This is a genomic window from Tenacibaculum sp. IMCC1, from assembly GCF_054906355.1.
On the sequence record NZ_CM142818.1, the window covers coordinates 2538667 to 2872500 of the forward strand.

Consider the following 333834-nt stretch of genomic DNA (forward strand, 5'->3'; position numbering starts at 1 on the left):
GGGAAATATGTGTTTCCTGAAGTTTTAAAATCTATTGATAGTGATATAGAAAATTCAGTGTTTTCTTACATACCAAATACGGCAGAAACATCATTTTTTGGAATGATGGAAGCTGCTGAAGATGTATTAAATCAGCAAAAGACTGATGCAATTTTAGCGGGTGAAGGAAAGCTTTCAAAAGAAAGAGTAATTGAAATTCTTTCTAAAAGACCACGTTTTGAAAAAATAGCGATTAAAGATGCTAAACTACGTACTTTTATTACAGATGATAGTAGTCGTGATGATTTAGTTGCGCATGTTTATGATGTTACTTACGGAGTTGTAAAACCAACAGATAATTTAGTAATTATTGATGATAGTATTGTAAGAGGTACTACCTTGAAGAAAAGTATTATTAAAATCTTGGATCGATTGAATCCTAAGAAAATAGTAGTAGTTTCTTCTGCGCCTCAAATACGTTATCCAGATTGTTATGGTATTGATATGGCTAAGATTAACGATTTTATTGCTTTTAAAGCTGCGTTGGAATTGTTAAAAGAAACAAATCAGTATCATATTGTTGATGAAGTGTATCAAAAATGTAAGCAACAAGAAAACAGTGAAGATAAAGATGTGATAAACTACGTTAAGGAAATTTATGCACCTTTTACAGATGAAGAAGTTTCTGCAAAGATTGCACAAATGTTAAAAACTGCAGAGATAAAAGCTGATGTCGAGGTGATTTTTCAGCCAATAAGTGGTTTACATAAAGCTTGTCCAGACAATTTAGGAGATTGGTATTTTACTGGAGATTATCCTACTGATGGAGGTCATAGGGTGGTAAATCAGGCATTTATCAATTTTTATGAAGGAAATAATAAGAGGGCTTATTAATAATTAATTAGCCAGTAAATAAAAAAGAGTAATCGTTTGTTCGATTACTCTTTTTTTATGTGGTAAAATATGTTTAATTACATAGGTACTACAATGGCGCCAGAGAATTTTTCTCGGATTTCATTTAGAGCCCTATCAGCATGTAAGCGTGTTTTATAATTCCCTACTTGTATTTTCCATTCAGGTTGTTTATAAATTAGTTTTGTGTAAACATCAGGGTATTCAACTTTAAACCTATTACGGAGGCTTCTAGCGCGTCTTTCAAGTCCATTGTATAGTTGGATTCTGTACCCGTTTCCATTGCTCTTATTGTAGGTTCTTTTCTTTTCTATCAGTGAAATAATGTGCTTGTTGTCAGTAAGTTTTTCTTGAGCATTAGCTTTGAGTGCAAAAGCAGTAACAAGAAATATAAAAGTAATAATTAAGCTATGTTTTTTCATTTTGATGAATCTTTTTACAAAAGTAATGACTTGTGAGTTAATACATTGTTAACGCTAGTTATTTAGAATTGTTATAAATTATAGATTAGGATTCTCTTAACATTTCACAATTTAGACAGAAGTAGTACTTTTGTGCAACTTTCTGTGTGCTAATTTTAAAATTAGTGTAACAGAAAAAATTGTACCAAAATAGATACAAAACTTATATTTTTATAGTATGAAAAGTGTGAATCATCACAGTAGATTAACTAAAACTCTAGCAAAGAGTTTAGCTTTCTTTTTAGTTTTCTTAGTAAGTTTTTCGGCGTTTTCACAAGATATTGATGAGGCGCGTCAAAAAGAAGGGAAAAAATTGTTTAAATCTCTTTGTGCATCTTGTCATAAGTTAGATAAGAAGCTGGTTGGTCCTGCTTTGGCTGGGATTGAAGAGAGAAGAACCAATGAATGGTTGAAGGCATGGATAAAAGATAATGCTGCTTTAAGAGCTTCAGGAGATAAAGAAGCAATTGCGATTTTTGAAGAGTATAATGGTTCTAATATGACTGCTTTTCCGCAGTTATCGGATCAAAATATTGATGATATCCTTTACTATACCACGGTTGGTGAGTTAAAGAAGACTCCAGCAGCAGGAGCTGATATTGAAGGAGTTGGGTCTCAAGGTGATCAGGCACCAAAATGGTTGATATATATATTGGCTGCGGCTATTGTTGTGGCATTCTTAATTATTGGTAGTTTGTTAAAAACTATTAGTGAATTAAAAGGCGCTCCAAAAACTCCAGGTTTAATGGGGCAAACTGCTGAGTTGTGGCAAGGAATTAAACAGAATACTTTCTTAAAAGTGTTAACCGTTATTTTTGGAGCTTTAATTACTGCTTATTTCTTGTTTGGAACTTTGTTTAAAGTTGGTGTTGATGAGGGGTATCAGCCAATTCAACCAATAGCTTTTTCACATAAAATTCACGCAGGAGATAATAAGATAGATTGTCAATACTGTCACTCTGCAGCAAAACATAGTAAGCATTCGGGTATACCATCTGTAAATGTTTGTATGAATTGTCATAAGAATATTTCTGAAGTAGCAGACGATACAAAAGTTGTAATGGATGATCATACATTAGTAAAAGCTGATTTAGATAAAGAAATCGCTAAGATTTATGAAGCAGCTGGTTGGGATGCAGAAAAATTAGAATATACTGGAAATACTAAGCCGGTTAAATGGGTGAGAGTTCATAACTTGCCAGATTTCGCATATTTTAACCATTCACAACACGTAACTGTAGGAGGAATTGCATGTCAAAAATGTCATGGTCCAGTAGAGGAAATGGAAGAAGTATATCAATATTCGCCATTAACAATGGGTTGGTGTATTGACTGTCATAAGGAAACTAAGGTTGACTTAAAAGGTAATGAGTACTATGCTAAAATTCATGAAGAACTAGCTAAGAAGTACGGTGTTGAGCAAGTAACTATTGCTCAATTAGGAGGAAAAGAGTGTGGTAAATGCCACTATTAATCAATTTAGAAAGTAGAAAAACACATATATAAATGGCTTCAAACAAAAAATACTGGCAAAGTGTTGAAGAACTAAAGGGTAGTTCTATTGTTGAAACGCTACGTAATAATGAGTTTGTACAAGATATTCCTACAGATGAATTTTTAGGCGACAAAGATACCTTAGAAACATCATCAACTTCACGTAGAGACTTCTTGAAATATGTTGGATTTACCACTGCAGCAGCTTCTTTAGCAGCTTGTGAAGGTCCAGTAAGAAAATCAATTCCTTATGTAGTGCAACCTAATGATATCGTAGTAGGCGTTGCTGATTGGTACGCAACTACAATTGCAGACGGTTTTGATTTCGCAAACGTATTAGTAAAAACACGCGAAGGACGTCCAATTCAAATCATGCCAAATAAAGAGGCAGGAGGTGTAACTAGCGCACGTACTCAAGCGTCAGTTTTATCATTATACGATGAAAAATTACGTTTAAAAGAACCAAGAAAAGGAAAAACTCAAATATCTTGGGCAGATGCAGATAAAGAAATTATCGCAAAATTAAACGAATTAAAGAATGCTAATGAACCAGTAGTATTATTAACAGGAACTTTAGCGAGTCCTTCTACTGAAAAAGTAATAGCAGATTTTATTACAGCTTACCCAAATGTTAAGCATGTGGTATATGACGCAATTTCTGAAAGTGCAACTGCTGATGCTTTTGAAGCCATGTATGGTAAAAGAGCATTGCCAGATTACGATTTTAGTAAGGCGGAAGTTATCGCGTCCATAGGGGCAGATTTTATTGGTGATTGGCAAGGGGGATACGAAAAGTCTTATGCAGAAGGACGTAGAGTAGAAACTGGTAAAATGTCATACCATGTTCAAATAGAAGCTAACATGTCTTTAGCGGGAGCAAATGCCGATAAAAGAATTGTAGCCAAACCATCTGAGCAAGTTTTCGCTTTAATAAACTTATACAACCAAATAACAGGAAATAGCCTTCCTTCAAAAGCAACAACTTTTGATGTAGAGGTAAAGCAATTAGCTAAAGACCTTAAAAAAGCAGGTTCAAAAGGGGTTGTTGTTACAGGTTTAAATGATAAAAACGCACAATTAATTGCATTAGCAATCAATAAAGCGTTAAATAGTGAGGTAATAGATACTGAGGCGGTGAATTTAAAGCGTCAAGGTAACGATACCCAAGTAGCTCAATTGATAGCAGACGTTAAAGGAGGTAAAGTAAAAGGTTTAATTACTTATAATGTAAATCCTTTATACACTTTAGCAAATGCAGTTGATTTAGCAGAAGGAATTAAAAATTTAAAATTATCTATAGCTCTATCTACTCAAGATGATGCTACAGCTAATGCTACACAATATACATTGCCAGCACCTCATAACTTAGAAAGTTGGGGAGATGTTATGGCGAAGCAAGGTGTTTATAGTTTAATGCAACCAACTATACAGCCACTATTTAACACACGTCAAATACAAGACGTTTTGTTAAAATGGTCTGGAAGTACAGTGAACTATTACGATACTTTAAAAGAATTTTGGAGTACAAATGTATTAGGAGGGGCTTCATGGAATCAAGCATTACATGATGGGTTCTTTAAAGTTGAAAAAGTTACTGTAGAAGAAGAAATAGCTTTTGAATCTGCTGTAGATATAAATGTAGTAGCAGCGCAATTAGTGAAAAATGCTAATAATGCTTCAGGATTCGAATTAAGCTTATACTCATCAACAGCGTTAGGAGACGGTAAACAAGCAAATAACCCTTGGTTACAAGAATTACCTGACCCTATTACAAGAGCTTCTTGGGATAACTACTTGACTATTTCGATTTCAGATGCAAAAGAATTAGGTTTTGAAAACCCAGTAAAAGATAATGGTGCTATTGATGGTAATTATGCTAACGTAACAGTAAATGGCATAACAATAAATAAAGTACCAGTACTTATACAACCAGGTCAAGCAAAAGGATCAGTAGGTTTAGCATTAGGATACGGTAGAACTCAAGGATTAAAATCAGAAATGCAAGTAGGTGTCAATGCCTATCCATTCTACCAAAATGGAAACAATGTTCAGTATAATGTTTCTATTGAAAGAACTTCAGGATGGCACAAGTTTGCTTGTATGCAAGTACAAAGTACTTTAGCAGGTCGCCACGATATATTAAAAGAAGCTTCATTAAAAGAAGTAAACGATAAAAAATTAGATCCTAAGCATACTTGGAATAAGCCATTTATGGTCTCTTATGATCATCAAGAAGTTGAAGGAAGTAAAATTGACTTATGGGATGAGCATGACAGAAGTTTAGGACACCACTTTAACTTATCTATCGACTTAACATCTTGTACAGGTTGTGGAGCATGTGTTATTGCATGTCACGCAGAAAACAACGTACCAGTTGTTGGTAAAGATGAAATGAGAGTTGGTAGAGATATGGCTTGGTTACGTATTGATCGTTATTATTCTTCTACTGTGGAAGATAAGCAACATAAGGCTAAAATGACATTGGAGGAGTTCAAAGCTCAAAATCCAAACATAGCTAACCAAGAAATTGAAAGACGTTATACTGAAAAAGTATTAGAGCTAAGCAAAGGAGATTTATTTGATGCTTTAGAAAACCCAGCAGAAAATCCACAGGTTGCTTTCCAACCAATGATGTGTCAGCACTGTAACCACGCACCATGTGAAACAGTATGTCCGGTAGCAGCAACATCTCACGGTCGTCAAGGTCAAAACCAAATGGCATATAATCGTTGTGTAGGTACTCGTTACTGTGCAAATAACTGTCCATATAGAGTTCGTCGTTTCAACTGGTTTAATTATGCTGAAAACAACGAGTTTGATTTTAACATGAATAACGAGTACGGTAAAATGGTGTTAAACCCAGACGTAGTAGTTCGTTCTCGTGGTGTAATGGAAAAGTGTTCTATGTGTATTCAAATGACACAAGCTACTATCTTAAAGGCTAAGAAAGAAGGTAGAGCTGTTAAAAAAGACGAGTTTGAAACAGCATGTTCAGCAGCATGTTCTACTGGTTCTATGGTGTTTGGAGATATAAACAACACTGAAGATACAGTTACAGCATTAAAAGAAGATAAAAGAGCTTTCCACGTTTTAGATTATATTGGTACAAAACCAAACGTAGTGTATCAAGTGAAAGTAAGAAATACAAACGAAGCTTAATAGTAAAATTAATAAGTATATAGATTTATGTCGTCTCATTACGAATCATCTTATAGAGAACCTTTAATACTTGGTGACAAGAGTTACCATGATATTACTGAAGATATTGCTAGACCTATTGAAGGGAAAGCAAACAAAAATTGGTATATAGCATTCTATATCTCTTTAGCAGCAATGTTATGGGGATTTGGATGTATCTTTTACACCGTAGGAACAGGTATTGGTGTATGGGGATTAAGTAAAAACATCGGTTGGGCATGGGATATTACCAACTTCGTATGGTGGGTAGGTATTGGTCACGCAGGAACACTTATTTCTGCAGTACTTTTATTATTCCGTCAAAAATGGAGAATGGCAATTAACCGTTCTGCAGAAGCGATGACAATCTTTGCGGTATTCCAAGCAGGATTATTCCCAATTATTCACATGGGACGTCCATGGAACGGATACTGGGTATTACCAATTCCAAACCAATTCGGATCATTATGGGTTAACTTTAACTCGCCATTATTATGGGATGTATTCGCAATTTCTACATATTTATCGGTATCATTAGTTTTCTGGTGGACTGGTTTATTACCTGATTTTGCAACGATTCGTGATAGAGCTGTTAAACCTTTCCAAAAGAAAATTTATGCATTATTATCTTTCGGGTGGTCAGGTAGAGCAAAAGACTGGCAACGTTTTGAAGAAGTGTCGTTAGTATTAGCAGGATTAGCAACACCATTAGTACTTTCTGTACACACAATCGTATCGATGGACTTCGCAACTTCTATCAACCCAGGATGGCACTCAACAATTTTCCCTCCTTATTTCGTAGCAGGGGCGATATTCTCTGGATTTGCAATGGTACAAACCTTATTAGGTATTATGCGTAAGGTTACAAATATGGAAGCATATATTACACGTTTACACGTAGAGTATATGAACATCGTAATCATTTTAACAGGAGGTATCGTAGCAGTAGCTTATGCAACAGAGTTCTTTATTGCATGGTATACAGGTTCTCCTTACGAAAACTACACATACTTATCATTTGGAGCAGAAGCAGGAGCTTACGGATGGGCATTTTGGTCGTTATTAATTTGTAACATTTTCACACCACAGTTATTATGGATCAAAAAGATTAGAAGAAGTTTTATTTGGTCTTTTATTATCTCGATAGTAATTAACATCGGTATGTGGTTTGAGCGTTTTGATATTATTGCAATTGTATTAAGTAAAGGACAGTTACCATCTACATGGTGGCGTTTTGAACCAACGTTCGTAGACGTAGGTATCTTTATAGGAACTATCGGATTCTTCTTTGTATTATTCTTATTATATGCAAGAACTTTCCCAGTAATCCCTACAGCAGAGATTAAGACTATTTTGAAATCATCAGGTGAGAATTTTAAAAAATCAAGAGAAGAGAACAATGAGCACTAATAAAGTAATTCACGCATTATATAATGATGATGATATCTTAATGGATGCCGTTAAGAAAGTAAAAGCAGAAAATCATCATATTGAAGAAGTATTTTGTCCTTTTCCAGTTCATGGATTAGACAAAGCAATGGGATTAGCACCAACACGTTTAGCAATTACCGCTTTTTTATATGGTATTACAGGCTTATCAGTAGCAGTTTGGTTAACATGGTATACTATGATTGCTGATTGGCCTCAAGATATTGGGGGAAAACCAAACTTTTCATGGGCTACCAATATGCCAGCTTTTGTTCCAATATTATTTGAATTAACAGTGTTTTTTGCAGCACACTTAATGGTAATTACTTTTTATATGAGAAGTAAGATATGGCCATTTAAAGAAGCTGAAAACCCTGACCCAAGAACTACAGATGATCACTTTTTAATGGAGATTCCTGTTAAAGGGAGTGAAGAAGAGTTGGTGTCATTATTAGAGAAAACTGGAGCTGTAGAAATTAACGTAGTAGAAACGCACTAATAAAGAGATATGAAGAATTTAAAAATAATTATCGCTTTAGCTGTAGCAGCAACAAGCTTAAGTTCTTGTAACGATAAACGAAAACCACAAGTTCAGTTCATGCCAGATATGTATGTATCTGTACCCTACGATGCAAATGGAGCCGAAGGTATTAATAATGAAGAGGTAAATAAATTACCAGTAGCAGGTACTGTAAGCAGAAACGGAGTTGTAGCTTATGATATTCCAGACACTAATGAAGGATATGAAAAAGCAAAAGCTGAATTAAAAAACCCATTACCAACTACTGAGGCTAACTTAGAAAAAGGTAAAGAGTTATATGACATATACTGTGCTTCTTGTCACGGAACAAAAGGGGATGGTAACGGAGTGTTATCGCAAAGAGATAAATTCAATGGTATCCCAAATTACGCAGACAGAGAGTTAACCCCAGGGAATATTTATCATGTAATTATGTATGGTAAGAACTTAATGGGATCTCATGCATCACAGTTAAGATACAATGAGCGATGGCAAGTTGTACAATACGTAGAAAAATTAAGAAGCGAATTAAAATAAGTCTATAATAGATAGTTAAGATATGTACCAGTTTTCAGGAAAATTAAAAATGCTAGCTATTGTTTTAATGGCTGTAGGACTTTTAGGAACAGGTTATAGTTTCTTTTCAGCGCCTAAAACATTAGAAGAAGCAAAAGAAATTTTAGCAAAACAAGATGCACATCATGGAGGTCATGAAGCGAAAGCAGATCATGCTGATGTAGAGCATAAAGAAGAAGCTAAAGTTGAAAATCACGAAGAAGATACAACAACTGAAGAGCATGTTGCAGACAGTACTGCTACACACACTGAAGAAGTAGCACACAACGGTGAACAAAATCATTCGGAAGAAGCTACTGAAAATACACAAGCAAAAGATAGTTCGGCAGTACATGTAGCTGAAGATGATCATAAAGAAACAGCAACTGATGAAGCGAATGAAACAACTGAAGCACATACTGAAGTAGCTGCTCATGGTGAAGATCACGGAGATGCTCATGCAGAACACGCTTTACACCAAATGCAAAATAGACCTTGGTCTGCTTTGTATGTTGCTTTATTATTCTCTTTAGGTATTACATTGTTAGTGCTTGCTTTTTATGGTTCACAAATTGTTGCACAAGCAGGATGGTCTGTAGTATTGCACAGAGTAATGGAAGCTATTTCATCAAATTTACATTATGTGAGTTTAATAATGTTAGTATTCTTAATACTTACAGCAATGCATATGAATCACCTGTTTACTTGGATGGGAGAAGGAGTAACTGACCCAACAAGTCCAAATTATGATGCTATAGTAGATGGAAAAAAATGGTGGTTAAATACTCCAGGTTGGCTAATAAGAAGTATTGTTTACTTAGCAGGTTGGAATGTTTATCGTTTTCTAATAAGAAAGTGGTCGTTAGCTCAAGATAACGGAGATTTAAAGCAGCATAAGAAAAATTATAATGCAACAGTTATATTTCTTATATTCTTCATGATTACTGAAAGTATGGCTTCTTGGGACTGGATTATGGCAATAGATCCGCACTGGTTCTCAACATTGTTTGGATGGTATGTATTAGCTACTTTCTTAGTGTCTGCTTTAACAGTCATAGCAATGGTAACTATTTACTTACGTTCAAAAGGAGTATTGCCATTGGTAAATGATAGTCATATTCACGACTTAGCTAAATTTATGTTTGGTTTCTCAGTATTCTGGACATATTTATGGTTCGCACAGTTTATGTTAATTTGGTATGCAGATATGCCAGAAGAAACAACTTATTTCTTATTACGTTTTAACGAATATAAAGTGCCATTTTTAGCAATGGTTGTAATGAACTTTATTTTCCCAGTATTATTATTAATCAACAGTGATTTTAAGAGTAGACCTTGGTTTGTAATTTTAGGAGGAATTGTAATCTTAGCAGGTCATTATATTGACTTATTTGTAATGGTTATGCCAGGAACAGTAGGTGGTCAATGGGCATTTGGAATTGGAGAGATAAGTGGGGTACTATTCTTCACAGGATTGTTTATTTTTGCTACGTTTAATGCGTTTGCAAAAGCTAATCCAGTGCCAAAAGGTAACCCTTATTTACACGAAAGTGAAACCTATCATTACTACAACATCGAACACACAGGAGAAGATAGTAATCATCATTAATAAAAAGAATTAATAAACAAATAGTTTAGATAATATGCTCGCTTTATTTTATATTTTCATAGCAGTTGCAATCGGAGTAAGTTTTTGGCAAATTACTCGTATAATGAATTTCCGTTCTGTAATTGCTACAGATGAAGACAACGAAAAACAAGCTAAATATTCATTAGCTTTCCTAGCATTCCTTTATGCAATGATGATTTACTGCTTAATTGCCATGAATGTAATTATGTTACCAGAAGCTGCTTCTTTTGAAGGAGAGCATGATGACAACCTTTTTAATATCACTTTTTGGTTAATTGGAATAGTTCAGTTTGGAATGCAGTTTTTAATTTTCTTCTTTACTTACAAGTACAGAGGAAATAAAAACAATAAGGCATTATTTTATGCAGATAGTCATAAGTTAGAATTAATTTGGACAACTATTCCTGCAGTAACAATTGTGTTATTAATTGGATATGGTTTATGGGCTTGGAACAACATTATGTATGTTGGAGACGATGAAAACCCTATTGTAATTGAAGTATACTCTCAACAATTTCGCTGGGATGCACGTTATGCAGGTGAAGACAACCAATTAGGTTTAGGTAATGTAAACTTTATCAAAGGAATTAACACTATGGGGGTCGATATGTCAGACCCAAGTGCACAAGATGATAAGCAAGTAACAGAATTATACTTACCTAAAGGGAAGAAAGTATTATTCAAGTTCCGTTCGCAAGATGTATTGCACTCTGCTTATATGCCACACTTTAGAGCACAAATGAACTGTGTTCCAGGTATGGTAACTCAATTCGCATTTACGCCAAAGTATACCACAGCAGAAATGCGTCAAAATTCTGAGGTAATTGCAAAAACAGAAGGAATTAACAAAATTAGAAGAGCTAAAGGAGAAGACCCATATGAGTTTGATTACTTATTATTATGTAACAAAATTTGTGGAGCATCTCACTACAATATGCAAATGAAAATTACTGTTGTTGAAGAAGAAGAGTACAACAAGTGGTTATCAGAACAAAAAACATTAGCTCAAGTTATTAAATAAGATATTTTTTTAAAGTATATATAGATTATGTCAGATCATCATCACAAAGAAACATTTGTAACTAAATACATCTTTAGTCAAGATCATAAAATGATCTCGAAACAATTCCTTGTTACAGGTATATTTATGGGTATCATAGGAGGTTTCATGTCTATGTTATTTCGTTTACAAATTGCATGGCCAGATACATCGTTTTCAATTGTTGAAGCATTCTTAGGAAACCATCAAACAGATGGAATTATGAACCCAGATATGTACTTAGCGTTAGTTACGATTCATGGTACAATCATGGTATTCTTTGTACTAACGGCAGGTTTAAGTGGTACATTCTCCAACCTATTAATTCCGTTACAAATTGGAGCTCGTGATATGGCTTCTGGATTCTTAAATATGGTATCTTACTGGTTATTCTTCTTATCATCAGTAATAATGATTATTTCATTATTTGTAGAAGCAGGACCAGCATCGGCAGGATGGACAATTTACCCTCCATTATCAGCATTGCCACAAGCAATTCCAGGCTCAGGTACAGGAATGACGTTATGGTTAGTGTCTATGGCAATTTTCATTGCATCATCGCTAATCGGTTCATTAAACTATATCGTAACAGTTTTAAACTTACGTACAAAAGGATTGAAAATGACAAGATTGCCATTAACAATGTGGGCATTCTTTATTACAGCGATTATTGGTGTAATTTCATTCCCGGTATTATTATCAGCAGCCTTATTATTAATCTTTGATAGAAGCTTTGGTACTTCATTCTACTTATCAGACATCTTTATTTCTGGAGAAGTATTACATTACCAAGGAGGGTCACCAGTATTATTCGAACACTTATTCTGGTTCTTAGGTCACCCAGAGGTATATATTATCTTATTACCAGCATTAGGTATTAGTTCAGAAGTAATTTCAACAAACGCACGTAAACCAATTTTTGGTTACCGTGCAATGGTTGGTTCTATTATGGCAATTGCATTCTTATCTACGATTGTATGGGGTCACCACATGTTCGTTTCTGGAATGAATCCATTCTTAGGTTCTGTATTTACATTTACAACAGTATTAATTGCAATTCCATCAGCAGTAAAAGCATTTAATTATGTTACTACACTATGGAAAGGTAACCTACAGTTAAATCCTGCAATGATGTTTTCTATCGGATTAGTTTCTACGTTCGTAACAGGAGGATTAACAGGACTAGTATTAGGAGATTCAGCTTTAGATATTAACGTTCACGATACATATTTCGTTGTGGCACACTTCCACTTGGTAATGGGGGTATCTGCTTTATTAGGGATGTTTGCTGGTGTTTATCACTGGTTCCCTAAGATGTATGGTAGAATGATGAACAAAACATTAGGGTACTGGCACTTCTGGTTAACAATAATCAGTGCTTACGGAGTATTTTTCCCAATGCACTTTATAGGGTTAGCTGGTTTACCACGTCGTTATTATACAAACACAAACTTTCCAATGTTTGATGATTTGGCAGATATAAACGTGTTTATGACTATCATGGCTATTCTTGGAGGTTTAGCACAGTTAATCTTCATAGCAAACTTCTTTATTTCTATGTATAGAGGTCAAAAAGCAACACAAAACCCTTGGAATGCAAATACACTTGAGTGGACTACTCCAGTTGAACATATTCATGGAAACTGGCCAGGAGCAATTCCTGAAGTTCACAGATGGGCTTACGATTACAGTAAAACAGATGAAAATGGTGAGTATGTACACGGAAAAGACTTTGTACCACAAAACGTACCACTATTAGATGGCGAAGAGCCTTCTTAAAAAAGATAAATTATAAAGCCTCCCAAAACTGGGAGGCTTTTGTTTTCTATAAGTATTAGTAGATCTTGTAATAATTTTTTAGCATAAAATATTAGTTAAGTAACTTATATTACAATGTGAACATTTTATTTCAAGTATATTTGCAACAATATGAATGAAAACTTAAACCCTGAAAATACAAATTATTCAAATGAAGAACTAGATGTAGAAAAAAAACTACGTCCGCTTTCATTTGATGATTTTACTGGCCAAGATCAGGCAATAGATAATTTAAAGGTTTTTGTAGAGGCAGCGAATCAACGAGATGAAGCGTTAGATCATGCCTTATTTCATGGCCCTCCAGGATTAGGAAAAACAACGTTGGCTCATATTTTAGCTAATGAATTAGGAGTTGGAATAAAAGTAACTTCAGGACCTGTACTAGATAAACCTGGAGATTTAGCGGGTTTACTAACCAATTTAGATGAACGAGATGTTTTATTTATAGATGAAATACATCGATTAAGTCCAATAGTTGAAGAATACCTGTATTCAGCAATGGAAGATTATAAAATCGATATCATGATTGAATCTGGTCCAAATGCACGTACAGTTCAAATTAACTTAGAGCAATTTACTTTAGTAGGAGCAACTACTCGTTCAGGATTGCTCACAGCGCCTATGCGAGCTCGTTTTGGTATCAGTAGCCGATTACATTATTACTCAACAGAATTATTAACAACCATCATACAACGAAGTGCATTTATTTTAAAAGTGCCTATTTCTATGGAAGCCGCAATTGAAATTGCAGGAAGAAGTAGAGGGACTCCTCGTATTGCTAATGCATTACTACGTAGAGTGCGTGATTTTGCTCAAATTAAAGGAAATGGTACAATTACCATAGAAATAGCCAAATATGCCTTAAAAGCTTTAAATGTAGATGCACATGGTTTAGATGAAATGGATAATAAAATTTTATCTACTATTATTGATAAGTTTAAGGGTGGCCCAGTAGGAATTACTACGTTAGCTACTGCTGTAGCAGAAAATTCAGAAACAATAGAAGAAGTTTATGAACCTTTTTTAATTCAGCAAGGGTTTATTATGCGTACGCCAAGAGGAAGAGAAGTAACTGATTTGGCATATAAACATTTAGGAAGAATTAAAGGAACTAGTCAAGGAGAGCTCTTTTAAATAAATGAAACTATTAAAAAAACTCATACCTATATTAGAATGGATACCTAACTATAAAAAGTCACAGTTAAAAGGTGATGTAGTTGCAGGTATAACTGTTGCTATTGTACTAATTCCTCAAGGCATAGCGTATGCACTTATTGCAGGTTTACCACCAATTTATGGGTTGTATGCTGCGTTAGTGCCTCAATTACTATATGCTATTTTTGGTACGTCACGTCAAGTAGCAATTGGTCCTGTAGCAATGGACTCATTAATTGTAGCAACAGGAGTATCTACCTTAGCATTAACAGGTTCTGAAAGTTATATAGCTATAGCAATATTACTCGCGCTAGTAGTAGGGACTATTCAGTTTTTAATGGGAATTTTCCGTTTAGGATTTATTGTTAACTTTTTATCAAGACCTGTAATAACTGGGTTTACCTCTGCAGTAGCTTTAATTATTGGATTGAATCAATTTAGGAATTTATTCGGAGTAGATTTTGTACAAAGTGATCAAATCCATGTATTATTAGAAGATATTCTCTTCAGACTTAAATATTTTAAAACAAATACAACAATAATAGGTTTAATAGCATGTGCTATTATTATAATTTTTAGAAGAATTAATAGAAAAATACCCAATGCATTAATCGTTGTTATATTGGGTATAATAAGTATCCGTTTTTTTGGAACAGAATTATCAGATGTAGCCATTGTAAAAGATATTCCATCAGGCTTACCTAAATTTTCAATGCCAGTAATTGATGTAGCTTTAATACGTGAATTAATGCCGATAGCGGCAACTTTGGTTATGGTAGGATATTTAGAAACTATTTCTATTGGAAAAACTTTGGAAGCTAAGCAAGATGAGTATAGAGTAAGACCCAATCAAGAATTAGTAGCTTTGGGTTTAAGTAATATGGTTGGGTCATTATTTCAATCATATCCGTCAGCATCAAGTTTTTCTCGTTCGGCAATTAATGCAGAATCGGGAGGAACTACAGGAGTTTCCGCAATAGTTTCCGCAATTTTGGTAGTGTTTACCTTACTTTTTTTAACCCCAGTTTTTTATCACTTGCCAAAAACTATTTTATCAGCAATTATTATAGTTGCAGTTTTTAACTTAATAAATTTAAAAGAAGCAAGAAGGCTATGGAAAGCAAATAATTTAGATTTCTGGCTACTCTTAGCTACTTTCTTAGCTACTATTTTCTTCGGAATTGAATATGGAATTTTAATCGGGGTAGTTTTATCATTAATTGTTTTAATTTTTAGAACTTCAAGACCGTACGTAGCAGAGTTAGGAAAAGTACCAAATTCAGATTTCTATCGTAATAAAAGCAGGTTTAAGGAAGTCATTCTAGACGATGAAATTTTAGTATTTCGCTTTGATGCACAACTTTTTTATGCTAATTCAAATTACTTTAGAGATAAGCTAGATGAAATGGCATCAGAAAAAGGAAAAGCATTAAAGTTGATTGTTTTAGATGCTGAAAGCATAAACAGAGTTGATAGTACAGGAATTGATATGTTAAAAGAACGTATTATTTATTTTAACAAGCATAACATTCAATTTTACTTTGCAGGAGTAAAAGGACCTGTAAGAGATGCCTTTTTTAGAGGAGGCTTATTAGACGTTGTGAGTTTAGACCACTTTTTTATGCGTGCCAATGGTGCCGTAAATTTTTATAAAACAGGAGATAATCAAAATCAGAAAAAATACGCACAGTATATACATCAAGCGTATAAATAATATATAATATCATGAAAATAGAGCAAATTTATACAGGTTGTTTAGCACAAGGAGCCTATTATATTGAAAGTAATGGAGAAGTAGCAATTATAGATCCATTACGTGAAGTTGATCCTTACATAAACAGAGCTGAAAAAGATGGCGCTAAAATCAAATATATTTTCGAAACTCACTTCCATGCAGATTTTGTAAGTGGTCATGTTACACTAGCTGAAAAAACAGGAGCAACAATTGTATACGGACCAACAGCAAAAACAAATTATGAAGCTCATATAGCAACAGATGGAGAAGTATTTAGGTTAGGAGAAATTACAATTACTGTATTACATACTCCAGGACATACAATGGAAAGTACTTCTTATTTGTTAAAAGATAAAGACGGAAAAAATCATGCAGTTTTCAGTGGAGATACTTTGTTTTTAGGTGATGTTGGACGTCCAGATTTAGCACAAAAAGCAGCAAACTTAACGCAAGATGAATTAGCAGGATTATTGTACGATAGTTTACGTACAAAAATTATGACATTGGAAGATGAAGTAATTGTATATCCGGCACACGGAGCAGGATCGGCTTGTGGTAAAAACTTAAGCAAAGAAACAGTAGGCACAATTGGCGATCAAAAGAAAACCAATTACGCATTGCGTGCAGACATGACCAAAGAGGAGTTTGTAAAAGAAGTAACAGACGGGTTACTACCTCCACCTGAATATTTTCCTTTAAATGTAAAAATGAATAAGGAAGGATACCAATCTATCGATGAAGTTATCAAAAATGGAGCAAGAGCTTTATCAGTAATAGATTTTGAAAAAATAGCAAACGAAACAGATGCGTTGATTTTAGATGTACGTCATCAATCAGAATTTATTAAAGGATTTATTCCTCAATCAATTTTTATTGGTTTAGGAGGAACATTTGCTCCATGGGTAGGAGCATTGATTAAAGATGTTACTCAACCAATTTTATTAGTTACTCCTAAAGGAGAAGAAGAAACTACGATTACACGTTTATCTCGTGTTGGTTTTGATAATGTGTTAGGGTATTTAGATGGAAGCTTTGCAGCTTGGAAAGAAGCAGGAAAAGAAGTAGATACGTTACGTTCTGTTTCTGCAACTATTTTAGCAGAAGCAATTACGGAAAAAGCACCTGTTTTTGATGTTAGAAAACCAGGAGAATATGCAAATGAACATATTGTAGATGTACCAAGTACACCGTTAGATTTCTTAAACGAGCATGTTGAAGAGTTTCCAACAAAAGAAGACTTTTATGTACATTGTGCTGGAGGATACCGTTCAGTAATTGCAGCGTCTATTTTAAAAGCCAGAGGATTTCATAACATCATTGATGTTGCTGGAGGATATAAGGCTATTAAAGAAACTGATATTCCAAGGACAGCAACGGTATGTCCATCAACTTTAAAATAAGCAAGATGAACAAAGGCATTTTTTTAGTAGGTTTATTTTTAACAGTGATATTGTCGTGTAAACAACAAAAGACAGAGGTAAATAACATTACTATAGATAACTTACAAGTAGTTTTACAGAATGAAAATAATGCACAGTTATTAGACGTTAGAACCCCAGAAGAGTGGTCAAGAGGAGTTATTGAAAATCCAATTAAAATAGATGTTACAGGTAATGATTTTGAAGGAAAAGCTCTGGAGAAATTAGATAAAACAAAACCGGTATACCTTTATTGCCGTTCAGGCGGAAGAAGTTTAAAAGCAAGTGAGTTACTTGCTCAAAAAGGTTTTAAAGTATACAATGTTTTAGGAGGTTATCTAGAATGGACAGAGAAAAATAAAGAATAAAGAAAATCCCGAGTATACTACTCGGGATTTTCTTTATTCATCTTAGCTTACTCTTCAAACATTGTTTTAGTTAATAATTCAGTTTCAGTGCTATTATTAATTATAATGATTTTTTCAAATTTACCATCAAAATTACTGTCAATAAACTTTAATTCTTTTTTTGAATCGTAAATTAAAACGAATTCTTCTGGAACTCCATCTTCATCATTATCGAGAGAATAACCAACCTTATTTCCAGCCGAATTATAACAGTCAGTTTTTTCATAAACGCCATTTTCATCCCTGTCAAAACAAGTTTGATATACTTTTCCATAAGTAGTATAAACTCTAGCAATCTCATAATTGGAGTCAAAGTTTACATCAAAAAATTGATTAGCTATTTTATTATTTTCTTTCCAATAACTAGTCAAGATTTCATGATTGTTTATCCATTTGAAAGTAAAGTTTTTAGCATCCATTAATAGAGAAATTTCTTTATTTAATTTAAAAGAATAAATCCCAAGTCCGATGCTTGTTATAGAAAGTAATATTATTAAGGTTGCTTTCAATTTCATAGTTAAATAATCTTTTGGCGAATTTAGTCTTTTAAGTCAAGCTTTAAAAAATAAAAAAACCGAGACAATTGTCTCGGTTTTTTGTTTTTCTAGCATTTTCCCAATTAAAACTTTAACGTTGCACCTACTAAAAAGTTTCTAGTAGCTTGCGGAAAGTATCCTTGGACCTCAAAAGAAGTTCCAGGAGTATCCCAAGTATTTAAATAGGTATATCCTCTATCAACATATTCTTTATCAAAAAGATTGTTTACCAATCCTGTAAAAACAATAGATTTAAAAACTTTGTTCATTTTTAATTCATAACTAACATTAAAATCACTAACGTAATAGCTATCAAGTTTAGAGGCTTCTGTGTTTGTGTTACTTAAATATTGTTCACCAACAAATTTAGATAATAAAGAAAGCTGTAACCCTTGTGTAGGCTTATAAACCAAAGCATTTCCAGCAATAATATTTGGAGAAAAAGCAATATTAGTCGTACCAATATTGCGTTGAACACCATCACGATCTAAAATAAAATTCTTGATTTTATTACTACTTACCGTAAGGTTTTGATTAATACTAAACTTGTCTGAAATGTTAATATTAGCATCAATTTCTACTCCTAAACGATAGCTGTCTTTCACATTTTCTCGTAAATATTCTCCAACATCATTCAGTCCACCAGTTTGAATTAATTGATTGTCGTACGACATGTAATAGATGTTGGTGCTCAATTGAACCGTTTTATTATGCAAACGCCACCCTAATTCAAAATCATCTAAGGTTTCATGTTGTACATTCGGGCCATTTTGAAAATCATCACGGTTCGGTTCTCTGTTCGCACGAGCATACGATGCATAAATGCTATTTTCTTTATTAATACTGTAAGTAAAACCTAACTTAGGATTAAAGAAGCTAAATGAAGTGTCAATATTTAAAGGATTTAAATCAGAAGTAAAGCCTCCGGTTGTATAATCAATAAACCTACCTTGTACATCAACAAAAGCTTTTAAATTATCAAAAACATTAAAAGTAGCTTTAGAAAAAACGCTAATATCATTTTTCTTAGCATCACTAAAATAGTAACGATCTCTAATGCTAGCACCATCTGCAAATTGTGTAGCCCAAATAACTTCACCAAAATGATCTCCTTTATAATTACTATAAGAAGCACCAGAAATTAACTCGAATTTTTCAGTTTTATAAGTAACGTTAGCATTAGCTATATAAAAATCATTATCTAACCAACGACGAACAATAACATCGCTTCCGTCAACAATTACATTACCATAATCAACAGCATCTTTGTCCTCTTTAAACTGTTCAAAATATCCTTCTCCTTTGGTATAATTTAATCCAATATTGGTAGACCAGTTATCAGAGAGTTTCTCATTCCAATGTAATTGGTAATGATCTTGCCAATAATTATCGGTTTCATTATCGTAGGTATACGGGTTCTGGCGACGATTTTCTTGTAACTCCTCAGCACTTAAGCCATACCAAGCTTGATAGGTTTGTTGCTTTCCTCCAAAAGCTAAGGCTTTAATCAACGTATTGTCATCAGTATAACTACCTTGTAAGAAATACGATTTTAAATCGGTAAAAGCTCGGTCAACATATCCATCAGAGTAAATGTTAGACAAACGTCCTGCAAACTCAAATCCATTATTTAATTTTCCAGTGGTAAACTTTACGGTGTGTTTTCTAGTTCCATAAGAACCAAAAGCATTTGAAATTTCTCCACTAGCTTCATCCGAAACAGCATCGGTTAAAATATTTAAACTAGCTCCAAATGCTCCAGAACCGTTCGTAGACGTTCCCACACCACGTTGTAATTGTAAACTTTGTGTAGACGAAGCAAAATCTCCCATATTTACCCAAAAAGTTCCATGACTTTCAGAGTCATTGTATGGAATTCCGTTAATCGTAACATTCACACGAGAAGCATCCGAACCACGTACACGAATATAAGTATAACCAACACCAGCCCCAGCATCTGACGAGGATGTTACAGAAGGTAAGTAGTTTAGTAACACAGGAATATCCTGTCCTAAATTACGTTTTTCAATTTCTTGTTTGCCAAGGTTAGAGTGTGTTACGGGTGCATCTGCTTTTACACGAACAGCAGATACCAACACTTCATCTAACACAGTTTCATTAGAAATTAATTGAAACGTAATCTGTTGGTTGTTGGTAAGTTCAACTTCTTGTGAAAGGCTTTTAAACCCCACATAAGAAACCTCAATAACATGTGTTCCTTTTGGTAAGTTTAATTTGAATTTACCTTCAAAGTCGGTAGAAGTTCCTTTGTTTTGAGCTTTAATTGCTACGGTAGCACCCACTAAAGGTTCTTGGTTTGCATCAACTATTTTACCAGATAGAATAAACGTTTGTGCGCTTGTTGTTAATGTTGTGAATACAACGAGTAAAAAAGCTACTATCTTCACTTTTTTACGAAAAGACATCGGTCTCATTTTATAAAAACAAAATCGAATAAAAAGAGGTAATTATTCTTTAGTTAAACATTGAATAATTAAAATTTGTCATTACGAGGAGTTAGTTTACGACGACGTAATCTTTTCTTCAATAAACAGATTGCCACAGTAATTTTCCAAATTACTTCGCAATGACGATAAAATCCCTAAACAGCATTACCTGTTCCAGGTTCGTTGGGTATGATCTCAGCCTGAATTTAATTATGAATTATAAATGATTAATTACAAATTATTTTAATAATTAAAATTCGTAATTCCACAATTCGTAATTCAAATAAGGCACCCCTTTATGAGAACAGTGCAAAGGTAAATATGAAATATGAATTAAGCGGGATAAATAGCGGGTTTTTCTGAGGTTGTTAGTAAATGGATAGGAAGTAATCAAGGAAGTAAAAAAACATTCTAGCCAATTTATAGATTTAACTCAATGCATTCCATTGTAATTTTAATATTTTAGTGGTGAAAATATCAGACATTTATGAGTAAATCTTTTAAAACGAGCGTTAATAAAACGCATGATTTTGACTTTACTGAAGCGCAAATAGAGGCGTTAGACATAGTAGAAAAATCACAAAATAACTACCATGTACTTGATGGTAACCAATCGTATCAAGTTACCATACTCCAAACAAATTTCAACAAAAAAGCATACACCATTCAAATCAACGGAAACACCTATGAGGTGAATATTTCTAATGAATTAGACATGTTGATTGATGAATTAGGTTTAGAAGTAGCTGCAGAGAAAAAAGAAAACGATATCAAGGCACCAATGCCTGGGTTAATTGTTTCTGTTGATGTTGAAATTGGTCAAGAAGTAAAAGAAGGTGATGGAATTTTAGTATTAGAAGCCATGAAAATGGAGAATACCTTACAAGCACCAAGAGACGGAGTCGTAAAATCGGTAGCTATTCAGGCAGGTGATAAAGTAGAAAAGAATACGGTTTTAATAGAAATGGAATAATATGAAAAAGATATTAGTAGCAAACAGAGGAGAAATTGCCTTACGTGTAATGCGTACTGCAAAAAAGATGGGAATTAAAACCGTAGCTGTTTTTTCTGAAGCAGATAGAAATTCGCCACACGTAACTTTTGCAGACGAAGCGGTATGTATTGGTCCTGCACCTTCGAATCAATCCTATTTATTAGGAGATAAAATTATTGAAGTAGCCAAAGAGTTAGATGTAGACGGAATTCACCCAGGATACGGATTTTTAAGTGAAAATGCAGCCTTTGGAGAAGCCGTAGCAAAATCAGGAATTGTATTTATAGGCCCAAAAACACACGCTATTGAAGTGATGGGAAGCAAATTGGCTGCAAAAGATGCAGTAAAAGCCTATGATATTCCGATGGTTCCGGGGATTGATGAAGCAGTAACTGATGTAGAATATGCATCGAAGGTAGCAAATGAAATTGGGTATCCGATTTTAATAAAAGCATCAGCAGGTGGTGGAGGAAAAGGAATGCGTGTTGTTGAAAAAGAAGCGGATATTAAAGAACAAATGCAGCGTGCAATTTCAGAAGCAGAATCAGCTTTTGGAGACGGTTCTGTATTTATAGAAAAATATGTAGGGTCACCACGTCATATCGAAATCCAAGTGTTGGCAGACGCTCATGGAAACGTAGTACATTTATTTGAACGCGAATGTTCAGTACAACGTCGCCACCAAAAAGTAGTAGAAGAAGCACCATCGAGTGTGTTGACTCCTGAAATTAGAGAAGCCATGGGAGCAGCAGCCGTAAGAGTTGCGAAAGCCTGTGATTATTTAGGAGCAGGAACGGTTGAGTTTTTACTAGACGAAAACAAGAATTTCTACTTTTTAGAAATGAACACACGCTTGCAAGTAGAGCATCCAGTTACCGAAATGATTACGGGTATTGACTTGGTAGAGCAGCAAATAAAAATAGCAAGAGGAGAGGAGCTATCATTCACCCAAGAAGACTTACAAATTAAAGGGCACGCATTAGAATTACGTGTATACGCCGAAGATCCGTTAGACAATTTTGCACCGAGTATTGGAGTGTTGGAAGTGTACCAACATCCGAAAGGAGAAAATATTCGTGTAGATGATGGTTTTGAAGAAGGAATGGAAATTCCTATTTATTACGATCCGATGATTTCTAAACTAATAACGTATGGAAATACGCGCGAAGAAGCTATTGAGTTAATGAAACAAGCGATTAGTAATTATAAGGTAAAAGGAATAGAAACTACGTTGCCGTTCGGAAAGTTCGTATGCGAACACGAAGCGTTTACTTCAGGAAATTTCGATACTCATTTTGTAAAGAAGTATTACACACCTGAGTTGTTAGAAGCAGGATACGAAAAAGAAGCGAAGATTGCTGCACAAGTTGCTTTACAGCAGTATTTAAAAGAGCAACGTATTTTAAAAACTTGTTAATACATAATGTGCGTTAGGGATTGCAGCGGCATCCTTTTGTTGTCAGTTCGAGTTTGCGGAGCAAGTATCGAAAACCAACAAAAGATATAGCGGAAAGCCCGACCCTTGGGGAACGCCCAAAAAAAGAATATAGATGAAATCTAAAATAGAAGAATTACAACATAAACTTACAGAAGCAAAGTTAGGAGGCGGACAACAACGCATCGACCGTCATCATCAAAAAGGAAAATTAACCGCACGTGAGCGTATCGATTATTTCTTAGATGAAGGTTCTTTTGAAGAAGTAGGCATTTTAGTAACGCATAGAACGACCGATTTTGGAATGGAAAATCAGAAGTTTTATGGTGACGGAGTGGTAACAGGATACGGAACTGTAAACGGACGCTTAGTGTACGTGTTTGCACAAGACTTTACGGTGTTTGGTGGTTCGTTATCGGAAACACATGCGGAAAAAATCTGTAAGATTATGGATTTGGCAGTAAAAGTAGGAGCACCATTAATCGGATTGAACGATTCTGGTGGAGCACGTATTCAAGAAGGAGTACGTTCGTTAGGTGGTTATGCCGATATTTTTTATAGAAACGTACAAGCATCAGGGGTAATTCCACAAATCTCAGCAATTATGGGACCTTGTGCAGGTGGAGCAGTGTATTCTCCAGCCATGACCGATTTTACCGTTATGGTAGAAAATTCAAGTTATATGTTTGTTACGGGACCTAACGTAGTAAAAACAGTAACCAATGAAGAAGTAACTTCAGAAGAGTTAGGAGGAGCAAGTACGCATGCAACCAAATCGGGAGTAACGCATTTAACGGCTGCAAATGATGTACAATGTTTGGAAGATATCAAAACATTGTTGAGTTATATGCCACAGAACAATCAAGAAACCACTGCGAAATTACCGTTTGAATTAGGAGATGAAATTAGAGAAGAATTAGCCAACATCGTTCCAGATAATGCCAACAAGCCGTACGATATGTGTGCGTTGATTGACGGTATTGCTGATGCCGATTCATTTTTTGAAATCCATAAAGATTACGCCGATAATATCGTCGTTGGATTTGCGCGTTTAGGAGGAAGAAGTGTGGGGATTGTTGCCAACCAACCGATGAGTTTAGCAGGGTGTTTGGATGTAAACAGTTCTAAAAAAGCAGCACGATTCACCCGTTTTTGTGATTGCTTTAATATTCCGTTATTGGTGTTGGTAGATGTACCAGGATTCTTACCAGGAACCGATCAAGAATGGAATGCTATTATTACCAACGGAGCAAAATTATTGTATGCATTGAGTGAAGCTACAGTGCCAAGAGTAAGTGTAATTACCCGTAAAGCCTATGGTGGAGCGTATGACGTAATGAACTCAAAACACATTGGAGCCGATATGAATTTTGCATGGCCTAGTGCAGAAATTGCGGTAATGGGAGCCAAAGGAGCGAGTGAAATTATCTTTAAAAAGGAAATTGCAGAAGCAGACGATCACGAAGCAAAACTAGCAGAGAAAGAAGCGGAGTATGCTGATAAATTTGCGAATCCGTACCGAGCAGCAGAACGCGGATTTGTAGATGAGGTAATTTTACCACAAGACACGCGTAGAAAACTAATCAAAGCTTTTGCGATGTTAGAAGGTAAAAAGGTAGAAAGACCTAATAGAAAACACGGGAACATACCGTTGTAATAAAATACATATCAATATTTTTAAGAGGCGCTTCTTTTTAGGAGCGTCTTTTTTTTATTAGGCTTTGACCGTGATTGATTTAATACTAAATTAATGAGATTTTTAGAAAAGAGTAAGGGTGTATAAATCATTACTAGTCCCATATTTATTAAATTGGGTGTTCAAACTATATAGCTAAGCTTATATAAGATGTTAGTATAACTATGAATTGGAAAATAATTACAGAAAATAAAAGAAGGTATGCTGATACATCCTACTATTTAAAAGCTGAAAGAGATTGTTTAGAAGGAACTATTGTATTAGAGATATGTTGGATTGAGAATTTTATGTATGACTTAACGGTTTATTTATATAGAAAAGAACCAAAACGAAAATTCTTGTTTTTTAAAAGTACAAAGCCTGAAACACTTTATAATTGTTTAGTTTTTTATAATGGGCGTATTGAAAAATATGGGCATCAAATAATGAGAATGACAGAAGATGCTCCATTAGAAAAATTAAAGAGATTAGATTCCTTTCAAAAAGATGGAGTTCTTAACTATAAAATAGGAGAAAAATCTGGTTTAGATTTTACAACTACTTTGCCAGAGAAAAATTGAGCTACTACACATCCTAAAAAGTAACCACAAAAAAACGTCATTACGAATGAAATGAAGTAATCTATGTGTTTATAGTTTGAAATAAACAGATTACTTCAGTCGTACCTCCTTCGTAATGACGTTAGCTAATAAAAATTTGATTTAAAAAGGAGTTTTTCGAAGCCCTTTTACGCAGAATAGTCTGAAAAAGCGATGAGATTCAGAGGCTTTGAATCTCATCGCTTTTTCAGACGTTTTTAAACAAAGTTTAAAAATTCCTCGTAAAAGTGTCCTTTCTTTTGGTTCGTTTTCTTTGGACAAGCAAAGAAAATGAAGATAGTAGTTTATTGAGCAATACTATTAAGTATAAAGCTACTCTATATTCAGCTTAACACTACATTAATGATAAAAAAAATAACTTTTATGACTTAAATAGTTGGTTTTGAGGGTTTCCGTAATTTTTTACAAATATGTTTTTTTAGGTTTAAGAAGAATTAAGCTTTATGAATCCTAACTAACTTAAAAATATAGAATTATGAAAAAAATCTTACTACTAATTTTTTTATTGAATACTTTTTTTTCTTTTTCACAGATTGAAGGAGCTAAAGAAATTTCAAAAGAAGATGCAGATAAGCTAGGTAATATTAAGAAGAAAGGGATCAAATTTGGTGTATCTTTTGGTTTTAATCAAACTTTTGATGAATTGGTTGATGCAAGAATATCTCCAATTGACACTACTTTAACTTTACAAAATACGTCTAGAACATCTTTTCTTCTATCTACTACACTATCATTCGCGATTTTAAGCAAATGGTTAGGAGGGGGAAGGTATTATCGAAAACTAGATGTAAGTGGTAACCCGGTTGGAGACCCGTATTTTGTTCCGAGTGGATTATCAATAGTTACATCAATTAATTTAGTTACCTTTAATTCTGCTTTAGGAGGTGCAGGACTATTCAATCAGAAATTAGACGGGGGTTTAGGACTTGGATACACTTTTGGAGAAAATGTTCAACTTGCGCTTACTTATGAAATGATTTCTTTTAGACAACCAAGGGATTTTTTGAAAGAGTTGAATGGACAAACAGTTGAGGTAAACGGCTCAAAATTAATGTCATTAAACCTTGACGATAATGATTATTTCATAGATAAGTATATTCCATCAATATCATTGAAAATTATTTATATTCTAAATTAATAAAAAACTTACCCCTTTGGCCTATATTTATTAATCTGTAACAGATTAGGTTATTTTGGTTAATGTGTAAAACTTTTATCCATAAGCTAAAGAAACATAGTGATATCATTTTTAATAGCACGAAGTAATTAAATTACCTGAAATTATGAGAACTCTTTATATTTTTACAATAATTCTCGGATTAATAAGCTTTTCATGCTCAAGTTATAAAAAGACAGTAGCTAAGGATACTTCAAGTCAAACATCTGATGTATCAACTATTAAAACAGAGACTAATCAAACACTTATTTGGACAAATCAACCGAATTCAAATTCAACTAAAATTAAAGTACTAAATGCTGCAATTGCATTTGGATCTTTACCTAATGGGCTTAAAAAAATGGATTATACGGTTGTTGAAAACACAGGTACTTATTTAGTAACTAATGCAATTAGAGCTTTGTCTGACGATGTTAGAGTAAAGGCTTGGGTAGAGGGACAAGATATTATACTTATTTCAGAAGTTCAGCAATATAAAGAAACCGAATTTGGACTTCCAGAACCTTCTGGTTTTGTAAAGTGTGTAAGAGGAAATTCTACATCACTTCCTGATTGCTGGCGGACAATTTTAGTAATAGCAAACCATCTTGGAGGAGATAAACAATACCAATAATTTTAATTAAAAACGTCATTATGAGTGATAACGAAGTAATCTTTAAGTTTATAGTTCAAAATAAACAGATTACTTCAGTCGTACCTCCTTCGTAATGACGTTATTGTTTTTTATAAAAAATCAACCCTACACATCCGTACTAACCCAATAACTTCCCGTTGAGGTAGTAGACGGATTATACGCCAAAATATTCACTTTGGTACCGTTGGCAACATCCGCTAGTAACCATTCCATTGGTTGATTGTTAATAGCGCCACTTTCTAATTCAACCATATTACCGTTTAAAGTAACCTCGTCGGTACTAATGTCGAACTGTAGTGTGGTTTCCCCTCTGTTTTCAAAACCAATAAAACTCTCCTTGTCATACGATACCTGAGTAATCACCTTGGTTTCATTAGGTGCTACCTGTCCCACAAAATCAGTAATAGAGCTGCTTCCTGTAGTTGGACGATAGCTATACTGTGCTCTTTTAGCAGGTTCATTGGCAAATACCAACTGAGCCGTATTTATAATTTGAACAAGCGTTGTATAACAATCGTTCAATGCCGAAATACGATCTTGTGTAATTACCAAACGCTGTTTTTTATACACCTCTTGTTGCGTGTTCGCACTCTTTAATTCGTCTTTTATTGTTGCCAACTCTTCTACAATAGATGCTGGCATTCCGCCTTTATCCGCATCGGTCAAATCATCTAAATAATTTGTAACCACTTTTTCTAACGTTTCTAAAAACACCAACATTTTAGGCTGATTCTTGCTCGCATCTCTATAGCCAGTAGTAAACTCTTTTAGCACCGCAGGATTATCAGGAAAAGCCCACATAGCATGACTTTTAATACGATTATACACACGACTTGCATTTTGCATTTCTATCAACACCTTTTGCGTTTCCACCCCTTGTTTTGCCAAGGTACTAACATCGGTAACTACCGTATCTGCCGCATCAATCTGATGTAAAAAAGCCGCCGCATACTCGCTCGTAAATCGGGCATTGAAAGCGGTAAAATGCTCCAAATCTTGCGTAAATAGGTTGTAAATTGTTCGTGCGCTTTCTGCTAAAAAAGCATCTGATCCTTTGAATTTTCTTCTTGTTTCCATATTAATATTTAATTTAAGTTACATGTGTGTTTTTAGGGATGCGTAAAACACGCTACCCTTAGGTAATTCTTAGAAACAACAAGATTATAATAGCAGGAGAGCCCCTTGCCACTAGTTAAAAACCCATAAAATATTAGATGGTTTTAGCAATACAATCATAGCATTTTGTTAGTTTCTTTTTCTTAACCACTTCTAAATTATAGTGTTGGGGTATAAAAAACAAATGCGATGGTCAATTTTTGCTTTTTTTTAACAGGCAGACTATCAGAAGTATATCTTTTATACTAGTTGCGAATAATTTTTTGTGTTATCTATCATTGACATCTTTTCTTAATGACTTAGATTTTACATAGAATAATCTTTTCTAAGCTATTTTTCTTTTTCCATTGATGAAAAAGAAGCAAAAAATCTAGTCTTAACCTGCCTACACTCAAAAATAATCATCCTCGACCCTAAATTAAAATAACTCGCTATCGCTCAAACAGATTTTAATTTTAACGGCTCTTGCGGTGTTATTTTTGGTTTGCCTGCTTATGACGGGGTACTTTTTTTAGTATTCTCATTAATCAAAGCAATTTGTCTTTCAAAAATAATTCTATAGCAGTCGTTACATTTGTTTGATATTTTTTTGTGTGTTGTATCGAAGTGATAATCCGTTAATACGTAGACCGAGAGCGTTGGATTGAATCCATACAGATTTGAGAGTGGGAGGATAGCCGCAGTATCAGCGACCCGTGCCGTGGTGTTAACGGAGCATGCCGTGGTGTTAACGGAGCGTGCCGTGATATCAGCGACCCATGCCGTGGTGTTAACGGAGCGTGCCGTGATATCAGCGACCCATGCCGTGGTGTCAACGGAGCATGCCGTAGTATCAGCGACCCGCGCCGTGATGTTAACGGAGCATGCCGTAATATCAGCGACCCATGCCGTGGTGTTAACGGAGCATGCCGTGATATCAGCGACCCATGCCGTGGTGTTAACGGAGCATGCCGTAGTATCAGCGACCCATGCCGTGGTGTTAACGGAGCATGCCGTGATATCAGCGACCCGTGCCGTGGTGTTAACGGAGCGTGCCGTAATATCAGCGACCCGTGCCGTGGTGTCAGCGGAGCATGCCGTGATATCAGCGACCCATGCCCTAGTATCAGCGACCCAAACAGCGATATAAAGAACCGTTACTACTCTAAAAAACAACTTTTATAACCTAAATAGTTGAGCTTATGGGATTCCGTAAGAATGTATAGATACTTTGTATTAGGTTCGCAAGAATTGTAAAAGCAATTACTTTTTATAATTAATTAACAAAAAACGGTAACTCGTTAATAACTTTACTTTTGATAAAGTGTTGGTTTTGATATATTTGATAGCGTATAAAGATTGCTAAACCTCATGATATTCCATGTTTTTATCAGGATAAAAGAACTAAAGTTTGGTATATGAAGAGTTACCTGCTACTTGAAAAACAACGTTAATGAAAGAAATGAAATTCAACTTAAAGATTTTTCTAATTGACAAAAACTTACCCTTTTTAAGAGATAAATCTAACAAAGAAATTGTAGAGCATATAAGAGAGAATCATAAAAAAGCTTTATATGCAGAGGAAACGGACATAAAAGTAGCTAAACCTTCTTTAAACCATTTTACCGAAACAGGTTTTGAATTTTATACATACTGCTATAATCAACCAAAAACTCAAAATTATTGGAAATTATTTTTACCTGAGGAGTTAGTTGAAGACCAAAATTTTGAAATCGTAGAATTTTCATTTGTACTCTTTATAATATATAAATCAAATATATATTGTTCTGTTGGCGGAAGTGGTTTCAATGTAATCCAATCATATATTGACACTAATTTTGGTATTGACTTTTATCAGCATTTTGCTAAACCAGAAGAGGATATTCTTCTTAAAGTAAGCACAAGAGGTATTGCAAGTAATATTTCGGAAAAAGATAATACTTACACATATGATCAGAGAATAAGTGAATCACTTGAATATTCTGAAATCCCTAAAAAAATTAAAGTACTAATTCGCGAAGAATTAAAAAATGGCATTTTTAAAAAATATGACCTTGATAAACAAAAAGGAATTATGGAAATTGGTTCTTACTTCGCTTTAAAAAAGAAATTAACCTTTAAACAGCTTAAAGAACTAATACAAGACATTCATCTTATAAGACAAGATAAATCCAATTATGTTCAATTAACGTTATTTTCAAAAATAGATGATTCTGATTTAGTAAAAAATTTAGACAATGGTGTTAAGGAAAAAATTGCTAATGATGTCGCCTTACATCGTACACCTCAAGAATTACATAAATTAAACAATGGAATAATTGAGATAATTAACCCTAAAAAACTTGATAAGTTCTATGAATGTGACCATTTTAAGGTGAGATTTAGAAAAACGAGGGCTAAAAGCGACAGAATTGTAAAAGACAAAGAAAATCTATACTATGAATGTACTGAACATATCTATAATAGTCTAAAACAACTAACTGACAGAAACGAAATAAAATCCAAGTTTTATGACCTTGATATAATTGGAGTGATTGGAGAAAAGGATTCTACTTTTGGACACTTTTATTCCCATATTGTTTGTGAATGGACTCATCTTGGAAAAAAGTACTTCAGAATAGATTCAAAATGGTATTATTTAGAAAATCAATTTTTAGAAAGAATAAATAAGGATGCAATAAATACATACAAGCAAAATGAACTTTCAGAAAACCTGTTAAACGAATGGAAAAAAGGGTGGGATGAGGATGATTATAATAAAAGTCATAAACAAAAAAGATACTATGTTTTAGATAAAATATTAGAAGACAACATTGAATTGTGTGATATACTAATTCACAAAAACAATACTCTTTATTTTGTTCACGTAAAAAATGGTTTTACTACTCATATGCGAAATTTATACATTCAAGTTATTCTATCAGCTAAAAGACTGAATAATGATTTGTTTAATAATACTGGAAGTAGCTATTTCGTAAAAACAATTGATAAGTATAACTCAATAAATGGCAGTTCAATTGACGCTAAGGAATTACATAAAAAAATCATAGATAATGATTTAAAAGTTGAGTTTGTGATGGCATATAATAACTATTCATATATTGGGAATTTACCAGACGCGAAAATAGAAATGAGTGATTCGAATATCGCAAAGTATTCTCTTGTCCAAACAGTCAGGGAAATGCGAGGTTATAGAAGATTTGGAATTAAAGTAATTGACATATCGAAAATAAAAACTGCAAGTAATAATGTGTATAATTAATAGTGCGGTTTAATTTATAAACCTAAAACCGAAACTTTTTTCGGTTTTCTTTTTTTTCAGCCTGTTGTTTTTTAGCATCCAACCGTTTGGCAATCGCTGCTTTTTTAGGTTTGGTGGCTTTGCGTACTTTGGGTACTACCAAGGCGTGTGCTAAAAGGTTAAAAAAGCGTTCGGTAACCAATTCTTTGTTGCGGTGTTGTGAGCGGCTTTCTTGAGAACTTAGTATGAGTGTATTTTCTTTAGAGAGTCTGTTAGCTAAGTTTTTAAGGAGTAGTGTTTTTTCTTTGTCCGAGAGTCCTAACGAGTCTTCAATAGTAAAACTTAATTCTACTTTAGAGGATACTTTATTTACATGCTGTCCGCCCGCACCAGAGCTTCGTACGGCTTTAAAGTTGAGTTCTTTTAATAGTTGTTCTTTGTTCATAGTGTTTGTGAATGCATTAACGGAATTAACTTCCAATGTCAGTTCGAGTGGTTTTTATTAAGTGCTAACGAGATAAAAATTTTATCGAGAACTATTCCAGCGTCTAAGTCCTAAATTCTCGATACAAATTATGCTCTTTTCAATCGCAAAATTCACTCGAATTGACAGCTTTAAATTTTAGTCAACCTACTTTAATAGGTGTTACTGTATTCCTGTAAAAACAGGAGTTTCAAATATAAATAATCTATTGTTGTTTGTAAAGGGGGCTTAATAATCGAAGTAACTCTTATTGGTGAGAGTTGGGAACTTTAAAGGGTATTCGTAACTAGAATTAAGCAGATTTCTCGCTATCGCTCGAAATGACAAAACGTGCGTTATTTCGAAGGAGTGTGTGACTGAGAAACCGCAAGGTTCAGCGGAGCTAAATCTTATGGTTGAGTGTTGGGAACTATAAAGGGTAGTAGTTACTCTTATTGATGAGATTCCTCCTCCTTCGTCGTTCGGAATGACGTTCAGGTTGTTTATATCATATCATAACAATTAATAACTGTCATTTCGAAGGAGTATGCGACTGAGAAATCTTTTAGTTGGGTGTTGGGAGTTTTAAAGGGTGTTTGTGACTAGAATTAAGCAGATTTCTCGCTATCGCTCGAAATGACGTTTATCTATTATAGTAATGACATGAAATACGGAATGACGTTTAGCAATACTTACATATCGTAATTAGGTGTGTCGGGTGATTGGTGCATGAAGTGCATGTCTAAATCGGTAAGGGTGTCGGAAAAAGAGTATAAGTTTTCTTTTTTAGCGAGTAACGCATCAATAACTTCTACTGCTTTTTTCAAACGGGTTTCTTTGTCGCCCTTTAACAACACATACGGACGGTTGTATTTTTTCAACGCATTTTCAAATGCTTTAAACATTTCCAATCGTTGTTCGGGTCTGTCGCGTAAATCATCCGCTTCCCAAGGCGTATCGATATAGGTTAAGAAATAAATATCGTAAGTATTTGCAATCGCAGCCTCGTCTAATTTCGGATCTACGAATCCGCCATAATACTCTTCAGAATATACTTTGGTTTCTAACAAATCGGTATCACAGATGAGTACTTTATCCGCCTTTTTAGCCAATTCATTTTCCAAGTCCATTTGTCCTTCAGCAATCGGAATTAAATCGTGTTGCTCACAAGTTTTACGTTCATTATTCCACTTGTCTTGCAAGTATTCACGAGCAAATTCGGGAGCCCAAACGGTATTATAATGACGTGCTAATTGACCAGAAAGTGTTGTTTTTCCTGTGCTTTCAGGTCCAAATAATACCACCTTTACAAGGTTGATGGGTTGTTGTGTAAGTGCTTTTTCCATGCTAAATATCCTGCAATTGCTATAAAGGTAAATAATAAATATTGAAAACTGGTAAAGGTAAATCCTTTGTAAAAGTAAAGTGGAACGGAGATAATATCGCCAATAATCCAATAAATCCAGTTTTCTATTTTTCGTTTTGCCATGAGCCACATTCCAACAAAGAAAATGGCAGTGGTAACGGTGTCTACATAAGCTGTCCAGCTCGTCCATTTATCAAAAACGGTATACACAGCATAGACAAAAATCAAGGTGGCTACAAATATAGCTATGCTTTGTTTTTTTTCTTTAAGTGTGGTTCTAGAGATAGGAGTTACATGTGTGGCATCTACTTTTCGCGTCCAGATATACCAACCGTATACACTCATAATAAAGTAGTACCCGTTAATCATCATATCACCTAACAGTTCCCATTTTAACAAGAGGTACACAAAAATAGCAGTGCTTATCATCCCCGTAGGGAATACCCAAATTTTATTCTGTTTTGAATACCAAACGGATAAAAACCCAAAGATAACGGCGATAATTTCTAGCCAAACATCAATAGGATTGTAATCAGCATACTGCCCAAAAAGGAAATCAAAAAGTTGGCTCATAATCGCTACGATCGGTTTTTACGATTTTCATGAACAGCAATCCGTTGTCAATCAATTCAAAGGCATTTTTCAATTCAGAAGTCACCAAATGCATCACGGTATCATAATCTCCATACACCTGTGTGCTTAACGGATTTTCTAATACGGTTAATCCCGAAGCTCTTAGTTTTTTGATGAAATTGATAATTGGTTCTTCAAATTCGTTCTGAAGCGGACTTAAGGTCAATTCTATGGATATTTTCATGGTTGTTCCTAATTAGAAAGATGCAAAGTTACTAAAGTTAAGCTGTTGTTGTGCGGGAAAGGTTTTGGGAGTTTTTTTTGGGTTGTAGAGTAGTGGAGTGGCAGAGTTTTTTTTAGTTTCAAAGTTTCAAAGTTTTTTAGTTGCAGAGCTTCAAAGTCTCATAGTAGCAAAGTTACGAGGTTTTGGAGTTTCAGACTGGGTGTTTAACAAGCGCATACGCAGGTGAATCCTTCCATTTCTAAAAAGTGGATGTCGTACTCAGAGGTTTGTCCTTCGTACAAGATTTTTCCAGTGGTTTGATTGGTGTCAAAAGAGAAATCTTCAATATAAATGTTCTCTAAGAAGAGCAATTTTTTCTTTCCATAGATTTTATACAAGCTTTCTTTGGCTCCCCAAACAATGGTTAATTTGCTTACCAAAGCATCGTGGTTGGCTATGGATTTGTATTCTTCTATAGGAGTGAATTTGTGTGCGATTTTTACAATTTTGTCGCGCTGCATTTCAATATCTATCCCCACAGGTTGTGTATCGGAAATAATAATTGCCGAAAAGGTAAATGAATGGGTGATTGAAATAAATTTGCCGTCTTTTAAGTGTGGTTTACCGTAGCCATCGTACAGTAAATCTTCATCGGTATAGCCAACTTCTTTTAGTAAATGGCGTACGCTCATAAAGCCTCTTTGGTGTAAATCGGACTTCATGCCGTTTACTCTTTGTTGATTTCCTTTTGTTAAAGAAACGCCGTTAGAAAGTTGTTCAAAAGATTCTTCAATCTTCCAAATCAATGCTTTAGCATGGTTGTTTACCGTTAATGTTTTGTAAAGAGGCATATTTTAGAAAGTTATTTCGTAATTTTGCGACTCAAATTTAAGATACATAAATATACAAAAATATGAGCACAAAAACCGCGACATATGTTCCTTACAAAGTTAAAGATATTTCTTTAGCTGATTGGGGAAGAAAAGAGATTGAATTGGCAGAAGCTGAAATGCCAGGGTTAATGAGTTTACGCGAAGAGTACAAAGATGAGCAACCTTTAAAGGGAGCAAGAATTGCAGGATGTTTACACATGACGATTCAAACTGCGGTTTTAATTGAAACATTACAGGCTTTAGGTGCTGAGGTTACTTGGAGTTCTTGTAATATTTTCTCTACGCAAGATCAAGCTGCTGCTGCTATTGCTGCTGCTGGAACTCCTGTGTATGCTTGGAAAGGTATGAACGAGGAAGAGTTTGATTGGTGTATTGAACAAACATTATTCTTTGGTGAAGATAAGAAGCCATTAAACATGATTTTAGATGATGGTGGAGATTTAACCAATATGGTTTTGGATAAATATCCTGAGTTAGCTCCTGGAATTAAAGGATTATCTGAAGAAACTACTACAGGGGTACACCGTTTATACGAGCGTATGAAAAACGGAACGTTACCAATGCCTGCTATTAATGTAAATGACTCGGTTACTAAATCGAAGTTTGACAATAAGTACGGATGTAAAGAATCTGCTGTAGATGCAATTCGTCGTGCTACTGATGTAATGTTAGCTGGTAAAAGAGTAGTGGTTTGTGGTTATGGTGATGTTGGTAAAGGTACTGCGGCTTCTTTCCGTGGAGCTGGTTCTATCGTTACTGTTACTGAAATTGATCCTATTTGTGCGTTACAAGCTGCTATGGACGGTTTTGAAGTAAAGAAATTAGAAACTGTTGTAGGTAAGGCTGATATCGTAATTACTACTACTGGTAACAAAGATATCGTACGTTCTGAGCACTTCGAAGCAATGAAAGATAAGACTATCGTTTGTAACATCGGTCACTTTGATAACGAAATCCAAATGGCTTGGTTAAATGAAACATACGGTGATACTAAGGTTGAAATTAAGCCTCAGGTTGATAAGTACACAGTAAAAGGAAACGATATTATCGTATTAGCAGAAGGACGTTTAGTAAACTTAGGTTGTGCTACAGGTCACCCAAGTTTTGTAATGTCTAACTCATTTACAAATCAAACCTTAGCGCAAATCGAGTTATGGAATAATTCTGATGCGTATAAAAACGAGGTGTACATGTTACCAAAACACTTAGATGAAAAAGTAGCAAAATTACACTTAGCTAAGATTGGTGTAGAGTTAACTGAGTTACGTGAAGATCAAGCTAAATATATTGGAGTAACTGTAGAAGGTCCATACAAACCAGAACATTATAGATACTAGATTTAGATTATTATAGATTTGAGATTTTTAGAATCAAGAATCAGGACACAAAAAATCCCGCAACATTGTTGCGGGATTTTTTTATGCTTTTTATAAACGTTTTGTTTTATTCAGTAGGAATGCGCTCATCAATCATTTTTAAAGGCATACCTTCCATTAAATCGATTAAGTCTAAAATGTCTCTTACTTTTTCTTCTTCTTCGGCTTGTTCTGTTACAAACCATTGTAAAAAGATTTCAGAAGTGAAATCGCCTACTTTTCTTGCAGTTTTAAATACGTGATGAATAGATTTGGTAACTTCTATTTCTGCATCTAAAGAAGCTTCAAAAATAGCTCGTAAGCTTTCAAATTCGTGAGAAACTTCAGTAGCTACAGGTGACATTGCACTACCGCCATTATCGTTAACGAATTTAAAAATTTTCATCATGTGCTCTCTTTCTTCTTCCGCTTGCTTATAAAAGTATGCCGCGCTATTTCTAAGTTCTCTTTGATCGCACCATGATGCCATGGCTAAATACTTAGAAGATGCTTGTTGCTCCATTGTTATTTGGTGGTTTAGCAAATCAACTACTTCCACGTCTAAAATCATGTCTCTTCTTATTGCTGTTTCCATAATATTTTGTTTAGTTTTAATACTATAAAGATACAGATTATAAGGCTTTAAAAAGAATGGAGTGCCTAATTTAAAGCTAGTCTTAGTAAAGGGTTTTCTGCTTAAAAACAGCTAAAAGAAGTTCTCGTAATTCTATAAGTTGTGGTACTTCTAAGAATAATACATGTTTGTTGTCTGCTGCAAAAAGGAGTACGAAGTTATCACCGTCGATAATCGTTTCTAATGATTCGTACGAAGCGCGTTCTAATACTTTTTTCCTGAAGGCTAATAGTTGGCAGAAAGTAAAATCTATTACTTTATAGCCTAAATCTAGCTGGTAGCAGTTTCTGCCACCACAAGATACTTTAAACGATACATCTTCTGTTAAAAAATTCATTCCGCAAATATAATTATTTTTAATCAATCTAAAGAAGAATAATGTAAGGAATAAAAAAGCCCGCAAATTTGCAGGCTTTTTATTATAAAATGTCTTTTAAGACTAGATATTTAATGATTCAAATAACTCAACTAATTTAGGATTAGAAGGTCTTGGAGCATTAGAGTCTATAATCTTTCCTTCTGGATCTAATAAAATAAATCTTGGAATTCCTGATACTCTATACGCATCCATGAAAGCTTTATCTTCTTTAGCATATAATTGTACTCCTGATAATTCTTTATCAACAATCATTTTTTTCCAAGTTTCATAGTCTTTTTGTCTGTCAACAGAAATACTTACGAACTCGATGTTTTTATTGTGATATTTTTCTTCAACTTTCTTTAAGAAAGGAATTTCATTTTTACATGGTTGACACCAAGTAGCCCATAAATCGATATACACATACTTACCTTTTAAATCATCTAAAGAAGTAGTACCACCAGCATTGTTTTCGTAATTAACAAACTTAGGAGATTCAGCACCCTTAGCTAATTTTTTAGTAATGTATTGCTTGTCGTTATACATTTTAGTTAAGTAATTTTCTAAACCAGCAATACTTTGTTTTTGACTTGCTACAAAAGTAGAGTCTAATGAGGCTCCTTCAAATCTTTTGTTAAAATCATCAACAAAATTAGAAACTTTAGATCTGAAGTCTAACTCTGGTAAATTCATTAATTCTTTATCTTCAAATAATTTCTTTTGCTCTAATGAAGCTTTAGCTAAAAAAGCACTTTCTTCAAAACCAACCCCTGTATAAGTTATAGTTTCGTCAAATTTTTTAGCATCAATCGTCATATTAATATCGGCTCCGTTTTTTAAGTATAAAGCAGTATATTCTTTACCATCAAAAAATCTATAGAAACCATCTTTTACATTCATAGTATCTTTAAAAGTTCCATCCTCACCAACTTTAATTACTTTGTTGAATTTAAATTGAGGGTTAGAAATAGTAACTGTTTCAGAGTTTTTGTTGGTAATTTTTCCAGAAAAAGTCACATAATCTTTTTGTTTCTCTTTACATGAAACTAAGGCAATAGAAAATGCCAATAAGTAAACTAATTTTTTCATTAGGGTGTATGTTTAATTTTGCTGTTTAGCTTTTTAAATAAAGGCCTAAATTAGTGATTTTATATGAAAGCACAATTTTTTAACATTTCACTAACTGTCTTAAAGTTGTATACTTTATTGAATTTTAACTTTATAATTATCCTAACCAACCTTCACGATCTAGACTTCTATACTGAATTGCTTCGGTAATATGTTCGGATAGTATATTTTCGGAAGAAGCTAAATCGGCAATGGTACGAGATACTTTTAAAATTCTGTCATAAGCCCTAGCTGATAGGTTTAACTTTTCCATGGCCACTTTTAATAAGCTTTTACTTTCTTCTGATAATTTACAAAATTCACGAATTTGCTTTACATTCATTTGTGCGTTGTAATGAATGTTTTCAAGGTTTTTAAATCTAGTTGTTTGTATTTCACGAGCAAGGGTAACTCTTTTTCTAATGTCTACACTACTTTCTCCTTTTCGTTCATCAGAAAGCTTATCAAAAGGTACTGGTGTTACTTCAATGTGGATATCGATTCTGTCTAACAAGGGACCAGAAATTTTGCTTAAATAACGTTGCATTTCGGCAGGAGAGGAGGTAACCGGTGAGTCGGGATTGTTGAAATATCCAGAAGGACTCGGATTCATACTAGCAACTAACATAAAACTACTAGGATAGTTTACGGTAAAACGCGCACGTGATATAGTAACTTCTCTATCTTCTAAAGGTTGACGCATTACCTCTAAAACGGTACGCTTAAATTCGGGAAGTTCATCTAAAAATAAAACACCATTATGTGCCAAAGATATTTCTCCAGGTTGTGGGTATTGTCCTCCACCTACGAGCGCAACATCTGAAATTGTATGATGTGGTGAGCGAAAGGGACGTTGATACATTAAGCCAGTATTTTTTACTTTTCCTACCACTGAATGTATTTTAGTGGTTTCTAAGGCTTCATGTAAGGTCATAGGAGGAAGAATGGATGGCAAACGTTTTGCTAACATTGTTTTACCTGCTCCTGGAGGTCCAATAAGAATGATATTATGTCCACCAGCAGCGGCAATTTCCATGCAACGTTTTATAGATTCTTGTCCTTTTACATCAGCAAAATCAAACTCAGGAAAGTCAATATGCTTGTAAAATTCAGCGCGGGTGTCAACGGTTGTAGGTTCAATTAGTTTGTTACCATCAAAATGGTTTATAACTTCCATAATATTGTCTACCCCAAGAACATTTAAGTCATTAACTATAGCAGCCTCTTTGGCATTTTCTTTTGGAAGGATAAAGTGTTTAAATCCTTCTTCACGAGCCTTAATAGCAATAGGTAGAGCTCCTTTTATAGGTTGTAAACTTCCATCAAGAGAAAGTTCTCCCATAATAATATATTCATCAATCTGTTCTGATTTTATTTGATTGGAGGCAGCCAAAATACCAATAGCTAAAGTTAAATCGTAGGCAGCACCTTCTTTACGAATATCGGCTGGTGCCATGTTAATAATGATTTTCTTTCCAGGGAGTTTGTAACTGTTATTAGCTAAAGCGGCAGAGATTCGATACGAACTTTCACTTACAGCTTTATCGGGTAATCCAACTAAATGATATCCTATACCTTTATCAATATTAACTTCAACAGTAATTGTGGTTGCTTCAATACCAAAAACAGCACTTCCATAGACTTTTACTAGCATATTTTTCTCTTTTCGCTAAAGATAGAGAAAAAATAAAACTTATTGTAATTGTATTTGCTGTGGACTCCAATGAGTTGGATCATTCTTTTTTAAGAACCCTTTTAAAAGGTTGTTATTTTGATAATCTATATAGTCATCATAAATAAAAGAAGTAGGTTTTTTATTTAGTTTATCAAATGGAATAGAGAAAGAATTGTTATCAATGTCTTGTTGATTTACAATAAAAAAAGATAATCCATTTAAATCTAAATTTTTATTAACTGTTGATGAATCATAAAAAGTAGAATAGGTATTGGAGAAAGTATAAATACTTCCAGGGGCCTTCTCTTTTTTCTTAATTTCTTGCGCTGAAGTAGAAAGTATGACGGTAATTAAAAAGATGGTAGTAATATTATTTTTCAAAAAAGTTAGATTTATAAAAATAACACCAATAATTATACCTTTTTTGATTTAGAAAAAATGTATTTAAACATTTTACGTATACTAATAAAAATCAAAATAACTAGAATAATAGCCAGTATAGGGAAAAAAATAGAAAATGCAGACATAACTAACGAGGTGCCTGTTTCTACGGTTGAAATAATTGGATTGGCAACTCCTCCAGTTGTTGCTGTAGAAGTAAGTCGAGTAGAAGCAGCAGTGCCCTTTATAGCTGATGCTGTTCCGCCACCAGCAATAATTGCTAAAGCCCAAGTAATAACTGGTGATAAATCTGCCACAGTTGAAACCATTACTGCAGTACCTGCAATTGCGGCTAACGGAACAGCTATGGTATCGAGTAAGTTGTCAAACCAAGGAATATAATATGCAAATATTTCTAATATTGTAGCTACACCTAATGCTATAATAGCAGGGGTACTTGCTACCCACAGCCAGTTTTCATTTAATGGAATAACATTGTAATATCCTGCTAAGCTTAACGTAAATAGAGGTAAAAATACTCTAAACCCTACGGAAGCAGCTAAGCCAATTCCTAAAAATATGCTGATAATAGTTTCTGGTGTCATATATTTTTTATTGAAAGATATAAAAAAAGCCTCTTTTTTAAAAAAGAGGCTTTTAAATATATAATATTTATATTATAATTAGTTAGAGTTAAATCTATCTAAACCAGTTTTTAACCAATTATAGTATGTTCCGTGATCTGTATATTGTTGAGGTGAGTTTAATATTTCAAGTTCAGGACTCATTAGTACATAAAATGGTTGAGAAGCTGTTTTAAAGTTAGCAGACTGGAAAGTAGCCCATTTATCACCATAGGTTCTAATTCTTTTTACTTTCCCATTAGATTTAATAAAATCAAATTGCTCTTCTTCTGGTAACATTCTTTGATGATCATCAACATATAATGAAATTAATACATAATCATCATTTATTAATGAGTAGATATCTGGTTGACTCCATATGTTTTCTTCCATTTTACGACAGTTAACACATGCCCATCCTGTAAAATCTAATAAAACAGGCTTGTTAACAGATTTTGCGTAAGCTATACCTTCATCAAAATCTTTAAAACAGTTTAAGTTTAAAGGACATTGATTGTCTTTTTTGTATATACTATGGAATTTAGGTGGAGCAAACCCACTTAATAATTTATTTTGACTCCAAGAAGGGTTTTCCATTACACCAGGAGCTAAGTATACTGCTAAAGCTAAGGCTCCAATTCCTACTAAAACTCTAAATAAGGTCATTTTACCATACCTTTTTCCTATGAAACCAAATAAGTACAGTGCTAAAAGGAACGCAATTAAAGCCCATATTCCAATAAAAATTTCTCTTTTTAGTATTCCCCAGTGTCCTACTAAATCAGCATTTGATAAGAATTTAAATGCAAAAGCTAATTCAATAAATCCTAAAACAACTTTAACAGTATTTAACCATCCACCAGATTTTGGTAATGTGTTTAACCAGTTAGGGAACATCGCAAAAAGAGCAAAAGGTAAAGCTAATGCTAAACCAAAACCAACCATACCTACAGATAATTGCATTGCTCCTCCACTTAATGATCCTGCTAATAATGAACCTAAAATAGGTCCTGTACAAGAAAATGATACAATAGCTAAAGTTAATGCCATGAAGAAAACTCCAAGAACGCCTCCAACATTTGAAGCGCTATCTGCTTTATTACTCCAAGAACTAGGTAGTGTTAATTCATAAAAACCGAAGAATGAACCTGCAAAAAATATTAGTATTACAAAGAAAAATAGGTTTAACCATATGTTTGTTGAAATACTATTTAATATTTCAGGATCTAAAGTATCTAAGAAATGAAAAGGAAGACTTATTAAACCATAAATTAATACGATGAAAAAACCGTATAGGATAGCGCTACCAACACCTTTTCCTCTTTTTTCTGTACGTTTTGTGAAAAACGATACAGTTAAAGGAACCATTGGAAATACACATGGAGTTAGGAAAGCTAATAATCCACCAACAAAACCTAATAGGAAAATATTTAAAAGACTATTATCTTCCTCTTCTTCACCAGTATTTGTGTCTGTTGAGCTTTTTAATAAAATTGTATTTTTTAAGTCTAAATTTAAAGTTTGAGATAGTTCTTTACTTTTGTCATCAACTTCAGCAACTGTTTGTGCTACTTTTTCACCTGTTAAAGAAAATGTAAAATCTTCATCAAAAGGTAAACAGTATTCTTTACAAACTTGGGCATCAAGATTTAATGTAACTTTTGTTAAAGTTGAGTCTGAAACAGTAATTCTTTGAATTAACTTACCTTCGTCAACAAAGAAGATTTCATCTTTTCCCCAGATTTCACTAAACTGAGTTTCTGTTTCACTTTCTTTTGCTTTACCATTTAAGGTATATCCAGATTGTCCTTCTGCTGGTGCAATTGTCATAGGTAGTGAAGCATCTTCAGGGTTATATTGAGAATATAAATGCCAGTCTTCAGCAATTAACACGTCAAAAATTAAGTCGTACTCAGTATCAGAGATTTTCTCTACCTTAGGAGTAACAACTACGGGGTTATCGTCAGATTGAGAATAAACCGCTAAACCTATGAATAATAAAAATAGAGTAAAGAATTTTTTCATTCTATATGTAGTTTGATGGGGTTAATTAAATACTAATTTTTAATAGTTTGGTTGTTTTTTCTGTTGGTAAAAAGCGTCTATCTTGTCGTTTTCCTACTATCCAAATAACTTCGTTTTTACTAGAACAGAGCAACCAAATTTTATTTTTGTTTACAATTGATATTTTTTCGTCTTTAAAATATTTACTTACTTTTTTTCGACCTATCATTCCTTTAGGATAAAAAAAGTCGCCGGATTTCCACCGTCTGAGTTTTAGAGGGAAGTTAAGAAGTTCATAATCAACATAAATGTTTTCTTTATTAATGTTAGTTTTTTTTAGAACTTTTTTTAGTTGCAGCTTTATCGGTGCTGTAATTTCTTTGTTTTCCTCCCTAATAATGAAATATTCCTTTTCAAAGGAACTTTTTTCATTAGTGCGTAAAAGTAATAAAAAATCTCTGTCTTTCAACAAAGTATAAAATTTTGTTAAAATCTGCTTGCCAGATTGTGCATAAATCAAGTTGTAAACATCGTTCCATTCCGTGAATTTATAGGACTTTAGCAGCTGGTAGAGGTATGCTTTTGGGTTGGATAACTTTAACAGTTTTTCAATATTTATTTTTAATAAATCTCCCTCTTTTGAGACAATTTCATGGGTAATGTCCGCTATTTTATCATCAATAATTTGTTGAGACTCTTTTAAATGATCAATTGTTTTATTGAAGTTTTTTAAAACGCTGTCATTCAATTCTTTTAGTGTAGGTACAATCTGGTGGCGTATTTTATTTCGAAGATATTTGGTTTCTGAATTACTTTCATCTTCACGCCATTCAATATTATTTTTTTTGGCAAAGGTTATAATCTCTTCACGAGAAAAAATAAGTAAAGGTCTAATGATATTTTTATTAATTGAAGGAATTCCTGTTAAGCCTTCTAAACCAGTACCTCGAGAGAGATTAATTAAAAATGTCTCTAAATTATCATCAGCATGATGGGCTGTTAATATATAATCAAAATTATTTTCTTTACTTAGGGAGTCAAACCAACTGTAACGTAACTCTCTTGCTGCTAGTTGTGTTGATAATTTATTTTTAGTAGCATATTCATTAGTGTTAAAGCGTGTTGTAAATGTTTGAATGTTCAAACTTTTTCCTAACTCTTTAATAAAGAGTTCATCTAAATCACTTTCTTTTCCTCTTAGTTGAAAATTACAGTGTGCTAACGAAATATTAAACTGTAGTTGATGTAAGAGGTGTGTTAGTACAACACTATCAACTCCCCCAGAAATAGCAATTAGTAACTTTTTTTCTTTTAAAAAAGAAAATTGTTCGTCAATATGTTTTGCTAATTGTTGGAGCATGTGAATAATAATTATTGTAATTGAGTGTTTAACCAGCTTACAACATCTTGTAACATTTCTTCTTTACATAAGTCATTTTGTAACTCATGATATCCTCCTTCGTATAGTTTTATACTAGCTTTAGGCGTATTGTTAGCAAAAGCCTCCGTGCCTTTATAATCAATAATTTTATCACCTGTACCGTGTAATAATAACATTGGAGTTTTTAAAGAAGATGCATTATTAATAGCCCATTCACCAGCATCAATAAATGATAAAGAAAAATTAGGGCTCACCTTATCATGAACTAATGGGTCATTACTATACTTTTCAACTTCAACAGGATCACGAGATACATCGTTAGCATCTAACTCATTTCCTAAAGTCACTGAAGGAGCTATTTTTTGCATTACTTTTCCTAACGAAAGCTTCCAAGCAGGTGGCTGAAAAGCTAAACGTAAAAAAGGACTGGTAGCTATAACGCCGTTTAGATGATGTTTTTCTCTTAGAGTGTAATTAATTACAGTGTTGCCTCCCATAGAGTGCCCATATAAAAACGTAGGTTTATCACCAAAAACCTCTTTAGTTTTTTCAATAAGTTTAGTAACACTTTTTAATACATAATTATACCCTGGATTGTGTCCTCTTTTCCCTGTTGTTTTTCCATGACCAAAATGATCAAAAGTAACTACACCAAAATTATTATCGGTTAGTTTTTTTGCAACATGTTTATACCTTCCAGAATGTTCTCCCATTCCGTGAACAATTACCACTATGGCTTTTACAGTTTCTGGTTGCCAATACTGACCAAAAAACTCAGTTTTATGAAAATTGAATGTGAATGTATGGTGTGTCATTAGTCTCTTGTAATGTTTCCGTCTTCTAAAATATTAAAAATAATAGTAGAAGGAGAGTCAGAAATATATTCAACTAATTCAATACTATTTTTATTAAGAGTAGAGGTGGTTTTTAACATTCCTTCCGCAATTTCGTCATAAGCCAATACTTGACTATTAATTATATTAAATTGTTTATCGTAAGTTACCAGCATAGAGATTAACTCAGTATTATTTGGATAGAAATAATATACTACTGATTGAAAGTTTTCTGATATTTTAGGAAGATAAGAAATACCAATTTTAGCGTTCTCTTCATCTAATTGTTCTTCAAAAATTGAAGGAAGTTTTAAAAGCTTTTGTTGTGGTTTTGTTAATAATTTACCCTCTACATGATTGCTAAAGTTTGTACTATCAACCAAAGGAACATTTTTAGTAGGATAGTCGTTTAAAAATGAATACTTGTTTGCTTTACAAGACGTCATTGATGCAATAATAGCAACGAATAGTATAAGTTTAATTGTGTTTTTCATCTCTTTATTTTTTGTAATAGTTTTTTGATTAGAAATACTTTTTCTGAGTATTTGCTATAAATATAGTTAACTTTTGTTAGTGTGCGTTAAAACATATTTCATAGCCTTGGCTTTGAGTAAACATTCTTCATACTCCTTTTCTGGAGTAGATTTTGCTGTAATAGCCCCACCAACTGAGTATGAAACGTATTTGTTCTCGGAATTGTATAAAATACTTCGGATAACTACGTTAAAATCGAAGTCGCCATTTGGAGTAAAATAGCCTACGGTTCCAGAGTATAGGCCACGTTTGGTTTCTTCTAGGTCTTCAATGATTTTCATGGCAGAAATTTTTGGAGCTCCGGTCATACTTCCCATAGGAAAAGTATCTTTAATTACATCAACTGGATGTGTGGTATTTTCAATTTCTGAAACTACGGTAGAAATCATTTGATGTACTTGCTTAAACGAATATACTTTACATAGTTCTTCTACTTGGACACTTCCTTTTTTAGCTGTTCTTGATAAGTCGTTACGAACTAAATCTACAATCATAATATTTTCTGACCGTTCTTTTTCATCACGAGCTAAATCAAAAGCTATTTTTTCATCTTCAATCGGGTCAATCAAACGTTTTGCTGTCCCTTTAATAGGTTGCGAAATAATTTTAGAATTTTCTTTTCTAATATATCGTTCGGGAGTTGCAGATAGTAGGTAATGATTGTCGTTTCTGAAAAAAGTAGCAAATGGAGGTTCCGATATTTTGTTTAATTGTGTGTATACTTTATAGGGGTTTATAACTGTGTTTTCTGCATAGAATTCTTGACAGAAGTTAGCTTCATAAATATCTCCTCTATGTATATGTTCTAATACTTTTTCTACTTTTTGATAGTATTCATCTTTATGGATACGTAGTTTTATTTTTACTTCATCTGTTTCTTCTTGTTGATAATTATTAATAGAAGGGTTTGTTTCAATAATATCTTCAAAATCTTCTTCTAATTCATCATCAATCATTTGTAAGTAATGAAACTCAACAGAACTTCCTTTGATGAAAATTAATTTTTGAGGCTGAAAAAAATACAAGTCAGGAAAATGAAGTCCGTCAAAGTTGTTTGAACTTAGTCTTTCAGTATCATTTTTAACATCGTAACTAATGTAGCCAAAGATATAGTCTTTGGTGAAAGATTGATATTCTTTTAGTTTATCAAAAGCATTATAGTAATCTGTTTTAATAGAAGTAAACTCTTCTACAGCTAAAGCACAATCGAAAGAGCTATATTGTTGCTCGTAATTGTTAGAATCTAGCCAAATAGCTGTTTCAAATTGTTTAGCCCAAACAAACAGCTTTTGCTTGAAGAGCTCAGGGGTGTCTATAGAAAAAATACGGACGGTTCTTGACATCGCCACAAAAATAAGAAACCCGATAGAAATACTACTATCGGGTTTGGGTTTTATATAATTTTGGGGTTATACCATTTACAACTTGAAATTACCGTAATAAAACACCCTTTTTCCCTTTCTTCATCATTTAAAAAACAAAACGTAGCTAAGGCTATGTTTGATTTTTGAAACTTGAATAAAGAAAAAAATCATTATTTTCTTTTACTATAATTTCAAATCATAACTGGTATTATTCTTTTTTTGAGTTTTCGTACTCTTTAATTTTTTGTTCAACTTCTTCTAAAGTACCTTCAAAAGTTTTTTCTTCAGTTGTTTCTTCACCGTTTTTAACAGTTGTAGTAGTAATAGTAGCTTTAGCAGTACCATCATCATTCTTTACAATATTCACTTTAACGATGTTTTCTAACTTGTTTTCTGTAGTAAATTCAGCATCAGTAGAAAGTTTTATTTCGTGTTTTTCACCATTTTTGTCAATCCAAACTTTACTATTTTCTGTCTCTTCATGTGTTTCAGAAGAAGTATGTCCGCCTAATATTGGGGCAATAACTAAACCAACTAAACACGTAAGTTTAATTAAAATATTCATTGATGGCCCAGAGGTATCTTTAAAAGGGTCACCAACAGTATCACCTGTAACGGCTGCTTTATGCGCATCAGAACCTTTGTAAGTCATTTCTCCGTTAATTTCAACACCAGCTTCAAACGATTTTTTAGCATTGTCCCAAGCACCACCAGCGTTGTTTTGGAAAATAGCCCACATAACACCTGACACACAAACACCTGCCATATAACCACCTAAAGGTTCAGCACCAAAAACCAATCCGATAATAATTGGAGTGATGATAGTAATTAAGCCTGGTAAAATCATTTCTTTTAAAGCAGCTTTGGTTGAAATATCTACACATTTTGCATATTCAGGGGTGCCCGTTCCTTCCATAATTCCTGGGATTTCTCTAAACTGTCGACGTACTTCATGTACCATTTCCATAGCTGCTTTTCCTACCGATTGCATGGCTAATGCTGAGAATATAACAGGAATCATTCCTCCAACAAATAACATTGCTAATACATCAGCTTTAAAAATATTTATTCCGTCAATTCCTGTAAAAGTCACATAAGCAGCAAATAAAGCTAAGGCTGTTAAAGCTGCGGAAGCGATGGCGAATCCTTTACCAACTGCAGCAGTAGTATTTCCTACAGAGTCTAATATGTCGGTACGTTCACGGACGTGATCTTCTAATTCACTCATTTCAGCAACTCCACCCGCATTATCTGCAATAGGACCGAATGCATCAATAGCTAATTGCATTGCCGTAGTTGCCATCATTGCTGAAGCTGCTAAAGCAACACCATAAAAGCCTGCAAAATAATACGAACCATAAATAGCTGCTGCAAATAATAAAACAGATAAAAAAGTAGATTTCATACCTGCCGCAAGACCAGCAATAATATTGGTTCCTGCACCTGTAGCGCTATTTTGTACGATAGCTAACACTGGTTTTTTACCTAAACTGGTATAATAAGCTGTAACCATTGAGATTAATGCTCCTACAGCTAAACCAATACAGGCAGCCCAAAACACATTGATAGCTGCTACTTCTTTAAAGCCTTCTCCGAAGAACTTCATTTGCATTGTTTGAGGAAGCATCCATTTAATCAAGAAGAAACTAGCTATTAATGTTAAAATAATAGCGACCCAGTTTCCAGTATCTAGTGCTTTTTGTACTTGTGCTTCTTTTGCACTATTATCCTTAATTCCTACTAAAAAAGTTCCAATAATGGAAGCAATAATACCAACTCCTGCAATTACTAAAGGAAGTAAAATAGGTCCCATTCCGTTAAAGGGATCAGAAAAAGGTGAGGTTATAGACATATCTCTAATAACATAGTTTCCTAGTACCATGGCTGCTAGTACGGTTGCTACGTACGAACCAAACAAATCGGCTCCCATACCTGCAACATCACCAACATTATCACCAACGTTATCTGCAATGGTTGCTGGGTTACGAGGATCGTCTTCAGGAATTCCTGCTTCTACTTTTCCAACTAAATCGGCACCTACATCGGCAGCTTTGGTATAAATACCTCCACCAACACGAGCAAATAAAGCAATAGATTCAGCTCCTAAAGAAAATCCAGCCAAGGCTTCTAATACAACAGTCATTTCTTTGTAAAAGTTACCTCCATCTGTAATAAATTGACCAACAAATATTAGAAAAAATAAACTTAGACCTAAAACAGCTAAACCAGCGACACCAAGCCCCATTACGGTTCCACCACCAAAAGATACTTTTAAAGCTTGGGGCAGGCTAGTTTTTGCAGCTTCTGCGGTTCGTGCATTAGCATCGGTAGCGATTCGCATTCCTATGTTTCCTGCGAGTGCAGAAAATATTGCTCCGATGATAAATGCAGGAACAATCATAATACTTGTTGTTTCTATTACCTGAGAGATTCCGAATAAGGCTAATGAAGCGATAATAACAAAGATTAGTAATAATCGATATTCGGCAGCTAAAAAAGCAAGAGCTCCTTCTTTAATACTTTTTGAAATAGATTTCATTTTATCATTTCCTGCATCTTGTTTTTTAACCCAGACCATTTTTATATACATAAAAATGAGTCCTAAAAGTGCCAAAATAATAGGCACATATATCATGTTTTGTTTCATGTTATTGTTATTTGATTAGTTATAAGTGTTCGTAAATATAACAAAATCAATAACTAAACAAAAAACCTCTCAGTTGCAACTGAGAGGTTTTTTGTTTTATAAAAGGAGTTTTTTTATAAATTAGATAGTAAAATCTCCATTTGTTTTATGTTCGCTATTTTCATAACGCTCTAAACATTTATCTAATATTTCGTAGGCTTCATCAGCATTACCCCAGTCTCCAATATCAACTTTTTTCTTTTCTAAGTCTTTGTATACTTGGAAGAAGTGAGTGATTTCTTTTTGACGGTGTGGATTTAGATCAGTAATATCGTTGTATCTGTTCCAAATTGGGTCAGAAACAGGGACACAAACTATTTTTTCATCTGGCCCTTTTTCGTCTGCCATATGGAAAACACCAATTGGTTTTACTTCCATAACACACATAGGAAAAGTTGGTTCAGCACCCAATACTAATACGTCTAATGGGTCACCATCTAACGCTAAAGTTTGAGGGATAAATCCATAGTCTCCAGGATACATCATTGATGAGAATAACATTCTGTCAAAACGAATTTTTCCTAAATCAAAATCGTATTCATACTTGTTTCTACTACCTTTTGGTATTTCAATTAAAACATCAACTGTTTTTCTTTCTTTTGCGGTCATATATTCTAAACTTTTCTTCGTTTTCTAAAAATCGGTTTGCAAAAGTAGTGATTTATTAGTTTTTTTAAAGAAAAAACAAAGGTATTTTATGGTTAAATGTATGATTATAAGCCGGGTTTAATACCAATACGGATAGCAAATTTAGGTGTTGGAGCAACAATTGATCCTGCAGGAGGTGTATAATTACTTCTCCAAATAGCGTCAATTCTCAGAAAACGTAAGTTACCATATCCAATATTTTCTAATCCTACACTGTATTCGTAATATAGTTTGTTTGGAGCGTTATAGTTAACATTATGCGCTCCACTACTATTGACTAATCCATCATTTATAGCTCTATTTTGTTGAGAAATGTTCCCGTAAGCAGCTCTAAAAGAAACTAAGCTTCTTAGTTTTAGTTTTTTTAATAGGGGTATTCTATTTAGAATATAACCATTAAAATGGTGTTCAAAATGTCCTGCCAAATATTCATCAGCTACAAAATCGTAGTAATTTAGTAGTGCGAAAGTGTCTTTAACTAAAGAAAATGTTTGGTTGGCAGGGATAGGGCTTAATAAGGCAACTGGAACTGTTCCAAATGTTTTTCCAGCTTCAAAACTAGCGTCTAAAGTTCCGAATTTACTTAATAAAATAGGTTGGCTGTATTTAAACTGAATTTTATCGTAACTGTGAGTTCCGTTAAAAGGTCCTTTGTAACCTCTTCGGTAGTTCAGTACAAAAGTAGGGAATACATTTCGTCCAAAACGCCTTTCTACCCCCAGTCCATATACAAACCTTCCGGGAGTGAAAGAAACATAAATATCAGAAGCCACATCAGTAACTTGTGATTGAATATTTCCGTTTTCATCTCTGTAATTCATAGAGAAATCTTTCTCAGAAGCTGATTTAATTTTTGAGTGAGAAAAATTAAAACCTACATGTAAGTTTTGCTGAATTTGATAATCAAAGTTTGCAGCTATTTTTTCAACATCAGATAAAAAGAAATTGTCTCCTCTTGAAAATAATGCAGTTGTTCCAAAGCTTCTTCCTAAAAGTTGTGTTGTGTTTAAAAGAGTACTACCGAGTTGCTCAATATCGTTTTGGTATGCAACTCCAACGGCAATTCTAGGTTTGTAAGATAAAAGATAACGTGCTTCTGCACCATATTTTACTCGTTCGTCTTTAAAGCCGTAAGCAATATGCCCACCTAAACGAAAACGATCGTCTTTGGTTACAAAGGTTCTGAATCCAACTTTAGTTCTAAAGCCTTCTACTTGGTTACTGGCAAAAGCAGTCCACAAAGGTCCAATTTGAACACCTAGTTTGGTGTTTATATAACCACTGGCTACCGTGTTTATTAATCCTGTTAAATTTTTTATTTGTTTTTTTTCTTTAACACTTTCAATTAGTTTGTGTGTTTTTTTACTTTCATCGGTTTGAATATTTTTCCAGTAAGAATCTTCTTTTTCATATTGATCAGGTCTAATTTTCTCAATAGTTTGTTCATAAAAGTTTTTAGGAAGAGCTTTGTTTAAGACATAATTCTTAAAAGTAATATCTTTTTTAATTGTTAATCCTTTATTGCTTTCGTTTTTATCGATGAATGTAAAATCACCTTCATAGGCATTTTTGGTAGGGATGTAAATACTGTCGTTTCGTACCTCAAATTCTTTTTCAAAGCTAAGTCCTCTCACAAAGTTTAAATTAATACTTTTATGAACTTTCATTTTTAATTTTTTGATAGAAAAATTTTTGTCAGCTACCCAAAAATTACCTTGAAAGGCCAAATCTCCATCGCGCCTTGGAAAGAAATAAATATTGTAAAGCTTTTTATTGTTGTTTACGACACTATCGTAAAGAACATAGTCATATGTAGAAAAACCATCAGTAGATAAAGGACTGATAAAAGGCTTTTGAAGTAATGTAATGTTGTTTTTAAAAACATCAATATTTTGAAAGGTGTTGGCCATTCGGTCAAAAATAAAACCCTGAGCGCTAAGTCCTTCTGATTTCTCAGCCTCTATGTCTTCTCTAACATTATTATTTTTGTTGTCTCCATACACATTGGCAACTTGTTCATTTAAATAAATAGGTATGTAGTAATTTATTCCGTCGCTATCATACTTTATTTCTTGAAGTGCTTGTTTGTATTCTTTCTTAAATATCTTTTTTAAGAAAAGAGTGTCTAAATTATTAAGACCTATTTCTATGGATGTGTTTTTTTTATATTGATAATGATCAACTAAATCAAGTCCATTTTTTCTTTTACGTTTCCAAATTTCTTTTAAAATTCTATAAGCAGGATTTTCTTTTTTCTTTAACCTTTTTTTAGGTTTGGTAACGATAACAACTTCTTCAAGTTCATTACTTTCTTCTTTTAAAACAATATTCAAAAACTTTGTTTTTTGACTCACTTTAATAGTGTGAGTTTGAAAACCTACAAAGGAAATTTCTAGTGTGCCCCTATATTTGTTGGTTTTTAGGAAAAACTTTCCATTATCGTCTGTCGTGGTTCCATAAGTGGTGTTTTTTAAAATTACATTAACGAAAGGCATAGGAGTGTCAAATTCGTCAACCACTTTACCTTGTATAGTTAATTGTGCACTTAAAATACTGGTAGTTAGTAGCAGTAATAAGGTAAGAAGATGTTTCATTATTTTTTTTACTACAAAATCCTTTTGACCTGAGTCAAAAGGATTTTAATTTATTTTTTCAATTTCTTTTTTCTTCAATTACTTGCGGTACATCACTTCTTTTACTGCTGAAATAACATCATTCGCATTAGGTAACCATTCTTCCAATAATACTGGAGAATAAGGTGCAGGAGCGTCGGCAGTTGTAATTCTTTTAATAGGAGCATCTAAATAATCAAATGCTTCGTCTTGTACCCTAAAAGTAATTTCTGATGAAACACTACCAAATGGCCAAGCTTCTTCTAAAATAACTAATCTATTTGTCTTCTTAACAGACTCTAAAATAGCTTTATGATCCATCGGACGAACTGTGCGTAAATCAATAATTTCAATAGAAATACCTTCTTTAGCTAATTCGTCAGCAGCTTTGTATGCTTCTTTAATAATTTTACCAAAAGAAACTACCGTAACATCGGTACCTTCTCTTTTAATATCAGCAACTCCAATAGGGATGATATATTCTCCTTCTGGAATTTCCATTTTATCACCATACATTTGTTCAGACTCCATAAAAATAACTGGATCATCATCTCGAATAGCAGCTTTTAATAAACCTTTAGCATCGTATGGATTAGAAGGAACAATTACTTTTAATCCTGGGCAGTTTGCATACCAACTTTCAAAAGCTTGTGAGTGGGTTGCTGCTAATTGACCTGCAGAAGCTGTTGGTCCACGAAAAACAATAGGGCAGTTGAATTGTCCACCACTCATTTGACGGATTTTTGCAGCATTGTTAATAATTTGGTCAATTCCTACTAAAGAGAAATTAAAAGTCATATACTCAACAATAGGGCGGTTACCGTTCATTGCTGATCCTACAGCAATACCACCAAAGCCTAGTTCGGCAATAGGAGCATCAATAACACGTTTGTCACCAAACTCGTCTAGCATTCCTTTACTGGCTTTATATGCTCCGTTATACTCAGCAACTTCTTCACCGATTAAATAAATGCTTTCATCTCTACGCATTTCTTCGCTCATTGCTTCGCAAACGGCTTCTCTAAATTGTACTGTTTTCATACGTTTTATAAGTAGTTGTTTATCAAGAGTGCAAAAATAATAAAAATAGGGGTAATATTGTAGTTTTAAAAACAACAAATGATTATGTAATAATAATACCTTAATTTTGAGACTGATTAATGTTAAGGAAAAAATTTATTATGCACGCATAATAAATTAAAAAAAATCCTTAACTTCGTGGCATAAAATTAAGTTTCTTTAAAACAACGATATATATGAAAATATTAGTTTGTATCAGTCATGTACCTGATACTACTTCAAAAATCAACTTTACTGATAACGATACAAAGTTTGATACTAACGGGGTTCAATATGTTATTAATCCATACGACGAGTTTAGCTTAACTCGTGCCATGTGGTTTAAAGAAAAGCAAGGAGCGAGTGTAACTGTAGTGAATGTTGGAGGAGCTTCTACAGAGCCTACTTTACGTAAAGCTTTAGCGATTGGTGCAGATGATGCAATTCGTGTAAACGCTGAACCGACTGACGGGTTTATGGTTGCTAAAGAATTAGCTGAAGTTGTTAAAAATGGAGGATATGATTTAGTATTAGCAGGAAAAGAATCAGCAGACTATAACGGACAAATGGTTCCTGGAATGTTAGCCTCTTTGTTAGATTTTAACTTTGTTAATGGATGTGTTGGTGTAGAGGTAGACGGAACAAATGTTACTTTAAATAGAGAGATTGATGGAGGTGAAGAAAAAGTATCTTCTACTTTACCAATGGTAATAGCAGGTCAAAAAGGAATCGTAGAAGAAAAAGATTTACGTATTCCTAATATGAGAGGTATTATGATGGCACGTAAAAAACCATTAAACGTGGTAGAGCCAACTGGAGCAACAGCAGCAACAGCAACTCAAAATTTTGAAAAACCAGCACCAAAAGGAGCGGTTAAGTTAGTTGATAATGTTGATGATTTAATTGATTTATTACATAACGAAGCAAAAGTAATTTAATCAGTTGAACTGTTTTAATAGAGTTTAAAAGAAAGAATAAAAATACTTGTTAGTGTTTAATGATTAAAAACTAACCACTAACGACTAAAAAATAAATAAATATGTCTGTATTAGTTTTTGCCGATTCATCGGAAGGAAAATTCAAAAAAACAGCTTTTGAAGTTGTTTCATACGGAAAAAAAGTAGCAGAACAATTAGGAAGCGACTTAGTAGTGTTAACTATTAATGGAGGTGATGCTTCTGAATTATATACTTACGGAGCAGAGAAAGTAGTAGAGGTAAAGAATGACTTATCTTCATTCAATGCTAAAGCATATGCTTCAATTATTAAACAAGTAGCAGAAGCAAAAGGAGCTAACACGGTAATTATCGATTCTAGTGTTGATGGGTTAACTTTAGCTCCATTAGTTGCTGTAGGTTTAGAAGCTGGATATGCTTCAAATGCGGTAGCATTACCAAGTAGCACTAGTCCTTTTGTTGTTAAGAGAAAAGCATTCTCAAATAAAGGATTCAACAATACAGAAATCTCAACTGAGAAAAAAGTAATAGGTGTTGCTAAAAATTCTTATGGAGCACATGAAAATTCAGTAAGTGGTTCTGCTGAGAGTTTTGATGCTACATTACCTGAATTAGGAGTGAAATCTGAAAATATTAATAGAGCAACTGGTAAAGTTACTATTGCTGATGCTGATATTGTTGTTTCTGCAGGTAGAGGTTTAAAAGGACCTGAAAACTGGGGAATGGTTGAAGAGTTAGCTGATGTTTTAGGTGCTGCAACTGCATGTTCTAAGCCTGTATCTGATTTAGGATGGCGTCCTCATAGCGAACACGTTGGTCAAACTGGTAAGCCTGTAGCTTCAAACTTATACATAGCTATTGGTATTTCAGGTGCAATTCAGCATTTAGCAGGAATTAATGCATCTAAAGTAAAAGTAGTTGTTAACACAGATCCAGAAGCACCTTTCTTTAAAGCTGCTGATTATGGTATTGTTGGTGATGCTTTTGAAGTTGTACCTCAGTTAGTAGAAAAATTAAAAGCTTTTAAACAAGCATAAAATAGTGGTAATTTTTTCTTTTTCTAGAAATTAGAGTTCAACTCATAATTTTTAGTAAATTGTGCCCACTTTAGAAGGCTGTCTAAAATTTTAAGCAAAAGGCCTAAATTTAGACAGTTTTTTTGTATTTTATGATGATTGATTGTACATGAGTTTAATTAAACTAACTATAAAAGGGATTTCGTATAGCCAAACACAAAGTGGGGCATATGCTTTAGTGCTAAGTGAAATGGAGGGAACCAGAACACTTCCTATAATCATAGGAGCGTTTGAGGCACAATCAATAGCAATAGCCTTAGAAAAAGAAATCCGTCCACCAAGACCACTTACTCACGATTTATTTAAAACGTTTTCTGATCGATTCTCTATCACCGTTAAACAAGTAATTATACACAAGTTAGTTGATGGAGTATTTTATTCAAGCTTAATTTGTGAAAGAGAAGGAATAGAAGAGGTTATTGATACAAGAACATCAGATGCTATAGCATTGGCAGTTCGATTTGAAGCTCCAATTTTTACATATGAAAACATTTTAGATAAAGCAGGTATTTATCTAAAAATGGATGAAGAATTAACAATTGAAGAAGATTTAGAATCTGATGAAGATGAAATCGAGTTTTCAATAGAAGAAGAAGGAAAGGATAATTACTCACACTTGTCACTTAAAGAATTACACGAACAACTTAACGATGCTGTAGCCAATGAAAATTATGAGTTGGCAGCTAGAATTCGTGATGAAATCAGCAAACGTTCTTAATTTAAAATATTAAAAATGAAGAAACTATTTACTTTCATAATGCTTTGCGTTACGATGATAACTTTTGGCCAAAGCATTGAAAAAAAGTGGAATTTCTCATCAATTACAACAACAGAAGGAGATTCAATTGTTTCTATAGATCCTACAGATATTCTTACTTTATCAGAAGGAAACTTTACATACTCTTTAGTAGAAAAAGATAGTTTACAAGCTTCAGGAAACTATATTCATCAAAACAACTTATTAATTTTTAACTACAAGCAACCCAACGATACAGTTCGTTATTACAACGTGGTTGAATTAACAGATGAAGTTTTAACTCTCTCAGAAAAAAACATACTATATAATTTCACAACAGAACCAATAGTTGTTTTAGGGAAAGACGTTGAAGAAGTAGTCAGTAAAACAAAAAAGATAATTCCAAGTCAAGGTTTTTCGATGCAAAGTTTGTGGAGAGGAGCTCTAGGGATGATAACATTACTAATTATTGCTTTTTTATTTAGTGCAAACCGAAGAGGTATTGATTGGAAAACAGTAGGATTAGGGTTGGCTTTTCAGTTATTAATAGCAATTGGGGTTTTAAAAGTTCCTTTTGTTCAAAAAACATTTGAGCTAGTTGGAGGCTTGTTTGTAAGTGTGTTAGACTTTACAAGAGCAGGAAGTGAGTTTTTATTTAGCGGTTTAGTTGCTGATATGGATTCTTTTGGATTCATCTTTGCTTTTCAAGTACTACCTACCATTATATTTTTCTCGGCATTAACATCAGTATTGTTTTATTTAGGACTAATACAAAAAGTAGTAAAAGGCTTAGCTTGGTTATTATCTAAGTTTTTAAAAATATCAGGAGCTGAAAGTTTATCAGTAGCAGGAAATATTTTCTTAGGTCAAACAGAAGCACCTTTATTAATTAAGGCATACTTAGAAAAAATGAACCGTTCTGAAATCTTGTTAGTAATGATAGGAGGAATGGCAACCGTAGCAGGAGCAGTATTAGCAGCTTATATAGGGTTTTTAGGAGGAGATGATGAAGCGTTACGCTTATTATATGCAAAACACCTATTAGCAGCATCTGTAATGGCAGCACCAGGAGCTATTATTATTTCCAAGATATTATACCCACAAACTGAAGAAGTAAATACAGATGTACAGGTTTCATCAGAAAAAATTGGTTCAAATATTTTAGATGCTATAGCTAATGGAACAACTGAAGGCTTACAATTGGCAATGAATGTTGCAGCTATGTTATTAGTTTTTATTGCTTTTATAGCCATGATAAATGGTATTTTAGGAAGTATAGGAGGTTTTGATGGAATTGAATATTTTGATTGGAAATTTACTTCCTTGAATAAATTAATTGAAGGAACTACACCTTATGATGCATTGTCATTAGAATTTATTTTAGGTTATGCTTTCGCTCCTTTAATGTGGTTAATTGGTGTTGCTAAAGAAGATATGGCATTAATGGGACAGCTATTAGGTATTAAATTAGCTGCAAGTGAGTTTGTAGGATATATCCAGTTAGCTGATTTAAAAAATGCAGCAAGCGCTACACATTTAACCTATAACAAGTCAGTAATTATGGCTACGTATATGTTGTGCGGTTTTGCCAATTTTGCTTCTATAGGAATTCAAATAGGAGGAATAGGTTCTTTAGCACCAGGTCAACGTAAAAATTTATCTGAGTTTGGAATGAAAGCCCTAGTTGGAGGTACAATTGCTTCGCTAATGTCTGCAACCATAGCAGGGATGATTATAGGATAAAAATAAAAGGTTATAGGTAATTGGTTGTTTTTTAACACAATAGTTTTGTTTATTCTTTTTTTTTGATATATTTATACCAATATTAACCCCCAAATTAAATCTATCATGAATAAACTTAAAAGTTTAAAAGGAATTAAAGTGTTATCAAAAAATGAGCAAAACCAAGTTAGCGGAGGTCGTTATACCTATTGTAAAGGTACACGCATGTGTTGTACAAGATTTGCAAATGGTCAAGAGTTTTGTGACTACGGTTACTGTCAAAGTAACGGAACTTGCGTTTGGGCATAGTTATAGTTGATAACTTATTAATATAATTTTAAAAGCATCTACATTTTTTGTAGATGCTTTTTTATTTTTACGTTGTTAAACAGTTCAAGAATTTTAACGATTAAAAGCAGAAGGATGAAGCAGTATCACGATTTAGTAAAACACGTTTTAGAAAACGGAAACGAGAAAGGAGATAGAACAGGAACAGGAACTAAAAGTGTTTTTGGATATCAAATGCGATTTGATTTAAGTGAAGGGTTTCCTATGGTAACAACTAAGAAGTTACACCTAAAATCGATTATTTATGAATTACTATGGTTTATAAAAGGTGATACAAATATTAAGTATTTGCAAGAAAATGGTGTACGTATATGGAATGAATGGGCTGACGAAAATGGTGATTTAGGTCCAGTGTACGGACATCAGTGGCGTAATTGGAATAGTGATGAAGTAGATCAATTAAAAGAAGTCATTGAAACCTTAAAAAGTAATCCAAACAGCCGTAGGATGTTAGTGTCAGCATGGAACCCTTCTGTGTTACCAGATACATCAAAGTCATTTGCAGAAAATGTAGTGAATGGTAAAGCAGCACTTCCACCATGTCATGCCTTTTTTCAATTTTATGTAGCAGATGGGAAACTTTCATGTCAATTATACCAACGTAGTGCAGATATATTTTTAGGAGTTCCTTTCAATATTGCATCGTATGCTTTATTTACAATGATGGTTGCTCAAGTTTGTGGTTATGAAGCAGGAGAATTTATTCACACATTTGGTGATGCCCATATATATAATAATCATATGGAGCAATTAGAGTTGCAATTATCACGTGAACCAAAACCTCTTCCTAAAATGAAAATTAATTCAGCCATAAAAAATATTGAAGATTTTACTTTTGAAGATTTTGAATTGGTTGGTTACGATCCGCATCCTCACATAAAAGGAGTTGTGGCAGTCTAATTTAACTTTATTTTATATATATTGTTTAGTAGCTTTGTAAGAAATCACTAAAAAAGTTATAAAAATGAATATAGACGTTGATGTTTTAAAAGAAGATCTCTACGATAAAATAGCCGAAATTAATGATGAAAATGTGTTAAAAGCAATCCACACGTTGGTTGATAACATGAAAAATGAAACTTTTGAAGAGGCTACAACAGAGAAAAGAGATCTTACAGGATATATTAAAGAATGGGTGAAAAATATGTAAGCCACACAAACTAAACTTATGATTACACTCATAGCTGCAATTGCAAAAAACAATGCTTTAGGGAAAGATAATGACTTAATTTGGCACTTACCTGCCGATTTAAAACGCTTTAAAAAAGTTACTACAGGGCATCCTATTTTAATGGGACGAAATACTTTTGAAAGTATTGGAAAACCTTTGCCTAATCGTACATCTATAATAATTACTCGAAACAATAATTACTTTGTTGATGGCTGTTTAATGGCTAATAGTATTGAGCAAGCTATAGAGTTGACTGAAGGAAAAGATGTATTTATTATAGGTGGAGCACAAATTTATAAGGATGCTTTAGAACAAAATTTAGTTGATAGGTTAGATATAACTCTTATACATCACGAATTCGAAGCAGATGCTTTTTTCCCTGAAATAAATATGGAAATATGGAAAGAAGTAGCAAGGGAAGATTTTAAAGCTGATGAAAAAAATAAATATGACTATAGCTTCGTTTCTTATGAGAAGCGTTAACTTTTGTTATCCTAAACTTGTTTTAGAATTTCATCCTTATACTCAGAAAACTCAAAATGTCAATACAACTTACTGAAATATCAAAAACTTACGGAACACAAAAAGCAGTAAATAATATTTCCTTTTCAGCAAAAAAAGGAGAAATAGTTGGTTTTTTAGGCCCCAATGGAGCTGGGAAATCTACAACAATGAAAATCTTAACAGGGTTTATTCAGCCTTCAGAAGGAACTGTATTGGTAAGTGGAATTGATGTAATATCAAATCCTATTGAAGCACAAAAAAAGATAGGTTATTTACCAGAGCATAATCCGTTGTACCTGGATATGTATGTGCGAGAGTATTTACAGTTTCAAGCATCTCTACACAATATAAAAAACTCTAAGGTTAATGAGACTATTGAAAAAGTAGGGTTAACGATTGAAGCACACAAGAAAATTAATCAACTATCTAAAGGATATCGCCAGAGAGTTGGTTTAGCTGCGGCTATACTACATGACCCAGAAGTGTTGATTCTAGATGAACCAACAACAGGATTAGATCCAAATCAATTAGTTGAAATACGTCAATTAATCAAAGAACTAGGAAAAGATAAAACAGTACTACTATCTACACACATTATGCAAGAAGTAGAAGCAATGTGTGACAGAGTTATAATTATTAATAAAGGAGAAATAGTAATTAACAAACCTATTTCAGAACTTAAAACAGATAATGAACAAGTAATTAAAGTAACGTTTGATTATAAATTAGAAGAACAATTTATAAAACGCTTACCTAATATAGTATCGTATAAAAACACTCTAGAAAATAACTGGATACTTGTTTTTAATTCAAAAGAAGATATGCGTCCAGTAATTTTTGACTTTGCACAAGAAAATGGGTTAAAAATTTTAGGATTAAATACCGAAAATAAAAACTTAGAAAGTTTATTTAGAGAGTTAACTCAATAGAAAAATAACAACCTAAAAAGAAAGACTCCTTGCATACATTATGTAAGGAGTTTTTTGTTTTACTTACTAGGTATCTCCAAAATTTAAGCCTTACTATTTAAAAAAGTAAGGGTGATTTCCCCCTTTTTACTACCTGTAATTCTATTAGAAAATATTTAGGAGAAACTACTTTTTTAAAAGAGTTTTTCATTGCGGTTACTCTTGGGAAGAGCGATTAATTTTACAATGTCTGATTGCTAACCCTTCAATCTACAAGCAAAACTAACCAAACTTACTATTAAAATGATTTTTGAAATATTACAAATCATTACCGAAGAATTAAATGATTATTTCGATGAAAAAGCTGTAGACCTATCAAATATAGCTATGGCTGACGGAGATGGAAATTCCCCAGCAAACACTCCAGATATTTCATTAACATTAATCAATACACAAGAAGAATTTGCGCTAAAAAATACTTCTAATAATCGTGTAGAAGGAACTACAGTTAGTTACAGAAACCCAAAAGTATATTTAAACCTTTATGTTTTATTCAGTGTAGATAAATCCAGTTATGCTGAATCTTTAAAGAGTTTAACAAAAATATTAGCCTTTTTCCAGGGGAAAAAAGTATTCACACATCAAAACACCAACTTTGAAGGTATAGATGGGTTAGGAGACTTAAAGACGTTTAAGTTTATTACCCAACTATATACACCTTCTTTTGAAGAGTTAAATTATATATGGGGAACCTTAGGAGGTAAGCAATACCCATCTGTACTTTACAAAATAACATTACTAGAAATAGAAAGGGATGTTGTAACTAATGAAGGAACAGTAGTCTCAGGTATTGAACAACAATCAATAATTAAAAATTAAAAGATTATGTATAAAACACTGTTCAATATCAATATATACCACTCTTACTTCCTAAACGAAGGAGAACGAACTTTTTTCGAATTAAATGGAGGAAATAATGGAGTAACACCTCTTACAGAAGAAGAAAAAAAACGTTTAGAAGAACAATATGATATCAGCAAGTTTCTATCAATTCAACCTACTGAAGAAACTAGAAAAAGTTTAAAAAATCACAGACTATTACTTAGAAACCATAAAAAGGGAGTTCGAGTACTAACAGAAACAATAAAAGTAACTACAGAAGAAGGAAATCAAGAAGTAGATAGATATAGTCCAATAATTACCTTATCTGATTCACTAACGTTAACTTTTTACTTAAAAGTACACCATCCTTATTTTGAAAATTTTTCAGACATAATTGAAAAGAAGGAGGAGCAACTATATTACTTATCAAACAAAAGTTCCTCAGCAATCAATTTATTTGAAGCAATTTCAGAAGTAAAAAAATGGAGCTCATTTTTGATTTCAGATAGCGAAACAAGAAAGCTTTTACATCAACTAGAAAGAGAAAAGGAGTTTGATACAACTACGCCAAACTTAGTAACTATAGCAAACATTGATATTTCAGAATTAGATGTTATAGAGACTAAAATAACGAACGCCATTCCTCTAAATGAAGAAGAGCAAAAGGTGATAGTTGCCATCAATTCTTTTGTGCAAAGAATTAAAAATAATGGGGTAATAGGTGTTGTTCAAATCCAGATATCAGGAGACAACAATACCAATTTAACAGAGGAAGTATTAGCCAAGAATGAAGAAACAGAAGTCTTTGACGTATCACAACAATGCTTGCTAAAAGAGTTTCCTGAGTTTACTATTTGCATTGAAAATAGGAATACATTTTGGCGTTACACAAAAAGAAGTGAAAACCTTGTAATGACTACGTCAGAAGAAAAACCATTGACACTTAATGGGCGTGTAGAAGTAGATAAACAAGACGTTATACCAGAACCACAAGAAGATTATTATTTCCCTAATCCTACTCCTGAAAGTATTAAGAAAGAATCACAAGATTATTATTCGGAAGTATTTATATAAACAAAAATTAAAATTTAAAACAAGTAATTATGTCAGCGTACAAAACACCAGGAGTCTACGTAGAGGAAATTGTAAAGTTTCCGCCTTCGGTAGCTCAAGTAGAAACAGCAATTCCAGCTTTTATAGGTTATACTGAAAAGGCAACCAGAAAAGTAAAAGGAGATTTAAAAGGAACACCTACACGAATCAGCTCTATGTTAGAGTATGAAATGTACTTTGGTGTGGCAAAAGCAGAAACAGGCATTGAGGTAACTGTAGAAGATGGAAAAGTGTCTGTAGAAGCTCCAAATAGTGCAGAAAAGTCACCTTTTTTAATGTACTATAGTTTACAATTATACTTTGCCAATGGAGGCGGTCCTTGCTATATTACTTCTGTAGGTAGGTATGGTGAATCAAACTTATTAGATGGTAACGATTCGCAAGTAACAGCCATTACTTCCGATTCAGATTTTAATGATGGATTAGCTGAAGTAAGAAAAGTAGATGAAGTAACTTTAATAGTGTTTCCTGATGCAACTGCATTAACAGATGATACCACTTTTTACAGCCTATATAACTCAGCGTTAACGCAATGTAATGAATTACAAGACCGTTTTACAATTATAGATACTAGAACCTATGATACTATAGACGCTTCTTTTCCAAACGTAGGCATTTTAAGAGATAGAATAAGTTCAGACAAAAATTATCTTAAATATGGAGCCGCTTATTATCCATTTATAAAAACTATTCTAGATTATAGTTATGATGAATCTTCTACAAATGTTACAATAAGTACAGCGTTACCCAGAAATATTCAAGCAGAAGCTCAGTTGATTGCAACGGGAATAGATACGACCGATTTATCTACTTTTTTAACAGAGATTGTAGCAATATCTACTACTGTTGATAATCTGTCTGGGCCCGATGAAAATACAGATGCAGTTGCCGAAGTTCCTAATATAGTAGCAAGAATTAATAGCATTAAAAACTACTTAAGCAACTTAGAAGTTGAGTTGAACAAAGCATTAAATTTGGCAAGAACAGATGGTGCTGCAGTTGCTGAAGCAAATGCTTTAGACACTTGGATAACTAATGAGATCGAAACATTACAGCTAGAATTAAATAAAGTGAAGGATCGTCTGAATGACGATGATTCTAAAATTACAGTTTTCAATGAAATCTCAGAAACTACAACAAACAATCCTTCTTTACAGAGAGCTCTTGGAATTCATAATGGCTCTACAGACTCTATCGTAGATAAAATTAACACATTAATAGCTTCAGGAGAGCTTAATGATTTAATAACAAACTTACCTACATCTAGTGGAAGTGCCACAGTAAAGGCGTTAGATGTTATAAAAACTGAAGATGATGCTCTTTATAATCAAATAAAAGCTGAAATATCCAACCTACCATTAATATTACCTCCAAGTAGTGCCATAGCAGGTGTTTATGCAAGAGTTGATTCTGATAGAGGTGTATGGAAAGCACCAGCTAATGTAAGTTTAAATTATGTAATTGAGCCAACCGTTAACATTTCTCACGAAGCACAAAGGGACTTGAATGTAGATACAGTAGCAGGTAAATCAATAAATGCAATTCGATCTTTTGTAGGTAAAGGAAATCTAGTATGGGGAGCGAGAACCCTTGCAGGAAACGACAACGAATGGAGATATGTATCTGTAAGACGTTTCTTCAACATGGCAGAAGAGTCAATCAAAAAAGCAACAGAACAATTTGTTTTCGAACCTAATGATAAAAATACTTGGGTACGTGTAAAAGCAATGATTGATAATTTCTTAACACAACAATGGAGAGCAGGAGCACTTGCAGGTCCTACTCCAGAAAAAGCATTTTATGTAAGTGTTGGTTTAGGAGAAACCATGACAGCTCAAGATGTTTTAGAAGGAAATATGATCATAGAAATAGGTATGGCAGTAGTACGTCCAGCTGAATTTATCATCCTTAAATTCTCTCACAAAATGCAAGAAGCATAAGTAAACTAACTAACCAAAAAATTATAAATAAAAAATAAAGAATCATGGCAGAATCATATCCAATGCCAAAGTTTTCCTTCGAGGTAACCTTTGGAGATACGAAATTTAATTGTACAGAAGTATCAGGGTTAAGTTTTGATAATAAAGTAATAGAATATCGTGGAGGAGCAGATAAAGAATACCACAAATCAAAACAACCAGGATTGTTCGAGTATAGTAACATTACTATGAAGAGAGGAACCTTTGTAGATGAAAGTAAACAGTTTTATAAACAATGGGCTAAAACAGTTTATTTCCAAGAAGGAGGTGAGCAGTTTAGAGGAGACTTAACCATTAAATTATTAGATGAGACTGGGCAACCAGCAGTAGTATGGGAAGCTCAGAATGCTTATATCACTAAAGTACAGCCTACAGACTTAAAAGCTGATGGTAATGAAATAGCCATTGAAACTGCTGAATGGGCAATTGAGAAGCTAAAAATGTCATCGTAATGAGCTATCATCCACCAGTAGGATTTAGTTTTAAAGTAGAGTTTGAAGATATCTCAACTTCAAGCGGCGACAACTCATTTCAATCAGTTTCAGGTCTCACGGTAGACCTTGAAACTGAAGAAATAGCCGAAGGAGGAGAAAATAGATTCAAACACAAAATACCTGTACGTTCCAAATACCCAAATTTAGTACTGAAAAGAGGGATGCTTGTAGACTCGGAAGTAATCAAGTGGTGTAAAAAAGCTTTAGGAAACTTTGAAATACAACCCGTAAACATCAATGTAATGTTATTAGGAGAAGACGAACAAGCCATACAAACTTGGAATGTAAAACATGCATATCCTGTAAAATGGAATGTAGGTGACTTTAACGCTGAAGAAAGTAAACTGGTTATTGAAACACTTGAGTTAACCTATAATTATTTTAAAATAGTATAAGATGCCTATAACCATCAAAGAATTACATATTAAGATTAATGTGGATGAGAAATCAGAATCACAAGGAAAAACAAGTGGATCAAAAAACGGAAATACTGCAGCTATAGTTTCAGCATGTGTGGAAGAAGTAATGGATATTCTTGAAAGGCAAAAACAACGATAATGAGTCAAGGAGAGTTAAAAAAATTAGTAATAAAGGCCTATTCTGACGATAAGTTTAAGGATGAAGTAGCCAATGGAGAGTTTACAACACTTATAAACCCAGAAAAGTATATGATTGCTTATAAGCCAGAATATACTGAAGAGCAAGGGCAAGGTACAAGTGGTTCTCAGCCTAAGTTTACAAGAATACCTCCTCAAGAATTAGATTTAGATCTGTTGTTTGATAGTAGTGGAGCCATTGACGGAAAAAGTGATCTAAAAGATGGAATCATAGATAAAATAGAAGCATTCAAAAAAATTGTATTCGAATATAAAGGAGAGGAGCACAAACCTAACTATTTAATGATTAAATGGGGAGCTCTCCTTTTTAAAGGCTCTTTAGTCGATCTTTCTATAGAATATAAATTGTTTGCACCAGATGGAACACCATTACGTGCCAGTGCAAAGCTTAAGGTAAAAGGTACTATTGATGATGATTTAAGAGTAGCAAGGGAAAATAATCAATCACCAGATTTAACACATTATCGTAAAGTAAAATCAGGAGACACTTTGCCACTTATGTGTCATCGTATTTATGGAGACTCCAAGTATTATTTGGAAGTAGCTCGTGTTAATAAAATAATGCAGTTCAGGAAATTACAACCTGGGAAAGAAATTTTTTTTCCACCCTTACAAAAATTCGCATAAATGAATAATACAGGAACTATACAAACTTCAAAAAGTGCCGATTTAGTCACTTTTAAAATCTTGATTGGAGGAGAAGAACTTTCCAAACAATATGAGGTGAAAAATATTACTGTTTCAAAAGAAGTAAATAAAATACCAACGGCTCAAATTATTTTAATTGATGGAGAAGCTTCACAGAGAGATTTTAAATTAAGTAATGAAGAGTTGTTAATTCCTGGAAAAGAAATTGAAATTACTGCAGGTTACCATTCTGATGAAGAAACCATTTTCAAGGGAATTGTTATCAAACATAATCTAAGAATTAGAGCCAGTTCAGCACAGTTAATTGTTGAATGTAAAGATGAAGCGGTAAAAATGACCGTAGGTAGAAAAAGCAAATACTTCTATGAAAGTACCGATAGCGACATTTTTGAAGAAATTATAGGAAAATATGGTTTATCTAAAGATGTAGAGGCTACCAATTATAACCATGCAGAATTAGTACAATACAATGCGTCAGATTGGGATTTTGTGGTTTCAAGAGCACAAGCAAATGGGAAACTGTGTTTTGTGGATGATGGAACTATAATCGTAGCCAAACCCAACGTCAGTCAGTCAGAAATTGAAACCGTAACCTTTGGGGGTTCGTTATTAGACTTTGATGCAGAAATTGATGCTCGTCATCAAGTAAAAAAAGTAGCTGCTTATAGTTGGAATCATGCCGACCAAGAAGTAATAGAAATTGAAGGGAAAGACCCAAATGTAAGTTTAAACGGAAACTTATCTGTTTCAGATTTAAACAAAACGATAGGTTTAGAAAGTATGGAGTTACGACACGGAGGTGTTGTTACCGATACCGAACTGCAAGATTGGGCAGATGCCAAATGGTTATTTCAACAATTGGCAAAAGTAAGAGGACGTGTAAAGTTTCAAGGAATCCCGTCGGTGAAACCAAACACTATCTTAAAGCTAGAAGGTGTAGGAGATCGATTTAACGGAAATGTATATGTAACAGGAATTCAACATGTAATTTCAGAAGGAAATTGGGTAGTCAATGCACAGTTTGGATTATCAACAGAGTGGTTTTCTGAAACCTTTGAAATCTCAGCAAAACCAGCTTCAGGATTATTACCAGCTATTCAAGGCTTACAAGTAGGAATTGTTTCTCAATTAGAAGAAGATCCTGATGGAGAAGATAGAATTCTGGTACAAATTCCCATAGTAAATAACGAAGAAGAAGGTATTTGGTGTAGAGTAGCTTCATCCGATGCAGGAGAAAATAGAGGCATTTTCTTTCGTCCTGAAATAGGAGATGAGGTTATTGTAGGGTTTATCAATGATGATCCTAATGATGCTATTGTTTTAGGAATGTTGCATAGTAGCGCAAAACCATCTCCAATCACAGCAACCGATGATAATCACGAAAAAGGAATCATTACAAGAAGTGAAATGAAGGTATTGTTTGATGACGACAAAAAAATAATCACCATTGAAACACCCGCAGGAAAAATGATTACGCTGGATGAAGATGAAGGAGCCATAACGATTGAAGATGATAACTCTAATATAATTACGATAAACAGCGATGGAATATCAATGGAAAGTGCTGGAGATATTTCATTAAAAGCGTCAGGAGATGTAACTATTGAAGGAACTAATGTGAGTATAGCAGCAAATGCAGAATTTAAAGCAGAAGGCAGTGCTGGAGCAGAAGTTTCAACAAGCGCTATAGCAGTTTTAAAAGGCTCATTAGTTCAAATAAATTAAAAAAATGGGGAATCCAGCAGCAAGAATAACAGACATGCATGTATGCCCAATGGTAACAGGAACGGTTCCTCACGTTGGAGGACCAATTTTACCAGCAGGAGAATCTACCGTATTAATTGGAGGATTACCAGCAGCTAGAGTAGGTGATATGGCTACTTGTACCGGACCACCAGATAGTATAGTGGCTGGTTCAGGAACAGTATTAATAGGTGGAATGCCAGCAGCAAGAATGGGAGATAGTACTTCACATGGAGGAACTATTGTGTTAGGAGAACCAACAGTTTTAATAGGATAATAATGGAAAATAAAAAAGCATTTTTAGGAATAGGTTGGGGTTTTCCGCCAGAGTTTTCAAAAGATCTAAGTGAAGTCATTATGATTTCTGAAGAAGAAGACATTAAAAGTAGTTTAGAAATACTGTTAACTACTCGATTAGGAGAACGTGTTATGCTACCTAATTACGGTTGCAACTTACAAGAGCTTCTTTTTGAAAAGTTAGATAGAACGCTAATAACCTATGCCAAAGATTTAATAGAAACAGCAATTTTATATCACGAACCTCGAATAGATGTTATCCGTATTGATGTTTCAGAAACTGATCCTTTAGAAGGAATGTTGGTCATAAAAATTGAATATAGAATTAGAGCTACGAATAGTAGAACCAATGTGGTTTTCCCTTTTTATAAAGGGGAAGGAACCAATATAAACTAAGATATATCATGAGTAAAATCATATCTAACATATTACAACGAAGTGGAACAGGTCAAGAGCTACGATACATTGAAGCATTGAATCCTGAAAATTTCGAACTTCACGATTTTACTATAGAAGATTGGATATTGTTTGCCTATAATTTTGCCAAAAAGCTAAATTATTTTCCTACAGAAAATCACGAAAAAGCTTCAGGAGATTGGCAACATTTTTTCAAAAAACTAACCACTGACAATATCCCTTTTAGAGGAACAAGAGAATACAATAAATTAAAAGAGAATATTCAGACAACTCTTGAGGGGTATACCCAAGAAGGAAAATTAAGTCCGCACTTAACTTTATTCGTGTGCTTTTTAAAGTTATTAGAACTTTCAAAAGAACGATTTAACAATTTAACCAAACGTCACTTAGATTTTTATTACAAAGAAATACTTCAAGTTCAAAAAAGAGAACCAATTCCAGATCAAGCACATGTAATTTTTGAACTAGCTAAAAAAATAACGGATGAACGAATAGAAGAAGGCACTTTATTGGATGCGAAAAAAGACAGTCTTGGGAATCCGTTAGTATACGAAACAGAAGAAGAGTTAATTGTTAATAAAGCATCAGTAGGAGTTATAAAAACAATTTATAACAACAACACAGCAGAATTAAAAAAGATAAAAGTAAGTGAGGTAGCAAATACGAAAGATGGGATTGAAGAGGAATTACCAGAAGACGAACCATATTGGTACCCTTTTGGGTATCCAGCAAGTGAAAAGAATGCTACTGAGTTGCCAGATGCTGAACTTGGGTTTTCTATTGCTTCACCGATGTTGTGGTTACAAGAAGGAGATAGAACAGTAACGGTTACTATTAAGTTTAAAAACAATTTTGAAGAATCATCTTTTGAGGTAAGTGAATTAATCCCAACCATTCAGCTTTTTGGAAGTGGAAATGAAAAATGGATAACACCAACATTAATCGCAATTAACCATGTGAACGAAGGTAATTTGGAAATTACCAATGAAGTAAGTTTTACATTTACATTAGGACTTGATTCAGAAGCGTTGGTAGCATATAATGAAGAGTTTTTACTTGAAAAATACGATACATCATATCCATTAGTTCGTTTTGTTTTTGATGTCTCTAACACGAAAGGATATGATTTTTATAGGTTGTTGGCAGGTAATACACTTGAAAAAGTAACTATAAAAACAGATGTCAAAGGAGTAAAATCAGCAACCGTTGAAAATGATAATGGAGTGGTAAGAACTAAAAAACCATTTCACCCTTTTACTACACGTCCTATTGAAGGATCTAATTTTAGTGTAAGTTATAAAGAAGCCTTCTCAAAAAAATGGAAAGATTTTAAAGTAAATCTACGTTGGAAAAATACTCCAGAAGATTTTAAAGAATGGTATCAAGCATATGTAACATCATCAAACTATTCATCAATCAATAAATATATTGATGTACTCAATAAAAATATAGATGAAAGAGCCTTATTGGTGAATAATGAAACGCATTTTAAAGTAGAAAAACGATTATTACACGTTGCGGGAGAAGCCAATGAAACTGTAGGAGAAATAAAAAATCTCTTTATAAAAGAGATAGATGAAGAAACTGATGAGGTAAGCTATACGGCAGAGTTTGAAGTAGAAAATAATGCAAATGCTTATGAAATAGGAAAAGCAGAAGCCTTACAACTTAGTTTAGAGCAATCCTTTTTACACGAATTATACTCTAAACTTTATGCATTAGCAGTAAGTGCAAATGATAAAGATATTATTTTTCCTAATGAACCTTACACTCCTTTGGTTGAATCAATTTCTGTAAATTATTCAGCAGAAGAAACGATGCTTCTGGAAAAAATGGATTTAGAAGGAAATCGTATTCAACTGTTTCATGAACATCCTTTTGGGCAACATGAAGAAAATTACGCAGAAAAAAAGTATTTACAAGAAGAAAAAGGAATTGTAGATCTTTTTGATAAAGATGTTATTCAAACCACACTAGTGCCAAAATACTGTGTAGGAGGTCACTTATTTTTAGGAATAGAAAATGTAGAGCCTCAGCAAAATCTTTCACTGTTAATCCAAGTATTAGTAGGAAGTGAAAACCCACTAGTAGAAAGTTTTGGAGAAAACGAAAAGATAAATTGGTCGATATTATGTAATAATAAATGGAAAACGTTAGAGAATAATATCATTTCTAATAATACAGACAACTTCTTAAAATCAGGAATTGTTACGTTTTCAATACCTAAAGAAGCTACTTCAAATAATACATTATTACCATCAGGCTATACTTGGATTAGAGCCCAGATGAATAAGTCATATGATGCAGTATGTAAAGCAATTGGAATTCACGCTCAAGCAGTATTGGCTACCTTCAAAAATAATGATAATGAGGTAAGCCATTTAAAAAACGGGTTGCCTTGTGAGACCATCAAAAAAATGGTGACACGCATTCCGCAAATAAAATCAGTTTCACAGCCTTACAATGCATTTGGAGGAAGCACAGAAGAATCTGATGCTAATTTTTATAGAAGAATAAGCGAGCGTTTACGTCACAAAAACAGAGCTATAACTTTATGGGATTATGAACACTTAATTCTTCAGGAGTTCCCTGAAATTTATAAAGTGAAGTGTTTAAATCATACTTCAGAAACAAGTTTTACAGCAGCAGGGCATGTTACTTTAATTGTGGTGCCAGATACCGTAAATAAAAATGTATTTGATATTTATCAACCAAGAGTTAGCAAAGCTACTTTAAATAGTGTTACGAATTATATCAATTCATTAAACACCTTGCATGTAAATGCTGAAGTTATCAATCCTAATTATGAAGAAATAACGATTGGTTTAGAAGTTAGTTTTTATGAAGGATATGATGAAAACTATTACACAGAGCAGCTAAAAACTGACATCACAAAATTCCTATCACCTTGGGCGTTTGACGAGACCAAAGAAGTAACCTTCGGGATTATGCTGCACAAAAGCATATTGATTGACTACTTAGAAAAACTGACTTATGTAGATTATTTACAGAATGTAACCATGAATGGTGATGCCAAGGTGTACAAAATAGAACCAAGTAATCCAAAATCAATATTAGTATCTGCTAAAACACATAATGTAAGTACTGTATTAACTACCTGTAAAGGAACTAAAAAAATCATAGAACAAACATGTCAGCTATAAATGAACATATCAATATACCAAAGAATATATCTACCAAAGATGACTTAGATTTTTCTTTTTTAAGAAAAGAAGGAATCTCTTATTTGGAAAAATTAGGAGGTAAGTTATGGACTGACTTCAATTCACATGATCCAGGAGTTACTATTTTGGAAATGTTGTGTTATGCCATTACGGATTTAGGAATGCGTATTGATACACCATTGGAAAACTTATTAGCATCCAAAGATTCGAATTTATCGCTACAAGCACAATTTTACAAAGCTTCAGAAATTTTCCCAACCAAACCAGTCAATGAATTAGACTATAGAAAATTGTTTATTGATTTAGAAGGAGTAAAAAATTGTTGGCTACGAATTTATGACAAACAAGTGTTTGTTGATTGCAAGAATAACAAATTAAGCTATAAAAAGTTTGAAGACATTCTACCAGAATTTCAAAAAGATTTTAAATTAAAGGGACTGTATTCTCTATTAGTTGATTTAGAAGAAGGTTATACAAAAGAGCAGATTTTTCCGAATATCAAAACAGCTTATCATGAGAATAGAAATTTATGTGAAGATTTAATAGAAATAAAAGAAGTAGACACGCAACCGATTGCTATTTGTGCTAATGTTGATGTAATTCCTGAAGCAGATGAAGAGTGGGTATATGCTAATATTTTATTCCAAATAGAAAACTACCTATCTCCATCTTTAAAGTTCTATTCAATTCAGCAAATGCTAGATAAAGGGTATGCAACTGATGAGGTTTTTGATGGACCTATTTTAAAGAATGGATTTATAGATGTAAAAGAACTGAAAAAAGCAGAATTGAGAAAAGAAGTGCGTCTTTCAGATGTGATGAAAATTATCATGAACATTGAAGGGGTAAAATTAATTAAAGACATCTCTGTAGGTTTTTGTGATGAAAATATAGTCCAAGAAAATAAATGGGTAGTTTGTATTGACCCTGATAAAAAACCTGTGTTATGTGAAAAGAGTACGTTTAATTTTAGCAAAGGATTCCTTCCTCTCAACTTAAACTATGATAGAGTAGATGAGTATTTAAAACAATTAAAAGAAGATGAAATAGAATCGCAACAAATAGCAGATGAAGACAAGGTTTTATCGTTGCCAAAAGGAAGTTCAATAGGAGCTAACGAGTACACTACTATTCAAAATGATTTCCCGGATACTTATGGAATCGGTCAAGAAGGATTAGCCGTACATGTTACGAATGAAAGGAAAGCAAAAGCAAAACAATTAAAAGCCTATCTAACATTTTTCGATCAAATCTTAGCAACCTATTTCAAACACTTATCAGAAGTAAAAACATTATTGTCTATTAGCGGACAAGAAACGCGAACATTTTTTACACAAGCGATAAAAGACATTAAAGATTTTGATGAGCTTATAAGTGAATATCCACAATCAAATGATGATGAATTAACAAAGCTTTTATTCAATCAGTTTGATAACAATGTGGAACGCAGAAATTCTATTTTAGATCATTTGTTAGCGCGTTTTGCAGAACGATTTGGAGAATACACATTTATTATGAAAGCGTTGTATGGAACAGCAACTGATGAAATTGTACTATTAAACAAAGAAGCCTTTTTAAAAGATTATAAAGTGATTAGTAGTGAAAAAGGGCTTGCTTTTAACTATTACAAACAAAACCAAGATAAATTATGGTATACAAATAACGTATCTGGATTTCAAAAACGAATAGCACGTTTAATGGGGATTTCCAATGAGAAAAGAAGATATTTAACGGAAACCAGTGTAGATATTTATGAAGTATCAGAGGGTAGTAACAGATATAGATGGAGATTAAAAGATACTAATGGAAACATATTACTATCAGCAACTGAAAACTATGCTAAAAAAGTTTTAGCTATTGAAGAATTATACTTTGCAGTATTACAAATTGTGCAAACCAAGGAAAAAGATATAAAGGAAGCTTTTGAAGAGGATATTACAAATAATATGCAAATTGGATTCATAAGAATTCATGAATCTACACCATCAAAACCTTCTATTCCAGTAAAGTATTCTTTTGATGTTATCAATCCAGAAAAGCCAAAGAGTAGTTCTGATTACATCATTGCAAAGCAATACAAATACTATACTAACATCAATGATTTAAAAGAAGCATTGTTAGAGATAATTTCTTTTCTAAAAAAAGATTTCACAGAAGAAGGAATGTTTTTAGTAGAGCATATGCTATTGCGCCCAGATGTTACAGAGTCTTATGTTGAAATATACGAAGAAATAGAAGGAAGCAATACCTATCGATGGAAATTACGAGATAATGATGGAAACATCTTGTTATCAGCCCAAGAAAACTATGCAAGTGAAAAAATTGCAGTAGAAGGTTTCTATTTAATTACACAGCAAGTTTTACAAATAAAAGAAATTGATTTAGAGAGAGCATTTAAAAAAGATATTGTAGATAAAAAGAGAGTTGGGCACATAAGAATCCATAATGCTACATTATCAAAACAACCAAATTCTGTAAAATATTGGTTTAATATAGTTAACCGTGAAAAGCATGAAGATAACAGTGAATCGAGTCTTGCAAAGTCAAGTGAATATGAAAATAGGAACGCATTAAAGAATGCTTTAAAGAAACTTCTCTGCCTACTAAAAAAAGATTTTTTAGAAAAAGGGATTTATAATGAAGAACAGATGATTTTACGACCAAAAAACACGAGTAACAAAATAGAAAACTTCCTACCTATTTGTGCAAAAGATTGTGAAGATTGTGGAACGATTGATCCTTATTCTTATAGAGTCAGTATTGTTTTACCAGGATATACATATCGTTTTTCAAACCCAGATTTTAGACGCTATATGGAAGATGTTATCAGGCAAGAACTTCCATCTCACATTTTACCGAGAATTTGTTGGGTAGGAGAGAGAAAAGGAACTGTTGCAGATGAAGAAAACGATTTGTTACAGTTCGAAAACGCATACAAAACATACTTGTATACAAAAACAAACTTAGAACAAAAACAACCTTTAGAAAATAACGAGCTGTTAGATTTAATACAAGCTATACAGCAATTAAATACTATCTATCCATCAGGGAGATTAACCGATTGTAATGCAGAAGACGAAGCATTAGAAGGAAGAATTATACTAAACCAATCTAGTATAGGAAACATACAATCAGAAAAAGAAAATAATAACGAAGAAAACTCATAAAAACAGTACGTGTTTATTTATTAACACAGCCAAAACATAATACGTATGGAAACGACTAACCTGAAACTAAGAGAAATTACAACTGAATATAGTAAGTTTAATGCTAATCAAGTGTTAACAGAAACACAACTCAATACATTTATCGACTATTTTGAAGATCAAAACCGTTTGTCGAGACTAGGCTTAAGTGGTGTTGGAATAGCCTGTGGGTTTCAGGTAACTCCAAAATTCACTACAGATAAAACAGCGGTGTCGAGTATTGAAATTACTCAAGGAGCAGCGGTAACTACTGATGGAGATTTAATTCAGTTTTTTGATTTAATAAAAGAAAACATAAAATCAAAAAAGTTTTCATTTTACAAAAAATTTGAGGATACCGACGGCAAATACGAGCGTTTTAGGAATACTCAAAAAAAGCAATATAATTTATGGGAATTACATAGTGAAGAAAATGAGTCGCATACCCCTTTAATTGAGTTTCCAGAGATACAAAAAATGGCTGTTTTATTGTATCTCGAACAATATCCAAACGAAGACGTATTATGTAATAAACTAACATGTGATAATCAAGGTATCGAGCAGATTAATAAGCTACGAGTATTACTTATAAGTATTGAAGACTTAGAAGCTATTGCATCAAAAGACACTATTTTTTTAAAACACAATTGGTATAAAATTAATGATGAGTTACCTGTTGTAAAAGCAAAAAGAGTGGTGTTAAATGAGAAAAACACCAAAACATTTTCAGAATTAAAAGCTCAGTTTGATAGTGTAATTAAAGACAAAAGTATAAGTGTAGATTTAATTGATGGTTTTGATACGATATTCTCAAAATTTCAAAAATCATCAATAACTACTAAAATAAAAGCATTATTTAATTATAGTCCGTTTGCTATTCCATTAGATTTTCAATACAGGTACGATGTTATCAAAGATTTGGTAGATACGTATAATGAAATTAAAGAACTTTTACTTCATATTAATGTAAACTGTTGTCCAAATATAGGAGCTTTTCCAAAGCATGTAATGTTAGGAAAGTTGGAAAAAGAAACAGCATATCCAGAATTACGTCACCGATTTTATAAATCAACTATTGTAGGTCATGAAAATGAAAACCTTCAAAAAATACAGTTATTAATTAATAGAGCAATTGCTATTTCGAGTAATTATATAGGAAAAACAAAATCAGAAGATGTGGTAATAACCCCATCAAAAGCATATACTCCTTTAAGCGACAAAGCAATTCCTTTTTATTACAACGTTTCTTCACAGTTTTTAAAGAATTGGGATTTTAATAAAACAAAAAACTATAGAGACAACCAAAATTTAAGCTATCAAAAAGAGAATCTTAAAAAATCAGAAGCAATTCAAAGCCCATTATCATACAACATTGATAACAATGATTTTTATAGAATTGAAGGGCATCAAGGAAAAATGTATCGCGAAGCACTAGAGAAAATTTTGGACGATAAAAAAAAATACGGATTAAATTTTGATGTAAAAACACTTTCCATTAATACTACGAAACAAAACATCAATATTAATAATTATGAATGTGAGTTTGAAGACTTAAAAATGTTGTTGAACGCATGGAGAGCAGAACAAAATTGCATTTTATCAGAAGTAAGTAAAACATTTTCAGCATTCAAATTAACCAATCCAAAGGTTAACATAGTCGTAGATAGGTTAATTCCATCAAAAGATAAAAGAATAAGTGCAACTGAAGAAGTAGCAGCGGACACTGCTTTTATGGACAAAGAAGTAATAAATAAAATGAAGTTTCTTTCTAAGGAAGAAACTAAAAAACGAGAAACAATATATAAATACAATAAAACTGTTTTAAACAAATACCAAGACTATCTGATTAATAAAGAAAATATTGTAAAAGAAAACTTGACGAAAGATGAAGACTCAATAGGCTATTTAATAGATCGTGTAATAGGTAAAAATAAAGAAGGATCCGCAAGTGATATTATTGTTGAATTGAATAAAGAAACCGAGGCGATAAAAGAAAAAGAAGTTTGGAAAGAAGAACCAACACTTAGTGATTTTATATTAACAGACCTTACAGAAACCTTAGTTCATACGTATATTTTAGACACAAAAATACCATTAAACATAAGAGATATAGATAGTCTTGTGCTAACAAGTTATAAACTGACAATAGCAAAGCTTTGTAAGAAAGTAAAAAACCTACAAGCAAAGTACAACAGTACCTCACTGGAAGTTTCAACCAAACAAATTTTAGGTTTATTAATTAACCAATTATCTATTGTTTGTTGTTCAGGAAAAAAGTTAGAAACACTACTTTTAGAAATAGAAAAAAGAAAGAAAAAGATTTTAGAAAGAATACAACTTTCAGAATTTGTAAAACAACATCCAGGTCTTGAACATAAAGCAGGAGTTATTCCAGGAGGAACTTTTGTAATGGTATACGTTACCGAAAATGCAGCAGATAAAAATACGTTTGATAACGTAGTTCTAAATGTTGTATTTAAAAATCAACCAGTAACTTCAGATAAAGAATTAGACATTACAAATAAGTTTATAAACTCGAAAGATTTAGCTTTCAGTAAAGATGAGATTAGTTATAGAAATGGAGGAATAATAAAGTTATGGGATAAAAGTTCAACCATAGAATTTTCATTTGTGGATGGACGTTATTTTAATTTTAAAAAGAAAAGATTTTTTGATCAGGATGTAGTTTTGGTAGGTAAAACATTAGCAGAAACAGTAGGTAATTTTACAGCTTTTTTAAATAGAACTTGGTCTAGAGCAGGAATGTCTAAATTACTTAATGCAGAAGAAACAGTTATAAACGAAGACGGTTCTGTAGGAATGCGTATTACAATTAAAGACCATTTAGTACCTAAAGACGAATACTTTTTACAGCTATATAACCCTGTTGTTTTAGAAACCAACAAGCGATTGTATTTCGACGAAAACGAAGTAATTCGTGAAAACGAAACGTTAAAAAACACGGTTGTAGCAGACTTTTCGCTACCATATATGTGTTGTTCAGATTGTGCTCCAGTGAATTTCATAATTCCTAAAGAACCACCATTTTTAAGCTTGCCAGTAAGTACTATTTGTTTGAAAAAAGATATAGAAATTGACTCTTTACTATTTACTGTAAGACCATTAGATGGAGAAGTAAAAGCAAATGTGCCTGAAGGTGTGGAGTCAGGAGTTTATTTAGATGAAGAAGATAAAAGATGGAAAATTGATGTAACTAAAATAGATAAAAGCTTATTAGGTAAACCAATTAAATTTATGGTTAATGATGAGCCTACAGATTGTGAACTTATTGTATATCCAGCATTAGAGTTATTAGTTGAAGTAGAACAACCTATTGAATATAATGAGAATAAATCGAAAGCAAGAGTAACCTATGTGTTACATTGGAAAGACACTGATTTTGTAAATGCTAATTTCTTTAATAACATCAAGTACTCTTGGGACTTTATGGGAGATGGTACCAGAGTGGAACGTACACCTATAAATAATAAAGTTTTTCAAAATTATGGATTGCCAATTGATGATATAAACAATGAGATACACCCAGGATTGAAAATTTCATTAGGACCATGTTCGAAAGAAATACCTATAAATCCAATAAAATTTGATACACTAACACCATCTGAATTAGCTATTCAACCATCATATTGTATCGATTTTACTAAAGAAAAAACAGCAAGAATTCCATTTACGAATGTTAATGGAACAATAACCATTGCAGATGGAGCCATAAATGGAGTAACGATTGAAAACAATGAACTAGTTGTTGATGTAGCAGTTTTTGAAAATTATGGTCAAATAATTGAGTTTTTAGAAGATGGGCAAACAACCAATGCAAGAATCACGATTCATGAAGTTAAGCAAATAAGTATTTCAGAACGAAGTGAATCGAGATTTATATGGAAAGATGGACAATTATTTTATGAAGCAGCTTTCGAAGCTATCCTTCCAGAAGGAGTAAAACCAGAAGGGTTAAAATTCAATTGGAGTGTAAATGGTATTGAGTCGGGAGCTGAACTTTTTAATCCTAAATTATTAGTTAAAGAAGGAATAGAAAATACATATACAGTAACACTTACAATTACTGATGGTAATGGCTGTTTTTCAACTGCAAAGTTTACAAAGACTATTGCATTTCCAGAGTTTACAATAAACATACCAACCACTTTTTGTTTAAGTGATAAAGAGTCTTATCCTGTTGCAGTAAGACCAAAAATTGAAGGAGTACAACTCACAGGTGGAAATGTAAAGTTTAATGAAGAAACAAAATTATGGGAGTTTGTACCAGCTAATTCTGGACTAACTAATTCAGGAACTGTAAGTATTGGTATTGTAGGAACATTTGTAACACAAACAATAAACCTTACAGCAACACCACAAGCAAGTTTTACACATAGTTTTGATTCAAAAACTAGAATAGTATCATTAACAAATACTTCAGAAAAGGGAGACGAGTATGTTTGGGTAATTAATGGAGTTGAAAGAGAACCTCAAATAAAAAGAACAACAATAACAGAAGACCTGAGTAATTTTGATGGAGATTCAGTAAAAGTCTCTTTAACGGTAGCAAGTAAGTGCGGAGAGCATACAACAACAGAAGTTATAGAAATAGGAAAAATACGAGATAAAACCTGTGAAGAAATAACAAAAGGAGCAATTGACAATTACTATAAATCGAATAAATTTAGTATGAATGATGGAATTGTTGGAAGTAAGGTTAACATGACTGTAGTAGTTCCTACAAATGATATATATATAAAAATAATAGACGATAAAAGCAATTCTTATTTAACAGGAAAAAACAACAATCAATTAACTGAACTGTTTTTAGATTTATTAAATAATACGTGGATGCTTTCTTTACAGAACGCTGATAATAGAACGTTACTTGTAAAATATTATAAAGCACAGGTAAGATTATTCTTTAATATTCTTCATTGTCAAAAGCAAACAGTTTTAGAGTCAGATGAAATCAAACAAGATCTTCAAGATTTGTTAATTGAAATTAACACAGGGTTTACGGAAGGACAAATAAAAAAAGAAGAAGCTTTATTAGAGTTTTTAAGAAAATGTTCAGTAGAAATTCAAGCCGAATACATTTCTAAGTTTATAAAAGAAAACTTAATACAAACCGTATAATGGCTGCCCTAGAACATACCATACAAAAAGTATTTGTTGAGGTAAATACGAAAAGTAAAAAAGTAGCAGAAGAGTGTAAAAATACTATCGAAAACTTTTTACAGAAAGAAGTATTTCCAGAAATAGAAAAATATTTTAACTCTCAAGAAATCGAGTATGAAGCATACATTCAACAAATAGAAAATTTAAATATTGAGGTTAATATATCTAATAGCAATACATCTATAAACGATAGCAGCACAAAGAGAGAAATAAAAGAACAACTTATAACAAAGCTAAAAGCAATTTTTAAAGCACCAGAATTGCACAAAGTAATTATAAAAAAGGTTACTACAACAGAATCTAAATTAGATACTTTTTTTCACTTTTTGCAACACGGTACAACAGCTTGGTGGAATCAAAAAGAAGAGAATAGTTTTACAAAAAAGATGTTGTTTGAAATAACAGAAAGTCAATTTTTTGAAGAACGTTTTTTAAAGTCATTAAGAGATCAAGTTCAACAGAATAGATTAATTCAACAGTTTAAGACTGACGAGTTACAAATATTATTTCTAAGTATTTTTAATAAACCCAAAGGGTATGAACCATTTCTAGCAACCATTAAAAAAATTGATTTTACAAACCGTAAGATAGAAAATAAAATATGGGAATTTTTTATCAAAGCAATAATAAATAATGATTTTTCAAGAATAGTAGATGAAGTTCGAGAAGAAATAATAACATTAAAAAGAACAACATTTCTAAAGGATTATACAGAAGAGTTAATGTTTTTTTTAGGAGAATTGATTTTGGAAAGCACAATATTTAAAAATCAAATTAATGTTAAAAAACTAAAAGAGCTTGGGATTAAAATTGATAAAAATAAACTTGAAAATGTTGATAAAAAACATCAAAAGGTAGAAGAAGGAAATATAAAAGTTTCTGAAGGTTTTGATAAAAATCATAAAAAAGATAAAGAAGTAAATACCATTCAATCAAATAAAATAGACTTTGAAGTTACCAACCATGGTCAAGATATAATTAAGGAAGGAAATTTAGAGAAGAATAAAATTGTAGATGAAAAATTAACATTTAAAAATAAAGAAATAAACAGTCTTAAATTACCTATTTCAGTTGAAGAAAAAGGGAATAAAAACAAAAAAGAAACCTTAAAGAAGCAAACATCATCAAAAGAAAAAAGTAAAGAAGTAAAAGAAGAATTAAGAATAAAAATGCAAGCGAAGAGTAAGAATCCTTATGAAAATAAAGAAGTAAACTTAAAAACGGATAAAATTACTGAAGACCAAAAGAGAGCTGAATATAAAAGGAGACATCAAGAAGCGTTAAAAAACACTTTTTCAAGCAAAAAAGAAGTTGTAAGCGAACCTACATCACATCTTATAAAAAATGCAGGACTAATCCTATTACATCCCTTTTTAAAACAGTTTTTCAATTCATGTGGTTTTTTAGATAAAGAGAATAAAATTATCAAACCCAATGAAGCAGTTCACTTACTACATTATGTAGCAACTAAAAAAGAACAACAGTTTGAAAACAATTTAATTTTTGAAAAGTTTTTGTGCAACCTACCCATACAAAGTTCTATTGAAAGAAATATAGTATTGAGTGATGAACTTAAAGAGAGATCAGAAGAATTGTTAAGAGCAGTACTTCAAAATTGGTCGGTTTTAAAAAGCTCTTCAAATGACCTATTGCGTAATGAGTATTTACAAAGAGAAGGAAAACTAGATTTAACTAAAGACAACCCCAATCTAACAGTTGAAAGAAAAACACAAGATATTTTAATAGATACCAAATTACCATGGAATTTAAGCTTATGTAAACTTCCTTGGATGAAGGAATTAATCTTTACGAATTGGTAAAATATAACTAAAACTTTAAAAGTCATGTTTAAAAGAGATAAAAAACCAGAAGCTAATAACGTTCAAGCAAAAGATAAAAAAAAGGATTTGTTTATTCAGCCGAAGCTAGCATTTGGAAGAAAAGGAGATCAATATGAAGTTGAAGCAGATAATATGGCTGATAAAGTTGTAGGAAATAATAATGAAGCTAATTCAATACAAAAAAAAGAAAATGAAGAAGAAATTCAACAAAAACCATTGGCTTCTGAAGTAACACCTTTAGTACAAAAAATGGAAACTACTGAAGACGAGCAACCCGTTCAAAAGATGGAGGAGGAAGCGGTGCAAAGTAAAGAAGAGGAAGAAACAATACAATCGAAGTGCGATGATTGTGAAAAAGAAGAGAAAGTACAAAAGCAAGAAGAAGAGGAAGCGGTGCAGTCAAAAACGGAAAAATCTACTTCAACAAAAAATAAACCTTCTTTTGAAAGTAAGTTAAAAAGAGGAAAAGGAGGTCAAAAAATGGATGCACAAACACGAAGTGAAATGGAGTCAGGTTTTGGAGCCGATTTTAGCCGTGTAAATATCCATAACAACTCAGAAGCAGCACAAATGAGTCAAGAAATAGGAGCACAGGCATTTACGCATGGAAACGATATCTATTTTAACGAAGGAAAATACAGTCCAAACTCCAAAGAAGGAAAGCATCTGTTAGCACACGAATTAACACATACCATTCAACAAAAAGGAATGGTGCAGAAGAAAGTTCAAAAACTTTCTGATCCTGAATGTTCACCAACCCATTCACTACCTCATAGAGGAAGTTGTAGAAGCGGTTTTATTCATACGTGTTATTCAGAAACGTTTAAACCATCTAGTAGTTCAGCTCTTAAAGGGGAGGTTTCAGTAAGTTATAATAGATCGGGAAGTATAGGACCAGAAGATTTTAGTGTGCAAGTATATAAGTGTGGTATGATATGGGATACTCGTATAGGAAGTAAAAGATTAGGACCTAACATACCTGGGACTTTAAATTTTTCTATAGCTAGTGTTACACCTGGAGATAGTTATTATATAAAAATCTATTCAAGATCTCATTTAAAGCTTGATGCAAACTACCGTATTTGGCAGTAAAGACAATAAGTAATGTTTAGAGCAAAACAAAATATAGCAAAACCTTCTAATCCTTCTTTAAAAAGTAAGGAAGCATCACCTTTTATTAAGCCAGAAATGAAGGTGATTAAACCTGAAAAAAAACAAGAGGAAGTTGCGCTAAAAGAACCTAAAAAAATAAAAAAAGGAGATAGTCTTTCAACCCAAAAAGAAGAGTCAGTAACTCAAAAAGCATCGGTTTTAGAAGCTTCTGAAAAAGAAAAAGGTGAAAAAAATGAAGGAGGAGATAAAATTGAGGCTCTTAAAAAAGTAGCAGAAAAGCAATCTTTTAATGGGGTGAAAAATAGTGCAAAAGATGCAAGTGTTTCTGTGACAGAACCGAAAAGTAATAACACTACTCAAGTAAAAACAGAAGCTAAAGAAGGAAAAAAAGAAAAGGAAGAAACCTCAGAAAAAGAAAAAAAAGAAGAAGGAGCAGTTAAAGAGAAAAAAATACCTAAAGCACCAACAAAACCAGAAGATGATCCTGCTTTTCAACAACAAATAAAAAAAACAGAAAAGGTAAAAGAAGAAAAATCACAACATCCAGATCCAGAAGCTAAGGTAGGTGAACAGCAGCAAGCAGGTCACCCATCAGCAGCTGTACAATCAGCTAAAAACGATCAGCAAGCACATGCAGATTCATTATCAGCAACCTCTGAAGAAGAAAAAAAGAGAGAGCCATTTACACCAGAATCGTTTAAAAAACTTTTAGAAAAGAATTTAGATGATTTAGAAAAACAACTTCCGAAAAACTCAGAAGAAGCACAAGAGTTTAGAGATGAGAAGCCTATTCAAGGGATAAAAGAAAATATATCAGGTCAAGTTACAGCTGAAAGCGATAAGTTAGCAGGACCAATGAAATCTGAGGCAGATAAACCAGCTCCTGTTTCAGGTCAACCAACAGTAGAAGCTGTTCCATTACCTCCTACAAATTCAGGGAGTACCCCAAAACCATTAAACGCTAAAGCAGCAATTCCAAAACCTAAGACATCTCAAGAGATCTCAATGGAAAAAGAAAGTCAGTCACTAGATGATTATATGGCTGAAAATAAGGTGACGGATGAGCAATTAGCAAAATCAAACGAACCTAAATTTACAGGAGCATTAGAAGAAAAGAACAATGCTCAAACTGAAGCAAAGTTAGCGCCAGTAAAGTATAGAAAAAAAGAACAAGCTCAATTAGGGGTAGCTCAAAAAACAGCGACTGTAAATAGTAAAGAGGGGTTAGATCAAATGCAAGCAGCTAAAGTATTGTCAGAGAATAATGTTTTAGCTAACCAAACGGAGAATAAAACAAACGATAAAACAGAGCAAGAAAAAATATACGCCGAGTTTGAAGCAATTTATGAAGAGACAAAAAAGACAGTTACAGAAAGTTTAGAAAAGCTCTCAGAAGATGTAGATAAAAAGTTTAGTGAAGAAGCAGAGAGTGCTCAAAAAACCTTTGAAGAAAATGTTGAAGATGGTTTAGGAGAAATTTATGGATGGACAGTAATAGATGATTGGATTTTTGGTGAAGATACGGAGGCTATAGATAAATTATTTAGAGTTGAAAAAGCAAAGTTTATCAGTAAGATGAACTCGGTTCTAGATGATATTTCAATTATCATAGCTGATGGGTTGAACGGAGCTTTAGATGCTATTGCAGAAGGAAAGAAAAAATCAAAAGAGAAATTTGACAGTTTAGACGAGTCACAAAAGAAATTGGCGGAAGATGCATATAGTGAATTTAATGACCAGTATGCAGATTTAGAAGATACTGTTTATGAAAAACAGGAAGAATTAGCGGCTGATTTAGCACAGTCATACAAAGAAAATGTTGATAGTTTACAAGAAAAGTTTAATGAAATAAAAGAAAGCGTAAGTGCCGGTTGGATTGGCGCTGCGTTAAATGCATTAGCTGGTGTTATAAAAACTATTTTAAAAATAAAGGATATGCTGCTTAATCTACTAGCAGCAGCTGTAAGTGCAATAGGAGCTATAATTTCTGACCCGATAGGGTTTTTAAGTAATCTAATACAAGGGGTTAAACAAGGTTTTGTTGATTTTGGAAACAATATCAAAAAACACATGATTAAGGGAGTAATAGAATGGCTTACAGGTTCACTAGGTAATGTAGGTATTACATTACCAGATAATTTATTTAGTCTTTCAGGAATATTCAGCTTAGTAACTCAAATGTTAGGATTGACATGGGATTATTTTAGGAGTAAAGCAGTAAAGTTATTAGGAGAGCCCGTGGTTGCTGGTATGGAAAAAGCTGTTGAAATTTTTCAGATAGTTAGAAAAGATGGTGTAATGGGGCTTTGGGAGTATATAAAAGAACAGTTTAGTAATCTCAAAGAAATGGTTATGGATGCCATTCGAGATATGATAATCACTAAAGTTATTGAAGCGGGTATAAAATGGGTTATGGGCTTGTTAAGTCCAGCAGGAGCTTTTGTAAAAGCTGCGATGATGATTATAGATATTGTAAAGTTTTTTGTTGAAAGGGCGGCACAAATTTTTGAATTAGTTACAGCATTTATAAATAGTATTAAAGCGCTAGCAGAAGGAAATGTTAAAGCTGTAGCAAAAGGTATCGAAACTGCTTTAGCCAAAGCAATACCAGTATTAATAGGTTTTTTAGCTGCTTTGGTTGGAGTAACAGGACTCACCGGAAAAATCCAAAAAATAATTAAAAAAGTTAGAAAGAAAATAGACAAAGCCATTAATAAAGTTATTAAAAAAGCTAAAAAAATATTTAATAAGATTTTAGGGAAAAAGAAACCCAAAAAAGGGCATGCAAAGAAGATAAAAGATGATAATAAAAAGCAAAAACCAGCAAAATTAACAGCAAAAGATAAAGCGAAACATAAAAAGATTGTAGGTAAGATAGAAAAGAAATTAGGAGAAAAAGCAAAAAAAGGAGAACCGTTTGATAAGTTTTATACAAGAAAAAAGAAAGAAGCTAAAACCCTAGAAAATAAATACCAACCACAATTAAAAAAAGGAATAAATTTAGATATAAAGTTTAATGCATTAGCTAAAGATAAAGAAGATAACGATGTAGATATTAAAATTAAAATAGCACCTAATGATACTACTGGTAAGGTACAAGCAAAAGGAGATGAAAAGGATAATTTACCGTTGCTAGATCAATACTTAAATAAAAAGGTGGTAGATAAAGAAGGTATTCCATTAGAGTCTTTTACTAAAGCATTAAAAACAGATATTAATAAAATAGACAAGAAACAAGTTTATATTCTTGATAAGAGAAATTCTAGCTATAAGTTTAGAACAGGAAAAGGATTTGGTTCATATCCTAATATATACATTGAAAGTGATGGAGCTGAAGAAGGAGTCTTAAAAAAAGGAAAATCCAAGTCTTACAAACCAGCACATGGAAACTTTATTCCAGATGAAATGGAATTAACGGAAAAGAATGGAGTATATACAGCCGAATATAAGACAAAAAGAGCTGGAGACGCAAAGGAAGCAAAAGCAGGAGAAGATAGTCCAACATTTGAGATAAATATCACTTTTGATGAGGCTATAAAAGGTATTTCAGACAAAGTACAAACTAGAAAAGTAAAAGGATTCAATTTGTCAAGTAAGCCAGATGGAATTGGAAGAGGAAAATGGGATGGAGGATCAGCAGGAAAAGATGGTACTCCAGGATTTGATAATGCTCATATTATTGGAGATCAATTTGGAGGTTCAGGAGTTAATTCGGCAATGAATATTTATCCATCATCACCAATGTATAATCAAAAAGAAATGGCGCATGTTGAGAATAAGTTGGCCTCTTTCTTCAAATCTAGAGGAACAAACTTTAATATGGAAGTTACTGCAAAAATAAAGGATGATGTAAATGTTAATAATCAACTAAAAGGAGTTTTAGATACTGAATTCGGTAAAGACAATAAAGGGAAGAAAAAGGTAGATGAGAAAATTAAAGCAAAGGCGAAAAGCACTTTGACAAAGGCTTTACAACAAGCTATGACTATGGATATTGATAACTTACCAGGTCAGTTTTTAAATACTACATACAAATCAAAGGGAATTGCTTCTAAAGACGATACAGAGGTAGAAGGAGATAATCTACAAACAATTGGTGTAGAAATGAAAAAAGACAAGCGATACGATAAAGACAAATACAAAAAACTAGGAAGTGATTTTTCTAAAAATGGAGAAGGTACAGAGCTATCTATTGGGGCCGATCAAGGCTATGATGCATCTATAGAAAATTATAAAGCAAAATTTGCTAATGACGGAACGAAAAAAAAGAAATTATAAAATAAGGTAATTATGTACATAGAGGTAGATCAAATAAATAAAATAGGAGTATTTAAAGTACTGCAAGATTTTATTACCAATAGAATTGATAGTGAATTTAATGGGTATAAGCAACCAAATTTTGAATTAAACTATAATGGAGTACCCTCTCCTGTGATTGCTTTTATGAATGATAAAAATCTAGTAACTGAAGATGTTATTCTATTACTATTGGCTTTTGTACCTCACATGTTTCCAAATTTTTTAAACAATATCATTAGTGAGTTTTTGCCACAAGGAGGTGAGTTTCCAGAGTTTGGAGGAGTAAAAGGGAAAAATCATAGAGGAATTATACCTACAGGTGAAACAGCCCTTTATATTTTAGGAGGTAATGATTTTGCTTCAAGAGAAAGAGGTTTACAATTTATTTTAAGTGAAAGTAAATTGTTTAGAGATAAGGTGTTGAGAATTGAAAAGCAACTTGAAGAAGAGCCTTTAATGAGTGGTAAGCTAATTTTGGCAGAGGAATATGTACACTTGTTTTTAACAGGGAAAGAATTAAAACCACAAATGAGTCAAGATTTTCCTGCAAGTTTAATTACTACAGATTTAGAGTGGGAAGATTTAGTATTACAAGAAAAAACATTGAACGATGTTAAAGAAATAGAAAACTGGTTAGCATATAAAGAGATACTTTTAAATGATTGGGGAATGAAAACAAAAATAAAACCCGGATATAGAGTTTTGTTTTGTGGAATTCCAGGAACAGGAAAAACACTAACAGCTAGTTTACTTGGAAAATACACAGGTAAAGATGTTTACAGAGTAGACTTGTCAATGGTTGTTTCAAAATTCATAGGAGAAACAGAAAAAAACTTGTCCAAATTATTTGATAAATCCATTAACCAAGATTGGATTTTATTTTTTGATGAAGCCGATTCAATTTTTGGTAAAAGAACAAATGTAAGAGATGCTCATGATAAATATGCTAACCAAGAAGTCTCTTATTTATTACAGCGAATAGAGTCGCATCCAGGACTAATTATTTTGGCTTCAAATTTTAAAAACAATATTGATACAGCTTTTACCAGACGTTTTAATAATATTATAGAGTTTGAAGCTCCTGGTTATACAGAAAGATTAATGTTATGGGAAAATAACTTGCCAGATAACGTTGAGTTAGAAGATACTGTAAGCGTAGAAGAGTTAGCTAAGAAGTTTAGTTTAACAGGTTCTAATATAGTGAACATTATTCAATATGCATGTTTACAAACTATTGCTAATAAGAAAGAAACAATACAAAAACAATATTTAATAGAAGGTATTAAGAGAGAATATACAAAAGAAGGAAAAACAATTAACATTAAACTTTAAAAAGAGCAGTAATGAAAACAATCAATAATATAAATGGTATCCCCTTACATTATGCTAGGTTAACAAATCACCCATACGGAACAAGAGGAGAGCAACGTAATTTTTCAATTGATAAAAGTTTCTTAAGCATTTTAGAAAATGCACTTCAAGAAGTTTTTGAGCATTGTCCTCTAGGGATACCTGAAGTAATTACAACTGCAGGAATTTTTGTAGACAAACCAGGACAGCATAGTCACGGAAAGGCATTTGATTTAGATGCTGTTTTTTGGAGCAATGAAACTCTAGTTACAACCAATTTTATTCATCAAAAAGAGTTGTATTTAGGCATGGAATCTTTTTTAAGAAAACACTTTGGTATTGTATTAAATTATTACTACCCAAATCATAAAGATCATTGGCATGTTGATACGAGTGTACCTGTTGATTATAATCAAACATCAAAATCAGAAACACTGTATTTACAATTAGTTTTAAAGTATATATATAAAGAAGAAATTTTGGTAGACGGTATTTGGGGAAGACAAACTTCAGGAGTAGTAAAAGAAGTTTTTGAAAGATTAGGAATTAATACACCTATAACTACAAAAGCAAACTATATAAAGTTTTTAGATGTAACAGGAAAAATTGCATTTAAGTTATATGAAGAAAATATTTCTCCTAAACACTTATTAAGTAACTTAACAGAAGTAATTGAAAATTTACCGCAACAAAACAAAATAGCAGTTCGAGAAGCACTCAATAGTTTTTTAAATCACGAAGAAACAGCAACATGGTTGGGCGGTTTTGAAGAAAATCATAATTTGGATGCTATTATAGAAGAAATTACAGCCTAAAGCTTTATTTGGTAAACTGATTTTTAAACCAAACCTTTTTCCAAACTCTTTTTAAAATCAAAAAAGTAAGACATTCGGTGTATACATTAATATCTGTTGACTCGATATTTTGTGTGTCTTTTTCAGAAACATCAATACGATATAAAAGGTTGGTGTACGAACTAAAGTCATGTAAAACAAGTTCTTTAATTGATTTCTGGAGTTCTTCTTTTAACTCTAAAGGGGGGGTATTTTCAGAAAAAGTTAAATCAATTCCAGTTAAACTAAAATCTTTGTTAAGTTGAACTATAAGTTGTTTATATAACTTTTGGTTAGCTACATTTGTTAATAGGTCAATACTGTTTTGATAACTAGGTAGCATTTTGGTTATTAATTCAACTTATAATTTATAAACTGTTCGTCTAATGCTTTTAAAAACTCACTAGACACTTTAATTTTAGTTGTTCTACTAGGTAAGTTTAACTCTATTTTTTCTTCGGCATCCCAAATGGTAAAATACAAACTTTGTGAGCCTTTGTTAGTAGCAAACAAGTGTTGTAGTTCTTTTATAGTGTTGTCTTTTACTTCTTGTAGAGGAATTTTTATGGTGAGTTTTTTACACATTTTATCCATAATATCGTGTAATAGTAAAAACTCATTAAATCCAACTCTAGGTTCACCTTTCACACCTTCTTTATTAGTCCAACCAGATTTGATCGTAGTTTTGATAAATAGGAATGAATTTGGAACCAAAAAGTGTTTAAACTTTAAGTAATCTTCACCAAAAATTCGGAATTCAAAACTATCGTTATAATCTTCCATTGTAAAAGCAGCCCATCCTTTACCTGCTTTTGATACACGATGCTGTACATCAGTAACAATTCCAGCAAAAGAAAGTCCTAAACCTTCATATTGAGCGATGTTTTTAAAATGTGCTAGAGAAGCGTTGCAGAACTTTAGTTCGTTTTTAAAATCATCAAGTGGATGTGCAGAAATATACATTCCAACGACTTCCTTTTCACGAGCTAACAATTCCATAGTTCCCCAAGTTTCACACTCAGGAATTAAAGGTTCAGGTAAATCAACATCCGAAGCTTCTCCAAATAAAGATACCTGAGATGAATTCTGATTTTCTTGAAACTTATTTCCAAAGCGAATAGCCTTTTCTAAAAAAGTTTGTCCTTTTTCATCTTTCACATAATATTGAGCTCTGTGAGTATCTGTAAAGGAATCAAAACCACCAGCTAATACTAAACCTTCAAAAGCTTTTTTGTTAGCAATACGTAAATCAACACGCTTGGCTACATCAAAAATAGAAGTGTAATGCCCATTTTCTTTGCGTTCATCAATAATTGCTTTTACAGCTGAACCACCTACACCTTTAATTGCCGCCATACCAAAACGAACAGCGCCATCTTTATTTACAGAGAATTTAGCATACGATTCATTTACATCTGGACCCAATACCTCTAACCCCATGCGTTTACATTCCTCCATAAAAAACGAAACCGTTTTAATATCGTTCATGTTGTTGGAAAGTACTGCAGCCATGTATTCAGCAGGGTAGTGGGCCTTTAAATAAGCGGTTTGATAAGCAATCCAAGCATAACAAGTAGAGTGCGATTTGTTAAAAGCATAAGATGCGAAAGCTTCCCAGTCCTTCCAGATTTTCTCTAGGGCTTTTTCATCATGACCATTGGCCTTTGCTTGATTCACAAACTTAGGTTTCATTTTCGCTAGTACCGCAGCTTGCTTTTTACCCATTGCTTTACGAAGTACATCGGCTTCACCTTTGGTAAAATCAGCTAACTTTTGCGAAAGTAACATTACTTGCTCCTGATATACTGTAATTCCGTAGGTCTCTGCTAAATATTCTTCCATTGCAGGAAGGTCGTACTGAATTTCCTCGTCCCCATGTTTTCTTCTAATAAAAGAAGGAATATATTCTAAAGGACCAGGACGATACAGAGCGTTCATTGCAATTAAGTCAGCAAAAACCGTAGGTTTTAACTCACGCATGTACTTTTGCATTCCAGGAGATTCGTATTGGAATATACCTACGGTTTCTCCACGTTGGAAAAGTGCATAAGTTTCCTCATCATCAATAGGGAAATTTTCAGGGTCAAGCTCTACACCATGACGTGCTTTTACAATTTTTACCGTATCCTTGATTAGGGTTAATGTTTTTAACCCCAAAAAATCCATTTTTAATAATCCTGCACTTTCTACTACCGAATTGTCAAACTGGGTAACATACATGTCGGAATCTTTGGCAACAGATACCGGTACGAATTTGGTAATATCATCAGGAGTAATAATTACCCCACAAGCATGAATTCCAGTATTACGAACTGAACCTTCTAAAATTCGCGCTTTATTAATGGTTTCAGCTTCTAACCCACTACCATTAGCAATAGCTTTTAGCTCATTTACCATTTCTATTTCTTCAGAACGAAGCTTTTCTTTTAATCCTTTCTCATCTAAAGAAAAGATTTTTTTCAATTTCATTCCTGGAATTAACTTGGCAATTCTATCGGCTTCAAATAGAGGTAAGTCAAGTACACGAGCGGTATCACGTACAGATGATTTAGCAGCCATGGTACCATAGGTAATAATTTGTGCTACTTGGTTAGCACCATATTTTTCAATTACATAATCCATTACGCGGCTACGACCTTCATCGTCAAAGTCGATATCAATATCGGGCATCGATACACGTTCAGGGTTTAAGAAACGCTCAAAAAGTAAGTCGTACTGGATAGGATCTATATTAGTAATCCACAAGCAATAAGCAACTACCGAACCAGCTGCAGAACCACGTCCTGGACCTACTGATACATCCATGTTTCGTGCTTCTCGAATAAAATCTTCTACAATCAAGAAATATCCAGGATATCCTGTTTTAGCAATTACATCAAGCTCAAAATCTAAACGTTCTCGGATTTTATCGGTAATTTCTCCATAACGTTTTTTGGCTCCTTCATAGGTTAAATGACGTAAAAAATTATTTTCACCTCTTTTTCCTCCATCTTCAAGATCTTTTTCATCTCTAAACTCTTCTGGAATATCAAAAGCAGGTAATAATACATCACGAGCTAAGCCAAAAGGTTCTATTTTATCTACAATTTCTTGAATGTTAATAATTGCTTCAGGTAAATCTGCAAAGAGTTTTTTCATCTCTTCAGTAGATTTAAAGTAGTATTCGTCGTTAGGTAAACCATAACGATAGCCTCTTCCTCGACCTTTAGGAGTAGCTTGTTTTTCACCATCTTTTACACACAATAAAATATCGTGAGCATTGGCGTCTTCTTTATCTAAGTAAAAAGTATTGTTCGTAGCAACAATTTTAATATCATGCTTTTTAGAGAATGAAAGTAGAGTTTCGTTCACAACTCTTTCATCTTCTTGTCCGTGACGCATCAATTCGATATATAAATCTTCTCCGAATTGTTCTTTCCACCAAAGTAAAGCTTCTTCTGCTTGAGCTTCACCTACATTTAATATTTTACTAGGAACTTCACCATATAAATTTCCTGTTAATACAATTACATCTTCTTTGTATTGCTCAATAACTTTTTTGTCGATTCTTGGAACATAGTAAAAACCATCCACGAAAGCAATGGAAGACATTTTTGCTAAATTGTGGTATCCCTTTTTATTTTTAGCAAGTAAAACGACTTGATATCCATTGTCTTTTTGACTTTTATTGGTATGGTCTTCACAAACATTAAACTCACAACCTACGATAGGTTTTAAAACACTTTGTGTAGGTTCTTCTCCTTTTTCTAAGGCTTCTTTATTAGCCGCTTCAGCAGCTTTGTTATGTCCTATAACAGCTTGTACAAAATGGAATGCAGCCATCATGTTACCCGTATCGGTCATGGCAACTGCAGACATATTATCTTTAGCAGCGGCATTTACTATGTTACCAATTTGAATGGTAGATTGTAAAACAGAATACTGTGTATGGTTATGTAAATGAGCAAATTTAACACCTTCAAGTTCTGCTAATCCTTCTGCGGTAGAAATTGTATTAGCTTCTTCAGTTTCAGATGACTTTCTTTTGCGAATTTTTTCACTTTCCTTTTTAAGGTTTAAGTGCTTAAGTCCGATTACCTGTATTGGGTTCGGATTTGCTTCTGTATAACGTTGAAAATAATCAGAAGGAACGTCTAACTGTTCTTCTGTGTACTGGCGTAAACGAATTAATTCTAAGAAACATCTTGTAGTTGCTTCTACATCGGCAGTAGCGTTATGTGCTTCTCCAAAACCTGTTCCGAATAAATGATTGTGTAATTCGGTAAGAGTTGGAAGTTTAAACTTTCCTCCACGACCACCAGGAATTTGACATAATTGTGCCGTATGCTCGGTACAAGTATCCAAAACAGGTAATTCTGTTAAATTGTTTTCAACACCTAAACGATGAAACTCACACCCCATAATGTTGACATCAAAACCAACATTTTGACCAACAATAAACTTCGTTTTTTGTAATGCCTTGTTGAATAGTTCTAACCCTTCACTCAATTGAATTCCTTGTTCGATAGCTAAATCAGTAGAAATTCCGTGAATACGTTCTGCATCGTACGGAATATTGAACCCGTCAGGTTGTATTAAGAAGTCATTGTGTTCAATTAAATTTCCTAATTCATCATGTAATTGCCACGCAATTTGTATGGCTCTAGGCCAGTTGTCGGTATCGGTTATTGGAGCATTCCAGCTTTTTGGTAATCCAGTAGTTTCGGTATCGAAAATTAAATACATGGGCAAAATTACTTATTGAAGTGTTTTGGATAAAACAAAGTGTAAAAATACGAAGAATTTACATTGTTATTAAGAGAAGTTATTAACGAGTGTTTTTACTTAATGTAAAGGCTTGAATAGCTGATTGTAATCAGTAAATAGATGTTAAGTGTAGGTTAATTTTAAAATAAAAATAAAAAAAAGTGATTGATAATCAATTAATAAGATTACATTTGTACTTTAATATAATATTTTTTACAATGAAAGAAGGAACAGTAAAGTTCTTCAATGAATCTAAAGGTTTTGGATTTATTACAGAGTCAGGATCAAACACAGAACATTTTGTACACGTATCAGGTTTAATCGATGAGATTAGAGAAGGTGATACTGTTGAGTTTGAACTTAAAGAAGGAAAAAAAGGATTAAACGCAGTTAGCGTTAGAGTATTATAATATACCTCACAATTTATTTTTCTTAAGAGCCTGTTTAACAGGCTCTTTTTTATTGTAATAAAGTTGTTTTTTTACTTTTAATTGAAAAATATTTTATAATTTTGCGCCCACTTATTACGAGATAATAAGATTTATTAATAACCAAGGTCGCGAACCTTAAAAATTAAAATTATGCCTGTAAAAATTAGATTACAAAGACACGGTAAAAAAGGAAAACCATTTTATTGGGTAGTAGCTGCTGATTCAAGAGCTAAAAGAGACGGTCGTTTCTTAGAAAAAATCGGAACTTACAATCCAAATACTAATCCTGCAACTATCGACTTAGATGTTGACGGAGCTGTAAAGTGGTTACAAAATGGTGCTCAACCAACTGATACTGCTAGAGCTATTTTATCTTATAAAGGAGCTTTATTAAAGAATCACTTAGCTGGAGGAGTAAAAAAAGGAGCTTTAACTGAAGAGCAAGCAGAAGCTAAATTTACTGCTTGGTTAGAAGAAAAAGCGGCTAAAGTTGCTGGTAAAACAGAAGGTTTAGCAAAAGCTGAAGCTGACGCTAAAGCAAAAGCTTTAGAAGCTGAAAAAGCTGTAAACGAAGCGCGTATAGCTGCTGCAACTCCTGCTGTAGAAGATAGCGAGGATGCTGCTGCTGAATCAGGTGCTGATAGCGAAGAATAAAAACTGTACTACGATGATGCAAAAAGAAGATTGCTTTTATCTTGGCAAAATCGTTAAAAAACATAGTTTTAAGGGTGAGGTAGTTATTAAGTTAGATACTGATGAACCCGATCTTTACGAAAATTTGGAATCAGTTTTTGTCGATTTAGGCAATAATCTGATTCCTTTTTTTATTGAAAAATCTTCCCTGAGTAAAGGAACTATGTTTAGAGTGAAGTTTGAGGATGTTGATACGGAGGCAGATGCCGAAGCTATTTTACGTTCTGAAGTTTACCTGCCATTAGACTTACTCCCTAAATTATCAGGAGATAAATTCTATTATCATGAAGTGATAGGTTTTAAGGTTGTTGATACTTCTTTTGGAGAGGTGGGAAATATAGTAAGTATTAATGACTCTTCAGCTCAACCTTTATTTGAAATTGATAGAGACGGAAAAGAGATTTTCATTCCTATGATTGATGACTTTATTAAAAAGGTAGATAGAGATACTAAAACTATTGAAGTTAAAACACCAGAAGGGTTAATTGATTTGTATTTGAGTTAAAAAACATACTCAAATACACAATCTTCTCCGTCTTCAAAAACTTGTTGCATCCCAATAAACTCAAAACCTAGGTTTTTTAATAGTTTTTGAGATTTTTCATTTTTTGGCATCGTCAAAGCTAATACTTTGTCTTGTTTGAATTTAGTACGGACGTATTCAATAATTAGTTTTGTAGCCTCTGTTGCATATCCTTTACCTCTTCCTTCTGGCAGAAATGCGTACCCAATATCAATAAAATCTAACTTGTCTCTTTGCAATGCTGTAGAGGCTCCAATGGGTTTGTTGGTTTCTTTTGAAATAACCGTGAAAAAACCAAGTCCATTTAATTTAGAGTTTTTAAACAAAGTATCCTTTAGGTAGATACGGGTTTCTTCAATAGATTTTAAATTTTTATCTCCTATAAATTGAATCCAATCAGGATCATTAAATAGTTGAAAATAAAAAGGTGCATCGCTCACTAGAGCTTTCTTAATAATTAGTCGTTCGCTTTCTAATAACATAGCCTAAATATATAATTAAAAATGTACTTTTGCGAAGCAAAAAAAGAATAAAATGAGTTTATTACAAGAATTACAAGATAGAAGCGGAAATCAATGTGAGTTATGCGGATCAAAAAGCGATTTGTCAATTTATGAAGTACCACCAATTTCAACAGGAGGAGTTGATGGGAGTTTGTTGGCTTGTAGTACTTGTATTGAGCAAATTGAAAACTCAGAAGCTACAGACGCTAATCACTGGCGTTGTTTAAATGACAGTATGTGGAGTGAGTTTAGAGCAGTGAAAGTTGTGGCTTGGAGAATGTTACACCGTGTCAAAAAAGATGGATGGTCACAAGATTTATTGGATATGATGTATTTAGAAGATGAAGAGTTACGTTTTGCAGAAGCTACAGGTGAGCATTTAGATGAAAGTGAAAAAATAATTCATAGAGATGTAAACGGAGCTATTTTACAAGCAGGAGATAATGTTGTGTTGATTAAAGATTTAAAAGTAAAAGGTTCTAGCATGGTAGCAAAGCAAGGAACTGCTGTACGTAGAATTTCGTTAGATCCTGAAAATGCTAAATATATTGAAGGTAAAGTGGGAGCACAAACTATTGTGATTATTACCGATTATGTAAAAAAAATGGCTGAAAAGGAATAGATATGAAGTATAAACTTTTATTAATTTTATTACTGTGTGGAATAGGTTCATTTTCTCAGAATAAAAAAATTAGCTTAGAAGTAAGTTATCCTTTAACTATAGATAATAATTTTATTGGAGGGAGGTCTAAAGGGGTTGTTGATTTAGGAATTAAATATAGGATAAAGGACTTTAAAATAGTTAATTTAGGTATAGGTATAAATGGAGGGCTTCTAGTTGATGATACAGATAAGAGTAATAATTATCCACAAGATTTTGAGAGAACAATATATGCTATACAGCCTAAAATTTTCTCAGAATTAAACTTGAGTCAATTAACAAAATTGCATCTTTTTGTAAATATAGGATACTCGTTTATGAAAATGAAACTAACGAATAATAATAACTCTGGTCCGGTTGATTTTTCTAAACTCTCAGATACCTTGAGAGGAATAAATGCTGGTTTAGGTGTTAGTTATGATATCTTACCAAGAATTTTTTTACAGGCCCAATATGATTTTTCCAAATTAAATTCTGGAAACTCGCCAGATGTAGATTACAACACAAATGTAAATCTTCTAAAGATGGGAATAGGTATAAGATTATAATAAAAAAAGCTGAGTTTAAACTCAGCTTTTTTTATTTCTCAGTATTATAATATACTTTATAAAACTTCATTTTCTTGTCTTCATCGTATCCTTGTTCTAAATATTCAGCAGAAGCATCAGGAGCATCAACATCAATTTTAATTTGAATATTGGTGTCTAATTTAATTTCAGTTTTAAACTTACTTTTTTCTTTCTTTAAAACAACATCAGATACTTCAAAATTATTACGAATTAGTACATCGTTTAATTTTTCAAAGTGCTGCTTGTAATCCTCAAAAAGATCTTTATGCTTGTCTTCTTCAAAAATTTCATCTTTGAAGCCATGATAATCTACACTTTCATGTTCTTTAAAATAATCAACAGTATTAGCTAAGAAATTACTTTGTTCTTGTTTTCCAAATTCAGGTTTTATAACCTCTTCAGAAAACTCCTTGCACATTTCTAAGTAATTTTGAGTATGTAAGTTGCGATCATCAGCATATTTTACACTTAAGAAGTTTTTAATCCAGTATTGCGCATCGTATTGGTTGTTATCTACCGATAAAACGACAGTTCCTTCTGCATCAGTAGAGTTTAAAATTAAACATCCCTTATCCAATCTTTTTGTTGAAATTCCTTTTTGAACTACTACATCAAAACTATCATCATCCAAGTAAGTCTGAAAGAAGTCTACTTTACTTTCAATTTTAAAAACACCAACGGCTTCAGTTAAAACATCTTTGTATTCAATACCTTCAAAATAAGCTACAATTACATCCCCCGTTTTAATATTGGCAGAGTTTGATTGTTCGTATAGGTGATTAACAATATTTTTAGAATGTTCAATAAAAACTTCGTTGCTATCATCTTCAAAAATATCAGAAGTATATTTATTGATTTCGTTTAGACGAACATCAGCATGATGACTAAAGCGGTAACTCTGAGTAACTGAACCGAAAGGCTTCAGTAAAAAAGGGAGTAACAATTCGTAACTTTCTTCATCAAAACGCACTAGACTTTCAGAAAAGGCATTCTGCCCGCTATTGTATTTGTTAGCTACTTTGTGAATAATACATTTGTTAATTTCGGTACGAGTTCTTTTAATCATCTTCTAAAAAATTGGAAGACAAAAATAGAAAAATTAAAGTTTCAATTTTAATTGTTCTGGCAACAATTTAAATGATTTTCGGTGATAGGGAGTTGCTCCAAATTGACGAATAGCTTCGCGATGTTCTTTTGTAGGGTATCCTTTATTTTTCTGCCAGTTATACTGCGGGAATTCTTGATGAATTTTCTCCATATACTCATCACGATAGGTTTTGGCAAGTACAGAAGCAGCTGCGATACTCATAAATTTAGCGTCGCCTTTTACAATGGTTTGATGTGGAGTTTCTTGATAGGGTTTGAATTTGTTTCCGTCAACAATAATAAACTCAGGTTGTACATTTAATTGTTCTATTGAACGATGCATTCCAGTAATAGATGCTTGTAAAACGTTTAGCTCATCAACCTCTTCTTGATGTATAAAAGAAACTCCAAAAGCTAGTGCATGTTCTTCAATATAAGGTCGAAGTTTTTGTCGTTTTTTTTCAGAAAGTTGCTTGGAGTCGTTTAGCAATTCATGCTGAAAATCACCTGGTAAAATTACAGCTGCTGCAACTACAGGTCCTGATAAACAGCCTCTACCAGCCTCATCTGTTCCTGCTTCTAATTTATGCCCGCTATAGTTTAATTGCAACATGCTACAAATTAACAGTTTTCAAAGAAATTAATCGTGATTTTTGTCGTTAAATTATTTTACTTTTGTTGTTATGAAGAAAAATTTCTTAGTATTTTTTTGTTTGATAAGTGTTCAGATAATTTATGCCCAAAAAAGAACGGTTGATGGAGGTTTGGGGATAGGAAGAGGTGGATTTGACCAAAACATAGATTCATTGCCCGATAATGAGATTAATGTAAAACTTAGTGGAAAAACTAAGTACACTGATTATAAAATTATATCACATAAAAATGATACTACCATTGTAGATACTACATTAACAATTCAAAAAGAGTATAAGTTCAATTTCTTACGAAAGGATAATTTTGAATTATTGGCTTTTCATAATCAAGGACAAACTTTTAACAATTTAGGGTACGATTTTACTAATATTTCTAAGTTTCCTAATATAGGTTTTAGAGCAAAAATGTTCAATTATTTTGAAATTGAAGATGTGAATTATTATCATGTGCCCACCCCTACAACAGAAATAATGTATCGTACAGGGTTAGAGCAAGGTCAGGTATTGGATGCGCTTTTTACAACAAATTTTTCTAAACGATTTAACGTATCGATAGCTTATAAAGGACTTCGTTCTTTAGGGGCTTATAGGCGTTCTTTGGCTAGTACGGGTAATTTTAGGGTTAGTTTTAGTTACGAGACTCCTAAAGGACAATACGGGATTAGAGGGCATGCTGTAAATCAAGATTTTTTTAATCAAGAAAGTGGAGGACTAACCGAAGCTTCTTTAGATGCATTTTTAGCAGATGATCCTAATTTTAGCGGAAACAGAGGTAGAATGGATGTGAATTTGGGTAATGCTGAAAGTACTTTAGATGCTAAGAGATTATACTTTGAACATACTTTTAAATTACTTTCTTCAAAAGATAGTGTGAGTCAAAAAGACTTTTCTAATTTAAAACTTGGGCATTCATTTACTAGAGATTCTAAGTTTTATCGATTTACTCAAGGTACAGCATCAGATATGTTTGGTGATGCAAATATTTCGAGTAACATTAATAATAAAACTATTTATTTACTATATAATAATCAGTTTTTTTTAGATTTTAATTCAAAATATGTACTAGGAAAATTTCGTGTAAAAACAGAATTATCAAATTATACATATGGATATGAAAACTTACAGAATAATACAGTTGGAATTACAAAAAATAAGCTGAAGGGAGATGCAATTTCGTTTGGAGCTGATTGGAATGGAAGAATAGGGAACTTTCATGTAAATGCTTCTGGAAGTCTTACCCCAGGAAGTGGTCGATTGTCAGGGAATTATCTTTCAGGGGAAGCTTTCTATAAAAAAGATAGTGTACTTACTGTGAAAGGGAGGTTAGGAATAAGTAACAAATTACCTAATTTTAATTTTTTATTACATCAAAGTAGTTACGATGATTTTAATTGGGAAAATAATTTTTCTCAAATAGGGACACGTACATTGGGAGGGGTTATTGAGTCTAAATGGGGAAATGCTTCGTTGGATATCGCTAATATTAGTAATTACACGTATTTTGATGAAAATGGTCAACCGAAACAGTTTCCAGGAGATGTAAACTATTTAAAGGCAAAGGCATCTAAAGAATTTACCTTTGGAAAGTTTGCTTTAGATAACACTTTAATGTATCAAAAAGTAGCAAGTGGAAATAGTGTTTTTAGGGTTCCAGAATTTGTTACTCGTAATACACTTTACTATACAGATGAATGGTTCAAAGGAAAACCTTTGTTGGTACAAATAGGAGCTACATTTAAGTACTTTTCAAAATATAAAGCAAATACGTATAACCCTTTATTAGCTGAGTTTACTTTACAAAATGACACAGAAATAGGATATCCTACAGTAGATTTGTTTTTCAATGCTAGGGTTCGTAGAACTAGAATTTATTTTAAAGCAGATAACATAAGTTCTTTTGTGTTAAAAAAGAATTATTTTTCGGCTCCAAATTACCCGTATAGAGATTTCGTAATTCGTTTTGGAGTAGTGTGGAACTGGTTTATATAAAATGAAAGAAAAGCTGCGAAAAAATTGGAAGTTGTTTTTAATAGCAAGTTTAACCTTAGGTTTAGCACCTTTTAGACCACCACATATTGTTGGGAAGTTACAATGGATAGCAGGAGGGAATGCCTTTTCAGGAGAGCACGCTATGCAGTTTATGGATTGGTTTGATGTTTTTTTGCATGGAACTCCTTGGGTACTTTTAATAGTATCAACTTTATTACATGTTTTCAGGAAAATAGAGCTCCATTTCAGATAAAAAAACGTCCTTTAATACTGCTCTCTCGTTTCCCAATTATTTCAAAACTATGTTTTAAATAAAAAGCATCCGAGTTTGGGTCTGATAAAACATTTAATACAGCACAAGAACCGCCTATACAAGATTTTTTTACATGTTCTAGTAGTTTAGAACCAGTTCCTTGGTTTATAAATTTAGGGGAGACAAATAAAAAATCTAAAAAACTTGTTCTAATATTAGCTCGATATAAAACATAAAAACCAGCTGTAGTATCGTTAACTTGAAATTTGTAAACATTACAGTTGGTAAACATTTTAGGGGAGACTGTTAAGTCGTTTTTCCACTCTTCCATTTGTTCTTTGGAATATCCCCAATATGCTTTTGAACTTATGGCAATTTCAGTTAATAAGTTAGCGTCTTGTATTTGAGCTTTTACAATAATAAAAAAAGAACCTCACGAAAGGTGAGGTTTATAAACGTTATTATTTAGAAGCTAGTTGTTTTATTTTAATTCTGAATGCAGCAAATAGTAATGTTGTAAAAGGGCTTAGCCAATTAAACATGGCATAAAAAGCATAATCTATAACAGGAACACCTAAAACACCAGAATGATAAGCTCCGCAAGTATTCCAAGGAATTAAAACAGAGGTAACAGTACCAGAATCTTCTAAAGTTCTACTTAAGTTTTCAGGAGCCAACCCTTTATCTTTATAAGCTTGTGCGTACATTTTTCCAGGTACAACAATTGCTAAATATTGATCAGAAGCGGTGAAATTTAAACCTATACATGTACCAACAGTACTGGCAAATAATCCGAATACTGAATCAAATAAGCTTAACATAAAACTGCTAATTTTAGCTAAGGCTCCAATAGCATCCATGACCCCACCAAAAACCATTGCTAATAAAATTAACCATACGGTTCCAAGCATTTTTTTCATACCACCGGCAGTAAATAAATCTTTTAACACTTCATTATCAGTAGTTACAGAGGTTTCTACGGTTATAGCTTGCATTATTCCTCTGTAGGCAGATTCAAAATCTAGCTTTTCAACTCCAGAAATTTGAGAAACAACATGAGGTTGAAAAATCAAAGCAAAAGCACCACCCAATATGGTTCCAGCTAAAAGAGCGATTAAAGGAGGTGTCTTCTTAATAATTAGAACTAAAACTAATACAGGTACAAGAAATAACCATGGGGTTATATTAAAAGCTTTGTTAATGTCGCTAAGCATTTGTTGAGTATTCGCGTCACCAGTTGTAGTTTGGGTAAATCCTAAAATAACAAAAAAGATAATAGTTACTATAAATGTAGGTACAGTAGTATAAGTCATATATCTTATATGTGTAAACAAATCTGTTCCAGCCATGGCTGGAGCCAAGTTTGTAGTGTCTGACATTGGAGACATCTTGTCGCCAAAATAAGCACCAGATAAAACTGCACCAGCAGTCATACCTAAAGAAATACCTAAAGCTTCACCAATACCAATTAAAGCTATACCTACTGTTGCAGAAGTTGTCCAAGAACTTCCAGTGGCAACAGATATAACTGCACATATTATTAAACAAGCTACTAAAAAGATAGTCGGGTTTAAAATTTGAAGCCCGTAATAAATCATTGAAGGTATAATACCGCTTACAAGCCATGTTCCTGCAAGCGCACCTACCATTAACAAAATTAAAATAGCACCTGCTGTTGATTTTATGTTTTCAGCAACTTCTTCAATCATTCTTTCGTAGGAAACTTTATTTTTAAAACCTACAATAGCCGCAACAGCTCCACCTAATAATAAAATAAATTGATTACTTCCACTTAAAGCATCGTCTCCAAATACATATACATTATATGCAAGCATACCTATTAAAGCGAAAACAGGAATCAAAGCTTCCCAAATACTCAACTCTTTATTTTGAATTATTTTTTGATTTTCTATTTCAATTTTAGATAGGTTTTTGTCGTCTTGCATGTATGGTATTTTTTTCGGCTTGTAATGTTACGATTTTGTAGAGAATTACACAAATCGAATTAGTTTACAATATTTTTTAAAAAAAATGGAATAGAAATACTACATAAACAAAAATGTCATTTTAAAAAATGTGAAATGATTTAGTGTCTTTCATTTTGTTTAAAATGACAGAATCAAGAAGATATTATAAGTGTTTTACAAAACGCCTACTTTTTTCATGCAAGTTTTCATCATTTGATAGGTGCGCTCTATGTCATTATCTAATCCAATAGAAAAACGAATTAATCCATCGGTAAGTCCCATTTCTTTTTGTTCTTCTAAAGGAATTTCTGATGACGTTGAAGTCCCTGGAGCTGAAAATAAAGTTTTATAAAAACCTAAACTTACAGCTAAGTACCCTAGATTTTCATCCTGCATTAATTCCATTAAAGCATTGGCTTTGTCTAGAGATCCAGCATCAATAGTTAGCATTCCTCCAAAACCATATTCTTCATTCATCATTGATTTAAACACCTTATGAGAAGGGTGTGATGGTAATCCTGGGTATACAGTTTTTAATCCGTCAGCTTCAAATTTTTCAGCTAAATAACTCGCATTTTTACTGTGTTGCTTTACTCGTATATGTAAAGTTCTCATATTTTTCAGGATTGAAGAAGCGCGCAAAGAGTCCATAGAAGCTCCTAATAACATACTTGCTCCATCAATTACACTTTTTTGAGAATTGATAAAATCTGCAGTTCCACAAATAACTCCTCCCATAGTGTCAGAAGAACCATTGATGAATTTTGTTAAACTGTGAATAACAATATTGGCACCCAATTGAGCTGGAGAAATTGATAGAGGAGAAAATGTATTGTCAACTACCAACTGTAAATCATGCTTTCTAGCTAATACTGAAAGAGCTTTAATATCTGCGACCTCTAATAACGGATTGCTTACAGTTTCGCAATAAATCATTTTAGTATTTTTGTTAATGGCAGCTTCTACTTTGTCTAACTTTGTAATGTTTACAAATGAAGTTTCAATTCCTATTCTTGGAGTAAAGTTTTTAAGAAAGGCATAAGTTCCTCCGTAAATAGTTCTACTTGAAACGATATGATCTCCAGCCCCACATATTTGTAAAATAGTAGGAGTAATGGCTCCCATACCAGTAGCTGAAACATTAGCAGTTTCAGTACCTTCCATAGCAGCTAAAGCTTCAGATAGGTATAAGTTTGAAGGAGATGAGTGGCGAGAGTATAAATAACAACCATCTGTATTCCCTTCAAAAGTATCAAACATAGTCTTTGCTGATAAAAAAGTATAGGTAGAAGAATCTGAAATAGAAGGGTTAACTCCTCCAAATTCTCCAAAGTACTGTAGATCTTGTATGTTGTTTGCAGGTTTAAATTTCATATCGATTAAAGTTAATTATTAATAGACTACTAAGTTCTGTTTTAGTTGTTTAAAAATCAATACAAAGCGATTTTTGTAGAAAATTACACTAATTTTATGTTTGTATTTAGTTTTTTATTAGTTTGTGTTCAGATAAGTTGTAATAAAATAGATTTTTTTTCAGATGAAGTTAGATAATATAGATAAGAAGTTATTAGGGTTACTTCAAACAGATAGTAAACAAACAACAAAACAGTTATCATTGCAATTAGGTCTTTCTGTAACAGCTGTTTATGAGAGAATAAAGAAGTTGGAAAAAGAGAAGGTCATTAAACAGTATGTTGCGTTGCTAAATAAAAACAAAATAGAAAAATCATTTTTAGTTTTTTGTCATATAAAGTTAGAGAAACATAACAAAGATTATATAGCTCTTTTTGAGCGTGAAATTAAAAAATTAGAAGAAGTAACAGAGTGTTTTCATGTAAGTGGAGATTATGATTATGTGTTAAAAATTTATGTGAAAGATATGGATGCTTATAGAGAGTTTATGATTAATAAAATTACAGCATTAAAACATGTTGGAAGTACTCACAGTATTTTTACAATAGGTGAGGTTAAAAACTCAATAGCAATAGCTTTATAAAATATTTTGTTGATTTTTATAAAAAGAATCAGCCTGTAGCTTCATAAGGTTACGAGCCATCTTTTGTTTATAATTGTAGAGTTCTTCTTCTGTTTTTAAATCAGAGTATATTTTGTTGTTGAGGTCTATATCAGTGTGTAAAATAGCTTCTCGTTGATGAACTTGTTGTTGAATCCAAGTTTTAACTTGAGATTCATGGTTTTCCAATTTATAATCGTATTCACTTTTTGAGCTAATAAGTTTGGCAAAAATAGGAGCAGTTTCTATTGCTAAAAATAGTAGGAAGATAAAGAAAGAAGGTAGCCAAGGTAGTTTGTTTAAAGCATTAACACGAGCCATTAATCCATCAAAATTAGAAATAATAGGTTGTGTTTGTGTTTCTTTTAATTTTTGACTTTCGATCAAATTAGCAATAGCAGTTTCTTTCTGTTTTATTTTTTCGGTATTTTCAGCTTTTAATTGATTAAGTTCTCCAAGGGCAGTATCGTGTTTATCTCTTTTCTCTTTGTAAACAGGTCCTCTGCCAATTAATTTGGTGCCTTTTCTTCCTTCGGCTTCAGCTATATAGGTTTCATATAATTTATTTACCTCGCTTTCTTTCGTTGTGACCTCATCTTTTAAAGAAGTGATTTCAGAATTAATTTTTGTTATTTCAGGAGTGAATTGTTGTGCAATTTGAGTTTTGTTATCTAAAGTCATCTGATTTTTTTCAGTCAGTAATACTTGATTGATTTCCTTTTCGAAAATTTTTAATTCTAATGGTTTAGAAATCACCACAGCAATTATCATAGCAAGTAACAATCTAGGAAGTATTTGTATAAGTTCTTTTCGTTTAGACTCTCTTTTTTTAATAGTAGAAACAATAAATCTATCTAAATTAAAAATGAGTAACCCCCAAACAATACCAAAGAAAATAGCGGTGTAAATATTATCAAAAACTGTAAATAAAGCATAAGCAGAAGCAATGGTAGCCATTAAAGCAGTGAAGAAAACGGTAGCACCAATACCAGCATATTTGTTTTGTTCACCATTAGCACAATTTTCAAGCAAATCTAAATCAGCTCCAGAACAAAGAAGGAAAAATCGTTTTAACATAAAATAAGCTTATAGCTTAATAACGACAGATTTAGGATTTTGTTACAAAAAAAGCCTCATTTAAGAGGCTTTTAACAAGTATGTGTTTTGAATATCAGTTATTTGTTGCTGGTTACATATACTAACCCTGTACCATCTTTATTTTTTTTAACATCAACTTTTCTTATGTCTTTAGGTGCAATTTTGTGTAATTTTTCTTTAGAAATAAGTTTACCATCTAAGTAATATTTTATATCAGAGGTGTTAATGTTGTTTGTGTTTTTAGTAACTTTTTTGCTATAAAACTTGATGATTTTTTTATTGTTTTTAGCTTGTATTAAGGTTCTTAGTCCTTTTTTATTTTTAATTAACTTAATAACTTCATTATAACTCAGCTTTTTGTCATCGAAATAGAAATCAGCATTTTTGTTTTGATATATGTATTCGATAGCATTTATTGAAGGAGGTGGAATGTTTGAGGTTTCTTCTTCTCTAATAACTCCATAGCTATGGGGTGGAGGTGGAGGTATGTTTAAAGCTTCACCTTTTATAACAATTCTACTTGTAGGGCTTGGAGGTGGAGGGAGTTGTCCCTTTTCATTCTCTGTTAATTCTGAGATTTTTTTAGTTATTTTATTTCCTTTTTCATCATGATAAGTTATTTCCGCGTCTTCATGATTAATACTTTTTTTATACACTGTTACTGATGAAGGAATTGAATCTTTTGAAGTTTTAGTAGAGAGTACATGTTTTTTTGTTGTTTCTGCTTCAACTCTTTCAGCAAAGAGAAAAGCGAATCCTGCTATTACTGGTATTACTGCCAGTTTTTTTAGCAAAATTTTGGTACGAGAACTTTGTTTTGTCATCATTAATAATCTTTTTTTAGTTAATAAATAATTCAAATTACTGGCCAAGTAATATTCGTTGTTCCAAGTAGCTCTATTTAATAGTAAATACTGATACTTAGTAGTATTTTTATGTGTAGTAATCACTTTGTTGTCTGCTAAAAACTCATGATTTAGTTTTATTGCTTTTTTAAGAAATATAAATGTTGGATTGATCCAAAAAATAATTTGTAAAAGTTCAATCAATAAGATATCAAACGTATGCTTTTGCAAAGCATGTGTTAATTCGTGGGTATAGAGTTCAGTTTCTATTTTGTTTGTGTTATATTCTTCTTTATTGATAAAAATGTAGTTCCAAAAGGTATGTGGGCTAATAGCATCATCTACTAACACAAGGGTAGCTTTGTCTTTTTTTATTTTTTTATACTGTTTTATCTTTAAGAAGATATTAAATAGGTTTTTTGTAAAGCGGATTAATAAAATGATAGCTACAATTGTATATCCAAGAAATAAATATTGGGTATAGCTAATTTCCTTAACAGGATTTACATCCAAATTTGAATCTGTAATCAAGGAAGGGACAGCCTTTAAAGTATTCGGAATAGTTTCTATATAGATCTTATAAAAAGGAGCTATAAACGAAAATAATACACTACCCAATAAATAAAACCGATTGAATTGGTGCATTTTTTCTCGTTCTAATATCAAATGATAAAAGAGAAGCAGCAATGCTAAACAAATTCCTGATTTGATAAAATACGTTATCATTATTGTTGCTTTTTAATTTGCTGATCGATAATTTTTTTTAAATCTTCTAATTCTGAAACTGATAAATCTGTTTTTTCAGTAAAAAATGAAGCAAATTGACTAGCAGAGTTATTAAAGAAGTTTTTAATCAATCCGTTTACATGCTTTGAAAAGTAGTCTGACTTTTTTACCAAAGGAAAATATTCTCTTGATTTTCCATCTAATGTATAATCTACAAATCCTTTATCTTTCATTCTTTTTAATAGTGTAGCAACTGTAGTTGTAGCAGGTTTTGGTTCAGGAAATTCTGCTAAAATATCTTTCATAAAAGCTTTTTTTAGTTTCCATAAATATTGCATCACTTGTTCTTCAGTTTTCGATAATTGCATTTCGATAAAATTTGAATTGTATTCTACAAATGTAGAGATAAATTTTAATTCTACAAGTATAGAGTTTAAAATGTTGCAAAAAAAATAGCCTTGAGGGATTTTCAAGACTATCTTATTGATGTTATTAAAGATGAATTATTTTGATAATTCCGTAAAATATTGATAAAAATACGGAATGGTTTCAATTCCTTTTAAGTAATTCCACACTCCAAAATGCTCGTTTGGTGAGTGAATGGCATCAGAATTTAATCCGAATCCCATTAAAATAGTCTTACTCTTTAATTCTTGTTCAAATAAAGCAACGATAGGAATACTTCCTCCACTACGTTGTGGAATAGGAGTTACTCCAAAGGTTTCTTGGTATGCTTTACTTGCTGCCTGGTAACCAATATTATCAATTGGAGTTACATATCCTTGTCCTCCATGATGAGGTTTTACTTCTACTTTTACTGATTTAGGAGCGATACTTTCAAAGTGTTTTTTGAACAATTCAGTAATTTCTTCCCATTCTTGTCCTGGTACTAAACGCATTGAAATTTTTGCGTACGCTTTTGAAGCAATTACAGTTTTTGCACCTTCACCTGTATATCCTCCCCAAATTCCATTTACATCTAAGGTAGGACGGATAGAGTTGCGTTCGTTAGTAGTATAACCAGCTTCTCCGTGAACATCATCAATATCTAAAGCAGCCTTGTATTCTTCTAATGAGAAAGGTGCTTTCGCCATTTCATCACGCTCTTCACGAGACAATTCTTCTACTTTATCATAAAATCCTGGGATGGTAATATGATTATTTTCATCGTGTAATGAAGCAATCATTTGTGTTAAAATGTTGATAGGGTTTGCTACAGCACCTCCATATAAACCAGAATGTAAGTCTCTATTAGGTCCAGTAACTTCAACTTCTACATAACTTAATCCACGTAAACCAGTAGTAATTGAAGGAATGTCGTTTGCAATCATTCCTGTATCAGAAATTAAAATCACGTCGTTGGCAAGTTTCTCTTTGTTTCTAGGAACAAACCACGCTAAACTTTCTGAACCTACTTCTTCTTCACCTTCAATCATAAATTTCACGTTACAAGGTAGGTTGCCAGTATGAGTCATGTATTCTAATGCCTTTACATGCATATACATTTGCCCTTTATCGTCACAAGCACCGCGTGCAAAAATGGCTCCTTCAGGGTGAATGTCTGTTTTTTTAATCACAGGCTCAAAAGGAGGTGAGGTCCATAAATCGATAGGGTCTGCTGGTTGTACGTCGTAATGACCATAAACCAAGACTGTTGGTAAATTAGGATCTATTATTTTTTCTCCATAAACAATAGGATACCCAGGAGTTTCACAAATTTCTACTTTATCACATCCCGCTTTTTCTAAACTTTCTTTAACCGTATCAGCAGTATTTAATACATCTTGATTAAAGGCTGGATCAGCACTTACTGATGGAATTTTTAATAAATCGATAAGCTCATTAATAAAACGATCTTTATGTTGAGCTATATAATCTTTTACGTTTTGCATGTGTTGTATATTAATTAGCATCAAAAATAAGAAAAATAGTATACTTCTTCTTTGTAGTTTGCAAGTATTGTTTATATTTGCATCCACAATTTCAAAAGTACGCGGGCGTGGTGGAATTGGTAGACACGCTAGACTTAGGATCTAGTGCCGTGAGGTGTGAGAGTTCGAGTCTCTCCGCCCGTACTAATTTAAAGATAAAACCTTAATTCGTTTAGAATTAAGGTTTTTTGTTTTTAATACTGTAAAAACTAACTATTTCGGTTTTATTAATAACCTTTAGTTATGCAGTTGTGTTAGTTGAATTTTTTTATAACTGAGTCTCTTAGGTGTTAATATTTTAAATACCTTTAGCAGAAAAAGATACTTTTATTTTGATAACTACACTACTTATAATTTTATATGTAGCTATTATTGCTACAGTTGCTGTTATTATTATTAATACTTCAACACCACCAAAAGCAATAGCTTATCTATTTTTGCTGATTCTGTTTCCTGTAGGAGGTATTATTATTTATTTAATGGTTGGAATAAACCATAGAACGTATAAGTTATATAATAAAAAGTTAGAAGTAGACAAAAACATTTTCTTCGACCTTAAAGAGAAGCTAAAAAAGTATAATGAAAAAATACTATCAACGTCTAAAAGCCATTTAGGACATTTTTATAATCTGACGAAGTTTATACATAAAGAAAATATTTTAACTAGTAATAACAAAGTTAATTTACTAATAAACGGGGAACGTAAGTTTCCAGAAGTTATAAAAGTATTAAAAGCTGCAAAAAATCATATACATATAGAATATTATATTTTTCAAAATGATACTATTGGTAAGCAAATAGGAGATGTTTTAAAAGAAAAGGCTAAAGAAGGAGTTAAAGTACGTTTTATTTATGATGATTTTGGAAGTAAAGATATTCGTAAGTCGTTTGTGAAGTCTTTAATTGATAGTGGGGTGGAGGCGTACCCTTTTTATAAAATTAAATGGTTATTGTTAGCTAATAGAATTAATTATAGAAATCATAGAAAAATAATTGTAGTTGATGGAAAAGTTGGTTTTTTAGGAGGTGTTAATGTTTCTGAAAGGTATATTAATCCTAATAAATTTAATTGTTATTGGAGAGATACACATATTAAAATAGAAGGACTCGCTGTTTTAAACTTACAACGAGTTTTTTTAGCGGATTGGAATTTTTGTGCTAATCAAAATGTTATTATAGAGGAAGAGCTTTTTCCAGCGGGAGATCAAGTAAAAACAAATGAACATAAGCAATTAGTTCAAGTAATTTCTAGTGGACCAGATTCTGATCATCCAGACATTATGTATGCTCTTATTCAAGCAATTTTATTGTCAAAAAAAGAAATCTTAATCACAACCCCTTATTTTGTCCCGAGAACTTCTTTTTTAGATGCTCTTAAAATAGCTAGTTTGAGTGGGGTTACAATAAAACTATTGGTACCAAGTATTTCAGATTCGAAATTAGTTAATGCAGTGTCAAATTCTTTCTATAAAGAAGTGTTAGAAATAGGAGTGGAGGTGTATAGATATAAAAAAGGATTTGTGCACGCGAAAACAATTGTATTTGATGAGTTAGTTTCTTCTGTAGGAACAGCAAATTTAGATGAACGTAGTTTTGATTTAAATTTTGAAATTAACTCATTAGTTTATGATAAAGATTTTGCAAGTCAGTTGAAAAATGCTTTTATGGAAGATTTAAAAAACAGTGAGAAAATAGACTTACATCAATGGAATAGTAGACCTGTTTTAATACGTTTTACAGAGAGATTAGCTAGATTGTTAGCTCCTATTTTGTAGTTAAGTTACAAAAAGAGTAACGATAAAACTTCTTAAGAAAAAGAAGTTTTATCGTTATTTATTCTTCAAAAAGAGCTTTTTTGAGTTATTCTTTAATTATAAACATAGATCTACGATTCAGTTGATGTTCGTCTTCACTACACGTAGTTTGGTTATTACATTTGTTAATAAGTTTTGATTCTCCATATCCTTTTGCACTTAGCCTTGTTATATCAATTCCTTTTTTAAGAAACCAATCTAATGTAGCTTGTGCTCTATTTTCAGATAATCTTGAATTGTAAGAATCATTACCTCTAGAGTCTGTATGTGATTCTATATGAATTTTTAAAGTAGGATATTCTTTTAATGCGGCCAAAATTTTAGCCAGTTCAATTTCTGCATCAGGGCGAATATTAGATTTGTCGTAATCAAAATAAATAGGTTGTAACGTTAACTTACACCCTAAATCATTTGGAGGGCAAGGGTCAGAAAGCTCTAAAGCTAAAGGCATGTTTAGTTTAATAGGCATTTTAATAGTTTTTGGGTTGCTAGGGGTTTCTATAACTTTTTCTTTCGGAAAATATTTCTTTTTCTTTGCCCTTAGGGTATATTGTTCTTGGCAATCCAATAAGAAAGAAAAAGTAGCATCATTACCTACAGTCATTGTTTTTACTTCCTTGTTGTTACTATCTATTAAAGTAACTTCTGTATTTGGAATTAGTTCACCAGTTTTTTTATCAATCACAGGTCCTTGAATGGTGATTTCACAACGTTCCCAAATTTGATAAATATCGTCACTTTTACTACCTTCTTTACCATCACGATTAGATGTAAAATACCCTATTCTATCTTCTTTTATAATGAAGCCAAAATCGTCTTTTGAGCTATTTATAGGTTCTCCAAAAGTAGATATTTCACCATGAGAATCTTTTGTTAGTTTTGTAACAAAAATATCTAAACCTCCCATACCTGATGAATGCCCATCACTAGAAAAATACAAATCGTTATCGTCACTTACAAAAGGGAAAGTTTCCCTTTCAACAGTGTTAATCTTGTTACCAAGGTTTATAGGATTTGTATAAATGTCTTCTCCTAAAATTTTGACATACCAAATATCGGACATTCCTAAGCTACCAGGCATATCTGATGAAAAGTAGAGTTTGTCTTCTTCAGGGTTAAGGGCTGGATGTCCAACAGAGTAATTATCGTTGTTAAAAGGAAGTTCTTGTATATTTCCCCAAGTATTACCTTTTTTAGTGGCTTTATATATTTTGAGTCTAACAACATGATTTTTATCTTTTTTCTTTTTACCATTTAAATAATTATTCCTAGTAAAATACATAGTGTTTCCATCTTTTGTAAAAATAGCGGTAGATTCATGGTAAGGTGAGTTAATACTTCTGTTAAAAGCTTTTACTTTACCAAAGTTCATATCCTTATCTAAAGGAACTTGATATAAGTTAAGAAAAGGTTGCTTATCCCATCCAGCAAGCTCAGTAGGATGTTCTTTTGATAAAGTTGGATCTTTTCTGCTTGAAGCAAAAACAATATTATTGCCATAAAAGGCTGGACCAAAATCTGAATACTCTGTATTAACAGGAATTTTCTCTATTTCAAAAAGTTTATCCTGAACCCCTTTTTTAAATAAAGTGTCAGCAACATTTCTATAGGATTCTAAAGGGATGGCTTTACCTCCTTTTAATCTATAAATTTCCATGAGCTTTTCAGCCTCTTCAGGTTGATTAATGCTTTTTAAGCATTGAGCTGCTCTAAAATAATCAACTGTAAGGGCTTCATTTGGAAATCGGTCTATTAAATTGTAATACCATTTTGCGGCACTTGAATAATTACTATTAAAATAGTACGTATTTCCCAGTTTTCTATAAATTTCAGCTGATCCATAGTCTTCTTCAACGACCTTTAAATAGATTTTTTGTGCATCTATAAAATCATACGTATTGTATTTGATGTTTGCCTTTTCAACTAGTGCAATTTGAGTAAAAGCGTTTGTATTTGTTAAGGCAGTTAAAAAATAGAATATTAAATAATGCTTTTTCATGATATTAAGAGTTTAAAAGAATCTTGGTGTTAGTATGCGTTCAGGGTTATTAAAGATGTCAAATCTTAAAAAGAATTCATAAGAACCATTACTATGGTCTTCGATATCTGTAGTTTGAAAATCATATCCCATTCCTAAGAATAACTGATTAGTTATTTGAAACCCTGCCATGGCGCTAATTGCAGCATCCCATCGATAAGAGGCTCCAAGGGTAAATTTATTGTTGAACAGAAAATTTGCAGATAAATCGGCTTGCAGAGGAGATCCATTAACCCACTTAAACATAGTTGCAGGTTTGAGTTTTAGGTTTTCACTAATATCAAAAACATAACCCGCTATAAAGAAGTAATGTAAACGTTCTATGGCTATGGCATCTTCATTGTTGTTATTGACGCTATCTGAATTATAATGTTTTGAATTGAAAAAATTAGGTACTGATAATCCAAGATAGAGTCTGTCGTTATTATAGTAAATACCTGCACCTATTTGAGGTTGTACTTTTTTGTCAATGTTTTCTGCAAATTGCCAATCGTTTTCATCATATATGTTTAGTTTTGAGTAATCTACGTCTAGTATACTCAGTCCTCCTTTAATACCAAACGATATTCTTGAACGACCTGATAAAAGTAATGAGTATGCATAATCTATTGTAATACCTGTTTCGTTAGAAGGACCTATTTTATCATTAATAATAGAAAGTCCTATTGCGTTTCGTTTTAAGGTACCCAAAGGCATATTAAAAGTAAAAGTTCCGGTATTTGGAGCTCCATCAAATCCAGCCCATTGTGTTCTGTATAGTAACCCTAAACCAAGAGCATTTTTTGAACCAATATAACCCGGGTTTACAACTTGGGTGTTATACATGTATTGTGTATACTGTGGGTCTTGTTGAGAAAAACACACATTTACACTAATAATTATTAATAGTAATATAGAATAATGTTTCATTAGGTTTAGTGGTTTTTAGTTTCTTTTTAGATATAAATATCCTTTATCAGTCATGGCTTCTTGATCGGAGTTCCATCGTGTTAGTATATAGAAATAGGTACCTGTGGGTAGTTTTTGATCTTTACTAACTGTTGTACGTCCTTCAGAGATTCCTCTAAATAAATTTCCGTTAATTCCATAAGCATCAGTTTGATAAACTAAAACACCCCATCTATTAAAAACTTTTAAATTATTGTTAGGATAATTTTCAATACCATTAATGCGGAAGAAATCATTAGCCCCATCTTCATCTGGAGAAACAGCATTAAAAATTTCAAAAGGAATTTCTTCGACGGGTAGGTCTGTTATTGTAGGATCATCTGGATCACCATCATTGTCAATATCAATATCATCTAAATTATTTGGGTCGTCAGAAGTATCAGTTACAGAACCTCCTGAAGAGTCTTCAGCTGTAACCAATGCTTGATTGGTAACAGACTCGTTTGTTAAGTCTTGTTCAGTTATAACATAAATAGCAGTAAAGGTTGTACTATCAACTTCGCCAGGTAATAGTTGAGGAATGGTGCTACCGTTAATTGTAATTCCAGGTAAGTTATCTTGTAAAGTAATATTATATAAAACTGAATCTCCAGTATTGTATATGATAAAACTATATGTTATGGTTTCTCCAACATTAGCATATCCATTTCCATTAATATCATTAAAGGTGCTTACTTTTTCAAGAGAAATACTGTTATTAGGTTGACACAATGTAGTTTGGGTTTGATCGTCTTCAAGAATACTATTGTCATCAGATAAATCACTTACATTGTTACCGCTAATACTTGTACCTGTAACAGTTGCTTGATTACTAACAGAACCATTATCAATATCAGATTGTGTAATAGTGTAACTAGCAGAATAACTCCATGTTTCATTTATATCAAGTTGGTTGTTGCTATTGATATCACCTGAGGCAAGAGTAATTGTCCCGCCTAACATTGGGTCAGTTAGGATCACATTTGTAATAGTAGTGTTTCCTGTGTTTGTAAGAGTGAAATTATAAGTTATTGTTTCTCCTACATCGCTACAACCATCAGTGTCTTCATCATTGAAAGTAGCAGTTTTAATTAAGGCAATTCCATCAGACTGACATAGATTGGTTTGTGTTTGATCATCTTCAAGAGTACTATTATCATCAGACAAATCACTTACATTGTTACCACTAATACTTGTACCCGTAACAGTTGCTTGATTGGTTACTGAACCATTATCAATATTTGCTTGAGTAATTGTGTAATTGGCAGTATAACTCCAAGATTCATTAATATCAAGTTGGTTGTCACTATCGATATCGCCTGAGGCAAGAGTAATTGTGCCACCCAACATTGAGTCAGTAAGAACTACATTGGTAATGGTAGTGTTTCCTGTGTTTGTAAGAGTGAAATTATAAGTTATTGTTTCTCCTACATCGCTACAACCATCAGTGTCTTCATCATTGAAAGTAGCAGTTTTAATTAAGGCAATTCCATCAGACTGACATAGATTGGTTTGTGTTTGATCATCTTCAAGAGTACTATTATCATCAGACAAATCACTTACATTGTTACCACTAATACTTGTACCCGTAACAGTTGCTTGATTGGTTACTGAACCATTATCAATATTTGCTTGAGTAATTGTGTAATTGGCAGTATAACTCCAAGATTCATTAATATCAAGTTGGTTGTCACTATCGATATCGCCTGAGGCAAGAGTAATTGTGCCACCCAACATTGAGTCAGTAAGAACTACATTGGTAATGGTAGTGTTTCCTGTGTTTGTAAGGGTAAAACTATAGGTAATGGTTTCTCCGACATCGCTACATCCATCTGTGTTTTCATCATTGAAAGTAGCCGTTTTAATAAGAGCAATGCTATCTGATTGACACAGTGTAGTTTGTGTTTGGCCATCTTCAAGTATACTATCATTATCAGATAAGTCGCTTACATTGTTGCCACTAATACTTGTACCCGTAACTGTTGCTTGATTGGTCACTGAACCATTATCAATATTTGCTTGAGTAATTGTGTAATTGGCAGTATAACTCCAAGTTTCATTAATGTCAAGTTGGTTGTCACTATCGGTATCGCCTGAGGCAAGGGTAATTGTACCACCAAGCATTGGATCAGTAAGAACTACGTTGGTAATAGTAGTGTTTCCTGTGTTTGTAAGTGTGAAGTTGTAGGTTATCGTTTCTCCTACATCGCTACAACCATCACTGTCTTCATCATTAAAAATAGCCGTTTTTATAAGTGCAATACTATCGGATTGACACACTGTATTTTGTGTTGGGTCGTCTTCAAGCACACTATCATTATCAGATAAGTCTGTAACAACGACAGCTTGCGATGACTCTCCGCTTGCGGTAGCTTGATTCGTAATTGACCCGTTATCAATATTGGTTTGAGTTATGGCATAATCAGCTGTATAAATCCATATTTCACCTACATCAAGTGTGTTGTTTGTGTTCAGGTCTCCTGAATCTAATGTAACAGGTCCGCCTAATAAAGGATCATTTACAGTTACATTAATTAAACCAGTATTACCTTGATTTGTAACCGTCATTGTGTAGGTTATTGTTTCTCCGACATTGCTACAACCATCTGAGTTTTCATCATTAAAAGTGGCTGTTTTAACAATAGCAATGTCTGGTGCTTGACATAAATCAATCGTAGTGATATCATCTTCCAGGATACTATTGTCATCAGATTGATCACTAACTGTACCTCCAGAAACAGTACTAGCTTGGGCTGTAGCTTGATTTTGAACAAAAGTGTTTGTAATATCTAGCGGAGTAACAATATAAGAACCTGTATATATCCAAATTTCATCAACATCTAACTCATTGTCAGAGTCAGTATCTCCTGAGCTGTAAGAAACTGTAAGTAAAGGGTCGGTTACAACTATTGAGTTTAGTGTTGTGTTTCCTGTATTTATAACAGAAAGGGTAAAAGTTATTGTTTCTCCGTTATCGCTACAACCATCACCATTTTCATCATTAATGGTTCCTTGCTTAATAAGTGCAATACCTTCATTTTGACATAAATTGGTTACTGTAGGGTCGTCTTCTAGAGTATTGTTGTCATCAGACAAGTCGCTTACGTTAGTTCCTCCTGTACTTACTCCTGTTACAGTGGCTTGACCAGTAACAGAGCCATTGTCAATATCGTCTTGAGTGATAATATAGTCTAATGAGTATATCCATGTTTCATCAACATCTAGTTCGTTATCGCCATTAGTATCACCAGACTCTAATGTTAAAGGAGATGGAGAAATAGGGTCGGTTAATTCAACGTTTGTAATACTTACATTACCAGTATTGGTTACGGTATACGTATATGTAATTGTTTCACCTGGATTTGCGCATCCGTCACTGTCTGTATCATTAAAAATACCTTGTTTTAATAAAGCAATGCCTGCTTGTTGGCAAAAGGTTGAGTTAGTAGCATCTATATATCCACCGTAAACTTCAATTGAATTTACAGCGGCAACTAATGAGTTTACTGTTAATTGGATTTCGTCAAAACCTGTACTAGTATCAAAAGCTACAACGTAAAAACTATCTGTACTAGTAGGAGTAATATTAACTAGCCCTAGTGCTTCAAGAGCTAACAAATTATTTGCTGTTTGTTGTTCTTGTTGAACACCGTCAAGATAAGTTGTAATTGTGAGTGTGTTCAATAAATCTGCCTGAAGTAAGTCGTTTGTATCTCTAATTATAAAACCTGCTTGTGTACCAGCAGGGTAATCAACAAGTACATCTTGAACTGAAATTGAAGCGCTTCCAGCTACACCAGCCATAATATTTATGAGTGCATAATCAGAATTGTCTTCAGATATAATATTTACGGCATTATCAACTTCGCAAGCGATACAAGCAACACCGTCGGTTCCTGTATTTTCGTTGTTAATAATAACCGAACTACTAGGATTTGATATTACGTAAGGTTCATCACAGTTAATCGTTCCTGGACAGAAAGATTGAAGTACCATTCCATAAACTCTGGTACTACCTAGGTTTAAAGAAAGAGTTTGTGTCATAGAAAGTTGTACTTCATCAAAAGGAGCTGTAGTAATAAACCCTAATCGTACAGATTCACTTCCCGTTAATAATAAACCAGAATAAATTGGGAGCAATTCGGTTGTGCCTGTTTTAGATTCAACAAGTGTTCCGTCTAAATAAGTTGAAATGGTTATAGCATCAAACAATTGAGTGTTTAAAAGTGTAGTATTTTCAATATCAAAACCAGCAAAAGTATTTGCGGTGTAATTGGTAATTTCATTTTTATAGGCTATAGTAGCTGTGCCTGCAACACCTGCTAATAAATTTATAGAAGCATAGTTTGAAGTATCAGAATCGATAGCATTATTTGTGTTGTTAACACTTCCTAGTGTTAAAAGTCCTCCAGTTCCTGTGTGTTCTTCTACAGCTCTTACAGGAAAGTTTGGTTTAGTAAGTTGGGTAGCGGTATTACAAGCTAACTCAGGTCCTTCACAAAATCTATTAGTTACGGCAGCATAAACATTAGTTGTTGAAGCAACTCCTGCTAAACTTGAAATAGAGATTTCAACAGCATCATAATTCATAGAGGTGTAAAAGCCGACATAAAATTGATCTTGACCTAAAATAGGACTGTCTAAAGCAAGTAAAGAAGTACTTGTGTTAGTTTCTTGTTGTACACCATCAAGATAGGTTGTTATTGTAATAGCATTTAAAAGATTGGCTTGAAGAATGGAAGTGTTTTCTATTAAGAAACCTGCATAACCACCCGATTCGATAAACTCGCTAGCTGTATTGTCAGTTACAGTTAATGTATGTGTTACTCCAAGACCAATAAGTGTTGATACAGAAGCAAAGTTAGAAAGATCTGTGTCTATAATGTTGCTAGCATCTGAAATGCCACAACCTACTACACAGAGTCCAGAAGTGTTTTCATCTACTATTAAATCTGTAAAATTATCATTTGTTATTGCTACAGGATTTTCTGTATTACAGGGGATGGGATATTGTACACCATCTGTATAAATAATATATTCTGCAGTAGATTGACATCCGTTAGCATCTGTTACTGTTACATTGTAACTTCCTTGAGTTAATCCAGAAATAGAAGAAGATGTTTGGCCTCCGGGGTTCCACAAATAAGTGTAAGGAGGAGTTCCTCCAGATACGGATAAAGAAATGCTTCCATCTGAAGCTCCGATAGAGGTTTCTTTTGTTGTGTTACCTGATATTTTTATGGAATTGTCTACATAACTACCATAAACCTCAATGCTATTAATAGTAGCAGCGAGTGAACTAACTGTAAGTTGAACTTCATCATATTCAAGTGAAGTAGAAAAGCCAACCAAATAAAAACCATTAGTTGTAGAAGGAGTTATATTTATTAAACCTAATGCTTCGAGAGCTAATAAATTGTTTCCAGATTGTGTTTCTTGTACTGAACCATCTAAATAAGTTGTTATGGTTATAGAATTTAATAAATCTAATTGTAAAAGGTCATTTGTATCCCTAATAACAAAACCAGCAGCGCTTCCAGAAGGAAAGTTACTTAGAACATTTTCAACTGAAATAGAAGCTGTACTTGCAACACCAGCAGTTACATTTATCATAGCAAAGTCAGATTCACTTTCGCTAATAACATTTGTTGCGTTATCTACTTCACAAGCTACACAAGCTACTCCGTTTACACCAGTGTTTGTGTTATTAATTATTACAGGTTGAGAAGGATTTTTTAATAATGTAGCAGTATCACAGTTTAAATCCCCTTCGCTAAAAGCTTCTAATATAAGACCATAAACTCGAGTATTCCCTAAGTCTAAAGTAAGAGTTTGTTGAATGGATAATTGAGCTTCATCAAAAGGTAATGAAGTAACAAAACCTACTTGAGAGCGTTCAGTACCAGTAAATAATAAACCACTGTCTACCGATAATAATTCAGAGCTACCTGTTTTTACTTCCTGTTGAACACCATCTAAATAAGTTGTTATGGTAATTCCATCAAGTAGTTCAAGATTTAAAACAGAAGCATTTTCAATGTCAAAGCCTACATACGTTTGTGCAGGATAATTTGTCAGCTCATCTTTTATAGAAATACTTCCAGTAGCTATAACACCTAAAGTAAAATCAATACTAGTGTATGAGTTGCTATTAGAGTCTACCGCAGCATTAGTATTGGTTACGCTACCAACATTTAAAACACCTCCCATTCCAGTATGTTCGTCAACTACACGAGCAGGAAAATCAGGTTTATTAATCAAAGTAGGAGTATTGGGTTCTAAATTAGGGCCAACACAAAAACTATTAGTAACCGGATAATAAATATTAGTACTAGAAGCAATACCTGCTAAACTAGCTATTGAAACTTCAATGCTATCGTAGTCTAAAGTAGTGTAAAACCCCACGTAGAATTGATCATTATTTAATAGAGAACTACCAAGTGTTACTAACGAAGCTCCTGAATTAGTTTCTTGAGGAACACCGTTTAGGTAGGTTCTTATGGTAATAGCTCCTAGTAAATCTATTTGAGCAACAGAGCCATTTTCTATTAAAAAACCGGCATAGCTTCCTCCTTCAAAAAAATCATCCGTGGTATTATCTGTTACTGTTATTGTATGAGTTACACCTAAACCTAAAAGTGTAGAAATAGTAGTGTAGTTTGAAAGATTTGTGTCTGTCAAATTGTTGAGGCTTGAAATACCGCAACCCAATAAACAAAGTCCATTAGTATTTTCAGTTATAGTTAAATCAGTAAAACTAGATGAAGAGATAGCAACAGGAGCATCGGTATTACAGGGAACAGTAATAGGAGGAGAATAATTAATATTATTATTACTCGAATTTTCTTTTTTGACAAAAGAGGATAATACTAAGAGCAATAATATTAATTCAACAAATTTGAATCTTTTATAATTTTTTAGTAAGAGTAAATACGTTAGAGTAATTCTTTTCATAATAGTTGATTAGTTAGGTGTTATAAATAACTATCAAGCTTTAATTAGTGGTTGGTAAGCAAGGATAGTATTATGCGATTTGTAGTTTAGTAAACATGTTTAGTTTTTATTTACTAATACAACAAATAGTAATTCAGGTTTCTTTTTACAGAGCTATTAATAATTCTAAATAATAATTACTTACGAATTTCAGGTTAATGAAAATCTTAAAAGTAACTGTATAGTTAATTATTAGTATAGTAATATGTGGAATACGGATTAAGGAAAAACTAATAGTTTAATTATAGCTAACCTTTTGAATAAGAAAAAAAATAAATAATCATAACACGAGAGACTTAAATTAAAAATAGCTTAAACATATTCTCAGTAAAACTTAAAAAAGCTTACCTAGTTTACAACAGTTAATAATGCATTATTAACAGTCAACAGTATTTTAACTTTAAGGGGAGAAAAAATTATAACTTTTAATTACATCATAATAAATTTCTTTTAGATCTTTTGTGAAGATAGTGAAAAAAAACATTATAAACAAAAGAAAAAGAGATTGTTAGTAGCTTTTGTAAGCTTTGAAAATAGAGATGATAGAATAAAGGAAAGTGTATTAAGAATGTATTAACATTTTTTTAACTTCGATTAGTTCGGTTTGTTCCGAACTGAAGTTATTTTTGCATGGCAAATTTTTTATGGAGATGAATCAAGTAGAAAAGAAAAAATGTGAATTGGTAGAGAAATTGGGAATTTTTTTAGAAAAAAAAGAACAGTTAGCCCCAGTTGCAGCAAGAATACTTTCACATATTATTTTAACAGGAAAACAAGGAGCAACCTTTGAAGATTTAGTATCTGGTCTTTGTGCTAGTAAAAGCACAATTTCAACACATCTTAATCATTTACAAGGTTTAAAACAAGTAAGTTACTTTACAAAAACAGGTGATAGAAAAAAATACTTTATTCTAAATAGCGATACAATGCTAAAAGGAATAAGTAATATGATAGAAGAGTGGGAAGGAGAAAAAGAACTACACATAGAAGTTAAAGAATACAAAGAAGACATTAACAAAACTCTAAAAGAAGAAGATAGATTTGATCTTGATTTCCACGATAGTTTTATTGAGTTTTTAGATGGAGCAATTGCGTCTGTAACTAAATTAAAAGAAAAAATTATAAACCACAAACAATAACTATATATACATAAAATGAAATATCAACACATATACGGTATTGCTATTCTTAGCATTGTTGCATTATTTTTTACAAGTTGTGAAAAACAACAACAAAAACAACAACAAATGCCAAAGCTACCTTTTCCAGTAGTAAAGGTTGCAAAAAAGTCAATAACAAATTACCAACAATATCCTGTAACTATTGAAGGAGAAGTAAATAGTGAAATAAGACCTAAAGTTTCTGGATATGTAAAAAACGTTTTGGTAAAAGAAGGTCAAAAGGTTAAACAAGGACAATTGTTGTTTAAGTTAGAAACACAATCATTAAGTCAAGATGCTGAAGCGGCAAAAGCAGTTGTAAACACTGCACAAGTAGAAGTTAATAAGCTAAAACCATTAGTAGAAAAAAACATTATTAGTCCAGTACAATTAGAAACGGCAAAAGCTAATTTGGCTCAGGCTAAAAGTACATATAATAGTGTTATAGCTAATATTAACTACGCAAATATAAAAAGTCCTGTAAACGGGTTTGTAGGTTCAATTAATTACAGAAAAGGTGCTTTGGTAAGTGCACAAAGTGCAATGCCACTTACAAAAGTAGCTTCTATAAAAAATGTATATGCATATTTTTCTATGAATGAAAAAGAGTTTTTAAACTTTATCTCTTCCGCTGAAGGAGAGACAATGGATGAGAAAATAAACAAGTTACCACCAGTAAAATTATTATTAGCTAATGGTAAAGAGTATGAGCAAACAGGAGCCATTGAAACCATTGCTGGTGATATAAATCAGCAAACAGGAACTATCAGTTTTAGAGCAAAATTTGATAATAAAGCAGGTTTGCTACGTAATGGAAGTAGTGGTACAATTTTAATACCTCAAGAGCATAATGATGCGTTGGTTATACCATCAGAATCTACATTTGAGCGTCAAGGTAAGGTATATGTTTATATCGTAAATAATGATTCTTTGGCAGAAAAAACTATTGAAGTTGAAGCCCAAATAGGAAAGCTTTATGTAGTAAAATCAGGGTTAACAACAGAACAAACAATCTTAGCTAAAGGCTTAAATAAAGTTCGATCTGGAGCAAAAATAAAACCTATTCCTACGCCTTTAGATAGCATAGTAAATTCATTCGATACGGTGTTTAAATAATTAATAAAACCAGTTATGTTACAAAAATTTATAGAGCGTCCGGTACTCTCTACAGTAATTTCTATTATTATAGTAATATTAGGAGTACTGTCATTAACACAATTACCGGTAACGCAATATCCAGATATTGCACCACCAACGGTGCAGGTTACTGCTTCTTATCCAGGAGCTAGTGCCGAAACAATTTTAGAAAGTGTTATTGTTCCTATAGAAGAACAAATAAACGGAGTAGAAGGAATGACCTACATGACTTCTACTGCAAGTAATACAGGTACAGCAAGTATTCAAGTTTTCTTTGAACAGGGATATGATCCAGATATTGCAGCTGTAAACGTACAAAACAGAGTTGCTAGAGCCAATGCGTTATTACCTTCTGAGGTAACAAGAGCAGGAGTTATTACAGCAAAACAACAAAACTCAGCATTATTATATGCTGCAGTTTACTCTACAAATCCTGAGTATGATGATGTTTTTATTCAAAATTACTTAAATATAAACGTAAAACCAGAATTACAACGTGTATCAGGGGTAGGAGCAGTAAACGTGTTTGGGGCAAAAGACTATTCGATGCGAGTGTGGTTAGACCCAGCAAAAATGGCATCTTATAAGTTAGAACCTAGAGAAGTAATTGCAGCGATTAATGAACAAAGTTTAGAGGCAGCAGCTGGGTCTTTAGGACAAAACTCAGGAGAATCTTTTGAATATGTAATTAAATATAAAGGACGATATAAAACTGCAAAAGAATACGAAAACGTTGTTGTAAAAGCTCTAGGGAATGGGCAGTTTTTACGTGTTAAAGATGTAGCAAAAGTAGAGCTAGATGCATTTTCATATTCGTCATTATCACGTACAAACGGGAATCCAGCACTTAACTTTGGTGTTTTTCAAACACCTGGATCTAATGCACAAGAAATTATTGAAAACATCTATGTAAAACTAGAAGATTTAAAGAAAGATTTTCCAGAAGGATTAGATTACATTATTAACTATGATACCAATAAATTCTTAACAGCATCTGTAAACAAAGTAAAAAGTACTTTAATAGAAGCCTTTTTATTAGTGTTTGTAGTAGTATTTATCTTCTTACAAGATTTTAAGTCTACCTTAATACCCGCAATAGCGGTTCCAGTATCAATTATTGGTACCTTCTTTTTCTTAAATCTATTTGGGTATTCTATCAACTTATTAACCCTATTCGCTTTAATTTTAGCAATTGGAATCGTGGTAGATGATGCTATTGTAGTAGTAGAGGCGGTGCATGCTAAACTGGAAGATGGAGCAGAAAGTGCAAAAAAAGCATCAATTTCAGCGATGAGTGAAATCAGTGGGGCTATTGTGTCTATTACGTTAGTAATGGTGGCGGTTTTTGTACCAATTACGTTTATACAAGGTCCATCAGGAGTATTCTATGAGCAATTTGGGGTAACACTAATGGTTGCTATTTTAATTTCAGCAGTAAACGCACTAACACTAACACCAGCTTTAAGCGCATTACTATTAAAGCCACATAACGATACTCACAAGAAAAAAGGACTATTACAGCGATTTTATGATGCATTTAATGCAGGATTTAATGCGGTAACTAATAAATATACTAAATCTTTAGGGTTTTTAGTAAAGCACAAATGGGTAACAGCAGGTATTTTAGGGTTAAGTGTTTTGGCTATTGTATGGGCAAGTAATACGATACCTACAGGATTTGTACCTTCGGAAGATAGAGGTGTAGTCTTTATGAATGCTGAATTACCTGCAGGTTCTTCTTTAGATAGATCGTATAAAGTAACAGAAAAGTTATATGAAAGTATTAAAGAAATAGAAGGAATCAAAGGGGCATCGTTTATTAGTGGAAGAAACTTTTTCTCAGGAGAAGGAAGTTCGTACGCAATGGGCTTTATTATTCTGGAAGATTGGAGTGAAAGAGAAAGTGATGCTGAATCAGTTAAAAGTATAGTAGGTCAACTTTTTGGTAAAGCAGCTATGATACCAGATGCAAACATTATTTTCTTTACCCCACCAAGTGTACCGGGTTTTGGTAGTGCAGACGGTTTTGAAATGAGATTACTAGATCGTGCAGCCAAACCATTAACAGAAATGGATGCAACAGCCAAACAATTTGTTGGTTTGTTAAATCAACAACCAGAAATAGCGTTTGCTTCTAACTCTTTTGACACTGGATTCCCTCAGTTAGAACTAGATATAAATGTAGAAAGAGCTAAAGAAGCAGGAGTATCAACAAGTGCTATCCTTTCAGCTTTACAAGGATATATTGGAGGAAATTATGCAGCTGACTTTAGTAGATTTGGAAAACAATTTAGAGTTTTCGTACAATCGTTGCCTGAAGACAGAATAAATGAAGAAAGCTTAAATAGTATGTTTATAAAAACACCAAGTGGAGAAATGACACCAATCTCTCAATTTGTTAGTTTAGAACGTGTATATGGACCACAAACAGTTAATCGTTTCAACTTGTTCAATTCAGTAACAGTAAATGGAGGAATCACACCAGGATTCAGTACAGGAGACGCAATTACTAAAATAAATAGTTTAGCAGAAAATAATTTACCAGAAGGATATAGTGTTGCTTATTCTGGAATCACTAGAGAAGAGATAGCATCATCAGGACAATCTACCATTATTTTTATGATTAGTATTCTGTTTGTGTATTTCTTATTAGCAGCACAATACGAGAGTTATCTATTACCACTATCAGTAATTTTATCATTACCAATTGGGGTAGCAGGAGCATATTATACAACATATTTAGCAGGGTTAGAAAATAACATCTATTTCCAAATAGCTTTAATTATGTTACTAGGATTGTTGGCTAAGAATGCGATTCTTATTGTAGAGTTCGCAATACAGCGTCGTAAGCAAGGAAATAGCTTATACGATGCTGCTATTGAGGGAGCAAAAGTACGTTTAAGACCTATTTTAATGACTTCTTTTGCCTTTATTCTAGGGTTATTACCATTAGTGTTAGCAAAAGGAGTAGGAGCTGAAGGGAATAATTCTATCGGTACCGGTGCTGCAGGAGGATTATTAATTGGTACTTTAATAGGGGTATTTGTTATTCCTGTATTATTTGTAATATTCCAATGGTTACAAGAAAAAGTATCAAGTAAACCAGCTGTTGTTGAAATTAAAGAAGATTAATTATGAAATTTATTTTAAATAAAACTTTGGTTGTAGTCATTATGGCTACAACCCTACAAAGTTGTTTCGTAGCGAAGGATTATGTGCGACCTGAGTTAAAAGAAACAGAACATTTGTATAGAACAGATAATTTACCAAAAGACAGTATCTCAATGGCAGATGTGTCTTGGAAAGATATGTTTACTGATGCTCATTTGAAAGAATACATTGATGAAGGACTTCAGAATAACTTAGATATCCGTGTAGCCATACAACAAATGGCTGCTGCTGAAGCTTACATGAAACAAGGTAAAGCAGGGTATTTACCTACTTTAAGTGTAGGAGCAAAAGCTACACATCAAGAATTAGCAAAAAACAGTCAGTTTGGATCTTTTTTTAATGGTAGTATAGATCAATATGAAATTACAGGAAACCTTTCTTGGGAAGCTGATATATGGGGTAAAATACGAAGTAATAAACGAGCAGGAAAAGCAGCATATTTACAAAGTGTAGCTGCTCACCAAGCAGTAAAAACTCAATTAGTTTCAGCAATAGCAACTACCTATTATCAGTTAGTAGCTTTAGATGCTCAATTAGAAATTACTGAACAAACTATTGAAACCAGAGAGAGTAGTGTAAATACTATTAAAGCTTTAAAAGAAGCAGGTCAGGTTAATCAAGTAGCTGTAGACCAAAATATAGCACAATATAACAATGCAAAAGCGTTAAAGGTAGATTTAGAAGCTTCTATTTTTAAAACAGAAAATGCCTTAAACTTGCTATTAGGAAGAACATCAGTAGTTGTTAAAAGAAGTAAACTTTCACAACAAGAGTTAGATGTTACTATAAAACTAGGTGTTCCTACTATTTTGTTAAGAAACAGGCCAGATGTAATGGCTGCTGAATATGGATTAATTAATGCTTTTGAAATGACAAATGTTGCTAAAAGTAATTTCTATCCATCGTTAACTTTAACTGCAACAGGTGGTTTTCAGAGTTTAGATTTAGATGAATTACTAAGTACTAATTCCTTATTTGCTAATATTATAGGAGGCTTAACACAGCCTATCTTTAATCAAAGAAAAATAAAAACGCAGCACGATGTAGCTAAGGCACAACAAGAACAAGCATTGTTAAGTTTCAAAAAGACTTTGTTAACAGCAGGGAATGAGGTTTCAAATGCACTTTTCGATTATAATGCTGAAACCGAGAAATTTGAATACAGACAAAATGAGGTTGAAGCTTTACGAAGAGCAGAAACTAACTCTGAGGAGTTATTAAAAAATGGGTATGCAAATTATCTTGATTTATTAACAGCAAGAGAAAGAGTTTTGAACGCAGAAATAAACGTTATAAATAACAAATTAAATCAATTATTAAGTACAGTAAATATATATAAAGCTTTAGGAGGAGGATGGAAATAAAGTAGGGTTGATTATGAATAATAGGGAAAAACTTATCAATGTTGCAAAAGAAAAATTTATAGCATTTGGTAGTAAGCATACTACAATGGATGAAATAGCTGAGTTACTTGGAATTTCAAAAAAAACTATTTATGCATGCTTTTCTTCAAAAGAAGAATTGATAATTGAAAGTATCAAAGAATTAATAAATGAATTTAAAATTGATATAGAACCTATTTTAAAATCTGATAAATTAGCATTAAATAAAATAATAGAAATATATGAGGTAATTTTTAAATACGTAATAAAGTTTAAACCTTCTTTTATTTTTGGATTAAAAAAATACTATCCCAATGCCTATGATGCCTATATAGAAGTAACGAAGAATGTTGTATCTAAAGATGTGATAAATTTACTAGAAGAGGCTAAAGTAAACGGAGAAATAAGGAAAGATGTAGATCTTGAGCTATTTAGTAAATTGTATCTAAGTAATTTAGAAGGGAGATTGTTTAATGCTGACAACTTATTTAAAAATTACCCAAGAGAAGTCTTACTTGAATATATGATTATAAATAATTTAAACTCTTTAAAGCCTAGCAAATAAGAACATAAATTTTTGTGGTTTTTGATGAAAAGTGTCGTGTAGTATGTTATCATATCTACAAGACACTTTTTTGTATTGAAAAAATGATTTATAGATGGAAAAAGAAAAAGTATTTTTGACGTATTTTTGTAATAAAGTAACAGAAATTGTTAAAAAAAATAACTACATATTTATTACTTAGTATTACAACTTTGTTTTATAGCCAGGATAAAACAGGATTGCAGTTCTTAAATATTCAAAAAAAAGCAGAGAATTATTTAGAAAAACTACAAGAAAATTATACAGAAGGAAATTATAAGCTTCATAAAATTTATAGTGACTCTTTATACAATATATCTAAAAAGAATAACCTGAAAGCATTACAAGTAAAAGCAATGGTTAACCAGGCAATAAGCTTAAACATGCAAACAAAATATGTAGAAGCTATAGCACTGTATAAAGAGGCATTAGTTATTGCTAAAACGATACCAGAAAGCAAACAAGCTGAAACTGTTGTGTTAGTTAACTTAGGAAATATATATAATAATGTAGAACTTTATGAAAAGAGTATAGAAACCATGAAGATGGTGCTAAAGCAAGCAGCCTATACTGAAAAACCAAAGTTAATAAAAATGGCTGCGTTGAACGGATTATCGATAAGTTATTCAGCTTTAAATAAAGAAGAAAAATCATTACTATATGCAGAACAAGTAAAAGAAATAGGAGAAGAAACAGGTAATGAAAATATCATTTTAACATCCTTAAACCATATTAGTAGTTCCTATTATAAATTAGGAGCGTATCAAAAATCTATTGAAACAGCAAACAAAGCAACAAAATACAAGTCTTTTGAGAAAAATACTAGGGTAAAAGCATGGCTTTTAGTTAATTTAGGAGTCGCAAATTTAAAACTAGAGTTTTATAGTGAAGCAGAAAAATACTTAAAACAAGCGTTAAGCATAGCTTCTGAAAAAAGTATAGAAGAAATTGAAATGATATGTTATGAAAACTTGACTACGATATATCAAAAATTAAACAAAACGACAGCTTACTTAAATACAGAAAAGAAATATAATGAGAGTCGAATAAATTTTCTTAAGAATCAAAAAAAAGCGATAACAGAAGAGCTAAAGGCAGAAATTAAAGCAAAAGAAGAAACTATTTCAGCACAAGAAAATACAGAAGCTTTACTCTCAGACCAACAAAAAACAACCTTGTGGTTTAGTGTGTTATGTATGATTGGTTTAGGTGGGTTATTTTGGATTTATATAAAAAAGAATGAAGAAGAAAGTGCTATTGAAGAAATAAAAGAGCAAACAAAAGAAGTAAAAGTAATCCAAGAAAAATATAAAAATTCTTCATTATCAAAAGAAGATAGAAGCTCTTACAAACAAAAAATATTAAAGGAAATTGAAGAAGAAAAAATATACTTAAACCATAACTTAACTCAAGCAAGTTTTGCTAAAAAATTATCACTAAGCAGTCATCATTTGTCTGAAGTGTTTTCGTTTGAATTTGACAAGAATTTTTATCAACTCATCAATTCATATCGAATTAAAGAAGCCAAGAAAATGTTACAATTATCTACAAGCAAAGACCACAAAATACTCGCTGTTGCTTACGATTCTGGTTTCAAAAGTAAAACTACTTTCAACCGCGTGTTTAAAGAACAAACAGGTTATACCCCATCAGAGTATCGAAAAAAACTAATAAATTAGGTTCCACTCTATAGAATGATACTTCTATAACAATCAACGGTTATATCTTGCGCCTCATTACTTAATGTAAACGATATTATTAAGTAATACTTAGCTTTTATTTTATATATGAAGATTCAGTTTGAGTTGGTAATATCACCAAACAAACAACACCTATCAAACCAATATTTAATGGCTGGGTAGTTTTTACTTTATGTAGTATGTAAAAAAGCTTGATTAAAATAGAAGTGTTAAAAATTATATTAAAAAGAATGAGGGCATTAATAGGTAAATTTTTAAGAAGTGGTTTAGTAGTACTTTTTTTAATTTTAAGTAGTCAATTGTTTTCGCAGTCGTTCACTTCTTTATGGAACACGGCAAATATTAGTACTGGCTCTTCTGGAGTTAATGAAATAAGCATCCCAACGAATTCAGCTTACACGTATTCATACACCGTTGATTGGGGTGATGGAAATATTGATTCAAACGTAACAGGAGACATTACCCATACCTATGCCGCACAAGGAACTTATACAGTTAAGATAGATGGTACGTTTCCTGCAATTTATTTTAATAATACTGGAGACGTTGACAAAATTATCGAAATCTTGTCTTGGGGTACTATTCAATGGCAAAGTATGGAAAGCGCATTTTATGGATGTTCAAATCTAAATTTTGATGCTATTACTCCACCAAATTTAAGTCAAGCTACTAGCCTACAAAATGCTTTTAGAGATTGCTCATTGTTTAATGGTATTATGAATAATTGGGATGTAAGCACCATAACTAATATTTCAGGGTTATTTATGAATTGCGAAATTTTTAATAGACCTTTAGATCAATGGGACACATCTAGTATAATAGACATGTCTTACACTTTTTATAATGCAAGGGAATTCAACGAACCATTAGATAACTGGAACACATCAGCAGTAACTACTTTAGAAAACTTTTTATATAGAGCCCGTAAGTTCAATCAAAATATTAATAACTGGAATGTAGCTAATGTTGTTAATATGGAAGCAGCCTTTTACGATACAAGTGCATATAATCAGCCAATGAATAATTGGAATGTTGGTAATGTTACCAATATGAATAACACATTTAAAGGTTCTAATTTTAATAGCCCAATAGACAACTGGAATGTAAGTAGTGTTACAACAATGGAGGGAATGTTTAGTCAAGCTAAATTCAACCAACCTATAAATACATGGAATGTTAGTAATGTTACAAATATGTCTAGGCTATTTTTTAGAAACAGAACCTTTAATCAACCTTTAAATAACTGGGATGTTAGTAATGTAACAAACATGTCGGGTATGTTTGATGGATGGGCTTGGGGAGCAGTTTTTAATCAACCCATAGGTAACTGGGATGTTAGTAATGTTACTGATATGAGTTACATGTTCCGAGATAACTCAGGCTTTAATCAAGGTATAGGAACTTGGAATGTAAGTAATGTTGTTACCATGAGAGGAATGTTTGAAGGCGCCACTGTTTTTAATCGAGATATTAGTTTGTGGAATGTTAGCATGGTTACCAATGTAGAAAGTATGTTTGAAAGAACAGAAGCTTTCAATCAACCATTGAATACTTGGGATGTGAGCAATATTACTAATATACGCAACATATTTCAACGAGCAGAAGCTTTTAACCAACCTTTAAATACTTGGGATGTAAGTAATATCACTGATTTTCAATATATGTTTGATAGAGCTACGTCCTTTAACCAAGATATAAGCAGTTGGCAAACAGGAAATGCTAGAAACATGTCTTATATGTTTAATCAAGCTACTTCATTTAACCAAGACATAGGAGTCTGGGATATATCTAGTGTTACAAACATGACAAACATGTTATCGAATAGCGGTATTTCTCAAGAAAACTATGATAATATTCTTATAGCTTGGAATGCTCAAACAGTTCAAAATAATGTTGATTTAGGGGCGACGAATCTAAATTATTGTGATGCATTAAACCAAAGACAAAGTTTAATTGATAATAACGGGTGGACTATATCAGGAGATATTGTAAACTGTTCTTATGTATTATGTACTCAAATAACCATGCCGCAAGATGGAGATACACAAGTGCCTGCAAACAGTGATATTCGTTGGAATCCAGCTCCTAATGCTACAGGATATAGAATTAGTGTAAGAAGAGAAAACGGAGCGACTTCACAGGTTATATATAATAATGAAGATGTAGGAAATGTTGTAGGAGTAGATTTTACCAACGAATTTATAGCAGGAGATACTGTATATGTAACAGTTGTCCCGTATAACGCAGAAGGACCAGCTACAGGTTGCCAAGAAATTAGTTTTACAGTAATAGAAAGTTGGGTAAATAGCCCAGATGCATTCAAGCTTACTTATGACACAAGCATACAAGTATTAAGTTATACTAGCCCTACGAATCAATTAGAAATAGAAACAAATTCAGGCTACCCGAACTATCTTACTTATAACTATTCTATAGATTGGGGAGATGGACAGTACGATCATAATGTAACAGGGAATATTACACACACATATCTTACCCCAGGTATTTATACCGTAAGTATTATAGGCGTTTTTCCTTCTCCTAAGCATGAGTATGTAGGTGATTCTCATAAATTATTATCTATAGACCAGTGGGGTAATCAAGTTTGGGAAAGTATGAACGAAGCTTTTTATGGTTGTGGAAATATGGAGTACAATGCTACAGATATTCCTAATCTTAGCAATGTAATAGATATGGAAAGAATGTTTAGCTCATGTAGAAAATTTAATGGAAACATAAATAATTGGAATGTAGGTAGTGTAACTAACATGCGTGGTATGTTTAGTGGAACTTCAATTTACAACCAACCACTTAATAATTGGGATGTAGGTAATGTTACTAATATGAACTACATGTTTGGTAGTGCCATAGAGTTTAATCAAGACATAGGAAATTGGAATACAAGAAATGTTGCAGATATGGGAGGGATGTTCCAAAATGCAGAAGTATTTGATCAGAATATTAATAATTGGAATGTGAGTAGTGTTACAGATATGAGTAGTATGTTTGAAAGAGCAGAAGCATTTAACCAACCACTTAATAATTGGGATGTCAGTAATGTTACCAATATGTCTGAAATGTTTAATGGTTTTATTTCAAACATGGCTTTTAACCAAAATATTGATAATTGGAATGTAAGTAATGTTACAGATATGTCTGAAATGTTCCAGAGATGTGTTGATTTTAACGAACCTTTAAACTCTTGGAATGTAGGTGCTGTTACAAACATGACTTCGATGTTTGAAGGCGCTTCTTCTTTTAATCAAGCCCTAAGTAATTGGAATGTTTCTTCAGTAACCAACATGGAGAGCATGTTTCAGAGTGCTAGCGCATTTAATCAGAACATAAATAGCTGGAATGTAACCAATGTAACCAACATGAGTTTAATGTTTTACAATGCTCAAATGTATAACCAACCGTTAAATTCTTGGGATGTAAACTCAGTAGTTAATATGTCAGGTATGTTCCGAAGAGCAGAAGCATTTAATCAGCCATTAAACTCTTGGGATGTAAGTGCTGTTGCTAACATGAGTCAAATGTTTCAAGAAGCCACAGTTTTCAACCAACCATTAAATTCATGGAATGTAAGTTCAGTAACCTTAATGCCTTCGATGTTTGAAGAAGCTATTGCTTTTAATAGTCCGTTGGAAAACTGGAATGTTTCTGTAGTAACAAACTTTGAAGCAATGTTTAAAAATGCAGAAATATTTAACCAACCCTTAGGGAATTGGAATACAGGCGAAGCACAAACAATGGCTGAAATGTTTCATGGAGCGTCTGCATTTAATCAAGATATTAATAATTGGAATGTATCTTTTGTAACCACTATGCAAGAAATGTTTCGAGGAGCAACGTCTTTTAATAGACCATTAGATTCTTGGAATGTAGCATCGGTAACTAATATGCAAGGCATGTTTCAAACAGCAATAGCTTTTGATGGTGCTATTGGAAGTTGGAATATTAGGAGAGTAACCACCATGCAAGACATGTTTAATGGTGCAACAAACTTTAATCAACCAATGAATAATTGGAGGCCAACAGCAGTAATGAACATGGATAGAATGTTTCAAGGTGCAAGTTTGTTTAATCAACCTTTAAACCAATGGTTATTAAATACGGTATCGATGAACGCTATGTTTAATAACGCTACAGTTTTTAATCAAGATTTAGGTGATTGGAATATTAGTGGCGTAACCAACATGCAAAATATGTTAGATAATACAGCTCTTACTAGAGTGAATTACGACAATACGCTTATTGCATGGTCTGAACAAACACTAACACCTGGAATAAATATAGGAGCTAACACTCTTCCCTATTGTGATGCTGTAGAAGAAAGACAATTAATGATTGATAGTTTTGGATGGTCTTTTACGGGTGATGTTTTAGATTGTCCTATTCCAGAATGTACACAGTTAATAGCGCCTTTAAATGGAGCAACAGATGTTCCTGTAAATACCAATTTAACTTGGGAACCTGTTTTGTATGCACGTGAATATGCTTTAACAATTAGAATTGAACCTTCAGGAATGATAATAAACGAAACTGTTGTAAATGCTACCACTTATGAATTTGCTACAGATTTTTCAGGAGGAGAAATAGTTTATGTTACTATTGTACCTTCAAACGAAAATGGAGATGCAGTAGGACCTTGTGTAGAAGAAAGCTTTACGGTGTCTACAACTCCATCTACAGTACCAGATTGTACCAGCTTAACCTTACCACTTGCTGGTGGTACAGATATATCTGTAAGTACAAACTTAGAATGGAATGTTATAAGTAATGCAGATGGATACAGGCTTACAGTAGGAACTACTTCAGGTGGAATAGATATTCTTGATAGTATTGATGTAGGTAATAGTACAACATACGATTTACCTGTAGATTTACCAGAAGACACCGATATTTTTGTAACTATAACTCCTTATAACGATAAAGGAGATGCAACAAGTTGTGGAGAAGAGTCTTTTAAAACAGAGTTTATTCCAGTAGTACCTAGTTGTACAAGTTTAGTGAATCCTATAAATGGATCAACGAATGTTCCGTTGAATACTGATATTTCTTGGAATGAAATTACAGAAGCAACCGGGTATTTAGTAAGTGTAGGAACTACTCAAGGAGGGATAGAGGTTGTGAATAGTATTGATGTAGGAAACATAACAACTTATAGTTTTACTCAAGACTTACAAGCAAATAGAATACATTATGTTCGTATAATTCCATACAATGATGTAGGAGACGCTACAGGTTGTGTAGAAGAAAGTTTTACTACTGGAGATGCAGTGGTAAGTGCACCAAACTGTACCACAATAACAGTTCCAAGTAACGGAGCAACGAATGTTAGTGTTAGTACAGGAATTAGTTGGGATGCAGTAGCTGATACAGATGGATATTACCTTTCAATCGGAACTACTTCAGGCGGAACTGATATTGTAAACAGCGAATCAGTAGCAGGAACGAGTTATACTTTAGCTAGTGATTTACCAGAGAACACAACAATTTATGTATCGGTAATTCCATACAATTCGGTAGGAAGTGCTACAGGGTGTTCAGAAATTAGCTTTACTACTGAAATAGTACCAACCGCACCGAATTGTACCACAGTCACAGTTCCAACCAATGGAACAACAAATGTTAGTGTTAGTACAGGAATTAGTTGGGATGCAGTAGCAGATGCTGACGGATATTACCTATCAATTGGAACAACCTCAGGCGGAACCGATATTGTAAACAACGAATCAGTAGTAGGAACGAGCTATGCTTTAGCTAGTGATTTACCAGAGAACACGACAATTTATGTATCAGTAATTCCATATAATTCGATAGGAAGTGCTACAGGATGTTCTGAAATTAGCTTTACTACGGAAATAGTACCAACCACACCGAGTTGTACCACAATTACAGCTCCAAGTGATGGAGGAACTAATGTAGCAGTCGATACAAATATTACTTGGAACGCAGTAGCTGATACAGATGGGTATTATATATCAATCGGAACAACCTCAGGCGGAACTGATATTGTGAACAACGAATCAGTAGTAGGAACGAGCTATACTTTAGCTAGTAATTTACCAGAGAACACGACAATTTATGTATCGGTAATTCCATACAATTCGGTAGGAAGTGCTACAGGATGTTCTGAAATTAGCTTTACTACAGAAATAGTACCAACCTCACCAAATTGTACAACAATAACAGTTCCAAGTAATGGAGCAACGAATGTTAGTGTTAGTACAGGAATTAGTTGGGATGCAGTAGTAGATGCCGATGGATATTATGTATCAATCGGAACAACCTCAGGTGGAACCGATATTGTAAACAACGAATCAGTAGTAGGAACGAGCTATACTTTAGCTAGTAATTTACCAGAGAATACAACAATTTATGTATCGGTAATTCCATACAATTCGGTAGGAAGTGCTACAGGATGTTCTGAAATTAGTTTTACTACGGAAATAGTACCAACCACACCGAGTTGTACCACAATTACAGTTCCAAGTGATGGAGGAACTAATGTAGCAGTCGATACAAATATTACTTGGGACGCAGTAGCTGATACAGATGGGTATTACCTGTCAATTGGAACAACTTCAGGTGGAACCGATATTGTAAACAATGAGCTAGTGATAGGAACAACATACAATCCTACGAGCGATTTACCAGAGAACACAACAATTTATGTATCAGTATTACCATATAAGTCGGGGGGCTTAGCAACGGGCTGTGGTGAAGTTCGTTTTACCACAGAAACCGTTGCAATTATACCAAACTGCACCACAATTACAGTTCCAACCAATAAAGCAACAAATGTTAGTGTTAGTACTGGAATTACTTGGGACACTGTTTCAGATGCCGATGGATATTACCTGTCAATTGGAACAACTTCAGGTGGAACCGATATTGTAAACAACGAGTCAGTAACAGGAACGAATTATACTTTAACTAGTGATTTACCAGAGAACACCATAGTTTATGTATTAGTAACTCCATACAACTCGCTAGGAAGTGCTAATGGGTGTTCTGAAATTAGTTTTAGAACTGAAGCAAGCTTAGTAGGGGAAACCAAATACGGTTTTTCTCCAAATGGTGATGGAGTAAATGACTTTTGGGAAATAAAGGGAATTGAAGAACATCCTAATAATATAGTAACTGTTTTTAATAGGTGGGGAGATATGGTTTTTCAGATGAAAGAATATGATAATCAATTTAATGTTTTTAGAGGCGTAGCCAATAAGCTAACGAGTATGGGAGGTGATAAGTTACCAGCAGGGACATACTTTTTCAGTATAAAAATTTCAACAGAGGGGAAATCAAAAGAAACAAAAGGGTTTTTAGTTTTAAAAAGATAAGATGAAAGAGATAAGGAACTATATTTTACTGTTTATTTTTATGATGGTACTTCAAAATAATTGGGGACAACAAACAGCTTTGTATCCAGAGTATAATTATAATCCGTTTATTATAAACTCTGCCTATACGGGAATGTCTGATGGAGCAGAAATTACACTTAGTAATTATGACTATATAAATAGTATTGAAGGAAGTCCCAGAACATTGTCATTAAGCTTTCATACTCCGATTGCAAGAAAAAAAATGGGGATAGGTGGTGCTATTGTACGAGATAAAATAGGGGTAAGTACTTATACAAATGCGTATGCTTCATATTCATATAAAATATTTTTTGATACGGAGATTGATAGACCTTATTGGCAACATTATAACGAACATGTAATATCGTTTGGACTAACAGCAGGAGTACAGCAGTTTCATGAGAATTTGTTAGAGCTAGGAATTACTGATGATATAGAGTTTTCAGAAAATATGAATGTAACGGTACCAACCGTAGGTATTGGGTTTTTATATAATCATGCAGATTTTTATGCAGGAGTTTCACTGCCAAATCTTTTAGGCGATAAATTAGCGTCTAGAGATGATTTAAATATATCAAACCCTATTTACGGTTATTTCGGGTATCGTTTTTTTACCAATCGATTTGAGGAAGTAATGATTAAACCTAGTGTTTTTTTGAAATATGAAGGGGGAGCACCTATGCAGATTGACGCAAATGTTGCTGTTAACTATAAAAACAAATTTGAAATCGGTACGGGCTATAGAAGTAGTTCCTCAATTAATTTTTTAGCAGGTATTTATGCTCTAAAAAACTTAAAGTTTGTGTACTTCTACAATGCAGCATTTAGTGATTCTGTGTTAGGAAACAGTCATGGGGTTATCCTTTCGTATGTTTTTGAGAAAAAGCGCAGGTATTAAAAAGGAATGTTGGAATTACCTAAAGCTCCAATTTTTATAATTAGCAGAAGCCTCTAGTTGGTTTTCAATAGTATCAGGTAATTCAGGGAAGAAATCAATACCTGTCTTTTGTTCTAATTCATCGATAGAAACTACAAAGTCAGATAGAGGTTTATTACTTTCCTTATGGGGAAGTAAAAAGGCAATGGCTTTAATTTCAGGTTGAGTATAATCTAGTAAAACCTTATAAAAATAATTAGGAACACTTACTTTTTCCTTTCCTATAGTTTTCAAATTAGGTTCTAAAACACCACCAGTAACAACATACAAGTGATTATATTTTTTAGCCCAATAACGAGTTTTTTGCTCTAGTTTATTCCAAATACCAGCATTAAACTCATGGTTTTGAGGAGAAATGTTTGAAGTGTAAAAAGTTTCATCATGAGCACTTTTAGAGGCACGTCTATCACCAGCAGGACATAAATGTCCTTTGTCATAACCAGATCTTTTATAATTCCTCCAATCTGCAGATTTTGTCTTCACCTTGGGGTCTACAATAAAAAATGGACGCTTACGATTGGTATAAGCAATATCACTTTTATCTAAAGGATAAGCAACCCATTCAGCTTGCTCGTGTTTTTCGCTATATGATAACTGGTAGCCATTATGTTTTATAATGACTCCAGTTGTTGAGGTAGGAAAGTAATTGAAGTTATTAGTTTTATTACTGGCTGTTTCTGTTGTAGGTTCAGAAAAGTTCTTAGCTTCTTCTTTTTGTTGTAACCAATAACCTACAAGTAAAGCAACAATGGTAATAACAACCTTTATTTTCCTTGAAGTACTCATTTAATTACTTAAAACGATTTCTTTAAAGTCTTCAGTTTTTTCAACTTCGTTAAAAATCTCTTGAAATTTAACAGGAGGTACTGTTAATTTACGCTTAACCAAGTCTAACCAAGCACCATAAACAGTGATAATTGCAGAAAGTTTACCTGCTTGATTAAAAACTTCATGTTGAATTTTCCAACGTTCACCTTTTCCGGATAAACCAGTAACTTTTAAGTTTACAGTTATGTCTTCTCCCATGTGTATTTCACGTAAAAACTTGGTGTTTTCTTCAAATAAAATAGGACCAACTTTTTCCTTAGTAAAATCTTGAACAGTTACATTATGCTCTTTAAAAAAACGTAAACGTAATTCAGCAGCGTAATCATTGTATGCGGTATGACGCATGTGTATGTTGGCATCAAAATCTGCCCATCTTGTTTTAAACTCAACACTAAAACTCATATCAAAAAAATTTAAGAAAGCGAATTTACAAATTTTAAGCTTTCACATCTAAAGCATCACGAAGTGTATTTCCAATTAACATAAATGCCATTACTAAACTCATAATTGCTAATCCTGGAATCAATGCTAAAAATGGTTTGCCCAAAATGATATAATTATAATGATTTTTAATCATAGCACCCCAAGAGGGAGTAGGAGGTTGGGCTCCAATACCTAAAAAACTCAGTCCGCTTTCAATTAAAATAGCAGCTGCAAAATTTGCGGCGGAAATTACAATTATAGGAGCTAAAATATTAGGTAAAATATGTTTGAAAATAATTCTAAAATCAGAAAAACCTAAAGCTTTGGCAGCTTCCACATATTGCTGCTGTTTAGTAGTGATTACTTGACCCCGAACTACACGAGCAACCTCTACCCACATAGTTAATCCCACTGCAATAAAAACTTGCCAAAAACCTTTACCCAAAGCCAAAGTAATAGCGATTACTAATAAAAGTGTTGGAATGGACCAAGTGATATTGATAACCCACATAATAAAATCATCAATTTTTCCACCAAAATAACCAGCAATAGCGCCAATAGGAATTCCTATTAAAAGCGAAATAAACACAGCTATAAATCCAATAAAAAATGAAATTCTAGCACCAATCAACAACCTGCTTAATAAATCACGACCATATTTATCAGTTCCTAAATAAAATGTTTTTTGTTGAATGTATTGTTCAAAGGAAACAGGAAACTCTTTTGGTAAACCATCGGAGTATTTAATAGCTTCTAACTGATTGTTTTTAACAGAAAATGACTTTATAGGTATTTCTGTTGATGAATTTTGCTTTCCTTCCATAAAAATAGAAAACCACGATTGTTGGTTTTTTACTTCTGAAGGAATGCTTAATAGTTGCACAGAAAAACCAGGAGGTTTCGAGTGAATTTCTAAATGCATTTGATTGGCAGAGTTACTGTTGTCTGGAGCTAAAACATAACAAAAAACAGCAATAAACCCGCATAAAATAATATATCCAAAACTAAACATACCTGTTTTACTATGTTTAAATTTTTGGATAGCTATTTGCCATAAAGATGTACCTGTATTATTATTCACTCTTTTGTATTTCTTTCAAGTTATTGATGTCAATACTTGATGGATTTTGAAAAACTTCCAAATCAAAATATTTTACAGAAGCTAAAATATGATCAAAAATGTTCGCCATAACACGTTCGTAATCTACCCAATTTTTTTCTCTACTAAAGGCATAAATTTCTAGTGGAATTCCGTTAGGAGTTGGCTCTAACTGACGAGACATTAACAACATATCTTGATTTATTTTTGGATGATTTTCAATGTATTTATCCAAGTAAATTCTAAAAGACCCAAAATTGGTTAAGTTTCTACCGTTTAATATTACAGATTTGTCAATATTGTTTTCTTCGTTGTATTTTTTTACTTCCTTGCTACTTTTTTCAATATAGTCAGAAATTAACTCAATCTTTTTAAAGCGCTCAATATCTTCATCGGTAAGAAAGTGAATGCTATTTATTTTAATTAAAATTGATCGTTTTATACGTCTACCTCCTGAAGTATTCATTGTTCTCCAGTTCTTAAAAGAATCGGATGTTAAATAATACGTAGGAATGCTAGATATTGTATTATCAAAATTTCTAATAATTACAGAAGTAAGGTTAATTTCAACTACATCACCATCAGCGCCATATTTTTCCATGGTAATCCAATCTCCAATTCTAACAGTATCATTTACTGCTACTTGAATGCTTGATACAAAACCAAGAATGGTGTCTTTAAAAATTAATAATAATACTGCTGAAAAAGCACCTAATGCAGTTAAGAATCTAATTAAAGGTTTTCCAGTTAATACAGAAAAAGATGATATAGCAGCAATAAGCCACATGATTACCATGAAAATTTGCACATAGCTCTCTAAGGGTTTGTCTTTGAAAGCATTTGTGGTACGAAGAAAATCTTTAACACTTAGTAGAATACTACGTATAAACCAAATAATAGCAAAAATAATGGCAATAGTAGCAATACGTTCAGCGTAGGTAAACAGGTTAGGGAAATCGACTAAAATATCTTTTAAAAAATTAAAAACAATAGTAAGAATAACAATTCTTGAAAGGTTTAAAAAGGTTTTGTTTTTAATAAGCATATCATCAAAACTAGTTGATGTTTTTGCTGCCATTTTATTAACTGTTCTTTTTCCAACGTATCTAAAAACTTTGAATAAGATATAACCTAAAATTCCAAACACAATAAGATTTGCAAATAAATTTAGGTATGTAGCTAATGTTTCTGAAAGTGAAAGCTGTTCTTTAAAAATTTTATAAAAAAACTTGTTTAACATAAAGTAATATTCGTTTAAAATTTGCTGATTTCTTCACCTATTTGTAAGTCAAATTTTTTTCTAAACCAATATATAACAACATACAAAACAGGAGTGTCAAGAGCTGCTATAATGACTTTAAATAAAAAACCGCTAAGTAAAAGGCTACCAAAAATACTCCAAGGAAGTATTTTAAAAGAACTCAATAAAAATAATACGGTAAAAGTATCTATAAATTGTGACAAAAAGGTAGAAAAATTATTGCGAAGCCATAAATGTTTTCCTTTAGTTAATTTTTTCCAAAAATGAAAAATTCGAATGTCTATAAACTGAGCAGCTAAGTAAGCTAGCATAGAAGCTAGTACAGCAAAAGGAGAAAGCCCAAAAACTTTGGTAAAAGTTTCGTCGCCAATGGGAGAGTTATTAATTGCAGGAGCATAATCAGCTACTAAAATAATTAACATAGAAAAAAAGGAAGCAAAAATTCCTGCTACAACAACTCTGTTGGCCTTTTTCTTACCATAAATTTCAGAAAGAATATCTGTAATTAAAAAAGTAATAGGATATGGAAGTATTCCAACAGATACTTCAAAACGAAATAAATTAAAGGGTTCCCAATAAAAAAACTTCTGAAAAATAAGGTTTGAAGTTACAAGAGAGGCTATAAATAACGAAGCTAAAACTAGGTAAATAAGTTGTGCTTGAGATTTTTGTTGTACAGTCATAAAACGAAGATAGTAATTTTAAAAGTTGTATGTTTGCAAGGTTAAATAAACAACAAAACAAACAAATGAAAGCGTATATTTTTCCAGGTCAAGGAGCACAATTTACAGGAATGGGGTTAGACTTATATGAAAACTCTCCATTAGCTCAAGAACTTTTTGAAAAAGCAAATAATATATTAGGTTTTAGTATTACTGACGTAATGTTTGAAGGTACTGCTGAAGAATTAAAACAAACTAAAGTAACACAACCTGCTATCTTTTTACATTCAGTAATTTTAGCAAAAGTTTTAGGAGACGATTTTAAACCAGAAATGGTTGCAGGTCACTCTTTAGGAGAATTATCAGCGTTAGTAGCTAATGGTGTATTGTCTTTTGAAGATGGATTAAAATTAGTTTCTAAGCGTGCTTTAGCAATGCAAAAAGCATGTGAAATTCAACCATCTACTATGGCAGCTGTGTTAGGATTAGAAGATGTTGTAGTTGAAGAAGTTTGTGCTTCGATTGATGGAGTTGTGGTAGCAGCAAACTATAATTGTCCAGGACAATTAGTAATCTCTGGAGAAATTGAAGCTGTTGAAAAAGCTTGTGAAGTATTAAAAGAAAAAGGCGCTAAAAGGGCATTACTTTTACCTGTAGGAGGAGCATTTCATTCACCAATGATGGAACCAGCTCGTGAGGAGTTAGCTGCAGCTATTGAAGAAACTACATTTAACGAACCTATGTGTCCAGTATACCAAAATGTGGTAGCGAAAGCAGTAACAAACCCTGCTGAAATTAAAGAAAACTTAATAGCGCAATTAACAGCGCCAGTAAGATGGACACAATGTGTGCAGGCAATGATAGCTGATGGTGGTACTGAGTTTGTTGAAGTTGGTCCTGGTAAAGTATTACAGGGATTAATGCGTAAAATTGATAGAAGTGTAGCTGCTAGTGGTGCTTCTTTAGCATAAATAGTAAAAACAGATAGTATAGAAAATCCCGTTCTTTTGGAACGGGATTTTTGTTTTGTGAAAAAGAAAATTGTTATCTAGCTAAAACACAATCTTCACAATCTTTAACTTCACCATAATAGGTTTCTCTGTATTTGTGTACCGTTTCCAGAGGTATAATATTTAAAAACATTTTTTTAATGTAGGTAACATTAGTATGAAGTTTACCCATTTTTCTTGAAAATCGTTTTTCCAAACGTGTTTCTCTTTTAATTTTAATCAATTTCATTATTCTAGTATCATTTAATTAGAGTACAAAGCTAATAGGCTTAAAGCGTGATGTCAATTAATAATCGTTAAAACATTAAAAATCAACTAATAAATGTGTGTTATTAAATTTAGAGTGTATTATTTTAAGAATATGATAATAGGTAGTAGAAATAATTCACAAATTAGAGGTGTGAAAAAGCTGTTTTTTGCTAAAATGAATAAAAAATCACTCAAAAATGATTAAAAACAACCAAAAATGAGTGATTTTTTGTCTTTTTATATAAGAAATCTTAGCTTCTGATATCTAAGGTTTGGAATATTTGTGCTTTTTTTGGAGCTAAAAGAATTAAATAAATTAATAAGATTACTCCTAACAATAAAAAATCAGGTTTTAAAATTAAAATCAAAAAACAAGCACCTTCAATAATAGCCCATCTAGCTATAGAAGCAGACTGATAAATAGCAAGTTTCTCTTCATTACTAGCATCTTTTTGAATGTTTCTCAACATGTTTTTAAAGATGAAGTTACTAGCAACATAAGCTATTGCAGGAATAAATGCATAGAACAAAGATGAGTCATCAATCACCATGTCAAACATGGTCTTGAAATTACCTAAAAATGTAAAAGCAAGAGTAATTCCAGCAATTAAGGCAAGGTGAATAATTTTTAAAGTTTTAATTTTTTGATTCATAAGATTTCAATCCAAATTATTGAATAAAATCATTTACAGTTTTAGAGATAAATGCTAGCTGCTCTTCATCTAATTCTGTATGCATTGGCAATGAAATAACTTCATCTATTAATTGATTGGTAACAGTGAAGTCATCTTCATTATATCTATCATCTTGATATGCTTTTTGAGCATGTAACGGAACAGGATAATAAATAGCATTTGGAATTCCGTTATCTAATAAATGTTGGTGTAACTCATTACGTTTTCCGTTAGTAATTCTCAATGTATACTGATGGAAAACATGCGTTGTAAAATCGCTAATAGTTGGTGTGATAATATTTGGGTTGTTAGTAAATGCGTTTGAATAATATTCAGCAGCTTTTCTGCGGGCATCACAATAGCTATCTAATAAAGGTAACTTAGCTTTTAATACAGCCGCTTGAATAGAATCTAAACGAGAGTTTACTCCAACTACATCATGGTAGTAGCGTTTGTACATTCCGTGATTAACCATTCCGCGAAGTGTATGTGCTAATTCATCATCATTGGTAAAAATAGCTCCACCATCACCATAGCAACCTAAGTTTTTAGAAGGGAAGAAAGATGTTGTTCCCACATTTCCAATAGTTCCTGCTTTCTTCTTCGTTCCGTTAGAAAAAGTATAATCTGCTCCAATAGCTTGAGCATTATCTTCTATTACTAATAAGTTATGTTCTTTAGCAATTTCTAAAATAGCTTCCATATTAGCACATTGTCCGAATAAATGAACAGGAACAATAGCTTTTGTTTTAGGGGTAATTGACTTTTTTAGAGCTTCAATGTCAATATTAAAAGTGTCAGGTTCAACATCAACTAAAACAGGAGTTAATTTTAATAAACCGATAACCTCAACAGTTGCAGCAAATGTAAAATCAGCTGTAATCACCTCGTCACCTGGCTCTAAACCTAAGCCCATCATAGCTATTTGTAACGCGTCAGTACCGTTAGCACACGGAATCACATGTTTAACACCTAAATAATTCTCTAAATCTGCTTGGAATCCATGAACATATGGTCCGTTAATATATGCTGAAGAATTTAAAACTTCTTGAATAGAAGCATCAACTGTCTCTTTTATTTTTTGATATTGACTTTGTAAGTCAACCATTTGAATTTTTCTCATTTTGACATGATTTTATAAACATCAAAAATACAAACTATCTTTGATTGTTACGAGGTCTTTAGGCAAAATAATATCTATTAATAATTCAAAATTTAACAGATATATTTAAAACAAGAAAGACGAAGTATCGTTATTTTTACCAAAGATTATTAATTAATGAAAGAATCTAAACGTAAAATAGCTTTTAAGGTTTTAGTGGGTTATGCTACCCTAGCGGTTTTAGCGGTTATTTCAGGAATCTTGCTGTTTTCTGAAATAAAAACATACATAGAGATACAAAAACAAGGAGTTTCTGATAGGAATAATATTATACAAACAGGAGGGTTAATTGCTGATATATATGAAAATGAAAATTTAGGGAGAGCCGCCATTCAGTTAAATTCTTATAAACGATATAATGAATATGTTACCGAGAATAAATTATTGTTGAAAAAAATTGACTCACTTAACTTCATAGCAAAAGACGTATCTAAAACATTTATTTTAGACAGTGTTAAGCTGGTTTTAAATAAAAAACGAAAAAACATAACAAGTTTAAGAAGGTTAAACCAAAGGAATGCTTCAGAAAAATCAATAGATGAGGCTATAGACAAGCTAGGGTCTATAGATTCTTTATTAGGCAAAGGTTCAGTAAAAGATCTTGTAGATAATCCAGATGTTTTTAATAAGAAAACAGGATTAAGTTTAGAAAAGTATTTACGCCTGTTTGATAATGAAGAAGAAGGAGAAGAGAAGCCTGTTAATGTTGAAGAACAAAAGAAAATTGACTCATTAGTTTCTGCATCTAAAGAAATACTTCAAAAAGCGCAGAGAGAAACAGTTATTAAACGTAGGTTTTTGAGAATAAAAGAGAGAGAATTAATTGAAAATGATATTATAATTTCAAGAAAATTACGGGAGGTTTTAAATGTACTAGAAAAAGATGTTATTGTTAATGCTAACATAGCTCATAAAAAACATGAAGAAACGTTAGAACGTAGTAGAAACATAATTCTATTAGCAGCTGGAGTAGGTTTTGTAATAATTATACTTTTTTCAATAATAATATTAAATGATTTTTGGAGGAGTCAACATTATAGGCAAGAATTAGAAAGTGCAAATGCAGTTACTTCTTCACTTTTAAAAAGTAGGGAGCAACTAATATCCATGGTAAGTCATGATTTAAGAACTCCTTTAAGTACAATTACCGGTTTTAGCGAGTTATTACAAAAATCAATTACTAGTACTAAAGAGAAAAATTATGTGGTGCATATACAAAATGCATCGGTTTACATGGGGCAGCTTGTCGGCGATCTTTTAGAATTTTCTAAATTAGAGAATAGTAAAATAACTATTGAAACTATTCCTTTTGATTTAAAAAGAAATATAGAGGAAGTAGCTAATAGCGCTAAAAGCCTTGTTCAAAATAAACCAATTTCAATAAATGTAAATCATGATGAAAATATAAATTCATTAATTGTTAGTGATCCTTTTAGAATAAAACAAATACTATATAATTTAGTAACTAACGCATGTAAGTTTACAAAAGAAGGTTCAATAACAATAAAAAGTAAGTTAAGAAGCGTAAAAGAAAAAAAATATATAGAGATTAGAGTGATTGATACTGGAGTTGGAATTGGAAAAGATGAACAAGAAAAAGTTTTTAAAGAATTTACGCAAGCACATGAAAAAGAGAATAGGCAAAATGGATTTGGGTTAGGTTTGACCATTTCTAGAAGACTAGCAGAACTTTTGGGAGGATCTTTAACTTTACAAAGTAGTTTAGGAAAAGGCAGTATATTTTCGTTGTTCGTGCCTATTACTTTTGCTGAAGAAAAATCAAATGAAAAAGGGATAATCCCACAAAATAAAAGCCTTAATATTAATGCTATAATAGTTGAGGATGATGCTTCTTTGAGAATACTTTTGAAAAATGTTTTAGAAGAATTAGGAATAGCGGTAACTTCTTTTAGTAATGCGCAAGAGGCACTAAGTAGAATAGATAATATTATCTATGATTTAGTGCTTACAGATATACAACTTCCTAAAATGAATGGTATTCATTTTATGGAAACCTTAAAAAAACACAAATCTTACAAAGGTCAGCCCATTATAGCAATGACAGGGAGAGCAAATTTATCGGAGAATGAATATGTTAAAAATGGTTTTTCAGATGCCATAATAAAACCATTTCACGCTAAAAAATTGGAAGAAATTTTACAGCGATTTTTTGATTTCAAAGCCCAGGAAAAAGATGTGGTTATTAGTAAGATTGACAACGAAATAACAACAAATAGCTTTGATATTACTTCCTTGAAAACATTTTTGAATAATGACGAAGTAGAGATAAAGAAAATATTAAAATCTTTTTTAAAAGATACCGGAGAGAATTTATTGCTATTAAAAGAGTTAGTGAAAAATAATGATGTACAAGGGTTTAATGACGTTAGTCATAAAATGTTGGGAATGTTTAGGCAATTAAAAGCTACTAAGTTAATAACTTTTTTAGAAGAATTTGAGGTTAGTAAAGAGATAAATAAAACCTCATGGAAAGATTTTGAAAAAGAATTAGAAATCTTTTTAGTAGAAATAAAAAAGTATTTTAATTGATTATCAAAAGAGCGTAAAATCAATTTAATCAGTAGTAGTCTTTGTTTAGTTAAGATTGTTAAGTTATCTTGAGAAAATACTTTAAGAAAAGTAACAATTTATTTACATAAAAATTTGGCAGTAATAAAACTATAATATACATTTACACCACATAAGGCAATATTTGTTATCTTCTTTCTTCTTATAGAATGGCGCCAAAAATAAAAAAAGAGAAGGTTTTATATTGTTTAAAGCTTTCTCTTTTTTTATTGAGAAAGCTCTAAAAAGTATTTTAAAATTAATTATTAAACCCAAAAAAAAGAAACTATGGGATCATTTAGAGCAAGTTTCGAATTCGCAGGAAAAGAATTCGACGTATTAGAAGCTGAGTACAGCTTAAACAGAAACACAGACACAAAAGGTAAGCCATCTTCAAGTGTAAACGGAGGAAGAGTTACTTTAACTATTGAATCAACATCAGATACTTCTGTTATCGAGGCAATGGTAAATAGCCAGTTTAAGTCTGTAGATGGAAAAATTGTTTTCAAGAAAACAGATGAAGATTCAAAAATGAAAGAAGTAGAATTTAAAAACGCTTACATCGTTTACTTCAAAGAAGAATTAGATGTAAACAACGAAATTCCAATGAAATTAACAGTTACTTTCTCAGCTGAAGAATTATTAATTGGTAACGCAAACTTAGATAACCGTTGGCCAGTAGCTTAATGAGAAGGACTAAATAACATTTAGTTTTATATAATTTATTTATTAAAGACCTTCTCTTTATTACAAAGGAAGGTCTTTTTTTGTTTAAAAAATAGCATTGAAAATTATTCTAACAAAGAAAAAATACCCCCATGCATAAGATAAAAGAAGAAGCATTAGATAAACAAATTACTATAGATGGTAATTTTGTAAAGAGTTATAAAACAATTACAATAAACCAATTCTTATACCAGCACCATACTTTTGAAGTCGTGGTAGACATAGAAACTGTAGAAGAAGCAGGAAGTTACACCTTGGAAAAATCAAAAGAATGGTTAGGAAAACAATTAACAACTAATGTTTCTGGTAAAGCATTTATAGGTGTTGTGTTAGATGTGTCAATGCGCCATAATGAAATAGGTTTACACGGTGAATTAATACTTAAAGGATTATCTCAAACAGTTTTACTAGAAAATGGAAAACAACAGAAATCTTGGCTAGAAAAAGATTTGGCAAGTATTATTTCAGAGATCATGGATACTACCGCTATAAAAAACAAGATTAATCCAGCATACACTTCAGTAATTCCTTACCAATGCCAATACGCAGAGAGCGATTATAAGTACCTACAAAGATTAGCATATCAGTATAATGAATGGTTTTATTTTGATGGAGTAGACGTTATTTTTGGAAAGCCAGAATCACAAGGTCAAAAACCAATAGAGCTAGAATACAGTAAAGACTTAAAAGAGCTACAAATAAAAACGAAAACGTATAATCCTACTTTAGCAACTTATAGTTACGATTCATTAAATGATCAGTTTTTTGAAGGAGATTTAAAAGTAACTAACGAAGGATTAAACGATTTAGCAAATACAGCACTTAAAGCATCAGAACAAGTTTATAAAGAAGTAAAAGACTTTGGTGTAAGTGATGTGTTTTTACAAGACAAATCATCATTAGATGAGTATTTACAAAAACGATTACAAGGGTTAAGTGCAGGAGGTAATGTGCTTAAAGCAAGTGGAGGAGCAAAAGGACTAAGTTTAGGGAGCGTAATTAAAGTAAGTGCAGCAAAGTATGACGAAGGAAAATATACTGTAAAACAGTATGGAGAATATATTATAACACAAATAAGCCACTTTGCAGATGTAGGAGGAGCATATTCTAATACTTTTGAGGCAATTCCAGCAAACACAAAAAGCTTACCATTAAACGAAAACATAGCACCAGCTGTTGCTAATAATCAAGTAGCGAAGGTAGTAAGTAATAAAGACCCAGAAAGTAAAGGACGTGTACAAGTTCAGTTTTACTGGCAAGAAGCTATTGGAGCAAAAACAGGTTTTATTCGTGTAATGACCCCAGATGCAGGGAGCAGTGATCTTACTAAAACTAATAGAGGTTTTGTTTTCATACCAGAAGTAGGAGACCAAGTAATGGTAGGTTTTGAGCATAATGATCCTAACCGTCCCTTTGTAATGGGAAGTATGTTTACAGGTAAAAATGGAGCAGGTGGAGATGAAAACAACGTTATAAAAAGTATTGTTACTCGTGGCGGTCACATCGTAGAGTTAAATGATACAGCGGGCAAAGAGAGTATTACGATTACCGATAAGAACAGTAACATGATACAGTTAAATACGCATGAAAGTTCTATAGTTATTTCTGCAAATGAAAACATGACTTTTATGTCTAAAAATTTAGACATTGTGGTAAGAGAAAATTTAAATATTACCACTGGTAAAGACAAAAGAGAAAATATTTCAGGAAATCACAAGCTTAAAGCTACCAATATAATTCAAATAGCAGATGAAGAAATAAAGAACGAAGCAGAGCAAATAATACAAGAAGCAGGAAAAGAAATAGACCTCTTAGCTAGTGGCAACATAAATAAGCAAGCAGAACAAAAAATTAATAATAGTAGCGGAAAACAAAGCAACCTTTTTTAAACATGGAAGAGAAAAATACTATTATAAAAATAGCCAAAGGGAAAATTATACTGTCTACTAAAAATGATATTTCTATAAAGGCTAAAAACATAAACAGTTTATCTAAAACCCTAGTAAATGAAACAGGGAAAGAAGGTATTGTTTTTAAATAGCAAAGTATGAGTTTTGGTGTGTACGATCATGTAAATCATGGTGTTAAGAATAGTTATGGTGTTACCTGTACTTTTTTAAAAGAACAAATTACTATCAACTATATATTTGATATTGCTTATCAGGCTTATAATCAAAAAGACTACATAGTTCATATTAACAGAAAACAGTTCTTTCTTAATAAGGAAGAACCAAAAGAAATATTAGATGTTTTAGCATTACGTTGTGCAGCACTTATATATCCGTTACAGCTACATATTTCTAAATTTGGCTTCAACTATAAGCTCTTTAATTTTAAAGAAATACAAGAACGTTTTAATGAGCAGCTACCAAATATTCAAAGAGAATTTACAGGTGAAGTAACAGATGCTTATTTTGCTGAAATTAAAAAATCGGTAAGTAATGAAAGTATATTTACAGAGCGTTTAAAAAGTGATTTTTTATATGCACTATTTTTCTATGGTTTACCAGTAGCATATCAATATAAACCAATACAAGATAACTATCAGGTAAATATACCTATACATCCATATCAATCCGAAGCTTTTTTTGTGGGGATGCAAACACTTAAAAAAGTAGAAAATATACACGATGTAACTTTTAAAGGCTCAGATGAAAAAGGTAACACTTTGCTACTACATCATTTAGTAGAAAAGCAAAGTCTTACGCCTTTACGTATAGAAATGTATTATAACAAGGAGTTAGATAGTGAAATAAATTGTAGTATAGTTCAGCTTAAAGAACGAAAAGAGGATAATATAAGCTTTAGCAATAAAAATGGTAAAGTTATAGAAGGAAAACAAAAGAAACAGAAAAAAGATAATTGGTTTAGCAACCTATTTAAAATTTAAAAAAAATTATTATGAGTGATGTAGCAGTAATTTGCAATGGAGCTATGTGTAAATGTGCACATGGTTTTGCACCCGACACCTTTGCAGTAGTAAGTACACATAAACATTATATAAACGAGTCTAGTGGTTCTCAAAAAATGGTAGGTTCTACTATGGATATAGGGCAACCCTTTAAAGCAAAAACTTTTGGACAGTGTAAACTACAACCCTCTGGAAGTAGTTATTTACCTTGTATGCCAAACGTAACACAGTGGCAAGACTTTTATGAAAAGGTAACTTTAAGTAACCAAGGAAAAATATTAACAGAAAAAAGTAAAGCTATTTGTGCCATTGCAGGAGCACCATGTGTAGAGTTTACTTTTCACGGACAGGTAGGAGCGCCATCAGAAAGTCAAGCCGCACAGACAAATACAGCAGTGCATAGTCAAATGAATCCACTTGCAAACCCAAAGCAAGCGATAGAAGACACTGATGATACTGATTTATTAGAAATTAAATAATCTGCATTATGGCTAAAAAAATAATTGTTGTAGACGAACAAGATAAAGATGTTGTTACCGAGAGAATATATAGAGATTTAAAAGTTTTTGAAATACCTCTTAATAAAGGAGTAAATTTCCATTTAAAAGTTTTAAAAGCTAAAAATGTAAAAGAAACAAAAGAAAATGTATACTGGATTGCACAATCACACAACAAGTTTAAAACTAGAAAATACAGAACTTTTAAAAGTGCTCCAAAAAATCAAAAAGAACTACATGTACTATTAAATGAGTTAAATAAAGGAACTAAATATGGAAAAAGGTATATCCTAAATAAAGATGGAGAAGAGGTTTTAAATCCTGATTTTCATGTTTATACTCTAAAAACTACAGGTTTTGTTAAAAGAGCATATTTAGCTACAAACCCGTACAAAAGCCATACGGAAAAAAGAGAAGGAGTCTTTTTTGGTAATTTAAAATATGTTCAAAGAACATTAGGTAAAGGTATTTGGTTAGAAGGTATTAATTATACGCCCGAATTTAAAGAACAAGGAGCCTTTATTTTAGCGGTAGATAAACCTCAGGTACTGTCACTTTTAGTAGAAAGAAGAACATTGCCAGAAAAAATAGTTCGTAGCAACCCTATTAAAAAGGATAATTGCGACTCAGTTGAACAAGAGCTACTATATGGCGATGTTTTAGACATACACATGCATTTACATAATGTTTTAAGTGAAGATTATAAACTAACTAAAGAGGTGTTTTATGGAGAAGAATCTATGACAAAAGGGTATAGCACTTTAATAGATATAAATATACCCAAAGACGAGCACAACCCTTCTTTAGATTATAATGTTTCAATTTTAGATGAGCATGTAGTTAATTTAAGTTGGGCAGGTAAAACCAATCATAAAGAAGCAAAAGATTCTGAAGACTCTTTACAAGAGTACACAATGGTGTTTATTTTCACACCAGTATCTAAACATGCTATAACCAATAATTACCCAACAATAAAACGTGAAGTAACCCTTACGGTAAATTACAAAAGCGATTTTAGTGCAACAGTAAATGAAAAAGATTATGTAACCAACCCTAATATTGTAAAAGTATGGCAACCACCCTTAATAACACAGTTATATGAGCAAGAATGTAATTATACAGAACTTACCGTTTCTTGCGATGGTTTTGAGCCAAAAACATTTTTAAAAGAATCTAAAGATGGGGCGCTATTAACAGATGATAGGGGAACAACTCCAATTTATAGTTTAGTATTAGGCAATAAAAACAATATAAGAGAAGTTACCATACAAACAAATGCAGATGTAGCCAATTGCCCAGAACTAAACGAAGAAGATAAGCATACGGAAAATGTATTTAATTTAAAAGAAATACAAGAATACACCTTTGCAGATGATGATGGTATATGGAATGCCCTAACCGATATAAAATCGTTACCAAGAGTACAACCCTACCATAAAACTATAGATAAAACAGATCAAATACTAAAATTTAAAGCAGCATACCCCTACGACGCTTCTAGTGAAAGTAAATTATTATGGAGGTACCTTTTCATGCACATGATTCAATATAGAAACCCAGCTGAGTTTTATATAAGTGTAAATAGTTGTAGGTACAAACGTACCATTTGGTTTAACGTACACCCAGATGTAATTTGGGCATCACACTTAGCTTTAGATGTAGAAAAAAAAGATATTTTATATCACGATAACATTGAGCTTCCATTAGTAAAAGGAGACGCCACTTATATATCTGTTTTAGCAAGTGCTTTGGAAAAAACACTTAACTTTATAAAACCTCTTTTTGACGTATTATCTATAAATAACAACTCAAAAACAGCCATAACAGAGCTAGAAAAAGTTCTACGTGATTTTATAAAAGAGAGTAAAACAGATATGTACCTTGGTTTTCATGCAAGGTACGATATACCCGACGGAGAAAACCAAGTAGGGTCACTCATTAATTATGCCGAAATACAACCCTACAAAGCCTACTTACATTTTCAAATAATTAGAGTAGTATTACTTACCTTGGCTATAGATGTATTAATGATATACCTAACAAGAGGAAAGCTTGCACCTGGATTACAACAATTAAAAAAAGCACAAAAAGTAGCTAAGAGAATTAACAAAGGAAAAGATAAAGTAAATAAGTTTTTAGATAAATACAACCTTACTTTAACAACCCCTAAAATAACCATGAACGCTGCCTTAAGAAAAGAAATGCAACCAAAGGGAGCGTATGCAACTATTTTTGATTTAACTTTTAAAGCCGACCCTTTGTTAGCTTTAAATACTGAATACAAAATAGATTCCGATTCTTTAAAAAGCCCTTTAAAAGAGTTTGTAAAAAAGATGGAAGAAAAAACCAATGGAAAGTTTGAATTAATAGCCAAAGCAGAAGGTAGGGTAGTTTATGATATAAATATAAGTTACAACACCCATACTGAGAAATTTACCTTAAATAAAAATGCAGCGAAGCAAGAAAATGAATACAATACGGTATTACGTGAGGGTGATATAATTAAATCTGACGGAATTATTAATATAAGTATTGAGGCAAAAGCTCGTTTAAAATACAAGAAAGAGTTTAAAACGCTTTGGTTTTTTGAGCCTGTTGAAGTAGAAGCCAGTATTGAAGGAGAGTTAAAATTGAATAGTAGCATCGGTCTCGTGGAAAAAGTAGGTTATACTAAAGGAAGAGGGCCTTATATGGAAAAAGTGGTATATTTTGGGGGATTGAAAGGAACGTATAAGCAAAACGTAGAAGTAAAAATAGGAAAAGACGATGACTTTTTTGATTCTAATGAGGATGACCAACCAGTACCTTTTACCTTATTGAACCCTTCAAATGCCTCTTTAGGTAGGAACTATATTTTTGAACTCTTTGAATCAAAAAAACAATTTGAATATGAAAACAAATAAAACTACTCACTTAATTACAGCATTGTTAGCAGTTATACTTACTGCTTGTGCGCAAACCAACACTACAAAAGAAAAAAAACAAGTAACAGAAATGAGACCCATAGACAAACTATACAGCAATATACAGCCTTTACAATACAAAAGCATGCCTCAATATTTTATAGAAGCTAACCAAAGTGGTTGTTTTTATGAATTGTATGTAAATGGAAGATTGGTGTTTGAACATTTTGAACAAACTGGTTTAATGGGACATACTACCTGTATTAACGATGCCATTTTAAAAAGTGGAGAACAAGAAGTTACCGTAAAGTTATACCCTTTAGGACAAACAAAAGTAAAAAGGTTTGACACGTTTACCAAGAATGCAAGAATAGAAGTAAAAATAGAAAAATACGATGTACAGGTAGAAGACAGCGATGAAAAAGTAGTAACATTTAAAATTCCAGAGGCAAGTACAAGAGGTAAGAATGATATTAAAATAGAGGGTTTACCTTATTATGAGCATACCTTTACGTTTTATGCAGAAGTTCCTTATGAAGTAACAGGTTGGAGTGAGTCGCAAGATTTAACTAAAATGGATCAAAAACAATTAGAAAAAGAAGTAGTAGCTTTTCACAACAACCTATCAGATGTTATTTATAATCAAGACGAAGCTAAATGGGTAGACTTAGTTAAAAACAGAGAATTAGAATTTTTAAAATCTGAAGCGTATAATGATGTTAATGAGGAAAGTATTAAGGATAGAATTAGAAGTTTCAAACAGATTTTTGATTCTAGTTTTAAAAGAAAAGTTCCTTTAGATGATTATGAAATGATTTTTGGAGGAAAAGGGAGAATTGTAGCTTTAAAAAGTATTGAAAGAACAGGTAGAGCTGCTTTTTCTTTTGGAGTTAACAAAATTAGAGACGGGAAATTAAAAAAAACTAGATCTTCTAGATATATTTACCTACACAAACCAAAAGGAAGCAATAAATTAGAAATTATAAGGTAATGCACAAAGCGTTTTTATATAGTGTTTATTTGTTTTGTATGTTGTTGGTGCTTACAGCTTGTGGGCAAACAAAAGAAATGAGACCCATAGACAAACTATACAGCAACATACAGCCTTTACAATACAAAAGCATGAATAGATATTTTATAGAAGCGAACCAAAGTGGTTGTTTTTATGAGTTGTATGTAAATGGTAGGATGGTATTTAAGCTTTTTAAACAAGTTGGTTTAATGGGGCATACCACCTGTATTAACGATGCTATTTTAAAAAGTGGGATGCAAGAAGTTACTGTAAAGCTATACCCTTTAGGACAAACCGAAGTAGAAAGGTTTGACACGTTTACCAAGAATGCAAGAATAGAAGTAAAAATAGAAAAATACGATACACAGGTAGAAGACAGCGATGAAAAAGTAGTAACATTTAAAATTCCAGAGGCAAGTACTAGAAGTAAGAATGATATTAAAATAGAAGGGTTGCCTTATTACGAACATACTTTTACGTTTTATGCAGAAGTTCCTTACGAAGTTACTGGCTGGAGCGAATCGCAAGATTTAACTAAAATGAATCAAAAGCAATTAGAAAAAGAAGTCGTAGCTTTTTATAACAACCTATCTGATGTTATTTATAATCAAGACGAAGCTAAATGGGTAAGCTTAGTTAAAAAAAGAGAATTAGAGTTTTTAACATCAGAGGCATATAATGATGTTAATGTAGGAAGTATTAAGGATAGGAAAAGGAAATTTAAACAGATTTTTGATTCTAAGTTTAAAAAGAAAGAACCATTAGATGATTATGAAATGATTTTTGGAGGGAATGGTAGAATTGTAGCGTTAAAAAGCATAATAAAAAAAGGTTATGGAGCATTTTCTTATGGATATGAGAAAACTTATGATGATGGGAGTAAAAGTAAAATAAGAAATTACTCTTACATATACCTACACAAACCAAAAGGAAGTGACAAATTAGAAATTATAAGGTAATGCACAAAGCGTTTTTATATAGTGTTTATTTGTTTTGTATGTTGTTGGTGCTTACAGCTTGTGGGCAAACAAAAGAAATGAGACCCATAGACAAACTATACAGCAACATACAGCCTTTACAATACAAAAGCATGAATAGATATTTTATAGAAGCGAACCAAAGTGGTTGTTTTTATGAATTGTATGTAAATGGTAGAGCAGTATTTAGTCATTATGAACAAACTGGTTTAATGGGGCATACTACCTGTATTAACGATGCTATTTTAAAAAGCGGTATACAGGAAGTTACTGTAAAGCTATATCCATTAGGGCAAACTGAGGTAGAAAGGTTTGACACGTTTACCAAGAATGCAAGAATAGAAGTAAAAATAGAAAAATACGATATACAGGTAGAAGACAGCGATGAAAAAGTAGTAACATTTAAAATTCCAGAGGCAAGTACTAGAAGCAAGAATGATATTAAAATAGAAGGGTTGCCTTATTACGAACATACTTTTACGTTTTATGCAGAAGTTCCATACGAAGTTACTGGCTGGAGTGAATCACAAGATTTAACTAAAATGGATCAAAAACAATTAGAAAAAGAAGTAGTGGCTTTCTATAATGAGCTTTCAAATATAGTAGATCAAAGAGATGAAGAGAAATGGGTCAAACTAATAAAAAAAAGAGAGGTAGAGTATGTAAAATCAGTTAGTTATAATGATATAAAAGAATCTAGTACAAAAGAAAGAATAGAAGAACTAAAAGAAATTTTTGATTCTAAGTTTAAAAAGAAAGAACCTCTAGACCCATATGAGATAATCTTTGGAGGTGATGGTAGAATGGTTAGTTTAAAGAGTAAAGAATCGAGAGGGAGTTCAGCTTTTTCGTTTGGAATTGAGTCAAAAGAAGATGGTGAATTCATTAAATACAGGTATTATTATTTTGTCTACCTACACAAACCCAAGGGAAGCAATAAATTAGAAATTATAAGGTAATGCACAAAGCGTTTTTATATAGTGTTTATTTGTTTTGTATGTTGTTGGTGCTTACAGCTTGTGGACAAACCAAAGAAATGAGACCGATAGACAAACTTTACAGCAACATACAACCCCTACAACACAAAAGCATGCCTCAATATTTTATAGAAGCAGACCAAATAGGCTGTTTTTATGAGTTGTATGTAAATGGAAGATTAGTGTTTGAACATTTTGAACAAACTGGTTTAATGGGGCATACTACTTGTATTAACGATGCTATTTTAAAGAGCGGAAAACAAGAGGTTACCGTAAAGCTATATCCTTTAGGACAAACCGAAGTAGAAAGGTTTGATACTTTTACTAAAAATGCAAAGATAAATATTGAAGTAACTAAATGGGATAAAGCATTGGAGGATAAACCGAATAGTAAAGAATACGAAAATTACGATGATCATGTAGCTACGTTTAATATTCCTAATACAGAAGATAAAAATAATAGCATTCGTATAAAAGGGTTACCTTATTATGAGCATACTTTTACGTTTTATGCAGAAGTTCCTTATGAAGTAACAGGCTGGAGCGAGTCGCAAGATTTAACTAAAATGAATCAAAAACAGTTAGAAAAAGAAGTAGTAGCTTTTTATAATAATTTATCTGATGTTATTTATAATCAAGATGAAGCTAAATGGGTAGAGCTAATTAAAAACAGAGAACGAGAAGTATTAATTTCTGAAGCATATTGCGATGTTAAAGAGAAAAGCATTAAGGATAGGAAAAGGAAATTTAAACAAGTTTTTGATTCTAAGTTCAAAAAGAAAGAACCATTAGACGAGTATAAAATAGTTTTTGGAGGAAATGGTAAAATTATAGCTTTGAAGAATTTAACTAAAGATGGCTACAGTGCTTTTTCTTATGGTTATGAGAGAACTTATGATGATGGACGTAAAAGAAAGATTAGAAATTACGCTTATATCTACCTACACAAACCAAAAGGAAGCAATAAATTAGAAATTATAAGGTAATGCACAAAGCGTTTTTATATAGTGTTTATTTGTTTTGTATGTTGTTGGTGTTTACAGCTTGTGGGCAAACAAAAGAAATGAGACCGATAGACAAACTTTACAGCAACATACAACCCCTACAATACAAAAGCATGCCCCAATATTTTATAGAAGCAGACCAAATAGGCTGTTTTTATGAGCTGTATGTAAATGGAAGAATGGTGTTTAAACATTTTGAACAAACTGGTTTAATGGGGCATACCACCTGTATTAACGATGCGATTTTAAAAAGTGGAGAGCAAGAAGTTACCGTAAAGTTATATCCTTTAGGGCAAACAGAAGTAGAAAGGTTTGACACGTTTACCAAGAATGCAAGAATAGAAGTAAAAATAGAAAAATACGATATACAGGTAGATGACAGCGATGAAAAAGTAGTAACATTTAAAATTCCAGAGGCAAGTACTAGAAGCAAGAATGATATTAAAATAGAAGGGTTGCCTTATTACGAACATACTTTTACGTTTTATGCAGAAGTTCCTTACGAAGTAACAGGTTGGAGCGAATCGCAAGATTTAACCAAAATGGATCAAAAACAGTTAGAAAAAGAAATAGTAGCTTTTTATAAGAACCTATCAGATGTTATTTACAATCAAGATGAAGCCAAATGGGTAAGCTTAGTTAAAAACAGAGAATTAGAAATTTTAACATCTGAAGCGTATAACAATGTAAATGAGTATGTTATTAAAAGTAGAGTTAAGGAGTTTAAAGAGGATTTTAATTCTAGTTTTAAAAGAAAATTTCCTTTAGATAAATATAAAATGATTTTTGGAGGAAAAGGAAGAATTGTAGCGTTAAAAAGTATTGAACATAGAGGTATGTCTGCTTTTTCCTTTGGAGTTAACAGAACTATATTTGATAAATTAAAAAAAATTAGAGCTTTTAGATACATCTACCTACACAAACCCAAAGGAAGCAACAAATTAGAAATTATAAGGTAATGCACAAAGCGTTTTTATATAGTGTTTATTTGTTTTGTATGTTGTTGGTGCTTACGGCTTGTGGGCAAACAAAAGAAATGAGACCGATAGACAAACTATACAGCAACATACAGCCCCTACAATACAAAAGCATGAATAGATATTTTATAGAAGCGAACCAAAGTGGTTGTTTTTATGAGCTGTATGTAAATGGAAAATTGGTTTTTAAGCATTTTAAACAAGTAGGTTTAATGGGGCATACTACCTGTATTAACGATGCAATTTTAAAAAGTGGAGAGCAAGAAGTTACAATAAAGCTATACCCTTTAGGACAAACAGAAGTAAAAAGGTTTGACACGTTTACCAAGAATGCAAGAATAGAAGTAAAAATAGAAAAATACGATATACAGGTAGAAGACAGTGATGAAAAAGTAGTAACATTTAAAATTCCAGAGGCAAGTACTAGAAGTAAGAATGATATTAAAATAGAAGGGTTGCCTTATTATGAACATACCTTTACGTTTTATGCAGAAGTTCCTTACGAAGTAACAGGCTGGAGCGAATCGCAAGATTTAACTAAAATGAATCAAAAACAATTAGAAAAAGAAGTAGTAGCTTTCTATAATGAGCTTTCAAATATAGTAGATCAAAGAGATGAAGAGAAATGGACTAAGTTAATAAAAAATAGAGAAATAGAGTATTTTAAATCAGTAGCTTACAATAATATAAAAGCCTCTAGTATAAAAGGAAGAATAGAAGAACTAAAAGAAATTTTTGATTCTAAGTTTAAAAAGAAAGAACCTCTAGATCCATATGAGATGATCTTTGGAGGTGATGGTAGAATAGTTAGCTTAAAGAGTACCAGATCAAAAGGGAATTCAGCTTTTTCGTTTGGAATTGAGTCAAAAGAAGATGGTGAATTCATTAAATATAGGTATTATTATTATGTCTACCTACACAAACCCAAGGGAAGCAATAAATTAGAAATTATAAGGTAATGCACAAAGCGTTTTTATATAGTGTTTATTTGTTTTGTATGTTGTTGGTAATTACAGCTTGTGGGCAAACCAAACAAATGAGACCGATAGACAAACTATACAGCAATATACAACCCCTACAACACAAAAGCATGCCACAATATTTTATAGAAGCAGACCAAATAGGCTGTTTTTATGAGTTGTATGTAAATGGTAGAATGGTGTTTAAACTTTTTAAACAAGTTGGTTTAATGGGGCATACTACTTGTATTAACGATGCTATTTTAAAGAGCGGAAAACAAGAAGTTACCGTAAAGCTATACCCTTTAGGGCAAACCGAAGTAGAAAGGTTTGATACTTTTACTAAAAATGCAAAGATAAATATTGAAGTAACTAAATGGGATAAAGCATTGGAGGATAAACCGAATAGTAAAGAATACGAAAACTATGATGATCATGTAGCTACTTTTAATATTCCTAATACAGAAGATAAAAATAATAGCATTCGTATAAAAGGGTTACCTTATTATGAGCATACCTTTACGTTTTATGCAGAAGTTCCTTATGAAGTTACTGGCTGGAGTGAATCACAAGATTTAACTAAAATGGATCAAAAACAATTAGAAAAAGAAGTAGTAGCTTTTCACAACAACCTATCAGATGTTATTTACAATCAAGACGAAGCTAAATGGGTAGACTTAGTTAAAAATAGAGAATTAGAGTTTTTAAAATCTGAAGCGTATAATGATGTTAATGAGGAAAGTATTAAGGATAGAATTAGAAGTTTCAAACAAATTTTTGACTCTAGTTTTAAAAGAAAAGTTCCTTTAGATAAGTATGAAATGATTTTTGGAGGGAATGGTAGAATTGTAGCTTTAAAAAGTATTGAACGCAAAGGAAAATCCGCTTATTCTTTCGGTATAAATGATACTTATCTTGGAAAAAAAAGAAAAACTAGGATTTCAAGATATATTTATTTACACAAACCAAAAGGAAGCAATAAATTAGAAATTATAAGGTAATGCACAAAGCGTTTTTATATAGTGTTTATTTGTTTTGTATGTTGTTGGTGCTTACAGCTTGTGGGCAAACAAAAGAAATGAGACCCATAGACAAACTATACAGCAACATACAGCCTTTACAATACAAAAGCATGAATAGATATTTTATAGAAGCGAACCAAAGTGGTTGTTTTTATGAATTGTATGTAAATGGAAGAATGGTGTTTAATCTTTTTAAACAAGTTGGTTTAATGGGGCATACTACCTGTATTAACGATGCGATTTTAAAAAGTGGAATGCAAGAGGTTACTGTAAAGCTATACCCTTTAGGACAAACCGAAGTAGAAAGGTTTGACACGTTTACCAAGAATGCAAGAATAGAAGTAAAAATAGAAAAATACGATACACAGGTAGAAGACAGCGATGAAAAAGTAGTAACATTTAAAATTCCAGAGGCAAGTACTAGAAGCAAGAATGATATTAAAATAGAAGGGTTGCCTTATTACGAACATACTTTTACGTTTTATGCAGAAGTTCCTTACGAAGTAACAGGCTGGAGCGAATCGCAAGATTTAACTAAAATGGATCAAAAACAGTTAGAAAAAGAAGTAGTAGCTTTTTATAATAATTTTGGAGATATAATTTACAATCAAAATGAAAAAACATGGGTTGAAATGGTTCGTAAAAGAGAACTTGAAATCTTGAAAACAGAATTATATAATAACATGAAAAACAGTACTATATTGGATAGGATTGAAGGTTTTAAACAGATGTTTAACTCTACATTCAAAAGAAAAGTACCATTAGATAAATATAAAATGATTTTTGGAGGAAAAGGGAGAATTGTAGCTTTAAAAAGTATAGAAAGAACAGGAAGAGCTGCTTTTTCTTTCGGTATAAATGACACTTATCTTGGAAAAAAAAGAAAAACTAGGATTTCAAGATATATTTATTTACACAAACCAAAAGGAAGTAACAAATTAGAAATTATAAGGTAATGAACAAAGCGTTTTTATATAGTGTTTATTTGTTTTGTATGTTGTTGGTGTTTACAGCTTGTGGGCAAACAAAAGAAATGAGACCCATAGACAAACTATACAGCAACATACAGCCTTTACAATACAAAAGCATGCCTCAATACTTTATAGAAGCGAACCAAAGCGGGTGTTTTTACGAATTGTATGTAAATGGTAGAGCAGTATTTAGTCATTATGAACAAACTGGTTTAATGGGGCATACTACCTGTATTAACGATGCAATTTTAAAAAGTGGAGGGCAATAAGTTTACCGTAAAGTTATATTCTTTAGGTACAGTATAAGCTGAATAATTAAGAATTTATTTCATGCTCTTTTAGTTTATTATACAAAGTCTTTCTAGTAATATTTAAAAGCTTTGCAGCTTTAGTTTTGTTGTTTTTAGCCTCATGTAAAGCCCTAATAATAAGTTTTTTTTCATTTTCCTTGGTAGAAAATTCATTAGGGATGCTGTATTGATCTTCAGTGTTTTTTAATTCTTCAGGCAACACTTCTTTTTCTATAATTTCTGTCTGAGATAAAAGTGTAGCTCTTTTGATAACATTAGATAACTCTCGTAAGTTCCCTGGCCAGTTATATTGTTGAAATAAAGTTAGTACTTCATGAGAAAAGCCAACGATTGATTTATTGAGTTGTTTGTTGGCTTTTTCTAAAAAGAAATCGGCATAAAGAATTAAATCGTCTTTTCTATCATTTAGATTAGGGACTTTAATAGAAAACTCATTTAAACGATGGTATAAATCTTCTCTAAAATTACCTTTTTCAACAGCTGATAATAAATCTTCATTAGTGGCAGTAATTAAACGAATATCTACCATAATTTCCTTACTGCTTCCCACAGGTTTAATCTTTCTTTCTTGTAAAGCACGTAAAAGTTGTACCTGACTTTCGTAGTTTAAGTTTCCTACTTCATCTAAAAAAAGAGTACCTCCATTCGCTGCTTCAAAATGCCCTATTTTATCATTTATAGCTCCTGTAAATGATCCTTTTTGATGTCCAAAAAATTCACTTGAGGCAATCTCTTTAGGTATAGCTCCGCAATCCACGGCAATAAAAGGCTTATCTTTACGTAAGCTTTGAGTATGAATTGTACTAGCTACAACTTCTTTACCTGTGCCACTTTCACCTGTAATAAGAACAGACATGTCAGTTGGAGCTACTAAATGGATGTGTTCATAAAGGCTTTTAGAAGCTGCGCTTATACCGGTAACGATATGAGAATTAGAAACTTTTTTATCTTCTTTTTTAGGTTCAGTAATTTGTTCGGTTTTAACTTCCAGAGCATTATTAATTACTTCTAAAACTTCATCAGGATTAAAAGGTTTAGAAATATAATCAAAAGCACCTTGTTTCATAGCTTGAACGGCTGTTGATACTTCAGCATAACTCGTCATTAAAACAACAGGGATGTCGCTATCAGTGTTTTTACTTTGCTTTAATAAATCAATACCATTACCGTCAGGAAGGCGTAAATCAGTAAAAATCAAATTATATGAATTTTCTTTCAATAGAGTAGAGGCATTTTTAATTGTATAACTAACCTCGACAACATATTTGTGTCGTTCTAAAAAATGTTTTAACATGTTAGAAAATGTAACATCGTCTTCTACCAATAAGATATTTTTCATAAAAAAGGTTGCTCTAAATTGTTCAGATAAAAATTCTCTGTAAAAATAAAAAGAGCGTTTTATATGAAAACGCTCTTTTGCTAATAAAATTGAGGAGGGAAATAAAAAAATTACTTTTTAGTATTGTTTACTTCTTTTTCATTTAACAAATTACCTTCTTTATCAATGTAAATAGTCTTCTTGGTGCTTCCTTCACTAACCTCTAGTTTGTACTGCTCTTTTTCATTAATAAAAGCTTTACTTAAGGTAGCCTTAGGGAAACTTTCTTTAATAGAGTTAACCAACGCTGCTGGTAATTTATCTAAAGATATTTCTTGGAATCCATCAGCTACAACTGTATGAATTGGAGTAATAGGTGTAAGAGTGTTGTTTACTGTTGCGTAAGTTGAAACACCTGTTAAAATTGCTACTGCTAAGATTAATTTTTTCATGATATTAAGTTTTTAAGTTATAATTATTAATTGTTGTAATACTACAAGGGAAATTTATGTGTTTACTTTACCTCTTTAGCGTCTAACCAGTTTCCGTCTTTGTCGGCGAAAACGGTTTTGTTACCATTTTCTAAAGAAATTTCTAACTTGTATTGTTCTTTACTGTTTACAAAAGCTTTTCCTAGTGTACCTTTAGGAAAACTCTCTTTTACAGCATTCACTACAGCTGAAGGTAATTTATCTAAAGATATTTCTTGAAATCCGTTCTCTACAACTGTATGAATTGGAATAATAGGTGTAAGAGTGTTATTTACTGTTGCATAAGTTGAAACACCTGTTAAAATTGCTACTGCTAAGATTAATTTTTTCATGATATTAAGTTTTTAAGTTATAATTATTAATTGTTGTAATACTACAAGGGAAATTTATGTGTTTACTTTACCTCTTTAGCGTCTAACCAGTTTCCGTCTTTGTCGGCGAAAACGGTTTTGTTGCCATTTTCTAAAGAAATTTCTAACTTGTATTGTTCTTTACTGTTTACAAAAGCTTTTCCTAGTGTACCTTTAGGGAAACTCTCTTTTACAGCATTCACTACAGCTGAAGGTAACTTATCTAAAGATATTTCTTGAAATCCGTTCTTTACAACTGTATGAGTTGGAGTAATAGGTGTAAGAGTATTATTTACTGTTGCATAAGTTGAAGCTCCTGCTAAAATCGCTACTGCTAAAATTAAATTTTTCATGATATTAAGTTTTTAAGTTATTTACATATTTGTTTATTGTATAGAAATAAATATGCCATCGACTTTAATTAAACCTTTAAAAACTTTAACGTGTTGATTTTTAATAGTATATTGTTTTTTTAGGTTTGGGCAGATAATAGCTTTATGTGTAAAAAGTGTATAAGTAAAGAGTAGAAGTGTGTAAAAATTACACTATTTACCCAAAAAGAGGAACAATAAATAAATCTGTTATCTTTGAAGAAAATCATCCCTAATGAAGTTATTAAAAAAGTCTTTAAAAATTGTTCTGCTACTTTTAGTGTTATTAAGTGTTGGAATTTGGCTATTTACAAAAACTCTGCATCCAACTTATAAAGGAGAGTTAGAACTTAACTCAATTTCAGATAAAGTTACAGTCTATTATGATGAGGTTGGAGTGCCGCATATCAACGCGCAAAATCAACTAGATGCTTATACTGCTTTAGGATATGTACATGCACAAGATAGATTGTGGCAAATGGAGCTTATCAGAAGAATTTCAGCTGGAAGATTAGCAGAAGTTTTTGGAAAAGATTTGGTAAGAGTCGATAAATTTTTCTCTGGATTAGGAATTGAAGAAGCTGCTGAAAAAACAATTCAAGAATTAGATAAAAATTCAGAAACGTATAAATTAACGGAAGCATATTTAAATGGGGTTAATCAGTTCATAGAAGAAGGAGCAACGCCCTTAGAATTTTATTTAGTAGGATTGGATAAAGAAAATTATACAATTAAAGATGTGTATAATGTTTTTGGTTATATGGCATTTAGTTTTGCAATTGCCCATAAAACTGATCCGTTGTTAACTGAAGTAAAAGAAAAGTTAGGTGAGTCTTATGTAAATGAGTTGTTGAATTCTTTCGATAAAAATTTAACACTGAATAAGACAACTAATAAAGGTACAATTAAAGCAGAGATGTCTATAGCGGTAAGCAAGATTGTAGATCAGTTGCCAGTTGCACCTTTTATAGGAAGTAACTCTTGGGTAATTGCACCACCTAAAGCCAAAAACGGTAAGGTAATTTTTGCGAACGATCCACATATCGCATTTTCTCAACCATCGGTTTGGTATCAGAATCATATAAAAACTCCAGACTTTGAAATCTACGGATTTAATCTGGCTTTGATGCCATTTCCGTTGTTAGGACACAATAAAGAGTATGCTTACGGATTAACAATGTTAGCAAATGACGATTTGAACTTTTATATAGAAGAAAACAATCCAGAAAATTCAATGGAGTACAAAACACCTAATGGATACCAGAAATATGAGTTATGGGACAAACGTATAAAGGTTAAAGGAGGAAAAGATACTACATATCAAGTGAAAGTTAGTAAACATGGCCCGATTATGAACGGATTAATAGAGCATGTAACAGATGAAAGACCAATTGCAATGAACTGGATTTATACGCAACTGCCTAATCAATTATTAGAAGCATCACATAAAATGTCGCATGCAAATTCGTTACAAGACTTTAAAACAGGAACCGCCAAAATTCATGCACCAGGATTAAATGTAATGTATGGAGATAAGAAAGGGAATGTAGGTTGGTTTGCATCGGCTAAATTATATCAATTAAGAGATAGTTTGTCTTCTAAAACGTACTTAAATGGAACTTCTGGGAAGGATGAAATTGTAGAATATTTAGATTTTAAAGAAAATCCGCAAGCGGAAAACCCTAGTTGGAATTATGTGTATTCTGCCAATAATCAACCTGATTCCGTGAGAGGTAAGTTATATCCGGGATATTACCAACCAGAAGATAGAGCAAAACGAATTGTTCAGTTATTAGAATCTAAAAACGATTTTACGAAAGAGGATGTAGCTGAAATGATTTATGATGTAACCTCACCTGTAGTTCCAGAAATTGGGAGAGAATTGTTAGCAAGTGTAGATAAATCGTCACTATCTCCTTCAGCTAAAAAAGCATATTCAGTGTTAGAAAAGTGGGATGGAGAGTATTTAAAAACCAACGTAGCTCCGACTATTTATAATCGATTTTTATATGAGTTTTTAACTGCGACTTTTAAAGATGAGTTAGGAAAAAGCTTTCAGTTATTTATTGATTCACAATTGCAAGATCAGATGTTAGCAGAGCAAGCGAAAAGAGAGCAATCTGTTTGGTGGGATAATATTTCAACGATAGATAAAGTTGAAACTAGAAATGAAATAATTACCACAGCTTTTCAAAAATCCATCACGTTTTTACAAAATCAATTGGGAGAAAATGTAGAAAATTGGACGTGGAATCGCGTAATTTCAGTGGAATACGAACATGCCATTGGCAAAGCAGGTGGTTTATTACGAAAGTTATTTAATGTTGGTCCATATGAAACTATTGGAGGAAACGAGGTGATTAACAACCAAATTTTTAAGTTGGATAGTACAGGAGTGTATAGAATTCATGCAGGACCTTCAACACGTAGGGTTATCGATTTTTCTGATGTTGAAAATAGTATTGCTATTTTACCTACAGGACAATCAGGAAATGTGTTTAGTCCGTATTACAAAGACCAAGCACAAAAATATGTAGATGGTGAGTTTGTAAAAATGAGCCTTAATGAGGCAGCTATAAAGAAGAGTAAAAATAAATTGGTGTTTTTACCGAAGTAGTACAATTGTTTATGTGATAGTCGAGTATCTTGCTGGTGACGGTATCATAAGTAGAAGTAGTTAAAGAAAAAAGAAGATATGTTAATTTTATAACGTTGTAGACAGCACAAGCGCGACGCTTGCGCCAGCGGGGTGAATGGTAAATGGAAAAAGATTACTGAAGACGTGAGTAAAAAAGTAGATGATATTATGGGTAATCTTAAAAAATGTGATTAATGCAAGTAATTAAAGAGTTTGAATATTGGGAATATAATCTAGGTAGTAAAGAGAAAAAATATATAGGAGTTAGAAAAATAAAAGAGGAGTTAAGGTATCCTACTATTAAATTTTTAAATTCAGAAAGAAAGCTAATTGATACTTCTGACTGGAAAAATATGGGGATATTTCAAATGCGATTTAGTGATTCATATCTCACAGAAAAAGAAATGAATTTTTTAGCAGTAACTTATGATGTTGAACTAATTACCAAAGAAAATACTTTAGATGGTAGTTTTTACTTGGCTTCGACAAACGAAAAACTAAATAAGTTGTACAAGAATTCAGCAGAACTTACTTTCATAGAACATGATAACAAAGAATATTTGATAATTGATTTTAACCGATTTGAAAATGAAAATCAAAAAAATAGTAGAATGTGGGACTATTATGGAGAACCTATAACTTATATTCACGGTATTTGGGAAGCTCCTCTCCTAACAGATAAAATTATAGAAAAAATTAAAAATCCAAATAGGTAATATTAATATCAACTATATGAAGTTAATAGATAAATTTTTCTACTCCACTTGGAATCCGTACACAAGAGAAAAAATCTTTAAAGGAGAAACTGTTTTACAAAGAGAATTAGAACGACCTAGCATAGAATTTAAAAATACAGATTCAAAAAAAATAATAGTATCGAATTTTAGATTCCATAATGCTATTCCATCTAAAGAAAGAAAATATGATGGAGTTTTATATCAAAATGATTATTATTCACAGTTGAAGTTTAACGAAGAAGAAGTGTTGTTTTTAGCTAATAATTATGGATTAATGTGTAAAGAAACTGATGGTAATAAATCACTTTCAATACCCAAAGAATATTATAATGAAATAGGAGAAAAAAATATAGATGATGAACCATATATAAATTTTAAGTTTCTAGAGGACAATGATAATAATGAGTACTTAATTATTTCATTTATAAGATATCCATTAGCATACCCAGAAAGAGCAAAAGATCAAACAGACCCTTTTCTTACCTATATTCATGGAATATGGGAACAACCACTATTAACAGATGAAATTATAGAAAAGATTAAAAAATCATGAAAACTTATAGAAAATAAAATACAATATAAGTTGTATAAATAGGTGGTAACGTTAAGGGAAAAATTATGCAGCGTTGTCCTTGTTGTTTTTATTTAACACAAGGAGTTAATGTAATAGGAAGTAAATAAGAACAAGATGGAAGAAGAAAAGCAATATTACTGGTATAAGCGGAAAGATGTAGTGGACAGATATCCTGTAGAAGGTAACGAGACAGACGAACAATTAACAGTAGAGGGAGAATTATTTTCTGGGGTTTTAATTGAAAGAGTTAAGACAGAATATGGATTCTACCGGTTAAAAAAATATTATTATATCAAGGGAGAAACAGAGTTAATAATATCAAAACGAGAAGATGAAAAATATATAAGCTATTTAACTTTTAATACTGGTTGGTTAGAGAATGGATATTCAATTGGTTATGGGAGAGAGAAACCTGAATTAGATTATTCAGTCTATGAGATGGGAGCTTTAATTCATAATGGGGATAGAAATATTTATAATAACAAGGTGATGTTCGAAGAATGGCAAGATTTTAAAGACCCCGATACAGCACCATGCTATTCTGGCGATAGAAATATAATCCCTTATTACAATCTTCAAAGTGAGATTCAGAAAAGAACTATAAAAAAAGATTGTTTAAAAGAATCAGAAATAAGATATATAGCAGCAGTAGATGTAGGTTATGATGAACTTGATTTAAAAATGGTAGGTTCTGTCATACTTTACGATTTAGAAAAATGTAGGGTTATTGAAGAACAAATTGTAAGTCAAGATATTTTATTTAACTACTGCAATGACTTATTCTCTTACAGAGAAGTTCCTATGCTATTAAAAGCTTTTGCAAAAATTACTATTACCCCTGATTTAATTTTATGTAAAGGTCATGGAATTGCACATCCTAGGCATGTTGGATTAGCAACACATTTGGGGGTTGAATTAGACTTACCTTCTATAGGTTGTGCTCGTGATAGAGTTTTGGGAATTTATGAAAATTTAGATAATGAAGCAGGGAGTTCAAAAGAAATAGTATGGAGAGGGAAAATAGTAGGTAATGTATTTAGGGTAAAGACTAATGAAAAACCTATCTTCATTTCAATTGGTCATAAAATTAGTTTAGAAACAGCATGTAAATGGTCTTATAAATTACTACAAATAGAAAATAATGAAGACTTATTACCTTACCCTTTACTTTTAGCAGAAAATTTGGTAAATAAAAGTTTAGATGATAGAACTCATATAGTATTTATAGAAACAGAAGTTTAGTATTATGGTCGAAAATAATAGTGATTATTCAGAATATATTGAGTTACAAGATAAAATGAAGGAGCAGGTAATAAAGGTTGATGAATTACCAAAAAATATTAGATACGTTGCAGGTGTAGATGTAGCTTATAATGAAGATAAAGAGTTAATGGTAGGTGCTGTTGTAGTTTTAAATATTGAAACCTTAGAAGTTATTGATGAAGCATTTCACATTATGAAAATTAAATTTCCATATGTACCTGGGTTATTCTCTTTTCGTGAAATTCCGGCAATAAAAGAAGCTTACTTTAAGTTGCAAATAAAGCCAGATATTATAGTTTGTGATGCTCAAGGGATTGCACACCCAAAAGGTATAGGTATGGCTACTCATCTGGGAATAGAGCTCGATAAACCCACAATTGGTTGTGCTAAAAAAAAGTTGATAGGAGTTTATAATAAAGAAGAGTTAGGTAACATTAAAGGAAGTTATAAGTTTTTAAAACTAGATAATAATATCATAGGTGCAGTTTTAAGGACTCAAACAGACATTAAGCCTATGTTTGTTTCAATAGGACATAAAGTCAGTTTAAATACAGCTATAGAATTATTAAATAAATTAACTCCGCATTATAGATTGCCAGAAACTACAAGAATGGCTGATCAATTGGTAAATAGTATCATTAAAGAGGTGTAAGAAACTTCATTTTTTAAGATACTGTTTTTGTATGGTTTTAATAGAATTAAGGAAAAGTAAAAAAGAGATTATTTGTAATACTTATGTTATATAGTTTTTTAGGGGTTGCCCAAACCTATAAATATTATACACATACTACTTACTTTATGTTCATAGAAGCTCCCCACTAGCGCGAGCATCCTGCTTGTGACAGTATGAGTAAAAAAGGTGAAAAAATAATAAATAGAAAATATAAATTTCATAACAAATCAGTAGTATACTTTATAAATTTTGGACTATTCATGAAATTTGATATATTTTTTTAATACTATCCAGGTTTTTATACTTTCCTATAAACCTCTTTAAAAGGAATTCTAAAACGTTCTCCATATACACCTTCTGGTTTACGAATACCACAAGAAACAATCATATTAATTTCTGAACCAAAAGGTAGCCCTAACAAGCGTTTTACACGCCAAGTATCAGAACCTTCCATAGGGCAAGTGTCGTAACCTTCAGCTGCCATTGAGAGCATGAATGTTTGTGCTGCTAATCCACAGGTTTTATGTGCAACTATGCGCATATCACTATTGCGAACTTCACGGTAAATAGGTCGGAAAAGTCCAATAATAAGAATCATTAAGTATTTAAGATAACCAACAATTCCGAAGATGTCAAAGTAGGTAAACGGAATCAATTTTCCGTAGTAGTTACGCGCTACTTTTTCTCTACTTCGTTGTTCTGATTTCGGATTGTTTTTACCAAAAACTTCATCCATCAAAGCTAAGTTAGCTTTGGCTCTTTTACGCCACAAATCTTTACGAGTCACAAAAACCACTAGTTGCTGAGCAGTTTTAGCTGCATTTTGATTAAAGCATAATGGAGCCATTTTTTTTATAATTTCTTTATCAGTGATATGATAAAACTCCCATAGTTGCATATTGCTACTGGTAGGAGCTAAACTAGCTTGCTCTAAACATTTTTTTACAACAGCAGTGTCTATCGGTTTTTCAGGGTCATATACTCTTACTGAACGACGATAGTTAACTGCTTCTGATACTGTTTTTTCAGTCATTTATTATGGTGTCTTGATTCTTGTGTCTGATTGTCTTTTATCTAACAAAACTATCCCAGTTTCATTAAGGTTTTTAATTGTTGTAGTTTTCCTTTGTATGGAGCATATCGAGTAGGAACATCCAACCAAGTACCGCGAGAAACCACTCCTTTATGATGAGAAAACGTATCAAAAGTTTTCTTTCCATGATAAGCACCTATGCCACTTTCACCAACGCCACCAAAAGGTAACCTATGATTAGCAAAATGTACAGTGGTATCGTTTATGGTTCCGCCTCCAAATGAATAACGTTGAATCATCTTTTTAGCAAATGAATTTCTATTGGTGAACACATATAAAGCCAGAGGTTTGTCGTATTTAGTAGTGATTTTTTCAATGTCAGCTTCATTTTCGTAAGAGATTAGCGGGAAAATAGGTCCGAAAATCTCACCTTTCATGACTTCACTATCTAAATCAGGTTCGTCAATTAATGTAGGAGCAATGTAGCAATCGTCTCTATCAGTTTGTCCGCCAATCACACACTTTTCATTTTCTAGCATCAAAGCTAAACGATCAAAATTACGAGTGTTAACAATACGTGGAAAATCTGGAGAGTTTTGAGGGGTTTTTCCGTAAGTTCTAAAAATTTCATCTTTAAATTGTTGTATAAATTGCTCTTTTACTGATTTGTGTATCAATAAATAATCAGGAGCAATACAAGTTTGCCCACCGTTAATGAATTTTCCCCAAACCAAACGTTTTGCAGTCAATTTAATATTGGCAGTTTCGTCAACAATACATGGACTTTTTCCTCCAAGTTCTAGGGTAACAGGAGTTAAATTATTAGCAGCGGCTTTGGCGACAATTTTACCAACAGGAACACTGCCTGTAAAGAAAATATAATCCCAACGTTGTGCTAACAATTCAGTAGAAACATCTACGCCACCTTCAACCACAGCTACATGGTTTTTATCAAATACAGCTTCAATAATTTCTTTGGTAATTTTACTTGTATGCGGTGTCAGTTCCGAAGGTTTTAATACTACAGTATTACCTGCTGCAATAGCACCTAATAATGGTGCGAATGCTAGTTGATACGGGTAATTCCAAGGAGCAATGATAAGTACAGTTCCGTAAGGTTCTTTATAAATTTTTGCAGAGGACGGAAAATTTAGTAACGACGGTAATACACGTTGAGGTTTACTCCAAGAGTGTATATTTTTTATAGCCATTTTTAATTCAGCCGAAACAATAGAAGTTTCGGTCATTACTGCTTCGTATTCTGGTTTTTTAAAGTCATCATGTAGTGCTTTTATGATGTCTTTTTCTCTTGCAACAAGTTCTTTTTGTAATCTTTTTAAGGTACTTTTTCTAAAAGAAATATCTTTGGTTTGTTGAGTAGCAAAATAGTTTTTTTGCGACTGAACCAATTCGGGAATATTCATAAGCTATAAGTCTTGTATTTTTTTATTCATTATTGAAAACCATAATGGAGGAACCAAGGCTACCAGCATCATACCCGGGTATCCTGTTGGCATTTGTGGACTTTCTGGTAATGATTTTAAGAGCTGATAATGTTTGCTTCCGTTATAGTGATGGTCGGAGTGACGGGATAAATTAAACAACATTAACATACCAATTCTGTGATCAGAATTCCATGAATGCGTTCTTTTTACACGCTCATAACGACCTTTTTCATTCTGTTTACGTAGTAGTCCATAATGTTCTATATAGTTTACAGTTTCAAGTAATAAAATTCCAAAAACAGCAGCGGTGATAAAAGCTAGTAATGCTTTTAATCCGAATAAAAAGAAAATACCAGCTAATAAAAGAATGTTACAGAGTGTGTAAATGAGCATTCTATTTTGTAAGTGAAACCAGCTTCTTTCTGAATTTTTTAAACGTGTATTTTCCACTTCCCAAGCTTGATAATAGCTTTGAAAATGAGAACGAATCCAAAACAGGTAAACAATTTCATTTCTTCTTGCAGTTGCGGCGTCTTTTGGAGTGGCTACATTAAAATGATGTCCTGCATTATGGTAGGGTAGAAAGTGGGTGTTTAATGAAGTTAGTAGTAAAATTTCTCCTAAAAGCTCATCAAAACGGTTGTTTCTATGTCCTAACTCATGCCCAACATTAATACCAATAACGCCACATAGCAAGCCCATAGCTGAGATTTTTCCTATATATTCTAAGATAGTTAATTGTGTGTCTTTCATTATCGATAAAAACCACACTAGGAAAACTAATTGAATAGGTACCATTGCGTATAGAATATAGGTGTAGAGTCTATTTACTTTTTCTTGCGCTTCTTGTTCTTTATTGAAATTATTTTTATCAGGTTTAAAAAGTAATTCGAGAAGAGGAACTAAGCCGAAGAAAACAAGTAAAGGTAAAAGTGTTAACCATCCCATATTTGTAAACGAAATGTAAACAGTGATAGGGAGTGTTAAAATCGTTAAAAATTTAAGAGCTTTCATCTTGGGTGAAATTTGTCTAAATATACAAATTACAAACAAGCATCCCAAACGGGGTCAGAAGGAGTTGGAGCGGTAACCTTAATAGGTTCTTTGCTAACAGGGTGTGTAAATTGAATTTTTCGAGCATGTAAATGAATACTTCCGTCTTTGTTGCTTCTTTTAGCACCGTATTTTAAATCTCCTTTTATAGTAGAGCCAATGTTAGAAAGCTGTACGCGAATTTGATGGTGACGTCCAGTTTCCAAGTCGACCTCTAATAATGAATAATTATCTAGTTTTTTAAGCGTTTTGTAGTGAAGTATAGCTTTTTTACTTCCGTTAACCTCTTTAGTGTAAGCGGTCGATTTGTTATTTTTTGGATTCTTTTTTAAGTAATTTGTTAAGGTATCGGTTGCTTTTTTAGGTTGCTGTTGAACCACTGCCCAGTATGTTTTTTTAATGGTTTTGTCACGTAACATTTTATTTAGTCGTTCTAAGGCTTTTGAAGTACGTGCGTAGATAACGATACCTGTAGTAGGGCGATCTAGCCTGTGAACGGTTCCTAAAAATACGTTTCCAGGTTTGTTGTATTTATCTTTAATATATTCTTTAACAACATCTAAAAGTGGTTTGTCGCCTGTTTTGTCACCTTGCACTATATCACCAGCCCGCTTATTAATCACTATAATGTGATTGTCTTCATGTAAAACTTGTAAGTTTTCTTTTATAGAGTGCATTATTAATACTTCCCTTAAGGTATGGTGAAAATTATTTAAAATTCTCCGCTACATCTTCGTTAACTTGATCAATAAAGTTTAAAAACTCATCTCGCCCCATCCCTGTAGAAGATGAGGTAACAAAAGAAATTGGTAATTCCTCCCAGTAATTTAATAATTTCTTTTTGTAAGTGGTAACTTGTTTGTTGAGTTTAGAGCTCCCTAGTTTATCAGCTTTGGTAAAAACAATACAAAACGGAATGCGGTTTTCACCTAAAAACTGCATGAATTCCAAATCTATTTTTTGTGGATCGTGGCGAGAATCGATTAAAACAAAAGTACAAACCAGCTGTTCACGTTCTTTAAAATAGTTTTCAATAAAAAATTGAAAAATTTGACGCTTTTTTTTAGAAACCTGTGCATAACCATATCCAGGAAGATCTACTAAAAACCATTCGTCATTAATTTTAAAATGGTTGATAAGTTGTGTCTTCCCTGGTTTACCAGAGGTTTTTGCCAAATCTTTACGCTCCATCAACATATTGATTAATGAAGATTTTCCGACATTTGATCGACCTATAAAAGCGTACTCAGGTATTCTGTCTTTAGGAGCCTTGGTAACATTGCTGTTACTCATTACAAATTCAGCAGATTTTATTTTCATACTATAATTAAGCTAGTTTAGCTGTTATATTTCGCGTTTAGAAAGCCACCCTTCTAAAATTTTATTAAATTCTTCTGGTGTTTCCATCATAGCTGCATGTCCGCATTTGTCAATCCAGAATAAATCGGCATCAGGTAAAAGTTTTTTGAAGTCTTCAGCAACTTCAGGTGGAGTAACACTGTCTTGTTTTCCCCAAATTAAACAGGTAGGTTGTTTCATGTTGGGTAAATCTTTAGCCATGTTATGACGAATGGCACTTTTAGCAATAGCTAGTGTTCTAATCAATGTATTTCTATCATTTATAACATCGTACACTTGATCAACAAGTTCGTCTGTAGCAATAGCTTTATCGTAAAAAACATCTTGCGCTTTTTTTCTAACAAACTCTTTGTCTCCTCTCTTAGGGTAGCTATCACCCATTGAGTTTTCGTACAAACCTGAGCTACCAGTTAAAACTAATGCTTTAACATCTTCAGAATAGTGTTTTGTATAGTATAAAGCTATATGTCCGCCTAGAGAATTTCCTAATAGAGTAACATTTTTAAGCCCTTTATACTCTATGAAATCATGTAAAAACTTGGCTAAATTTTTTACATTAGTTTTAAGGAGGGGTAATGTGTATAAGGGTAACTCTGGTATAAAAACTTGATATCCTTTTTTTGAAAGATGATTAAAAGTGGAACCAAAATTACTAAGAGCTCCCATTAACCCGTGAAGAATGATAATTGGGCTTCCTTCTCCTGCTTCAGCATATGTAAATTTGTCTTCTTTCTTTAAAAATTCAGTCATATATGTTTTTGATTTGACTTAACCACAAATGTAGTTCTTTTTTATCACTTTTTCATTTTTATTATTTACTGTGTAGGCGAGTCTTTTAAGTGGTTTATTTTGAGTTTTTTATCTCCAGAAGTAAAACTTATCAACAAAGTGGTAAAAAGTGGTAAAAAGTGGTAAATATTTTTTATTTTTGATGCAAACTATAGATTCTTTACGTGGTAAGTTTAATTGGAACATATGAGTGCAAGGTAGATGCTAAAGGGAGGTTGATGATGTCGTCAGCGTTCAAGAAGCAATTGTCTTCTGTGTTGCAAGAGGGGTTTGTGATTAAACGTTCTGTTTTTCAGTCTTGTCTGGAGTTGTATCCAATGCAAGAATGGAATCTGGTAATGGCAAAAATCAATAAACTAAATCGATTTGTAAAGAAAAATAATGATTTTATCAGAAGGTTTACTGCCGGTGTGAAAATGGTGGATGTAGATGCTTCAGGGAGAGTCTTGATTCCGAAAGATTTATGTCAGTTTGCGGGTATTGAAAAGCAAGTGGTGCTCTCTTCTGCAGTGAATATTATTGAAATTTGGGATAAGGATAAGTACGAAAAAGTAATTGATGATGCTGTTGTTGATTTTGCTGAGTTAGCAGAAGAAGTAATGGGTAATACGGAAGCAGATGAGTTATCATAATCCAGTTTTATTGAAAGAAAGTGTTGATGCACTTAGTATAAAGGAAGATGGAGTTTATGTGGATGTTACCTTTGGAGGAGGGGGGCATTCTAGAGAAATATTAAGTCGATTAGGTGAAAAAGGAAGATTGTTTGCTTTTGATCAAGATCCTGATGCGCAACAAAATAAAATTGACGATCCGCGTTTTGTGTTGATTGGAGAGAATTTTCGATTCATATCGAGGTTTTTGCGCTTTTATGGTGTTAGGAAAGTAGATGGGGTGCTGGCTGATTTAGGAGTGTCTTCACATCAGTTTGATGAAGTGGAAAGAGGTTTTTCTACTCGTTTTGATGCAGATTTGGATATGCGAATGGATCAGAAATCTGAATTATCAGGAAAAAAAATAATCAATACCTATAGTGAGGAAGATTTGGCGGATGTGTTGTTTTTGTATGGAGAATTGCGGAATGCGCGAACCTTGGCGAAAACTATTGTTGAGGCAAGAGTTGATAGAGAAATTAAAACGAGCTTTGAGTTAAAAGAAGTGTTGCAAAAATTTCTTCCGAAAGCAAAAGAACATAAAATACTAGCGCAAATTTTTCAAGCAATACGAATAGAAGTGAATCAGGAGTTGGAGGTGTTGAAAGAATTTTTGCAGCAAATCCCAGACTTGTTAAATGAAGAAGGTAGATTGAGTGTGATTTCATATCATTCTTTGGAAGATAGGTTGGTGAAACGATTTATAAGGACCGGATTGTTTAGTGGTGAACCAGAAAAAGATTTTTATGGTAATACCAGTGAACCACTTAAAAAAGTTGGTAAAATGATTGTGCCAACAAAAGAGGAGATAAAAGAAAATAATAGAGCACGTAGTGCGAAACTAAGAATAGCAACATTAAAGTAATGTCAATAGTAAGAAAGGGTATATACGATCTTTTAAGAGGTAGTTTTCTTACGGATGAAAGCTCGTTTAAGAATTGGCGAATTTTGATTTTTACAGTTGTTTTGCTATTAGTGATGATCTATAGTTCGCATAGTGCCGATGCAAAAGTGGTGCAAATAGCAGTGCTTAATAAGAAGAAAAGAGAGTTGCGGGCTGAAGATGTGGACACGAGTACTCAATTAATGCGAATGAAGTTAGAGAGTAGTATTCGAGATAAAGTAAAAAACAAAGGGTTGTACCCTGCAAAAAAACCGCCCCAAAAAATAAAAGTAACATATAATAAAGAGTAATATAAAATGGTAGTAAAAAAAGGCATATTAAACAAACTCTACGTGATTGTTGTTTTAATGACGCTTTTCTTTGTAGTTATCATTTTTAGACTTTTTAAACTTCAATATGTAGAAGGAGATAAGTATAGGAATCTTTCTGAAGAAGAAACAGTTAAAAACGATACTATTTTTGCAAATAGGGGAAATGTGTATGCGGCAGATGGAAATTTGTTAGCAACCTCTATGTCAAAATTTACCATTCGAATGGATGTGGTGGCGGTAGATTCTGAGATTTTTGAAAAAAATATCCGAGCACTTTCTGAGTCGCTTTCTGGATTGTTAGGGGAATCAGCTAGTTACTATCAAAAGAAGTTGCGTAATGCAAAAAAACGTAGAAACCGATATTTGTTAATAGCCCGTAATGTAGGATATAATGATTATGTGAAAATGAAAAGCTTTCCCATTTTTAATAGAGGGGTGTATCGAGGAGGCTTTATCGCGGAACAAAAAACAGTGAGAGTTCACCCAATAGGAAAAATAGCTGAACGTACAATTGGTTACGATGATTACAGAGGTGGGGCAGGAATTGAAGGTGCTTTTGCGGATTATATGCAAGGTGAAAACGGTTGGCGTTTAAAACAAAAGATAGCTAAAGGGCAATGGAAACCTATTAATGATGTGAATGAGAAGGAGCCTGTAGATGGAAGTGATGTAATTACTACAATAGATGTAAACGTTCAAGATATAACGCATCATGCTCTGTTAAGACAGATGGAGTATTTTGAAGCAGATCATGGTTGTGCTGTAGTGATGGAAGTGGAAACAGGAGAGATTAAAGCGATTTCTAATTTAGGGAGGACTTCTAAAGGGAGGTATTACGAAAAAAGAAACTATGCTGTTTGGGAGAGTCACGAGCCTGGGTCAACTTTTAAGTTAGCTAGCTTAATGGTGGCTTTAGAAGATAAAGTTGTAGATACTTCAACTGTCGTAGATTGTGAAAAAGGAAGAATTTATATTAATAATCGTAAAGTAGAAGATAGTAAAAGAGGAGGGTACGGAAAAATATCATTAGGAAGGGTATTTGAGGTTTCTTCAAATGTTGGAATTGTGAAAACAATACAAAAGTACTACGATAAAAATCCTAAAAAATTCACGGATAGAATTAAGTCTTTTGGGTTGGATCAATTAACAGGTGTTAAAATCAAAGGAGAAGGAAAGCCTTATATACCAGAACCAACAGAGAAAAGTTGGAGCCCTATTTCATTAGAGTGGATGGCTTGGGGTTATGGGGTTTCTCTTACGCCGTTACAAACACTAGCGTTTTACAATGCAGTCGCAAATGACGGAAAGTTGGTAAAGCCATATTTTGTAAAAGAGCTAAGAGTAGGAGGTAAAGTTGAAGAAAGCTTTGGAACAGAAGTAGTAAAAGAAAAAATAGCATCACAAGAAACCTTAGATAAAGTACGAAAAGTGATGGAAAATACTATAAAATACGGAACAGGTAAAGGAATTTATTCACCAAACTTTTCTATGGCAGGAAAAACAGGAACGGCAAAAAAATACATTCCTAGAACTAAAAATGCTAAGGGAGAATATGAAGGAGGATATTATTCAAATCAAAAGTATGTGGCTTCTTTTGCAGGTTTCTTTCCCGCAGATGAACCAAAATACTCTTGCATTGTAGTAGTTCATAGTCCTAAAAAAGAAAAAGGATATTACGGGGCTACGGTTGCTGCTCCTATATTTAAAGAAATAGCTCAAAAAATTTATACGTCAACAGCAATTAATAATCAGCTTGTTTCTGATGATATTTCAGAAGAGATTCTTGAAAGGGAGTATCAAGAATACTATCAAAAACTAAGGAAGTATAAAACAATTATGCCTAAAGTTTTAGGTATGAGTGGAATGGATGCAATTGCATTATTAGAGAATATGGGGTTAAAAGTTAAATTTTCAGGAGTAGGAAAAGTAACAGAACAGTCCGTAGATAGGGGGCAAAAAGTCTCAAAAGGTGCAACGATATATTTAAAATTATCATAGTTGAAGAAATTAAAAGACATATTATATAAGGTAGCGGTAAAAGAAGTTTACGGGAACACTGATATTGATATAAGCAATATTCAGTTTGATAGTAGACAAGTGCAGGAAGAAGATGTTTTTGTAGCTCAAAAAGGAGTGACAGTAGATGGGCATCAGTTTATAGCGAAAGCAGTATCGTTAGGTGCTAAGACTATTATCTGTGAGTCTTTACCAGAAAATAAAAATGAAGAGGTTACTTATGTTAAAGTAGAAGATTCTAATGCGGCATTAGCAATAATAGCAACAAATTATTATAACAACCCGTCAAAAAGCTTGCAGTTAGTAGGAGTAACAGGAACAAATGGTAAAACTACAATTGCAAGTTTATTGTACCAACTGTTTAAAAAAGCAGGATATAAAGTGGGGTTGTTATCAACTGTGAGAGTAATGGTTGATGAAGAAGAATATAAAGCAACACATACAACACCAAACTCAGTAGCAATAAATCAGTATTTATCAAAAATGGTAGAAGCTGGAGTTGATTATTGTTTTATGGAGGTAAGTTCTCATGGAATACATCAAAAACGTACTGAAGGCTTAGAGTTTGCAGGAGGAGTGTTTACAAACTTATCGCATGATCATTTAGATTATCATGAAACATTTGCAGAGTATCGTGATGTTAAAAAATCGTTTTTTGATTCGTTACCAAAAACAGCATTTGCTTTGGTGAATTTAGATGATAAAAACGGACAAATAATGTTGCAAAACACAAAGGCGAATAAACAAACTTATGCGCTTAAAACAATCGGAGATTTTAAAGCAAAAGTGTTAGAAAAACGTCTTTCAGGAACTTTGTTAACAATCAATGGAGTAGAAGTTTGGACGAAGTTAATAGGGGAATTTAATGCGTACAACTTGTTAGCTATTTATGGAGTAGCAGAGTTGTTGGGACTAGAGAAAATAGAAATTTTACGTATTGTAAGTGAGTTGGAAAGTGTGAGTGGAAGATTTCAATATACAGTTTCTGATGAGGGAGTTACAGCAATAGTAGATTATGCACATACACCAGACGCACTAAAAAATGTATTACAAACTATTAATGATATCCGAACAGGAAATGAAACTGTGATTACAGTTGTTGGTTGTGGTGGAGATAGAGATATAACAAAGCGTCCAAAAATGGCATTAATTGCTTCTCAATTAAGTGATCAAGTTGTTTTTACTTCAGATAACCCTAGAACAGAAGACCCTCAATCGATAATTGATGAAATGGAAACTGGAGTTGCGGCAGAAAATTATAAAAAAACACTATCAATTGTAGACCGAAGACAGGCTATAAAAACAGCTTGTAAACTAGCAACTTCAGGAGATATTGTACTTATTGCAGGAAAAGGTCATGAAACCTACCAGGAAATAAATGGTGTTAGGCATCATTTTGATGATTTAGAAGAAGTAACCAGCTATTTTAATCAACTAAAAAAACACTAACGAATGCTGTATTATTTATTTCAATATTTAGAAAGTGAATTTAGCTTAACAGGAGCAAGTGTGTTTCAATTCATCACATTTCGATCTGCAATGGCATTCATATTATCTCTGTTGATTTCAACCATTTTTGGTAAAAAAATCATTAACTACTTAAGAAGGCAGCAAGTAGGTGAAACAGTAAGAGATTTAGGTTTAGATGGTCAAGTACAAAAAGCAGGAACACCAACTATGGGAGGTGTAATTATAATCCTTGCAACATTAATTCCTGTGTTATTTTTAGCAAAGCTAGAAAATATATATATCGTTATTTTATTGATTACGACTGTTTGGATGGGGCTTATTGGTTTTGCGGATGATTATATAAAAGTGTTTAAAAAAGATAAAGCGGGATTAAAAGGAAAGTTTAAGGTTTTAGGACAAGTAGGATTAGGTATAATCGTAGGTTCTATGCTGTATTTTCATCAAGATGTAACCATCAAAGAACAACTGCCTACTTCAGAACAAGTTGCGCAAGTAGATGGTAAAAAGAAAGTGTTTGGTGAGGCTCATAAATCGACAAAAACAACAGTTCCTTTTTTAAAGAATAACGAGTTAGATTATGCAAAAGCATTAAGCTTCTTAGGAGATGGATATGAAAAATATGGATGGATAATCTTCATTTTTGTTACCGTTTTTATCGTTACGGGAGTTTCAAACGGTGCGAATTTAACAGATGGTATTGATGGATTAGCGGCAGGTTCATCAGCAATTATGGTAATAACGCTGGCAATTTTTGCATGGGTATCTGGTAACATCATTTTTGCAGACTATTTAGATGTAATGTACATTCCGAAGTCTGGAGAAATGACTGTTTTCATTTTAGCGTTTGCAGGAGCTTTAATCGGTTTTCTATGGTATAATACTTATCCAGCACAAGTGTTTATGGGCGATACTGGAAGTTTAACTATTGGAGGTATCATAGCTGTAATAGCTATTGCCATAAGGAAAGAGTTGTTACTGCCAGTTTTAGCAGGAATATTTGTGGTTGAGAATTTATCGGTAATACTACAAGTTTCGTGGTTTAAATACACAAAGAAGAAGTTTGGAGAAGGAAGAAGAATTTTTAAAATGTCTCCTCTACACCATCATTATCAAAAATTAAACTATCACGAAAGTAAAATTGTAGTACGCTTTTGGATTGTAGGAATTTTATTAGCGGTATTTACCATAGTAACATTGAAGTTAAGATAAAGGAGACTTTGGAGTTGTGATTTAAGATATAAGACTGAATGAAAGAACAGATTAAAAATAGAACTAAACAATTTGCTATTGATTGTTGGAGGTTATGTAAAGAGTATCCTAAAACAAGAGAATTTGATGCATATTGTAGACAATTGATAAGATGTTCTAGTTCGGTTGGAGCTAATTATAGAGCTGCTTGTAGGGCAAAATCTTCAGCTGACTTTATTCATAAATTAAAAATTGTTGAAGAAGAAGTAGATGAAAGTATGTTTTTTTTAGAGGTTTTTATGTCAATCCATGAAAATAATCAAGAAGAATTGAAAAGGTTGCATAATGAGGCAAACGAGTTGACTTCAATTATTGTAGCTTCTATAAAAACAGTTAAAAGTAAATCATCAATCAATAAATCTAAAATCATTAATTAAAAATGAAAAGATTAGTTGTGCTTGGTGGAGGAGAAAGTGGTGTAGGAACGGCACTTTTAGGAAAACAAAAAGGATATGAAGTTTTTGTTTCAGATAAAGGAAGTATAGCAGAGCGGTATAAGAAAGTTCTTTTACATAATTCAATCGATTTTGAAGAAAATCAGCATACAGAAGATAAAATTCTAAATGCTGATGTGGTAATGAAAAGCCCTGGGATTCCAGAAAAAGTTGTACTTGTGCAAAAGTTAGTTTCAAAAGGAATTAAAGTGATTTCAGAAATAGAATTCGCTGCTCAGTTTACAGAAGCAACTATTGTGGGGATTACAGGCTCAAACGGAAAAACAACCACAACCATGCTGGTACATTATGTGTTAAAAAAAGCAGGTTTAAATGTGGGAGTTGGAGGGAATATAGGTGATAGCTTCGCTGAACAAGTGGTTGAAGATAAGTATGACGAATATGTATTGGAATTAAGCAGTTTTCAGTTAGATGGAATTGAAAATTTTAAACCACATATTGCAATAATCACCAATATAACACCAGATCATTTAGATCGATATGAATATGAATTTGATAACTATATAAACTCAAAATTCAGAATTACAAAAAATCAAACGAAAGATGATTTTTTAATATATGATGCTGATGACGAAGCAATTCAAAATTGGTTAAAAAATAACAAAACAGAAGCAACGCTAGTGCCATTTTCAATGGAAAAAGAATTAGAGTACGGGGCTTTTTTAAGACAAGACACGATAATAATGAAATTTAATACAGAAGAAAAATTAATGAAGGTTTCTGAGCTAACATTACAAGGAAAGCATAACACTAAAAATGCAATGGCTACATCAATGGCAGCAAGGTTATTGAAAGTAAGAAAAGAAACAATTGCAGAAAGTTTGTCTGATTTTGAAGGAGTAGAACATCGTTTAGAAAAAGTGCAAAAAGTAAATGGAATTGAATTCATTAACGATAGTAAAGCTACAAATGTAAATGCGGTCTTTTATGCGTTGGAGTGTATGGACAATCCAACAGTTTGGATTGTAGGAGGGGTTGATAAAGGAAATGATTATACAGATTTACTACCTTTAGTAAGAGAAAAAGTAAAAGCAATAGTTTGTTTAGGGTTAGATAACCAAAAAATCATAGACACTTTTGCGAATGTAGTAGATGTTATGGTAGAAACTGCTGGAGCAGAAGAAGCAGTAAAAGTAGCTTATAAAATAGCGCAAAAAGGAGATACAGTATTGTTGTCACCAGCATGTGCAAGTTTTGATTTATTTGATAGCTATGAAGATAGAGGAAGAAAATTTAAAGAAGCTGTAAGAAATATATAAAGTACACTAAAGATTGATGAAAAACATCTTTCGACATATTAAAGGAGACCGAGCCATTTGGGCTATAGTTGCGATGTTGGCAATATTTTCATTTATGCCAATATACAGTGCAAGTACCAATTTGGTATACGTAGTAGGAAATGGATCTACCTTAGGGCATTTAGTAAAACATATTGTATTATTAATTACAGGTTTTGCAGTCATTTATGGAGTACATAAAATACCATATAGATATTTTAGTGGAGGTTCTGTATTAATGCTTCCTGTAGTTGTTTTACTGCTGGTTTTTACCTTAGCACAAGGAACTACCATTGGAGGAGCAAATGCAAGTAGATGGATTCGTATTCCGTTTGTAGGTATTGGATTTCAAACCTCTACATTGGCAGGTTTGGTATTGATGGTATATGTTGCTCGATACTTGGCAAAAAATAAAGAAAAAATAATTTCTTTTAAGGAAAGTTTGTTGCAGTTATGGCTTCCAGTAGGTTTAGTATTGGTGTTAATATTACCAGCTAATTTTTCAACTACAGCCATGGTGTTCTTTATGATTTTAATGGTCTCGTTTATTGGAGGGTATCCACTAAAATATATAGGATATATATTAGGAATAGGACTTTTTGCTTTTTTGTTTTTTATCTTAGTAGCTAAAGCATTTCCAGATGCAATGCCCAATCGTGTAAACACATGGAAAAGTAGAATTGAAAGCTTTTCTCAGTCTGATGGTGAAGAAGATTACCAAGTAGAAAAAGCCAAAATAGCAATTGCAACAGGAGGAGTAATAGGAAAAGGGCCAGGGAAAAGCGTACAGAAAAACTTTTTACCACAATCCTCATCCGATTTTATCTATGCAATTATAGTTGAAGAATACGGTTTTGCTGGAGCGATAGTGGTAATATTTATTTATTTCTTGTTGCTTTTCAGAATCTTAATAACTGCCAAAAAGGCTACAACCATATTTGCGACTTTATTAGTTGTAGGTGTGGGAATTCCCATTGTTTTTCAAGCAATGATTAACATGGCGGTAGCAGTGAATATTTTACCAGTAACAGGACAAACACTCCCGCTAATTAGTAGTGGAGGTACCTCAATTTGGATGACATGTTTCGCATTAGGAATGATTTTAAGTGTAAGTGCTTCTAAAAACGAAACTGAAGAAACAATTTTAGATGATAACCCTTTAGATATTTTACATGAAACGCTGGACTAAAAATACAGATGTATGGGTAGGAACTATTATGAGTGTTACATACAACACTGTTAACATAAAAAAGACTGTATGAAACAATCGATTAATATCATAATAAGTGGTGGAGGTACAGGAGGTCATATTTATCCTGCAATAGCAATTGCTAACGAAGTAAAAGTTCGTTATCCAGAAGCTAACATTTTGTTCGTAGGAGCAAAAGATAAAATGGAAATGGAAAAAGTTCCACAAGCAGGATATGAAATCAAAGGATTGTGGATTTCAGGAATCCAAAGAAAACTAACTTTAAAGAACTTAGTGTTTCCTTTTAAACTCTTAAGTAGTTTATGGAAAGCATATAGAATTATACGAAAATTTAAACCAGATGTTGCAGTGGGTACTGGAGGCTTTGCAAGTGGACCAACGTTAATGATTGCTAATAGAAGAGGGATACCGACCTTAATTCAAGAACAAAACTCGTACCCAGGAATAACAAATAGATTGTTAGGAAAAAAAGCGCAGAAAATATGTGTTGCATATGATAATTTAGAACGCTTTTTCTCTGAAGATAAAATAATAAAAACGGGAAATCCAGTTCGTCAAGATTTACTATTTATTCATACGAAAATAGAAGAAGGAAAAGAGTTTTTTGAATTAGATACATCAAAAAAGACAATTTTAATATTAGGAGGAAGTCTTGGTGCTCGTAAAATAAATCAGTTGGTAGAAGAAAATTTAGACTTCTTCAAAAAACAAGAAGTTCAATTGATATGGCAATGTGGTAAGCTGTATTATGAAGAATATAAAAAGTATGATGAATTAGAAAATGTTCAAGTGCATCAGTTTTTGAATAGAATGGATTTAGCCTATGCAGCTGCAGATTTCATCGTGTCGAGAGCAGGAGCAAGTTCAGTATCGGAATTATGTATAGTAGGGAAGCCAACTATTTTTATTCCATCACCAAATGTGGCAGAAGACCATCAAACAAAAAATGCAAAATTTATTGCCGACAAACATGGGGCTCTAGTAGTTAAAGAGAGTGAATTAGATACTTTTCCTGTCGTATTAGAAACTTTATTAAAAGACAAAGGGAAACAAGAAAGTTTAAGTGAAAACATTAACGAGTTAGCGTTGCCAAATGCAACAAGTAATATCGTTAACGAAATAGAAAAATTAATTAGTTAGTGAATTTAAAAACGATACATAACGTTTATTTTATTGGTATTGGCGGAATAGGAATGAGTGCCTTAGCTCGCTATTTCTCTGTCAATGGAAAATTAGTTGCAGGCTACGATAAAACACCAACACCTATCACTAAAGGTTTAGAAGAAATAGAAATTGAAGTAAGTTTTGAAGATGAAGTAAAGAATATTCCAATTTCATTTTTACATAAAGAAAAAACATTGGTGGTATATACACCAGCAGTTCCTAAAAATCACTTACAATTAAATTATTTTAAAGACAACGGATATACCGTCTTGAAAAGAGCAGAAGTGCTGGGAGAAATTACAAAGAATACTTTTTGTTTGGCTGTAGCAGGAACGCATGGAAAAACAACAACTTCTTCAATTTTAGGACACATTATGCAACCTGAGAAAGCAACTTCGTTTTTAGGAGGTATTGCAGAAAACTATGATTCTAATTTAATTTTAGGAGAAGATAGGATCTCTGTTGTTGAAGCCGATGAATTTGACCGTTCGTTTTTAAAATTATCACCCAATATTGCTTGTGTAACCTCTATGGATGCTGATCATTTAGATATCTATGGAGAAAACGAATTCTTACAACAATCATTTAGAGATTTTGCAAGCAAAGTTTCTGATACTTTAATTGTCGCAAAAGGGTTGCCTTTAAAAGGTTTAACATATGCTGTTAATGAAGAAGCAGACTATAAAGCCTATAATGTAAAAATAGAAGAAGGTAAATATGTTTTTGATGTAAAAACACCAACATCAGAAATTAAAAATATAACATTTCATTTACCAGGAAATCATAACATGATGAATGCTTTAGCAGCATTAGCTATTGCAGATGTGTATGGAGTGTCTTTAGAGAAAGTTAAAAAGCAATTAGGAAGTTTTAAAGGAGTACAACGTAGGTTTTCGTATAAGATAAAAACAGAAGATGTTGTGCTAATTGACGATTATGCGCATCATCCTACTGAAATAAAAGCAGTAGCGCAATCTGTTAGAGAAATGTATCCCAAAGAAAAGGTATTAGCTGTATTTCAACCACACTTGTTTAGTAGAACAAGGGATTTTGCAGATGATTTTGCTAAAGCATTATCGTTGTTTGATGAAGTGTTGTTATTAGATATTTATCCAGCAAGAGAATTACCGATAAAAGGAGTTACCTCAAGTTGGTTATTAGAGAAAATAACCATTGAAGCTAAAAAACTAATCTCTAAAGAAAAATTAAGTGACGAAATTATAAAGTCAGAGTCAAAAATTATAGTAATGTTGGGAGCAGGGGATATTGGTTTATTAGTTAATAAGGTAAAAAACAAATTAGAAGAAAAATATAAAAAATAGAATGAAAAAATTAGCAACATTTTTATCTTTTTTCTTGCTGCTGATGTTTTTGATGTTTTTGTATGGTTTTACAACTAATAGAAATGGATCAAAAAAAGTAAAAAGCACGGTAGTAGAGTTTGCTGCTGGAGATAATAACTTTTTGACACACAGTATGGTTGATAAAATGTTAATACAAAATGATGAATTTGTTAAAAACCAACCAAAAAGATTGGTAGATTTACATTTTCTAGAAACTAATGTTTCGGCGAACCCGTATGTTGAAAAAATAGCTGTGTTTTTAACCATAGATGGGGTGTTAAAAACTACCATAAAACAACGAACACCGATAGCTAGAATTGTTGATAAATACAAATCTTTTTATGTTGATAAGTATGGGGTTAAAATTCCGTTATCTACAAATTTTTCAGCAAGAGTACCATTAGTTTTAGGAGTGAGGGAGCCAGAAGAAATCAAAGAATTAACAACGTTAATAAAAACCATAAATAGTAGTAGTTTTTTTGCTAAAGAAATTATTGCTATAGAAAGAGACGCCCAAAGCGAATATACATTTACAGTTCGTAGTGGTGACTATAAGATAATTTTTGGAGAGTTAATAGATGCCTCAATAAAGTTTAAAAAGCTAACAGCATTTTATAACAAAGCATTTACAGACAAAACCATTAATAATTACAAAGCTATAAATGTAAAATACCACAACCAAGTTGTGTGCACAAAACAAAATCAAGATGGAGAACAATAAAATAGCAGTTGGTTTAGATATTGGTACAACCAAGATTGTTGCCATGATTGGTCGTAAAAACGAATACGGTAAGCTTGAAGTTTTAGGTATTGGTAAAGCGAAAAGTTTAGGTGTAAAAAGAGGTGTAGTCAATAATATTACGCAAACAATTCAATCTATTCAGCAAGCAGCTGAAGAGGCAGAAAGTATTTCGGGATATAAAATAGAAAATGTTGTTGTAGGTATTGCTGGACAACATATACGTAGTTTACATCATAGCGACTATATAACTAGAGAAAAATCAGAAGAGGTAATTGACAGAACTGATATAGAAAATTTAGTGAGTCAGGTACACAAATTGGTTATGTTACCTGGTGAAGAAATTATTCATGTATTACCACAAGAATTCAAGGTAGATAGTCAGCCAGATATCAAAGAACCTATAGGAATGTATGGAGGAAGGTTAGAAGCTAATTTCCATGTTGTAGTAGGTCAAGTATCTTCCATTCGAAATGTAGGAAGGTGTATTAAAAGTGCAGGTTTAACTCTCTCAGATATTACACTTGAACCACTAGCCTCAGCTTCGGCAGTGCTTAGTCAAGAAGAAAAAGAAGCTGGAGTAGCACTAATTGATATAGGTGGCGGAACTACAGATTTAGCAATATTTAAAGATGGAATTATTCGTCATACAGCAGTTATTCCCTTTGGAGGTAATGTTATTACAGAAGATATTAAAGAAGGTTGTTCAATAATTGAAAAACAGGCAGAATTATTAAAAATAAAGTTTGGTTCAGCATGGCCAGGAGAAAACAAAGAAACAGAAATTGTTTCGATTCCAGGGTTAAGAGGAAGAGAACCTAAAGAAATTACACTTAAAAATTTATCAAAAATAATTCACGCAAGGGTTCAAGAAATAATTGAACACGTATATCTAGAAATTAAGAACTACGGACACGAAACTCAAAAAGGAAAATTAATTGCAGGTATTGTATTAACAGGAGGTGGAGCTCAATTAAAACATTTACGTCAGTTGGTAGAATATATTACTGGAATGGACGTTCGTATTGGATATCCTAATGAACATTTAGCTGGAGATTCTGATGAAGTATTATCGAGTCCAGCATTTGCAACAGCTGTAGGATTGTTAATGGAAGGTTTACAAAAAGAAGCAGAAGAAAAAGTAGTTATTGAAGAAACACCAGAGGTGTTAGTAGAAGAAACTATTGAGGAAGAAAAAGAAATTATAGAAGAAGTTCAAGAAGAGAAGGAACATAAAGCGAAAAAACCTAAATCTTTTTTTGATAAGTTCACAGAACGATTCAAAGAATTTTTAGATAACGCAGAGTAATTAGTATATATAAGAATACTCCTAATTAATCCCCTAAAAAGGAGTGTAAAATTGAATAAGAATTAATAAAAAAGAAAAGTTATTATGAGCGCAGAATTTGATAACATTTCATTCGACATGCCAAAAACACAATCGAATGCCATTAAAGTAATTGGTGTTGGTGGGGGAGGAAGCAATGCTGTAAACCACATGTATAGTAAACAAATTCACGGAGTAGATTTTGTAATTTGTAATACAGATGCACAAGCATTAGAAAACAGTCCTATACCTAATAAGGTTCAATTAGGAGCACACTTAACTTCTGGTTTAGGTGCAGGTGCTAATCCAGAAATTGGAGCACAAGCAGCGGCTGAAAGTATACAGGAAATTCAACAAATGTTGAGTACACATACCAAAATGGTGTTTATCACCGCAGGTATGGGAGGAGGTACGGGTACAGGAGCAGCTCCTATTATAGCAAAAATAGCTAAAGATATGGATATTTTAACGGTAGGAATCGTTACGATGCCATTTCAATTTGAAGGACGAATGCGCTCAAAACAAGCTCAAAAAGGAATTGATGATTTACGTGATAATGTAGATTCATTAATTGTTATCAATAATAATAAACTGCGCGAAGTTTATGGTAACTTAGGTTTTAAAGCAGGTTTTTCTAAGGCAGATGAAGTATTAGCAACAGCAGCCAAGGGTATAGCAGAGGTAATTACCCATCATTATAAGCAAAACATCGATTTACACGATGCTAAAACAGTACTATCAAACAGTGGTACAGCAATTATGGGATCTGCAAAAGAAACAGGAGCAAACAGAGCTAAAAATGCTATTGTAAAAGCATTAGACTCTCCTTTGTTGAACGATAATAAAATTACTGGAGCTAAAAATGTATTACTATTAATCGTTTCGGGAGGAAATGAAGTTACGCTAGATGAAATAGGAGAAATTAATGATTATATTCAGGATGAAGCAGGTTATGATGCCAATATTATTATGGGTATTGGAGAAGATGAATCATTAGAAGACGGAATAGCTGTAACCGTTGTAGCTACGGGTTTTGCTGCTGATCAGCAAGGGAATATAACCAATACTGAGGTGAAAAAAATAGTTCATACTTTAGAAGATGAACAAAAGGCAACTTATAATTTTGGAGATCAACAAGTACAAACTTCTACACCAATTAATGAGCCTATAAAAAACAAGCCATCAAATAAAGTTATTCATGTTTTAGAGGAAGAAAAAGTTGAACCAAGAGCTGAAATTATTCCAACAACACAAGCAATAAAAAATATAGATGTTACATACGATGAAATTGAAATAGAAACAGTTTCTGAAGACGATTTCATTATTACTAATATAGCCGAACCTAAAGTAGAAGAAAGAGAAGTAAAAGAGCAATCAACACAACAAGACTTGTTGTTTGATTTACCATTAAATTCTTATGAAGAAATAAAACCAGCATCTCATCTAGTTGAAACGTCTAACGAGATTAAAAATATCGAAGTAGAAGCTGAAGAAGTAAAGTACCATAAGGTTGAAAAGCGCTATGTATTAGATGACTTCAGTGCACAACCAACAATTGGTAAAAGCTCTACTCCGATAATTAAAGACCAAGTAGAAGAGGAGTTACAATTTGAGGTAAAATCTCAAACACAAGAAAAAATTAATAATATAAACACTACAAGTGAAGAAGTTTCTCCGTTAGATTTAACAATTTCTGAATTGCAGAAAAGAGCTAAGGAAAGAAGAGAGAAAATGAAGGGTTTTAATTATAAATTTAATGATCAGGTTAGTAAAAATATAGATGAAATAGAACGTCAACCAGCATATAAAAGATTAGGAGTTGATATTGAAGCAGGATCAGATATTAGTAAATCAGATACAGCATTGAATACAGATAATAACGATTTATTACGTTCTAATAATTCGTTTTTACACGATAATGTAGATTAATAAAAGAATAACACTTATTTTTAAAATCCCGATTTATCGGGATTTTTTAATACTTTAAAACATAAAAATATGAGTTTGCAAAAGCAGGTAATGGATAAAATGAAAGAAGCTATGAAGTCTAAAGACACGGTAGCTTTAACGGCTTTAAGAGCATTAAAGTCAGCTTTTATGTTAGCAAATACCGAAGCGGGAGCAGGAGAGCTTACAGAAGCAGAAGAATTAAAAATTATTCAAAAGCAGGTAAAACAACGTAAAGATAGTGCTACTGTGTTTACAGAACAAGGACGTAATGATTTGGCTGAACCTGAATTAGCTGAAGCGGCTATTTTAGAACAATTTTTACCTGAAGCTTTAAGTGAAGAAGAAATTGGAAATATTGTAGAGAAAACTATTGCAGATGTTGGTGCTGAAGGAATGAAAGATATGGGAAAAGTAATGGGAATTGTATCGAAGCAATTAGCAGGACAAGCAGATGGGAAAACAATTTCAGCAATTGTAAAAGCTAAATTGGCATAACAATTATTTTATAGACTCAGTAGTTCAACTGGATAGAACATCAGATTTCGGCTCTGAGGGTTGGGGGTTCGAGTCCTCTCTGGGTCACTAAAAATAGAAAAGAGATTGTTATAGTAACAATCTCTTTTTGATAAAAACAATCTTTTTATGAGAACAAAGTTTAGTTTTTACCTACTATGTTTTAATACTTATCCCAAAATATTTTAGTAGTCATTAAATCTCCTCCTATTTTTGCTGAAGCAGTCTCATAATTCGTTTTGTTAAGTGTTGCTTCTAAATGAGAATAGATATTCCTAACAGGTACTTTGCCATCTGCTTCAGATACAGCATTATCAGGAGCTTTTATGTTTGGAAAGTCCAGTCTACGATATTCAGTCCAAGCTTCAAAGCCTCTATTGTAATAAGATATCCATAATTGATACGCGATTTTTTCTTTTGTGGTACCAGACGCAGTATTAAAAGAAACATCAGGTCTATTTAAGTAGTTTTGCTTATCTAAAGAACTTACATTCCAATAGTCCATGCTAGCTTCAATTCCTTGCATATAATAGGTGGCACTTGTTCCTCCAACATCAAAACCTCTATTAGCAGCATCAGCTAATAAAAATGATGTTTCAGCAAAATCAAACAAAACACCAGGCAAAGAAGGATCTCTAAATATTTCAATATTTGTATTAGATGTATTTTGATACCCACCTCCACTGGGACCTATTGCGTATGGATAACCAACATATTCTCCATTTATTTTTGAATTAGAATTAAAAAAAATATCTCTTCTAGGGTCTTTTTTTGAATTTAACTCATCTACTAAAAACTTTGTTGGAACATAATGATTTTCAGTTGTAAGAGCTAGAAAAATAGGATTCCTTTGACCAGAGACAGAATAATATTGTAATAGTGCATTTTCAGAATTATTAGATATTACTCCAGATTTAAAGGCGCTTTCAATTAAATCTTTAGCATCAGAGTTAAGTTCAGGTATATCTGCTAAATGAAGTCCTAACTTTAGCTTAATACTGTTAGCTAGTTTTTTCCATAGATTAACATTTCCTCCATAAATTAAATCTCCAGAAGAAAAACTAGATTCATTCGTGTTTAGCTGATTAATGGCTTTATTAAGACGATCTGCTAAGCTTAAATAAATTTCTTGAGCATCATCATATTTAGGTTTTGGATATTTTACAAAATCTAAAGCTTCAGTATATGGTACATCACCATATAAATCAACAAGTGTTTGAAAAACGGCAATCATTTGTATTTCTACAATAGCAATTTTGTTTTGCTTTTCAGCTTCTTTGTTAGGTGTTACATTTTGTGATATTATTATCTCTTTTGCGTTTTTAAAATCAGTTAAAACATCTCTATAAAGTAGATTCCAGAAACCTGTACCAATATTTCTTTTTGTTTGATTATATCTGTCTTCATCAACAAATTCGGTATTAGTCCAATACTGAACATATTTTCTGAAATTATTAGAGTTAGGGTTTGTATTTGTTAAGAAATACATGTAGCTCACTTGAGATTGCGTCATAAGAGCTTCAGGTAATACAGTTTCATACCCTTTAGTGTCAGTATTTAGGTTTTCAATATCATTACAAGAAGAAAATAATAAAGTTATTCCTAATCCTAATATTACAGTTCTTTTTATTTTATCGACTATTTTCATATCTATTAAAATTGAGCTTTTATGTTAAAACTATATTCTTTAGTAGTAGGTAATACACCTGTTTGGAAACCTTGTAGGTTACCAGAAGAAGCACCAGCTTCAGGGTCTGCATATGGTAAATTTTTATGTATTATCCATAAGTTGCTACCACTTGCTGTAAAAGAAAGGCTATTGAGAAAAGTGTTTTTTAAAAATTTCTTAGGAAGATTGTAACTAAAAGAAACTTCTCTTAATTTAACAAAAGAAGCATCATATACATACCCCTCATCTGGGGTATTTGCACCTAAATCATAATCAACAGGAACAATTTTGGTATTTCTAGTGCCATCTGAAAGCACTCCATCTAATATAATTCCTCCACTATTTTCATCGTTTGTAACAGAGTTTCTTTTAGGGTTTCCTAAGTGATTATTTCCAACACTACTTTGGTAAATACCAGTTTGTGCTCCGTATTTTTGATCTAAAGACCATACATCTCCTCCTTTTTTAACGTCTATTAAAAAACTAAAAGAAAAATCTTTGTATTTGAACTTATTGTTTATACCACCAATCCAATCAGGATTTATGTCGCCTATGATTTTACTGTTTTCAATATCGTAGTAGCCGTTTTCTTTTATAACTTTTTGATTGTTAATGTATTTGAATCCTGAGCTAACCATTTGTCCAACAGGTTTACCTACTTCTGCAACTAGAGACACTCCTTGAAATCTTCCAATTTCAAAACGACTATCATTTTCATTAAGGCTAATAACTTTATTTTTGTTGGTAGACCAATTAATTTGAGATTCCCATGTGAAATTATCTGTTTTTATAGGGGTAGCATTTAAGCTGACTTCAATACCCTTATTTTCGACATTACCAGCGTTAACCCATGCAGATGTACTTCCTGTAGCTCCCGTTACACCAACAGACATTATTTGATCTGTAGTGTTGGTTTTGTATAATGAAAGATCTAACCCCAATTTATTATTAAACATTTTTGTTTCTAGACCAATTTCATAACCTTTAGTTTTTTCGCTTCTTAAGTTTGGGTTTTTTCTGCTGTTTTCTGTGGAAAATTGTATAGCATCTCCAAAGTTTGAATATTTAATATACTGAGAGTTAAGTACAGCAAAAGGAGCATCGTTACCTGTTTCAGCATAATTAAGGCGCAGTTTTCCAAATGAAAGCCAGTTAGCTTTCAAGTGTTTGCTAAAGATATATGTAGCAGTTAGAGAAGGATAATTATAAACATTATTTTCTTTAGGTAAAGTAGAAGACTGATCAACTCTGTAGGTAGCTTCTAAAAAATAAGTATCATAAAAGCTCAAAGAAGCGTTTGTATAAATACTATTAGTACCAATTGATGATATAGACTCAGATAAAGGGTCTGGATTTTGAACAGAATTGTTTATAGCGTAGATGTTAGGTATAACTAAGCCGCCTTTTGTAATAGCGTAAGTATAATTGCTTTTTGTTCTTCTTACGTTTCCTCCTAATAATGCAGTGAAACTTATATTGTTGGTAATTTTTCCTTGAGCATTAAAAATTAAATCTAAGTTGAACTCCCTAAAGTTTTTATCAAATCTAGAGTATTGCCCTTTAAGTTCAGGTTGTCTTTTAGAGCCAACAGCTATTGTTTCTTCTTGAGTTTGATTATAAGAATCAATACCACCTCTTCCGGTAACACTTAACCAGTCTTTTATTTCAGTTGTTAAACTAAAATTACCGAAAAAGCGGTTTCTTCTTATACTTCCTATATTATTCTTTCTTTGAAAATAAGGATTGTCATGAAATGCAACATTTAAATCGTAAGGTCCATATACACTCCAAGTTGTGTTTAGTTGTGTTTCTTTATAAGCTGTTTTTAAATCAGCAAAGTCAACACTAGAAGAGTACCATTGTCTTACACTACTGAGATAATTATTACCACCAGCACCATATCCAGTTTCATTAAGACCTCTACCATGGGTTTTATTGTAGTTAGCAGATGCAGTAACAGTAGTTTTATTACTTAGCTTATAGCTTCCTGATAAGTTAAAATTATCTCTTTTGTAACTACTGTTTGGTAATATTCCTTGATTTAAATCATATTTAGAATAACTAAAACGAAAACTTCCAACTTCATTATTACCAGAAATAGAAATGTTATTGTTAAAAGTAATACTTTTTGTGTAAAAGCTATTAGCATCATTTTTAGGAGCCGTCCATGGTGTTGCTTTACCGTAGGTAGAAAGTTCAGGAAAAAAAGAGTTCCACCTGTATACTAGTAAATTAGGGTCGTAAGCAGGGCCCCATGAAGCATCATCTGTAGGCTCATAAGGGTGAGAACCACTGCCTAAATCGATATTTCTTGAAGGGTCTGAAAAAGAATTCCACCAACCACTACCATATTCTTTTTGATATTTAGGTAAGGTTTTAAAATCTACAGCTCCAATTGTTACGCCACTATTAATTGTAATACCTAAACCCTTACTTTTTCCTCCTTTTTTAGTGGTAATTATAATAACACCGTTTGTAGCTCTTGAACCATATAAAGCAGAAGCAGCAGCTCCTTTTAATACATTCATAGTTTCAATATCATCAGGATTGATGTCAGCCACAGCATTACCAAAGTCATATCCTCCTGTGTTACCTCCGCTTTTTTGATCAGCAGTATTTGTGTTATCATTATTTAACGGGACTCCGTCAACTACCCAAAGAGCTTGGTTGTTGCCAGTTAAAGATGTTGTCCCTCTTATAATTACATTGGTGGATCCTCCAATATTACCATTTCGTCTAATTTGTACTCCAGATATTTTACCAGAAATAGAATTAGCTATGTTTCCTGAATTTACCTTAGTTAGGTCGTTTCCTTTGATTTCCTGTGTAGCGTATCCTAAAGATTTTTTTTCTCTTTTTATACCTAAAGCTGTAACAACTACTTCATCTAAAACATTTTCGTTTGTAGACATAGTTACACTTATCACGTTAGAGGATCCAACTGTTTTTTCAATAGTTGTCATTCCTACAAAACTAAATATTAAGATATCATTTTCTTTAGCCTTGATAGAGTAGTTACCATCAAAGTCTGTTTCTGTACCTTTTGTGGTACCCTTAATGAGTATACTTACCCCTGGAAGCCCCCCGGATTCATCTGAAACTACCCCAGATACTGTTTTTTCTTGAGCAATTACAATTGATGTAACAAGAAAGAACAGTAGTAACAATTTTGTTTTCATATTTTTAAAAAAATTAAGTTTATTTTGTAAATAAATAAAAAACAAATTGTTATTATTATTGTTTTGTTAATATAGTATTGTTATTAGTTATAATAGTTTAAGTTTTGTTCTTTTTAATTGTTTTTTACCTTAAGATGTTGTTTTTCAGAATCTATTACTGTTTTGGAGTTTTTTAATCTTGTTTTATTTAATAAATACTATAGAGGTTACTATTTTGATTTATTCTAATTATAGAAGTTAATAAGAATGTAGGTAGGTTTATTAATTTAGTATAAGGAATCAATACTAGTTAAATGTTCTCTTAAAATATTTTCCTTAATTTCTACTGAATTTTTAATTGTATAATAATTATTATGATATAATAAATTAGTTGTAGCGTTATGGAGAGTAATAAGTATTTCTTTGTTGAATAATTTTAACTGTTTTTTATTTTTAGGGTTTATATTTTTTGTTTGCTTATTTCAGAAGCTGTTTTATTGAAAAAAAATATTAACTCTGTCATAAAACTCTCTAATGTTGGATATCTATCTCTATTATTATCATATCTTTCTAGTTCTTTGACCAGCTCATGAGTCCATAAAAAACCGCTATTTAATTGCTCATTCAATTCGTTTTCGATTGTTTTTTTATCATAATTATGGTCCTTCATATATTTAATAACAGTCGCTCTAACCAACGCTTCATCATACATAGTTTTCCAATTACCATATGCTTGTTTATTCATTTTATCTTTTACTTTATCAAAGATGATTGTCCCGCTTTCTTGTAGTTCAGAGCGGTGCTTTTCTATAATATGATTTACAAATGAGTGATTGAATTCATGTAAAATAGTTGGAAAATAATCGTTCACTTCATATTTAGGCATACCTAAGTTATCAACACTCCACGTTCCCATTATAGCATAGATCACCTCATTTCCATTCGGATAAATTATTTTTGGACCATAGCTCGCTCCTCCATTTCCCAAGGCATTTATAATTTTAAATTCTCCTTTTGGGTCTTCTCCATAAAATTTTTGATACCATTCTAGGTCTAAATTTTGATAAACTTTTTTAAATCTATTTGATGCAGCTTTGTAGAGTTCTTTATTGTTATTAAAAAAAGTTTCACAGTCGGCATCAATATAAAATTCATTTAACAGTTTTAAAAACTGTGTAGAGCTTTCTTTACTCCATGGTCTTTCTAGTGATTTATTTGAAAAAGGCACTATCATAGCTTTTATATTTTGAGGTTCAGTTATATGTATAGCCATACTCATAACTGAACTAAAACCAATTCCTTTTTCATGTAATTCACTTTTTACATACTTAATTAAATCGTGACTTTTAAATTTCTCAAAATGATTTTGAATGCTTTCAACATACTTAGGAAAAAGATTTTGACTATATTCATGGCTATCTGCAAGCCTAAAAACAATGCTTAATAACTCTATACGTTTATCTACTTTTGGTTCTTTTAGTATTGTTTCTTTTTGTTCGCTTACTTTTTTTCTATCTTGAGAACAAGCGCTTAAAGTGATTAAAATCAGGAATATTCCTATTATTTGTTTCATTTAATAGATCTTTTTGGACTATTTCTAATGGCACACAATTTCTTATGAAGGCCATTAAAAGTTATTTGATAAACAGCAGGTAGAAATTATAAAGAAGCTTAGGTGCTGTAAAAAAGGTCAAAACAAGTGTATGTTTTGACCTTCTTCTAATAGCATGATTTTTAAGGGCAAGAAGTATTATAGCTAGCAGTACTATCTTTTGTCCAAGTGCTTGGTGGGGTAAAACCAGCATCTATTTTTATACAAGTTAAATCTGGATTAGATGATGCATTCATATAAGTCATATTAGCATTGTTGCCATTAGCTATATTTAAACTTGTTAAGTTATTATTATAAGCCATAAAACTCTTTAAATTTATGTTATTACTTAAATCAATACTTGATAAGTTATTATTATAGACTTGTAATTGCGTTAATTTTACAAGTTTACTCACATCTAAACTTGAGAGTTTGTTTCTATTAATGTTGAAGTCTTTAATTTCAGTTAAACTACCCAAATTTATTGAAGTAATTTGATTTTCACTACAAATTAAATTAATTAAAGAAGAATTATTTTGTAGGTTTAAATTACTTAATTTGTTATTTGTAATATATAATCCCTCCAATAAAGTATTTTGAGTAAGATCTATATTTGAGAGATTGTTGTAAGAACATGTTAGGGTTTCTAGTTTTATATTTTTAGAAACGTCAAGAGAGGTTAATTGATTATTATAAATATTTATGATTTTTAGTTTAGTATTATTACTTAAATCTATATTAGAAATTTGATTTGAACTTAGGAATAATGCATTTAAATTAATAAATTCCTCAATACCCGTTACATCAGAAATGTTTTTATTATTTGCCTTAAGAGTTCCTGTAAAGTTATTAGCTTCAGTTACTTGTATTTCGTTATCTCCATTTGTATTTATAGCAGTATTTGCTACTAAAACTGCTTTAAAGTTAGCGTCTGGTATGTTTACAACGTTGCCTCCGGTTTCAACTACATCAGAAACATTAATTCGTATTTGTTTATCTACATTGTGTACACCATCAGAAATTCTTATTGTTAAAATGTGATACGTAGAGGTTTCGTAATCTAAACTTTTACCTGTAATTAATGATATTTTACCATTATTGGCATCAATTTCAAATAAGTTTCCTGTTGTGCTCAACCCTGGCAAACTATAACTAATGTTGTCGCCTTCTGCATCAGTAGCTTGTATTTGCCCAATAATTAAGGTATCATTAATATCTTCAGGAACGCCAAAGGGACCAAATGCAGTAAAAGTAGGTGCAACATCGTTTATATTCGTTACATTTATAGTAACAGTAGCGTTGTCTGAACTACCATTACTGTCACTTACTTTTATATTTAATGTATGCGTAGTATTATTTTCATAATCTAATGTTTTACCAGATGCAAGTCGTAATTCTCCTGTATTGCTAAGAACAAATAAATTAGTAGCATCTCCACTTTCTATTGAAAAACTTGATAGATCACCATCAGTATCGTTAATCGCCAACGTTCCTATCAAATCTGCATCTGTAATATCTTCAGAAACAGTAAAACTTTGATCGTTAATGGTAATAGGACTATTTTCGTTTACATCGGTAACGTTAATGGTTATTACTGCTGAGGTTTTGTCTTTACCATCACTTACTTCAACCGTAATTTCGTGTTTGGTCTGGGTTTCATAGTCTAAACTTTTGTTAGCAGCAATGCTTAATTCTCCAGCAACATTAACAGCAAACAGATTGTTGTCGTTTTTTGTGACTTTAAAAGTTAGGTCGTCTTTATTAACATCGGTAGCAGTAATAACTCCTATTTTGGTGTTGGCAGCTTTGTCTTCTGCTACCGTAAAACTTTGTGCTTTAATAACAGGAGGTGTGTTTTGTGGTTCATCGTCTTTACTACAAGAAATAAGCTGAATAGCAATAAAGCTTAGTAATATCCCTTTTTTAAATAATTTCATTTTGATCTTTTTTTAATTAATAGTACAAGAGTACTTTTATATGTAGATATTTTAAAAAAACAGTTTACGAAGAGTAAATTGAGTTTGTAAATTGAAAATGTAAATTCAAGATAAACCATGAACCCCCTAAAAATCAATTGATTTTTAGGGGGCATGTTTTATGAAAGACGATTACTAATTTGCTATTCGTACAATAAATTCTTTAATTTTTTTTTGAGACATTGCTTTTACTTTTGTGTAATTTTTACTATAAAAATTACTGTATGCAAAGTTAGTCCAATCTGCATCTTGCTTATTGGCAGCCATTACCATAACAAAACTTTCTTTATCATATGAAATTAAAAAAAGACCAATATTATTATAAAAAACTGGCCTGTTTAGTTCTTTACTTTCTACTTCTTGATATTTGTAAATTGCAGGGATACATTTTTTACAAGCAGCTACGGCTACTGTTTTTGTAGTACCTAATAAGCTATATTGAAAAAACTTAGTTTTGGTTTGCTTATTTCCAACAGTTCTTTCTCCTTCAAGTAAATGATAAAGACCATTAATATTTTTAGTAGGTACTTCATTTTGAGTATAGACTGTAATAGGGAATATAAATACGAGAATATAGTTGAAAAATTTCATGTTATTTTACGATTACTGACCTTTCGCAGCCAGAATTAGCATTGTACAATTGTAAACCCGAACCACCACTATTTGGATTAAATTTATAAGAATAACTGTAAGAACAATTAAATTTAGAAGAGCTATTGGCTCTTATAGTGGTTGAGTTTTTACTACCCGCTTTAAAAACATAAATATCTTTACCAGTTCGGTTTATAAAAGTTACGGTTGTTAAAGCATTTCCCTCATCCATAGCTTTCATACGAGCTTGATGCTCTTTCAATTTTTTGTATTCAGGAGTGGCTCTGATAGAGTCATTGTAACGTTTTATTTCATCAGCATCCATTTTTTTTGCTTTTTTAATAGCGCCTATTTTAGCTTTGTCTTTTGCTGTTAAAGGTATTGCTTGCTTTTTTTTCATAGCAACTACATAGTCGTTAAACTTTTTATCGAGGTTTAAAGATGTAAGATATTTGTAAGTAGGTGAAGAAGGTACTGATGAGTTTCTGGCTGATTTAATTTTAGCTTTCATTCTAGAAAGGAACCCTCCCTTTTTCTTTTTAGGAGTTTTAGCTGTAGCTTTTCTGTCTTTTACAAGCACATAAACCGAAGTTACATTTTCTATACTAGGGGCACTTCCGTCGTATATTTTTCTTAATTCAAATAGTAAATCATCAATTACCATATAACCTTTTTTTGTATAACCGTGTTTTATACTCATAGGATATACATAATTGTCTATGGTACCATAATCACTTAGTTCGGTTTCACGAAAAGCTCGTTTGTTTTCACTAATAAATCTAGCTTCAAAACCAACAGGAATGCCCGATGGGGTGCGCTCTAATTCAATTTTAACAGGCAGATAGTCTGTATTAAAATTATAAGTACCATCGCCTTTAGCTACTAAACCACCAAAACCTTGGTAGGTAGCTCCATCTCCATTGTTTTCTAGTGCTTCAAAAAGAGTTTGTTGTGCTTGTATTGTTATTGTTAACAAAGTTAATACACTTAGTAAGAATATTTTTTTCATCTATTATTTTATTATATTGATTTTCTGATAAGGACTGTATCTTAATTCACCTGTTGTAAAACCTTTTAATCTTAAAAAGTAATTCCCTGTACTTGGAATATAGGTTGAAAAATTTGAAGTAATAAAAGAGTATGCCCAGGTGTTTCCTGATAAGAAACGAGTAGTAGCAACTTCTCCTAATTTATTTAAACTTAAATCATATATTTCCATACTTATGGTTAAGTTGTTAGCAATAGCAGAAGCTGCAGATGATCCAAAGTGAAAATCGAATTGCTGACGGGTACTTAAACCTAATTCGGTTAATACTGTTGAGGTTGAAGTTCTATTGCTTAGGAAAAAGAAGTGATATAAAAAATCATCTTCATCTCCATCAACCATAATATAAGGTCTGTTAGGTGAAGTAGGAGGTATGCTTATTTCTAATTCTGTGTTACTTTCTTTTTCTACAATAAAAGCTTTGTAAATGTCTGTTTTAGCTTTAAAATGTTCTTTTATAAAATTTAAGATACTAATATTAGCATTAGCATCATCAACTTTTGAAAACTCAAGAGGTAATGTATATTCTTGTTTTAATACATCTCCTTTAATTTTTATTTCATAATTGTAATCACTATTATATCCTTCAACCGAAACTTCTGGAACCCAAAAATTATTAATTACATCTCCTAAATCATAAATGAAATAGGTGTCTTTGAAGTTAGCAAACGTTTTTGTGAAATAGGCTTTTGTGATGCTTTTGTTTTTAGGAGTATCAACTACATTGTCATCATTATTTCCACATGATATTAATTGTAGTCCAATCATTAAAATAAATAATCTTTCTTTTAAACTTTTCATTTTTACTATTTTTTAGTATTAGATATGCAATAGTAGTTGTAAAGGATTATTTTGTAAGAAAATGTTTTGTGAACAGCAAAAAGAGTTTATGAATAGTTTTTTACAAGCAGGTAAAAAGCGATGTTAATTTAGAATAGATACTTAAAAGGCATGGTTACAATTACTCTTGTGCCATTAGGATTGTTGTTTTTATAAATATCTTCAATAACAAAACCTATTTTAGTAACATATTGTTTTTGAAAAATTTCTAAACGTTTTTTTATGGAGTTCAACGCAAAAGATTCATGACGGTTTCCTTGGCGGAGATTAATTTCTTTACTTTTCTTTCTTCCAATACCGTTATCAGTAATAATACATTGTAAGGTGTTTTCTGATAGATTGAAGGTGATGTCTAGTTTTTTTTCTCCTTCTTTATGTAGTAAACCATGTACTAAAGCATTTTCAATAAAAGGTTGAATTAATAAAGAAGGAACTTCTAATTCTTCATGAGAATCGTAGGTAATGGTGTAGTTAAAGTCATCACCAAAACGAAGTTTTTCTAGTTGGAGATATACATTTAAAAATTCTAACTCTTTTTCTATAGGAATAAAATCTTGATTTGTATAGTTTAAGGTGCTTCGTATAAGTTTAGCAAATAATACAATATAGTCGTAGGAAGCATCAGTGTCTTGTTGTAAAACTAAATCTTGAATAGAGTTTAACGCATTAAAAATAAAATGCGGATTCATTTGTGAACGCAAAGCAGTTAAATTAATAGCGATCAGTTCTTTTTCTAAAGATATTTTTTCAAGTTGGGCAATGCGCTCTTTTTCCTTTTTTAGCATTGCTTGTTTAAAGTATAAAATAGTAGCTCCTAAAATAATAGAAACAATTAATAAGATAAACCATAACGTTTTCCAAAATGGTTTTTTAATAAAAAAGTGTAGCTCTTTTATTTCATAGTTAGTACTTGTACTATTTAAAAATGGGTGTACTTGAAAGGTGTATTCACCCGCGGGTAAACTATTGTATTTTATTGAGTTTTCACCAATAGCTGTAGTTAACCAAGCATCGTTATATCCTTTTAAACGATATTTATACGTTCCTTTTTGGTTAAACAAAAAACCATTAACATTAAAATTTATTCTTATTGCGTTTTGATTATACCTTAAGGTATAATTTGAAGTAATTAGGGTGTCTTTTTCATTAATTTCTACGGCACTAAAATATACTTTAGGATGTAATGTTTTAAAAGCATTGTTTTTATCAATGGAAAATAACCCTTTGTCAGATGAGAAATAGATTTTGTTACCAATTATTTCAATACCAGAAATATTGTATGATTTAATACCGTCTCGCTTGGTAAGTGTTTTGAATTTGTGGGTGAGGATATCGAGTTTTTGAATACTGTTTACACCTACAATCCATAGGTTATTTTGGTCAGCTTTAATTTTTTCAATAATATTTGAGGTTAAGCCATTTCGTGTGGTATAATGTCGAATTACTTTGCCATTTTTAATTCCCAAAAGGCCATTTTTAAATGTGGCAACCCAAATAATACCATTAGCGGTTTGGGTTATCGATTTACTATAGATGGGTTTTTTATTGTTTACAATTACTTGTTTGTTCCAAAGGCTATCATATACAGCTAATTCGTCAACAAAGGCAACATAAACTTGGTGTTTTATTTCGTCATAAAAAGAATCGTAAGTTCTTTTATTTGTTGAAATAAATTTTTCTTTACCGTTGTAATTAGCATTTTTTAATAAAACAACTTTGTTATGGTTGGTATATAGTAAATCGTTGTGAGCTAAGAATGAAAAACTTTTTGCAGCATCAAAAAATCTAGTTTTTTCAAGGATTAAATTTTTATAATCTAAAATATAACTTCTAAACCCCTTACTAAGGTAAATTTTTTGCTGATTAGGGTTGTATTTTAGTTTAGATAATTTTCCTTCGTTAACAGGTAAATTAATAGTTTTAGAAGTATGGGAGTTGGTATTATAAAAAATAACATTTCCACGGTTACTCCCCATAACCAAGGTACTATCGTTTATTTTGTCTAATGTTTTTATATTTTCCTCTTTTAGAGGAATATTACAGGTTTCTATATGAATATTTGGAATAATATAAACACCATTATTTAAACTAGTAAGCCAATAATTATTGTCTTTATCTCTAATGATTTTGGTAATGTGTTTGTCTGTTAAAAATCTTTTTTTTAGTTGAAAAGCAGCGTTTTTGAAAGCAAAAACCCATACTCCTTGATTTGTTGCTATCCAAGTTTCATCGTTATGCTCAAAAATAGTATAGAGCTTTATTTTTTCAAGAGATTTTAGCCCTTTTACAGATTCTAATTTTTTTTGAGAGAAGTTTAATTTATAAAAGCTGTTTTTTTTGTTTCTTATTTGGGAGTATATGTAAGTTGAGCTTGTTTTAAAGATAATAGACTTTCCCAAACTTATAGCGTTACCTTTTTTTCCTTTATAAGGAAGATTGGTTTCTATTAGTGAAGTTATACTGTTGTCTTTGTTTATTGAAATAATATAATCGATGGCTCCTGAATAAATCGTATTGTTAAAAGAAAACGGAGTTCCAAAACCTTTTTTAGTAGTGTGTTGTTGTATTATTTGTTTAGTTTTTAAATCTATTTTGTAGATCGTTTTTACAGTAAAAACCCATAAAAAATCATTTTGTATTACAAAATCACCCAGTTCACCATTTAAATAATCACTTAAGTCTTTAAATAAATGTAGCTCATCGTTTTGGATATAGAAAAACTGACCAGAAATATTATTGCACCAAATTCGTCCTAAGTTATCTTCTTGAGTATTAAATACAGAAGCTCCACGTTGTAAAGGATTACTATAGTTTTTAAAGGTTTTACCATCGTATCTATAGAATCCTTTGTTTGCACATAGCCATATAAAACCTTTACGATCTTCATGAATGTTATAGAATTCATTATCGGGAAGTTTATTTTTTTCAGATAATTGTATAAATACAGGATCTTGTGCTTTTGTTGCTATTGAAGTACAAAGAATAAGTAATAAAAGAAAATACTTTATTAAAAGAAATGATGGTTTATGACTAAATACTACTTTCAAAGCTACTTATTCTTGATCTAGAAATTTTAGCAGTAATAGCTCCATTATCTAGAGTGAGGTTTAAAGTTGTTTTGTTTAAAAACTCAATGTAAGTTAAATTAACAATCCACGCTCTATGAGAACGGAAGAAAGAAGGCTCTTCAGACAGTGTGTTTTCGAAAAATTTTAAATTTTTACTAGCGATAATAGTTGTTTTATTCACAACGTGTATTTTACTATAAGCTCCGTCAGCTTCAATAGCAACAATGTCTGTTAAATTAAGAATATGTCTATTCCCTAATTCAGGGATAACAATTTTTTTATAGTTTTTATCTTTTATAGTTTCAAGAAGTGCTTGATAGTCAACTAGCGAAGCTTCTTGATGTAGTTTATGCTCTAGTTTTTTAAGAGCTATATCTAGTTTATTTCTGTCAATAGGTTTTACTAAATAATCAATAGCATTTAACTCAAAAGCTTTAATAGCATAGTGATCATATGCAGTAACAAAGATAATTTCAAATGATATAACATCAAAAAACCTTGCGATTTCATAGCCCGCATAATTAGGCATCTGTACATCTAAAAACACCACATTGGGTTGTAGTTCTTTTATTTTTTGAACACCAGACTCTAAGTTATTACAAGAATCGAGAACAGTAATATTGATAGATGCTCTCTCTAGTAAGTTAGATAAAACATTTCTAGCACTTTGTTCATCATCAATAAGGATTGCTCTAATTTCATCCATAAAAACAAATATAGGGATAGTACGTTATATAATTATCAGTATTTTACGAAAGAAAAAATGGGTTTATGAGAAAGAATTAAATAGTAGGAAGAAGGTTTGTTACTAAACTATAAATAGAAATGTGTTGCTGTAATTATGGAGCATTTTTTTGAAGCTCCAGCAGATTTACAGCAACAATTCCCAAAATTGTATAAGAAAATCAACTTATGTTGAATTATTCTATAGAATAAACTAATCTTTTACTTTAAAAACCTTGGTTAAAATATCATCTAGTAAACACCATTTGGTTAATGATGATTGTAATAAGTTGGCTCCTACAAACGCAGTGAACCATAACCAATTACTATTTACTTTAATTGCTAGGATTAAACTACTAAGTATAAAAGTTCCAGCAATACCACGTACAATTCTATTTTTCATGTTATTTATAATTTTTACGTTCAATTAAATAATATACCAAAGGCACTACCAACAAGGTAAGTACAGTAGCTGTAATGGTTCCTCCCATTAAAGAGATGGCTAACCCTTGAAAAATAGGGTCGAATAAGATTACAAATGCGCCAATAACTACCGTACCTGCTGTTAATAGGATAGGAGTGGTACGTACTGCACCAGCTTCAATCACAGCTTGCTTTAGCGGAACTCCTTCTGCCAAACGTAAGTTGACAAAGTCAATAAGTAAGACGGAGTTTCGTACCATAATTCCTGCGAGGGCTATCATTCCAATAAATGAAGTAGCTGTAAAATAGGCGCTCATCATCCAGTGTCCTAAAATAATCCCTACCATTGATAATGGAATTGCAACCATCATTACTATAGGTGCTTTAAAGTTTTGGAACCATCCTACAATTAACATGTAAATAATAATGATAACTCCTAAAAAGGCAATACCTAAATCTCTAAACACTTCTAAGGTAATTTGCCATTCACCATCCCATTTTACGGTATAATCATCTTCAAAATCGGGTTGTTTAATGTATAATTCGTTTAATTCATATCCCTTCGGAAGTGGAATTTCTTTCAACTTTTCTTCCATCCCTAAAATAGCATAGGCAGGACTTTCTAGTTCTCCAGCCATATCAGCCATCACATATACCACGCGTTTTTGATTCTTTCTATAAATACTTTTTGGACTGTTCTTTTCTTCAACAGTCACCAAATCACTTATAGAAACTAGGTTACCGTGTTTCGATTTAATTTGCAATTGAGCAATGTCTTGCACAGAAGATTTTTCTTTTTCATCCAGAGCAAATACAATTCCTACTTGATTAGAAGCATCTTCATCATATAAAGTTGAAACCGCTCTGTTAGATAGTGCCATGTTTAAAGTGTAAGCAATTTGTTGAGGAGCTACGCCATATAACATTGCTTTTTCCTTGTCGATTACAAATTCGTATTCAGTTTGATTGTCTTCTACCATCCAATCAATATCTACCACATCGTCTGTATTGTGTAAGATATTTTGAACTTCATTGGCGATTTCAATTTGCTTGTCATAATCTGGTCCGTACACTTCTGCAACAATGGTAGATAATACAGGAGGCCCTGGTGGAACTTCTACTAATTTTACATTTGCTTTGAACTTCTTGGCAATGTTTTGAATATCAGCACGCATCGACTTTGCAATATCATGACTTTGTTTACTTCTATCATGTTTATCAGTTAAGTTAACTTGAATATCCGCCATATTGCTACCCCCACGTAAATCATAATGACGTACCAATCCGTTAAAGGTAATAGGGGCAGAAGTACCCACATAACTTTGGTAGTTTACTACTTCTGATCTTGTAGCTAAGTACTGTGCAATTTCTTTGGTTACGGCATCGGTACGCTCCAATGTGGTGCCTTCAGGCATATCAATTACTACCTGGAATTCGTTCTTGTTATCAAAAGGCAACATTTTTACAGCGACTGATTTGGTAAAGAACAACGACATAGAACCTAGCAGTAGAGCAATAGTGATTCCTAAGAAAGCCCAACGCTTGGTTTTATTTTCAATCAACGGACGCTCGAATCGCTCATATAATTTATAGATTAGCGTGCTTTGCATTGCTTTGGCTTCGTCTTCTTCTATCTTTTCTTCTGAACCGTGCTTGCCTTTTTCACGTAAGAAGATGTATCCTAAATAGGGAGTAATCGTTAATGCAACAAATAATGACAAAATCATCGCGATAGAAGCTCCAATAGGCATCGGACTCATATAAGGTCCCATCAATCCAGATACAAAAGCCATTGGTAATACTGAAGCAATTACGGTAAAGGTTGCTAATATAGTTGGGTTCCCTACTTCGTTAATTGCGTACAAGGCAGCTTGTTTAAACGGCAGTCGCTTCATTTTAAAATGCCTGTGCATATTTTCGGCAATAATAATAGAATCATCTACTACAATACCTGTTACAAATACCAAGGCGAATAAGGTAATTCTGTTTAAGGTATAATCTAACATATAGTAACTTAACAAGGTAAGCGCAAAAGTGATGGGAACTGATAAGAATACCACTAAACCACCACGCCATCCCATGGCTAACATTACTACCAAGGTTACTGCGATAATTGCACCAATTAAGTGTAATAATAATTCTGATACTTTTTGTGATGCTGTTTCACCATAGTTACGTGTAACTTCAACATGTACATCATTAGGAATTAAGTTGGTGCGTAAATGATCAACCTTCGCTAAAATAACATCGGCAATTTTCATAGCATCCGCTCCTTTTCGTTTTGCTACCGAAATGGTTACTGCTGGGTATTCTGATTGATACGTTGAAGCATTACTACTTGCTTGTCCATAACCAAAACTTACATAGTTTTTAGGGATTTCTGGTCCGTCTAGTACATTCGCAACTTGTTTTAAATAAATCGGTTGATTTTGTTGTACGCCAACCACTAAGTTTTTTACATCTTCAGCAGATTGTAAAAACTTTCCTGTAGTCACTAAAAATTCTGTGTCGTTTTTATCATAACTTCCTGCACTTAGCTGCTGATTGCTGGATTTTAACATTTCAGTAACCGATAGAAAGTCTAATGCACTTGCAGCTAATTTATCTTTGTCTACTACCACACGAACCTCACGATTTCTACCTCCAATTTTTTGAGTAATCGCAACATCGTTTACTTTTTCAATTTCGTTAGTAAGCTCTTGTGCGAGTTGCTTTAACTGATAATCGTCGTAGTTTTCACTCCATAATGTCAACCCTAACATAGGTACATCGTCAATCGCGCGTGTCTTTACCAAAGGCATGGTAACACCTTTCGGCATTTGATCCATATGTTTGTTAATCTCGTTGTATAGTTTTACGAACGAGCGTTCGATGTCTTCTCCAACATAAAACTGAACAATCACCATTCCTTGTTCTTTCATTGAAGTAGAGTATACGTACTCTATTCCTTTGATGTTCGAAAGTATTTTTTCTAAGGGTTTAATAACTCTCGATTCTACTTCTGTAGGGCTCGCTCCTGGATACCCTACAAAAATGTCAGCCATAGGCACATCAATCTGTGGTTCTTCTTCTCTCGGAATTAAAAAAGAACTGTACACACCAATTACCATAAACACTACCATTAATAATATGGTAAGTTTAGAGCCTATAAACCCTTTGGCTATTTTTCCTGCTAAACCTTCTTTCATTTTATATAATTTGAAAATTTGTTGATTTGATGATTTGAAAATGGGGTGATTGGGTCATTTTCAAATTTTCAAATTGATTTTATTGAATTGTAATGTTCGCTCCGTTGTAAAGTTTACCTTCAGAAGAAACGATATAGCTTTCATCGGCTGATAAACCTGATAAAACTTCTACTTGATCTCCAAAGGCTCTTCCTAAGCGTAACCAACGTAACACAGCAGTATTACTTTGACTTACCGTATAAATTCCTGATAGTTGCCCTTTGTGTACTAAAGCTTCTGACGGAATTAAAACCATGTCAGTACTTTTTTGTGTTTTTTCAACAGGAAACTGAACCGTAGCAAACATTCCTGATAACAAGTTGAAATCCGTTTTATCTAAGTCAATTTTAACTAAGTATTGTCCACCAGTATTCTTTGCTGAGGTACTTACTTCTGATACGTTACCTGTAACTGTTTTGTTGATTGATTTGATCGTTACATCAACCTTAGTATCTTTTTTAATTTGAGAAATTTCACTTTCAGGTACTAACGCAGTAACTTCAAATCCGCCTTTTCCTTCTACAGAAATTAAAGGCATTCCAGGATTCGCCATTGCACCTTTATCGATAAATTTGTTAGTTACCACTCCTGAAAATGGGGCTCTGATATTCGTGTAAGCAAACTGAGAATTGATTTCGTTTCTTAGCTGTTTAGTAGCTTCTAAATTCGCTTTGGCAACATTGTAATGAACAGTGATATCATCAAACTCTTTTTGAGAAGCGCTATTTTGTTCAAATAAGTTTTTAAAGCGATTGTAATCTTTTTCAGCGCTTGAAAATCCTGCTTGTGCTTTAATTATATTAGCTTCTACTTGTGCTTTTTTAGCTTGTAAATCGCTGTTATTGATAGATATTAATAATTGACCTTTATTTACCTTATCACCAACTTTTACATGTATGTTGGTTACATAACCCATCATACGAGTACTTAATTCAGCACTGTTGGTAGCTGCTACTTTTCCGCTTGCTGTGATAAACGGATTGGTATCATTAGCTGTTACTTTAGAAACTTTTACAGCAACTGTTGGTTTGTTGTTATTGTTTGTTGTTTCTTTTTTACCACAGCTTACTACTAAAAGTGATATGGCAAGGGCAATTGTATATATAGCTTTCATTTGTTTGTTTTTACTATTGATTATTTTTTAGTTTACTACCTCAAAGTAAACCTACGAGGTATCTAAAGGAAATTGATTTTAAAAAATCGACACAAGTGTCGGAGCGTTTTAAATCTCACTTAATGAGTTAAAAAATCTAAATAAGCTTTGGTATAGTTATATTGATATACAGTTTGGTAATATTCTAATTGTTTTTGAGCGTATTGTGTTTCAACGGTTAATAAATCGGATGTTTTTTCTAGTCCTTCTTTAAATCTGTTTTTTCTGATTCTTAAGGCTTCTTCCGATTGTTGTAAGGCTAATTCGGTTAACTTTAATTGTTCCTCTGCATCGTTTAATAACCGTTTAGTGTTGTTTAACTCTAATTGACTTTTAGATTTGTACTGCTCGTATTCTAATCTTGATTTTTCATACTGAGCTTTGCTTTTCTGTGCTTTTCCGTAGCGTTTAGAACCTTTGAAAATATCCCAAGTTAATTGAGCTCCTACTACATAACCACTAGCATCTGCGTTGAAAATTTTATCATCATACAACTCGTAGCTGCCAAAGGCATTTAAACGAGGAAGAAAATCCATTTTATCAGCTTTGTGCATTTTTTGATAGGCTTCAGAAGCTAATTCCATTGCTTTAATATCTGAACGGTTTTCAGAAATAGTCATGTCAGCAAATTGATTCGTTAAGTGTACTTGCAAACTATCTGAAGGTTCATAAACGTTGTTCTGTGTTTCATTCATTAAAAAAGACAAGTAGTTAGAGGCATTTAGTACATTGCTTTTTGCTGTTTGTAATTGATTTTTTACTTCGGTAACTCGAACTTCAACGGCTAGTACATCTGCACGTTGTAAATACCCTTGCTTAAAGCTATTTTCTGCCATTTGTTGATTTGCTTCTGCGGCTTGTAAGGCTTTTTCTAATACCGAAACTCCCTTGTGAGCTAATTGCAATTGCATGTATGCTTTTTCTACTTCAAGTAATAAAAATTCTTGAGTACGTTGCGTCTGCAAGTTGGTTGCTTCCATTTTAGTTTTAGCGGCTTTACGTTGGTAAATACCGTCTAAATTCACCAAAGGTTGCTGAACTTCGATTTTAGTAGCAAAGTTTTGTGTTCGTTTCGGATTGTTTAATAAATTTGGATTGAAATCCGCTTGCGTTAAAATTTCTTGATTCAATTTGCTACCAAATGCCATTAGTGGATTCGTAGTTACAATTCCTGTATGAGAAGCAGTAATATTTGGCAAGAACACAGCGTTGGTTTGCTTGTAATCGGCACGTGCTTGCTGATAGTTTTGTTCAGCTATTTTTAAAGAGGTATTATTTTCCTGAACTCTTTTCAAAACTTCACCTTTTGAAATGGAAATTTTAGTTTGAGCTAGGGTAGTAGCAGATATAAAAAGTGCTACCATAAATAAACTTATATATGATGTTTTCATTTTTACTGTTTTATAACAGCAAATTTAGTGGCAACATATACGGTAGTCAGTAACTTTAGTTACACAGGGTATGTTTTTTAGTAAAGAGGATATGTAGAATATATAAAAGAGAATATACTAATGTTCACCATAGTCTACATCATCCATTTTTCCTTTAAAAACTTTATACTGAATAACAAAATAAACAACTACTAGGATTGCAGCTATAAAAAACCAATTTAAACCTACGGACAAACCATACTCGTTAGCAGCTACATTATAAATTGTTAAATCGGGATTTATGTTATTGGTTGAAGGTAAAACTTTAGGGAAAATTGAAGCGACTGTAGTTGCCAAACCTCCTAATAAAAACAAAGAAGAATATAAAAACCCAGTGATGTGTTTTTTGTGCTTTTTTACGTTGAATAAACCAAATAACCCTACAAAAGTTAGCAGAGGGAAAATCCATAAAAAAGGATGCTCTATGAAATTATGAAATGGTTTAGGCTCTATAACATGCCAAGCGATTAATGAAATAATTACTAAACCTAATAAAACAAAAGAAAGAGTAAAAACAACCTTTTTTAGTTGGTTGTTAATACTAGCATTGGTTTTGAAAATAACCCAATTGGCACCATGGATAGTTAGTGATACAACTGCAATAATTCCCAGAAGTAAAGTAAACCAGTCAATAACTCCAAGTGTTTCAGAGTGAGGAGGGAATTCCGAATTCCATAAAGGGAGGAAAAAGTAATGTGCTTCATGAGTAGAAACACCATCTACTACATTTCCTAGATTAACACCACGTACCACATTTCCTAATGCAACTCCAAAAAATAAGGCGAGAAGCAAACTTGCAATCCCAAAAGCTTTGTCCCAAATACTTTCCCATATCCTATTATGTATTTGTCCGCGAAGTTCTAATCCAATAGCTCTAAAAATTAGTAACCATAAAACCATCATTAAAGGAAGATAAAAACCACTAAATGAAGAAGCATATAAAGTGGGGAAAGCAAAAAATAAGACACCACCCGCAGCGATTAACCATACTTCGTTCGCATCCCAAAAAGGACCTATTGCTTTTACGACTTTCTTTTTATCTTCTTCTTTTTTAGCAAAGAATAAGTGAATAATTCCTGCTCCAAAATCATAACCATCTAAAATAACATAAATGGTTAACATCGTAACTAATACTATATACCAGAAAAGTTCCATAATTTAATGTGTTGTTTGAGGTCCCTTGTTAATGATTTTTCCTACTAAAATTAGAAATAACATTCCTAATAGTAAGTATAAACCTATAAACCCTAAAAGAGTAAATAAAGTGTTTCCTGAAGATACTGTAGGAGATGCTCCAGCGGATGTTCGTAATAAGTTATAAACTAACCAAGGTTGGCGTCCTAATTCAGCAGTATACCAGCCGGTAGTATTGGCAATATATGGAAATGGAATCATGAAGAGTAAAGACCATAAAATCCATTTTGTTTGATATAATTTTTTTCTGAATAACTGTATAATGCTAGCTAACATTAATGCAATAAAAATAGTTCCTAAACCTACCATTATATGATATGCATAATATAGTCCAGGTATATTTGTTGGGTAGTTTTTTTCATCAAATTCATTGAGTCCTTTAATCTCAGCATTCCATTCTTGGTAGGTTAAAAAACTTAAGATGTTAGGGACAGCTATTTTATTATCTAATTTTTTCTCCAGCATATTTGGTTGTCCAATCAGCACTATTTCAGAGCCTCCTTTTTCTGTTTCAAATATCCCTTCCATAGCGGCAAAGGTTATAGGTTGATATTTGACAACATTTTTAGCGGCTAAATCGCCAGTAGGAAAAGCAACCAAAATAGAAGCAATAACACCAAAAATAACTCCATTTTTTAAAAATAATTTTCCAAATTCTAAGTGCTTCTTGTTTAAAAGATATAGAGCTCCAATACCAGCGACTACAAAAGAACTAGTAACCAAAGATGCTGCTTGATTATGTAAATAAGAAGGCCATAACCACGGGTTTGAGAATAAGGCTGAAAAGTTATTTAGTACAAACTTACCATTGGCTAGTATTTCATATCCTACAGGATTTTGCATCCAAGAATGTGTAGCTATAATTAGAAAACCACTCGCCCAAGAGCCTAAAAAGACAAGGAATCCAGTTAAAAAATGAAGCTTATGTCCTAGTTTTTTCTCTCCAAATAAAAACAGCCCTAAAAAGGAAGATTCTAAAAAGAAAGAAAACATTCCTTCCATAGCTAATGTTTGACCTATAATACCACCAGTAAGCTCGGAGAACTTAGCCCAGTTAGTTCCGAATTGAAATTCCATAGGAATCCCAGTAACAACTCCCATGGCAAAGTTTAAAGCAAAGATTTTCATCCAAAACTTAGCAGCGTCGTTGTATTTTTCAAGTTTAGTTCTTAAAAATTTCCATTTGAAAAAAACTATCATCAACGATAGTCCCATGGTTAGTTGTGGAAATAAGTAGTGAAAAGTTATTGTGAAAGCAAACTGCATTCTATCATAAAAGAGCATGTCTTCCATACCGAAGATTGTTTATGAGGTTATTAAATAAGAACGTTTTTTTAGTAGCAATAAGGTGGAATAAAAATAATGATATTATTTTACATGACTATTAATAATTTGAATCAAATCATCCTTGTGTAACATCCCAGATTGTCTCCATAACAGCGTCTCTTCTTTAAAAAGCATAAAGGTAGGAACACCCCTAATTTGGTAGGTATTGGCTATTTGTTGATTTTTATCAACGTCTATTTTTAAAATAATAACATTTTCTCCTAAATCTTCTTTTACTTCTTTTAATATAGGAGCCATCATTTTACATGGACCGCACCATTCGGCAAAGAAATCAATCAAAACAGGTTTTTTACCTTTAATTATTTCAGAAAATTTACCCATCGTTTTTTACTATAAAGGTAAAACGATTCTCTTGTAATAAATGTAACTTAAGTTACAGGGTTAAAGTTCTAACACTTTAACTTGATTTCTATTTAGTTCTATTTTATCTTTTTTTTCTAAAGCTTTTAAAAGTCTTGAAATAACTACTCTTGAAGTATGTAAGTCATTAGCTATTTGTTGGTGTGTTACGCTAATTGTTTCATTTTGATTTACTAAGGCTTTGTCTTTTAGGTATTTTAATAAACGTTCATCCATGTTTAGAAAAGCAATAGTATCAATAGCATCAATAAACTCTTGTAATCTGCTGTGATAACTATGTAAGATGAATTCTTGCCAGCTTTTATATTTACTAAGCCATTCACTCATTTTTTGTTTAGGAATCATTAATAGCTTTACATCAGTTTCAGCCACGGCTTTAATTTTACTTTTAGTCTGTCCCATACAACACGAAAGTGTCATAGCGCAAGTATCACCTTTTTCAATATAATATAAGACTAAGTCGTCTCCCTCTTTATCTTCACGCAAAATTTTTATAGCACCACTTAATAACAAAGGAATAGAAGTAATGTAGCTTCCAATATCAATAATAACTTCATTGGCTTTAAATTCTTTAGCTATTGCAACATCAGTTATTTCTTTTAATAATGCTTCTTCAAATAAATAACCGTAGTATTTCTGTAAATCTTCTATCAAGATAAAATGTTTTTGTAAAAATAGTTAAATAATTACATTTTAGATAGAAATAAAATAGATGATAATCTATGATTTTAATCAGGTTTATACTTGTTTTTATTACTGAAATTTGAAGTAGATAATAACACAAAACTTTACTAAAATGAAAAAAAGAACACCAGTTTCAGTAATAATGACTAAAGATGTAATTACATTAAGTAGTACTGATGATTTAATGACAGCAGAAAAAATATTTAAAAAAGAACATATAAGACATATTCCGGTAGTTAGCGGAAATGAAATAAAAGGAATGTTAAGTTATACAGACCTTTTACGAATAAGTTTTGCAGATGCAATTGATGAAAATGAAACTGACGTTGATACTGTGGTGTACAATATGTTTACAATAGATCAAGTAATGGCAAAAAACTTAGAAACTGTAAATTCTAGTACTACAATTAAAGAGGTAGCAGAAATTCTAGCTAAAAAAGAGTTTCATGCTTTGCCAGTTGTTGATGATAATGAATTAGTCGGGATTGTAACTACCACGGATTTAATTTATTACTTATTAGAGCAGTTTTAGCTTTTTCTTCAATATAAGCCGTGTGAAAAGTTTAATTTTACGATAAAACCATACTTTTATTATGGTTTTTTGTGAGTTAAATTGTTTTCTAGAATTTATTTTTGAGAAACTTAAAACACTTTATTATGTTTAAAAACATTTCAAACCTAGGTATTGCTTTAAATAAAGCAGAACAAAAATCAATTAATGGAGGATGGATTTACGTTTTATGTCATAGCTGTGAACCACTTCCTCGAGGCTATGTTTGTATGAATGATGTTATTTGTGGGGGAGAATAAGTTAACCTCAAAAAGATTACATTAATATTGACTATATTATATTTATAGTACCTTTTAAGGGATTAAAGGGCTGTTAAATCAAAAGCGTACTTAGATTCGTTTCTAAATACGCTTTGACTTTTAATTTATAATAGTTTTTAAATTTTCAATTGTTTCGGTTGGGTTGTCACTTTTGAAAACAAAACTGCCAGCAACTAATACATTAGCACCTACCTCTACAAGTTTATTAGCGTTTTGATCAGTTACACCACCATCAATTTCAATTAGAGTAGAAGCTTCACTAAATTCAATCAAGTTCTTTAACTGTTGAATTTTTTTGTACGTATTTTCAATGAATGATTGCCCTCCAAACCCAGGGTTAACACTCATAATACAAACCACATCTAAGTCCTTTATAATATCTTCTAAAACTGCAATTGGTGTATGCGGATTTAAAGCTACTCCTGCTTTCATACCAGCTGCTTTTATTGCTTGAACTGTTCTGTGTAAATGTGTACAAGCCTCGTAATGTACTGTTAAAATGTCGGCGCCTAAATCAGCAAAAGTTTGAATGTAACGATCAGGGTCTACAATCATTAAGTGCACATCAATAGTTTTATTAGCGTGTTTTGTAATTGATTTTAAAACAGGCATTCCAAAAGAAATATTTGGTACAAAAACACCGTCCATAATGTCAATATGAAACCAATCTGCTTTACTATCATTTACCATTTCAACATCACGTTGAAGATTTCCAAAATCAGCCGCTAAAATTGATGGGGCTACAAGTTTTTCCATTAATATATAAGTTGTTGTGTTGTTATTATGTGCAAATATAGTTAAAACTAAGGGCATTAAAATGAAAAAGAAAGCTCTCTAATTAGAGAGCTTTCATTCATTAATCAAAAAACGAATAGTTACGATAACTATTTGTTGTTGTTTATGTTATTAACCTAAGTAAGTCATTAAAATCTTACTACGAGATGTGTGTTTTAATCTTCTGATGGCTTTTTCTTTGATTTGACGTACACGTTCACGAGTTAAATCAAATGTTTCACCTATTTCTTCTAAAGTCATTGGTTGATGCTCTCCCAAACCAAAGTATAATTTTACAACATCAGCCTCACGTGGAGTTAATGTTTCTAGTGCGCGGTTAATTTCAATACGTAAAGATTCATGTAATAATGTTTTGTCAGGGTTTGGTGATTCACCTGAGTTTAATACATCATATAAATTAGAATCTTCACCTTCAATCAAAGGAGCATCCATTGATACATGACGTCCAGAGTTTTTCATAGACTCTTTAACATCATTAACAGTCATGTCTAGTTTCTTAGCAATTTCCTCAGCACTTGGTGGGCGCTCATTTTCTTGCTCTAAGAAAGCATACATTTTATTAATTTTATTAATAGAACCAATTTTGTTTAAAGGTAGGCGAACAATACGAGATTGTTCAGCTAATGCTTGTAAAATAGATTGACGAATCCACCATACTGCATAAGAGATAAATTTAAAACCACGAGTTTCATCAAAACGTTTAGCGGCTTTAATTAAACCTAAATTTCCTTCATTAATTAAATCAGGAAGTGTTAATCCTTGATTTTGGTATTGTTTTGCAACCGATACCACAAAACGTAAGTTAGCCTTGGTTAGTTTTTCAAGAGCTCTTTGGTCACCAGCTTTAATTCTTTGCGCTAATTCTACCTCTTCATCAGCAGTAATTAAATCTACTTTTCCAATTTCTTGTAAGTATTTGTCTAAAGAGGCTGTTTCTCTGTTGGTAACCTGTTTTGTAATTTTAAGTTGTCTCATCTACTTCAAATATATTTTTAATTTATCAATCACTCTGCATTAACTTATACGTAAGAGGTTGCAATAATGTTACAAAATTTTTGTGTTTCTTAAAAAAAATCGTCTATTTGTTAAATAAATGTTAAAACGAATTGTATTAATGTTTTTTAAAGTGACCATATTATTAAAGTAGTGTCTAAATTTATTCGTAACTAAGAAGGAAAAACTAACTATACTGCCCCTTGGAGAGTATTGATGTAAAGAAAATAAACGACGAAGATTTGGTTCGTAAAATAGTAGAAAAAAATGATACTCATTTGTTTGCTATTTTATACGACCGTTACGCAGGTGTGGTGTATAATAAGTGTTATAGTTTTTCTAAAAGTAAAGAAGAGGCACAAGATTTAACACATGATGTTTTTATACGATTATTTGTTAAATTGAGAACTTTTAAAGGAAAATCTAAATTCTCTACTTGGTTGTATTCTTTTACGTATAATTTTTGTGTTAATTACGTGCAAAGAAACAAAGAGAAAAAAAAAGAAAAAGTTACCTTAGTGACTGATGAAATAAGAGAAGAAAGCAATATTGATGATATTGAAGACGCTACACTATTTGAATTAAAATCAGATAAACTAGCTAAAGCACTTGAAATAATTTCTCCTTCAGAGAAAATGATCTTGTTAATGAAGTATCAGGATGATATGAGTATTAAAGATATTTCTATAGGTTTAGATTTAGGAGAAAGTGCAGTTAAGATGCGATTGAAAAGGGCTAAAGATAAAGTAGTGAAAGCGTATAACGAACTGTAATAAATTATGGATAATCCATTTAAACAAATATTACATAACGAGGAGTTACCGGAAGTGCTAAAAGATAAAGTGCTTAATGATGTAGCAATGATAAAGCTATCAATTGATATAGCAGATTTATTTGTTGTGAAATATCCGAGTACTATTGTAGATTTGCTTAGTAGCAGTTCGCATAACAAAAACGAATCTAAAAAAGATTAAAAACTAAATTTTAACTACTCTAACTACAAAAAATTATGATTACTCTACAAATAGATATTTTAGCCCCCTTTTTAAATCTTTTTCAAGACATAGCTAAAACATTACCAACTGTAGCGATGTTTATTCTTTTTGTAATTGTTTCTTGGCTGGCAATAAAAGTATTTCTATATATCGTTAGAAAGGCTTTATCAAAAACTAAAATAGATGAATGGTCTAAAAAACTCAACAAAACAGAGATTTTTGGGAACAGTACCATTAATATTGTTTTAACTAATGTGATTTTAGCTGTTTTAAAGTGGTTTTTAATTTTCATTTTTGTAATGGTTGGGGCAGAGGTATTTGGTATGAATGTCGTTTCTGATGGGATAAAAAGCTTTTTTGCTTATTTGCCAAAACTACTAACAGCAGTAGGTATTTTTGTGGCAGGTGCATATTTAGGAACAATGGTAAAAAAAGCCATTCAAACCATGTTTAAGTCTCTTGAAATTTCAGGTGGAAATTTAGTAGGAAATATTGCTTTTTATTTAATTGTAATATTTTTATCTATAACAGCTCTTGATCAAGCAGGTGTAGACACATCAGTAATAAAAAGTAATTTAACATTACTAATAGGTTCTGTACTACTAGCGTTTACTTTAGCTTTTGGTTTTGGAGCTAGAGATGCTGTTGCTAGATTACTTTTTGGCTATTATTCAAGAAAGAATATATCAATAGGAGAAAAAGTTATAATAGATGAAGTAGAAGGTGTTGTTGTGGCAATAGATAATATTTGTATTACGATTAATACAGATACAGGAAAGGTTATATTACCAATTAAAAATGTAGTTGACAATAAAATAGTTATAAAAAATAATAAAAATTAACATTTTTTTATATCTTTGAAAACGCTAAAAACAATGTTTTTAACAGTACGATAGATTTCGGGGGACTTCTATCCGATTGATAAAGAGAAATCTTTATGAAAAGCCGCTTTTTGCGGCTTTTTTTATTTTAAAATTTAAATAAATCATTTACATCTATTGTGTTTTTGAATAATTTATAAAATAAGTGACCAAATAAAATTTTTTGTGTCTAAATAATAAAGAGTAATAGGATTTCGGGGGACTTCATATTATTTTTAAACTTAAAAAGGCTTTCTAATTTAGAAAGCCTTTTTTTATTGTGAATATATGTTTAAGAAATCTTATTCAAAAGCTAAGTGCAAAAACACTCCTCTAGTTCCTAAGAAATTAATTGGGTCTGTCCATTGACTAGGAGATTTGTTATCGTATATAGCCTCATTATTTATGGCAAAAACCCCTCTTATAGAAGGTGAGAATTTAAAATAACTTAAGTAAAAATCAACACCAATACCTACTTCGTACATGAAATTAGTGGTTGATGTTCTAAATTCTCCAGCAAAATTATCATCACTGTTTTTTTCATTACTTGAAAAGTTATGATCGTATGAAACTCCTCCAATTACATAAGGTCTCATATTATTAAGCCTGTTTGTGCTAAATTTTAACAGTAGTGGTAAGTGTAAGTATGTGGCTCCAACCTCACGTGTTTTTTCGTTTTCTGCTCCAGGTATATGTTTAAAACGTAATGTTTTGGTGTTAGACATTAAACCAGGTTCAAAACGTAGGTTAATATTATTATGTAACCTTAAGTCAGCAATTAAACCTACATTAAAACCAATAGAGGACTCTACTTCGATTTCAGCATTATCAAAATCACTTGGAGCATAAGAAATTTTATAACCATTATTATTAGCTCCTAAGTAAAAACCATAGTGAAAAAGAGGTTTGTCAAAACTAGGAAGTTTCAATATTTTTTCTTTTTGCGCTTGTGTGGAAAACGACGTTACTAAAATTCCGAAAAGTAAAAGCTTTTTTAACATATTATTTTAAAGCGGTATAAATTGATGCAACACCAAACGTTACAGGTATATTCTTTGCATTCTTAAACCCGTTTTTTTGTAAAATATTGTTGAAAGCCTTTCCAAAAGGGAAGGAATTTGCTGTTTTTGATAAATAAGAGTAAGCAACCTTATCTTTTGAAAAGAGTTTACCAATAATAGGTAAAATATAATTAGTATACAATTTATATCCTTGTTTGAAAGGAAACTTGGTAGGATTTGAGGTTTCTAATACAACAAACTTACCTCCAGGTTTTAATACACGTAATATTTCGGTTAAGCCTTTATCTAAGTTTTCAAAGTTTCTAACACCAAAAGAAACAGTAATTGCATCAAAGGTATTATCAGGAAAAGGAATGTTTTCACTATCTCCAACAATCATTTTAATTTTATTAGATAAATCAGTCTTGGCTATTTTATGTCTTCCTACTTGTAGCATTCCTTCAGAAATATCTAACCCTACAATTCTTTCAGGGTTTAATTTAGACATCATTAAGGCTAAATCACCTGTACCAGTAGCAATATCTAAAATTTGTTGAGGTTTATTTTCTCCTACTAATTTTACCACTTTTTTACGCCAGCTAACATCAATTCCTAAAGAAATTACACGGTTTAAGCCGTCGTAATCTTCAGAAATATTGTCAAACATTTGAGCTACTTGCTCTTTCTTTCCTAATTCAGAATCTTTATATGGTTTAATCTTTTCAGACATATGTTTTTGTTAGGTTTACGGTAAATTACCCATTAATGGCAACTACTTCATTAATTTGATTAGGTAACATTTCTTTAAGCATAGTTTCAATACCGTTTTTTAATGTTACTGTTGATGATGGACAGCCACTACAAGCTCCTTGTAAAATAACGCTTACTCTTTTGCTATTAGCATCATATGCTTGAAAAGCAATATTACCACCATCAGAGGCTACGGCAGGCTTTATATATTCATCCAAAATATCAACAATTTTAGCTTCAGTATCAGTTAAATTCTCTTTAGGAACTTCAACGTTTTGCTTAGTTTGCTGTTTTGGTAATTCAGATATAATTTTTTTGCCTTCCTGTATATAACTACGAATAAAAGTACGTACTTCTTGGTATACTTCATTCCAATCAATCATGTCGTATTTGGTGATTGAAATGTAGTTTTCAGAAATAAAAATCTCTTTTACAAAAGGAAAACTAAATAATGCTTGTGCTAAAGGAGAAGATTTGCTTGCTTCTTCAATATTTGTATACTCAACATCAGTTTGTGTTAAAGCTTTGTTGGTTCCGAATTTCATTACAGCAGGGTTTGGTGTAACTTCAGCATATACTTCAACAGCATCTTTTTTGGTAGTTTCTTCTTTTACTACAGAATTACCATCTTGGATGTAAGCTTCTATTTGCCCGCGAACCTCTTCTTCAACATCGCTCCATTCAACAATATCATATCGTTGAATAGCAATGAAGTTAGCTGTAACTAATACCTTCTTTACAAAAGGAAGATAAAATAGCTGTTGTGCTAACGGAGAGTTTTTAGCCTCGTCTATATTATTGTATTCATAACTACCACCGTTTACTAATATTTTGTTACTAACAAATTTTAGAATGGTTTCGTTATTAGTTTCTTGTATGTTTATTTTTATTGAACTCATAAGTTGTAAATAAGAAGCAAAATTACGGTAAAAAACTGAGATATGTATATATAAAAAGTCCTGCTATAGCAGGACTCTTCTTGTATGTTTTTTATGAATTATAAACTAAAAGTAATTGTTCCAGAGATTCTAGAAGTATCGGTTGTTAATTCAATAGGGTCTACATTTACAGCAGGTGAGTTATAAATATGGTACGGACTGTTGTTTTCTGAGTTAGTATATGATAAATCAAACTTAACGTTTCCGAAATTATAACCAAGTCCTAATGAAAAGCCAGAAATATTATCACCGTCTAGAGCATTTTTATAAGGGCTTTCTTCATAATGATAACCACCACGAACACTCATTTTGTCAAAACGCCACTCAGTACCAATGTTTAAGGAATGAGTACCTTTGAAATCATTATCAAAGTTTTGATTAGTTTCTATAAAATAAGGGGCGTTCTCTCTATATTTTGTGCCACTGTAATCTTTATAAGTATAGTCAGCACTTATTAAACCCTGTTTACCAAAAACAAATGCTGCACTGGCTGTAAGTTTACTTGGTGTTCTTAGTCTGAAAATGTTTGAGTTAAATTCTTCACCACTGTTAACATCGGTATTTTGGTTTGTTGCTGAAATTTCAGTGTAACCTATCCAATCATCATATCTAGAGTCATTCGGGTCGAAGACGTTTAAGTTGCTGTCTTCAAAAACTTCATTATACCATGTTGGAGTCTCATAAGCTAACCCGAAACGGAAGCTTTGATTTACTTTGTAAATAAAACCAGCACTAAAAGATACTCCGCTACCTTCAAAGTAACTATCTTGAACATTAAAAGCGTTTAATGTGTTACCATTATTATCTTCATTAACTTCTCTAAGTTCTGTAACTTGACCAAAGCTAAAGTTATGAAACTTTATACTAGCTCCTGCATATAATTTGTTTAGATGTACAGCAGAGAATCCCATCTCAAAAATGCTACTCTCTCCGTAGGTAGAATTAAAAAAACGTTGTTCTTGTCCATTGTCGTACTGATTGGTAATATCATCAGGATGTTCATTGAATAATGCCTGACCACTATTACCTTGTGAAGAAAACAAACCTTCAAAATCACTTTTTAATCTATAGTTAAAGGTTAATGCAAAACGGTTCCAGTCAGAGTTATGAGCAGAGTCAAAAGATAAAATACCACCAGCTTGGGTAATGTTAAAAAAATCATCTTCTGTTTCTGTTGTGTTTCCGTAATACTTAGCTGTATATGTAGTGTTTCTATTACCTAAAGTTACCCCAAAAGTACTTTTAATGGCAACGGCACTACCAGCTGGGTTAATACCAAAAGAAGATATGTCTCCACCTAATGCTCCAAAGGCTCCACTCATTGCTTCAAAACGAGCAGTTCCATAATTATTGTCTCTTGAAAATAAGATTCCTAAATCATTGTAGCCCAAAGATTGCGAGTAGGCAGTATACGTACTAGCGATAATTATCGCGAAAGTTAAAATTCTTTTCATTTTTCCATTAATTAGTTAAAACTTATCTTGAAATTTTGATGCAAGATTATCTTCTAGAGCTTCTTGATGAGCTTCTGTTACTTCCTCTTGAGCTTCTGGTAGAAGAAGAACTTCTTGTACTTCTTGATGGAGCAGAGTAACTACGAGAATTTCTAGAAGGTTTTGAATAACTTTTAGAGTTTCTTGGAGAATACGACTTTCTAACAGATCTATTAGAATATTGGTTTCTCTTGGTATAGCTTCTAGAGTTTCTAACTGATGAAGATTTACGAACACCGTCATTATTAGAAGCTCTATGATTTCTAGTAGAATATCCTCTTGAACTCCTTGTTGAGCGAGGCGTACTTCTATAACTACGGGTAGATCTACTACCGTTAGAATTATAACTTCTTGTTCTAGTTGATCGTTTTATACTTCTATTGTTAGAGTTGCTTCCTCTTCTAGTATTATAGCTTCTCGTATTTCTTGTAGAACGAGTATTTCTGTTGTTACGATAAGTTCTACTATCACTTCTTCTGTAAACATCAGAAGAGCGTCTAGAAGTGGTAGTTCCTCTACGACCTGTAGTATAACCTCTTCTAGAAGTTGTTGCAGTTCTGTGACTTCTATAGTAGTTGGCACCTCTGTAAGGACGTCTATAATAACGATTATTATAGTATCTATATGGTCTGTAATGGTTGTACCTGTAATACGGAGAGTTCCAGTAAGAGTTATAGAAACCTCCTCCTAAACCTACATAAACCCCAGAGTTCCAGTGGTAAGGGGGCCAGTGAGAGTTATATGCCCAACCACCATAGTAACGAGGCCTCCACCAAGGTCTGTAATAATCATAGCCATAATTCCAATACCAATCGTTGTAATAACCCCATCTTGGATAAGTATTAATATTTATAACTACATCATTATTGTCAGAATAACCCCATGGTTCATTACCATTGTATGTAATTCTTGTTTCAGGTTCTTCTTCATAAATAATATCTTCATCATTATAAGAATCATCGTTTTCAGACTTATAATTTTCTATATCAGTAAAAATATCAGTACCATTTAAAGCGTCTAAACGTTCCACTTCTTTGGTAAAATAATTTTCTTGATATTTATCATATGCACGATCATCAGTAACAACTACTTTACGTTGTGGTTGTTCTATTTCATCAGCATAAATACCGTCATCACTACCAGTAACCGTTTGCGCAGAACCACAAGATATAAAGGTAGCTGCTATCAAAAATGATAAGGTATAAAAAGAGAGTTTGGTTTTGGTGTAATGTAGCTTCATGACTTTTTATTTTATGTTAAAGTAAATTGTTTTTTTATGAGCTGCAAAAAATTAGTTCTTTGTTGGGCTTGTTACCTTTTTAATGTAGTTTTGCAGATACAATTTACGCATAAAAAATAACAATATTTATGCCAAACTTTTGATTATGAGCAAACATTTAACAAAAAGAGCCGAAGATTACTCTAAATGGTATAACGAATTGATTGTAAAAGCTGATTTAGCTGAGAATTCAGCAGTAAGAGGTTGCATGGTAATTAAGCCATACGGATTTGCAATTTGGGAGAACATGCAAAAAGAATTAGATAGAATGTTTAAAGAAACAGGACATCAAAATGCTTATTTTCCTCTTTTTGTGCCCAAAAGTTTGTTTGAAGCAGAAGAAAAGAATGCTGAAGGATTTGCAAAAGAATGTGCGGTAGTTACACATTACCGATTACAAAATGACCCAGATAATGAAGGAAAGCTACGTGTAGATCCTGGGGCTAAATTGGAAGAAGAGTTAGTCGTTCGACCGACATCTGAAGCAATTATTTGGAATACTTATAAAGGATGGATTCAATCACACAGAGATTTACCATTGCTAGTAAATCAATGGGCAAATGTTGTAAGATGGGAAATGCGTACACGTTTATTCTTACGTACTGCTGAGTTTTTATGGCAAGAAGGTCACACAGCACATGCAACAAAGGCAGAAGCAATAGCTGAAGCAAAGCAAATGCAAGAGGTGTATGCAACTTTTGCTGAGAATTTTATGGCAATGCCTGTTGTTAAAGGAGCTAAAAGTGAGAGTGAACGTTTTGCTGGGGCAGATGATACCTTAACAATAGAAGCTTTAATGCAAGATGGTAAAGCATTACAAGCTGGAACTTCACACTTTTTAGGGCAAAATTTTGCTAAGGCATTTGACGTAAAGTATACCTCGAAAGAAGGAAAGCAAGAATATGTATGGGCTACTTCTTGGGGGGTATCAACACGTTTAATAGGTGGATTGATAATGACACACTCTGATGATGCTGGTTTAGTACTACCTCCAAAGCTAGCGCCAATTCAAGTTGTAATTATACCTATATATAAAGGTGAAGAGCAATTAAATGCTATTTCTGAAAAAGTAGATGTAATTGTAAAAGAATTACGAGCTAAAGGAATATCAGTAAAATTTGACGATAGAGACACTTTTAGACCAGGTGCTAAGTTTGCTGAGTATGAATTAAAAGGTGTTCCCGTACGAGTTGCAATGGGAAAAAGAGATTTAGAAAATGGAACAGTAGAAGTAGCGCGTCGTGATACTTTTGAGAAACAAACAGTTTCTAGAGATGAGGTGGTAGATATTGTAGCTAATTTATTGGAAGAAATTCAAAAGAATTTATATAATAGAGCATTAATTTACAGAAACGATCATATTACGGAAGTAAACTCTTTTGAAGAGTTTAAAGATGTGATAGAAAATAAAGGGGGATTTGTATCAGCACATTGGGATGGTACAATTGAAACAGAAGATAAGATAAAGGAGTTAACAAAAGCTACAATAAGATGTATTCCTAATGATGTAAAAGAAGAGAATGGAGTATGTGTGTTAACAGGAAAACCATCAACAAAAAGAGTACTTTTTGCAAAAGCATATTAAAAAAATAAAAAAAAGCTTTGTGTAATAAAAAACAGTTTTTATATTTGCACCCGCAATCGCAAAAAGATTGTTTTGGTCCGTTCGTCTAGGGGTTAGGACGCCAGGTTTTCATCCTGGTAACACGGGTTCGATTCCCGTACGGACTACAAGTTCTTTTTATTTGTTTTTTGAAATGAATAAAATAAAAATAAATTTTAGTTGCAGATAACAAAAAGAATTGTATATTTGCACCCGCAATCAGAACGATTGTTTTGGTCCGTTCGTCTAGGGGTTAGGACGCCAGGTTTTCATCCTGGTAACACGGGTTCGATTCCCGTACGGACTACAAGTTTTTTATAAACAATTAACGTATTAATAGAATGGCAAATCATAAGTCAGCATTAAAGAGAATTAGAAGTAACGAAGCAAAGCGCTTAAGAAATAAATATCAGCATAAAACAACTCGTAATGCTGTTAGAAAATTAAGAGCTACTGAAGATAAGAAGGAAGCAGAAGGAATGTTTTCGACTGTTGTGTCTATGTTAGATAAGTTAGCAAAGAACAACATTATTCATAAGAATAAAGCAGCAAATTTAAAGTCTAAATTGGCTAAACATGTTGCCGCTTTATAAGAGTTTTAAGGTTAGTTAATAGTTAAACGCTTCGATATTTTTATCGAAGCGTTTTTATTTTATATTAAATACAAAGAGCCATTTAGTAGCACTCACAATTATTGTGTTTATACAAAGATTGTTATTAATTTATAAAGGAAGAATTTTGTTTTTTTACCTCTCTACATTATGTTTTTAACGCTTTTATTTTAGTGTTAAAAGATTTAGTCCTAGCATTAGGTAATCCTATTTATAAAATTATAATTAATAATTATCGTATTTGCTATGGAGTGGTAATCCTTGATGTGGTAAACAAGTGCTTTTGAAAAAGTAACTAATTCTATTTTTCTATGAGTTCCCTATACTACAAAATCCTAATTCTGATGCACGATTTATTAAGATGATCTCTTCTATCTATCGTTAGTCCCTAATATGTAAATAAACACGCTTACACGAAAAGTGAAAGTTTGAATTATGACTTCTTTATTGGAACCGTTTGAAATAAAAATAATGTTATAAATCCAAGTCCACAACAACTTTTGAGATCCATTATTTGACTTTTATTCTTTAAGTAAGTAAAAAGACTACAATTTCTCTTTTTAATGTTTAAAAAGATGGTTTTAATTTATTTACCAATCATATTTTTTATGAGCATCTAAACGAATGAAAATGAATAGCAGTAAGGTGAATCCCCATAAAGATGATCCTCCATAACTAAAAAAGGGTAGTGGTATTCCTACAGTAGGTAGTAGCCCTATTACCATACCAATATTAACAATAATATGAAAAAAGAAAATAGAAGCTACACTATAGCCATATATTCTTGCAAATTTATTAGTTTGTGTTTCTGATAAGTAGATTATCCTATAGAGCAAAAACATAAATAAAACTATGACAAGAGAACTCCCTAAAAAGCCCCATTCTTCACCAACGGTACTATATATATAATCTGTGTGTTGTTCAGGAACAAAGTTGCCTTGAGTTCTATCTCCCTGCAAAAAGCCTTTTCCAGAAAAACCACCAGAACTAATTGTTTTTTCAGATTGATAAGAGTTATAGCCAATACCTTTGTTGTCTTGTATCTTTCCTAATAAAATATCAAACCTGTCTTTTTGATGTTGACCTAATATATTATTATAAGTATAACTAATTCCCAAAATAAAAAAAATAGAAAAAAGGTAAGAACCAATTATTTTTATAACATTGAAGCGAAAAAATCGCTTATTTCTATAGATTCCATAAAAAACAACAAGTGTTATTACAAGTAAACATGAAATAAGAACCCACTTTGCTCCAAAATATATAGTTAGTAAGAATAGAATTATAGAAATTGTTCCGAATAATATATATGCTAACGTAAGCCCTTCTCTGTTTAAAACAAAAAAGAAAGCGAAATATATTAGTACGGATCCCATGTCGGGTTGTAATGCGATGAAAAAAGCTGGTAAAAAGATAATTATAAAAGCTTTGGCCTGATTTTTTATTAGTTTAAGATTGTATTGACGATCACTCATTAGCTTAGCCAATGCTAGTGCGGTAAAAGCTTTTGCAAATTCAGAAGGTTGCAATCCTATACCTCCAAAATTATACCAAGAAGTAGCCCCATTAATTTTTTTACCAAATACAAGTACTCCAGCTAATAAAACCAGAGAAAAAATGTACATAACACTGGAAAATTGTTCGTAAAACTTTGAATTAAAAAAAAGGATGAAGATGATAACTGGCAAACTAAGTCCTATAAAAATTAATTGTTTGCCATATTTTGTAGAAAAGTCAAAAATTTCTCTCGATTCTTCTGTAGAAGATGCAGCATAGATATTAACCCATCCAAAACCAACTAATAGTATATAGAGAAAAACAAGTAGCCAGTCGACTCCAGCAAAAATATTATTTCGTTCCTGTCGCAATAGTATCGCTTTTTTGAATTAATAATTGATTGTCATATCTTTCTTGAAGACTTAGGTTAATCATACGGTTTTCAAGATGTTTTCTTGATATAGATTTGTTTAAGTATTTTTCAATTAGTAAGCTGGTAATAGGGGCCGCAATTGTAGATCCATATCCTCCGTTTTCTACAAAAATAGCTATGGCTATTTTGGGGTTTTCTTTTGGAGCAAAGGCTATAAAAATAGAGTGATCTGTTAACTGAACTTTTTTCTTATTTACTCTAATAAAGTTTTCAACCGTTCCTGTTTTCCCACAAATATCTATTCCCTTAACTTGACTATATCTAGCTGTACCTCTGGTAAATGTTTCATACATTGCCTCAATAGCAATAGGGAAATGTTCAGGGGAAACTGTTGTTTTTCTAGGAGTTGTATATATTGAATCAAGATTAGGTTTATCTTCAATTTTCTTAACAATATGAGGGGTGTAAAAATAGCCCTTGTTAGCAATAGCTGCAGTCATGTTTGCTAACTGAATAGGTGTGGTTTCTACCTCACCTTGTCCAATGGCATTTGAAATTGTTGTAGTAGCTCCCCATCTAAAATCATAACTTCTGTCGTAAAATCTTCCATTTGGTATTCTTCCTTTTTGACCAGAAGGAAGATCGTAACCTAAATAGTTACCTAACCCAAAGCTTTTTGCATGTTCACTCCAAGCATTAGTTCCTATTGTTGGGTTTTCATAGTTGTCTATAATTTTCCTGTAGGTGTTAGCAAAATAAGTATTACAAGATTTAGCAATAGCAGTTTTTAGACGTACAGGTCGTCCAACAATTCTACAGTGGCATCCCATAAAAGCATTTGGTCGTTTACCGTAGCGATATCCGTGATTACAATAAAAGCCTGAGTTTTCATCAATCACACCTTCTTGTAAGCCAATTAAACCGGTTAGGATTTTGAAAGGCGAACCAGGAGCATACATTGCTTGCAGCCCTCTATCAAAAGTTGGCATGTTTATACTGTCGTTAAAAAGTTTTACAGAGTTAGGAGAGCGTTGCCTTCCAACTAATAAATTCGGGTCATATGAAGGAGCGGTTACTAATGCTAAAATCTCGCCTGTTTGAGGTTCTATTGCAACAATACCTCCTCTTTTTCCAGACATTAATAATTCTCCATATTGTTGTAACTCACTATCAATAGTTAATGTCAAATCTTTACCAGCTACAGCAAGTGTGTCATATTTTCCATCTTTATAAGAACCAGTAATTTTATTTAGGTTATTTCTTTTAAAGTATTTTCTCCCTTTAATACCTCTTAATTCTTTCTCATATTGTTTTTCAACACCAAGCTTACCAATTAATTCTCCTTGTTCGTAGTAATCACTATTCTTAGCTACATATTCGTTTACCTCGCTAATAAATCCGAGTACATTGGCTGCAGATTTTATAGGATAGTTTCGGATAATACGTTTTTGTATATAGAATCCTTTATACTTGGGTAGTTTCTCTTGTAAAAAAGCATAGTCTTCTTTGGCTAGTTGTTTTAGAAATACCGAAGGAAGCCATCGCGCATAGTTTTCAGCTTTTTTAAAACGTTTTATAAAATCTTCCTTGTCGATTTTTAAAAGAGAGCAGAATTCTAAAGTGTCTAAAGGTTCTACTTCTTTGGGAGTAATCATTACATCGTAAGATAATTGATTAGCGACTAACAATTTTCCATTACGATCATAAATATAACCACGTTCAGGATAATCGTATTCAATTTTTATGGTAGCACTATTGGTTAGGCTCTGTTCACCTCCGTGTACTACTTGTAATTGAAATAGTCGACAGATATAAACAATTCCAATAAGAGTAATTAAAAATATAAGTAAGAAACTTCTTTTCATGTGAGTTTTTTCCTAAATATAAAACTTCCTAAAAAATACAACAGTAACGTAAAAACACTAGAAAAAAGTGTATTGATAAGCACATTTGAAATGTTATAAAAGCTAAAGTTAGTTAAACTAAATAAAATGAAGTGGTGAACTAATGTTAAAATTGCTGTATAATTAAATACTTTATCAAAAGATTCATGTCTTAGGTTAAAGAGCAGATAATCTGATGATGTTTTTTTGAAGACAGCCTTAAAAACAAATAGACGGATATAAGCCATAAATACAGTAGAAAAAGCATGAATTCCGCCAGAGTTAGAAAAAGCATCTACACATAAACCTAATAAAAAAGCTACTAATAAAAGAGAAAACCTGTTTTCCTTAATAGGGAATAAAAAAATAAAAACGATATAAATGTAAGGGTTTACATAGCCTAAAAATAAAATATTATTTAGAACCAACACTTGTAGTAACAAGAGGAAAACGAATAAAAATATTAAGTATACTGTTTTATTCATTGTTATTTTCTACAGTTTTTATTTCTTTTTTATTTAGGTTGGTTATTATATAAACATGACTTAAGTTAGACATATCGTTAAAGAGTTTAATGTTTATACTATTAACCGCAGATAATTCTTCAGGTACTTTTACGACTGTTCCAATAGGTATCCCGTTTGGAAAAATGGTAGATCTTCCTCCAGTAACTACAGTATCACCTTTTTTAAAAGCTGCTTGACGTGGAATGTCGGTTAGTTGTACAATATTGTAATCCTTACCATCCCATGTTAATGTACCGTAATGATTGTTATTTTTAAACTTAGCGTTGATATTGCTTTTTGAATTTAAAATAGATTGTACTCTAGCAAATTTATTAGAAATATTGTCAGTAATACCAATAACCCCTTTGCTATTTATTACTCCCATTTCTTGAAAAACATTATAATTTTTACCTCTGTTAATTGTTAAAAAGTTGTCAGCTTTGTGAAAAGAGTTCTTAATTATTTTTCCAGAAATGTAGTTGAAATTTTGATAGAGATTTATTGTATCTATTATCTGATTAGCAGAAACACTATCAAGATAAGTGTTAATTTTTTCTAATTTATTTTTTAACGCTAAGTTTTCTTCAACAAGTACAGAGTTTGTTTCTTTTAAGTCAAGATACTCCGATATGTTAGATGATTTTTGATATAGCCCACCTGTAATGAAATTAGTAGAGCTAATAAATTTACTTTTATGAAAAGAATGGTTGTTAATGATTAATGCAACAGCTATAACTTCTAGGAATAGAAAAAATAAGAAATACTTATACTTCTGTAAGAAATAAATAAGCTGTTGCATAAAAAATCATTCAAATTTATTTGATTAATACAGTTTTGTATTTTTCTAAATTTTTAAGTGCAATACCTGTTCCTCGAACTACAGCACGTAACGGGTCTTCAGCAACATATACTGGTAAATCTGTTTTTCTAGATAAACGCTTATCTAAACCTCTAAGCATTGATCCACCCCCAGCTAAATAAATACCTGTATTGTAAATATCAGCAGCTAATTCAGGAGGTGTTTTAGATAGTGTTTCCATTACGGCATCTTCAATACGTAAAATTGATTTATCTAGAGCTTTTGCAATTTCACGATAAGAAACTTGTATTTGTTTAGGCTTTCCACTTAATAAATCACGTCCTTGAACCATCATGTCTTCAGGAGGTGTGTCTAAATCTTCTGTAGCTGAACCTATTTGTAGTTTTATTTTTTCGGCAGTAGTTTCCCCAACATATAAATTGTGTTGCGTACGCATGTAATACATAATATCGCTGGTAAATAAATCTCCAGCAACTTTTACTGATTGATCACAGACAATACCAGCTAGTGCTATAACAGCAATTTCAGTTGTACCACCACCTATATCAATAATCATGTTTCCTTTAGGCTCCATTATATCAACACCAACACCAATAGCTGCTGCCATTGGTTCGTAAATCAAATAGATTTCCTTAGCATTCATGTGACGACCAGAATCAATAACTGCTCGTTTTTCAACTTCAGTAATTCCAGAAGGAATACAGATTACCATTCGTAATGATGGTGGAAATAATCTCTTTTTTATAGCAGGAATTTGTTTTACAAATTCCTTGATCATTTCTTCAGAAGCTTGAAAATCAGCAATTACACCGTCTTTTAAGGGGCGTATAGTTTTGATGTTTTCATGGGTTTTTCCTTGCATTCTACTGGCTTCGTGACCTGTAGCGATAATTTTACCAGTGAGCCTATTTCTAGCAACAATAGAGGGGTTGTCAATAACTACCTTACCATTGTGGATTATAAGTGTATTTGCAGTACCTAAATCTACTGCAATATCTTCTGTCATGAAATCGAAAAAACCCATAAAGATTTCGTTATTTATATTTAATTTTAATGTATTCTCACAAATCTAATAAAAATCTGTGGGTATTTTACACTCAATATAATTAATGTTTAAAATGTCTAGTTCCAGTAAAAACCATTGCTACATTATTATCATTACAATAATCAATACTTAATTGGTCTTTAATAGATCCCCCTGGTTGAATTACACTTTTTATACCTGCTTTATCTGCTATTTCTACACAGTCAGGAAAAGGGAAAAAAGCATCACTAGCCATAACAGCTCCGTTTAAGTCAAAGTTAAAACTATTAGCTTTTTCAATAGCTTGTCTTAAAGCATCAACTCTACTTGTTTGACCTGTTCCCCCAGCTAATAATTGCTTGTCCTTTACTAAAATAATAGTATTAGACTTAGTGTTTTTACATAGTTTAGATGCAAATAACAAATCCTCTAACTCATTTTCTGATGGTTTATTGTTAGTAGGGTAAGTTAAATCATCTAATTTGTCTGTAATATAATCTTTATCTTGAACTAATACTCCGTTTAAAGCAGTTCTAACTGTTTGTTTAGGTAATTCAATTTCTTTTTGAATCAATATTACTCGATTCTTTTTACCTTTTAAAATTTCTAAAGCATCAGCATCATAAGCAGGAGCAATAACTACTTCACAGAATAATTTGTGAATTTCTTCGGCAGTGGCTTTATCAATTTTCGTGTTAGAAATTAAAATCCCTCCAAACGCAGAAACAGGGTCACCAGCTAAAGCGTCTATATAAGCTTGATGAATTGTTTTACGTTGAGCAAAACCACATGCATTGTTATGTTTTAAAATAGCAAATGTTGGATCTTCACCTTTAAACTCTTCTATTAAATTAACAGCAGCATCAACATCTAATAAGTTATTATAGCTTAATTCTTTTCCATGTAGCTTATCAAACATAGCATCTAAATCGCCAAAGAAAAAACCTTTTTGATGAGGGTTTTCTCCATAACGTAATACTTTAGATGTAGTTTCACTAGCTTTATATACAACTTCATCTTCATTGAAATAATTGAAAATGGCAGTGTCATAATGAGAGGAGATATTAAAAGCCTTAGCAGCAAACTTTTTTCTGTCGTTTAACGAAGTTTCTCCGTTGCTTTCTGAAATAATAGTTAAGAAATCTTCATATTGTTCCATTGAAGAAATAATAACAGTGTCTTTAAAGTTTTTTGCAGCTGCACGGATTAACGAAATCCCACCGATATCAATTTTTTCAATAATATCTTGCTCTGAAGCTCCAGAAGCAACTGTTTTTTCAAAAGGGTATAAATCTACAATTACTAAATCTAACTGAGGAATGTTATATTCTTCCATCTCAGTAATATCGCCTTCGTGATCTTGTCTGTTTAAGATGCCGCCAAAAACTTTAGGGTGTAACGTTTTTACTCTTCCTCCTAAGATAGAAGGATACGAAGTAACATCTTCTACAGGTACTACATTAACACCTAAGTCTTTGATGAATTTTTCAGTACCTCCCGTAGAGTATATAGTAACACCTAGATTATTAAGTTTTTTAACAATAGGCTCTAATCCGTCTTTGTGAAAAACAGAAATTAACGCTGATTTAATAGTTTTTATATTGTTCATTATTGTTGTGTTGTTAAGCTTGCAAAGCTAGTAAAAGAGTAGTCGACACACAATATTTTTTTAGCTTTTAAGATTGAAAACACCACCAAAAATATTCTTTGGTGGTGTTTTAATACAACAAAACTATAAATATAAATTACTCTGCTGTTTCTAAGAAGTTTCGAAACCAGATTGTGAATTTTTCTATTAAAGATTGTTGAGATTTTGAACGAGCATTAGCACTGCCTAATGCTGCATAAGAAGGATGTTCTCTATTGCTCATATTTAAGGGGATTAATGGGGTTGTTTAAAATCACATCAAATAAAGTAAAAAAAAACTTAATAATCAAGTGATTATAAAATAATTATACAAAATTAGCTATTTTTTTGCAAATATATTCCAATAAATCTTCGTCGTTTTTAGTAAAAGGGTTAACAGTATGAGAGTCAATATCTATTTGACCGATGTTTTCGCCGTTTACAAAGATGGGAATTACAATTTCAGATTTTACTTTCCAACCACATGAAATATAATTGTCTTGTTCACTAACATCTTGTACAACAAAGTTTTTATTGCTAACTGCTACTTGTCCACAAATACCTTTTCCAAAAGGGATGATTGTGTGTTCTGTAGGTTCACCGTTAAATTGAGCTAGTTTTAACTCGTTTTTATCACCATTTTTAAAGTAAAAACCAACCCAGTCATAGTAAGAGATTTCTGAAGCTAAATAATCGCAGATTTGTTGTAGTTTTTCTTCTTTAGAAGAATTATTACTAACTATTAAGTCTATATTGTTTTTTAGTTCTTGTATGTTCATGAAAATATTTTTTATCTTATTCGTAAAGAGTGCTTAAAGCTTACAAAAATAGTTGTAAGGATTGTGATAAAAAACTGAATTTTATTTTTTATAGCTTAGACAAGAGGTTTTAAGTGTTTTTTTTGTGAAAGACGATACAATTTCAAAAAGAATGAGTTTAAAGTTATGTGATAGCTAAAATATTTTCAATAAAAAAAGCAAAGGTTAAAAACCTTTGCTTTTTTATTTTTCTCTGTAGTATAAAATTACTGTTGAACGTATTCACTATGCCAAACAGCATCTTCAGGACCATCTCCTTTGTGTCCATCTAGTTGGATAACAAAGCTTTTAGCAGGAAAATAAGGAGTGATATGAATATCTAATAAAACACGGTCTTTTTGATTTTGATCTTGTTCTATTTTTATAACCTTAAAACGCTCAATTAGCTTAGTAGGTCCTTGAATATCGTCTAAGAATTTAACTATTTGGCGACGTAAATCAGCCTCAGTTCTAGAGCTCCAGTTTTCAAAAGCTCTTCTATTTAAAAAGTCAAATAAAACCTTTGTTATGTGATCGAATACTCTTACAACAGAGTAAGTTTGTAAACCTAAGTTGTCTCCGTTAAATAAAGTCTTGGCTGAAAAAGCCATTACTTTACTATATTCGTTAACCATAGGAACAAGTCCCATTTTTTCAATTTCTGAAATTTCACTCTTTTTAAGATCGAATCGTACACTTTCTACCTCATTAATACCTCCAAATTTTTTACCTGCTACTACTTGAGACATTAATGTGTGATATATTTTACCAGCCAAAGCAGAAGATGGCGGAACGTATAGGTTGTCTTCTTCACCCACGGCATCTTCTTTTTTTCTTCCTAGTAGCCAGTTACAAGTCATTAAAGTGTTTGATTTGTGAATTTCGCCACCAGAGTGATTTGCATTTGAGAACATGTCAACAATGTCGTCAGGTGTTTCAAGATCTTGGAAGTCTGTTAATAAAACAGCTTTGTTGTCATGTGCTATTTTAGACCATTTGTCTAAGACTACGTTAGATCCTAAATAACCAGGAACTACTAATATAGAGTAGTTGTCTTTTAAATCTAATCTATCAAAGTTTTGTTTAAACTCATTTGATACATAGTCTATAAAAAGAGGATTTTCTAAATCTTTTAATTGACTTAAATCGGCATTTAAGATGGTGATGTTTTTTACTTTGTCTTTTTCGGTGTTTTTGTAGAATAAAGCTACTGATCTATAAGAGGTTTCTAGTTCTTTTGTTTTTTCTAAGGTTTTCTTAAGATTGTAATTTAAAACACTTTCTATGCTGGTAGATTTTTCTTTTGCAGTATCACACATTGATTCGATACTGTCACTACTTTTAAGAATTTCTAACCAAACAGAAAGTCTGTTTTTTAAGTTTTTTCTTTCTCCTTTCCACTGCTCGTCGTTTAAAAATAGACTTTTTCTAGCTTTTCTTTTTGGGTTCAAGTTAGAGTAACCATCAACGATGTTTTCGATAAAAGAGAAACCACCGTACTCTTTTATGCCATCAATAGCGTTAGCTACTTCTTGACTAGGGGATTGTTGTTTAACTACTTCCGATTGCTGCGTTTTTACTTTTGTAGACATAGCTAATTATGTTTTTTTGGTTTTATTGTTCGGCTTGCTCGATTTCTTTAATTGACTCTTCTAAAATTTTGATAAAGGTATCTTTTGTTTCAGGGTTACTAAGTGCTTTCATTAGCGCTCTGTTAGAAGATAGTTGTCTTGAAATTCTTAGATACTGGTCTTTTTCTATATCTAGCTTATTTAAAAAAGAGCTATTAGCCTTAATGTTCTCAACATTAAAATCACCTAAATTGTTGAAATTTAAAGATTCTTTAACGTCGGCGCCATTTTCATCGGTGTGTTCAAGATTCACTGAAGGTGAAAACTTCTCGAATACAGCTTCGATTGTGTCTAAACCATAGATAGCTTCGGGGGTTGCAGGAGCTTCGTCGGTAAGTTTTTGGATTAATAAAGTTTTGTTGGAAGAAATGTTTGCGATTGATTCATTAGCATCAACTTTAACTTCATTGCCTCCAATTCCGTAATTGTACATTGCCATAATAATTTTTTTTATTCTGCTACGAATCTATTAAATATTTGATAAAAAAAATTATTTTTACAGAAAAAAATTAAGGAAAAATGAATTATTTGAAGATCCCCCTAGACTTTTCCAGTATAACAAAAAGAAATAAAGAAAATAATAGATTGGGGTGTACACTTGAAGAATCCATAGCTCAACACCTCATGATAATTGCTACTTCAAAACAAGGTGAGGTTTTTGGAAGACCGAATTATGGTTCCGATATTTGGGATTTAGAATTTAACCAATTGGTTAAAATTAATAAATGGGAAGAAAAAGTTAAAGATTCTTTATATTATGCCTTTGTTGAGTATGAGCCAAGACTCAAGGATATTAGAGTTAGTGTAAGGTTATCTGAAATAGATGATGATGCTGAGACTACGGATGTTCATGTAAGAAGAAAAGCAGAAATTAAAGTATTTGGTACAATTATAGAAACCGATGCGCCATTTAATTTTGCTACACTTTTTTACATTAGTCCTTTATCACAATAAAAAAAATAAAAATAGCAATGAGAGACGAATATTTTATGAAAATTAAAAATCGAATGCTATTGCGTTCGATGGAATTATGGGGCATTAAAGATAAAAGGAGTGTAGATCCTATTTTAGACTTGCTTTTACATACTTTTGCTTATGAAATATCAAAATTACACCAACAAATAGATGTTTCAGATAAAGAATTATTAGATAGGTTATCTAGAATTTTGGTAAGTAACAAGTGGTCCTTACCATCACCTTCACATGCTTTATTAAAAGCTCAACCGGAAGACGATACGACACAATTAAATGTTTCAGATCATTTTTATTGCTCAAAGAGAAGATTTGGAGAAGATAAGTTAGATGTTTTTTTTACTCCAATTATTACAAAAAAGCTAATAAATGCATCTGTTAAATATTTAGGGTACGATGATAAGTTGTTGGTTTGTGAAAACCGATTTGGTAACATGGAGGATGCTCTTTATTTATCTGAAGAAAAGAAAATTAAAGATTACGAACTTTGGTTTGGTGTTGAAATTTTAGATGATTTATTGGAAGAAACTAATAATCTATCTCTTTGTTTTATACTAAAAGATACTTCGCTTTTACCTTTTTTAAAAACAATGAAGGTGTATGATGTTGATGAGAATGAAATGTTTCTAAATAAGGAAGTTTTAATAAATAACAACAAAGAAGTTCACTACTTTGAAGATGTAATTTCTTTTTATGAAGACTGTTTTTATACTTTAAATTTAAATGAGTCTTGTAGACAACAAAAAACAATAAATGAATTATTTGGAGAGCAAACTGATTTTTTTATTGAGCCTGAAGATTTAGATAAAAAGCTTTTATGGTTTAAAGTAAAGTTACCAGAAGTTTTTTCTAGAGAGAAACTACAAGGAATAGAGGTAAGTTTAAATACTTTTCCAGTAGTTAATAGAAAGTTAGAGTATAAACAACATAACTTTAGAAAAAATGGAAGGATCTTATCGGTACTGAGTGAAGGTGAAAACTACTTTTTAAATATAGAAAGTTTAAGTGATGATAAAGGAAATAGTTATAGTAACGTTATAGAAAACTCTACAGAAAGTCTTGAAGGAGGTTATTCTCTCTACTTTGGAGACATAGGAAGGTTTGATACAAGAAGTGCTAAGATGATGTTAAGTAAAACTTCTCAAACTGTAAGAGAAGAAGGTAGTGCTTTTTCTGCAATAGGGTATGATATTATTCAAGCATATTTAGATGATTTGCATGAAAAACTAGATGAGATTGATAAGAAAATTCATTTAGAATTTGGTGAGGTTAATGCAAATAATAACAAAACATTTTTGTTAACCTATCCACATAAAGATGCCTTTAATTATGAATTTCAGTATTGGCTAACTAATGCAAACCACGCAAATGATATCAATACTAGTTATACTTTTAATCAGTATAGAACAGGTAAGTTTATTGATAGTAAAATAAAACTCAAAACAGATACAATAGGTGGGCATATAAGAAAAGAGGAGCACGACAAAATAAATGGACTGCGCTATGGGTTACTTACTAGAGAAAGAATTGTAACTAGAGAAGATGTAAAAAGTTTTATAAACAATAAAATAGGGCATTTTGTTGAGAGCCTTTCTATAAAAGATGGTGTTGCAATATCAAAAGAAAAGAAAAAAGGATTAATTAGAACTACAGATATATACATAAAAACTAAAAGAGAGTTAATTTCTGAAGAAAAACAAAACCTTTTCAGTTATTATCTTGAAAAAGAATTAGAAAAAAGATCAATATCAAATATAACATATAAAGTATTTTTTATAAAAAAATGATAGAAAAAGATTACAGTTCAAGTGCTTTATCAAGCATAAAAAGAGCTAAAAGTATTGCTTACAGAGAAAATCAAAGCACCTATGGTGTTAGTCATTTAATAACATCGCTAATTAATGAACCAACTGGTTTAGAAGAGATTATTGATAGCATGGGTAAAGATGCTAACTATATTCTTGAGTGGTTTGAGGTAATGAAAGAAATGTATAAGTCAACTCCGCTAAAAGCTTCTGGAGATGTAAATCCAGACCATGAAGTTGCTAAGGTTTTCGAAGAGTCTGAACGTTCAAAAATTAAATTAGGAACGGAAAATATTGATGCCTTATGTATTTTTACAGCAGTTGTAAGAGAGGGAGTTGTGTATTCTGGACAACAAATAGAAACATTAGGTATAACAGAACAAGATATTTTAAATCATTACAATGCTAATACTCCCACTTTTTTAGAATCAAACGTTAAGGAAAATATTTCTGCAATAAGTTCCTATATCGAAGACCTTCAAACAGAAGAGGTAATACAAAAAGGAAACTTAATCTTAGGTAGAGAAAAAGAAGTTCGATTGATTTTAGAAAATTTTGAAAGATCAGAAAGCAAGGGAGTTATTTTAGTAGGAGATTCAGGTATAGGAAAAACAGCAACAGTAAACTACTTCGTAAGAGAATTGAGTAATAGTACAGATGAGTATTTGAAAAGTCACTTAGTGTTTAAACTCAATGTCCCAAAATTATTAGCAGGAGCAAGCTCTGAAAATGATGTAAATAAGAAAATATCAGAACTATTTGAGAAATTAGAGTCTATTGATGCTCCTTCCATATTAGTTATTGATGATCTTCATGTATTGCTTGAAAATGCATCAGGAAAAACCAATGCTATTGTTAATATCTTAAACGCTCAATTAAGTGAAGGGCGAATTAATATGATTTTTACAATTAATTCAGATTCATACAGGAAAAATCTTGAAAGACACCCTATAGATGGTAAATTAGAAATATTGAAGCTAGAGGAATTAGGTAGCCTAGAGATGTTAAAGTGTTTACATAGACATAAAAAAAGGTTGGAACTACATTTTGATATTAAAATTTCAGATAGAGCAATTGAGGAATCTATACATCTTTCAAAAAGGTATTTTAAGGAAAAGAAGTTACCTTATGGTGCAATAGATTTAATAGATAAAACTGTAGCAGCTGTAAAGATGAGCAACGCTACGGTATTAACAGAGGTTAGAAAAATAGAAAAAGAGTTTAATGAAGTTAAGGACTCGGAAAAGTTTGAATTTTCAGATTTACAATTAATATACAATACTATTTACAGAAAAGTTAGTGTTATTCAAACCTCAAAAGTTACCAAGTCATTTAATTTAGTATCTGATAATCCAGATTTACAACAAGAAATATCGAAGGTTGATGAATTCTTATCAATGTTAAAAGAGCTAGCTAAGACGCCTATTGATATTGTAAGTGAAATGAATATTGAAGCTGTTGTATCAGAAATTACAGGCATTCCTTTAGGAAAAATTCAAACAGAAGAAAAAGAACGTCTTTTAAATATTGATAAAAAGTTACAAGAAAGAGTTAAAGGGCAGTCAAACGCTATTCAAACACTCTCTGATGCTATTATTGAATCGCGAAGTGGACTTAGTAACCCTAAACAACCAATTGGTTCTTTCTTCTTTTTAGGACCTACTGGAACAGGAAAAACTGAATTAACTAAATCATTAGCAGAGTTACTATTTGATGATGAAACAGCAATGATTCGTTTTGATATGTCTGAATTTAAAGAGGAACATTCAGCAGCGCTACTTTATGGGGCACCTCCAGGTTATGTAGGATATGAAGAAGGAGGGATGTTAGTAACAAAAATTAGACAGCGTCCATATTCAGTAGTTTTATTTGATGAAATTGAAAAAGCTCACAGTTCTGTGTATGATGTTTTTCTACAATTAATGGATGAAGGAGTAATTCATGATAAATTAGGAAGAGAAGGAGATTTCTCTAATGCGATTGTCATTTTTACATCTAACATAGGTAGTCAATGGATTGCTGAGCAAATAACAGGAGGAAAAATTCCGACCTCAAATGAGTTAATAGAGGTAATGGCACAACACTTTAGACCAGAATTTTTAGGGAGGTTAACAGAAGTAGTTCCATTTGCGCCAATAAATCAAAAAGTAGCACAAGATATTTTAGTAATACACTTTAATAAACTAAGAAAGCAATTAGAACAACAAAAACAAATAGTGTTAGATATTTCTGATGAAGCTTTAGAGTTCTTGTCAAAAAAAGGATTTTCTCAAAAGTATGGAGCCAGACCCATTGCAGGAGTTGTAAGAACATACGTGAAAAAGATAATATCTAAAATGATAGTTTCTGAACAGGTAAATAAAGGAGATCATGTATTATTAGATTATAAAAACAATAATCTTGTATGGGAGCTAGTGTAAATGAAAATGATACCGTTATAGACGAGCTTGTTCGTAATATGACATCTAACTTTATAGGTGAGGTTTTTATTGAAGAATTAGAGTTTTTATTAAAAAAAGATGTCTCAGAAGTATTAATTGTGAAAAATCACGGTATGAATACTAGAGCTCAATCTAAAGATGTTTTGTCTATTAATTCAAATTTTATTGCTAAAGACACAGGGTTTGAAGAGAACTTAGTAGTAAATTTAAGTAGAAATAGTATATATCATCAGTTACCAGAAATATTATTTTACCCTCTTTCCTTAGGGGTTAATTCAGATAATAAGAAGGAAGTAGTTGATACAATTCGTAGAAATAGGGAAAAAGAAAAAGGAGATATTAATTTTTTTACACTATTTGATACAGAAATATTTAAAGAAAGAGTTAGGATTAATAATAGAAGCTTAAACTTTTTTTCAGACAAAAAATCAAAACAAAACCTATTAAATATTTTTAAACAAATTATAGGTTTTGATATAGAAATATCAGATGAGTCATTGTATAAACTATTTCTTAATTTATGTAAGTCTGAGTTTTTTAAAGAGAATTTAGTCGAGTTAGAAAAACTAATACAAATTGTTTTAGGCTTAAAAGTAGAGCTTAGTTATATACCTTGTGCTATAAAAGAATCTCCTTTTTTAAGTTTAGGAGATGCTGTTTTAGGAGTAGATCTGGGTTTAAGTGGTGAGGTTTATAGTGAGATAGATGATGTTAAAGTAGTTGTGGTATTAGAAAAAGAAGTAGAAAACTTTAAAGTTTTAGAAAAAAGTGTTTTACAAATAAAGGAAGTGTTAAACTTCTTTTTAATTTCCTCAAGAAAAATTCATATCACTTATAAAACAAACTCTGATCAATCTTTTGTTTTATCAGAAAGATTTTTAGGGTATGATTCATATTTAACTAAATAAGAAAAGAAAAAGTTATGAACATAATAATAGTATATTTTTTAAAATTTCTTTTAGCACCATTAATAGCTATTGTTTCTTTAATGGTATTAAATAACATAGTAAAGGCAAAAAAATCGTTTAATATAAAAAAGGCAATAGTCTTGGTTTTATTGCTAACTATAGTTCTAGTAGCCCCAGTTTTAATTAGTTTATTAAAATATGAATTTGTTTGGGTAGGGTTGATACTCACAGTTTTGTGTTATCTTTTTATAGGTGTGTTTTTCATGCTTTTTCAAAATACAAAGTTTTACAAATCTATAGGCCTAGATAATAAATTCCATACACTATTTTTTGCTTTTATAGTAATGCTTCTTTCAGGGTGGCTGTATTATCTAATTTTTGAAAAAATAAGTAATTTACCTTACGCACTTTGGGCAATGTTATCAATAATTTGGTTTGTGTTACCATTACTATACACAATGTCTTTAGAATACTTTTTAAACATATCAAAACCATTTTATAAAGCCTGGAATGTTTCAGATAATGGAGTTAGTGATATGTATTGGGATAATGTAGACGTTTTTAAATTAATACAAGTAACAGTAAAAATTAAAAGAAATCCAGAAGATAAAAACTACAGTTCTTTTTCAGTAAAGTTACCCATGGAGGTATCAGTAGGTATGTGGTTTAATCGATTTATAGAAGATCAAAACTTTAGATTTCCTGATAGAATGATTGATACTTATTTGGAGGGAGAGCCAATTGGTTGGATTTTTTACACAAACAAATGGTTTAATTTTCCTCTTTTTACAAAAGTCTTAGACGCTGAAAAAGACGGGAAGTTTAATAAAATAAGGAATAAACAAACTATATATATAAGAAGAACTGCATTAAACACCATTGAAGATGAATAAGAAAAATAATAAAATGAATTACTTACCAATAAATTGGACTGACGGAGTAAAAATATCTGCAGAACATTTTTTTAAAAATTATAACAACACAATTGAAACCATAAAAGACTACAATTCGGTTTCTCTTAAAAATTATGAATATGGATTAGTTGATGGAGGAACTAATTTTGAAAACCTACAATTAGATGTTTTAAACGATGGAGATAACTCTTTAGTAATAAAACTGAAATCTTGTAACGCCATCACAGAAAAAGGATACAGGATTATGTATCACCGAGATTTGTATGGGGCAAATTCACCATCAGTAACATTAAAAACATCTGATTTTGATAAAACAGAAAGCGAAGAATTTTATATAATGCTTTCGCTATCTCCATTTGAGTATTTACCAGTAGGTATTCCAGACCCTGAAGTTATACCTTTACACCATCCTAATGTATTACCTAAATTAGAACTACATACACTTCCAGTTTCAAAAATTAATACTAGCTTTTTAAAAGAGCACTTTTTGGTTATAGGAAAGGTGTTATGGACAAATGGATTGTTTTCTATTGATGAAAGTTATGTGCCTCCTGTTGTTAATTTAACATCTAATGAAAGGTTAGAAGGATTTGGAAAAGGGTTATTACAAATGCTTATTAAGTCTAAAAACTATTCGATTAAAATTTTCAAAAAAAATAATGGGCAAAAAAGCAGTAATAAATTAGTAGCCAATACCTTTTCAATTTGCAGTAAACTGCAAGAGTACTACAGTGATAATATTTTTAATTTAGAAAATATTTCTACTAGTAGATCACCTATGTATTTGGTTGATAGATTAGTGGTGTTAGCAAATAAGCTTTCTATTTGCTTGAGTATTATGGATGATAAAGAGAAAGAGCAATTACTACAATATTATTATCAATGGACAGACATTAAGCCTTCTGTTTTCCTTGATGCAATAGTTGATGCTGTAAACGTTAAGTACAACCATATTGAGATAGCAGAAACGTTTGATGTGCTAAATAGGTTTGTAGTTATGTTGGAGCGCGTATTTAAAAAGATGAGTGAACTAGAGTATATAGGACAAAGAAAAGATAATATTGTAATTAATGAAGAATCTGGAGCGCAATTCAATAGAAATAGAGGTAAAAATAGTACTTGGAGTATAATTGATTAATATAAATTTCTTATGAAAGCTTTAAATCACAAAGAAAGGAGAAAACAAATACTTAAGTTTTTTGCATCATTCTCTTTAACAGCAGTAGTCGTATTCTTTTGTTTATATGTCACTTTAATTATAGCAGAAAAAGGGGTTGTTTTAATTGAGAGTAAACAATCTCATTACAATGAAGTTTTTAAAAAACAAGCTATGTTAAATTTTAAAATGGAAGAGCTTTTTAAAAACCTATATAGTTTAAAAAATAAAAGAAGGAATATTGGAGAGTATAGACAAATGCAGAAGATTATAACTAACACCAGAGTAGAAATAAGACAAAGTATAGATAGTACAAAAAAAGAAAACAACTATTACAAAATTTACGGTGAGTTTTTGTCTGAAATAAGGAATATACAATCACTTCTTGAAAATTATAACAAAGAAGTTAATACAAGAGAAGCCAATAAAGAACAATTAGAAAAGTGCAGAGAGAAATATAAAGATTTAAATAAAAATTTAAATAAAGAGTAAGCTATGGATAAACATGAGATTTTTTGGGAAAAAATAAGGTTTTCTCTTTTGTTTATAATAATTTCTACAGTAGTGTTTATAATACTAACTAAATTTATATTTAAAGTGCCTGTAGTAGAAAGTAAAGAGCTGCTAAATAGTATTGACGCTTCAGAAGAAATTTTTGATATTCAGGAAGAATACACAAAAAAAATAAAAAATACACATAAAAAAATTCAAGAAATACCTTTTGATGTTATTCAAATTCAGGTATTAGACGAGTTAGATAAGGAAATTCAACAATACAAAAAAATTTATAGAGATAACGATATGAATAATAGATATATATTCGGAGTTCAATCATCAAAAACGCTTAAAATGTTTTTCGATTTGAGTGAAGAATACAATGCTTTAAAAAGGAATAATAAAGTTCTGAAAGAAAATCTAGAAGAATGTAAAGCTAATATTTAAATAAAAGAATATGTCTAATAAATTTAAATTATCAGCTTTAATTTTTATAGCTTTATTAGTATTAATACTGGCCATATTTGCACCTTATAAATCAAGACTCAGTAATTTAGATTTTTACGTGTCTGAATCTAATAGTAACTACCAGTTTGAAGTTGGTGAAAAACTGTTTTTCCTTTTAAATGATACGAGTTTAGTTGAAGGAAGAAAAGTGGTGTGGCATATGGGAAATGGAGATTCTATAGTAAAACCAGGAAATATCGATTATAAATACCGTAAAGAAGGTAAGTATTTAGTATCAATAAAAATAAACGATAAGTTTACTGTTTCAAAACAAATAGGTATAGTTTCTTTACCAAAACTATCACCTAGAGACTCTTTGGTAACATTGCATGGCGTAGATGAAGGTTATGTAGGAGAAGAATTAGTGTTTTTTACCGAGGGAAAAGGAATAAATACCTGGTATTGGGAGTTTGGAGAAACAGGTACAGTTGATGCTTATGAAGAACAAGTAATTTACAGATATAGTAAACCAGGAGACTACAGGGTAAAACTTCAAACAAATACATTAAAATACCCAATATTTCATAATATAAAGATTTTACCAAGATTTGAAAAAGTTGAGGAATTAGAAAAAGTAGACTCTTTAGGGGTTGTGCAAAATGATATTAGAAAAAGACTTCAAGCAATAGCAGATAGCAAGGTTACAGATAGAGGAACTTTTTATAAAAACTTAAATTATATAAAAAATAACTATACATGTAATCAAGCAGAAGACATACTTGTAATTGTTAATGGAGGAAGGTATAATGACTTTTTTAGTTACTGCCAAGGTTTACACTATTTAGAAAATAAGAAAAGAAGCAAAATAATTATAAATAAAGTTGAAATAGATACAATTAAATGTTTCAAAAGATTAAATGTAACACAAAGTTTACTAAGATAATAATGCAAAAAAAAATAACACTTTTTATTTTTTTGCTGTTGCTATATTCCTTCCCTATTGTATCACAAACTATAGGGAAATATGAGAAAGTAAAAGAAGTAAAAACTGATAGGTTTAACTATCTAAAAAAAGCAAAAACGAAGCACGATGCTTCGTTAAAAATGGTCTTTTCAGATAGAGAGGAAAACTCTTTTTATAAAGGACCATATGTGCAAGAAAAGTTTAAGAAAAAAGGATTACTTACTCCGTTGTATGTAATTAATGAAAAAGAAAACTCGTATGAAGTAGTAGTAGCCAACCCAGATCAAATAGGAAAACCCAAAGGATTGTTTTCTATGTTCTATGGAGATAAGTTTAACTTTAAAGATTCAGAGCAAGTAGAATATTTAGGATGGATTCCTACAAGTAATGTAATAGAGTATAATCATTCGTTTTTAGAAACATGTAATAATAAACCTATAAAATATAAGGTAGGAACAGATAAAACGTTACGACTTTTTGATTTGAAACCATATATGGAAGTAGACTCTGTAAATGTGTTTAAAGATCCCTTTTTTAGAACAAAGTCAAACAAAAAGTTAGTGTCTAATCAAATTGTATACCCTTATAAGTATGATGAAAAAGGGAAAGCAGTATTTGTGTCAGATAAACCCGTTTTAAAAGACTCTATTTCTCAAACAGTAGGTTGGATACCATCAAACTTAATTACACGTATTGGACAAAGTCAAGTATATGTTATAAATGACACTGATAGTTTATTGGCAGTTAGTAATAAAGATACAATTCAACTTACAGGTGAAGATGTATTGTCTAAATACTTATATACAGGATATAAAAACTTAAAAACAGATGTTACTAAAGACTTGATAGCTCCAGTACATGTTTGGAATCATGATAAAAATAAACTTATTAATGTAAAAGGAAATAGCTTTTATACAAAAGAAATAAAATTTATGAAAGAGGAGTCGAAGGTAGTAAACTTCCATTTTATTTCTAAAAATGAGGAAAGCGAACATCTAAAAAAAATATTGAACTCATTACAAAGTTTATACATAACCTTATTTCAAGAACCTACTGAAGCTCAATACAGTTTTTCTGCAATTTTAGTCGATAGAAAAGGAACAGCAATATTAGAAAAAACAAGCTCTTTTTCAGAGTGGATTAGCTTTGTTGAATCTTTTATAGAAAGTAATCAAAACAATTTAGCTGTAGAATACGTTGAAAAAACAATGTCTATTCCCAAAGCAGTAAATTATGTAATAGATAATTTTTCAGATGAAAATAAGCGTTTTGAAAACAATTTCTTCATCATTGCTTCAAGCAAAGAAAACACGAATGATATTAAAAGGCAAAAAGATACTTTTTTTGAAAAAATAGCTAAAAAATCACCTAAAATTATTTTTGCACAATTAGACAATAATCAAAGTGTAAGATCTCAGAATTATATATTAGGAAGCAAAGAGTTTTTGTATAAAACAGGAAAATATTATAATGAATTTATCAAGAATTTTATTGTGGATAATGAAATTATAGTAGAAAACAATATCTTAAAAAAGATGCCTGCAGATGAAGATAATATTTATGTGTACGATGCTCCAGATAATAGCCTTTTTAATGGAGGCGTTATTTTTCCAAGAATAGAAAGTTCATTAACTCCTCTATCTTTAGAAAAAGCGATAGATACTGTTTTAAAAAGATCTACATTAACAAATAATAAGCTTATATCCTCGTTAAATTACTTTAATAAAAAACTAGGAGTTTTAAGAAGTGAACCAAGCACAACGATAAAAACAAGATATAAAGAGTTAAATACAGACAGCTTACGTCTTTTTCAATTAAGCAGAAACAATTTACATGAAGTATTGTACCAAAAAGTATCATTACTTAACGATAGTATAATAAAAAAAGGCTATGTCTTAGATAAAGATGAAATTATAGAATTAATAGAAAATTATCGCAGCACATTTCCTCAAATGGCAAAACCCATTACAAGAAAAAAGCGAAGAGTAATAAAACGATTGTACCAAAAACAAATAAAAATATTAAACAAAGCTGCCTATAGATATGTTTTAAGTAGAAAAGCAACAATAGCAGATTTATTTTACTTTAAATCAGGAATTCCTTTAAATCATGAAGGATATTACTGTTTAGGAATATATAAATTACCAAGAAAAAGAGTAGGAAAAAATGGCTTTGAAAAGTTTTATTTTCAACAATATGAAAAAATAGATAAATTAGAAGAATTATTTTTAAAAAATAAGTTGCAAAAAGTAGAAGAAGGTTATAGAAGTGAAGTGTACTTCATACCTTTAGAACTATTGCCCTAGTTAATAGTTAGGAAGAACCCCGAAAATTGCCTAAAAATGAATGTTAAAGCAAAGCTATTTGTATGTGGAGAAGAACGAGAACTTTTCAATACAAATTTAAATTACAATCGACTTATTGATTGGAACGGAAAACCTACCTCTGCCTTAATGGGAGGAACCATCTCGGTTACATTTGAATCGCAAATGTATGATGATAGTTTTTTAGAATGGATTATTGCCGACAGAACCGAAAACAAAAAAATACCATATCCTTTTGACTTATATCAGTTAAGAGACGGTAAAATTGTTTTTTATCAAGATGATTATGACGGATTAGAAATTTTTGAATACAACTTTCAAGATGGTACACTCATCAATTACCATGAAAGGTTTTGTAATCAGTCAGGTATGCAGGTAACTCTGACCATATCTCCAGCAATGCAAGACTACCGATTTTTTAACAACTCTAGCTGGAGTAAAAAAAGTACCACACGCTATATAAAACACTGGCAAGAAAGTTTTATACCAATAAAAGAAGCTACACCATATAAAGCTAAAGAAGATACAACACCAAGAATTATAAGAAAAGAGTGGAGAAATCAAGAAGGAGAGTCTATCAAAGAAGCAGAAGTAAATAGTAATTCTGTATTGTATATAAAGGTGATTAATATAGACGAAGGGGAAGAGGTGAAAATAATTTTAGAAGATTCAGATGATAACTCAGCTAGTAATGTTGAACTAAAAGGAATTGTTAATGAAAAAGGGGAAGTAACCTTAAAATAATAAATTATGAAAGAAGAAAAAAGACTTAAATCAAAAAAATATATTCCCAAAGTTTACTATAGAGGAGAATTATTAAACCATAAAGAAACACCTTTAACAGTAAAGGAAACAGAACTTTGCCCTTACTGTAAAGAGGAAATAACTTTTGAACAAGTTAAGCATGTGGTTCCTGAAGCAGAAAAGGAGATTACCGAAAAAATACTAGTCTATCTTAACAAGTATAGAAAAGATTATAAATTAGATACTTGCCTTAGAAAAGCTCATTTTATTGCTCAAGTTGGAGCCGAGATGAAATTTTTGAAAAAAAACATGCAAGAGAGTCATAATTATAATTATGCTAGTCTTCCTCAAAAATATTTTAGTAAAAGTTATACTATTGATTCAATTATATTAGAATCTCTTAAAAATAATTTGAATGAAATTTTCAAGATAGTTGATAAATCGGGTAAAATAAAAACAAAAACTAATATTGAACTTAAATCAATTTTAAATGAAGAGAATGTAGTTGTTGATGTAAGGAGGTTATATGGTAAAAATTCAAAGGAGAAAACGATTAAAGAGGTTAAGGAGAAAGTTAAAGATAAAACTGGAAATGAAGTCGAAGAATTAAAGTTTAAAATAATTTTAAAAAAGCATAAGGCTTTTCGCATACCGTTATTTTCAAGGTTTTACGCTACATACCCGAATGATAAAAGAGGATTGGGGAATGGTAATGAACTGTCTAGAGAAGGTTTTATGTTTTGTGGTAAAGGTATTAAACAATTAACAGGAAAAGGAAATTATATTTCTTTTTCTAATTTTAGGAAGAACAATCCTTTTCCTGATGACCCAAAAGGTTATATAGATTTCACTAAAATTACAGACAAAACTAATTATAAAGGAAATTTTGATTTATTAGCTGATACTAATAATGTAATTTATGGTGTACAATCTGCTTTGTGGTTTTACCAAAAAGGAGGGGTAAGTATACAAAAAAAGTATGCAGCTGATTGGGCTGCAGAAGATGATATAAAAAGAAGTACAAGAATTATTAATGGAGGATATAATGGAATAAGAAATAGAAGGGATAATACATTTAAAGCTAGAACGGAAAAAGGCTTTAAAGTTTATAAACATTATGAAAAAATATATGAAAAAGGAACAAAAGAGCAACAAGAATTAATAGAAAATATACTTTTAAATATTTCTCAAGAAGAAAAAGTAAAAACTAGAGAATATGATAACAGTTTAAAAAAAATGGTTACTGCATATGTTGATTTAAAAGATGTAGAAGCTGAAAAATTATTAAAGAAATTAAAAGAGGTAAAACCGGTTAATAGTTTAAAGCCAAAAGGTATTAAACTTTTTATAGAATCAGATTTAAAATTAACTCCCTTAAAAAATGAATAAGACAATTAAAATATTAATTATAAACATATTTTTTTTAAGCTTTATTTCTTGTAAAAGTCAAAAAAAAATCATCAAAGATGATTTAATTTTAAATATTAAAGACTCTATTGTTTGTAATAATAAAACAGAAAGAAAGTATAATTTACCCTATGTTAAGTTAGGTGATAAAATCTCTTCTAAGAAGATAAATGATAGGATTTTAATAGATGTTAAAGATAATATTGATTGGTTTGATACATTCAATAAAGAGAAGAGTCTACAAGAAAACTTAAACTTATTTATTTTAACTAATGAAGAGAAATGTAATGAATACTCTTTAGCTCCTTTTGTTGCTTCTTATTATGAAATAGGTGAAGCTAGCAAAAATATAATTTCTTTAAAGTTGTTTTTTGAGATATATTCAGGTTCACTTAGAGTTGAAGAATATTATTATAATTTTTTCTTGGACTCAGGCTTAGAGATTACTTCAAAAGATATTTTCAAGAGTCAGTCAAAAGAACTTTTAAACTATTTAAATAATAAAATAGAATCTGAGTTAAATGATTTTTTTGAAGAAGAAATGACTGAAAACGAAAAACAATTGATTGTAAAGAAAAGCTTATTAACTAATTTACCACAACGTTTTTTTTTAACAAATGAAAATGGAAAAGGATTAGATATTTTGATCGATAGCAGTTGGGCTAACCTAAATTTTAGTTCAGTATTTAATGTGTTTTTTTCTTTTGAAGAACTTAAACCTTTTTTAAAGGAAGATTTTAAAATGAAAGTAGGTGTTGAATAATGCTTATTTTAAGAAGAACATATATTTTAACAATTTTTTTAATTGTTTTTCAATCTTGTAAAAGCCAAACTGTCCTAGCTAAAGAATTAGAAGTACTTACATTAAAAGATTCTATTAAGTGTGATAAATCTTTTAATTTCTCTTTAAAGTATAATCTACCTTATTTAATTGATAAAAATAAGTTAAAGGAACAGAAAATTAATAATGAAATACTAAATGAATTAGATGCGGATGGTATTCTATACTTTATAGAGGATGATACAAAGTTCATATCGATAAAAGATAAGTTAAAACTATTCCGAAAAAAAATAAAAAAGAATTGTGAAAATGAATTAGATTTTTTTTCTGATGAAATAGAAATTAATTGGAAAAAAAGTTTTATAGAAGACTCATTATTAGGTGTAAAAACAACATGTACATCAATACCTTCTGCTGGTTATAATTTTTCTATATCTTATATAAATATTGATTTAAAGCAAATGAAAATATTAAGTTTTAAAGATGTTTTTTTAAAGGATAATAACTTATTTTTAAGTTTTTTAAGTCAAAAAATTAAAAAAGAAATGATGATAGATGTAGAAGAAGATGAAGCGTTAAAAAGCTTAGAAAGAAAAGGGGCAATAAAAAATATGACAAATTTTTATGTTACCAAGAACAATGAAAATACTGTTTATGTTGTCTTTTTAATAAAAAAAGATTGGGGTGCAAAACATGACACAAATTTAAATGTGATAATACCCATAAACGAGCTTACTCCATACTTAACAGAAAGCTTTAAAAAGATTGTTAGGTTAAAATAATTTTAATAACAGCTCTAATTAGTATAAATCAGAGTACCCACGCTATATAAAACACTGGCAAGAAAGTTTTATACCAATAAAAGAAGCTGCACCATACAAAGCTAAAGAAGATACAACACCGCGCTTTACTTGTTACTATACCGACCTTGAAGGTAATAAACAAGCAGAACCACATACAGGAGAAGAAGTGTACTTAGTATTGAAAACAGAAAATGCTATAGGACAAACAATAGATATTGATTTAAGTAACCATACCAAAGATTTTGTATACAACGATAAGGTTATAGAAAACGATATTATAAAAGAATTTAAGGTAACTAGTAGTGAACATAAATTGAAGTTACGTGTAGTTGTTCAACAAGAAGGAGAAAGAGAAACAATACAAAATTAATTAGCTATGGCAACATTAACTGTAAAACCAAGTAATACTCTGAAAATTAAAACCCAACGAGTAAAAAAAGCTTATTTGGCAAAAAAAGAGATTAAAGGTACTGAGAAAACAGGAGAAACTGAAAGTTATACTTTTAAAGGGAGCAATAATACAAGTACAAAAGCTCGTAAGGAAAAGATAGCAACAATTATTTATAAAAACATTAAGGGAGGTTTACAAAAAAAGCAACAGCAAACAACAGTTGCTCACATAGTACAGGTACTTAAAAAAGACTCATATACAAAAGGAGATTGTATTGATATTCCTTTAACTCTGCCAAAAATAGAGTTTACAAAACTAGCTAATGCTAATTTAGGAGATGAGGTGTATATGGTGGTTGAAACTGAAAATATGGCTAATAAACGTATAAAGTTAAGTTTAAAACAAGCCGAAAAAGATTGTTTGGTAGCAAAAGATAGTTCTATAGTTTTACAACAGGATGGTAAAAAAACTAGTGTTGTAGAAACGTATGTAAGCAGATTTACAGAGCAAAATAAAAAGAACATATCAAATGCTGAAGATTTTAGAAACTTTGCAATAGATGCAGTTACACTATCACCTAAAGAAGAGAAAGATCAGAAAAAATACAGAGAAGCTTTAAATAAAACAACTGACAAAAAAACAAAGTTGTTTATGGTCGTTGATGCAGAACCAGTAGGAGCTTCTTGGAAAGAAGTTTTTTATGATGAGGTATTTGACTTAACACCAAACCAATGGTATTATGGAGAAAAAAATTGGTTTGAGTTGAAGAGTGAAAATGTGGTAGAAATAGGGGTTTATCATACGGGGTACCTTGACAAGGTAGATTACAAAGAAGTAAAAAAAGTAAAATATGTTTATCATGATAAGGAGGGAAAAAAACATAGTTTAAAAGATGTTTACGATGTGATTCAAGTTGAAGAATATGGATATGGGAAAACCTTAAAATCTGTACCAAAAGGTTATACTAAAGAAGAAGTTATAAGTAACGGTCGAAAAAAATATACCTATGCTGATAAGATAGTTGTTAAAGGGACAAAAGGTGGTGAAAAAGGAAAAATTCGAAAATATGTAAAAACAGGTAATAAAACACCATTAATCAAAATAGATAGTAAAAATTATACAGGTCAAAGTATACCAATTCAATTTAAGTTAATGTCTAATAGTACCAGACCCTATATTCATCCAAATGCTTTTGCTTGTGTGTTAGGAGCAATAGCTGGGGTCGGTTATAAAGATATTACAATGATTGGTTTTACAAGCAAAGATAATCATGGCTTTCCAAGTAAAACACATGTGAATGGAAAGCATGGAGATTTTAGGTATTTGCGTAAGGATAAAACAAGGAGCTAGTCTTCATATCGATAGTGTTGAAGGAGCCAATAAATTAGATATAACAAGACAAGAAAAATTGATTGATGCTTTTGTGAAGTTTGGATGGCCTAAGTTTTATAGTTTCAAATTTAAATTAAAAGAAGATCAAAAAGAAAAACAGAGTCTAAAAAAATGTGACCATTTAGCGGGACATCATCACCATTTACATTCAAGACAGTTTAAAGCAAATTTTAAATAATGAAAACTATGTCAAAATATAAGTTTATAACGCTTTTTATAGTAATACTACATTTTTTTATTAATTGTAAATTAGGAGGAGGAACAAACTTAAAATCACCTGATAATATAAATGTCATTATTGAAAATGACTCTATAATAAATATAGATAGAAAGAAAGTTTCAGAAGAATGTATAAAAAAAGCAGAGAGAATAAGGATGTCTGAAAACCTTGAGCCTAATGAAGGAAGGGATTTAGAGAAAGGACATCAAACTATTTTTGTCGAAGTTTTAGAAGAAATGGAAACAGGAGATAAAAATATTGAGTATACAATTAATTCTGATAATAAAGATATAAGAGAGTCGAATTCATATTCTTTTTATCTAGATACTCTGGATAATGCTTTTTTAATAATTAATACTATTACTAATTATAATATCGAAGATGAGTCTGAGGTAACTTTAGTTAAAGACACTATTTTTTTAAAAGAAAATAAAATTATTTTTATAAAAGATAGACATTTGTCTAAAGACGAGTTGTTGGTCAAGCAAGAAGAAATTGATGTAATCAAGAGAGAAATAAATAAGATACTGAAAAATTAACAATGTACTTTAAACAAACATTAATTGTTTTATTTGTTTTTTCTATTGTTTTAATTCAATGTAAGGTAGAAGGGAATAAAAGTTTAGATACAATTTCTATAAAAAAGTTACCTTATAAGTATTCATATGATTATAATAATGATTTTTTATTTGCTCTTATAGATAGCCTAAAACAGAAAAAAGAAATAGAAGAGAAATCTGAGTTGAATTTTTTGTTTTCTGATAAAACTGTGTTTAAATTAAAAGAGGAGTTATACGCTAAAGAGGAAGATAGCTATCCTTATAAAGGAAAAGGATATTTTTATAAGAGGTTTCCAGATAAAAATAAGTATAAAGTACTTTTATTTATTTATACAAATAAAGAACAAGATTATTATTTGCCATATTTTGAGCTACAAACTATAAGCAGTAATAACAAAACTGTTGATAAACTGATTGTCGTAGGAGGAAAGAATTATGAATGTGGATGGGATAGAAGTTTTGAAATTGATAAAGATTATACAATAACAACTATTGATGAACAATCTTGTTACGATATAGAAGAAGAAAAAGAAATTGAAAGAGTAACATATATAAATGAGTACAAAATAGATACCCAAGGTTATTTTAAGAAAATAAAAAAATAAGATTATTTATAACTAAAAGATAAGAAGTTCCGATTTATAATTTTGAGTTAGATATAAATTTTCAACCTCTAGGCACTAAAAAAAATCTGAGGTAACAATACTGCAAGATTAGTTTTTGCTAAGAACCATTGTAATTAGCAACTAAACCTTAACATCTTTGATTCTATATATTATTAGTAATTACTGTCAGTCAATATAAAAAACTTACTACTTTTGTGAAACTGCTAAAAAAGATTAACCTTATATTTTGAAGAAGAAAAAGGCTACTACAAAATTATAGTATGGTAGCTACCAATTTATATAATACAATTCTTTCTTCTTACAACCTATAAACGAGTTAATAGCAGTTTTTCAATTAAATTTATATATATGATTTTTAAACTGATATTTAGAAAAAAATTAAAAGAGTTAAAGAAGAGAGAACAAGGAATAGAATTAGAAAGAAACCGTTTAAAAAAAGTTAAGTATTTATTAGATGAACGAGTAGGTGAAGGAGCAAAATGTGTAATAGAGACAACTAATAAAGGAGTAGCTGTGTTAGTAGCAATAAACTCTAAAGAAAATGAAATAGAAGTTTTTGATATTGATACTATGAACACATCTTCAGTTAAAGAATCTGGGTTATGGGTGAAGATGTGGGACAAAATGAGAAGTAAAGAAGTTTTTTTACAAGATAGAAATGGAAAAAACAAGGGCTTCGAAGAAGTTGCAATGATACATTTATTTAACTTGATTGATAAAGCCACAAAAGAAAAAGTTAGTTGGAAAGTAAAAGATATTAAAGATTATAATGATAAAGATGAACTCATTACTTTATATGAAAATATGGGGTTTAAAATAAAACACTTTTCAAAAGCCCAATAACTTTAAAGAGCGTAAAATCAATTTAATCAGTAGTAGTCTTTGTTTAGTTAAGATTGTTAAGTTATCTTGAGAAAATACTTTAAGAAAAGTAACAATTTATTTACATAAAAATTTGGCAGTAATAAAACTATAATATACATTTACGCCACATAAGGCAATATTTGTTATCTTCTTTCTTCTTTTAGAATGGCGCCAAAAATAAAAAAAAGAGAAGGTTTTATATTGTTTAAAGCTTTCTCTTTTTTTATTGAGAAAGCTCTAAAAAGTATTTTAAAATTAATTATTAAACCCAAAAAAAAGAAACTATGGGATCATTTAGAGCAAGTTTCGAATTCGCAGGAAAAGAATTCGACGTATTAGAAGCTGAGTACAGCTTAAACAGAAACACAGACACAAAAGGTAAGCCATCTTCAAGTGTAAACGGAGGAAGAGTTACTTTAACTATTGAATCAACATCAGATACTTCTGTTATCGAGGCAATGGTGAATAGCCAGTTTAAGTCTGTAGATGGAAAAATTGTTTTCAAGAAAACAGATGAAGATTCAAAAATGAAAGAAGTAGAATTTAAAAACGCTTACATCGTTTACTTCAAAGAAGAATTAGATGTAAACAACGAAATTCCAATGAAATTAACAGTTACTTTCTCAGCTGAAGAATTATTAATTGGTAACGCTAACTTAGATAACCGTTGGCCAGTAGCTTAATGAGAAGGACTAAATAACATTTAGTTTTATATAATTTATTTATTAAAGACCTTCTCTTTATTACAAAGGAAGGTCTTTTTTTGTTTAAAAAATAGCATTGAAAATTATTCTAACAAAGAAAAAATACCCCCATGCATAAGATAAAAGAAGAAGCATTAGATAAACAAATTACTATAGATGGTAATTTTGTAAAGAGCTATAAAACAATTACAATAAACCAATTCTTATACCAGCACCATACTTTTGAAGTCGTGGTAGACATAGAAACTGTAGAAGAAGCAGGAAGTTACACCTTGGAAAAATCAAAAGAATGGTTAGGAAAACAATTAACAACTAACGTTTCTGGTAAAGCATTTATAGGTGTTGTGTTAGATGTGTCAATGCGCCATAATGAAATAGGTTTACACGGTGAATTAATACTTAAAGGATTATCTCAAACAGTTTTACTAGAAAATGGAAAACAACAGAAATCTTGGCTAGAAAAAGATTTGGCAAGTATTATTTCAGAGATCATGGATACTACCGCTATAAAAAACAAGATTAATCCAGCATACACTTCAGTAATTCCTTACCAATGCCAATACGCAGAGAGCGATTATAAGTACCTACAAAGATTAGCATATCAGTATAATGAATGGTTTTATTTTGATGGAGTAGACGTTATTTTTGGAAAGCCAGAATCACAAGGTCAAAAACCAATAGAGCTAGAATATAGTAAAGACTTAAAAGAGCTACAAATAAAAACGAAAACGTATAATCCTACTTTAGCAACTTATAGTTACGATCCATTAAATGATCAGTTTTTTGAAGGAGATTTAAAAGTAACTAACGAAGGATTAAACGATTTAGCAAATACAGCACTTAAAGCATCAGAACAAGTTTATAAAGAAGTAAAAGACTTTGGTGTAAGTGATGTGTTTTTACAAGATAAATCATCATTAGATGAGTATTTACAAAAACGATTACAAGGGTTAAGTGCAGGAGGTAATGTGCTTAAAGCAAGTGGAGGAGCAAAAGGACTAAGTTTAGGGAGCGTAATTAAAGTAAGTGCAGCAAAGTATGACGAAGGAAAATATACTGTAAAACAGTATGGAGAATATATTATAACACAAATAAGCCACTTTGCAGATGTAGGAGGAGCATATTCTAATACTTTTGAGGCAATTCCAGCAAACACAAAAAGCTTACCATTAAACGAAAATATAGCACCAGCTGTAGCTAATAATCAAGTAGCGAAGGTAGTAAGTAATAAAGACCCAGAAAGTAAAGGACGTGTACAAGTTCAGTTTTACTGGCAAGAAGCTATTGGAGCAAAAACAGATTTTATTCGTGTAATGACCCCAGATGCAGGGAGCAGTGACCTTACTAAAACTAATAGAGGTTTTGTTTTCATACCAGAAGTAGGAGACCAAGTAATGGTAGGTTTTGAGCATAACGATCCTAACCGTCCCTTTGTAATGGGAAGTATGTTTACAGGTAAAAATGGAGCGGGAGGAGATGAAGAAAATGTAAGAAAGAGTATTATTACGCGAGGTGGACACACTATTGAGTTAGATGACACAAAAGATAAAGAGAAAATAACCATAAAAGACAAAGACGGAAGTATCATAACCTTTGATACTAAAGAAAAATCATTGTTTGTTCAGTCTGCTGAAACTATGGAGTTTTCTGCAAAAAATGTAAAAATAATTGCTGAAGAAAATATCGAACTAAAAGCAAAAGGAGAAATAAAAACAGCATCAGAAAAAGACACTTCAATATTGTCAAAAGGAGTGATTAATACCCAAGCAGACAAAGATACAAATATTACAAGTAATTCAAATGTAATTATTGAGGCAAGCAGTAATACCAATATCAAAGGGCAAAATACTACTGTAGAAGGAAAGACAACAACTGAGTTAAAAGGACAGCAAACGAAAGTAACTGGAACAATGACTGAAGTTAATGGTGCTGCTACCAAGCTAAAGTTGGTGTAATACAAAAGGTTTATGGTTAACACTCTTTTTTTTATCTTACTGAGTGACTATAAATAGAATAAAACCAACAGGATAATTGAGTATTTTTTTAACTAATGAATAATAAATTATGCAAGGACCTATAGCAACTTTAGGCAGTATGCATGTATGCCCAATGTGTTCTGGAACCACTCCGCATGTAGGAGGACCCATATCATCATCGGGCGCACCAGGAGCAACACTTAATGGAAAATCGATAGCCTTAATGGGAGACGTTTGTACCTGTGTAGGACCACCAGATGTCATAGCGCAAGGTAATGCAGGGGCTACTATTAATGGTATTCCTATTGCAACTATTAATTGTATGACAGCTCATGGAGGGATGATAACGCAAGGAGAACCCGGTGCTATCTTAACAACGAACAGTCCTCAGCCTACGGTAACTATGCCTGTAGAAAAGATTCCTTTTCCTAAAATTACTTTTGTAAATAGGGTTTTAGGTAATACTAAAGAGGCAATTACGAATCAACAAAAATTAAAAGAAGAAGCCCCAAAAACTGTAGAGGAAGAAGATAGTACAGAGGTAACTTTAACGACTAATTTTCCAATAGACCAACTGCACTTTATGGCAAAAAAAGATAGCTTGGTAATGTTTATGGGAATGTTTATTCAAACTTTTGGAATCGATATACCTGCACTAGCTTTTAAAGAATTGTATGAAGATGCACAAAGTAAAGCAGGAATATTAAGTCCTACAATTAAAGTGAAAAAACAGCTTACAGCGGGAGGAGGTAAGGCAGCTTTTTACAGCACCCAAGAGGTACAAGAAATTTGGGTTACAGAACAAGTAATAAGAGATGCTGAAAACGATAACGATTTACGTGGTGAACTTATGGTAATGCTTACAGAGGAATATGGGCATTATTTAGATTATTTGTTGCGTAATCATTATGCGCAAACAGAAAAGAAAGACGCACCGTTTAGAGATGAAGGTGCTAAATATACTTATAAATTGTTTTATTTCAACCCTATTGAAAACCATAATCAATATGTAGCGGATGCTACTATTGACGGTAGAAAAGTACAACTTATATGGGATTTTACAGAAGAACATCAAATACTAAAAGAACATGTAAGCCAGGAACGTCAAAAACAAGAAGATACCACAGATAATTTAGAGTTTTATAAGGCAGGCATTATCGAAGCTCACGGACAATATGGACATGGAAATATTGAAGAGGCTGGGTTAACTGATATTTTGAAAAAAAGATATCCTAACAGGGAGCTACGTAAAAAAGTATTAGATACTATTTATTTAGGTAACTGGCTACGTGATTTTAGTCAAGCAGTAGATCCTATGATTGTACGTCCGCTTTCTAATGCTATGGAGACAGCAGGTAAAGAATCTCTTGGAGAATCAACCACTAACAATCCTGGTACAACCTTACCCCAAAACCATAAATCAAAAATAAAACTACCTGTTGATGCCGAATTTTCGTGGAAAGGTGTCAAACCGACTTATAAAACATTAGAGTTTTATCCTGTAATGCTCTCAGTAAAAATGCTAACTACCATTGTAGAGTTGGCGGCAGCTAAAGAATTTGTACACAAAGGTGATAAAAAGAACGATCATTTAAAAGACTATAGTGGGCATTTAAAAACACTACGTGAACAGTATTTAGAAATAAATGAAGAAACACTTGGGGTATATCGTCCAGAAGAACATATAGATAACCCTAAAAAACTTGGGCAATCTGAAACGGGAGGAAATAGATACGATAAAAATTTATACGACAAGTTTGTAGGGTATGTGCCAGATAATAGTCCATTACATAGTATCAATAAAAGCTACGGAATGAAAAACTACATCCGTAGTCATCAAAAATTCACAGTAGAAGGTGAATCTTATCTTTCTTCATACGATTATATAAAACAGCAACTTAAAAAGGCAGCAAAAGTAGGAGGTTTAAAGGATAATAAGTGCTTGGTGAATTTTGGAGCGGCGTTGCACACTCTTGAAGATTATTTTGCTCATACAAATTATACTGAAGTAGCGTTAATTAAAAATACAGAAGAGTTGGTGTTTCCTTGGGTAGACCGTGTGGTGAATCCTACTAATTTTACGTATAGTTATGAGAAAATTTATGAAGGTAAGGGTTTTAATAAAAAGTATGTAATACTAGATAATTTAGAAAGAATACAGCCCAGTTATGAGAGTATTAATAAACTAGCGTCTTATTTGCCTATTGTAACAGGTACCTTTGGTTTAGTAGATACCGCAGCTAGTGTATTGCCAATTTTAAACGAACACTTTTTTTCTATAGAAATTGAACCTTGGTCAGAGTCTGATCCTGATACATTAAATTTTAGTGATATTTTTATATGGGAAACCTTAAAGGATATTGATGCCTCACAGGCCACAAATTCATCGGGTACTAACGATACTACTTATGCCGAACATTTTGAGAACTTACTCAAAATAAGAAGTAATATTAATCGTTTTAAAAATTGGACGCCAGATTTTATTCAAGAAGCTTTTCATTGGATTACAGAGCGTATAAAAGTATTGTTTAGTTTTTCACAGTACTTTATCTTAAAATCCATTGCCATGACTTTGAACGATGCGCAGGTGTTATTAGATAAAGATTTAGATATGATGGAAGCAGGTACATTTAAAATAGGTATTGACCCTTCACATTCGCAACTTGCAAAAGATGATGTAACTAGTCCTGTACATGAGTTGTCTGCTTTAATGGCTGTAGAAGCAGTAAAAGAAATAGGTAAAAAAATGATGAGAGTATGGGAAGGTAAAGGAAGTGTTGATGAAGTGTATAAAGTGTTGGATAAAATTATGAGGCATCCTGTAGAATCTACTTGGCAAGACCCTATTATACAAAAATGGTTGCAAGAATCGGGTAATCGTGAAAAAGTATGTGAAGCCAGTTCGCCTAGTGTGCTTATTGATAGAACATTTCATGCCATAGAGCATATTGATGAGTCCTTGCATAGAATTAACAGCATATTAATCAACAGCGATATCATAGAAAAAATAGCTGCTTTATTTGAGAGTAAAACCGAAGCCGAAAAAGACGCAACAGCATTAAAGAAAGGAATCAAGTCAGCTATTAATAAGAGTAGAACACAAACAGCAAGAGTAAAAGTTTTGCAAGAAAAGTGGGATAAAAAGTATGCTAAACCTACAAGTTGTTTAAAACAAACGTATACATATATGGTTCAAGGTGAAGATACACTAGAAGATATTGCAAATAGAGCAAATACTACTGTACCTGTATTAAAAAGGTTAAATCCAGAGATTGAAAATGCGAATACTATTTTTGTAGGAAGAATACTTAAATTACCAAATCCAATTCATTAATATGAAACTGAATTATACAATTTTATTAAGTTTAATGATACTACTATCTTGTTCAGCACAAACAAAGAAAATGAAATCGAAAGCAAAAAACACACCTGAGGTTGCCAAAATGCTGGAATCCTACCATAAACAAGAACACCGTTTAGCGTTTAATGGTTGTGAGATGACTTATAACGACAAACCTTTTAGATTAGGTATGACTATAAAAGAAGTAATCAAGCTTCTAGGTCAAAAATATTCTTTTCACAGAGGGGTTTATATATGGAAAGATATAGGGGCTGTCTTTTCAACTAATAAAGATAAGTATGAGACTAATGAAGATATATTAAAAAAAATCACATATATATATATATATATGAATACTGAAGTTAGTGAAGAATATAAAGAAAGTTTGAAACACGAATTAAATTATAAAAATGACTATTTTTTATTAGAAGGTATGCCCATAGATAAAAATATGCGTGTTATGGATTTTATAGCTAACTCTTATTTTGAATTAAATGATTTTGGGATTTCTAATTATGGGTATGAGTTAGACTACAATTGCAATGGCAAAAAAATAGGCTATCGTTTGGAAGCAGATGGCTTGTGGTTACGTAAAGGGGTTGGTCATCTTACGTATAAAGACAAACCTAATCCAGAAAATAAAAATGTTTTTGAGATGCTGTATATTACTGAATTTGATGAATAAATGAAAACTAAATTTTTAATTGTTTTGATACTATTTGCACTTATTAGTTGTGTCAAAACGACGAACTATTATTATTGTGATAACATAGAATGTTCAAAAGGCAAGTATACAATCAAACTTAATTCCATAGATTTTTTTAAATATATTAAAGATTCTATAAATTATAGAGTTGAATACGGAAGTAATAAACAAACTCTTTCTGATAAGGGTTTGTTTATTATTGATAGTATAATGAAAACTCATAAATACATATCTGAAAAAGAGAGAAATCTTTTACTAAGCATGAATACAAATACTGAATATGTACAAGGCAAATGGGGAGAAGAGTTTTGTATCAATTATAATTTTAGTTTTAAAGATCCAAAAGAATTAAGAGATTTCAAAATTGCTTTTGCAAAATTGAATATTGCTTGGAATATACCTATTATTGAAGCTTTTTCTGAAAATAAAAATGAATTGTTAGGACGTCTAGATACATTAAAAAATGCAGATTTAATGAAAAAAATATTAACTAATAATAATCGGTATTTGATGAAAAAAAGAAACAAAGTGTTTTTTGTCAAATCAAAAAAAGCTGATTTGAATTTTTCTTTATATAATACAACTTATATGGTTTTCCCTAAAAAGATTAAAGAGGTTCATGGTAATAGTTACAAACTTTCAGAAGACAGAAAACAAATAATAATATCTGATACAATTCATAATTCACCCAAAAAACAAAAATTGCCATATATAATTTCTTTGGAGTTCTAAGTGTATGTTAACTGAATATTTAAAAGTAAGTGCCTTAATTTAAAATAAAACCATCTTAAAAATGGAGAGATATCCAGCAATAATAAAGATTAAGAGTATAAACATTTTCTAAATATTACCAATTGTAATACAAACTAATTTTTACTAGGAGTATATAGATAAAAACATGCGAGTAATGGACTTTATAGCTGATTCAGAATTTTCACTAAATGATTTTGGAGTTTCTAATTATGGGTATGAGTTAGATTATAACTGTAATGGTAAAAAAATTGGCTATCGTTTAAAAGCCGATGGTTTATGGTTACGTAAAGGTGAAGGGATTTTACTTATAAAGACAAACTTAACCCTGAAAATAATAATACTTTTAGAATGTTATACATTACTGAAGTACGGTAATAATATATTAAATATAGCCTTTGTACCCAAGTAAAATATCAACGCCAGAGGCTACTAAAGAACAACAAGCAGAACGTAAACGTATAGGTGGATGGTAAAGAGATAAAATTAAGTAAGCTATGTTATGAGTTATTGTTTTACAAATAATTTTTAAAAGAGTAAAAGCCTAAGGTTATGAAATGTAAAGTTTTAAAAATTTGTACCTTTGCAAGGCATGAAGAAACATTTTTCTAAAATAACAGCTATAACCTTAGCACTAACAGTGTTGCTATCTACATTCTCTTTTAATGTAGAAAAACATTTTTGTGGTGATTTTTTAGTAGCTGTTTCTTATGTAGGAAGTGTAGCTAGCTGTGATGATGTAGAAGAGGATAGCTGTGAGAGTAAAATAAAAGAGCCATCGTGTTGTAAAGACGATGTAGAGCTTATAAAAGGGCAAACTCAAATTCAAAAATCACCTGTTGAAAAAGTAATCTTTGCAAAGATTGTCACAGCAGTTACTTCATATATTTATAACAAACAATTATTTCTAAATTTAGAAAAACAGTTTGTTCCACACAGGTTGTATATACCACCCAAACTGTTTTCTGATATACAGGTACTTCACGAAGTTTTTATCATATGATTTTATAACTCTATTTATAAGTAAATAAGAATTATAAAATACAGTGTGATAGATAAAAAATGAAAAATAAATTTTTAATCAGTATATGCTTACTGATACCATCCATGTTATTTGCTCAAGAAGTACTAACAGGAACTATTAAAGATAAAAATAACCCAAAAAAGAATTCAGGGATTTTCGGAGCCAATGTATATTGGTTAAACACAAATACAGGAACGACCACCAATGAAACAGGAACGTTTAGTATTCCGTATAAAAAGGCGTATAAAAAGTTAATAATAAGTTTTGTTGGTTATAAGGCAGATACAATAACTGTTAACGGTACAAAACCAATCAATCACTATTTAACAGAAAGTAATACGTTAAATGAGGTTGCAGTTTCTGCAAAAAAAAGTTCAACTCAACGTTCGTATTTACAAACACAAAACTTGGTAACTATTAATAGTGATGAGTTGTTAAAAGCCGCTTGTTGTAATCTGTCAGAAAGTTTTGAAACCAATCCGTCAATAGATGTTAATTTTTCTGATGCGTTAACAGGTACAAAACAAATTCAAATGTTAGGATTAACAAGTCCATATTTGTTAATTACCCAAGAAAATATTCCGTCAATTAGAGGAGCAGCACAAGCATTCGGATTAACATTTACACCTGGAACCTGGGTTGAAAGTATTCAAATAACAAAAGGAGTAGGAAGTGTTGTAAATGGTTTCGAAAGTATTTCAGGTCAAATAAATACAGAGCTAGTAAAACCATCTACCAATCATAAGTTTTACCTGAATGCTTATGGAGCTTTGGGAGGTAGGTTAGAGTTCAATACCCATTTCAATCAAAAAGTGAGCGAAAAGTGGCAAACAGGGTTGTATGTACATGGAAACTATAGAGGAGAAAAATTTGATAAAAACAAGGATAACTTTTTAGACAATCCATTAGCAGAACAAATTAATGTGATGAACCGTTGGCAATATACTGATGCCGAAAAAGGTTGGGTAAGTTTTATCAATTTTAGGTATTTAGACGATTCAAAACAAGTAGGAGAAGTTGGTTTTGATCCAGAAGTAGATAAAGGTTCAAATACTGTTTGGGGAAGTGAAATTAAAACCAAACGTTTTGACACTTCTGTAAAAGTAGGCTATGTGTTTCCAGATATGCCATTTCAAAATATGGGCTTTCAAGCGGCGTATAGTAACCATAAACAAGATTCGTATTTTGGATTGAGAGATTACAACATTCAGCATCAAAGCTTTTATAGCAGTTTTGTCTTTAGCTCTATTATTGGAGATACTCGTAATAAGTTTAAAACAGGTGCTAGCCTTACGTATGATAACTACGAAGAGTTTGTTAGTGAGCTGCTGTCTCCTAATTTTAATAGAAAAGAAAATTCTGTAGGAGCTTTTTTTGAATATGCTTATGACAATGCAGATAATCTTAGTGTTACAGCAGGCGTTCGATTAGACCATCATAACTTGTTAGGGACTTTTGTAACACCAAGATTGCACATGCGTTATGTTCCTTGGGAAAGAGGAGTATTAAGAGCTTCTGTAGGAAGAGGAAAACGAAGTACAAATATTTTTGCAGAGAATCAACAATTTTTTGCTTCATCACGAGCAATTACTATTGAAAGTTCAGGTGGAAATATTTATGGCTTAGACCCAGAAGAGGCTTGGAATTACGGAGTATCGTTTTTACAAGGATATAAACTATTTGGTAGAAAAGGAGATGTAACATTCGATTTTTATCAAACAAATTTTTCAAATCAGGTAGTAGTCGATTGGGAAAATCCACAAGAAATTTCTTTTTATAATTTAGAAGGAAAGAGTATCGCAAATAGTTTCCAGATAGAAATGAATCAAAATATAATCCCTTATTTTAATACTCGATTCTCTTATAAGTTTTATGATGTTTCTACAGATTATAAATCAGGAAACTTAGCAAAAGCATTACAAGCTAAACATCGCTTCTTTGCCAATGTATCTTACGAAACTAAAAGAGAAGAAAGCGATGCCAGTTGGAAGTTTGATGTAACCTATAACTGGATAGGAGAGCAACGACTCCCTAATAGCAATAACCAGTTGCCAACATATTCAGATAGCTATAACTTATTAAATACGCAAATAACAAAAGTGTTTTCAAAAAAGTTTGAAATGTATGCTGGAGCTGAAAATATTACAAATTATAAACAAAAAAATCCTATACAAGGAAGTGATAATCCATTTGGTGCAAATTTTGATACTACTATTGTATATGCACCAGTTTTTGGAAGTAATTTCTATGCAGGGTTACGATTTAAAATAGATTAATTCAATAAATTAAAAATCAAGAACACATGAAAAATATATTTTTATTAGCAGTTGTTTTATTATTAAGCACATCAACATTTGCTCAGAAAAAGAATGCAAAAGTATCTTTTGAAGTAGACGGTGTTTGTATGATGTGTAAGCAGCGTATAGAAAAAGCAGCGTTAAAAACTAAAGGAGTGAAATTTGCAAAATGGGATGTGAATACTCACGAGTTAAGTTTAATTATTGATGAACGCAAAACAAGTACAGAAACAGTTAAAAAAACTATTGCTGGTGTAGGTCATGACACAAAAGAGTTTAAAGCAACAAAAGAAGCTTATGATAATTTACATGAGTGCTGTAAGTATCGTGATGAGGAAGTGCAAAAAGATCATAAAAAACCAAAGAAGTAATAAAAAAATCCCGAGTTAATACTCGGGATTTTTATGTTATAACATTTGTAAAGTGTTAATTTCTTGTTGTGTCAATTCACGCCATCTACCACGAGGTAAATTCTTTTTAGTTAAACCAGCAAAAATAACACGATCTAATTTTTTTACATGATATCCATAATGTTCAAATATTTTACGAACAATACGGTTTCTACCAGAGTGAATTTCAATACCTACCTCAGTTTTCTTTTCACCCTCTACGTAAGAAACGGCATCAATAAATACTTTTCTTCCTTCAATAATTACATCACCACGTAATTTTTCTAAATCAGCAATGGTTAATTTTTTATCTAAAGAAGCATGGTATAATTTACGAACGTTATGCTTAGGGTGCGTTAATTTTTTTGCCAACTCACCGTCGTTAGTAAATAGTAATAAACCAGTAGTGTTTCTATCTAATCTTCCAACAGGATAAATTCGTTCTCTAGTGGCGTTTCCTACCAATTCCATTACAGTTTTACGACCACGGTCATCTTCCATAGTAGTAATGTAATTTTTAGGTTTGTTTAATAAAACATAACGTTTCTGCTCCATTGAGATTAAAGTTCCATCAAAACGAACTTCATCAGTAGGCTGCACTTTGTAACCCATTTCCGTAACTAATTTCCCGTTTACAGAAACACTTCCGTGTTCAATATACGTATCTGCTTCTCTACGAGAACAAATTCCTGAATTAGAGATAAATTTGTTCAAGCGAATTCCTGTATCCTCAGTTTTTTTCTGAGTAGGTTTATTGCTTTTTGGTTTTCTGAAATCTTTTTTGAATTGATTTTTTCTTTGAGGATTGCTGTTACGTCCAGCTTGTCGTCCTCTCGACGAGTTTTTTGAATTCATAATTAAATTTTAAAAGTTTGCAAATTTACGGTAATTATTTGGTTTTTAATCTAAAACCTCAACTACTTTATCTACAATTAAAGATTTATCGATAAATAACAAGCTAAAGACTCCTATTAATAACAAGACCTTTAAAATGTTGTGAGCTAATCTATATTGATTGTTTTTTGTTGATTCCCATGAGTAAAAACCAACAAATATTAAGGTAATGGCAGCTAAATAAAAATAATATTTCATGTATTCTATAGCAGGGTAGTTAAATAAAACTCCAATAGGTACTAAAGTTAATACCATTAATAAAATAATTAGCTTTTTAGTATTTCGTTCTCCATATTTAACAGGGAAAGTGTTGTAGTTATTAGCTATAGCTCCTTTAATATTTTCTAAATCCTTCATAAGTTCTCGAATCATGATGACTAGAAAAAGAAAGATTGCGTGTATGAAAATTACTTTTGAAAAATTTTTGTAGTGTACAAAAATTACAAAAAAAGGAAGTATGGTTAATACTGTGGCTGTTATTAATCCTATTAGTGGATGTTTTTTTAGTTTATGAGAGTAAAACCAAATGCCAAATATATATACAGAGAAAAAGAATGCTGCTCGCCATGAAACTAACCATCCGAAGAAAAAACCAATAAAATTTAGTGTAAAATATAACGTTAGTTTTGTTTCTTGCTTTACATAAGAATCTAAGCCTGTTTTTATAGGTCTGTTAATAATATCAGCTTTTTTATCGTAAAAATTATTGATGATATATCCGGAAGCAACTACACAAACGGTAGCAATAACTAAATAAAGTAAATGCCAATCAAAAACTACAGGTTTAACTGATTTTGCATCAGAGAAAATAAAAATAGCAGCCAAATATTGGGCTGCTATTAATACTAGAATGTTATAACCTCTTATGACAGATAAAAGGCTAAATATTTTTAAGAAAAATGTATTGTTTTTAAATGTACTCATAGTAGCATTTTAAAAGCGATACACTAATTCTAATTTATAATCTTTTAAACTGTTTTTTGCTTTTTCGTAATCTTCAGTAAATCCTAAGATGTAACCTCCACCACCAGAACCACAAAGCTTTAAATAGTAATCGTTGGTTTGTATACCTTTTTCCCATACTTTATGAAAAGCAGTAGGAATCATAGGTTTAAAGTTAGCTAATACTACTTTTGATAGTTTTTTCACGTTACCAAATAACGATTTTACGTTTCCTTGTAAAAAGTCTTCAATACAAGCATCTGTATGTGTTGCGAACTCTTCGCTAATCATTTTTCTGAAACCTTCGTTTTTCATCTTGTTCATAAAGATGTTTACCATTGGTTCAGTCTCCCCAATTTGCTCAGAATCTAATAAGAAAACAGCTCCTTTTCCTTCTTTTTGAGAAGGGATTCCTGCTGGTTCAATATGTTCTTTTGAATTGATTAAGATAGGTAAACTTAAATAAGAGTTTAAAGGATCTAACCCAGAGCTTTTTCCATGGAAAAAAGACTCCATCAATGAAAAAATTTGTTTTAAAGTTAAAAGCTTGTCTCTCGTTAGGTTTTCTAAAATTGTAATTTTATCATTAGCGTACTTATCGTAAATAGAAGCTACTAAAGCGCCAGAACTTCCAACTCCGTACCCTTGAGGTATTGAAGAATCGAAATACATTCCGTTATCAATATCACTTTTCAAAGAATCTAAATCAAAAGATACTAATTCAGAATTTAAGTTAGTCAAATAACTATAAAACTTCGCTAAGCTTTGATTTGACTTCTCAGCTTCTCCAGTTAAGTTTTTTGCAGATTTTAACGCTCCTTTATAAGAACTAAAAGGTATTGCTAATCCTTTAGAGTCTTTGATAATTCCATACTCTCCAAAGAGTAATATTTTTGCGTAAAATAAGGGTCCTTTCATAGGTGTTTTAATTACGGTGCAAACATACAAGTAAAACTACTAGTTTACAAACTAGTACACGTTTTTGTAAAAAGTTTTCCAAACGCCCACTTTTTCGTTATCGCGGTATTTACCTTTTGTTTCTATTTTACCATTCTTATAAAAAGTTTTCCATATACCTTCTCTTTCACCTTCTTCATACTTTCCTTCCTCTTTTAACTCACCAGATTCATAGTATACCTTTCGAATTCCGTGAAGTTTTCCGTTTTTGTAATTGGCTCTATGAAAAGGTTTGCCATTGGTATGGTAATATAGTACCAAACCATCAAATTCTTCTTGGTTAGGAGTTTTCACAGTACTAAAACCCTCCATTTGTACTTGACCATTTTTGTAGTAATCTACAATCCAAAAGCCGTCATTCATTCTTTTGGGAGCAGGTCTATAAAACTCATGCTCTCCTTTAGTTGTTTCTTGCCAGTTTTTATCAAACCAAATAGTATCTTGTGCATTGACTGAATTGGTTATAAAACCAATAAAAAGGGCAATTATTAATGTTGAAGTTTTCATAATAGTAGGGAATTTAGGTTAAAATAGGTCTCGCGCCAAAACCCACACTATCACAAATATAATGATTTTTTTGGCAGTATGCAGCTAAATTATTCTTAATAAATACTTCAATATCAGTCTTTTCTGAATTAGGGTATAATACGTGTACATTTGCCCCTGCATCTAAGGTAAAGCAAACATTGCTATAATTTTCTTGTCTGTATTCCCATATTTTATTGATGATTTCTAACGTGTTCGGTTTCATTAAAATGAAATATGGACTACTTGTTAACATCATTGCATGTAATGTTAAAGCTTCGCTTTCAACAAGGTCAATAAATGCTTTAATATCTCCATTTTGAAGGATTTTTGAAAGTTTTTCTAAGTTTTCATTGGCCTGATTAAAACGATTTTCAGCATACGGATGATTATGCATTAAATTGTGACCAACAGTACTTGAAACTTGCTTTTCACCTTTATCAACTAATAAAATAGTATCTTGGTAGTCTTCAAAAATAGGATGAACTTTATAAGGGAATTTTGTACCGAATAAATCTGAACTTCCTTTAATCTCAGGATGATTTCCCCAAACGACTAATGGTCCTTCAATACTTCTACTAGCACTTCCTGATCCTAAACGAGCTAAAAAAGAAGCTTTTTTATTAATATATTCATCAGTTAAATTTGGATTTAATTCTTTTTCCAAATTCATTAAACACATAGCAATAGCACTCATTCCACTTGCAGAAGAAGCAATACCACTACTGTGTGGAAATGAATTTTCAGAAGAAATAACCATGTTATACTCTAAAATATAGGTACAGTATTTTTGTATTCTTTCAAAGAATTTGGCTATTTTAGGTTTAAAATCATCTTTCTTTTTTCCTTCAAAGTACAATTCAAATTCTACTTGGTTTTTTGGTAATGTCTTTGTGAATTCAATTTTTGTAGTTGTATGGCAATTATTCAAGGTAAAGCTTATTGAGGCATTTTTAGGAATTTGAGGTTCGCTTTTTCCCCAGTATTTTACCAAAGCAATATTACTAGGTGTCTGCCATGTAACTGTTAAGTTATCTACTTTTTTATCTTGAGAAAGAAATAAGAAATCTGATGTATTCAACGTATAATAATTTTGCTGTAAAGATAGAATTTCGCTTACACTTGTGCTAATGAATTTTTAATTAGGTATTTTTGTTGTATGAGAAAAATTAAACTGATTTGGGACTTTAAAGGTCCTGATGGATTGGAAACGGCAAAACATCACTGTATTCATTTAAAAGAGTTTGCGCAGATTGATAGTTTGCCATATCATGAAGTAAATTTTGTATCTTTAAACGAAATGCATACTATTGCTTTTATGGTGGTTGATGAGGAATACATGAAAACCTTTAGAGATGCATTGAAACCTCATAGAGGAGAATTAGCATAATATAACACAAAAAAAATAGATCTATGTTTTTAATTAATGCCTTAGCAAAACCAAAAAAATCTTCTGAACATTACGATGAAGTTATCGGAGCCTATGTAAGCTTGTATATTGATTATAAAGATATTGAAGGAGCTATGCGATTAGCAAAGTTTTATATCAAAAATGAAGACTGGAAAGTAGTAGAAATAGAAGACGAATATTTTACGTTAGATTCTGTGGATGATGTAGAAGATAATGAGCAAAAAGAATTGTATGAAGAAGCTGTAGAGTATGGATACTCTATTATTTTTAATTGCTACGAAGAAGAAGGAGAAGACGAAGATTAAAAAAGCATGTCATTTCGAACGGAGTGAGAAACCTTAATTATTTTCGTTCGAAATGATATTTTATTTATTCAGCAATTGCATTAGCACAAATAAAACCACCTGTCCAAGCATTTTGAAAGTTGAAGCCACCAGTAACGGCATCAATATTTAATACTTCACCTACAAAAAACAAGTTTTTGTGTTTTTTACTTTCAAAACGTTTAAAGTTAATTTCTTTTAAATCGATACCACCAGCAGTAACAAACTCCTCTTTAAAAGTAGTACGTCCATTTGCATTGAATAATCCTTTGGTTAACTGATCTGCTAAGTTTTGAAGTTGCTTATTGCTCAAATCAGCCCAGTTTTGGTTGTTTTTTATTTCTGAAGCCATTATCAAACGTTCCCACAATCGGCGAGGAATATCACTAAAAGGAGATTTTAAACTAACTTGTTTTTTAGTTTGTGATTTTTTTAACTCTTGTAATGTTGAAAAAACTGAATGGGTATCTTGTCCTAACCAATTTACCAATACGTTATATTGATAGTTTTTATCAGCTAAAATACGAGCACCAAAAGCGGATAATTTTAAAATAGCAGGACCACTCAAGCCCCAATGGGTAATTAGTAATGGACCAGAATTTTCTAAATTTGTTCCAACAAGTGTAACTTCTGCATTTGGAACTGATATTCCGCCTAAATCAATAATTCGCTTGTCTTTTATATTGAAAGTAAATAAGGAAGGAACAGGTTCAATAATTGTATGATTTAACGTTTTACATAAATCCCATACTTTTTTACTACTTCCTGCGGCAACCACTACGAAATCAGCTTCAAAATCTTGATTTTTTGTGTTGATAATCCATTTCTCATTTTGTTGATAAATGGAGTTTACACCATGGTTTTTTAACACGCTAATTCCAAGGTTATCAACAGCGTTTTGAAAACAATCTATAATCGCTTGTGATGTATTTGCTTCTGGAAATACTCGATTGTCTTCTTCTATTTTTAAAGGAACTCCGCGATTTTCAAACCATTCAAAAGTATCACCCGTCATGAATTTATGAAAAGGACCCAATAATTCTTTTTCGCCTCTAGGGTAGAATTTTGTTAGTTCTTTAGGTTCAAAACAAGCATGTGTAACATTGCAACGACCTCCACCAGAAATTTTTACTTTTTGTAAAACCTCTTTTCCTTTCTCAAGAATAGTAATGTCCAATTCAGGATTAATTTCTTTTGCATTAATCGCAGTAAAATAACCTGCAGCTCCACCACCAATAATAATAACTTTTTTCATCTTTTTTATGTCAGTTCGAGTAATTTTCGGTAGAAAATTGTATCGAGAACTTTTTTAAATTATCTCGATACAAATTTATTTCATTCTTCAATAAATTCACTCGATGTAACAGGCTTAATTTTATAAAATCATTTCTTTATAGGTGAGGATAGTATTGAATCCTTTTTGTTGAAAATAGCTTGTAGTGTCTTCATTTCCTGTAACTAAAATAAAATCACCACCCCAAGCACCTAAACTTTTTACTTCACCAAAATAGTCAGAAAATAACCTTTGTTTTACAGTGTCTTGTTTTATAATTGAACTAATGATTTGCTCATGCTCAATAATGATTTTTTCTAAATCTTTAGAAGTGTTGGCTTTTAAAAACTCTTGAGTTAAATTGTCAATTTCAGGAATTAAGATCTTAGCTTCTTCTTTGTGTTTTTTATAGTGAGCAATTCCTTCTCTGCTATTTTGTTTTTGGTTTAAATGCACAAAAAATAATTCTTCAGAAAAATGTGGATTGAAATTTACTTCTTGAATATGAGGTTGTTTTTCTTCTAGCTTATATAGAATCGGAGTGTTATGTTTTGCACAAGCGATATCGTAACCACTTCCAGAAAAAGCGTTCCAAAGTAAGGTAAACGGATTTACATTTGCCCAAGTAGCTATATTATTAATTAAGGTTGAGGAACTTCCTAATCCCCAGTTTTGAGGAAATGTTAGATTTGTCTTTACAACGAAACCGTTTTCAGTAGTTAGAAATTCAGGATTTAAACGTTTCGCTTCTTGTAAAATATCACGTAGTGTTTCAGCAATAAACTCAGCACTTCCTTCTTTATCAGAATTAAACGTAGCTGAGGTTAAGCGTAGTTTGGGTAAATCAAAAGAAGCCTCGAACCAACATTCTCCAGTATGCGTAAAACTTCCCCAGATAAGTTGTGATTCTTTAATTGGTTCAACAATTAAGTCTTGTCCAAACTTAGTAGGAACAGCTAACGATGTTGCACCATCTAAAACAACATATTCACCAGTGAGTAATAATTTTCCGTTAGAATAGTGTCGCATTATACCAGTCCGAATTGTTTAAAGTGATGTGTAAAATGTTTTACTTGGAATTTTTTCCAATATTCATAATCTAGCTCTCCAAAAAATGGATGTACAACTGTTCGGTTTGGATTTTCATTAAAAACAGTTTCGAAGTGCTGCACTTGCTCAATCAAATCAATAACAGCTTCGTTTATAGAACTAAACTTTAACGGAGTTGGAGCTTCTGATAAAAATGGAGCTTTAAATCCAGTTTGTAACTCATTATCAGAATTTAAAAATGGTTTTCTTCTAGCTGATTTCTCATCAGAAACATAGGTGTCAACTTTCCAGTTTCCATTCGCTATTTGAGTAACCAAGCTTAAATGTTCTACCATGTGTTGTCCACTCATTTTACCAAACAAAGGTTTTGCATCGGCTTTTAAACTTAAAAGAGTATCACGTACTTCTTCTTCATTTAAAAAGTCTACCCATTGTACTTTTGGCTTACGAAGCTCATTTAGTTTTTCAACCACGGCACTATGAGAGGCTGTTCTGTCTTCAAAATAGGTGGCTACAATTTCTTTTTCTTCATTGGTAGCTTTGTGTTGATTTAAAATGTTCATCAAGTGCATTTTCATATGCCCATGTTGAATTCCTTTGGTTGTTAAAGCACGCAAAGCAGCAAAATTTTGAGCTAAACCAGCAGCAGCAATAATTTGCATTAAAGTGCGAGCACTAGGTTTTTGCATCATATCTAACGATAATTTTGCCATTGGGTGTAAGGCAGTTAATCCACCCACAGTTCCTAATGCTAAAGGAATTTCAATCCAAAATTTAAAAATACCGTCTTTTACTTCACAGTGAGTTAAGCTTTTATATTGTCCGTCTTTTGAAGCATACGCATGTGCACCCGCTTCAATAGCTCTAAAATCGTTTCCAGTAGCTAATACAACAGCATCTATTCCGTTCATAATACCTTTGTTGTGCGTAACTGCACGGTACGGTTCTACCTCTGCAATTTTAACAGCTTGTTCAAACTTTTGAGCAAACTTCTCAGGATTCTTCCCGCCCAATTCGGCTACTTTACAGCTTACTTCTGCTCTAACTAAACATTCAGGAACGTAGTTAGAAAGAATGCTCATAACTATTTCAATATCATCTTTTCTAAAAGCTTTAGCAATAGCTTCTAAACAAGAATTAATAAAGTTAGCTCCCATACTATCTTTTGTTTCAAACGTAACATGTAATTGATAGTAGTTTGCAAGCTTATCTGTTTTATCAACTAGTTGAATATCTAATATTCCGCCACCACGTTTTTCCATGTTTTTGGTAATAGATGCGGTAGCTGCGTATAATTCTGTTTTTTGTTGATTAAAATAGGTTTCTAACTCTTTTTTGTTACCAGCATACATAAAATGTACCTGACCAATTTTTGTAGTAGAAATTACTTCTGTTTTAAATCCTCCACGAGTACTCCAAAACTTGGCAACTAAAGAAGCAGCAGCAACAACAGAGCTTTCTTCAACCACCATTGGTATTACATAACTGCGTCCGTTAATAATAAAGTTAGGAGCAATGCCGTAAGGCATATAAAAATTAGAAATGGTATTTTCAATAAAATCATCATGCAATTGTTGTAACTTCTCGTCTACATTCCAATATTGCGTAATAGTTTGTATAATTTCTGGTTGATTGTTAAAGTAAGTTTTAGCCAACCAGTCTATTTTTTCTTCTTTGGTAAGTTTAGAAAAACCAGAGATCGTTTTAGACATTCTCAATTCATTTTTGATGGCTCAAAGATACGTGAATCATGTTAAAATGCTTGTGTTATTTGGTTTTTATGATTTTTTTGAGCGGGTTTTTGGCTATTTTTCCGTAAACTTGGCAAACTTTTTAGATAAACAACAACTTAACATGAAGAAATTATTATTATTGTTTATAGGGATATCTTCGCTAGTACAAGCTCAAAAAAAAGATATTTCTTTAGAGGATATATGGCGAAAAGGCACATTTAGAGCCGATTATATGAACTCTTTAAATTCTATGAATGGAGATTTTTATTCGTTATTAAATTATGAGAATGGAAGTTCTACTGTAGATAAATACAGTTATGAAACTTTAGAAAAAGTTGCAACGATTGTTGATAGTAAAGATTTAGCAGGATTGAAATATTTTCAATCATATAGTTTTAATAATGATGAGACCAAATTAATTTTAGGAACGAACTTTAAGCAAATTTTTCGTCATTCATATTTAGGTACTTATTATGTGTATGATATTGCTAAAAAATCATTAGACTTAATTGGTACAGATATTCAAGAACCAACTTTTTCTCCTGATAGTAAAAAAATAGCATACGCTAAAGACAACAATTTATTTATTAAAGATTATTCAGATGCCAATGTGGTAATTCAAATTACCAATAGTGGTAAAAAGAACGAAATCATTAACGGTATTACTGATTGGGTTTATGAAGAAGAGTTTGGTTTTGTAAAAGCTTTTGAATGGAGTAAAGATAGCAAAAACTTAGCTTATTTACGTTTTGATGAAAGTAAGGTTAAAACTTTTTCAATGGATGTGTATGGAAAAGAAAAATACCCAACACAACATGTATTCAAATACCCAAAGGCAGGTGAAGAAAATGCTAAAGTAGCTTTACGTATATTTTCATTAGAAACAAATAAAACTGCAGAAATTAGAGTAGGAGATTATGAATATATTCCTAGAATTAACTGGACAAACAATCCAAACATATTAGCTGTTAGAACATTGAACCGTCATCAAAATGATTTAAAAATGTATTTTGTTGATGCAACTACTTTTAATAGTTCTATCGTTTTAAACGAAACAGATAAAGCATATGTAGATATTACAGACGACCTAACTTTTTTAGACGATAATAGCTTTATTTGGACAAGTGAAAAAGATGGATACAACCATATTTACCACTATGATAAAGATGGTAAGTTATTGAATCAAGTAACGAAAGGAAATTGGGAAGTTACTTCTTACTACGGATATAATGCTGATAAGAAAACTATTTATTACCAATCAGTAGAAAACGGTTCTATTAATAGAGGAGTGTATAGCATTTCTTTAGACGGTAACAACAAAAAGCTATTGAGTAACTCTACAGGAACAAACAACGCTGCTTTTAGTAAAAACATGCACTATTTCATCAATACTTTTTCTGATGCAAATACACCACCAGTGTACACGCTAAGAAATGATGAAGGTAAGGTATTAAAAACTATAAAAGATAACGCAGCTTTAAAAGAAACTATTGCAGGGTATAATTTAAGTAAAAAAGAGTTTTCTACTATTAATGTTAACGGTAACGACTTAAATATGTACACTATTAAGCCTGCAAACTTTGATGTAAATAAAAAGTATCCAGTTTTAATGTATCAATATTCAGGGCCAGGTTCTCAAAATGTAAAAAATAGTTGGAATGGTTCAAATGATTATTGGCACCAAATGTTAGCACAAAACGGATATATTGTTGTTTGTGTTGATGGTAGAGGAACAGGTTTTAAAGGTCGTGATTTTAAGAAAGTTACTTATATGAACTTGGTGAAGTATGAAACTGAAGACCAAATTTCGGTGGCTAAAGAGTTAGCAAAGTTACCATATGTTGACGCGAATAGAATTGGTATTTGGGGATGGTCATTCGGTGGTCATATGAGTACGAACTGTTTATTAAAAGGAAATGATGTATTTGCAGCAGCTATCGCTGTGGCACCAGTTACTACATGGCGTTTTTACGACACAATTTATACAGAACGTTACATGCGTACTCCAGAGGAAAACCCTGCAGGGTATGATGATAACTCGCCATTGAATTATCCAGAATTATTAAAAGGAAAATATTTACTAATTCACGGAACAGGTGATGATAATGTACATGTTCAAAATGCTTATAGAATGGCAGAGGCTTTAATTCAAGCAAATAAGCAATTTGAGTGGGGAATGTATCCGGACAAGAATCATGGTATTTATGGAGGAAATACTCGTTTACACCTGTATACCAAAATGACCAACTTTATTAAAAACAACTTATAAACTAAAACAATATATTATGGCTAAAAATGTAGCAACCGAACGGGAAATATTTGGACATCCAGTAGGATTATTTATGTTGTTCTTTACAGAAATGTGGGAACGTTTTTCATACTACGGTATGAGAGCTCTACTGGTTTTATATTTAATTAGCGAAGTAGCAAGTGATAATCCGGGTTTAGGGTGGACTAAAAGTGATGCTAGTAGCTTATACGGTTGGTACACAATGCTTGTTTACATTACTCCAATCATTGGCGGGATTATTGCTGATAAAATTTTAGGATTTAGAAAAGCCATTATTATAGGAGCTGTGTTAATGACATTAGGGCACATATCTTTAGCTTTTGAACCGATGCCAGCGTTTTACTTAGGACTTGGTTTATTAATTATAGGAAATGGTTTTTTTAAGCCAAATATATCTTCAATTGTAGGGCAATTATACCCAGAAGGAAGTGATAAAAAAGATTCAGGGTATACTATTTTTTACCAAGGAATTAACGTAGGAGCTTTCTTGGGGTCAATTTTATGTGGTTATTTAGGAGAAACTTTAGGTTGGCATTATGGGTTTGGATTAGCAGGTATATTTATGTTTATAGGATTGATTCAGTTCCATTTAGCACAAAAAATGTTTGGAGAAATTGGATTAGCGCCAAAGAAAGAAGTTTCTAAAGAAACTACAGAAATAGAAAAAAAGCCATTAACAAAAGTTGAAACTCAGAGGTTAATAGTTGTTGGTGTTTTAGCATTTTTCTCTATCTTTTTCTGGGCAGCTTTCGAGCAAGCAGGTTCGAGTATGAATATTTTTGCAAGTGAATATACTGATAGAAGTTTAGAAGGGACAGGAGTAATTGTATTTAAAATTTTTGGAGCTTTACTATCAGCTTTACCAGTAATAATTTTAACATGGTTATTTGTAGGAATGTTTAAAGCAATTGGTAAAACGTATGCTACAGCAATGATGTTTATGGCACTAAGTGTTGTTATTTTGTGGGGAATTATTGGATATATGATTTATAATCAGTTTTTTGATGAAAACCCGGAGGTACCAGCAACATGGTTTCAAAGTTTAAATGCGTTATTTATCTTCACTTTAGCGCCATTATTTTCTTGGGTTTGGCAAAAATTAGCAAAAACAAAATATAACCCTAACGGACCTCAAAAGTTTGCTATTGGATTAATATTACTTGGATTAGGTTTTATACCAATGGTACTTGGAGCAGCAAATGTTGGAGGAGATTCCATACAAAAGGCTAGTATGATCTTTTTAGTTTTAGCTTACCTATTACATACTATGGGAGAGTTAAGTTTATCACCAGTTGGTCTTTCTTATGTAAATAAATTGTCACCAAAAAGATTATTAGGTATTATGTTTGGTATTTGGTTTTTTGCATCTGCCATGGGTAATATGATTGCAGGAACTTTTTCAAGTTACATGGAAAAGATAGCTCAAGAATCTTCTATGTCTGATTTCTTTAATATCTTAGTTTGGATTCCAATAGGAGGAGGTATAGTATTATTTCTTTTAAGTTTCCCACTTAAAAAGTTAATGCACGGAGTAAAATAATAAGGAGCATTTAACCTCATGATAATCTTTATCATGAGGTTTGTTATATATAAACGATAAATAAATATGAGTTCAGTTACATCAAACGATTTTTTCAAATCAAAAGTACTAGGCCATCCATCAGGGTTGTTTGTGCTATTTTTTACAGAAATGTGGGAGCGCTTTTCTTTTTACGGAATGCGTGTTTTATTAGTTAACTTCTTAACAGCAGCAGCTATTGGAACTAACCCTGGTTGGGAATGGTCAGCAGAAAATGCAGGTGCTTTATTTGGTACTTATGCAATGTTATTGTATTTAACCCCAATTTTAGGAGGAATTTTAGCAGACAAATTAACAGGATATCGTTGGGCAGTTGTTATAGGCTCTATTATTATGACACTTGGTCACGCTGCTATGGCTATTGAAACTGAGTTTTGGTTGTATGTAGGTTTAGCTTTATTAGTAATTGGTACAGGTTTCTTTAAACCTAATATGACATCTATTATTTCTGAGATGTATAAAGACTTACCAGAAAAAAAAGATGGAGCATATACTATATTTTATATGGGAGTTAATGCAGGAGCTTTCTTTGGAATGATGTTATGTGGATATTTAGCTGAAAAGATAGGTTGGTCTTGGGGGTTCGGTTTAGCAGGAATTTTCATGTTATTAGGTACTTTACAGTTTTGGTTAGCAAAACCATTATTTGGAACTATAGGAGATGTTCCTTCAAAAGAAGAAAATAATGTTGTTGAAACTTCTGGTCTAAACTCAAAAGAAGAGGATAAAAGAAATCCTTTCACAGGTTTAGATAAAATATTAATTGTAATTTCCTCTGTTATAGGTTTAGGATACGCTATTAACGATCCTTTATCAAAAATTGGAGGTATAGATGTTTTTGGAGCTCTTAAAATAGGAAATTTTGAAGGACAATATGTAGCTGTACTGTTTGGGTTAATAGTATTTTTAGTTTTAACTATTTCTCGTATATCTCGTTATGCTAAGGTTGTACGAGATAGAATGATTGCTGTAATTATATTTGCTTTTTTTACTGTTTTCTTCTGGATGAGTTTCGAACAAGGAGCTTCTTCTTTAGTGCTTTTTGCTCGTGATAATGTTGATAGAGTTTTAACAGGTAATGCACAAACAATTTTTAATATTGTAAATACACTATTAACTGTAATTCCGTTAGCTATTATTACTTGGGTACTAATTTTATTAGGAAAAGAAACAGGAAAAAGAATTCCTGTATCCAACTTTGTGTTAGCAATATGTTTTCTAGGAGTTTGGGCATTGGTAGGTTGGATGTTATATCGTGAGTTTTCCGCAGAAGCTTCTGAAATAACAGTATCATGGTTTTCAATATTAAACTCATTTTTTATTATAGCCTTTGCTAATTTCTTTTCTAAATGGTGGGATTCAAAATACAACCCGTCTGCAGCTGTAAAGTATGGATTAGGACTAATCATAATGGCAGTAGGTTTTGGGTTGTTAGCATTTGGATCTTATGGAATAACCGATGGAGTTAAAGTGAGTATGATATGGTTAATATTAGCATATTTGTTTCATACCTTAGGGGAGTTATGTCTTTCTCCAGTAGGTTTATCATATGTATCTAAATTAGTACCTGCAAGAATGATTGCATTTATGTTTGGTATGTGGTATTTAGCAATAGCAATAGGAAATAAAGCAGCAGCTGTTTTAGGAGGTCAAATAGAAAACATAACAAAAGAATATAGCCTATCAACATTCTTTTTAATTTTCACAATAGTTCCAACATTAGCAGGATTGTTAGTAATAGCTTTAAATCCGTTAATTAAAAAACTAATGCATGGAGTTAAATAACTCTAAATAAAAGTTAAAACAATATTTTTAGAACCTGTCAATTTTAAATATAGGCAGGTTTTTTTGTAATTTTGGAACACTTATTGAGACTTAAAGAGTATGAAAAAAATAATATTAATAGTAGTTTTAACCTTTATTTCATATGGAGTAAAGGCACAAGACAAGGTAAATTGGTTAAGCTTTGAAGAAGCGATGGAAATGAGTGAGAAAGACCCTAAACCAATTTTAGTAGATATTTACACCGATTGGTGTGGTTGGTGTAAAAAGATGGATAAAACCACTTACAAAAACAAAGTAATTGTTGAGTATATCAATACACACTATTACCCAGTAAAGTTAAACGGAGAAGCTAAACATGATATTACATTTCAAGGAAAAACCTTTAAATACCAGTCTCAGGGAAGAAGAGGTTATCACGAGTTAGCGGCTGCTATTATGAAAGGACAATTAAGTTATCCTTCAACAGCTTTTTTTAATACTGATAAGCAATTATTACAAAACGTACCTGGCTACTTAGAAGAAAAAAGATTTGAGAAAATACTGGCGTATTTTAACAAAGATAATTATAAAAATACACCTTGGACAGAGTTTGAAAAGAACTTTAAAAGTGCCATGTAAAAACTTATTCTTTTATAATATAAGCACCATTTTGACCAGTATACCAAAATGGTGTTTTTTGTTTATAACAAGTTTCTTTCCACCCGTTAATGTACGATTTGTAATTACTTCCATCAGCAATGATTTGCTTTGGTTTTAGCCAATAAATAAGTCTGCTTAAATTTATTTTTGGGTTATTTTTTAAAACCACTATTGGGTTTTTAAGTTTTTTTATTTGATACATCCCTAAACTATCTACAATTAAAATTTGTTTGTTATTGAAAGAAGCAATGTATGATATCGAATCAATATTTTTAGAAATAATGCCTTGAGCAACTCTGTAAGATTGTAAAATTTTTTCTTGCAGAAGAATAGAGTCATTTAGTGAACTAAAAACGTTAAGCTTGTTCCTGTTTCTTTCTCCTAAAATTGAATACCTACTTTTATGAAATACAATAAATTCACTTTTGTTTACTCGCTGGCTTTTTTCATATAAATAAACCCCTTGTAAAATAATAGTTGAAGTTAAAAAGAGTACAATATTATTATAGGTTTTACGAAACCAAAGTTGAAATAAGAAAATAATGAATATGTACCAAGCTATCATTGCTTCAAAAGACATAGAAAGTTCTTTCAATAAAAACACTTCTTGTTTCGAAACCCAACTAACAAAATAATTCATCAAAGAAATAATTGATCCATATATATTCGCCAAGAATTGAGGCAATATATTAAACGTTGCTAGTATAATAATTACAATTCCACCAAACAAAATTGTACCTAAAAAAGGAATGATAATTAAGTTAGATAGGATAAACAACCCTGGAAACTGATGAAAGTAATACAAGCTAATTGGTAAAATTCCTGCTTGTGCAGCTATAGAAACTGTAAATAGTTGCCAGCCTTTGTCGAGAAATCGTAATTTAGGTGTCCAAATACTGTAAAGTAAAGGTTGTACCCAAACAATACCAAAAACTGCTAAATAACTTAATTGAAACCCAACATCAAATAAAAACATCGGTTTTATTAAAAGTAAAAATAGCATGGAGCTTATTAAAGAAAACTCAATAACCTTTTTTCGTTTAAAGGATAACCCGATAGCTACAAAAGTAAACATAGTTACTGCTCTAACTACTGAGGCAGATAAACCAGCTATAAAAGCAAATGACCAAAGTAAGAAGATAACACAAACGACTTTAATGATTGTTCCATGCGGAAGGTTTTCTAAAGGTTTAAGTAGATAGGAGAGTAGTAATAATAAAATTCCTACGTGGAGTCCTGAAATGGCAAGAATATGAATAGCGCCCGCGTTGGTGTAGCTTTCTAATAACTCTTTTGAAATTTCTTGACGTTGACCAAGCAATAGAGCATTAATCACAGCAAATTCATCGTTTGTAAAATGATACTTTTTTAAGGAATCTTGTATTTTACCTCTAATATGAGCAGATAAACTGATTAAAGAAAGCTTTGAGTTTTCAAGTTTTTTGAATTGATGATCATCTATAAATACTTGATGATAAACATACTGTTTTGCTAAATATTGTTTGTAATCAAATTGATGTGGATTTAAAGGCGGAATTAATTCTTTAAAAGGAGTTGTGATAAATATTCGATTACCCACCTTTAATATAGGTGATAAACTGTCCTTTTGAATGTTTAGAAGAATATATCCAGTGGTTTTAGTAGAATCTACTTGTGAAACTTTAGCTACATATTTTGTGTAGTAATTTCCCGGTTTTAATACTTTTTGTATATCAAGTATATAAGTAGAATTCTCAGTTAATCGATGTTCGTAATAGCTATTATAATTCTTCGGGTTGTGAATATAGGTGGAGCTAATTCCGATAAAAACAAAGAACAATAATGTGGCTATACTAAAAATTTTTCGTGCTTGAGTTCTTTTTAAAAAATAAAGACTAACGAGAAACCCTATTAAAGAATAGAACAAGTATATAAAGTTATACAGCCAAACCTGTGTGTAAAACTGAAGTGTTATACCAATAATAAGGCACAACAAAAAGTGAAAAGGAGGATACTCTAACAATTTTTTCATAGCTCTTTAAAGATATGAAAAAACTTTGAGTTTAAAAGAGTTTAATAGCTGGTCTCATATAACAGACGGTTAATAAGTATAAGTTAATAATTTTAGATAAGGATTTAGAGTAGATTTGAACTAGATTTAATTTATTATAATTGGGGAGTTATATAGTTTTATATTCTCCATTCATAATTATCCTCTAAGCTCAACATTTTATAGATTTGAAACCCAAACTCAGATAAGTATATTATGAGTCTGTCAAAATTTTTGTAATCAAAATTTAATTGTATTGATTCATTTTCGAGCTTGTTTAATGGTAACAAATGCTCAAAAAGAGATTTGTAATATTTGTCATTTGGGATTTTAGAGGTTTTTAGTTTTCCTTTTGAATGAGTAATAGAATGCCTAATTTCTGAAATTATTTTGAAAAGTTCGCTGAGCTTGAAGTTGTTATTATTTTCCTTAGAATATTTAACAAATCTTTTTCCACAAGCTTTTTTTATTAGCTTAAAAATGTCTTCACCTCCTTTTAGCTTTTCCCTTGAGTAATCTTTATCGGATTTTAATTTTTCTCTGAAATTTTTATCAGTTTGTATTTTCAAATAAATAAAATCTTTTAAAAGAGTTTCAAAAGCTTCATAACATTGTGAGAATGCTAGTCCAAATTCTCTAGATAGTACTTTTTCAACCTCTAAAGCGTAGTTTTCTTTAAATGTTGATTTTGTAATTCCAGTATGAAAATTTATTTTCCACCCATTATCAGTTGGTCCAGTCCAATCACCTATTATAAGAGATGTTCCTGAAATAAACTTAGCCTGTTCAGTTGTGTACTTCTCAACATCTTGTAATAGAACTTTATTCATTCTATTTGCTGTATGTTTGAAATCTGTTATTGTTTCAAAAAAAATATCAAGATGTTTCTTATAGGGATTTTTCATTTTTATATTGTACACAGTAATGCTATTGATAATATGAGTTCAATTTGATAACTCATATCCGTTAGTAGCTAAGTTATTTAAAATGGTAGAAATATCAAACAAAAAAAACAACCTTACTGGTTACTGAGCGTAGCCGAAGTAAGATTGCTTTTTAATTATATTAAGTTTCAGAAATAACTTATACGATTTCTACAAATAAACCTTCCGCTGTTTTTTCAACTTTAGCAAGACTGTTTTTAGTTAGTCCTTTAATAGTTTTGTCCCACTTTTTATTAGATAAACCACTTTGAGTTTTTAACTCATTTAAACCTATTCTTTCAGCTTTTTCTAATAAAGCTAATACAGCTTTTTCATCGTCGTTTAATTCAACTGTAGGAGCTTTCTTCTCAGGTTTCATTTGTGGGAAGAATAACACTTCTTGAATTGAAGGATTGTTCGTTAAATACATAATTAAACGGTCCATTCCAATTCCTAATCCAGAAGTAGGAGGCATACCATATTCTAACGCACGTAAGAAATCTTGATCGATAAATTCACCAGCTTCATCATCACCACGCGCAGCTAACTTTAACTGAGCTTCAAAACGTTCACGTTGATCGATAGGGTCGTTTAATTCAGAGTATGCATTGGCAATTTCTTTACCACATACCATTAACTCAAAACGTTCGGTTAATTCAGGATTGTCACGGTGTTCTTTACACAATGGAGACATTTCTTTTGGATAATCGGTAATAAATGTTGGTTGAATGTAGTTTCCTTCACATTTTTCACCAAAAATCTCATCAATTAACTTTCCTTTACCCATCGTGTCATCTACCTCGATACCCATGTCTTGAGCAGCTTTACGGATTTCATCTTCCGATTTTCCGTTGATATCAAAACCAGTAAAGTGTTTGATAGAATCTGCCATCGTAACACGTGCATACGGAGCTTTAAAATCTACCTTATGCTCTCCAAAAGTAGCTTCCGTAGTTCCGTTTACAGCTAAAGCACAGTGCTCTAATAATTTTTCGGTGAACTCCATCATCCAGTTGTAGTCTTTGTAAGCTACATAAATTTCCATTGCCGTAAATTCTGGGTTGTGAGTTCTGTCCATTCCTTCATTACGGAAGTTTTTAGAAAACTCATACACACCGTCAAAACCACCAACAATCAAACGCTTTAAGTATAACTCATTTGCAATACGCATGTACAACGGAATGTCTAATGCATTATGGTGCGTAATAAATGGTCTTGCAGCAGCACCACCTGGAATAGGTTGTAAAATAGGTGTTTCTACTTCAAAGTATCCAGCATCGTTAAAAAACTGACGCATCGCGTTGAATAATTTAGTACGCTTTACAAAAACCTCTTTTACTTGTGGATTCACAACTAAATCAGCATAACGCTGACGGTAACGCATTTCAGGATCTGTAAAACCGTCAAAGGTATTTCCTTCAGCGTCTACTTTAGGTAATGGTAATGGCTTTAAAGACTTACTTAATAATTTAAAATCTTTTACCATCACGGTGGTTTCTCCAACTTGAGTTTTAAACAACTCTCCTTCGATACCTACAAAATCACCAATATCTAATAACTTTTTGTATACTTCGTTGTACAAAGTTTTGTCCTCACCAGTACAAATTTCATCTCTGTTAAAGTATACTTGAATACGTCCTTCACTATCTTGCAATTCAGCAAAAGAAGCTTTTCCTTGAATACGACGAGACATTAACCTACCAGCAATAACTACCTTCTTACCTTCCTTAAACTCCTGTTTAATCTGTTTGGAATTTGAATTGAATGGAAATAAATCTGCTGGATATGGATTGATACCCAGTTCACGTAATTTTGATAGTTTTTCTCTACGTACAACTTCTTGTTCTGATAATTGCATTGACTTAATTTTTAAGTAATTTTAATTTAAAGGTGCAAAGATACAATCAATTACAAAATTAGACAACGGTAGTATCACATAGATTTTATAAAAAAGTTATTTTTTATTTGTGAGTTTCTAAAAAGAATGTATATTTGCAGGCTGTCTAATTTTAAAAGGACAGCATTTAGTTGTGTTGTTAGATACTTTAAATAGTATCATGGTTTTGTTAACCAATGGAAAGCTTCCCTTAGATGGGTTGCTTTTTTTTTGCATTTTATTTACGTTTATTCTGAAGCTATTTCCCGCTTTCCGCACTCGCTCTCTTCGAGAAGCTCAAACAAATGCTTCAATCTGGGGACTAAGTGTAATTGCTGACTTCTTAAATCATGAATACCTGTCATTCCGAACGAAGTACGAGGAGGAATCTCATGATTGGAAGTAAAAAGCTAAATATAACAAGCTTATTTCTAAAAGAAAGCAGCTTTATATTCCCAGAACTTAACAAAAAACAGCACTAAGAATACCATAGAAATTGAAAATTTAATGGTTGCAGAAGCTAAAAAACCTAAAAAAGCACCAAAAGAAGCTTTAATCGCTCTGTTAGTGTCTCTACTGTCGTAAATTAATTCACCAACCAAAGCACCTACAAAAGCGCCAATTAAAATTCCGAAAGGAATAGGAGAGAGTAGTCCAATAATTAATCCGATAGTAGTGCCATATACTCCATATTTGGTGCCGCCAAAACGTTTAGTTCCCATAGCAGGGATAAAGTAATCAAGAAAAAAGATAATGACAGCAATAGCTAAAGTGATTCCCAAAAATGTCCAGTTTTGAGGAACAGCTTTTGTTAAATGTAATAATAACAAACCTACCCAGCTAGTAATAGGGCCTGGTAATACTGGTAAAAATGAACCAATAATTCCTAAACAAGCAAATACAAAACCGAGTATTACTAAAAATATATCCATTAACCTTTTTATTGATAAGACGAAGATATAAAAGCTTTGTTACATATTTATTAACTATAAAATTAGTTTTAACTAATTTTATAGTTATATTTGTTTCGGAAATATTTATAAAAAGATATCATGAGTAAACAATTAACGAAGGCAGAAGAGCAAATAATGCAGGTATTATGGAAGTTAAAAAAAGCTTCAGTAAAAGAAGTAATAACTGAATTACCTGAGCCAAAACCAGCATATAATACTGTCTCAACTATTATAAGGATTTTGGAGACCAAAGAGTTTGTGGGGCACGAGTCAAAAGGTAGGGGATATGTCTACTATCCATTGGTAGAAAAGTCAGAGTATAGTAATGAGAGTTTACATAAGTTAATGAACGGCTATTTTGGAGGCTCATTTAAAAGCATGGTGTCGTTTTTTATGAAAGAAAACAAAATGGATATTCAAGAGCTGGAGAGTATTTTAAAAGAAGTGAATAAAAATAAGAAGTCATGATAAATTATATCATTCAAGTTGTATTATTTCAAGTTCTTTTTGTAGCAGTGTACGATTTCTTTTTAAGCAAAGAAACCTTTTTTACCAAAAACCGATGGTATTTGTTGGGTACAGCAGTGCTATCGTTTGTATTGCCTTTGTTTAAAATTTCAACAGTTCAAAAGGCTGTTCCTAAAGAGTATTATATTTTGTTGCCAGAGGTAGTGTTATCACCTCAAAAAGTCATTGAAAAAGCGTCTTGGTATCAATCTTTCAATTATTTAGATGTACTATTTTGGATTGGGTGTTTATTGTTTTTTATTGTGTTTTTAGTGAAATTAGAGCGTATTATACGATTAATTTTACAATATGGCGTTGCTAGAAAAGAAAATTATAAGTTGGTTTTATTGCCAAAAGAAACGAAGGCGTTTTCATTCTTCAATTATATTTTTTTAGGAAAGGATATTCCATCGTCAAAACAAGAAAAAATTATTCAGCACGAATTAGTACATAGCGAACAGAAACACACATTAGATTTGTTGTTTTTTGAGTTTTTGAAAATAATTATGTGGTTTAATCCAATGGTGTATGTGTACCAGAATCGTATATCGTTAGTTCATGAATATATTTCAGATGCTGTAGCCAGCAAATCAGATAAAAAAGAAAATTATATCAACCATTTACTTGCTGATATTTTTCAGGTCGAGCATATTTCATTCATTAATCAATTTTACAAACATTCATTAATCAAAAAACGAATTATTATGATGACGAAAACACAATCAAAAAAAGTAAAACAACTAAAGTATTTGCTGTTAATTCCATTACTAGGAAGCATGATTTTATATACTGCGTGCTCAAGTGTAAAACTTAGTGAGAAGAGAAGTAAGAATATTATAAAAGAAAACATGAGTGAAGTGGAAGATGTACCATTTTCTAGTTTGGATAAAGCTCCAACATTTCCTGGGTGTGAAGAAGGTGATAGAAAATGTTTTAATTTAAGTATGATGAAGTTTGTGAAAAAGAATTTTAAAGTAAAGTTAGCAGACTCAATAAAGGAGATTTCTGGAAAAAAAAGAATCTATGCTTTGTTTAAAATTGGAATAGATGGGAGAGTATTTGGTTTTAAAGTTCGTGCACCGCATCCAGAGTTAAAAACACACACAATTGATATGCTAAAAAAATTACCTCAAATGAAACCAGGAGAAAAGAATGGTAAAATTGTAAGAACTGGGTTTGTATTGCCTATCACATTTTAATGTATAATTAACTATATTGCCAGCTTAGATAACTTATGAACAACACCAAAAATAGAAACGTGAGAAATAAAATTTTACTTATTGTTTTTGTAATAGGAATTTTAAAAGTCGAGGCACAAGTTTCGACTTTTAAAACTATTGATAGTTTAGTGAATATAGGACGTTACCAAACAGCATTAACAAAGTTACATGAGTTAGATACTACTTTTCAATCAACCTCAAAAGTAGCATCTATTTACGCTTCAATTGATGATTATAAAAAAGCTTCTATATATTACGAAAAAGCATTGGAGTTAAAAGATGATTATTCAGTAAAAATAAAGTTAGCAAAAGCTTATAAAAAAGAGAATAAACTACAAAAAGCTATTGATGTTTATGAAGGTATTATAAATGATGATGCTGAAAATTTACTCATTAAGTATCAATTAGGAAAATTGTATACACAAACCAAGCAACCTGCAAAAGCAATCGATACTTTTAAAAATATCATTAAACAAGATAGTACAAATGCAAATTATTATTACCGATTGGGAGTTGCTTATGGAATGTTAAAAAAAAGAAATCTAAAAATAAATAGTTTTTTAGAAGCTTATAAAAATGATACAACTCACATTAAGTCTATTCACCACTTAGCATTAGCCTACACTTTATTAAGAGATAAAGATTCAGCAAACATTTTTATAAATAGAGGTTTGGTAGTGAACCCGAATCATATCAACTTAAATAAGTTGAAAATTAATAATTTATATAGAGAAGAGAAGTTTACTGAAGCTATTCAGTATTTACAAAGAATAGATACTATAGCGCCCAACGAACATTACACACAGAAAATGCTAGGGCGTTGTTTTTTCAATCTAAAGAAATATGACGAAGCAAAAAAGTACTTTAATAAAGCTATAAGAATTGATAGATCAGATTTTAAAGCGTATACCTATTTAGGAGACATCAATTTTGAAAAGAAAAAGTTTTATAAAGCTCAGCTAGATTATATGGTGGCAACTTTTGCGGGTAAAGAGCCTCGAGATGTTGAGTACTATCAATTAGCTAGAGTGTACGAAAAATTAGGAAACCCAAAAGAAGAGGTAAAGTCTTATAAAAGAGCTTTTGAAGAGAATAGAAAAAATTATAAAGCCTTGTACCAACTAGCTAAAACTAGTGAAGATTATTATAAGGATAAACGAATAGCTTATAAACATTACAAAAACTACGTAAATCGTTTTGAAAGAAAAGATTCAGTTTTAACCAAATATGCAAAAGAGAGAATAAAAGAAATTAAAAAGTACTATTTCTTACAAGGAGAGATTTTACAATAGTATTTAATTTTGTATATTCATCTTAAAATCAATAAGATGAATTCTCGTTGTGTAGCTTTTTTATTTTGTGCTTTACTATATTCTTCTTGTGACTTCTTTTCATATTTAAAAAAAGATAACTCACAAGTTGTAGATACAGTAGTTGACTTTACAAAAGTAGATGAGTACCCTGCTTTTAATAAATGTAAAGATCTACTTGATAAAGCAAAAGCGAATTGTTTTAGAAAAGAAATTCATAAAAGAATAACGACGAGTTTACAGCAACATAATTTTGTTACTAAAAATAGTTTAGATGAAGAAGTTTTAATTGATATTCTAATTAATAAAGAAGGGAAATTTGTTTTAACTGAGGTTACTGCTTCTAGTGTTGTTATGACTCAATTACCAGAATTAGATAGTATAATAAAGTTGGCAATAGAAAAATTACCAAGAATTGCTCCCGCTACCAAAAGAGAAATTCCAGTAGTAACAAAGTACCAATTACCTATTAAAATTAAAACAGAATAGTAAACTATAGCTTTAAAAGTTCTTCAACAAAATCACGACTATTAGATAAACGAGGAATTTTATGTTGTCCACCTAATTTTCCTTTTTTCTTCATCCAGTCATAAAACAGGCCTTCACGAGCTTGATGTATCTTAGGCATTGCTAAAGTCATATTATTATAACGCTTAGCTTCATAGTCAGAGTTGCAGCTTTTTAAAGCTTCGTCTAATTCTTCAGTAAAAAAGGTAAGGTTTTCAGGAGCTTTTTTAAATTCAATAACCCATTCATGGGCTCCATTTTCTTTACCGTTCATAAAAATAGGACCAACGGTATATTCTTTAATTTCACAGTTGGTTTTATCACTCGCTACTTTTAAAGCATCCTCAGCGTTTTCAATAATTAACTCTTCTCCAAAAACATTGATATGATGCTTAGTACGTCCAGTAATTTTTATACGATAAGGATTGGTTGAGGTAAACTTAACAGTATCTCCTATTAAGTAACGCCATAAACCACCATTTGTGGTAATAATAATAGCATAATTAATGCCTTTTTTTACTTCAGAAAGAGGAATTGCTTTAGAATTTTCTCCGTTGTATTCGCTCATTGGAATAAACTCGTAAAAAATTCCGTAGTCTAACATTAACAACATTTCGTCAGAATCATTTCGGTCTTGAATAGCAAAAAAACCTTCTGATGCATTATAGGTTTCATAATATTTAAAATCGTCTCTTGGAATGAGTTTCTTATACTGCTCTCTATACGGGTTAAAGTTTATTCCTCCATGAAAATAAACCTCCAGATTAGGCCAAACTTCTAAAATATTATCCTTTCCTGTTTTTTCTAATACTCTATTTAATAAAACTAACATCCAAGAAGGAACACCAACTAAGCTTGTAATATTTTCATGAATGGTTTCGTTAATAATAGCTTCCATTTTTGTTTCCCACTCACTCATTAAAGCAGTTTCTTGCTTTGGAGCTGAGCTAAAATCTGCCCAAAAAGGCATGTTTTCAATAATTATAGCCGATAAATCACCAAAATAACTGTTGTTGTCTTCGTATACAGCAGAACTACCACCTAAACGGAGTCCTTTACCAGTGAAAAGCTTTGCGTTTTCATTGTTATTGATATATAAGCATAACATATCTTTTCCTGCTTTAAAGTGACAATATTCAATAGCTTCATCACTTACAGGAATAAATTTACTTTTTGCATTGGTAGTACCACTTGATTTGGCAAACCAACGTATAGGTGTAGGCCAAAATAAATTTTGCTCTCCTTTTCTACAACGCTCAATAAGTGGTTCAATACTTTCATAACGTTGAATGGGAACGTTGTTGGCAAAGTCAGTATAACTTTTAATTGAAGAAAAGTTTTGTTGTTTCCCAAATTCAGTGTTTTTAGCAGCAGTTACAAGCTTTAGTAGTAGCTCGTTTTGAACATCAATAGGATACTTTAAAAACAACTCTACTTGATGTTTACGCTTTTTTAAGAACCAAGAGATGATTGAATTTATAAATGGAAACGTCATAGATTAACTATTAATTCAATTTTTTTACTGTAATTTTGTGAAGCTAAATGTAACAAAATTTAAGACATGCAGTACCAAGGAGTTTTAAAAAAAATGCCTACCGAGAATTTAAACACTGTTCAATACTATTTAGATATGGGAGTGGATTTTTTGAATATGAATCAGTTATTGAATAAAGAATTAACCTTAAGTTTTGTTACTTACGAGTGTTTAAACTGTCATTTAGAAAAGAAAATATACCGTCAAGGATTTTGTAAAAAATGCTTTTTTGAAATTCCAACTGCAGGAGATTGGATAATGCGTCCTGAATTGAGTAAAGCACACTTAGGAGAAGAAGATAGAGATTTGGAGTATGAAAAAAGGGTACAGCTACAGCCACATATTGTGTATTTAGCAAACTCAAGTAATGTAAAGGTTGGAGTGACAAGAAAGCAACAAGTACCCACTCGTTGGATAGATCAAGGAGCGCATGAAGCTATTGAAATAGTAGAAGTTCCTAATCGTTATTTAGCAGGAATTACTGAGGTAGCTTTAAAAGAGCATGTAGCAGATAAAACGAATTGGAGAACCATGCTAAAGAATGATATTAAGGATGAAAACTTGGTTGAGTGGCGTGAGCGATTACAAGAGTTTATTCCTGATGAAGCGAAAGAATACTACATAGCAAATAATACTGAAACGAATATTAATTTTCCTGTTGAAAAGTTCCCTAAAAAGCCTAAAAGTTTGAATTTAGAGAAAGAAGGAACGTATACAGGTAAATTGGTAGGAATTAAAGGACAGTACTTAATTTTTGAGGATGAAACAGTGTTTAATGTTCGTTCTAATGAAGGATTGGTGGTTAAAATTGGGCTATTATAATAGTTCAATTTCTTTCTGAATATTTTTTCGTGCTGTTTCCTCAAACTTTTGGTAAAAGTATTCTGTTTTGAATATATTTTTCATTGTTAAAAAATGCTGTAAAGCTTTTTTACGACCTGAATTATAGATTATATTAGGATAAACTGCATATTCTTTTCGAACATTTTTATAATATTGAGTATATACTTCCCAGCTTTGACCTAAGATAGATAAATCAGCATCTGTAAAGTAGTTAGTGTCTGAATTTTCAGATGTTTTATGAGATTTAGTAGCTAAAATCTGTGAAAAACAATTTTCTATAACTTTATTGGGAATTGAAAGTTGATTCATTCTTTTTACAGCTAACTCAGCACTTTTTTCTTCATTGTTGTTTTTTAAAGAATTATAGATAACATCGTGATAAAACAGTGTGAATAGAATTGTGTTCCAGCTACTTATTTTGGTTCTTATAGGAGTTAATTGAAAAAGTAAATTTTCAAGATGTTCAAATGTGTGATAATGTCTTTTTTTACTGGTATAATGCTCTTCTATTTCTTGCCACAATAAAATATTGAAGCTATTATCGTTTGAGTAAGTAGCCAACAAGTTTAAAAAAGTGTTCTTTAACATAAAATGAGTAGAAAGAAAAAGGGTTCGAATGAACCCTTTTTTTAATGTTTTACAGCTACATGATTATCGTTCATTTTCAACTCGCTAAGAACGTTTAGCGCTTCATTTACATAAATATCTTTCTGAAGGTTTTTATGCCATGCAACTCTTTTTTCTTCTAAAACAGTATCCTTTTTAAATAAATTTAACTCATATTTAGGAGAGACAAAAGTTAGATGAGAATCAAATTTAAAAATATCTTTAAACTGTTCTCCTTCTTTTGTTTTAGCTTCGCTTTCCTTTTTAAAAGCATCATAGTTTAAAGAATAGACTCTTTCGTCTTGATTTTTCTTTAACCATTTAGCATAGTCATTTATTTTATTAAACTTTTCGTTATTCATTACACGTTGTTTACTGTTGTATACTACATCAGCAAAGTTACTGTATGAATTCGTAGCAGTATATTTTGCTTGTTGTACCTTATCCCAAGGCAAAGCACCGTCTAAATCACGTTCTCCAAAGTCCATATAACTATATCGGGTAGGTAAAGAAATATCAGAATAAACTCCTTCAATTTGAGTAGAACCACCATTAATTCTATAGAACTTTTGAATGGTCATTTTTAAAGCACCTAAATCGTTAGGATATTGTTCATAAAAACGGTTTATAGGTAATACATTTTGTACAGTTCCTTTACCATACGTTTGTTTACCACCAATAATAACCCCACGTTTATAGTCTTGCATTGCAGCAGCAAAAATTTCAGAAGCTGAAGCAGAAAATTCATTTACCATTACTACTAAAGGCCCTTCCCATTGAATTTTTGGATCAGTATCAACTTTTACTAAAGGATCTTCACCACGATATTTTACTTGAACAATTGGTCCTTTGTTAATGAATAAACCACCAATTTCAATAGCTGTTTTTAAAGACCCACCACCGTTGTCACGCAAATCAACAATTAAACCTTGAACATCTTCTTCTTTTAAACGCTCAATTTCTTTTTCCATGTCTTTAGCAGCATCTCTACGGCTTAAGTCATTAAAATCTATATAAAACCTAGGAAGATTAATAATCCCATACTTTTTGCCATTCTTTTCAACAATACTTGATTTTACAAAAGTTTCTTCAAGCTCAACTACATCTCTAATAATTGGAATTACTTTAATAGAACCATCAATCTTTTTCTTTACAGTTAAACGTACCTCAGTTCCTTTTTTTCCTTTGATAAATTTTATGGCATCATCTAAACGCATTCCAACAATATCTAAAGGCTCTTCATCACCTTGTGCAACTTTTAAAATAATATCGTCAGCTTCTAATTCACCTTGTTTCCATGCTGGACCTCCAGAAATTAATTCAACAATATGGGTGTAAATTCCTTTTTTTTGCAAACGAGCTCCAATACCTTCTAATTTACCAGACATCTCTTGATCAAAACGTGTTTTAATTCGAGGAGACATATAGGTTGTATGTGGATCAAAACCGCTTACTACACTGTTTAAAAAAGTAGAATACCAATCAGAGTTCTCAAGTTCACCGATACGCATATATAAATCGTCCATATTTTTTAGGACTTTCTTTCTTGCTTCAGCCTCTAGTTGTTTAAAGCTTTTCTTTTTAAAACTTTTATCCTTTTTAGCTTTTTCGTTTTGCTGGTTTTCGGCGTCTTCAATGTTACTTAAAATAGATAGTTTTAATTGCTTTCTCCAGTAATTCATTAATTCAGTTTCGTTTTTAGCATACGGAACCTTATCATAATCAACATCAATAACCTCTTTCTTTTTATAATTAAAAGGTTGTTTTAATAAGGAACGATAGGTCTTTTTACCAGACTCCATCTTTTCTAAAAAGCGTTGATACACCAATTTGTAAAAATCAATATTTGAGTCTCTTAATTGATTGTCTATTTGATATTTATATTGAGAGAATTCTTTTAAATCTTCTTGAGTAAAATAACGTTTATTAGGATCAAGTCCATCGATAAATGTGTTATATACATGTTCGGAAAAGTCGTCATTTAATTTTTTTTGAACGTAATGATATCGACTTAAAATATTTTTTAAAACGTAAACAATTACACGATCTTTTTCTGGATCGTTGTTAGGAACTGTATTAGAACTAACAGAATTAGAAAATAAAAGTGTGATTGCTAAAAATGGTATAATAAACTTCGTCTTCATAAAATCTTCTGTCTTTTTAATTTGTGTTGAGTCGTTGTGTTGCTAAGCTACTAAAATAATGCCAATTTTTTAGCATTATTACTTTTTATAAATGCCTCTAAAAACTTCTTGAGTCTTTTTATGGTCTTCATTTAGAAGATTCCAAACTTGAGTTACAGAACCATCTTTGTTTTTTGTCCAAGTAACTTGATTGTAATAATTGCCTTTATCATTTTTTATAAGATCACTTTTTAAAGTCATAGAATTATCTTTAAAACTACCTTTTAAAACTAATGAAAAACCAGTGTTATCAATCCAAACCTGATTCCAAGTATTATCTTTTTTATTGTAATAATTGTAGCTAGTCCCTTTATTTTTGGATGTTTTTGAATCCCAATTTTCTTGAATAGCACAGGCATTAGGCGTTTTTATAACATTATTGTGACCAATTAATTTTCCTTCAGTGTTATAAACATTCCAATTTCCGACCCAAAAATCAAATTGGGTATAACCTATTTCGTTACATGGTATTGTGGGGGCGTTTTGTGCTGAAATAATTGAAAAAAAAGAAGAAATTATAAAAATAGTTACATAAACAATAATCCGTACCATAATGCTTGGGTTTGATTACCACAATTTTACACATAAAATGAACCAATTTGTCTTTACAAAATGTTAAAAAAAGAATCCATTTTTTATATTACATTTGTTGTAAAACTTACTTACTATGCAAGATAGACCTTTGATTTTAGTTACGAATGATGACGGAATTACGGCTCCTGGTATTCGTATGTTGATTGAAATTATGAATAAAATAGGGGATGTAGTGGTGGTGGCTCCTGATAGCCCACAAAGTGGAATGGGGCATGCTATTACGGTGAATAATGTGTTACATTGTAACCCTATAACCATTGATGAAGGTCCACAAATAGAGTACAGTTGTTCTGGTACGCCTGCAGATTGTGTTAAAATGGCAAAAAATGAAATCTTAAATCGTACACCAGATTTATGTGTTTCAGGAATTAATCACGGATCCAATTCTTCCATCAATGTAATTTATTCAGGAACGATGAGTGCTGCTGTTGAAGCAGGTATTGAAGGGATTCCAGCAATAGGTTTTTCTTTATTAGATTTTGATTGGCATGCTGATTTTAGAGCTGCACGTAAGTTTATAGAAAAAATAGCGTTAAATGTTTTATTAAACGGATTACCTGACGGGGTAATTTTAAATGTAAACATTCCGAAGTTGAAAGAAGACGAAATTAAAGGAGTTCGTATATGTAGACAAGCGAACGGTTATTGGAAAGAAACGTTTGATAAACGTAAAAGTCCATTCGGAAAAGAGTACTATTGGCTTTCAGGAGAGTTTATTAATAGAGATAAAGGACAAGATACTGATATTTGGGCGTTAGAAAATGGTTTTATATCGGTAGTGCCTGTTCAATTTGATATGACAGCACATCACGCAATTCAAAAGTTACACACATGGGACATATAAAAAAAGAAATACTAATAGGAATCATAGTCTCATTGTTGGCAACAACTTGTGGCTTCTTTGTTTATTTAGAGTACATTTCAGAACTTAGTATTTCAGAAACGATTTCTAAAATAAGAGAAGGAGGGGTATTAGGTTCTGTAATAGCTCTGGCAGCAATACCTAACTTATTTGTTTTTTGGGTGTTTTTAAAGAAAAAACAAGATTACAGAGCAAGAGGAGTGTTAATAACTACAATTGCTGTAGCTTTATTAACAGCATATTTAAAGTTTTTCTAATTTTAATACATGAAATATTACATTCTTGTAGGTGAGGCTTCAGGTGATTTGCACGGAGCTAATTTGATGAAGGCCTTGTTAAAGGAAGATCCGAAAGCTGACATTCGTTTTTGGGGAGGTGACCTAATGCAAGAAGTTGGCGGTACACTTGTTAAGCATTATAAAGAGCGTGCTTTTATGGGCTTTGTTGAGGTGTTGATGAATTTACGAAAGATTTTAGGAATGATTTCTTTTTGTAAAAAAGATATTGCTCAATTTAATCCTGATGTAATAATTTTTATTGATAACTCAGGTTTTAACCTTCGTATAGCTAAGTGGGCAAGAAAGCAAGGTTTTAGAACCAATTATTATATATCACCTCAAGTTTGGGCAAGTAGAGCAGGTAGAGTAAAAGATATTAAACGAGATATCGACCAAATGTTTGTAATTCTCCCATTTGAAAAAGAGTTTTACAAAAAGTATGATTATAATGTTCGTTTTGTGGGGCATCCTTTAATTGATGGAATTGCAGGAAGAGAGCAAGTTTCTATCGAAAAGTTTAGAAAAGAACACGACCTTGGACATAAGGAGGTTATAGCACTGTTACCAGGAAGTAGAAAGCAGGAAATAACAAAAATGTTATCAGTAATGCTTTCATTGGTAAAAGATTTTCCACAATATCAGTTTGTAGTGGCAGGAGCACCAAGTCAATCGTATGAGTTTTATAAAGAAATTATTGGAGATGCCAATGTAAAATTCATTAATAATAAAACGTATGACTTGTTAAGTATTTCACATGCTGCTTTGGTTGCATCAGGTACAGCAACACTAGAGACAGCTTTGTTTAAAGTGCCTCAGGTAGTGTGTTATAAAGGAAGTAATATTTCTTATCAAATAGCTAAGCGAATAATAACATTAAAATATATATCGTTAGTAAATTTAATAATGGATAGAGAAGTGGTAAAAGAGTTGATACAAAATGATTTTACCAAAGAAAATTTACAGTACGAACTAACACGTATTTTAGAGTTAGAACATCGCCAGAAATTATTTTTGTCATATTTTGATTTAGAACAAAAATTAGGAGGAAAAGGAGCTTCTGAAAAAACAGCGAAGTTGATTGTTGCGGGAGTGAAAAAATAAAAAAGCATGATAAAAAAAATCTTATTTATATGTATAGTATCATTTTTAATGATTTCTTGTGGATCATCAAAAAATGTAAGTACTACATACCAAACAAGAACAAAAAAAGTAGCAAAAGTTAAGAAAAACACACAATTAGCAACAACTAAATCATCAAGCAAAATTACAGTTGCAGATAAAATAGTATGGACAGCAGTTACTTATAAAGGTGTGCCATATCGTTTTGGAGGAATGACGAAAAGAGGAATGGATTGTTCAGGATTGATTTTTACTTCGTTTAAACAACGAAACATGCCTATCGCTAGAACGTCTCATCAAATGTATTTACAAGGAGAAAATATTTCTTTACGAGAAGTTCAAAGAGGAGATTTGTTATTTTTTAAAACCTCAAGAAAAAGAGGAAAAGTAAATCATGTAGGGTTGGTAACTTCTGTAGATAATGGAGATATTCGTTTTATACATTCAACTACATCACGAGGAGTAATAGTAACCTCGCTACATGAGAATTATTGGAAACGAGCTTTTATTAAAGCAAAACGGGTGTTGTAAAATGTTAAGAAATCAAATATAGTTTTTAGCATAAACATAACCTTTAGTTAAAGATAAAAATAATTTAATACTTTTGGAGAACCCTCTTAAATCTCTATAAAGTAAATGAAAATATTAGATGTAGTAATAATTGAAGATGAAGATTTAGCAGCAACTTCTTTAGAAAACTTATTGCAGAAAAGTCCTTATCCAATTTCTGTAAAAAAGCGGTTGGAAAGTGTAGAAGATTCAATTCTTTGGCTTAAAGAAAACACTTGCGATTTAATTTTAAGCGATATTCACCTTGGAGATGGTTATAGCTTTGAAATTTTTGAAAGGTTGAAAATTTCAATTCCTATTATTTTTACAACAGCTTTTGATGAGTATGCCATCAAATCATTTCAGTTTTTTGCTATAGATTATTTATTAAAACCCTACAGTGAAGAGCTACTCAATAAAGCTATAGAAAAATATGTAAACCTTAATGAGAATAAAGGATACACTGATAAACTTGAGAAATTATTGTTACAAATGAACAGTAAAATACAGCATCAAAAAGAAAAAGAACGCTTTTTGGTGTCAAAAGGAAGTTTATCTATTTCTATTAAAAGAGAGGAAGTCGCTTATTTTATGGCACAAGGAAAGTACTTGTTCTTGTTTACTTTTGATAACGAAAGTTACCTTTATGATGGAACAATTTCTAGTTTAGAAGAAGAACTATCTGAAAAATACTTTTTCAAGATTAATAGAAAATATATTATTCAACATTCAGCGATTAATAATATATCAAAATATAGTAATAATCGTATAAAAATAGAATTACAACCAAACTTAAATGTAGAAGAGATGCTTTTAGTAAGTGCTCAAAGAATTAAAGAGTTTAAAAAATGGTTGGATAATTAGTTCTTATGAAGTTTCCATTAAAAAAAAGAAAGCATCAATACTACCTGCTGGTAAGTGTATCGTTAATAATATTATTTTTTATTGGATACGAATTAATAACAAATAAAATTACGTCAGAAGCAGAGAGGTTAGTAGAAGAAGCAACAACTCAAAACGTAAGAGAGAAGAAAGGAATATTACAATTTGATTTTAACGAGTTTGATAAGTTTATTTCAGGAGCAGAAAAGATTATAGATAACAGTACTGTATTAAAGAGAGAGCAACTTAAAAATCGATTGGTTTTTAATAGCGAGCTAGCTTTTTCTGAGGAAATTATTGATGCTAGTTTTATTTATTTTTTTAAAGAAAATGAGGCCGTATATACTTCTTTTTTAGGAGAAAAAAAACTTGAAAAAGAAATCCTACATAGGATTAGAAAATTAAAAAAAGAAAATCAGGTTTTTGAAGTAGTATCAACACAAAAAGATACTACGTATTACCAGAAAATTATTGTAAGAAAACAATCAGACAATACTACAATAGTATACGGCTACAGTATTAATTTATTAAAATATTGGAATTATTTTTCACAAAAATATAGTGTTTATGGAGGGTATGTTATTGTAACAGACAAAACAGGTGTTTGTATGTTGCATCCAGATACTAATTACATTGGAAAATATGAAAAGACATTTTTTAATACTATTTCACCCCAGAATATAATTAAAAAAACGAAGAGTAATGAATTGAAAAATAATGGGCCAATAAAAGTAACAGTAAAATCAGAGTATTTAAACCTAGAAGTGGTAAGATATTATGATGTGTTACAAGTAGGTAACTCTGAGTTAATTTTAATAACAAGCTTCCCTTTAAATATTTCAATCAGAGAATCTGTTAACGATATTAAACAATATTTATTATGGATGAGTTTGTTGGCATTACTAACCTTTATGTTAATATTAGCTTTTTCTCGAGGTCAACTAAGGAGTCAATATTTAAAAACGCTTCAGTACGAACAAGAAAGAAAACGATTGGCTATTAGTAACGAGCAATATCAACAAAAAAACGCACGATTACAATTAAGTCAATTACGAAAAAAGCTGAATCCTCATTTTCTATTCAACACCCTAAATTCTTTACATGTTTTAATAGGAGTAGATAAAAAAATGTCTCAGCAATTTGTATTAAAACTTTCAGAGGTATATAGGTATTTGTTAAAAGAAAGAGAAGCAAACTTGGCTACAGTAAAAGATGAATTACATTTTTTAGAGCAATACTTCTTTTTGCAAAAAATTAGATTTAGTAATAGTATAAATCTATCTGTTGTAGATAATAGTGGAGGAAAAGTTTTATCAAAAAAAATTCCTTTTTTAGCATTAGAAACATTGGTTGAGAATGCTATTAAACATAATGAAATAACAAAAAAAAATCCTCTTTTTATTAAAGTTTTAATTGAAGAAGACCAGATAATAGTAAGTAATAATTATAATCCAAGAAAAAATAAGAAAGAAGCAAGTTATAGCGTGGGCTTAGGGTATTTAAGTAATTTCTACGCATTTTATAACGTAAAATCATTTAAGACAGAGGTTTTTAATGAAGATTTTAAATGTTATATGCCTTTGTTGTCAAAATAATAAAATTCACTCCTTTATAAAGTAACTTCACTCTCATTTAGTTTTAATCAAACATCTTCATTTCTACATTTGGTTTCTTCTTAATAACAACATAATTTATGAAGGGGCATTCTCAAATGAAGAACATTAATTTAAAAGTACTTAGTTTATTCTTGGTGTTTTTTACCACAATGGTAGCAGCACAAAAGAAAGAAGAAGAAAAAACAGATACTATTAAAAGTACTGGTAAAGTTTCGTACAAGAAATTACAAAAAGAGGGAAACAAAAAAGAGGGACTGTTTAATATTTACAGATTAAAAGAAGACATCTACTTTGAAATCCCAGATTCATTGCTTTCAAAAGATTTTTTAATAGTAAACAAAATATCTCAAGTTCCTTATGCTTTAAACGGGCATGGATTAAATAAGGGTATGGCCTATGAAACTAAATTAATTAGGTTTTATAAAGATACCGTATTAAATAAAGTGTGGGTAAAAACAATTAACCCAAGAGTAACTTCACCAAAAAATAATGCAATAACTCGTTCAGTACGTAATAATTTTGGAGAATCTATTGTAGAAGAGTTTAAAATAGAGTCAGAAAACGAAAAGAAAACATCAGTATTAATTAAAGTAAACAGAGTTTTTAACGGTAAAGATAAAACCTTTAATGACTTATTGTCAAATATTGGCTTAGGTGGGAGTATTAAGACAAAACTATCTAAGATAGAGAAATTAAAAACTTTTTCTAAAAACATTGTAGTAAAATCTCTTTTAACAACCAGTGTATCTGAAGGAAAAAGTGCAGCACTACCTCTGTCAATTGGAGTTACAACCAATATAGTTTTGTTACCAACAAATATAATGAAGCCACGTTTTGGAGATAAAAGAATAGGATATTTTAGTAAGCCTATGGATTATTATTCTGATAGTCAGCATGAAGTAGAACATCGTGAATTAATTACACGTTGGAGGCTTGAGCCCAAAAAGGAGGATGTAGAGAAATATAAAAAAGGAGAATTAGTAACACCAAAAAAGCAAATTGTTTATTATATAGACCCAGCAACACCAAAAAAATGGGTGTCATACATAAAAAATGGAGTATATGATTGGAATAAAGCTTTTGAGGAAGCAGGATTCAAAGATGCTGTAGTAGTTAAGGAAGTAACAAATGAAGATGAAGATTTTGATATTGATGACGTTCGCTATTCTGTAATAACGTATGTAGCTTCTGAAAGACAAAATGCTATGGGACCTTCTATAGTTGATCCAAGAAGTGGAGAAATTTTAGAATCAGATATTATTTGGTGGCATAATTTAATGAAAGGATTACACCAATGGATTCGTGTTCAAACAGGACCTATAAATCCAGAAGCAAGAGCTAATGTTTTTTCTGATAAAATAATGGGAGAATCTATTAGATTTGTATCTTCTCATGAAGTGGGACATACTTTTGGATTAAAACATAATATGGGGGCTTCTTTTAGTTATCCAGTAGACTCGTTAAGGTCAGCTAGTTTTACCAAGAAAATGGAAGGCACAGCACCATCTATTATGGATTATGCTCGCTATAATTATGTAGCTCAACCAGGTGATAATGTAACCGAAATTAGTCCAAAAATAGGAGTGTATGATAAGTATGCAATCAACTGGGGATATCGTTGGTTAGATATAAAAACACCTCATGAAGAGTTGCCCATATTAAATCAATGGATACGAAAGCATGAAAACGATCCAATGTATTTTTATGGTCCACAACAAAGAAATATTATAGATCCAAGGTCTCAAAGTGAAGATTTAGGTGATGACGCTGTGAAAGCAAGTAAGTATGGATTAGAGAACTTAAGAAGAATAGTTCCAAACATTATTAAATGGACGTATGAAGAAGGAGAAGATTATTATAAGGCAGCAAAGCTTTATAAAGCGGTGATTGATCAATGGCAACTATACAGCGGACATGTAATGGCAAACATAGGGGGTATATATATAAATAACACAATACATGGAGATGGTAAAAACACTTTCGTTCCAGTACCAACCAAAATCCAAAAAGAAGCACTCGATTATATCATAAAAGAAACAATTTTACCACAAAAATGGTTGTTTGCTCCAGATCTTATACACAAAGTATATCCAGTAAGAGACGCTCCTGATGGTGAACGTTTTTACTCTCCAATTTCCATGCACCGTGCTTATCAAACAAATATGATTTATCGTTTAATCGAAACAGATAGATTAATGCGAATTATTGAGAACAAAGTACTGGCTTCAGACAAAAATGATGTGTTTACAGAAGAGTACTTATTCAATGAACTTTTCGAGGCTATTTTTAAGAAAACGATTAATAACAAACCTATAGATATGTTTGATCGTATGACCCAGAAAAATTACGTGGATGTATTAACAGTAGATAGAAATATATTATTAAAGAAAACTAAAGAAACAAACTTAAAAAGTAAGAACTTCAAAAATGTACATTTCTCTTATATACCAAGGGTATCAGACGTAGGTTCAAACAAGAGAGCTGAATTAGAAAGAATCTTAAAATTATTAAAAAGAAAAAGAAAGAAAGGGGACAAGGCTACTCAAAATCACTACAATGATTTAATAGCTAGAATTGAATATAATTTGAATAATTAAGATGATGAACAAAAAAATAATTTACTTACTGCTTCTTATACCATTTTCGGTTTTTGCACAAAACACAAAAACGATTAGTGGAACGGTAATAGACGAAGCTAGAAATGAAACTTTACCGGGGGTTAGTATCTACGCTTCAACCAAAGTAATTGGTAACAAAACGAATATAGAAGGAGTTATTCAAGCTTCAATGATTGGAACAACTACTGATTTCGACGGAAATTTCTCTTTTAAAGCACCAAAGGAAACAAAATATATTATAATATCATATATAGGTTTTGAAACAGAGAAAATAAATGTAGAAAATAGAAGTACAGATATGATAATAACACTAAAAGAAAAGGAAGAGCTTTTAGGGGAAGTTATCGTAACAGGTTATCAAAAAATAGAGAAACGTAAAATTACGTCGTCGTTTGCAAAAATTAAAACAGATGATGTTAAAAGAGCAGGAACAGCTAATATTGATCAGATGCTTTCTGGAGAAATTTCAGGAGTACTTGTTCAACCAACTAGTGGCGCTCCAGGTGCACCCGCTAAAATTCAAATTAGAGGTACTTCAACTTTAAACGGTTCTTCTGATCCTTTGTGGGTTTTAGATGGAATTCCTTTACAAGGAAATGATATTCCTAAAGATTTTAGAGATAAAGATAATATTGATAACTTAAAATCTTTTCCAATTGCAGGAATCAATCCTGAAGATATTGAAGAAATAACAGTTTTAAAAGACGCCTCTGCAACCTCTATTTATGGAGCAAGAGCTGCAAACGGAGTAATTGTAATTACGACTAAAAAAGGTAAAGAGGGGAATATGAGGATAAACTTTAATGCAAGCACATTCTTAACTTTACGTCCTGATTTTGATAGGTTAAACTTGATGAATGCTTCTGAGAAAGTAGATTTTGAATTAGGTTTAGCTCGTAGATCAGACTTAACTTATCAAAGTGAAAGAGGAGAAGTTTCTCGTATTTTACAGGCCTATGGAGAATATAATAATTTTCAAAATAATGGTTTTTCAAGTATAAATCCGTTAGCTCAGAATGCAATTAATAGCTTAAGAAACAAAGATACTAATTGGGGGAATGAGTTGTATCAAGCAGCAATAAATCAACAATACGGATTAACACTTTCAGGTGGAAGTGAAAAATCAAGATATTACTTCTCTTTAGGATATTTTGATGAAGAAGGAACAACAAAAGGTACTGGTTTAAACAGGTATAATCTTACGTTTAAAAATGACTATGATGTAAATGATAAATTAAATGTAGGAGTGTCTGTTTTTGCAAGTAGAAATAAAAGCACATCATATATTACTGGTGCAGATGCATACACTAACCCAGCAAATTACTCAAGAAGAGTAAACCCTTATTTCACTCCATACAACGCAGATGGAGGTTATAATTATGACCCAGACTTGATTGAAAGATCAGATTTAAATTTAAAATACAATCCATTAGAAGAAAGACAAAATACAAATCAAGAGTTAACATCTTATTCTATTAAACCAATAATTGATCTTACATATAAGTTTGATAATGCTTTAACATTATATACTCAATTAGGTATGCAGTTTGACTTTGATCAAACTGAAAAATTTGGAGATAAAAACAGTTACTACACTAGAAAATATAGATTTGGCTCTAGATACCAAGATGAAGACGGTAACGATGCCTTTTTTATGCCAGAAGGAGGTATTAATCAAAACTGGAATAGTGATGCTTTTCAATATAATTGGAAAACAACATTAAATTATAACACTTCTATAAATAATATTCATGAAGTTGATGTAATGTTAGGTACCGAGTTTAGAGAGGATAAACGAACTGAAATTCATACAAAAGGATTTGGTTTTAATACAAATACTTTAAGAACTATACCTATAACAGACGAAAGAGCTTTAGGAAATGAATTGTTTAACCCATATAAGAAAACAATTAATGAAAATGCTTACGCTTCTTTCTTCGGAACAGCTTCTTACACTTATGATAGAAAGTATACAGTATTTGGAAGTTTACGATATGATGGATCAAACTTATTTGGAGTAAATCCAGAGTTTAGGTACTTACCATTATGGTCTGTTGCAGGTTCTTGGAATGTAGCTAGAGAAAGCTTTTTTGATATAGATGCTGTTAATGAGTTTAAAATAAGAGGTTCATACGGGGTACAAGGAAATATAGACAAATCAACATCTCCCTTTGTAGTAGGGAATTATAAAGATGAAATTATTTTACCAGGGAATTCTGAACAAGGAATTAATGTAATATCTGCCCCTAACAAAGATTTACGTTGGGAAAAAACAATCTCATCAAATGTAGGGTTTGACTTAGGTTTATTTAATAATAGATTATACGTTTCAGCAGATTATTATTATCGTAAAAGCTCTGACTTAATAGGATTACAAGCAATACCACTAGAATCTGGCTTTAATTTTATTAATACCAATTGGGCAACATTAAATAATAAAGGTGTTGAATTAGCAATAAACTCTAGAAATATTGTCAAAGAAGATTTTAAGTGGAGTACAAGCTTTAATATATCACATAACAAAAATACAGTAGAAAGAATTCAAACCAAAGAAAACGATTTTAAACCTTCTTTATTAGGATACGGAGTAAATGCAGTTTTTGCAATAAAAACAGCAGGTTTAGATAGTAATGGTTTGCCTCTTTTTTGGAAAGATGGAAAAAAAGTAACAGCAGTAGATTTTTATAATCTATCAGAGGGGGTTGATGGAAGCCAGTTAACAAGAGAAGAGCATAGAGATTTATATACTTATGTGGGTAATGGAGATCCTGAATTTAGTGGAGGTTTCATAAATAAATTCCAGTACAAAGATTTTAGTTTAAGTGTTGCAACCAATTTTAACATAAACCAAACTATAAAGCGAACACCTTCGTATCATCCAACGCAAATAAGCCCAACACATAATTATAATAAAGAAGTTTTAAAGGCAGGTACAGGGAATTATCCAGCTTTTATAGGAAGTGCAACACCAGGTTTTGAAACAGATTTAGTGTATAGTTGGTATCATACTTACGATACAGGTAATACATACAGAGATTTAGATATTTGGGTAGATAAAATTTCATACATAAGAATTAATAGTATAAAGTTTGGATACAATGTACCAAGCAGATATTTAGAAAGTATGAATGTTTCAAGACTAAGCTTTAACCTAGAAGGAAGAAACTTATTTGTTTTCGGAACAGATTATGACGGATATTTTGATCCAGAAACCTTTGGTAGTCCATATTCTCAACCAATACCAAAAATTATTTCTTTTGGATTTAATCTTTCTTTTTAAAAAATACAGTAATGAAAAAACATATATACATATTATTAATTAGCATAGTAAGCATCGTTTCTTGTGATGATTACTTAGATATAGAACCGGTAGGACAAGTAATACCAAAATCGGTTGAAGATTACAGAAGCTTTTTAACAACAGCTTATGCAACAGAAAAAAACAACCATATATTAACTACTTATAGAGCAGATGAGCTTCAATTAACTAAAGCATCTTTTGCGTCTGAACTGTACGAAGATCTTTTTATTTGGAATGATGCCAATGCGTCACCACTAACAACACCTTTTTCGTATGCTAGTTTCTATAAAATAATTTTTCATGCAAACCATGTTATAGAAAAAGAAATAGAAATTACTGGAGATGCAGCAGCAATTACCCAATTAGTTGGAGAAGCTTACGCTTTACGAGCACTACAATATTTTCAGTTAATTAATTTGTATGCAAAGGCATATGATACAACAACAGCAGGGAGTGATAATGGGGTCCCTATAGTTACTGAATATAACTTAGACCAAAAGTATGACATTCAATCAGTAGAAGAAGTATATACGCAAATATTAAGTGATCTTTCTAATGCCGAAGCACGTTTAAATATAGAACAGCAAGATTCTGGTTTTAACTATAGATTTTCAAAAATCGCCTTAAAAAGTCTAAAAGCTAGAGTGTATTTGTATAAAAAGGAGTGGCAAAAAGCTATTGACGCAAGTAAAGAAGCTTTAGCTATAAAAAATACAATACAAGACTTAAATTCAGATAGTTCTATGATGCCTTCAGAGTTTAATTCAATAGAATCTATTTTGGCATTAGACATAGTATCTTCTAATAATATCACTACCGATGCTTCTATTTCTGATCAATTTTTAAATAAATATGATAGAATAAACGATTTAAGATTTAATATTTACTTTAAGAAAGACGGAACAGTATACAGAGCTGCTAAAACAGCTGATATTAAGTATAAATCAACCTTCAGAGTAGCTGAACTATATTTAACCTTAGCAGAAGCATATACACAATTAAACGAATTAACATTTGCAAAAGAGCAACTGTTAGTATTAATAAAGAACAGATATACACCAGCTAAAGTTGCAACTTATACTACTTATATTAATTCATTAACAAAACAACAGTTATATGAAGAAATATTAGACGAGCGTGCACGTGAATTTGCAATTGAAGGGCAACGTTGGAATGACTTAAAAAGAACTACGCAACCTGAAATAATAAAGTGGTACGAAGGAAAAAATTATACCCTAAATAAAAATGACAGTAGGTATGTCGTTCAGTTTCCAAACGATGCTAAGATAAATAACCCAAATTTTTAAGATAAAAATATCCGGCAAGTATCAAACGGATAAAAATAAATTGATACTTAATTACTAATTATTTAAATATTTACATTATGAAAAAAGTTTTCCCTTTTTTGTCTTTAATTATTGCACTTGTAATAGTAAGCTGCTCTAGTGATGATAACGATAAAGTAGTACAATCATCTTTAAACAGTATTACAAGTTTTAAAATAAACTTTGAAGGCTTAAGTGAAGATGATGTTATATACGATTTAGGAAATAACATTACAATAAGTGTTCCTTTTAAAACAGATATTACAGGTTTAGTTCCTAATATTACCATATCAGATAAAGCTACTATTTCACCAGCCTCAGGAGAAGCGGTAAATTTTGTTGACGGTGAAGGAATGCCTTTTACTGTTACTGCAGAAAATGGTGATGAGAAAGTATACAATGTTACTATTAATATTCGTGGAGAAGTAGGTAGTGGTTCTAAAATAAAGACTTTCCTTTTTAAAGACGATTATAGCGAGAGTTTAACTACTTATACATATGATGATGTATCTAACTTTATTAAGTCATATGAAATTGAAGAAGGTGGAGCAACTACAACGTACACATTGGTATATGATGATAAAAACCAAGTAATAGAAGTTAAAACTGATACGAAAAGTACAATTTACACTTACAATGATGCAGGTTTAATTGCAAGCGCTATTGAAAAAAAAGATGGTAAAGAGGTTTATACTTATACCTACACTTATGATTCTGATAATAGATTAGAAAAGAAGGTAAGGGTAAACAAAGAAAATGATAAAATAACTAATACAAGTTATGTATACAACAAAGAAGGAAATGTAAAGTCTCAAACTATTGGAACTGAAACATTGGAAAACACTTATGATGATAAAAATAATCCTTTTAAAGGTGTTTACCCATCAGCTTTTTCAAAGATAAATATAGGAATAGGGTTAGATGCAGTAAACGTAAACAACCCAACACAAGGTAGTTTTTCAAGTGATACACCTGTAACGTACACATATAACACAGATAACTATCCTGTAACAGCGTCATATGTAGTATTTGGATTCATTAACACTGACATTACGTACACTTATTTTGATTAATTGATTAATTCCCCTAGTTAAGCACTCTTAGAATTTATTTTAAGGGTGTTTTTTTATGCAAATTTATAATGAATAAAGTAACCACATTATTAATAGCTATTTTATTAGTAACTTGTAAAACAAGTGCTATAAAAAATGAAGACATAGTTCTAGAATTAACTAAAGAAGAACAGCTAAATAAATTATATCAAGAAAAAATAAAACCTCTGTTTAGTTCATATATTGATATAAAAATACCTAATGAATTTAGGATAGATAAGAACGACAACTCTATTAATGCTGGAGCAGCAGATAATTATATTGAAGTAAGTCAAGGATTAGTAGATTATGATAAAGATTATATAAAAGTTTATGTACTATCTCACGAGATAGGTCACATCGTAACACTTAATCAAGCAAAAAAGTTTAAATTTGGTTTACAAATACCTTCTGGGATTGAAACAAATGATTATAAAAAAGCAGAGTATTTAGCAGATTTAATTGCGATACATTTAATGCTAACCAAAGAGAAAACTTTAGGAGAAGAATTAAAACAGAATTTAGAAGTAGTTCAATCTTTATTAGGGCCAGAAATATTTACACATCCAAGTGCTGTAGATAGAGTAGAGCTAATGAATTTGTATATTGAAAAAAGCTCTAAAGAAGATCCTAAAGTAGCTTTTAAAGAAATTTTTGAAAAGGTATGGAATATGGATTAAAACAAAAGCGCCCCATAGGGCGCTTTTGTTACTTTCTTATTAACTCAATTCCTTAATTCAACATTTGCCACAATTTATCCTTGAGCTCCATTAAGCCTTGTTGAGCTACAGATGAAATAAATAACGCTTCAATGCCTTCTGGTAATTCTTGTTTAATTTCTTCTTTCAATTCGTCGTCTAGCATATCTGATTTTGATATAGCTAATAAACGGTCTTTATCCAATAATTCAGGATTGTGTTTGCGAAGCTCATTCAATAAAATTTCATACTCCTTTTTTATATCCTCACTATCAGCAGGAATTAAAAAGAGTAGGGTAGAGTTACGTTCTATATGACGTAAAAAGTGATGCCCTAAACCTTTTCCTTCAGCAGCTCCTTCAATAATCCCAGGAATATCTGCCATTACAAAACTTTGATGATTACGATATTCCACAATACCTAAATTAGGTTTTAGGGTTGTAAATGCATAATCAGCAATTTTAGGTTTGGCGGCGGTAATAACAGATAATAAAGTTGATTTTCCTGCATTAGGGAAACCAACTAAACCAACATCAGCTAAAATTTTTAATTCAATACGATACCAACCTTCTTGTCCGTCAATACCTGGCTGTGCATAACGAGGAGTTTGATTGGTTGATGACTTAAAATGCCAGTTACCACGACCACCTTTACCACCTTCTAATAAGATGATTTCTTGTTCGTCTTCAATAACTTCATGTAAAATTTCGTCAGTATCAGCATCACGGATAATAGTTCCTAATGGAACAGGAATGATAACATCAGCACCATCATGTCCAGTACTTCTACTGCTACTACCATCACCACCGTGTTCAGCTCTAAAATGACGTTTAAATTTTAAATGGAAAAGTGTCCACATATTTTTATCGCCACGTAATATAATGTGACCACCTCGACCACCGTCACCACCATCAGGTCCACCTTTCGCAATGTATTTTTCGCGATGTAAGTGTGCAGATCCACGACCACCTTTACCTGATGATGCGTAGATTTTAATATAGTCGACAAAATTTCCTTCAGTCATTGTTCGTTGTTTATTTGTTGAATTGTTAAAAAGCGATAATTGTTATTACTTTAACAATTAAACAAGTGTTTGTTATAGTGTATCAAATACGTCTGATAAACGTTGTGTAATTTCTTCAATAGAGCCAACTCCGTTTACTCCGTAGTAGTTGTTTTGTGTTTGGTAATAGTCTTTTAAAACAGCTGTTTTAGTATTGTATTCATTAAAACGATTACGGATTTTACTTTCATCCATATCATCAGAACGACCACTAGTTTTTCCTCTTTCTAAGATACGTTCAACTAATAAGTCTTCTGGCACTTCTAAAGCAACCATTCCGTTAATACGTTCACCTTTTTCAGCTAAAAAAGTATCTAAAGCTTTTGCTTGAGATTCTGTACGAGGAAATCCATCAAAAATAAATCCTGCAGAATCTGCATTTTTGTTAACCTCTTCTTTCAACATATTAATGGTAACTTCATCAGGAACTAAATCTCCAGCATCAATATATGTTTTTGCTAATAATCCTAATTCAGTTTTATTTTTAATATTAAATCGGAATACATCTCCTGTTGAAATGTGTACTAAATTGTATTTTTCTTTTAAAACTTCTGCTTGAGTACCTTTTCCTGCACCTGGAGGGCCGAATAATACGATGTTTTTCATTTTTGGTGGTGTTGTTAATTGATAAATAGCAGGCAAGTTTCTACCATAACCTTTGTAATCTAATCCGTAACCTACAATAAATTTATCTTCAATACTTTTTCCAATATAATTTATATGTAGCTCTTTACGATAGACATCAGGCTTGTAAAAAAGTGTTACTATTTTTAGTTCTTTTAATTTTTTTGTTTTAAAGATTTCATAAATCTCTTGAAGGGTTGTGCCAGTATCAATAATATCTTCTAAAATAATAACGGTACGACCAGATAAATCTTCATTAAGACCAATTAAGCTCTTTACATTTTCTGTTGAAGAAGTGCCTTGGTAAGAAGACAATTTAACAAAACTAATTTCACAGTTTCCTTTATATTCACGTAAAAAATCGGCAGTAAAAACAAAGCACCCGTTTAAAATTCCTATGAAAATAGGAACTTCATCAGAAGGTAAATCTTTTCTTACTTGCTCAGCTAACGAGCTAACAATATTAGAAATTTCATCAGCTGAAATGAATTCTTTAAAATATAAATCGTGGAGTTTTGTAATTTTCATCAGACTGCAAAGATAGTTGCTTGATATTAAATGAAAAAACCGTTTTGAAGTTTATTCAAAACGGTTTTATGTATGTTTTTATTTAAGTTACTTGTTTTCTTCTTTTTTAGAAACGTCAAACATAATTGGCGTTGCAACAAATAAAGAAGAATAAGTACCTACTACCACACCTACGATTAATGCGAACATAAATCCTTTAATACTGTCCCCTCCAAAGAAGAAGATAGCTAACATTACAAGTAATGTTGTTAAAGAGGTGTTGATAGTCCTTCCTAATGTACTGTTTAATGCTTTGTTTACTAAACTAGCAGTAACAGAGTTTCTGCCTTCTGTAAACTCTCTAATTCTATCAAAAATTACCACAGTATCATTTAATGAGTATCCTACTACTGTTAAAATTGCTGCGATGAATGATTGACCAATTTCCATATCAAATGGCATGAATTTGTATAGTAAAGAGAATACACCCAATACTACTAACACATCATGAAAAACAGCTACTACTGCACCAATAGAGTATGCCATTTTTCTAAAACGTAATAAGATGTATAAGAAAACTACGATTAACGATCCTAAAACTGCCCATAAAGCTGATTGCTTAATATCATCTGCAATAGTAGGTTCTACCTTAATGTAGCTCATAATTCCGTTTCCTGCTTTTTCAAAACCAGGTTTAAAGTTTTCATAAGAAGTGTCTCCTAAGTATGGCTTTAATCCTTGATATAAAGCATTTTGAACTTGCTCATCTACATTAGTACCTTCTTCATCAATTTTGAAGGCAGTAGTAATTTTTAATTGGTGATCAGAACCAAAAGTTTTTACTTCTGGAGCTGTACCAAATACTTCTTTCAACTGCTCTGATACCTCATTACCTTTCATGGCTTCGTCAAAACGTACCACATAAGAACGTCCTCCTTTAAAGTCTACCCCTTGCTTTAAACCTACAGTAAAAATAGAAGCTAAGCCTACTACGATAAAGAATCCTGAAATTATATAAGCTATCTTACGCTTTTGTAAGAATTCAATATTAATATTTTTAAACCAGTTTTTAGAGAAACCAGTATTAAAAGGTAACTTAGTTCCTTTTTCAACAGCACCGTCAATAAATAAACGAGTAATGAATACAGCTGTAAATAAAGAAGTAGCAATACCTATCATCAGTGTTAAAGCAAAACCTTTAATTGGTCCTGTACCGAAAGTGTATAAAATAATACCAGTTAATAAAGTAGTAATGTTAGCATCAATAATTGCAGATAATGCTCCTTTAATACTAAATCCTTCATCTACTGATTCACCTAAGTTTTTTCCACCGTTTAAGGCTTCTTTAATTCTTTCAAAAATAATTACGTTTGCATCTACTGACATACCTATGGTTAAGATAATACCAGCAATACCAGGTAAGGTTAATACTGAATTAAATGAAGCTAAAATTCCAAAAATAAATAAGATGTTAACTACTAAAGCAATGTTAGCATAAATACCAGCTCTACCGTAGTATAAGAACATCCAAACTAACACTAAAATAATAGCTAACCCGAATGACCACATACTTGCATCAATAGACTCTTTACCTAATGATGGTCCAACTACTTCAGCTTGAATAATACGAGCAGGAGCAGGTAGTTTACCAGCTTTTAAAACTGTTGCAATATCTTGTGCCTCAGTTACTGTCATGGTTCCTCCTGAAATTTGAGTACTACCACCAGTAATAGCTGCATTTACAACAGGAGCAGTATATACGTAGTTGTCTAATACCACAGCAACGAACTTACCAATATTTTCGCTAGTCATTTTTGCCCATTGCTTAGTACCGGAACCATTCATTAACATGGATACTACAGGTTTACTCAATTGATCGTATTCTTGTTTAGCATCTGCAATTACATCACCACCAATAGGAGCTTTATCTTTTCTGTTAGATTTTATTGCATACAAACCAATAATCTCTGTTCCATCAGCTCCAGCTTGAGTTTTGTAATCCCATAAAAACTTTGTATATTTTAAGTTGTTAGGTAATAAAGCTCTTACCTCCTTGTTCTGTAAGAAACTATTTACTTTCGCAGTATCTTGAACTCTAGCTTGTGCAACTAACGAGCTTACTTGTTGTGGACTCTGAGCTACATTAGGGTATAAGTAAGTAAATAAGTTCTTTTGAGTTTCAACTTTTGTAGAATCAGCAGATTCACCCAATAAATCATCAATATCATTGTCTGCCTTAGCAGTATCTTTCACTTGTTCAGTTGCAGAATCATCTTTTAACATTTCAGCAACTTTAGCGTTTGCTGTAAAGAAAAAGTTTTGAACATCTGCATTCGTGTGTACTTCCCAAAACTGTAATTCAGCAGTACTTTGTAATAGTTTTTCTACACGATCAATATCTTTAGCACCTGGTAATTCTACTTGAATTCTACCAGAGTTTCCAATACGTTGAATGTTCGGTTGTACAACTCCAAATTTATCAATACGGCTACGTAATACTTCAAAAGCAGTGTTGATAGAAGTGTTTATTTCTTCTTGTAAAGTCGATTTAACCTGCTCGTTTGTTTTGTTGAAGTCTATTTTATCACGTAAAGCCTTTGTTCCAAAAATGCTAGGGTCACTTAATTTAATACTACCATTACTTAATTTTTCGAACTCGTTGTAGAATAAATCTAAGTAATTCTCTTGGCTATCTTTTTGAGCTTCATCAGCATTCGTTAATGCTTGCTTAAAAGTTGTGTTTTGAGAATCGTCAGACAATCCGATTAAGATATCTTTTACTGATACCTGTAAAATTGCGTTAATACCCCCTTTTAAATCAAGACCAAGGTTCATCTCCTTGTTTCTGATATCATTGTAAGAGTACTTTGCAAATCCTAAATTTACTATCTCTTTGTTAGCTACGCTATCTAAGTATTTTCGTTCATATCTTGCTAGAGCTCTACCGTTGTTATCACTAACATTAGCTTTAGCATATTGTTTCGCACTATCTTCTACCTTATTGGCAAAGAATGTAAACGATAACTGATAAATACTCACTAGACCAAAAAGTATAGCAAATAATTTAATTAATCCTTTGTTTTGCATTGTAAATAATTTAAATCGACTTTATTTTAAAAACGTGCAAATATAGCGTTTCGTTAAAAGAAAAGCCAATTCTTTTATCATATTTATGTGATTAGATAATAAATAGGGAATATTTGCTAACAAATGTCAGTTTTTAGGGGGATTATATTACGTATATTTACCTATTTTTTAGCAAAATAAATAACTTAAAAATTTTAAATAATTCGCCATGGCGCATTTAACAGATATCGAAATTGCTCAAGCAAAAGAATTACAACATATTAAACATATAGCAAGTAAATTAAAAATTAAAGAAGATGATTTAGAAATGTATGGGAAATACAAAGCCAAATTACCTTTAAGTTTAATAAACGAAGAGAAAGTAAAAGAAAATAACTTAGTGTTGGTAACAGCACTAACACCTACGCCAGCAGGTGAAGGAAAAACAACTGTTTCTATAGGTTTAACAGAAGGATTAAATAAAATAGAAAAACAGGCAACTGTAGTATTGAGAGAACCATCATTAGGACCTGTTTTTGGAATTAAAGGAGGGGCAGCTGGAGGTGGACATTCGCAAGTTGTACCAATGGAGGATATAAACTTACATTTTACTGGAGATTTCAACGCTATAGAGAAAGCAAATAATTTACTGTCAGCTTTAATAGATAACAATTTACAGAGCAGCACTGATAATTTAAATATCGATCCTCGTACGATTTTATGGAAACGCGTGATTGATATGAACGATCGTTCGTTACGTCAAATTACAATTGGTTTAGGAGGAACGGCAAATGGAATACCACGCGAAGATGGATTCAACATTACACCAGCATCAGAAGTAATGGCTATTCTTTGTATGGCAACTTCTTTTGATGATTTAAAAGAACGCTTAGGGAGTATTTTTATTGGGTTCACTTTTGATAAAAAGCCAGTTTTTGCACGTGATTTAAAAGCACAAGATGCAATGGCTATTTTATTAAAAGATGCAGTAAAACCAAATTTAGTACAAACCTTAGAAGAAAATCCGGCAATTATTCATGGTGGACCTTTTGCAAATATAGCACAAGGTACTAATACAATTATTGCAACTAAAATGGGGTTGTCGTTATCAAATTATGTAGTAACAGAAGCTGGTTTTGGAGCTGATTTAGGAGCAGAAAAGTTTCTAAATATAAAATCACAATATGCAGGGTTAAATCCTAAATGTGTGGTTCTAGTTGCTACTATTAGAGCATTGCGCCACCATGGAGGATCATCAAAAGAAGAATACAATAGCCCAAGATTAGAGCGTGTACAAAACGGATTTAAAAACCTAGAAAAGCATATAGAGAATATTAGAAAATTTAATATTGAACCTGTAGTAGCTATCAATTCTTTTATTTCAGACACTGAGGAAGAAGTTAATTATGTGATTGATGCTTGTGCTAGTTTAGGTGTACAAGCAGTTGTTTCAGAAGGATGGGCAAAAGGAGGTGAAGGAACTAAAAAATTAGCTGAGGCTGTTGTTGATGTAGTTGAAAACAAAGCTACCCAATACAAACCGTTGTACGATTGGAAAAGTCCTGTAAAAGAAAAAATAGAAAAGATTGCCAAAGAAATTTATGGAGCAGATGCCGTAACCTATGATAAAAAAGCTGAGTTAAACTTGCGAAGAATTGATCGTTTAGGTTTTAATGACTTTGCTGTTTGTATGGCAAAAACTCAAAAGTCATTTTCAGATAATGATAAGTTAATTGGAAGACCAGAGGGGTTTACAGTAAATGTTAGAGAAATAGAAATAGCAGCAGGAGCACAATTTATAATTCCAATTTTAGGAAAAATGATGCGTATGCCTGGGTTACCCGCAACTCCAGCATCAGAAAATATGACAATAGATAACAAAGGGCTAATTTCTGGTTTGTCATAGGTGTTTTTTACGTTTATAACTTAAATGTGTTTTCATGTTAAAAGAGAGCCAAGTTTTAAAAAGTAATAATAGTTATTAATAAATAAGTCCCGAGTTTGTTTATCACTCGGGACTTAATTTATTAAAAGATTATTCGACAATAAGATTATTTAATTTTATGTTTTTTAGAGCTTGTAAGCTCCCCTCTATAGAGTTTAAATCCCCTTTTAAATTATATTTTTTACCTTTTATATTAACAAGTATACCAATGCTGTTAATCTTACTTTCTTTGATTGTTTGGTAAACTTGATAAGTAACACCCTTGTTTTTAAAAGCTAAGGTGTCTTTTGTTTTATTGAGTCTGAAATTGTAATCTCCTCCGATCAATTCAATAGGGAATGAGAATTCTACAGTTCCATCAGGTTTAATCAAAGCGTAATTAAGAGCTAATCCATTCATGCTAAATAGAACAGCCCGTTTCTTGTTTTTAATAAGATTAAATGATAATATTTTAGAAAGCCCATCATATTTTAAATCTAGTGTTTTAGTGGTTTTGGTATTTTTTTTATTTCCGTTCCATTCTGTTATAGTAGTCGAATAAAAAGGAGTAAAAGCAGCATTTTCTTCTACAATTAAAATAGGAGTAGGTATATTGTTTACTACTTTAAAAGTTGAATATTGATGCCAGCAACAACCACTTTTAGTAATGGTATGAATGGTTTTTGTTTTGTCATCCGTTTGAAACATACCACAATATTCTTGTGCTAATCGAGTAAACTCAGGGCTAAATGTTAGTTTGTTGTTAATTTCTAGATAAATTTTAAAAGACGGTCCATGATAGCAGCTAAACTGTCCATCCATGATAGCTAAGTCTTTAACACCATCGAAATTAAAGTCTTTATAAATTAAAATACTTTGTTTTCCATATGGAATGTTTAACATACTTGTTTTAACAACTCCAGAGGTTTCTAACTCAAAAGTTAATTCATCAGAGTGTATTTCTATAATTTTTGTATTTGTTTTAGATTCGTAAACAGCAATACTTCCTTTTTTGAAAATTTCATTTTCATAACCTTTTTCAATAATCAAGAGTCCTTTATATCTTTCTGAAAAACCTATGATCTCGTAATGAGTTTGACCAAATATCTTTAGAAAAGTAAATATAAACAGTAGCGTGAAATTCTTTTTCATGAAGTAAACTATTGGGATGTTAATTCTAAATGATGTTCCATAAAACAAAAAATATATTAAGAATGAAGGAAAATAAATATAAAAAAGAAATCCTTTGGTTACTGGATAATTTACCAAAGGATTGTTTTATTTTATAATAAAAATATTTTTATGTTAATTCACACCACGTTGTTTGTTAATTTCGTCTTGTAATTGTCTACGTAATTTTTGTTCTTTTTCAATGGTCTTTTTTTTGTATTGTTCAAATTCCTCTTCAGTTTCAGTTAATAAACTTTTTGTTTCTTTAGTAACTACATTACTGTTATTAAACCTGTATATGAAGAAAGCTAAGGCAGCAAGTAAAACAAAAATAATACCCCATACTATAGAGTTGTAGGTGGATTTGTTTAAAGGAATTCCAACAAAAGAAATAGCATCTTCCTTATCAATAGAAGTAACTAAATCTTTGTTTAGTGTATCTATCTTAGTTTGTAATTCAACAATACTTTTTTGTTGTTCATCTATTTTTACCTGTTTAGCAGCAGCATCTGTTTTAATAACCTTTATACTGTCTAAAATACTATTTTGTAGTCTTAAGTATTCATTTTTTTTTACGACCTTATAAATTTGGTAGTTGTTTGATTTCTTATAAAGTTCTTTAAACTGGTTTTCAACCGTATTAGGTTGGTCAGGAGAACTGGTTTGAGCTATAATACTTTGAGATAAAATAAAGATGAATACTATTTTTAAAAATTTCATGATACTGATATTTTAGTTCAATTGATGAATACATATGGTTTAAAAAAACCCAAACGTTAAGGTTTGGGTTTTTAGTATAAGCAAGGTTATGAAACTTATTTTACTTTTTCTACAATGGCCTTAAAAGCTTCTGGATTGTTCATAGCTAAATCAGCTAAAACCTTACGGTTTAATTCGATATTATTAGCTTTAACTTTACCCATAAACTGTGAGTAAGACATTCCGAACTGACGAGCTCCAGCGTTGATACGTTGAATCCATAAAGAACGGAAGTTTCTCTTATTGTTTTTACGGTCACGGTATGCATAAAGCATTCCTTTTTCAACCGCATTCTTTGCTACTGTATAAACGTTTTTACGACGTCCAAAGTAACCTTTTGCTTGCTTCAAGATTTTTTTTCTTCTATTTCTTGAAGCTACTGAATTTACTGATCTTGGCATAATTCAAATGTGTTTTTGTAGTAGGCGACTTACTTAAAAGTTCTTTAAAGAGCCCAACTCCATGGTTAATAATTAAATTCCCTGAGCTAACAATTATTTTAAAACTAATTGTTGCTTAATGTTTGCTTCATCAGATTTATGTACTAATGTAGCATGTGTTAATGCAAGCTTACGTTTTTTAGACTTTTTTGTTAAAATGTGGCTTTTAAACGCGTGCTTTCTTTTGATTTTTCCAGTACCAGTTAACTTGAAACGTTTTTTAGCACTAGATTTTGTTTTAATTTTAGGCATCTTTGTTTTTAGTTTTATCTTGCTTATATTATTGTATGTATTATTTACCTTTTTTAGGAGCAATAAACATAATCATACGTTTTCCTTCTAGTTTCGGCATTTGTTCTACCTTACCGTATTCTTCTAATTCTTGAGCTAATTTTAATAGTAAAATTTGTCCTTGTTCTTTAAATACAATCGAACGCCCTTTGAAGAATACAAAAGCTTTTAATTTAGCTCCATCTTGTAAGAACTTAATCGCATGCTTCTTTTTGAATTCGTAATCATGTTCGTCAGTTTGAGGTCCGAAACGAATTTCCTTAACGGTAACTTTAGTTGCTTTAGCTTTTAAAGCTTTTTCACGTTTCTTTTGCTCATATAAGAACTTTTTGTAATCAATAACTTTACAAACAGGAGGAACAGCTTTAGGTGAAATTTCAACTAAATCTAATTCTAACTCTCGTGCAATCTCTTTAGCTTTAGCTAATGGATATACACCTACTTCCACGTTATCGCCTACAAGACGAACTTCATCAACATGTCTAATTTTTTCATTAATTCTATGTTGATCTTCTTTAATTACTCTCGCGGGTCTTCTACCGCCTTTTCTTCTAATTGCTATGACTTATAAATTTTAAATTACTATCTATTTTTTAACTACCAAAAGGAACTAATGTCTTACTAACTTCTTTCTGTATTAGAGAAATAAACTCCTCTATAGTAAATGTTCCTAAATCACCTTCACCATGTTTTCTCACAGATACTGTGCCATCTTTTTCTTCTTGTTCACCAACAATAACCATAAAAGGTATTTTGCTAACTTCGGCATCACGTATCTTTCTTCCTGTCTTCTCGTTACGGTTATCAACGAGGGCGCGAATTTCGGAATTTTCTAACAAAGTTAAAACTTTTTCGGTATATTTTTGATATTTCTCGCTGATTGGCAGTACAATAACTTGCTCTGGGGTTAGCCAAAGAGGGAAATTACCACCTGTGTGCTCCAATAAAACAGCAATAAAACGCTCCATAGAACCAAATGGTGCACGATGAATCATTACTGGGCGGTGTAATTGATTGTCAGCACCTTTGTAATGTAAATCAAAACGTTCAGGTAGGTTGTAATCGACTTGAATAGTACCTAATTGCCAACTTCTACCTAAAGCATCTTTTACCATAAAGTCTAACTTGGGACCATAAAAAGCAGCTTCACCTTCTTCAACAACATAATCTAACCCTTTGTCTTTTGCCGCATTAATGATTGCTTGCTCAGCTTTTTCCCAGTTTTCAACTGAACCAATATATTTATCAAGGTTAGCCATATCTCTAATAGATACCTGAGCAGTAAAATCTTCAAAACCTAAAGACCCGAATACGTATAGTACTAAATCAATTACATTTTTAAACTCTTCATCTAATTGTTCAGGTGTACAGAATATGTGTGCATCATCTTGAGTAAAACCACGAACACGAGTTAAACCATGTAACTCACCACTCTGTTCATATCTATATACAGTACCAAATTCAGCAAAACGTTTAGGTAAATCTTTATATGAATAAGGTTTGTGATTGTACACCTCACAGTGATGTGGACAGTTCATAGGTTTTAGCAAAAACTCCTCGTCTTCTTTTGGAGTAGTAATAGGTTGAAAACTATCTTCACCATATTTAGCATAGTGCCCAGAGGTAACATATAGTTCTTTCTGACCAATGTGAGGAGTCATAACCATTTCGTACCCTGCTTTCTTTTGAGCAGCTTTTAAGAAATCTTCTAAACGACCACGTAAAGCAGCGCCTTTAGGTAACCATAACGGTAAACCTTGTCCTACTTTTTGAGAAAAAGTAAAAAGTTCTAGCTCTTTACCAAGTTTTCTATGGTCACGCTTTTTAGCTTCTTCAAGTAGTTCTAAATATTGTTTTAACTCTTTTTGTTTAGGGAAAGAAATTCCATAGACACGAGTTAACTGGTTGTTCTTTTCGTCACCGCGCCAATAAGCACCAGCAACATTCATAATTTTTACTGCTTTAATAATTCCTGTGTTCGGAATATGTCCTCCACGGCATAAGTCAGTAAAATCACTGTGATCACAAAAAGTAATATCACCATCTTCTAAACCTTCAATAAGTTCTACCTTATATTGGTTGTTTTGTGCTTTATAGTAGGCTAAAGCATCAGCTTTAGAAATAGAGCGCATTTTAAACTCAGCTTTTTCCCGAGCACGCTCTAAAAATTTCTTTTCTATTTTATCAAAGTCTTTTTCAGAAATAGTATCTTCTCCAAAATCAACATCATAATAAAAACCATTCTCAATAGCAGGTCCAATAGTTAATTTTGCATTTGGATAAAAATCTTGAATAGCTTGTGCTAATACGTGAGCAGAGGAATGCCAAAAAGCTTTCTTTCCTGCTGCGTCATTAAAGGTATATAAAACTAACGAGCCGTCTGTGGTAAGTGGGGTGGTGGTTTCAATGGTGTCTCCTTCAAAACTTGCAGAAATAACATTTCTAGCTAAACCTTCACTAATACTTTTAGCAACATCCATTGGAGTGCTGTTCTTTTCAAATTCTTTGACGCTCCCGTCAGGTAATGTAATTTTAATCATTATATATATGTGTTATGTATAATTTCCTTACAAGTGGAAATTTTGAATCGCAAAGATATTGTAAAAGCATTTTGTAAGCAATATATAATAATTAAAGATTATAAGATTAATTTTATAAGCACAATAATTTTAGAGAGCTAATGTTTTTTAAAATGAAATAATTACTTTTAGTTTTTTTAGCGTTTGTTTTTTAGATATGTTTTTTGATTTTTTTAAAAATAAAGGTAAGCTTGAACCATTTGAAATAAAAAATAGTAGTGCAGTCTTACTCTTAATGGCTCCTGGGTTGTATGTTTATTCTGTTTTAATTTTTTATTTTAATAAAAAAGCAATAGAACTCCCTGGTTTAAGAGAAACCTTCGCTGTTGTTTTTTTTATAGCAGGAATAATACCTCTTGTGAAAAAGGAGTGGGCTAAAAAATACTATGGCTATGTGGTTTTTTTAGTGTTATTTTTATTTCAACATTATCTTATATATACGACTAAAGTAAATGATTTTTCAATAGACTATTTGTTAGGAACTTTTATTGTGATGTTTGGAGCTATACTAATTTTAAACAATAGAGGTTTTATAATGGTTTTTAGTGTTTTCCAGTTATTGCATTTAACTTATTGGGGTTTCACATCAAATATAAATATTGTATTAGAATCTGCGATATTAATATCTACTTCTACTATTTTTATTTTTTCAACAATTATTTTAAATGGTCATGTAAGATATCGAAAACAATTACAAGAAATAAATTTGTCATTAGAAAATAGAGTAAAAGAGAGAACAAAAGACTTAGAAATTAGAGCAAAAGAATTGTCAGAAAAGAACGAAGATTTAGAAGAGTTCGCCTATGTAGTATCACATGACTTAAAAACCCCTTTAGGGAATTTACATGCTTTGTCAGAATGGATGTTGGAGAGTAATGTAAATTATTCAGGAAAAAATGAACACATCAATATGCTTCGAATGATGAAAGACCAAGTAGAGCAGATAGATTTATTAATTAATGGTATCCTTGATTATTCCTTAAAAGGAAATGAAATGGAGGTAAAGCAAGAAATAAAAGTAAATAATATTGTAGAGCAAATAATAGAATTGAATTCCGTTCCTAATTGTATTATAGAAATAAAGAATAAACTACCAATAATAGAGTATAATGAAACTGAGATAATCCAAGTGTTTGAAAACTTAATAGAGAACGCGATTAAACACAACGATAAAGAATATATATGTATAGAAATAGGAAGTAAAGAAGAAGATAAAGAATATGTTTTTTATGTAAAAGACAATGGTCCGGGGATAGAAGAAAAAAATCATAAAAAAATTTTTAATCTTTTTCAAAAGCTAGAAGAAACATCTTCTTTTCAATCTATAGGGCTGGGGTTGGCTTTGGTTAAGAAGATCTTGAAGAGAAGAGGAGGGCGTATATGGTTGAATAACGAAGAGGGGCAAGGAACTATATTTTACTTTTCGGTCATGAAAAAACAAAGGGCGTGAGTGTAACTAATTATATAATAACGTATTAATAGATGTTTTAAAAAAAAGGTTTAAAAATTGCTTGTTAAGTGGGAAAAGGTGTCTATATTTGCACCCGCCAACGGAGAAACGCTAAGTTTTAAAGTTAGTAAAAGTTCATTAAGATAGGGATGTAAGATATTTAAAGAAAAGGTTAAAAAATAGTTTAACAAATTCTTGTTTATTAGGAAATAAAGTGAGTATCTTTGCAGTCCGAATTTTAGGG

The 333834-nt window shown here is 31.8% G+C and carries 280 protein-coding genes and 4 tRNA genes (1 of these 284 only partly in view); 168 read left to right on the forward strand and 116 right to left on the reverse strand.

Annotation, left to right across the window (positions count from 1 at the left end):
* On the forward strand, window positions 1-873 hold the final stretch of the coding sequence (locus ACXIHB_RS11935; protein WP_462098317.1) for an amidophosphoribosyltransferase. Its footprint begins 1026 nt before the window's first position; the window shows 873 of its 1899 coding nt (coding positions 1027-1899); the start codon falls outside the window, past its left edge; it ends in the stop codon at window positions 871-873.
* 77 nt (window positions 874-950) lie between these two features.
* Here the strand turns inward: ACXIHB_RS11935 and ACXIHB_RS11940 are convergent, their stop codons facing one another.
* Window positions 951-1313 carry an SPOR domain-containing protein gene (locus ACXIHB_RS11940; protein ID WP_073182519.1) on the reverse strand — a complete coding sequence of 121 codons (363 nt, stop codon included), beginning with the start codon at window positions 1311-1313 and terminating at the stop codon, window positions 951-953.
* A 217-nt stretch (window positions 1314-1530) separates the two neighbouring features.
* Between ACXIHB_RS11940 and ACXIHB_RS11945 the strand changes: the two genes are divergently transcribed.
* The 12 genes from ACXIHB_RS11945 (at window position 1531) to ACXIHB_RS12000 (ending at window position 17689) form a co-directional block, all read left to right on the forward strand.
* Entirely contained in the window at window positions 1531-2826 is a 1296-nt protein-coding gene (locus ACXIHB_RS11945) for a c-type cytochrome (RefSeq protein WP_462098318.1), read from the forward strand.
* A gap of 32 nt (window positions 2827-2858) precedes the next feature.
* Window positions 2859-6005, forward strand: a complete 3147-nt coding sequence (locus tag ACXIHB_RS11950) for a TAT-variant-translocated molybdopterin oxidoreductase (RefSeq protein WP_462098319.1) — start codon at window positions 2859-2861, stop codon at window positions 6003-6005.
* Window positions 6006-6032: 27 nt separating this feature from the next.
* Complete coding sequence (gene nrfD, locus ACXIHB_RS11955; protein ID WP_028891351.1) at window positions 6033-7433, forward strand: NrfD/PsrC family molybdoenzyme membrane anchor subunit; 1401 nt, start codon at window positions 6033-6035, stop codon at window positions 7431-7433.
* Complete coding sequence (locus tag ACXIHB_RS11960) at window positions 7423-7950, forward strand: DUF3341 domain-containing protein (RefSeq protein WP_047788300.1); 528 nt, start codon at window positions 7423-7425, stop codon at window positions 7948-7950. Before nrfD ends, ACXIHB_RS11960 begins: the two co-directional genes overlap by 11 nt.
* A 9-nt stretch (window positions 7951-7959) precedes the next feature.
* Window positions 7960-8508 carry a c-type cytochrome gene (locus ACXIHB_RS11965; protein ID WP_172644827.1) on the forward strand — a complete coding sequence of 183 codons (549 nt, stop codon included), beginning with the start codon at window positions 7960-7962 and terminating at the stop codon, window positions 8506-8508.
* A gap of 22 nt (window positions 8509-8530) precedes the next feature.
* Window positions 8531-10135, forward strand: a complete 1605-nt coding sequence (locus tag ACXIHB_RS11970) for a quinol:cytochrome C oxidoreductase (protein WP_047788301.1) — start codon at window positions 8531-8533, stop codon at window positions 10133-10135.
* Between the two features lie 34 nt (window positions 10136-10169).
* Window positions 10170-11177 carry a cytochrome c oxidase subunit II gene (locus tag ACXIHB_RS11975; protein WP_073182523.1) on the forward strand — a complete coding sequence of 336 codons (1008 nt, stop codon included), beginning with the start codon at window positions 10170-10172 and terminating at the stop codon, window positions 11175-11177.
* A gap of 27 nt (window positions 11178-11204) precedes the next feature.
* Window positions 11205-12974, forward strand: a complete 1770-nt coding sequence (locus ACXIHB_RS11980) for a cytochrome c oxidase subunit I (RefSeq protein ID WP_073182524.1) — start codon at window positions 11205-11207, stop codon at window positions 12972-12974.
* Between the two features lie 150 nt (window positions 12975-13124).
* Entirely contained in the window at window positions 13125-14147 is a 1023-nt protein-coding gene (gene ruvB, locus ACXIHB_RS11985; protein ID WP_462098320.1) for a Holliday junction branch migration DNA helicase RuvB, read from the forward strand.
* Window positions 14148-14151: 4 nt separating this feature from the next.
* Window positions 14152-15882 (forward strand): SulP family inorganic anion transporter, encoded by a 1731-nt coding sequence (locus ACXIHB_RS11990; protein ID WP_462098321.1) that lies wholly within the window; start codon window positions 14152-14154, stop codon window positions 15880-15882.
* Window positions 15883-15893: 11 nt separating this feature from the next.
* Window positions 15894-17303, forward strand: coding sequence for an MBL fold metallo-hydrolase (locus ACXIHB_RS11995; RefSeq protein WP_159610893.1), 1410 nt, complete (start codon window positions 15894-15896; stop codon window positions 17301-17303).
* A 5-nt stretch (window positions 17304-17308) separates the two neighbouring features.
* On the forward strand, window positions 17309-17689 hold the full coding sequence (locus tag ACXIHB_RS12000; protein ID WP_462098322.1) for a rhodanese-like domain-containing protein: 381 nt from the start codon (window positions 17309-17311) through the stop codon (window positions 17687-17689).
* Between the two features lie 47 nt (window positions 17690-17736).
* Here ACXIHB_RS12000 and ACXIHB_RS12005 read toward each other — a convergent pair whose 3' ends face one another.
* Both ACXIHB_RS12005 and ACXIHB_RS12010 read right to left on the reverse strand, forming a co-directional pair.
* Window positions 17737-18243, reverse strand: coding sequence for a hypothetical protein (locus tag ACXIHB_RS12005; protein WP_462098323.1), 507 nt, complete (start codon window positions 18241-18243; stop codon window positions 17737-17739).
* 104 nt (window positions 18244-18347) lie between these two features.
* Window positions 18348-20690: a TonB-dependent receptor gene (locus ACXIHB_RS12010; RefSeq protein ID WP_462098324.1), complete on the reverse strand. Its 2343-nt coding sequence runs from the start codon at window positions 20688-20690 to the stop codon at window positions 18348-18350.
* Window positions 20691-21198: 508 nt separating this feature from the next.
* Here ACXIHB_RS12010 and ACXIHB_RS12015 point away from each other — a divergent pair.
* The 6 genes from ACXIHB_RS12015 (at window position 21199) to ACXIHB_RS12040 (ending at window position 27225) form a co-directional block, all read left to right on the forward strand.
* Window positions 21199-21684, forward strand: a complete 486-nt coding sequence (locus ACXIHB_RS12015) for an acyl-CoA carboxylase biotin carboxyl carrier protein subunit (protein ID WP_394420312.1) — start codon at window positions 21199-21201, stop codon at window positions 21682-21684.
* A 1-nt stretch (window position 21685) separates the two neighbouring features.
* Window positions 21686-23122 carry an acetyl-CoA carboxylase biotin carboxylase subunit gene (gene accC, locus ACXIHB_RS12020; RefSeq protein ID WP_462098325.1) on the forward strand — a complete coding sequence of 479 codons (1437 nt, stop codon included), beginning with the start codon at window positions 21686-21688 and terminating at the stop codon, window positions 23120-23122.
* Window positions 23123-23255: 133 nt separating this feature from the next.
* Window positions 23256-24797, forward strand: a complete 1542-nt coding sequence (locus tag ACXIHB_RS12025; RefSeq protein ID WP_462098326.1) for an acyl-CoA carboxylase subunit beta — start codon at window positions 23256-23258, stop codon at window positions 24795-24797.
* A gap of 203 nt (window positions 24798-25000) precedes the next feature.
* Entirely contained in the window at window positions 25001-25396 is a 396-nt protein-coding gene (locus ACXIHB_RS12030; RefSeq protein ID WP_462098327.1) for a hypothetical protein, read from the forward strand.
* 514 nt (window positions 25397-25910) lie between these two features.
* Complete coding sequence (locus ACXIHB_RS12035; RefSeq protein WP_462098328.1) at window positions 25911-26573, forward strand: hypothetical protein; 663 nt, start codon at window positions 25911-25913, stop codon at window positions 26571-26573.
* A gap of 145 nt (window positions 26574-26718) precedes the next feature.
* Window positions 26719-27225 (forward strand): hypothetical protein, encoded by a 507-nt coding sequence (locus ACXIHB_RS12040; RefSeq protein ID WP_462098329.1) that lies wholly within the window; start codon window positions 26719-26721, stop codon window positions 27223-27225.
* A gap of 126 nt (window positions 27226-27351) precedes the next feature.
* On the opposite strand, the gene ACXIHB_RS12045 is transcribed toward ACXIHB_RS12040, so the two are convergent.
* Window positions 27352-28323, reverse strand: coding sequence for a hypothetical protein (locus ACXIHB_RS12045; RefSeq protein ID WP_462098330.1), 972 nt, complete (start codon window positions 28321-28323; stop codon window positions 27352-27354).
* A gap of 682 nt (window positions 28324-29005) precedes the next feature.
* Here ACXIHB_RS12045 and ACXIHB_RS12050 point away from each other — a divergent pair.
* Together ACXIHB_RS12050 and ACXIHB_RS12055 are read left to right on the forward strand one after the other, a co-directional pair.
* Window positions 29006-29491, forward strand: a complete 486-nt coding sequence (locus tag ACXIHB_RS12050) for a hypothetical protein (RefSeq protein ID WP_462098331.1) — start codon at window positions 29006-29008, stop codon at window positions 29489-29491.
* Between the two features lie 303 nt (window positions 29492-29794).
* Window positions 29795-31603: a DUF6119 family protein gene (locus ACXIHB_RS12055; RefSeq protein ID WP_159488972.1), complete on the forward strand. Its 1809-nt coding sequence runs from the start codon at window positions 29795-29797 to the stop codon at window positions 31601-31603.
* Window positions 31604-31625: 22 nt separating this feature from the next.
* On the opposite strand, the gene arfB is transcribed toward ACXIHB_RS12055, so the two are convergent.
* The 5 genes from arfB to ACXIHB_RS12080 form a co-directional block, all read right to left on the reverse strand.
* Window positions 31626-32027 carry an alternative ribosome rescue aminoacyl-tRNA hydrolase ArfB gene (gene arfB, locus ACXIHB_RS12060; RefSeq protein WP_159488974.1) on the reverse strand — a complete coding sequence of 134 codons (402 nt, stop codon included), beginning with the start codon at window positions 32025-32027 and terminating at the stop codon, window positions 31626-31628.
* Window positions 32028-32737: 710 nt separating this feature from the next.
* A complete protein-coding gene (locus tag ACXIHB_RS12065; protein WP_047790341.1) occupies window positions 32738-33391 on the reverse strand; it encodes an AAA family ATPase in 654 nt (217 codons plus the stop codon).
* A complete protein-coding gene (gene pnuC / locus ACXIHB_RS12070) occupies window positions 33352-33984 on the reverse strand; it encodes a nicotinamide riboside transporter PnuC (protein ID WP_159488978.1) in 633 nt (210 codons plus the stop codon). The genes ACXIHB_RS12065 and pnuC overlap by 40 nt, the downstream gene beginning before the upstream one ends.
* The gene (locus tag ACXIHB_RS12075) at window positions 33968-34228 is read right to left on the reverse strand and encodes a YkoF family thiamine-binding protein (protein ID WP_159488980.1); all 261 of its coding nucleotides are present in this window, start codon (window positions 34226-34228) and stop codon (window positions 33968-33970) included. Before ACXIHB_RS12075 ends, pnuC begins: the two co-directional genes overlap by 17 nt.
* Before the next feature lie 203 nt (window positions 34229-34431).
* Entirely contained in the window at window positions 34432-35058 is a 627-nt protein-coding gene (locus ACXIHB_RS12080; protein ID WP_239178522.1) for a 4'-phosphopantetheinyl transferase family protein, read from the reverse strand.
* Window positions 35059-35120: 62 nt separating this feature from the next.
* Here ACXIHB_RS12080 and ahcY point away from each other — a divergent pair, with 62 nt between their 5' ends.
* Entirely contained in the window at window positions 35121-36437 is a 1317-nt protein-coding gene (gene ahcY / locus ACXIHB_RS12085) for an adenosylhomocysteinase (RefSeq protein WP_159616960.1), read from the forward strand.
* A gap of 106 nt (window positions 36438-36543) precedes the next feature.
* Here ahcY and ACXIHB_RS12090 read toward each other — a convergent pair whose 3' ends face one another.
* The 15 genes from ACXIHB_RS12090 to ACXIHB_RS12160 form a co-directional block, all read right to left on the reverse strand.
* A complete protein-coding gene (locus ACXIHB_RS12090; protein WP_073182560.1) occupies window positions 36544-37050 on the reverse strand; it encodes a ferritin in 507 nt (168 codons plus the stop codon).
* Window positions 37051-37132: 82 nt separating this feature from the next.
* On the reverse strand, window positions 37133-37426 hold the full coding sequence (locus ACXIHB_RS12095) for a hypothetical protein (protein ID WP_047790335.1): 294 nt from the start codon (window positions 37424-37426) through the stop codon (window positions 37133-37135).
* 102 nt (window positions 37427-37528) lie between these two features.
* Window positions 37529-38536 (reverse strand): TlpA family protein disulfide reductase, encoded by a 1008-nt coding sequence (locus ACXIHB_RS12100; RefSeq protein WP_047790334.1) that lies wholly within the window; start codon window positions 38534-38536, stop codon window positions 37529-37531.
* 136 nt (window positions 38537-38672) lie between these two features.
* The gene (locus ACXIHB_RS12105) at window positions 38673-40208 is read right to left on the reverse strand and encodes a YifB family Mg chelatase-like AAA ATPase (protein WP_047790333.1); all 1536 of its coding nucleotides are present in this window, start codon (window positions 40206-40208) and stop codon (window positions 38673-38675) included.
* Window positions 40209-40247: 39 nt separating this feature from the next.
* A complete protein-coding gene (locus ACXIHB_RS12110) occupies window positions 40248-40610 on the reverse strand; it encodes a hypothetical protein (RefSeq protein WP_253055408.1) in 363 nt (120 codons plus the stop codon).
* Between the two features lie 32 nt (window positions 40611-40642).
* Window positions 40643-41215, reverse strand: a complete 573-nt coding sequence (locus tag ACXIHB_RS12115; protein ID WP_073182562.1) for a DUF4126 domain-containing protein — start codon at window positions 41213-41215, stop codon at window positions 40643-40645.
* A 78-nt stretch (window positions 41216-41293) separates the two neighbouring features.
* A complete protein-coding gene (locus ACXIHB_RS12120) occupies window positions 41294-43258 on the reverse strand; it encodes a protein-disulfide reductase DsbD family protein (protein ID WP_047790330.1) in 1965 nt (654 codons plus the stop codon).
* A 25-nt stretch (window positions 43259-43283) separates the two neighbouring features.
* Window positions 43284-44597: a tRNA lysidine(34) synthetase TilS gene (gene tilS, locus ACXIHB_RS12125; protein WP_167712447.1), complete on the reverse strand. Its 1314-nt coding sequence runs from the start codon at window positions 44595-44597 to the stop codon at window positions 43284-43286.
* Window positions 44598-44608: 11 nt separating this feature from the next.
* On the reverse strand, window positions 44609-45433 hold the full coding sequence (locus tag ACXIHB_RS12130) for an alpha/beta hydrolase (RefSeq protein ID WP_462098332.1): 825 nt from the start codon (window positions 45431-45433) through the stop codon (window positions 44609-44611).
* On the reverse strand, window positions 45433-45945 hold the full coding sequence (locus tag ACXIHB_RS12135; RefSeq protein ID WP_173359346.1) for a hypothetical protein: 513 nt from the start codon (window positions 45943-45945) through the stop codon (window positions 45433-45435). The genes ACXIHB_RS12130 and ACXIHB_RS12135 overlap by 1 nt, the downstream gene beginning before the upstream one ends.
* 66 nt (window positions 45946-46011) lie before the next feature.
* Window positions 46012-47328, reverse strand: a complete 1317-nt coding sequence (pabB, locus tag ACXIHB_RS12140; RefSeq protein WP_462098333.1) for an aminodeoxychorismate synthase component I — start codon at window positions 47326-47328, stop codon at window positions 46012-46014.
* Between the two features lie 229 nt (window positions 47329-47557).
* Window positions 47558-49996: a sodium-translocating pyrophosphatase gene (locus ACXIHB_RS12145; protein ID WP_462098334.1), complete on the reverse strand. Its 2439-nt coding sequence runs from the start codon at window positions 49994-49996 to the stop codon at window positions 47558-47560.
* Between the two features lie 120 nt (window positions 49997-50116).
* Window positions 50117-50644 carry an inorganic diphosphatase gene (locus ACXIHB_RS12150; RefSeq protein WP_047790320.1) on the reverse strand — a complete coding sequence of 176 codons (528 nt, stop codon included), beginning with the start codon at window positions 50642-50644 and terminating at the stop codon, window positions 50117-50119.
* Window positions 50645-50748: 104 nt separating this feature from the next.
* Window positions 50749-53277, reverse strand: a complete 2529-nt coding sequence (locus tag ACXIHB_RS12155) for a DUF5686 family protein (RefSeq protein ID WP_253679003.1) — start codon at window positions 53275-53277, stop codon at window positions 50749-50751.
* Between the two features lie 78 nt (window positions 53278-53355).
* Window positions 53356-54336: a pyruvate dehydrogenase complex E1 component subunit beta gene (locus tag ACXIHB_RS12160; RefSeq protein WP_047790318.1), complete on the reverse strand. Its 981-nt coding sequence runs from the start codon at window positions 54334-54336 to the stop codon at window positions 53356-53358.
* Window positions 54337-54551: 215 nt separating this feature from the next.
* On the opposite strand from ACXIHB_RS12160, the gene ACXIHB_RS12165 reads away from it, so the two are divergent.
* The 27 genes from ACXIHB_RS12165 to ACXIHB_RS12295 all read left to right on the forward strand — a co-directional run bounded on the left by ACXIHB_RS12165 (window position 54552) and on the right by ACXIHB_RS12295 (window position 90934).
* Entirely contained in the window at window positions 54552-55292 is a 741-nt protein-coding gene (locus ACXIHB_RS12165) for an electron transfer flavoprotein subunit beta/FixA family protein (protein WP_073182571.1), read from the forward strand.
* Window positions 55293-55393: 101 nt separating this feature from the next.
* Window positions 55394-56347 (forward strand): electron transfer flavoprotein subunit alpha/FixB family protein, encoded by a 954-nt coding sequence (locus ACXIHB_RS12170; RefSeq protein ID WP_462098335.1) that lies wholly within the window; start codon window positions 55394-55396, stop codon window positions 56345-56347.
* A gap of 148 nt (window positions 56348-56495) precedes the next feature.
* Window positions 56496-57104: a bifunctional nuclease family protein gene (locus ACXIHB_RS12175; protein WP_047790315.1), complete on the forward strand. Its 609-nt coding sequence runs from the start codon at window positions 56496-56498 to the stop codon at window positions 57102-57104.
* A gap of 15 nt (window positions 57105-57119) precedes the next feature.
* Window positions 57120-58865 carry a NupC/NupG family nucleoside CNT transporter gene (locus ACXIHB_RS12180; RefSeq protein ID WP_462098336.1) on the forward strand — a complete coding sequence of 582 codons (1746 nt, stop codon included), beginning with the start codon at window positions 57120-57122 and terminating at the stop codon, window positions 58863-58865.
* 105 nt (window positions 58866-58970) lie between these two features.
* The gene (locus ACXIHB_RS12185) at window positions 58971-59153 is read left to right on the forward strand and encodes a hypothetical protein (protein ID WP_047790313.1); all 183 of its coding nucleotides are present in this window, start codon (window positions 58971-58973) and stop codon (window positions 59151-59153) included.
* A gap of 114 nt (window positions 59154-59267) precedes the next feature.
* Window positions 59268-60092, forward strand: coding sequence for a thymidylate synthase (locus tag ACXIHB_RS12190; protein WP_047790312.1), 825 nt, complete (start codon window positions 59268-59270; stop codon window positions 60090-60092).
* Between the two features lie 64 nt (window positions 60093-60156).
* A complete protein-coding gene (locus ACXIHB_RS12195; protein ID WP_047790311.1) occupies window positions 60157-60342 on the forward strand; it encodes a hypothetical protein in 186 nt (61 codons plus the stop codon).
* Between the two features lie 18 nt (window positions 60343-60360).
* Window positions 60361-60846 (forward strand): dihydrofolate reductase, encoded by a 486-nt coding sequence (locus ACXIHB_RS12200; protein WP_462098337.1) that lies wholly within the window; start codon window positions 60361-60363, stop codon window positions 60844-60846.
* Between the two features lie 56 nt (window positions 60847-60902).
* A complete protein-coding gene (gldA, locus tag ACXIHB_RS12205) occupies window positions 60903-61796 on the forward strand; it encodes a gliding motility-associated ABC transporter ATP-binding subunit GldA (protein ID WP_239178558.1) in 894 nt (297 codons plus the stop codon).
* A gap of 282 nt (window positions 61797-62078) precedes the next feature.
* A complete protein-coding gene (locus ACXIHB_RS12210) occupies window positions 62079-62654 on the forward strand; it encodes a Pvc16 family protein (protein WP_047790308.1) in 576 nt (191 codons plus the stop codon).
* Between the two features lie 6 nt (window positions 62655-62660).
* Entirely contained in the window at window positions 62661-63731 is a 1071-nt protein-coding gene (locus ACXIHB_RS12215; RefSeq protein WP_462098338.1) for a hypothetical protein, read from the forward strand.
* Window positions 63732-63760: 29 nt separating this feature from the next.
* Window positions 63761-65710 carry a phage tail sheath C-terminal domain-containing protein gene (locus tag ACXIHB_RS12220; protein ID WP_462098339.1) on the forward strand — a complete coding sequence of 650 codons (1950 nt, stop codon included), beginning with the start codon at window positions 63761-63763 and terminating at the stop codon, window positions 65708-65710.
* 44 nt (window positions 65711-65754) lie between these two features.
* Window positions 65755-66201, forward strand: coding sequence for a phage tail protein (locus ACXIHB_RS12225; protein WP_047790305.1), 447 nt, complete (start codon window positions 65755-65757; stop codon window positions 66199-66201).
* Window positions 66201-66638, forward strand: coding sequence for a phage tail protein (locus tag ACXIHB_RS12230; RefSeq protein WP_047790304.1), 438 nt, complete (start codon window positions 66201-66203; stop codon window positions 66636-66638). Before ACXIHB_RS12225 ends, ACXIHB_RS12230 begins: the two co-directional genes overlap by 1 nt.
* 1 nt (window position 66639) lies before the next feature.
* Window positions 66640-66801, forward strand: a complete 162-nt coding sequence (locus ACXIHB_RS12235) for a DUF5908 family protein (protein ID WP_164505160.1) — start codon at window positions 66640-66642, stop codon at window positions 66799-66801.
* Window positions 66801-67487, forward strand: a complete 687-nt coding sequence (locus ACXIHB_RS12240; protein WP_462098340.1) for a CIS tube protein — start codon at window positions 66801-66803, stop codon at window positions 67485-67487. The genes ACXIHB_RS12235 and ACXIHB_RS12240 overlap by 1 nt, the downstream gene beginning before the upstream one ends.
* Entirely contained in the window at window positions 67488-69233 is a 1746-nt protein-coding gene (gene vgrG / locus ACXIHB_RS12245; protein ID WP_462098341.1) for a type VI secretion system tip protein VgrG, read from the forward strand.
* A gap of 4 nt (window positions 69234-69237) precedes the next feature.
* The gene (locus ACXIHB_RS12250; RefSeq protein WP_462098342.1) at window positions 69238-69528 is read left to right on the forward strand and encodes a PAAR domain-containing protein; all 291 of its coding nucleotides are present in this window, start codon (window positions 69238-69240) and stop codon (window positions 69526-69528) included.
* A 2-nt stretch (window positions 69529-69530) separates the two neighbouring features.
* Window positions 69531-69944: a GPW/gp25 family protein gene (locus ACXIHB_RS12255; RefSeq protein WP_281980627.1), complete on the forward strand. Its 414-nt coding sequence runs from the start codon at window positions 69531-69533 to the stop codon at window positions 69942-69944.
* An 8-nt stretch (window positions 69945-69952) separates the two neighbouring features.
* Entirely contained in the window at window positions 69953-73129 is a 3177-nt protein-coding gene (locus tag ACXIHB_RS12260; RefSeq protein WP_462098343.1) for a baseplate J/gp47 family protein, read from the forward strand.
* Window positions 73117-76317, forward strand: a complete 3201-nt coding sequence (locus tag ACXIHB_RS12265; RefSeq protein WP_462098344.1) for a YegP family protein — start codon at window positions 73117-73119, stop codon at window positions 76315-76317. Before ACXIHB_RS12260 ends, ACXIHB_RS12265 begins: the two co-directional genes overlap by 13 nt.
* A gap of 45 nt (window positions 76318-76362) precedes the next feature.
* Window positions 76363-81474: a hypothetical protein gene (locus ACXIHB_RS12270; RefSeq protein ID WP_462098345.1), complete on the forward strand. Its 5112-nt coding sequence runs from the start codon at window positions 76363-76365 to the stop codon at window positions 81472-81474.
* Window positions 81474-83336 carry a contractile injection system tape measure protein gene (locus tag ACXIHB_RS12275; RefSeq protein ID WP_462098346.1) on the forward strand — a complete coding sequence of 621 codons (1863 nt, stop codon included), beginning with the start codon at window positions 81474-81476 and terminating at the stop codon, window positions 83334-83336. The genes ACXIHB_RS12270 and ACXIHB_RS12275 overlap by 1 nt, the downstream gene beginning before the upstream one ends.
* 24 nt (window positions 83337-83360) lie before the next feature.
* The gene (locus ACXIHB_RS12280; RefSeq protein ID WP_462098347.1) at window positions 83361-84449 is read left to right on the forward strand and encodes an eCIS core domain-containing protein; all 1089 of its coding nucleotides are present in this window, start codon (window positions 83361-83363) and stop codon (window positions 84447-84449) included.
* Between the two features lie 12 nt (window positions 84450-84461).
* Window positions 84462-88748 (forward strand): hypothetical protein, encoded by a 4287-nt coding sequence (locus ACXIHB_RS12285; RefSeq protein WP_462098348.1) that lies wholly within the window; start codon window positions 84462-84464, stop codon window positions 88746-88748.
* Between the two features lie 12 nt (window positions 88749-88760).
* A complete protein-coding gene (locus tag ACXIHB_RS12290) occupies window positions 88761-90101 on the forward strand; it encodes an ATP-binding protein (protein WP_082118680.1) in 1341 nt (446 codons plus the stop codon).
* Window positions 90102-90112: 11 nt separating this feature from the next.
* Window positions 90113-90934, forward strand: coding sequence for a hypothetical protein (locus ACXIHB_RS12295; protein WP_462098349.1), 822 nt, complete (start codon window positions 90113-90115; stop codon window positions 90932-90934).
* Between the two features lie 4 nt (window positions 90935-90938).
* Here ACXIHB_RS12295 and ACXIHB_RS12300 read toward each other — a convergent pair whose 3' ends face one another.
* Together ACXIHB_RS12300 and dnaE are read right to left on the reverse strand one after the other, a co-directional pair.
* A complete protein-coding gene (locus tag ACXIHB_RS12300; RefSeq protein ID WP_462098350.1) occupies window positions 90939-91295 on the reverse strand; it encodes a hypothetical protein in 357 nt (118 codons plus the stop codon).
* 8 nt (window positions 91296-91303) lie between these two features.
* Window positions 91304-95677, reverse strand: a complete 4374-nt coding sequence (dnaE, locus tag ACXIHB_RS12305) for a DNA polymerase III subunit alpha (RefSeq protein WP_462098351.1) — start codon at window positions 95675-95677, stop codon at window positions 91304-91306.
* Between the two features lie 239 nt (window positions 95678-95916).
* Here dnaE and ACXIHB_RS12310 point away from each other — a divergent pair, with 239 nt between their 5' ends.
* From ACXIHB_RS12310 to rimM, 3 genes are all read left to right on the forward strand, one after another.
* The gene (locus tag ACXIHB_RS12310; protein WP_028891302.1) at window positions 95917-96108 is read left to right on the forward strand and encodes a cold-shock protein; all 192 of its coding nucleotides are present in this window, start codon (window positions 95917-95919) and stop codon (window positions 96106-96108) included.
* Between the two features lie 171 nt (window positions 96109-96279).
* Window positions 96280-96783 (forward strand): 30S ribosomal protein S16, encoded by a 504-nt coding sequence (locus tag ACXIHB_RS12315; RefSeq protein ID WP_047790292.1) that lies wholly within the window; start codon window positions 96280-96282, stop codon window positions 96781-96783.
* Between the two features lie 16 nt (window positions 96784-96799).
* Window positions 96800-97327, forward strand: a complete 528-nt coding sequence (rimM, locus tag ACXIHB_RS12320; protein ID WP_462099342.1) for a ribosome maturation factor RimM — start codon at window positions 96800-96802, stop codon at window positions 97325-97327.
* Here the strand turns inward: rimM and ACXIHB_RS12325 are convergent.
* Window positions 97324-97827, reverse strand: coding sequence for a GNAT family N-acetyltransferase (locus tag ACXIHB_RS12325; protein WP_047790291.1), 504 nt, complete (start codon window positions 97825-97827; stop codon window positions 97324-97326). The genes rimM and ACXIHB_RS12325 overlap by 4 nt on opposite strands.
* Window positions 97828-97879: 52 nt before the next feature.
* Between ACXIHB_RS12325 and ACXIHB_RS12330 the strand changes: the two genes are divergently transcribed.
* Both ACXIHB_RS12330 and ACXIHB_RS12335 read left to right on the forward strand, forming a co-directional pair.
* Entirely contained in the window at window positions 97880-98470 is a 591-nt protein-coding gene (locus tag ACXIHB_RS12330) for a PhnA domain-containing protein (RefSeq protein WP_047790290.1), read from the forward strand.
* Between the two features lie 2 nt (window positions 98471-98472).
* On the forward strand, window positions 98473-99057 hold the full coding sequence (locus ACXIHB_RS12335) for an outer membrane beta-barrel protein (protein WP_462098352.1): 585 nt from the start codon (window positions 98473-98475) through the stop codon (window positions 99055-99057).
* A gap of 31 nt (window positions 99058-99088) precedes the next feature.
* Here ACXIHB_RS12335 and ACXIHB_RS12340 read toward each other — a convergent pair whose 3' ends face one another.
* A complete protein-coding gene (locus tag ACXIHB_RS12340) occupies window positions 99089-100144 on the reverse strand; it encodes a nucleoid-associated protein (RefSeq protein WP_125066673.1) in 1056 nt (351 codons plus the stop codon).
* Window positions 100145-100177: 33 nt separating this feature from the next.
* Window positions 100178-100777, reverse strand: coding sequence for a ribonuclease HII (locus tag ACXIHB_RS12345; RefSeq protein ID WP_159612958.1), 600 nt, complete (start codon window positions 100775-100777; stop codon window positions 100178-100180).
* 70 nt (window positions 100778-100847) lie between these two features.
* Between ACXIHB_RS12345 and ACXIHB_RS12350 the strand changes: the two genes are divergently transcribed.
* Together ACXIHB_RS12350 and ACXIHB_RS12355 are read left to right on the forward strand one after the other, a co-directional pair.
* Entirely contained in the window at window positions 100848-102806 is a 1959-nt protein-coding gene (locus ACXIHB_RS12350) for a putative porin (RefSeq protein WP_462098353.1), read from the forward strand.
* A 1-nt stretch (window position 102807) separates the two neighbouring features.
* Window positions 102808-103059, forward strand: a complete 252-nt coding sequence (locus ACXIHB_RS12355; RefSeq protein ID WP_047790285.1) for a hypothetical protein — start codon at window positions 102808-102810, stop codon at window positions 103057-103059.
* Here the strand turns inward: ACXIHB_RS12355 and ACXIHB_RS12360 are convergent.
* The 3 genes from ACXIHB_RS12360 to ACXIHB_RS12370 form a co-directional block, all read right to left on the reverse strand.
* On the reverse strand, window positions 103052-103480 hold the full coding sequence (locus ACXIHB_RS12360) for a GNAT family N-acetyltransferase (protein ID WP_462099343.1): 429 nt from the start codon (window positions 103478-103480) through the stop codon (window positions 103052-103054). The genes ACXIHB_RS12355 and ACXIHB_RS12360 overlap by 8 nt on opposite strands.
* 40 nt (window positions 103481-103520) lie before the next feature.
* Window positions 103521-105005, reverse strand: coding sequence for a Na+/H+ antiporter NhaC (gene nhaC / locus ACXIHB_RS12365; protein ID WP_047790283.1), 1485 nt, complete (start codon window positions 105003-105005; stop codon window positions 103521-103523).
* 195 nt (window positions 105006-105200) lie between these two features.
* Window positions 105201-106400, reverse strand: a complete 1200-nt coding sequence (locus tag ACXIHB_RS12370) for an aminotransferase class I/II-fold pyridoxal phosphate-dependent enzyme (RefSeq protein WP_462098354.1) — start codon at window positions 106398-106400, stop codon at window positions 105201-105203.
* Between the two features lie 163 nt (window positions 106401-106563).
* Between ACXIHB_RS12370 and ACXIHB_RS12375 the strand changes: the two genes are divergently transcribed.
* Complete coding sequence (locus tag ACXIHB_RS12375; RefSeq protein WP_047790281.1) at window positions 106564-107022, forward strand: Lrp/AsnC family transcriptional regulator; 459 nt, start codon at window positions 106564-106566, stop codon at window positions 107020-107022.
* On the opposite strand, the gene ACXIHB_RS12380 is transcribed toward ACXIHB_RS12375, so the two are convergent.
* The 4 genes from ACXIHB_RS12380 to ACXIHB_RS12395 all read right to left on the reverse strand — a co-directional run bounded on the left by ACXIHB_RS12380 (window position 107017) and on the right by ACXIHB_RS12395 (window position 111601).
* Entirely contained in the window at window positions 107017-108117 is a 1101-nt protein-coding gene (locus ACXIHB_RS12380) for a DUF4407 domain-containing protein (RefSeq protein ID WP_394420282.1), read from the reverse strand. The genes ACXIHB_RS12375 and ACXIHB_RS12380 overlap by 6 nt on opposite strands.
* Before the next feature lie 98 nt (window positions 108118-108215).
* Window positions 108216-109709: a M56 family metallopeptidase gene (locus ACXIHB_RS12385; protein WP_462098355.1), complete on the reverse strand. Its 1494-nt coding sequence runs from the start codon at window positions 109707-109709 to the stop codon at window positions 108216-108218.
* Window positions 109709-110077: a BlaI/MecI/CopY family transcriptional regulator gene (locus ACXIHB_RS12390; RefSeq protein WP_047790279.1), complete on the reverse strand. Its 369-nt coding sequence runs from the start codon at window positions 110075-110077 to the stop codon at window positions 109709-109711. Before ACXIHB_RS12390 ends, ACXIHB_RS12385 begins: the two co-directional genes overlap by 1 nt.
* A 135-nt stretch (window positions 110078-110212) precedes the next feature.
* Complete coding sequence (locus ACXIHB_RS12395) at window positions 110213-111601, reverse strand: dipeptidase (RefSeq protein WP_159489053.1); 1389 nt, start codon at window positions 111599-111601, stop codon at window positions 110213-110215.
* Window positions 111602-111702: 101 nt separating this feature from the next.
* Between ACXIHB_RS12395 and ACXIHB_RS12400 the strand changes: the two genes are divergently transcribed.
* Together ACXIHB_RS12400 and cls are read left to right on the forward strand one after the other, a co-directional pair.
* Window positions 111703-111784 (forward strand) — tRNA-Leu (locus ACXIHB_RS12400).
* A gap of 188 nt (window positions 111785-111972) precedes the next feature.
* A complete protein-coding gene (gene cls, locus ACXIHB_RS12405) occupies window positions 111973-113415 on the forward strand; it encodes a cardiolipin synthase (protein ID WP_462098356.1) in 1443 nt (480 codons plus the stop codon).
* 85 nt (window positions 113416-113500) lie between these two features.
* Here the strand turns inward: cls and ACXIHB_RS12410 are convergent, their stop codons facing one another.
* Genes ACXIHB_RS12410 through ACXIHB_RS12420 form a run of 3 tightly spaced genes read right to left on the reverse strand, consistent with a single transcriptional unit; the run spans window position 113501 to window position 123373 of the window.
* Complete coding sequence (locus ACXIHB_RS12410) at window positions 113501-115453, reverse strand: OmpA family protein (RefSeq protein ID WP_462098357.1); 1953 nt, start codon at window positions 115451-115453, stop codon at window positions 113501-113503.
* A 12-nt stretch (window positions 115454-115465) separates the two neighbouring features.
* On the reverse strand, window positions 115466-116401 hold the full coding sequence (locus ACXIHB_RS12415; RefSeq protein ID WP_047790750.1) for a PorP/SprF family type IX secretion system membrane protein: 936 nt from the start codon (window positions 116399-116401) through the stop codon (window positions 115466-115468).
* Between the two features lie 15 nt (window positions 116402-116416).
* A complete protein-coding gene (locus ACXIHB_RS12420; RefSeq protein WP_462098358.1) occupies window positions 116417-123373 on the reverse strand; it encodes a DUF7507 domain-containing protein in 6957 nt (2318 codons plus the stop codon).
* A 689-nt stretch (window positions 123374-124062) separates the two neighbouring features.
* Between ACXIHB_RS12420 and ACXIHB_RS12425 the strand changes: the two genes are divergently transcribed.
* The 8 genes from ACXIHB_RS12425 to ACXIHB_RS12460 all read left to right on the forward strand — a co-directional run bounded on the left by ACXIHB_RS12425 (window position 124063) and on the right by ACXIHB_RS12460 (window position 140813).
* Window positions 124063-124551: a GbsR/MarR family transcriptional regulator gene (locus tag ACXIHB_RS12425; protein WP_047790747.1), complete on the forward strand. Its 489-nt coding sequence runs from the start codon at window positions 124063-124065 to the stop codon at window positions 124549-124551.
* 15 nt (window positions 124552-124566) lie between these two features.
* Window positions 124567-125688, forward strand: a complete 1122-nt coding sequence (locus ACXIHB_RS12430) for an efflux RND transporter periplasmic adaptor subunit (protein ID WP_462098359.1) — start codon at window positions 124567-124569, stop codon at window positions 125686-125688.
* A gap of 15 nt (window positions 125689-125703) precedes the next feature.
* Window positions 125704-128841 (forward strand): efflux RND transporter permease subunit, encoded by a 3138-nt coding sequence (locus ACXIHB_RS12435; RefSeq protein ID WP_047790745.1) that lies wholly within the window; start codon window positions 125704-125706, stop codon window positions 128839-128841.
* A 2-nt stretch (window positions 128842-128843) separates the two neighbouring features.
* Window positions 128844-130244: an efflux transporter outer membrane subunit gene (locus ACXIHB_RS12440; protein WP_047790744.1), complete on the forward strand. Its 1401-nt coding sequence runs from the start codon at window positions 128844-128846 to the stop codon at window positions 130242-130244.
* Between the two features lie 13 nt (window positions 130245-130257).
* Entirely contained in the window at window positions 130258-130827 is a 570-nt protein-coding gene (locus ACXIHB_RS12445; RefSeq protein WP_159612749.1) for a TetR/AcrR family transcriptional regulator, read from the forward strand.
* A 146-nt stretch (window positions 130828-130973) separates the two neighbouring features.
* Window positions 130974-132524 carry an AraC family transcriptional regulator gene (locus ACXIHB_RS12450; protein WP_281980751.1) on the forward strand — a complete coding sequence of 517 codons (1551 nt, stop codon included), beginning with the start codon at window positions 130974-130976 and terminating at the stop codon, window positions 132522-132524.
* Between the two features lie 251 nt (window positions 132525-132775).
* The gene (locus tag ACXIHB_RS12455) at window positions 132776-139894 is read left to right on the forward strand and encodes a BspA family leucine-rich repeat surface protein (protein ID WP_462098360.1); all 7119 of its coding nucleotides are present in this window, start codon (window positions 132776-132778) and stop codon (window positions 139892-139894) included.
* Between the two features lies 1 nt (window position 139895).
* The gene (locus ACXIHB_RS12460) at window positions 139896-140813 is read left to right on the forward strand and encodes a PorP/SprF family type IX secretion system membrane protein (protein WP_462098361.1); all 918 of its coding nucleotides are present in this window, start codon (window positions 139896-139898) and stop codon (window positions 140811-140813) included.
* Between the two features lie 15 nt (window positions 140814-140828).
* On the opposite strand, the gene ACXIHB_RS12465 is transcribed toward ACXIHB_RS12460, so the two are convergent.
* Genes ACXIHB_RS12465 through ACXIHB_RS12485 form a run of 5 tightly spaced genes read right to left on the reverse strand, consistent with a single transcriptional unit; the run spans window position 140829 to window position 145146 of the window.
* Window positions 140829-141638, reverse strand: a complete 810-nt coding sequence (locus tag ACXIHB_RS12465) for a DNA/RNA non-specific endonuclease (RefSeq protein WP_073184210.1) — start codon at window positions 141636-141638, stop codon at window positions 140829-140831.
* Window positions 141639-142082 carry an acyl-CoA thioesterase gene (locus ACXIHB_RS12470; protein ID WP_047790796.1) on the reverse strand — a complete coding sequence of 148 codons (444 nt, stop codon included), beginning with the start codon at window positions 142080-142082 and terminating at the stop codon, window positions 141639-141641.
* A 34-nt stretch (window positions 142083-142116) separates the two neighbouring features.
* The gene (locus ACXIHB_RS12475; RefSeq protein WP_173359436.1) at window positions 142117-143184 is read right to left on the reverse strand and encodes an ABC transporter permease; all 1068 of its coding nucleotides are present in this window, start codon (window positions 143182-143184) and stop codon (window positions 142117-142119) included.
* The gene (locus tag ACXIHB_RS12480) at window positions 143177-144442 is read right to left on the reverse strand and encodes a mechanosensitive ion channel family protein (RefSeq protein ID WP_073184214.1); all 1266 of its coding nucleotides are present in this window, start codon (window positions 144440-144442) and stop codon (window positions 143177-143179) included. The genes ACXIHB_RS12475 and ACXIHB_RS12480 overlap by 8 nt, the downstream gene beginning before the upstream one ends.
* 14 nt (window positions 144443-144456) lie before the next feature.
* Complete coding sequence (locus tag ACXIHB_RS12485; protein WP_159494767.1) at window positions 144457-145146, reverse strand: queuosine precursor transporter; 690 nt, start codon at window positions 145144-145146, stop codon at window positions 144457-144459.
* A gap of 65 nt (window positions 145147-145211) precedes the next feature.
* Between ACXIHB_RS12485 and fabD the strand changes: the two genes are divergently transcribed.
* A complete protein-coding gene (gene fabD / locus ACXIHB_RS12490; protein ID WP_159615094.1) occupies window positions 145212-146096 on the forward strand; it encodes an ACP S-malonyltransferase in 885 nt (294 codons plus the stop codon).
* A gap of 73 nt (window positions 146097-146169) precedes the next feature.
* On the opposite strand, the gene ACXIHB_RS12495 is transcribed toward fabD, so the two are convergent.
* From ACXIHB_RS12495 to ACXIHB_RS12505, 3 genes are all read right to left on the reverse strand, one after another.
* Window positions 146170-146364: a hypothetical protein gene (locus ACXIHB_RS12495; RefSeq protein WP_073184218.1), complete on the reverse strand. Its 195-nt coding sequence runs from the start codon at window positions 146362-146364 to the stop codon at window positions 146170-146172.
* Between the two features lie 271 nt (window positions 146365-146635).
* A complete protein-coding gene (locus ACXIHB_RS12500) occupies window positions 146636-147037 on the reverse strand; it encodes an MFS transporter (RefSeq protein ID WP_159615093.1) in 402 nt (133 codons plus the stop codon).
* Window positions 147038-147053: 16 nt separating this feature from the next.
* Window positions 147054-148181, reverse strand: coding sequence for a DegT/DnrJ/EryC1/StrS family aminotransferase (locus ACXIHB_RS12505; RefSeq protein WP_462098362.1), 1128 nt, complete (start codon window positions 148179-148181; stop codon window positions 147054-147056).
* Window positions 148182-148337: 156 nt separating this feature from the next.
* Here ACXIHB_RS12505 and ACXIHB_RS12510 point away from each other — a divergent pair, with 156 nt between their 5' ends.
* The 16 genes from ACXIHB_RS12510 to ACXIHB_RS12585 all read left to right on the forward strand — a co-directional run bounded on the left by ACXIHB_RS12510 (window position 148338) and on the right by ACXIHB_RS12585 (window position 165993).
* Window positions 148338-150770 carry an ATP-binding protein gene (locus ACXIHB_RS12510; protein ID WP_253055366.1) on the forward strand — a complete coding sequence of 811 codons (2433 nt, stop codon included), beginning with the start codon at window positions 148338-148340 and terminating at the stop codon, window positions 150768-150770.
* A gap of 306 nt (window positions 150771-151076) precedes the next feature.
* Entirely contained in the window at window positions 151077-151475 is a 399-nt protein-coding gene (tssD, locus tag ACXIHB_RS12515) for a type VI secretion system tube protein TssD (protein ID WP_073184365.1), read from the forward strand.
* Between the two features lie 131 nt (window positions 151476-151606).
* Window positions 151607-153403: a type VI secretion system Vgr family protein gene (locus ACXIHB_RS12520; RefSeq protein ID WP_462098363.1), complete on the forward strand. Its 1797-nt coding sequence runs from the start codon at window positions 151607-151609 to the stop codon at window positions 153401-153403.
* Window positions 153404-153405: 2 nt separating this feature from the next.
* Window positions 153406-153555 carry a hypothetical protein gene (locus ACXIHB_RS12525; RefSeq protein WP_173361212.1) on the forward strand — a complete coding sequence of 50 codons (150 nt, stop codon included), beginning with the start codon at window positions 153406-153408 and terminating at the stop codon, window positions 153553-153555.
* 6 nt (window positions 153556-153561) lie between these two features.
* Window positions 153562-154404: a hypothetical protein gene (locus ACXIHB_RS12530; RefSeq protein ID WP_253057289.1), complete on the forward strand. Its 843-nt coding sequence runs from the start codon at window positions 153562-153564 to the stop codon at window positions 154402-154404.
* An 11-nt stretch (window positions 154405-154415) separates the two neighbouring features.
* Window positions 154416-154904, forward strand: coding sequence for a DUF4280 domain-containing protein (locus ACXIHB_RS12535; RefSeq protein ID WP_253057287.1), 489 nt, complete (start codon window positions 154416-154418; stop codon window positions 154902-154904).
* 8 nt (window positions 154905-154912) lie between these two features.
* Window positions 154913-157825 carry a hypothetical protein gene (locus ACXIHB_RS12540; RefSeq protein ID WP_462098364.1) on the forward strand — a complete coding sequence of 971 codons (2913 nt, stop codon included), beginning with the start codon at window positions 154913-154915 and terminating at the stop codon, window positions 157823-157825.
* Entirely contained in the window at window positions 157812-158816 is a 1005-nt protein-coding gene (locus ACXIHB_RS12545) for a hypothetical protein (protein WP_462098365.1), read from the forward strand. The genes ACXIHB_RS12540 and ACXIHB_RS12545 overlap by 14 nt, the downstream gene beginning before the upstream one ends.
* The gene (locus ACXIHB_RS12550) at window positions 158816-159796 is read left to right on the forward strand and encodes a hypothetical protein (RefSeq protein WP_462098366.1); all 981 of its coding nucleotides are present in this window, start codon (window positions 158816-158818) and stop codon (window positions 159794-159796) included. The genes ACXIHB_RS12545 and ACXIHB_RS12550 overlap by 1 nt, the downstream gene beginning before the upstream one ends.
* Complete coding sequence (locus ACXIHB_RS12555; protein WP_462098367.1) at window positions 159796-160773, forward strand: hypothetical protein; 978 nt, start codon at window positions 159796-159798, stop codon at window positions 160771-160773. The genes ACXIHB_RS12550 and ACXIHB_RS12555 overlap by 1 nt, the downstream gene beginning before the upstream one ends.
* Window positions 160773-161777: a hypothetical protein gene (locus ACXIHB_RS12560; RefSeq protein WP_462098368.1), complete on the forward strand. Its 1005-nt coding sequence runs from the start codon at window positions 160773-160775 to the stop codon at window positions 161775-161777. The genes ACXIHB_RS12555 and ACXIHB_RS12560 overlap by 1 nt, the downstream gene beginning before the upstream one ends.
* A complete protein-coding gene (locus tag ACXIHB_RS12565) occupies window positions 161777-162754 on the forward strand; it encodes a hypothetical protein (RefSeq protein WP_462098369.1) in 978 nt (325 codons plus the stop codon). Before ACXIHB_RS12560 ends, ACXIHB_RS12565 begins: the two co-directional genes overlap by 1 nt.
* A gap of 131 nt (window positions 162755-162885) precedes the next feature.
* On the forward strand, window positions 162886-163731 hold the full coding sequence (locus ACXIHB_RS12570; RefSeq protein WP_462098370.1) for a hypothetical protein: 846 nt from the start codon (window positions 162886-162888) through the stop codon (window positions 163729-163731).
* Complete coding sequence (locus tag ACXIHB_RS12575; RefSeq protein ID WP_462098371.1) at window positions 163731-164732, forward strand: hypothetical protein; 1002 nt, start codon at window positions 163731-163733, stop codon at window positions 164730-164732. The genes ACXIHB_RS12570 and ACXIHB_RS12575 overlap by 1 nt, the downstream gene beginning before the upstream one ends.
* A complete protein-coding gene (locus ACXIHB_RS12580; RefSeq protein WP_462098372.1) occupies window positions 164732-165709 on the forward strand; it encodes a hypothetical protein in 978 nt (325 codons plus the stop codon). Before ACXIHB_RS12575 ends, ACXIHB_RS12580 begins: the two co-directional genes overlap by 1 nt.
* Complete coding sequence (locus tag ACXIHB_RS12585) at window positions 165709-165993, forward strand: hypothetical protein (RefSeq protein ID WP_462098373.1); 285 nt, start codon at window positions 165709-165711, stop codon at window positions 165991-165993. Before ACXIHB_RS12580 ends, ACXIHB_RS12585 begins: the two co-directional genes overlap by 1 nt.
* A 46-nt stretch (window positions 165994-166039) precedes the next feature.
* On the opposite strand, the gene ACXIHB_RS12590 is transcribed toward ACXIHB_RS12585, so the two are convergent.
* The 4 genes from ACXIHB_RS12590 to ACXIHB_RS12605 all read right to left on the reverse strand — a co-directional run bounded on the left by ACXIHB_RS12590 (window position 166040) and on the right by ACXIHB_RS12605 (window position 168547).
* Window positions 166040-167374, reverse strand: coding sequence for a sigma-54-dependent transcriptional regulator (locus ACXIHB_RS12590; RefSeq protein ID WP_047790859.1), 1335 nt, complete (start codon window positions 167372-167374; stop codon window positions 166040-166042).
* 110 nt (window positions 167375-167484) lie between these two features.
* The gene (locus tag ACXIHB_RS12595; protein WP_047790858.1) at window positions 167485-167805 is read right to left on the reverse strand and encodes a hypothetical protein; all 321 of its coding nucleotides are present in this window, start codon (window positions 167803-167805) and stop codon (window positions 167485-167487) included.
* A 62-nt stretch (window positions 167806-167867) separates the two neighbouring features.
* A complete protein-coding gene (locus ACXIHB_RS12600) occupies window positions 167868-168176 on the reverse strand; it encodes a PepSY-like domain-containing protein (protein ID WP_462098374.1) in 309 nt (102 codons plus the stop codon).
* A 62-nt stretch (window positions 168177-168238) separates the two neighbouring features.
* A complete protein-coding gene (locus tag ACXIHB_RS12605) occupies window positions 168239-168547 on the reverse strand; it encodes a PepSY-like domain-containing protein (protein ID WP_073184241.1) in 309 nt (102 codons plus the stop codon).
* Window positions 168548-168800: 253 nt separating this feature from the next.
* On the opposite strand from ACXIHB_RS12605, the gene ACXIHB_RS12610 reads away from it, so the two are divergent.
* The 5 genes from ACXIHB_RS12610 (at window position 168801) to nfi (ending at window position 174429) form a co-directional block, all read left to right on the forward strand.
* On the forward strand, window positions 168801-171182 hold the full coding sequence (locus tag ACXIHB_RS12610; RefSeq protein WP_462098375.1) for a penicillin acylase family protein: 2382 nt from the start codon (window positions 168801-168803) through the stop codon (window positions 171180-171182).
* Window positions 171183-171397: 215 nt separating this feature from the next.
* A complete protein-coding gene (locus ACXIHB_RS12615; RefSeq protein WP_462098376.1) occupies window positions 171398-171919 on the forward strand; it encodes a hypothetical protein in 522 nt (173 codons plus the stop codon).
* Window positions 171920-171935: 16 nt separating this feature from the next.
* The gene (locus tag ACXIHB_RS12620; protein WP_462098377.1) at window positions 171936-172493 is read left to right on the forward strand and encodes a hypothetical protein; all 558 of its coding nucleotides are present in this window, start codon (window positions 171936-171938) and stop codon (window positions 172491-172493) included.
* A gap of 135 nt (window positions 172494-172628) precedes the next feature.
* Entirely contained in the window at window positions 172629-173756 is a 1128-nt protein-coding gene (locus ACXIHB_RS12625) for an endonuclease V (protein WP_462098378.1), read from the forward strand.
* Window positions 173757-173760: 4 nt separating this feature from the next.
* Complete coding sequence (gene nfi, locus ACXIHB_RS12630) at window positions 173761-174429, forward strand: deoxyribonuclease V (RefSeq protein WP_462098379.1); 669 nt, start codon at window positions 173761-173763, stop codon at window positions 174427-174429.
* A 319-nt stretch (window positions 174430-174748) separates the two neighbouring features.
* On the opposite strand, the gene ACXIHB_RS12635 is transcribed toward nfi, so the two are convergent.
* From ACXIHB_RS12635 to ACXIHB_RS12660, 6 genes are read right to left on the reverse strand one after another with little or no spacing between them, the layout of a single operon-like run.
* Window positions 174749-175483 carry a nitroreductase family protein gene (locus ACXIHB_RS12635; protein WP_462098380.1) on the reverse strand — a complete coding sequence of 245 codons (735 nt, stop codon included), beginning with the start codon at window positions 175481-175483 and terminating at the stop codon, window positions 174749-174751.
* A 50-nt stretch (window positions 175484-175533) separates the two neighbouring features.
* Complete coding sequence (locus tag ACXIHB_RS12640) at window positions 175534-176907, reverse strand: aldehyde dehydrogenase (protein WP_462098381.1); 1374 nt, start codon at window positions 176905-176907, stop codon at window positions 175534-175536.
* Window positions 176908-176910: 3 nt separating this feature from the next.
* Entirely contained in the window at window positions 176911-177942 is a 1032-nt protein-coding gene (locus ACXIHB_RS12645; RefSeq protein ID WP_462098382.1) for an alkane 1-monooxygenase, read from the reverse strand.
* A gap of 29 nt (window positions 177943-177971) precedes the next feature.
* Window positions 177972-178658: an RluA family pseudouridine synthase gene (locus ACXIHB_RS12650; RefSeq protein WP_047790357.1), complete on the reverse strand. Its 687-nt coding sequence runs from the start codon at window positions 178656-178658 to the stop codon at window positions 177972-177974.
* Window positions 178659-178689: 31 nt separating this feature from the next.
* Window positions 178690-179301: a ribosome biogenesis GTP-binding protein YihA/YsxC gene (gene yihA, locus ACXIHB_RS12655; protein WP_462098383.1), complete on the reverse strand. Its 612-nt coding sequence runs from the start codon at window positions 179299-179301 to the stop codon at window positions 178690-178692.
* 24 nt (window positions 179302-179325) lie between these two features.
* Window positions 179326-180090 (reverse strand): alpha/beta fold hydrolase, encoded by a 765-nt coding sequence (locus ACXIHB_RS12660; RefSeq protein ID WP_073184256.1) that lies wholly within the window; start codon window positions 180088-180090, stop codon window positions 179326-179328.
* A gap of 203 nt (window positions 180091-180293) precedes the next feature.
* Between ACXIHB_RS12660 and mraZ the strand changes: the two genes are divergently transcribed.
* From mraZ to ACXIHB_RS12740, 16 genes are all read left to right on the forward strand, one after another.
* Window positions 180294-180761 (forward strand): division/cell wall cluster transcriptional repressor MraZ, encoded by a 468-nt coding sequence (gene mraZ / locus ACXIHB_RS12665; RefSeq protein ID WP_159494756.1) that lies wholly within the window; start codon window positions 180294-180296, stop codon window positions 180759-180761.
* A complete protein-coding gene (gene rsmH / locus ACXIHB_RS12670) occupies window positions 180748-181644 on the forward strand; it encodes a 16S rRNA (cytosine(1402)-N(4))-methyltransferase RsmH (RefSeq protein ID WP_462098384.1) in 897 nt (298 codons plus the stop codon). The genes mraZ and rsmH overlap by 14 nt, the downstream gene beginning before the upstream one ends.
* Window positions 181644-181973 carry an FtsL-like putative cell division protein gene (locus ACXIHB_RS12675; protein WP_047790362.1) on the forward strand — a complete coding sequence of 110 codons (330 nt, stop codon included), beginning with the start codon at window positions 181644-181646 and terminating at the stop codon, window positions 181971-181973. Before rsmH ends, ACXIHB_RS12675 begins: the two co-directional genes overlap by 1 nt.
* Before the next feature lie 6 nt (window positions 181974-181979).
* Entirely contained in the window at window positions 181980-183992 is a 2013-nt protein-coding gene (locus ACXIHB_RS12680) for a penicillin-binding protein (RefSeq protein WP_462098385.1), read from the forward strand.
* A complete protein-coding gene (locus tag ACXIHB_RS12685) occupies window positions 183993-185459 on the forward strand; it encodes a UDP-N-acetylmuramoyl-L-alanyl-D-glutamate--2,6-diaminopimelate ligase (protein WP_047790364.1) in 1467 nt (488 codons plus the stop codon).
* 3 nt (window positions 185460-185462) lie between these two features.
* Entirely contained in the window at window positions 185463-186689 is a 1227-nt protein-coding gene (gene mraY, locus ACXIHB_RS12690; RefSeq protein ID WP_047790365.1) for a phospho-N-acetylmuramoyl-pentapeptide-transferase, read from the forward strand.
* A 38-nt stretch (window positions 186690-186727) separates the two neighbouring features.
* Window positions 186728-187105 carry a four helix bundle protein gene (locus tag ACXIHB_RS12695; RefSeq protein ID WP_047790366.1) on the forward strand — a complete coding sequence of 126 codons (378 nt, stop codon included), beginning with the start codon at window positions 186728-186730 and terminating at the stop codon, window positions 187103-187105.
* A gap of 2 nt (window positions 187106-187107) precedes the next feature.
* Complete coding sequence (gene murD, locus ACXIHB_RS12700) at window positions 187108-188442, forward strand: UDP-N-acetylmuramoyl-L-alanine--D-glutamate ligase (protein WP_047790367.1); 1335 nt, start codon at window positions 187108-187110, stop codon at window positions 188440-188442.
* A 16-nt stretch (window positions 188443-188458) separates the two neighbouring features.
* Window positions 188459-189649, forward strand: coding sequence for an FtsW/RodA/SpoVE family cell cycle protein (locus tag ACXIHB_RS12705; protein WP_047790368.1), 1191 nt, complete (start codon window positions 188459-188461; stop codon window positions 189647-189649).
* Window positions 189650-189718: 69 nt separating this feature from the next.
* The gene (gene murG / locus ACXIHB_RS12710; protein ID WP_462098386.1) at window positions 189719-190810 is read left to right on the forward strand and encodes an undecaprenyldiphospho-muramoylpentapeptide beta-N-acetylglucosaminyltransferase; all 1092 of its coding nucleotides are present in this window, start codon (window positions 189719-189721) and stop codon (window positions 190808-190810) included.
* On the forward strand, window positions 190810-192156 hold the full coding sequence (gene murC / locus ACXIHB_RS12715; protein ID WP_462098387.1) for a UDP-N-acetylmuramate--L-alanine ligase: 1347 nt from the start codon (window positions 190810-190812) through the stop codon (window positions 192154-192156). Before murG ends, murC begins: the two co-directional genes overlap by 1 nt.
* A 1-nt stretch (window position 192157) precedes the next feature.
* Window positions 192158-192898, forward strand: coding sequence for a cell division protein FtsQ/DivIB (locus ACXIHB_RS12720; RefSeq protein ID WP_047790371.1), 741 nt, complete (start codon window positions 192158-192160; stop codon window positions 192896-192898).
* Window positions 192885-194225: a cell division protein FtsA gene (gene ftsA / locus ACXIHB_RS12725; protein WP_047790372.1), complete on the forward strand. Its 1341-nt coding sequence runs from the start codon at window positions 192885-192887 to the stop codon at window positions 194223-194225. The genes ACXIHB_RS12720 and ftsA overlap by 14 nt, the downstream gene beginning before the upstream one ends.
* A gap of 84 nt (window positions 194226-194309) precedes the next feature.
* The gene (gene ftsZ / locus ACXIHB_RS12730) at window positions 194310-196172 is read left to right on the forward strand and encodes a cell division protein FtsZ (protein ID WP_047790373.1); all 1863 of its coding nucleotides are present in this window, start codon (window positions 194310-194312) and stop codon (window positions 196170-196172) included.
* A gap of 69 nt (window positions 196173-196241) precedes the next feature.
* Window positions 196242-196688, forward strand: coding sequence for a GatB/YqeY domain-containing protein (locus ACXIHB_RS12735; RefSeq protein WP_073184279.1), 447 nt, complete (start codon window positions 196242-196244; stop codon window positions 196686-196688).
* 13 nt (window positions 196689-196701) lie between these two features.
* Window positions 196702-196775 (forward strand) — tRNA-Arg (locus ACXIHB_RS12740).
* A gap of 94 nt (window positions 196776-196869) precedes the next feature.
* On the opposite strand, the gene ACXIHB_RS12745 is transcribed toward ACXIHB_RS12740, so the two are convergent.
* The 9 genes from ACXIHB_RS12745 to ACXIHB_RS12785 all read right to left on the reverse strand — a co-directional run bounded on the left by ACXIHB_RS12745 (window position 196870) and on the right by ACXIHB_RS12785 (window position 211350).
* On the reverse strand, window positions 196870-198354 hold the full coding sequence (locus ACXIHB_RS12745) for a SusD/RagB family nutrient-binding outer membrane lipoprotein (protein ID WP_053056755.1): 1485 nt from the start codon (window positions 198352-198354) through the stop codon (window positions 196870-196872).
* A gap of 5 nt (window positions 198355-198359) precedes the next feature.
* Window positions 198360-201554: a SusC/RagA family TonB-linked outer membrane protein gene (locus ACXIHB_RS12750; RefSeq protein ID WP_159615078.1), complete on the reverse strand. Its 3195-nt coding sequence runs from the start codon at window positions 201552-201554 to the stop codon at window positions 198360-198362.
* 439 nt (window positions 201555-201993) lie between these two features.
* Window positions 201994-203106, reverse strand: coding sequence for a DUF4932 domain-containing protein (locus ACXIHB_RS12755; protein WP_462098388.1), 1113 nt, complete (start codon window positions 203104-203106; stop codon window positions 201994-201996).
* Between the two features lie 161 nt (window positions 203107-203267).
* Window positions 203268-205061 carry a cadherin domain-containing protein gene (locus tag ACXIHB_RS12760; RefSeq protein ID WP_462098389.1) on the reverse strand — a complete coding sequence of 598 codons (1794 nt, stop codon included), beginning with the start codon at window positions 205059-205061 and terminating at the stop codon, window positions 203268-203270.
* 174 nt (window positions 205062-205235) lie between these two features.
* A complete protein-coding gene (locus ACXIHB_RS12765) occupies window positions 205236-205691 on the reverse strand; it encodes a hypothetical protein (RefSeq protein ID WP_462098390.1) in 456 nt (151 codons plus the stop codon).
* Between the two features lies 1 nt (window position 205692).
* Window positions 205693-206700 carry a hypothetical protein gene (locus ACXIHB_RS12770; protein WP_462098391.1) on the reverse strand — a complete coding sequence of 336 codons (1008 nt, stop codon included), beginning with the start codon at window positions 206698-206700 and terminating at the stop codon, window positions 205693-205695.
* A 3-nt stretch (window positions 206701-206703) separates the two neighbouring features.
* Window positions 206704-207537 carry a hypothetical protein gene (locus ACXIHB_RS12775; RefSeq protein ID WP_159615075.1) on the reverse strand — a complete coding sequence of 278 codons (834 nt, stop codon included), beginning with the start codon at window positions 207535-207537 and terminating at the stop codon, window positions 206704-206706.
* 128 nt (window positions 207538-207665) lie between these two features.
* Window positions 207666-210623, reverse strand: coding sequence for a sensor histidine kinase (locus tag ACXIHB_RS12780; RefSeq protein ID WP_462098392.1), 2958 nt, complete (start codon window positions 210621-210623; stop codon window positions 207666-207668).
* Window positions 210607-211350 carry a LytR/AlgR family response regulator transcription factor gene (locus ACXIHB_RS12785; RefSeq protein ID WP_053056758.1) on the reverse strand — a complete coding sequence of 248 codons (744 nt, stop codon included), beginning with the start codon at window positions 211348-211350 and terminating at the stop codon, window positions 210607-210609. Before ACXIHB_RS12785 ends, ACXIHB_RS12780 begins: the two co-directional genes overlap by 17 nt.
* A gap of 135 nt (window positions 211351-211485) precedes the next feature.
* On the opposite strand from ACXIHB_RS12785, the gene ACXIHB_RS12790 reads away from it, so the two are divergent.
* A complete protein-coding gene (locus ACXIHB_RS12790) occupies window positions 211486-211563 on the forward strand; it encodes a hypothetical protein (protein WP_156167118.1) in 78 nt (25 codons plus the stop codon).
* A gap of 18 nt (window positions 211564-211581) precedes the next feature.
* Here the strand turns inward: ACXIHB_RS12790 and ACXIHB_RS12795 are convergent, their stop codons facing one another.
* The 8 genes from ACXIHB_RS12795 to ACXIHB_RS12830 all read right to left on the reverse strand — a co-directional run bounded on the left by ACXIHB_RS12795 (window position 211582) and on the right by ACXIHB_RS12830 (window position 221155).
* The gene (locus ACXIHB_RS12795; RefSeq protein WP_167712384.1) at window positions 211582-211770 is read right to left on the reverse strand and encodes a YgaP family membrane protein; all 189 of its coding nucleotides are present in this window, start codon (window positions 211768-211770) and stop codon (window positions 211582-211584) included.
* A 1-nt stretch (window position 211771) separates the two neighbouring features.
* The gene (locus ACXIHB_RS12800; protein ID WP_462098393.1) at window positions 211772-214978 is read right to left on the reverse strand and encodes an efflux RND transporter permease subunit; all 3207 of its coding nucleotides are present in this window, start codon (window positions 214976-214978) and stop codon (window positions 211772-211774) included.
* Window positions 214979-215057: 79 nt separating this feature from the next.
* Window positions 215058-216131, reverse strand: a complete 1074-nt coding sequence (locus tag ACXIHB_RS12805; protein WP_462098394.1) for an efflux RND transporter periplasmic adaptor subunit — start codon at window positions 216129-216131, stop codon at window positions 215058-215060.
* 119 nt (window positions 216132-216250) lie between these two features.
* Window positions 216251-217561, reverse strand: a complete 1311-nt coding sequence (locus tag ACXIHB_RS12810; protein ID WP_462098395.1) for a TolC family protein — start codon at window positions 217559-217561, stop codon at window positions 216251-216253.
* Window positions 217562-217678: 117 nt separating this feature from the next.
* Window positions 217679-218755: a cytochrome d ubiquinol oxidase subunit II gene (gene cydB, locus ACXIHB_RS12815; RefSeq protein ID WP_462098396.1), complete on the reverse strand. Its 1077-nt coding sequence runs from the start codon at window positions 218753-218755 to the stop codon at window positions 217679-217681.
* Between the two features lie 3 nt (window positions 218756-218758).
* Window positions 218759-220087: a cytochrome ubiquinol oxidase subunit I gene (locus ACXIHB_RS12820; protein WP_462098397.1), complete on the reverse strand. Its 1329-nt coding sequence runs from the start codon at window positions 220085-220087 to the stop codon at window positions 218759-218761.
* 75 nt (window positions 220088-220162) lie between these two features.
* Window positions 220163-220462 carry a thioredoxin gene (gene trxA / locus ACXIHB_RS12825; RefSeq protein WP_047790386.1) on the reverse strand — a complete coding sequence of 100 codons (300 nt, stop codon included), beginning with the start codon at window positions 220460-220462 and terminating at the stop codon, window positions 220163-220165.
* 60 nt (window positions 220463-220522) lie between these two features.
* Window positions 220523-221155 carry a Crp/Fnr family transcriptional regulator gene (locus ACXIHB_RS12830; RefSeq protein ID WP_047790387.1) on the reverse strand — a complete coding sequence of 211 codons (633 nt, stop codon included), beginning with the start codon at window positions 221153-221155 and terminating at the stop codon, window positions 220523-220525.
* A gap of 142 nt (window positions 221156-221297) precedes the next feature.
* Here ACXIHB_RS12830 and ACXIHB_RS12835 point away from each other — a divergent pair, with 142 nt between their 5' ends.
* Window positions 221298-221717: a CBS domain-containing protein gene (locus tag ACXIHB_RS12835; protein WP_047790388.1), complete on the forward strand. Its 420-nt coding sequence runs from the start codon at window positions 221298-221300 to the stop codon at window positions 221715-221717.
* 125 nt (window positions 221718-221842) lie between these two features.
* Entirely contained in the window at window positions 221843-221995 is a 153-nt protein-coding gene (locus tag ACXIHB_RS12840) for a hypothetical protein (RefSeq protein WP_156167105.1), read from the forward strand.
* Window positions 221996-222115: 120 nt separating this feature from the next.
* Here ACXIHB_RS12840 and rpe read toward each other — a convergent pair whose 3' ends face one another.
* Both rpe and ACXIHB_RS12850 read right to left on the reverse strand, forming a co-directional pair.
* Complete coding sequence (rpe, locus tag ACXIHB_RS12845) at window positions 222116-222772, reverse strand: ribulose-phosphate 3-epimerase (RefSeq protein ID WP_159494738.1); 657 nt, start codon at window positions 222770-222772, stop codon at window positions 222116-222118.
* Between the two features lie 150 nt (window positions 222773-222922).
* A complete protein-coding gene (locus ACXIHB_RS12850) occupies window positions 222923-223786 on the reverse strand; it encodes a sigma-70 family RNA polymerase sigma factor (RefSeq protein WP_028891227.1) in 864 nt (287 codons plus the stop codon).
* A gap of 221 nt (window positions 223787-224007) precedes the next feature.
* Here ACXIHB_RS12850 and ACXIHB_RS12855 point away from each other — a divergent pair, with 221 nt between their 5' ends.
* The 3 genes from ACXIHB_RS12855 to ACXIHB_RS12865 are packed head-to-tail and all read left to right on the forward strand — an operon-like array spanning window position 224008 to window position 225641.
* Complete coding sequence (locus ACXIHB_RS12855) at window positions 224008-224577, forward strand: RNA polymerase sigma factor (protein WP_159494737.1); 570 nt, start codon at window positions 224008-224010, stop codon at window positions 224575-224577.
* A gap of 6 nt (window positions 224578-224583) precedes the next feature.
* Window positions 224584-224778 (forward strand): hypothetical protein, encoded by a 195-nt coding sequence (locus ACXIHB_RS12860; protein WP_047790391.1) that lies wholly within the window; start codon window positions 224584-224586, stop codon window positions 224776-224778.
* Between the two features lie 35 nt (window positions 224779-224813).
* Window positions 224814-225641 carry a mechanosensitive ion channel family protein gene (locus ACXIHB_RS12865; RefSeq protein WP_047790392.1) on the forward strand — a complete coding sequence of 276 codons (828 nt, stop codon included), beginning with the start codon at window positions 224814-224816 and terminating at the stop codon, window positions 225639-225641.
* A gap of 320 nt (window positions 225642-225961) precedes the next feature.
* Here ACXIHB_RS12865 and porT read toward each other — a convergent pair whose 3' ends face one another.
* The 5 genes from porT to ACXIHB_RS12890 all read right to left on the reverse strand — a co-directional run bounded on the left by porT (window position 225962) and on the right by ACXIHB_RS12890 (window position 231081).
* Window positions 225962-226660, reverse strand: a complete 699-nt coding sequence (gene porT, locus ACXIHB_RS12870) for a type IX secretion/gliding motility protein PorT/SprT (RefSeq protein WP_047790393.1) — start codon at window positions 226658-226660, stop codon at window positions 225962-225964.
* Window position 226661: 1 nt separating this feature from the next.
* On the reverse strand, window positions 226662-227390 hold the full coding sequence (gene ubiE, locus ACXIHB_RS12875; protein ID WP_462098398.1) for a bifunctional demethylmenaquinone methyltransferase/2-methoxy-6-polyprenyl-1,4-benzoquinol methylase UbiE: 729 nt from the start codon (window positions 227388-227390) through the stop codon (window positions 226662-226664).
* A 25-nt stretch (window positions 227391-227415) separates the two neighbouring features.
* Entirely contained in the window at window positions 227416-228309 is an 894-nt protein-coding gene (locus ACXIHB_RS12880; protein ID WP_462098399.1) for a NifU family protein, read from the reverse strand.
* A 98-nt stretch (window positions 228310-228407) separates the two neighbouring features.
* A complete protein-coding gene (locus tag ACXIHB_RS12885) occupies window positions 228408-229802 on the reverse strand; it encodes an OmpP1/FadL family transporter (protein ID WP_462098400.1) in 1395 nt (464 codons plus the stop codon).
* A 46-nt stretch (window positions 229803-229848) separates the two neighbouring features.
* Window positions 229849-231081 carry a hypothetical protein gene (locus tag ACXIHB_RS12890; RefSeq protein WP_462098401.1) on the reverse strand — a complete coding sequence of 411 codons (1233 nt, stop codon included), beginning with the start codon at window positions 231079-231081 and terminating at the stop codon, window positions 229849-229851.
* Between the two features lie 145 nt (window positions 231082-231226).
* On the opposite strand from ACXIHB_RS12890, the gene proS reads away from it, so the two are divergent.
* The 4 genes from proS to rpsT all read left to right on the forward strand — a co-directional run bounded on the left by proS (window position 231227) and on the right by rpsT (window position 233316).
* Window positions 231227-232705 carry a proline--tRNA ligase gene (proS, locus tag ACXIHB_RS12895; protein ID WP_462098402.1) on the forward strand — a complete coding sequence of 493 codons (1479 nt, stop codon included), beginning with the start codon at window positions 231227-231229 and terminating at the stop codon, window positions 232703-232705.
* 74 nt (window positions 232706-232779) lie between these two features.
* Window positions 232780-232851 (forward strand) — tRNA-Glu (locus ACXIHB_RS12900).
* 107 nt (window positions 232852-232958) lie between these two features.
* A tRNA-Glu gene (locus tag ACXIHB_RS12905) sits at window positions 232959-233030 on the forward strand.
* Window positions 233031-233064: 34 nt separating this feature from the next.
* Complete coding sequence (gene rpsT, locus ACXIHB_RS12910; protein WP_028891217.1) at window positions 233065-233316, forward strand: 30S ribosomal protein S20; 252 nt, start codon at window positions 233065-233067, stop codon at window positions 233314-233316.
* A 608-nt stretch (window positions 233317-233924) separates the two neighbouring features.
* Here rpsT and rodA read toward each other — a convergent pair.
* The 10 genes from rodA to ACXIHB_RS12960 all read right to left on the reverse strand — a co-directional run bounded on the left by rodA (window position 233925) and on the right by ACXIHB_RS12960 (window position 243931).
* Window positions 233925-235202 carry a rod shape-determining protein RodA gene (rodA, locus tag ACXIHB_RS12915; protein WP_047790399.1) on the reverse strand — a complete coding sequence of 426 codons (1278 nt, stop codon included), beginning with the start codon at window positions 235200-235202 and terminating at the stop codon, window positions 233925-233927.
* Window positions 235183-237069 (reverse strand): penicillin-binding protein 2, encoded by a 1887-nt coding sequence (gene mrdA, locus ACXIHB_RS12920; RefSeq protein WP_073184324.1) that lies wholly within the window; start codon window positions 237067-237069, stop codon window positions 235183-235185. Before mrdA ends, rodA begins: the two co-directional genes overlap by 20 nt.
* A complete protein-coding gene (gene mreD, locus ACXIHB_RS12925) occupies window positions 237066-237572 on the reverse strand; it encodes a rod shape-determining protein MreD (RefSeq protein WP_239178722.1) in 507 nt (168 codons plus the stop codon). The genes mrdA and mreD overlap by 4 nt, the downstream gene beginning before the upstream one ends.
* The gene (gene mreC / locus ACXIHB_RS12930) at window positions 237565-238392 is read right to left on the reverse strand and encodes a rod shape-determining protein MreC (protein WP_239178723.1); all 828 of its coding nucleotides are present in this window, start codon (window positions 238390-238392) and stop codon (window positions 237565-237567) included. Before mreC ends, mreD begins: the two co-directional genes overlap by 8 nt.
* 16 nt (window positions 238393-238408) lie before the next feature.
* Window positions 238409-239437 (reverse strand): rod shape-determining protein, encoded by a 1029-nt coding sequence (locus ACXIHB_RS12935; protein WP_047790403.1) that lies wholly within the window; start codon window positions 239435-239437, stop codon window positions 238409-238411.
* 82 nt (window positions 239438-239519) lie between these two features.
* Window positions 239520-241046, reverse strand: coding sequence for a bifunctional phosphoribosylaminoimidazolecarboxamide formyltransferase/IMP cyclohydrolase (gene purH / locus ACXIHB_RS12940; RefSeq protein ID WP_073184329.1), 1527 nt, complete (start codon window positions 241044-241046; stop codon window positions 239520-239522).
* 136 nt (window positions 241047-241182) lie between these two features.
* Window positions 241183-241308: a hypothetical protein gene (locus tag ACXIHB_RS12945; RefSeq protein WP_255724779.1), complete on the reverse strand. Its 126-nt coding sequence runs from the start codon at window positions 241306-241308 to the stop codon at window positions 241183-241185.
* A gap of 82 nt (window positions 241309-241390) precedes the next feature.
* Window positions 241391-241843: a GAF domain-containing protein gene (locus ACXIHB_RS12950; protein WP_047790405.1), complete on the reverse strand. Its 453-nt coding sequence runs from the start codon at window positions 241841-241843 to the stop codon at window positions 241391-241393.
* Between the two features lie 245 nt (window positions 241844-242088).
* Entirely contained in the window at window positions 242089-243453 is a 1365-nt protein-coding gene (locus ACXIHB_RS12955) for a DUF5458 family protein (protein ID WP_047790406.1), read from the reverse strand.
* A gap of 22 nt (window positions 243454-243475) precedes the next feature.
* Window positions 243476-243931: a hypothetical protein gene (locus tag ACXIHB_RS12960; RefSeq protein WP_047790407.1), complete on the reverse strand. Its 456-nt coding sequence runs from the start codon at window positions 243929-243931 to the stop codon at window positions 243476-243478.
* A gap of 80 nt (window positions 243932-244011) precedes the next feature.
* Here ACXIHB_RS12960 and ACXIHB_RS12965 point away from each other — a divergent pair, with 80 nt between their 5' ends.
* From ACXIHB_RS12965 to ACXIHB_RS13105, 29 genes are all read left to right on the forward strand, one after another.
* The gene (locus ACXIHB_RS12965) at window positions 244012-244446 is read left to right on the forward strand and encodes a GPW/gp25 family protein (RefSeq protein WP_047790408.1); all 435 of its coding nucleotides are present in this window, start codon (window positions 244012-244014) and stop codon (window positions 244444-244446) included.
* A 17-nt stretch (window positions 244447-244463) separates the two neighbouring features.
* Window positions 244464-246251 carry a hypothetical protein gene (locus ACXIHB_RS12970; protein WP_462098403.1) on the forward strand — a complete coding sequence of 596 codons (1788 nt, stop codon included), beginning with the start codon at window positions 244464-244466 and terminating at the stop codon, window positions 246249-246251.
* Window positions 246248-248689 (forward strand): AAA family ATPase, encoded by a 2442-nt coding sequence (locus ACXIHB_RS12975; protein ID WP_274633746.1) that lies wholly within the window; start codon window positions 246248-246250, stop codon window positions 248687-248689. The genes ACXIHB_RS12970 and ACXIHB_RS12975 overlap by 4 nt, the downstream gene beginning before the upstream one ends.
* Window positions 248674-249618, forward strand: coding sequence for a hypothetical protein (locus ACXIHB_RS12980; RefSeq protein WP_073184337.1), 945 nt, complete (start codon window positions 248674-248676; stop codon window positions 249616-249618). The genes ACXIHB_RS12975 and ACXIHB_RS12980 overlap by 16 nt, the downstream gene beginning before the upstream one ends.
* A gap of 14 nt (window positions 249619-249632) precedes the next feature.
* Complete coding sequence (locus ACXIHB_RS12985) at window positions 249633-250511, forward strand: TssN family type VI secretion system protein (protein WP_047790412.1); 879 nt, start codon at window positions 249633-249635, stop codon at window positions 250509-250511.
* Window positions 250504-251670, forward strand: coding sequence for a hypothetical protein (locus ACXIHB_RS12990; protein ID WP_047790413.1), 1167 nt, complete (start codon window positions 250504-250506; stop codon window positions 251668-251670). Before ACXIHB_RS12985 ends, ACXIHB_RS12990 begins: the two co-directional genes overlap by 8 nt.
* Before the next feature lie 12 nt (window positions 251671-251682).
* Window positions 251683-252180: a type VI secretion system TssO gene (gene tssO, locus ACXIHB_RS12995; RefSeq protein ID WP_047790414.1), complete on the forward strand. Its 498-nt coding sequence runs from the start codon at window positions 251683-251685 to the stop codon at window positions 252178-252180.
* 3 nt (window positions 252181-252183) lie between these two features.
* Entirely contained in the window at window positions 252184-252630 is a 447-nt protein-coding gene (gene tssO / locus ACXIHB_RS13000) for a type VI secretion system TssO (protein ID WP_047790415.1), read from the forward strand.
* Between the two features lie 10 nt (window positions 252631-252640).
* Window positions 252641-253573: a PKD domain-containing protein gene (locus ACXIHB_RS13005; protein ID WP_047790416.1), complete on the forward strand. Its 933-nt coding sequence runs from the start codon at window positions 252641-252643 to the stop codon at window positions 253571-253573.
* Between the two features lie 2 nt (window positions 253574-253575).
* The gene (tssR, locus tag ACXIHB_RS13010) at window positions 253576-255900 is read left to right on the forward strand and encodes a type VI secretion system protein TssR domain-containing protein (protein WP_462098404.1); all 2325 of its coding nucleotides are present in this window, start codon (window positions 253576-253578) and stop codon (window positions 255898-255900) included.
* Between the two features lie 36 nt (window positions 255901-255936).
* Complete coding sequence (tssD, locus tag ACXIHB_RS13015; protein WP_462098405.1) at window positions 255937-256662, forward strand: type VI secretion system tube protein TssD; 726 nt, start codon at window positions 255937-255939, stop codon at window positions 256660-256662.
* A 6-nt stretch (window positions 256663-256668) separates the two neighbouring features.
* Entirely contained in the window at window positions 256669-258051 is a 1383-nt protein-coding gene (locus tag ACXIHB_RS13020) for a hypothetical protein (RefSeq protein ID WP_462098406.1), read from the forward strand.
* Window positions 258044-258832, forward strand: coding sequence for a hypothetical protein (locus tag ACXIHB_RS13025; protein WP_462098407.1), 789 nt, complete (start codon window positions 258044-258046; stop codon window positions 258830-258832). Before ACXIHB_RS13020 ends, ACXIHB_RS13025 begins: the two co-directional genes overlap by 8 nt.
* The gene (locus ACXIHB_RS13030) at window positions 258832-259632 is read left to right on the forward strand and encodes a hypothetical protein (protein WP_462098408.1); all 801 of its coding nucleotides are present in this window, start codon (window positions 258832-258834) and stop codon (window positions 259630-259632) included. The genes ACXIHB_RS13025 and ACXIHB_RS13030 overlap by 1 nt, the downstream gene beginning before the upstream one ends.
* A 199-nt stretch (window positions 259633-259831) precedes the next feature.
* Window positions 259832-260023, forward strand: coding sequence for a hypothetical protein (locus ACXIHB_RS13035; protein ID WP_462098409.1), 192 nt, complete (start codon window positions 259832-259834; stop codon window positions 260021-260023).
* A 6-nt stretch (window positions 260024-260029) separates the two neighbouring features.
* Complete coding sequence (locus ACXIHB_RS13040; protein WP_462098410.1) at window positions 260030-261394, forward strand: LysM peptidoglycan-binding domain-containing protein; 1365 nt, start codon at window positions 260030-260032, stop codon at window positions 261392-261394.
* A complete protein-coding gene (locus tag ACXIHB_RS13045) occupies window positions 261342-261614 on the forward strand; it encodes a hypothetical protein (RefSeq protein WP_462098411.1) in 273 nt (90 codons plus the stop codon). Before ACXIHB_RS13040 ends, ACXIHB_RS13045 begins: the two co-directional genes overlap by 53 nt.
* A gap of 8 nt (window positions 261615-261622) precedes the next feature.
* Window positions 261623-262195, forward strand: coding sequence for a hypothetical protein (locus tag ACXIHB_RS13050; RefSeq protein ID WP_462098412.1), 573 nt, complete (start codon window positions 261623-261625; stop codon window positions 262193-262195).
* A 2-nt stretch (window positions 262196-262197) separates the two neighbouring features.
* A complete protein-coding gene (locus tag ACXIHB_RS13055; RefSeq protein WP_462098413.1) occupies window positions 262198-262821 on the forward strand; it encodes a hypothetical protein in 624 nt (207 codons plus the stop codon).
* 369 nt (window positions 262822-263190) lie between these two features.
* Entirely contained in the window at window positions 263191-263685 is a 495-nt protein-coding gene (locus ACXIHB_RS13060; protein WP_462098414.1) for a hypothetical protein, read from the forward strand.
* 305 nt (window positions 263686-263990) lie between these two features.
* Window positions 263991-264389, forward strand: coding sequence for a type VI secretion system tube protein TssD (tssD, locus tag ACXIHB_RS13065; protein WP_073184365.1), 399 nt, complete (start codon window positions 263991-263993; stop codon window positions 264387-264389).
* Window positions 264390-264520: 131 nt separating this feature from the next.
* Complete coding sequence (locus ACXIHB_RS13070; RefSeq protein ID WP_462098415.1) at window positions 264521-266365, forward strand: type VI secretion system Vgr family protein; 1845 nt, start codon at window positions 264521-264523, stop codon at window positions 266363-266365.
* A gap of 109 nt (window positions 266366-266474) precedes the next feature.
* Entirely contained in the window at window positions 266475-269720 is a 3246-nt protein-coding gene (locus ACXIHB_RS13075; protein ID WP_462098416.1) for an HET-C-related protein, read from the forward strand.
* Between the two features lie 70 nt (window positions 269721-269790).
* Window positions 269791-270411, forward strand: coding sequence for a DUF7738 domain-containing protein (locus tag ACXIHB_RS13080; RefSeq protein ID WP_462098417.1), 621 nt, complete (start codon window positions 269791-269793; stop codon window positions 270409-270411).
* The gene (locus ACXIHB_RS13085) at window positions 270412-271164 is read left to right on the forward strand and encodes a hypothetical protein (RefSeq protein ID WP_462098418.1); all 753 of its coding nucleotides are present in this window, start codon (window positions 270412-270414) and stop codon (window positions 271162-271164) included.
* 175 nt (window positions 271165-271339) lie between these two features.
* A complete protein-coding gene (locus ACXIHB_RS13090) occupies window positions 271340-271594 on the forward strand; it encodes a hypothetical protein (protein WP_462098419.1) in 255 nt (84 codons plus the stop codon).
* Between the two features lie 180 nt (window positions 271595-271774).
* Entirely contained in the window at window positions 271775-272185 is a 411-nt protein-coding gene (locus tag ACXIHB_RS13095; RefSeq protein ID WP_462098420.1) for an HYC_CC_PP family protein, read from the forward strand.
* 59 nt (window positions 272186-272244) lie between these two features.
* Window positions 272245-274482 carry a TonB-dependent receptor gene (locus ACXIHB_RS13100; protein WP_462098421.1) on the forward strand — a complete coding sequence of 746 codons (2238 nt, stop codon included), beginning with the start codon at window positions 272245-272247 and terminating at the stop codon, window positions 274480-274482.
* A 26-nt stretch (window positions 274483-274508) separates the two neighbouring features.
* The gene (locus tag ACXIHB_RS13105) at window positions 274509-274874 is read left to right on the forward strand and encodes a heavy-metal-associated domain-containing protein (protein ID WP_125066765.1); all 366 of its coding nucleotides are present in this window, start codon (window positions 274509-274511) and stop codon (window positions 274872-274874) included.
* A gap of 36 nt (window positions 274875-274910) precedes the next feature.
* On the opposite strand, the gene ACXIHB_RS13110 is transcribed toward ACXIHB_RS13105, so the two are convergent.
* Genes ACXIHB_RS13110 through ACXIHB_RS13130 form a run of 5 tightly spaced genes read right to left on the reverse strand, consistent with a single transcriptional unit; the run spans window position 274911 to window position 279291 of the window.
* Entirely contained in the window at window positions 274911-275747 is an 837-nt protein-coding gene (locus tag ACXIHB_RS13110) for a pseudouridine synthase (RefSeq protein WP_462098422.1), read from the reverse strand.
* A gap of 45 nt (window positions 275748-275792) precedes the next feature.
* Window positions 275793-276710, reverse strand: coding sequence for a geranylgeranylglycerol-phosphate geranylgeranyltransferase (locus ACXIHB_RS13115; protein ID WP_462098423.1), 918 nt, complete (start codon window positions 276708-276710; stop codon window positions 275793-275795).
* 9 nt (window positions 276711-276719) lie between these two features.
* Window positions 276720-277646, reverse strand: coding sequence for a mevalonate kinase family protein (locus ACXIHB_RS13120; RefSeq protein ID WP_047790551.1), 927 nt, complete (start codon window positions 277644-277646; stop codon window positions 276720-276722).
* A gap of 51 nt (window positions 277647-277697) precedes the next feature.
* The gene (locus tag ACXIHB_RS13125; RefSeq protein WP_053056775.1) at window positions 277698-278192 is read right to left on the reverse strand and encodes a toxin-antitoxin system YwqK family antitoxin; all 495 of its coding nucleotides are present in this window, start codon (window positions 278190-278192) and stop codon (window positions 277698-277700) included.
* 13 nt (window positions 278193-278205) lie between these two features.
* A complete protein-coding gene (locus ACXIHB_RS13130) occupies window positions 278206-279291 on the reverse strand; it encodes a diphosphomevalonate decarboxylase (protein ID WP_462098424.1) in 1086 nt (361 codons plus the stop codon).
* 78 nt (window positions 279292-279369) lie between these two features.
* On the opposite strand from ACXIHB_RS13130, the gene ACXIHB_RS13135 reads away from it, so the two are divergent.
* On the forward strand, window positions 279370-279600 hold the full coding sequence (locus tag ACXIHB_RS13135; RefSeq protein ID WP_125066775.1) for a hypothetical protein: 231 nt from the start codon (window positions 279370-279372) through the stop codon (window positions 279598-279600).
* 23 nt (window positions 279601-279623) lie between these two features.
* The gene (locus ACXIHB_RS13140) at window positions 279624-279926 is read left to right on the forward strand and encodes a hypothetical protein (RefSeq protein WP_125066776.1); all 303 of its coding nucleotides are present in this window, start codon (window positions 279624-279626) and stop codon (window positions 279924-279926) included.
* A gap of 64 nt (window positions 279927-279990) precedes the next feature.
* Here ACXIHB_RS13140 and ACXIHB_RS13145 read toward each other — a convergent pair whose 3' ends face one another.
* From ACXIHB_RS13145 to ACXIHB_RS13155, 3 genes are all read right to left on the reverse strand, one after another.
* Window positions 279991-281199 carry a BaiN/RdsA family NAD(P)/FAD-dependent oxidoreductase gene (locus ACXIHB_RS13145; protein WP_462098425.1) on the reverse strand — a complete coding sequence of 403 codons (1209 nt, stop codon included), beginning with the start codon at window positions 281197-281199 and terminating at the stop codon, window positions 279991-279993.
* 120 nt (window positions 281200-281319) lie between these two features.
* Entirely contained in the window at window positions 281320-282246 is a 927-nt protein-coding gene (locus ACXIHB_RS13150) for a GYDIA family GHMP kinase (RefSeq protein ID WP_239178756.1), read from the reverse strand.
* A complete protein-coding gene (locus ACXIHB_RS13155) occupies window positions 282246-283979 on the reverse strand; it encodes a hydroxymethylglutaryl-CoA reductase, degradative (RefSeq protein ID WP_239178758.1) in 1734 nt (577 codons plus the stop codon). Before ACXIHB_RS13155 ends, ACXIHB_RS13150 begins: the two co-directional genes overlap by 1 nt.
* A gap of 142 nt (window positions 283980-284121) precedes the next feature.
* On the opposite strand from ACXIHB_RS13155, the gene ACXIHB_RS13160 reads away from it, so the two are divergent.
* The 4 genes from ACXIHB_RS13160 (at window position 284122) to ACXIHB_RS13175 (ending at window position 290272) form a co-directional block, all read left to right on the forward strand.
* Window positions 284122-286269: a S9 family peptidase gene (locus ACXIHB_RS13160; RefSeq protein WP_167712353.1), complete on the forward strand. Its 2148-nt coding sequence runs from the start codon at window positions 284122-284124 to the stop codon at window positions 286267-286269.
* Between the two features lie 16 nt (window positions 286270-286285).
* A complete protein-coding gene (locus tag ACXIHB_RS13165; protein WP_047790544.1) occupies window positions 286286-287830 on the forward strand; it encodes a peptide MFS transporter in 1545 nt (514 codons plus the stop codon).
* A gap of 66 nt (window positions 287831-287896) precedes the next feature.
* Complete coding sequence (locus tag ACXIHB_RS13170; RefSeq protein WP_253057458.1) at window positions 287897-289654, forward strand: peptide MFS transporter; 1758 nt, start codon at window positions 287897-287899, stop codon at window positions 289652-289654.
* 99 nt (window positions 289655-289753) lie between these two features.
* Window positions 289754-290272: a thioredoxin family protein gene (locus ACXIHB_RS13175; protein ID WP_047790542.1), complete on the forward strand. Its 519-nt coding sequence runs from the start codon at window positions 289754-289756 to the stop codon at window positions 290270-290272.
* Between the two features lie 4 nt (window positions 290273-290276).
* On the opposite strand, the gene ACXIHB_RS13180 is transcribed toward ACXIHB_RS13175, so the two are convergent.
* The 4 genes from ACXIHB_RS13180 to ACXIHB_RS13195 all read right to left on the reverse strand — a co-directional run bounded on the left by ACXIHB_RS13180 (window position 290277) and on the right by ACXIHB_RS13195 (window position 296053).
* On the reverse strand, window positions 290277-292304 hold the full coding sequence (locus tag ACXIHB_RS13180) for a ComEC/Rec2 family competence protein (RefSeq protein WP_462098426.1): 2028 nt from the start codon (window positions 292302-292304) through the stop codon (window positions 290277-290279).
* Between the two features lie 158 nt (window positions 292305-292462).
* Window positions 292463-293227 carry a hypothetical protein gene (locus ACXIHB_RS13185; protein WP_462098427.1) on the reverse strand — a complete coding sequence of 255 codons (765 nt, stop codon included), beginning with the start codon at window positions 293225-293227 and terminating at the stop codon, window positions 292463-292465.
* Between the two features lie 178 nt (window positions 293228-293405).
* Complete coding sequence (lysS, locus tag ACXIHB_RS13190; RefSeq protein WP_462098428.1) at window positions 293406-295103, reverse strand: lysine--tRNA ligase; 1698 nt, start codon at window positions 295101-295103, stop codon at window positions 293406-293408.
* 449 nt (window positions 295104-295552) lie between these two features.
* Window positions 295553-296053 carry a DUF456 domain-containing protein gene (locus tag ACXIHB_RS13195; protein WP_462098429.1) on the reverse strand — a complete coding sequence of 167 codons (501 nt, stop codon included), beginning with the start codon at window positions 296051-296053 and terminating at the stop codon, window positions 295553-295555.
* 120 nt (window positions 296054-296173) lie between these two features.
* On the opposite strand from ACXIHB_RS13195, the gene ACXIHB_RS13200 reads away from it, so the two are divergent.
* Genes ACXIHB_RS13200 through ACXIHB_RS13215 form a run of 4 tightly spaced genes read left to right on the forward strand, consistent with a single transcriptional unit; the run spans window position 296174 to window position 299600 of the window.
* Window positions 296174-296542 (forward strand): BlaI/MecI/CopY family transcriptional regulator, encoded by a 369-nt coding sequence (locus ACXIHB_RS13200; protein WP_125066790.1) that lies wholly within the window; start codon window positions 296174-296176, stop codon window positions 296540-296542.
* On the forward strand, window positions 296539-297780 hold the full coding sequence (locus tag ACXIHB_RS13205) for a M56 family metallopeptidase (RefSeq protein ID WP_462098430.1): 1242 nt from the start codon (window positions 296539-296541) through the stop codon (window positions 297778-297780). Before ACXIHB_RS13200 ends, ACXIHB_RS13205 begins: the two co-directional genes overlap by 4 nt.
* A gap of 59 nt (window positions 297781-297839) precedes the next feature.
* Window positions 297840-299093 (forward strand): tetratricopeptide repeat protein, encoded by a 1254-nt coding sequence (locus ACXIHB_RS13210; RefSeq protein ID WP_462098431.1) that lies wholly within the window; start codon window positions 297840-297842, stop codon window positions 299091-299093.
* A gap of 36 nt (window positions 299094-299129) precedes the next feature.
* Window positions 299130-299600: a hypothetical protein gene (locus ACXIHB_RS13215; protein ID WP_073184394.1), complete on the forward strand. Its 471-nt coding sequence runs from the start codon at window positions 299130-299132 to the stop codon at window positions 299598-299600.
* A gap of 4 nt (window positions 299601-299604) precedes the next feature.
* On the opposite strand, the gene ACXIHB_RS13220 is transcribed toward ACXIHB_RS13215, so the two are convergent.
* Window positions 299605-301113 (reverse strand): GH3 auxin-responsive promoter family protein, encoded by a 1509-nt coding sequence (locus ACXIHB_RS13220; RefSeq protein ID WP_047790535.1) that lies wholly within the window; start codon window positions 301111-301113, stop codon window positions 299605-299607.
* Between the two features lie 66 nt (window positions 301114-301179).
* Between ACXIHB_RS13220 and ACXIHB_RS13225 the strand changes: the two genes are divergently transcribed.
* Window positions 301180-301974, forward strand: coding sequence for a DUF2797 domain-containing protein (locus ACXIHB_RS13225; RefSeq protein ID WP_167712344.1), 795 nt, complete (start codon window positions 301180-301182; stop codon window positions 301972-301974).
* Here the strand turns inward: ACXIHB_RS13225 and ACXIHB_RS13230 are convergent.
* The 3 genes from ACXIHB_RS13230 to ACXIHB_RS13240 form a co-directional block, all read right to left on the reverse strand.
* The gene (locus ACXIHB_RS13230) at window positions 301969-302583 is read right to left on the reverse strand and encodes an HD domain-containing protein (RefSeq protein ID WP_462098432.1); all 615 of its coding nucleotides are present in this window, start codon (window positions 302581-302583) and stop codon (window positions 301969-301971) included. The two genes, ACXIHB_RS13225 and ACXIHB_RS13230, sit on opposite strands and share 6 nt — an antisense overlap.
* A 41-nt stretch (window positions 302584-302624) precedes the next feature.
* Window positions 302625-304745 carry a carboxy terminal-processing peptidase gene (locus ACXIHB_RS13235; RefSeq protein WP_239178768.1) on the reverse strand — a complete coding sequence of 707 codons (2121 nt, stop codon included), beginning with the start codon at window positions 304743-304745 and terminating at the stop codon, window positions 302625-302627.
* A 78-nt stretch (window positions 304746-304823) separates the two neighbouring features.
* Window positions 304824-305336 (reverse strand): hypothetical protein, encoded by a 513-nt coding sequence (locus ACXIHB_RS13240; protein ID WP_462098433.1) that lies wholly within the window; start codon window positions 305334-305336, stop codon window positions 304824-304826.
* 115 nt (window positions 305337-305451) lie between these two features.
* Between ACXIHB_RS13240 and surE the strand changes: the two genes are divergently transcribed.
* From surE to ACXIHB_RS13295, 11 genes are all read left to right on the forward strand, one after another.
* Entirely contained in the window at window positions 305452-306222 is a 771-nt protein-coding gene (gene surE / locus ACXIHB_RS13245; protein WP_047790531.1) for a 5'/3'-nucleotidase SurE, read from the forward strand.
* On the forward strand, window positions 306210-306497 hold the full coding sequence (locus ACXIHB_RS13250; protein ID WP_073184398.1) for a hypothetical protein: 288 nt from the start codon (window positions 306210-306212) through the stop codon (window positions 306495-306497). Before surE ends, ACXIHB_RS13250 begins: the two co-directional genes overlap by 13 nt.
* A 9-nt stretch (window positions 306498-306506) precedes the next feature.
* On the forward strand, window positions 306507-307619 hold the full coding sequence (lpxB, locus tag ACXIHB_RS13255) for a lipid-A-disaccharide synthase (RefSeq protein ID WP_173360967.1): 1113 nt from the start codon (window positions 306507-306509) through the stop codon (window positions 307617-307619).
* A gap of 6 nt (window positions 307620-307625) precedes the next feature.
* Window positions 307626-308168 (forward strand): C40 family peptidase, encoded by a 543-nt coding sequence (locus tag ACXIHB_RS13260; protein ID WP_073184402.1) that lies wholly within the window; start codon window positions 307626-307628, stop codon window positions 308166-308168.
* 105 nt (window positions 308169-308273) lie between these two features.
* On the forward strand, window positions 308274-309050 hold the full coding sequence (locus ACXIHB_RS13265) for a LytR/AlgR family response regulator transcription factor (RefSeq protein WP_462098434.1): 777 nt from the start codon (window positions 308274-308276) through the stop codon (window positions 309048-309050).
* A gap of 5 nt (window positions 309051-309055) precedes the next feature.
* Window positions 309056-310663 (forward strand): sensor histidine kinase, encoded by a 1608-nt coding sequence (locus tag ACXIHB_RS13270; protein WP_462098435.1) that lies wholly within the window; start codon window positions 309056-309058, stop codon window positions 310661-310663.
* Between the two features lie 98 nt (window positions 310664-310761).
* Window positions 310762-313281 (forward strand): zinc-dependent metalloprotease, encoded by a 2520-nt coding sequence (locus ACXIHB_RS13275; RefSeq protein WP_462098436.1) that lies wholly within the window; start codon window positions 310762-310764, stop codon window positions 313279-313281.
* Window position 313282: 1 nt separating this feature from the next.
* A complete protein-coding gene (locus ACXIHB_RS13280) occupies window positions 313283-316582 on the forward strand; it encodes a SusC/RagA family TonB-linked outer membrane protein (RefSeq protein ID WP_366329156.1) in 3300 nt (1099 codons plus the stop codon).
* Between the two features lie 11 nt (window positions 316583-316593).
* Window positions 316594-317910: a RagB/SusD family nutrient uptake outer membrane protein gene (locus ACXIHB_RS13285; RefSeq protein WP_047790524.1), complete on the forward strand. Its 1317-nt coding sequence runs from the start codon at window positions 316594-316596 to the stop codon at window positions 317908-317910.
* 77 nt (window positions 317911-317987) lie between these two features.
* Window positions 317988-319001, forward strand: coding sequence for a hypothetical protein (locus tag ACXIHB_RS13290; protein WP_462098437.1), 1014 nt, complete (start codon window positions 317988-317990; stop codon window positions 318999-319001).
* A 68-nt stretch (window positions 319002-319069) separates the two neighbouring features.
* Window positions 319070-319699: a M48 family metalloprotease gene (locus ACXIHB_RS13295; protein WP_462098438.1), complete on the forward strand. Its 630-nt coding sequence runs from the start codon at window positions 319070-319072 to the stop codon at window positions 319697-319699.
* Window positions 319700-319751: 52 nt separating this feature from the next.
* Here the strand turns inward: ACXIHB_RS13295 and obgE are convergent, their stop codons facing one another.
* The 3 genes from obgE to secDF form a co-directional block, all read right to left on the reverse strand.
* Window positions 319752-320741: a GTPase ObgE gene (gene obgE, locus ACXIHB_RS13300; RefSeq protein ID WP_073184416.1), complete on the reverse strand. Its 990-nt coding sequence runs from the start codon at window positions 320739-320741 to the stop codon at window positions 319752-319754.
* Between the two features lie 72 nt (window positions 320742-320813).
* The gene (locus ACXIHB_RS13305; protein WP_082118684.1) at window positions 320814-321932 is read right to left on the reverse strand and encodes an adenylate kinase; all 1119 of its coding nucleotides are present in this window, start codon (window positions 321930-321932) and stop codon (window positions 320814-320816) included.
* Between the two features lie 87 nt (window positions 321933-322019).
* The gene (secDF, locus tag ACXIHB_RS13310) at window positions 322020-324998 is read right to left on the reverse strand and encodes a protein translocase subunit SecDF (RefSeq protein WP_462098439.1); all 2979 of its coding nucleotides are present in this window, start codon (window positions 324996-324998) and stop codon (window positions 322020-322022) included.
* 208 nt (window positions 324999-325206) lie between these two features.
* Between secDF and ACXIHB_RS13315 the strand changes: the two genes are divergently transcribed.
* The gene (locus ACXIHB_RS13315) at window positions 325207-326883 is read left to right on the forward strand and encodes a formate--tetrahydrofolate ligase (protein ID WP_073184419.1); all 1677 of its coding nucleotides are present in this window, start codon (window positions 325207-325209) and stop codon (window positions 326881-326883) included.
* Window positions 326884-327012: 129 nt separating this feature from the next.
* Here ACXIHB_RS13315 and ACXIHB_RS13320 read toward each other — a convergent pair whose 3' ends face one another.
* From ACXIHB_RS13320 to thrS, 6 genes are all read right to left on the reverse strand, one after another.
* Window positions 327013-328053, reverse strand: a complete 1041-nt coding sequence (locus ACXIHB_RS13320) for an XAC2610-related protein (RefSeq protein ID WP_462098440.1) — start codon at window positions 328051-328053, stop codon at window positions 327013-327015.
* Window positions 328054-328206: 153 nt separating this feature from the next.
* A complete protein-coding gene (locus ACXIHB_RS13325; RefSeq protein WP_047790516.1) occupies window positions 328207-328791 on the reverse strand; it encodes a hypothetical protein in 585 nt (194 codons plus the stop codon).
* 95 nt (window positions 328792-328886) lie between these two features.
* A complete protein-coding gene (gene rplT, locus ACXIHB_RS13330; protein WP_028891166.1) occupies window positions 328887-329231 on the reverse strand; it encodes a 50S ribosomal protein L20 in 345 nt (114 codons plus the stop codon).
* Window positions 329232-329324: 93 nt separating this feature from the next.
* Entirely contained in the window at window positions 329325-329522 is a 198-nt protein-coding gene (gene rpmI, locus ACXIHB_RS13335; RefSeq protein WP_047790515.1) for a 50S ribosomal protein L35, read from the reverse strand.
* A 40-nt stretch (window positions 329523-329562) separates the two neighbouring features.
* A complete protein-coding gene (gene infC, locus ACXIHB_RS13340; RefSeq protein ID WP_073184421.1) occupies window positions 329563-330081 on the reverse strand; it encodes a translation initiation factor IF-3 in 519 nt (172 codons plus the stop codon).
* 73 nt (window positions 330082-330154) lie between these two features.
* A complete protein-coding gene (thrS, locus tag ACXIHB_RS13345; protein WP_047790513.1) occupies window positions 330155-332101 on the reverse strand; it encodes a threonine--tRNA ligase in 1947 nt (648 codons plus the stop codon).
* Window positions 332102-332297: 196 nt separating this feature from the next.
* Here thrS and ACXIHB_RS13350 point away from each other — a divergent pair, with 196 nt between their 5' ends.
* Complete coding sequence (locus ACXIHB_RS13350) at window positions 332298-333590, forward strand: sensor histidine kinase (RefSeq protein ID WP_462098441.1); 1293 nt, start codon at window positions 332298-332300, stop codon at window positions 333588-333590.
* Window positions 333591-333834 lie beyond the last annotated feature (244 nt).

What these genes read in the sequence shown, in the direction of transcription:
- ACXIHB_RS11940 (WP_073182519.1), bottom strand. Translation starts at nt 1,313, where the DNA reads ATGAAAAAACATAGCTTAATTATTACTTTTATATTTCTTGTTACTGCT.
- ACXIHB_RS11945 (WP_462098318.1), top strand. Translation starts at nt 1,531, where the DNA reads ATGAAAAGTGTGAATCATCACAGTAGATTAACTAAAACTCTAGCAAAG.
- ACXIHB_RS11950 (WP_462098319.1), top strand. Translation starts at nt 2,859, where the DNA reads ATGGCTTCAAACAAAAAATACTGGCAAAGTGTTGAAGAACTAAAGGGT.
- nrfD (WP_028891351.1), top strand. Translation starts at nt 6,033, where the DNA reads ATGTCGTCTCATTACGAATCATCTTATAGAGAACCTTTAATACTTGGT.
- ACXIHB_RS11960 (WP_047788300.1), top strand. Translation starts at nt 7,423, where the DNA reads ATGAGCACTAATAAAGTAATTCACGCATTATATAATGATGATGATATC.
- ACXIHB_RS11965 (WP_172644827.1), top strand. Translation starts at nt 7,960, where the DNA reads ATGAAGAATTTAAAAATAATTATCGCTTTAGCTGTAGCAGCAACAAGC.
- ACXIHB_RS11970 (WP_047788301.1), top strand. Translation starts at nt 8,531, where the DNA reads ATGTACCAGTTTTCAGGAAAATTAAAAATGCTAGCTATTGTTTTAATG.
- ACXIHB_RS11975 (WP_073182523.1), top strand. Translation starts at nt 10,170, where the DNA reads ATGCTCGCTTTATTTTATATTTTCATAGCAGTTGCAATCGGAGTAAGT.
- ACXIHB_RS11980 (WP_073182524.1), top strand. Translation starts at nt 11,205, where the DNA reads ATGTCAGATCATCATCACAAAGAAACATTTGTAACTAAATACATCTTT.
- ruvB (WP_462098320.1), top strand. Translation starts at nt 13,125, where the DNA reads ATGAATGAAAACTTAAACCCTGAAAATACAAATTATTCAAATGAAGAA.
- ACXIHB_RS11990 (WP_462098321.1), top strand. Translation starts at nt 14,152, where the DNA reads ATGAAACTATTAAAAAAACTCATACCTATATTAGAATGGATACCTAAC.
- ACXIHB_RS11995 (WP_159610893.1), top strand. Translation starts at nt 15,894, where the DNA reads ATGAAAATAGAGCAAATTTATACAGGTTGTTTAGCACAAGGAGCCTAT.
- ACXIHB_RS12000 (WP_462098322.1), top strand. Translation starts at nt 17,309, where the DNA reads ATGAACAAAGGCATTTTTTTAGTAGGTTTATTTTTAACAGTGATATTG.
- ACXIHB_RS12005 (WP_462098323.1), bottom strand. Translation starts at nt 18,243, where the DNA reads ATGAAATTGAAAGCAACCTTAATAATATTACTTTCTATAACAAGCATC.
- ACXIHB_RS12010 (WP_462098324.1), bottom strand. Translation starts at nt 20,690, where the DNA reads ATGTCTTTTCGTAAAAAAGTGAAGATAGTAGCTTTTTTACTCGTTGTA.
- ACXIHB_RS12015 (WP_394420312.1), top strand. Translation starts at nt 21,199, where the DNA reads ATGAGTAAATCTTTTAAAACGAGCGTTAATAAAACGCATGATTTTGAC.
- accC (WP_462098325.1), top strand. Translation starts at nt 21,686, where the DNA reads ATGAAAAAGATATTAGTAGCAAACAGAGGAGAAATTGCCTTACGTGTA.
- ACXIHB_RS12025 (WP_462098326.1), top strand. Translation starts at nt 23,256, where the DNA reads ATGAAATCTAAAATAGAAGAATTACAACATAAACTTACAGAAGCAAAG.
- ACXIHB_RS12030 (WP_462098327.1), top strand. Translation starts at nt 25,001, where the DNA reads ATGAATTGGAAAATAATTACAGAAAATAAAAGAAGGTATGCTGATACA.
- ACXIHB_RS12035 (WP_462098328.1), top strand. Translation starts at nt 25,911, where the DNA reads ATGAAAAAAATCTTACTACTAATTTTTTTATTGAATACTTTTTTTTCT.
- ACXIHB_RS12040 (WP_462098329.1), top strand. Translation starts at nt 26,719, where the DNA reads ATGAGAACTCTTTATATTTTTACAATAATTCTCGGATTAATAAGCTTT.
- ACXIHB_RS12045 (WP_462098330.1), bottom strand. Translation starts at nt 28,323, where the DNA reads ATGGAAACAAGAAGAAAATTCAAAGGATCAGATGCTTTTTTAGCAGAA.
- ACXIHB_RS12055 (WP_159488972.1), top strand. Translation starts at nt 29,795, where the DNA reads ATGAAAGAAATGAAATTCAACTTAAAGATTTTTCTAATTGACAAAAAC.
- arfB (WP_159488974.1), bottom strand. Translation starts at nt 32,027, where the DNA reads ATGAACAAAGAACAACTATTAAAAGAACTCAACTTTAAAGCCGTACGA.
- ACXIHB_RS12065 (WP_047790341.1), bottom strand. Translation starts at nt 33,391, where the DNA reads ATGGAAAAAGCACTTACACAACAACCCATCAACCTTGTAAAGGTGGTA.
- pnuC (WP_159488978.1), bottom strand. Translation starts at nt 33,984, where the DNA reads ATGAGCCAACTTTTTGATTTCCTTTTTGGGCAGTATGCTGATTACAAT.
- ACXIHB_RS12075 (WP_159488980.1), bottom strand. Translation starts at nt 34,228, where the DNA reads ATGAAAATATCCATAGAATTGACCTTAAGTCCGCTTCAGAACGAATTT.
- ACXIHB_RS12080 (WP_239178522.1), bottom strand. Translation starts at nt 35,058, where the DNA reads ATGCCTCTTTACAAAACATTAACGGTAAACAACCATGCTAAAGCATTG.
- ahcY (WP_159616960.1), top strand. Translation starts at nt 35,121, where the DNA reads ATGAGCACAAAAACCGCGACATATGTTCCTTACAAAGTTAAAGATATT.
- ACXIHB_RS12090 (WP_073182560.1), bottom strand. Translation starts at nt 37,050, where the DNA reads ATGGAAACAGCAATAAGAAGAGACATGATTTTAGACGTGGAAGTAGTT.
- ACXIHB_RS12095 (WP_047790335.1), bottom strand. Translation starts at nt 37,426, where the DNA reads ATGAATTTTTTAACAGAAGATGTATCGTTTAAAGTATCTTGTGGTGGC.
- ACXIHB_RS12100 (WP_047790334.1), bottom strand. Translation starts at nt 38,536, where the DNA reads ATGAAAAAATTAGTTTACTTATTGGCATTTTCTATTGCCTTAGTTTCA.
- ACXIHB_RS12105 (WP_047790333.1), bottom strand. Translation starts at nt 40,208, where the DNA reads ATGCTAGTAAAAGTCTATGGAAGTGCTGTTTTTGGTATTGAAGCAACC.
- ACXIHB_RS12115 (WP_073182562.1), bottom strand. Translation starts at nt 41,215, where the DNA reads ATGACACCAGAAACTATTATCAGCATATTTTTAGGAATTGGCTTAGCT.
- ACXIHB_RS12120 (WP_047790330.1), bottom strand. Translation starts at nt 43,258, where the DNA reads ATGAAAAAATTCTTTACTCTATTTTTATTATTCATAGGTTTAGCGGTT.
- tilS (WP_167712447.1), bottom strand. Translation starts at nt 44,597, where the DNA reads ATGCTCCAACAATTAGCAAAACATATTGACGAACAATTTTCTTTTTTA.
- ACXIHB_RS12130 (WP_462098332.1), bottom strand. Translation starts at nt 45,433, where the DNA reads ATGACACACCATACATTCACATTCAATTTTCATAAAACTGAGTTTTTT.
- ACXIHB_RS12135 (WP_173359346.1), bottom strand. Translation starts at nt 45,945, where the DNA reads ATGAAAAACACAATTAAACTTATACTATTCGTTGCTATTATTGCATCA.
- pabB (WP_462098333.1), bottom strand. Translation starts at nt 47,328, where the DNA reads ATGTCAAGAACCGTCCGTATTTTTTCTATAGACACCCCTGAGCTCTTC.
- ACXIHB_RS12145 (WP_462098334.1), bottom strand. Translation starts at nt 49,996, where the DNA reads ATGAAACAAAACATGATATATGTGCCTATTATTTTGGCACTTTTAGGA.
- ACXIHB_RS12150 (WP_047790320.1), bottom strand. Translation starts at nt 50,644, where the DNA reads ATGACCGCAAAAGAAAGAAAAACAGTTGATGTTTTAATTGAAATACCA.
- ACXIHB_RS12155 (WP_253679003.1), bottom strand. Translation starts at nt 53,277, where the DNA reads ATGAAACATCTTCTTACCTTATTACTGCTACTAACTACCAGTATTTTA.
- ACXIHB_RS12160 (WP_047790318.1), bottom strand. Translation starts at nt 54,336, where the DNA reads ATGAAAACAGTACAATTTAGAGAAGCCGTTTGCGAAGCAATGAGCGAA.
- ACXIHB_RS12165 (WP_073182571.1), top strand. Translation starts at nt 54,552, where the DNA reads ATGAAAATATTAGTTTGTATCAGTCATGTACCTGATACTACTTCAAAA.
- ACXIHB_RS12170 (WP_462098335.1), top strand. Translation starts at nt 55,394, where the DNA reads ATGTCTGTATTAGTTTTTGCCGATTCATCGGAAGGAAAATTCAAAAAA.
- ACXIHB_RS12175 (WP_047790315.1), top strand. Translation starts at nt 56,496, where the DNA reads ATGAGTTTAATTAAACTAACTATAAAAGGGATTTCGTATAGCCAAACA.
- ACXIHB_RS12180 (WP_462098336.1), top strand. Translation starts at nt 57,120, where the DNA reads ATGAAGAAACTATTTACTTTCATAATGCTTTGCGTTACGATGATAACT.
- ACXIHB_RS12185 (WP_047790313.1), top strand. Translation starts at nt 58,971, where the DNA reads ATGAATAAACTTAAAAGTTTAAAAGGAATTAAAGTGTTATCAAAAAAT.
- ACXIHB_RS12190 (WP_047790312.1), top strand. Translation starts at nt 59,268, where the DNA reads ATGAAGCAGTATCACGATTTAGTAAAACACGTTTTAGAAAACGGAAAC.
- ACXIHB_RS12195 (WP_047790311.1), top strand. Translation starts at nt 60,157, where the DNA reads ATGAATATAGACGTTGATGTTTTAAAAGAAGATCTCTACGATAAAATA.
- ACXIHB_RS12200 (WP_462098337.1), top strand. Translation starts at nt 60,361, where the DNA reads ATGATTACACTCATAGCTGCAATTGCAAAAAACAATGCTTTAGGGAAA.
- gldA (WP_239178558.1), top strand. Translation starts at nt 60,903, where the DNA reads ATGTCAATACAACTTACTGAAATATCAAAAACTTACGGAACACAAAAA.
- ACXIHB_RS12210 (WP_047790308.1), top strand. Translation starts at nt 62,079, where the DNA reads ATGATTTTTGAAATATTACAAATCATTACCGAAGAATTAAATGATTAT.
- ACXIHB_RS12215 (WP_462098338.1), top strand. Translation starts at nt 62,661, where the DNA reads ATGTATAAAACACTGTTCAATATCAATATATACCACTCTTACTTCCTA.
- ACXIHB_RS12220 (WP_462098339.1), top strand. Translation starts at nt 63,761, where the DNA reads ATGTCAGCGTACAAAACACCAGGAGTCTACGTAGAGGAAATTGTAAAG.
- ACXIHB_RS12225 (WP_047790305.1), top strand. Translation starts at nt 65,755, where the DNA reads ATGGCAGAATCATATCCAATGCCAAAGTTTTCCTTCGAGGTAACCTTT.
- ACXIHB_RS12230 (WP_047790304.1), top strand. Translation starts at nt 66,201, where the DNA reads ATGAGCTATCATCCACCAGTAGGATTTAGTTTTAAAGTAGAGTTTGAA.
- ACXIHB_RS12235 (WP_164505160.1), top strand. Translation starts at nt 66,640, where the DNA reads ATGCCTATAACCATCAAAGAATTACATATTAAGATTAATGTGGATGAG.
- ACXIHB_RS12240 (WP_462098340.1), top strand. Translation starts at nt 66,801, where the DNA reads ATGAGTCAAGGAGAGTTAAAAAAATTAGTAATAAAGGCCTATTCTGAC.
- vgrG (WP_462098341.1), top strand. Translation starts at nt 67,488, where the DNA reads ATGAATAATACAGGAACTATACAAACTTCAAAAAGTGCCGATTTAGTC.
- ACXIHB_RS12250 (WP_462098342.1), top strand. Translation starts at nt 69,238, where the DNA reads ATGGGGAATCCAGCAGCAAGAATAACAGACATGCATGTATGCCCAATG.
- ACXIHB_RS12255 (WP_281980627.1), top strand. Translation starts at nt 69,531, where the DNA reads ATGGAAAATAAAAAAGCATTTTTAGGAATAGGTTGGGGTTTTCCGCCA.
- ACXIHB_RS12260 (WP_462098343.1), top strand. Translation starts at nt 69,953, where the DNA reads ATGAGTAAAATCATATCTAACATATTACAACGAAGTGGAACAGGTCAA.
- ACXIHB_RS12265 (WP_462098344.1), top strand. Translation starts at nt 73,117, where the DNA reads ATGTCAGCTATAAATGAACATATCAATATACCAAAGAATATATCTACC.
- ACXIHB_RS12270 (WP_462098345.1), top strand. Translation starts at nt 76,363, where the DNA reads ATGGAAACGACTAACCTGAAACTAAGAGAAATTACAACTGAATATAGT.
- ACXIHB_RS12275 (WP_462098346.1), top strand. Translation starts at nt 81,474, where the DNA reads ATGGCTGCCCTAGAACATACCATACAAAAAGTATTTGTTGAGGTAAAT.
- ACXIHB_RS12280 (WP_462098347.1), top strand. Translation starts at nt 83,361, where the DNA reads ATGTTTAAAAGAGATAAAAAACCAGAAGCTAATAACGTTCAAGCAAAA.
- ACXIHB_RS12285 (WP_462098348.1), top strand. Translation starts at nt 84,462, where the DNA reads ATGTTTAGAGCAAAACAAAATATAGCAAAACCTTCTAATCCTTCTTTA.
- ACXIHB_RS12290 (WP_082118680.1), top strand. Translation starts at nt 88,761, where the DNA reads ATGTACATAGAGGTAGATCAAATAAATAAAATAGGAGTATTTAAAGTA.
- ACXIHB_RS12295 (WP_462098349.1), top strand. Translation starts at nt 90,113, where the DNA reads ATGAAAACAATCAATAATATAAATGGTATCCCCTTACATTATGCTAGG.
- ACXIHB_RS12300 (WP_462098350.1), bottom strand. Translation starts at nt 91,295, where the DNA reads ATGCTACCTAGTTATCAAAACAGTATTGACCTATTAACAAATGTAGCT.
- dnaE (WP_462098351.1), bottom strand. Translation starts at nt 95,677, where the DNA reads ATGTATTTAATTTTCGATACCGAAACTACTGGATTACCAAAAAGCTGG.
- ACXIHB_RS12310 (WP_028891302.1), top strand. Translation starts at nt 95,917, where the DNA reads ATGAAAGAAGGAACAGTAAAGTTCTTCAATGAATCTAAAGGTTTTGGA.
- ACXIHB_RS12315 (WP_047790292.1), top strand. Translation starts at nt 96,280, where the DNA reads ATGCCTGTAAAAATTAGATTACAAAGACACGGTAAAAAAGGAAAACCA.
- rimM (WP_462099342.1), top strand. Translation starts at nt 96,800, where the DNA reads ATGCAAAAAGAAGATTGCTTTTATCTTGGCAAAATCGTTAAAAAACAT.
- ACXIHB_RS12325 (WP_047790291.1), bottom strand. Translation starts at nt 97,827, where the DNA reads ATGTTATTAGAAAGCGAACGACTAATTATTAAGAAAGCTCTAGTGAGC.
- ACXIHB_RS12330 (WP_047790290.1), top strand. Translation starts at nt 97,880, where the DNA reads ATGAGTTTATTACAAGAATTACAAGATAGAAGCGGAAATCAATGTGAG.
- ACXIHB_RS12335 (WP_462098352.1), top strand. Translation starts at nt 98,473, where the DNA reads ATGAAGTATAAACTTTTATTAATTTTATTACTGTGTGGAATAGGTTCA.
- ACXIHB_RS12340 (WP_125066673.1), bottom strand. Translation starts at nt 100,144, where the DNA reads ATGATTAAAAGAACTCGTACCGAAATTAACAAATGTATTATTCACAAA.
- ACXIHB_RS12345 (WP_159612958.1), bottom strand. Translation starts at nt 100,777, where the DNA reads ATGTTGCAATTAAACTATAGCGGGCATAAATTAGAAGCAGGAACAGAT.
- ACXIHB_RS12350 (WP_462098353.1), top strand. Translation starts at nt 100,848, where the DNA reads ATGAAGAAAAATTTCTTAGTATTTTTTTGTTTGATAAGTGTTCAGATA.
- ACXIHB_RS12355 (WP_047790285.1), top strand. Translation starts at nt 102,808, where the DNA reads ATGAAAGAAAAGCTGCGAAAAAATTGGAAGTTGTTTTTAATAGCAAGT.
- nhaC (WP_047790283.1), bottom strand. Translation starts at nt 105,005, where the DNA reads ATGCAAGACGACAAAAACCTATCTAAAATTGAAATAGAAAATCAAAAA.
- ACXIHB_RS12370 (WP_462098354.1), bottom strand. Translation starts at nt 106,400, where the DNA reads ATGAAATTTAAACCTGCAAACAACATACAAGATCTACAGTACTTTGGA.
- ACXIHB_RS12375 (WP_047790281.1), top strand. Translation starts at nt 106,564, where the DNA reads ATGAAGTTAGATAATATAGATAAGAAGTTATTAGGGTTACTTCAAACA.
- ACXIHB_RS12380 (WP_394420282.1), bottom strand. Translation starts at nt 108,117, where the DNA reads ATGTTAAAACGATTTTTCCTTCTTTGTTCTGGAGCTGATTTAGATTTG.
- ACXIHB_RS12385 (WP_462098355.1), bottom strand. Translation starts at nt 109,709, where the DNA reads ATGATAACGTATTTTATCAAATCAGGAATTTGTTTAGCATTGCTGCTT.
- ACXIHB_RS12390 (WP_047790279.1), bottom strand. Translation starts at nt 110,077, where the DNA reads ATGCAATTATCGAAAACTGAAGAACAAGTGATGCAATATTTATGGAAA.
- ACXIHB_RS12395 (WP_159489053.1), bottom strand. Translation starts at nt 111,601, where the DNA reads ATGCAAAACGTAAAAGATTATATAGCTCAACATAAAGATCGTTTTATT.
- ACXIHB_RS12410 (WP_462098357.1), bottom strand. Translation starts at nt 115,453, where the DNA reads ATGAAAAAGCATTATTTAATATTCTATTTTTTAACTGCCTTAACAAAT.
- ACXIHB_RS12415 (WP_047790750.1), bottom strand. Translation starts at nt 116,401, where the DNA reads ATGAAACATTATTCTATATTACTATTAATAATTATTAGTGTAAATGTG.
- ACXIHB_RS12420 (WP_462098358.1), bottom strand. Translation starts at nt 123,373, where the DNA reads ATGAAAAGAATTACTCTAACGTATTTACTCTTACTAAAAAATTATAAA.
- ACXIHB_RS12425 (WP_047790747.1), top strand. Translation starts at nt 124,063, where the DNA reads ATGAATCAAGTAGAAAAGAAAAAATGTGAATTGGTAGAGAAATTGGGA.
- ACXIHB_RS12430 (WP_462098359.1), top strand. Translation starts at nt 124,567, where the DNA reads ATGAAATATCAACACATATACGGTATTGCTATTCTTAGCATTGTTGCA.
- ACXIHB_RS12435 (WP_047790745.1), top strand. Translation starts at nt 125,704, where the DNA reads ATGTTACAAAAATTTATAGAGCGTCCGGTACTCTCTACAGTAATTTCT.
- ACXIHB_RS12440 (WP_047790744.1), top strand. Translation starts at nt 128,844, where the DNA reads ATGAAATTTATTTTAAATAAAACTTTGGTTGTAGTCATTATGGCTACA.
- ACXIHB_RS12445 (WP_159612749.1), top strand. Translation starts at nt 130,258, where the DNA reads ATGAATAATAGGGAAAAACTTATCAATGTTGCAAAAGAAAAATTTATA.
- ACXIHB_RS12455 (WP_462098360.1), top strand. Translation starts at nt 132,776, where the DNA reads ATGAGGGCATTAATAGGTAAATTTTTAAGAAGTGGTTTAGTAGTACTT.
- ACXIHB_RS12460 (WP_462098361.1), top strand. Translation starts at nt 139,896, where the DNA reads ATGAAAGAGATAAGGAACTATATTTTACTGTTTATTTTTATGATGGTA.
- ACXIHB_RS12465 (WP_073184210.1), bottom strand. Translation starts at nt 141,638, where the DNA reads ATGAGTACTTCAAGGAAAATAAAGGTTGTTATTACCATTGTTGCTTTA.
- ACXIHB_RS12470 (WP_047790796.1), bottom strand. Translation starts at nt 142,082, where the DNA reads ATGAGTTTTAGTGTTGAGTTTAAAACAAGATGGGCAGATTTTGATGCC.
- ACXIHB_RS12480 (WP_073184214.1), bottom strand. Translation starts at nt 144,442, where the DNA reads ATGTTAAACAAGTTTTTTTATAAAATTTTTAAAGAACAGCTTTCACTT.
- ACXIHB_RS12485 (WP_159494767.1), bottom strand. Translation starts at nt 145,146, where the DNA reads ATGACTGTACAACAAAAATCTCAAGCACAACTTATTTACCTAGTTTTA.
- fabD (WP_159615094.1), top strand. Translation starts at nt 145,212, where the DNA reads ATGAAAGCGTATATTTTTCCAGGTCAAGGAGCACAATTTACAGGAATG.
- ACXIHB_RS12495 (WP_073184218.1), bottom strand. Translation starts at nt 146,364, where the DNA reads ATGAAATTGATTAAAATTAAAAGAGAAACACGTTTGGAAAAACGATTT.
- ACXIHB_RS12500 (WP_159615093.1), bottom strand. Translation starts at nt 147,037, where the DNA reads ATGAATCAAAAAATTAAAACTTTAAAAATTATTCACCTTGCCTTAATT.
- ACXIHB_RS12505 (WP_462098362.1), bottom strand. Translation starts at nt 148,181, where the DNA reads ATGAGAAAAATTCAAATGGTTGACTTACAAAGTCAATATCAAAAAATA.
- ACXIHB_RS12510 (WP_253055366.1), top strand. Translation starts at nt 148,338, where the DNA reads ATGAAAGAATCTAAACGTAAAATAGCTTTTAAGGTTTTAGTGGGTTAT.
- tssD (WP_073184365.1), top strand. Translation starts at nt 151,077, where the DNA reads ATGGGATCATTTAGAGCAAGTTTCGAATTCGCAGGAAAAGAATTCGAC.
- ACXIHB_RS12520 (WP_462098363.1), top strand. Translation starts at nt 151,607, where the DNA reads ATGCATAAGATAAAAGAAGAAGCATTAGATAAACAAATTACTATAGAT.
- ACXIHB_RS12525 (WP_173361212.1), top strand. Translation starts at nt 153,406, where the DNA reads ATGGAAGAGAAAAATACTATTATAAAAATAGCCAAAGGGAAAATTATA.
- ACXIHB_RS12530 (WP_253057289.1), top strand. Translation starts at nt 153,562, where the DNA reads ATGAGTTTTGGTGTGTACGATCATGTAAATCATGGTGTTAAGAATAGT.
- ACXIHB_RS12535 (WP_253057287.1), top strand. Translation starts at nt 154,416, where the DNA reads ATGAGTGATGTAGCAGTAATTTGCAATGGAGCTATGTGTAAATGTGCA.
- ACXIHB_RS12540 (WP_462098364.1), top strand. Translation starts at nt 154,913, where the DNA reads ATGGCTAAAAAAATAATTGTTGTAGACGAACAAGATAAAGATGTTGTT.
- ACXIHB_RS12545 (WP_462098365.1), top strand. Translation starts at nt 157,812, where the DNA reads ATGAAAACAAATAAAACTACTCACTTAATTACAGCATTGTTAGCAGTT.
- ACXIHB_RS12550 (WP_462098366.1), top strand. Translation starts at nt 158,816, where the DNA reads ATGCACAAAGCGTTTTTATATAGTGTTTATTTGTTTTGTATGTTGTTG.
- ACXIHB_RS12555 (WP_462098367.1), top strand. Translation starts at nt 159,796, where the DNA reads ATGCACAAAGCGTTTTTATATAGTGTTTATTTGTTTTGTATGTTGTTG.
- ACXIHB_RS12560 (WP_462098368.1), top strand. Translation starts at nt 160,773, where the DNA reads ATGCACAAAGCGTTTTTATATAGTGTTTATTTGTTTTGTATGTTGTTG.
- ACXIHB_RS12565 (WP_462098369.1), top strand. Translation starts at nt 161,777, where the DNA reads ATGCACAAAGCGTTTTTATATAGTGTTTATTTGTTTTGTATGTTGTTG.
- ACXIHB_RS12570 (WP_462098370.1), top strand. Translation starts at nt 162,886, where the DNA reads ATGAATAGATATTTTATAGAAGCGAACCAAAGTGGTTGTTTTTATGAG.
- ACXIHB_RS12575 (WP_462098371.1), top strand. Translation starts at nt 163,731, where the DNA reads ATGCACAAAGCGTTTTTATATAGTGTTTATTTGTTTTGTATGTTGTTG.
- ACXIHB_RS12580 (WP_462098372.1), top strand. Translation starts at nt 164,732, where the DNA reads ATGCACAAAGCGTTTTTATATAGTGTTTATTTGTTTTGTATGTTGTTG.
- ACXIHB_RS12585 (WP_462098373.1), top strand. Translation starts at nt 165,709, where the DNA reads ATGAACAAAGCGTTTTTATATAGTGTTTATTTGTTTTGTATGTTGTTG.
- ACXIHB_RS12590 (WP_047790859.1), bottom strand. Translation starts at nt 167,374, where the DNA reads ATGAAAAATATCTTATTGGTAGAAGACGATGTTACATTTTCTAACATG.
- ACXIHB_RS12595 (WP_047790858.1), bottom strand. Translation starts at nt 167,805, where the DNA reads ATGAAAAAATTAATCTTAGCAGTAGCAATTTTAACAGGTGTTTCAACT.
- ACXIHB_RS12600 (WP_462098374.1), bottom strand. Translation starts at nt 168,176, where the DNA reads ATGAAAAAATTAATCTTAGCAGTAGCAATTTTAACAGGTGTTTCAACT.
- ACXIHB_RS12605 (WP_073184241.1), bottom strand. Translation starts at nt 168,547, where the DNA reads ATGAAAAATTTAATTTTAGCAGTAGCGATTTTAGCAGGAGCTTCAACT.
- ACXIHB_RS12610 (WP_462098375.1), top strand. Translation starts at nt 168,801, where the DNA reads ATGAAGTTATTAAAAAAGTCTTTAAAAATTGTTCTGCTACTTTTAGTG.
- ACXIHB_RS12615 (WP_462098376.1), top strand. Translation starts at nt 171,398, where the DNA reads ATGCAAGTAATTAAAGAGTTTGAATATTGGGAATATAATCTAGGTAGT.
- ACXIHB_RS12620 (WP_462098377.1), top strand. Translation starts at nt 171,936, where the DNA reads ATGAAGTTAATAGATAAATTTTTCTACTCCACTTGGAATCCGTACACA.
- ACXIHB_RS12625 (WP_462098378.1), top strand. Translation starts at nt 172,629, where the DNA reads ATGGAAGAAGAAAAGCAATATTACTGGTATAAGCGGAAAGATGTAGTG.
- nfi (WP_462098379.1), top strand. Translation starts at nt 173,761, where the DNA reads ATGGTCGAAAATAATAGTGATTATTCAGAATATATTGAGTTACAAGAT.
- ACXIHB_RS12635 (WP_462098380.1), bottom strand. Translation starts at nt 175,483, where the DNA reads ATGACTGAAAAAACAGTATCAGAAGCAGTTAACTATCGTCGTTCAGTA.
- ACXIHB_RS12640 (WP_462098381.1), bottom strand. Translation starts at nt 176,907, where the DNA reads ATGAATATTCCCGAATTGGTTCAGTCGCAAAAAAACTATTTTGCTACT.
- ACXIHB_RS12645 (WP_462098382.1), bottom strand. Translation starts at nt 177,942, where the DNA reads ATGAAAGCTCTTAAATTTTTAACGATTTTAACACTCCCTATCACTGTT.
- ACXIHB_RS12650 (WP_047790357.1), bottom strand. Translation starts at nt 178,658, where the DNA reads ATGCACTCTATAAAAGAAAACTTACAAGTTTTACATGAAGACAATCAC.
- yihA (WP_462098383.1), bottom strand. Translation starts at nt 179,301, where the DNA reads ATGAAAATAAAATCTGCTGAATTTGTAATGAGTAACAGCAATGTTACC.
- ACXIHB_RS12660 (WP_073184256.1), bottom strand. Translation starts at nt 180,090, where the DNA reads ATGACTGAATTTTTAAAGAAAGAAGACAAATTTACATATGCTGAAGCA.
- rsmH (WP_462098384.1), top strand. Translation starts at nt 180,748, where the DNA reads ATGAGTTATCATAATCCAGTTTTATTGAAAGAAAGTGTTGATGCACTT.
- ACXIHB_RS12675 (WP_047790362.1), top strand. Translation starts at nt 181,644, where the DNA reads ATGTCAATAGTAAGAAAGGGTATATACGATCTTTTAAGAGGTAGTTTT.
- ACXIHB_RS12680 (WP_462098385.1), top strand. Translation starts at nt 181,980, where the DNA reads ATGGTAGTAAAAAAAGGCATATTAAACAAACTCTACGTGATTGTTGTT.
- mraY (WP_047790365.1), top strand. Translation starts at nt 185,463, where the DNA reads ATGCTGTATTATTTATTTCAATATTTAGAAAGTGAATTTAGCTTAACA.
- ACXIHB_RS12695 (WP_047790366.1), top strand. Translation starts at nt 186,728, where the DNA reads ATGAAAGAACAGATTAAAAATAGAACTAAACAATTTGCTATTGATTGT.
- murD (WP_047790367.1), top strand. Translation starts at nt 187,108, where the DNA reads ATGAAAAGATTAGTTGTGCTTGGTGGAGGAGAAAGTGGTGTAGGAACG.
- ACXIHB_RS12705 (WP_047790368.1), top strand. Translation starts at nt 188,459, where the DNA reads ATGAAAAACATCTTTCGACATATTAAAGGAGACCGAGCCATTTGGGCT.
- murG (WP_462098386.1), top strand. Translation starts at nt 189,719, where the DNA reads ATGAAACAATCGATTAATATCATAATAAGTGGTGGAGGTACAGGAGGT.
- ACXIHB_RS12720 (WP_047790371.1), top strand. Translation starts at nt 192,158, where the DNA reads ATGAAAAAATTAGCAACATTTTTATCTTTTTTCTTGCTGCTGATGTTT.
- ftsA (WP_047790372.1), top strand. Translation starts at nt 192,885, where the DNA reads ATGGAGAACAATAAAATAGCAGTTGGTTTAGATATTGGTACAACCAAG.
- ftsZ (WP_047790373.1), top strand. Translation starts at nt 194,310, where the DNA reads ATGAGCGCAGAATTTGATAACATTTCATTCGACATGCCAAAAACACAA.
- ACXIHB_RS12735 (WP_073184279.1), top strand. Translation starts at nt 196,242, where the DNA reads ATGAGTTTGCAAAAGCAGGTAATGGATAAAATGAAAGAAGCTATGAAG.
- ACXIHB_RS12745 (WP_053056755.1), bottom strand. Translation starts at nt 198,354, where the DNA reads ATGAAAATAGTCGATAAAATAAAAAGAACTGTAATATTAGGATTAGGA.
- ACXIHB_RS12750 (WP_159615078.1), bottom strand. Translation starts at nt 201,554, where the DNA reads ATGAAAACAAAATTGTTACTACTGTTCTTTCTTGTTACATCAATTGTA.
- ACXIHB_RS12755 (WP_462098388.1), bottom strand. Translation starts at nt 203,106, where the DNA reads ATGAAACAAATAATAGGAATATTCCTGATTTTAATCACTTTAAGCGCT.
- ACXIHB_RS12760 (WP_462098389.1), bottom strand. Translation starts at nt 205,061, where the DNA reads ATGAAATTATTTAAAAAAGGGATATTACTAAGCTTTATTGCTATTCAG.
- ACXIHB_RS12765 (WP_462098390.1), bottom strand. Translation starts at nt 205,691, where the DNA reads ATGAAATTTTTCAACTATATTCTCGTATTTATATTCCCTATTACAGTC.
- ACXIHB_RS12770 (WP_462098391.1), bottom strand. Translation starts at nt 206,700, where the DNA reads ATGAAAAAAATATTCTTACTAAGTGTATTAACTTTGTTAACAATAACA.
- ACXIHB_RS12775 (WP_159615075.1), bottom strand. Translation starts at nt 207,537, where the DNA reads ATGAAAAGTTTAAAAGAAAGATTATTTATTTTAATGATTGGACTACAA.
- ACXIHB_RS12785 (WP_053056758.1), bottom strand. Translation starts at nt 211,350, where the DNA reads ATGGATGAAATTAGAGCAATCCTTATTGATGATGAACAAAGTGCTAGA.
- ACXIHB_RS12790 (WP_156167118.1), top strand. Translation starts at nt 211,486, where the DNA reads ATGGAGCATTTTTTTGAAGCTCCAGCAGATTTACAGCAACAATTCCCA.
- ACXIHB_RS12795 (WP_167712384.1), bottom strand. Translation starts at nt 211,770, where the DNA reads ATGAAAAATAGAATTGTACGTGGTATTGCTGGAACTTTTATACTTAGT.
- ACXIHB_RS12800 (WP_462098393.1), bottom strand. Translation starts at nt 214,978, where the DNA reads ATGAAAGAAGGTTTAGCAGGAAAAATAGCCAAAGGGTTTATAGGCTCT.
- ACXIHB_RS12805 (WP_462098394.1), bottom strand. Translation starts at nt 216,131, where the DNA reads ATGAAAGCTATATATACAATTGCCCTTGCCATATCACTTTTAGTAGTA.
- ACXIHB_RS12810 (WP_462098395.1), bottom strand. Translation starts at nt 217,561, where the DNA reads ATGAAAACATCATATATAAGTTTATTTATGGTAGCACTTTTTATATCT.
- cydB (WP_462098396.1), bottom strand. Translation starts at nt 218,755, where the DNA reads ATGGAACTTTTCTGGTATATAGTATTAGTTACGATGTTAACCATTTAT.
- ACXIHB_RS12820 (WP_462098397.1), bottom strand. Translation starts at nt 220,087, where the DNA reads ATGGAAGACATGCTCTTTTATGATAGAATGCAGTTTGCTTTCACAATA.
- trxA (WP_047790386.1), bottom strand. Translation starts at nt 220,462, where the DNA reads ATGGGTAAATTTTCTGAAATAATTAAAGGTAAAAAACCTGTTTTGATT.
- ACXIHB_RS12835 (WP_047790388.1), top strand. Translation starts at nt 221,298, where the DNA reads ATGAAAAAAAGAACACCAGTTTCAGTAATAATGACTAAAGATGTAATT.
- ACXIHB_RS12840 (WP_156167105.1), top strand. Translation starts at nt 221,843, where the DNA reads ATGTTTAAAAACATTTCAAACCTAGGTATTGCTTTAAATAAAGCAGAA.
- rpe (WP_159494738.1), bottom strand. Translation starts at nt 222,772, where the DNA reads ATGGAAAAACTTGTAGCCCCATCAATTTTAGCGGCTGATTTTGGAAAT.
- ACXIHB_RS12850 (WP_028891227.1), bottom strand. Translation starts at nt 223,786, where the DNA reads ATGAGACAACTTAAAATTACAAAACAGGTTACCAACAGAGAAACAGCC.
- ACXIHB_RS12860 (WP_047790391.1), top strand. Translation starts at nt 224,584, where the DNA reads ATGGATAATCCATTTAAACAAATATTACATAACGAGGAGTTACCGGAA.
- ACXIHB_RS12865 (WP_047790392.1), top strand. Translation starts at nt 224,814, where the DNA reads ATGATTACTCTACAAATAGATATTTTAGCCCCCTTTTTAAATCTTTTT.
- porT (WP_047790393.1), bottom strand. Translation starts at nt 226,660, where the DNA reads ATGTTAAAAAAGCTTTTACTTTTCGGAATTTTAGTAACGTCGTTTTCC.
- ubiE (WP_462098398.1), bottom strand. Translation starts at nt 227,390, where the DNA reads ATGTCTGAAAAGATTAAACCATATAAAGATTCTGAATTAGGAAAGAAA.
- ACXIHB_RS12880 (WP_462098399.1), bottom strand. Translation starts at nt 228,309, where the DNA reads ATGAGTTCAATAAAAATAAACATACAAGAAACTAATAACGAAACCATT.
- ACXIHB_RS12885 (WP_462098400.1), bottom strand. Translation starts at nt 229,802, where the DNA reads ATGAAAAGAATTTTAACTTTCGCGATAATTATCGCTAGTACGTATACT.
- ACXIHB_RS12890 (WP_462098401.1), bottom strand. Translation starts at nt 231,081, where the DNA reads ATGAAGCTACATTACACCAAAACCAAACTCTCTTTTTATACCTTATCA.
- proS (WP_462098402.1), top strand. Translation starts at nt 231,227, where the DNA reads ATGAGCAAACATTTAACAAAAAGAGCCGAAGATTACTCTAAATGGTAT.
- rpsT (WP_028891217.1), top strand. Translation starts at nt 233,065, where the DNA reads ATGGCAAATCATAAGTCAGCATTAAAGAGAATTAGAAGTAACGAAGCA.
- mrdA (WP_073184324.1), bottom strand. Translation starts at nt 237,069, where the DNA reads ATGAAAAGAAGTTTCTTACTTATATTTTTAATTACTCTTATTGGAATT.
- mreD (WP_239178722.1), bottom strand. Translation starts at nt 237,572, where the DNA reads ATGAATAAAACAGTATACTTAATATTTTTATTCGTTTTCCTCTTGTTA.
- mreC (WP_239178723.1), bottom strand. Translation starts at nt 238,392, where the DNA reads ATGCAACAGCTTATTTATTTCTTACAGAAGTATAAGTATTTCTTATTT.
- ACXIHB_RS12935 (WP_047790403.1), bottom strand. Translation starts at nt 239,437, where the DNA reads ATGGGTTTTTTCGATTTCATGACAGAAGATATTGCAGTAGATTTAGGT.
- purH (WP_073184329.1), bottom strand. Translation starts at nt 241,046, where the DNA reads ATGAACAATATAAAAACTATTAAATCAGCGTTAATTTCTGTTTTTCAC.
- ACXIHB_RS12945 (WP_255724779.1), bottom strand. Translation starts at nt 241,308, where the DNA reads ATGAGCAATAGAGAACATCCTTCTTATGCAGCATTAGGCAGTGCTAAT.
- ACXIHB_RS12950 (WP_047790405.1), bottom strand. Translation starts at nt 241,843, where the DNA reads ATGAACATACAAGAACTAAAAAACAATATAGACTTAATAGTTAGTAAT.
- ACXIHB_RS12955 (WP_047790406.1), bottom strand. Translation starts at nt 243,453, where the DNA reads ATGTCTACAAAAGTAAAAACGCAGCAATCGGAAGTAGTTAAACAACAA.
- ACXIHB_RS12960 (WP_047790407.1), bottom strand. Translation starts at nt 243,931, where the DNA reads ATGGCAATGTACAATTACGGAATTGGAGGCAATGAAGTTAAAGTTGAT.
- ACXIHB_RS12965 (WP_047790408.1), top strand. Translation starts at nt 244,012, where the DNA reads ATGAATTATTTGAAGATCCCCCTAGACTTTTCCAGTATAACAAAAAGA.
- ACXIHB_RS12970 (WP_462098403.1), top strand. Translation starts at nt 244,464, where the DNA reads ATGAGAGACGAATATTTTATGAAAATTAAAAATCGAATGCTATTGCGT.
- ACXIHB_RS12975 (WP_274633746.1), top strand. Translation starts at nt 246,248, where the DNA reads ATGATAGAAAAAGATTACAGTTCAAGTGCTTTATCAAGCATAAAAAGA.
- ACXIHB_RS12980 (WP_073184337.1), top strand. Translation starts at nt 248,674, where the DNA reads ATGGGAGCTAGTGTAAATGAAAATGATACCGTTATAGACGAGCTTGTT.
- ACXIHB_RS12985 (WP_047790412.1), top strand. Translation starts at nt 249,633, where the DNA reads ATGAACATAATAATAGTATATTTTTTAAAATTTCTTTTAGCACCATTA.
- ACXIHB_RS12990 (WP_047790413.1), top strand. Translation starts at nt 250,504, where the DNA reads ATGAATAAGAAAAATAATAAAATGAATTACTTACCAATAAATTGGACT.
- tssO (WP_047790414.1), top strand. Translation starts at nt 251,683, where the DNA reads ATGAAAGCTTTAAATCACAAAGAAAGGAGAAAACAAATACTTAAGTTT.
- tssO (WP_047790415.1), top strand. Translation starts at nt 252,184, where the DNA reads ATGGATAAACATGAGATTTTTTGGGAAAAAATAAGGTTTTCTCTTTTG.
- ACXIHB_RS13005 (WP_047790416.1), top strand. Translation starts at nt 252,641, where the DNA reads ATGTCTAATAAATTTAAATTATCAGCTTTAATTTTTATAGCTTTATTA.
- tssR (WP_462098404.1), top strand. Translation starts at nt 253,576, where the DNA reads ATGCAAAAAAAAATAACACTTTTTATTTTTTTGCTGTTGCTATATTCC.
- tssD (WP_462098405.1), top strand. Translation starts at nt 255,937, where the DNA reads ATGAATGTTAAAGCAAAGCTATTTGTATGTGGAGAAGAACGAGAACTT.
- ACXIHB_RS13020 (WP_462098406.1), top strand. Translation starts at nt 256,669, where the DNA reads ATGAAAGAAGAAAAAAGACTTAAATCAAAAAAATATATTCCCAAAGTT.
- ACXIHB_RS13025 (WP_462098407.1), top strand. Translation starts at nt 258,044, where the DNA reads ATGAATAAGACAATTAAAATATTAATTATAAACATATTTTTTTTAAGC.
- ACXIHB_RS13030 (WP_462098408.1), top strand. Translation starts at nt 258,832, where the DNA reads ATGCTTATTTTAAGAAGAACATATATTTTAACAATTTTTTTAATTGTT.
- ACXIHB_RS13040 (WP_462098410.1), top strand. Translation starts at nt 260,030, where the DNA reads ATGGCAACATTAACTGTAAAACCAAGTAATACTCTGAAAATTAAAACC.
- ACXIHB_RS13045 (WP_462098411.1), top strand. Translation starts at nt 261,342, where the DNA reads ATGGAAAGCATGGAGATTTTAGGTATTTGCGTAAGGATAAAACAAGGA.
- ACXIHB_RS13050 (WP_462098412.1), top strand. Translation starts at nt 261,623, where the DNA reads ATGTCAAAATATAAGTTTATAACGCTTTTTATAGTAATACTACATTTT.
- ACXIHB_RS13055 (WP_462098413.1), top strand. Translation starts at nt 262,198, where the DNA reads ATGTACTTTAAACAAACATTAATTGTTTTATTTGTTTTTTCTATTGTT.
- ACXIHB_RS13060 (WP_462098414.1), top strand. Translation starts at nt 263,191, where the DNA reads ATGATTTTTAAACTGATATTTAGAAAAAAATTAAAAGAGTTAAAGAAG.
- tssD (WP_073184365.1), top strand. Translation starts at nt 263,991, where the DNA reads ATGGGATCATTTAGAGCAAGTTTCGAATTCGCAGGAAAAGAATTCGAC.
- ACXIHB_RS13070 (WP_462098415.1), top strand. Translation starts at nt 264,521, where the DNA reads ATGCATAAGATAAAAGAAGAAGCATTAGATAAACAAATTACTATAGAT.
- ACXIHB_RS13075 (WP_462098416.1), top strand. Translation starts at nt 266,475, where the DNA reads ATGCAAGGACCTATAGCAACTTTAGGCAGTATGCATGTATGCCCAATG.
- ACXIHB_RS13080 (WP_462098417.1), top strand. Translation starts at nt 269,791, where the DNA reads ATGAAATCGAAAGCAAAAAACACACCTGAGGTTGCCAAAATGCTGGAA.
- ACXIHB_RS13085 (WP_462098418.1), top strand. Translation starts at nt 270,412, where the DNA reads ATGAAAACTAAATTTTTAATTGTTTTGATACTATTTGCACTTATTAGT.
- ACXIHB_RS13090 (WP_462098419.1), top strand. Translation starts at nt 271,340, where the DNA reads ATGGACTTTATAGCTGATTCAGAATTTTCACTAAATGATTTTGGAGTT.
- ACXIHB_RS13095 (WP_462098420.1), top strand. Translation starts at nt 271,775, where the DNA reads ATGAAGAAACATTTTTCTAAAATAACAGCTATAACCTTAGCACTAACA.
- ACXIHB_RS13100 (WP_462098421.1), top strand. Translation starts at nt 272,245, where the DNA reads ATGAAAAATAAATTTTTAATCAGTATATGCTTACTGATACCATCCATG.
- ACXIHB_RS13105 (WP_125066765.1), top strand. Translation starts at nt 274,509, where the DNA reads ATGAAAAATATATTTTTATTAGCAGTTGTTTTATTATTAAGCACATCA.
- ACXIHB_RS13110 (WP_462098422.1), bottom strand. Translation starts at nt 275,747, where the DNA reads ATGAATTCAAAAAACTCGTCGAGAGGACGACAAGCTGGACGTAACAGC.
- ACXIHB_RS13115 (WP_462098423.1), bottom strand. Translation starts at nt 276,710, where the DNA reads ATGAGTACATTTAAAAACAATACATTTTTCTTAAAAATATTTAGCCTT.
- ACXIHB_RS13120 (WP_047790551.1), bottom strand. Translation starts at nt 277,646, where the DNA reads ATGAAAGGACCCTTATTTTACGCAAAAATATTACTCTTTGGAGAGTAT.
- ACXIHB_RS13125 (WP_053056775.1), bottom strand. Translation starts at nt 278,192, where the DNA reads ATGAAAACTTCAACATTAATAATTGCCCTTTTTATTGGTTTTATAACC.
- ACXIHB_RS13135 (WP_125066775.1), top strand. Translation starts at nt 279,370, where the DNA reads ATGAGAAAAATTAAACTGATTTGGGACTTTAAAGGTCCTGATGGATTG.
- ACXIHB_RS13140 (WP_125066776.1), top strand. Translation starts at nt 279,624, where the DNA reads ATGTTTTTAATTAATGCCTTAGCAAAACCAAAAAAATCTTCTGAACAT.
- ACXIHB_RS13145 (WP_462098425.1), bottom strand. Translation starts at nt 281,199, where the DNA reads ATGAAAAAAGTTATTATTATTGGTGGTGGAGCTGCAGGTTATTTTACT.
- ACXIHB_RS13150 (WP_239178756.1), bottom strand. Translation starts at nt 282,246, where the DNA reads ATGCGACACTATTCTAACGGAAAATTATTACTCACTGGTGAATATGTT.
- ACXIHB_RS13155 (WP_239178758.1), bottom strand. Translation starts at nt 283,979, where the DNA reads ATGTCTAAAACGATCTCTGGTTTTTCTAAACTTACCAAAGAAGAAAAA.
- ACXIHB_RS13160 (WP_167712353.1), top strand. Translation starts at nt 284,122, where the DNA reads ATGAAGAAATTATTATTATTGTTTATAGGGATATCTTCGCTAGTACAA.
- ACXIHB_RS13165 (WP_047790544.1), top strand. Translation starts at nt 286,286, where the DNA reads ATGGCTAAAAATGTAGCAACCGAACGGGAAATATTTGGACATCCAGTA.
- ACXIHB_RS13170 (WP_253057458.1), top strand. Translation starts at nt 287,897, where the DNA reads ATGAGTTCAGTTACATCAAACGATTTTTTCAAATCAAAAGTACTAGGC.
- ACXIHB_RS13175 (WP_047790542.1), top strand. Translation starts at nt 289,754, where the DNA reads ATGAAAAAAATAATATTAATAGTAGTTTTAACCTTTATTTCATATGGA.
- ACXIHB_RS13180 (WP_462098426.1), bottom strand. Translation starts at nt 292,304, where the DNA reads ATGAAAAAATTGTTAGAGTATCCTCCTTTTCACTTTTTGTTGTGCCTT.
- ACXIHB_RS13185 (WP_462098427.1), bottom strand. Translation starts at nt 293,227, where the DNA reads ATGAAAAATCCCTATAAGAAACATCTTGATATTTTTTTTGAAACAATA.
- lysS (WP_462098428.1), bottom strand. Translation starts at nt 295,103, where the DNA reads ATGCAATTATCAGAACAAGAAGTTGTACGTAGAGAAAAACTATCAAAA.
- ACXIHB_RS13195 (WP_462098429.1), bottom strand. Translation starts at nt 296,053, where the DNA reads ATGGATATATTTTTAGTAATACTCGGTTTTGTATTTGCTTGTTTAGGA.
- ACXIHB_RS13200 (WP_125066790.1), top strand. Translation starts at nt 296,174, where the DNA reads ATGAGTAAACAATTAACGAAGGCAGAAGAGCAAATAATGCAGGTATTA.
- ACXIHB_RS13205 (WP_462098430.1), top strand. Translation starts at nt 296,539, where the DNA reads ATGATAAATTATATCATTCAAGTTGTATTATTTCAAGTTCTTTTTGTA.
- ACXIHB_RS13215 (WP_073184394.1), top strand. Translation starts at nt 299,130, where the DNA reads ATGAATTCTCGTTGTGTAGCTTTTTTATTTTGTGCTTTACTATATTCT.
- ACXIHB_RS13220 (WP_047790535.1), bottom strand. Translation starts at nt 301,113, where the DNA reads ATGACGTTTCCATTTATAAATTCAATCATCTCTTGGTTCTTAAAAAAG.
- ACXIHB_RS13225 (WP_167712344.1), top strand. Translation starts at nt 301,180, where the DNA reads ATGCAGTACCAAGGAGTTTTAAAAAAAATGCCTACCGAGAATTTAAAC.
- ACXIHB_RS13230 (WP_462098432.1), bottom strand. Translation starts at nt 302,583, where the DNA reads ATGTTAAAGAACACTTTTTTAAACTTGTTGGCTACTTACTCAAACGAT.
- ACXIHB_RS13235 (WP_239178768.1), bottom strand. Translation starts at nt 304,745, where the DNA reads ATGAAGACGAAGTTTATTATACCATTTTTAGCAATCACACTTTTATTT.
- ACXIHB_RS13240 (WP_462098433.1), bottom strand. Translation starts at nt 305,336, where the DNA reads ATGGTACGGATTATTGTTTATGTAACTATTTTTATAATTTCTTCTTTT.
- surE (WP_047790531.1), top strand. Translation starts at nt 305,452, where the DNA reads ATGCAAGATAGACCTTTGATTTTAGTTACGAATGATGACGGAATTACG.
- ACXIHB_RS13250 (WP_073184398.1), top strand. Translation starts at nt 306,210, where the DNA reads ATGGGACATATAAAAAAAGAAATACTAATAGGAATCATAGTCTCATTG.
- lpxB (WP_173360967.1), top strand. Translation starts at nt 306,507, where the DNA reads ATGAAATATTACATTCTTGTAGGTGAGGCTTCAGGTGATTTGCACGGA.
- ACXIHB_RS13260 (WP_073184402.1), top strand. Translation starts at nt 307,626, where the DNA reads ATGATAAAAAAAATCTTATTTATATGTATAGTATCATTTTTAATGATT.
- ACXIHB_RS13265 (WP_462098434.1), top strand. Translation starts at nt 308,274, where the DNA reads ATGAAAATATTAGATGTAGTAATAATTGAAGATGAAGATTTAGCAGCA.
- ACXIHB_RS13270 (WP_462098435.1), top strand. Translation starts at nt 309,056, where the DNA reads ATGAAGTTTCCATTAAAAAAAAGAAAGCATCAATACTACCTGCTGGTA.
- ACXIHB_RS13275 (WP_462098436.1), top strand. Translation starts at nt 310,762, where the DNA reads ATGAAGGGGCATTCTCAAATGAAGAACATTAATTTAAAAGTACTTAGT.
- ACXIHB_RS13280 (WP_366329156.1), top strand. Translation starts at nt 313,283, where the DNA reads ATGATGAACAAAAAAATAATTTACTTACTGCTTCTTATACCATTTTCG.
- ACXIHB_RS13285 (WP_047790524.1), top strand. Translation starts at nt 316,594, where the DNA reads ATGAAAAAACATATATACATATTATTAATTAGCATAGTAAGCATCGTT.
- ACXIHB_RS13290 (WP_462098437.1), top strand. Translation starts at nt 317,988, where the DNA reads ATGAAAAAAGTTTTCCCTTTTTTGTCTTTAATTATTGCACTTGTAATA.
- ACXIHB_RS13295 (WP_462098438.1), top strand. Translation starts at nt 319,070, where the DNA reads ATGAATAAAGTAACCACATTATTAATAGCTATTTTATTAGTAACTTGT.
- obgE (WP_073184416.1), bottom strand. Translation starts at nt 320,741, where the DNA reads ATGACTGAAGGAAATTTTGTCGACTATATTAAAATCTACGCATCATCA.
- ACXIHB_RS13305 (WP_082118684.1), bottom strand. Translation starts at nt 321,932, where the DNA reads ATGAAAATTACAAAACTCCACGATTTATATTTTAAAGAATTCATTTCA.
- secDF (WP_462098439.1), bottom strand. Translation starts at nt 324,998, where the DNA reads ATGCAAAACAAAGGATTAATTAAATTATTTGCTATACTTTTTGGTCTA.
- ACXIHB_RS13315 (WP_073184419.1), top strand. Translation starts at nt 325,207, where the DNA reads ATGGCGCATTTAACAGATATCGAAATTGCTCAAGCAAAAGAATTACAA.
- ACXIHB_RS13320 (WP_462098440.1), bottom strand. Translation starts at nt 328,053, where the DNA reads ATGAAAAAGAATTTCACGCTACTGTTTATATTTACTTTTCTAAAGATA.
- ACXIHB_RS13325 (WP_047790516.1), bottom strand. Translation starts at nt 328,791, where the DNA reads ATGAAATTTTTAAAAATAGTATTCATCTTTATTTTATCTCAAAGTATT.
- rplT (WP_028891166.1), bottom strand. Translation starts at nt 329,231, where the DNA reads ATGCCAAGATCAGTAAATTCAGTAGCTTCAAGAAATAGAAGAAAAAAA.
- rpmI (WP_047790515.1), bottom strand. Translation starts at nt 329,522, where the DNA reads ATGCCTAAAATTAAAACAAAATCTAGTGCTAAAAAACGTTTCAAGTTA.
- thrS (WP_047790513.1), bottom strand. Translation starts at nt 332,101, where the DNA reads ATGATTAAAATTACATTACCTGACGGGAGCGTCAAAGAATTTGAAAAG.
- ACXIHB_RS13350 (WP_462098441.1), top strand. Translation starts at nt 332,298, where the DNA reads ATGTTTTTTGATTTTTTTAAAAATAAAGGTAAGCTTGAACCATTTGAA.